Source organism: Vibrio scophthalmi, from assembly GCF_040869025.1.
Lineage (GTDB): Bacteria > Pseudomonadota > Gammaproteobacteria > Enterobacterales > Vibrionaceae > Vibrio > Vibrio scophthalmi.
In genome coordinates this window covers 573,011-1,034,383 of record NZ_CP134272.1, presented here as the reverse complement: position 1 = coordinate 1,034,383, position 461,373 = coordinate 573,011, and the positions used below count along the sequence as shown (strand labels likewise).

Annotated in this window: 402 protein-coding genes, 8 tRNA genes and 6 pseudogenes (2 of these 416 only partly in view); 178 read left to right on the top strand and 238 right to left on the bottom strand. The window is 44.0% G+C overall.

Annotated elements, in window-relative coordinates; all coding sequences use genetic code 11:
* From pntB to RJD38_RS19595, 7 genes are all read left to right on the top strand, one after another.
* Positions 1-1,059, top strand: the 3' portion of a protein-coding gene (gene pntB / locus RJD38_RS19625) for a Re/Si-specific NAD(P)(+) transhydrogenase subunit beta (protein WP_009384327.1). It extends 324 nt beyond the left edge of the window; the window shows 1,059 of its 1,383 coding nt (coding positions 325-1,383); its start codon lies off the left edge, out of view; its stop codon occupies positions 1,057-1,059.
* A 319-nt stretch (positions 1,060-1,378) separates the two neighbouring features.
* Positions 1,379-2,803, top strand: coding sequence for a sensor histidine kinase VxrA (gene vxrA / locus RJD38_RS19620; RefSeq protein ID WP_065546260.1), 1,425 nt, complete (start codon positions 1,379-1,381; stop codon positions 2,801-2,803).
* Complete coding sequence (gene vxrB / locus RJD38_RS19615; RefSeq protein ID WP_065546259.1) at positions 2,778-3,437, top strand: response regulator transcription factor VxrB; 660 nt, start codon at positions 2,778-2,780, stop codon at positions 3,435-3,437. Before vxrA ends, vxrB begins: the two co-directional genes overlap by 26 nt.
* The gene (locus tag RJD38_RS19610) at positions 3,434-4,312 is read left to right on the top strand and encodes a DUF2861 family protein (protein ID WP_065546258.1); all 879 of its coding nucleotides are present in this window, start codon (positions 3,434-3,436) and stop codon (positions 4,310-4,312) included. The genes vxrB and RJD38_RS19610 overlap by 4 nt, the downstream gene beginning before the upstream one ends.
* 59 nt (positions 4,313-4,371) lie before the next feature.
* Positions 4,372-5,505, top strand: coding sequence for a conjugal transfer protein TraF (locus tag RJD38_RS19605; RefSeq protein ID WP_065546257.1), 1,134 nt, complete (start codon positions 4,372-4,374; stop codon positions 5,503-5,505).
* A 53-nt stretch (positions 5,506-5,558) separates the two neighbouring features.
* Positions 5,559-5,717, top strand: coding sequence for a YoaH family protein (locus tag RJD38_RS19600; protein ID WP_005599740.1), 159 nt, complete (start codon positions 5,559-5,561; stop codon positions 5,715-5,717).
* Between the two features lie 563 nt (positions 5,718-6,280).
* Positions 6,281-6,634, top strand: a complete 354-nt coding sequence (locus RJD38_RS19595; protein ID WP_065546256.1) for a hypothetical protein — start codon at positions 6,281-6,283, stop codon at positions 6,632-6,634.
* Positions 6,635-6,686: 52 nt separating this feature from the next.
* On the opposite strand, the gene RJD38_RS19590 is transcribed toward RJD38_RS19595, so the two are convergent.
* The 3 genes from RJD38_RS19590 to RJD38_RS19575 all read right to left on the bottom strand — a co-directional run bounded on the left by RJD38_RS19590 (position 6,687) and on the right by RJD38_RS19575 (position 8,385).
* On the bottom strand, positions 6,687-7,247 hold the full coding sequence (locus RJD38_RS19590) for a DUF2726 domain-containing protein (RefSeq protein ID WP_065546255.1): 561 nt from the start codon (positions 7,245-7,247) through the stop codon (positions 6,687-6,689).
* Positions 7,248-7,696: 449 nt separating this feature from the next.
* On the bottom strand, positions 7,697-8,008 hold the full coding sequence (gene yciH, locus RJD38_RS19580) for a stress response translation initiation inhibitor YciH (protein ID WP_005595571.1): 312 nt from the start codon (positions 8,006-8,008) through the stop codon (positions 7,697-7,699).
* Between the two features lie 2 nt (positions 8,009-8,010).
* Positions 8,011-8,385 carry a DUF3319 domain-containing protein gene (locus RJD38_RS19575; RefSeq protein ID WP_065431740.1) on the bottom strand — a complete coding sequence of 125 codons (375 nt, stop codon included), beginning with the start codon at positions 8,383-8,385 and terminating at the stop codon, positions 8,011-8,013.
* A 98-nt stretch (positions 8,386-8,483) separates the two neighbouring features.
* Between RJD38_RS19575 and RJD38_RS19570 the strand changes: the two genes are divergently transcribed.
* The gene (locus tag RJD38_RS19570; RefSeq protein WP_367971471.1) at positions 8,484-9,368 is read left to right on the top strand and encodes a tyrosine-type recombinase/integrase; all 885 of its coding nucleotides are present in this window, start codon (positions 8,484-8,486) and stop codon (positions 9,366-9,368) included.
* A 9-nt stretch (positions 9,369-9,377) separates the two neighbouring features.
* Here the strand turns inward: RJD38_RS19570 and RJD38_RS19565 are convergent, their stop codons facing one another.
* The 3 genes from RJD38_RS19565 to RJD38_RS19555 form a co-directional block, all read right to left on the bottom strand.
* The gene (locus RJD38_RS19565; protein WP_032073033.1) at positions 9,378-10,586 is read right to left on the bottom strand and encodes an IS4 family transposase; all 1,209 of its coding nucleotides are present in this window, start codon (positions 10,584-10,586) and stop codon (positions 9,378-9,380) included.
* 218 nt (positions 10,587-10,804) lie between these two features.
* Positions 10,805-11,797 (bottom strand): D-alanine--D-alanine ligase, encoded by a 993-nt coding sequence (locus RJD38_RS19560; protein WP_065546253.1) that lies wholly within the window; start codon positions 11,795-11,797, stop codon positions 10,805-10,807.
* 153 nt (positions 11,798-11,950) lie between these two features.
* Entirely contained in the window at positions 11,951-12,478 is a 528-nt protein-coding gene (locus tag RJD38_RS19555; protein WP_038219021.1) for an SPOR domain-containing protein, read from the bottom strand.
* 216 nt (positions 12,479-12,694) lie between these two features.
* Between RJD38_RS19555 and RJD38_RS19550 the strand changes: the two genes are divergently transcribed.
* Positions 12,695-15,391: a bifunctional acetate--CoA ligase family protein/GNAT family N-acetyltransferase gene (locus tag RJD38_RS19550; RefSeq protein WP_065546252.1), complete on the top strand. Its 2,697-nt coding sequence runs from the start codon at positions 12,695-12,697 to the stop codon at positions 15,389-15,391.
* A gap of 148 nt (positions 15,392-15,539) precedes the next feature.
* Here the strand turns inward: RJD38_RS19550 and RJD38_RS19545 are convergent, their stop codons facing one another.
* The 5 genes from RJD38_RS19545 to RJD38_RS19525 form a co-directional block, all read right to left on the bottom strand.
* Positions 15,540-16,427 (bottom strand): LysR family transcriptional regulator, encoded by an 888-nt coding sequence (locus tag RJD38_RS19545; RefSeq protein ID WP_065546251.1) that lies wholly within the window; start codon positions 16,425-16,427, stop codon positions 15,540-15,542.
* A 514-nt stretch (positions 16,428-16,941) separates the two neighbouring features.
* Positions 16,942-17,193: a hypothetical protein gene (locus tag RJD38_RS19540; protein ID WP_005595581.1), complete on the bottom strand. Its 252-nt coding sequence runs from the start codon at positions 17,191-17,193 to the stop codon at positions 16,942-16,944.
* The gene (locus tag RJD38_RS19535; RefSeq protein WP_065546250.1) at positions 17,177-18,901 is read right to left on the bottom strand and encodes an SgrR family transcriptional regulator; all 1,725 of its coding nucleotides are present in this window, start codon (positions 18,899-18,901) and stop codon (positions 17,177-17,179) included. The genes RJD38_RS19540 and RJD38_RS19535 overlap by 17 nt, the downstream gene beginning before the upstream one ends.
* Before the next feature lie 69 nt (positions 18,902-18,970).
* Positions 18,971-19,204, bottom strand: coding sequence for a DUF3389 domain-containing protein (locus tag RJD38_RS19530; protein ID WP_005595583.1), 234 nt, complete (start codon positions 19,202-19,204; stop codon positions 18,971-18,973).
* 11 nt (positions 19,205-19,215) lie between these two features.
* Positions 19,216-19,674, bottom strand: a complete 459-nt coding sequence (locus tag RJD38_RS19525) for a hotdog fold thioesterase (RefSeq protein ID WP_005595585.1) — start codon at positions 19,672-19,674, stop codon at positions 19,216-19,218.
* Between the two features lie 81 nt (positions 19,675-19,755).
* On the opposite strand from RJD38_RS19525, the gene RJD38_RS19520 reads away from it, so the two are divergent.
* Positions 19,756-20,541, top strand: coding sequence for a M48 family metallopeptidase (locus RJD38_RS19520; protein WP_065546249.1), 786 nt, complete (start codon positions 19,756-19,758; stop codon positions 20,539-20,541).
* 118 nt (positions 20,542-20,659) lie between these two features.
* Here the strand turns inward: RJD38_RS19520 and RJD38_RS19515 are convergent, their stop codons facing one another.
* The gene (locus tag RJD38_RS19515; protein ID WP_040757923.1) at positions 20,660-21,742 is read right to left on the bottom strand and encodes a site-2 protease family protein; all 1,083 of its coding nucleotides are present in this window, start codon (positions 21,740-21,742) and stop codon (positions 20,660-20,662) included.
* 264 nt (positions 21,743-22,006) lie between these two features.
* On the opposite strand from RJD38_RS19515, the gene RJD38_RS19510 reads away from it, so the two are divergent.
* On the top strand, positions 22,007-22,564 hold the full coding sequence (locus RJD38_RS19510; RefSeq protein ID WP_006710789.1) for a PhnA domain-containing protein: 558 nt from the start codon (positions 22,007-22,009) through the stop codon (positions 22,562-22,564).
* 70 nt (positions 22,565-22,634) lie between these two features.
* Here RJD38_RS19510 and RJD38_RS19505 read toward each other — a convergent pair whose 3' ends face one another.
* The 4 genes from RJD38_RS19505 to RJD38_RS19490 all read right to left on the bottom strand — a co-directional run bounded on the left by RJD38_RS19505 (position 22,635) and on the right by RJD38_RS19490 (position 28,012).
* Positions 22,635-24,185, bottom strand: a complete 1,551-nt coding sequence (locus tag RJD38_RS19505) for a PAS domain-containing methyl-accepting chemotaxis protein (RefSeq protein WP_065546248.1) — start codon at positions 24,183-24,185, stop codon at positions 22,635-22,637.
* 208 nt (positions 24,186-24,393) lie between these two features.
* Positions 24,394-24,585, bottom strand: coding sequence for a hypothetical protein (locus RJD38_RS19500; protein WP_005595592.1), 192 nt, complete (start codon positions 24,583-24,585; stop codon positions 24,394-24,396).
* A 298-nt stretch (positions 24,586-24,883) separates the two neighbouring features.
* The gene (locus RJD38_RS19495; protein WP_065546247.1) at positions 24,884-25,831 is read right to left on the bottom strand and encodes a TerC/Alx family metal homeostasis membrane protein; all 948 of its coding nucleotides are present in this window, start codon (positions 25,829-25,831) and stop codon (positions 24,884-24,886) included.
* A gap of 450 nt (positions 25,832-26,281) precedes the next feature.
* Positions 26,282-28,012, bottom strand: a complete 1,731-nt coding sequence (locus RJD38_RS19490) for a bifunctional metallophosphatase/5'-nucleotidase (RefSeq protein WP_065546246.1) — start codon at positions 28,010-28,012, stop codon at positions 26,282-26,284.
* A gap of 155 nt (positions 28,013-28,167) precedes the next feature.
* Here RJD38_RS19490 and RJD38_RS19485 point away from each other — a divergent pair, with 155 nt between their 5' ends.
* Positions 28,168-29,799: an ATP-dependent endonuclease gene (locus RJD38_RS19485; protein WP_065546245.1), complete on the top strand. Its 1,632-nt coding sequence runs from the start codon at positions 28,168-28,170 to the stop codon at positions 29,797-29,799.
* A gap of 106 nt (positions 29,800-29,905) precedes the next feature.
* On the opposite strand, the gene RJD38_RS19480 is transcribed toward RJD38_RS19485, so the two are convergent.
* Together RJD38_RS19480 and RJD38_RS19475 are read right to left on the bottom strand one after the other, a co-directional pair.
* On the bottom strand, positions 29,906-30,394 hold the full coding sequence (locus tag RJD38_RS19480) for a DUF1097 domain-containing protein (protein ID WP_065546244.1): 489 nt from the start codon (positions 30,392-30,394) through the stop codon (positions 29,906-29,908).
* Positions 30,395-30,618: 224 nt separating this feature from the next.
* On the bottom strand, positions 30,619-31,524 hold the full coding sequence (locus RJD38_RS19475) for a LysR substrate-binding domain-containing protein (protein ID WP_065546243.1): 906 nt from the start codon (positions 31,522-31,524) through the stop codon (positions 30,619-30,621).
* A 240-nt stretch (positions 31,525-31,764) separates the two neighbouring features.
* On the opposite strand from RJD38_RS19475, the gene focA reads away from it, so the two are divergent.
* Positions 31,765-33,210, top strand: a complete 1,446-nt coding sequence (gene focA / locus RJD38_RS19470; RefSeq protein ID WP_065546242.1) for a formate transporter FocA — start codon at positions 31,765-31,767, stop codon at positions 33,208-33,210.
* A gap of 87 nt (positions 33,211-33,297) precedes the next feature.
* Here focA and RJD38_RS19465 read toward each other — a convergent pair whose 3' ends face one another.
* Together RJD38_RS19465 and RJD38_RS19460 are read right to left on the bottom strand one after the other, a co-directional pair.
* Positions 33,298-33,867: a YceI family protein gene (locus tag RJD38_RS19465; protein WP_065546241.1), complete on the bottom strand. Its 570-nt coding sequence runs from the start codon at positions 33,865-33,867 to the stop codon at positions 33,298-33,300.
* Positions 33,864-34,403, bottom strand: coding sequence for a cytochrome b (locus RJD38_RS19460; RefSeq protein ID WP_065546240.1), 540 nt, complete (start codon positions 34,401-34,403; stop codon positions 33,864-33,866). The genes RJD38_RS19465 and RJD38_RS19460 overlap by 4 nt, the downstream gene beginning before the upstream one ends.
* A 182-nt stretch (positions 34,404-34,585) precedes the next feature.
* Here RJD38_RS19460 and RJD38_RS19455 point away from each other — a divergent pair, with 182 nt between their 5' ends.
* Positions 34,586-35,794, top strand: coding sequence for an IS4 family transposase (locus tag RJD38_RS19455; protein WP_032073033.1), 1,209 nt, complete (start codon positions 34,586-34,588; stop codon positions 35,792-35,794).
* Positions 35,795-35,880: 86 nt separating this feature from the next.
* Here the strand turns inward: RJD38_RS19455 and RJD38_RS19450 are convergent, their stop codons facing one another.
* The gene (locus RJD38_RS19450) at positions 35,881-36,132 is read right to left on the bottom strand and encodes a DUF2164 domain-containing protein (protein ID WP_065546239.1); all 252 of its coding nucleotides are present in this window, start codon (positions 36,130-36,132) and stop codon (positions 35,881-35,883) included.
* 104 nt (positions 36,133-36,236) lie between these two features.
* On the opposite strand from RJD38_RS19450, the gene RJD38_RS19445 reads away from it, so the two are divergent.
* The 3 genes from RJD38_RS19445 (at position 36,237) to dcuC (ending at position 39,677) form a co-directional block, all read left to right on the top strand.
* On the top strand, positions 36,237-36,872 hold the full coding sequence (locus RJD38_RS19445; RefSeq protein WP_065546238.1) for a hypothetical protein: 636 nt from the start codon (positions 36,237-36,239) through the stop codon (positions 36,870-36,872).
* A gap of 403 nt (positions 36,873-37,275) precedes the next feature.
* The gene (locus RJD38_RS19440) at positions 37,276-38,070 is read left to right on the top strand and encodes an EAL domain-containing protein (protein ID WP_065546237.1); all 795 of its coding nucleotides are present in this window, start codon (positions 37,276-37,278) and stop codon (positions 38,068-38,070) included.
* 239 nt (positions 38,071-38,309) lie between these two features.
* Entirely contained in the window at positions 38,310-39,677 is a 1,368-nt protein-coding gene (dcuC, locus tag RJD38_RS19435) for an anaerobic C4-dicarboxylate transporter DcuC (protein ID WP_005592953.1), read from the top strand.
* A gap of 94 nt (positions 39,678-39,771) precedes the next feature.
* Here dcuC and RJD38_RS19430 read toward each other — a convergent pair whose 3' ends face one another.
* Together RJD38_RS19430 and narQ are read right to left on the bottom strand one after the other, a co-directional pair.
* Positions 39,772-40,404, bottom strand: coding sequence for a response regulator (locus RJD38_RS19430; protein WP_174269630.1), 633 nt, complete (start codon positions 40,402-40,404; stop codon positions 39,772-39,774).
* Complete coding sequence (gene narQ / locus RJD38_RS19425; protein WP_005592950.1) at positions 40,391-42,124, bottom strand: nitrate/nitrite two-component system sensor histidine kinase NarQ; 1,734 nt, start codon at positions 42,122-42,124, stop codon at positions 40,391-40,393. Before narQ ends, RJD38_RS19430 begins: the two co-directional genes overlap by 14 nt.
* A 238-nt stretch (positions 42,125-42,362) precedes the next feature.
* Here narQ and napF point away from each other — a divergent pair, with 238 nt between their 5' ends.
* The 6 genes from napF (at position 42,363) to RJD38_RS19395 (ending at position 46,956) form a co-directional block, all read left to right on the top strand.
* Positions 42,363-42,848: a ferredoxin-type protein NapF gene (napF, locus tag RJD38_RS19420; protein WP_065546236.1), complete on the top strand. Its 486-nt coding sequence runs from the start codon at positions 42,363-42,365 to the stop codon at positions 42,846-42,848.
* A gap of 26 nt (positions 42,849-42,874) precedes the next feature.
* A complete protein-coding gene (locus RJD38_RS19415; protein WP_005592948.1) occupies positions 42,875-43,195 on the top strand; it encodes a chaperone NapD in 321 nt (106 codons plus the stop codon).
* Positions 43,192-45,681, top strand: a complete 2,490-nt coding sequence (napA, locus tag RJD38_RS19410; protein ID WP_065546235.1) for a periplasmic nitrate reductase subunit alpha — start codon at positions 43,192-43,194, stop codon at positions 45,679-45,681. The genes RJD38_RS19415 and napA overlap by 4 nt, the downstream gene beginning before the upstream one ends.
* Before the next feature lie 62 nt (positions 45,682-45,743).
* Positions 45,744-46,199, top strand: coding sequence for a nitrate reductase cytochrome c-type subunit (locus RJD38_RS19405; protein ID WP_005592946.1), 456 nt, complete (start codon positions 45,744-45,746; stop codon positions 46,197-46,199).
* A gap of 31 nt (positions 46,200-46,230) precedes the next feature.
* Positions 46,231-46,809 carry a NapC/NirT family cytochrome c gene (locus tag RJD38_RS19400; RefSeq protein WP_005592945.1) on the top strand — a complete coding sequence of 193 codons (579 nt, stop codon included), beginning with the start codon at positions 46,231-46,233 and terminating at the stop codon, positions 46,807-46,809.
* 9 nt (positions 46,810-46,818) lie between these two features.
* Complete coding sequence (locus RJD38_RS19395; RefSeq protein ID WP_065546234.1) at positions 46,819-46,956, top strand: TIGR02808 family protein; 138 nt, start codon at positions 46,819-46,821, stop codon at positions 46,954-46,956.
* Between the two features lie 336 nt (positions 46,957-47,292).
* Here the strand turns inward: RJD38_RS19395 and RJD38_RS19390 are convergent, their stop codons facing one another.
* Positions 47,293-47,532 carry a YdcH family protein gene (locus RJD38_RS19390; RefSeq protein ID WP_065546233.1) on the bottom strand — a complete coding sequence of 80 codons (240 nt, stop codon included), beginning with the start codon at positions 47,530-47,532 and terminating at the stop codon, positions 47,293-47,295.
* A gap of 301 nt (positions 47,533-47,833) precedes the next feature.
* Here RJD38_RS19390 and RJD38_RS19385 point away from each other — a divergent pair, with 301 nt between their 5' ends.
* From RJD38_RS19385 to RJD38_RS19345, 9 genes are all read left to right on the top strand, one after another.
* Positions 47,834-51,046 (top strand): response regulator, encoded by a 3,213-nt coding sequence (locus tag RJD38_RS19385; protein WP_065546232.1) that lies wholly within the window; start codon positions 47,834-47,836, stop codon positions 51,044-51,046.
* 13 nt (positions 51,047-51,059) lie between these two features.
* Positions 51,060-51,545 carry a hypothetical protein gene (locus tag RJD38_RS19380; RefSeq protein WP_065546231.1) on the top strand — a complete coding sequence of 162 codons (486 nt, stop codon included), beginning with the start codon at positions 51,060-51,062 and terminating at the stop codon, positions 51,543-51,545.
* A 2-nt stretch (positions 51,546-51,547) separates the two neighbouring features.
* On the top strand, positions 51,548-52,636 hold the full coding sequence (locus tag RJD38_RS19375) for a porin (protein ID WP_367971470.1): 1,089 nt from the start codon (positions 51,548-51,550) through the stop codon (positions 52,634-52,636).
* Between the two features lie 652 nt (positions 52,637-53,288).
* Positions 53,289-53,735, top strand: coding sequence for a DUF4402 domain-containing protein (locus RJD38_RS19370; RefSeq protein WP_065546230.1), 447 nt, complete (start codon positions 53,289-53,291; stop codon positions 53,733-53,735).
* 46 nt (positions 53,736-53,781) lie between these two features.
* A complete protein-coding gene (locus RJD38_RS19365) occupies positions 53,782-54,213 on the top strand; it encodes a DUF4402 domain-containing protein (protein WP_367971469.1) in 432 nt (143 codons plus the stop codon).
* A complete protein-coding gene (locus tag RJD38_RS19360; RefSeq protein ID WP_367971468.1) occupies positions 54,210-54,545 on the top strand; it encodes a hypothetical protein in 336 nt (111 codons plus the stop codon). Before RJD38_RS19365 ends, RJD38_RS19360 begins: the two co-directional genes overlap by 4 nt.
* A gap of 103 nt (positions 54,546-54,648) precedes the next feature.
* The gene (locus tag RJD38_RS19355; RefSeq protein WP_032073033.1) at positions 54,649-55,857 is read left to right on the top strand and encodes an IS4 family transposase; all 1,209 of its coding nucleotides are present in this window, start codon (positions 54,649-54,651) and stop codon (positions 55,855-55,857) included.
* A complete protein-coding gene (locus RJD38_RS19350; protein WP_367971467.1) occupies positions 55,854-56,231 on the top strand; it encodes a hypothetical protein in 378 nt (125 codons plus the stop codon). Before RJD38_RS19355 ends, RJD38_RS19350 begins: the two co-directional genes overlap by 4 nt.
* 133 nt (positions 56,232-56,364) lie before the next feature.
* Positions 56,365-58,659: a carboxypeptidase-like regulatory domain-containing protein gene (locus tag RJD38_RS19345; RefSeq protein ID WP_231893206.1), complete on the top strand. Its 2,295-nt coding sequence runs from the start codon at positions 56,365-56,367 to the stop codon at positions 58,657-58,659.
* A 61-nt stretch (positions 58,660-58,720) separates the two neighbouring features.
* Here the strand turns inward: RJD38_RS19345 and RJD38_RS19340 are convergent, their stop codons facing one another.
* The 4 genes from RJD38_RS19340 to RJD38_RS19325 all read right to left on the bottom strand — a co-directional run bounded on the left by RJD38_RS19340 (position 58,721) and on the right by RJD38_RS19325 (position 64,012).
* Entirely contained in the window at positions 58,721-60,268 is a 1,548-nt protein-coding gene (locus tag RJD38_RS19340) for a sulfatase-like hydrolase/transferase (protein ID WP_231893205.1), read from the bottom strand.
* 98 nt (positions 60,269-60,366) lie between these two features.
* Positions 60,367-61,302 carry a LysR family transcriptional regulator gene (locus RJD38_RS19335; RefSeq protein WP_367971466.1) on the bottom strand — a complete coding sequence of 312 codons (936 nt, stop codon included), beginning with the start codon at positions 61,300-61,302 and terminating at the stop codon, positions 60,367-60,369.
* A gap of 57 nt (positions 61,303-61,359) precedes the next feature.
* Complete coding sequence (locus tag RJD38_RS19330; RefSeq protein ID WP_231893203.1) at positions 61,360-62,727, bottom strand: anaerobic sulfatase maturase; 1,368 nt, start codon at positions 62,725-62,727, stop codon at positions 61,360-61,362.
* Between the two features lie 277 nt (positions 62,728-63,004).
* Entirely contained in the window at positions 63,005-64,012 is a 1,008-nt protein-coding gene (locus tag RJD38_RS19325) for a tetratricopeptide repeat protein (protein WP_005592925.1), read from the bottom strand.
* Between the two features lie 901 nt (positions 64,013-64,913).
* On the opposite strand from RJD38_RS19325, the gene RJD38_RS19320 reads away from it, so the two are divergent.
* From RJD38_RS19320 to RJD38_RS19310, 3 genes are all read left to right on the top strand, one after another.
* The gene (locus RJD38_RS19320; protein ID WP_231893202.1) at positions 64,914-67,508 is read left to right on the top strand and encodes an EAL domain-containing protein; all 2,595 of its coding nucleotides are present in this window, start codon (positions 64,914-64,916) and stop codon (positions 67,506-67,508) included.
* A 139-nt stretch (positions 67,509-67,647) separates the two neighbouring features.
* On the top strand, positions 67,648-69,090 hold the full coding sequence (locus RJD38_RS19315) for an NfeD family protein (RefSeq protein WP_065546225.1): 1,443 nt from the start codon (positions 67,648-67,650) through the stop codon (positions 69,088-69,090).
* A 9-nt stretch (positions 69,091-69,099) separates the two neighbouring features.
* Positions 69,100-69,876: a slipin family protein gene (locus tag RJD38_RS19310; RefSeq protein ID WP_065546224.1), complete on the top strand. Its 777-nt coding sequence runs from the start codon at positions 69,100-69,102 to the stop codon at positions 69,874-69,876.
* A gap of 129 nt (positions 69,877-70,005) precedes the next feature.
* Here RJD38_RS19310 and RJD38_RS19305 read toward each other — a convergent pair whose 3' ends face one another.
* A complete protein-coding gene (locus RJD38_RS19305; protein WP_065546223.1) occupies positions 70,006-71,001 on the bottom strand; it encodes a succinylglutamate desuccinylase/aspartoacylase family protein in 996 nt (331 codons plus the stop codon).
* Positions 71,002-71,110: 109 nt separating this feature from the next.
* Positions 71,111-72,643, bottom strand: a complete 1,533-nt coding sequence (gene yfcC / locus RJD38_RS19300) for a putative basic amino acid antiporter YfcC (RefSeq protein WP_005592920.1) — start codon at positions 72,641-72,643, stop codon at positions 71,111-71,113.
* Positions 72,644-72,945: 302 nt separating this feature from the next.
* On the opposite strand from yfcC, the gene RJD38_RS19295 reads away from it, so the two are divergent.
* The 3 genes from RJD38_RS19295 (at position 72,946) to RJD38_RS19285 (ending at position 76,005) form a co-directional block, all read left to right on the top strand.
* Positions 72,946-74,364 carry an MATE family efflux transporter gene (locus RJD38_RS19295; protein WP_083163650.1) on the top strand — a complete coding sequence of 473 codons (1,419 nt, stop codon included), beginning with the start codon at positions 72,946-72,948 and terminating at the stop codon, positions 74,362-74,364.
* Positions 74,365-74,411: 47 nt separating this feature from the next.
* Positions 74,412-74,654: a hypothetical protein gene (locus RJD38_RS19290; protein ID WP_005592917.1), complete on the top strand. Its 243-nt coding sequence runs from the start codon at positions 74,412-74,414 to the stop codon at positions 74,652-74,654.
* 124 nt (positions 74,655-74,778) lie between these two features.
* Positions 74,779-76,005: a DEAD/DEAH box helicase gene (locus RJD38_RS19285; RefSeq protein WP_065546809.1), complete on the top strand. Its 1,227-nt coding sequence runs from the start codon at positions 74,779-74,781 to the stop codon at positions 76,003-76,005.
* Positions 76,006-76,145: 140 nt separating this feature from the next.
* On the opposite strand, the gene RJD38_RS19280 is transcribed toward RJD38_RS19285, so the two are convergent.
* Together RJD38_RS19280 and RJD38_RS19275 are read right to left on the bottom strand one after the other, a co-directional pair.
* Complete coding sequence (locus RJD38_RS19280; protein ID WP_065546222.1) at positions 76,146-77,990, bottom strand: toxin-antitoxin system YwqK family antitoxin; 1,845 nt, start codon at positions 77,988-77,990, stop codon at positions 76,146-76,148.
* A 4-nt stretch (positions 77,991-77,994) separates the two neighbouring features.
* Entirely contained in the window at positions 77,995-80,349 is a 2,355-nt protein-coding gene (locus RJD38_RS19275; RefSeq protein ID WP_065546221.1) for a hypothetical protein, read from the bottom strand.
* 397 nt (positions 80,350-80,746) lie between these two features.
* Between RJD38_RS19275 and RJD38_RS19270 the strand changes: the two genes are divergently transcribed.
* Positions 80,747-82,744 carry a peptidase U32 family protein gene (locus RJD38_RS19270; RefSeq protein ID WP_065546220.1) on the top strand — a complete coding sequence of 666 codons (1,998 nt, stop codon included), beginning with the start codon at positions 80,747-80,749 and terminating at the stop codon, positions 82,742-82,744.
* A 111-nt stretch (positions 82,745-82,855) separates the two neighbouring features.
* Here RJD38_RS19270 and brnQ read toward each other — a convergent pair whose 3' ends face one another.
* The 3 genes from brnQ to uvrB form a co-directional block, all read right to left on the bottom strand.
* A complete protein-coding gene (brnQ, locus tag RJD38_RS19265) occupies positions 82,856-84,139 on the bottom strand; it encodes a branched-chain amino acid transport system II carrier protein (RefSeq protein WP_065546219.1) in 1,284 nt (427 codons plus the stop codon).
* Between the two features lie 136 nt (positions 84,140-84,275).
* On the bottom strand, positions 84,276-84,410 hold the full coding sequence (locus RJD38_RS19260) for a hypothetical protein (protein WP_005592909.1): 135 nt from the start codon (positions 84,408-84,410) through the stop codon (positions 84,276-84,278).
* Positions 84,411-84,663: 253 nt separating this feature from the next.
* The gene (gene uvrB, locus RJD38_RS19255; protein ID WP_065546218.1) at positions 84,664-86,652 is read right to left on the bottom strand and encodes an excinuclease ABC subunit UvrB; all 1,989 of its coding nucleotides are present in this window, start codon (positions 86,650-86,652) and stop codon (positions 84,664-84,666) included.
* Between the two features lie 349 nt (positions 86,653-87,001).
* Between uvrB and RJD38_RS19250 the strand changes: the two genes are divergently transcribed.
* Complete coding sequence (locus RJD38_RS19250) at positions 87,002-89,332, top strand: hypothetical protein (RefSeq protein ID WP_065546217.1); 2,331 nt, start codon at positions 87,002-87,004, stop codon at positions 89,330-89,332.
* 117 nt (positions 89,333-89,449) lie between these two features.
* Here the strand turns inward: RJD38_RS19250 and RJD38_RS19245 are convergent, their stop codons facing one another.
* Positions 89,450-90,058 (bottom strand): SMI1/KNR4 family protein, encoded by a 609-nt coding sequence (locus RJD38_RS19245; RefSeq protein ID WP_065546216.1) that lies wholly within the window; start codon positions 90,056-90,058, stop codon positions 89,450-89,452.
* 367 nt (positions 90,059-90,425) lie between these two features.
* Between RJD38_RS19245 and RJD38_RS19240 the strand changes: the two genes are divergently transcribed.
* Positions 90,426-92,384 (top strand): RecQ family ATP-dependent DNA helicase, encoded by a 1,959-nt coding sequence (locus tag RJD38_RS19240; RefSeq protein WP_065546215.1) that lies wholly within the window; start codon positions 90,426-90,428, stop codon positions 92,382-92,384.
* A 93-nt stretch (positions 92,385-92,477) separates the two neighbouring features.
* On the opposite strand, the gene katG is transcribed toward RJD38_RS19240, so the two are convergent.
* From katG to RJD38_RS19225, 3 genes are all read right to left on the bottom strand, one after another.
* Complete coding sequence (gene katG / locus RJD38_RS19235) at positions 92,478-94,595, bottom strand: catalase/peroxidase HPI (RefSeq protein WP_406853494.1); 2,118 nt, start codon at positions 94,593-94,595, stop codon at positions 92,478-92,480.
* 312 nt (positions 94,596-94,907) lie between these two features.
* Entirely contained in the window at positions 94,908-96,101 is a 1,194-nt protein-coding gene (locus RJD38_RS19230; RefSeq protein WP_005592901.1) for an acetate/propionate family kinase, read from the bottom strand.
* Between the two features lie 578 nt (positions 96,102-96,679).
* Positions 96,680-98,689, bottom strand: a complete 2,010-nt coding sequence (locus RJD38_RS19225; protein WP_065546213.1) for a TonB-dependent siderophore receptor — start codon at positions 98,687-98,689, stop codon at positions 96,680-96,682.
* 115 nt (positions 98,690-98,804) lie between these two features.
* On the opposite strand from RJD38_RS19225, the gene RJD38_RS19220 reads away from it, so the two are divergent.
* The gene (locus RJD38_RS19220; RefSeq protein ID WP_065546212.1) at positions 98,805-99,785 is read left to right on the top strand and encodes a helix-turn-helix transcriptional regulator; all 981 of its coding nucleotides are present in this window, start codon (positions 98,805-98,807) and stop codon (positions 99,783-99,785) included.
* Between the two features lie 68 nt (positions 99,786-99,853).
* Complete coding sequence (cueR, locus tag RJD38_RS19215) at positions 99,854-100,243, top strand: Cu(I)-responsive transcriptional regulator (RefSeq protein WP_065546211.1); 390 nt, start codon at positions 99,854-99,856, stop codon at positions 100,241-100,243.
* Positions 100,244-100,336: 93 nt separating this feature from the next.
* Here cueR and vctC read toward each other — a convergent pair whose 3' ends face one another.
* The 5 genes from vctC to RJD38_RS19190 form a co-directional block, all read right to left on the bottom strand.
* Positions 100,337-101,092 (bottom strand): iron chelate ABC transporter ATP-binding protein VctC, encoded by a 756-nt coding sequence (vctC, locus tag RJD38_RS19210; RefSeq protein WP_009384234.1) that lies wholly within the window; start codon positions 101,090-101,092, stop codon positions 100,337-100,339.
* Positions 101,093-101,099: 7 nt separating this feature from the next.
* Positions 101,100-102,050, bottom strand: coding sequence for an iron chelate uptake ABC transporter permease subunit VctG (vctG, locus tag RJD38_RS19205; RefSeq protein WP_009384232.1), 951 nt, complete (start codon positions 102,048-102,050; stop codon positions 101,100-101,102).
* On the bottom strand, positions 102,040-102,975 hold the full coding sequence (gene vctD / locus RJD38_RS19200; RefSeq protein WP_005592894.1) for an iron chelate uptake ABC transporter permease subunit VctD: 936 nt from the start codon (positions 102,973-102,975) through the stop codon (positions 102,040-102,042). Before vctD ends, vctG begins: the two co-directional genes overlap by 11 nt.
* A gap of 74 nt (positions 102,976-103,049) precedes the next feature.
* A complete protein-coding gene (locus RJD38_RS19195) occupies positions 103,050-103,958 on the bottom strand; it encodes a siderophore ABC transporter substrate-binding protein (protein WP_065546210.1) in 909 nt (302 codons plus the stop codon).
* 263 nt (positions 103,959-104,221) lie between these two features.
* Positions 104,222-104,791 carry an RNA-binding S4 domain-containing protein gene (locus tag RJD38_RS19190; protein WP_065546209.1) on the bottom strand — a complete coding sequence of 190 codons (570 nt, stop codon included), beginning with the start codon at positions 104,789-104,791 and terminating at the stop codon, positions 104,222-104,224.
* A gap of 337 nt (positions 104,792-105,128) precedes the next feature.
* On the opposite strand from RJD38_RS19190, the gene RJD38_RS19185 reads away from it, so the two are divergent.
* On the top strand, positions 105,129-106,907 hold the full coding sequence (locus RJD38_RS19185) for an EAL domain-containing protein (protein ID WP_065546208.1): 1,779 nt from the start codon (positions 105,129-105,131) through the stop codon (positions 106,905-106,907).
* Positions 106,908-106,950: 43 nt separating this feature from the next.
* On the opposite strand, the gene RJD38_RS19180 is transcribed toward RJD38_RS19185, so the two are convergent.
* The 5 genes from RJD38_RS19180 to RJD38_RS19160 all read right to left on the bottom strand — a co-directional run bounded on the left by RJD38_RS19180 (position 106,951) and on the right by RJD38_RS19160 (position 113,375).
* Positions 106,951-108,585, bottom strand: coding sequence for an ABC transporter ATP-binding protein (locus RJD38_RS19180; protein WP_065546207.1), 1,635 nt, complete (start codon positions 108,583-108,585; stop codon positions 106,951-106,953).
* Positions 108,585-109,628, bottom strand: a complete 1,044-nt coding sequence (locus tag RJD38_RS19175; protein ID WP_174269629.1) for an ABC transporter permease — start codon at positions 109,626-109,628, stop codon at positions 108,585-108,587. Before RJD38_RS19175 ends, RJD38_RS19180 begins: the two co-directional genes overlap by 1 nt.
* A 59-nt stretch (positions 109,629-109,687) precedes the next feature.
* A complete protein-coding gene (locus tag RJD38_RS19170) occupies positions 109,688-110,776 on the bottom strand; it encodes a microcin C ABC transporter permease YejB (protein WP_009384218.1) in 1,089 nt (362 codons plus the stop codon).
* 10 nt (positions 110,777-110,786) lie between these two features.
* Positions 110,787-112,604 carry an extracellular solute-binding protein gene (locus tag RJD38_RS19165; RefSeq protein WP_065546206.1) on the bottom strand — a complete coding sequence of 606 codons (1,818 nt, stop codon included), beginning with the start codon at positions 112,602-112,604 and terminating at the stop codon, positions 110,787-110,789.
* 252 nt (positions 112,605-112,856) lie between these two features.
* On the bottom strand, positions 112,857-113,375 hold the full coding sequence (locus RJD38_RS19160) for an NUDIX hydrolase (protein WP_005592883.1): 519 nt from the start codon (positions 113,373-113,375) through the stop codon (positions 112,857-112,859).
* Between the two features lie 398 nt (positions 113,376-113,773).
* Between RJD38_RS19160 and RJD38_RS19155 the strand changes: the two genes are divergently transcribed.
* A complete protein-coding gene (locus tag RJD38_RS19155) occupies positions 113,774-114,769 on the top strand; it encodes a 2-hydroxyacid dehydrogenase (protein WP_065546205.1) in 996 nt (331 codons plus the stop codon).
* Between the two features lie 71 nt (positions 114,770-114,840).
* Here the strand turns inward: RJD38_RS19155 and RJD38_RS19150 are convergent, their stop codons facing one another.
* A complete protein-coding gene (locus tag RJD38_RS19150; RefSeq protein ID WP_005592881.1) occupies positions 114,841-117,201 on the bottom strand; it encodes a Lon protease family protein in 2,361 nt (786 codons plus the stop codon).
* Positions 117,202-117,430: 229 nt separating this feature from the next.
* On the opposite strand from RJD38_RS19150, the gene RJD38_RS19145 reads away from it, so the two are divergent.
* Positions 117,431-117,925: a hypothetical protein gene (locus RJD38_RS19145; protein ID WP_065546204.1), complete on the top strand. Its 495-nt coding sequence runs from the start codon at positions 117,431-117,433 to the stop codon at positions 117,923-117,925.
* 35 nt (positions 117,926-117,960) lie between these two features.
* On the opposite strand, the gene RJD38_RS19140 is transcribed toward RJD38_RS19145, so the two are convergent.
* From RJD38_RS19140 to RJD38_RS19130, 3 genes are all read right to left on the bottom strand, one after another.
* Complete coding sequence (locus tag RJD38_RS19140; protein ID WP_065546203.1) at positions 117,961-118,860, bottom strand: LysR family transcriptional regulator; 900 nt, start codon at positions 118,858-118,860, stop codon at positions 117,961-117,963.
* Positions 118,861-119,290: 430 nt separating this feature from the next.
* Positions 119,291-119,641, bottom strand: a complete 351-nt coding sequence (locus RJD38_RS19135) for a hypothetical protein (RefSeq protein ID WP_009384204.1) — start codon at positions 119,639-119,641, stop codon at positions 119,291-119,293.
* A 136-nt stretch (positions 119,642-119,777) separates the two neighbouring features.
* The gene (locus RJD38_RS19130) at positions 119,778-120,074 is read right to left on the bottom strand and encodes a YkgJ family cysteine cluster protein (protein WP_081467348.1); all 297 of its coding nucleotides are present in this window, start codon (positions 120,072-120,074) and stop codon (positions 119,778-119,780) included.
* On the opposite strand from RJD38_RS19130, the gene RJD38_RS19125 reads away from it, so the two are divergent.
* A complete protein-coding gene (locus RJD38_RS19125; protein ID WP_065546202.1) occupies positions 119,986-120,186 on the top strand; it encodes a hypothetical protein in 201 nt (66 codons plus the stop codon). The two genes, RJD38_RS19130 and RJD38_RS19125, sit on opposite strands and share 89 nt — an antisense overlap.
* A gap of 178 nt (positions 120,187-120,364) precedes the next feature.
* Here the strand turns inward: RJD38_RS19125 and RJD38_RS19120 are convergent, their stop codons facing one another.
* Complete coding sequence (locus RJD38_RS19120; protein WP_009384201.1) at positions 120,365-120,829, bottom strand: DUF1456 family protein; 465 nt, start codon at positions 120,827-120,829, stop codon at positions 120,365-120,367.
* A 394-nt stretch (positions 120,830-121,223) separates the two neighbouring features.
* Between RJD38_RS19120 and RJD38_RS19115 the strand changes: the two genes are divergently transcribed.
* The gene (locus RJD38_RS19115) at positions 121,224-121,556 is read left to right on the top strand and encodes a PBPRA1643 family SWIM/SEC-C metal-binding motif protein (protein WP_065546201.1); all 333 of its coding nucleotides are present in this window, start codon (positions 121,224-121,226) and stop codon (positions 121,554-121,556) included.
* 110 nt (positions 121,557-121,666) lie between these two features.
* Here the strand turns inward: RJD38_RS19115 and RJD38_RS19110 are convergent, their stop codons facing one another.
* Together RJD38_RS19110 and RJD38_RS19105 are read right to left on the bottom strand one after the other, a co-directional pair.
* Positions 121,667-122,293: an HD domain-containing protein gene (locus RJD38_RS19110; protein ID WP_065546200.1), complete on the bottom strand. Its 627-nt coding sequence runs from the start codon at positions 122,291-122,293 to the stop codon at positions 121,667-121,669.
* A gap of 263 nt (positions 122,294-122,556) precedes the next feature.
* Positions 122,557-122,805: a DUF3297 family protein gene (locus tag RJD38_RS19105; RefSeq protein WP_005592869.1), complete on the bottom strand. Its 249-nt coding sequence runs from the start codon at positions 122,803-122,805 to the stop codon at positions 122,557-122,559.
* A 333-nt stretch (positions 122,806-123,138) separates the two neighbouring features.
* On the opposite strand from RJD38_RS19105, the gene RJD38_RS19100 reads away from it, so the two are divergent.
* Positions 123,139-123,405 (top strand): hypothetical protein, encoded by a 267-nt coding sequence (locus tag RJD38_RS19100; protein ID WP_065546199.1) that lies wholly within the window; start codon positions 123,139-123,141, stop codon positions 123,403-123,405.
* A gap of 394 nt (positions 123,406-123,799) precedes the next feature.
* Complete coding sequence (locus RJD38_RS19095) at positions 123,800-124,192, top strand: hypothetical protein (protein ID WP_065546198.1); 393 nt, start codon at positions 123,800-123,802, stop codon at positions 124,190-124,192.
* A 118-nt stretch (positions 124,193-124,310) separates the two neighbouring features.
* Here the strand turns inward: RJD38_RS19095 and RJD38_RS19090 are convergent, their stop codons facing one another.
* On the bottom strand, positions 124,311-124,604 hold the full coding sequence (locus tag RJD38_RS19090; RefSeq protein ID WP_005592866.1) for a hypothetical protein: 294 nt from the start codon (positions 124,602-124,604) through the stop codon (positions 124,311-124,313).
* 179 nt (positions 124,605-124,783) lie between these two features.
* Entirely contained in the window at positions 124,784-125,593 is an 810-nt protein-coding gene (locus RJD38_RS19085; protein ID WP_065546197.1) for a sulfite exporter TauE/SafE family protein, read from the bottom strand.
* Between the two features lie 168 nt (positions 125,594-125,761).
* On the opposite strand from RJD38_RS19085, the gene RJD38_RS19080 reads away from it, so the two are divergent.
* The 4 genes from RJD38_RS19080 to RJD38_RS19065 all read left to right on the top strand — a co-directional run bounded on the left by RJD38_RS19080 (position 125,762) and on the right by RJD38_RS19065 (position 129,906).
* Complete coding sequence (locus RJD38_RS19080) at positions 125,762-126,970, top strand: IS4 family transposase (protein WP_032073033.1); 1,209 nt, start codon at positions 125,762-125,764, stop codon at positions 126,968-126,970.
* Positions 126,971-127,241: 271 nt separating this feature from the next.
* Positions 127,242-128,216, top strand: coding sequence for a DUF1852 domain-containing protein (locus RJD38_RS19075; protein ID WP_065546196.1), 975 nt, complete (start codon positions 127,242-127,244; stop codon positions 128,214-128,216).
* A 31-nt stretch (positions 128,217-128,247) separates the two neighbouring features.
* Entirely contained in the window at positions 128,248-129,279 is a 1,032-nt protein-coding gene (locus RJD38_RS19070) for a methionine synthase (protein WP_065546195.1), read from the top strand.
* 207 nt (positions 129,280-129,486) lie between these two features.
* Entirely contained in the window at positions 129,487-129,906 is a 420-nt protein-coding gene (locus RJD38_RS19065) for a BLUF domain-containing protein (RefSeq protein WP_065546194.1), read from the top strand.
* 88 nt (positions 129,907-129,994) lie between these two features.
* Here the strand turns inward: RJD38_RS19065 and RJD38_RS19060 are convergent, their stop codons facing one another.
* Entirely contained in the window at positions 129,995-130,375 is a 381-nt protein-coding gene (locus RJD38_RS19060) for an IS3 family transposase (protein ID WP_367971465.1), read from the bottom strand.
* 112 nt (positions 130,376-130,487) lie between these two features.
* On the opposite strand from RJD38_RS19060, the gene RJD38_RS19055 reads away from it, so the two are divergent.
* Positions 130,488-131,456 carry an IS30 family transposase gene (locus tag RJD38_RS19055; RefSeq protein WP_083163595.1) on the top strand — a complete coding sequence of 323 codons (969 nt, stop codon included), beginning with the start codon at positions 130,488-130,490 and terminating at the stop codon, positions 131,454-131,456.
* 523 nt (positions 131,457-131,979) lie between these two features.
* Here RJD38_RS19055 and yqfB read toward each other — a convergent pair.
* The 9 genes from yqfB to RJD38_RS19010 form a co-directional block, all read right to left on the bottom strand.
* Positions 131,980-132,291: a N(4)-acetylcytidine aminohydrolase gene (yqfB, locus tag RJD38_RS19050; RefSeq protein WP_083163635.1), complete on the bottom strand. Its 312-nt coding sequence runs from the start codon at positions 132,289-132,291 to the stop codon at positions 131,980-131,982.
* Positions 132,292-133,467: 1,176 nt separating this feature from the next.
* Entirely contained in the window at positions 133,468-133,875 is a 408-nt protein-coding gene (locus tag RJD38_RS19045) for a DUF1330 domain-containing protein (protein WP_065546191.1), read from the bottom strand.
* A gap of 642 nt (positions 133,876-134,517) precedes the next feature.
* A complete protein-coding gene (locus RJD38_RS19040; protein WP_032073033.1) occupies positions 134,518-135,726 on the bottom strand; it encodes an IS4 family transposase in 1,209 nt (402 codons plus the stop codon).
* A gap of 215 nt (positions 135,727-135,941) precedes the next feature.
* Entirely contained in the window at positions 135,942-136,295 is a 354-nt protein-coding gene (locus RJD38_RS19035) for a DUF6404 family protein (RefSeq protein WP_065546190.1), read from the bottom strand.
* Positions 136,296-137,041: 746 nt separating this feature from the next.
* Positions 137,042-137,371 (bottom strand): DHCW motif cupin fold protein, encoded by a 330-nt coding sequence (locus RJD38_RS19030; RefSeq protein WP_065546189.1) that lies wholly within the window; start codon positions 137,369-137,371, stop codon positions 137,042-137,044.
* Positions 137,372-137,581: 210 nt separating this feature from the next.
* On the bottom strand, positions 137,582-138,001 hold the full coding sequence (locus RJD38_RS19025; protein WP_231893200.1) for a GNAT family N-acetyltransferase: 420 nt from the start codon (positions 137,999-138,001) through the stop codon (positions 137,582-137,584).
* Between the two features lie 136 nt (positions 138,002-138,137).
* Entirely contained in the window at positions 138,138-138,515 is a 378-nt protein-coding gene (locus RJD38_RS19020; RefSeq protein ID WP_065546188.1) for a hypothetical protein, read from the bottom strand.
* A 145-nt stretch (positions 138,516-138,660) separates the two neighbouring features.
* Positions 138,661-139,074 carry a GNAT family N-acetyltransferase gene (locus RJD38_RS19015; protein ID WP_367971674.1) on the bottom strand — a complete coding sequence of 138 codons (414 nt, stop codon included), beginning with the start codon at positions 139,072-139,074 and terminating at the stop codon, positions 138,661-138,663.
* A 227-nt stretch (positions 139,075-139,301) separates the two neighbouring features.
* The gene (locus RJD38_RS19010; RefSeq protein ID WP_065546186.1) at positions 139,302-139,706 is read right to left on the bottom strand and encodes a GFA family protein; all 405 of its coding nucleotides are present in this window, start codon (positions 139,704-139,706) and stop codon (positions 139,302-139,304) included.
* Between the two features lie 197 nt (positions 139,707-139,903).
* On the opposite strand from RJD38_RS19010, the gene RJD38_RS19005 reads away from it, so the two are divergent.
* On the top strand, positions 139,904-140,152 hold the full coding sequence (locus tag RJD38_RS19005; RefSeq protein ID WP_065546185.1) for a type II toxin-antitoxin system Phd/YefM family antitoxin: 249 nt from the start codon (positions 139,904-139,906) through the stop codon (positions 140,150-140,152).
* Positions 140,142-140,432: a type II toxin-antitoxin system RelE family toxin gene (locus RJD38_RS19000; RefSeq protein ID WP_065546184.1), complete on the top strand. Its 291-nt coding sequence runs from the start codon at positions 140,142-140,144 to the stop codon at positions 140,430-140,432. Before RJD38_RS19005 ends, RJD38_RS19000 begins: the two co-directional genes overlap by 11 nt.
* A 705-nt stretch (positions 140,433-141,137) precedes the next feature.
* Here the strand turns inward: RJD38_RS19000 and RJD38_RS18995 are convergent.
* The 17 genes from RJD38_RS18995 to RJD38_RS18915 form a co-directional block, all read right to left on the bottom strand.
* Positions 141,138-141,521, bottom strand: a complete 384-nt coding sequence (locus RJD38_RS18995; RefSeq protein WP_065546183.1) for a hypothetical protein — start codon at positions 141,519-141,521, stop codon at positions 141,138-141,140.
* A 149-nt stretch (positions 141,522-141,670) separates the two neighbouring features.
* A complete protein-coding gene (locus tag RJD38_RS18990; protein WP_065546182.1) occupies positions 141,671-142,159 on the bottom strand; it encodes a GNAT family N-acetyltransferase in 489 nt (162 codons plus the stop codon).
* A gap of 152 nt (positions 142,160-142,311) precedes the next feature.
* Entirely contained in the window at positions 142,312-142,809 is a 498-nt protein-coding gene (locus RJD38_RS18985; protein ID WP_065546181.1) for an AAA family ATPase, read from the bottom strand.
* 1,265 nt (positions 142,810-144,074) lie between these two features.
* On the bottom strand, positions 144,075-144,800 hold the full coding sequence (locus RJD38_RS18980) for a hypothetical protein (RefSeq protein ID WP_065546180.1): 726 nt from the start codon (positions 144,798-144,800) through the stop codon (positions 144,075-144,077).
* A gap of 757 nt (positions 144,801-145,557) precedes the next feature.
* A complete protein-coding gene (locus RJD38_RS18975) occupies positions 145,558-146,004 on the bottom strand; it encodes a GyrI-like domain-containing protein (RefSeq protein ID WP_065546178.1) in 447 nt (148 codons plus the stop codon).
* A gap of 161 nt (positions 146,005-146,165) precedes the next feature.
* A complete protein-coding gene (locus RJD38_RS18970) occupies positions 146,166-146,549 on the bottom strand; it encodes a GFA family protein (RefSeq protein WP_065546177.1) in 384 nt (127 codons plus the stop codon).
* Positions 146,550-146,704: 155 nt separating this feature from the next.
* Positions 146,705-147,478 (bottom strand): aminoglycoside phosphotransferase family protein, encoded by a 774-nt coding sequence (locus RJD38_RS18965; RefSeq protein WP_065546176.1) that lies wholly within the window; start codon positions 147,476-147,478, stop codon positions 146,705-146,707.
* Positions 147,479-147,613: 135 nt separating this feature from the next.
* Complete coding sequence (locus RJD38_RS18960; RefSeq protein WP_065546175.1) at positions 147,614-148,339, bottom strand: winged helix-turn-helix domain-containing protein; 726 nt, start codon at positions 148,337-148,339, stop codon at positions 147,614-147,616.
* A 146-nt stretch (positions 148,340-148,485) separates the two neighbouring features.
* Complete coding sequence (locus tag RJD38_RS18955; protein WP_065546807.1) at positions 148,486-148,818, bottom strand: hypothetical protein; 333 nt, start codon at positions 148,816-148,818, stop codon at positions 148,486-148,488.
* A gap of 145 nt (positions 148,819-148,963) precedes the next feature.
* The gene (locus RJD38_RS18950) at positions 148,964-149,461 is read right to left on the bottom strand and encodes an AAA family ATPase (RefSeq protein WP_065546174.1); all 498 of its coding nucleotides are present in this window, start codon (positions 149,459-149,461) and stop codon (positions 148,964-148,966) included.
* 724 nt (positions 149,462-150,185) lie between these two features.
* A complete protein-coding gene (locus tag RJD38_RS18945) occupies positions 150,186-150,497 on the bottom strand; it encodes a hypothetical protein (protein ID WP_156785358.1) in 312 nt (103 codons plus the stop codon).
* A 156-nt stretch (positions 150,498-150,653) separates the two neighbouring features.
* On the bottom strand, positions 150,654-150,995 hold the full coding sequence (locus RJD38_RS18940) for a hypothetical protein (RefSeq protein ID WP_065546172.1): 342 nt from the start codon (positions 150,993-150,995) through the stop codon (positions 150,654-150,656).
* Positions 150,996-151,147: 152 nt separating this feature from the next.
* A complete protein-coding gene (locus tag RJD38_RS18935; RefSeq protein ID WP_065546171.1) occupies positions 151,148-151,561 on the bottom strand; it encodes a hypothetical protein in 414 nt (137 codons plus the stop codon).
* A 178-nt stretch (positions 151,562-151,739) separates the two neighbouring features.
* Positions 151,740-152,285 carry a hypothetical protein gene (locus RJD38_RS18930; RefSeq protein ID WP_065546170.1) on the bottom strand — a complete coding sequence of 182 codons (546 nt, stop codon included), beginning with the start codon at positions 152,283-152,285 and terminating at the stop codon, positions 151,740-151,742.
* A 162-nt stretch (positions 152,286-152,447) separates the two neighbouring features.
* On the bottom strand, positions 152,448-152,900 hold the full coding sequence (locus tag RJD38_RS18925) for a hypothetical protein (protein WP_065546169.1): 453 nt from the start codon (positions 152,898-152,900) through the stop codon (positions 152,448-152,450).
* A 177-nt stretch (positions 152,901-153,077) separates the two neighbouring features.
* Complete coding sequence (locus tag RJD38_RS18920) at positions 153,078-153,563, bottom strand: GNAT family N-acetyltransferase (RefSeq protein ID WP_197497806.1); 486 nt, start codon at positions 153,561-153,563, stop codon at positions 153,078-153,080.
* 1,220 nt (positions 153,564-154,783) lie between these two features.
* Complete coding sequence (locus RJD38_RS18915) at positions 154,784-155,086, bottom strand: DUF6506 family protein (RefSeq protein WP_065546167.1); 303 nt, start codon at positions 155,084-155,086, stop codon at positions 154,784-154,786.
* Between the two features lie 254 nt (positions 155,087-155,340).
* On the opposite strand from RJD38_RS18915, the gene RJD38_RS18910 reads away from it, so the two are divergent.
* Positions 155,341-156,309 (top strand): IS30 family transposase, encoded by a 969-nt coding sequence (locus RJD38_RS18910; protein ID WP_083163595.1) that lies wholly within the window; start codon positions 155,341-155,343, stop codon positions 156,307-156,309.
* Positions 156,310-156,343: 34 nt separating this feature from the next.
* Here the strand turns inward: RJD38_RS18910 and RJD38_RS18905 are convergent, their stop codons facing one another.
* The gene (locus RJD38_RS18905; protein WP_065546166.1) at positions 156,344-157,033 is read right to left on the bottom strand and encodes a S1 family peptidase; all 690 of its coding nucleotides are present in this window, start codon (positions 157,031-157,033) and stop codon (positions 156,344-156,346) included.
* 154 nt (positions 157,034-157,187) lie between these two features.
* Between RJD38_RS18905 and RJD38_RS18900 the strand changes: the two genes are divergently transcribed.
* Positions 157,188-158,135: an IS30 family transposase gene (locus RJD38_RS18900; RefSeq protein WP_014386666.1), complete on the top strand. Its 948-nt coding sequence runs from the start codon at positions 157,188-157,190 to the stop codon at positions 158,133-158,135.
* A gap of 333 nt (positions 158,136-158,468) precedes the next feature.
* Here the strand turns inward: RJD38_RS18900 and RJD38_RS18895 are convergent, their stop codons facing one another.
* From RJD38_RS18895 to RJD38_RS18885, 3 genes are all read right to left on the bottom strand, one after another.
* Positions 158,469-159,041 carry a hypothetical protein gene (locus tag RJD38_RS18895; protein ID WP_065546165.1) on the bottom strand — a complete coding sequence of 191 codons (573 nt, stop codon included), beginning with the start codon at positions 159,039-159,041 and terminating at the stop codon, positions 158,469-158,471.
* Between the two features lie 765 nt (positions 159,042-159,806).
* The gene (locus RJD38_RS18890; RefSeq protein WP_065546806.1) at positions 159,807-160,490 is read right to left on the bottom strand and encodes a hypothetical protein; all 684 of its coding nucleotides are present in this window, start codon (positions 160,488-160,490) and stop codon (positions 159,807-159,809) included.
* Between the two features lie 146 nt (positions 160,491-160,636).
* The gene (locus tag RJD38_RS18885; protein ID WP_065546164.1) at positions 160,637-161,095 is read right to left on the bottom strand and encodes a hypothetical protein; all 459 of its coding nucleotides are present in this window, start codon (positions 161,093-161,095) and stop codon (positions 160,637-160,639) included.
* Between the two features lie 1,659 nt (positions 161,096-162,754).
* Between RJD38_RS18885 and RJD38_RS18880 the strand changes: the two genes are divergently transcribed.
* Complete coding sequence (locus RJD38_RS18880; RefSeq protein ID WP_032073033.1) at positions 162,755-163,963, top strand: IS4 family transposase; 1,209 nt, start codon at positions 162,755-162,757, stop codon at positions 163,961-163,963.
* On the opposite strand, the gene RJD38_RS18875 is transcribed toward RJD38_RS18880, so the two are convergent.
* Positions 163,932-164,261, bottom strand: coding sequence for a hypothetical protein (locus tag RJD38_RS18875; protein ID WP_367971464.1), 330 nt, complete (start codon positions 164,259-164,261; stop codon positions 163,932-163,934). The two genes, RJD38_RS18880 and RJD38_RS18875, sit on opposite strands and share 32 nt — an antisense overlap.
* An 824-nt stretch (positions 164,262-165,085) precedes the next feature.
* On the opposite strand from RJD38_RS18875, the gene RJD38_RS18870 reads away from it, so the two are divergent.
* Entirely contained in the window at positions 165,086-165,328 is a 243-nt protein-coding gene (locus RJD38_RS18870; protein WP_045101727.1) for a type II toxin-antitoxin system Phd/YefM family antitoxin, read from the top strand.
* A gap of 7 nt (positions 165,329-165,335) precedes the next feature.
* The gene (locus RJD38_RS18865; RefSeq protein WP_065546161.1) at positions 165,336-165,635 is read left to right on the top strand and encodes a type II toxin-antitoxin system RelE/ParE family toxin; all 300 of its coding nucleotides are present in this window, start codon (positions 165,336-165,338) and stop codon (positions 165,633-165,635) included.
* Positions 165,636-165,809: 174 nt separating this feature from the next.
* On the opposite strand, the gene RJD38_RS18860 is transcribed toward RJD38_RS18865, so the two are convergent.
* On the bottom strand, positions 165,810-166,724 hold the full coding sequence (locus tag RJD38_RS18860) for an alpha/beta hydrolase (RefSeq protein WP_065546160.1): 915 nt from the start codon (positions 166,722-166,724) through the stop codon (positions 165,810-165,812).
* An 893-nt stretch (positions 166,725-167,617) separates the two neighbouring features.
* Between RJD38_RS18860 and RJD38_RS18855 the strand changes: the two genes are divergently transcribed.
* Positions 167,618-168,586 carry an IS30 family transposase gene (locus RJD38_RS18855; RefSeq protein WP_083163595.1) on the top strand — a complete coding sequence of 323 codons (969 nt, stop codon included), beginning with the start codon at positions 167,618-167,620 and terminating at the stop codon, positions 168,584-168,586.
* A gap of 25 nt (positions 168,587-168,611) precedes the next feature.
* On the opposite strand, the gene RJD38_RS18850 is transcribed toward RJD38_RS18855, so the two are convergent.
* From RJD38_RS18850 to RJD38_RS18830, 5 genes are all read right to left on the bottom strand, one after another.
* Entirely contained in the window at positions 168,612-168,881 is a 270-nt protein-coding gene (locus RJD38_RS18850) for an HNH endonuclease (RefSeq protein WP_367971463.1), read from the bottom strand.
* Positions 168,882-168,979: 98 nt separating this feature from the next.
* A complete protein-coding gene (locus RJD38_RS18845) occupies positions 168,980-170,188 on the bottom strand; it encodes an IS4 family transposase (RefSeq protein ID WP_032073033.1) in 1,209 nt (402 codons plus the stop codon).
* A 59-nt stretch (positions 170,189-170,247) separates the two neighbouring features.
* On the bottom strand, positions 170,248-170,487 hold the full coding sequence (locus RJD38_RS18840) for a hypothetical protein (protein ID WP_367971462.1): 240 nt from the start codon (positions 170,485-170,487) through the stop codon (positions 170,248-170,250).
* On the bottom strand, positions 170,484-171,692 hold the full coding sequence (locus RJD38_RS18835) for an IS4 family transposase (protein ID WP_032073033.1): 1,209 nt from the start codon (positions 171,690-171,692) through the stop codon (positions 170,484-170,486). Before RJD38_RS18835 ends, RJD38_RS18840 begins: the two co-directional genes overlap by 4 nt.
* Before the next feature lie 347 nt (positions 171,693-172,039).
* The gene (locus tag RJD38_RS18830; RefSeq protein ID WP_367971461.1) at positions 172,040-172,423 is read right to left on the bottom strand and encodes a hypothetical protein; all 384 of its coding nucleotides are present in this window, start codon (positions 172,421-172,423) and stop codon (positions 172,040-172,042) included.
* A gap of 117 nt (positions 172,424-172,540) precedes the next feature.
* Here RJD38_RS18830 and istA point away from each other — a divergent pair, with 117 nt between their 5' ends.
* Together istA and istB are read left to right on the top strand one after the other, a co-directional pair.
* Complete coding sequence (gene istA, locus RJD38_RS18825) at positions 172,541-173,560, top strand: IS21 family transposase (protein WP_065432195.1); 1,020 nt, start codon at positions 172,541-172,543, stop codon at positions 173,558-173,560.
* The gene (gene istB, locus RJD38_RS18820) at positions 173,557-174,348 is read left to right on the top strand and encodes an IS21-like element helper ATPase IstB (RefSeq protein ID WP_065432194.1); all 792 of its coding nucleotides are present in this window, start codon (positions 173,557-173,559) and stop codon (positions 174,346-174,348) included. Before istA ends, istB begins: the two co-directional genes overlap by 4 nt.
* A gap of 19 nt (positions 174,349-174,367) precedes the next feature.
* Here the strand turns inward: istB and RJD38_RS18815 are convergent, their stop codons facing one another.
* On the bottom strand, positions 174,368-175,642 hold the full coding sequence (locus RJD38_RS18815; RefSeq protein ID WP_367971460.1) for a competence protein CoiA family protein: 1,275 nt from the start codon (positions 175,640-175,642) through the stop codon (positions 174,368-174,370).
* 115 nt (positions 175,643-175,757) lie between these two features.
* Here RJD38_RS18815 and RJD38_RS18810 point away from each other — a divergent pair, with 115 nt between their 5' ends.
* Positions 175,758-176,618 (top strand): helix-turn-helix transcriptional regulator, encoded by an 861-nt coding sequence (locus RJD38_RS18810; RefSeq protein ID WP_065546106.1) that lies wholly within the window; start codon positions 175,758-175,760, stop codon positions 176,616-176,618.
* A gap of 133 nt (positions 176,619-176,751) precedes the next feature.
* On the opposite strand, the gene RJD38_RS18805 is transcribed toward RJD38_RS18810, so the two are convergent.
* Both RJD38_RS18805 and RJD38_RS18800 read right to left on the bottom strand, forming a co-directional pair.
* Complete coding sequence (locus RJD38_RS18805) at positions 176,752-178,392, bottom strand: methyl-accepting chemotaxis protein (RefSeq protein ID WP_065546105.1); 1,641 nt, start codon at positions 178,390-178,392, stop codon at positions 176,752-176,754.
* A 126-nt stretch (positions 178,393-178,518) separates the two neighbouring features.
* Positions 178,519-180,066 carry a methyl-accepting chemotaxis protein gene (locus RJD38_RS18800; RefSeq protein ID WP_367971459.1) on the bottom strand — a complete coding sequence of 516 codons (1,548 nt, stop codon included), beginning with the start codon at positions 180,064-180,066 and terminating at the stop codon, positions 178,519-178,521.
* 51 nt (positions 180,067-180,117) lie between these two features.
* On the opposite strand from RJD38_RS18800, the gene RJD38_RS18795 reads away from it, so the two are divergent.
* Positions 180,118-181,326, top strand: a complete 1,209-nt coding sequence (locus RJD38_RS18795; RefSeq protein WP_032073033.1) for an IS4 family transposase — start codon at positions 180,118-180,120, stop codon at positions 181,324-181,326.
* A 231-nt stretch (positions 181,327-181,557) separates the two neighbouring features.
* Here the strand turns inward: RJD38_RS18795 and RJD38_RS18790 are convergent, their stop codons facing one another.
* The 5 genes from RJD38_RS18790 to RJD38_RS18770 all read right to left on the bottom strand — a co-directional run bounded on the left by RJD38_RS18790 (position 181,558) and on the right by RJD38_RS18770 (position 186,859).
* Complete coding sequence (locus RJD38_RS18790; protein WP_065546103.1) at positions 181,558-181,827, bottom strand: hypothetical protein; 270 nt, start codon at positions 181,825-181,827, stop codon at positions 181,558-181,560.
* A gap of 70 nt (positions 181,828-181,897) precedes the next feature.
* Entirely contained in the window at positions 181,898-182,845 is a 948-nt protein-coding gene (locus RJD38_RS18785) for a chemotaxis protein CheV (RefSeq protein ID WP_065546102.1), read from the bottom strand.
* A 20-nt stretch (positions 182,846-182,865) separates the two neighbouring features.
* Positions 182,866-184,728: a methyl-accepting chemotaxis protein gene (locus RJD38_RS18780; RefSeq protein WP_175422517.1), complete on the bottom strand. Its 1,863-nt coding sequence runs from the start codon at positions 184,726-184,728 to the stop codon at positions 182,866-182,868.
* 537 nt (positions 184,729-185,265) lie between these two features.
* The gene (locus tag RJD38_RS18775; RefSeq protein ID WP_065546100.1) at positions 185,266-185,676 is read right to left on the bottom strand and encodes a hypothetical protein; all 411 of its coding nucleotides are present in this window, start codon (positions 185,674-185,676) and stop codon (positions 185,266-185,268) included.
* Entirely contained in the window at positions 185,651-186,859 is a 1,209-nt protein-coding gene (locus RJD38_RS18770; protein ID WP_139127308.1) for a methyl-accepting chemotaxis protein, read from the bottom strand. Before RJD38_RS18770 ends, RJD38_RS18775 begins: the two co-directional genes overlap by 26 nt.
* Before the next feature lie 1,511 nt (positions 186,860-188,370).
* Here RJD38_RS18770 and RJD38_RS18765 point away from each other — a divergent pair.
* Positions 188,371-189,548: pseudogene (locus tag RJD38_RS18765) on the top strand (IS3 family transposase).
* Between the two features lie 22 nt (positions 189,549-189,570).
* Here RJD38_RS18765 and RJD38_RS18760 read toward each other — a convergent pair.
* The 4 genes from RJD38_RS18760 to RJD38_RS18745 all read right to left on the bottom strand — a co-directional run bounded on the left by RJD38_RS18760 (position 189,571) and on the right by RJD38_RS18745 (position 193,092).
* Positions 189,571-190,410: an HNH endonuclease gene (locus RJD38_RS18760; protein WP_065546098.1), complete on the bottom strand. Its 840-nt coding sequence runs from the start codon at positions 190,408-190,410 to the stop codon at positions 189,571-189,573.
* Positions 190,407-191,120, bottom strand: a complete 714-nt coding sequence (locus RJD38_RS18755; RefSeq protein ID WP_065546097.1) for an OmpA family protein — start codon at positions 191,118-191,120, stop codon at positions 190,407-190,409. Before RJD38_RS18755 ends, RJD38_RS18760 begins: the two co-directional genes overlap by 4 nt.
* A gap of 2 nt (positions 191,121-191,122) precedes the next feature.
* A complete protein-coding gene (locus RJD38_RS18750; RefSeq protein ID WP_083163576.1) occupies positions 191,123-192,694 on the bottom strand; it encodes a hypothetical protein in 1,572 nt (523 codons plus the stop codon).
* Positions 192,695-192,759: 65 nt separating this feature from the next.
* A complete protein-coding gene (locus RJD38_RS18745; RefSeq protein ID WP_231893196.1) occupies positions 192,760-193,092 on the bottom strand; it encodes a hypothetical protein in 333 nt (110 codons plus the stop codon).
* 620 nt (positions 193,093-193,712) lie between these two features.
* Between RJD38_RS18745 and RJD38_RS18740 the strand changes: the two genes are divergently transcribed.
* Positions 193,713-194,609: a hypothetical protein gene (locus RJD38_RS18740; RefSeq protein ID WP_065546096.1), complete on the top strand. Its 897-nt coding sequence runs from the start codon at positions 193,713-193,715 to the stop codon at positions 194,607-194,609.
* Positions 194,610-194,697: 88 nt separating this feature from the next.
* Here the strand turns inward: RJD38_RS18740 and RJD38_RS18735 are convergent, their stop codons facing one another.
* Positions 194,698-195,534, bottom strand: a complete 837-nt coding sequence (locus RJD38_RS18735) for an alpha/beta fold hydrolase (RefSeq protein WP_065546095.1) — start codon at positions 195,532-195,534, stop codon at positions 194,698-194,700.
* Positions 195,535-195,604: 70 nt separating this feature from the next.
* Between RJD38_RS18735 and RJD38_RS18730 the strand changes: the two genes are divergently transcribed.
* Positions 195,605-195,862 carry a hypothetical protein gene (locus RJD38_RS18730; protein ID WP_065546094.1) on the top strand — a complete coding sequence of 86 codons (258 nt, stop codon included), beginning with the start codon at positions 195,605-195,607 and terminating at the stop codon, positions 195,860-195,862.
* Between the two features lie 521 nt (positions 195,863-196,383).
* Here the strand turns inward: RJD38_RS18730 and cqsA are convergent.
* The 4 genes from cqsA to RJD38_RS18710 form a co-directional block, all read right to left on the bottom strand.
* Positions 196,384-197,568 carry an alpha-hydroxyketone-type quorum-sensing autoinducer synthase gene (gene cqsA / locus RJD38_RS18725; RefSeq protein WP_065546093.1) on the bottom strand — a complete coding sequence of 395 codons (1,185 nt, stop codon included), beginning with the start codon at positions 197,566-197,568 and terminating at the stop codon, positions 196,384-196,386.
* Between the two features lie 274 nt (positions 197,569-197,842).
* Positions 197,843-199,090, bottom strand: coding sequence for a cytosine permease (locus RJD38_RS18720; protein WP_065546092.1), 1,248 nt, complete (start codon positions 199,088-199,090; stop codon positions 197,843-197,845).
* A 102-nt stretch (positions 199,091-199,192) separates the two neighbouring features.
* Positions 199,193-199,516, bottom strand: coding sequence for a glutamyl-tRNA amidotransferase (locus RJD38_RS18715; RefSeq protein ID WP_367971458.1), 324 nt, complete (start codon positions 199,514-199,516; stop codon positions 199,193-199,195).
* On the bottom strand, positions 199,513-200,721 hold the full coding sequence (locus tag RJD38_RS18710) for an IS4 family transposase (RefSeq protein WP_032073033.1): 1,209 nt from the start codon (positions 200,719-200,721) through the stop codon (positions 199,513-199,515). Before RJD38_RS18710 ends, RJD38_RS18715 begins: the two co-directional genes overlap by 4 nt.
* A gap of 103 nt (positions 200,722-200,824) precedes the next feature.
* Between RJD38_RS18710 and RJD38_RS18705 the strand changes: the two are divergent.
* Positions 200,825-201,502: pseudogene (locus RJD38_RS18705) on the top strand (IS110 family transposase); the annotation flags it as partial.
* A gap of 282 nt (positions 201,503-201,784) precedes the next feature.
* On the opposite strand, the pseudogene RJD38_RS18700 reads toward RJD38_RS18705, so the two are convergent.
* Positions 201,785-202,263 (bottom strand): annotated as a pseudogene (locus RJD38_RS18700) (IS5/IS1182 family transposase); the annotation flags it as partial.
* Positions 202,264-202,520: 257 nt separating this feature from the next.
* On the opposite strand from RJD38_RS18700, the gene ylqF reads away from it, so the two are divergent.
* Positions 202,521-203,465: a ribosome biogenesis GTPase YlqF gene (ylqF, locus tag RJD38_RS18695; RefSeq protein WP_065546065.1), complete on the top strand. Its 945-nt coding sequence runs from the start codon at positions 202,521-202,523 to the stop codon at positions 203,463-203,465.
* 96 nt (positions 203,466-203,561) lie between these two features.
* Here the strand turns inward: ylqF and RJD38_RS18690 are convergent, their stop codons facing one another.
* Positions 203,562-204,563: a CobW family GTP-binding protein gene (locus tag RJD38_RS18690; RefSeq protein ID WP_005598691.1), complete on the bottom strand. Its 1,002-nt coding sequence runs from the start codon at positions 204,561-204,563 to the stop codon at positions 203,562-203,564.
* A gap of 573 nt (positions 204,564-205,136) precedes the next feature.
* On the opposite strand from RJD38_RS18690, the gene clcA reads away from it, so the two are divergent.
* On the top strand, positions 205,137-206,537 hold the full coding sequence (gene clcA, locus RJD38_RS18685; RefSeq protein WP_065546064.1) for a H(+)/Cl(-) exchange transporter ClcA: 1,401 nt from the start codon (positions 205,137-205,139) through the stop codon (positions 206,535-206,537).
* Between the two features lie 127 nt (positions 206,538-206,664).
* Positions 206,665-207,630 (top strand): TDT family transporter, encoded by a 966-nt coding sequence (locus RJD38_RS18680; protein WP_065546063.1) that lies wholly within the window; start codon positions 206,665-206,667, stop codon positions 207,628-207,630.
* Positions 207,631-207,665: 35 nt separating this feature from the next.
* Here the strand turns inward: RJD38_RS18680 and RJD38_RS18675 are convergent, their stop codons facing one another.
* The 4 genes from RJD38_RS18675 to RJD38_RS18660 all read right to left on the bottom strand — a co-directional run bounded on the left by RJD38_RS18675 (position 207,666) and on the right by RJD38_RS18660 (position 215,312).
* Positions 207,666-209,717, bottom strand: coding sequence for a hybrid sensor histidine kinase/response regulator (locus RJD38_RS18675; protein ID WP_065546062.1), 2,052 nt, complete (start codon positions 209,715-209,717; stop codon positions 207,666-207,668).
* A 151-nt stretch (positions 209,718-209,868) separates the two neighbouring features.
* Complete coding sequence (locus RJD38_RS18670) at positions 209,869-212,916, bottom strand: AAA family ATPase (RefSeq protein ID WP_065546061.1); 3,048 nt, start codon at positions 212,914-212,916, stop codon at positions 209,869-209,871.
* A 3-nt stretch (positions 212,917-212,919) separates the two neighbouring features.
* Positions 212,920-214,092 (bottom strand): exonuclease SbcCD subunit D, encoded by a 1,173-nt coding sequence (locus RJD38_RS18665; RefSeq protein WP_065546060.1) that lies wholly within the window; start codon positions 214,090-214,092, stop codon positions 212,920-212,922.
* Between the two features lie 83 nt (positions 214,093-214,175).
* On the bottom strand, positions 214,176-215,312 hold the full coding sequence (locus RJD38_RS18660; protein WP_065546059.1) for a ketoacyl-ACP synthase III: 1,137 nt from the start codon (positions 215,310-215,312) through the stop codon (positions 214,176-214,178).
* A 109-nt stretch (positions 215,313-215,421) separates the two neighbouring features.
* On the opposite strand from RJD38_RS18660, the gene trxC reads away from it, so the two are divergent.
* Both trxC and RJD38_RS18650 read left to right on the top strand, forming a co-directional pair.
* Complete coding sequence (gene trxC, locus RJD38_RS18655; protein WP_065546058.1) at positions 215,422-215,856, top strand: thioredoxin TrxC; 435 nt, start codon at positions 215,422-215,424, stop codon at positions 215,854-215,856.
* 223 nt (positions 215,857-216,079) lie between these two features.
* Positions 216,080-217,240 carry an MFS transporter gene (locus RJD38_RS18650; RefSeq protein ID WP_065546057.1) on the top strand — a complete coding sequence of 387 codons (1,161 nt, stop codon included), beginning with the start codon at positions 216,080-216,082 and terminating at the stop codon, positions 217,238-217,240.
* A 66-nt stretch (positions 217,241-217,306) separates the two neighbouring features.
* Here the strand turns inward: RJD38_RS18650 and RJD38_RS18645 are convergent, their stop codons facing one another.
* Complete coding sequence (locus RJD38_RS18645) at positions 217,307-217,714, bottom strand: nitrous oxide-stimulated promoter family protein (protein WP_005598733.1); 408 nt, start codon at positions 217,712-217,714, stop codon at positions 217,307-217,309.
* A 270-nt stretch (positions 217,715-217,984) separates the two neighbouring features.
* On the opposite strand from RJD38_RS18645, the gene RJD38_RS18640 reads away from it, so the two are divergent.
* Complete coding sequence (locus tag RJD38_RS18640) at positions 217,985-218,419, top strand: DUF4174 domain-containing protein (protein ID WP_040758026.1); 435 nt, start codon at positions 217,985-217,987, stop codon at positions 218,417-218,419.
* Between the two features lie 84 nt (positions 218,420-218,503).
* Here RJD38_RS18640 and RJD38_RS18635 read toward each other — a convergent pair.
* The 3 genes from RJD38_RS18635 to RJD38_RS18625 form a co-directional block, all read right to left on the bottom strand.
* Positions 218,504-218,577 (bottom strand) — tRNA-Cys (locus RJD38_RS18635).
* A gap of 31 nt (positions 218,578-218,608) precedes the next feature.
* Positions 218,609-218,684: transfer RNA gene (locus RJD38_RS18630), tRNA-Gly, on the bottom strand.
* Between the two features lie 26 nt (positions 218,685-218,710).
* Positions 218,711-218,797 (bottom strand) — tRNA-Leu (locus tag RJD38_RS18625).
* A 507-nt stretch (positions 218,798-219,304) separates the two neighbouring features.
* Between RJD38_RS18625 and RJD38_RS18620 the strand changes: the two genes are divergently transcribed.
* Both RJD38_RS18620 and asnA read left to right on the top strand, forming a co-directional pair.
* Entirely contained in the window at positions 219,305-220,882 is a 1,578-nt protein-coding gene (locus RJD38_RS18620; protein ID WP_231893193.1) for a methyl-accepting chemotaxis protein, read from the top strand.
* A 157-nt stretch (positions 220,883-221,039) separates the two neighbouring features.
* Positions 221,040-222,047: an aspartate--ammonia ligase gene (asnA, locus tag RJD38_RS18615; RefSeq protein ID WP_065546056.1), complete on the top strand. Its 1,008-nt coding sequence runs from the start codon at positions 221,040-221,042 to the stop codon at positions 222,045-222,047.
* A 163-nt stretch (positions 222,048-222,210) separates the two neighbouring features.
* On the opposite strand, the gene RJD38_RS18610 is transcribed toward asnA, so the two are convergent.
* From RJD38_RS18610 to RJD38_RS18580, 7 genes are all read right to left on the bottom strand, one after another.
* Positions 222,211-222,284 (bottom strand) — tRNA-Cys (locus tag RJD38_RS18610).
* 32 nt (positions 222,285-222,316) lie between these two features.
* A tRNA-Gly gene (locus RJD38_RS18605) sits at positions 222,317-222,392 on the bottom strand.
* A gap of 29 nt (positions 222,393-222,421) precedes the next feature.
* A tRNA-Leu gene (locus RJD38_RS18600) sits at positions 222,422-222,508 on the bottom strand.
* Between the two features lie 84 nt (positions 222,509-222,592).
* Positions 222,593-222,668 (bottom strand) — tRNA-Gly (locus tag RJD38_RS18595).
* A 33-nt stretch (positions 222,669-222,701) separates the two neighbouring features.
* A tRNA-Cys gene (locus RJD38_RS18590) sits at positions 222,702-222,775 on the bottom strand.
* A 177-nt stretch (positions 222,776-222,952) separates the two neighbouring features.
* Positions 222,953-223,309 (bottom strand): MmcQ/YjbR family DNA-binding protein, encoded by a 357-nt coding sequence (locus RJD38_RS18585; protein ID WP_065546055.1) that lies wholly within the window; start codon positions 223,307-223,309, stop codon positions 222,953-222,955.
* A gap of 80 nt (positions 223,310-223,389) precedes the next feature.
* Complete coding sequence (locus tag RJD38_RS18580) at positions 223,390-223,881, bottom strand: MarR family winged helix-turn-helix transcriptional regulator (protein WP_065546054.1); 492 nt, start codon at positions 223,879-223,881, stop codon at positions 223,390-223,392.
* Positions 223,882-224,018: 137 nt separating this feature from the next.
* On the opposite strand from RJD38_RS18580, the gene RJD38_RS18575 reads away from it, so the two are divergent.
* The gene (locus tag RJD38_RS18575; protein ID WP_040757872.1) at positions 224,019-224,900 is read left to right on the top strand and encodes a DMT family transporter; all 882 of its coding nucleotides are present in this window, start codon (positions 224,019-224,021) and stop codon (positions 224,898-224,900) included.
* A gap of 103 nt (positions 224,901-225,003) precedes the next feature.
* Here the strand turns inward: RJD38_RS18575 and viaA are convergent, their stop codons facing one another.
* Positions 225,004-226,449, bottom strand: a complete 1,446-nt coding sequence (viaA, locus tag RJD38_RS18570) for an ATPase RavA stimulator ViaA (RefSeq protein WP_005594512.1) — start codon at positions 226,447-226,449, stop codon at positions 225,004-225,006.
* 8 nt (positions 226,450-226,457) lie between these two features.
* Positions 226,458-228,122: an ATPase RavA domain-containing protein gene (locus tag RJD38_RS18565; protein ID WP_086027398.1), complete on the bottom strand. Its 1,665-nt coding sequence runs from the start codon at positions 228,120-228,122 to the stop codon at positions 226,458-226,460.
* Positions 228,123-228,382: 260 nt separating this feature from the next.
* Here RJD38_RS18565 and RJD38_RS18560 point away from each other — a divergent pair, with 260 nt between their 5' ends.
* From RJD38_RS18560 to RJD38_RS18545, 4 genes are all read left to right on the top strand, one after another.
* Entirely contained in the window at positions 228,383-228,913 is a 531-nt protein-coding gene (locus RJD38_RS18560) for an NUDIX hydrolase (RefSeq protein WP_005594508.1), read from the top strand.
* Between the two features lie 34 nt (positions 228,914-228,947).
* Positions 228,948-229,952: a low-specificity L-threonine aldolase gene (gene ltaE / locus RJD38_RS18555; RefSeq protein ID WP_005594507.1), complete on the top strand. Its 1,005-nt coding sequence runs from the start codon at positions 228,948-228,950 to the stop codon at positions 229,950-229,952.
* A gap of 152 nt (positions 229,953-230,104) precedes the next feature.
* On the top strand, positions 230,105-230,425 hold the full coding sequence (locus RJD38_RS18550) for a c-type cytochrome (RefSeq protein ID WP_005594505.1): 321 nt from the start codon (positions 230,105-230,107) through the stop codon (positions 230,423-230,425).
* A 115-nt stretch (positions 230,426-230,540) separates the two neighbouring features.
* The gene (locus RJD38_RS18545; protein ID WP_005594504.1) at positions 230,541-231,473 is read left to right on the top strand and encodes an LpxL/LpxP family Kdo(2)-lipid IV(A) lauroyl/palmitoleoyl acyltransferase; all 933 of its coding nucleotides are present in this window, start codon (positions 230,541-230,543) and stop codon (positions 231,471-231,473) included.
* 85 nt (positions 231,474-231,558) lie between these two features.
* Here RJD38_RS18545 and ppiC read toward each other — a convergent pair whose 3' ends face one another.
* The gene (gene ppiC / locus RJD38_RS18540; RefSeq protein WP_005594502.1) at positions 231,559-231,837 is read right to left on the bottom strand and encodes a peptidylprolyl isomerase PpiC; all 279 of its coding nucleotides are present in this window, start codon (positions 231,835-231,837) and stop codon (positions 231,559-231,561) included.
* Positions 231,838-232,028: 191 nt separating this feature from the next.
* On the opposite strand from ppiC, the gene RJD38_RS18535 reads away from it, so the two are divergent.
* The 3 genes from RJD38_RS18535 to RJD38_RS18525 all read left to right on the top strand — a co-directional run bounded on the left by RJD38_RS18535 (position 232,029) and on the right by RJD38_RS18525 (position 234,573).
* Positions 232,029-232,955 carry a chemotaxis protein gene (locus RJD38_RS18535; RefSeq protein WP_005594501.1) on the top strand — a complete coding sequence of 309 codons (927 nt, stop codon included), beginning with the start codon at positions 232,029-232,031 and terminating at the stop codon, positions 232,953-232,955.
* Positions 232,956-233,184: 229 nt separating this feature from the next.
* The gene (locus RJD38_RS18530) at positions 233,185-234,201 is read left to right on the top strand and encodes a GGDEF domain-containing protein (RefSeq protein ID WP_005594500.1); all 1,017 of its coding nucleotides are present in this window, start codon (positions 233,185-233,187) and stop codon (positions 234,199-234,201) included.
* 93 nt (positions 234,202-234,294) lie between these two features.
* Complete coding sequence (locus tag RJD38_RS18525; RefSeq protein ID WP_005594498.1) at positions 234,295-234,573, top strand: DUF333 domain-containing protein; 279 nt, start codon at positions 234,295-234,297, stop codon at positions 234,571-234,573.
* A gap of 16 nt (positions 234,574-234,589) precedes the next feature.
* Here RJD38_RS18525 and RJD38_RS18520 read toward each other — a convergent pair whose 3' ends face one another.
* Complete coding sequence (locus RJD38_RS18520) at positions 234,590-235,540, bottom strand: YdcF family protein (protein WP_065546053.1); 951 nt, start codon at positions 235,538-235,540, stop codon at positions 234,590-234,592.
* A gap of 74 nt (positions 235,541-235,614) precedes the next feature.
* Here RJD38_RS18520 and RJD38_RS18515 point away from each other — a divergent pair, with 74 nt between their 5' ends.
* Together RJD38_RS18515 and RJD38_RS18510 are read left to right on the top strand one after the other, a co-directional pair.
* The gene (locus RJD38_RS18515) at positions 235,615-237,006 is read left to right on the top strand and encodes an L-serine ammonia-lyase (protein ID WP_065546052.1); all 1,392 of its coding nucleotides are present in this window, start codon (positions 235,615-235,617) and stop codon (positions 237,004-237,006) included.
* A 190-nt stretch (positions 237,007-237,196) separates the two neighbouring features.
* The gene (locus RJD38_RS18510) at positions 237,197-238,669 is read left to right on the top strand and encodes a peptide MFS transporter (RefSeq protein ID WP_005594495.1); all 1,473 of its coding nucleotides are present in this window, start codon (positions 237,197-237,199) and stop codon (positions 238,667-238,669) included.
* Between the two features lie 236 nt (positions 238,670-238,905).
* Here the strand turns inward: RJD38_RS18510 and RJD38_RS18505 are convergent, their stop codons facing one another.
* Positions 238,906-239,262, bottom strand: coding sequence for a DUF3316 domain-containing protein (locus RJD38_RS18505; RefSeq protein WP_065431538.1), 357 nt, complete (start codon positions 239,260-239,262; stop codon positions 238,906-238,908).
* Between the two features lie 433 nt (positions 239,263-239,695).
* On the opposite strand from RJD38_RS18505, the gene RJD38_RS18500 reads away from it, so the two are divergent.
* Positions 239,696-239,926, top strand: a complete 231-nt coding sequence (locus RJD38_RS18500) for a DUF2986 domain-containing protein (RefSeq protein WP_065546051.1) — start codon at positions 239,696-239,698, stop codon at positions 239,924-239,926.
* A gap of 43 nt (positions 239,927-239,969) precedes the next feature.
* On the opposite strand, the gene RJD38_RS18495 is transcribed toward RJD38_RS18500, so the two are convergent.
* Positions 239,970-240,452, bottom strand: coding sequence for an NYN domain-containing protein (locus RJD38_RS18495; protein ID WP_065546050.1), 483 nt, complete (start codon positions 240,450-240,452; stop codon positions 239,970-239,972).
* A gap of 198 nt (positions 240,453-240,650) precedes the next feature.
* Between RJD38_RS18495 and RJD38_RS18490 the strand changes: the two genes are divergently transcribed.
* Complete coding sequence (locus tag RJD38_RS18490; protein ID WP_065546049.1) at positions 240,651-241,199, top strand: GNAT family N-acetyltransferase; 549 nt, start codon at positions 240,651-240,653, stop codon at positions 241,197-241,199.
* 62 nt (positions 241,200-241,261) lie between these two features.
* Here RJD38_RS18490 and RJD38_RS18485 read toward each other — a convergent pair whose 3' ends face one another.
* The 9 genes from RJD38_RS18485 to phhA all read right to left on the bottom strand — a co-directional run bounded on the left by RJD38_RS18485 (position 241,262) and on the right by phhA (position 250,613).
* Positions 241,262-242,386, bottom strand: a complete 1,125-nt coding sequence (locus RJD38_RS18485; RefSeq protein ID WP_065546048.1) for an HD-GYP domain-containing protein — start codon at positions 242,384-242,386, stop codon at positions 241,262-241,264.
* 225 nt (positions 242,387-242,611) lie between these two features.
* Positions 242,612-243,394, bottom strand: coding sequence for a uroporphyrinogen-III C-methyltransferase (gene cobA, locus RJD38_RS18480; RefSeq protein WP_174269636.1), 783 nt, complete (start codon positions 243,392-243,394; stop codon positions 242,612-242,614).
* 144 nt (positions 243,395-243,538) lie between these two features.
* Positions 243,539-244,387 (bottom strand): formate/nitrite transporter family protein, encoded by an 849-nt coding sequence (locus tag RJD38_RS18475; protein WP_005594486.1) that lies wholly within the window; start codon positions 244,385-244,387, stop codon positions 243,539-243,541.
* A gap of 110 nt (positions 244,388-244,497) precedes the next feature.
* A complete protein-coding gene (nirD, locus tag RJD38_RS18470; RefSeq protein WP_005594484.1) occupies positions 244,498-244,821 on the bottom strand; it encodes a nitrite reductase small subunit NirD in 324 nt (107 codons plus the stop codon).
* Between the two features lie 13 nt (positions 244,822-244,834).
* Positions 244,835-247,408, bottom strand: a complete 2,574-nt coding sequence (gene nirB / locus RJD38_RS18465) for a nitrite reductase large subunit NirB (protein WP_009385069.1) — start codon at positions 247,406-247,408, stop codon at positions 244,835-244,837.
* A gap of 321 nt (positions 247,409-247,729) precedes the next feature.
* Positions 247,730-248,413, bottom strand: a complete 684-nt coding sequence (gene yjjG / locus RJD38_RS18460; RefSeq protein ID WP_005594482.1) for a pyrimidine 5'-nucleotidase — start codon at positions 248,411-248,413, stop codon at positions 247,730-247,732.
* Between the two features lie 153 nt (positions 248,414-248,566).
* The gene (locus tag RJD38_RS18455; RefSeq protein ID WP_406853172.1) at positions 248,567-249,235 is read right to left on the bottom strand and encodes an SH3 domain-containing protein; all 669 of its coding nucleotides are present in this window, start codon (positions 249,233-249,235) and stop codon (positions 248,567-248,569) included.
* A gap of 231 nt (positions 249,236-249,466) precedes the next feature.
* Positions 249,467-249,829, bottom strand: a complete 363-nt coding sequence (locus RJD38_RS18450) for a 4a-hydroxytetrahydrobiopterin dehydratase (protein WP_005594480.1) — start codon at positions 249,827-249,829, stop codon at positions 249,467-249,469.
* Complete coding sequence (gene phhA / locus RJD38_RS18445; RefSeq protein WP_065546047.1) at positions 249,819-250,613, bottom strand: phenylalanine 4-monooxygenase; 795 nt, start codon at positions 250,611-250,613, stop codon at positions 249,819-249,821. Before phhA ends, RJD38_RS18450 begins: the two co-directional genes overlap by 11 nt.
* A 325-nt stretch (positions 250,614-250,938) precedes the next feature.
* Here phhA and RJD38_RS18440 point away from each other — a divergent pair, with 325 nt between their 5' ends.
* Positions 250,939-253,005, top strand: a complete 2,067-nt coding sequence (locus tag RJD38_RS18440) for an acetoacetate--CoA ligase (protein WP_065546046.1) — start codon at positions 250,939-250,941, stop codon at positions 253,003-253,005.
* Between the two features lie 28 nt (positions 253,006-253,033).
* On the opposite strand, the gene RJD38_RS18435 is transcribed toward RJD38_RS18440, so the two are convergent.
* The gene (locus tag RJD38_RS18435; protein ID WP_065546045.1) at positions 253,034-253,615 is read right to left on the bottom strand and encodes a class I SAM-dependent DNA methyltransferase; all 582 of its coding nucleotides are present in this window, start codon (positions 253,613-253,615) and stop codon (positions 253,034-253,036) included.
* Positions 253,616-253,751: 136 nt separating this feature from the next.
* On the opposite strand from RJD38_RS18435, the gene RJD38_RS18430 reads away from it, so the two are divergent.
* From RJD38_RS18430 to RJD38_RS18415, 4 genes are all read left to right on the top strand, one after another.
* Positions 253,752-254,630: a LysR family transcriptional regulator gene (locus RJD38_RS18430; protein WP_005594473.1), complete on the top strand. Its 879-nt coding sequence runs from the start codon at positions 253,752-253,754 to the stop codon at positions 254,628-254,630.
* 237 nt (positions 254,631-254,867) lie between these two features.
* Entirely contained in the window at positions 254,868-255,761 is an 894-nt protein-coding gene (locus RJD38_RS18425; protein WP_065546044.1) for a cation diffusion facilitator family transporter, read from the top strand.
* 224 nt (positions 255,762-255,985) lie between these two features.
* Positions 255,986-257,599 carry a response regulator gene (locus tag RJD38_RS18420; RefSeq protein ID WP_040757870.1) on the top strand — a complete coding sequence of 538 codons (1,614 nt, stop codon included), beginning with the start codon at positions 255,986-255,988 and terminating at the stop codon, positions 257,597-257,599.
* 281 nt (positions 257,600-257,880) lie between these two features.
* Entirely contained in the window at positions 257,881-258,081 is a 201-nt protein-coding gene (locus RJD38_RS18415; RefSeq protein ID WP_005594470.1) for a hypothetical protein, read from the top strand.
* A 109-nt stretch (positions 258,082-258,190) separates the two neighbouring features.
* Here RJD38_RS18415 and RJD38_RS18410 read toward each other — a convergent pair whose 3' ends face one another.
* The 5 genes and pseudogenes from RJD38_RS18410 to RJD38_RS18390 form a co-directional block, all read right to left on the bottom strand.
* A complete protein-coding gene (locus RJD38_RS18410) occupies positions 258,191-259,471 on the bottom strand; it encodes a glycosyltransferase (protein ID WP_065546043.1) in 1,281 nt (426 codons plus the stop codon).
* Positions 259,472-259,608: 137 nt separating this feature from the next.
* Positions 259,609-260,325, bottom strand: a complete 717-nt coding sequence (locus RJD38_RS18405; RefSeq protein ID WP_231893192.1) for a family 16 glycosylhydrolase — start codon at positions 260,323-260,325, stop codon at positions 259,609-259,611.
* A gap of 165 nt (positions 260,326-260,490) precedes the next feature.
* Positions 260,491-261,477, bottom strand: a complete 987-nt coding sequence (locus tag RJD38_RS18400; RefSeq protein WP_065546041.1) for a hypothetical protein — start codon at positions 261,475-261,477, stop codon at positions 260,491-260,493.
* Positions 261,474-262,856, bottom strand: a complete 1,383-nt coding sequence (locus RJD38_RS18395; protein WP_065546040.1) for a DUF3131 domain-containing protein — start codon at positions 262,854-262,856, stop codon at positions 261,474-261,476. The genes RJD38_RS18400 and RJD38_RS18395 overlap by 4 nt, the downstream gene beginning before the upstream one ends.
* Positions 262,857-262,867: 11 nt before the next feature.
* Positions 262,868-263,677, bottom strand: a pseudogene (locus RJD38_RS18390) (DUF3131 domain-containing protein); the annotation flags it as partial.
* 108 nt (positions 263,678-263,785) lie between these two features.
* Between RJD38_RS18390 and RJD38_RS18385 the strand changes: the two are divergent.
* Positions 263,786-264,994 (top strand): IS4 family transposase, encoded by a 1,209-nt coding sequence (locus RJD38_RS18385; protein ID WP_032073033.1) that lies wholly within the window; start codon positions 263,786-263,788, stop codon positions 264,992-264,994.
* Between the two features lie 12 nt (positions 264,995-265,006).
* On the opposite strand, the pseudogene RJD38_RS18380 reads toward RJD38_RS18385, so the two are convergent.
* The 7 genes and pseudogenes from RJD38_RS18380 to RJD38_RS18350 all read right to left on the bottom strand — a co-directional run.
* Positions 265,007-265,606: pseudogene (locus RJD38_RS18380) on the bottom strand (DUF3131 domain-containing protein); the annotation flags it as partial.
* Positions 265,607-265,626: 20 nt separating this feature from the next.
* Positions 265,627-266,946, bottom strand: a complete 1,320-nt coding sequence (locus RJD38_RS18375; RefSeq protein ID WP_005594463.1) for a DUF3131 domain-containing protein — start codon at positions 266,944-266,946, stop codon at positions 265,627-265,629.
* Positions 266,936-268,795, bottom strand: coding sequence for a glycosyltransferase (locus tag RJD38_RS18370; protein ID WP_065546038.1), 1,860 nt, complete (start codon positions 268,793-268,795; stop codon positions 266,936-266,938). The genes RJD38_RS18375 and RJD38_RS18370 overlap by 11 nt, the downstream gene beginning before the upstream one ends.
* Before the next feature lie 49 nt (positions 268,796-268,844).
* Complete coding sequence (locus RJD38_RS18365) at positions 268,845-269,324, bottom strand: ATP-binding protein (protein WP_065546037.1); 480 nt, start codon at positions 269,322-269,324, stop codon at positions 268,845-268,847.
* A 20-nt stretch (positions 269,325-269,344) separates the two neighbouring features.
* The gene (locus RJD38_RS18360; RefSeq protein WP_065546036.1) at positions 269,345-270,466 is read right to left on the bottom strand and encodes a sugar phosphate nucleotidyltransferase; all 1,122 of its coding nucleotides are present in this window, start codon (positions 270,464-270,466) and stop codon (positions 269,345-269,347) included.
* 8 nt (positions 270,467-270,474) lie between these two features.
* Positions 270,475-270,807: an STAS domain-containing protein gene (locus RJD38_RS18355; RefSeq protein ID WP_040757869.1), complete on the bottom strand. Its 333-nt coding sequence runs from the start codon at positions 270,805-270,807 to the stop codon at positions 270,475-270,477.
* Positions 270,759-272,012: a SpoIIE family protein phosphatase gene (locus RJD38_RS18350; protein WP_065546035.1), complete on the bottom strand. Its 1,254-nt coding sequence runs from the start codon at positions 272,010-272,012 to the stop codon at positions 270,759-270,761. Before RJD38_RS18350 ends, RJD38_RS18355 begins: the two co-directional genes overlap by 49 nt.
* Positions 272,013-272,207: 195 nt before the next feature.
* Between RJD38_RS18350 and RJD38_RS18345 the strand changes: the two genes are divergently transcribed.
* Both RJD38_RS18345 and RJD38_RS18340 read left to right on the top strand, forming a co-directional pair.
* The gene (locus tag RJD38_RS18345) at positions 272,208-273,230 is read left to right on the top strand and encodes a hypothetical protein (protein ID WP_065546034.1); all 1,023 of its coding nucleotides are present in this window, start codon (positions 272,208-272,210) and stop codon (positions 273,228-273,230) included.
* A gap of 138 nt (positions 273,231-273,368) precedes the next feature.
* Entirely contained in the window at positions 273,369-277,904 is a 4,536-nt protein-coding gene (locus RJD38_RS18340) for a beta strand repeat-containing protein (RefSeq protein ID WP_065546033.1), read from the top strand.
* Positions 277,905-278,028: 124 nt separating this feature from the next.
* Here the strand turns inward: RJD38_RS18340 and RJD38_RS18335 are convergent, their stop codons facing one another.
* The 4 genes from RJD38_RS18335 to RJD38_RS18320 all read right to left on the bottom strand — a co-directional run bounded on the left by RJD38_RS18335 (position 278,029) and on the right by RJD38_RS18320 (position 282,035).
* Positions 278,029-278,283, bottom strand: coding sequence for a hypothetical protein (locus RJD38_RS18335; RefSeq protein WP_005594451.1), 255 nt, complete (start codon positions 278,281-278,283; stop codon positions 278,029-278,031).
* Complete coding sequence (locus RJD38_RS18330; RefSeq protein ID WP_065546032.1) at positions 278,283-279,608, bottom strand: HlyD family type I secretion periplasmic adaptor subunit; 1,326 nt, start codon at positions 279,606-279,608, stop codon at positions 278,283-278,285. The genes RJD38_RS18335 and RJD38_RS18330 overlap by 1 nt, the downstream gene beginning before the upstream one ends.
* 9 nt (positions 279,609-279,617) lie before the next feature.
* On the bottom strand, positions 279,618-281,327 hold the full coding sequence (locus RJD38_RS18325) for a type I secretion system permease/ATPase (RefSeq protein ID WP_065546031.1): 1,710 nt from the start codon (positions 281,325-281,327) through the stop codon (positions 279,618-279,620).
* 75 nt (positions 281,328-281,402) lie between these two features.
* The gene (locus RJD38_RS18320; protein ID WP_065546030.1) at positions 281,403-282,035 is read right to left on the bottom strand and encodes a hypothetical protein; all 633 of its coding nucleotides are present in this window, start codon (positions 282,033-282,035) and stop codon (positions 281,403-281,405) included.
* A 337-nt stretch (positions 282,036-282,372) separates the two neighbouring features.
* Between RJD38_RS18320 and RJD38_RS18315 the strand changes: the two genes are divergently transcribed.
* Positions 282,373-283,314: a DUF3131 domain-containing protein gene (locus RJD38_RS18315; RefSeq protein WP_367971457.1), complete on the top strand. Its 942-nt coding sequence runs from the start codon at positions 282,373-282,375 to the stop codon at positions 283,312-283,314.
* On the opposite strand, the gene RJD38_RS18310 is transcribed toward RJD38_RS18315, so the two are convergent.
* Both RJD38_RS18310 and RJD38_RS18305 read right to left on the bottom strand, forming a co-directional pair.
* The gene (locus tag RJD38_RS18310; protein ID WP_032073033.1) at positions 283,283-284,491 is read right to left on the bottom strand and encodes an IS4 family transposase; all 1,209 of its coding nucleotides are present in this window, start codon (positions 284,489-284,491) and stop codon (positions 283,283-283,285) included. The genes RJD38_RS18315 and RJD38_RS18310 overlap by 32 nt on opposite strands.
* Before the next feature lie 325 nt (positions 284,492-284,816).
* The gene (locus RJD38_RS18305) at positions 284,817-286,025 is read right to left on the bottom strand and encodes an IS4 family transposase (RefSeq protein ID WP_032073033.1); all 1,209 of its coding nucleotides are present in this window, start codon (positions 286,023-286,025) and stop codon (positions 284,817-284,819) included.
* A 142-nt stretch (positions 286,026-286,167) separates the two neighbouring features.
* Between RJD38_RS18305 and RJD38_RS18300 the strand changes: the two genes are divergently transcribed.
* Positions 286,168-286,536 carry a DUF3131 domain-containing protein gene (locus RJD38_RS18300; protein WP_367971456.1) on the top strand — a complete coding sequence of 123 codons (369 nt, stop codon included), beginning with the start codon at positions 286,168-286,170 and terminating at the stop codon, positions 286,534-286,536.
* Between the two features lie 50 nt (positions 286,537-286,586).
* Complete coding sequence (locus tag RJD38_RS18295; RefSeq protein WP_065546028.1) at positions 286,587-286,802, top strand: hypothetical protein; 216 nt, start codon at positions 286,587-286,589, stop codon at positions 286,800-286,802.
* Positions 286,803-287,425: 623 nt separating this feature from the next.
* Here the strand turns inward: RJD38_RS18295 and RJD38_RS18290 are convergent.
* From RJD38_RS18290 to RJD38_RS18275, 4 genes are all read right to left on the bottom strand, one after another.
* Positions 287,426-289,048 carry a BCCT family transporter gene (locus tag RJD38_RS18290; RefSeq protein ID WP_367971455.1) on the bottom strand — a complete coding sequence of 541 codons (1,623 nt, stop codon included), beginning with the start codon at positions 289,046-289,048 and terminating at the stop codon, positions 287,426-287,428.
* Positions 289,045-290,253, bottom strand: coding sequence for an IS4 family transposase (locus RJD38_RS18285; RefSeq protein ID WP_032073033.1), 1,209 nt, complete (start codon positions 290,251-290,253; stop codon positions 289,045-289,047). The genes RJD38_RS18290 and RJD38_RS18285 overlap by 4 nt, the downstream gene beginning before the upstream one ends.
* A gap of 371 nt (positions 290,254-290,624) precedes the next feature.
* Entirely contained in the window at positions 290,625-291,365 is a 741-nt protein-coding gene (locus tag RJD38_RS18280; RefSeq protein WP_065546026.1) for a 3'-5' exonuclease, read from the bottom strand.
* Positions 291,362-293,245 carry a DUF294 nucleotidyltransferase-like domain-containing protein gene (locus RJD38_RS18275; RefSeq protein WP_005594434.1) on the bottom strand — a complete coding sequence of 628 codons (1,884 nt, stop codon included), beginning with the start codon at positions 293,243-293,245 and terminating at the stop codon, positions 291,362-291,364. The genes RJD38_RS18280 and RJD38_RS18275 overlap by 4 nt, the downstream gene beginning before the upstream one ends.
* Before the next feature lie 526 nt (positions 293,246-293,771).
* On the opposite strand from RJD38_RS18275, the gene RJD38_RS18270 reads away from it, so the two are divergent.
* The gene (locus RJD38_RS18270) at positions 293,772-295,160 is read left to right on the top strand and encodes an SLC13 family permease (RefSeq protein WP_065546025.1); all 1,389 of its coding nucleotides are present in this window, start codon (positions 293,772-293,774) and stop codon (positions 295,158-295,160) included.
* 126 nt (positions 295,161-295,286) lie between these two features.
* Here RJD38_RS18270 and fabG read toward each other — a convergent pair whose 3' ends face one another.
* Complete coding sequence (gene fabG / locus RJD38_RS18265; protein ID WP_005594432.1) at positions 295,287-296,033, bottom strand: 3-oxoacyl-ACP reductase FabG; 747 nt, start codon at positions 296,031-296,033, stop codon at positions 295,287-295,289.
* 595 nt (positions 296,034-296,628) lie between these two features.
* Here fabG and RJD38_RS18255 point away from each other — a divergent pair.
* The 5 genes from RJD38_RS18255 to RJD38_RS18235 all read left to right on the top strand — a co-directional run bounded on the left by RJD38_RS18255 (position 296,629) and on the right by RJD38_RS18235 (position 302,496).
* Positions 296,629-297,843, top strand: coding sequence for a DUF1963 domain-containing protein (locus RJD38_RS18255; protein ID WP_065546023.1), 1,215 nt, complete (start codon positions 296,629-296,631; stop codon positions 297,841-297,843).
* 110 nt (positions 297,844-297,953) lie between these two features.
* Positions 297,954-299,105, top strand: a complete 1,152-nt coding sequence (locus RJD38_RS18250; RefSeq protein ID WP_065546022.1) for a hypothetical protein — start codon at positions 297,954-297,956, stop codon at positions 299,103-299,105.
* 197 nt (positions 299,106-299,302) lie between these two features.
* Positions 299,303-300,274, top strand: a complete 972-nt coding sequence (locus tag RJD38_RS18245) for a tripartite tricarboxylate transporter substrate binding protein (RefSeq protein ID WP_009385124.1) — start codon at positions 299,303-299,305, stop codon at positions 300,272-300,274.
* A 191-nt stretch (positions 300,275-300,465) separates the two neighbouring features.
* On the top strand, positions 300,466-300,960 hold the full coding sequence (locus RJD38_RS18240; protein ID WP_065546021.1) for a tripartite tricarboxylate transporter TctB family protein: 495 nt from the start codon (positions 300,466-300,468) through the stop codon (positions 300,958-300,960).
* 12 nt (positions 300,961-300,972) lie between these two features.
* Positions 300,973-302,496 carry a tripartite tricarboxylate transporter permease gene (locus tag RJD38_RS18235; protein WP_065546020.1) on the top strand — a complete coding sequence of 508 codons (1,524 nt, stop codon included), beginning with the start codon at positions 300,973-300,975 and terminating at the stop codon, positions 302,494-302,496.
* A 75-nt stretch (positions 302,497-302,571) separates the two neighbouring features.
* Here the strand turns inward: RJD38_RS18235 and RJD38_RS18230 are convergent, their stop codons facing one another.
* The 3 genes from RJD38_RS18230 to RJD38_RS18220 form a co-directional block, all read right to left on the bottom strand.
* Positions 302,572-303,270 (bottom strand): response regulator, encoded by a 699-nt coding sequence (locus RJD38_RS18230; protein WP_065546797.1) that lies wholly within the window; start codon positions 303,268-303,270, stop codon positions 302,572-302,574.
* The gene (locus RJD38_RS18225; RefSeq protein ID WP_065546019.1) at positions 303,267-304,874 is read right to left on the bottom strand and encodes an ATP-binding protein; all 1,608 of its coding nucleotides are present in this window, start codon (positions 304,872-304,874) and stop codon (positions 303,267-303,269) included. Before RJD38_RS18225 ends, RJD38_RS18230 begins: the two co-directional genes overlap by 4 nt.
* Positions 304,875-305,268: 394 nt before the next feature.
* Positions 305,269-308,175 carry an HD domain-containing phosphohydrolase gene (locus RJD38_RS18220; RefSeq protein WP_065546018.1) on the bottom strand — a complete coding sequence of 969 codons (2,907 nt, stop codon included), beginning with the start codon at positions 308,173-308,175 and terminating at the stop codon, positions 305,269-305,271.
* A 403-nt stretch (positions 308,176-308,578) separates the two neighbouring features.
* Between RJD38_RS18220 and RJD38_RS18215 the strand changes: the two genes are divergently transcribed.
* Positions 308,579-318,721, top strand: a complete 10,143-nt coding sequence (locus RJD38_RS18215) for a VCBS domain-containing protein (RefSeq protein WP_197497802.1) — start codon at positions 308,579-308,581, stop codon at positions 318,719-318,721.
* An 86-nt stretch (positions 318,722-318,807) separates the two neighbouring features.
* On the opposite strand, the gene RJD38_RS18210 is transcribed toward RJD38_RS18215, so the two are convergent.
* From RJD38_RS18210 to RJD38_RS18175, 8 genes are all read right to left on the bottom strand, one after another.
* Positions 318,808-320,103, bottom strand: coding sequence for an HlyD family type I secretion periplasmic adaptor subunit (locus RJD38_RS18210; protein WP_065546016.1), 1,296 nt, complete (start codon positions 320,101-320,103; stop codon positions 318,808-318,810).
* Positions 320,096-322,129, bottom strand: coding sequence for a peptidase domain-containing ABC transporter (locus tag RJD38_RS18205; protein ID WP_065546015.1), 2,034 nt, complete (start codon positions 322,127-322,129; stop codon positions 320,096-320,098). Before RJD38_RS18205 ends, RJD38_RS18210 begins: the two co-directional genes overlap by 8 nt.
* Positions 322,126-323,733, bottom strand: a complete 1,608-nt coding sequence (locus RJD38_RS18200) for an ABC transporter transmembrane domain-containing protein (protein WP_065546014.1) — start codon at positions 323,731-323,733, stop codon at positions 322,126-322,128. The genes RJD38_RS18205 and RJD38_RS18200 overlap by 4 nt, the downstream gene beginning before the upstream one ends.
* A gap of 323 nt (positions 323,734-324,056) precedes the next feature.
* On the bottom strand, positions 324,057-325,100 hold the full coding sequence (locus RJD38_RS18195; RefSeq protein ID WP_009385129.1) for a GMP reductase: 1,044 nt from the start codon (positions 325,098-325,100) through the stop codon (positions 324,057-324,059).
* Positions 325,101-325,594: 494 nt separating this feature from the next.
* On the bottom strand, positions 325,595-327,172 hold the full coding sequence (locus tag RJD38_RS18190) for a bifunctional ADP-dependent NAD(P)H-hydrate dehydratase/NAD(P)H-hydrate epimerase (RefSeq protein ID WP_065546013.1): 1,578 nt from the start codon (positions 327,170-327,172) through the stop codon (positions 325,595-325,597).
* A 181-nt stretch (positions 327,173-327,353) separates the two neighbouring features.
* Positions 327,354-327,788, bottom strand: a complete 435-nt coding sequence (locus RJD38_RS18185; protein ID WP_005595391.1) for a PAS domain-containing protein — start codon at positions 327,786-327,788, stop codon at positions 327,354-327,356.
* On the bottom strand, positions 327,788-328,798 hold the full coding sequence (locus RJD38_RS18180; protein WP_005595389.1) for a response regulator: 1,011 nt from the start codon (positions 328,796-328,798) through the stop codon (positions 327,788-327,790). Before RJD38_RS18180 ends, RJD38_RS18185 begins: the two co-directional genes overlap by 1 nt.
* A gap of 180 nt (positions 328,799-328,978) precedes the next feature.
* The gene (locus tag RJD38_RS18175) at positions 328,979-329,440 is read right to left on the bottom strand and encodes a TetR/AcrR family transcriptional regulator (RefSeq protein ID WP_005595388.1); all 462 of its coding nucleotides are present in this window, start codon (positions 329,438-329,440) and stop codon (positions 328,979-328,981) included.
* A gap of 503 nt (positions 329,441-329,943) precedes the next feature.
* On the opposite strand from RJD38_RS18175, the gene RJD38_RS18170 reads away from it, so the two are divergent.
* Together RJD38_RS18170 and RJD38_RS18165 are read left to right on the top strand one after the other, a co-directional pair.
* Positions 329,944-330,240: a YfcZ/YiiS family protein gene (locus RJD38_RS18170; RefSeq protein WP_005595386.1), complete on the top strand. Its 297-nt coding sequence runs from the start codon at positions 329,944-329,946 to the stop codon at positions 330,238-330,240.
* 113 nt (positions 330,241-330,353) lie between these two features.
* Entirely contained in the window at positions 330,354-330,962 is a 609-nt protein-coding gene (locus RJD38_RS18165; protein WP_009385134.1) for a hypothetical protein, read from the top strand.
* A gap of 138 nt (positions 330,963-331,100) precedes the next feature.
* On the opposite strand, the gene RJD38_RS18160 is transcribed toward RJD38_RS18165, so the two are convergent.
* On the bottom strand, positions 331,101-332,204 hold the full coding sequence (locus RJD38_RS18160; protein WP_009385135.1) for a 1-acyl-sn-glycerol-3-phosphate acyltransferase: 1,104 nt from the start codon (positions 332,202-332,204) through the stop codon (positions 331,101-331,103).
* Positions 332,205-332,393: 189 nt separating this feature from the next.
* Between RJD38_RS18160 and RJD38_RS18155 the strand changes: the two genes are divergently transcribed.
* Positions 332,394-332,996, top strand: coding sequence for an AraC family transcriptional regulator (locus RJD38_RS18155; protein ID WP_065546012.1), 603 nt, complete (start codon positions 332,394-332,396; stop codon positions 332,994-332,996).
* A 54-nt stretch (positions 332,997-333,050) separates the two neighbouring features.
* Here the strand turns inward: RJD38_RS18155 and RJD38_RS18150 are convergent, their stop codons facing one another.
* Positions 333,051-334,406 carry an alpha-amylase family protein gene (locus RJD38_RS18150; RefSeq protein ID WP_065546011.1) on the bottom strand — a complete coding sequence of 452 codons (1,356 nt, stop codon included), beginning with the start codon at positions 334,404-334,406 and terminating at the stop codon, positions 333,051-333,053.
* Between the two features lie 284 nt (positions 334,407-334,690).
* On the opposite strand from RJD38_RS18150, the gene RJD38_RS18145 reads away from it, so the two are divergent.
* The 3 genes from RJD38_RS18145 (at position 334,691) to RJD38_RS18135 (ending at position 338,514) form a co-directional block, all read left to right on the top strand.
* Entirely contained in the window at positions 334,691-335,617 is a 927-nt protein-coding gene (locus RJD38_RS18145; protein WP_065546010.1) for a M14 family metallopeptidase, read from the top strand.
* A 200-nt stretch (positions 335,618-335,817) separates the two neighbouring features.
* Complete coding sequence (locus RJD38_RS18140; RefSeq protein WP_065546009.1) at positions 335,818-336,474, top strand: START domain-containing protein; 657 nt, start codon at positions 335,818-335,820, stop codon at positions 336,472-336,474.
* Positions 336,475-336,768: 294 nt separating this feature from the next.
* Positions 336,769-338,514, top strand: a complete 1,746-nt coding sequence (locus RJD38_RS18135; RefSeq protein WP_005595374.1) for a methyl-accepting chemotaxis protein — start codon at positions 336,769-336,771, stop codon at positions 338,512-338,514.
* A gap of 143 nt (positions 338,515-338,657) precedes the next feature.
* Here RJD38_RS18135 and RJD38_RS18130 read toward each other — a convergent pair whose 3' ends face one another.
* A complete protein-coding gene (locus RJD38_RS18130) occupies positions 338,658-339,449 on the bottom strand; it encodes an AraC family transcriptional regulator (protein WP_005595373.1) in 792 nt (263 codons plus the stop codon).
* Between the two features lie 98 nt (positions 339,450-339,547).
* Between RJD38_RS18130 and RJD38_RS18125 the strand changes: the two genes are divergently transcribed.
* Positions 339,548-340,453, top strand: coding sequence for a DMT family transporter (locus RJD38_RS18125; protein ID WP_065546008.1), 906 nt, complete (start codon positions 339,548-339,550; stop codon positions 340,451-340,453).
* A gap of 70 nt (positions 340,454-340,523) precedes the next feature.
* On the opposite strand, the gene RJD38_RS18120 is transcribed toward RJD38_RS18125, so the two are convergent.
* Positions 340,524-342,335: a hybrid-cluster NAD(P)-dependent oxidoreductase gene (locus tag RJD38_RS18120; RefSeq protein ID WP_065546007.1), complete on the bottom strand. Its 1,812-nt coding sequence runs from the start codon at positions 342,333-342,335 to the stop codon at positions 340,524-340,526.
* 295 nt (positions 342,336-342,630) lie between these two features.
* Between RJD38_RS18120 and pyrC the strand changes: the two genes are divergently transcribed.
* On the top strand, positions 342,631-343,659 hold the full coding sequence (pyrC, locus tag RJD38_RS18115) for a dihydroorotase (protein ID WP_005595370.1): 1,029 nt from the start codon (positions 342,631-342,633) through the stop codon (positions 343,657-343,659).
* 133 nt (positions 343,660-343,792) lie between these two features.
* Here pyrC and azu read toward each other — a convergent pair whose 3' ends face one another.
* On the bottom strand, positions 343,793-344,245 hold the full coding sequence (gene azu / locus RJD38_RS18110; RefSeq protein WP_005595368.1) for an azurin: 453 nt from the start codon (positions 344,243-344,245) through the stop codon (positions 343,793-343,795).
* A gap of 664 nt (positions 344,246-344,909) precedes the next feature.
* Between azu and codB the strand changes: the two genes are divergently transcribed.
* From codB to RJD38_RS18095, 3 genes are all read left to right on the top strand, one after another.
* Entirely contained in the window at positions 344,910-346,148 is a 1,239-nt protein-coding gene (codB, locus tag RJD38_RS18105; protein ID WP_005595367.1) for a cytosine permease, read from the top strand.
* A 9-nt stretch (positions 346,149-346,157) separates the two neighbouring features.
* Positions 346,158-347,435, top strand: coding sequence for a cytosine deaminase (locus tag RJD38_RS18100; protein WP_065546006.1), 1,278 nt, complete (start codon positions 346,158-346,160; stop codon positions 347,433-347,435).
* 668 nt (positions 347,436-348,103) lie between these two features.
* Positions 348,104-348,559, top strand: coding sequence for a dCMP deaminase family protein (locus tag RJD38_RS18095; protein ID WP_065431490.1), 456 nt, complete (start codon positions 348,104-348,106; stop codon positions 348,557-348,559).
* Here the strand turns inward: RJD38_RS18095 and RJD38_RS18090 are convergent.
* Positions 348,540-351,107 (bottom strand): hybrid sensor histidine kinase/response regulator, encoded by a 2,568-nt coding sequence (locus RJD38_RS18090; RefSeq protein WP_367971673.1) that lies wholly within the window; start codon positions 351,105-351,107, stop codon positions 348,540-348,542. The two genes, RJD38_RS18095 and RJD38_RS18090, sit on opposite strands and share 20 nt — an antisense overlap.
* Positions 351,108-351,897: 790 nt before the next feature.
* Here RJD38_RS18090 and RJD38_RS18085 point away from each other — a divergent pair.
* The 4 genes from RJD38_RS18085 (at position 351,898) to RJD38_RS18070 (ending at position 354,947) form a co-directional block, all read left to right on the top strand.
* Positions 351,898-353,328, top strand: a complete 1,431-nt coding sequence (locus RJD38_RS18085; RefSeq protein ID WP_005595361.1) for a glyceraldehyde-3-phosphate dehydrogenase — start codon at positions 351,898-351,900, stop codon at positions 353,326-353,328.
* 313 nt (positions 353,329-353,641) lie between these two features.
* Complete coding sequence (locus tag RJD38_RS18080; RefSeq protein WP_223296322.1) at positions 353,642-353,866, top strand: hypothetical protein; 225 nt, start codon at positions 353,642-353,644, stop codon at positions 353,864-353,866.
* A 130-nt stretch (positions 353,867-353,996) separates the two neighbouring features.
* The gene (locus tag RJD38_RS18075) at positions 353,997-354,482 is read left to right on the top strand and encodes an acyl-CoA thioesterase (protein WP_005595358.1); all 486 of its coding nucleotides are present in this window, start codon (positions 353,997-353,999) and stop codon (positions 354,480-354,482) included.
* A gap of 192 nt (positions 354,483-354,674) precedes the next feature.
* Complete coding sequence (locus tag RJD38_RS18070) at positions 354,675-354,947, top strand: hypothetical protein (protein ID WP_050798500.1); 273 nt, start codon at positions 354,675-354,677, stop codon at positions 354,945-354,947.
* 918 nt (positions 354,948-355,865) lie between these two features.
* On the opposite strand, the gene rnb is transcribed toward RJD38_RS18070, so the two are convergent.
* On the bottom strand, positions 355,866-357,884 hold the full coding sequence (gene rnb / locus RJD38_RS18065; protein ID WP_367971672.1) for an exoribonuclease II: 2,019 nt from the start codon (positions 357,882-357,884) through the stop codon (positions 355,866-355,868).
* 367 nt (positions 357,885-358,251) lie between these two features.
* Between rnb and RJD38_RS18060 the strand changes: the two genes are divergently transcribed.
* The gene (locus RJD38_RS18060; RefSeq protein ID WP_367971671.1) at positions 358,252-360,318 is read left to right on the top strand and encodes a DEAD/DEAH box helicase; all 2,067 of its coding nucleotides are present in this window, start codon (positions 358,252-358,254) and stop codon (positions 360,316-360,318) included.
* 154 nt (positions 360,319-360,472) lie between these two features.
* On the opposite strand, the gene RJD38_RS18055 is transcribed toward RJD38_RS18060, so the two are convergent.
* From RJD38_RS18055 to rbsD, 9 genes are all read right to left on the bottom strand, one after another.
* Complete coding sequence (locus RJD38_RS18055; protein ID WP_065546795.1) at positions 360,473-362,587, bottom strand: TRAP transporter permease; 2,115 nt, start codon at positions 362,585-362,587, stop codon at positions 360,473-360,475.
* Between the two features lie 112 nt (positions 362,588-362,699).
* On the bottom strand, positions 362,700-363,704 hold the full coding sequence (locus RJD38_RS18050) for a TAXI family TRAP transporter solute-binding subunit (RefSeq protein WP_367971670.1): 1,005 nt from the start codon (positions 363,702-363,704) through the stop codon (positions 362,700-362,702).
* Between the two features lie 404 nt (positions 363,705-364,108).
* Complete coding sequence (locus RJD38_RS18045) at positions 364,109-365,272, bottom strand: conjugal transfer protein TraF (protein ID WP_065546794.1); 1,164 nt, start codon at positions 365,270-365,272, stop codon at positions 364,109-364,111.
* Positions 365,273-365,830: 558 nt separating this feature from the next.
* Entirely contained in the window at positions 365,831-366,835 is a 1,005-nt protein-coding gene (locus RJD38_RS18040) for a substrate-binding domain-containing protein (protein WP_065546793.1), read from the bottom strand.
* A gap of 17 nt (positions 366,836-366,852) precedes the next feature.
* On the bottom strand, positions 366,853-367,770 hold the full coding sequence (rbsK, locus tag RJD38_RS18035; protein ID WP_367971669.1) for a ribokinase: 918 nt from the start codon (positions 367,768-367,770) through the stop codon (positions 366,853-366,855).
* 191 nt (positions 367,771-367,961) lie between these two features.
* A complete protein-coding gene (locus RJD38_RS18030) occupies positions 367,962-368,966 on the bottom strand; it encodes an aldose 1-epimerase family protein (RefSeq protein WP_065546792.1) in 1,005 nt (334 codons plus the stop codon).
* A 50-nt stretch (positions 368,967-369,016) separates the two neighbouring features.
* On the bottom strand, positions 369,017-370,339 hold the full coding sequence (fucP, locus tag RJD38_RS18025; protein WP_065546791.1) for an L-fucose:H+ symporter permease: 1,323 nt from the start codon (positions 370,337-370,339) through the stop codon (positions 369,017-369,019).
* Positions 370,340-370,403: 64 nt separating this feature from the next.
* Complete coding sequence (rbsK, locus tag RJD38_RS18020; protein ID WP_065431476.1) at positions 370,404-371,330, bottom strand: ribokinase; 927 nt, start codon at positions 371,328-371,330, stop codon at positions 370,404-370,406.
* A gap of 32 nt (positions 371,331-371,362) precedes the next feature.
* Positions 371,363-371,782 carry a D-ribose pyranase gene (rbsD, locus tag RJD38_RS18015; protein WP_005595339.1) on the bottom strand — a complete coding sequence of 140 codons (420 nt, stop codon included), beginning with the start codon at positions 371,780-371,782 and terminating at the stop codon, positions 371,363-371,365.
* 434 nt (positions 371,783-372,216) lie between these two features.
* Between rbsD and RJD38_RS18010 the strand changes: the two genes are divergently transcribed.
* Entirely contained in the window at positions 372,217-372,372 is a 156-nt protein-coding gene (locus tag RJD38_RS18010) for a DUF3012 domain-containing protein (RefSeq protein ID WP_083163775.1), read from the top strand.
* Positions 372,373-372,637: 265 nt separating this feature from the next.
* Positions 372,638-373,186, top strand: a complete 549-nt coding sequence (locus RJD38_RS18005) for a hypothetical protein (protein ID WP_065546790.1) — start codon at positions 372,638-372,640, stop codon at positions 373,184-373,186.
* Positions 373,187-373,291: 105 nt separating this feature from the next.
* On the opposite strand, the gene RJD38_RS18000 is transcribed toward RJD38_RS18005, so the two are convergent.
* Positions 373,292-373,588, bottom strand: coding sequence for a hypothetical protein (locus RJD38_RS18000; protein ID WP_009385160.1), 297 nt, complete (start codon positions 373,586-373,588; stop codon positions 373,292-373,294).
* Positions 373,589-373,807: 219 nt separating this feature from the next.
* On the opposite strand from RJD38_RS18000, the gene RJD38_RS17995 reads away from it, so the two are divergent.
* The 4 genes from RJD38_RS17995 (at position 373,808) to RJD38_RS17980 (ending at position 375,676) form a co-directional block, all read left to right on the top strand.
* Positions 373,808-374,344 carry a DUF924 family protein gene (locus RJD38_RS17995; protein WP_065546789.1) on the top strand — a complete coding sequence of 179 codons (537 nt, stop codon included), beginning with the start codon at positions 373,808-373,810 and terminating at the stop codon, positions 374,342-374,344.
* Positions 374,345-374,941 (top strand): LysE/ArgO family amino acid transporter, encoded by a 597-nt coding sequence (locus tag RJD38_RS17990; protein ID WP_065546788.1) that lies wholly within the window; start codon positions 374,345-374,347, stop codon positions 374,939-374,941.
* Positions 374,942-375,020: 79 nt separating this feature from the next.
* On the top strand, positions 375,021-375,431 hold the full coding sequence (locus RJD38_RS17985) for a VOC family protein (protein ID WP_065546787.1): 411 nt from the start codon (positions 375,021-375,023) through the stop codon (positions 375,429-375,431).
* Positions 375,428-375,676, top strand: coding sequence for a Rho-binding antiterminator (locus tag RJD38_RS17980; RefSeq protein ID WP_065546786.1), 249 nt, complete (start codon positions 375,428-375,430; stop codon positions 375,674-375,676). Before RJD38_RS17985 ends, RJD38_RS17980 begins: the two co-directional genes overlap by 4 nt.
* Before the next feature lie 72 nt (positions 375,677-375,748).
* Here RJD38_RS17980 and RJD38_RS17975 read toward each other — a convergent pair whose 3' ends face one another.
* Complete coding sequence (locus tag RJD38_RS17975; RefSeq protein WP_065546785.1) at positions 375,749-376,315, bottom strand: malate synthase; 567 nt, start codon at positions 376,313-376,315, stop codon at positions 375,749-375,751.
* Between the two features lie 160 nt (positions 376,316-376,475).
* Between RJD38_RS17975 and RJD38_RS17970 the strand changes: the two genes are divergently transcribed.
* Positions 376,476-377,996, top strand: coding sequence for a DUF3612 domain-containing protein (locus RJD38_RS17970; RefSeq protein WP_065546784.1), 1,521 nt, complete (start codon positions 376,476-376,478; stop codon positions 377,994-377,996).
* Positions 377,997-378,303: 307 nt separating this feature from the next.
* On the opposite strand, the gene RJD38_RS17965 is transcribed toward RJD38_RS17970, so the two are convergent.
* On the bottom strand, positions 378,304-379,671 hold the full coding sequence (locus tag RJD38_RS17965; RefSeq protein WP_065546783.1) for a diguanylate cyclase: 1,368 nt from the start codon (positions 379,669-379,671) through the stop codon (positions 378,304-378,306).
* A gap of 101 nt (positions 379,672-379,772) precedes the next feature.
* On the bottom strand, positions 379,773-380,981 hold the full coding sequence (locus RJD38_RS17960; RefSeq protein ID WP_032073033.1) for an IS4 family transposase: 1,209 nt from the start codon (positions 380,979-380,981) through the stop codon (positions 379,773-379,775).
* Between the two features lie 249 nt (positions 380,982-381,230).
* Here RJD38_RS17960 and RJD38_RS17955 point away from each other — a divergent pair, with 249 nt between their 5' ends.
* The 3 genes from RJD38_RS17955 (at position 381,231) to RJD38_RS17945 (ending at position 384,410) form a co-directional block, all read left to right on the top strand.
* Positions 381,231-381,812, top strand: a complete 582-nt coding sequence (locus RJD38_RS17955) for an alpha-ketoglutarate-dependent dioxygenase AlkB family protein (protein ID WP_065546782.1) — start codon at positions 381,231-381,233, stop codon at positions 381,810-381,812.
* Positions 381,813-381,931: 119 nt separating this feature from the next.
* Complete coding sequence (locus RJD38_RS17950; protein WP_005595318.1) at positions 381,932-383,002, top strand: DUF3541 domain-containing protein; 1,071 nt, start codon at positions 381,932-381,934, stop codon at positions 383,000-383,002.
* 250 nt (positions 383,003-383,252) lie between these two features.
* Complete coding sequence (locus RJD38_RS17945; RefSeq protein ID WP_367971668.1) at positions 383,253-384,410, top strand: GGDEF domain-containing protein; 1,158 nt, start codon at positions 383,253-383,255, stop codon at positions 384,408-384,410.
* Here the strand turns inward: RJD38_RS17945 and RJD38_RS17940 are convergent.
* Both RJD38_RS17940 and RJD38_RS17935 read right to left on the bottom strand, forming a co-directional pair.
* Entirely contained in the window at positions 384,407-384,709 is a 303-nt protein-coding gene (locus RJD38_RS17940; protein ID WP_065546780.1) for a hypothetical protein, read from the bottom strand. The genes RJD38_RS17945 and RJD38_RS17940 overlap by 4 nt on opposite strands.
* A gap of 291 nt (positions 384,710-385,000) precedes the next feature.
* Entirely contained in the window at positions 385,001-385,279 is a 279-nt protein-coding gene (locus tag RJD38_RS17935) for a pyrimidine/purine nucleoside phosphorylase (protein ID WP_005595314.1), read from the bottom strand.
* A 452-nt stretch (positions 385,280-385,731) separates the two neighbouring features.
* Here RJD38_RS17935 and RJD38_RS17930 point away from each other — a divergent pair, with 452 nt between their 5' ends.
* From RJD38_RS17930 to RJD38_RS17920, 3 genes are all read left to right on the top strand, one after another.
* On the top strand, positions 385,732-386,157 hold the full coding sequence (locus tag RJD38_RS17930; RefSeq protein ID WP_065546846.1) for a DUF2850 domain-containing protein: 426 nt from the start codon (positions 385,732-385,734) through the stop codon (positions 386,155-386,157).
* 195 nt (positions 386,158-386,352) lie between these two features.
* The gene (locus RJD38_RS17925) at positions 386,353-387,450 is read left to right on the top strand and encodes a mechanosensitive ion channel family protein (protein WP_065546779.1); all 1,098 of its coding nucleotides are present in this window, start codon (positions 386,353-386,355) and stop codon (positions 387,448-387,450) included.
* A gap of 281 nt (positions 387,451-387,731) precedes the next feature.
* On the top strand, positions 387,732-388,610 hold the full coding sequence (locus tag RJD38_RS17920) for a transposase (protein ID WP_065546778.1): 879 nt from the start codon (positions 387,732-387,734) through the stop codon (positions 388,608-388,610).
* 354 nt (positions 388,611-388,964) lie between these two features.
* Here RJD38_RS17920 and RJD38_RS17915 read toward each other — a convergent pair whose 3' ends face one another.
* Complete coding sequence (locus tag RJD38_RS17915; RefSeq protein ID WP_005595309.1) at positions 388,965-389,855, bottom strand: LysR family transcriptional regulator; 891 nt, start codon at positions 389,853-389,855, stop codon at positions 388,965-388,967.
* Positions 389,856-389,971: 116 nt separating this feature from the next.
* On the opposite strand from RJD38_RS17915, the gene RJD38_RS17910 reads away from it, so the two are divergent.
* Positions 389,972-391,993: an alkyl/aryl-sulfatase gene (locus tag RJD38_RS17910; protein WP_065546777.1), complete on the top strand. Its 2,022-nt coding sequence runs from the start codon at positions 389,972-389,974 to the stop codon at positions 391,991-391,993.
* 169 nt (positions 391,994-392,162) lie between these two features.
* Here the strand turns inward: RJD38_RS17910 and RJD38_RS17905 are convergent, their stop codons facing one another.
* The 8 genes from RJD38_RS17905 to RJD38_RS17870 form a co-directional block, all read right to left on the bottom strand.
* On the bottom strand, positions 392,163-393,179 hold the full coding sequence (locus RJD38_RS17905; RefSeq protein WP_005595306.1) for a CNNM domain-containing protein: 1,017 nt from the start codon (positions 393,177-393,179) through the stop codon (positions 392,163-392,165).
* Positions 393,176-394,552 (bottom strand): hemolysin family protein, encoded by a 1,377-nt coding sequence (locus RJD38_RS17900; RefSeq protein ID WP_005595304.1) that lies wholly within the window; start codon positions 394,550-394,552, stop codon positions 393,176-393,178. Before RJD38_RS17900 ends, RJD38_RS17905 begins: the two co-directional genes overlap by 4 nt.
* Positions 394,553-394,889: 337 nt before the next feature.
* Positions 394,890-395,159, bottom strand: coding sequence for a DksA/TraR family C4-type zinc finger protein (locus tag RJD38_RS17895; protein ID WP_005595302.1), 270 nt, complete (start codon positions 395,157-395,159; stop codon positions 394,890-394,892).
* Between the two features lie 366 nt (positions 395,160-395,525).
* Complete coding sequence (locus tag RJD38_RS17890) at positions 395,526-396,668, bottom strand: mandelate racemase/muconate lactonizing enzyme family protein (protein WP_005595300.1); 1,143 nt, start codon at positions 396,666-396,668, stop codon at positions 395,526-395,528.
* A 114-nt stretch (positions 396,669-396,782) separates the two neighbouring features.
* Positions 396,783-397,754, bottom strand: coding sequence for a DMT family transporter (locus tag RJD38_RS17885; protein WP_065546776.1), 972 nt, complete (start codon positions 397,752-397,754; stop codon positions 396,783-396,785).
* Positions 397,755-397,807: 53 nt separating this feature from the next.
* On the bottom strand, positions 397,808-398,983 hold the full coding sequence (locus tag RJD38_RS17880; RefSeq protein WP_005595297.1) for a UxaA family hydrolase: 1,176 nt from the start codon (positions 398,981-398,983) through the stop codon (positions 397,808-397,810).
* On the bottom strand, positions 398,983-399,312 hold the full coding sequence (locus tag RJD38_RS17875) for a UxaA family hydrolase (RefSeq protein ID WP_005595295.1): 330 nt from the start codon (positions 399,310-399,312) through the stop codon (positions 398,983-398,985). The genes RJD38_RS17880 and RJD38_RS17875 overlap by 1 nt, the downstream gene beginning before the upstream one ends.
* Before the next feature lie 669 nt (positions 399,313-399,981).
* Positions 399,982-400,629, bottom strand: a complete 648-nt coding sequence (locus RJD38_RS17870; RefSeq protein ID WP_065546775.1) for a glutathione S-transferase family protein — start codon at positions 400,627-400,629, stop codon at positions 399,982-399,984.
* Between the two features lie 114 nt (positions 400,630-400,743).
* On the opposite strand from RJD38_RS17870, the gene RJD38_RS17865 reads away from it, so the two are divergent.
* Positions 400,744-401,565: a LysR family transcriptional regulator gene (locus tag RJD38_RS17865; protein ID WP_065546774.1), complete on the top strand. Its 822-nt coding sequence runs from the start codon at positions 400,744-400,746 to the stop codon at positions 401,563-401,565.
* A gap of 123 nt (positions 401,566-401,688) precedes the next feature.
* On the opposite strand, the gene guaD is transcribed toward RJD38_RS17865, so the two are convergent.
* Positions 401,689-403,068, bottom strand: a complete 1,380-nt coding sequence (gene guaD, locus RJD38_RS17860; protein WP_065546773.1) for a guanine deaminase — start codon at positions 403,066-403,068, stop codon at positions 401,689-401,691.
* Positions 403,069-403,070: 2 nt separating this feature from the next.
* A complete protein-coding gene (locus RJD38_RS17855; RefSeq protein WP_065546772.1) occupies positions 403,071-404,402 on the bottom strand; it encodes a solute carrier family 23 protein in 1,332 nt (443 codons plus the stop codon).
* Between the two features lie 533 nt (positions 404,403-404,935).
* Here RJD38_RS17855 and RJD38_RS17850 point away from each other — a divergent pair.
* Genes RJD38_RS17850 through RJD38_RS17840 form a run of 3 tightly spaced genes read left to right on the top strand, consistent with a single transcriptional unit; the run spans position 404,936 to position 408,536 of the window.
* Positions 404,936-406,192: a tetratricopeptide repeat protein gene (locus RJD38_RS17850; protein ID WP_065546771.1), complete on the top strand. Its 1,257-nt coding sequence runs from the start codon at positions 404,936-404,938 to the stop codon at positions 406,190-406,192.
* A complete protein-coding gene (locus RJD38_RS17845) occupies positions 406,189-407,538 on the top strand; it encodes a toxin-antitoxin system YwqK family antitoxin (RefSeq protein ID WP_065546770.1) in 1,350 nt (449 codons plus the stop codon). The genes RJD38_RS17850 and RJD38_RS17845 overlap by 4 nt, the downstream gene beginning before the upstream one ends.
* 2 nt (positions 407,539-407,540) lie before the next feature.
* Positions 407,541-408,536, top strand: a complete 996-nt coding sequence (locus RJD38_RS17840; RefSeq protein WP_065546769.1) for a toxin-antitoxin system YwqK family antitoxin — start codon at positions 407,541-407,543, stop codon at positions 408,534-408,536.
* Between the two features lie 91 nt (positions 408,537-408,627).
* Here the strand turns inward: RJD38_RS17840 and RJD38_RS17835 are convergent, their stop codons facing one another.
* Positions 408,628-409,128 (bottom strand): HPP family protein, encoded by a 501-nt coding sequence (locus RJD38_RS17835; RefSeq protein ID WP_065546768.1) that lies wholly within the window; start codon positions 409,126-409,128, stop codon positions 408,628-408,630.
* Between the two features lie 223 nt (positions 409,129-409,351).
* On the opposite strand from RJD38_RS17835, the gene RJD38_RS17830 reads away from it, so the two are divergent.
* Both RJD38_RS17830 and RJD38_RS17825 read left to right on the top strand, forming a co-directional pair.
* Positions 409,352-409,609: a YdcH family protein gene (locus RJD38_RS17830; protein WP_156785366.1), complete on the top strand. Its 258-nt coding sequence runs from the start codon at positions 409,352-409,354 to the stop codon at positions 409,607-409,609.
* A 160-nt stretch (positions 409,610-409,769) separates the two neighbouring features.
* Positions 409,770-410,021 (top strand): DUF2999 family protein, encoded by a 252-nt coding sequence (locus RJD38_RS17825; protein WP_065546766.1) that lies wholly within the window; start codon positions 409,770-409,772, stop codon positions 410,019-410,021.
* 104 nt (positions 410,022-410,125) lie between these two features.
* On the opposite strand, the gene RJD38_RS17820 is transcribed toward RJD38_RS17825, so the two are convergent.
* A complete protein-coding gene (locus RJD38_RS17820) occupies positions 410,126-410,560 on the bottom strand; it encodes a hypothetical protein (RefSeq protein ID WP_231893188.1) in 435 nt (144 codons plus the stop codon).
* Positions 410,561-410,786: 226 nt separating this feature from the next.
* Here RJD38_RS17820 and RJD38_RS17815 point away from each other — a divergent pair, with 226 nt between their 5' ends.
* The gene (locus RJD38_RS17815) at positions 410,787-411,758 is read left to right on the top strand and encodes a questin oxidase family protein (RefSeq protein ID WP_065546765.1); all 972 of its coding nucleotides are present in this window, start codon (positions 410,787-410,789) and stop codon (positions 411,756-411,758) included.
* Between the two features lie 51 nt (positions 411,759-411,809).
* Here the strand turns inward: RJD38_RS17815 and norR are convergent, their stop codons facing one another.
* Positions 411,810-413,378: a nitric oxide reductase transcriptional regulator NorR gene (gene norR, locus RJD38_RS17810; protein WP_065546764.1), complete on the bottom strand. Its 1,569-nt coding sequence runs from the start codon at positions 413,376-413,378 to the stop codon at positions 411,810-411,812.
* 233 nt (positions 413,379-413,611) lie between these two features.
* Here norR and norV point away from each other — a divergent pair, with 233 nt between their 5' ends.
* Positions 413,612-415,165 (top strand): anaerobic nitric oxide reductase flavorubredoxin, encoded by a 1,554-nt coding sequence (norV, locus tag RJD38_RS17805; protein ID WP_065546763.1) that lies wholly within the window; start codon positions 413,612-413,614, stop codon positions 415,163-415,165.
* 14 nt (positions 415,166-415,179) lie between these two features.
* Complete coding sequence (gene norW, locus RJD38_RS17800; protein ID WP_065546762.1) at positions 415,180-416,358, top strand: NADH:flavorubredoxin reductase NorW; 1,179 nt, start codon at positions 415,180-415,182, stop codon at positions 416,356-416,358.
* A 198-nt stretch (positions 416,359-416,556) separates the two neighbouring features.
* Here the strand turns inward: norW and RJD38_RS17795 are convergent, their stop codons facing one another.
* The 6 genes from RJD38_RS17795 to RJD38_RS17770 form a co-directional block, all read right to left on the bottom strand.
* Positions 416,557-417,006 (bottom strand): DUF2809 domain-containing protein, encoded by a 450-nt coding sequence (locus tag RJD38_RS17795; RefSeq protein WP_005595267.1) that lies wholly within the window; start codon positions 417,004-417,006, stop codon positions 416,557-416,559.
* The gene (creD, locus tag RJD38_RS17790; RefSeq protein ID WP_367971667.1) at positions 416,996-418,405 is read right to left on the bottom strand and encodes a cell envelope integrity protein CreD; all 1,410 of its coding nucleotides are present in this window, start codon (positions 418,403-418,405) and stop codon (positions 416,996-416,998) included. The genes RJD38_RS17795 and creD overlap by 11 nt, the downstream gene beginning before the upstream one ends.
* A gap of 119 nt (positions 418,406-418,524) precedes the next feature.
* Positions 418,525-419,967 (bottom strand): two-component system sensor histidine kinase CreC, encoded by a 1,443-nt coding sequence (gene creC, locus RJD38_RS17785; RefSeq protein WP_065546761.1) that lies wholly within the window; start codon positions 419,965-419,967, stop codon positions 418,525-418,527.
* On the bottom strand, positions 419,964-420,701 hold the full coding sequence (locus RJD38_RS17780; protein WP_065546760.1) for a response regulator: 738 nt from the start codon (positions 420,699-420,701) through the stop codon (positions 419,964-419,966). Before RJD38_RS17780 ends, creC begins: the two co-directional genes overlap by 4 nt.
* A 259-nt stretch (positions 420,702-420,960) precedes the next feature.
* Positions 420,961-422,286, bottom strand: a complete 1,326-nt coding sequence (locus RJD38_RS17775) for a sensor domain-containing diguanylate cyclase (protein WP_065546759.1) — start codon at positions 422,284-422,286, stop codon at positions 420,961-420,963.
* 337 nt (positions 422,287-422,623) lie between these two features.
* Positions 422,624-423,529, bottom strand: coding sequence for a LysR family transcriptional regulator (locus tag RJD38_RS17770; RefSeq protein WP_065546758.1), 906 nt, complete (start codon positions 423,527-423,529; stop codon positions 422,624-422,626).
* 137 nt (positions 423,530-423,666) lie between these two features.
* On the opposite strand from RJD38_RS17770, the gene RJD38_RS17765 reads away from it, so the two are divergent.
* Positions 423,667-425,364 carry an amidohydrolase gene (locus RJD38_RS17765; protein ID WP_156785369.1) on the top strand — a complete coding sequence of 566 codons (1,698 nt, stop codon included), beginning with the start codon at positions 423,667-423,669 and terminating at the stop codon, positions 425,362-425,364.
* A 92-nt stretch (positions 425,365-425,456) separates the two neighbouring features.
* Here the strand turns inward: RJD38_RS17765 and RJD38_RS17760 are convergent, their stop codons facing one another.
* Positions 425,457-425,954: a hypothetical protein gene (locus RJD38_RS17760; protein WP_005595257.1), complete on the bottom strand. Its 498-nt coding sequence runs from the start codon at positions 425,952-425,954 to the stop codon at positions 425,457-425,459.
* The gene (locus tag RJD38_RS17755; RefSeq protein WP_367971666.1) at positions 425,951-426,502 is read right to left on the bottom strand and encodes a DUF3592 domain-containing protein; all 552 of its coding nucleotides are present in this window, start codon (positions 426,500-426,502) and stop codon (positions 425,951-425,953) included. The genes RJD38_RS17760 and RJD38_RS17755 overlap by 4 nt, the downstream gene beginning before the upstream one ends.
* 51 nt (positions 426,503-426,553) lie before the next feature.
* On the opposite strand from RJD38_RS17755, the gene RJD38_RS17750 reads away from it, so the two are divergent.
* The gene (locus RJD38_RS17750) at positions 426,554-427,762 is read left to right on the top strand and encodes an IS4 family transposase (RefSeq protein WP_032073033.1); all 1,209 of its coding nucleotides are present in this window, start codon (positions 426,554-426,556) and stop codon (positions 427,760-427,762) included.
* 87 nt (positions 427,763-427,849) lie between these two features.
* Here RJD38_RS17750 and RJD38_RS17745 read toward each other — a convergent pair whose 3' ends face one another.
* Together RJD38_RS17745 and RJD38_RS17740 are read right to left on the bottom strand one after the other, a co-directional pair.
* A complete protein-coding gene (locus tag RJD38_RS17745) occupies positions 427,850-428,329 on the bottom strand; it encodes a hypothetical protein (protein WP_005595254.1) in 480 nt (159 codons plus the stop codon).
* 144 nt (positions 428,330-428,473) lie between these two features.
* A complete protein-coding gene (locus tag RJD38_RS17740; RefSeq protein ID WP_065546756.1) occupies positions 428,474-429,478 on the bottom strand; it encodes a CorA family divalent cation transporter in 1,005 nt (334 codons plus the stop codon).
* A gap of 172 nt (positions 429,479-429,650) precedes the next feature.
* Between RJD38_RS17740 and kch the strand changes: the two genes are divergently transcribed.
* Complete coding sequence (kch, locus tag RJD38_RS17735) at positions 429,651-430,859, top strand: voltage-gated potassium channel protein (RefSeq protein ID WP_005595250.1); 1,209 nt, start codon at positions 429,651-429,653, stop codon at positions 430,857-430,859.
* 165 nt (positions 430,860-431,024) lie between these two features.
* On the opposite strand, the gene RJD38_RS17730 is transcribed toward kch, so the two are convergent.
* Complete coding sequence (locus tag RJD38_RS17730) at positions 431,025-431,756, bottom strand: nucleoside phosphorylase (protein WP_065546755.1); 732 nt, start codon at positions 431,754-431,756, stop codon at positions 431,025-431,027.
* 306 nt (positions 431,757-432,062) lie between these two features.
* Between RJD38_RS17730 and RJD38_RS17725 the strand changes: the two genes are divergently transcribed.
* Entirely contained in the window at positions 432,063-432,743 is a 681-nt protein-coding gene (locus RJD38_RS17725) for a Crp/Fnr family transcriptional regulator (protein WP_065546754.1), read from the top strand.
* An 84-nt stretch (positions 432,744-432,827) separates the two neighbouring features.
* On the opposite strand, the gene RJD38_RS17720 is transcribed toward RJD38_RS17725, so the two are convergent.
* Together RJD38_RS17720 and RJD38_RS17715 are read right to left on the bottom strand one after the other, a co-directional pair.
* The gene (locus RJD38_RS17720) at positions 432,828-434,033 is read right to left on the bottom strand and encodes a NupC/NupG family nucleoside CNT transporter (RefSeq protein ID WP_005595245.1); all 1,206 of its coding nucleotides are present in this window, start codon (positions 434,031-434,033) and stop codon (positions 432,828-432,830) included.
* A 6-nt stretch (positions 434,034-434,039) separates the two neighbouring features.
* Entirely contained in the window at positions 434,040-434,606 is a 567-nt protein-coding gene (locus RJD38_RS17715; protein WP_005595244.1) for an NAD(P)H-dependent oxidoreductase, read from the bottom strand.
* Between the two features lie 422 nt (positions 434,607-435,028).
* On the opposite strand from RJD38_RS17715, the gene RJD38_RS17710 reads away from it, so the two are divergent.
* A complete protein-coding gene (locus tag RJD38_RS17710) occupies positions 435,029-435,571 on the top strand; it encodes a nuclear transport factor 2 family protein (RefSeq protein WP_231893186.1) in 543 nt (180 codons plus the stop codon).
* Positions 435,572-435,584: 13 nt separating this feature from the next.
* Positions 435,585-436,118, top strand: a complete 534-nt coding sequence (locus tag RJD38_RS17705) for a peroxiredoxin-like family protein (protein WP_005595242.1) — start codon at positions 435,585-435,587, stop codon at positions 436,116-436,118.
* A gap of 93 nt (positions 436,119-436,211) precedes the next feature.
* On the opposite strand, the gene RJD38_RS17700 is transcribed toward RJD38_RS17705, so the two are convergent.
* Together RJD38_RS17700 and RJD38_RS17695 are read right to left on the bottom strand one after the other, a co-directional pair.
* The gene (locus RJD38_RS17700; RefSeq protein WP_065546753.1) at positions 436,212-437,111 is read right to left on the bottom strand and encodes a LysR family transcriptional regulator; all 900 of its coding nucleotides are present in this window, start codon (positions 437,109-437,111) and stop codon (positions 436,212-436,214) included.
* A gap of 443 nt (positions 437,112-437,554) precedes the next feature.
* Entirely contained in the window at positions 437,555-437,767 is a 213-nt protein-coding gene (locus RJD38_RS17695) for a cold-shock protein (protein ID WP_005595240.1), read from the bottom strand.
* A gap of 750 nt (positions 437,768-438,517) precedes the next feature.
* Here RJD38_RS17695 and rodA point away from each other — a divergent pair.
* The 3 genes from rodA (at position 438,518) to RJD38_RS17680 (ending at position 441,176) form a co-directional block, all read left to right on the top strand.
* Positions 438,518-439,627: a rod shape-determining protein RodA gene (gene rodA / locus RJD38_RS17690; protein ID WP_005595239.1), complete on the top strand. Its 1,110-nt coding sequence runs from the start codon at positions 438,518-438,520 to the stop codon at positions 439,625-439,627.
* Between the two features lie 218 nt (positions 439,628-439,845).
* Positions 439,846-440,376 carry a YbhB/YbcL family Raf kinase inhibitor-like protein gene (locus RJD38_RS17685; RefSeq protein ID WP_065546752.1) on the top strand — a complete coding sequence of 177 codons (531 nt, stop codon included), beginning with the start codon at positions 439,846-439,848 and terminating at the stop codon, positions 440,374-440,376.
* A 32-nt stretch (positions 440,377-440,408) separates the two neighbouring features.
* Positions 440,409-441,176: a helix-turn-helix transcriptional regulator gene (locus RJD38_RS17680; protein ID WP_065546751.1), complete on the top strand. Its 768-nt coding sequence runs from the start codon at positions 440,409-440,411 to the stop codon at positions 441,174-441,176.
* 93 nt (positions 441,177-441,269) lie between these two features.
* Here the strand turns inward: RJD38_RS17680 and RJD38_RS17675 are convergent, their stop codons facing one another.
* From RJD38_RS17675 to RJD38_RS17665, 3 genes are all read right to left on the bottom strand, one after another.
* A complete protein-coding gene (locus RJD38_RS17675) occupies positions 441,270-442,523 on the bottom strand; it encodes a peptidoglycan DD-metalloendopeptidase family protein (protein ID WP_005595236.1) in 1,254 nt (417 codons plus the stop codon).
* Positions 442,524-442,787: 264 nt separating this feature from the next.
* Positions 442,788-443,087 (bottom strand): isoamylase early set domain-containing protein, encoded by a 300-nt coding sequence (locus tag RJD38_RS17670; RefSeq protein ID WP_005595234.1) that lies wholly within the window; start codon positions 443,085-443,087, stop codon positions 442,788-442,790.
* Between the two features lie 74 nt (positions 443,088-443,161).
* On the bottom strand, positions 443,162-443,791 hold the full coding sequence (locus tag RJD38_RS17665; RefSeq protein WP_065546750.1) for a hypothetical protein: 630 nt from the start codon (positions 443,789-443,791) through the stop codon (positions 443,162-443,164).
* 106 nt (positions 443,792-443,897) lie between these two features.
* Between RJD38_RS17665 and RJD38_RS17660 the strand changes: the two genes are divergently transcribed.
* The 3 genes from RJD38_RS17660 to RJD38_RS17650 all read left to right on the top strand — a co-directional run bounded on the left by RJD38_RS17660 (position 443,898) and on the right by RJD38_RS17650 (position 446,960).
* Positions 443,898-444,329: a GFA family protein gene (locus RJD38_RS17660; RefSeq protein ID WP_005595230.1), complete on the top strand. Its 432-nt coding sequence runs from the start codon at positions 443,898-443,900 to the stop codon at positions 444,327-444,329.
* An 80-nt stretch (positions 444,330-444,409) separates the two neighbouring features.
* The gene (locus RJD38_RS17655; RefSeq protein WP_005595228.1) at positions 444,410-445,072 is read left to right on the top strand and encodes a YoaK family protein; all 663 of its coding nucleotides are present in this window, start codon (positions 444,410-444,412) and stop codon (positions 445,070-445,072) included.
* A 517-nt stretch (positions 445,073-445,589) separates the two neighbouring features.
* Positions 445,590-446,960: a YjiH family protein gene (locus RJD38_RS17650; RefSeq protein ID WP_009386701.1), complete on the top strand. Its 1,371-nt coding sequence runs from the start codon at positions 445,590-445,592 to the stop codon at positions 446,958-446,960.
* Positions 446,961-447,116: 156 nt separating this feature from the next.
* Here the strand turns inward: RJD38_RS17650 and RJD38_RS17645 are convergent.
* Both RJD38_RS17645 and RJD38_RS17640 read right to left on the bottom strand, forming a co-directional pair.
* Positions 447,117-447,233: pseudogene (locus RJD38_RS17645) on the bottom strand (GntR family transcriptional regulator); the annotation flags it as partial.
* A gap of 97 nt (positions 447,234-447,330) precedes the next feature.
* Positions 447,331-448,677 carry a DEAD/DEAH box helicase gene (locus RJD38_RS17640; RefSeq protein WP_156773199.1) on the bottom strand — a complete coding sequence of 449 codons (1,347 nt, stop codon included), beginning with the start codon at positions 448,675-448,677 and terminating at the stop codon, positions 447,331-447,333.
* Positions 448,678-448,988: 311 nt separating this feature from the next.
* On the opposite strand from RJD38_RS17640, the gene RJD38_RS17635 reads away from it, so the two are divergent.
* Positions 448,989-449,237: an Lpp/OprI family alanine-zipper lipoprotein gene (locus tag RJD38_RS17635; RefSeq protein ID WP_005595213.1), complete on the top strand. Its 249-nt coding sequence runs from the start codon at positions 448,989-448,991 to the stop codon at positions 449,235-449,237.
* Positions 449,238-449,477: 240 nt separating this feature from the next.
* Here RJD38_RS17635 and RJD38_RS17630 read toward each other — a convergent pair whose 3' ends face one another.
* Positions 449,478-450,350, bottom strand: coding sequence for an NAD(P)-dependent oxidoreductase (locus RJD38_RS17630; RefSeq protein ID WP_065546749.1), 873 nt, complete (start codon positions 450,348-450,350; stop codon positions 449,478-449,480).
* A gap of 197 nt (positions 450,351-450,547) precedes the next feature.
* On the opposite strand from RJD38_RS17630, the gene RJD38_RS17625 reads away from it, so the two are divergent.
* The 4 genes from RJD38_RS17625 (at position 450,548) to RJD38_RS17610 (ending at position 454,437) form a co-directional block, all read left to right on the top strand.
* The gene (locus RJD38_RS17625) at positions 450,548-451,195 is read left to right on the top strand and encodes an HAD family hydrolase (RefSeq protein WP_005598125.1); all 648 of its coding nucleotides are present in this window, start codon (positions 450,548-450,550) and stop codon (positions 451,193-451,195) included.
* A 262-nt stretch (positions 451,196-451,457) separates the two neighbouring features.
* Entirely contained in the window at positions 451,458-452,408 is a 951-nt protein-coding gene (locus tag RJD38_RS17620; protein WP_005598123.1) for an HlyD family secretion protein, read from the top strand.
* A 2-nt stretch (positions 452,409-452,410) separates the two neighbouring features.
* On the top strand, positions 452,411-453,337 hold the full coding sequence (locus tag RJD38_RS17615; protein WP_005598122.1) for an ABC transporter ATP-binding protein: 927 nt from the start codon (positions 452,411-452,413) through the stop codon (positions 453,335-453,337).
* Between the two features lie 2 nt (positions 453,338-453,339).
* Positions 453,340-454,437 (top strand): ABC transporter permease, encoded by a 1,098-nt coding sequence (locus RJD38_RS17610; RefSeq protein WP_197497823.1) that lies wholly within the window; start codon positions 453,340-453,342, stop codon positions 454,435-454,437.
* 27 nt (positions 454,438-454,464) lie between these two features.
* Here RJD38_RS17610 and RJD38_RS17605 read toward each other — a convergent pair whose 3' ends face one another.
* On the bottom strand, positions 454,465-455,406 hold the full coding sequence (locus tag RJD38_RS17605) for an endonuclease/exonuclease/phosphatase family protein (RefSeq protein WP_065546747.1): 942 nt from the start codon (positions 455,404-455,406) through the stop codon (positions 454,465-454,467).
* Positions 455,407-455,652: 246 nt separating this feature from the next.
* On the opposite strand from RJD38_RS17605, the gene catB reads away from it, so the two are divergent.
* The 13 genes from catB to RJD38_RS17540 all read left to right on the top strand — a co-directional run.
* Entirely contained in the window at positions 455,653-456,276 is a 624-nt protein-coding gene (gene catB / locus RJD38_RS17600; RefSeq protein ID WP_065546746.1) for a type B chloramphenicol O-acetyltransferase, read from the top strand.
* A 159-nt stretch (positions 456,277-456,435) separates the two neighbouring features.
* Positions 456,436-457,320 carry a LysR family transcriptional regulator gene (locus RJD38_RS17595; RefSeq protein WP_005598114.1) on the top strand — a complete coding sequence of 295 codons (885 nt, stop codon included), beginning with the start codon at positions 456,436-456,438 and terminating at the stop codon, positions 457,318-457,320.
* Between the two features lie 267 nt (positions 457,321-457,587).
* On the top strand, positions 457,588-457,776 hold the full coding sequence (locus RJD38_RS17590) for a hypothetical protein (RefSeq protein ID WP_065546745.1): 189 nt from the start codon (positions 457,588-457,590) through the stop codon (positions 457,774-457,776).
* Positions 457,777-457,855: 79 nt separating this feature from the next.
* The gene (locus RJD38_RS17585; RefSeq protein ID WP_065546744.1) at positions 457,856-458,044 is read left to right on the top strand and encodes a hypothetical protein; all 189 of its coding nucleotides are present in this window, start codon (positions 457,856-457,858) and stop codon (positions 458,042-458,044) included.
* 79 nt (positions 458,045-458,123) lie between these two features.
* Complete coding sequence (locus tag RJD38_RS17580; protein ID WP_065546741.1) at positions 458,124-458,312, top strand: hypothetical protein; 189 nt, start codon at positions 458,124-458,126, stop codon at positions 458,310-458,312.
* A gap of 78 nt (positions 458,313-458,390) precedes the next feature.
* Positions 458,391-458,579, top strand: coding sequence for a hypothetical protein (locus RJD38_RS17575; protein ID WP_065546743.1), 189 nt, complete (start codon positions 458,391-458,393; stop codon positions 458,577-458,579).
* A gap of 79 nt (positions 458,580-458,658) precedes the next feature.
* A complete protein-coding gene (locus RJD38_RS17570; protein ID WP_065546742.1) occupies positions 458,659-458,877 on the top strand; it encodes a hypothetical protein in 219 nt (72 codons plus the stop codon).
* A 777-nt stretch (positions 458,878-459,654) separates the two neighbouring features.
* A complete protein-coding gene (locus RJD38_RS17565; protein WP_009385207.1) occupies positions 459,655-459,843 on the top strand; it encodes a hypothetical protein in 189 nt (62 codons plus the stop codon).
* Positions 459,844-459,921: 78 nt separating this feature from the next.
* Entirely contained in the window at positions 459,922-460,110 is a 189-nt protein-coding gene (locus RJD38_RS17560; protein ID WP_065546741.1) for a hypothetical protein, read from the top strand.
* A 79-nt stretch (positions 460,111-460,189) separates the two neighbouring features.
* Complete coding sequence (locus tag RJD38_RS17555; RefSeq protein WP_065546740.1) at positions 460,190-460,378, top strand: hypothetical protein; 189 nt, start codon at positions 460,190-460,192, stop codon at positions 460,376-460,378.
* Between the two features lie 79 nt (positions 460,379-460,457).
* Positions 460,458-460,664, top strand: coding sequence for a hypothetical protein (locus RJD38_RS17550; RefSeq protein ID WP_065546739.1), 207 nt, complete (start codon positions 460,458-460,460; stop codon positions 460,662-460,664).
* Positions 460,665-461,001: 337 nt separating this feature from the next.
* Positions 461,002-461,211: a hypothetical protein gene (locus tag RJD38_RS17545; protein WP_009385939.1), complete on the top strand. Its 210-nt coding sequence runs from the start codon at positions 461,002-461,004 to the stop codon at positions 461,209-461,211.
* A gap of 71 nt (positions 461,212-461,282) precedes the next feature.
* Positions 461,283-461,373, top strand: the start of a protein-coding gene (locus RJD38_RS17540) for a hypothetical protein (RefSeq protein WP_009385940.1). 128 nt of this gene lie beyond the right edge of the window; 91 of the gene's 219 nt are visible here — the first part of the coding sequence; its start codon is at positions 461,283-461,285; its stop codon lies off the right edge, out of view.

The following is a 461,373-nucleotide window of genomic DNA, read 5'->3' as shown; positions in this document are numbered from 1 at the left end:
CCACCAACAAGTTTGGTTGCAACGCATGCTGAGCACGTTATCCATCTTGTGGAAGTGTTCTTGGGCGTATTTATCGGTGCAGTGACGTTTACAGGTTCAATTGTTGCGTTTGGTAAACTGCGTGGTGTGATTTCATCCTCAGCACTAAACCTACCGCACAAGCACAAAATGAACTTGGCAGCGATCGTCGTTTCAACATTGTTGATGATCTACTTCGTTAAAGCGGATGGCAGCATGTTTGCGCTGATCGTCATGACGTTAATCGCATTCGTATTTGGTTACCACCTTGTGGCTTCCATCGGCGGAGCCGATATGCCAGTTGTGGTATCAATGCTGAACTCTTACTCAGGTTGGGCAGCGGCAGCGGCAGGTTTCATGCTAGCGAACGATCTTCTGATCGTAACAGGTGCATTGGTCGGTTCGTCAGGTGCGATCCTTTCTTACATCATGTGTAAAGCAATGAACCGTTCATTCATCAGTGTTATCGCTGGTGGCTTCGGTCAAGAAGTCGTTATCTCAAGTGATGAAGAATATGGTGAGCACCGTGAAACCAACGCGGAAGATGTGGCTGATATGCTGAAAAATGCAAAATCAGTGATCATCACTCCGGGGTACGGTATGGCAGTTGCGCAAGCTCAATACCCAGTTCATGAAATTACAGAGAAACTTCGCGCCCAAGGTGTTGAAGTGCGCTTTGGTATTCACCCTGTAGCGGGTCGTCTACCTGGCCACATGAACGTGTTACTTGCAGAAGCGAAAGTACCATACGACATTGTATTAGAGATGGATGAAATCAATGACGACTTCCCACAAACGGATGTTGTTTTGGTTATTGGTGCTAACGACACGGTTAACCCAGCTGCGTTAGAAGATCCAAACAGCCCAATCGCAGGCATGCCAGTATTAGAAGTTTGGAATGCGAAAGACGTTATCGTATTCAAGCGTTCAATGAATACTGGTTACGCTGGTGTACAAAACCCACTGTTCTTTAAAGAAAATACTCAAATGCTATTTGGGGATGCGAAAGAGAGTGTAGACGCGATTGCTAAAGCACTATAAGCTTTATGCCAATACTACGAAGGCCAGCAATTAGCTGGCCTTTTTCTTGGCTGAATTTTGTCGTATAACTGCTTTGTTGGTCAATACGTTAAGAGAGGAGGGTGGTTGATGTTGTTAATTATTACAAGATCGATCACTATGTCTGCTGATGTTGAAGAACCCTCCGTTATTCGTTGCCCGCAACCTGTTCATCTATTGCATAATTGACACGAATATTACATTTTCAATGTCAATTTTTGCCATAATCAGGCATTGTAGTGGTAAATAGTTGATTTAATAAGTTTTTGCTTTGAAACATACCATCATCAAATCGCTGTTAATGACATTGAGTGCGCTTTCTTGGAGTGCCAGTGCTGACTCTTTACCTGAACGTATTGATAAATTTGTTAATTTATTCAAAACATCAGAAGCATCGGTGTCCTACGACATTCGAGTTTTGCAGTCAGACTACCCAACTCGGCTGATTACTCCGCAGTCGATGCTACCGCAAACATCAAGTTATCCATTGCGCGATATTCAGCGACTTTATCAACTGTCGGTGACTTGTACTGGAAAATTGCCGCTAAGCCCTTTGGTCACGGAACCATTAGTCTTTACGCGTGCAATGTGTAAAAACAATGCATTAAGCCCAACATGGTTTGCGCGCAGCGGGCTTATTCATCCAGGCGGGGGAACGTACGCGAATCGTTACATTGTCACTCACCCTCAAGAGGTGGAAACGCTCGAGCAATATATGCACATCAAAGAGCGACCATTTGCGGCAGAAAAAACATTGCTCGGTCGTCTACAACGAATGAGTGAAGACACCATAATCGCGCTGATTTCCGGTGCCAGTATGTTTATCGAAGAAGATGATTTGTGGCTAAGGAAAAACGACAGCTACTATATTTATCCTGAATCGGTATGGAGCAAAAATGTCACACGAGCGGGGTTAAGTTTATCCAACGGAACTGCGTCCGCGACCTGTTTTGTCCAACGTGGTAACATCTGCTGGGATGTGGAAGATCATGCTGATATTTTAAGGATCAGCATGGTTGCGTTGGTAATAGCCAATATTTTACTGGTTATTGGTTGGTCGATATACCGCTGGAACACCAAGCGACGTGATATGCAAAGTCGTATGCTGGTATTGCAAATTCTTACCCATGAATTGCGTACACCAATCGCCAGTCTATCATTGACAGTGGAAGGCTTCCGACGTGAATTTGAACATCTTCCAGAATCCGTTTATGACGAGTTTCGTCGATTATGCGAAGATTCTCGAAGATTGCGCCAATTAGCAGAAGCAAGTAAAGATTATTTGCAGTCTGATAACAAACCACTGGCCTCAGAATGGGTACCATCTGTCGCCGAGTGGTTAGAATTTAAGATTGAAGAAGAGTTTAAAGCACCGATCGATTTTGCCATCGATCATGATGTGGCCGCCAAACTGAATGTTTACTGGTTAGGTACGTGCATCGACAATCTGATTCGAAACGCGGTTAAATATGGAGTTAAACCGATTAAGTTGGATGTAAAAACATCCAAAAATAAAATTACGTTCAGCGTGATAGACCAAGGGCTCTTAACACAGAAAGATTGGCGTCAGGTTCGTAAACCTTTCGTTAGTAAGAGTGGTCTAGGCTTGGGCTTAACTATCGTTGACTCTATGGTGGGGCGCATGGGAGGAAAGATGAATCTCATTGGTCCACCGACAACGTTTATATTGGAGATACCTTGTGAAACAGACACTGCTTCTCGTTGAAGACGACAAAAACCTTGCTGACGGCTTACTCGTCAGCTTAGAACAAGCCGGTTACGAGTGCTTCCATGCCGAAACAATTGCAGATGTCGAACAGTATTGGGCGAAATCCGATCTTGTGATTCTCGATCGTCAACTGCCGGATGGCGATTCTGTATCTCATTTGGGACAGTGGAAAGCGATCAAAGAAATCCCCGTGATTTTACTTACCGCGCTGGTGACAGTGAAAGACAAAGTTGCAGGCCTAGATTCCGGCGCAAATGACTATCTAACAAAACCGTTCGCAGAAGCTGAACTGTTCGCGCGTATTCGAGCTCAACTTCGCGCTCCAGATGGTCAAGAGCAGGATGATAACAAAGTTAAAACAGATAATTTATTGATTGATAAGAGTACCCGTGAGGTATTCTTCAACGATCTACAAGTCACTCTTACCCGGACTGAGTTTGATTTGCTGCTGTTTTTGGCGAGCAACCTTGGGCGTGTATTTACGCGTGATGAACTTCTTGATCACGTATGGGGCTACAACCATTTCCCGACAACACGAACTGTCGATACCCACGTATTGCAGTTACGTCAGAAGCTACCAGGTCTTGAGATCGAAACGCTTCGTGGTGTTGGTTACAAGATGAAAGCATGATACCAAAATCCATATTGATGATGGGAGCACTGATCAGTGCTCCTCTTTCTGCTGACGGTGTAACGTGGTTTGACAGCAATTCACCACTAACTCAAACACACAAACATCTCCTTAACGGTGATCTGAATGCCATGTTCTCATCGCTGGTTGAAGTGTGGCAGCTAGAAGACAACATTACGTTGAAACCTCATCTTAACGATTTACTGTTACAATCGTTAGAAGTGGATTGTGGTAAAAGCCTTGACGATAAAACCTTACCCGATTGGTTAAAAGGGATTGTTGTTAAGCGAACTGAAATTCAAAGCCCAGGGCGAGATGCATTTCGCGCTACCGTTGAGGTGCAAACTCAGCGAGAGATTACTGATATCAGTTTAATGCGCTGGGTCGACAAATCGATCTCTAGCGATAACACCCTTGATATTGTGCGAGAGAATAACGAATCAGGGATGGTGACGTACTCGAAACGTTACAACATCAACAACAAACTGCCGATGGGTTTATATCGAATTGATGTGGTGACCAAAGACAACGAATCTTGGAGTTCGTGGCTCGTTCTCGGTGATCCACAAGCTGATATGACGGTTCGTTGGTCATCAAAAGATCACTGGGAAGTGGAAAAACACGCGCTGCTTAATACCAATTGTCCATTACCGAAATTGAACACGGCCCTATACGATTATGTCGATGGAACGTATAACCAAGTTTGGAGTGGCAACTATGAATCTGACTATCCAACCTCGCTACCGATGGATCAAATTGAATCAGGGCGTTACGTATTAGCGGTTTCAATGATTCATCGACGTTGGCAAGGTAAGATAATGGTTGAACAAGCGCAAATTATCAGTAAAACGTATGATGTTTCTGTAGAGGAATAATTAAAGATAAGAGACAATGTGTCGATATAAGTCCAACGGTCACAACGAAAAATATCGATATGAAAACCGCATTTAAATTATTACCTCTTACCTTAGCTGTTGCAGCAAGCAGCAGTTACGCTGCGAACTATGCCGTTGAAGCACGCGGCGACGCAATGGGCGGTGTTGGCGTTGTTTCGGCTAACTTTCTAACGGCTCCTTTTTATAACCCGGCCTTAACTGCCATTTACCGTCGCAACGATGACGTGGGTATGATTACGCCAAGTATAGGTTTTAACTATACCGATACTGGCACTATCGTTGATGATTTAGAGTTTGCAGAAAACGTAATTAACACGGGCAATGCTGCAAATGCACAAAAAGCAATAGATCAATTACAAGGTGATAACCTCAAGGTAGATGTTGGAGGTGTAGCCGCGTTCGCTATCCCAAACCGTTTTATAGCAGCAAACGCTTTTGCCAAACTTTATACTGAATCATACGCAACTGCAGAAATTGCTACAGGTGGTGATGCTTACACAAGGCTACAAAACAGTACAGTCCGTGCCGTGAGTGTTGGCGTAGCCGAAGCGGGTATATCTTTAGCAAAATATCAAACCTTTATGGGCCAACATATCGCTTTTGGTGTGACACCAAAAATGCAACGCGTTTATACCTATGTATATGAGGCAAGCCTCCAAACTTATGATCTAGCAGATTTAAGGAAAAATGGACAAGGCGAAACCATGTTTAATATGGATGCTGGTTTTGTATGGTTTCATGGCCCTTTCAGAGCTGGTATCGCCGCAACTAACTTGATCTCACGTGATATTCAAACTCAAACGATCAGCTCAGTGCATGGTGGTACTCCAATTTCCTACGCCTATGAAATGTCACCGCAGTATACTGTTGGGGCGGGCATCGTTGCTGATTACTTTACACTAAGTGTTGATTACGATCTAAAGGAAGAAGAGCGCTATAAAACCTTTGATGACAATACTCAGATGATTCGCGTAGGTGGTGAGATTGATATTCTTCGCCAACTTAAACTGCGTGCCGGTTGGAAGAAAAACTTAGCTTATGATGATCTCGACGGAACGGTAACAGCAGGTATTGGCTTGTCACCATTGAATCTTTTCCAAATGGATATTGGTGCGAGTTACACGAATGAAAACTCAATGGGTGCGTACGTAAACTTCCTGACGAGTTACTAGTAATCGCCACGAAATCATAATATAGTCGGCTCCTAAAATTAGGAGCCTTTTTTATGTTTGATGATTTAAGCCTAAGCCACGAAGAACAGCAAAAAGCGGTGGAAGAAATTCAAAAGCTAATGACGCAGGGCATTAGCACCGCAGAAGCGATTAAGATGGTCGCAACGCAAATTCGCGAGAATGCGAAAAAAGATGCTGAAAACCAGCAGTAAAAGAATAGGGCAGGAGACTGCCTTTTTTTACGCCTGTCATTTAGACCCTAGTGCACTATAACGATAACCGCATCTCAATACTGCACACACCGCGCTAATTCAAGCTCCTCAACAAAAGTGACACAATTGGAAAGTAGTTAAATGTGGCGCTGTTATATTTGCAATATAATTAGCGCCAAATGCCATTAACACTTAATTTACAGTAACTTGCAGTAGTGCTTTATCCTGCGCGTATATTCCAAAGGTTGAAGCTGTAATAAAATTACAACTCATATCTATTGGTTAATTTTACTTTAGAAATGGCAGTGATATTCACTGATGCGTTATCTTGTCACATTATTATGCTGTCTAATGTTGAGGTAGGAGAATAGATACAGGAATTAGTGGTGACGCCGTAACTAATTTATGAGCAAAACTGTTCGTGGACTATCGATCTGAAAGGCGTAGTAGATTAGCGATGAGGCGAAATTTAACATGAGGTTTTAAACTAAGGTCACGTTACGTTGATTAGTATGGTATCGTTTTAACCTAGTGACGTACGTGGGCACTTTAGGAATGGTAATATGACAAAACCAGATATAGAACAATTACGCATTGCGATGAAGCTGCCAAGTTCGGCAAGTTTTTATGGCTGGCTTATCCATAATCCTAAATGTGGTGATTTCTTGCATTCATTCAAAGAAGGCCAACTAACAACGGAAACGTTTTGGGCCGCGACACCTGATAAAGGCTTTGAGTTTGAACAGTTCGAACACGCTCTAGAAACCTACCAATTACTGCAACTACAATCCAAAGCCATCATTGTTGCAGCCTTTAATCTTGGTGAGCAACTTATGATCGCCGATCCTGCTGACATCGGCGACGTAGCATATCGTTCATTAGATCAAACCCAAGTTAGTAAAAGAAGACTGCATTGAATATTCAACCTCGTTTATTGTAACTCCGCCGTAAGCCATTGCGGAGATCAGGTTATGATTGCTGCTCTAGTACTCGTCCAGATTTCGTAGTTTCTGCTGGAGTCATTCCATACAGTTCATTTTCTAATTCAAAATAGTCATAACATTTTTGAACCTTAAAGCGCTTAAATGTAATGCCAGCCGACGCAGTTGCAGCATCAACAAACACATCACGTTTCTTTCTGTCACTTCTTTCATGGCTAGAGTCGTCTAGCTCAATCACCATGTGAATATCTAATGTTTCAGGATCACACAGAACAAAGTCATAGTGCTTACAAGCGATTTGATTGAACGCTCTCCGCCAATTGCTTTTATCATATTCACCTTTCTTTGGGCTTAACACGTCAGCAATGCGTACTTTGGAAAAAATTAGGTGACGGTTTTTTACCGAGACGGCCAGCGCTCGATAAAAGGCCAGTTCAGATTTGGTGACTAGGGTATTTCTAGATTGGTATAGATAGTCGGTTGTTGTGGTGCTTTTGTTCGGTTTGCTATTCGTTATTCTTGAAAATCGTCCAATAACAACCAAAACGAAAACAACAACAACTGCGATTAGGATAACATTAAGATCCATTTAGCTTACCTTTGTGTGTTAGATACGAAAGCATATCAAGTATTTGCGTAAAAAGAAGAGCGAATGCTCAAACAAAATCAGCAATCAAGCCGGGAATTCAAGCTAGATATTTCTGTTTATCCATTTTACGTGTGGCACACACAAAAAATGATATTCTTGTGCAGGTCGTTTACGGGTTAGGATTATCAAGCATATCAATGGCTAGCGGCGCATTAGCATTAGTGTTTTACACCCCTAAAGAAGCCCTAGCTCAGTGCGCATTATGTATCTTATGTTAAATATAATCCTTCAACATAAAGCGCATCAATCTGTGCGCTCTATTCTTCTGTTGTTGTATCTAGGATTATTACGCTTGGTTTAACATAAGCGTGATTTACCATAAAATACTTAATAATCAGTTATTTAATCATAGATTATCTAACTGATTATTGCGTTACGTAAGCCGACGATTAGCCGCCGGCTAATTTAACGGTATGGCCTTTTTTCTCTAAGTGCGCTTTGATTTTCTCACGAGCGTCACCTTGAATCTCAATATCACCATCTTTAACCGCGCCACCGCAACCACAAACTTTCTTAAGTTCTGCGGCTAACAGTTTTAGCTGCACGTCATCCATATCTAAACCGGTGATAATGCTCACGCCTTTACCTTTGCGGCCTTTAGTTTGCTTTTGAATGCGTACGATGCCGTCGCCTTTGGGACGAACAACTTTTTCTTCTTCTGGTTTAATACGACCGGTTTCTGTTGAGTATACTAATGTCATGACTATTTCTTTTGTTGCTCAGCTTTCTTTTTAGCAATCAAGTAACCTTCAATGTGTTTTTGAATGGCTAACTTGCCGCCCTTAATTAGCTTTCCATTAAAAAAGCAGTACCAGGAATTCGGTTCACCGGTATCGCTCTTAATAATATAGCCAAAGAAGTTCTCTTGCACTGCCTTTCCTTGATTTTCACGCGTGGTGGCCAGTGAAGTAAACTCTTTTGGATCGATGATGGTTGCGGTATCACAGAACCAATCGATACTTTTTTTCAGTGCAACGGTACTGCCTTGTAAAATTGTATTTTTGATTCGAACTTGCCAAATATCAGTAGTTGAACCAACGGTCTTCATTTCGAAGCCTCGGTATGTCGCAACAGCCATGGTTTTAGTCTTATCTATTGGTCTTGTGATTAATAATAATTGTAAATCACTGTTAGGCAAGTATATTTATAGCATTCCTGTCGTTAAGGTGCGTTTCGTTGCAAAAAACTATTCCAAAAATCACTGAGCCCAAGAAATTGCAAGATTTTACAGCCCAATTTGCTCACTCAGTCACCTACGAACAAGTAAACGAGATTACAGCCGGTGTATATGCTCGTAGTTCGTTACTTGCGATGACAAAAGATTGGAATCTGTTTGTCGAGTTTTGCCAGCTGAAATTGGTCACACCTCTACCCGCTTCAACCACCGCAACTCGGCAATACATCGAGAAAGTAGCAAAAGAAAAGAAATACGCAACCGTCAAGCGTTACGCTGTCACTATATCGCTCGTGCACAAATTGCTTTCTTTGCCTGACCCAACGCAAAATCAACAAGTACAGCAAGCTTTGGCATCGATACGCATAAATAAAAAAGGTGACCATCAGCAAACACATTCGTTTGGGGCGCAACAACTTGCTGAACTCACCACTCAGTTGAGCCGCTCAAGTTCAATGCGTGATTGGCGTAATTTGGCCATTTATCATGTGATGTATTATTCGTTGATGAAGCGGAAAGATCTCAGAGATTTGTGTTTTGAACAGTTAGATTTGTCCGGCGAGGAAATTACGATCGAACTCGATGGTTCTCGCTATTGGCTTAATCCGGAATCCACTGCGATTGTCCGAAAATGGCTGTCGGTACGCGGTCAACACGGGAAATTTGTTTTCTCTGCGATCGATCGCCACGAAAATATTGGGTTTGAGCCACTAAACGATTCGTCAATCTTCAGAATTTTGCGTTCAGCCAGTGAAATGCTTAATTCGGACGTCCCATTTTCTGGTCAGTCGCTACGAGTGGGTGCAGTCGAGGAGCTTGCCAAACAAGGTATGAAGCCGAAGGATATTCAGCATGCGGGTCGTTGGTTAAGCCCTGCTATGCCCTGAGGGATCCCCTCATAATTTCCCCAAAGCACAACCATGTTTGAATAGATTTTGAGCAAGCAGGGTTGCAGCCGCGAGCAAGTCTTCCCTCGTTATTGTGTAGCCAGAATGCCGCAAAACTTCCATCCCTAAGCGCACTGTTGAGAGTACATTTCGATTTTTGACAGTGTTAGCTTGGAAGTGCTTATCCCAACCTTGTTTCTGACCATGAACTCCAGCAAGCCAAAATGTCAGTTGAAGCATTAGGGCGATTAGCAGCATGATATCAAAGCGCTCTGAGCTGCTAGTTCGGCTATGACGGAGGCCTAAACCGTAGGCTGGGCTTTTCAAGTCTCGGAAGGTTTCTTCAATTTGCATACGCTTCGAGTAGAGCCTAACAAGTTGCTTTGGTGTTCGGATTTCAACGGGCAAGTTAGTCGCTAAAACCCATGGTTCTTTTGTCGAAGCGGAGTAGATTTTAGGTGACGGATGATGACAATTAGTCCGTGTCGAACGCTGATTTTTTCGGCCTTTAGGACGTGATTTATACAGTGCAATTTGACATGAAATTGGGTTGCTCTTAGTCAACCTCTTATAGCCTAAAGTCTTTGAGCGACTTGAGGATATGCTATGTAAGTTGCTGATAGGTTGCCAGTTTTCCGCACCTAAATCTGCATATTGCACTTTCCCTCTGACTCGACTTAACCAGTACCAACCTAGCTTTTCAACGGATTTATACCATGGCACTTTAAAGCCAGCATCACTGACAATGAGCGGTGTAGTGTTACTCGGTAGAATGCTTGCAAGGTCGGCTAGAAATTGGTCATGAGCCTTCTTTGAACATTGCTCTGAAAGCGGAAAGGCTTTCTCATAAAGAGTAATAGAACGACCATGTAGTGCCACCGAAGCCCGCAATACCATAAGCCGTTTTTGCTCACGAATATCAGACCAGTCAACAAGAACAATGGGCATCGAATTACCTGAACAGATAAAGCTGGCATGCCAACGGTATACAGCGAGTCGCTCTTTGTGCAAGTGACGATTACCTAACAATCTGTCGATTCGTTTGATGTTATGTTTTGTTCTGGCTTTCGTTGGCAGGTTACGACCAAGTTCGGTAAGAGTGAGCGTTTTACATTCAAGTAATGCGTGGCAAGCCAGCGTTAAACTGTTGAGTCGTTTTAAGTGCAATTCAGGGCAGAATTGGTAAAGAGAGTCGTGTAAAATATCGAGTTCGCACATCTTGTTGTCTGGTTATTGATTTTTCTCAGAACCATTTGATCACATGACAAGATGTGCATCTACCTTAAATTTATGATTTTTATCAAAATCATTAGGGGATTCCTCAGTGCTATGCCTTATCAATACTTAGGTAATAAGACACAGGCAGAACTTGAAAAAATACAGTTTTTATCAATAAAACCAATAGAGTAACGGAACGCCATTACTCTATCTGGTGTTTAGATTGATGATTTAACGCAATCGGCTAGGAATTGATGGAACTGATGGCCATTGTTTTCTAGCATTTTAGGGAACATCGAAATTGGTGTCATACCTGGGAAGGTGTTCACTTCATTTAGATAGATGTTGCCTTCTGGTGTTAAGAAGAAGTCGATGCGTGATAAATGGCGTAACTTCATCTGTTTAAACACTTTTTCAGCATTGATGCGGATCGCTTCAATTTGCTCTTCAGTCAAATTTTGCGCCACAACATCAGTGGTTGAATGACTTGCTGCAGAATATTTTTCTTCGTAACTGTAGAAAGTGTTATCCGGTGCTTTTACTTCCCCTGGCAGGGTTAATACAAGCTCACCTTGATATTCATACGCCGCTACTTCTAATTCGCGTGGTTTAACGGCCTGCTCTACCAATACTTGATCAGAATAACTGAACGCATCATCAATTGCTTTTTGCAGTTCATTTAGTTCCGTTACCTTGTAACAACCAACCGATGAGCCTTGGCATGCCGCTTTAACAAATACACTGCCCCAATTTTCAAACGCTTGCTTGGTTTTCTCAAAGGCATCGGCATTGTTTTCTGATAGGAAAAGGTATGGCGTATTTGGAATGCCTAGCGCGTCATACCAAAGCTTCGACGTAATTTTGTTAAAGCTATTAGTGCTCGCCTCTGCTCGACAGCCTAGGTATGGGATCCCTGCTAGTTCTAATAGCGACTGGATGTCACCGGTTTCTCCCGGGAAACCATGAATACATGGCACCACGAAATCCACATGTAAACTTTGATCTGCAAAGTTAAGTTGGCCGGTGTTGCTATCTAACAGAGCCAATTCACCTTGATCAGTAAACCAGCCCTCTTTCTTCATTTCTATACGGGTCACTTCAAACTCAGGTGTTAGCTGGAGCTGAGATTGTAGGTAGTTTGCAGAAACTAAAGAAACGTCGTGCTCAGATGAGCCGCCGCCGCATAAAAGAAGAATGGATGTTTTGTTCATTAAAATCTTTCCGTGATACTACAGAAACTGGGATGGCTTCATCATAATAAAAACCACTCCAAGTTACACTTCTAATACCAATATAAATAAGCAGCTAATGAGAGTTAGCTGAAAGAATAGACAGTAAAAAGGGGCTTTCGCCCCTTCGTTAAATTAGTTTAGTTTGTTCAGGGTTGGATACGGAGAGTTTTTGATCGTATCGATGCTCTTAACAAATGGCTTCAATGCTCTAAATTCTGCAGGAAGCTGAGCAATAGCTTGTTTTGCATCTGCCTGTGTTGCGTAGTCACCATAAAGAACGGTGTACCATTTTGTACCGTTAACAACTTTATAGTTTTCCCAAATCGGCTGATCTGAGTTTGGTAGCATGCGAGCAAATTGATCAACTTTAGTTTGCGTACCAACAGCAACGACTTGAATGGTGTAACCAAAACGCGCGGCTTGGGAATTTTGCTGTTTGTCAGACGGTGGCACAATAGCGACTGCTGGAGTCGTTTGCGCTGGTGTTGAAACAACAACTGTATCAACAACCGTTTCAGTCACTTCTTCTGTGATCGGTTGTTCGACTTCTGCCACTTTGTAATCTTCGCGATAACTTTCTGAGCTTACGTCTGTCGTGTACTGACCAGAGACACATGCTGAAAGTAAAACGGACAAGCCAACGATAGCGATTTTTTTCATGAATTCTTCAAGCCCTAGATAGAAATTACTGTAAATCATGCCGTTAGAAAGCGGCATAATCAAGCCAACCTAGGCATTATATTACGAGACTCTGTGACTTGTAACACAAAGTGTTTATTGTCTTGGGTGATCTGCGCAAAACTCCATCAAATTTAGCCTGCAAGTCCAAATTAACTCCGTTACGATTAGGTGAACATATCGTTAGGAAGTTGATTCATGAACAGCTTTGGTCATTTGCTTAACCCCAAATCGATTGCGGTTATCGGCGCCTCTACTCAGGAAATGCGTGCGGGCAACATCGTGATGAAGAACTTGCTGCAAGGTGGCTTTGAAGGCGCCATCATGCCGGTGACGCCTAAATATAAGTCGGTGTGTGGTGTCCTCGCCTATAGCACTATCGACGCATTGCCTATCGTCCCTGATGTCGCCATTCTTTGTACTCATGCGAGTCGTAATATCGAGATATTCACCCAGCTTGTTGCGAAAAAAGTCAGCTCGGTGATCGTTCTTTCTTCCGACATGCATCAACTTAGTAGTACTGGGGAACCCATTCAGGATCTTTGTGCTGGTATCGCTCGTACCGTTGGTATGCGGATCTTAGGGCCAAATAGCCTTGGCTTGATGCTACCTTGGCTTAATTTTAATGCTTCATTTTCACCTGTCGCCCCTCAGCGTGGCAAGATTGCCTTTATTTCCCAGTCCGCAGCGATGTGCACCACTATCCTTGATTGGGCGAATGACAAAAATATTGGTTTCTCTGCTTTTATATCGCTCGGCAATGCCGTTGATATTGATTTTGCTGACCTACTCGACCATTTAAGTACCGATACCCATACCGAAGCGATTCTGCTTTACGTCGATTCGATAAAAGATGCCCGTCGATTTATGTCCGCAGCACGAAGTGCCTCGCGCAATCGCCGAATATTGGTGCTAAAAGGGGGACGCACAGTTGAAGGACGTAAAGCAGCTCAAGCCCATACTGGTGGCAGTGATACGCTTGATATTATTTATGACTCCGCAATTAGGCGTACCGGTATGCTGCGGGTACAAAATTCACATGAACTATTTGCCGCAGTAGAAACTCTTACCCATTCGGTTCCTTTGCGTGGTGAGCGCTTAGCGATCATTACCAATGGTGGTGGTCCTGCCATTATGGCGGTCGATACTTTATTAGAGCGTGGTGGTAAACTAGCACGACTGGATGAATACACAGTATCACAGCTAAATCGCGTTTTACCCACCAGCTGGAGCCAGAGAAACCCAATTGATATGGTTGGTGATGCCAGTCATCAACGTTATGTGGATACGCTTAATACCATCATGGATAGCGATTGTGCCGATGCCATTTTGATTATGCATAGTCCTTCAGCCATCGCCCACTCAGAGCAGACCGCTGCCGAGATTATCAAAGCGATAAAGGCCCACCCAAGAAGCCGTCGCTTCAATATCCTCACCAATTGGTCGGGTGAACTTACTGCCCGTCCAGCACGAGAGATTTTTACCCAATTCGGCATCCCAACCTATCGCACCGCTGAAAGTGCGGTGGTTGCTTTCATGCACTTAGTTGAGTACAGACGTAACCAAAAGCAGCTAATGGAAACCCCTACCACCGCGGAACCCGTTCATATTGCCGAACTAGAAAGTGCCAAAAAATGGATTACCGAACAATTACTGGATAAAAACACAGTATCATTGGATACTCATCAAATCCGCTCATTTTTAAAGTACTTTGACTTTAATGTTCTGCCTACTTGGATTGTAAGTGATGCCAGTGAGGCGGTTCATGTTGCCGGTGAAATTGGCTACCCTGTTGCAGTTAAACTCCGTTCACCTGATATTCCCCACAAATCGGATGTACAAGGCGTGATGTTGAACTTACGTAATAGCACAGAAGTGGCAAACGCAGCGCAAGCAATTCTTGACCGTACCCAGATATCTTATCCTTCTGCTCACATACATGGCTTATTAGTACAGGGGATGGCAAAACGAGCCGGTGGCGAAGAGCTAAGGATCAAAGTTAAATATGACGAGACGTTTGGCCCTGTGATTCTATTAGGGCAAGGCGGTTCAGAATGGAATGAAGGGATTGACGCAGCCTCAGCGCTACCGCCTCTTAATATGGCACTCGCCCGTTATCTGATTGTTCGCGCGATTAAAGGTGAGAAGATTCGCCTGCAAAAATTGCCCGAGCCTATCGACATTGAAGGTTTGTCTGAAATCTTGGTGCGTATTTCACAGATGATTGTTGATTGTCCACAAGTGCATGAACTGGACATTCATCCGCTATTGGCTAATGGTAACGAATTTACCATTCTAGACGCCGATTTAACGCTTAAAGCTTACCAAGGTGATGCACAACATCGTTTGGCGATCAGGCCCTATCCTGTAGAGTTTGAACAAAGGGTACAATTAAAAGACGCCAGTTCGATTCTACTACGCCCTATTTTGCCTGAAGATGAACCCAAACATGCGGAGTTTATTCATGCCGTTTCTAAAGATGATCTGTATAAGCGTTTCTTTACCGAAGTGGGTGAATTCAATCATGAGGCACTCGCGAAGCTAACCCAGATTGATTATGACCGCGAGATGGCCTTTGTTGCAGTTGATATGAGTGGCGCGGAGCAAAAGATCATTGGTGTCAGTAGAGCCTTGATCAATCACGATAATAGTGATGCCGAATTCGCCATTTTGATCCGTTCTGATCTTAAAGGTAAAGGCCTGGGTAAGATTCTGATGAACAAGATCATCGATTACTGCCAAAATAAAGGCACCAAACGAATGTCTGGTATGACGATGCCGACTAACCGCGGCATGTTGATGCTCGCGCAAAGCCTCGGCTTTAAAATTGATATCCAGTTTGAAGATGGCACCGCTGATATGGTGTTGGTTTTACAAAATAAGCAGGAATCTTAATGAATCGAGTATCTCGATAACTAGCCATGACGAGCTATGTTAGCGGTGACGTTGATAAATCACGGGCTCAATTATCAACGTCACCTCTCAAATTGATTGAATGTAGTGCTTTTAAAGACAGCGCTTTGCAACAAAGTTCGCTTTACGCTTATTTCATTTGCCAATGCTTTTTTAGGTACTGAATACACCAAGATTTTGCTTCACCAATTTGATGGCGTTTCCACGCCATAATTACCTCAATTTCGCGTACATCCGTTCCGCTGATCTGCTGCACTATTCCTTGCTTGATTAGTGAAGTTGCAATGCTGGTTGGCAAGGTGCCGATACCTAAACCGGATTTTAATGCATCCACTTTGGCTGCAAAATTACTCACGGTAAGTCTTGGTTGTTTCTGTAGTACATTCACCGACATAGCGGGTTGTTCGCGAGCGGTATCTGCAATGGCGATCACGCGATATTTTTCACGCGCTTGATCATCAAACTCACCGACGCGCTTATGGACATAGTGATCCGTTGCTGCTACCCACATCATTTCTAACTGGCCTATCGTCTCCGCTTTTACATCAACTGGAATCGTTTCTAATTTTGGACAAACAAGAATATCAGCTCGGCCATTTTCCAGTGCTTCCCAGCAGCCAGCTAAAATTTCTTCTTGTAGACGTATTCGCGTAGAACTCACGTTGCCCAGAGCATTAACCATTGGGAAGAAATTGTCGACTGGAATAATGCCATCAAACGCTAAAGTAATATCAAGCTCCCAGCCATTCGCGAGCACGCTGGCATCGTTGACCAACTTTTCTGTTGCCGTCAATATCGTACGCCCTTGCTCTAAGATAAGCTTCCCAGCTTGAGTAAACACGGCTTTATGGCCTGAACGGTCAAAGATCATGATGTCTAGATCTTGCTCTAACTTTTGGATCTGATAACTCAGAGAAGATGGTGCTCGATCCAGTTCATTGGCAGCGGAAGCAAAGCTCCCTCTCCTGTCGATGGCATCAAGAATATGAAGCGCTTCAAGCGTAATTGGACTTTGCAAAGAGTTCCCCTTTTTATTACAACATCTGAGCAAGGTTTAAAATAATGTTAAGGCGGGAATTAATCAATCATCGAACGATAAAACTATGGGCTACATAAACAAGTCAGGGGAGTAAAAGCGTTCAGGTGGGGAGAAAATAACAATATCATGAGGTTCAGATAAAACAAAAGCCAGCAAAGGGCTGGCTTCATGATCAACTTCATTCAAAAAGTGGTTTAAAATTGGGCTGAATGAGTGATTATTTAGCGGCTGACATCTCTTTCTTAACCATAACAGCTGCTGCTACGATGAAAGCGATGATTAGACCTAACTCCATGACTTACCCCTACTGATAAAATTGGAAATTAAATGTCAGTTATTTATAACCCGTGCATTGTATCAGTTATCCAATTCGATAAAAGTCGTTAACGAAAGTTTTACTTATTTTAGCGACTCAGATCAAAATTGAAGGCAAGTTGACTATTTACTTAAGTTAAATCGAATGATTGACCCCAATTAGTGTTAATAAACTCATTTATTTCATCAACACTTTTCCGCCAATCATCTTATAAGATGGGGTGCCCCTAACTAAGGTATCGCGAGCGAACTCTGTATGACATTTTGGACAAATACAGGGCGTTTGCGTGTAATCTTCAACAATGCGCTCTTTAAAGCATTTTACCAATGCTCCTTTACCACCTTTTCGATATTTAAACAGTAAACAGCGGCACTTGGCGCAAAAAATCTCAACCGTTTTTGACGGTTGCTTCTTATTGGGTTTCGCCATGGTGAGAGCCTCGCTCATTGAGCATGTTAGGTTTAATCCATACCTTGCTGAAATCAAACCACCCCAGCGCATTACACTTAGCATTTTGTAGTGAACCGCATTGATCTTTACTCACGCCCAACCAACAATGGAACATCGGAATCAACTGCATTTTATCGGCAAGGGATTTCCCAATATTTTGCGCAGGAAAAGTCGCAAACTCTTCACTGCGATACTGAGTGACTACCTCTGACCACTGAGCAAAGTCTTGCTCGCGACTCAAATGCTCTATATCACTGTAGTCAAGTAACCAACCGGCGATCGCATCATCACGATTGTTGGCTATCCCCATCGGTTTTACCCAAATGTCGACTTGCTCGTTGTCAGGCATCTCCATGTCATAGGTGATCAATTCAACCTCAAGGTTATCTTGCTTCAACAGCGTCTCTAAACACTTAACTAAAGTGGGAAACATTGGGTGCTTGGCATGATATGCAATTTTAACGGTGCGGTAACTTGGTGGTGGAGAATAATGCGCCTGTCTTGTATGGTGATACCAACCCGGTTTCAATCCGTGTGCTGGCAATGCGCCTAACTCTACAATTTTATCTTGTGGTAATAGTTGGAATACATTCAACGAGGATAGACGCTGACTAAAGTAACGCGCCCAATCATCGGATTTAGCCAAGCCATTGTTACGATTCAATAGCAAATAGGTACAACCAGGATCTAATTCCACCTCGTCGCTGATTGTGATTGCTTCCGGCGCACACGGTTTTGATAGACTAGGAAAGACCATCGAGGAATGCACCGCATCAATCACCCACACTTCGACGCTATCAACCAGCGGTCTAAAACCAAAATAGCCATCAAACGCCTGTATTGTTAGGCGCTTTTCGTCATTCTGAGTAATTTTGTAAGGGCCTGTACCAATTGGGAATTGATCATAATCAGCGCTGCGCTCAGAGCTTGGTAGCATCACTTTTGCGCACGACTCTGCCATTAATAATGCAAAGTGGTAATCATCTTGGCTCAAGTGGATATCGACCACATTCTTTTGCTGTGAACACACCATTTCAATATGAGCGAAAAGATTACGAGAACGTAGCGCCATTAAGCATTCTATGATGGCCTCGACACTTAACAAATCACCATTGTGATAACGCACAGCAGGACGAATATAGAAACGCCAATGACGTGGTGATAGCATTTCCCATGTATGTGCTAAATCTGGCACTAACTGCTCGTTTTCATCTAAGCGAGTTAAGCCACTGAAGATCTGTCGTACAATATGCAATTCTGAACGACGCATATTTTTATGAGGGTTAAGTGAGAGTAGCGGCCGGTAGTACGGCAAACGAACGACTTGTTGCCCTTCTTGCACCTGCACGCCCAAATAACTTTCGACGACCCGAGCAAGCTTAGCCGCATCTTGATCTAGCACTTTAAGCGCTTGGCCTATTTTACCTTCTTCAAGATAACGGCGTGCGAGATTCTCACTAACATCCGTACGACTACGCTTAAAGTTGAGTTGCGAGAGCTTTCCACGACCCGGAGAAGGATGCCATTCAATCCAACCTTCTTCTTCCATCTTATTGAGGACAATGCGTGCGTTACGTCTTGTACAACAAAGGATGTCGGTGATCTCTTCTAATTGAACGCCAAGATCAATACCATCATAGTGTTCAAAAAGGGTTTCGAACTGGACACGAAGTCGCGGGCTACTCATAAAGGGGGAAATCTCAATCAAATATTACTATTTGTTATTTTCCCCATTTAGTGAGAGTGGATCAAGAAGTTACTGGATGGCAATGCCTAATTGTGATGCAAGGTCGATTAGTTGTTGCTCATCATCGAGTTTAATTGACCATTTTGCTTCACTTGAATGTACTGCGATGACATTTGCCCCGCGTCCAATCAGTTGGACGGCATCACTTTGTGCTTGCAAGGTGATCATATGCGCACCATTCACTTTCACGACAAGCTCATGGGGCGTCGCGATAATCTTGCCATTAGAAAATTCAATTACCATTTATCTCGCCCCTATCCTGCGCTGTTTACACCAGTCTCAACATTGCCTTTGCGCTGTTGTTTGACGGCAATGGTAAGACGGCTTGTGCACACTAGGCGCCCGCGCTCATCGCTTATGTTGATTTGCCATACCTGAGTAGAAACGCCCAAGTGAATTGGCGTCGCTTTGCCGATGACTAAGCCACTTCTCATCGCACGGACATGATTTGCGTTAATATCAAGCCCAACACAGTAAGCATTGTCATCAACGCAGAAGTTGGCCGCGACAGAGCCTAAAGTCTCAGCCAGTACAACGGATGCTCCGCCATGTAACATTCCTAGCGGTTGATGAGTGAATGAACAAACAGGCATGGTGGCACAGATATAGTCGTCACCAACCTCGGTATAGAGGATATTTAAGTGTTCGATCAGAGTGTTTTTTGAGGTTTGATTGAGACGATCTAGATTGATCTCTCGTTTCCAAATGGTCATAGTAAATCCATCCATAACGGTTACGTCTATTCTAACCGGATGTTATGATGAATATATAACTGTATTTACATGGAATGTCATATGTCGTGGTTTAAGTTCTCCGCTTTAGCTTTAGCCGCTGGGTTAACGGCGTGCAGCTCGTCACCTACTGGACGAAATCAATTGATCTTGTTTTCTGATACCGACATGAGCCATCTGGGCGCTCAATCATTTGAGCAGATGAAACAGCAACAAAAAGTCAGCAAAGACGCTAAAATGAATCGCTATGTCGAATGTGTTGCAAATGCGGTCACCAAACACGTGCCAAAACAGCCTGGCTTCGATAAGTGGGAAGTGGTGGTTTTTGATAGTGACCAAGTTAATGCGTTTGCCCTACCCGGCGGTAAAATTGGGGTCTATACCGGCCTGCTAAATGTCGCTGAGAATCAAGATCAACTTGCTACTGTTATTGGTCATGAAATTGCCCATGTATTGGCTGACCACAGCAATGAACGTCTATCGCAATCTCAGCTAGCTAATACCGGGCTACAGATCACTGCTGTCGCGCTTGGCTCTTCGGAATACGCTCAATATCGTGATGCGACAATGGCGGCGTTAGGGCTTGGTTTGCAGTATGGCGTAATATTGCCTTATGGCCGCACCCAAGAGTCAGAAGCGGATATTGTCGGTTTGGATTTGATGGCTAAAGCGGGATTTGATCCTGCCCAAAGTATCGATTTGTGGCATAACATGGCAAAAGCATCCAACGGTCAACAACCTCCTGAACTGCTGTCGACCCACCCTTCGCACAGTACTCGAATTCACGATTTACAGCAGACCATGGCGAAGTTACCAAACTATCAGACAGCAAAACCAAACTGTTCTTAGCTTTGTTTTGGCGCTTTGTCATCGCATTAGAGACAATAAAGGGAGCTATTTAGCTCCCTTTTCTAATATGTTGCCATTAGCCGTTTTAGTAACTTAAACAATCATTATGTCGGCAGTGTTATGTGCCAAGCAGCTGCAGCGGTAGTTGCAACAAGGCATCACCACTTTGAGCAAAGTACCAAATAATCGCCACTAGACCTGCAACAAGCGCGACATACCATAAACCAGCAACGATTTGGCCATAACGGTCGAGCGGTAGTAGATGGCTATGGTGGCGGTAACGCCATTCCATAATGATTTCAAGTGTCCCCATGATCAGCAAGAAACCGAGTAAGCTCAAACCCAGTGTATAGCTAAGGAACACCCCGCCAATCGCCGCGGCTGTACACAAAATCATGCCCGTTAGACTGTTCATTGAAAAACTGATGCTTTTCAAAATATGACCGCCATCCAGTGGTAAAATGGGTAGCAAGTTAAACAGGTTTAAGAAGGCGTTAAAGGCGGCTAGCCCGGCAAAGAACATCTCGCCAGTCACCCAATAAACTACCAATAGAATCAGCGAAAGCACAAAACCAAACATCGGCCCCATGATGGAGATAACCACATCTTGCCAACGGGTGTTAATTTTCTCATCCGTTAGCGCAAGTCCCCCCAAGAATGGCACAAGATAGATGCCTTTGGTTTTCATACCGAAGTACTTCATCGCTTTAACATGGCCATATTCGTGCACGACTAAACAAGCAATTAGCGCCATGGCAAATTGAAAAGAAAACAACCATGAATACGCAGCTAAGCTTGCGGAAGCGAGCACCACTTTAATCAGCTTGGCACTCTTGAGCATTTTCATACCAAGCGACACTAGACCAATCAGGCTAAAACGTTTTTCTGGTTTTGGTGCGACAACTGGGCTCTGTTGTTCGATATCCTTAGTATTACGCTCGCCTTGGCTAATGAGCTGTTGATTTACTTTAACTTGATAGTGAAAGGAAAACGGCTGCCAAGTCAGATTCGCGTCCAATTCACAATTTAGGACTTCATCGCCCTTTTGTAATACGAACGCGTGTTTAGTTTGTTCTTGTCGATCTGCATCGGCCGTGAGTTGTGAGACGATTTGATTATCCCAATACAGTTCTTGCCATCCAGCCATGCTGCCCTCAAGTCTTAGAGGACGGCCCAGGAATTCAATAGAGAGTAATTCCAATTTTTAACCTATTAATTTGCTATATAAACCTAACCGATTATGCCGCTAGGCACTAACAAGGTAAAGTAAAGGTGCAGCAATGTTACGTGGTCACTCCAATTAAGTTATTGAAGGGCATTTGAATGTTACCAATTTAACAACAAACTTCAGTAAAATGTCATTTTACGTCGGTTAAACCTTTGCGTTACCGAATGCCCCTTCCAATTAGTCGGATAAAGTGGATAATAAGCCCCGTTATTAATCCCGACTATATGTGAGTCCATTATGTCTATTGAAGCTACAATGCTACAACGTTGCGAATCTAAGTGTGAACTATGTGGTGCAGACGCACCATTGACTGCGTACGCGGTACCACCGCACGGTCACGTAACAGTAGATTACGGCATCATGGTATGTGACAAATGTCTGGGTGAAATTGAAGATCCTAAAGACATTAACCACTGGCGTTGTCTAAGTGACAGCATGTGGAGCCAAGTGGTTCCTGTGCAAGTGACTGCATGGCGTCAACTAACTCGTCTTAACTCAGAAAGCTGGGCACAAGACGCGCTAGACATGATGTATATGGAAGAAGAAACTAAGAACTGGGCTATGCAAGGTATGTCTGCTGACGACAAACCTTTCGATGTAAACGGCGCAGAGCTTAAAAAAGGTGACGACGTAACTGTTATCAAAGACCTTCCAATCAAAGGCAGCACACAAGTAATCAAGCAAGGCACGGTTATCCGTGGTATCGCATTGACTGACGACCCTAAACTTATCTCTGGTAAAGTGAATGGCGGTCAGTCTATGTATGTTATTGCTGAATACTGCCGTAAAAAATAATCGCTAAGATTAAAAAAATAAAGCACCTTAATGGTGCTTTATTTTTAGCTGCTATTCCTGTTTCCTGCCGCTAGGCAATCTTTTTGATCACATCCGCTAATTCACTAGTGCTGTCTTGCACTTTGCTGTTCATCCCATTAGTGAGTGTCATCAGTTCATAAGAATCTGCATACTTCAAATTGATCGATTGAATGTTCTCATTGATCTCATCAGAAACATGCACTTGCTCTTCAATCGCAACGGCAATCTGTTGATTGCGGTCGACAACATCTTGCACCAACTCTTCTAATAACTGAATGCTCTGCTGTGCATCCGCTAACAGTTCAACAGTACTGGCAGATTTCTCATTACCTTTATGCAGCGCATTCACCGCTGTATTACTACCACTTTGAATACTTTCTATCGCAGACTTTATTTCAGTCGTCGATTCTTGCGTTCTTTGCGCTAAGGTGCGAACTTCATCCGCCACGACGGCAAAGCCACGTCCCTGCTCGCCTGCTCGCGCCGCTTCGATTGCCGCATTCAATGCTAATAGATTGGTTTGTTCTGCAATATCGTTGATCACTTCAACCACTGAGCCAATCTGCTCGGTTTGATGATTGAGATCGGTGACCGTTTGTGAGATCTGTTTAAGTTCGCTAACAAGCTCAAGTACCGAATGGTTGACGTTATCGATAACACCACGACTATTGGTCATGGTGTTTTGCGCCGTTAAAGTGGCATCCGCAGTCGCTTGAGCATTTTGCGAAATTTCAGCAGACGCCGCCTGCATCTCATTGACTGAGGTCGCGACAACATCGATTTCGACTTTCTGCTCACTTAAATTCTGTGTGACGCGTTCGCTATTGCTCGCGGCAGAGTCTGCGTTCGCTTTGGTTTCCTTACACGAATCCATTACTGAGATACCGACGCGGCCTAATAGTGCATCCGCGTATTGCTTCCGCATTTTCATCCCTAACGCAATTTCGGATAGATCGTTCACGCGGCCAAAATAAATATATTCCATCAGTGGATTATTGAAATCTTGTCGTGCTTGCTGTGCGAGCTTTTCTAACGGACGAGTCAATATATAACTTGATAATGCAGACAACGTTGCAATCGCGCCGATTGCGACCATCGGACTTTGACCATAATTCAGTAGTAGATGACCTACGCCTGTGGCGGCGGCAATGCAGATCGTTGAACGCATCCATAATCGAGTGCGTGGCAATTTCAGGATCAGTGAAGTACCGCCGTTACGAAGTTTGCTATAGATTTTTTCTGCGCGATCTACATAGAGACGTTCTGGCTTAAAGCGAACGGATTGGTATTCAACAATTTCGCCATTGAACTTAATGGGCGATGCGAAGGCATCAACCCAGTAATACCCGCCACCTTTACGTTGGTTCTTAACCATCCCCATCCAATGTTTACCCGATTGCAAATGGCCCCACAAATCTTTAAACGCAGCTTTAGGCATGTCTCGATGACGAACAATATTATGCGGTTTACCCACTAATTCGCCATCTTCGAATCCGGCAACTTCACTAAAATGGGCACTGGCGTATTTGATATAGCTTGAAGGGTCGGTAATAGAGATGAGATTGTAGTTGTTTGGGTAGTCGTATTCCATTTCGCTCATAGATTGATCCTTACCTAGTCACTGACGTAAATTATATTTATGCAATTACGCACTTATTAGTCAGTAGTAAGAATAGAGCAATATTCTGTATAGCAAATCGAATGCACGAAGCCAACTAAGGCAAATAGTTTTAACTCACTGTTAAAATTGATGTTTATTGAGCAAAAAAAAACGCCAGTAACATTACTGGCGTCTTCAAATTTGGTCTCTATCGATATAAACCGACATCTTTCTGCATATGGTTCGATAAGTCACTCGCATAGTATGCTCGAGGTTCATTACGATCGGTAAACAGAATATCTAGCAGGTGAACAAACAATCCTTTGATGGTAACCGAGTAGGTTTTTCTGTCCTTAGAAGGGGTGTTGATTATGGTTGTAGCGTCTAAAACTTGTGCCATATGTGCCTCTTCTTGAAATCGGATAACTCAGCTTGTGATTATTTTAACGTTGATTTTATCGCCAGTTAAAATGACAAAATTTCGATTTTCAAATTAGATAATCTAATAAAACAACTCTCTAACATTCGCCATTGATCGTTATTCACTTCGCTTTGCTATTGATAGTTACTTAGTCACTATCGCTGTTTAATTATTCAAACAATAAAATACGCCCCACTGGTAGATAACAATTATTTTACATAGCTATTATCTTTTAGTGAGGCGTAACTCGCATTTCAATTAGTTGAAATAACGCAAATTATAATGCTTGTTGTGCCAAGCTGCGTTGTTTAACAATCGAAGCTACCACAGCAATTGTCATGGTGATCAACAGAACCAATAGTGATACCGCGGTAGGGATTGCCCAAGCCGTACCCACTAGAAGCATCTTAATACCAATGAAGACCATGATGAAAGACAGTGCTGGTTTTAGATAAATAAACTTATCCATCATTCCTTGCAGTACAAAGTACAAAGAGCGTAAACCAAGCAAGGCAAATACGTTTGCTGCCAATACCAAGAATGGTTCACGAGTAACTGCGAAGATTGCAGGGATAGAGTCTAGAGCGAACATCACATCCATAAAGGCAATCACACCGATAACAATCATCATTGGTGTCACGCAACGTTTGCCATTCTCAACCACGGTTAATGCATTTTCACGGTAGCCATCGGTTACAGTCGCAAATTTACGAATGATCTTCTCAGGCAGTGGGTTTACTTCTTCCTCTTCACCTTTATCGCGTGCCAATTGGATACCAGTCCAAATTAGGAATGCAGCAAAGATGTAAAGAATCCAGTGGTATTGAGCGAGTAGCTGAGCACCAACCGCAATCATGATTGCACGCAGTACCAGCGCACCAATCACCCCCCAAAGCAGCGCGCGTGGGCGTAAATGCTCTGGTACTGAATATTGGGTAAAGATGATCGCGAAGACAAACAGGTTATCGACACTGAGTGATTTTTCCAGCAAATAGCCGGTTAGAAATGAAACGGTCGCTTTTTCTGCTGTATAGCTGCTTCCTGGCGCATAGAAATCCCAGAAAAAATAGATAGAGCCTGCGAAAAGAAACGCCAGTACAAACCAGAACACACTCCAAACAGCGGCTTTTTTAATTGTGATGTTACCACCACGTGTTTGCCAAATATCGAGTGCCACTAGAGCAAGTGTTAGTAGACCAAGGCCTAGGTAGGTTGACGGGGTCATTTTATCCTCCAAATAACGGAGGGATCGGTGCGTTTATGCTAACGATCCCTACCGCAAACAAACAACCTCATACCCCGTTAAAGGCATAAGGATTTGAATACGTTGGTCTCGTCGAAGCGCATAACGCTTATACTTACCGGAAAGGCATTGCCTAACGAGATGACGATAAGTAAACCAGAGGCGACTACTCCCCAAACGCCGCGGATTGTATGCCTCAAATCAATTTACGTCTACTAGAAAATCAAAAAGGAGCAAAAAAATGCTCCTTTCTTTTACATTCCCCCACCGGGAATTAAATACACCATTGCAGCCCATACAGAAATCCAGCTGATGACAACCGCAATATCGACCCAGTCTTTACTCCACATAACGACTCCTATTCATTAATTCGGATAAAATGAATCAAGGAATAAAAAGCAAAGTGTATGCCAAGTGTTTAAAATTTAGTCATTAATTAGCAGTAAGCATTTGATCGCCGTGTAGTACTTCTGGATTATCTTTTAAGTAGCGAATGAAACAATCTGCCATTGATAGGTGGGTGATATGCCCTTCGCCTTTCATATTGAGAATCGCTTCATAGCCTTCTTTTCCCTTCATGGTATAGGCAGAAGATGAACCAACGTAGGTTTTATTAGCTTCAACAGGCTGCCACCCATCGGTGTTAGTGTGAATGTCTAGATGGTGGATTCGCTCGCCTTTAGGTGCATTAGCTTCATAGTGATAGCGTAAATTGGCCGTATAAGGGTAAGAGCCTGAGCCTGTTCCTTCCACGCCATTATTTAATGCATTGTTTATTGCCCCTTCCAATGTTTGAGCAATATAGCGTCCTTCAATCTCATAACTGCCAATCGGCACCAGAAACGGCAACACCTTTCCGGCGATATCGGCAACAGAGATATTTCCTACGGCAATGGAATTACGCACTCCGCCCGCATTATGAATGGCAAAATCCACCGGACTCCCCTGTTGACGCATAGTATGAACAAATGACTCTGCGACTAATGGCGCGATTTCGCTGCCGCCACGTTCATCAGGAATTCTTATATGGCGTAGATTTTTTTCTGTACGCGCTAAGATGGTTTTTTGTTGCTCACGAACCCGAGCTTGATAGCGCTCTTCTAATAACCGCTGGATACCTTTGTCTTTCTTACAGACAGCCACGTTTTGATGCGCATGAACAAAATCTCGGATTGGTTGGTATTTTTCATCCTGCCAAGACTGACTCATCGAGGTGTCGACAAACAAACGTCTACCCAGCAGCAGTTCATTTTTGCCGTTAAAAGCAATCACATTACCTTCACTGTCAAAATCAATGTCACAATGGCCTAGAGACAAAGCATGAAAGCCTGCTTGCACCACATAGGTTTGATTGACCTTTACGCCATAATCATCACTTTTTGCCAAACCTAACTCGCTAAAGTCACCCTGTAACACATGACTGTGTCCACCGACAATTAACGAAATGCCATCAACATGATTGGCAAGTTCAAGATCAGCCTCATAACCCATATGACTCAGTAAAATGATTTTGTTGATACCCGCTTTATGGATCTCTGCCACGGTATTTCTGGCGGTTTCGATACTGCTGACAAATGGCGTGTCAATATCAGGATTAGAAATCTCCGCCATTTTATCTAATGCTAATGAAAATATCGCAACCGACTCGTCACCGACATGTTTGATTAGCCATTGTGCCGACCGAGTGAGTGGTTTGTAGGAGTATACCGTTGGGTTAAAACGTAAGGTTTTAGATTTATCTTGGCGCTCATTGGAAAGATCCCAATTGCCAGCAAGAAGAGGAAAATCAATGCGCTCGGCAAATTCGGCAACAGGCAGGTTACCCATATCGAGTTCATGATTCCCTACCGCCATGCCATCAAGACCCAGTTGATTGAGCATCACCGCGTTTGCTTCTCCTTTAAATAAAGAGAAGTACAAAGTGCCTTGAAAGCAGTCTCCGGCATGGAGGAAGAGAAAGCCTCGTTGGTTTTGCTCGGCTTGTTGCTTAAGTTGTTCAGCGCGGGTTTTTATGCGGGCGATGCCACCAGCACTCACAAATGGGGCGAATGATTGTTGTTCTACGGTCAGCGCAAGCTGTAAAGACGTCGGTTCAAAATAGGAATGTGTGTCGTTTATGTGCGCGACTCTTATTCTGGTCGTTCTATTATTTTTCTTCATCATAATTCTTCTCACTTTTCACCGTCATGCTAACTCATTCTTTATGACAGATTCATTACTTTTTACGAATAATTCGCTTATGTGAGCTAACCTCATGCTTATATTAGTTTTTTCTTTTATGCTTAAATTAAGATAATTGATAATGATGAGGTCACTTTATGCAATTAGAACGGATTGAAATTGCGGGTTTTCGTGGCATCAAACGCCTATCCCTCTCGTTTGAACAGCTGACGACTTTGATCGGTGAAAACACTTGGGGTAAATCGTCGTTGCTTGACGCGCTTTCAGTTGCCCTGCCGCCTGATGGTGTCCCTTACCAGTTTGAAATGTCCGATTTCCATGTGGATTACTCTGTTTCTCATCCTCAAACACAAGATTTACAGATTGTCTTGAGCCTAGTATCGAACGATAAGAGCGAAATGCGCTCAGGGCGTTACCGTAAAATTAAGCCGATCTGGACCACTGATGAAAACGATACTCATCGTATCTACTATCGGCTCAGTGCTAGTCGTGACAACTATGACATTGAAACTCAATACGATTTTCTCGATTTTGAGGGCAATCCGTTACCGTTACATCACGCGGTTAAATTAGCGCAAGAGCTGATGTCTCTTCATCCAGTGATCCGTTTGAAGGACTCCCGAAGGTTTAATCGCCCCATTCAAGCCAATGGCACACTCAATGAGCGAGTAGAAAAGCGGATTGATAATACCTGTCGCCGCTTAATGGCCATTCCAGGACACGTGAACAAAGGCGAGATGCGCAGCAGTCTCAATTCAATGAGCATGCTGGTTGATCACTATTTCTCGTTTAAGTCGAACGCTCGTAATAGTTTACGCAAACAGCGAGATGGGATTTTCTATACCGGGCAGCCAAATTCGCTGTCTATTTCAGAAATCGTTGAGCAAACTAATAATAAACAAACTCGTTTGCTGTTTATGGGATTACTCAATGCGTATCTACAAGCTAAAGGCCCCAATAAGCTGCGTCGTTGTGCTCGTCCGTTATTGATCATTGAAGATCCTGAAGGACGTTTGCATCCGACCCACCTCGCGCGTGCTTGGAGTTTACTGCAGTTACTGCCGATGCAAAAAATATTGACCACAAATAGCGGTGATCTTTTAGCGAGAGTACCGATCCACAGCATCCGCCGTTTGGTACGTCAATCCGATAAAACCGTATGTACCAGTCTTGGTTTACAGAGCTTGTCTCGTGATGAATTACGTAAGGTTGGGTTCCATATTCGGTTTCATCGTTCTGGCGCGTTGTTTGCTCGTTGTTGGTTGCTGGTGGAAGGCGAAACGGAAGTTTGGTTATTTAATGAGTTTGCCAATCAGTGTGGTTATAACCTCGCAGCAGAAGGTGTGCAGATCATCGAATTTGCCCAATCCGGTCTAAAGTCGCTCATTAAGGTCGCGAAAGCATTTGGAATAGATTGGCATGTCGTCACCGATGGGGATGCGGCGGGTAAAAAATATGCTCATACTGTGCGAACTCGATTGGATCATGATCAAGAGCGTCATCGTTTAACTGAATTACCCGATCTCGATATCGAGCATTTTCTCTATAACCACGGCTTTGAACCTTTTTTCCGCGAGATGGTAAAGATCCCAGCCGATCACCCTATCCCGGCTAAAAAAGTGGTTCATCGTGTCTTGAAGAAATTTGCAAAACCCGATTTAGCATTAGCCATTGTTTCTCATTGCGAAGAAAAAGGCATAGAGGGAATACCGCTTTTGATTCGTTGGACGCTAAAACGTGTTGTCACCATGGCCAACGGCAATACTTAATATAACGTTTAGTCGGTAGTAAAAAGCCATGCCCTTCAATCGTCGATAGGCATGGCTTGTTTAAACATCGAAAACGATTGTGATTCAATTATGCTGAAGGGGTTTATCAATTCGCCCGACTAGTGAGCGTTGCATTAGCCTTACCAGGTTGTGATTTAGCTTGTAACCACATCCCACTCCATTTCATGGTGTAACCAAACAGGCCGCCAAGCAACAATGACGGTATTACTAGTTGCCAATCCCCATTGGCAGCAAAGGTTGTACATGATCCGATAAACGTACCCGGAATATAGGCCAACCACGATTGTTTCGCTTGCAGGCACATAAATAACGTAATCAGTCCCGTCAGCATATAACCGGCAATTTCTAATGACACATATTGAGAACCTGCGATGATCACCATCGCCCAGAATACACCGGTTAAATTAGTGATAAGGCTTATCAATAATCCTTTTACACCTTCTTGAGGTGCAGCAAAAAAACTTGTGCAGCCCAAAAATCCTGCCCATGCGAGTAGGCCAAAACTCACTGCAACCCAGCCCCAAACCCCCGAAAGAATTGCGGTCGTTATTGAGATGGCAACCAATGTACTCATAATAAAACTCTTCATCTTTGTAACAAGTGAAGCATACTACTTAGTTCGCTCGCACAATTAATCGATCTCGATCACGCATCGAGGCAACAAATAGCAATGCGTTACACAAAAGAGTGACGCAATCGTTACTTCAACAGAATCCGTGCATTAAAAAAGCCCAAGAGGTGAGCCTGCTTGGGCTTTAAAGTCACATTGTTGTGCTTAGATTGGGTTTAATAGGCAAGTTAAAAGACGGAAGGCTTACCTTTCATCATTCGCGAACCCTCACGTTTTAAGCATTCAACGAGCGGGTTTTCAACCATATCTGCTCGCCAAACAAACGAGAGCGTTCTTTCCATACTTAATTCGGGCACATTAAGGGCGACTAATTTACCCGCAGCAATGTGCTGTTCAACATCTAAATAAGGCAAACAAGTTAAGTACAGTCCATTCGCCACCATGCTACGCAGCACGGGTACGTGTTCGTATTCACGCCATACATCAAGATCTTCAATCAAATGATGAATAGAGCTATCAAAAATCATGCGAGTACCAGAACCGTGTTCACGCAATACCCATTTTGCTTGCTCTAATTGGGCTAAACTAACACGATCTGACTTAGCAAAAGGATGATGCGCAGCCGCCACGACTGTTAAATGATCTCGACACCAAACTTCTTGGTGTAAACGGTTGTCATCACAGCGGCCTTCAATGATCCCAATGTCGTATTTGTAATCAAGTAAACCTTCCAAAATACTATCGGTACTGCGCACTTTCAAAGACATACGCATTTCTGGAAAGTCATTATCAATGTTACTGATAAGGTCTGGAACTAAGTGCTCTGCGGGGGTTTGACTTGCACCGATACGCAGCTCTCCGCTAAGTAAATGCTGCTCAATGAACCCCATTGATATCTGCTGTGCATCTTGTAACAAACGCTTTGCTTTCGGCCTTAACCATGTCCCCCAGTGGGTTAGAGCCATTTGCTTTCCTTGTCTTTCAAACAAGGGTCTTCCTAACATTTTCTCAAGCTGGGCAAGCGACATACTGGTGGCTGACTGTGTCAACGCCAATTTATCTGCTGCCATACTCACACTACCGGTATCGGCGACTGCATCAAATACCGCGAGTTGCTTTAGTGAATAACGCATAACTCTCCTTTTCGTTATTACGTTAAGTGTTTGATTTTTCCTTTTTGCCATGTGCACAGATAGGCACATTCGCTCATTTTAACGCCTTCTAAAAACATATCAAATTATTTGATGAAGTTACTCAACATTATCAATTTTACCTGTGTCTTCAAACCCCCTAATCTGAATTGGCAACGAGGCGAGAGCCCTTTGTTTTCCACATAAGGAGGTTATTTATGAAACATACGATTAGGAGCGGTTATGTCATCTAGTCAAGCCAACAATCAATACTTCTCTCCCATGGAGATGATGGCTGAGGCTGAGAAATTTGCGTTAAGTAAAGCAAAAAAAAGTAGCGGTATGACTTTAAGCCTAGCGGTAATGGCTGGGGCATTTATCGGTTTAGCGTTTCTCTTTTATATCACTGTTACAACCGGTAGTGCAGATGCTGGATGGGGACTTAGCCGATTTGCTGGCGGACTTGCATTCAGTATGGGCTTGATTCTGATTGTTATCTGCGGTGGCGAGTTGTTTACCAGTTCAGTACTGACCAGTATTGCGTGGGCAAATAAACAAATCACCTTTGGCAAGATGATTTCAACTTGGGGAAAAGTCTACTTCGGTAACTTTATTGGCGCAATGCTGCTGCTTGTTATCGTTTCTGCTGCGGGCTTATATCAAATGGATGGCGGCCAATGGGGTTTGAACGCGCTAAACATCGCGCAACACAAGCTGCACCACACTATGGTTCAAGCCTTTGCCCTAGGCATTCTTTGTAACCTTCTTGTGTGTCTTGCAATCTGGCTAACGTTTAGTAGTGCCAATGCAATGACCAAAGCGGCGATGACCATCATGCCTGTAGCTATGTTTGTCTCAAGTGGTTTTGAGCACTGTGTTGCAAACATGTTTATGGTGCCACTTGGTATTGTGATTCAAAACTTTGCGCCAGAAAGCTTCTGGCAAATGACTGGAACAACAGCAGCACAATATGCCGACTTAAATGTCATGCAGTTTGTTACTGCCAACTTAATCCCTGTAACCCTTGGCAACATTGTTGGTGGTGCCGTACTTGTTGGATTGGCGAACTGGTGTATCTACCGCCGTCCACAGTTAAAAGCAGCCAACATCGCAACCATTACCACCACCACAAATATTACGTCAGTTAAGGAAAGCACTATGAAAAATAACATCATCATCAAAGATATCATGAACACGCAACCAATCACTCTAAGCGCTGAGATGACCACGCCAATGGCTATTGATCACCTACTAGCACATCACGAAGTAAGTGCGCCAGTAACTGATATCGAAGGTCGTCTTGTTGGTTTCTTCTCTGCCCATGACGTGATGGTTGAATTATGGTGCCAAAACTACATCCCAACTCAAGGTCAAAAGGTGGTGGATCTAATGGCTCGTGATGTAGTGGCAATCGATGTAAATGACAAACTGGTAGATGTAGCGGAATTCCTTTGCATCGATAAAGAGCAACTTTACCCAACCACAAGCATGGGTATCGCAACTCGCTTTAGCACTCTATCGGTTGAAGAGCGCGCTAAGAGCATGAAAGTGAGCAAACCACATGTATTACCAGTATTAGAAAACGGTCATATGGTTGGTGTTGTGAGCCGCTTAGAAGTGCTAAACGCAATGCGTGATGTGTTTGGTAAACCAACTGAGGTGGTTGAAGATCACAAACAAACGGCTTAACGACATCGTTGGTTGTCCAATATACAAAAGCGCCTCATCATCGAGGCGCTTTTTTCATATCGATAAAACGGTATTTATAGAAGTGTCCTACTGCTTGATGCCTTCCACATGCAGCTCCATATCCACATAACTTGACGCTCCCATGACTGGAATTTTGTAATCAGCAAGCTCTAGACGAGTGGTGCCAAAGAATCCAACACGTTCCCCACCCCAAGGGTCCTGACCTTGACCAATCACCTGCGCTTGAATCACGATAGGCTTGGTGACGCCGTGCAGATTAAGGTCGCCCAGCAGCTCAAACGTACCATCGCCTTTATCGACAACCTGCGTACTATTAAATGTTGCCGTTGAGTATTTACTCGCATCAATAAAATCGGCACTACGAATATGTTTGTCACGCTCAGCATGGTTAGAATCTAGGCTTTTGGTATCCACATTGACCGTAATGGATGATGCTGAAATGTCATTGGGATCATAAGAAAAATTCCCGTCAAAAGTATTAAATCGGCCTTGGATATAGCTGTAACCTAAATGACTTACTTTAAAGTTAATCGACGCATGCGCGCCCTTGGTATCAATCACATAATCCGCTGCGCTGGCACTCAACGGCATAACCATTGCCATCGCTAGTCCTGTAGCAAGTAACGTCTTGTTCATTTTGAAGCTCCTATCATTTTGCGTAGCGTGTTGTCTTTGTCGATAAAGTGATGCTTGAGTGCTGCCATGGCATGGAGGCCGGCCAGTATGATCAACGTCCATGCGGCATAAAAGTGAATCTCTCCGGCAAGATCTGCCTGCCCTTCAAATAAAGCACCAGCGCCGGGAATGGCAAACCAATCGAAAATATCGATAGCACGACCATCCGCTGTAGAGATGAGATAACCAGATGTAAAAAGAATCAAAAGCACAATATACATCAGCCCATGCGCTATTTTCGCAGCCCATTTTTCTAACGTATTGCCTTCGATACCGGGTGACACGGTAACACTTTTCCAAACCAAACGAATTAGGGTTAAGCCTGAGAGTAGAATACCGATCGATTTGTGCCAATGTGGTGCGGTGCGATACCACTCACTGTAGTAAGAAAGATCAACCATCCACAAACCGGCTGCGAACAAACCAATAATAGCGATGGCTGAAAGCCAGTGTATTAATCTCGCGATTGGATTGTAATTTTCTACTTCGGTTTTCATTTGTGTCCCTACTTCGCTAAATTCAAACTCATCATATTGTGAGATCAGTATTACCCAACTTATCTATACAGAACACTGAGGAATCCCCTAATGATTTTGATAAAAATCATAAATTTAAGGTAGATGCACATCTTGTCATGTGATCAAATGGTTCTGAGAAAAATCAATAACCAGACAACAAGATGTGCGAACTCGATATTTTACACGACTCTCTTTACCAATTCTGCCCTGAATTGCACTTAAAACGACTCAACAGTTTAACGCTGGCTTGCCACGCATTACTTGAATGTAAAACGCTCACTCTTACCGAACTTGGTCGTAACCTGCCAACGAAAGCCAGAACAAAACATAACATCAAACGAATCGACAGATTGTTAGGTAATCGTCACTTGCACAAAGAGCGACTCGCTGTATACCGTTGGCATGCCAGCTTTATCTGTTCAGGTAATTCGATGCCCATTGTTCTTGTTGACTGGTCTGATATTCGTGAGCAAAAACGGCTTATGGTATTGCGGGCTTCGGTGGCACTACATGGTCGTTCTATTACTCTTTATGAGAAAGCCTTTCCGCTTTCAGAGCAATGTTCAAAGAAGGCTCATGACCAATTTCTAGCCGACCTTGCAAGCATTCTACCGAGTAACACTACACCGCTCATTGTCAGTGATGCTGGCTTTAAAGTGCCATGGTATAAATCCGTTGAAAAGCTAGGTTGGTACTGGTTAAGTCGAGTCAGAGGGAAAGTGCAATATGCAGATTTAGGTGCGGAAAACTGGCAACCTATCAGCAACTTACATAGCATATCCTCAAGTCGCTCAAAGACTTTAGGCTATAAGAGGTTGACTAAGAGCAACCCAATTTCATGTCAAATTGCACTGTATAAATCACGTCCTAAAGGCCGAAAAAATCAGCGTTCGACACGGACTAATTGTCATCATCCGTCACCTAAAATCTACTCCGCTTCGACAAAAGAACCATGGGTTTTAGCGACTAACTTGCCCGTTGAAATCCGAACACCAAAGCAACTTGTTAGGCTCTACTCGAAGCGTATGCAAATTGAAGAAACCTTCCGAGACTTGAAAAGCCCAGCCTACGGTTTAGGCCTCCGTCATAGCCGAACTAGCAGCTCAGAGCGCTTTGATATCATGCTGCTAATCGCCCTAATGCTTCAACTGACATTTTGGCTTGCTGGAGTTCATGGTCAGAAACAAGGTTGGGATAAGCACTTCCAAGCTAACACTGTCAAAAATCGAAATGTACTCTCAACAGTGCGCTTAGGGATGGAAGTTTTGCGGCATTCTGGCTACACAATAACGAGGGAAGACTTGCTCGCGGCTGCAACCCTGCTTGCTCAAAATCTATTCAAACATGGTTGTGCTTTGGGGAAATTATGAGGGGATCCCTCAGTACAGAACATCTACGCCTATTGATGAAGTCATTCAAATATTTTGAATATCTCTATAAGTTATCAAGATAGAAATTAATTGATCTCATCCACTTGCTCGATTTGATAAATTTCATCTGCGATATCAAGCATCTTGTTGTGCATAATACTCTGTGCATCCGACAATCCTTTGTTATAGAAGACCGGCCCCAGCTTTTGGGTAATATGATCCGCAAAAAACTCCGCATCAAACTGACCTATTTCAATATCCAACTCATCGGCAAGATAGTCTTGGATAAGCATCGCCATCTTCTGTTTTTGTTGTGATGTAAATTCAATCTTAGACATAAACCCTTCTTATTCTGGCGTTTAAAGCCATTTAGTGTAACGAAAAGCTTCGCCTGCATGTTAACCTTACTATCTAAATTTGAGGTCTATCAGGGAGAATAACTGTGTTACTGGATGTGCTCATTCAAAGCGTTAATGAGTTTCAAGCGGACTGTATGACGCTATGTGAACAGCATTATCCCACTATTCATAACCGTGGCATGAGTGAACATCATCTCGGACTGGCCTTTTCACGCCGCCTAGCACGAACCCTTACTGAATTTGGTCACCATTGCAACTACGCAACACTAGAATGCTACCCATCAACAGAACAGCCTAGCCACTTTCGCGTCTCTTCCGATGCCGGAACCGTATGGATTTTGACGTCACACTTAGTCAGCGCTGGCAGCTCATGCAGACGTAAGTTATTCAAAACTATTCACCACTGGCAGAGTGAATACGATTACGCGATACAACCTAATGATTTATTGCTACTGTTAACGGATCACTGGATCACACGAAGTAAGCAGAGCCGCGAGCTTATCCATTGGTGGACAGGCCATATTCCTGACGACATTGATGATTACAAATCCCAAGGTGTCAGTCTTTATACCAGTGATTCGCAACTCTCTTTGACCTTAGAGGAGTGTTTTAGCATCAGTCCGTATTACATTAAATTTACCCATCCTTTGAAACGCGCGACCGATAAACAGTTGGTGCGCAAGTACGTGCAACTTTATGCGGTAATACAGCTCAGTTAATTCACACATTTCCCAGTACACAACAATACCCTTTCCAAGCAGAGTTCCTAAGTCGTTCAGCGCCCTATTGGTTAATACGCTAACAGTGATAACTTTCACTCAAGTAAAGTTATCAAGGATGTAAAATCAATTCTTGAGTCTAAGGTTCATGAGACGAAAAACCGTCTAGTGAGAGGCTTCTGATTAAACGACCTATGTCATATAAACTATTTAATGACATAAGCGAAATGCCTAATTGATACATAAGTTTAGAACCAACATCAAATTTGTGGACATTAGTCACGGGCAAACGCTAGTTACAATACTTTATTCGTTGACAAAATTATGTCGGCGTCAATATCATGTCACACGAGCTTGCACTATTGCATACGGAATAACTTGATACTAAAGGCTTAAACGTAAAATGATTCTGTCTAGTCAACATCAGTTTCACGAATGCGTCTCTTTCAATGAAGAAAGACAATTTGTCGCCGCCTATAAAGGGCTAAATCTTCGTAGCGTTTATCAGCCTATCTTTGATCATAAAAATCATCCAATTGGCGTCGAAGCCCTTGTACGTATTGAGGATCAGCAGCAGAAAAACGTAAGACCTGACCTCTTTTTCCACTCTAATGAAATCAGTTTAGAAGACAAGATCAATGTCGAACGACTTAGCCGTGCAATCCACATTCGTAATTTTTCTAACTCAAAATATCGCCACCTTAATTTGTTCCTTAATGTTCTCCCTTCTGACGGTGAATTTTTTGCTTTAGAAAACATGCGTGTTGGTCAACTATCTGAAGGACTAAAATCTCTCAATTTACAGCCCAACCAAGTGGTTATGGAAGTGGTTGAACTCGATTCACCGGACGAACAATGCTTAAAAAATGCCATGGCTATCCTTGAAGCTAATGGTTACAAAATTGCTATAGATGACTTTGGTATGCACGCCTCTAACCGCGATCGCGTCGAGTTGATTAAGCCCAGTATCATCAAGATTGATCGGTCTTTATTGCTCGACTATATGCAAGGCATCACCGCACCAATGTTAAGTGGAATTGAGCTGGCAAAAAAAGTTAAAGCGAAAGTGGTGGTCGAAGGTATTGAAACTAAAGAGCAATACTTAGCTATGCGTGCTCTCGATGTTGATTTTTTCCAAGGCTATTTTCTCGCCACGCCCCAACCACTCACGGCAACTGAAGCTACCGAGGTAGGTTAACTCCTCATTATTACCATAAAAGGAACTTTCGAGTTCCTTTTTACATTTTTAATACTTAAATAACTTAATTTAACCACTGTAAAACAGAATATTAATCTGCATTTTTCATTAAAATCCTTTTATTGTTTTAGATCACGAGTTGTACGTTTACCGCTCGTGCTACAGTCAAGTTTTCGGTAGATTCACTGACACAGTTTGACACACGTTGTCATATTTTTTCTTATCTACCGAGGTATTTCATGCTGGAGCTTCTAATCGGATTAGTTGTTACCGTAGCCGTAGGCTATTTTATCGTTAAAGGATATAAACCTGCCGGCGTTCTTCTTACTGCTGGTCTTGCTTTGATGTTTATGACTGGCTTTCTGGGCCATAGCATTCTACCAAGTAAAATTGCTTCAACCGGTAATATGTTCACCGACGCACTTGAGTACGTGAAATTCATGCTACAAAACCGTGGCGGCGGCTTAGGTATGCAGATCATGCTATTGTGTGGTTTCGCTTCTTATATGACGCACATTGGCGCAAACAATGTCGTGGTTAAACAGTTTTCTAAACCATTGGCCGTGATTAAGTCTCCTTACGTATTACTTGTTGCGGCTTATATCGTAGCGTGCTTAATGTCCCTAGCGGTTAGCTCTGCAACGGGTCTTGGTGTTCTATTAATGGCAACACTATTCCCAATGATGACAGCTATGGGCATCTCACGCCCAGCAGCAGTTGCAGTGTGTGCATCACCTGCAGCAATCATTCTCTCGCCAACCTCTGGTGATGTTGTTATCGCCGCAGAAAAATCGGGCATGACGTTAGATGTATTCGCAGTACAAACCGTATTGCCAGTGTCATTCTGCGCTATCGTGGTCATGGCAGCGGCGGCATTCTTCTGGAATAAATACCTAGACAAAAAAGACAATACGCCAATGGAGCGCGTTGACGTGTCTGAGATAGAAGTAAAAGCCCCAGCTTACTACTCTATCCTACCTTTCCTGCCAATCATTGGTGTATTCTTATTTAATGGCCGTACAATTCCTGGTCTATCGTTGGACATCTACACCATCGTGGTACTGTCAATCTTTGTTGGTGCAGTGATCGATTACATCACTAAGCGCTTTGATGGCAAAGCAACGCTGGAAGATCTTGAATCTTGCTACGAAGGCATGGCTGATGCCTTTAAAGGTGTGGTAATGCTCTTAGTTGCTGCGGGCGTATTTGCACAGGGTCTGATGTCAATTGGTGCCATTGATAACCTACTTCATCTGGCCGAAACAGCGGGCGCAGGCGGTGTTGCACTGATGCTTATCCTAACGGGTCTAACGGTGGCGGCAGCAATTGCGACAGGTTCTGGTAATGCTCCGTTCTATGCGTTTGTTGAACTAGCACCTGCACTAGCTGCGAAGATGGGCCTAAACCCTGCATTCTTAATCATTCCGATGTTACAAGCGTCCAACCTAGGCCGTACGATTTCTCCAGTTTCTGGCGTTATTGTAGCGACATCAGGCATGGGTAAGATCAGTCCATTCGAAGTGGTTAAACGCACCTCAGTTCCGGTACTTTGCGGCCTAGTGACCGTCATCGTCGGTACACTTGTTTTGGTTCCTGTTTACGCATAGTCCAAACAATCTATCGTAATTTACTATTAAAGAAGGGCGCTCAATGAGCGCCCTTCTTCTTTTAAAACCAACCGGTATTCGAGGTAAATCAGTTTTATTTAATGTCGCCGAAACGTTCAAGGTACAATACTGTTGCTGCAGTGCGCGATGGCACACTGAGTTTCTTCAACAAACTCTTCATATGTACTTTTACGGTCGATTCAGAGATAAACAAAATATCCGCAATCTGTTTGTTGCGTAACCCTTTGGCCACTTGTTGCAGGATCTGCAACTCTCGGTCCGTCAAACCATCAAAGATATCACTATGGCTAGAACGCTCTGCTAGATACTGTGCTACTTCACGGCTATACGCTTTGTTACCCTGTAGCGTTTGTTTAAGCAGATCGATTAACTCATCAGGCTCAGTATCTTTTAACAGATAACCATCAGCACCTGATTTAACAATGGCATCAATATCTGAAGCACTATCTGAGACCGTCAAGATCACAATATTGGCATCGCAATTATCCGCTCGTAACGCTTTTAACGTATCGAGTCCTGACATACCTTTCATATTGAGGTCTAGCAAAATAAGATCAGGTTCAACTTCATGGTTTTTCGCGACAGCTTCTGCGCCAGAACTTGCTTCCGCAATAATTTCAAATTCATCTTCAAAGCTGAGCAACTGCCCTAACCCGCGACGCATCAGTGGATGATCGTCAACCAGCATTACCTTACATGTTGTCAAAGTTTTCATCCTTTGTTCTTGGGTATTTTAATTCAATTTCACAACCCAGCTCTAGTGCTGTATTGATCGTTAAGTGACCATTTAAGCGACTGGCTCGTTCATGCATGATCGATAATCCATAGTGATCCAGCTTACCATCGGTAATACCTTCACCCTTCATGCCAATTCCGTTATCTTTTACGCGCATCACAACACAGTCATCTTCTTCAATACAGAAGATCTCAATAAGGCTCGCATTCGCGTGTTTAATCGCATTGAGGGTCGCCTCCCTGATTAACTGTAGTAGATGAACTTGTTCATGAGCATCGAGTTCTGCTGACGACAATTCGTTTAGCAAACGAATCTCGGCATCGGTTTGTTCAGCTAGTTGTTCTACCATACCAGTCAAAGCGGAACCAAAGCTGCCTTCTTTGATTGAGAGTCTAAACGTGGTTAATAGCTCGCGTAATTGTGTATAGGCACCATTTAGCGCGCCATCCAAATCCGCAATCACGCCATTGGCGCTCGCCGCCGCTTTATCCTCCGCCAGTTTTTTCATTAGTCGCTTTAGTAAAGAAACCTGAATCTTCAGGTAAGACAAAGATTGGGCAAGTGAATCGTGAAGTTCACGCGCAATGGTAGCCCTTTCTTCTAGCAACAATAGGTTTTCTGACTGTCGTTGAGCTTGGTTATAATAAACGGCACGAGATAATATTCTAACAAAATTATCAATAAGAGCTTGATCTGGACAAGGTAAACGCCAATTCCAATGCAACGTACCTAAGTTTTGTCCATCTAAGATTAACTCGCGCGAAGCGCTATTCTCTGCGTTGTAATCGCCTTTAGTGAGTACCAGCGGTTTTTCGCCACGCGATGAGATAGAAAGTTGTACGGCATCGATCCCTTCAATACTTTTTATATATTCTAATATTGCTGCGAAGTTATCCAAGGTGATGCGCGACGCCGTCAGTTCGCTCGACGATTTATACAATACCGACAAAGATTGATTAGCATGTTGTAACTTATGGGTTTTTTCATTTACCGCATTTTCTAACCCATTGTAAAGCTTACCAAGCTCTTTTGCCGTGTTGTTAAAGGTACGGGTTAAGATGCCAATTTCATTGTCGCTCACGACATTCAAATCGACATCAAACGAATGAGATTGAACTTGTTCACTAGCAAGTACCAATGCTTGTAGAGGGTTAACGATTTCACGGCGTACAAATAGCACCACGAAGACACTGGTGATCAAAATCCCCCCCATGCCAATTGCGCCAACCCACGCTAGTTGGAGTAATTTTCGTTCAGAAAAACTCTGTAATTTGAAAACGAAGGCATCAATTTGTGATACAAAATTCGGCACTAACACCAAATATTCAGATCGTTTTTCACTCTTTAGCAGCGCTTTTAGTTCGTGCCAGCGTATGATCAATTGATAGTAATCTTGGGTGATATCTTCAGGAACCGTCCAATTTTGTAATGCCATCATAGATGGTGAATAAATGGAATGTTCAAATAAGTAAATATGGGATGAATAGTCACTAGATTGAGACTGAATATCACTTGCTAGTCGATAGCTTTGCATCCTCATTGACCCTGCGACATTGACCGCTTCAGCATCATTAAGACTTGATGCCAACAAAATAAATGCATAACCAATGGTACACACAGACAGCAACACAATGAATGTCATCGCCTTTGCTATCGTGCCTGTTACCGATTTTTTAACCGTTTTAAACAATGTCGACTCTCGATTTTGGGGCCAATAATTTGGACTACTCTTAATGGGTAGATAGCGTTTAGTTCAATATGTGATCAAATCTAACTGAATTAATTGATCTAAAACAATATCTCACCTCAATTACCTCCTAAGAGGTATTTATACAAATATGTCAAAAACTACAATTTATATATCGATAAATGACTAAATATTAATGGCACTTAGCCATTTACGTTCAACAGTAATGGATTGTAACTGAATGGTAGACCTTTCGAGACGAAGATTTTTCACTCGTAACGTGGTTGCTGATACTTCGGTAAGACTACCTTGGTTAACGGCCCCCGAGCGCTTCACTGACCTTTGTAGTCAATGCGGAGAATGCGTCAAAGCATGTGAAACTCAAATTATCATTAAAGGTGATGGTGGTTTTCCTCGTGTCGACTTCTCAATTGATGAGTGCACATTTTGCTATCAATGTGTGCAATCTTGTCCTGAAACTCTCTTTGAACCTGCTCAGAGCGAACCTTGGCAAGCAGTAGCAGAAATCAGTTCGCAGTGCCTAGCAAAACAAAATGTTGAATGCCGTGCTTGTTCCGATATCTGCGAACCCATGGCGATCCGCTTTAACTATGCTGTTGGGCAAGTCGCTCAGCCCAGCATAAATCATGAGCAATGCTCAGGATGTGGTGCCTGTGTCGCCGTATGTCCTACGTCATCTATCAATGTGAGCAACGTTGGCGCGTAAACCAACGACAACTATGAGAGCAAAACATGCCAAAAAATGAAGTGCATATATCCAGTTTAATTGTTCATTGCCAACCTGAACAACTTCAAACGGTTACAGCACAAATTAGTGACATCGATGGTGCCGAAGTTTATGGCGATAGTCCAGAAGGAAAACTGATCGTCGTACTAGAAACCGCGACACATGGCTTTATCACCGACACTATCGACGTAATCAATAATTTGCCACATGTTCTAAATACCGTAATGGTTTATCACCAAATAGAACCTGAAGAAATCTATACCGAACACACCGAATTAGAACCAAACACTGGAAATCAACAATCCCAAGTAGAGGGTGAAGTATGAAAATGACACGACGCGCGTTTGTAAAAGCAAACGCAGCCGCATCAGCCGCGGCAGTAGCGGGGATTACACTGCCTGCTTCTGCAACGAACCTGATTGCTAGCTCAGACCAAACTAAGATTACCTGGGATAAAGCGCCTTGTCGTTTTTGTGGTACTGGCTGTTCGGTACTGGTTGGTACCCAAGGAGGTAAAGTAGTTGCAACTCAAGGTGACCCAGAAGCTCCGGTAAATAAGGGGTTGAACTGTATCAAAGGCTACTTCCTTTCGAAAATCATGTATGGTCATGATCGATTAACCCAGCCTCTACTTCGCATGACTGATGGCAAATACGATAAGAACGGTGAATTTGCGCCGGTGTCTTGGGATGATGCTTTCGATATCATGGCGGAAAAATGGAAATCGGCTTTAAAAGACAAAGGACCAACCTCTGTGGGTATGTTTGGTTCTGGTCAATGGACCGTAATGGAAGGTTACGCTGCATCAAAACTTATGAAAGCAGGCTTTCGTTCAAATAACATTGACCCAAATGCACGCCACTGCATGGCTTCAGCGGTTGTTGGCTTCATGCGTTCATTCGGTATAGACGAACCGATGGGCTGCTATGATGACTTTGAACATGCAGACGCATTTGTGCTGTGGGGTTCAAATATGGCAGAGATGCACCCAGTATTATGGACTCGTATTACCGACCGCCGCCTAAGCCACCCACACGTAAAAGTTAACGTACTATCAACCTACTATCATCGTTCTTTCGAATTGGCTGATCATGGTTATATCTTTACACCGCAAACGGATCTCGCGGTTGCCAACTTCATCGCTAATTACATCATCGAAAATGACGCTGTAAATTGGGACTTTGTTAACAAGCATACTCACTTCAAACAAGCGACAACCGATATTGGCTATGGTCTTCGCGATGACAATCCGATTCAAATGGAAGCTGAGAACCCTAACTCAGGCGTAATGACCTCAATCGCATTTGATGAATACAAAAAATCCGTTGCGCCTTATACACTTGAATATACGGCTGAACTTTCAGGTATTGCACCAGAGAAGCTGATTGAACTTGCTAAGCAATATGCCGATCCTAACACCAAGGTCATGTCACTGTGGACGATGGGCATGAACCAACACACTCGTGGTGTGTGGATGAACAGTTTGGTGTACAACCTTCACCTACTAACCGGTAAAATTTCCACTCCGGGTAACAGCCCATTCTCACTGACTGGTCAACCGTCTGCCTGTGGTACCGCACGTGAAGTGGGTACGTTTGCTCACCGCCTTCCAGCAGATTTGGTGGTCGCGAATCCGAAACACCGTAAAATTGCAGAAGGCATTTGGAATATTCCTGATGGCGTCATCCCACCTAAACCTGGCTTCCACGCCGTATTGCAAGATCGCATGCTTAATGACGGTAAGCTCAACGCTTACTGGGTGATGTGTAACAACAACCTGCAAGCTGGGCCGAATATCAATGAAGAACGTCTACCGGGTTACCGCAACCCTGAGAACTTCATCGTGGTGTCTGACCCATACCCGACCGCAACAGCACAAGCCGCTGACCTTATTTTGCCTACGGCAATGTGGATCGAAAAAGAAGGCGCTTATGGTAACGCCGAACGACGCACTCAAGCATGGTATCAACAAGTTGAAACCGTTGGTGAAGCGAAATCTGACTTATGGCAGTTAATGGAATTCTCCAAGCGTTTCAAAATTGAAGAAGTCTGGACTGAAGAAGCGCTAGCAAAAGCACCGCAACATCGCGGTAAAACCATGTATGACGTCCTATACAAAAACGGAACCGTCGACAAGTTCCCGATTGAAGAAGCACGTGAACTCAATGATGACGCTCATCACTTTGGTTATTACGTACAAAAGGGCCTGTTCGAAGAATACGCCCAGTTTGGCCGCGGACATGGACATGACCTTGCCCCATACGATGTTTATCATCAAGTACGCGGACTACGTTGGCCTGTCGTTGATGGCAAAGAGACTCTTTGGCGCTTTAAAGAAGGATCGGATCCTTACGCTAAAGCTGGCTCTGATTGGGACTTTTATGGCAAGCCAGACGGCAAAGCTTGGATCATTTCTGCACCCTATGAAGCGCCACCGGAAGTGCCAAATGAAGAGTTCGATATGTGGTTATGTACCGGCCGTGTCCTTGAGCATTGGCATACCGGCACCATGACTCGCCGTGTCCCTGAGCTCTACAAGGCAGTTCCTGACGCCGTTTGTTACATGCACCCAGATGACGCGAAAGCGCGCAACGTTCGCCGTGGGGAAGAAGTTTTACTGTCAAATAAACGTGGCGAAGTTCGTGTTCGCGTGGAAACTCGTGGCCGTAATCGACCACCACAAGGGCTTGTATTCGTACCATTTTTTGATGCTCGAATACTGATCAACAAACTGATCTTAGATGCAACGGACCCACTGTCTAAACAGACCGATTTCAAAAAATGTCCGGTTAAGATCACCAAAGTTGTTTAATCCATTGTTGGCGGGCTGCGGCCGGCCAACATAAAAAATTGCCCTTAGGCGGAGAAGTTACAATGAAAAAAATAGTGATTGCCCTATTTGCTTTTGCAATGATTGCCAGCGGCAACGTATTTGCTGAGCTGGATAATCCAGGCGGAACTGGTGGTGTTGATTCACTTCGTGGTAGTACCCGATTAGAAGACACTCGCCCTGCTGATGACTTTAAGAAATACCCGAAAGAACAAGCACTAGAGAGCAGCTTTGTCTATCAGCCACCTCTGATCCCACATAGCATTCGTAATTACGAAGTCTCTCTGAATGCGAACAAATGTTTGGCCTGCCACAGTTGGAAAAATGCCAAAGAAATGGGCGCAACCAAAATCAGTGTTACACACTACGTGAACCGAGAAGATGCCGTACTAGCCGATATGTCTCCTCGCCGTTATTTCTGCCTACAGTGCCATGTACCGCAAGCAGAAGCGACACCGCTGATTGGAAATGATTTCGAACGCGTTCAGTCGTTGAAATAAGACTGTTGCGTAAAATTAACGAGGTTAATGTATGAAATTATTGAAAGCGTTTTGGAAGCGACTAAAAAGCCCAAGTAAAGCCGCGGTTGGCGTGGTTCTATTCATGGGTTTTGCTGGCGGCCTTCTATTCTGGGGCGCATTTAACACCGGAATGGAAGCGACCAACACGGAAGAGTTTTGTTCTGGGTGTCACGCGCCAATCGTGGCAGAAATCAAAGAGACGATTCACTATTCAAACCGTTCTGGTGTACGAGCTATCTGTTCAGATTGTCACGTTCCACATGAATGGTCAGATAAGATTGTTCGTAAAGTTCAGGCATCAAAAGAGCTTTTTGCTCACTATGTTTTGAAAACCATCGACACGCCTGAAAAATTTGAAGAGCGTCGTGCACATCTTGCTGAGCGTGAATGGTCAAGAATGAAAGGTAACGACTCATTAGAATGCCGTAACTGCCATGAATTTGAGTATATGGATTTCTCTGAACAAGGCTCTCGTAGTGCGAAACAGCACTCTACTGCGCTAGCAAATGGCGATAAAACATGTGTTGACTGCCATAAAGGCATCGCGCACAAATTACCGGACATGCAGGGCGTTGAAGGCTGGCAATAAGGAGCGATTATGAGTACGTTTGAATCGGTTGTATGGCATATTCTTGGATACAGTGCGATGCCAGTTATTATCCTTTCAGGCTTTGCAGTCGTGGCAGCGATTTGTGTTTGGCTACTGTCACTGAGTAAAGACAAAGAAACGGAATAGCACCACGTTTAACAAAATTACACTTGTCTAAATAAAACAAGGCGCTCATATCGAGCGCCTTTATTTTTAACTATACCAAGATGAAACATATTTTGATGAACTAAGTGAATTCAACATACAAAAGCGCGTGTTGATTTCATCAAACCAACAACTCATCAACCGCGACACAGAGGGAACCGACGTCTCAATTTTTGGGAGTGTCGGTCACCAATATAACGGCAGCTTCAACTGCTACGAATTTTAGACACGATGTAAATCCGATACTAATAAGTCAATATCGGATTTCTGGAGTACTTTATCGAGAACGCAGTCGTGCTTTATTGGTACCCGCTTCGCTTAACTGCCGCTCAACCTTTGGTAGAGCGCATCTTTAAGTTCTGCGCGATTATATTTCAACTGCATCATCGCATCATCACCAATGGGGGATCCGTTAAGTTCTAGAACTCGTATTTCCTTATCTAACGCATTGTAGTCTTTCATCGCTTGAGCAAAGGAAGGATCATTTCCGACTAAAGCAGCAATCGTATCTTTCATCTCTGGAAAGTCTGCGATAAGAGCATGATTTTCACCTAACATTGTGTCTCCTTATTATTGCAACCAACCACTGGTCCCGCGATAAACACCCCTAAGATCTAACGGGAACAGCAAACAACACTTATAGTGTAGTGTGAAAATGCCTTTCTACTGAATTTCTATGCTGAGCGTTTACCACCAGTACAAATAGATTGAACGAGCAATATTTGAGCTACTTATTTATCAAATTCACGTTACACGTCACTGATTAGTAAGTTATTTAGCCAAGAAATTTTGTTTCGCGCATTATCTTAAATTTCTGGTCTACACTTTGTTATAAGTTGGCTACAAATGGATAATAAGAATGGCAAAATGGGTATCATGGAGTGATATCTCGATAAAGTATAAGCTGTTCGGGTTGGTTCTCTTACCGATATTACTTTTACTATATCTCGCTTCTCGTCAAATTAGCGTACTCAACCTGCAAACTGACGACCTGCAAAAAGCAAAATCGATGACGGCTTTTCTCCAGGGCTTTTCGCAAACCGACCATAGTGCGCATAGTACCGAGCGTAGCAAAAGTGCATCTTCACCCGACGCTGCGCGTGTCAATGCGTTGCTACCATCGCTGTTTCCTTCACAAGAAGCGATACAAATTTCTAGCATTCTGCGTGAATATTTGTCTGTCAGTCTACAAATTACCGTCAATCAATACCCAGATGAGATGCTCGATAACCTTGAGTGGCAGGCCGATTTGTATCAACAACTTATCATGGCTATGGAGCGAATATCACTGAACCATATCCCCATTTCGATCGAGCAAGATCTTCATGCCCTAATTCAATTAGAGTGGATGATGTTTTGGGCGAACCAAGAAACGTCGCTGAGCCAACAGTTAGTTGCCAATGGTCAAGTTGATGATGAACAAAGCGCTGAACTTCGCGGCCAGATTACCGCACTTGCTCAGAATCAGCAGTTGTTTGTTGAACGCTTTGTCAATCTAAATGCCAATGAACACCAAGTGAACTTTATGCTGGAAGCCTTTACTAATGAGGCATTTCAGCAGAGCCAACTGTTCCGGCAAATCTTGCTAGACCAGAGTGAATTTAACCAACTCCCGATAGATAGTGTAGAGCAAGGCTTAAATGCCCTACTGGCAAGATTAGAACTACTAAACAATGTTGGACACAAAATCGAAGACCAGCTAATTCACAGAATAGACTCCGCAACACAATCAGCTAACAACCAAAGAATTGTCTTTATCGGTATCGTTTCCGCCCTCACCTTTATGGTGATGTTTATTGCAATCGGTCTGGCTCGTCGTGTCACAAACAATCTTAATTTGGTACTGAACTACCTTAAAAATGATCAAGAACAGATAGCGGGAGAACTCACAAAAAGCATATCTGGAAATGATGAGCTTAACCATTTCGCCCATGAAGTAGAAAGACTAACCCTCGAGCGGCGTCAAGCTAACGAGCGATTAACACAAGCAAAAAACATTGCCGAACAGGCTAAAGATGATGCCATCCGAGCTAGTAAAGCAAAAAGCAGCTTTTTGGCCAACATGTCGCATGAGATTCGCACGCCACTTAATGGGGTTATCGGCATTTCAGAAGTTCTCTCAGATACCTCACTTACGCCAACTCAACGTGATTATGTCGATACAATTGAGACCTCCTCACAACTACTTTTGAGCCTTATTAATGACATTCTCGATTTTTCTAAAATAGAATCGGGGATGTTAATGATCAACCATCATTCTACTAATGTTAGAGAAACCATTTACGACATCGCCTCCATCGTCGCTCCAAAAGCCAAAGAGAAAGGATTAGATCTTCGGGTTTCTATTGATGCCGACGTCCCTTATAAAATGATGGTTGATGATCATCGCTTGCGCCAAACATTGATGAACTTTATGTCTAACGCTGTCAAGTTCACCGAACAAGGTTATGTGGCATTGTCGATTGCTATGCCGACAAATAACGGGACAACACCGCCATCATCGACAGCAAACACTTGCCAGCTTGAGTTTTCAGTCAGCGATTCTGGTATCGGCATTGATGAGCAGCAGCAACGCAACATCTTTGAACCTTTTGCCCAAGAAGACGACTCAACGACGCGTAAATTTGGCGGTACCGGCTTAGGCTTAGCGATCAGCACTCAATTGGTCGAATTAATGGGCGGTAAAATCCAATTAGAGTCTCAAAAAGGGGTTGGCAGTCGTTTTTATTTCTCACTTGAATTCAACATAGAATGCCAACGTTTATCAAAACCCAATTCCACCACTTCCCCCTTCTATTTGATAAGTGGTAACGAAGTATTGAGTCAAACGTTAAAAAGCGAACTGGCATTTTATAACCAACCTGTTGAGCAACTATTTGACAACATAGAGCAGTGCCTTCATTTTCATTCATCTAATAATCCAGCCATTGTCTTATTCCTCGAAGAGACAGCTAATAGCGCCCAAACAATCGTAACCGAGCTTAACGAACTCACCCGTAAGGGTCACTACGTTTGTCTAATTCGCGCATTTACCAGCCGTAGTTTCGATTTCCACAACGCGGTTACTACTATTGTCACCCAGCCTTTTTATGGCCAGCGCCTTATGCGTAAGTTAGAACAGTGCCAAATGCAGTCAAACGCCAATGACAACATGCAGCGCCACCATCCCGCCACGACGACCGCTCCCCAGCGAGTATTAGTCGTCGAAGATAACAGTGTTAACCAAAAAATTGCAGGGCTGCATTTGGTCAAAGCGGGGTTGGAGTTCGATATTGCGAATGACGGCCAAGAAGCGGTCGATATGTACCGCGCGACGCCTGATAGATACGCACTGATCTTAATGGATTGTATGATGCCAATCATGGATGGTTTTGCGGCAACAACGGAACTGCGCAAGCTTGAACGACACCTTAACCGCCGTATTCCTATTATCGCTCTTACCGCGAGTGTCATTGATGATGATGTACAGCGTTGTTTCGATGTCGGTATGGATGACTACATCGCCAAACCATTTAGAGCCAATGTGTTACAAGAAAAAATATTTAATCTGATTGAGACTGTTGACGTTACGAATATCGCGACACAGCGACAAGATGTCTCCCCTTTAACCAGTTCCTCTGTACATCATCCTGTCTCTGATGAAATACAGAGCGCTTATGTTGAAAGCAACCATTCTGATACGCCTAGAGCAGTTAGGCGGCATGAACGAATTTTGCTAGTTGAAGATAATCGTGTTAACCAAAAAGTCGCCTCACTCATGCTCGACAAAGCCGGATTTCACTATGCCATCGCCGAAAATGGTCAAATCGCCATTGATATGTATAGTGAAGACAGCAGTTTTGATGTCATTTTGATGGATTGCATGATGCCCGTAAAAGACGGATTTGAAGCGACCAAAGAAATCCGACAACATGAAGCTAACCTCGGCTTAACTAAAACCCCAATCATCGCGCTTACTGCCAGCGTGATTGACGACGATATTCAACGTTGTTTCGATTCAGGAATGGATGCCTATGTGGCAAAACCAGTCCGCAAAGACAACCTCATTGAAAAAATTGAAAGTATTATCTAAAGAGTAACTTGTTATGTTGAACCAAAATAAGGCACTTCGACGTCGTTATAGCCCGCTCCACTGTGGTTGTTGTTTGGTGGCGATATTGTGCCTTTTTATCTCCGTGAACAGTATTGCAATGGGCGCAGAACAATACGCTATATTCACACTCGAGCAAGAGTTTACCCCCCTATCGGTTAGTAAAGCCCGCAAGCTTTACCGCGGAAAAACCAAACGCTTAGAAGGCAAAAAAGTTGAGCTATCTGATTGGCCAGAAGCAAGCATTGAACGCGCCGAGTTTTATCAATCTCTTCTTGGTAAAAACACTGCACAAATGAATGCACATTGGGCCTCACTCTCTTTCTCCGGGAAAGCTCGTCCTCCTAAAGAGATGACAACAGCCGACGTATCTGCATTGGTACAATGGATGGAGGAAAAATCAAATCGTATTGGCTACGCACCACTGAATCATCTCCCAGATGATGCAACGGTGCTATTTGTTGTCGAAGAGGTAAAATAATAATGAATAATAAACTGCTAACTCTCGCTTTATTAACGACGTCTTGGCCTGTCTTCGCCAATATAGAAATTAGCGAAAATATTCTGCTTAGTGGCTTTGGTTCTACTTCATGGGCGAAAAGCGACAACGATACACCGCTTATCACTCACGTGGAGGTGGCTGATCATAGCTGCTTTGACTGTGATACTACCTTTGGCCTACAACTTGACGGTTATTTCAATGCGTTACATGTTTCAGCTCAAGTAGTGAAACGTCCACAAGACCATTGGAGTGAACCAGAGCTTGAATGGGCTTATCTTGGCTACCAATACAAGGATCTGTTAGTCCGAGCTGGGCAACTGAGGATCCCTCTATTTCTCTACTCTGAATATTATTACGTCGGTCATGCTTATACCATGGCTCGTCCACCAACCGAGGTTTACAACAGTATTCTTGGTATTACCGCCTACCAAGGATTTAGCTTAACCTGGAATGTCGATATTGATGATGAAAAGACCCTTGCCATTACCCCTTTTTATGGCCTCAAGGATGAAAAAGAAGTTCATCTTAATCAAGATACTTTCCTTGAACTTGATACCAAGCGTATGTTCGGGATCAATGCTCAACTTTCAGGTGATAATTATCGTTTGAATGCTTCGTATCTCAATTCGCGATATGATCAGCGTGTCACACTATTAAATGTGCCTGCGGGCATTCCCAATCTAATGAGAGTATTGGAATCACACAACAACAGTATAGAGCTTTATTCTTTGGGTGCTGAATACGAATTTGGCCCGACGACATTAAGCGCTGAATTACAAAAAAATGACCGTACTTCCGCTTGGTACTCTGCATTGCAGCATCGTTTCGATGCATTCACACCCTATCTTGTTTATGGACAGCAATACAGTGAAGAAAGCGATAATGGCAAGCGAACCAGAGAAGGTGAAAGCGTTACAACCGGCGTTAGATATGATTTAAGGTACAATTTGTCGTTAAATGCTGAATGGCAATATTTCGATACTAAAAACGGTGGCGATGGTGCATTTATCGATGTTCCTACTAAGCCTAACGCCAACCTCTATACGATCATGGTAAATTTCGTATTTTAGTAAACTCAACCGACTCCCACCTGGTAAAGGCAGCATCTAACTGAAAAGATGCTGTCTAAATCCCAACAGCTTGTTTGATGTATTTTTGCCTTAAAATATAGTTACGCAGTAGCCTTATTTAAGCGCATGACTAACAACCAACATATAATGAGCAGCTCTCAACCTCATAAAAAATTAACCACAAAAGCAAAACCATTCAAAACGCATCCCATTCTTATTTATTTACTCCTTATTTAAATGAGAGAAATACAACACTGAATGCGAGACTGCCTAATGTCACATAAAACTGCAACACCACCTGACCATTGCGCTAATTAATTGACTCGCCCGACTAAAAACCACACTTTAAATAATGACTATTACCGTCTCAATTATTTAACACTCCAAATTAAATCTAAGTTTCATTATTGATACTTATGTATAACTATTTGCGCCAGCTCGCACTTATCAGGTACATATTGCTCTAATTAATTGATAGGAACAACTCCATCAAGTAGCTTACCAATCAAACAGCACTAATCGTTAATATTTATTGACGAAAAATTAATGCTTTTGTATTAGTTTTACAATCTGCTTTTATTTTATTTTTTCACTTTTAGGCAGATAACCAGATTGGAAAAACAAAAGCCCATATAACAAATAAGGAATTATTATGAAAAACTTAGTAAAAGTAGTAGTAGCTTCAGCATTAGCACTTTCAGCATTCCAAGCAACTGCGAGCAATAGCTCAACTTTTGTTGCCGAATTAGTTGTAGATAAGCCATTAACAGTGACGCCTGTAGCTGGTAAAAATACATTGGATTTTGGTAATGCACTAGTTGGTGATAGCGCAGACTTAACGATTCTGGCGACAGACGCAGGTGCTGTTGAATTCACTCTAACAGGCAATCAAAATTCAACAGTCAAAGTTACAGCGGCCAATACCGTTGTTACTAATGGTTCAGACACGATTGATCTAGAAGTGACAGAACCAACCACAGTTTCCCTCGATGCTGCCGGTGATGGTTCAATGAAAATTGGTGGAATATTGAAATTAAGTACTGCGACTTTAGTTGCAGGAACATATAGTGGCACAGTCAACGTATCTGTTATTTACTAGGTTAGGTTTCGCTGGGCGCTTAGTTTAAGAGCCCGGCGTTTCATCAATGATAAATAGAACGATCATAAAGTTTGTATTTTTGGTTTTTCCAACATTAACGATAGCTGAACCTTTAATTATCGTACCAATAACGGAAAAATTACTTTTTCCAGAATTTTATATTTCAGGCACAAATCAAAAAGCAATAGCTCACCCAAAATTTAATCAAACTGATTCATTCAGTTTTTTTGTAGAAGGCGTTAAAGGCCGTCAATTTAAAATATCATTAGCACCAAACCAATCACTAAATGATGGCAAGTCCGCTGTTTCCATATCAAAATTTATTTTTGGGTGCGGATTGTCTAGTTCTGGTAAAGGAGTGGTCAAGCAGTCTGGTCGTTCTGAACTACTATGTATTGGCGCTCAAGCCTCGATTTCATCTGATACACCACCCGGATATTACTCTAGCGCCATTAACTTTGAGATCAATTATTTATGAAGTTATTACTTACATTTTTTAGTCTTTTGTTAGCATGTAACAGCTACGCACAACTACTTATTGCTCCAACTCGAGTTGATGTAGACGCGACAAAAAATACAACAAAAAAAATTATCATTGAAAATACTAGCCAAGAGCCTGTCAGAGTAGAGATCGTGCCAACCTATATGTCTACAGTTAGTAGCGATGTCGTTCGCAACAATCCAGATATTGAATCCGTTGAAAGAATTACCGAAAAAATTAGAGTATCCCCCCCAGTCATACGTAAATTAGACCCAGGTCAAAGAAGAACAATAAGAATTCAAATTCTACCGTCTCATACTGAAGGCTGAGGAATCCCCTAATGATTTTGATAAAAATCATAAATTTAAGGTAGATGCACATCTTGTCATGTGATCAAATGGTTCTGAGAAAAATCAATAACCAGACAACAAGATGTGCGAACTCGATATTTTACACGACTCTCTTTACCAATTCTGCCCTGAATTGCACTTAAAACGACTCAACAGTTTAACGCTGGCTTGCCACGCATTACTTGAATGTAAAACGCTCACTCTTACCGAACTTGGTCGTAACCTGCCAACGAAAGCCAGAACAAAACATAACATCAAACGAATCGACAGATTGTTAGGTAATCGTCACTTGCACAAAGAGCGACTCGCTGTATACCGTTGGCATGCCAGCTTTATCTGTTCAGGTAATTCGATGCCCATTGTTCTTGTTGACTGGTCTGATATTCGTGAGCAAAAACGGCTTATGGTATTGCGGGCTTCGGTGGCACTACATGGTCGTTCTATTACTCTTTATGAGAAAGCCTTTCCGCTTTCAGAGCAATGTTCAAAGAAGGCTCATGACCAATTTCTAGCCGACCTTGCAAGCATTCTACCGAGTAACACTACACCGCTCATTGTCAGTGATGCTGGCTTTAAAGTGCCATGGTATAAATCCGTTGAAAAGCTAGGTTGGTACTGGTTAAGTCGAGTCAGAGGGAAAGTGCAATATGCAGATTTAGGTGCGGAAAACTGGCAACCTATCAGCAACTTACATAGCATATCCTCAAGTCGCTCAAAGACTTTAGGCTATAAGAGGTTGACTAAGAGCAACCCAATTTCATGTCAAATTGCACTGTATAAATCACGTCCTAAAGGCCGAAAAAATCAGCGTTCGACACGGACTAATTGTCATCATCCGTCACCTAAAATCTACTCCGCTTCGACAAAAGAACCATGGGTTTTAGCGACTAACTTGCCCGTTGAAATCCGAACACCAAAGCAACTTGTTAGGCTCTACTCGAAGCGTATGCAAATTGAAGAAACCTTCCGAGACTTGAAAAGCCCAGCCTACGGTTTAGGCCTCCGTCATAGCCGAACTAGCAGCTCAGAGCGCTTTGATATCATGCTGCTAATCGCCCTAATGCTTCAACTGACATTTTGGCTTGCTGGAGTTCATGGTCAGAAACAAGGTTGGGATAAGCACTTCCAAGCTAACACTGTCAAAAATCGAAATGTACTCTCAACAGTGCGCTTAGGGATGGAAGTTTTGCGGCATTCTGGCTACACAATAACGAGGGAAGACTTGCTCGCGGCTGCAACCCTGCTTGCTCAAAATCTATTCAAACATGGTTGTGCTTTGGGGAAATTATGAGGGGATCCCTCAGTACTGAAGGTGAACATCGTTCTTATCTAAAATTCACCCCAACGAAGCTCACTACTATAAATACCGTAAACAATCAAGATAGTGAAAGCTCTAACTTCAACCTAGGCTTTCGCATACATACTTACATACCTATATATCAAACCAATGGCAAACCAAAAGAAAATGTAATTTTCAAATGCAATCCAAACAATTTGGCCATCGAGAATAAAGATAAATTTCAGTTCAACGCGACATTAGAGACTTCAACCGGTGAAATAAAAAACATCCTATTATTTAGAGAATCCACAATGACCATTCCCAAAAAAAATGCAGAAACTGTATTTATTAAAAATAATGACCGCATAATTCATCAATGCAAGTAAGATGGCCTTCACACCATATTTTTTAGTACTTACGATCTTTTACAGCATTTGCAATACGACATTAGCTTCTGATTTTTTTCCAGCACATATTGAGGTAAAGACTGGTGAAAGTGGTAATAGTTTCTATCGAGTCATGACAGACATCGAGGAGCAACCATATTTAAATATTGAAAGTTTTGCAAAATATCTTCTTGAAATGCGAGGAGAATGCAAAAACGCTCACTGTGAGTTTTATTTGCCGAATGACCTTGCTCAAGAACTCCCCTCTTACACTATCGACTTGGCAAGGAAAACCTGCGCACAGAGCAAAGAAGAGTCTTTCTCAATTGATGGCGTCAATATTAATGGTGAGTATTGGATTCACTGGGAATCTATTTCGCAATGTTTACCAGTGAAGACTAGTTGGTTTATTGATGATTATCGTCTTTTGGTCGAAAAAAATTTCAAGAGTATCGCCGAGCTCGATAGAGATATATCTAAGTTAAAAAAATCAACTCGCGATAAAGCACTCGAGGCAGAATCACGGCATGCGCAGATTGTCATTCCAGCAAATAGTGACGTTGGCCTCGCTTCTCGCTTGGCAGTCTCAACAGACTATGACTCAAATGATCAGCATGTTGAGCTCTCAGCATTGGCTGACATTCTTTTCAGTACGGAAAATTCACTCTCACAACTATCGATAGATTCTAAATTAGAAGATCCAATTAGCTATTACAACATCGCGGTCAGCACAAACCAAGGCTCCGGACGACTAGAGTTAGGGCACATTCTTCTTGATGGCGACACCTTCATCAATAACCAAAGCCTCGAACACGGCCTCTACTATACCAACCGTGTCCAACAGCCGGGATTTGGCAACTTACAGTTGGAAAATAGCACTAAGCCAAACATCGAAGTCGATGTCCTCGTCAATGGTATCTATCGCAATAGTTATCTCTCCGATTCATTCGGTCGATTTACGATAGACGAGCAAAATATCTCTCCCGGCGATACTGTCACCTTTCGCTACTATCTTGGTGAAGGCTTATGGTCTGAAGAAGAGATCACTGTCGCGGGTATCGACAGCGCTTTTTTGCCTAAAGGTGAGTGGGCAACTAAGTTTGCTTACGGAAACGACGAGACCCAAGCAGGTGTCGTCTCTCTTGATTATGGCCTAACCAATTACGGCACACTGGGCATAAGCCTATTCCATATTGAAGATGAAACCTACAGTGGTGTGCAAGCCCAGTTTCTCCCTACCCACTGGCTTTCTACACGATTTGGTTGGATAGCGGAACTAGACCGATTCCCTACTCGCTTTGATGTGCTACTTTCAAAATCTCAATCATTGACGCTTGATTTAAATAAAGCAGATAACTTCGATGCTGATGAACTTGAATACCACCAACTTGACTATAGTTTATCGACCCGACATTTTAGCTTTACTTCAAGAGCGACCATAGATGACAACGCCTTTGAACTTAATCCCACACTCCGACGTCAACTGTCTCCGAGCCTCTACCTCTCGTATGCGGCTAACTATGATTACTCTCGCACCAATCATCGAAGTAGTACACTCCACAAGGTAGAGCTGACAAAAAGTAGTTTGTCTGACACCTCTTGGGCCATCAATACTGAGCTGGATGAATACGGTGATTACTACCGCAGTTCCGCGCGCCTGAGGAAAAATTGTTCCAATTGCTGGTTGAACCCCTTTGCTCTATTTCAACAAGTGTCCACAAGTCTACAACTCAACCACCAAGATGATGATCTAACCGCACATGCCTCTTATAGTGCAGATATAAACCATAACCTTCATTTGACGCTCGACGGTGACCAAGAAAGCTATCGCTTTCAACTTACCGCCGAATTTGGTGCAAAGACAAATTTCGACAGTGAAACGACTCACTTAGTCGGTTGGGATGAATATAGTTACGCGGCTGTCAAAGGTACAGTTGTCGACCAAAATGGCTCCCCTATTGCCGATGTAAAGTTACAACTGCTTAGTCAACATGCCACAACCAATCAAAATGGCGAATTCACATTTGAGCGAATTCCCGCGAGAAAAGAGCTGACATTGAAAATTGACGAAGGATCACTCGATCTAAGCCTTAGCCCAGAGCAAAATCCAATTTTTCTTAATACTCGGGAAATTGCCACAACAGAAGTCGTTGTTACGCTCATCAATTCGTTTGGCGCCGATGGTTTTATAAAGGCTGATATTAACGACAAAGCCTTTATCTATTTTAAGCACTTAAACAAACTTGAGGAATACTCCAGTGTTGTTGAGGCGGATGGATTCTACGTAGTTGAAGGGCTCATCGCTGGTCTTTACCTAGTCACCTTAGAAATCGGCGACAAAGAGTATGTATTGTCCAAGCAGTTAGATGCCGATTTCTGGCTAGGAGGGCTCGACTTCTCACTCGAAGATTTCGAAAGAACTCGCTAACGATTAATCCCTTATGCCTATGTGTGCGCTTCAGGATGAAGCGCACATAATTGATTACCGACTATTCAACAATCGACTTATCGGCCATCCCGACACCACCTGATTTTTGACGTGGTGGAAAGGCTTGTAAGGACTGCTGATATTTTAGGGCTTGTTGTTGAAGCTGGGGTAAAACCCACGTCTTCTCTTTCATCCACAAAAACCACCCGCGCGTATCTGGTGAACGTTCGTACGGGTCAGCCTTAATATTGATCAGCATGCCAAGTGGCCATTGTTCAATAGGGGCAATCCACTCGGTTTTGGTTTTTAGGTGAACTTTCCACTCATCCACTCGAAACGCATTGAGGGAGTTTTCGTTGTAGAAGAAAAACTCTCGACGTTGACTTGGCGCATTGCTCTTCAACATTGCGAGTTGATCATAGCCATCAAGGTGAACCTGATATGACTTACCGTTGATATTTCTACCTTCAAGCAATTGTTGCTTAATATTCGGCTCACCGACTGCAGACATAATGGTTGGTAGCCAATCTTCTGCGCTCATTAAACCATTGGTATAAGTGCCTTGAGGTAGTTGCTCTGGCCAACTGACGAGCATAGGAACTCTAAATCCACCATCCCACGTTGTGCCTTTTTGGCCGCGAAATGAAGCCGCACCACCATCAGGCCAGTGATCGAGGTTTACCCCATTGTCGGAAGTAAATAGAAGAATCGTATTATCCAGCTCGCCTAACGCTTCTAACTTATCGATTAGCTGACCAATTTGCCCATCAAGTTCCATCAGCGCATCATAGTAGAGTGTGGTTTTACTTTTTCCCTGATTTTCACTTCGTACATGCGTTTTTTGGTGCATCCGTGTCGGGTTATACCACATGAAGTAAGGTTGCTCATCATGCTTCGCTTCATGGTTATCAAGCCAATCAGTGGCAAAGTTCAAGAACTCTTGATCCACCGTTTGCATACGTTTGGCACCAAGATGCCCCTTGTCTACCACCACTTGCTTACCTACAACACCAAAACGTGGTTCGTTCGTCGTGTCAAAATGTTCGCTTGAAGTGGAATACAACACATTACGAGGACGACCAATAAAGTTAGGATCTTGCGGGAATTCAGGTTGCTCCGGCATTTCCATCACGTTTAAGTGATACAAAAAGCCGAAGAACTCATCGAATCCATGTACTGTGGGGAGATGACTATTATTATCACCCAAATGGCTTTTGCCAACATGGACGGTGGCATAGCCTTTCTCTTTTAGCATTTCGGCTAATGTAGGATCATCAGCCTGTAGTCCCAACTTAGAACCTGGCTGACCAACGGAAGTCAAACCGGTACGATATGGATATTGACCGGTGATAAATGCCGATCGCCCCGCCGTAGAACTCCCCTGTGCGTAATAATCACTGACCATCACACCACGCTGAGCGATTTTATCAATGTTTGGCGTTTGGATAGCGCCTAAACCTCGGTGGTAGGCGGAGATATCAATAGGCGCAACATCGTCAAGCATAATAGCAACAATGTTTGGCGGCGTGTCGGCCAGTGCATGACCACTTGCTAGAAGTGACATCGCGGCCGAGAGCCCTGTCATATTAAAAGGAAGAGCATACTTCATAGGATTCCTTACTCTGTATTCCATAGGTAAACGATGCTTTACCGCTATAGAGTAAGAAATACCGCCGTAAAATAGGCCTATTGCGCTAATTACATTCCTTAATAATCATATTGCTCGTGACTGATGATCAGTTCAATTTGGCTGTGTAGCCAATTCGTCAACGGGTCATGTTTGTTTTTTAGGTGAGTAAACAGTGAAAATGAACGACGAAAAGTATCTTTAAACAATTCTAACGGCAGTGGCTCACAACGAAATGCCTCACTCAAACTTGAGCGACATTTGGTCGATGCAATGCAGATAAAATCACTCTGTTCAACGACATCGAGCATTAAGGCCATATCGCTACTTCGCAAACTGATCTGCTTGTTTAAGCCATATTTTTTGATCAGCATTTCGGCTTTAGATAACTCAATGTAGCCTGGGATGAGGTTAATACATAGAGGGTATCGGCGTAGCTGCGCTAAATTACTTTCGCTCAATGGATGATCGCGACGCATGATGAGCTCAAATTTATCGTAACCCAATGGTTTTTCAATCAATGTTTTGTTGGTATCCATTGGCAGATAACCCACCCCCCAACAGGCAGAATTTGATTCCAATTTGTTCAGCGCGTCTTCACTCCAGCATCGACAGTCAATAGTCAGATTGGGGGCGGCTTGAGCAAGTTTCGTAATTAAAGGCGCAGCTAACCAACGCATCATAGTTGGGGGAAACATCAATTGCACTTCCCCTTTTAAGTCGCCAATAGCCCATGATTTATCCAATGCATAAAGGCCATCCAGTTGCTCTACTAGATTAGGGATTAGCTCAATCAATTTAAGACACTTAGCGGTCGGTCTTAACTGGGTTTTATCGCGTACAAACAGTTCATCATCAAACTGATCTCGCAATTTTTTTAGCATCACGCTCACTGTAGGTTGGCTAACTCTAAGCACCTTCGCGGCGGCAACAGTTTGACGAGTGTCATTCAATACTAAAATGAGCTTTAACAAGTTGTAATCGTACTGCATTTCCAAATCCATTCGTGCGCACATTCAGCGCGCCAAGTATTAATTATAGCCGTAACAAAGTTATATAACTAACTGATTCTTTTATCTAAATAACCCGTAGTACTCTGCTGAATAGCCATTTTTCATCGCACTAACCATCGGAATAAGCGTTGGTAATGCATGTTTAAAAAAATGCTGATAGCCATCACACAACACATTGTGCGAGTGTCTATACTGATTTTCCATTGTACGGTATTTCGGGCATCCCCCTTGGCAGAGTAAAATAAAATCGCATTGCTTACATTGCTCGCTTAAGGTTTGTGATTTCATCTGGCCAAATGCTCGCTGTTTTGTGCTGTTGACTATAGATTCAAGGGTCTGCGTGACTAAATCCGCATCATTTGTTGAGGCATCCATATCGCTATGGTGAATCCGACCCAAAGCATTTTCTGGGTAAACATAGTGATCGCAACTGTATACGGCCCCATCTTTTTCCATTGCGAGTTGCTGACCACAAGTCGCGCTGTGATGGCACATCTGACTGGGGTAGCCCATCAAAATCATTAAACAATTTTCAAAAAACTGCACGTAGATTTTGCCGATATCTTCCCGGCACCACTCATCAAATACCGAGCACAAAAATTTACCCCATTGCTTACCCGTCAATGACCAATTCTGTTCGTCACGCTGATCAAGTTGGTGATCTAAGCATGGTTGGAATTGCATATAACCACTGCCATAATCTTTTAGAAATTGATAGATTTCTTTACCATGCGAGTACGTTTGATTATTGATCACCGAAAGTGTATTGAATTCCACTTGATGTGTTTTCAACAGTTTCATGCCGTTCATAGTGCGTTCAAAAGAGCTGCGACCCTTTTTGTCGTTACGGCTTAAATCATGGATTTTTTGGGGACCGTCCACACTCACACCCAACATGAAACCATTGTCAGCAAAAAATTTCGCCCACTGTGGCGAAATGAGCACGCCATTGGTTTGCAACGTGTTCTTAATCGCCCGAGTCTTGCGCTGCTGAGTTTTACCTTGCGACAAATAGCGTGCTTGAACTTTAATAACGTTTTGGTAAAAGCCTAATCCTGCCAGCATTGGCTCTCCACCATGCCAGATAAACTCAATCGGCAAATTACTTTCGGGTTGTGCCACAATGTGTTGTTCAATTGCAGCCGCTAAAATAGACGAATCAATACGGCCATGGGACCGAAGCTCATCCTCACTAGACTGCCCCGCCAAACTCGGCTTGTTCCAATAATAGCAATAACGGCAGTTCAAATTGCATTGAGCGCCAATAGGCTTAAAAAATAGACTGAAAGGGAGCTTTGCTTGTGTGGCGGGCATTTGCTTTAGATTGGCAGGTAGTGAAGTCGTGTCTGCCGAACTTGCAGATAGCATGGTTGTCGATTTTAAGGGGATAAGTGTCTTGGCTGTAATTCTCATACTGGCTATTGTCATTGTGCTTCCATCTTCATCAAGCGAAGATATCAGGCTGTTTTTGCCGCCACAATCACTGGTAACAAAATCGAATTATCACGTTTAACAACAACTTCCAGCCTCCACAAAAATACATACAAAAACAATTGGTTAAATCAAAATAAAGGCTATTAACTTATAAAATTCGTGTTATTTAATATCCTAATAATGACCTTGGCCTTATTCGACTGGGTGTTGGGTATAAAAAAGCGCGGATTCACCGCGCTTTAATTATCTTGAGAAGAAAAAGTCGACTCTTTTACCAAATCTCATCGAGCAATGAATCACGTAGTTTTTCTGCTTCAGCAATTTTGCTTGCAGACATCTGAGATTTCACTTCTCTGACATCCTTAACCGCATCGCTATAACCATATTCAACCGCCACTTCAAACCAAGCGAGTGCTTTCGTAAAATCGCTCCACGTTCCCGTTCCATTACGGTAAGCATAACCGACTGAGTATTGACTGTATCCGTCACCCTGTAACGCAGCTTGTTGGTAGTACTCAAATGACTTTTTAAAATCTAGCGTCTTGAAACCACACGGTTTCTTGTATTCGTCATAAGAATTGATGTCGCCCATTTTTGCTAAAGAAAGTGTGTGGTCAGCTTGCTCAATAGCCTCATTGAACAATGCCATCGCTTTGCTACAACTCTTCTCTACTCCCTCGCCATTTAAGTAAGAAATACCGAGGTTATACATCGCACTCTCGTCACCTAAGTTAGCCGACTGTTCAAACCAATACGCCGCTTTGGTGTAATCCTGTTTGATGCCATCACCATCATTATAGGAAAAGGCCAATTGATACATCGCATCTGAATAACCCGCTTTTGCGGCAGCAAGATAATACTCATTCCCTTTTGCCATATCGGCAGGCGTACCTTCACCATCAAAGTACATCACACCTAAGCTGTATAGCACATAAGGATCGTTACTGGCCTCAGCTTTGTGATACCAAGCGAGTGACTGCTGATATTCTTCTTCATCGTAATAATAGTCTGCTAGCGATATCGCAGCTTGATGTGAACCCGCTTCAGCAGCGGTTTGTAGGTATTGATAACCGCGATCTACGTTTTCTTGCATCATCGAGTCACCAATCAGCAACTCAGCTGCCAATCTCAATACGTCGGGATCATTGGAAGTTTCGGCTTGTTTAATCGCAGCCAGTTCTTCACCTTCAAAAAATTCCATGCTGAGATCGTACGCCATCACATTTGCCGAAACGAGTAACGACAATGACGTAAAGAAAGTACCACAGTGCTTTTTCATAACATCCTTTCTATCTAAGAGTCTGATTTGCGAGGACTATAACAAAGTCATCCAAGCATATACGACGTCACAATCATCAATATTTGAACTAGGCAACATTTTGCACAGGCAAAGCATGCTCACGTAACAGAAGCAACCGTCATTAATTCCGATCTCAATAATGCTTTGTAAGCACGTTTATTGCTGTAGGACAACGTTATGCCAGAGAAAGCGACGGTAGGAGAAAGATAAGAGCACAAATGAAACCGCTCTTTGTTTCGTTGAAATAGAAGACAATTTGAATGGCTTAGGCAATTAAGGACACTCAGCGGTGTCCTCAATTGAACGGAGTATGACTAACTTTGACAAGCGCGTACCACCGAATGAATTGGCTATGAAAGACCAAACAGTCGATAGACCCAAGTCACCTCACCATACGAAATTAGATCAAAGATCGTTAAAAATATTGACGTTATAACCGCCAACTTAATTAGTCGCTGAACAATAAACATACTGCATCCCGAAAATTTGCTATCGCGAGTCATTACTGACCGCAAAAGAGCGTAATAGATATCATCAGCGCTTTACATGCACCTTAGATAGTATCTTATTGATATTACTCGCCATTTCTCATCAATTCTAATCATTTCTTAAAGCAATCTTGAAAACGAGATGCTCCGACCAGTTATTTTATCGAGAGTTCTTTGGACACACATCAAAGTTACGATATAGAATTCGAACCAAAATCACATTAATCATAACGATAAAAGAAATTTGTTACATGACCATGTTCCGTTTCATCCAGTCAAAGTTACGCTATAAAACGACCCTTTATTTTTGTCTTGGAATGATCGGCATGGTCATTAGTTTTATTTTCATTAGTCGCTCGTTTTTTCTATATAGCCTCAATGAGCTAGAAAATATGGAAATCACACGCGCCAGCGACCAAGCAAAGTCTGTCATCAATATCATGATTGCAGACCAGCAAGAGCACTCTTATGACTGGGCTAACTGGGACGAAACCTATCAATTGCTACAAGATGGCGATACACAAACCTTTCGTTCTCGCAATTTGTATCTTGATACTCTTAATACATTAGCATTGGATTTGATGGTTTTCGTCACCTTAGAAGGTGACGTGATTGAACACTTATCCCGAAAAAATGACCCTAATCACGCACTCTGCTTGGTTAGCACGCTAATGAGCCAACAATCGATAAAAAAACACATTGCGAGTTCACATAATACCCATAATGCTGATGCTAACAGCATCGCTGACCTATTTCGCGTGGATAACGAAGTGTGGGCGGTCAGCCTCACGCCGATACGCAACAGTGAAGCGACCAAACCATCAGTAGGTTGGCTGGTGTGGGGCAAAAATCTTACCAAGCGCTTTCCGGGAGAGTTCCAATCTATTTTAAGTGCTCAAAATAGGTTAGCACTCTCACTGCCTGACGATATGGAACGTTCAGCGCAAGTCAACAAGGCGACAACGATGATCTTGCGCCAAGGAGATAGCATCGTTCAATGGTCTCCATTGAGTAGTAACGACAGTTCACCCGTCGCCTTTCTAGTGACCAAAGCCCCTCGCGAACATTTTCACCGCAGTAGTTCGCTTTTTGCCTATTTATTTATGGCGGTCGGTTTAAGTACCACTGTCATTGCGGGGGGCTCATTTGTCTTTTTTAAAAAAGGCGTCGCGACACGATTTAATACCTTCGAAAAAGGCATTAACCTGCTGTTTGATAAATACCAACTTAGTGACCAAAGCAGCGGTAAAGCCGATGAGTTGGATCGCGCGACTCAATTAGTTGAAGCACTCACCACCAACGCTCTTGTCGCAGAAGGAAAAGTGCTTGATACACAACAAAAATACCGCGCTCTCTATGAAAGCAAATCTGTCGGCCTACTGGTGGTCTTAGAGAGTAAAATCATTGATTTGAATAATAAAACACTCGACTTGCTTGGCTACACTAGAGAAGCGTTAATCTGCCAATCTCTCGCAACCCTGTGTTCAACCAACGAATACGAGTACCACCTTGAATTGCTCTATCATCAACTCAGTAATGGCCAACTCAGTTTTGAAGCGCAATTAGTCGCCCGCAATGGTGACATTGTCGATTGCCAAATCGAAGCCGCTTCGATTCAACATAATGGCCAAAATGCACTGCTTTTCTTAATCCACGATATGGGCATTCAAAAACAGCAACAAGCATTAATTGAAGAGCTATCAGGCCGCGATCCTGTTTCTGGTTTAAAAAACCGCCCGACGATTTTAAATCAGGTGTCGCAGTTAATCGAAGACCAGCCAAACCAGTTCTCGTTGATGTATATTGCCATCGAAAATCTCAAACAGGTCTCTGCTATTTATGGTCATTTGGTATTTGATGATGCGATTCGTCACGCAACTGGCGTGTTCAATGATCTCTTAAGCCACTATCGAGTTGGGCGAATTAGTGAGTTTGAATTTATCGCCATCATTCCCACCGATGCTGATGCTGAGCAAGCCCTCGACCTTGCCAATAAACTCATCGACACGCTGACCAACAAAACAGAGATTTGTGGTCTTGCCATTGACCTCAACTGCAAAGTGGTGATGGTAGAACGCAAACTTACCCACCACTCACTCGCTTATTTGCTGCAGGCTGCTTACTATTCTGCGCAATCAGAACATGGTCACCAGAGTAAAGAAGTCATCATGATGAGTGAAGGGCTGTCAGAAGATGCACAAACGGCGCTAAAAATTACACGAGAGCTCGAGTCTGCCATTAGTGGCGGGCAAATTGGAGTGCTGTTTCAGCCAATCATCGACACCAAAAGTGAACAAATAAATGGCTTCGAAGCGTTAGCGCGTTGGTTCCACCCGACACTTGGTACCGTTTCCCCTGATGTATTTATCCCATTAGCAGAACAAAACAATTTAATTGTGCAGCTTGGAGAAAGCGTCTTGCGCCAGTCGTGCGCCTTCATCCACCACCTCAATCAATTACGTCGAGAACAAGGTCTGTCAGCACTATCCATTCACGTTAACCTTAGTGCTAAACACTTCTACCACACCGACCTGACCGATCATCTTACGCAGGTAATGGACGAGTTTGAGCTGTGCGATAGCCAGTTGGTAGTTGAACTCACCGAAAGCATGTTGATGGGTGTCGAAGCTGAGACGATTGCTCGTATGAATGAAATCAAACAGCTCGGAATACAGCTCGCTTTAGATGACTTTGGTACTGGTTATGCTTCATTCAGTACCTTGATCCCCTTCCCATTAGACATGGTTAAACTCGATAAATCATACATCGACCAAATCGAAACCAGCGAAAGAGCAGAAATACTCGTACGGAATTTGGCCAACATGACACAAGAGCTGGGCTTAATTACCGTCGCAGAGGGCGTTGAAAGCCTAAGCCAAGTCCATCAGTTGCGAGAATGGAATATTGATGAGATTCAAGGCTACTACTTTTACAAACCGATGAGTGCCCAACAAGCAACCAAGCTGTTTACCACCGCTCTCACATAACTGACGACGAATTATTGCTGTGAATAGAACAAAGTGCTGTGTGTACCCAGCACTTTACACTACGCAGATCGGTCGTTTCTGCTCATTAATTACATCTTATCTATACTTTAATCAATAGCCACTCAGCGAGGGAGGCTGTATGCATAAATTATGGATATTTTGTGTCGGCTTATTGTTCTCGAGCCTAATCAATGCTCAAACCGTTTGGATTGTACCGATCAACGGTGCGATAGGACCGGCCAGTAGCGATTATGTCAGCCGCGAAATAGAACTGGCTCAAACTTCCGGGGTTAGTCTGGTGATCTTGAAAATGGACACCCCGGGAGGCTTAGACAGCGCCATGCGCGATGTGATTCAAACCATCACGACCTCCAATGTCCCCATTGCAACTTGGGTTGGGCCATCAGGATCGCGCGCCGCCAGTGCCGGAACTTATATTCTATTAGCCAGCCACATTGCGGCCATGGCCGAAGCGACCAATTTAGGCGCAGCGACCCCAGTACAACTTGGCGGAGTAAAGCCACCTAGCGCGGAGGAACAAACGCCGAGCAAAAAACCGGCAGCATCCGCCCCCTCATCAGACGAACGCTCATTCAACGAAGCCACTTCCGATGAGCAACAACCAAGCAAAATAGACCAAACACAACCATTGAGCACCAATGATGAGCAAGTCCCCGCCAATACGGCGATGGAGAAAAAGGTTATCAATGATGCTAAGGCTTATATAAAAGGCTTAGCTCGTCTGCATGGCCGCAATGCTCAATGGGCAGAAAAAGCCGTCAGTGAAGCAGCAAGCCTCGATGCCACTGAAGCGCTTGAACTCAATGTCATCGACTTTATTGCTAATTCGCCCGAAGAGCTGGTTAACCTTGCTAATGGCCATGTGGTGAGTCTGAACAGTCGAGAAGTCACTCTCGCCATCAGCAATCCCGTCTTTCAACTACGCCAACCAGACTGGCGAGCTGAGATGTTAGCGGTGATCACCAATCCCAATGTTGCCTATATTTTAATGCTAATCGGTATTTATGGCTTGTTGCTCGAGTTCTACAACCCGGGTGTCGGTTTGCCCGGGGTACTTGGTGGCATCTGTTTGCTGTTGGCGATGTATGCCTTGCAAATGATGCCCGTCAACTACGCCGGTTTGGGGTTATTGTTACTTGGGATTGCACTGATGATAGCGGAAGGATTTAGCCCTAGTTTTGGTGTACTCGGATTGGGCGGAGTCGTCGCTTTTGTGCTTGGTTCAATATTTCTTATGGATAGCGATCTTCCCGGTTTTCAAGTTGCCCTTCCGCTTATTTTCGGTATTGCGGCATTTTCCGTCATATTGATTCTCCTCACCATCGGGCTGCTACTACGCATTCGCCGTAAAGGCGTCACCACTGGTACAAATGCCTTCCCTGGAAAAATTGCCGTAGTCACTGATGATTTCAGCCACGGTTCAGGTCGAGTGCTGCTCGATGGTGTGTTGTGGTCGGCACACAGTGATGAACCTAACATGCTCAAACCGGGTGACAAGGTTACCGTTAAACACATTACAGGCTTAACCCTTACGGTTGAGCGTCTGCGCACACAAGACTAGGAGGCGCTTATGATGATTTATACCGTCGCGGTGGTGTTGGTGCTGTTATTTGCACTGGCAACACAAGTGTTCAAAGTACTGCGTGAGTATGAGCGTGGCGTGGTGTTCTTTTTAGGCCGATTTCAAGAAGTGAAAGGCCCGGGCCTGATCATATTGATCCCTTTCATTCAACAGATGGTTCGGGTTGATTTACGTACTATCGTACTCGATGTGCCCACCCAAGATCTCATCACGCGTGATAACGTCTCTGTACGTGTCAATGCCGTGGTCTATTTCCGTGTGGTCGATCCGCAAATGGCGATCAACAATATCGAAAGCTACAGTGATGCCACCAGCCAACTATCCCAAACCACACTTCGTTCAGTACTTGGCCAACATGAGTTAGATGAACTGCTCTCTGAGCGTGATCGGCTAAACAAGGATTTACAGTTGATTCTTGATCAACAAACTGACGACTGGGGAATCAAAATTGCGACTGTCGAAGTCAAACACGTTGATCTTAACGAGAGCATGGTTAGAGCGCTGGCACGACAAGCGGAAGCGGAACGAAATCGTCGAGCAAAAGTGATTCACGCTACGGGTGAACTGGAAGCCTCAGGAAAACTCAAAGAAGCAGCTGAAATGCTCAATGAAGCCCCCAACGCACTGCAATTGCGTTATATGCAGACTCTGACGGAAATCGCCAATGAGAAAACATCGACCATCATTTTTCCGATGCCGATCAATTTGGTTGAAACCCTATCAGAGCTGGCCAAAGTGACACCAAAAGAAAGACCAATCGAGTAATAAAACAAAGGTCTAAGCATGGCTTAGACCTTTGGGAGCTGAGAATCGAGAGCTGAGAATCAAGAATCGAGAAGCTAGAGTCGAGAATAAGAATCGAGAGCTGAAAAGCTAGATTCGAAAGTTGGCAGCTTAATGAATTAAACGTACCACCAAAGACCCCGGGGCACGGATTGACTCAACGTTATAGCTCAATACGGTACCGCCATTTGGCGCATAGTAACGCTTTAGCTCATCGCCAAAATTATCGTATTGAATCGCAACTAACTGGTTTTGCTCTACTTTGTCCATCATGGATACTTGTGGGATCACAAAGCCACCAATTTCCGCGCGAATACTGGTGATCTCTTGCCCTTCTAAACACGGGATCACCGCATCTACTTCACCTTGCAGTAGCTCATGGTGTTTAAGGATATTGAAAATACCATTAACCGTACGATCAATCAGTGTCAGTTCCGTGTAACGTCCCATGCCCACTTCGATGGTAATGCTTGGGATACCACTACTGTTCCACATGGTTTCAAGTACACCCGCATCGCCCGGATCATTTAAAATCGCATCAGGGTTAATGAGGCGCGCCATCTCAATGGCCTGCTCTAAACGGAAATCCGCAAACACGTACAATGGGTAAACCGTTCCGCTTGTTTGGGTATGCAGATCAATCGCTAGGTCAGCATTAGGTTGTAGCAAGTGGTGCCACAATGCATGGATAAATCGATTCGCCTCGTTACCGTTAGCATCACCTGGGAAGAAACGGTTTAAGTTACATGGCGAAGCGTCTGGGTCTGCCGAATAAAAATCACGACTATGATTCAGCATACCGGTAAGGTTGATCATCGGCACTATCGTAACGGTGCCGGCCAATTCTTTACCAACCAATTCACGCGCCGTTTTTTGCGCAGCTAATACACCGTTATATTCATCACCATGAACACCCGCCGTGATGATGATTTTTTTGCCCGGCTTTTTACCTTTGAATACCATCACAGGTAAATGTTGCCACTGCGAAAGCGCATCGGTTGCGATACGGAACATAAACTTATGTTCACCTGCAGCTAAATCAGCCACATCTAAAGTGTGAATAACACGATGACCTTGGATCACGTCATCTAAGTACTGTGTCGCCATTAAAATGGTCTCTCCAAAATATTTGCTTACTTATCTAGAAATAAACAATAAAAAATGGCGAGATAAATATCTCGCCATCGAATCTAATTGTTAAACTCGTTTGAGTTTATTATGAGAAGCCCATTAGCTGAGCAACTACCACGACTACGCTTGAGATGGCGAACAATAGTAGCATAAAGCGCCAGCAGAATTTCGCCCAGTCACCCCAATCGATACGACATACACCAAGTGTTGCCATAAGAGGCGCTGAGGTTGGTACGATCACGTTCGTAAAACCGTCACCTAGCTGGAATGCCAATACCGCTACCTGACGCGTCACGCCAGCAATATCAGACAATGGCGATAGTAGTGGCATGGTTAGTGCTGCTTGGCCAGAACCCGAGGTTACAAAGAAGTTGAACACAGACTGGAACACGTACATTAACCAAGCAGAAGCCACTGCAGGCAATCCACTTAGCATGCCACCGGCACCATTTAGGATTGAGTTTAGTACGCTTGGTTCCTCTGAAGAACCACCACCTAGCAGCAGTAATACACCTTTAGCACAACCAACCAGTAGTGCTGGCGCGAGCATGATACTTGCGCCTTCTTTAAAGGCTGCCGCAGCGTCGTTCAATGTCATGCCGTTTAGACGGAACAAAGTACCAATAATCGCCACAACAAAGCCCATCGTGAAGAACTGAGAAGCGATTTCAGGGATGTACCATGCGTGCATTACTACGCCCCATACCACCCAAGCAGTAGAAGCAATAACAGTAAGCAGAACTAAGGTATCACCGATATTCCAACGAGAGGCGGTTTCAGAAAGCTCTTGAGAACGGAAATGTGCATCAGTACGACGGCTGTAAGAAAGCTCAGGGTTTGCTTTGATGCGTGCAGCGTATGCCATAGTGAAAGCGATACCGATAAGCGTAAAGCCAGCCCATAAGCCCATACGAACTGTCATACCAGAAAGAACTGGAATGCCCGCGATACCTTGAGCAATCGCCACTGAGAATGGGTTCATCCAAGAAGTCGCAAAACCAATTTGGGTTGCAATGTAGGTGACCATTACGGTAGTGATACCGTCGTAGCCTAGGCGAACCATCAGTGGTGCAATGATAATCGCAAACGCAACCGCTTCTTCACCCATACCAAATACTGCACCACCGAGTGAGAACAGCAAGAATAGTACTGGGATAAATAGTGATTCATTACCTTTGGTTTTATCAATCAGGCGCAAAATACCGTTATCGATCGTGCCTGTGCGCATTACGACGCCAAACGCACCACCGATCACCAGCATAAACATAATTACGCCAATGGCACTGCCCCATTTAGAACCTGAAGTCAGACCTTCAAATGGGAAGTTCATTAAACCAATGCCACCACCTGAAGCAAATAGGCTTACCGTGTTGTAAACCAGTTCACCCGCGGCATCAGTGGCATAAACAAATGAATTAGGGTCAATAACTGTACGTGTCTTTTCAGCACCATCGACCATGTATGTCACCTGCTGGCTTTCAAAAGAACCTGCAGGGATTAAGTAAGTAAGAATCGCAGCAAAGATACCAACAAAAAATATAAGAATAAGGGTATCTGGCATTTGCCAAGATTTCTTCGTTACAGCCGAGTCCGCTGGCTGTGCATGAGAGTGAGACATAGCTTATTTCACGTTAATATTTGTAAAGCATGAAATATCGTAAAAACAGAATAAAAAGTCAATATATATAAATATGTCAGATTATTAATTCACCATTGACACCATTCATTACCACATATCACCAAACAATAAAAAACGAACAGTTATACAAACTAAACATCTCATTAAACTATCCAACAAATCGCACCACTTCGCTTTTACGTTTTCAGAGGAACATTTTGAACGCAATCCCCGTTCATAATCGACTTGGTTATTGCGGATATTCTTACATAATGGACTATCACTTCTCTGACTAAACTTGCATGCATAATTTAATCAAATCCAACTTGGCTACACGTGTATTCAGTCGCCTGCGTCAACATCCTGCGTGGTGCTATTTAGATCGCCAATTATTTAACGTGCTGCTCACCGTCGCACTGCCGATCACCCTACAAACCATCATGCTGACAAGCAAAGGGGTGATCGATGTGCTGATGCTTGGGCAATTATCAGAATATGACGTAGCGGGCGCAGGAATCGCGACTCGAATCTTGTTCGTCTTTACCATTCTGCTCTCCGGGGTGGCGATTGGTGGTGCAACGCTCGCAGCACAACATTTTGGCGCTAAACACCAACAAGGCATCAAACAGAGCATTCAGTTATCTTGGGTAATTACTACGCTGGTTGCACTGTGTTCTATCGTGTTCGTTAGTGTATTGGGGCATCATGTCATTCACCTCACCACCCGTGAAAGTGATGTGTTTAACGTCAGTCACAATTACTTGCTATATGCTGCTCCGAGCCTATTATTCATTGCTTATCAAGTCAGTGTCGCCGCAGGCTTGCGATCGATGCATCAAGCCTCAACGATTACCTTATTTAGCGGGATTGGGATTGTACTCAATATCAGTTTTAACTGGGTGCTCATCTTTGGTTTATTCGGTTTACCTGCTTTAGGCGCGACAGGCGCAGCGATCGGCACGACACTCGCCACGCTGCTTGAAAGCATATTGCTCGCGCTCTATCTGGGACATAAAAAACATCTACTTTCGTGCTTATATCAATCTGCTCGACAAACATTAAATTGGCAGCAGTATCGACATTTCCTCAGTATTGCCCTACCCACGACGATCAACTTTCTTCTTTGGGCATTGGGGGTCTTCGCCTATACCGCGATTATGGCGCAAACCGGCACATCAGCCCTTGCCGTACTGTCGATCATCTCACCGATAGAGGCATTTTCTCTTAGTCTTCTGGTCGGAATCGCTAATGCCTCTGCGGTTGTAGTCGGTAATAATCTTGGCGCTCAAGATCCCCAGCGTGCTTACTACCAAGCCATGTACTTCGCGCTCTTTGCCGTTGTTGCGACTTTGTTGGTGTCATTACTGCTCTATTTTAATCTCGATACTATTTTAAACCTGTTTGGTGGCCTTTCGCCCGACACCATTGAACTCGCCCGTGCCTTTTTCGTCATCTTATGCATCGGCATACTTGTTCGTTCGATCCCAACAGTAATGGTGGTCGGGGTACTTAGAGCCGGTGGTGATGTTAAGTTCTGTCTCTACCAAGATCTCATTTCACAGTGGGTGCTTGGCATTCCGGTCGCTGCTATCTGTGCGCTGTGGTTAAAACTACCCGCAGAATATGTCTTTGCCAGTTTCTTTTTAGAAGCCATCGTAAAATGGGCGGCCTGCTTATACCGATTTAAATCGAGAAAATGGATGAATAACCTCGCCCATTAATTTCTCAACAAACCACAAAAGACACACAACAGACAACGAGGAGTGATATGAATATTTTATCAAATAGCGAAACTTACGGACTGATTTTGGCCCTTATTGCCTTCGCAGCGGCGTATGGGTTTATTCATGTGCGCTATATTCGTCATCATGCGCTGCACAAGCGTTTTCTTGAAGCTCTGTGGAAACTAATGAAAAACACCATTCACGGCCAACATATTCGTACTTTGGGATACAAAGAGGAAAGTGAATCCAACAAAGAACAAGTGACTAATACAACGAAAAACCGCTAGATGACTTGGCATAGTTTTTACGCCAAGCAGGACATAACGATGTACATCACCGTTTTGCTTGGTATCCTATGCGCCCAACACGATTTAACGACATCACTCTATGCTACAGCCTGAGCAACAAACCATGCCATTTACCAAGCTTAATCTCGGTGCCGATCTTACCGCTGTAATATCGAAACTGTTTAACAGCGCCACTGCGATCCAATCTTCTGTCATTCCTGCGGCATTAGCCAATAAAGACATTCTTGCCATTGCACAAACCGGCAGTGGTAAAACACTCGCTTTTGGTTTACCAATCTTAGAGCGCGTACAAACTCAGCGCTCAGTAACACAAGCGATTGTTCTGGTACCCACTCGTGAACTGGCTATGCAGGTTAACGACGCTATCGTGGCTGTCGCGAAGAAACTTGAGATTCGCAGCCAAGTGTTGTGTGGCGGTGTTGATAAGGAAGTGCAAATTCAAGCTTTGCAACTGTGCCCTGAAATTGTGGTCGCGACGCCAGGTCGCCTACTCGATTTACTGACTGAAAAACAATTTTATCCTCGTGATGTCAACACTCTCGTGCTAGATGAAGCAGACCGCTTAGTTGATATGGGCTTCTGGAGTGATGTGCAAAAGATCGTTGCATTCATGCCTGCAACACGCCAAACCATGCTGTTTTCTGCCACGCTGCTACCAGAACTTAAAGCCAGTATGGATAGCTTGTTAAATGCACCAGCGTTGATTGAAGCCAATCAAGCCAATAGCGTGGTCAGTGAGATTGAAGAGATTGCTTATCTAGTCAACAAAGGCAGTAAAGCCAATGTGCTAATCGATCAGATTAAACGTCATGGTTGGAAACAAGCTCTGGTCTTTATCGGCGCGAAAGACAATGCCGATGCTTTGTGTAAAAAACTCACCAAAGCTGGCTTAACTGTCAGTGCGTTACACGGTAACAAGAGCCAACAGGAACGAGAGTCAATTTTAGCGGAATTCAAACAGCAAAAAACACAGATTCTGGTGGCCACCGATTTACTTGCGCGCGGAATTCATATAGAACAATTGCCAGTGGTGATCAACATTGAACTACCTACGAACCCAACCACCTATGTACACCGCATCGGCCGCACCGGACGCGCGGGTGAACAAGGTCTGGCGATCTCGCTTGTTTGTCATGGTGAAAGTGACTATCTGGCCGCGATTCGTCAGCTGACCAAACGCCCATTACCATTGCAAGAACTGGCCGACTTTCCCGTCACCGATAAACCGTCAACGGGTGTGAGTAAGCGCGCGCCGAGAGATAAACAAGCGAACCGACGTACGGCGAAGAAAACCAGCATTAAGCAGTTTGGTAACAAAACAAAGCGCTAAACCACACTGGGATTACAACCCGGAGATTTGCGCTCTGTTTATTTTAACAAGGAGAACGAAATTTAACGATTCTGTTCTCCTTATTGGGTGAAATGGCGTTCACGTTTTACCTTGCCATTCTCACCTTTACCTCTCGTTGACTACAAAAAGATTGATTTTGCGCTGTGGCCCAATTTGCCATCAGTATTGTAGTATTCAAACTCTCCAACTGGCTCATCGTCTTTGTAGCGCTCAATACGTTTAAGCGCGCCATACTCTTCGAAGGTGTAGAACGTGCCTTGCTTGCGTCCTTGTTGATCGTATTGCTGCCGACCTAGCTCATAACCCGCCGCTGAATGAGCGAACCACTTACCCACTTTCTTACCCTTTTGGTATTTTCCTGACCAAATCACAACATCAAACTCATACTCTTCTTGATGCTGCCATTGACCATCACGCTGATCATTTAGGTAATTGCCTTTTGCGAGTAAAGCCCCTGTTTTGGCGTAGTTTTCGGTGTGGCCATGTTGCTTACCATTTCGGTACTGCTCCCATACCAGGCGATCGCCATTAACAGTAACCTCACTCACTTCACCATGCAGTTGACCTTTGCGATTGTACGTTTCCGTGCGCGTTATACCATTGTAATTATGTCGCCAAACGCCACTCTTTTTGCCTTTGTAATAGCTCCCCGTATCGATCACTTTGCCTTGTTGGCTAATCACTGAATACTCTCCACTGCGCACGCCATGTTGATAACGCGTCGTTTCGATATTGTCACTATAGATATCTAACGACACATAGGCGTTATGATATTTACCATTGATTTTTTCGATACGTTGTGTCAATTCACCGTCCGCGTTAAATTGCTCCTTTAGTTGCCATTTTTTCTTCGCGTTGGTTTGCTCGCGTGAAATGAGTACAGAATCGCGGTATTTTTTTAAATCACTAACAAGTTGCTCATTCGGATAGCGAGCAACGTAGTGATACGTCTTTGTGCTGTGCTTATCAAAACGCGTCTCTTCGATCTTATTCCCTTGCGTATCAAATTCTGTTTCGCTTTCCACTGCATTAGGCTGATCATAAAAGGCCAACTGCGTTCCGCGACGGCGGCCCTTCTCGTAATTTTCAATACTTTTGGTATTGCCGGATTCATAATAATGAGTCGCAACACCGTGTGTTTTACCATCAACATTATGCTGCTCAGAGCGCAGCTTATCTTGCCCATACCAAGAGCGTTCCAGGCCATTTTTTTTGCCTTGCTCGTACGTTACTTCCAAATAAAGCAATCCATCTTCGTGATAAGATCGCCCTACACCTGTCGGCTGATCATTTTGATAGCTTACCTGATAAGAAATTTGACCATTTTCATAGTAGCTTTTGTACTCACCTTGTTGGCGACCCATAACGAACGTCGACTCTTGCCTTAATGTGCCATCACGATGGTAGGTTCGTTGCAGACCATGGGCTTTTCCATCGACAAAGCGATGTTTTTGCCACACGCTACCATCTTTATAATAGTGAACATCTTCACCAACACGATTCCCGCCCAATATGGTGTATTCTTCTTCAACACCGCCATTAGGATAAAACAGTCGACCGATCCCCTCTTCCTTGCCAGCAACATATGTTGCTTCTTCGGTGAGCACCCCTTCTTGGTTATAGAATTTAGTGAGTCCTTCGTATTGCCCTTTGGCATTGCGGCTACCCGACGAGAGAAGATGACCGTTCTCGTAATAGATTTCATAAGCACCAATTGATTTTCCGGTCGAGATATCGCCGCTATTAAGCGTGCCTTTAAAATTGACGATGTCTCCGCCTTGGAAATAAACCGTTACAGGCCAACCGCTTTCTTCCTTAGTGAGTGGCTCGGCGAGATAGTAACGGGCTTGAGCCTCTGATTTAACGATGTTCCAATCTTCATCCAACCAAATCGGCGCTGCCGATACAGTAGAAATCATCATCAGAGGCATAAGATAAATAGAACTGAGTGAAATACGGCGCATCGTCTTATCCTTTTGGCAGCGGTGGGAATTGAACAACAAATTGCTTTTCTAATGGCTCACCTTGCACAATCACTTCTTCAATCCGTGATATAGAACCTGACATTTTTAGGTAGCCCGGAGCGAAAAGTATTTCAGACAACAAACGATCACTGGCTGTTAGCACCTCACCTTGCTTATCAATCGGCACTAATTTTTGGCCATGTTGATCTAAGATTCGATAACGCCCAAGAAAATCTGCCACGGTTTGCTTTGCATCAAATCCTTCAATTGCACTGATATCAATCAACCATGGTTTTGGGCTAGAAGGCGGCGACATTTGGTTCCACTTGGTTTTCCCTGCGCATGTAAAGCGCGTAGTGATCGCCATGTCATAGAAATAACGTCGTACACCATCTGGCGTCATTAATTGGAAGGCTATTGTGTTTGGTTCAATGGTGACAGGTCCACCCGGTAAGTCGTTATCGACTTCTGATTGCGGTTTCCATTCTAGCGGCTTGCCATTCACCTGGGGTGCGTTGACAATATCGAACTGGCATAAAGCCGCCCATTCCATTGGTAAGGCGACAACCGCATTTTGTAGCGATTCGGTCGCCACTCGATGATCGGCATGAAAATCGAACGCTGACGCACTTTGTTCTACAACGTTGTCACTCTCAAACGGATAATATTCACGATTCAGATTGTTCGTCATCGGAGGCATCTCAGCACTGGCCAAATACCACTCCCTATCCAAAAACTCGACTTCTTGCGAAAAGCTTGGCGTTTCATTTTGACTGTGAACAATAAACATTAATTCTTTAGGTTCTTCAGAAAATTTGAAGCTCATTGTTCGAGTAATCAGTTCAGGCGGTGTTGATTGGACGAATAACTGACGACTCCCCGGAGAAAGCCACTCTGGCCCCGTTTTTGGGGGCGAAAATGCCATCTGGCCTTGAACACCACCAATGGTGAAACCGAGCCACTGGTACTCGCTATTATGATATTCCACTCGGTATTCATTCTCAGCCCCGGGCACCTTTTTGATTGCAACTTGTAGATCGCCCACTTGATAACTTTGGCTGCTGCCGCCTTGCCACGGCAAAGAGTGCAATTCAATTGCCCCTTTATAGTAATCAATATGGGCTGCAAATGTGCTGATCTCTTTCAGTTCAGCGCCTTTATTCCAACCAATCGGCTGCACCATGGCATTAACATTCATGTTCTCATCAAAGAACTGCAAAGCGTTGGGGGTGACAAGCTTAAGATCAATCTTATCGCCATTATTCGTGTAAGCGCGCACATCGCGCATTGCGATATAGCCGACCACCTGATTAGGGGGAATTTGAGTAGGGAAAGCGAGGCGAAATCCTTGACCATCAGAACGAGAGTTTTCTTTATTAAACATACCTTCCTCGTAAGGCATCACGTCGTCTTGGGTCAATTGGTCTTGCAGACCTTCGTTTTTGCCGGTTTCGGCTTCAACTGTTGTCCCTTTCACAAGGATGGCCTCAGGAATGGGTTCAATATCGTACCAATACAACTCATCGTCGTAATAAGCGTGAGCGAAAATATCGCTAAAGGCACCTATAGGTTGATCTTCCGAACGCATCGCGACGGTCGTTTGAGTGACTTTGGTTTCACCATACACATCGACCGGAACATTCATCACCAGATTAAGGCTATTCAACCATCCCGTTGCACGATCAATTTCCAATTTGCCATAAAGCTGGTAGTGCGCATTTGACGGAGTCTGTGGGTCATTCGCTTGCTTATCATCCGAACGCTTGTCCGCAAGAGAAACCGTGGCAAACAGTGTGCTCTCTGTCAGCTGGTTCACGGTCAGAGTGACTGACCGACCATTGAAGTTGTCTAGCGTAACCTGACGACCGACTTTAGTTGGCAGCGATTGCAGTAAACCGGGTGCGTTCATGGTTGATTTCAAACTGTTAAGCACGACATCGCCACGCTTTTTAACCAACTCGTCCCACATCGCTTGATTACGGCCTTTGAACTCGATCTGCTCTCCCGTTTCCATGTTATAGGAAACATCAAAACCATCTTGAAAGAACGGAACCATCTTTTGTTGACTACTTGATAATTCGACACTCGAGAAAGATGAATAGCCTGCTGAGAACTGTAAGTGTTCAGGCGTGATATGAAGTTTTAGTGTGTCACCGACCTCATCAACTCGATAGTGCACTAAGCTTTCGCTGATCATCGCGGTGTCGTAGTCTTGGGCTATGTCTTGCGTAGTGTGGGTATAAACCCAATAGCGTTTTTCATCGCCTTCCTTTGGCGCAAACGTCACTTGCTTTTCACAGCCAACAAGCGTGAGTAAGGTCAGTAGAAATGACGCCTTAATTCCGTTATTCAAATACATCCAATCATCCTAAAATACACATGTCATGGCTCGTTCATCCGTCCCAAGTAATGCGTGTTTACTTGATGTCACCACTGGCACACCAACGCACAAACTTAACAACAGAATTCATCAATGCAGCATCACATCAGTGATCCATAATCCTTTAATTCGGCGGTATTCTCTTCGTTGTGCGGTAAATGAGTAAGCTCAGTCACGAATAAATTCGGGCCAGTGCACAAAAACACATATGCAATCAAAACAACAGCTTGAATAGACAAAACCCGTTTAGTGATACAACTAAAAGCGACTAACCTAGGTGCCAAGTCACGCCAATTCTCAACTTTTGCTAGATTCCCTGCTTCAAACCCGTAAGATGCAAAGCCAATTTAGGGTAATTCTGACTAGAGATAAGTTTGTGACACGAGATCAATTTGAACTTCTGGCGCCGGGTGGTGATTTAGATTCGATTAAAGCAGCGATTGCTGCAGGGGCTGACGCGGTTTATTGTGGACTCGATCGTTTCAACGCTCGCAACAGAGCAACTAACCTGACTTTAGAGAATTTGCGTGGCGTGCTTGAATTGGCACATCAACATAATTGCAAAATTTTCCTTACGCTGAATGTCATGCTACTTGAAAGTGAGATCCCAGCGGTCGTGCGCTTACTAAATGAACTGAACACCACAAAAATCGATGGTGTGATCATTCAAGATCTCGGCTTGGGTGCGATAATAAAGCGTCACTTTCCCGATCTGGATGTGCACGCGTCAACTCAGTTAAACACCCATAACGAAGGACAAATTTTGTTCCTCAATCAATTGGGGGTTAGCCGAGTAAACTTATCTCGTGAGTTGAACATTAATGAGATCAAACACCTTGCCCAATTTGGTCATCAACACAATGTTTTGATGGAAGTGTTCGTCCACGGTTCATACTGCATCGGCTTTTCTGGTCTGTGTTACATGAGTTCAGCCAAAAATGGTGCCTCGGGTAACCGTGGCCGTTGCAGCCAACCTTGTCGTGATCAGTACCAAACCACGCCAACTGGCAGTGATTACCCACTGAACATGAAAGACAACTCTGCTTTTAATGATCTCGAAGCGCTGGCGGATGCAGGTGTCTACTCATTAAAAGTGGAAGGTCGAATTAAGAAGTTTCACTATGTTTATACTGTGGTGGATAACTGGCGCCAGCAGATCGATAAGTACTGTGATGGCAAAGTACTTTCAACCGATACACGTGAACTTTATACCGTATTTAACCGCGACTTTACCAATGGCTTTTTGCAAGGTGAGATTGGTAAAGATATGTTTATCAATAACCCAAGAGATCACGCGGTAACACACTTCTCTAAAGTGTATCAATGCAGTTCAGTGGATGATGTTAAAGCCGTAAAACAAAAACTGTACGACGATAAATCTGTCATCATAAATCGCGTTGAAGAAGCCATTAGTGACTTTGACGTTTCTTCGCCTTCGAATGCGCCTTTGGTGAAAAGTGCCATCAAGGTGCCTGCCATCGTGGCATCCACAGCGAGTGACGCTGAGCCCTCAGTCACTAAGCTCTCCGTATTAGTCTCAAATCAACAAGATGCAGCCTCGATTGTTCGCCCTGACGTCGATGTCTATTTTGAACTGCCAATGGGACTGGCCAGTGAATGTGATGCTCTAATTACACTATTTAAAGCCAATACCCACTTAATTCCATGGTTCCAAGCGGTTCTGATCGGCGATGACTATCAAGCCGCGCAGCGCTTCTTATCGGAAGTGCGCCCGACTCTGCTTGTCACCAACAACTCCGGGGTTGGTTACTTGGCACAATCAATGGGGATTGATTGGATTGCTGGGCCGCAAATGAACAGTGCCAACTCGTACACTTTGCAGTGCTTACAAGATCAGTATCAAGCCCGCGGCGCGTTTATTTCCGACGAGTTAAGCTTCCTACAAATCCGTAAGTTGGTGAGACCAGAAGGCTTTAGAACCTTCTATAACGTTTACCACCCAAATACGCTGCTCACCAGCCGTCAATGCCTGTTCCAGCAAACGGAAGGCTGTAAGAAGATTAAGGTGAACAAAGGCTGTTTGAAGCGCTGTAGCAAACGCACTTCGGTGATCAATCTCAATGGTACTTCATACGTAATCCAAAAGCTCAAAGGCAGCCACAACAGTGTGTACGGCGAGCATAACGTACTGAACTTAGAGATCATCAAGCGCTTGTCGACGCTTCTTACTGACGTGCTCGTAGATTTGCGTGATATTCAAACTGAAACACGTCACAACGTCACTAATGTCGAGCTCGTCGAGTTATTTGTCAATGCGCTAAATAGCGCTGAAGACGAGCAGCCACATGCCTTTGAGCGCATTCGACAAGCAACGGGGATCACCACCAACAAGCAATACGCCAAAGGACTGTAATCTCCATTACCGCTCTTAAATCAGAAAAAAGCTCGTGTTTTCCACGAGCTTTTTTATTCACTTTCACAATGACAAATAGCATCTATCCAGTTGGCATTGATTACGAGATGTTTACAACTCACTCTCTCGATTAAGCGCCTTACTAATCATAATTGCGGCAAATACCGGAATGAACCAACTGCCGTGCGCATCAAATAGAGGGAGATATTGACTCAATATTGCCGTCAACGATTCCGGTAACAACTCAAGGATATGCAGAGCGTCTAAACTACCCAATACCAAGCTAATCAATACGATGATGACATAAGGTGCGCTGTAACGCTTTGTCGTCGGCAATATCATTGCGGTCAACACCAAAGTAATCGCCACTGGGCACAAAATTAAGATCGCTGGCAAGCTTACTTTGAGGATTTGATCCAAACCAAAATTAGCAATGATACCCGTCAACACGACAACGATCGTCGCGGTAAGATTAAACGGTGAGCGGAAAGTTTGCTGATAATATTCTGCACATGCATCGGTCAGACCAACCGTGGTGGTTAAACACGCCATGATGATGATCCCTGCCAGCAAATATTGCCCAAATGGCCCAAATACCGCAGCAACATAACGCGTTAGCAGTTCACCACCATTGGTCGCACCATCGGCAATCGACGCTGATGTCGCACCTACATAGGCCATGGCAAGGTAACAAGCCGACATTAACAACGCATAAACCAAGGTCACTTTCAGCGTCGCGTTAAAGATATCTTTGTTCGACTCACATCCTCTATCTCGGATCGCTTTGATAATGATCCAACCAAAACCAACGGCCGCAATCGCATCCATCGTCATGTAACCTTGAATCAATCCACTGGTTACCGCTCTTTGCTGGTAATCCAACGTTGGCACACTGAGTGGGCCTAATGGTTGAATGAACGCAGCGATTGCCAATAGGGCTAACATGATCACTAAAATTGGCGTCATGATTTTACCGATGTAATCGACCAACTTGCCGCGTTGAAAAGCAAGCAGTAAAGTTGCTGTCACAAAGATTATTGAAAAAACCAGCAAGTGGTCGCCTTCAACAAAAGGTTTAATCCCCATTTCATACGCAACGGTTACTGCGCGCGGCATGGCAAATGCTGGCCCAACCGCAGTAAACAACAACACCCAAAACGCAATTGCCAGTGGTTGAGGTAACGCTTTGGTTAATTGCGCACTGTCACTCAAACGGCCGAACACCACCAAAGTTAACGCTGGTAGGCCCACTGCTGTAACCAAAAAACCCAGCATGGCAGGAAGGTACATGGTCCCCGCTTCCAAACCTAAGAAAGGAGGAAAGATGATGTTCCCTGCGCCAAGAAACATGGCAAAGGTCATTAAACCTATCGCTATTGTGTGTTGATTTTTCACTGTACCGTCCTTATGCGATTAGATTTAGCCTAACTCGCTTTTTTATTATGGACCGTCAGATTTGCTGGGGAGAAAAAAAGAAGAATTGATGTATGCGATTCCTCCGTCAGCTTGGCTGACGGAAGATGCCGCCAGCCTAGTTAATAATGACTAGGACGACGACTGAAATTGTTGATGTTGCAAGCGTTGTGGTTGATTTTGCTAAACACGACAAAGCACCAAACAGCATTTGGCTATAAGCAGCAAATTGTTGGGCTAAAGTTGAAAACATCTTTGGCTCCTAATGAGCGGTTATTAATCAGTGGATTGTCGTAGCAACGAAATCAATATATAAGCAATAATTTACAAAGTAAATACATTACAGTTAAAAATATCAATACGAAGTTTACGAGCAGCCAAATACACTAAACAACTCCTTACATAGTCGCTCTTCACATAACAGCTTTTCACACAACAGCATGGCGAAGCTCTCTTGCCTCACCAAACTATGTGCACGCCAATTGGCTACGCTAGGTAGAGGCTCACTACACCCTGATCATGTGCTGATAACACTGTTGAAGTTGTTGCTTATACTGCTCAACCTCTTCTGTTTGGTGCGCCTCATACGCTTGCATCATTTTCAGTTCTAATACTCTTATCTCTTCACACACCTGTGTTAGTTCATGGCATTGCGCTAGAGTCGTTAAATGTTGCGTTAACGGGTTTGGCCCAACAGGCTCATCTGCATCAACAATCGTACGACTTGGGTTGCGTGGTTCTATACCATGCTCAAGATTGTATTCTTGCTGAATAAGGCGCCTTTGCTCTGTTTCATCAATCGCGACTCGCATTGCTGGCGTCACCTTATCAGCATATAAGATGGCCAACCCTTTGGTGTTACGTGCGGCTCGACCAATGGTTTGCAGCAACGCACTTTCACTACGTAGAAATCCAGCTTTATCAGCATCCAAAATCGCTACCAGCGTCACTTCTGGAATATCGAGCCCCTCACGTATTAGGTTTACACCAATCAGGACATCAAATTCACCTTTACGAAATGCCTTGATCAAAGCAACCCGATCCGCAGTTGTGATGTCAGAGTGAAGAAATCGAGCTGAAACCCCTTTATCATTGAGCTGATTTGATAACGATTCCGCGCGTGCTTTCGTCAGTGTGGTCACCAACACCCGCTCATCATTTTCGATCCGAATCGCCACTTCATGACACAGGTTTTTTTCTTGATCGGATTTCGCGCGAACCTCAATCAATGGATCCAACAAACCGGTTGGACGAATCACTTGCGGCACGACTTGATTATGAGTACAGGACAACTCATAAGTCCCCGGGGTCGCTGAGACAAACACCGTTTGTGGTTTGACCTTAACAAACTCTTCAAATGTTAGTGGTCGATTATCATGACATGAAGGTAAACGAAACCCATAATCCACTAAGGTTTGCTTTCGAGCGCCATCACTACGAGCCATAGTGGATATTTGCGGGATCATCACATGAGATTCATCGATGAGTAATAAGCCATCTTTAGGCAAATAATCCAATAAGGTTGTCGGCAGAGACCCCTCTTCACGTGGGTTAAAGTAACGCGCGTAGTTTTCCATGCCCGAGCAGTAACCTTGAGTCACTAATTGCTCTATATCGCGTGTAATACGCTCCTCTAACCGACCTGCCTCTTGCCATTGCTGATTTTGGTTTAACGTTTCTAAACGCAGTTCCAACTCTTGTTTTATTTGAGGTATCGCCCTTTCAACTTGCTGCTTTGAAACGGCATAGAGCGTTTTGGGACTAACAGTATAAGAATCTAATGCCCCTAGCCTTGCTCGTGTTTTCGGGTTAATTCGCTCAATCGATTCAAGCCAACCATCAGCAATTGTCAGACGAATCGCATCATGAGATGAATCTGCCGGAAAAATATCTAAACCGTCGCTGTTGAGTGCATAGCTGCCATTTTTCACCACATCTTTACACGCTTGGTACTGGTTCTGTTCAAGTCGCGCTATTAGATCTGGCAATGCCACGGCTTGACCAACATCTAAATGAATTTGCAGAGCCCTATATTGTTCAGGAGAGCCTAAGCCATATATAGAAGATACAGAGGCAATAATAATGGAATCTCGTCGCTCGATAAGCGCTTTGGTACTGGCAAGTCTTAGCCGCTCAAGCCTCTCATTTACCGCCGTGTCTTTACGGATAAAGCGGTCACTTTGCGGGATATACACTTCAGGTTGGTAGTAATCATAATAAGAGACGAAAAAATGCACCGCATTATCGGGAAAGAAAGAGAGCATTTCCTCGTATAGCTGTGCGGCGAGCACTTTATTATGCGAGAGGATCAATGTCGGTCTTTTGGTTCTCGCAATTAAATTTGCCATGGTAAAAGTTTTACCAGACCCTGTGATACCTTTCAGAATCTGATGTTTTTTCCCTTGCTCTAAACCCGACATTAAACTTGCAATCGCGGTCGGCTGATCACCCGTTGGGTAATATTGACTATGGAGTGAAAACGCATGTTTGTTCATGGCACTATCTTCTTATTGATTAGAGAGTGGTTGATGTTACTTACGTAAGCGGAAGCAACCTATCGGCAGAAAACCATCGAATTTTCAGATTAAAAGTCATCAGTCAATCGTCGACGATTCAAATTGATTGCAAGAAGTATAGACCACCGATTGATACGTCAAGGCTATATGAGAAGGAATAATCAAATCGAAACATAGAGATAGGATGAATGAAACAGCGTAACGAGTCACAATTATTGGAGTAATTTTTAATACCACCAAGTAAACAATGAGACTATATGCATCACGTTTTTTGGTTAAAAATTAGATCGGGGAATCATCTCGGCGTTAACAAGGATTTTAAGGTTTCATGCAAGAATTATTAATTATCGTCCAAATTGGTATTTTTATTTATGCCATCGTTGCTTACTTTTCAAACCAAAATAATAAAGCTCTTTTAGAAGAGCAGAAAGCTAAGTTACTGAGTACTCAGCGCGATAGCGAACTCTCCGATGAAGAGCGGAACGCCATATTTGAACTCTTGGAGTTAGAAGCGACCTCCTCAGAGGTGTACTACATCACTGAACAATTTGAGGTTCATTCTATTGCCGCGGAAGATAACAACGGTGAAGAAGCCTATTTCTTAGCTCTAGCTGACTATCTCGTCATCATGCCAGAGAAAGCGTTCAACTATCTCGACCTTGAAACCACCTTCGCTGAAGTCGTTTTGGCCGACAATGTCATGATCGTCATAAGCCTCAATGATTATTCTATTGTCGATGATGTTAATAACACGCTCGCAGAAGCACCAATTCAAGAATCAAGTGAAGAGCTATCTCCAAGCGACCAAACAGCAGTACATGATGCTAACGATCAAACCTCGTCGCCAATAAGCAACACTGAATCAGTGACGGCCAAACAAACCGTTACGTCAGCGCTAAACGAGCAAGTGAGTAATACGATAAAGCCGGAAACTCAGTCGCAAGGCGATAGAGCGCCGAGAGCGTCCCACCGCGATGTAGACCCTATATCTCACACGGTATTAAAATCCGAGCGCCCGGCAACGCTGATAGAATCACGCTACCTCTCTGCCCCTTTTTACAACTTCCTCGTACCGATTCTGTTGGTGATTGCGACGGCTATTTTCTCGCATATCAACAAACTCGATTTTACCATTGAGCCCGTTTGGCTAAGCGCTGCAATTCTTGTGGTTATTAGCCTAGTGACATTACTGCTGCTTAAACGACAAGGCCCTACGGCAGATCCGGCAAGCATGGTGGTCAATCGATACTTTGGTAAAGTTGAAGCGATTGACACAACCGGCAACAAAACTTGGATCGTATTTATCGCGCCTAACGGTGAAGCGACGAAAGCGTGGATACCAAGCCAATGGCAAAATAACATCACTCTAAATCGAGATGTGCAATTTGAAATTGAACAGAGTCAATCGGCGGTGGTGCGCATTGGCTTAAATGAACTTTCAGATCAAGATGCAATCAAGAAAAAACCACAATATCTTGCCGCAGCAATGGGGCTATTGCTTGGCTGCTTTTTCATCGCCGCCAACACCAAATTTGAATGGCGAGATGCCAGTTTGGCGATGTTAGATAACAGCACGTCTTACAAGATCAACGGGCCTTATGATTGGCCAACTAGCGAGCTTAAAGTCGGCGACCGCTTGTCCATTACTCAACCACGCTTGTGTTTAGATAGCCACGACAAGAATAACGCTGCCGCTTATTGTAAACAGTTCGAATACGCGCTAACGAGTGAAGATCTGCAAGTGACTCCGGATGCGGCACCAATCAAAGCGTACCAGCTGTTTATTACCACCCAACCTGACTTTACACCTGATGTATCGGAAGAACTCTACAGCTACATGGTTAAAGTTGCTAAGATGCAAAAACAGTTCTCTCCTGATGGCTTTAAGCTACGTATCCGCCATCGCAGTGAAATGATGATGTTTACCGTAGAAAGCCTACAAGCAATCGCGACTCATTTTGCGCCCTATTGCCCTATTGAAACATCAAAGCCTGATGAATCCATTGATAAGAGCAACGCTAACGACAACTCAATTCATAATGAGCGCCTCAACACCGCCTGTTCAGATTTTAAGCAAGAATTTGCTCTACTATGGAACGAAGCCACCAGCAGCAGTTGTGACACCATACAATGCTGGAATGAAGCACTCCAAGGGATTGTTGTTGACCACGATGCTGCGCTACGCAATACCGATGATATCGGCGGTTATCGTGCAGACCTACGTCACTTAAAAGATGAAGTATGGCAGGCAACGAAAGCTACATTATCCCCAACAAAGCCGCAACAAGCCTCTATTACACTTGATTGGTCTGGTGAAAGAAGCGCGGACCTGTACGAGATTGCGACCCTCAGAGCATCTCTAGACCAAGGCAATAGCGACAAACGAATCGAACGCTTGAATAAATTGCTACCGTTGCAAACCACAGCGGCACAACAAGTGGTTGACGTCACCATCTTAAATCTCAGCAATGAGGATAATAAGGTCGCGCTCACTGTGACGCAAAAGCTTACGACCAAACAAGCGTTAAGTACCATTATTAACCTTGGCATCATGGCGTTTTTTGGCTTACTGATTGTGTTGCTGATCATCGCCTACATGCTCAGTGGTAAACCACGTAAAGAAAAACAGGTTAAATCGGAAGATGCATGGATTAGTTAGTCCTATTCTTCCTTCCACCTACCCCACGCTTTAATTGAGTGTAAATAAAAAGCCCTTTCCTAACCGAAAGGGCTTCGTCATTTTCATCGATTGAATTAGAACGAGTCTAAGCCAGTGTTAGCTTTTATAATCCAGAGCTAATAGCAATGCCGTAAAGTTAGGTAAAATTGGGTAAATGCCCACACCATCATAAGTCACGTAAACAATACTGGGTTCACCACCCTGATTAAAATCAAGACACAGCACGTCACCATCATTGTTCGCAAAAGGCACCAGCTTGCGCCAATCTCGTCCTTGCAACGCATCTTGGTGCTCTCCGTAACCAAAACACATTTCTAATACTGAAACTGAGGTTTCGTAACCATCCCCACCCGGCAGCAGAAAGCCCTCAAATAGATGAAATGGATAAGAACATGTTTGGCGACCGTCAGTAAACGTCATCGGCAGGTTAATTTCCAAAATCCGCTTAACCGGATCATCATGTCGATAAGCACAGGGAAAACTAAAATCACGCCCTACGTCAAAGCCACCACACTGTTGGATGAACTCAACAAACAATGCCGGCAATTCTTGCCCTAGCGTTAACGTCAACTCACCGATAAACGTGAGATCGAGCTCTTCTTGGCAAGGAATAAAACACATCTCAGCCAACTTAGGGTTTTGTGTAACAAGGTATGCCGCCTCACCATGAAAAATGACTTTCTTTTCTCTATTTTCAACCAACATCTATCGATTCTCACTTAACATTTCTTTTTTTGAGTCTGGTTATTTGCCCAGTTTTATTCTGCATGATTTTTGATATATCGCTTTTCGCCTAACAGCCAAGACAACCCGCATGCTGTACCGAGCAATGTACACCGATTGATTTATGTATCAAAGCAAAGCATGTCGCTGAGTGAATAAAGGTTGATGGCTATCGTGTTATGTATCTTTTCAGTAAAAAAGACAAGATCTCAAACTCTATGACTTTCGTTACTGAGCTTATGCTGTTATTGCCTCTATTCTTTCCCAGTTTTAACGCATTACGCTCGAAGTCGTCTCAGTAGGCAGGTAAACTTCACATTATTAAGATTTATCGATTGGCAGGGCTGGCATGAACAAAGAGACGACCTATTTAAAAACACTCAAAGATGTGTTTGCTTTTGAACGCTTACGTGGCGGCCAACAACAGGTGGTGGAAAAGGTTTTACTTGGCCGTTCAACAGCCGCTATTTTTCCCACTGGTTCTGGCAAATCACTGTGCTACCAACTCCCCGCATTACATCTGCCGCATTTAACCTTAGTGATATCACCGCTATTAGCGTTGATGAAAGACCAGCTTGATTTTCTAAAGAGCAAAGGCATTGCCGCGGCATCGATTGACTCTTCATTAACCTATGACGAATCGCGCGAAGTGATGCGAGCGGTGAAAGCGGGAGAGACGAAGATCCTGATGATTTCAGTTGAGCGCTTGAAAAACGAACGCTTTCGTCAGTTTATTTCTTCTGTGCCTATTTCACTCCTCGTGGTAGATGAAGCCCACTGTATTTCTGAATGGGGGCATAATTTTAGACCCGACTATTTAAAACTTCCTGTCTATTGCGCACAACTCAATATCCCGCAAGTTTTACTTCTCACGGCTACGGCAACTCCTCAGGTCATCGAAGATATGGGCGCTAAATTTGCTATCAAGCCCGACGATATCGTGGTAACCGGCTTTTACCGCGAGAATCTCGTTCTCAATGTACTGCCATGCCCGGAAGCTGAAAAGCCAAACAAGTTACTCGAACTGATCAATAGTGAATCGCCGCGCCCAACGATCGTGTATGTCACCTTGCAAAACACAGCAGAAAGCGTCGCTCGTTACCTCTGTGAACAAGGTGCAGCGGCCACAGCCTACCACGCAGGTATGCACAGTGACGTGCGGCAAAAAATCCAAAACGATTTTATGCAGGGTAAGATCAACGTTATCGTGGCTACCATCGCCTTTGGGATGGGTATCGACAAATCTGATATTCGCGCTGTGATTCATTACGATTTACCCAAGTCGGTTGAGAACTACAGCCAAGAAATTGGCCGAGCGGGTCGCGATGGAAACACGTCGATCTGCTCCGTACTCGCCAACCGTGAGTCGTTAAGCGTTCTAGAAAACTTTGTCTACGGTGATACGCCCGATTTAGCCGCTATACATGCCGTCATTGACGAGATAGGTCAAACAGAATCAGGACAGTCATGGGAAGTGATGCTTAATAATCTGTCTCGTGACTGCAATATCCGCCAGTTGCCACTCAAAACCTTGTTGGTCTATCTAGAGCTCGAAAAGGTGATTGAACCGCAATACAGCTACTTTGCTGATTATCGATTTAAGACATTAGTGCCTGTGGAACAGATCATCGCCCAATTTGACGGTGAACGCAGAGCCTTTATTGAGGCGCTATTTAGTGCATCGGCAAAATCACGCATCTGGCATACTGTCGACTTCGATGCGCTATGGCACACCTATCATGCCGAGCGTCAACGCGCAGTCGCTGCATTGGATTATCTTGCTGATAAAGGCTGGATAACACTCGAAAGCAAACAGATGACTGATGTATTTCGTCTGTGTAATCCTGCCGCCTGCAAAGGAAGTAATGCCACTGAGTTAAGTCGCGCGATTCACCGCTTGTTTATCACCAAACAAGAAACGGAAATTAACCGTGTCCACGCGATGTTAACTCTGTTTGAAAGCCAAACTTGTTTAAGCCATCGACTGGCCAATTATTTTGCCGATGAACATGCGCCCGCGCAGTGTGGTCATTGCTCAGTGTGTCGTGGGCATGCCGCTGTACTACCCAATGCCAATTCGTTGCCAGAAATAGAACTATCTCAATTGCAACATTGGTGTCAGCCATTGCTCAATGCGGGTAAATCAAACCATACCGAGATCACCGTTGAGGCTCTTGCTCGCTACCTCTGCGGTATTTCTACGCCACTGACGACAAGGCTCAAAGCCACCAAGATGACAGGGTTCGGTAAGTTGGCTCCCTACCCGTTTGCTGATGTAAAGGCTGGTTGTGAGAAAGTATCTAACTAACGTGTAATCAAAAAGCCCTCAATCAACCATGACATGAGGGCTTTGTTTGGTCTATTAGACGTCTGCTTATGTTAGTTTTCTGCTTACGTTAGGTTATAGATCAAAACGATCCGCGTTCATCACTTTGACCCAAGCGGCGACAAAATCTTCCACAAACTTGTTTTGATTATCATCTTGAGCGTACAGCTCGGCATAGGCGCGCAGTACGGAATTAGAACCGAACACCAAATCGACTCGGGAGGCGATCCACTTTGTTTCGCCAGAGTTGCGTTGACGGATTTCATACAAGCCATTCTCGGCTGGATGCCAAGTGAAGTTCATGTCAGTAAGGTTGACAAAAAAGTCGTTGGTTAACGCGCCAACCCGATCGGTTAGTACACCGGTTTGACTGCCACCATGATTCGTCCCTAATACTCGCATCCCACCGACGAGCAGTGTCATTTCCGCCGCCGTCAATTGCATCAATTGGCTGCGCTCTAACAGTAGTTCTTCTGCGCTAACGATATAATCATCTTTAAGCCAATTACGAAAACCATCATGGATCGGCTCTAAAACATCAAAAGATTCACTATCCGTCATCACTTGCAATGCGTCGCCGCGACCTTGTGCAAATGGGACTTCAATCTTGATCCCAGCATTAGCGGCGGCTTTTTCAATACCGACACCACCGCCAAGCACAATCAGATCAGCCATACTAATTGGCGAGTCTAACTCGGCACGTATTGTTTCAAGCTGTTTAAGCACGCGCGCTAATCGTTCAGGCTCATTACCTTGCCAGTCCTTTTGTGGTGATAAACGAATGCGTCCGCCATTTGCTCCCCCTCTTCGATCTGAACCGCGATAGGTGCGCGCACTGTCCCACGCGGTTGTGACCAGATCGCTGATTGTAATGTCACTATTGAGAATGGCCTGTTTAAGGCTTTCAATATTATCCTCGCTGAGATGATAGCTAACGCTCGGCACCGGATCTTGCCAAATCAAATCATCGCTCGGCACATCAGGGCCAAGATAGCGCGACTTCGGCCCAAGATCTCGGTGAGTAAGCTTAAACCATGCTCTAGCGAAGGTTGCGGCAAATTCATCCGGGTTATCGCGAAAGCGTTCCGCTATTTTGCGATATTCAGGGTCAAATTTGAGTGCCATATCCGCATCGGTCATCATTGGATTACACTTGATGGTTGGATCTTCCACATCGACGGGCATATCTTGTTCACTGATATTGATCGGCTCCCATTGCGCGGCGCCTGCAGGGCTTTTAGTCACCCACCAATCGTAAGTGAATAACAGATGGAAATAGCCATTGTCCCATTTGGTTGGATGGGTCGTCCATGCGCCTTCAACGCCACTGGTCACCGTATCTCGACCAATACCTCGGCCTGTTTTGTTGAGCCAGCCAAGACCTTGATCTTCTATTTCAGCCCCTTCAGGCTCCGGGCCAAGCTGTGATGCATCCCCGTTACCATGAGCTTTACCTACCGTATGACCACCAGCGGTTAAGGCAACCGTTTCTTCATCATTCATCGCCATACGAGCAAAAGTAACGCGCATATCGTGGGCGGTTTTAATCGGATCGGGCTTACCATCAACGCCCTCAGGATTAACGTAAATGAGCCCCATCATTACCGCCGCTAGTGGATTAGCGAGTTCTCGTTCTCCTGAATAGCGACTATTTTCACCACCACTGGGTTCCAGCCATTCTTTTTCAGCCCCCCAATAAATATCTTTCTCTGGATGCCATATATCTTCACGTCCACCGGCAAAGCCATAGGTCTTTAATCCCATCGATTCATAGGCCATCGTCCCTGCCAGTACAATAAGATCCGCCCATGATATTTTGTTGCCGTATTTCTTTTTCAGTGGCCACAATAAGCGACGCGCCTTATCAAGATTTCCATTATCAGGCCAGCTATTTAGTGGCGCAAATCTTTGGTTAGCGCGACTGGCACCACCTCGCCCATCCGCAATTCGGTATGTCCCAGCAGAGTGCCATGCCATGCGGATCATCAAACCGCCGTAGTGCCCCCAGTCCGCTGGCCACCAGGCTTGGCTATCGGTCATAAAGTCGAGCAGATCTTTCTTCAACTCGTCAAGATCAAGCGAATTGAACGCGTCAGCGTAACTAAAACCATCATTCATTGGATCGGTCTTGTTGTCATGCTGGTGGAGGATATCGAGGTTCAATGCTTTTGGCCACCAATCGAGTTCGGCCATTTGCTGATTAGTCGCCGCCCCATGCATGACAGGACACTGACCTTGTTTTGGTTTATCGCTCATGTTTGCTTCCTTTACTGAGGTTGTTTTACCCAAGTTTAGTCGCAGTAAACGATTTAGCTTTTTAACCAGCGCTATTCAGAAAAAAGGGAGCGAGATGAAAACGCCGCACCTGAAGGTAAACGCTTCATTTTGTTTAATAAACTGAACTGAAATCTTGTTTTAGCTGAAAAAAATTTGTTCTATATAAAAGAAAAGCCCTTTCCTAACGGAAAGGGCTTAGACATATTTCCCAAAAATATGAGTAGATTTTTATAGCAATTCTACTGACTGCTGAGCGATAACGAACTCTTCGTTAGTTGGAATAACCACTGCCACTGCACCCAAAAGTTCAGATTTAGCGATTACGCCAGCATTGCCGAAGCGTGCGTCTTCGTTGCCCTTTTCATCTTCCACAAAACCTAGAAGTTTTAGGTTATTCAGAATTTCACGACGAATTGGTAGAGAGTTCTCACCGATACCACCAGTGAAGATCACTGCGTCTAGGTGGCTAAGTGGGATTAGGTAAGAACCGATGTATTTTGCTACGCGGTAGGTGAACACTTCAAACGCCAGTCTTGCGCCTTGGTGGCCATTTTCCATCGCTTCAAGGATGCCACGAGCATCTGAAGTTAGGCCGGATACACCTAAGAAACCAGATTTTTTATTCAGTGCGTCAAATACTTTCTCTTGGCTCCAACCTTTCTTCAGTAGGAACTCAATGATACCTGGGTCAAGGTCACCACAACGTGTACCCATCATTAGGCCTGAAAGTGGCGTGAAGCCCATTGAAGTATCAACAGATTGACCGTTCTCAATCGCACATACTGATGCGCCGTTACCTAGGTGCACAGAAATGAAACTGCACTCTTCTACTGACTTGTTCAGCATTTTCGCCGCTTCGTTAGCAACGAAGTAGTGGCTAGTACCGTGGAAACCGTAACGACGGATACCGTAGTCGGTGTAAAGATCACTAGAGATTGCACCTGTGTATGCGCGTTTTGGCATTGATTGGTGGAATGCAGTATCGAACACCGCGAACTGAGGCAAGCTTGGGAATGCCGTCATCGCAGCTTGAATACCTTTCGCGCCTGCAGGGTTATGCAATGGTGCAAGATCCGCGATGCTTTCGATTTCAGCCAATACATTCTCGTCGATACGTACCGTCGACGTGAATTTTTCGCCGCCGTGAACGATACGGTGACCAATAGCAACGATTTCAGATGTGAAACCTAGCGTGTCGATAAGCTTAACGATGCGGTTAATCGCATGTTGGTGGTGGTCGTCAGGTGCAGAAATCGCTTCTTCTGTTTTCTCACCATTGTATTTCCAACCAATTACAGCTTCTGGCATACCGAAGCATTCACCTAATCCGCTAACAATCGCTTCGCCTGTTTGCGAATCGATTACAGCAAATTTTAGTGAAGAACTACCAGAGTTAATCACCAACACAAACGAGTTAGACATGGGGTACGTATCCTGTTTAAGACTGAATGTCGAAGCTTGCAGAGCTTCATTGTGTATTGATTTTAATTATTCAAATTTTTTAAGCGTTTATCAACTTTGTTTTAGTTTTTTTGGCAAAAGAAACGGTTTTTTGTTGATCTAAAGCAATATTGGATTTTATTTGCGCTAAGAAATTAATCAATTTGAGGCATTTGACCGTTTAAATTCGTCCGTATTGCAAACGAATGCGTAACGCTTTCAACCCTAGCTTAACCCACGTCATATCTACACTCCATGCTACTTTAGAGTAGAAATTATTTGCGCAACAAAATGCGTGTTCAAAACTCGTCCACTCAAACAAAGTTGAATGATGTGATTTTCTGCCGAATTTTATAAATAATTTTGAATATTGAGGTGTATTTTTTCTCAACTGACCTCCATTGCTGTCACATTAACGAACAATGTTGAACAATATTTCGCCGCAAATTTTGCTTCATCACCACCAAAGCGCAGATTTTCGCCGTACAAAAACAACAAAAGCTGCCTTGTTAGGGCAGCTTTGAGTCATCTATTTTCACTAAATTAATCGTTAACCAAAGTTAAAATTGATACGCCGCAGACAGCTTGTAATTGCGGCCAGGCTCATAATCATTCACTTCAATTCCGCGTGAAATGCCCGATGTCGATGCATGGGAAACATAGGTTTCATCAAATAGGTTATCGACGCCAAAGGTAACCGAGAGGCGATCCGCGGAACTTGGTACCCATTGCACATACATATTGTGAACATCATACCCAGGTTTATGCTCATTGCCTCCAAGTACATTGTTTTCGTCTTCCACTACAATCGACGTCCAGCCTATGATTAAACCCGGATCATCCCATTGATAATCGAGCGTCAACGCTATCGTGTCGCCAATGTCTTTACTCCTCGCCCCAGAGCCACTTGATGCGTAAGGCCCACCATTGGTCAGATTTTCCGAATCCGTTTGTGAGTAACTGGCTTTCGCCGTAAACGCGTCATAACCATAGACTGCTGACAATTCAAACCCCGTCAGTTCAATATCATAAGCATTTTTGATCAAGTAACCGCTGGTCGCTCGAACATACTCTTCGGTGATGTAATCATCGATTTCAGTTTTAAACACGGTTAGATTGGCACCAAAGTAATGTTGATTCACCCAGTGATTAAACTTGAATCCACCTTGGGTATTGCGCCCCGTTTCCGGTTTAATGTCTCCATCTAGTTCAGTAACTTGTTGGAAGGCAATAAAACTTTCCAGCAATTCTGGCGCTTTAAATAAGGTTCGAGTGCTGGCAAACAAGCTAAATGAATCCGTCAACGACCAATCAGCGGCGATCGCCCAAGTAAAATCATCAAAATCCTTATCACCCGTTTCTGCGTTACGCTGATAATGGTCATAACGGACGCCTAACGTTAGCGCAAAACGATCGAAAAAAGCGATTTGGTCTTCAAGAAACAGCGCCGTTGAAATGGCGTCTTCGTCCATATATTCAACACCACCGTAGGCACTCGAAGAGCGCTTATCCATGTAATCCAACCCATAGGTTAGGGTATTACTGAGGGTGAGCAGATCAAGCTCAGACTGCACCTTAGCGTTCAAGCCAACGTTCTGATTTTTTGCGGTGTTTTCCGATGCGCGACCAAGAAATGTCCACCCCGTTGCCGTTTCATCACGAATAATTTCGGTGGTTGAACTGTAAAGTGTGGCTTGAGCATGGTGTTGATCGGTTTCAAATTCATAGCCTAATCGAATGGTGTCACGATCATACTCAGTGGGTAATAACAGGCCACCATCTCGTCCAGCAAGGTTCGCTGCACCACCTCGATCGGGTCTTGCACTGTAATCACCTTCATCGCGATATACATCGTAGGAAAACTCAATTCTATGCCCATCTGTAGGCTCAAATCCTAGCTTAGCTAATACGTTGTACACCTCACCTTCCGAACCAAAGGTGTCGTTACCATCGCCGTCTTTAAAGTTATTGCGATCAACTCCGTGGATATACAACATCGAATCCACGCCCTCTGATACTTGACCGTACAAGGTGAGCGATCCTTGCTCACTATCATTACTGGCATAACCGCCATAGAGGCGAGCGCCAAACGTTTCATCGTCGCGCAGCAAATCTTTGGCATCTTTGGTTTCAAAGTAAACGGAGCCCCCAAGGCCACTCTGTACCACTGAGTTGTTGCCAACTTGGATGTCAACCGACTTTAGAATGTCAGGGTTTAGCGTCAAGTTACCAATATGGTGGAACATATTCGCGTGTTGCGACGCGCCATCTAAACGAATATCTAAATCCGTTTCACCTAAGCCGCGAATGGTAATACGCTGGTTAACCGAATGCGTTCCTCCCACATCCACACCAGGAATGTCTCGCAGTAAGTCAGACATATGATCCGCTTGTTTAAGGGACATATCCCCTGCCCCCAGGGACTCGGTATTGCTTGATACCTTGGTCCCCCAAACCACCACCTCATCAAAATAGCTGTTCTCTTCATTTGCACTGGCGCTGTTTATCGCGCAACTCACGGCCATCCCGACCAATGTTCTAATTAATACCGCTCTTTTTACCCTTTCCATGTGGCCTCTATAAATACAAATGATAACAATTCGCAACTATGTTAATCTTTATCCACACGACCTAACAGGGAAATGAGTTATGCAAAATTGCCTAACCGTTATGAGGGAATAGCAAATGGGTGCTGAAATACGAGTCGGTTCAAAATTAACCAAAATCGCGCTAACCAAGAAGATAGAGGAGTCTGAAAAACAATTAATTATCGGCGTGGGGAAAAATACAAAACCGATTGTTGAGGGACTCTTTGTATCTCATCGATGTGATGATGCTTTTTTTATTCATGGTAGTCGCAGTCTCGAATTGCTCGATACCCATATCGTCTCTACCGCCCCAACATCGCTCATTGTGACCCTTTTACTGTCCGGTAAACTCAGTTTTGGCTACGACGATGTTCGCTTCAATCTCGATGCCAGCACACAACCACAAGGAGCCTTAGTCAACCTAACCAAACCGGCCAGCTTTCACCGCACAATAAATAGAGGATGCCGAGTAGCTAAGCTAAACCTTTCGATAAAACCCGAATGGATCATTTCGCGTAGCAGCGAAACCTGCCATATCCGCCAGTTTCTCGCCGGGCATAAAAATGCGCTGCAGTTTTGCTTGAGTGAGGAGCTTGCCAACCTAGTTGAGCAAGTCCTCAACCTGCACAATGCCACCCGTTTTGAACAACAAATCCAGATTGAGTCTCTCAGTTATCAAATCATTGCCCTGATCATTGAGCAGCTTGATAGATCGCTTATGCGTACTAATTCATCGCCACGAGTTAACCTTAACTCTCCGACGGTAGAAGACGTAATTCACTACATCAATACTCATCTTGAGCAACCACTGGTGATTGATGACATCGCCAGCCATTTTTCAATGAGTGCTTCAACACTGCAACGTAAGTTCCGCCAGCAGCTTGGGGTGACCATCATCGGTTATATCCGAATGCGCCGACTTGAAATAGCCAAGCAGTACTTATCACGTGGTCTCGTTACCATTACTGAAGCGGCCTATGAAGCTGGCTATAATCACCCCTCTAATTTTACGATCGCGTTTAAAAGAGCCTTTGGTTACCCACCCGCCGAGATACCGCCTGATGAACTATCTTGCTAGGTGATTTTGTCATCCACAGGTAAACTAGATGTTGAGTGACATGATACGGTGATTAGATAGGTTTAAGCATGAATATTGGTGAAGTTGCCCAAATGACGGGCTTGTCGAGTAAATCCATTCGTCTCTATGAAGAGAAAGGTATCATTTCTGCTCCCCATCGTAGCGCCTCTGGTTATCGTGAATATTCATCTCAACATCTGCAAGAGCTTAATTTAGTCTCACGAGCCAAAAATGCCGGTTTTTCCTTAATTGAATGCAAAGAGTTCGTTCAGTTAGCGCATAATCCTGAACGTAAAAGCAGTGAAGTGAAAGCAAGGGCGCAAATCAAACTCGACGAAGTACAGCTAAAGATCAAACAACTGCAAGAAATCGAGCGCCAATTAAAGCAGTGGGTTTCGTCTTGTCCGGGCAACTCACACAGTCAATGCCCTATTATTGATGACCTTACCAAGTCATAGGCTGACGACACTTCTACAGAAAATAAAAATGACAAAGCCTTTCATAATGAAAGGCTTTGTTTTATTAGCCATTCGTACCAGCTGAACAACCAATCAGTAATAAGTACACATACGCTTACCATCCATCTCAATGATGTTAAATGGCGTTTCGTAGATACTTTCAAGCACATCGGCTTGAATCACCTCTTCCACCGTACCTTGCGCGACCACCTCACCTTTTTTCAGTGCGATGATTTTATCGGAATAACACGAGGCAAAGTTGATGTCGTGGATCACCACCACCACCGCTTTGTTCATCTCTTTTGCTAAGCGACCGATGTTACGCATGATCTGTAACGAGTGTTTGATATCGAGGTTGTTAAGCGGCTCATCAAGAAACACGTAATCAGTATCTTGCGCGATCACCATCGCGATGAAGGCTAGCTGACGCTGACCACCACTAAGCTCATCCAGATATTTGTGTTGGATCTTGGTTAAGTCCAGATAGTCGATTGCTTGATCGATGATCACTTGGTCTTCTTTGGTCAGTTTACCTTGGCTGTAGGGAAAACGGCCAAATGCGATCATTTCACGTACCGTGAAACGCATCGTAATTGAGTTAGCTTGGCGCAATACCGCCAGGCGCTTTGCCAGCTCTTTCGTATCCCATTCACCAATCTCTTTACAGTCAATGTAGACTTCACCTTCGTCTTTGCTCACCAAGCGGCTTGCCATCGACAGTAAGGTACTTTTACCTGCACCATTTGGGCCGATGATTGAGGTGACTTTCCCTTTTTCAAATTCCGCACTGGCTTGTTTTACTACCGCCGATTGGCCGAAAAGTTTGGTAAGACTTTGTAATTTAATCATGGTGACCCTAAACGATTTTATTTCGTAGCAGCATAGACAAGAAATAGATGCCGCCAATAAAGTTGATGACAACACTCAACGTGGTTGAGAAGCCAAAGAGGTTTTCAACGATCCATTGCCCTGCCAACAAAGAAGCCACAGACAATAGCGAGACGCCTAATAGCAATACGCGATGCTGGTATGAGCGCAACATTTCACGAGCAAGGTTAGTCACTAATAGACCAAAGAACATGATTGGCCCGATAAGCGCCGTTGATATCGCGATTAAACACGCTGAAAGCATCAGAACTTGCATCGTTACGCGCTTAACATCGATACCCAAACTGGTGGCATTATCTTTATCTAACCAGAACACATCCAAAACACGATTTAAACGGAATAGTAATGCACTGATTACCATCAGTAACGGTGTACATAAGTAAACCAATTCGACTTTAATATTGTTGAAGCTCGCAAACATGCTGTCTTGAAGCGCTGCAAAGTCATTTGGATCGAGCAGCATCGTCAAAAAGGATGAAATACTGCCAAACAACTGACCAAGGATCACACCGAGTAGCAATAACATCATCAAATTTTGCTTGCTGCCTCGAAAGTAAAAACTAAAGAGCAGTACTGAAAAACCGAGCATCACACTAACCGATAGCGCGAAGTTAAGGTAATCATTCAAAACATAGCTACTTAACCCACCGAATAATACAACCACTACCGTTTGGGTAAACATATACAGCGCATCGAACCCCATAATACTCGGAGTCAATATGCGGTTATTGGTGATGGTTTGAAACGCCAATGCCGATTGGCCAATCGCAACGCCGGCTAAAATCATTGCCAGCACTTTAGGCACTCGGCGTGATAAGAAATATTGATAGTTATCGGCATTAAGGCCAAGGCCAATAAACAGACCAGCAAACACAAGGGCAATAATCGCCAGACCAAGCAGTTTTACTCTATCCTGCATTTTTTTGACCTCGCAGAATAAAGAACACAAACACACTGCCACCTAAAATACTGATGATCATTGAAATTGGAATTTCGTAAGGGAAAATAATCACACGCCCTGCTAGGTCGCAACACAGCACGATCAGCGCCCCGAGTACCGCGGTAAGCGGGATATTACGGCGTAAGTTATCACCATAGAATTGACTGACTAGGTTTGGCACAATCAAACCTAAAAATGGCAACTGACCGACGATCATCACTACGCTGGCAGACATAATCGACACCAAAATAACGCCAATTACCAATACTTGTTGATAATTCAAACCGAGGTTAGTGGCAAAATCTTTACCCATCCCCACCGCAGAGATACGCGTTGCGTAGAGATAGCTGAAGATGGCAATAGGAATCGCGATATACAGTAGCTCGTAATCACCTTGCAGTAGGTTGGCAAAGTTGGCCACTGTCCAACCCGATAGGTTTTGTAGCGCGTCGTACTTATAGGCAACAAAAGTCGCCAACGAGTCGACCACATTACCAAAGATGATTCCGATAAGAGGGACGAAAATCGCGTTTTTGAATTGCACGCGGTTGATGAATTGGACAAACAGTAGCGTGCCTAAGATAGCAACTAAAAAGATAAGCCAAATTTGCTGCCCACCAAAGAACACCAGACTCAGAACGTAGCCTAACATGGCACATTCAATCGTACCCGACGTGGAAGGTGCGGCGAAGCGGTTTTGGCTGATTTGCTGCATGATCAAGCCCGCAATACTAAGCCCTGCCCCCGCAAGTAAAATTGCTACCAAACGGGGAATCCGGCTAGTAAACATCAAGTGCCAGCTATTGGCATCCCCTGCAAGCAAAGATGCTGGAGTTAAACTGCTCACACCAACAAAGAGTGAACCGACACTGAGCAAAATCAGTATTGGAAGTAGCTTCTTCAAAACACGCCTCTAACGTCAAAAAACCCAAGCAGCCAACGCTACTTGGGCGATATTATTAATTATAATTTTTAGTGTTACTGACCGATCGACGTCTTCACGTCATCAATCATTTTTTGGGTTGCTTGCATGCCAGAAATCGCTAAGTACCAAGCATTAATGTCTAGGTATGCCATGCGGTTGTTCTTATGCGCATTGGTGGCTTTCACCAAGTCGTTTTCGAAATCTCGCTCAACCGTGCTGGTGCCTTTATTGATCAATTTGTCTTTATCGATGATCAGCAAAGTGGATGGGTTCGCTTCACGAATAAATTCGTACGAAACCAAATCTCCGTGACGTGATGATGCATTGATGTTCTCAACGGTTTGTGTAAAACCAAAATCACGATAAATTGCTGAGAAGCGGGATGCCTCGCCAAACGCTGTAATGTTGCCACCCGCACTCATTACCGTTAAAGCATCCACCTTATTTTTTTGGTTGTAATCGCGGATCGCTTTAAATTCACTATCGATCTCTGCAATTTTCTTTTCAACAAAGTCTTGTTTTTCGAATACTTTACCAAGGTTACGCCACTGCTCTTGCGTGCTGGCCCAGTAACCTTTGCTGTCGTCAGCGGCAAAAACGATGGTCGGAGCGATTTTGGCCAATTCATCGTATTGCTTAGCCGCACGTGAACCGACAATGATTAAATCTGGTTTTTGAGTATAAATCGTTTCGAAATTTGGCTCTGACAAGCTACCAGCGGAAACAAATTTATAATCGCGGTATTGAGCAAGATAGTCAGGGAACATGCTAACGGTTGAGATCGCGACTGGCTCTACGCCCAGTGTCACAGCGGCATCCAATGCACCGACACCAATGACAACCACACGCTCAGGGTTACTTTCTAATTTTGTTGTCCCTTTCGCATGGGTGATTTCGACCATTTCTGCATTTGCACCAAATGCGACTAAGCCTGATAGCAAGGCCAATGTTGAAACTTTCATACTCAACTCCATAATTAATAATGCAATGCATTATCATTTAGATTTGTAACAAAGTCATCTTTCCTTTACGTTTTTTACATTGGTAAATTTCTTTGGCGTCTCGTTAATAAATGGGTTTACAACCCTCAGCTCTGTTAACGTTTTACTGCGTTGCGGTCGCTCACTTCATATGGCACAAAAAAGCCCTGACAAGTTTTCACTCATCAGGGCGATGTTTGCAAGCCGTTCAAGCATCTCAATGATAATGAACGTCTAGTCTCTTTTTAGAGGAAGCTGATATTGCCACGACCATTTGAATTTCTTGTCGGTGCTTGTTCTGTCTCAGCTTGCTTAGACTTAGGCTGTTTATCCGCTTTGTTTTTGGCTTGCGATTTCGCTTTCTTGTTCGGATTCGCTGACTGGCTTAAACCTGCGGTATCAACCACACCGTCATGACTTTTCGACTTAGCCGCTTTATTAGCTTGGTTTTTCTTCTTATTTGCCGCAGACGCTTTTTGGGCTTTTTTCTCTGCTGCGGCCTTTTCTTGTTTGGTTGGTTTGTCTTCTGCTTCAGTGATCGGTGCATCACACACCACCACGTAATACTCTTGGTTAAACTCGAAAAAATCGCCATCGTACATTTTGCGACGTTTACGCGTTTCAAGTTCACCGTTAACCGCAACATAGCCTTCCGAAATCAGATGTTTCGCTTCGCCGCCACCACCTACAAGATTTGCGATTTTAAACACTTTGTACAGCTCAATTGGATGAGAGGAGACCTCAATACCAATTGCTTCAATTTCAATTTCATCGCCCTGTTCTTGCCAATCGGCATCTTGGTTCAGTTCTGACATCTTGCAACCCAAATATGAAAACGTCGAGTCTGCCCTTTCTTCCTCATTCACTCAAGTGTTTTGTTACAATTTAGGCTCGAGTTTAAAGCGACACAAATCGTGCAATATACGAGCAGATCAAACGAAAAATCACGACCAAGACACCTAAACACAAGGGTTAGCACACAGCATTAGAGTAATTAATCTAATATTTTCCAATTTTGTCGTCTAGACACAAATAGTTAGTAGCATACTGCCTGTGAATGATGTAAAAACGCTATCCAAATTATACAGCGTGTGTCTGCTTGTTGAACCGTTCAGCATAAAGTGAACGTAAAAAATTTAGGTTATAAAACTAATGGGAACACATTTGCATAGTTTGCTTGAGCGCCAAGATGAAGAGCTTACAAACAGCCATGCCTTTTCGATTGATCCAAAACCGCATTTGGATACGTCAACACCGTTATCTGGCGGCGAGCTAGACTCGTTGATGAACAATCATTTTAAGTACGTCATTGATGTGCTGAACGATGGTCTGTTTTACATGACGGATCCCCACCATGTGTTCTTCTATAACCCTGCATTTTATCAACAGTTTGGGCTTGAAACCGGAGTACAGCCGATCAAACAATGGCTAGACCGAATTCACCCACTCGACAGACAAAACTTTGAAGCGCAAATAGCAGAACATATTCAAGGTGAAGAATGTAAAAAAATCACTCAATATCGTGTAAGAAAATCCAATGGACAGTATATTTGGATCGCCGGAGAAGGCATCAGTAAAACCCTAGATGGAAAACGTTTTTTAATTGGTTGTCATCGTGACATTTCTGACAGCAAGTTAATGGAAACCTACTTACAACAAGCTGCGTTTCGCGATAGTGCATCAGGACTTTCTAATGCACAAAAACTGGCGGTTGATCTAGAAGCTCTTAAGCTAGCCAGTAATGACCACCATTCGTTAATCTATATTCATTTGGAAGATATCCGCTCCCATTTGTCTATTCACGGGCCGCAGATCTTACGTAACCTAATGGGTCACTTGCTCTCGTCACTCGATGCGCTTTCCGATACCTTCGTCGACATCTACCGTGTGCGATCCGATGATTTCGCTATTCTGGTGCAGGGGCATTACGACAGCGAGCAAATCGAGCAACTTGGCCAGCGTATTCTTACTACCTATTTAGACTCTATCCAAGCCAATGGTTATTTATGGGGCAATGATATTGGGATCGGTATTTTGCCCAACTTCGATGTCCAACTTAGCAGCGAAGAATTAATTAAAATTGCTTCTCAAACGAGCCAGTTTTCTCGAGAGAAGCAACAAAATCAATTAGCGATTTACCACCACACAACCAAGCTCAAAGTTGAACGTCATTTTCATATCGAACGGGAACTCTCCCGTGCGATCAGTGACAATACTCTTAGCGTTCGATTTCAGCCTATCATTGATGCGCAAAAATGCGTCATTGCCAGTTTTGAGGCATTGGTTCGTTGGCACGACAGTGAGATCGGCCCAATATTTCCTGACGAGTTCATCTCAGTAGCAGAGAAGAAAGGCTTGATTGTTGAGCTTGGCTATCTGGTTTTCAATAAAGCCTGTCAGTTTATCAAGCGCTATCAAGAGACCCATCAAAGCCAAGTGCGCGTGAACGTTAACGTATCGGTACTGCAACTTCTCAATAGCCAATTCCCAGAGCAAGTTAAACGTATTGCCGATGAGTATGGTATCGAGACGAGCCAGATCGTCTTAGAATTGACCGAAACCGTGATACTTGATGGGGACAAAAACGCGGTATCCCAACTTCATCGTTTGGATCAATTTGGATTTAGACTCTCTCTAGACGATTTTGGGGCTGGTTACACCTCGCTAAACAGCTTTTTTGAATTACCACTCAAACAAATCAAAGTGGATAAGTTGATGGCGTGGAAATCCCTCGATAACCCATCCACATTTCAATACCTGCGTTTTATCACCCAATTGTGCCATGCAAATAATGTCGATGTGGTGATTGAAGGGATTGAAAATGCGGCAATGCAGCGCACATTTACCGAAATGGGAGCCAACTACTTACAAGGCTTTTGGTTTGCGAAGCCACTCTGTTTAGCCAGCGCAAGTCACGTCACACTCATTTAGTAAGAACAAAGCGCAAACTAGGCATACTGCCTAGTCCTTGAGATTAAGACAAGTCCACCAGCTCTCGAGTATATTCATGGTTTGGCTGGCCAAATAACTGCTGAGTTTCGCCCTGCTCGACTATTTCACCATTACGCATCACTATCGTGTAATGGCATAGCGAACGAACCACATTCAAATCATGACTGATAAACAAGTAAGTCAACTTATGCTTTTGCTGCAGGGATTTGAGCAATTCGAGTATTTGCGCCTGTACGGTGCGATCGAGTGACGAGGTCGGCTCATCCAGCAGTATAAATTCCGGCTTTAGCACTAACACACGTGCAATGGCGATGCGCTGGCGCTGACCTCCAGAGAACTCATTTGGATAGCGAAAACGGGTGTCGGGATCCAAATCCACCTCTTGCATCGCTTTGACGATCTCAGCATCGATTTGCTCTTCACTTAAATCCGTGTGAACCAATAAACCTTCTCCGATCACTTGTGCGACTGACATTCTCGGATTCAACGCAGAAAATGGGTCTTGAAAGACTACCTGCATTTTACTGCGATACGGCAGCATCGCTTTGCGATCAAGTCCTTGTAGTTCTTGCTCCTGATAACTGATTGAGCCTTCCGAATTCACTAAGCGCAATATCGCCATACCGGTGGTTGATTTGCCTGATCCACTTTCACCGACAAGGCCAATCGAATGACCGCGCTTAAGTTGAAACTCCATATTGGTCACCGCTTTAACGTGTGAGACCACACGCTTAAACACGCCACCAGTAATTGGGAACCACACTCGCAGCTGTTCGACACTTAACAAAGTTGGTGCAGCGCTGTCCACTGACACCGGCTCGCCTTTCGGATCGGAATTAATCAGTAGCTGAGTATACGGGTGTTGAGGCTGGCAAAAGACTTGCTGACAATCGCCCACTTCAACCAACTTACCATTTTGCATCACCGCAACACGATCAGCTATACGACGAACAATGCTCAAGTCATGGGTAATAAAAAGCATCGCCATGCCAAGCTCTTGCTGCAAGCGTTTCAGCAAATCAAGAATTTGCGCTTGTACAGAGACATCCAGCGCTGTCGTGGGCTCATCAGCAATCAGCAATTCAGGCTCATTGATCAGCGCCATGGCAATCATGACACGTTGACGCTCACCGCCCGACAATTCATGCGGGTAAGCGTTTATTTTTGCTTCTGGCGAACGAATTCCAACTTTATTGAGCCACTCTATCGCTAATGCTTCTGCTTTTGCTTGTCTCAAGCCACGATGAATCGCGACCGTTTCCACCAATTGCTTACCAATTTTATGCAGCGGATTTAACGACACCATCGGTTCTTGGAAGATCATCCCTATCCGCGCTCCGCGAATGCCACGTAACTGACGTTCCGAGCAAGAAAGGATGTCAATGCCATCAAATTGAATTCGGCCATTAAGGTAGTGTGACGAGCCTTTCGGTAGCAACTTTAAAACCGCATTGGCGGTCACCGATTTACCCGAGCCACTTTCACCAACCAGCGCAAGCGTCTCGCCTTTTTTGATGCTCAATGAAACATCATAGGTCACTTGATCAATCGCTTTATCACGGCCAAAACCGAGTGACAGCGAATCAATCGTCAACACCGTTTTTGCATCACTAATACCGCAATTACTGCGACTCGCATGAAGAGTATTCGTTCCCATTACGCTCTCCCTTGTTGGTGCGGATCAAAAGCATCGCGAACGGCTTCACCGATAAAGACGAGTAACGTCAACATAATTGACAATATCGCAAAAGCAGAAAGCCCAAGCCAAGGCGCTTGTAGATTAGCTTTGCCTTGCGCGAGAAGCTCCCCCAGCGATGGCGAACCAGCCGGCAAACCAAAACCTAAGAAATCAAGTGAGGTCAAAGTGGTCACCGAGCCTGACAGAATAAACGGCATCATGGTCAGTGAGGCCACCATGGCATTGGGCAACATATGACGCAACATAATCCGTTTATCATCGACACCCATTGCTTGGGCTGCTCGAACGTAATCAAAATTACGACAACGTAAAAACTCTGCACGTACAATTCCAACCAAACTCATCCAACTAAACAGCACCATAATACCCAATAGCCACCAAAAATTTGGCTCAACAAAACTGGAAAGGATGATCAATAAAAACAGCGTTGGCATGCCTGACCAGACTTCGATAAAACGCTGGCCAAACAGATCAAACCAGCCGCCGTAATAACCTTGGCTTGCACCAACCACTACGCCAATCACACTCGAAACAATGGTCAACACAAAGCCAAACAACACCGAGATACGAAAACCATAAATAATACGCGCCAAGACATCGCGCCCTTTGTCATCAGTACCTAACCAGTTAACGGCGTCAGGAGCTGATGGCACAGCGCCAACAATGTTGTAGTTAATGGTGTCGTAACTAAAGCGAATAATCGGCCAAATGATTGATCCATGCTCTTCAATCAATTCAATCACGTAAGGATCGGTATAGTCCGCTTCCGTTTCAAACTCGCCGCCGAACTGAGTCTCAGTATATTGGTGGAAAATCGGCATATACCACTGCTGCTCATAGTGGATCAGCAAAGGTTTATCATTGGCAATGAACTCGGCAAACAGACTCAATACAAATAGGATCGAGAACAACCACAGCGAGAAATACCCTCGCTTATGAGACTTAAATCGCGCCCAACGGGCTTGATTAAGAGGATTGATCCCTTTTCTTTTGTTAGGCATCTTTGGCTTTGACACCACGTCCTCTTCCATCGTTTTCTCTATCGTCGCTTTCTCTAACATCAGCGCGCCTCAAAATCGATACGAGGATCGACCCATGTGTAAGTCAAATCCGAGATAATGCTCAGTATCAAACCAAGCAGCGTCATTATGTACAAGGAGCTAAAAACCACCGGATAATCGCGCTGAATCGTCGATTCAAAGCCCAACAAACCGATACCTTCGAGTGAGAACATCACTTCAATCAACATTGACCCGGTAAAGAAAATACTGATAAAGGCACTTGGGAAACCAGCAATAATGATCAGCATCGCATTACGAAATACGTGGCGATACAAAATACTGCGCTCATCCAAGCCCTTAGCTCGTGCCGTCACCACATATTGTTTATTAATCTCATCAAGGAATGAGTTTTTTGTCAGCATACTTAAGGTGGCAAAGCCACCAATCACCATGGCAAAAATGGGCAAAGCCAAATGCCAAAAGTAATCTCCGATTTGTTGATACCAAGTGAGCTGGTCAAAGTTACTCGATACCAAACCACGCAATGGGAACCAACTGAAATAATTGCCGCTGGCAAACAAGATAATCAAGATAATGGCGAATAAGAAGCCAGGGATGGCATAACCTACAATCACCAGCGCACTCGACCAGATATCAAAACGCGAACCATGATGAATCGCCTTCATAATCCCGAGAGGAATCGAAATCAAATAAATGATTAACGTGCTCCATAAACCAAGGGAAATAGAAACGGGAAGCCTTTCGACAATAAGATCAATCACATTGCCACCTTTAAACAGGCTTTCACCAAAATTAAACGTGGCGTAATTCTTCAGCATTTCAAAATAGCGCACATGAATGGGTTTATCGAAACCAAACTGCTTTTTGATCTCTTCCACCACTTCAGGGTCTAAGCCACGTGAACCTTTATAGCCAGTTGGCCCCACCTCTTTCGAGACATCCAGTTCCACCTCGCTACCACCACCGGCAAAGCGTTCCATGATGCCGGAACTTTGCCCTTCAATTTGGGCGATCGCTTGTTCAACCGGACCGCCCGGGGCAATTTGAATAATGAAAAAGTTGATAGTGATGATCGCCCACAGTGTGGGGATCACCAATAACAAACGTCGAAATATATAAGCAGCCATTTATCCCTCTTTAACGGCGTTTTTCTGGTAGCAGTGAGCTTTTTTCTTGTGAAATCCACCATGTGTCAATGCCGAGATCGTATTTTGGCATCACTTCTGGACGTTCAAACTTGTCCCACATCGCCACACGATATTTGCCAATGTACCATTGGGGAATGATGTAGTAATTCCACTGTAAAACACGGTCTAACGAGCGGCCAAGCGCCAAGAGCTTTTCTGGGTTTTGCTGATTTTTCACGATGTCTTGGGTCAGTTGGTCAATCACCGGATCCATCACCCCTGCGGTATTGTAGGTGGAGTCGATGTAGCTTGAGTTCCACATAATCAACAGATTCGGACTTGGGTATGGATTGGCACCATAAGTGGATGACAGCATATCAAAGTCACGATCACGCAGACGCTTGATGTATTGCGTGCTATCAACCGAACGGATCTTCATATTGATGCCCATACGCTTGAGGTTTTTCTGCACTGGAATCGCAATACGCTCGGTGGTTGGGCTGCGGACTAAGAATTCGAATTCGAGTGGCTGACCGGTTTCGACATTGGTCATCACTTTATTTTGCAACTCCCAGCCAGCCTCTTTTAGCAAGGCAAACGCGCTACGCATCTGATTACGGATTCGGCCCGTTCCATCGGTCACCGGTGGCTGATACTCAGCGGTAAATACCCGTTCTGGTATCTTACCTTTTAACGGGGTCAACACCGCAAGTTCGGCTTCCGTCGGTAAACCTGTTGCTTCATAGTCGGTATTTTGGAAGTAACTGCGAGTACGCGAATATTGGTTGTAGAACATGTTTTTGTTCATCCACTCAAAGTCCATCGCGTAGTTAAGTGCTTCCCTTACTTTTGGATCGCTAAAGACTGGACGTTGGGTGTTGAAAACAAACGCCTTAGTCGATTCTGGCTTGTGGTGCGGGATCTCTTGCTTAACAATAAAGCCTTTATCAAAGTTCTGTCCGGTATAAGAACTGGCCCAAAATTTGGCTGAGTTTTCTAAACGAAAATCAAACTCACCCGCTTTGAAGGCTTCCAACATCACGGTGTCGTCACGATAATAGTCGTATTGGATCTGAGCAAAATTATCACGACCAATATTAACCGGCAGATCTTTTGCCCAATAGTCGTCAAGACGGGTGTAAGTGACACTTTGGCCAGCTTTATAATCGCTAACTTTATAAGCAGAACTGCCTACTGGTGGCTCAGAGAGAGGCTGGGAGAAGTTTTTATCTTGCCAAAAGTGTTTCGGTAGCACTCTTGTCGATTGGGCAAAACTGAACATTTTTTCACGGTTCGGTTTCGCCATATCAATCCGCACCACCAAATCACTTTTCGCGGTGACTGACTTAATGTCTTGATAGTAGACTCGGTACTGAGGCACACCTTCAGTCATAAACTTATCAAAACTAAATGCAACATCATGAGCGGTAATGGGTTTGCCATCATGAAAACGCGCATTAGGGTTAATATTGATCTCTAACCAGGTGTAGTCATCAGAATAACGAACGCTCGAAGCAATCAACGGGTAATAAGCATCAATCTCATCACTAGGGCTATACATCAGCGTGTCATACAACTCACCACTGCCTTGTGCTGCGACCCCGCGAGAAGCAAAGCGGTTGAAGTTATCGTAAGTACCGACAACACCGTAAGTCACTTTACCGAATTTAGGTGCATCAGGATTGACGTAATCAAAGTGGACAAAGTTTTCAGGGTACTTGGCTTCGCCAAACCCGACGAGTGTGGTGCTTTCAATCACCGCTGAGATGGCACCTGAACTGACTGCAGACAGAAAACTGGCCAATACTAGACCTTGAATCTTCCTCATGACTACTCCCTTAGCATGCTAATCTATTTTTATAATTCAATTACTTGAGTAAGTATATACGAAAAAACGTATTCGGACAGAAAACCAATCCGACTGGACGCTACTTGCTGAGACGTCACTCGCTATAATCTCTATAAACAATAAAACCCGCAATTCGCGGGTTTTATTTCAAGCAACGGTCATCAAACGGCTATCTTCAATCGCCAATCTTAATACACCGTATTTATTACATTTGCTTGCAGCATGCTTAGGCTAAAGCATTTCTTTAGCAACCAACTGCAGCAAAAAGGTTTCACGCTCAATGCTCATGCCCTTTTGTGGGCTTTCCGCCATTGTTTTTTCATTATGAGCAATCGCTGCATGAATGTTCATCCAAACCGGTTTCATGCCATTTTTTACTTCATAATCTTCATAGGCAGTTTCACCTAATTGGCGATCGATTTTGCAGGTATAACAGTAAGAAATCATGTGCATCACGTCTGCATTATCCTTGTACCAAGGACGAAATTCTTCATAGATACCATACGGTTTGATGTTATGGATATTTTGCGCGCCCGTCTCTTCTTCAAGCTCACGAACCATGCCTGCAATCATATCTTCGCCTTCATCAAGGCCGCCACCAGGAATGGTGTAATCGTGATAACGCTCAGTGTAGAGCAGTAAGATATCTTCGCCATCAATAACAATCGCGCGCGCGGCTTTACGTTGAAAGACCGTCTTATCGTCAAGATGTTCGATGTCAGAATGAATGGTGGTTTTTAAATGTCTCATTGGTACAACTGGTCAGCAAAACAAGGCGGCTATCCTAACACAGCCACTCAAATGACCAAACTCGAATCGGGGTAACCCCATCCTCTATTTTTTGATTACGGTGCAACCGTTTGGCTTATTGTTACACAATATTTGTGGTTTATTTCACTAATGATTCGCGTTATTAATAGTCTATAGCTCCTAAGGTTTACGTATCACTAGTTATCGTTGCTTTGTGTGCCTCTGTATACAGCCAATCAAGGTACTGCACGTGATTTACGCGACTGGGCCAAGGTTGCCTTGATGATAAAAGCAGCCGTCTCAACAAAAGCAACCGTTTCAACAAAAGCAGCGACGCTTCACCCCGTAGCCTGAGCTAATATCACTAATATTTGAATCTGTTTTAATCGAGGTGCTCTATGATAAACGTGGCGATATTTAGTAGTAAATCCTATGACGAGACCTCTTTCTCTAAAGAGAACCAGCATTTCGGCTTCACACTTCACTATCACGACTTCGCGCTATCCAAAAAGACAGCACGCTTAGCCCAAGGTTGTCGCGCAGTATGCGCATTTGTTAATGATGACCTTTCTGAACCGGTATTACGCGAACTGGCGCAGCAAGGTGTCGAACTTATCGCCATGCGCTGTGCCGGGTTTGATCGTGTCGATCTCGGCGCTGCCAAAGCGCTTAATTTACAAGTGGTACGCGTCCCTGCCTACTCTCCAGAAGCCGTCGCGGAACACACCGTCGGCATGATGATGTGTTTGAACCGACGTTTTCACAAAGCCTATCAGCGCACTAGAGATGCCAACTTCTCTCTAGAAGGGCTGGTGGGTTTTAACTTTCATGGTAAAACGGTTGGCGTGATTGGCAGTGGCAAAATCGGTCTAGCGACAATGCGTATTCTCAAAGGGCTTGGCATGCATATCTTGTGTTATGACCCTTACGAGAATCCACTCGCGATTGAGCTTGGTGTAACCTATTGCGACAAAGAGACGTTATTTAAAAATAGTGACATTGTCACGCTGCACTGCCCTATGTCACCAGATAACTACCATCTTCTCAATGAAAGCGCATTTGATCAGATGAAAGATGGCGTGATGATTATCAATACCAGCCGAGGTGAATTGCTCGATTCTGTCGCGGCGATTGAAGCGCTTAAAAAAGGCAGAATTGGCTCGCTGGGCCTTGATGTCTACGACAACGAAAAAGATCTTTTCTTCCAAGATAAGTCTAACGACATTGTTGTCGATGATGTGTTCCGCCGCTTATCCGCCTGTCACAACGTACTGTTTACCGGTCATCAAGCATTTCTGACCAGTGAGGCACTTGCCAATATTGCCCACACCACACTGAGCAATATCGAAAAATTCCAAGCTGGCGAGCGCAGTGGTAACGAACTCATTGATTAACGGCGTCTCAGGATAACAACGCATTCAAAGTATAAAAGTTCGGCCTCTAAGCGAGGCCGATTCTTTATTTTCTATTTTCGCAGAGCATTGAGCTTGGCTTGCGCAATACCAAACACCGTATCAATCGGATAACTGCCCTCATCGCTTGGCACACCCGCTTGTTTGCCTGTAAATATTTCGATGGCTTCCGTAACATGGTCTATCGCCCAAATGTTAAACTCGTTTCTCTCAACGGCTTTCACCACATCTTGGCGCAACATCAGGTTATGCATGTTAGAGCGAGGAATGATCACCCCTTGAGTGGATGAGCGACCTTTGATCGCACACACATCGAAGAAGCCTTCAATCTTCTCGTTCACCCCACCAATCGGCTGCGATTCACCAAACTGATTCATTGAACCGGTAATGGCAATATCTTGTCGATTCGGCTGTTTGGAGAATGCCGATACCACCGCGCAAAACTCTGCCATGCTGGCGCTGTCACCGTCCACGCCACCATAAGATTGTTCAAAGGTAATCGTGGTCGTTAATGGGACTTTTGCGGTCTTGCCAAATACCGAGGCAAGATAGGCGGTTAAGATCATCACCCCTTTGGAGTGAATACTGCCGCCAAGATCGACACTGCGTTCAATATCGATCACTTCGCCTTCCCCGTAACACGTTGTTGCCGTGATGCGGTTTGGAGCGCCAAACATATATTCACTGGTACTTAGTACCGACAACGCATTCACTTGACCGACGGCTTCACCTTCTGTGTGGATCAAGGTTGTACCATTGATAAAGCCTTCCATCACCGCGTCTTTAAGACGACTGACGCGTGATTCTTGATTCTCCAGCGCCTCTTCAACATGGCTTGCGCGAATCAAATTAGCATTGGCTTGACGCGCGACATAGTTAGACTCCCTGAGCAGGTTTGCAATGTTTGCAGAGTGGAGCGAAATCTTGTTTTGATCACCGGCCAAGCGCGAGCTATGCTCGATAATTCGAGCGATCGCTTTACGGTCGCAATGCAGCATGTTGTTGTCGTGTACTACGCTGGAAATAAAACGCGCGTAATGCAACTCTGAATCAACCGTACGCTTCATTTCATCTTCAAAATCCGCGGTAACGCGAAATAGTTCACTGAACTCTGGATCGTAATGCTGGAGCAATTGATAGGTGCGGTAATCACCAAACAGGATAATTTTAATGTCTAATGGGATCGGTTCAGGATCGAGCGATACCGCACCGGTTAAGGTGAGCTCTTTTTCCAATGAGGTAAAACTTAACTGACGTGAACGCAGCGCACGCTTGAGGCCATCCCAAACATAGGGCTGCTCAAGGACTTTTTGTGCATCCATCAACAACACGCCGCCATTGGCACGATGGAAACTACCGGCTCGAATCAGCGAAAAATCGGTGAAAACAGTGCCTTTAAAGGTAGCCGTCTCAATGTAGCCAAACAAGCTGTGATAGTTAGGATTCTCTTCCACCACAACCGGAAATTCGCACGCGGTACGGTTGACTAACAAGTTGACTTTATAACGGCGCGGTAATTTTTTATCTAACGATGCGGCGGCGATTTCAGATTGTTCATTGCCTTGCTCGAGGAAAATATCCGCGTTCTCGACGATATCTTTCTGCAAATCTGTGAGGTAAGTTTTCAGCTCAGGGTACGTCGCGTAGTCTTCTTTCAGTTGTTTGATAAAATGTCCTATCACTTCCAATGTGACATCATCATTAATCTTTTTGATTTTTTCGCTGTATACCTCTTCTAACTCCGTCAGCAAGCGTGCCATATTACGCAGTTTCACTTCGAGCTGATCGATGCTGGCGCCGAAGCGCTCTTGCTCTTTGACCGACAAATCATCAAAGCTCTCTTCGGTATGCAGATCGTCGCCATTCATGGCAACAAACTGATAGTCACCTTGGGTGGTAACGGTTAAGCTGATGTTCTGATCTTTTGCTTCTTTACTGATCGATTCAAGCTCTGTTGCCTGTTTAGCCTCAAGTTGCATTTTGAGTTTATCAGTACGGCTTATATAGAGCTCGTTATCGAACGCTAATGGCATTGCGACCACCAGCTTGGCTATCATCTTTTCAACGTCGTGTTTTAAACGACTGCCCACCCCACAAGGCAACTTGAGCACTTTAGGGGTACGATTATTGTCAAAGTTGGTGACGTAGCACCAATCAAACAAGTTCTCTACATCATTTTTATGACGGTTTAAATAGCGCAGCACCATCGTGCGCTTACCTAAGCCATTATGACCAATAGCGTAGATGTTATAACCCTTCTCTTTGATCGACATCGCGAACTCAACCGCTTTTTGGGCGCGTTCTTGGCCGACAATTTCATCAATTGGTGCCAATTCTTTTGTCGATTTACTTGGCAATTGCTCCAGCTCTGTTGCGCTGTAAAGCTGACTTACTTCTAGCCGCTGAATCGTCATAGTCATGTCCTTATTGATCAGTGCCTTTGTTTACAGTGTAGATTAATTCCATTTACATTTTAGTGACTTAGGCCATACACCGAGTTAAGTGGTTACTTTTCAAACAACCACCAGTTAGATGATAATAACTTTCATTTGCATTAATGAGCTAATTGGCTTTTAATAAAGTGTCTTTTAATTGCCGATGTCCACTTGTTGGCGTGGCATCAATTGGTAGGAGTCTACTTAGATGGAATTGCAGCAATGTTGGTCACATTATCTAAAAGCCGATCAACTGTTAGAGCAAGGGCATTGGCCTGAAGCGCACTACTTATTTGAACAAGTATTGACGCATTTGCCAGAGCATATCCATAGCGCGCTTAATAACCAAGAAACCAAACCCTGCCAATTTACCTGTCTGGTTACCGGCATTCGCGATGCTGCGGTTGCACAATCGCACATCCTTAATCGTATGGGGCAATATGAACAAGCGTTTAATACGTTAAACCAAACTTATGCATTACTGCAATTTGTCTCGTTAGAAGGCTCTGATTTGATTCGTACTATCGGCTCCATCTTAATCAAACATTGCGACGATTTATTGCAGCATATGGCCGCATTTTGCTCATCACAACGTAATGCTCGATGGATGGTAGAGTTGGAAACCGTGCAAAAGGCACACCATCATTTTGATGCGCTAAAGCTGTCTTATCATGGTAAACAAAATACAGCGTTGATTAACTAAGATTAATTAACTAATCAGGCTAAATAGATGACTATCTAGAAATACTCCGCCATCTCTAAATAGCGCATTTTGATGTGCTCGATAAGTAACTTTACTTTCTTCGGCGGCTGACGAGTAAAAGGATATACCGCATAGATACCCAAACATTTACCAACTTGCTGAGGGAATAGATCGATCAGTTCACCGCGTTTCAGGTCATGGTAAACCAAGCAGCGCGGCATATAAGCAATACCACAACCCGCCAACGTTGCTTTGCGCAGCGCCGTGGCATTATCTGTTGAGAAATTACCTGATACTTTGACAATGGTGTTCTTTTTTTCACCCTTAAATTCCCATTCTCTTGCACCCGTCGTTTGATAGGCATATTGCAAGCAGTTGTGATTGAGTAATTCACTTGGTAACGCCGGCTGACCGTAACTTTGGATATAGCGAGGTGAACAACACACGACCCATTGAGAATCAAGTATATGCCGAGCAATCAGGCTAGAGTCTTCTAGATAGCCGGTTCTGATCACCAGATCATAGCCATCTTCTACCAAATCGACAAAGCGATTATTGAGTGACATATCGATGGTTAAACCCGGATGTAAGTTGCAAAATTCAGCCACCGCTTGTGCCAGTACTAAATCACCCGAAATCGTTGGCACTGACATTTTTATATGGCCAGAAAGGCTCTCACCATAGCCTGAAACTGAATCTATCGCCTCTTGAGTGGCTTGTTTAACGTTCTTGGCCCCTTGCAGCAACGCACGCCCAGCTTCGGTGAGTGTCAGTTTGCGCGTAGTGCGATACAACAACTGCACGCCGGCCTGCTCTTCTAGCCGCGCAATTCGTTTACTGACTACCGAGTTGGTTAGATTATTTTGTTCGGCAACCTTGCTAAAACTGCCAAGCTCTTGAACTTGAGAAAAGAGGATAAGATCGTCTGCTCGCATGTCATTGTGCCGTTTTTGGAAAGAATCGCTGTTATTATCTCCCTTAGATAATAAGAGATAAAGCAATTACCCACAAACGCGCAGCATTGTGATCACATAAATTCTACTTAATGTATGCAACTGAACGATTCAGATATCGTTAGTCAATGTCTGTTCTAAATTTCTATTCTTAATTTGTATTCGAAATCAGAATCGTAAATGGCAATTGTCGATGAGTATAAAATGAAGCAATAATGAATTGAAACTAGCACCAGGGTGACACTGTTACTCAAAAACATTAACTACTAAGCCATTAAGCTCCCAATCAAGCAATAATACTCTTAGGGACAAAAATGATGGCGATATAAAAAACCGCAGCAAACATCCTGACCTATTACGGTCAAAGTCTATTGCGGTCAAAGTCAACTAAGGGGTCAGCACCGACGAGCGTTTATAGACCAAAACCAATTCTTGGCTGCTTACGCACCGAGCGTACACCCCAAGGGCTAAGATCCGGCTTCGGCTTGCCAGCATAATCACCAAGGCAAATGTACCCTTTCGCAAGATAGCGGTATAAAAAGTCACCACCATTTAGCGCAGCCGATTTGTCATCACCTAACGGTAAGCGGATGCGTTCAATACGCAGATCTGACGCAGCACGAAAGGCAGGGTAAACCGTTGAATTGATTGGGTGTGAGGCTAAGTCTTGAATAATTGCTTTATCCGACATTCTTGCCGATGTTTGGCTAAATAGCATCACCAGGCGCATTTGTTGCTCCGATGAAACAATGAGCATTTCCATAAATTTCTTTCCTATAAAACAAATCGACACAGCTTTGACGCTGTCTATGTTATGTCAGGCATGGCAAGAGGCTCTAAAATGCAAGCGCTGAACATAAATATAGACAGAAGATAATTCGCTGGCGATCGTGTTAAAATCAGTCAATATTGTGAGCAATACGTTCGTCGCGACACTCGTATGAGCCCATTTCAAAGTATCGACAAATCCAAGGGCGATTTTCGTAAATCGTACACATGTACGTTTCTCTATCGAGCGCCGAGCACCAACCATCCTCTAAACGCAGCAGAGTCTCACCACCCCATTCATCGTAGGCGATGTGCTCTTCAGGCACCCCGGTATCACTAATGATCATGACCTCAAGCTTACAGCAGCAAGCTTTGCAGTCAGAGCATGAGATGTCGGTGGTGGGTACATTTCTAATCGGAATTGTCATGGTATCTACAATAAGCTCAATTGCGGCTTCAATGGCCGAATACTACTCTACTTTGCACGCCGATATCGGAGTTTCTCGCGCTCAATGCAAAAATAGTCGCAGCGAGACGTAATGCATAAGCAGATATTCGATCGTCGTTAGGATAGGAACAGTATTGTTGGGCTAGCAAGTAAACGCAATATCCAAACCAGAGATTGCGCTTACTCAATACGAGCGTGTTCACACGGCTATAGGGCCTTGAGTGTCACCCTAAATTGCAAACCAACTCGAATCATCATGCATGTAGATGACTATACGGTTGGGCGGAACTGAGCTTGGATGCCAACTAAGAAGTTACGGAGAGTTTGATCTTTACACTCGCGGTAATGCTTGTTTTCTGGTTTACGGAAGAAAGCGCTCAACTCATGTTTGCTTAATTCGACATTCGCCAGTTTCATAATTTCAAGAATCTCTTCCGCTTTTAGGTTCAAAGCAATACGAAGTTTTTGGAAAACCATGTTGTTGTTAAGCACTTGCTCAGGCTGAGGTTGTTCACCTTCACGCTTACCACGTTTCAGATTGATAAAGCCGTTCAAGAACACCGCCAGTTCACCATCAACCATTTTGATAAAATCAGCATCGTCTTCTTTTTTCAACCAAGCGACCACTTGCTCTTCGGTGGTGTTGAAATCAGCTAATGCGAAAACTTCAACCATAGCGCTATCATTTAAATCAAAGGTATAGCGTACGCGGCGTAAAATATCATTATTGGTCAAAATAGTTCCTAGTCTTAGGTAGTACCAGCTTAATCAACGCGATTACTGGTGAGCGGCGGATTCTAGCAGAGTTGTTCGTCATACCCTATCATTTGATGCGTAATTTCAAGGTCTCGTTTCGCGCTCTAGCTTCTAGGTGTACTTCGAGGTGTAGCGTCGAGGTCTCGTTTCGCGATCTACCCCGGCTAATGCGGAAAAAAAGTTACCCACCCCACTCTTGAGGAACAGGCAACATACGAGGCAAGAGAAAAGTGGTTAACATACCGCCAATGTCAGTGTTGATATAGCAAGGGGCAAAACTTCAATTCACATGACTATATAGTGCTTTATCAATTGAGCGATATAAGTATAATCGCCGCTTTATTGCGTCATACCCATTGTTAAAGAGTCCATCATGTCTAAATTATTTTTCAAAGGTCGAATTGAGACGAGACAAAATCACGTCCTTTCTGGCTTCAACGTAAATCGTGACGTAAAAGCTGGTACTGCTGAAGCCCCTCTTTCAGTGACCGTAGCAAACGAACAACGTAAAGTTGAGATTGAAGCACTGTTGGCTGAGCACGCTTTAATTGCCAATATCGTTGTTGATGCTGACCAAGCTGAGAACATTTCCGAGCTTGAGATCATCATTAATAAGCCTAAAACGATTCGTTTTGAAAAGACTCCAAACCGCAACGAACCTTGTCTTTGTGGTAGCGGCAAAAAATACAAAAAATGCTGTGCATAATCGTACCTTAGCGTCGATTTCACAAACAGTAATCAACCGCCAATTGGCGGTTTTTTGTTATCTATCGATCGCTATTCGCATTCAGCAAACCCATGATCTTGTTTACAGTGTCACACTTCTTTCGATAGCTGAACCAAATAGTCACGCATAAACTGCGTTCTTGTTTGCGCCTCTGCTCGTGCTGATTCCGTATTCATGGTATCAGCGAGCTTAAACAACTTGAGGTAGAAATGGTCAATCGCAAAACGACGATCGTCAGCCGTTCTTTGCAAGCAAAATGGATCGTCAGGATGATACAGATCCACGCCTAGTTCACAGCTTACTTGTAGGCAACGAGCAATCCCTATTGCCCCCAGAGCATCAAGCCTGTCGGCATCTTGTACAATTTGGGCTTCCAAGGTTGTCGGGATGATATTGGCGCTATAACTATGCGCGACAATAGCATGATGGATCGAAGGCAAATACGTTTGCGGATAGTCAATGGTACGTAAAAAACTCAGCGCTTTTTCAGCCGCGAGTTGTGAGCTTTGACTACGATCTGGGTGATTTTTTGCCAATGACACACAATCATGCAAGTACGCCGCGGGTAATACAACTTCAATTTGCGCACCTTCCGCTTGGCACAACTGCTTGGCCGTTTTGACGACACGTAGAATATGATGAATATCGTGCGCTTGATCTTGCAGCATTTGCTGTTTTACAAACGCTAAGATCGGCCCTTCAAATCTTGCTGCCATGTTACCTTTGCTCCTGCTGATGACCTACACGCTGCCCAGTATTTCACTTAGCACTACTTAGCACTACTTAGCACTACTTAGCACTACTTAGCACTACTTAGCACGGATAGTTTGCCATTATTGGCTGGCATGAAAAACGACAAACAATAGCAATTGAATGACGAAGATCACCAATTCAACCCAACGCAGATACAAAAAAGGCCTAGATTGCTCTAGACCTTTTTGAATAGAAACCGCAGTTTCTCTGCTATGAACGACGCAACTTACACGTAGTAAGCTTCAACCGTGCCTTTTAGCGTAATTAGAATTGGCTGTCCACGGCGATCGAGTGCTTTAGGTGAAGGGATTTTTACCCAACCTTCGCTGATGCAGTACTCTTCAACGTCGGTACGCTCTTTACCATTTAGACGAATACCGATTTGGTGCTCGAAACATTCTTCTACGAAAAACGGGCTACGTGGGTTACCTGCTAGGTGATCTGGCAATGCTGGTTTGTTATCGCTCATGTTCATATTCTTATAGAAAATAAAAAGTGCGTCATTGTAGACAAAATAAGGCTTAGGCTCAATGAATCTCTGTTTGTAATAGCTAATTTCTTCGTTTTTTAGCATTGGAAATAGTGCCTTATCAATGACCATTATTTGGTGAGCGAGACAACAGCATAATCAATGCGATTAATAAACTAGCAAATGTGTATATGACGCCCAATATACGAGCATCAAGGTATATCTAACGACAGTGAGTTCATTTGACGACAGATAAATCTCCAAATGTTCAAAAAATAAGACACTATTGCGTGATAGGCTGCCCGCCTCTTAACGCACAGAATTACGACCACCATTTGTATGATTATATTTGATACTACTTCAGCCATTCAGTTTGCAAAACTACTCGAAAACAACATCACTAACGTGCATGAAATCATCTATTTTAATGACGGAATACAACTACAAAAAGTTAAACACATCCAGGCCACGTACGAAGATTTTGAGTGTAACGGGATGTTTACCCGTATTTTCTCTGGCCTTGTAATGACGCTATCCAACACCGTCACTTTGCACATTAACGTGCTCAAAAAACACATTCGCCAATTTGATCAGCACAACCAGTAGTTGGTGCAAATTAGCGCAGTACGCATCACCCCATGAACGTGAGTCTCGTTTGTGGGGCTATACCGTTAGCTTTATTCGATGGTTGCTCATTCAAACACGACCTCTCCGCAATATGGGAAGCGTATAAGTCGCATTGCTATCACGTGCGTTGCAGTGACACGCGCGACATTCACTCAACTGATTAGTGCTCAATTTTAATTAATGATGAAGAGTAATAAGAAACAGATTCCATCCCAACGGACGCTTTTACTGTTACGATCTCTATCGGGATAACAGCAGCCTTAGCAGCTTGTCGTCATTAATATATAGAGCTGTAAGAAAACTCTTCTTGATCGCTTTGTGATGTACCACTGCTAGGCTACAATCGCCCGCTTTACAGGACGAGCCTTCAACAATGCCGTTTAACAATGACCTAGATTTTATGATTACCTACCTAGAGCGTTTCTGTAAAGAACCGCATATGGTGGCACTCGATGAAGTTTGCGATGACCAGATCAACCTGATGCTTGATTTTTTAACCCTAGCCCACAAATTAAAGTGTGATATCTATGCAACTGGCAGCCTAAAGAGTTCTCACTTTTTGGGGCTTGGCGTTTTTACACTTGAGCAAAGTGTTGCACCGCAAGGTAACTTATTTCTCAAAATAGAAGCCCATCAGCTGTACATTTCATTTGAGCTCGACAACTGTAATGAAGGCAACCTGCTGACACCAATACGCGTCATCGATGCATTAACCTATCTAGCCGACATGAAAGGCCATGGCCTGCTGCCTGAGCACTACTCGTAATTCAAGGGGTTTGCTGGGAGTATCATCATCTGATGATCGTTTAACTGAGTGTAGGCCAAATCGAGCATGAGGCGATTTTACTCATGCTCTTGCGCGTTTATCTGCTCACGATACTCCGCTAATCTACCGGACTTTGGTCTGTTGGTTCTTGTTGTAAGTTGTCTGCAAGGCCTACCTCACCCGCGACAAAAAGAACACTCCCTAGTGTCGTCAGGATTTCATTGCCCTTTCTTGGCGGAAATTCACCTGCGGCACTGACACTTTGTGGTTCGATAACGTTTTTGCACACAATACTCACACATCCTTCCTGATCATTAGCCTGCGCAATCGAATCTGATGCTACGTGCTCGTCGGCGACACTACCACCAGAGACAAAACTTGTGATCACCATTAACACCGCCCAATATTTCATTTCATTCCTTTGATGGTTCAACCTGCAATAGTTATGGGACAATAACAAAGCCGAGATGTTCAATACATCTAAGCTTCAAGCAACCACAACTTCTGTTTGATGACGTTAATTGACCGCAACACTATCAGCTTACAAACATATCAGAGCGCAACCTTATCAGCTTCCAATCAAAGCCGCCCTCAACTCATCATCATATTCGCAGCCATGAGCATAAGTAGCACTGCAAAGACTTTTTTGATCGTCGCTACCGGTAAGGTATTCGTGGCTTTCGCCCCAAATGGCGCGGTGAACCACGAGGTACAAACAATACCAAACAACGCCGGCAAATAGACGAATCCGGCAAAGCCATCTGCCCATAACAAATGACGGCTACCCGAACTGATGTAACCAATAGAGCCAAATATAGCGATAACAATCCCGCAGGCAGATGCGCAGCCTATGGCTTTTTTCATATCGAGAGAGAAAAAGGTTAATAGTGGAACCAAGAGTGCGCCACCACCAATGCCTATCATCGCAGAGAGTCCGCCCGTCATCGTCGTAAGCACGGTTAACATGCCTTTATTTGGCATTTTACGCTCATTCGATGTCTCATTTTTGCTGCTATAAAACATTTTAATCGCAATCAGCACCACACTCACCGCAAATACAATCCGCACCATCTGTTCAGGTAACAGCGCGGCCATAAAACCGCTAATAAGCGCCCCAAAAGCAACGCCACTCATCACCCACGGAGCAAGATCCCAGGGTACATTGCCATTTTTGTGATGCGCTATAGCGGAAGACGTCGACGTAAACAATATTGACGCTAAAGATGTAGCGATAGCAACGACAACCACTTGCTCGGATGACACCACAGAAAAGTGCAGTAAAATGCTACTCAGCACGGGAACAATGACTAACCCACCACCGATGCCAAGCAGACCCGCCAAGAAACCCACGCCACTACCTAGCAACGCACAGTATATGACTAACAACAGCAATTCACTCATTTCATTCATCCATAAATATAATTAACCAGCAGAATCAGGTGGTCGCTAAAAATATTTAGCACTGAGGAATCCCCTAATGATTTTGATAAAAATCATAAATTTAAGGTAGATGCACATCTTGTCATGTGATCAAATGGTTCTGAGAAAAATCAATAACCAGACAACAAGATGTGCGAACTCGATATTTTACACGACTCTCTTTACCAATTCTGCCCTGAATTGCACTTAAAACGACTCAACAGTTTAACGCTGGCTTGCCACGCATTACTTGAATGTAAAACGCTCACTCTTACCGAACTTGGTCGTAACCTGCCAACGAAAGCCAGAACAAAACATAACATCAAACGAATCGACAGATTGTTAGGTAATCGTCACTTGCACAAAGAGCGACTCGCTGTATACCGTTGGCATGCCAGCTTTATCTGTTCAGGTAATTCGATGCCCATTGTTCTTGTTGACTGGTCTGATATTCGTGAGCAAAAACGGCTTATGGTATTGCGGGCTTCGGTGGCACTACATGGTCGTTCTATTACTCTTTATGAGAAAGCCTTTCCGCTTTCAGAGCAATGTTCAAAGAAGGCTCATGACCAATTTCTAGCCGACCTTGCAAGCATTCTACCGAGTAACACTACACCGCTCATTGTCAGTGATGCTGGCTTTAAAGTGCCATGGTATAAATCCGTTGAAAAGCTAGGTTGGTACTGGTTAAGTCGAGTCAGAGGGAAAGTGCAATATGCAGATTTAGGTGCGGAAAACTGGCAACCTATCAGCAACTTACATAGCATATCCTCAAGTCGCTCAAAGACTTTAGGCTATAAGAGGTTGACTAAGAGCAACCCAATTTCATGTCAAATTGCACTGTATAAATCACGTCCTAAAGGCCGAAAAAATCAGCGTTCGACACGGACTAATTGTCATCATCCGTCACCTAAAATCTACTCCGCTTCGACAAAAGAACCATGGGTTTTAGCGACTAACTTGCCCGTTGAAATCCGAACACCAAAGCAACTTGTTAGGCTCTACTCGAAGCGTATGCAAATTGAAGAAACCTTCCGAGACTTGAAAAGCCCAGCCTACGGTTTAGGCCTCCGTCATAGCCGAACTAGCAGCTCAGAGCGCTTTGATATCATGCTGCTAATCGCCCTAATGCTTCAACTGACATTTTGGCTTGCTGGAGTTCATGGTCAGAAACAAGGTTGGGATAAGCACTTCCAAGCTAACACTGTCAAAAATCGAAATGTACTCTCAACAGTGCGCTTAGGGATGGAAGTTTTGCGGCATTCTGGCTACACAATAACGAGGGAAGACTTGCTCGCGGCTGCAACCCTGCTTGCTCAAAATCTATTCAAACATGGTTGTGCTTTGGGGAAATTATGAGGGGATCCCTCAGTATTTAGCACCCCCTCACAAGGCCAAATAATATAAACGACCTTCAGGTTAACTTTCAAACCCAATGGAACATGAATATTTCTCATAATTAGCGTGAAAGAATAACATTATTAATTACCACCCAACGTGGGTAAAACTCTCTTTTAATAATCAACCATGGTTACACTGCGCGTTCTAATCTAGGTTGTTAGAGAAAATAAAAACATTACAAATCATAATAACTTAAACGAACGCCGAGCTAATTGGATATCAAATCGACATGAATAATCATTTCAAATTTATCGTCAAGAGCCTTTCTCTCGATGAGAATTATCACCCTGCTGATAGCACTCGCATCACAACTAACTTTGCCAATCTCGCGAGAGGTGAGCATCGCCAAACGAATTTACGCAATGCACTAAAAATGATTGATAATCGCTTTAATGCCCTCGCACATTGGGATAATTTGAAAGGAGATCGTTACTCGGTCGAACTTGAAATTATTTCGGTTGATATGGATATTCAAGATGGCGAACAGACATTTCCATCAATTGAAGTATTAAAGACGTACATTGTCGATCATAAAACCAACCAACGAATTGAAGGTATTATTGGCAACAATTTTTCCTCTTATGTTCGAGATTACGACTTTAGCGTATTACTACTGGAACATAATAAAAACAAAACGACATTTAGCATTCCAGAAAATTTTGGCGAACTGCACGGCAAGTTATTTAAACACTTCGTCGACTCTCAGGTTTATCAACAAAACTTCAATAAAAAACCCGTTATTTGCTTGAGTGTTTCAGACAACAAAACTTACTACAAAACGGAAAATGAACATCCAATTTTAGGCTCCGAATATCAACCTAACGAGTCGTCATTGACCGAGCAGTACTTCCAACATATGGGCTTACAGGTGCGCTACTTTATGCCACCAAACAGTGCGGCGCCATTGGCTTTCTATTTCTTTGGTGATTTGCTTAATGATTACACTAATCTAGAGCTTATCAGCACCATCAGTACCATGGAAACGTTCCAAAAAATCTATCGCCCTGAGATTTACAATGCCAATGCTACTGCTGGTAAGTGTTATCAGCCCAACTTAAAGAGCTCAGATCACTCTTTGACTCAAATTGTGTATGACCGCGAAGAACGCAGTCGTTTGGCGATTGAGCAAGGAAAGTTCGCTGAAGAGCACTTCATAAAGCCCTATAAGACCGTCCTTGAGCATTGGTCTGAAAATTACGCTTAATCCTGAACCCAAATTGATGGCAGTATTTACTATGGCAAAACTATTACCCACTTCAACGTCAGGCAGTTTACCTAAGCCCTCTTGGCTTGCACAGCCAGAGACACTTTGGTCACCTTGGAAATTGCAAGATGAAGAACTCATACAAGGCAAACAAGATGCTCTGCGTTTGTCGTTACAAGACCAGCAACAATCCGGCATTGACATCGTCAGTGATGGCGAGCAAACCCGCCAACACTTTGTCACTACATTTATAGAACATCTCGATGGCGTTGACTTTGAAAAGCGTAAAACGGTTCGAATTCGTAATCGTTACGATGCAAGCGTACCGACAGTTGTCGGCCCTGTAACCCGGCAGAAACCGGTTTTTGTTGAAGACGCCAAGTTTCTTCGCCAGCAAACCAAGCAAAAAATTAAGTGGGCTCTGCCTGGCCCGATGACGATGATCGACACACTTTATGATGACCATTATAAAAGCCGTGAGAAGCTCGCATGGGAATTTGCCAAGATCCTTAATCAAGAAGCTAAAGAGCTAGAAGCCGCCGGAGTCGACATCATCCAGTTTGATGAACCTGCATTTAATGTCTTTTTCGATGAGGTGAATGACTGGGGCATCGCATGCCTAGAGCGAGCCATTGATGGCTTAAAATGTGAAACCGCGGTGCATATCTGTTACGGCTATGGGATTAAAGCTAACACCGATTGGAAAAAAACTCTCGGTTCAGAGTGGCGACAATATGAGGCCGTCTTTCCTAAGCTGCAGCAATCCAATATTGATATCATCTCTCTTGAATGCCACAACTCTCGCGTACCGATTGAATTGCTCGAACTGATTCGAGGGAAAAAAGTCATGGTTGGCGCGATCGATGTCGCCTCTGAAACGATAGAAACCCCTGAAGAGGTCGCGAGCACGCTACGAGAAGCGCTGAAATTTGTCGATGCTGACAAGCTCTACCCTTGCACAAATTGTGGTATGGCTCCTCTACCTCGCAAGCTCGCTACCGCCAAACTTCATGCTTTGAGCGCTGGCGCAAACATCATTCGAAAAGAGTTGCAGTTAGGTTAACCCCATAATCAGAGCTTCAAGTCGCGGGGAACTAATCGACTTGAAGTTCTGAAGTGATCAAAACCGATTCAAACTAAAACGCCGAGTGTGATGAGTCTGACTTAATCGCCTAGTATGCTTAATTTTTCAGTGCAGCAGCAAATTAGCAATTTCAGTGATATAGATTATATTTGATCATAACGACCATAAAATCACAGAGTGTACATTATGCCTTTAGCTAGATTAATTTACGTAAGTACCCTTTCAAAGGACTGCGATTCGATCGCGTTACAAGACATTTTGAACAAATCTCGTGATCACAACGCAATGTGTAACATTACTGGGCTTCTAAGCCACAACGACAAATACTTCATGCAATGCTTGGAAGGCTCCCGTGAAGAGATCAATAAAACTTATAACTACATTATCAATGACCAACGGCATACCAATGTGACCATTGTGTACTTTGAAGAAATACACTCACGACAATTTGGGGATTGGTCTATGGGTGACGTGCCTCAGTCTCAACTTACTTCTCTTCTTAACCTTCAGTTTTCAGGCTCGGATGAATTCAAACCGTATGAACTAAGCGGTCAAAGTGCCTATTTAATGCTGCTTGAACTCAAGCAACACTTACCCTCTGAGTAAGAGACCTGGTGTGCTCGAAGATACCAACCCGAGCTTCAACGATATTTTGATAGTCTTCTGCATAAATCAACTCGACTTTAAGTCGACTCTAGAATGACTCCATCACTGCATTGCCCCAACAGTTACCTTTTCGGCTCATGCTCGGGACACCACCATGCTCACGCATGAAGTTCTGATACTCGTACGCTCTGTATTGTACACCACGATCTGAGTGGATTATGACGCCCTTCGGCGGCTTACGCGACTTGAACGCCATTTTTAAGGCATTCGTTATGAGCTGAACCGCCATCGTCGTATCCAACGACCAACCGATGATACGCCTTGAATGGAGAGCCATCACTGTGGCTAAGTAGAGCCAACGGCTCTTCACCCAAATATACGTGATATCGGTCACCCATTTTTGATTTGGGTTGTCGGCTTCAAAGTCTCTTCGTAATAAATTATCGGCTACATTCGTCATCGATGCCACGTCCTTGCTGTATTTAAACGCTTGGATTCAAGTACGAAGTGCGACACCACTGAACAATATAACAGTGAGATGCGATAATCATGAATTTGCTCCCGCCAAGAAGTGAAAAACCATGAGATATACGCACCTCACTGAGATAGAAAGGTATATGATTTCTGCTCTGAGAAAGCAAGGAATTAGTGTCGATAAAATCGCCACACAACTAGGTCGTCACAGATGTACTATTTATCGTGAATTCCAACGGAACTCGCGATACAACGCATACCGACCAAACCCGTCTTACCAACCTGCTCGCGCACAACAAAAAGCTCGAAGTAGACTTAGTCGTTCAAGGCGAAATAAGCGTTACTGTAAAACTGACTTTAGGTTGGCTGAAGCCTTATTGAAACTGGATTGGAGCCCAGATCAGATCGTTGGCTACTTAAGATTAAGAGGCTATCCAACAATGAGTCACGAACTCATTTATCAGTACGTCTGGAACGATAAAGCAGAAGGCGGAATGCTATGGAAACACCTGCGTCAATCGACTAAGAAAAGGCGTAAGCGCTACAACTCAAAAGACAGTCGAGGACGGCTTGCAAATAAACGTCATATCATCGAGAGATCGGTTGAGGCTGAGCTAAGAAAAGAACCTGGGCACTGGGAAATTGATACCGTTGTTGGGCGCGGAACTAAGCACTGTATTGTCACTTTGGTGGACAGAATGACAGGCTACACTTTTATTGGCCAATTAGACGACCGAACGACGGGATCACTTAATGTGAGAATGAGCAAAATCATGACCCGTTCCGATTTACCTTTTAAGACAATTACAGCTGATAACGGCACTGAATTTCACCAATACGCACAACTAGAAAGGTTTCATAACTGCTTGTTTTACTTTGCAAACCCATATCATTCATGGGAAAGAGGCACCAATGAAAATACCAATGGATTAATACGTCAGTATTTACCAAAACGAACTTCCATGTCACATGTAACACAGAAGCTCTGCAATGAAATTGCCCACAAATTAAATACGCGCCCACGCAAAAGACTTGGGTATAGAACTCCTACGGAGTATATTCATGCGCATCTATAGAATTTGTCGCACTTCAAACTTGATACTAAGTGATTTATTTCGGACTTACCTTTCCACCTTGCTGCAATCGGTAAAAATTGTTTCTACTTGCATGCTTAACATCTTGTAGCTTTCTCGTCGCAGAACTCAAACTTGGGTTTACTGCCTCAAAGATCTTCACAGCTGACTTACCAGACCGAATCGCATCTATCACTAACTGCTCAAATTGCGCATGTCTCAGGTTTTTATGGTACATTTTTCTATGCTGTTCAAACCCTTGGCTTGTTAGCTTTTTATTACATATTGGACATGTTGTCCTAAAACTCACGTCCAGATTTTCGACTACATTTTTTGTTTTTCTCATGGATTCTCATCAAATCATATAACGCCGCGTTAAGTGGCGAGCAACGCCAACCACCCTACCTAAACCATTGTGATATAAACACTAAAAACGAAGTAAGCCGAAAACGCCAAGCGTTGGGAGTCCGTCTTAAACGCTTTGTTATGTGCGAAATATTATGACCGACTCGGCTACCTCAAAAATTTAGCGCACCACCTTAAATCGAATAAAATACAAGCTATTTTCGACGGGGTAAATCTTGCGCAATATCCACCTGAGCATAAACACAAACGGTAAGTTCTCTGCTTTAGCATGCTCTCGGTTTAACTCTGCGAACTTTACAGGTTCTACGCTTAGAATCTCGATATCGCAGATTCTTCTACCTTCTTCATGAGTGCTCGCTTCAAGAAGTTGTCCGACATAATAGTGACTCTCCGTTTTATCACGAATCGTAGCTACCTTTTTACCCGAGGTAATCTGTCGTTCCATGCGTTCGAAAAAAGTTATTTTATCCAATAAGTTACCCTACTATCTTAAAATGCGCTTCTAGCACATAACGCCGTGTTAAGGGGCGAAATACGCTATACCCCAAAACTAAACCATTGTGACTGAAACACCTAACTCGACATTTGATACCAACTCGCCAAGCGTTTGAGTCCCTCTTAAACACTTTGTTAACTGGTGAACTCAACACAACCACAAAAAGCTAGGATAACCATTAGTTCAGCTTACCCAAATAGTTAATCCAAGTACTCTTTCGACTATTTTCTGAGTCTGTCGAATATCTCACAATCTAATACTTGTACTATGAAACTTAGTTACCTAACTCCGAACCCCTATATTAGACGCCTAGTAAGCGTCTAACACGCAGTCACGCAATTTAGCCGCAAACACAATCGGTTTCATTAGACCAACTAATGCAAATCAGAAAAATCCGCTACAAACAGAAACGTACACAAGGATGATTTTTATGGGAACCAGTTAACGCCGCATTAAGTGGTGAACAACGCGACCACCCAAGCCTAAACCTTGCCACATTCAGCACTAAAGCCGACCTAGACTGAAATTGCCAAGCGTTGAGAATCCGTCTTAAATGCTTTGTTATGTTTTAGCACAATTCGTTGATTTACTTGGCAAAGAACTGAGATGCAGACCTAGTTTTCTGAACCAAATCACAAGCTCGAACTCACTTTACCGACAGATGCGCCAAACCAACAACAAGTAAGTCCACTTCCCTGCTAATGAGGCAACTCGATCAAACCTCAACAAGCGCCCTTTCTTAGCAAAAGCAGCGCAGAACAATGGCGATTTGCCGACTCAACTGCCAACGTTATTGGCTGATTGGGAAATATGACCAAAGCGACTTTGAGCCAGAGAAATAAGACGATCAAACCACACGAAAACCCGAATGAAGCAACCCGCGAACTTTGGCATGTTTTACGGGTTAAGGGATTTAAGAATGGATCGATAATAGTGATTTGCTGAGTCTACTCCCAACGAATAGCCAAAGGGGCAAAGAACGACTCAAAGGCATTTAAACCATTGAAATTCCATTAAAACATAACGCCGCGTTAAGTGGCGAGCAACGCTAACCACCCTACCAAAACCATTGTGACATAAACACTTAACCCAAAGTAAGCCGAAAACGCCATGCGTTGGGAGTCCGTCTTAAACGCTTTGTTATGTTGTAATTTAAGGCGCCTTCGTTTCTATGTTTAACTGTCCTGCCAAACCTGCCTCACGATGAACGCTTAGAGCCTTGAACTCTTCCGATGACGTCATTTCAATTAGAGCTTGTCGTGATGGATACCTTACAATTACAAATGAATCCCAGAGCTCTTCAACCTGACCTAGAATCAGTCCCGTAATTTCCGAATAGAAAACCACTTTTGCACCGTATTTCTCAAGAATCTTCGCCATCGGATGACCATACAAATCGTATGCCTCCCTACCCGTTAAAGTAGATTTTCGACCATCTGCATATTCCGCTTTTTCTCGAAATTTGAACAAGTTCAACAAATGAATTTCACCAGAATCAGGTGAAGATTTCAGTCTATCCATCTGACTATCTGATGGGTAAAGTTGATTAAGAACTTCCATTTTTCCTCCTTCAACATAACGCCGCATTAAGTGGTGAACAACGCGACCACCCAAGCCTAAACCTTGCCACATTTAGCACTAAAGCTGACCTAAGCTGAATTTGCCAAGCGTTGAGAATCCGTCTTAAATGCTTTGTTATGTTTTAGCACAATTCGTTGATTTACTTGGCAAAGAACTGAGATGTAGACTTAGATTTCTGAACCAAGTCACAAGCTAGAACCCACTTGACCGGTAGATGCGCCAAACCCAAGACGAGTAAGCCCACTTCCCTGATAATGAGGCAACTCGACCAAGGTTCAACAAGCGCCCTTTCTTAGCACAAGCAGCGCAGAACAATGGTGATTTGCCGAGGCTACTGCCAAGGTTATTGGCTGATTGGGAAATACGCTCAAAGCGACTTTGAGCCAAAGAAACAAGGCGACCAAACCACCCGAAAACTCGAATGAAGCAACCCGCGAACCTTGGCATGTTTTACGGGTTAAGTGATTTAAGAATGCAACGATAATAGTGATTTGCTGAGTCAACTCCCAACGAATAGCCAAAGGGACAATGAACGACTCAAAGGCATTTAAGCCATTGAAATCACATTAAAACATAACGCCGTATTAAGAGGTGAGCGACGCCCTACACTGAGGGATCCCCTCATAATTTCCCCAAAGCACAACCATGTTTGAATAGATTTTGAGCAAGCAGGGTTGCAGCCGCGAGCAAGTCTTCCCTCGTTATTGTGTAGCCAGAATGCCGCAAAACTTCCATCCCTAAGCGCACTGTTGAGAGTACATTTCGATTTTTGACAGTGTTAGCTTGGAAGTGCTTATCCCAACCTTGTTTCTGACCATGAACTCCAGCAAGCCAAAATGTCAGTTGAAGCATTAGGGCGATTAGCAGCATGATATCAAAGCGCTCTGAGCTGCTAGTTCGGCTATGACGGAGGCCTAAACCGTAGGCTGGGCTTTTCAAGTCTCGGAAGGTTTCTTCAATTTGCATACGCTTCGAGTAGAGCCTAACAAGTTGCTTTGGTGTTCGGATTTCAACGGGCAAGTTAGTCGCTAAAACCCATGGTTCTTTTGTCGAAGCGGAGTAGATTTTAGGTGACGGATGATGACAATTAGTCCGTGTCGAACGCTGATTTTTTCGGCCTTTAGGACGTGATTTATACAGTGCAATTTGACATGAAATTGGGTTGCTCTTAGTCAACCTCTTATAGCCTAAAGTCTTTGAGCGACTTGAGGATATGCTATGTAAGTTGCTGATAGGTTGCCAGTTTTCCGCACCTAAATCTGCATATTGCACTTTCCCTCTGACTCGACTTAACCAGTACCAACCTAGCTTTTCAACGGATTTATACCATGGCACTTTAAAGCCAGCATCACTGACAATGAGCGGTGTAGTGTTACTCGGTAGAATGCTTGCAAGGTCGGCTAGAAATTGGTCATGAGCCTTCTTTGAACATTGCTCTGAAAGCGGAAAGGCTTTCTCATAAAGAGTAATAGAACGACCATGTAGTGCCACCGAAGCCCGCAATACCATAAGCCGTTTTTGCTCACGAATATCAGACCAGTCAACAAGAACAATGGGCATCGAATTACCTGAACAGATAAAGCTGGCATGCCAACGGTATACAGCGAGTCGCTCTTTGTGCAAGTGACGATTACCTAACAATCTGTCGATTCGTTTGATGTTATGTTTTGTTCTGGCTTTCGTTGGCAGGTTACGACCAAGTTCGGTAAGAGTGAGCGTTTTACATTCAAGTAATGCGTGGCAAGCCAGCGTTAAACTGTTGAGTCGTTTTAAGTGCAATTCAGGGCAGAATTGGTAAAGAGAGTCGTGTAAAATATCGAGTTCGCACATCTTGTTGTCTGGTTATTGATTTTTCTCAGAACCATTTGATCACATGACAAGATGTGCATCTACCTTAAATTTATGATTTTTATCAAAATCATTAGGGGATTCCTCAGCGCCCTACACCACAGCCTCGACAAACCACCTTAAACACTAAAGCTGAATTTAAACGAAATTCGCCAAGCGTTGCGAATCCTTCTTAAATACTTTGTTAGGTTTTGGGGCTATTCTCCCAAAGAACTCCACTCCGACAGGTTTAATTGCTTTCGTCTAACAAAATAAAATGTCGCCATGATTAGCCCAAACAAAACACCACCAATCAGAGACATATAGACAGCTTCGAGAACTGGCTTATCTGCTTTACTCCAAACAACAAACCAATTTAAAACACCCCAAACAGGAGCGAACATGATGGCTGAAATAACCCAGTTGTTCATGAAGGTCTGATAATAAGGCGGCGGGAAGTTAAGTCCCATTTTGCATAGTAACTTGGCTATTGGTGGATTGTAATTCGACTTCCAAACACCTTTATCATTGAGCTCTTTATGTGCAAATTGGAGCTTCGTTTGATAATCCATGATACCCCCTCAATTCCATTTGACCGCGGAAAAACCTAACGCCGCATTAAGTGGTGAACAACGCGACCACCCAGCCTAAACCTTGCCACATTCAGCACTAAAGCTGACCTAAACTGAAATTGCCAAGCGTTGAGAATCCGTCTTAAATGCTTTGTTATGTTTTAGCACAATTCGTTGATTTACTTGGCAAAGAACTGAAGTGTAGACCTAGATTTCTGAACTAAATCACAACCTAGCACTAGCTTGACCGGCAGATGTGCCAAACCAACAACGAGTAAGCCCACTTCCCTGACAATGAGGCAACTCGACCAAGCCTCAACAAGCGCCCTTTCTTAGCAAAAGCAGCGCAGAACAATGGCAATTTGCCGACTCAACTGCCAAGGTTATTGGCTGATTGGGAAATATGCCCAAAGCGACTTTGAGCCAGAAGAACCTGACTACCGAACCACCCGAAAACTCGAATGAAGCAACCCGCGAACATTGGCATGTTTTACGGGTTAAGTGATTTAAGAAAGGAACGATAATAGTGATTTGCTGAGTCTACTCCCAGCGAATGGCTAGAGGGGCAAAGAACAACTCAAAGGCATTTAAGCCATTGAAATTCCGTTAAAACATAACGCCGCGTTAAGTGGCGAGCAACGCCAACCACCTTACCTAAACCATTGTGACATAAACACTTAACCTGAAGAAAGTCGAAAGCGCCAAGCGTTGGGAGTCCGTCTTAAACGCTTTGTTATGTGCGAAGCTTAATCAACGACAAACAGCTTAGCGCCAATCACCGTAGACGAGCGATGAGGCTCTGCATTGTCAGCTACTTGATAACTCATGCCGGGTTTTAGAATGAATTCTCGACCATCATCTAGCTCGGTGGTTAATTCCCCCGAGAGACAAAACAAGATATGCCCCTTTGAACACCAATGGTCTGCGAGATAATTTTCAGAATACTCAACCATACGGACTCGCAGCTCACCAAATTTCTTAGTGCGCCAATAAGCCATACCCGTTTCACCAGTATGTTCAGTAACCTCGACCTCACTCCAATCTGTGATTCCGAAAGGTACATTCTCAATATCCATATTGATTTCCTCCATAATTTCAATTTGTTACTAGCACATAACGCCGCATTAAGTGGTGAACAACGCGACCACCCAAGCCTAAACCTTGCCACATTCAGCACTAAAGCCGACCTAAACTGAAATTGCCAAGCGTTGAGAATCCGTCTTAAATGCTTTGTTATATTCGGAATTTTTTCGCATGTGGAGCAAAACCACTGTCTCACCATCATACTAAATTCTAGATTCAGCGCTGTAAGGTTCGAAGCCAAGTTTGGTATAAAGCAACAAAGCGCGAGTGTTGTAATTAAATACTGACAAATATGGTACTGCTTGATAAAGCTCCAAACACTGTGAACTCAAATGTTCAATAAGAGCTCGACCAATTCCTTGCCCTTTATACGCATCAGACACGACAATATTACCGATAAATGCACTCTGCGACGGTTTTACATTATACAAATTTCCAAAGGCAACAACTTGGTTATCAACAATGCATACTGTTAGGTCTGACCTCGCTTTGGAAATATCACAGATTTGACTGTAATCCCACGGATAAGAACCTGAAGGGCAAACTGAATACAACTCCTCTGGTGAAGAAACCAGTTGAGCAATTGCTTCAAAATGAACCTCACTAGCACTCGTAAATTCCATTTTACCTCCCGAGAATATAACGCCGCGTTAAGTGGTGAGCAACGCTAACCACCCTACCTAAACCATTGTGACATAAACACTTAAACTGAAGTAAGCCGAAAATGCCATGCGTTGGGAATCCGTCTTAAACGCTTTGTTATGCGACTGGTGGGGGTTGCTTTGAATTTGCCATTCGTACGATCTGACGGACGGGTTGTAAATGAATTTCTGAAACAACTACAGATATAAAACCCATTATTACAACGGGAATGCCAATCGAAAAACTAAACCACATTGCGCCACTTAATTCGGGCTGTCCCCACTGGCTGAAAATCGACGATAGGATTGACGAAAATGCCAGCGTTAGGGCTATAAGCTGAGTCCAACTATGAGTCACCACTACAAAAGTATTTGAATAGACACTTTTACGAATTACAGCCTTACCCGTTAACCCACCCATTTTCACTCGAATACTTGAATTACCGCCAGATACCTCATACCCCTGGGTTACTAACTCATCAATTATTTCTTCCACTCGAAACTCCTTTTTCCTGAGTCGCATAACGCCGCGTTAAGTGGCGAGCAACGCTAACCACCTTACCTAAATCATTGTGACATAAACACTTAACCTGAAGAAACCCGAAAGCGCCAAGCGTTGGGAGTCCGTCTTAAACGCTTTGTTATGCCGATATTAACATTTCCATGAATACCGCATCTTCGCCGTATACAGGACTGATATCGCTACTTTCCAACGCACTAAAACCTAATGTCGACCAGTAGCCTGCTGCGCCTTGAACTGCAGCTAGACTAATTTTGTTAACGCCCATTTTCTTCGTTAATTGAAACACTCGATTAGTCAACAATCGACCAACACCTTTGTTTTGTGCTGTGGCACTAACAGCCATATCATGGATGAAAAACTGACGCTTACCACTGACCATTACTAACGGTTCAAACAACTTTGGAGGTATTGGACTATCCCACGGATGTGACAACAAATAACCTGCGATATCTCCGTCGTTCGACTCGCACACAAAACAACTTGTAGGTGACACGATACTTTTGCTTTTTAGTACGTCCAGTTCTTCGAGCACACCATCATGATACACCTCAGCCTGAATTCGAAGTATCGAATCCCAGTCTGACTCAATAACTGCTCTAACCTTCAAATTGCACCTCAATTGTCAGTTTCCATTTTAGGCATAACGCCGCGTTAAGTGGTGAGCAACGCTACCACCCTACCTAAACCATTGTGACATAAACACTTAAACTGAAGTAAGTTGAAAATGCCAAGCGTTGAGAATCCGTCTTAAACGCTTTGTTATGCATTTTCTGGAGGCGCACCATCGAACTGAGGCACCCCATCAGCGATTAATTCCCACGAAGCCTTAGAGTCAACGTATATATGGCGACTGAGTTGTATTTGAGGGTCACCGTTTATGCAGCCTAACGTAACACCGTGAACATGCCCCTTGTACACGCCAACTAATGTGGAACCGCACTTGGAGCAAAACTGAAGCCCAAAACCATGCTCACCGATATATGAAGTTAGCCGTTCTTCCCCACATACCCATTCAAACTCACCCTCTTTAACAAGAGCATATGCTGAAGCCTGTGAGCTAAATGCTTTACGACATCGAGAGCAATGACAAGAACGGGCATCATGGAGACCACCGTCAATCTTGTACTTAATTTCGCCACAGAAACACTCACCAGTAATCGTCATAACACCTCCTTATGCATAACGCCGTGTTAAGTGGTGAGCAGCGCTACCACCAAAACTCAAGACATTGTGCCATAAACACATATGCAAAACTTTGAACTGAAACCGCCGAGCGTTGCGAATCCGTCTTAAACACCTTGTTATACCGCTTGTTTGCAACTAAAATGACCATCTTAAAGACCGCATTAAGGAGCTTTTAAATGACCGCTAGAATATTAGCTGATGTTGCTGCAAGTATTACTGAGTTTAAAGCGAACCCAATGAAGGTTGCTTCAAGCGCTTATGGTGCTCCAGTCGCTGTACTAAACCGAAATGAACCTGCATTTTACTGTGTACCTGCTGCTGCATACGAAATGATGATGGACAAGCTTGAAGATATTGAGCTGCTAGCTTTAGCTAAAGAGCGAGAATCTGAAGCAAGCATTTCGGTGAGTATCGATGACTTATAATCTTGAATTTAAAAGTAGCGCACTTAAAGAGTGGAAAAAACTCGGCGCTACTTTGCAACAGCAATTTAAGAAGAAACTGATTGAGCGCTTAGCTAACCCACACGTTCCTGCTTCCAAATTATCCGGCGCAGACAACATGTATAAGATCAAATTACGCCAATCTGGCTATCGCTTAGTATACAAAGTGCAAGACGATGTAGTTATTGTTACCGTTTTAGCCGTAGGTAAGCGCGAACGTAGCGATGTGTACAGAAAAGCGATGACAAGGCTCAACGACTGATTGCGGTATAACGCCGCATTAAGTGGTGAACAACGCGACCACCCAACCTTAAACCTTGCCACATTTAGCACTAAAGCTGACCTAGGCTGAAATCGCCAAGCGTTGAGAATCCGTCTTAAATGCTTTGTTATGTTTTAGCACAATTCGTTGATCTACTTGGTAAAGAACTGAGATGCAGACCTAGTTTTCTGAACCAAATCACAAGCTCGAACTTACTTGACCGGCAGGCGCGCCAAAACCAAAAACGAGTAAGTCCACTTCCCTGCTAATGAGGCAACTCAATACGCTTTCAACAAGCGCCCTTTCTTAGCAAAAGCAGCGCAGAACAATTGCGATTTACCGACTCAACTGCCAAGGTTATTAGGTAATTGGGAAATATGCCCAAAGCGACTTTGAGCCAGAGAAACAAGACGACCAAACCACCCGAAAACTCGAATGAAGCAACCCACGAACTTTAGCATGTTAACGGGCTGAGAGATTTAAGAACTGAGCGATAATAGTGATTTGCTGAGTCTACTCCCAACGAATAGCTAAAGGGGCAAAGAACGACTCAAAGGCATTTAAGCCATTGAAATCCCATTAAAACATAACGCCGCATTAAGTGGTGAACAACGCGACCACCCTACCTAAACCATTGTGACATAAACACTTAAACTGAAGTAAGCCGAAAACGCCATGCGTTGGGAATCCGTCTTAAATGCTTTGTTAAATGCACTTTCCCAACAGAAACTCCCAGTCTGAAAAAGCAATCTGATTCTTGGTAACTTTAAGCCGATGATAGCCCGTATCTGTATTTGAGGTAATTTGAATATACTGATGTCCAAATATATCATTCTTAGCCATTAACTCAGCTTTGAGACCACGAAGACAAACGTCATTTCCCACAACTGACAAATGGCTCTTCTTACATAAGGCTAGAAATGAATACACAACCACCATACTCGTCACAGCGACAAGAAATGGCCATAATTGAAATTCAGTTTCGGAGAGCCAATTGAAAAGAAGCGTGAAAACTGCGTAGCTCGTGACCATGGACAACACCATTTTCCAATGCCACACATTAATTCTAAATTCTATATTTCGATTCATCCGTAAATCCTATTAGAACGCACGTGCATTTAACGCCGCGTTAAGTGGCGAGCAACGCTAACCACCTTACCTAACTCATTGTGACATAAACACTTAACCTGAAGAAAGCCGAAAGCGCCAAGCGTTGGGAGTCCGCCTTAAACGCTTTGTTATGCCGATATTAACATTTCCATGAATACAGCATCTTCGCCGTATACAGGACTGATATCGCTACTTTCCAACGCATTAAAACCTAATGTCGACCAGTAGCCAGCCGCGTCTTGAACTGCAACTAGACTAATTTTGTTAACGCCCATTTTCTTCGTTAATTCAAACACTCGATTAGTCAACAATCGACCAACACCTTTGTTTTGTGCTGTGGCACTAACAGCCATGTCATGGATGAAAAACTGATGGTTACCACTGACCATTGCTAACGGTTCAAACAACTTTGGAGGTATTGGACTATCCCACGGATGTGACAACAAATAACCCACGATATCTCCGTCGTTCGACTCGCACACAAAACAACTTGTAGGTGACACGATACTTTTACTTTTTAGTACGTCCAAATCTTCGAGCACACCATCATGATACACCTCAGCCTGAATTCGAAGTATCGAATCCCAATCTGACTCAATAACTGCTCTAACCTTCAAATTGCACCTCAATTGTCAGTTTCCATTTTAGGCATAACGCCGCGTTAAGTGGTGAGCAACGCTACCACCCTACCTAAACCATTGTGACATAAACACTTAAACCGATGTAAGCCGAAAATGCCAAGCGTTGGGAATCCGTCTTAAACGCTTTGTTATGCGTATTCTCCCACACGTACCAGACTGAGATTTTCACTCGCTGCTGGAGCTTCAAAATACTGGGTCACATGATGAAATACAGCCTCTGTGTCAAACATAGCTCTTTCTGGTTGTTCAACTCGGCGTTTAGCAATTTGGGATAAACATTGTTCGTCTGTTAAGTCTAAATACAACAGCTCATGATCACTATCTACTTCGACGCACAGTGATACAAACCAAACTCTTTGCCTTACAGTATTAGCTGGAAAATCCATGACAACGTTAACCCCGACATTCAGCAAGTTTTGAACATGGCTTTTAACGAAAGGCTTAATTAAGTTTGAGTACTTGATGTAGTCGTCAAACGTTTGAATTTGAGAAGGATAATGAGCTGACAACCAATCGTCTTCTGAAATTAAGACTGCATTGTTTTCAGCAGCTACAACCTTAGATTTGGTCGATTTTCCTGCTCCCATCTTGCCACAGAAGAAGTACAGCTTTCCCTGATTTTCCATGTTTCCTCCATTTACGCATAACGCCGCATTAAGTGGTGAACAACGCGACCACCCAACCTTAAACCTTGCCACATTTAGCACTGAAGCTGACCTAGGCTGAAACCGCCAAGCGTTGAGAATCCGTCTTAAATGCTTTGTTATGTTTTAGCACAATTCGTTGATTTACTTGGCAAAGAACTGGGATTCAGACCTAGATTTCTGAACCAAGTCACAAGCTCGAACTCACTTGACAGCCAGATGCGCCAAACTTAAAACGAGTAAGCCCACTTCCCTGATAATGAGGCAACTCGATACACTTTCAACAAGCGCCCTTTCTTAGCAAAAGCAGCGCAGAACAATGGCGATTTGCCGAGGCAACTGCCAGGTTATTAGCTGATTGGGAAATATGACCAAAGCGACTTTGAGCCAGAGAAACAAGACGACCAAACCACCCGAAAACTTGAATGAAGCAACCCGCGAACCTTGGCATGTTTTACGGGTTAAGGGATTTAAGAATGAATCGATAATAGTGATTTGCTGAGTCTACTCCCAACGAATCGCCAAAGGGGCAAAGAACGACTCAAAGGCATTTAAACCATTGAAATTCCATTAAAACATAACGCCGCATTAAGTGGTGAACAACGCGACCACCCAACCTTAAACCTTGCCACATTTAGCACTAAAGCCGACCTAGACTGAAATTGCCAAGCGTTGAGAATCCGTCTTAAATGCTTTGTTATGTAAATTCAGCCACATAAGCCAAAGTTACCACGAAAAACCGAGCCTGTACGACCTAAGAAATAGCCAAAACCAAAGAACCCAACAGTGTTCACGAATTTGCAGAGTCAGCAATGTTACAGACCAAGCTTCAACAAACGAAAAATGGTGATGAGTAGCGACCAAAAAGGCTTTTGAATCTGGGAAATATAGCGAAAGAAGCCATCAGCAAATGGGGACTTTCGTTAACCTTGCCCTTTCAACACTTTGAGCCCGCAAAACTAACCACGAACCAACACTGAAACTGAATGAGGAAACTCACGAATCTTGGCATGTTTTACGGCTAATTTGGCAAAGAATAGGGACAGAAAGAGCCGATTTTGACGAGGATGAAAACCGATGGGTGGAGAGAGCGAATAAACAGAATAATACCGATTTTACCCGCTTTACATAACGCCCAATGAAGGTGTGAGTAACGCTACCACGAAACATAACCAGACCACCGTAAACACTGTACTCAAACTAGAACCAAAAGTCCCAAGCGTTAGGAATCACTCTTAAATTGTTTGTTATGTGCGTTCAAATGGCTTCAACTGAAACCATTGGGAAGGGTGAGATGTTGAGAACTTTTGGACATCAAAGTCACTTAACACGCCATTTAACTCTGTTTTCAATTTCGAAGTGCAAGCATTGATAATGACCTTGGGCTCGTAGGACTCAAGCCTACATTTAAATTCACTAGCGCACTGTTGATACAGCACTTTCCATACTTTATCTCTAAGTGGTTTTTGTAATTTTTTTGAGCCATGAATTGCTACTAACGATGTCTGAAATGGCACTGGATTAACCAAGATAATTGCATATTCCATATCTTGATCTAATGTTAGTCCCAACCCTTGCAGTAGTGGTAGTACATGAGAAGAAAAATATTGTTGAAAATAAAGTCCCGTAGTTCCACAAGCTGGAGCTATCGGGTTATAGTCATCTGTGAACTCTTCTCTATGTGGTGACTCGAGCAATACAACTATATTGTTTGTCTTTTGTTGCACTTCAAAATTTTCAAAATCACGAGATATTGGAGTTCTAGAGGGCTTGATTAGCTGCCAATTACTCTTTTGGTAAGAAAGTATATACCTATAAGTATCCTTTACTGATTTAGACTCATTAAAAAACTCAGGCTTGATTAAGAGCCCATCACAACGTTTCTTCAAGTACCCAGAATTATTGTGAAATAAAGCTTTTTCATCGTCATCAAGTTCAACTTTGAGCCACTGCCCCTTAAACTTAAATATCATAATTATCCTAATTATCCTAATTAATCACATCAAAATTAGTCTCAAGGACTAGTAAAACTGTCAACTAAACATGGGGGCACTCTAAGCACATAACGCCATGTTAAGGGGTGAGCCAACGCATTGCGCTGAAGCTACGACAAACCGCCTTAAACACCATTGCTGAATTTAAACAGAATTCGCCAAGCGTTGCGAATCCACCTTGAACATTTTGTTATGCAAATACAGCGACATAGCCAGCAACTTACCACAGAAACCAAAGCCATTGAGTCAAAATCATTTCCCAAAACAACAGAACTCTACGAAGTTCACGAACTTAAGAAATCTGAAGCCTCAACAAGTAAAGAACACTCAACTTCAGCGCGTAAAAAGGCTTTTGCGACAAATAACTAAACGAACCAGAGCTTCAGCAAGTTTGAGCTGTCGTTCACTCTGCTCTTTCCACACTTTAAGCCCGCGAAACTCACTGCCAACCAGATCGAAAACTGAATGAGGCGACCCACGAAATTTGGCATGTTTTACGGCTGGAGATATTCAAGAATTGAGGGCGACAATGCCAATTTGCCGACACCAGAAAACGGGAAGCCGGAGGGAACAAAAAAACGATTTCTACCAATTTTGCTCTCATTGCATAACGCCGCATTAAGTGGTGAACAACGCGACCACCCAACCTTAAACCTTGTCACATTTAGCATTGAAGCCGACCTGAACTGAAATTGCCAAGCGTTGAGAATCCGTCTTAAATGCTTTGTTATGTAAATTATTTCAGCGCGATGTAGACACTGACTTTGGTAGCACTATCGTACTGCTCAAAATCTGTTGTATATGCCCTTTCATGCGCACAATTCGGAGAGCCAAAGTATGACCAAACTGACTGCCAAGCAGCGATAACAGCAGTAGGAAACTCGCCTTCAGATTCAAACTTCAGGTAAGAACCCGAAACTACGGATACTGATGACAATTCAATATTCGATGAGGATACTTCATTCGAGCCCATTAATACGTCAAAGTAGCCATTGACGTCTGACTCGTAATTACAGTAAACACTATACGCTCTGGCTCCGGACTGATAATCAATAACTAGATTTGAGTCGACATACTCAACGTGCTTTGGAATGTTAGCCGTCTCGGGGTTCATTTCAATTTCATTGCGGGTTCTTAGGATTAGACCTTGGATTTCAAACCCTTTTACTTCAACGACTTCCATTTTTTACTCCATTTACATAACGCCGCGTTAAGTGGCGAGCAACGCCAACCACCTTACCTAAACCATTGTGACATCAACACTTAACCTGAAGAAAGCCGAAAGCGCCAAGCGTTGGGAGTCCGTCTTAAACGCCTTGTTATAACACGCCTCAATGTTTGCGCTTACAAGTTAATACTGTCTTTTGGATGATGAATTCCATCGTAAATTTTGACAGGTTCCAAATCATAAGGATTAACACCTTCGAGACACGCAACATTAATTGCGAATTGATGTGGATTGGAGCGCCTTTGGTGATGAGTGTATATGCCGCAAGTTTTACAAAAGTAGTGCCTCGCCGTCATGGTATTAAATTGATAAAGGGTCAAGTTATCTTCACCTTTTACAATTTTGAGGTTTTCAAGCAAGACAGATGCAGCAATGGCTCCGCGCTTCCTACACATAGAACAAGAGCAACGACGAGGGTCTTCTAGCCCATTTGGCATCGTTAGTTCCAATTCAACTGCACCACAATGACATTTTGCATTGTGTACTCTGTTTATGTCCATATTATTGCCTCCATGCTGACATTCCGGGAAGTGTTATAACGCCGCGTTAAGTGGTGAGCAACGCCAACCACCTTGCCTAAACCATTGTGACATAAACACTTAACCCAAAATAAGCTGAAAACGCCTTGCGTTGGGAATCCGTCTTGAACGCTTTGTTAGTTGCACAACGCGCGCTGAATTTTTTGCTTATTGTCGATAATGTATTTTATATCATCGAGATAAGATTGAAGATGACCATGCTCGATGTTCTCAGAAAATTGTTCGCTACCATTGACTGCTTCTTGCCGCATGAAGCTGACTAGTGCGTTTAGACGTATAACCATATAATCTGCGAGTTGTTCCCGCTGAGCCAACGAAGCGCCATAACTGTCGCAAAATACCTTAGCTCTTGTAGTTTGTTCCTCAATTGAACCTAGCCTATCGACACTGTCCGTTTTAAACGGAGCCCAGCAATAAAGTGAATATGCTAAATCCCAAACCCTTGGTGCAGGATGCGAGGTATCGAAGTCAAATACGCCACTCACAACGTTACCGGTGAGAGCTACATTATATGGGGTAAAGTCACCATGACATATGACCTCAAATGGCTCTCGAGGTTCTAACATCCAAGGCAAGCTACTCGGTTCAATATTACTAACGAATGTTGCTGTTGAGTCGTGAAGCTTTCTTAGCAATTTAGCGGCGGACACCAAAGCCTCTTGTGTAGCGATAGCACCCGTGAGTGGGTAATTGAATGTGTCATCAGTTACAAAACTTAACTTCTCTTGCTCACCCTCAACACCGAGAAACTGAGGTGCTTCGTTGAATCCAGACTCTTTTAAGTGTTCTAGTAACCGATGAATCGTAATGCTCCAAGGCTGAATTGGTCGATAAACAACATCGCCATCTCGGAATATTGAAGACTCTCTTCCACCTGATAATTCTTCCATGATTCTCCATTTGCCACTAACGCCGCGTTAAGTAGTGAGCAACGCTATCACGAAGCTTAACCAGACCACCGTAAACACAAAACCAACGATGAAATGAAAAATGCCAAGCGTTGGGAATCTGTCTTAAACGCTTTGTTATACCATTTGATACACGATCAACTCTTTGATTCCATTGATTTCTATAATCCTCTCATCACGTTCTAATTCACCTATTACAACATCTGCATAATGGAGCATTCGGTGATGATTAGCACATAGTATTACAACATTTTCCTCATGCTGCCCACCGCCTTCCGACAATGGTTTTAGATGATGGGCTTCCGAATAATGCTCTCCGTTGCTTTTTGCAAATGAAAACTGACAAGACTCAATTTGACACTTGTTTTGGTATTTAGCTTTTAGCTTCTTGACGATACCTTGATAGCGTTTTATCTGCTTGCGCTTAACTTCAACAGTTTCATTTTCCAAACCTAGATCTGAGATTAACTCAAGCGAGTTGACGCTGTTTAAATCGATTTCATCACCAAACACTGAGGCACGATCAATACGGCTAAGGTTTTCACTAGACTTTGCAATCGAGAGTAAACTGTCTAAGTACTGCCTTCCATTCGGTGTAAGCACCCAAAGCCTAGTTGACTCACTGGATAAGTATCCTTCTTGAACTAGGTGTTGTCGCACGAATGCAAATTCATTACGCCATCGCAATTCATTTCGACTTGAAAGTGTTTCCAAATCAGAATCGATATAATTGAGCCACGAGTTTTCATCAATACAGTCTAAGACTTCCTTTTTGGTCGCAGAACCACTTAGAAGCCTCAATGCATACAAAATCAGAAAACGACTTTGTTCTTCTCTTTTCATCTAATACCCAATTTTCCAAAAATGGTATAACGCCGCGTTAAGTGGCGAGCAACGCCAACCACCTTACCTAAACCATTGTGACATAAACACTTAAACTGAAGAAAGCCGAAAACGCCATGCGTTGGGAGTCCGTCTTAAACGCTTTGTTATGTGTGTTTTTCTTGCAGTGCCTCGAAAGCTAACTCTTCAAACTCGCCTGTTAACTCAGTGCCTAATTCATCTTGTAATTTGTAGCAAATCTGATGCTTACCGATAGCTGCACTACCCTCTAAACCAAGTAGAATTGTATACAGAGCATCCGTCAAAGACTCATCCACAACGCCTTTTATTACATCTAACTGCTTCGCATCGATACCAGCGTTTTCTAACGTATTTAGGCGAGATATTTCTGAATCCTTCGAAAAATAGCCTTCAACTAGCTGACGTTTGAGCTCAGAGAACTCATTTACAAATTCCTCAGAAGATATTGAGATTTTCACTTTTGTTACCATTCCTTCAAAACACATAACGCCGCGTTAAGTGGCGAGCAACGCCAACCACCCTACCTAAACCATTGCGACATAAACACTTAACCTGAAGAAAGCCGAAAGCGCCAAGCGTTGGGAGTCCGTCTTAAACGCTTTGTTATGCGTATTCTCCCACACGTACCAGACTGAGATTTTCACTCGCTGCTGGAGCTTCAAAATACTGGGTCACATGATGAAATACAGACTCTGTATCAAACATAGCTCTTTCTGGTTGTTCAACTCGGCGTTTAGCAATTTGGGATAAACATTGCTCGTCTGTTAAGTCTAAATACAACAGCTCATGCTCACTATCTACTTCGACGCACAATGATACAAACCAAACTCTTTGCCTTACAGTATTAGCTGGAAAGTCCATGACAACGTTAACCCCAACATTCAGCAAGTTTTGAACATGGCTTTTAACGAAAGGCTTAATTAAGTTTGAGTACTTGATGTAGTCGTCAAACGTTTGAATTTGAGAAGGATAATGAGCTGACAACCAATCGTCTTCTGAAATTAAGACTGCATTGTTTTCAGCAGCTACAACCTTAGATTTGGTCGATTGTCCTGCTCCCATCTTGCCACAAAAGAAGTACAGCTTTCCCTGATCTTCCATGTTTCCTCCATTTACGCATAACGCCGCATTAAGTGGTGAACAACGCGACCACCCAACCTTAAACCTTGCCACATTTAGCACTAAAGCCGACCTAGACTGAAACCGCCAAGCGTTGAGAATCCGTCTTAAATGCTTTGTTATGTTTTAGCACAATTCGTTGATTTACTTGGCAAAGAACTGGGATGCTCACCTAGATTTCTGAACCAAGTCACAAGCTCGAACTCACTTGACCGGCAGATGCGCCAAAGCCAAAAAACGAGTAAGTCCACTTCCCTGCGAATGAGGCAACTCGATCAAGCCTCAACAAGCGCCCTTTCTTAGCAACAACAGCGCAGAACAATGGCAATTTGCCGACTCAACTGCCAAGGTTATTGGCTGATTGAGAAATACGCCCGAAGCGACTTTGAGCCAGAGAAACAAGAAGACCAAACCACCCGAAAACTCGAATGAAGCAACCCGCGAACCTTGGCATGTTTTGCGGGCTGAGAGATTTAAGAACTGGGCGACTATGGTAATTTGCTGAGTGTACTCCCAACGAATGGCTATAGGGGCAATGAACGATTCAAAGGCACTTAAGCCATTGAAATTACATTAAAACATAACGCCGCATTAAGTGGTGAACAACGCGACCACCCAACCTTAAACCTTGCCACATTTAGCACTGAAGCTGACCTAGCCTGAAATCGCCAAGCGTTGAGAATCCGTCTTAAATGCTTTGTTAAATTTAAATAAGCTCAAATACTGTTGCACCCAAACCAACCAAAAAGGCAGCCCAAGCTATCATAAAGACATTTTTATCAGTAATAATTTTAAACTTTGGTTTTTTATTTTCTGCTATATCAATCAATCCCATAACACTTAACATCGAAAATAATATTGCGCAAAGAAAACCACCAATTGGTAGATAGAAACTAGAAGCCTGATGAGAGTTAACAAACAGCGTAGATGCAGTAGTAAGCAAAAAACCGATAGCCCCAGTACTCAAAGTAATCATTAACTTTGATAACTCCAACATTAAAGTATTTCTGTGTTCCATAATGCTCCTTGAATTTAACGCCGCGTTAAGTGGCGAGCAACGCTAACCACTATACTTAACCCTTTGTGACATAAACACTTAAACTAAATTGACCCGAAAACGCCTTGCGTTGGGAGTCCGTCTTAAACGCTTTGTTATATGCTCAGTTCTGCATACTTAGTCTTGAAATAAATCAAGTTCTCGATTGATGTAGTCCATTATTCGATCGTACTCCATTTCATCTACTTTTCCGGCTATGACATAACAAAGTAGATAAGATGACACAAAGTGAAACCGATATTGCAGCTTAGATTTGATATCGAAAGACCAATCAATTTTAACTTGCTCTTCAATTTCTTCGTTCATAGACTCAAATAGCGCATCATTGTTCATATTGTTGCGCTTCGAGTAGAAAATAGTCGCGAGTTTATACATATTTTCTTTTGGGATATCGCCACTAGCAATAGCTTGTAGCGCCTCAAGTAACGCCTTATTGACTTCGATTAACCATTTTTCCATCAAAACTGCCCCTTGTATTACACTATTGGCATATAACGCCGCATTAAGTGGTGAGCAGCGCTAACCACCCGACCTAAACCATTGTGACATAGACACTTAAACCGAAGTAAGACGAAAACACCAAGCGTTGGGAATCCGTCTTAAATGCTTTGTTAAACGTTTTTTTCAGCAATCACAATTAAGCTATCGGTATACGAATATCCGTAACCATAACCGAAGCTAGCACCGCCTGAAACCGCTTCTGTATTGCCCATAATACGAGCTGAACTTGAAATACCTTGAGCTTGGTACTTAAAATCATAGGCTCCCGACATAACCGGGGTAACAGATTGAACTTTATAACCTTCACGATTTAGCGAATTAATAACTTGCTCTAGATCTGTAGCTAATCGATCTGTATCAATTTCACAATCAGACCATCCTGTTTGCTTCCATTGTTTTTCTTTCCGAGTAACTTCTTTCTGCCCACCAAATAAGCCAGTCTTAGTTTCCCCTGTTGGAATTTTAACAGTGACTTCTTTACCTAGCGCAACAAAATAACTTTTTACTAAAACAACCTTATTCAATTTAAGTACTCCTTTACGTTTTAAGGATCTGTGAATCGAGAAACGTTTAACGCCGCGTTAAGTGGTGAGCAACGCCAACCACCCTTCCTAAACCATTGTGACATAATCACTTAAGCTGAAGAAAGCCGAAAACGCCATGCGTTGGGAATCCGTCTTGAACGCTTTGTTATGTGCGCGGCTACATAGTTACATGATGTACAATTAGAGTTCGTCCATCCATGCGCAATTTTGGAGAAATTTGATACCTGCCTTTAATTTCAAAATTATAATCCCAGCGCCCAACTTTCTCATTATACGACTTAATATCTACAGTCCCTGTAGGTAAACGCTCAACGACATTCTTCTTGACCAATTGAATACAGAACCCTTCACTTGCCTCTCCAGCTTCAACTATACGCTCAACTTTCGCAATATCAGCAAGCATGTCCATTCGGTCTTCTTTACTTGCCCCCTTAAAATACTTCAACTCAATAACGATCACTTTTGAGTCTAAAGCTATTTGTAAATCAACGCGGCTTTTACGGTTTTCCGTATTGCTGCCACGCATATGGTATGACTGGTAATCGCTTGTTAAAGTATGCTCAAAACGAACAACAGCCTCCGGAATAGCTTTATACAACTCACCAAAGAGAACGGATTGAAAATCAACTTCTCTTTCAATAGGGTAATTATCCTCAATTCGCTCCATAGAGCGTTCTAAGGCTTCCAATACTAATGTTTTCATAATGTTCCTTATCCTGAAAACTTATTATCAATTAACAGCACATAACGCCGCATTAAGGTGTGAGCAACGCTACCACGAAACCTTACCATACCACCGTAAACACAAAACCCAACGATTAGCACTGAAAATGCCAAGCGTTGGGAATCACTCTTAAATGCTTTGTTAGCTATTTAATCGTTCACGAAAGGCTGCTTCGCAATCTTGTAGGTCAGAAATAATGCGATTTAATTTACTAGAGACTTGAGAGCGGTCTCCCACTAGAAGAGTACTCTCTTTTAAATAGTCGACATGTTTTTTTATAGCAACGGTATAAAAGAACCTCTTCTGTGCGACAGCTTGAACATCAAACCGATATCCACTTTCTTCTTTAAACAGGTATCCAGCTGTGACAGCAGAAGAAACAAACCTATGAACAAAGTTTTCCGCTGGAGATTTACGCCCAGAAGTGATTTTAGATGTATATTTTTTACTGTTACTTTGGAACTGTTTTTCCAAGAAAGGTCCGCACGCATCATAAAGTTCAGACGGTGAAAACACATTACTTCCAAAATTAGCCATTGCTTCCAAGATAAACTCATCATAATGATTATCTATATTTATCAACTCTTTCTTCATTCGCCCTCCAGCACTGTTCATAAACACAGTACAGAAGGAGCACTCTAAAGTAAATAGCTAACGCCGCGTTAAGTGGTGAGCAACGCAGACCACTGCACTTAAAGTATTGTGCCGTAAACACTTAACCTGAAGCAAACCAAAAATGCCGAGCGTTGGGAATCCGTCTTAAACGCTTTGTTAGCCGTACATTGCCCAACGAAAATACGGACGCTGATTATCCATACGCTCGACTTCTGCACCTAACTTTTTGTAAAACTCGTGTGCTCTGGTGTTATAAGGGCTAGCAGTCCATGAAATGTGAGAAGTTAACGACTCTTCAGCAACCATTTTCAAAGCATGCATAAGTTCAGCACCGTACCCCTTTGAGCGATTCTTACCAACAACTAGAAGGTCATCAAGCCAAATAGACGGCTCACCACGAAAGGAGGAATAACGATAATGAAATAAGGCGAACCCCTGAGCTTCGCCATCGACCTCCAATAACAAAGCGTGAGCAAACGGATAATCACCAAATAAGGTTCGTTCAATCTTCTGTTTAGTCGTAGAGATTTCGCCGTCGAACCCTTTCATACTTCGGTCAAACTCTGCTTTGTATCCAATAAGTTCTAACAACTTACCGGAGTCTTGCTTGATCGCTTTCCTTACGTTCACTTTGTTCTCCATAACTAAAATTTGTGCTTGTCGGCTAACGCCGCATTAAGTGGTGAACAACGCGACCACCCAACCTTAAACCTTGCCACATTTAAGCACTAAAGCCGACCTAAGCTGAAATTGCCAAGCGTTGAGAATCCGTCTTAAATGCTTTGTTATGTTTTAGCACAATTCCTTGATTTACTTGGCAAAGAACTGAGGTGCTGACCTGGTTTTCTGAACCAAGTCACAAGCTCGAACTCACTTGACCGTCAGATGCGCCAAATCCAAAACGAGTAAGCCCACTTCCCTGATAATGAGGCAACTCGACCAAGGCTCAACAAGCGCCCTTTCTTAGCAGAAGCAGCGCAGAACAATGGCGATTTGCCGAGGCAACTGCCAAGGTTATTGGCTGATTGGGAAATATGCCCAAAGCGACTTTGAGCCAGAGAAACAAGACGACAAAACCACCTGAAAACTTGAATGAAGCAACCCGCGAACCTTGGCATGTTTTACGGGTAAAGTGATTCAAGAATTGGGGCAGACAATCGTGATTTGCTGAGTCTACTCCCAGTAAAGGCTAGAGGGACAAAGAACGACGCAAAGGGATTTAAGCCATTGAAATTCCATTAAAACATAACGCCGCGTTAAGTGGTGAGCAACGCTACCACCCTACCTAAACCATTGTGACATAATCACTTAACTCAAAGTAAGCCGAAAATGCCAAGCGTTGGGAATCCGTCTTAAACGCTTTGTTATAACGACGCTTTCCTAATTGGTTGACATATAAATAACAAAAAACAACACGCAAACGTTAGTCCTGCTGCACTTAACTCGTTAAGTCCGCATTGATTGACTAAAAGGGAACTGACCGAAGCTGCAACAAAAAAGGTAGCATAATAATAGAACTTGAACAGTTTTAACTCTTGAGAACACTTTTTGCATTTTATTAATTTGCCAGGGATGAAGTTGAGCTTATCCCTCACAGTCAAGGACTCTGCGCAGTTTGGGCACTTGAACATATCCACTCCTAATTGGCATTGTACAAATAACAAACTAAAGGCAACGACTTTCCTATGCAAAACGGCAAGGATATCCTTCGAGGGAGTTCAAATGCTGCGTAGTTATAACGCCGCGTTAAGTGGTGAGCAACGCTACCACCCTACCTAAACCATTGTGATATAAACACTTAAACTGAAGGAAGCCGAAAACGCCATGCGTTGGGAATCCGTCTTAAACGCATTGTTAAGCATCTAACTTTCAGACAGGTGATGAGCCAATTTTTGATTTTCTTTATCGCTAAATGTTACGTAACCAATTGGTATATTTGTGTCTAATTGTTCAATGATATATTCGGCACTTTTTGAACCAAAACCACCACAAAGCTCGATGACCTGAACACCACGGTTTATCATTTCCTTAGCCACCAAAACAGCCTCATCATCACTACCAACTCCGACGATTTCTGTGAAAAACTCTTTTGTGTTCATACTGGATTTGTCATTGTGATAATCATAACTTTTATCCTTCACAAGGAAACCGTATTGCTGAATCATTACTCCTCCTGAGTATATTAACCCTTCTTTGATGCTTAACGCCGCATTAAGTGGTGAGCAACGCGGCCACCCGACCTAAACCATTGTGCCGTAAACACTAAAGCTGAATCAAACTGAAAATGCCAAGCGTTGGGAATCCGTCTTAAATGCTTTGTTAGGAGTCTTGGATTCAAGTACGAAGTGCGACACCACTGAACAATATAACAGTGAGATGCGATAATCATGAATTTGCTCCCGCCAAGAAGTGAAAAACCATGAGATATACGCACCTCACTGAGATAGAAAGGTATATGATTTCTGCTCTGAGAAAGCAAGGAATTAGTGTCGATAAAATCGCCACACAACTAGGTCGTCACAGATGTACTATTTATCGTGAATTCCAACGGAACTCGCGATACAACGCATACCGACCAAACCCGTCTTACCAACCTGCTCGCGCACAACAAAAAGCTCGAAGTAGACTTAGTCGTTCAAGGCGAAATAAGCGTTACTGTAAAACTGACTTTAGGTTGGCTGAAGCCTTATTGAAACTGGATTGGAGCCCAGATCAGATCGTTGGCTACTTAAGATTAAGAGGCTATCCAACAATGAGTCACGAACTCATTTATCAGTACGTCTGGAACGATAAAGCAGAAGGCGGAATGCTATGGAAACACCTGCGTCAATCGACTAAGAAAAGGCGTAAGCGCTACAACTCAAAAGACAGTCGAGGACGGCTTGCAAATAAACGTCATATCATCGAGAGATCGGTTGAGGCTGAGCTAAGAAAAGAACCTGGGCACTGGGAAATTGATACCGTTGTTGGGCGCGGAACTAAGCACTGTATTGTCACTTTGGTGGACAGAATGACAGGCTACACTTTTATTGGCCAATTAGACGACCGAACGACGGGATCACTTAATGTGAGAATGAGCAAAATCATGACCCGTTCCGATTTACCTTTTAAGACAATTACAGCTGATAACGGCACTGAATTTCACCAATACGCACAACTAGAAAGGTTTCATAACTGCTTGTTTTACTTTGCAAACCCATATCATTCATGGGAAAGAGGCACCAATGAAAATACCAATGGATTAATACGTCAGTATTTACCAAAACGAACTTCCATGTCACATGTAACACAGAAGCTCTGCAATGAAATTGCCCACAAATTAAATACGCGCCCACGCAAAAGACTTGGGTATAGAACTCCTACGGAGTATATTCATGCGCATCTATAGAATTTGTCGCACTTCAAACTTGATACTAAGACTCTTACCCTTTGAGATCCGATATGAATTGATTTATGTCGCTAATTGAATGTGCAAGACCAAGCTCTATAACTCGATAAATACTTTCCTTAAATGTATCTCCATTATCTTCAACATCCATAAATGAATGAACTTCAATAGAAGACTCATGATTGCTAAACATCATTCCCGCTAATTTTCCCGTTTCAGTGCTAACCAAAGGGCTTCCACTAAAACCTTTTAAAGACGGAAAAGATACTTCTGTAGTTGTTTTTGCTTCAGGGTGATCCGAGGTCTCGTGCTTTGACACAATGTAACCTTTAAGCATTCTTGCATTAACTCGTACGTCAGCACCAATTTTACCAATGTTGTTGAAGCCAAAAGCTCTTACATCATGACCCGGCAAACAATCTTCACCATCCATCGGAAAAATACGGTAATCTGGCTGCCCCATGAAAGCACCTAACGCAAAATCGTAGTCAGCATGCACTCTAATATTATAAATAGGTTCAATAACACCAGTATTTAAGCTTTTACCGACCAATACTTCACCCTCTTGAACCATTTGTACGATATGCCTACAGGTTGCAATTAGCCCCTCATTTCCTACGAAAAAAGCCACACCTGCATATCTATCGATCTGCAAATGAATATTTCCACCTTGAATCGTTTGTTTTGCTATAAGCAAGGGGATTTGATAATCACCGTAATTCATAATTACTCCTGAGTACTAACGCCGCATTAAGGTGTGAGCGACGCTTGGCCCCGATTTCAGATAATAAGTGCGACATTCATGGAAAGGTGTAGAAGAAGAAGCCAACTGCTGAAAGTGGTACGCTCTTCTCGCCAAAGAAACAAGCAGTACTACCATGAATTATCAGCAGTTGACCGAGGGCAGAAGATACCAGATTTCTGCTCTTTTGGAACGGGGAATTTCGGTTTCTGAAATAGCTAAAACCGTTCAGTGCCATCGCTCTACGGTATATCGGGAGCTTAAACGCGGCAGCAAAGGCAGTCATTATTGCCCAAGCGAAGCTCAGGTATTCTCAATCAAAAAACGCACATCAGCGCGGAAATACAGAATACCAAAGGAGCGTGTTGATTTTATCCGCCTCCTTTTAGAAGCAGATTGGAGTCCAGAGCAGATTTCCAGTGTATTAACTAGAGTCGGTGCCTCTGTCAGCCATGAGTGGATCTACCGATTTGTTGCGCAGGATAAACGCTTGGGAGGCAAGTTATATCGCCACTTGAGGCAAGGTCACAAGCGGTATCGTCGCGGTGGAAAAGAGAAAGCGCCAGCGATCAAGAATGCTGTTTCTATCGATGATAGGCCAAGCATCGTTGACAGTAAGGAGCGATTGGGTGATTGGGAAATCGACACCGTATTAGGCAAACATGGCACTGGTGCTATGGTGACAATTTTAGAGCGTAAAACACGATTTTACGTGGTCAAGAAAGTGCCATCGAAGTCAGCAGATGATGTCACCCAAGCCACCATAGAGCTACTCATGCCTTATAAGGAACATGTCCATACCATCACGGCAGATAACGGGAGAGAGTTTGCAGGCCACGAAACCATCGCAAAGGCGTTGGAGGCTGATGTGTACTTTGCTCATCCTTATAGCTCTTGGGAGCGTGGAGCCAATGAGAATGCTAACGGGCTTTTAAGGCAATATGTGAAGAAAGGAACCGACTTAACAACGGTAACAGACAGCGATATTGAATTCGCTGTATCACGGATAAATTATCGACCGAAAAAGTGTTTAGACTTCAAGCAACCAGCGATTGTCTTTAAAGAAATGACATTGGCTGCTTGATATTGGAGAGTGTCGCACTTCGCAGTTGAATTCGGGGCTATACTTGAGCGAAGCGAAAATGCCAAGCGTTGCGAATCACTCTTAAATGCTTTGTTATACCCGTTCTGACGTTTATCGGGCAATTATCAGGAAATAAATCAAAATCAAAACTACTAGATAAAGGTTTATGATCATCAGGTACACAAGCTTCTTGCTTTTTGTACTTTGATCTATGATTAATTTTCGCAGGCTATCAATGTCTCGCTCAATCCTGTCTAAGCGAGAATTGATAGATTCCCCTGTACTATTTGAATCACTTAAAGAAGAACTATTGTCCCTATTATTTTCAATCACCTAAGCCTCTCCGACTAAAGAATGAAGTTTACTGATAAGGATAGTACCACAACTAGACAATAGTGAACCTAGACTAACTAGCGCAAAAAAGATGCTATTGATAGCAATCTCTGGAGTTTCGCCAACCGTAACCATTTTAGGTGGAGGCAACACCGACAAAAAGCTTAACAGAGCCATTATATCTAATACTAACGCTCCTATAATGTAGGACTTCCAGTGACTTACCCGAGAGTCATACAAGTAACCAATTTCTATGGTTATCATAAGGACAAAAATCGTCACAGCCGCACCATATAGAAAGGCAGGTAGCACATTTAAGATAGTATTTTTTTCTGGTATCGTTATTGGGTTGAGGTGAAAGCTTGCACATAATGAACAAACTAAAGGCAGCCCAACTGTTACTAGCATAAAATTCCAACTAGTCCCAGATGGTAAACTGTCTATTTTTTCAGCTAATTCTTCGTTCTTTCTCAAATCTAAGTTGTGACTGATAACTTTATAGAGGTGAATTGCGTAAAAGATGGTTAATACTAGTGAGATAGTTGCATCAAACGTCAGCGAATATGAATCCAAGACTTATTCCAAACAAAATAACAAAAGGTGTAGGATTATACATTCCATATGCAGATTCATCCATAGGGTATAACGCCGCATTAAGTGGTGAACAACGCGACCACCTAAGCCTAAACCTTGCCACATTTAGCACTGAAGCTGACTAGGCTGAAATCGCCAAGCGTTGAGAATCCGTCTTAAATGCTTTGTTATGTTTTAGCACAATTCGTTGATTTACTTGGCAAAGAACTGGGATGCTAACTTAGATTTCTGAACCAAATCACAAGCTCGTACTCACTTGACCGACAGATGCGCCAAACCAAAAACGAGTAAGTCCACTTCCCTGATAATGAGGCAACTCGATCGAGCCTCAACAAGTGCCCTTTCTTAGCACAAGCAGCGCAGAACAATGGATATTTGCCGAGGCAACTGCCAAGGTTATTAGCTAATTGGGAAATACGCCCAAAGCGACTTTAAGCCAGAGACACAAGATGATCAAACCGCCCGAAAACTAGAATGAAGCAACCCGCGAACCTTGGCATGTTTTACGGGCTGAGTGGTTTAAGAACTGGGCGATAATAGTGATTTGCTGAGTCGACTCCCAACGAATAGCCAAAGGGAGAAAGAACGACTCAAAGGCATTTAAGCCATTGAAATTCCATTAAAACATAACGCCCAATTAAGGTGTGAAGCACGCTACCACAACACTCAAATTGGACGCCGTAATCACTAGACTAGACCCAAACCAAAAATGCCAAGCGTGCTGAATCACTCTTAAATTGTTTGTTAAGTTTTGTTTTCATCGTTCTCATTATTTTTGTTTTTGAGCCGCTTAAGCCTTACAACAGCCAACATACTCGCCATTGCAACTAATGTAGAGATTAAAACAGTCATAGTCGGAAGTAGTAGATCTAACGCCTCTTTAATAGGAGTTCGAACCGTGGCTTGGTCTAAAAAACGGTCAAAAGCAAATAGCATTGTTCCCATTGCTGCTGTTAAACCTAATACTGCACTCATTTGCTCTGTAAGTTTCTGCCTATACTCACTTTCAGCAACTTTGCGCTCGATGTTAGACTCCGCATTTCCACCAACCTCTCTCTCTTGAACAAAGTGTGACAAAGTCTCACAGTATGATTTTTTCGTTTCAGAAGAGATGAAACTAGAATCCATAATTTCTTTAATCAACTCTTCCGCAACTTGCTTAGGCTTATAAGCATCATCACGATTAACTCTGTATTTGCGGCTTGTCGAATTGATTAATGCCGTTAATACATGTTCATCTGGAATGTGACCTTCAGATATACCAGGGCGCAACGCATAAACGATTTCTCTATTTACTGACGATATTTTCTGTAGGTACTCTCTATTATCTTTTCTTGAGAATAGATAACGCGTTATCACTGTAACGATAAGACCACTTAGTACACCGCCACCAATACCCACAAACCAAGCATTATTAAAAATTTCCACATAAACTCCAAAAAACTTAACGCCGCGTTAAGTGGTGAGCAACGCCAACCACCCAGCCTAAACCATTGCGACATAAACACTTAACCCAAAGTAAGCCGAAAACGCCTTGCGTTGGGAATCCGTCTTGAACGCTTTGTTATAAGAATTTACAGATCACCCCCCATTAGTTTGACGGTTTCTTTAGCCAAATCATAAGGGGAACGCTCATCGTCATGGGTTGATAAAGAACCGAAAAACGACAAAGTCAGCATGTTAGAGACAATTTGCTTGTGCTTCTTTTTTGATGGAACAAGCCCAAATACAATCGCGATCCATAACGGAAAAATCGTCACATACTGTGCTTTCATATCAGCCATCAATTTTCGCACTTCATCTTGACCGTCAAAATAACGCTTACGATAATCTTCGCCATCATCAACCCTCACTTTTGCATTCAACATATTCGAATAAAAGCTTAATGACGATATGGATTTTGAGGTCAGTTGCCTATATTGATGACAAGGTTCAATAAACAACTTTTGTATCAATTGAGACATACTATGTATCAACAAACCACCAATTATAGTTGCTGCCGCTGTGTAAATGATTTTTTCAATTTCAGTCATAGTATCCAATTCTTATAACGCCACATTAAGTGGTGAACAACGCGACCACCCAAGCCTAAACCTTGCCACATATAGCACTGAAGCCGACCTAAACCGAAATTGCCAAGCGTTGAGAATCCGTCTTAAATGCTTTGTTATGTTTTAGCACAATTCATTGATTTACTTGGCAAAGAACTGAGATGCTGACCTAATTTTCTGAACCAAATCACAAGCTCGAACTCGCTTGAGCGGCAGATGCGCCAAACCAAAAACAAGTAAGCCCACTTCCCTGCTAATGAGGCAACTCGATCAAGCCTCAACAAGCGCCCTTTCTTAGCAACAACAGCGCAGAACAATGGTGATTTGCCGAGACAACTGCCAAGGTTATTAGCTGATTGGGAAATATGACCAAAGCGACTTTGAGCCAGAGAAATAAGACGATCAAACCACCCGAAAACTCTATTGAAGCAACCCGCGAACTTTGGCATGTTTTACGGGTGAAGTGATTCAAGAATTTGGGCAGACAATAGCGATTTTCTGAGTCTACTCCCAACGAATAGCCAAAGGGGAAAAGAACGACTCAAAGGCATTTAAGTCATTGAAATCACATTAAAACATAACGCCGCATTAAGTGGTGAACAACGCAACCACCCTGCCTTAAACCTTGCCACATTTAGCACCAAAGCCGACCCAGGCTGAAATTGCCAAGCGTTGAGAATCCGTCTTAAATGCTTTGTTATGTTTTAGCACAATTCGTTGATTTACTTGGCAAAGAACTGGGATGCAGACCTAGATTTCTGAACCAAGTCACAAGCTCTAACTCACTTGACCGCCAGATGCGCCAAACCAACAACGAGTGACTCCACTTCCCTGATAATAAGGCAACTCGATACACTTTCAACAAGTGCCCTTTCTTAGCAAAAGCAGCGCAGAACAATGCCGATTTGCCGAGACAACTGCCAAGGTTATTGGCTAATTGGAAAATATGCCCAAAGCAACTTTGAGCCAGAAAAACAACACGATCAAACCACCCGAAAACTAGAATGAAGCAATCCGCGAACCTTGGCATGTTTTACGGGTTAAGTGATTTATGAATGGAACGATAATAGTGATTTGCTGAGTCTACTCCCAACGAATAGCTAAAGGGGTAAAGAACGACTCAAAGGCATTTAAGCCATTGAAATTCCATTAAAACATAACGCCGCGTTAAGTGGTGAGCAACGCAGACCACCCAACCTAAACCATTGTGACATAAACACTTAACCCAAAGTAAACCAAAAATGCCAAGCGTTGGGAATCCGTCTTAAACGCTTTGTTAGCCATCATTTCGCTTGATCTTTGCAACACTGTCACGTGCATTCGTTAACGTTAATATTTCCAAAGAAAAAACCATGTTAAGGAGAAAGCGCCCTGACCTTAGGGTATTGTTTGTGTCCTCTTGAGATATGTTATGGTGCTTATTAGTGGCTTGAACAGCATCGATATATAAATTTCTAAGTTCAGGGTTATGTGTAAACACAGCTTCTAGCTGATCCCTAATCGGTCCATCATCGAGACTTAAGGGAGTTGAGCTCTGAGGAATCCCCTAATGATTTTGATAAAAATCATAAATTTAAGGTAGATGCACATCTTGTCATGTGATCAAATGGTTCTGAGAAAAATCAATAACCAGACAACAAGATGTGCGAACTCGATATTTTACACGACTCTCTTTACCAATTCTGCCCTGAATTGCACTTAAAACGACTCAACAGTTTAACGCTGGCTTGCCACGCATTACTTGAATGTAAAACGCTCACTCTTACCGAACTTGGTCGTAACCTGCCAACGAAAGCCAGAACAAAACATAACATCAAACGAATCGACAGATTGTTAGGTAATCGTCACTTGCACAAAGAGCGACTCGCTGTATACCGTTGGCATGCCAGCTTTATCTGTTCAGGTAATTCGATGCCCATTGTTCTTGTTGACTGGTCTGATATTCGTGAGCAAAAACGGCTTATGGTATTGCGGGCTTCGGTGGCACTACATGGTCGTTCTATTACTCTTTATGAGAAAGCCTTTCCGCTTTCAGAGCAATGTTCAAAGAAGGCTCATGACCAATTTCTAGCCGACCTTGCAAGCATTCTACCGAGTAACACTACACCGCTCATTGTCAGTGATGCTGGCTTTAAAGTGCCATGGTATAAATCCGTTGAAAAGCTAGGTTGGTACTGGTTAAGTCGAGTCAGAGGGAAAGTGCAATATGCAGATTTAGGTGCGGAAAACTGGCAACCTATCAGCAACTTACATAGCATATCCTCAAGTCGCTCAAAGACTTTAGGCTATAAGAGGTTGACTAAGAGCAACCCAATTTCATGTCAAATTGCACTGTATAAATCACGTCCTAAAGGCCGAAAAAATCAGCGTTCGACACGGACTAATTGTCATCATCCGTCACCTAAAATCTACTCCGCTTCGACAAAAGAACCATGGGTTTTAGCGACTAACTTGCCCGTTGAAATCCGAACACCAAAGCAACTTGTTAGGCTCTACTCGAAGCGTATGCAAATTGAAGAAACCTTCCGAGACTTGAAAAGCCCAGCCTACGGTTTAGGCCTCCGTCATAGCCGAACTAGCAGCTCAGAGCGCTTTGATATCATGCTGCTAATCGCCCTAATGCTTCAACTGACATTTTGGCTTGCTGGAGTTCATGGTCAGAAACAAGGTTGGGATAAGCACTTCCAAGCTAACACTGTCAAAAATCGAAATGTACTCTCAACAGTGCGCTTAGGGATGGAAGTTTTGCGGCATTCTGGCTACACAATAACGAGGGAAGACTTGCTCGCGGCTGCAACCCTGCTTGCTCAAAATCTATTCAAACATGGTTGTGCTTTGGGGAAATTATGAGGGGATCCCTCAGAGTTGAGCTATGAGCAAATACATTTCTCAGCTTTCGAAATGTATTGAACATTAACTGCTGTTTGCTCGTAATTAGTCCCAACCTATACGACATTTCTATTTTTGAAGAGAATGTTCCTAACGAACCATTATGCTCAAAAATAGGGTCTCTTTTCTTATCGCTATCAACTAGCTTTTCTTTTATTAGGTTTTCGAGTGCTACATCAATCATGGAAGCCGCAATAAGCACTGCACCACGATCGCTTTCACCTTTTAATATATCTACAACTTGACCATAATCTTTCATTAAAACTCCATAATTGACACACTGATGGCTAACGCCGCATTAAGTGGTGAACAACGCGACCACCCTGCCTTAAACCTTGCCACATTTAGCATTGAAGCCGACCTAGACTGAAACCGCCAAGCGTTGAGAATCCGTCTTAAATGCTTTGTTATGTTTTAGCACAATTCGTTGATTTACTTGGCAAAGAACTGAGATGCAGACTTAGATTTCTGAACCAAGTCACAAGCTAGAACCCACTTGACCGGCAGATGCTCCAAACCCAAAACGAGTAAGCCCACTTCCCTGATAATGAGGCAACTCGACCAAGGCTCAACAAGCGCCCTTTCTTAGCACAAGCAGCGCAAAACAATGGAGATTTGCCGAGGCAACTGCCAAGGTTATTGGCTGATTGGGAAATATGACCAAAGCGACTTTGAGCCAGAGAAACAAAACGACCAAACCACCCGAAAACTTAAATGAAGCAACCCGCGAACCTTGGCATGTTTTACGAGTTAAGTGATTTAAGAAAGGAACGATAATACTGATTTGCTGAGTCTACTCCCAACGAATGGTTAGAGGGACAAAGAACGACTCGAAGGCACTTAAGCCATTGAAATTCCATTAAAACATAACGCCGCGTTAAGTGGTGAGCAACGCTACCACCCTACCTAAACCATTGTGACATAATCACTTAACTCAAAGTAAGCCGAAAATGCCAAGCGTTGGGAATCCGTCTTAAACGCTTTGTTAGTTTACCTTTCACACAAATCGCACGATTTAATTGAATTGCACATTTAGAGCGATGCCCTATAATGATACTGTACTTGCAGACTTGGAGCTTAATCATGTACACATTAACAGCAAATGACGCTAAACGTAATTTCGGTGAACTGCTTCTAAACGCTCAACGCGAGCCAGTTAAAATTAGTAAAAACAACAAAGATGCCGTTGTTGTAATGTCGATTAGAGACTATGAAGAACTTGAAGCGATGAAAGCCGATTACATAAAACATTGCTTTGAGACTGCAAAAGCAGACTTAGCCCAAGGCAATGTCGTTGATGGTGAAAATTTCTTAAGCGCGTTGTAAGTAGAGTATGCACAAGAGCAAATATAAACTAAGTAAATTAGCACAGGCTCATTTACACAAAATCAAAAATTATACTGTTATAAACTTTTCCCAGATGCAGTGGAACTCATATAAAGACACTCTTCTTACTGGGTTTCAGATGCTTGCTGAAAACCCGGCAGTAGGTAGAAGCTGCAACGATATATATCAAAACGGTTTTTACTTCCCGATCGGTAAGCACACGGCTTACTTTACCAAAGAAGACGGCTTTATTTTGGTCGTTGCAGTTCTTGGACAATCGCAATTACCGCAAAACCATTTGCGATAATTACCACACCCTAGCATGTTCAGTTAGGGTGCTATTCTGATTGGTAAACTAACGCCGCGTTAAGTGGTGAGCAACGCTAACCACCCAACCTAAACCATTGTGACATAAACACTAAAACCAAAATAAGCCGAAAACGCCATGCGTTGGGAATCCGGCTTAAACGCTTTGTTATATCTAATTTTTTATTTGGTTTGAAATTGCAGCGATACAACGCTTTGCCGAATTACACACACCAGACAACTGAAAGAAACCATGAATTACACCCAAATAACGTTCACAGTAAGCGTCAACGCCTTGTGAAAGCATCAACTTGTATAAGTACTCACCCTCATCGCGTAGTGGGTCAAACTCTGCGGTAATAATAGTTGTGATAGGCAAACCGCTAAAGTCACTGTTTAAAAGGTTAAGCTCTGGTTCTGTAATGTCTTTAGAGCTACAGTTCGCGTATAACTCGAAGCCTGAAAGAAGCATATTTGCCGTTATAACATAGTCTGAACCATTTTCTCTGTAACTTTGCGAATTACCTGTTGGATCCAGCATTGGGTAAATAAGAATTTGCTGACGAGGCAACCACTGTTCTAGTTTTTTTAGCCTAAGCGTCGTCGCCAAAGCCAACTGCCCTCCAGCGCTATCACCAATAAAGACTAAATGCTCTGAATCACCACCATACTTATGCGCTTGCGCCTTAATGCCAAGTACAGCTTGGTAGACATCATCGTGTGCTGCTGGATAAGCATGTTCAGGCGCTAACCTGTATTGAATGCAAATAACTATCGAGTTGGATAGAAGAGCAATTTGTCTTAGCTGAGCATCATGTGTCTCAAAGCCACCACTGATGAAACAACCTCCATGAAAGTAGACCGTTATAGGTAAGTTCACTTCATCTGTAGGCTTGTAAATCTTAACCGGAATACTATTAATTACATCTAAGTATTCGCTTGCAATTTTAGGGCTATCACCAGCTAATATGGTACTACCGACATAGCCAGCCCGACGATCAGCGATTGTTTGTGCTGAAGGGCAAAGTTTGCCATTTGATTGAAATTCCTCGACTAGCTCTCTGATGCCAGCTTCTAGGTACTTGGTCATTTTATAACTCTATCACTAAAAAACCGGAGAATAATATACCAGCACCGAAGTATGTATATACATACAGTCAGGATGTGTGATGTAAATTAGATATAACGCCGCATTAAGTGGTGAACAACGCGACCACCCAACCCTAAACCTTGCCACATTCAGCACTAAAGCCGACCTAAACTGAAATTGCCAAGCGTTGAGAATCCGTCTTAAATGCTTTGTTATGTTTTAGCACAATTCGTTGATTTACTTGGCAAAGAGCTGAGATACAAACCTAGATTTCTGAACCAAATCACAATCTCGGGTTCACTTGACCGACAGATGCGCCAAACCAACAACGAGTAAGCCCACTTCCCTGATAATGAGACAACTCGATCAAGTCTCAACAAGCGCCCTTTCTTAGCAACAACAGCGCAAAACAATGGCGATTTGCCGAGGCAACTGCCAAGGTTATTGGCTGATTGGGAAATATGCCCAAAGCGACTTTGAGCCAGAGAAACCTGACTACCGAACCACCCGAAAACTCGAATGAAGCAACCCACTAACCTTGGCATGTTTTACGGGTGAAGTAATTCAAGAATTGGGGCAGACAATCGTGATTTGCTGAGTCTATTCCGAACAAGTAGCCAAAGGGGCAAAGAACGACTCAAAGGCATTTAAGCCATTGAAATTACATTAAAACATAACGCCCAATTAAGGGGTGAACAACGCTACCACCCGACCTAAAGCATTGTGCCATAAACACTAAATTTGAAGTAGAAGCAAAAATGCCAAGCGTTGTGAATCCCTCTTAAATTGCTTGTTATGTTCCTTGGATTCAAGTACGAAGTGCGACACCACTGAACAATATAACAGTGAGATGCGATAATCATGAATTTGCTCCCGCCAAGAAGTGAAAAACCATGAGATATACGCACCTCACTGAGATAGAAAGGTATATGATTTCTGCTCTGAGAAAGCAAGGAATTAGTGTCGATAAAATCGCCACACAACTAGGTCGTCACAGATGTACTATTTATCGTGAATTCCAACGGAACTCGCGATACAACGCATACCGACCAAACCCGTCTTACCAACCTGCTCGCGCACAACAAAAAGCTCGAAGTAGACTTAGTCGTTCAAGGCGAAATAAGCGTTACTGTAAAACTGACTTTAGGTTGGCTGAAGCCTTATTGAAACTGGATTGGAGCCCAGATCAGATCGTTGGCTACTTAAGATTAAGAGGCTATCCAACAATGAGTCACGAACTCATTTATCAGTACGTCTGGAACGATAAAGCAGAAGGCGGAATGCTATGGAAACACCTGCGTCAATCGACTAAGAAAAGGCGTAAGCGCTACAACTCAAAAGACAGTCGAGGACGGCTTGCAAATAAACGTCATATCATCGAGAGATCGGTTGAGGCTGAGCTAAGAAAAGAACCTGGGCACTGGGAAATTGATACCGTTGTTGGGCGCGGAACTAAGCACTGTATTGTCACTTTGGTGGACAGAATGACAGGCTACACTTTTATTGGCCAATTAGACGACCGAACGACGGGATCACTTAATGTGAGAATGAGCAAAATCATGACCCGTTCCGATTTACCTTTTAAGACAATTACAGCTGATAACGGCACTGAATTTCACCAATACGCACAACTAGAAAGGTTTCATAACTGCTTGTTTTACTTTGCAAACCCATATCATTCATGGGAAAGAGGCACCAATGAAAATACCAATGGATTAATACGTCAGTATTTACCAAAACGAACTTCCATGTCACATGTAACACAGAAGCTCTGCAATGAAATTGCCCACAAATTAAATACGCGCCCACGCAAAAGACTTGGGTATAGAACTCCTACGGAGTATATTCATGCGCATCTATAGAATTTGTCGCACTTCAAACTTGATACTAAGTTCGTCTAAACACGTTCTCACGATGATAAGAGAGATACTCTTTATTTTCTGAATGTAGGGAGACCTTTAACTCAGTATTGATGCCAAGTTTTTCAGGGTCACTTAAAGCATTGGAGATAAGAATTTTTCCTTTGTCATCGAAACTTATTAAGCCACTATCAAAAGCCTTGTCTAAGTTAGGTATCAATAACAATCCATTGTAAGGGTCTAGTCTCTCAAGATCTGTTGCCACACGCCACGGTTTAATGTGGGATGCTACAAGCATATTGCTTAAGCCATAATTACTAACACTACACGAGCCCCACAATGATATTAGCGCATCTCTAAATTTCCCCTGTCCAAGCCGAGCACTGAGGGATCCCCTCATAATTTCCCCAAAGCACAACCATGTTTGAATAGATTTTGAGCAAGCAGGGTTGCAGCCGCGAGCAAGTCTTCCCTCGTTATTGTGTAGCCAGAATGCCGCAAAACTTCCATCCCTAAGCGCACTGTTGAGAGTACATTTCGATTTTTGACAGTGTTAGCTTGGAAGTGCTTATCCCAACCTTGTTTCTGACCATGAACTCCAGCAAGCCAAAATGTCAGTTGAAGCATTAGGGCGATTAGCAGCATGATATCAAAGCGCTCTGAGCTGCTAGTTCGGCTATGACGGAGGCCTAAACCGTAGGCTGGGCTTTTCAAGTCTCGGAAGGTTTCTTCAATTTGCATACGCTTCGAGTAGAGCCTAACAAGTTGCTTTGGTGTTCGGATTTCAACGGGCAAGTTAGTCGCTAAAACCCATGGTTCTTTTGTCGAAGCGGAGTAGATTTTAGGTGACGGATGATGACAATTAGTCCGTGTCGAACGCTGATTTTTTCGGCCTTTAGGACGTGATTTATACAGTGCAATTTGACATGAAATTGGGTTGCTCTTAGTCAACCTCTTATAGCCTAAAGTCTTTGAGCGACTTGAGGATATGCTATGTAAGTTGCTGATAGGTTGCCAGTTTTCCGCACCTAAATCTGCATATTGCACTTTCCCTCTGACTCGACTTAACCAGTACCAACCTAGCTTTTCAACGGATTTATACCATGGCACTTTAAAGCCAGCATCACTGACAATGAGCGGTGTAGTGTTACTCGGTAGAATGCTTGCAAGGTCGGCTAGAAATTGGTCATGAGCCTTCTTTGAACATTGCTCTGAAAGCGGAAAGGCTTTCTCATAAAGAGTAATAGAACGACCATGTAGTGCCACCGAAGCCCGCAATACCATAAGCCGTTTTTGCTCACGAATATCAGACCAGTCAACAAGAACAATGGGCATCGAATTACCTGAACAGATAAAGCTGGCATGCCAACGGTATACAGCGAGTCGCTCTTTGTGCAAGTGACGATTACCTAACAATCTGTCGATTCGTTTGATGTTATGTTTTGTTCTGGCTTTCGTTGGCAGGTTACGACCAAGTTCGGTAAGAGTGAGCGTTTTACATTCAAGTAATGCGTGGCAAGCCAGCGTTAAACTGTTGAGTCGTTTTAAGTGCAATTCAGGGCAGAATTGGTAAAGAGAGTCGTGTAAAATATCGAGTTCGCACATCTTGTTGTCTGGTTATTGATTTTTCTCAGAACCATTTGATCACATGACAAGATGTGCATCTACCTTAAATTTATGATTTTTATCAAAATCATTAGGGGATTCCTCAGTACCATGTCCCCTTCGCGCAGTTTCGATTCATTTTTGCCAAGAGTGACTTCTAGTTGACCATTACCAAGGGACTTAACAGAATTAATCTGCTGAGTTTCACCTTTGTATAACTTTTCTTTGAGCGGTTTTTCCCAAATTTCTAAAAGCTTCTCCATACCCGCTCGATGCTCGGCACTGAGGGATCCCCTCATAATTTCCCCAAAGCACAACCATGTTTGAATAGATTTTGAGCAAGCAGGGTTGCAGCCGCGAGCAAGTCTTCCCTCGTTATTGTGTAGCCAGAATGCCGCAAAACTTCCATCCCTAAGCGCACTGTTGAGAGTACATTTCGATTTTTGACAGTGTTAGCTTGGAAGTGCTTATCCCAACCTTGTTTCTGACCATGAACTCCAGCAAGCCAAAATGTCAGTTGAAGCATTAGGGCGATTAGCAGCATGATATCAAAGCGCTCTGAGCTGCTAGTTCGGCTATGACGGAGGCCTAAACCGTAGGCTGGGCTTTTCAAGTCTCGGAAGGTTTCTTCAATTTGCATACGCTTCGAGTAGAGCCTAACAAGTTGCTTTGGTGTTCGGATTTCAACGGGCAAGTTAGTCGCTAAAACCCATGGTTCTTTTGTCGAAGCGGAGTAGATTTTAGGTGACGGATGATGACAATTAGTCCGTGTCGAACGCTGATTTTTTCGGCCTTTAGGACGTGATTTATACAGTGCAATTTGACATGAAATTGGGTTGCTCTTAGTCAACCTCTTATAGCCTAAAGTCTTTGAGCGACTTGAGGATATGCTATGTAAGTTGCTGATAGGTTGCCAGTTTTCCGCACCTAAATCTGCATATTGCACTTTCCCTCTGACTCGACTTAACCAGTACCAACCTAGCTTTTCAACGGATTTATACCATGGCACTTTAAAGCCAGCATCACTGACAATGAGCGGTGTAGTGTTACTCGGTAGAATGCTTGCAAGGTCGGCTAGAAATTGGTCATGAGCCTTCTTTGAACATTGCTCTGAAAGCGGAAAGGCTTTCTCATAAAGAGTAATAGAACGACCATGTAGTGCCACCGAAGCCCGCAATACCATAAGCCGTTTTTGCTCACGAATATCAGACCAGTCAACAAGAACAATGGGCATCGAATTACCTGAACAGATAAAGCTGGCATGCCAACGGTATACAGCGAGTCGCTCTTTGTGCAAGTGACGATTACCTAACAATCTGTCGATTCGTTTGATGTTATGTTTTGTTCTGGCTTTCGTTGGCAGGTTACGACCAAGTTCGGTAAGAGTGAGCGTTTTACATTCAAGTAATGCGTGGCAAGCCAGCGTTAAACTGTTGAGTCGTTTTAAGTGCAATTCAGGGCAGAATTGGTAAAGAGAGTCGTGTAAAATATCGAGTTCGCACATCTTGTTGTCTGGTTATTGATTTTTCTCAGAACCATTTGATCACATGACAAGATGTGCATCTACCTTAAATTTATGATTTTTATCAAAATCATTAGGGGATTCCTCAGTGCTCGGCATATACAAAGGCTTCTAGCTTTTTCAACACTGGAGAGAGTTCCATCAAGATCATCCTAAAAACATGCTAAGTGTATAATACTCATCAACATGAATAAGAGAACAACAATGACCCAACAGGGATCACATTATATAGAACTGGATGAACATACTAATTGCAGAGTATTTGAAAAAAACCTCACTAAAACGCGGTTACAGTGAACTGAATCGAATTAAGTATGCGAGTGTTTCATCTACACATTTGATTTTAACCGCTCATAGTCATCTAACTCTTCTTGAGCGTTTCTTGACAACATAATTAAACGAGTCTGAATTCTTGATACTAGCTTTGGAGGAAGGAGCGCTAACAGCTCTTTTTTCTGCAGCACATCAAAGCCATTCTTAAACGCAGCCACATACTCGTTAGCTAACTTAATTATCACATCTAATTGAACATATTTTTCTTCATATTCAGCTCGTAACGTATTGCACTGACGTTCAATAGCTTTAAATTCTTGCACCCGCTGATGGAGTGTTTGTCGATAATCTGTGCGTGCTAAACAAAACTCTTTAACCTCCTCAATATTGTTTCCGTACGTATCAATAAGATCATGCTCAACCAGCTTTTCCTCAACCATAGATGTTAATCGCGCAACTTTGTTACCGCCGATGTAAAAATGACCCACTAGCGCCGACTTAAAATTGACCCACCTGAGGCACAATGTTCGTTCGTTTAACGGATAAAACGGCGAGCTATGATAAATCAGGAGCAACTAGTGGAAATTCAAGTTTTATATCGTCAGGGATATAGTATTCGCCGTATTGCCAGAGAGCTAAATATCTCACGAAACACGGTAAGGCATTACCTACGGACTAAAGCGTCTGTTCCTAACTACTCAAAGCGAGAGCCAGTCTCGACCAAACTTTCGCCCTATGAAGCGTACCTATTCGGACGAATCGAAGCGGCAAAGCCACACTGGATACCTGCAACCGTGTTGTTGCGGGAGATAAAATCATTGGGTTATGAGGGCGGTGTTACGATGCTAAAAGAGCATATAAAACAATACAAACCAGCACCTAATTATGATCCTGTGGTTCGTTTCGAAACGGAACCTGGACAGCAGATGCAGGTCGACTTCACCACCATCTCACGCCACGGGAAACGCATAAAAGCGTTCGTAGCGACATTAGGTTATAGCCGCGCCACCTTTGTTAAGTTCTCTGAGCGAGAGCGTCAAGAAGACTGGATTCAGGGGCTTGAACAAGCATTTGAATTCTTCGCAGGCGTACCCAAAGAGGTACTATTCGATAACGCAAAAGCCATCATGATCGAACGCGATGCTTATGGTGATGGAGAACATCGCTGGAACCCGCAGTTACTTGCTACCGCAAAAAAATACGGCTTTAAGCCAAAAGCTTGTCGCCCCTATCGAGCGAAAACAAAAGGGAAAGTAGAACGCTTTAACTCCTACCTCAAAAGCAGTTTTATCACACCACTGGCGGCGACACTCAAACAGCACGGCCTCGATTTAACCGTTGATGTGGCTAACGGTCGTATTGGCGCATGGCTAGAAACCGTAGCGCACCAAAGAATACATGGAACAACGAATGCCAAGCCTCAGACCTTGCTTGAGGAAGAACGGTTCACACTACTGTCACTGCCGATAACTGAGTGTTCATTTAGCCCATTACCCGTTCGCCAGTCAGTTGTGCCGATAGAAAGCTTTCAACATCCTTTATCTACTTATGATGCGCTGTTGGAGGTGAGAGCATGAACATACAGATGACTCGCATCGAAGCGGCTTGTGAATCCTTAAAGCTCAACACGATAAGTAATGAATGGGCTGGAATAGCCAAAACAACGCTAAACAACGAGCAGAGCCTTGGAGACTTTTTAGAATCGCTACTGAATGTAGAGCTGGAAGCTAGGGCAGAAAAAACACGAACAGCACTGATGAAGTTCGCTGGCTTCCCAATGCAGAAAACCTTCGAAGAATACGATTTTACATTCGCAACTGGCGCACCGAAGAACCAACTTCGAGAGCTTACGGGGCTTGCCTTTATAGAACGAAAAGAAAACATTGTCTTGCTTGGGCCAAGTGGTGTTGGTAAGAGCCACTTAGCCGTGAGCCTTGGTCAAATGGCTGTGCAAAAAAGCATTAAAACTCGCTTCGTCACGGCGGCAGACTTAATGTTACAGCTAGCCACAGCAAAGAAACAGGGCAGACTGGAGAGCTACCTTAAAAGAAGTGTACTGGCACCGAGACTGTTAATCGTCGATGAAATCGGCTATCTCCCATTCGGTAGGGAGGAAGCAAACTTGTTCTTTAACGTCATAGCTAAGCGCTACGAACAAGGCAGTATTATCGTGACGAGTAATTTACCATTCTCACAATGGTCTAATGCATTCGCTGATGATACGACTCTAACGGCAGCCTTGCTTGACCGCTTATTACATCACTCTCATATCGTTCAGATCAGTGGCGAGAGTTATCGACTAAAAGGCAAAAAAGCAGCGGGTGTCCTACCAGCAATATTAGACACTGGAAATAAGAGATCTTAACTATGTGGGTGGGTCAGTTTTAGATCGGCGATAACGCCGTAAAGTGGGTCAGTTTTAAGTCGGCGTTGACAACTTCATCAAACAACGCATTTCTTTGTGCGATAAGTGGAGCAAGTTGAGCTTCTATTTGCTTAGCTTGCTGCTCTTGAATCAACTCTTTATTGACGACTAAAGAGTCCACTTCATCACGTAAAAATGACTTTTCATGCTCTAATGCTCGTAGTTCGTTAGCTAGCTTCTCATGTGCCTGTTTTCTTACTTCCATTGCATCTAATTCGATCTGGAATCTTCGTTGGAAATCATCAGCTAGCTCTTGTTCAAATCGTTCACGTCGGAGCTCCTTCTCTTGCTGCCACTCTTCATCCAATTTGCGTTTAAGAACTGCTAGTTCCACTTCATTCAACTCATCAAGTTCAGCAAGCCTTAAGTCGACCTTCTCATCCATCTCATTTTCAAGATTTTCTTTTCGCATTTTGACTTCATGAAGAAGAGTCTCATGCGCACCAATGGCTCTTTCAAGCTCCGCTAAAATCTCATCCTGAGCGCTTTCGCGAAACCTCATTTTCTCTAGACGATCGTCATACTTTTTTTGTTGATCTTCAATGCGTTCTTCAAGTACTTTTGTCGCTTTTTCTTGCTGACTCTCTTCTTTTTTTAATTGCTTTTGAGAACGCATTAATGCTTCAAACTGCTTTCTTACAGTTTCATGCTTGGTAGCCGTGTTGCTAGCAATTACATCAAGATAGTCATTACAAGGGTTAAGCGATTGCAGCCTAATCAAGCAATTATCTAACGAATCAAATTGATCTAATTGACCACAATCAGAAACATCAATCTCAATCACGTTCTTATCGTTAGATCGACAATCCCAAATTTTATCTGCATCACATTTATGTTTGTTGGCAATTTCAACCCAATACTGCTCACTCCCAACCTCAACAACTAAATCAGGTCTACGTCCATCCATGTAGACTTCAACCTGGACTCCTGAAATATTAAGCTCTGAACAAGCATCAGGCGCCACCCAACCAGTATCAAGAGGAAGCGGTATTTTTCCGACCTTGGCGAAATATTCTTTCGCTGTTAGATGTAGTTGCGTCTCATATGCCAATATGCAAGCTTCGTCAAAATAGTGAGAGAAATACCAAGCCCTTTTCTTTCCTTTGTTCGCAATTAGCTTTGCACCACAGCACGCACAAACGATGTTGTCTTGAAGACCACTTTCAACGGACTCTATTGATACTGACGCTTTTGTATCCTTATGTACTGCGCGCGTAATATGGATCTCGCTCATAGCTTTCTCCCCTTTAGTTCTTGACGAATCTTTGACCAAAAAATAATATGCCGTCATTAGCGACAGGTAAATACTGAATACATATACATGTCGAATAACTAGACAGGAGTCTAAAATGAGTAAGTGGCCAATTCGATGGGATCTGCTTTTTCGATACAGAATGATTGAGATTATTTCGTTATGGGAAGGAAGGCTGACCACCAACCACTTAATCCAAAGTTTTGGTATTGGCCGACAGCAGGCATCGAAGGATATCAACAGCTACTTGACAGAGATCGCGCCTGATAACCTCATCTACGATAAGTACCTAAAGGGCTATAAGCCTAGCGATCGCTTTATACCTCAGCTTACCCGCGGTCATGCAGATGAGTACTTACATGTTTTATCTCGTACTGAAGATATGACGGTTACATTTGATCAGCTTGATATGGGGTTTGAAAATACAGAAATGATTCGCCCTGTGACTCGCAATATTGCTCCAGAAATTTTGCGCCCTCTGGTGCAAGCAATCAGAGAGAAGAAACGTGTCGATATAAGCTACACATCACTCAAAGACGGTATTGAAGTTGAACGGATTATCTCTCCACATACCCTCGTTTGCACTCCACTACGTTGGCATGTTCGAGCTTACTGTGAACACTCTAGCGACTACCGAGACTTCGTGTTAAGCCGAATTCATGACATTCCGGAGGTAAACAACTGCACAATTTACGGTAGGGCTAGCGATACGCTTTGGAATACTGAAGTAAATATTGAACTTGTGCCCGACGCTCGCTTTAACGAAAAACAAAAATCGGTAATCGAAAAAGATTATGGCATGAGTGACGGCGTTCTTAGCATTACTACAAACGCGTCACTTATTCGATATGTTCTTGATACTTACAACATTGATATTCATCTCCAAAAATCTAACCCTCAATGTCAGCAGATTATGCTGGGGAATATGGATGAGTTGAGACCTTACCTGTTGTTTTAAATGTAATATAACGCCAGAACTACCATCAATCTAGGGCCTGACACATTGCTTTAGGGGGGGCGACTTTTCTCAAAAAAGCCACTATGAAATAGGTAACGATCTCTACTCTCTATTTGCCCCGACTCAAAGAATATCAAACATGGAAATAGGCAACTTCCTGCTTAAGATGATTGGAAAGATCATCCAATTTTTTCCCTGCCACTTCATTGTTAGCCATAAGATTAATCGACTCACGTGACATACTTGATATTTGATCCATCGCAACAACAACTTCATTTACGACAACAACTTGATTATTCGTTGCGGTAACAATGTCACGAACGCGACTTAACGTATCCTGGGCTTGTTGCTCAATATTAACTAAAAGGTTACTTGCATCTAACGTATTGACTTTACACTCTTCGACTTGAGGTTGAGTATTTTCCATCGCCGAAACACTAACTAATGTCTGAGCTTGTACTTCTTTTAACAGCGTTTCAATTTGAGTCGTCGCTGCGCCAGTTCGTTGTGCTAGGCTACGAACCTCATCAGCAACCACAGCGAAACCACGACCAGACTCACCAGCTCGCGCCGCTTCTATAGCAGCATTTAAGGCTAATAAATTAGTCTGTTCAGAGATCCCGCTAATCATATTAACAATGCCGCCAATATCTCTGGTTTTAGCTTCAAGCTGCTTTACTTGAACAACCGTACCATTTACTGCTTCTGACACCTTTTCCATTTGCCCTGCAACAGAAATAATCAACTCACGCCCTTGCACGGCATGCTCGGACGTGGCAACTGAATTTTGTTCCGATAGATCAACAATATGAGCGATATCTTCAATACTGGTGCGCATTATTTCGAGTTTAACTATCATTTCTTCAGTTAACATCGATTGCTGCTGCGCAGTTTCCAACACTTGACTAGACCCGTGCGACACTTCTTGTACTTGTTCTGCTAGCTGGTTTGATGCCCCTCGAATATTGCCAACAATATCGATAAGCTTAATAGACATAGCTGACAGCGAATCCAAGATACTGCCTGAATATTGACTATTATAACGTTGAGTTAAATCACCGTTCGCCATGATTTGAATAGCTTGCTGGGCATCATGAGGTTCTCCTCCCAACGAACTGCGAAAACTTCTCTCAATAGCAACGCCGACAATAACTGAAATCACAAGGGCGATGGTACTAAGCACTAACATAAGGTTTTGAAAACCACTAGCCATCGCTCGGGCTTCTGGAGTCTGTTGTTGATTCAGCTTTTCTTGATAATCGATAAATTGGTTAATGCTATTAAGCCAAGCAACAAAAGCCGGACGAGCTTGGTCCAATACGATGTCTGTCACCTCTTTCCCTTGTTTCTTCTGCGCAAGAATTATCTCAATCAAAGGTAACGTAGAAAGCTTAATGGCATCGATCTTGTCGATAATTTCACGCTCTTCACTTGAGAACATGACATTATCGTTCAACATATCCTGCATGAGCTTCTCAGATTGGGTGTAAAACTGTCCGAGCTTGCGGATCTCATTCTCTAGTATGTTCACCTCACTGGAGTTCCTTGCGATAGCAACATCACGAATCGCGATTGCTCTATCATGAACGCTGCCTCGATAGTTAATCGCATAGCGCTGCTTGAGTGAGTTTACATCCGTCACTTCCGCCAGAGTGGAATCAATAAAATTCACCTTTTGGATACCCAGAATCGTCAGCAGCATCATCAGTGAAACCAAAGTTCCAAAACCAATGGCTAACCGTGTTTTTACTTTTAATTTTGATAAATAGTTCATGCTCTCTTCCTACTAGCAAGCTATTGGGGCTGTGGCCGAAATTAATGATTAATGTTGCTAGACAAGCACGCGAAACACATCCAAGTCACTTATTTATTACTGATCAGCTTATGCCTGTTCAAACCATCATGATTGACGACTAAAAGACAAACCTAAACTTCCTAGCTCTTCTGCTTGTTTTTCTAAATCGCTTGCCAGTTTCGCCACCATCTCAGATTGTACTAGATTTGCATTTGACGCTTCATTCACTCGAAAGATATTCGATCTTATTTCTTGAGAAACTAAACTCTGCTCTTCCGCTGAGGTTGAAGTTTGAATCGCTACGCCAGAAATATCAGTCATAATATTTGTAAGCATCGCTATCTTGTTTTCTGTTTCAAGGGTATTTTCTACGCATTCATGACTCGATTTTTCACTTAACCTTAACGTTTCAGCTAAACGCTTGAGCGTGTCTTGAATACCATGCACCGAAGATTGTATTCTTTCCGTCGCCTGATGTGTTCGTAAACTTAAAGCTCGAACCTCGTCTGCGACCACAGCAAAGCCTCGACCTTGCTCTCCTGCTCGAGCAGCTTCAATTGCGGCGTTAAGGGCCAATAAGTTCGTCTGTTCTGCAACGCCTTGGATCTCTTGCATCACCGCACCAATCTTCTCGGCATCGGCAGCCAGTGTTGTCGCAACGTGAGACGATTCGGCGACATCCTCTGCAAGTTGCTCTACTTTACTTCGAGTCATTTCGATTGATGTAATTGCCGTTTGGCAATGACCTGCCGCTGAGTCAACACGCTCTGACGTAATGACACTATTTTGTGCAATGTCCGCAATGGTTGTCGCCATCTCTTCCATTGCAACTGAAATTGAAGACAATTCCTGCGTTTCTAAACCGATATTGTCCTGCGCATCAAGTGAGCAACGCTTTAGATCCATAACACTGCTTAGCAGAAGATTGCTATTATCGACCGTTCTTCCTAGTATTGTGCGTACCCGTCCTTGCTCAATCTTGTAATGAAACTCTTGAGCACTGGTGTTGTCATCACAAAAAACCACCCTTGATACACTATCGTAATCTTTTGCCATTCGCTTTTCGTGTTTAGGCTTAATAAGTAACTCGCGACGAAAGAGTACTGCAAGTAGTAGCGGATAAAACAACGTACTAATAGGGCTAATATATAGGGCAGCAAGATAAGTTAAAATAGCCGATAAAACAGCAACGAATAGTTTGAATTTATGGTATTGACCCACAGCAATTTTGACGTTTTTACTGCGGTTTATTTTCTGATAAAGTGCGATTGCTCGTTCTTTTTCTGCGTCACCTAAACGTACTCGAACTGACTGGTATCCTTCTAAACAACCATTTCTATAAATTGGACTGACAAACGCATCAACCCAGTAGAATCCACCAGACTTAGTTCTATTTTTTACCGCACCTCGCCATACCTCGCCTTGCTTTAAATGTGACCATAGATCATTAAACGCGGCTTTAGGCATGTCATCATGACGAACGATGTTATGAGGTTTCCCGACTAACTCGTCCAAAGTAAACCCTGCCACGTCGCAAAATGCTTGGTTTGCGTAAGTAATAATACCTTGTGTATTGGTTGTTGATACAAGTTCTACACTGAGGAATCCCCTAATGATTTTGATAAAAATCATAAATTTAAGGTAGATGCACATCTTGTCATGTGATCAAATGGTTCTGAGAAAAATCAATAACCAGACAACAAGATGTGCGAACTCGATATTTTACACGACTCTCTTTACCAATTCTGCCCTGAATTGCACTTAAAACGACTCAACAGTTTAACGCTGGCTTGCCACGCATTACTTGAATGTAAAACGCTCACTCTTACCGAACTTGGTCGTAACCTGCCAACGAAAGCCAGAACAAAACATAACATCAAACGAATCGACAGATTGTTAGGTAATCGTCACTTGCACAAAGAGCGACTCGCTGTATACCGTTGGCATGCCAGCTTTATCTGTTCAGGTAATTCGATGCCCATTGTTCTTGTTGACTGGTCTGATATTCGTGAGCAAAAACGGCTTATGGTATTGCGGGCTTCGGTGGCACTACATGGTCGTTCTATTACTCTTTATGAGAAAGCCTTTCCGCTTTCAGAGCAATGTTCAAAGAAGGCTCATGACCAATTTCTAGCCGACCTTGCAAGCATTCTACCGAGTAACACTACACCGCTCATTGTCAGTGATGCTGGCTTTAAAGTGCCATGGTATAAATCCGTTGAAAAGCTAGGTTGGTACTGGTTAAGTCGAGTCAGAGGGAAAGTGCAATATGCAGATTTAGGTGCGGAAAACTGGCAACCTATCAGCAACTTACATAGCATATCCTCAAGTCGCTCAAAGACTTTAGGCTATAAGAGGTTGACTAAGAGCAACCCAATTTCATGTCAAATTGCACTGTATAAATCACGTCCTAAAGGCCGAAAAAATCAGCGTTCGACACGGACTAATTGTCATCATCCGTCACCTAAAATCTACTCCGCTTCGACAAAAGAACCATGGGTTTTAGCGACTAACTTGCCCGTTGAAATCCGAACACCAAAGCAACTTGTTAGGCTCTACTCGAAGCGTATGCAAATTGAAGAAACCTTCCGAGACTTGAAAAGCCCAGCCTACGGTTTAGGCCTCCGTCATAGCCGAACTAGCAGCTCAGAGCGCTTTGATATCATGCTGCTAATCGCCCTAATGCTTCAACTGACATTTTGGCTTGCTGGAGTTCATGGTCAGAAACAAGGTTGGGATAAGCACTTCCAAGCTAACACTGTCAAAAATCGAAATGTACTCTCAACAGTGCGCTTAGGGATGGAAGTTTTGCGGCATTCTGGCTACACAATAACGAGGGAAGACTTGCTCGCGGCTGCAACCCTGCTTGCTCAAAATCTATTCAAACATGGTTGTGCTTTGGGGAAATTATGAGGGGATCCCTCAGAGTTCTACACCACTAGGAACGAATAACTCACCAGAATTCATATTAATATTATTCAATTTAGATCCACACTAATAATGACTAGCACATTCATGCTAGTGCTAAAAAACAGTTTCATATCTAAGCATGCAAGTACGATAAATATTACACAAGTACTAGATACAAATTACATATCACATTAATAAGATGAAAAAACTGACAATTACAAACATCAAAAACATTTAACTTCGACTTAAATACAAATCTAATAAAGTGAGATACTGCCTTTTTAAATTCTCAAACTTTTCTCTTTCATCATCGACCGTGGTTTCACCTATACTAAATGACAGTACGATTACTTTCTGCTCTTCTAAAAAAGATTGCATTACTTCGATATCATTAATTTTCTGCAAATTAACTCTCATTTCATCAAGTTTTTCCTGCATAAAATAATTCAAATAGGCTACGGCAATGTCATTTATCTTATATTTATTAATCGTATTCGTAGTCAATCTAAGCTCCTTTTTCAAATACCACACGGAACGAGCTGTTCTTGTGTATTTTTAACGATATCATTCATGTTCATACCCGATTATTTACAGTATTAAGTACGCATTGATCAAGTAAAGGGACGAGCCTATCAATCTCTGGTTTAGTAATTGCGTCTAATGCACCGACGTCAAGAGCCTTAACTCGATTTTCATTCGTCATTGTCGAGGAAAAAATAATGACTGGGGTTTGATTCTCACTTTCATAAATTAACTTGCAAAGATGTAACCCATCCATTCTAGGCATTTCGACATCGGATACTACCGCAGTAATAGTAGCCGAATTTTGCTGGTAGATTTCCCATGCGACATATCCGTCAGAAGCTGTTATAACGTCATATCCCGCCTGGCTCGCTACGGTCACTAATTGATCTCGAATGAATTTCGAATCATCAACAATGAGTACACTATGTTGACTGCGCTGCTTGATCTTATTCACTGACATATCAATATTTGAGTCTAGCCCTAGGTCATAGCTACTCATATCAACACGATTATTGATGTCAGCTATTATTTGCTCAAAATCGAGAACGAAAACGAGCTTATCGTCAAGATTAACCGTCGCAATAATGCAATCATTATCATCGGAAATTGAGATATTTTCAGGTGAGTGCAAATCAGACCAAGATACTCGATGGATACGATTTATTGCGTCTATCAAAAAGCCATTTGTCACACCGTTAAAATCGGTCACGATAACGAATTTTTTATCTGGATGGATAACACTTTCCATACCCAGCCATTTAGAGAGATGAATGAGAGGGGCCACCTTACCTCTAGAGTTAAAAACACCCAGAACATATTCTCCACCCTTTGGGTAGTCTGTAATTTTCGGGAATTGAATGACTTCACGAACTTTAGCAACATTGATACCGTAATGGTTTGCTTTTGTCGTGCCATCAGAAAACTGCGTAATGAGCTGAAATTCTGCAATTTCCAACTCGTTTGTCCCGCTTTCAAGCAAAATATTGTGGTTTGACATATTATGATGACCCGTGATCTTTACTTAAAAAATGAAATATTTTTTTCTAGAACATGTGTAAGCGAAGTCATCACCTTGTTCTTGTCCGCGATAATTTTTGAACTGGCTAAGTTATCGCGTGCATGATCATTAACTTCATTGATTTGTTTAGAAATATCTTGAGTTACAAGCGATTGCTGCTCTGACGCAGTTGCAACCATTAGGTTCACTTCTGCAATTGAGTCTATTTGATTGTAAACTTGCTCAAAAATCGCATTGAGTTGGCTTACGATCTCTTGTGATTCACCGACGAAGGTAGCGTTATTTTGCATGTAACTACATGCTTGCTTAGATTGGTCTTGTAATTTGTTAATGATGTCTTGGATCGTCACGGTGGATTGACGTGTTTTTTCCGCTAGTGAGCGCACTTCATCAGCGACCACGGCGAAGCCTCTGCCTTGCTCTCCTACTCGCGCAGCTTCGATTGCAGCGTTTAATGCAAGTAAGTTAGTTTGCTCTGAGATTGAATTAATAACGTCGACCACATTGCTGACTACTTCTGAGTATTCCCGGAGTTTCTCGACGATCTCTACCGATTCTTGCATCGATTTAGTTACGTTCAGAGAAATTTGTTTTGAACGCTCAATAATCTCCGTGCTCTGTTGAACTAATACCATGGTAGATGTGGTTGTCGAACCAGCCGTACTAGCGTGAGTGGCAACATCGGACGCTGTCATTGATAACTCAGTTATTGCGGTCGCAATCTGCTCGATATTATTAAAGTCATATTCGATTTTTTTTGTATTCGTTTCGATCAACTCTTCAATGTTTGATTGATTTGAATTCAATTGATTAATCGAATCAACTGAAGTCGTGCAGAAACCATCGATACTTTCCTTTAAACAACTTAATGAATCGGCGATCACATCAAGTTCATTTTTTGAGCGTGGGATATCGATATTCTTAAAGTCCCCTAGAGCCATCCCTTGAATAACAGACACTATTTTTGGCAGCACTTTCAATTCAGCACGTACAATCAGTGCTGCAATAACAATAAAAAGGAGGCCCGTAACGAGGAGTATTCCGATGAAAAACGACAATGTCTTCTGGCTGAATTCTTGCATTAGCTTTTGATTTGTCAACGCTAAAATTGAAATTCCGAAACCATAATCAAACCGAGAAACCGTGTAGATATTATTTGAAAGTTCAATTGAAACCGGCAATTCGGTGATGCTTGAAAATGCTGAATTAATACTTGATATTTCCTTACCCATCCAGTTCAAGCCGTCATAATTTGACGCGATAACGATATTTTTATCATTTAATAAAGCATATTGAATACCAGACTGAGGAACCAGTTGTGTAAAGTCAATCGAACCACCAAACACACCAACCATTTCACCATTCTGATCAAGGATCGGTGCGGAGACCGAAACTACATTTTTACCAATAATGGCGGAATAGAATGGGGCGGTAATATGAGCGAGTTGCTTATCTAACGCGATAGCGGTGAAGTATTCACGTTTATCTTCTAGCGCATTGAGATCAGGGATAAATCCATTTGCACTTGTAGAAAAGACAGTACCTTGCATATCCACAACAAAAGCAGTCAGAAATTTATCATTAAGTTCCGTTAAGCTTTGCAAACTTACAATGAGCTCGTCGGTGTTTGATTGAGAAAAATCACCGCTAAAGTCTATCAACCTCGCTAGTTGTTTCGTATTTCGTGTGATAGCACTATAAGCATAAGCGAGATTGTCGCTAAATTCTTCAGTCGCTTTGTTGTTTTGCTCAGTAGATATTTCTTGCTGCCACTGCTTCATCACCAACATCGATGTAGCCATACTTACAGAGAGAACAACCAACAGCGACATCGTTAAGAGCATTATTATTTTTCTTATCATAAATATTCCGAAATAAAGAAGAAACGTCAGATAATAGTAGTGCATGCATTATATTCACACACACGCTCACACATACACCCGAATAAAAACCCATTAAACCTAGACTTGGCAATTAATAACAATTAAGTGTAAAGCCATCATTAACGCCAACGAATTTTTATGTTCAATTATAATTTTAAATTCAAAGTTAATGGCAAACTTTTATTCACAAACAAATAGTAGAAATTACAATTGATGGGTAGTTCTTACAGCAAGTTCGTCACAAACATCTGCGACATTACAAATTACTTTAAACCAGGACTTATAAGTCCATACCCACTAAGATAGCAATTAGCGTTCATTATTGTTTTATTCCAAATTAACATCCACTTGAGCATGTAAATTGTGGTAGCATTATTTATCAGAATTTTATCATTTATAATAACCCTATAAAAACCATCCTAGCGCCCATAAGATTGAGCTTCCGCTTAATACCAAATCTGAACTAATCTTTGAACATTTTGATCAAGACAAGCTTAGTGAATAGTCACTTTAATATCAGCATATAAATAACTGCAACATCGTTTTATATTGGTTAATCTTATCTATATACTGGTTAATTAAAGTTTCACTTACATCAGTAAATGTCCTAGGGAGTGCATCGATAATTTCAATATTACTTTTTAGCATTTCTTGTATTTCTGAAAGTTCACTTGTTTTATTTAAAGTATATCGAGTAAATTCCATTTCTCTCTCTAGAACAAACAACAATGAAAATAACTCCGATTCTATATCTGAAGTAGGTTTCACGATGCGATTGGTAATCAAACCATGTGCGATATCAATACAGGATTCACAAAGGCATTTACTATTAAAAACATATATGTAACTATTATTCTTCTCACATAAAAAACACAATCTCTGGTTATATTTAACCTCTAACTCAGACTGTAAATACGCTGGTTTCACGTTTAAGCTCCTCAGATAAAATTGTAATATTTTCATTGACCTGAGCAGTTTGACGCGCATTATTTATGTTTTCTAAAGCAATAGTATTAATTTTCTCTAAGCGTTGAGAAATATCATTAGCTACAGATGATTGCTCTTCAGCGGCAGCGGCACCCATGAGTGTTATATCTGCGACATTTTGTACTTTATCCACTATAACGTGAAAAGCTTCTTCTAACTCAACTCCAATTGTTTGACATTCTTTCATAAGGGTCATGTTTGTATTGGTAAATTGATGTGCAGAGTGAGAAAGAGTCTGAAGTGTACCTATAGTGTTTTGTATATCAATAGTTGATGATTGAGTTTTCGCCGCAAGAGATCTAACTTCATCAGCAACGACTGCAAATCCTCTCCCTTGTTCACCAGCACGAGCCGCTTCAATCGCTGCGTTTAATGCTAACAAGTTCGTTTGATCTGAAATGCTACTAATTACTTCAATGACCGAGCTTATACGTTCTGATTGTGTGTTAAGTTCATTCATTATTTCAGATGTCTGAGTCATCGATAAGCTCATTTCTTGGATAATAGCGCCTGAACGCTGTAAGGTTTCAGAACTAAGTTCTATCACCTCGATAGTTGTATTAGTTATCTCCCCTGCATCAGCGGCACTACGTGCAATTTCTCCAGCCGTAGCCGCCAGCTCTGTAGCCGCTGTGGCAACTTGCTCAATTTCAGCAAACTCTCGTTTGATGTTGGCCTGACTTGCCGTAATAATTTCAGAAATTTGCAGTTGGTTAACTGATAATTGGCTTATCCGCTCATTGGTTAATGTTGTAATTAAAGTGTGTATTGGTATTCGAAAGGCGCGCAGCTTCTTAGCTAATATACCAAATTCATCATTTGTATCAGGGTAACGAGAAAGGTATTCACAAACTGGTCCTTCTCGCAAGTCAAACAAACAAAGTTGGTCCATATGCGCGCTGAATATTTTTAGCATCAGCACAATTCTAAAATAAGCCAGAATGGCGAATACAACAATACAAAAAGAAAGAAACAACAGTATGAATGATAATATTTTTTTAGACTCCACGCTGCTGATAAACGACGATTGAGATAACATCACGCCTATTACCATTGAAAACATGGAAAATATAATTACAATCTGTAAGTTTACTTTTATTGGTAAAAGTCTGAATAGCTTCACGATATACCTTATTTATTGCATAAATTATTTAACGCAGAGAATAACCCAAACAAAAATAACCGCACTTTTCAGTTTCATGTAGCCTGGGGTTATCTAAATCTTAGCTACTTTTGTAATTGCAATTATTTTCACATAATTGAACGCTTCATTCTCTTTATAAACCACTATCAATAGAACCCCATTAACTAGTTCAACTTGGCATCCTTATCATTTATTTTATGTTCATGAATCGTGTTCACATTAAATCTAAGCTCCGTTTTTAAATTGCGTGCAGTTTTTACTCGTAAATGTAATGGACAGAGGTTCCTGCACTAATTCAGAACTTTCCATGGGATATAATTCCGCCAAATAATCCTGACATTCCATAGCTTTGACACACAGCAAGCAATGAATATTAACCCCTCCAAAGCACTCACTCTGTTTCTGATGTATGTTCATCGCAACCAATACCTATGACTTTCATTTTATTTCGTTTGATTTTTTTCACGCGTCTCTATTTTATAAAGACAACATCGAAAGTTTTAACCATATATCATCCACATAAGCAGAAATACATATGATAATGATATTTTTGGCACTTCATCTGATGCAATAATGCAAACAGCATGCGATGTCACTGCTCCATAACTCCTTAATAGTCTTGTAAGGTCGATCCCGTTATGAGCACTATCACGATGGTAATCACTAAATCACTAAATCACTAAATCACTAAATCACTAAATCACTAAATCACTAAATCACTAAATCACTAAATCACTAAATCACTAAATCACTAAATCACTAAATCATACTATTGATACATTAATTTAGAGATATTCTCATATTAAACGCCTGAGAGTTTAGAAAACGCCCCTATACAGTAAACTCCTTTTTTGCATTTCCCTTTATGTGTTGCAGCAAGAGCTCCTACACCTTTATTGCTTATAAACATACGCATTCATAACTATTAGTATTTTTAGTGAGATTCATCGCAAACATCTAGAGCCACAAATAAAAATTCAACAAATTTACATTATTTATGATTTAAATCAGTGTATTGCTTTAAAAATACAGAATCCAACCAGATTAATTGACATCACGAACAACAAAATCGATCGATCATTTTTTTTTATCATCACGATCACATCAATAAATTGAAATGATCGACAAGATCGATAATTTCTATCTATGAATTTGTTTTAATTCACTGCGTTACAATCACAAGCATTTAATAATATTAACTTTGCACAAAGAAAGAGTGAAATTCGGCATGATAAAACAGCCATGGTCATACAAGAGCGATATGTGATACATGTCGAATTTTTTAACTTAGTGATTTTCGGTCATCGTCAGGTGATTCAAGTTTGCATAGTGGCCATAGTTGAATCTTAACAGGATGTATTGAGATGTAGGGAGGCTTTGTTACGTAATTTAGTGTAACGAAGCTACGATCTGATCAGTGTAGTGGCATAGTGAATTTGGTCACTTAGTTAGAGGTGATATCATCGCCTCATAAATTAACAGGTGACACTATGACAAAACGTACAAGACGATTATTTATCGCTGAATTTAAGTTAGAAGCTGCGCAGTTAGTCCTAGATCAAAACTAGTCAGTGACTGAAGCAGCTCAAGCCATGAATGTGGGTAAATCCACTATGGATAAATGGGTTCGCCAGTTAAGAGAAGAGCGCCAAGGGAAAGCACCGAAAGCTTCACCTATCACCCCTGAACAAATAGAAATTCGGGAACTAAAAAAGAAACTGGCTCTCCTTGAAGAGCATAATGAAATACTAAAAAAAGCTACGGCTCTGTTGATGTCGGACTCACTGAACAATTCTTGATAATCAAGAAACTCAAGCAGAGCTACAGCATAAAAACATTATGCGAAGTCTTCAATGTTCATCGAAGCAGTTATAACTATTGGCATAAACGCCCAACGGTAATCAATGCTGATGCAGTAAAACTTCGCAGCTTAGTGAGCGAGGCTCACGCCGCAAGCAATGGCTCAGCAGGAGCGAGAACCATTGCCGATATAGTCACAAATCAGGGCGTAAAGCTGAGCCGATACCGAGCAACAAAGTTTATGAAAACTATTGGTTTAGTGAGTTGCCAAGAACCAAAGCATCGTTACAGAAAGGCTTCACAAGAACACATTGAGATTCCAAATCACTTAGGTCGTCAGTTTGCGGTTACTGCGCCAAATGAAGTCTGGGCTGGCGATGTTACATATATTTGTACAGGTAATCGGTGGATGTATTTAGCGGTTGTGATCGATCTTTTTGCTCGTAAAGTGATTGGTTGGTCGATGTCTTTATCACCTGATAGTCGGCTAACAGGCAAAGCTTTGTCGATGGCTTATGAATCTCGCGGCAAGCCAAAAGGTGTCATGTTCCATAGCGATCAAGGTAGTCACTATACCAGTCGTAAATACCGCCAATTACTGTGGCGTTTTCAAATAAAACAGAGTTTATCTCGCAGAGGAAACTGTTGGGATAATGCACCGATGAAGCGCTTCTTTAGAAGTCTGAAAACGGAATGGGTGCCAATGGTGGGTTATCGTAGCTTTGCTGAGGCTCAACAAGAGATCACTCGCTACATCATTGGATATTACTGCCAACTCAGGCCACATCAGTATAACGGTGGTCTAACTCCTAATGAGTCAGAACGATTATATTGGGAAAACTCTAAAACCGTGGCCAATTTTAGTTGACCACTACAGGTTGATTGGAAGCTCAGAGCATACGCTTTTCCTTGAGGTATCGTAATACTCCAGCGTTAGGCTTTAAGTGCTTATGCTTGGGCTGTTTGCTATGGCACTCAACACATAATGCCATCAAATTTGCAGGATGATTGTTAGATTTCACCCCATCAATATGATGTGTATGGAGCAATTCTTTTCTTTGTTTTAACTCTACGCCACATTCCTCACAACTGTAGTTGTGACTTAACTTGTATACCTCGCTTACGCTCTTCCAGTCACTTGTGTAGGAAAAGTTGCTAAATTCGGCATGTCGAAAAGGTAAACTTTCCTCTGGGAAGCTGTATTGTTTTTTTAGGAATTCACGCAAACTGAATTCCATTTGAACACGCTTTTTCTCTTCATCACTACCAGCTTTTATATATGGAAGGTATTTCACTTTACGCAAACAGCGCCCACAGACAACAAGCTTGGCATCATCTGTATTGTCTTTGTCGTCACAGATGGGAATATCTCCTTCCGTATAACGGAGAGCCACTAAACGACCAAAACGTTTGTCTTTCTTTTCATCTTGAATAGTTTTACAGTCGGTCAAATGATATCGCTTTGCTTCGTTATATGGGTCAGCTACAGCTTTAGATAAGTCAGAGTGCTCTTTGATATATACAATGACACCGTGACCATCATAACTAAGCAATTGCCCATTTAAAGAAATATCTAAGTCGAAACCTGTAACCAAATGTGGAATTTTCCTCTGCTCATCAAGTCTATCAAAGCTAAAAGAGTCTAAACTGATTGAAAACTGGCTCAGCCGCTCTGAGACATTTTCATCAACTAGTTTATTAAATTCGCTTAGGTCAACGTTTAGCTTCATTGGGCCTCTAAAATATCTTTCATGATAATATCGGTGTCAGCTATAACACGAAATGAAATGCGGCGTGACCGCTCCTTATCTTCATGCCCATTTTCAGTGAGTATGAGCTTAGAAGGGCCATAGCCCATTGCTGACAGCTTGGTTCTCAACCAATATAGATGCTTTTGAAGTAGTTCACCTTGAGACATAATGTGATCAAAAAGCTGCTTTGAACGATTTTGTGAAAGATTCATATTTTTATAATACGCATCAAACTCTGAATCATCATTATTCCATCCAGAAGAAGTATGCCCTTCTATTTGTATGGCCTTGATGTCGTTCCTATAGCGTTCCAGTACACTCAAATAGCGAGGAAAAAACTCACCTAAAACAAAAGTTAGTTCCTCAGGGAGAGCCGATTTACCTTTAGTGAATTTATAACGTTCTGCATTAAAATCAATGATCAACGGTCTCTGCTCATTAAAATCTATTTCCCAACGTTTAAAATCTTCCTCAAACTCTTCAGCCAATGCCCTATGAATTTCTAGCTGCTTTTCGCTTATTTTTACGGCAATGCGCTCAATAGCCCTTTTTTCAATATCTGTTCTGTTCATCAACGCCACACTGATCAACAAAAAAATCACCATCAGTCCAGCCATCAAATCGGTCACAGAAAGCCAATGCTCCTCACCAGAAGATGCAGTCCGCGATTGGAAAAGCCCATTGTGCATGATCAGCTCGCCTCTTCTAATACTTCAACAGGCTCAAATCGATGTAGCTCTTTGTTCAATCGTTGTGCTGCTTTTGAATACTCTGCCGTGATATCGAGTAAGCCTTTACCCAAGTCAGTCAATATCCTTTCCAATTCAAGCTGAATGTTTTGATGGAATACGGCAGAACTTTCAACCAAGTGGCTTTTTATCGTGTTCTGCACTTGAAGCGAGCCCATCATTTGCTGATTCATCGTCTCTTCAATCCGCTTATCAATTGAGTCATGTGCTTTGATCAACAGTTGTTCGCTTTTATCTAACTGTTCACGGTGCTTTTCTATTAAACTCTCATTCACATTTGACAGCGTTTTCGAAATATCAAGAACATCTTCTTTAGTGCCATTAACCAAACTATTCAACTTATCTTCTAGCTGACTAATTGAATCATGCAAAGTTTCTTTAATCTTGTCAGAAGACTCAGCTAAGTGGTTGGTCATAGATTCTATTTGCCCTGAAGCATTACTCAAATCACCACCTATACCATCCGTCGCTTCTACCAGCTTTTCGCTCAATGCCAAAGCTTTGTCTTGAAGTTCTGTTGAAGCTTTAAGTACACCTTTTTCTAAGCTTTCACAGGTGTTCAAAATAGACTTATCAACTCGCTGACATAATTCATCCAGTTGCTTCTGAAGCTCTGGCATGGCTTGCACAGCTTTATCACGCATAGTGCTAAAAGCTTCTAAACGCTGATCCAGTTCCGTAATTTGTTGGTTCCACGTATCAGTGATCTCAGATAGCCGAACCATAGCATCGGGAATCGCTTGAGTATGGTTACTTATCACACTTAAGCTTTGTTCAGTAGCCACGACACTTTCCACAGCATGTTCAAACGCACTGGTCAATTGCTCTACCTGAAGTTTATATTGCTGTTGCCATTGCAACATTTTGAGAACGGACTCATCTAAACGTTGAAAATTTGCCCCAAATTGCCCCATTAAACCTTGATTAAAGCCTTCAATTGAGCTTTGCAGTGACTCCGCAATTTGTTGTGAAGCTTGTGAAGATACCGAGGAAGAAAACAGATTAATTTCATTAGTTAATTTATTGAAACTCTCTTGGCTTTGAGCGTGCTCTTGCGATGAATATGCTCTTAACCGTTGCATTTCACTAACAAGTTCAGAGAGTAACTTTTGGCTACTTTGGTGATGTGCTTTGGATTCAGATAGCTGAGAACAGAGGACATTCTGCATATCGTCAGCCGTTAATTGCGATTGCTTGCTGTAGTACTTAGGTAGGTAACACATTTTGAAAAGCATGGAAAAACCCATGCCTACAATACTTGACCAGAAAGCAAGTGTTAAACCACTCAACAGCGTAGATATACTGTTGTTAAGATCATCTGGGTCAAAGTCATAAAGACCAAGAGCTACTCCAAAGAACGTAAAAAATACGCCTCCTGATGTAAGTAAACCCGGTACTGTAACCACAACATTGGAAGAATTATCTTTATTAACTAAAAAAATCCCCCAAATAAACCCAATAGTTAGAACAGCTAATGAAACGTATAGCATTACATAATTAAGATTATCTTGCACAAAACACCCTTGTTCACTAAATAGCTTAAAGTATTAAAATCGTATTATCGTTGTTTAAAAACACGTTACTCAAAGGGCATACCCAACATGCGCCCTAGCACTTCTTTCATTGACTCTTGAAAATCGATCATCGACTTCATATCGGTAATTTGAGCCAAATCTATTTGACCTTCGTCTACGAGCTCATTGAGTTTTTCTCGAGTAACTGACTCACCCAAATGTTCTTCCAGCTCGGCTTTTAAAGAGCAAGGTGAATCATCGTTACCCGAGCGTTCTTCTAAAGCCGCACAATGTTGATAACCTTTCTTAAGCGCGCAGAACAACCAAGCTTCAGATTTAGGCTGAGCGACAAACGGCACGCCGTTATCAAACTCTTGAGCGAGAAAGCCATGTTCCATTGAAAGACGTTTGGTATTGTAATCAGGCCATTAATTTGATAGTCGTTTATCCAATAACCACTAAACTACCATCTCGCCTGCCCTTTTTTTGAGAATAACCTAAATGCCTAATGCTGACTCCTCTTTAAATAAGGGCATGGGAATCGTTGCGCTCACTTGACTCATTTTATCGAGGAATGGCACACGAGTCTTCATGTTGTCTGGATGACCAAACAAAACTGCTCCTACCGTTAGTTATATTTCATGATTCCCGTATCGACTATGGTCAGCAGTGGTATTGGCATTTTGATTGTTCAATACCACTGAGCATCACGCGATTTAAGATGCTAAAAAGCAAGGTTGAACCGAAGTTTAGCGGTTTCCTATTCCAATTAACGTTGCAACCAGCTGAGTAGTTCACGAATGAATGCCATTCTTAACACGATAACAATGTAGGAACTTACTATCGTCTTTGTTTTGTAACATCATATAGCAACAAAGATAAATCGAACTATTTTCGTTCAAAAAACATTACCATATTGCCCAACTACCAGAAAGAAGTAGAATCTAATCTTCCCTATTAGTCACAGCATTCCGAATTGATATTGTTCGGCCCATACTTTTTAACGAGATTTAATTGTATGTTTAATCGTGTCGACCAAATAAGACTCAGCGCGACTGAGGAAAAGATCCAAAAGCTCGATACTTTGCTCAGAACGATTGATACTGATATCGCCGTATCGATGTCGTTTGTTCGTCGGGCGCAAAAAATGTCTTTTCACGATCTTGAACAGCGCGTGTCAGGATTGAATGGCTCAACGTTAAAGCGCTATATGCAGCAAAGCTATCGCTCAATTCGCCCCATACACATGGTCGCCGCAATGTCTTGGATCATGATGGTACCAATGACCAGTTTTTACTTTGCCCTTAAAATGAAAGAGCACTATCGTGGAATGGATGACAAGGCGATCGAAGCGTTATTTTGTATCGGTCGCTTACCTAGCGAACAATTTAATCTTTTTCTCGATTTAATCACCAACATGATGAGTAAAGACAACAGCGCTCAATTCATCATGTTTCGTACCGAAGCCGAATCTCACGTTGATCCCAACATAATCTACAATGATTTACTCCCTCCTCCCGTGCTTGATATCAATGCGTTTGCTATTGATTACTATCGATCTTCTGCAATAACGGTAAAGCGCTTTCGAGAAGAGAACCAAATTCCTATTGAAGTGATAGCTCGAGTACTTGGTCTATCTGAATACCAATATCTTCAGCTCGAAAACGTCAATAAAGTTCGTGATTTTTCCGTCGCGATTGGTTTTAGAGTTAAGCTTGGGTTTGAACTCAACTCTCACGTTCACTTTACCAGTGAAATGCGCCAATTCCCGCAATTTCACCAATTGCGACAAGTTCAACACATGAGAGATTCACTGATCGTTGAGGCATTGCGTCTTCTAAACGGAGAACGTAAGAAGCGCGCTGTTGAAATCCTGACTACTCTATCAAAGATATACATTAAAAATGCTACCTAGTGCATTCGAGTGAACATAATCAACTCAAAATACGCAAAGACTTGAGTTGATTATGTCAAAACAAAAATAAACAATAATTCCGAATTATTTAGGTTAGAGCGACGAGCGTTTTTTGTAATTCAATCGATGCAGTTGCCTGCGCTAACATGATTGACGCGACTTTATCTGGGTATTGCAAATGGACGAGATGATCAGCGTTTTTAATCACCACAAATCGACCATTCTTTAACTGGCTTGCAAACTGAGCAGCGGTTTCTTTTGTCACATAAGGATCAAGTTCACCTACGCATACTGTACATGGTGCAGCGATGTTGGTGATATTAGAAGGGGTATGAACAAGTAACCTGACGGAATTTTCAAAAAACACGTCAATACGTTCTTGGCCCATCTTTGTGATGTTCCTAACCGTGGCTTTTATGATGGCTTTATTTCTTGGAATATCGCTATGGCTAACGGTTAATGACTCAGTAAAAGAATGTGCAAATTTTTGCGGACTCTCCATTGCTGCTGCAATCATTTTTTTTGTTGCAAGTCGCCCAGATGAAGGAATGCCTGGTACACCACCACAAATTGACATGGTGAGTACATTGGGCCATACATCGCAAAGCTCTACCGCCACCGCGGTAGCGTAGGAAAAACCAATAATATGAGCACTATGCACACCTAAATAATCTATAAAATCGCGCAACATAATTGCTTGATCACGAATGCTAATCGTAGATTCAAGGTTTTCTGTATGACCCGTACCCGGCACCTCAATGGTGATACAGTTTAACTTTGTAGCAAAATGTGTAGAGAAATTCTGCACACTTTCTATGTCTTGTAGAGCGCCCAATAAGAAGAGCGCATACTGGTCGGAATCTACACAGCGGTGCAAAGAATAGCGATAGTGATTGCCATTTAATATGGTTTTAATAGTTTCCATTTTTGTGTCCTTTGTTGAATAAGGACTCCACTATAATCTATTGATAGTTAACGTTATGGCTAGGTAGTAAATGAAAGATCACACTCTTGAGCAGTACTTATCTACTGCAGATCAACCCGTCAAAGATTTCATGGCTGAACTATTGGAAGCTTTAGGGAAAAAAATATTAGATGAACAAGATCCTAGATTAGCATTAGATTATTTTGGGGCTCAATTTGAAATAAAGCTCGTTTCGTTTAATGGGATTTCACAAGCCAATAACCATAATGAGCCTGCGCTTTCTCATCCAACAGGCTCTCTGGAGAACCGTTTATTAACCAATATCTAACAGCTATTAGATGAGCAACATAAGAGAGCTTTTTTGTTCGTCAGAAGCAACACAACAAGATGCGGTAGATGTGATGTGCAAAACCGGGCCATCATTGACCGAGGAAACTTGCAAGGTCCCTTAACCGATGGCGATTTACGACGGGCGTACGCCAAAGGGGGAACAGCAAATATGCTGATTAGAAATTGGATAAAAAAAAACACGTTCAGTATGCAGCAGTCTAGCCTTTGCATTGATCCGCTCACTTTAATGAGCGATAGCGCAATTTCGGCACTTCCCGTATTGAGTGATGACGGAGTGTAGTTAACTTACACACAATACAAAAAGCCGGGATATACTCAATCATCGAATAGGCATTTAATAATAAGGTCGCTTCTTGTGTCATTTGTCGCCCTTATTGTCGCTTAAACGATAAACCAAGTGTCTAGAAAAGAAAAGACCCTAGCATTGCTGCTAGGGCTTAGACTGTGGCGAGAGTGAGACGCCACACTTTTACTATAAATTATTTAACGTTAAGTATGCTATGACGCGAACTCTAACTCGGGATGATTAAACGCTTCTTGGCACGTAGATAACACACGGTCGATATCAGAAGCTGTCAAATCTACATTTATTGAAAAGCGAATGATGTTGTTGTTTTTCCCAGTGGCTGGCCGACAAAACACTGCGCCAAACACATCTCGTTGCTCCAAGAAATCACGCACACGTTCAGTATTCCTCTCACTCCCACATTCTAAAGCGATAATCTGTGACTCGCTCTGGATGCGAAAACCAATATTCCTCAACCCTGATGCTATGGCCTCTGCGTTGTTAAACAGTTTTGCTCGCCTAGCATCTGCTCCTTTAATCACCTCTAACGTTTTCTCTAGACGCACAAGTTCTTGAGGTAATACGGTCGAGCTAAATATCGCGGGATAAGCAACAAATGGTAGCGTCTTAGCCAGTTTAGTCGGGCCTAATATAGCACCAGCGCGATAAGCAAAGGTTTTGGCTAAGCTTAAAGTAATAAAATCCACTTGGTCATTGAGTTCTAGTGCTTTTACTAACCCTGCGCCTTTCGGGCCGTGAGTCCCTATTGAATGGGATTCATCTACGATTAACGTACAGTTAAATTCACGTGCTATTTCGTAGATATCACGCAGTGGCGCTATCGTTCCGATAGTACTGTAGACAGAGTCCACAACAATCACACCTGCCCCATGGCGTTTAATTTGTCGGCGCAGGTGTTTTATGTTGTTGTGCATAAATGGATGAGCCTTCGCACCAGCATATCGAATGCCTTCCCAAAGCGACATATGGGCAAAAAAATCAATATACACGGGTGAATTCTCGGTACAAATCGTCTGGAGTAAGCCAATATTTGCTGCCCATCCAGATTGAGAAATGAGGCAACTTTCCATACCAACATAATCCGCCAGTTGAACCTCAAAAGCGGGCTTCGACTCACTATCTTGCAAAAAAATCGCCGACATAACGACGTTGTCATTGAGCCCCAAAATGGCCTTGCCATGCGCTTGTAGAATCTCCTTATGATTGGACAGTGATAAGTAATCATTACTTTGCATCACCACCGCATCATTGGATGGTCGCTTGCCTAATACTAAGTGTTTTTTGTTGTCATTACTTGCAATCAGATCAGCAATATAAAAATCCAAGCGTTCTTCAATAAATGAAGGAAGTATTTTGTTTTTACGTCCATTACACATGTTTATTTCTCTTCTTAATACAAAAAACGCCAGCGCTGACACCAACATAATGGCTGAGATAAATTAACTATCATTTAGATTAATTGTATTTTTTGGAGCGTATTGCAAACATAGTTTTGGGGGGAGGAAACGCAGTGATTACATCACTACGGTTCACGAACCTCGATTAATGTTCAAAGGGTTAGAAAGATGAAGAACGGAATGACACGCATAAAAAAACCACCGCTTTTGGCGGTGGTTAAAAATGAACAATATGAAAATTTGGCAAAATAATTTATTTGCTCAAAACCTCCACTGGCGGTTTTGTTCGACACAATAGCGCGTAACCTAAAGAGGCAACCAGAATTGAATCTACTGAAGGAATACCCGTTAGGGTAAACATACCATTTACAGTCGCAAACCCCACCAATGAGCCAATACCCCAAGCCACGAATGTCATCGGTTTTACCGCAGCTTCTTTCTCTAGTAATGATTCATCGTAGCCTTGACGGCGATTAATAAAGAAGTCAGCAATGTAAATGCCAGCAATTGGCGGTGTAGCAATACCCAAGAATAATAGGAATGGAATAAACCAACCCATAATGTCCATGCTACCTAGAATCGTCGCTAGAATACCCAGCGCGACGGTGATCTTCCATTTCGCAATGTTAGTAAATAGTGTCGAGACGGCTAACGTACCTTGGAACATGTTACCTGCATTACCAGTGATACACGCAAAGATCAGCAAAATAGCGGCTGGTAGCGTGGTACCAATTAAAGCCATCGCACCAAGCAATGAACCTTCTGACGTCAACGAACTAGGAACTGCGCCAACAAAAAACAACACAGGATAAGCCAAACCAAACGTTAATGCGCCAGCAATCATTGCGTGTTTGCGATTGTGCACGAAACTGCCAAAATCAGGAGAGGTTGCCACTAACACTATGATCGTACCTACAACCGATGAAACCGCAGTACCAAATGGCAATTGTTGCAACTTCTCAGTTGAAGCAACATCAGCACCTGTTGCAACAAATAGCACCACAAACATAAGTACCACAATTACAGGTACTGCCATTTTAGACACTTTACCCAGCATCTCGAAACCAGCTGCGGTAGAAGCGACAAAAATCACACAACCGATAGCAACTAACACTGGCACCGGAAGCGATAAGCCAAAGCCAGACAACAAGTCATGTACACTGTGCCCAAACATATTTGCCGTAACAGCAATCCAGCCGAAAAGACTGATCGCCATAATCACGTTGATTGCAATAGCGCCTTGCTTACCAAAAGAAAATTTAACAATACCATAGGTAGGTAAACGAGCTTGCTCGCCAATTGAAATGTTGATTACCGCTAGAACGGTAAGAATCAAACTACCAACAGCGATTATCATCGCCGCATTGCCCAGCTCCAACTGGCTACCTAAACTTGATGAAGCCAAAAGAACCGGAGTAACCAGAATACCAAGGAGGATCATGGCAATCTGAAAACCTGATGCGGTGTTCGGTGCATCATTGCTTTTTCTATTATTAGACATAATTCAAACCCTTTATCTCGATTGTTATTATTGTTTCCAGCCATCTCGGTGTAGGGTATAGCGATGAAGCTAATGAGATGACTGGAATAAAAATCTAGAACATTAGCTCAACGCTTCAGTGTATTTACGCCATCCGCCAGTATGAGTGATCTCCTTTTGGCCTTCGACTAAACAAGGCTCACCTAGTACACCAAGTATCTCGCTACCATCAGCCAACTTAACTTTGCCAATAGAAAGGCCTGCTGGCTCATTGCTTAATACCGTGGCAAACGCAGCCATTGGCAATGCCCATATTTCTAGATCAACAAAGTTGCTCTCTTCAATAGTACGAATCATCGCAGGATGATCATCATTGATCGACCATAAGCGGTAGTGCTTGTCTGTCATATCCTCTCGTACAAACTCAGCACTGAGGGATCCCCTCATAATTTCCCCAAAGCACAACCATGTTTGAATAGATTTTGAGCAAGCAGGGTTGCAGCCGCGAGCAAGTCTTCCCTCGTTATTGTGTAGCCAGAATGCCGCAAAACTTCCATCCCTAAGCGCACTGTTGAGAGTACATTTCGATTTTTGACAGTGTTAGCTTGGAAGTGCTTATCCCAACCTTGTTTCTGACCATGAACTCCAGCAAGCCAAAATGTCAGTTGAAGCATTAGGGCGATTAGCAGCATGATATCAAAGCGCTCTGAGCTGCTAGTTCGGCTATGACGGAGGCCTAAACCGTAGGCTGGGCTTTTCAAGTCTCGGAAGGTTTCTTCAATTTGCATACGCTTCGAGTAGAGCCTAACAAGTTGCTTTGGTGTTCGGATTTCAACGGGCAAGTTAGTCGCTAAAACCCATGGTTCTTTTGTCGAAGCGGAGTAGATTTTAGGTGACGGATGATGACAATTAGTCCGTGTCGAACGCTGATTTTTTCGGCCTTTAGGACGTGATTTATACAGTGCAATTTGACATGAAATTGGGTTGCTCTTAGTCAACCTCTTATAGCCTAAAGTCTTTGAGCGACTTGAGGATATGCTATGTAAGTTGCTGATAGGTTGCCAGTTTTCCGCACCTAAATCTGCATATTGCACTTTCCCTCTGACTCGACTTAACCAGTACCAACCTAGCTTTTCAACGGATTTATACCATGGCACTTTAAAGCCAGCATCACTGACAATGAGCGGTGTAGTGTTACTCGGTAGAATGCTTGCAAGGTCGGCTAGAAATTGGTCATGAGCCTTCTTTGAACATTGCTCTGAAAGCGGAAAGGCTTTCTCATAAAGAGTAATAGAACGACCATGTAGTGCCACCGAAGCCCGCAATACCATAAGCCGTTTTTGCTCACGAATATCAGACCAGTCAACAAGAACAATGGGCATCGAATTACCTGAACAGATAAAGCTGGCATGCCAACGGTATACAGCGAGTCGCTCTTTGTGCAAGTGACGATTACCTAACAATCTGTCGATTCGTTTGATGTTATGTTTTGTTCTGGCTTTCGTTGGCAGGTTACGACCAAGTTCGGTAAGAGTGAGCGTTTTACATTCAAGTAATGCGTGGCAAGCCAGCGTTAAACTGTTGAGTCGTTTTAAGTGCAATTCAGGGCAGAATTGGTAAAGAGAGTCGTGTAAAATATCGAGTTCGCACATCTTGTTGTCTGGTTATTGATTTTTCTCAGAACCATTTGATCACATGACAAGATGTGCATCTACCTTAAATTTATGATTTTTATCAAAATCATTAGGGGATTCCTCAGTACGTAGCGTCTGTAAACGCTTGGTAGAACAAAGAACAGCACTTGTAATCAAGTAAGAGGCTTAGCCGCTGAATATGGGATTATCTTCCCTTTGTCTATTAATGTGCTACGGAACCAGTTACCGCTAGCCATCGAAGATGCAGAAAACGAACTGTCTAGTGTCATGAGGGATTTACCGCAAACTCTATACCATGATTTCATGGATATTAGTGGGAAAATAGATGTAACCACACTGAAGATAACAGTGTTAGGTCAACTGCACCCTCGGTATAACACCATTATAAGTATTCCTAGCTTTGGCCCGTTACTGACAGCTGCATTCATCAGTGAGGTTGGCTCTGGTAAACAGTTTAAAAAAGGTCGGCAATTTTCCGCATGGTGCGGACTGGTCCACAAACAAAACAGTACGGCTGAAAAAAGTGGCCTCAGAGCAATATCGAAGATATGGTAATCGAGACCTAAGAACGGTGTTCATTCATGGTGCTCGTGCGGTTATCCGATGCGGGGCAGGAAAAGAGTATGTTATGGGCTATTGGTTGAGAGGTCTTATTGCTCGAAATGGTAAAGCCAATACTATCGTTGCTCTAGCAAACAAGCTCAGGAGCATAGCGTGGCATGTTTTAGCAAAAAATAGTGAATATGATATTAATAGAGCTTTACCCTGTGTAAATTGAATAAAAAGAAATACATCCCAATACGCAACCAGGCTCTCAACAGCTAATAAAGAAACAGTAAACAATCCTTACTACACTCTGGTTAGAACACAGGTTTTATAGACCGTAGCTTTGAATAGATAGTAATGAGCGAATTACATCATGGCACTCGTCTTTATCCAAGAAAGACGTCGAATATATATTAGCGACCGTACCCTTCAATTAGCCATTGTATTTTGAGGTACGTATATACCTGTTTCCCAATTTGAGTTCAGTTAAAAATGCGCCTAATATGATTCGTTGTTAGGCGATTACTACCGTTTCAGACATACCTAGCCCTGTGAGCTTGTTTAACTCTTTTATCGTTGCATAAGTCTCACCAACCTGACCATTGTAATTTATTAAGCTTAATGTACCGCAGAGCAGTTTCTTCACACGGAACATCGCCGTCTCTGAGAGCAAGAACGTTTATGGTCACCGTACTTCTTTTTCCAATGCTTATTTGAACCATAGAGCTTTTGGCAACCGACCGCTAGCTAGATTGTAGAGTTGACCTTACTTCCCTGCACCATCGCCAGAGATCTCGATGATTCTTTGGTGGGTCTGCTTGGACAGATTTGGAAGCCGTTCATATCTTCGGTGCGAAACTTGATTTGGGTACTGTACTTCCACTCGCCCTCTCCGCAGATCTTCAGTCCTGTAACATCAAATGCCAAATGCTGGATTGTTCCTTTAGTTTTCGGATTGAATGCGACGTTAACTGTTTTAGCTCGCTTACTAATGCCCGAATAATGAGGGCATGACAATGTTAATTGACTGAGCTTAAAAATATAGTTGATAAACTCTTAAATACCTATCTAAGAACAAGATTCCCCCTAACGGAAAGAAAGTGCTAAAATCTGACTATAGAATCCTTGGTGTCTTTTGAAAAATAAAAAGATTAGGAACAAAAGCGATACTTAAATTCTAATTTTACGATTTGGTACCCCACCTGATACCCCACCAGAGAACGACAATACAATTAAGGCGGTAAATTCAAATGGTTAACAGTAATATTCAATGGTTCCCTGGCCATATGCACAAAGCACAGAAGGAGATTGCAGAAGCGATCCCTCAAATCGATGTCATCATCGAAGTGCTAGATGCTCGTATTCCATTTAGTAGTGAAAACCCAATGATCTCCGAACTACGTGGTGATAAACCGGTAGTAAAAGTGCTGAACAAACGTGATCTTGCCGATCCAGAAATGACTCAACTTTGGATTGAGCATCTGGAAAAAGAGCAAAATGTTAAAGCGATGGCGATCACCACATCACAGCCGCAAGAAGTACAAAAGATTCTAGAATTGTGCCGAAAACTGGCACCACACCGTGAAGAGATTGGTAAAAACATTCGCACCATGATCATGGGTATTCCTAACGTCGGTAAATCGACCATTATCAACTCACTGGCTGGTCGTACTATTGCGATCACTGGTAACCAACCTGCGGTGACTCGTCGTCAGCAACGTATTAACCTGCAAAATGGGGTTGTATTGTCGGATACTCCGGGGATTTTATGGCCAAAAGTGGAAAACCCACACAGCGGTTTCCGCCTTGCCGCAACCGGCGCGGTAAAAGATACGGCAATGGAATATGACGAAGTGGCTTTCTACACGGTTGAATACCTTGCACAAGCTTATCCAGAAAAGCTGAAAGAGCGTTACCAGATCGAAGAATTGCCGGAAAGCGATGTTGAGCTAATGGAAGAAATTGGCCGTCGTCGCGGAGCACTGCGCTCTGGTGGTCGTGTTGATTTACACAAAGCCTCTGAAATTTTGCTGCATGAACTGCGTAGCGGTACACTAGGCCAAGTCACTCTTGAGCGTCCAGAGATGATCACTGAAGAGCTTGTGCAAGTGGAAATTGAAACAGCGCGTAAGCTCGAAGAAAAGATCAAAAAGAAAGAAGAGCGCCGTAAACGTTACTTGAAGAACAAACGTTAATTGATGATTCTTGCAAGATAGAGTCGCGATCTCTGAATAAGAAAAAGGGTGACCTCACGTCACCCTTTCTTTTTATCTAGGCAAAATAGCCCGACGCTATTTGTCGCAATCAGATGGTGTAATGCCGCACAATTTCAGCAAAATCGCCTCTAATTGATCCCAAGGCATCAGTTGAGAGTCAATCACTTCTAGGCGTGATTCAAAGCCTGATAGACTCATCTGATTGACTGACACCACACCGTTGGCCACGTTAAATGCATAAGTACCCTGATCGGTATTCACCACTGCTTTGATACGCTCAGCGGTCAGATCTGACAACATTGAAAACAACAAATCAAAATCAAATTCATATTCTGCGCCAAACAACCAACCACAGCTAAAATAGCCCTGCCCTTTGTTCTCACGACGAATAAAAGCTTCACCCGGTGGCAATTCAAATTGTGGCTCTTGACTGGCGTGATCGTGATGGTGATGTTCAATATGGCTTGATGCGCTGCCGTGTACACGTTCGATATCCAACACTTCCAGTGGGAGATCGCCCTGCTTAACCAGTTTACTGAAGATCTTTGCCGGCGATTGATTGGTGATCCAATCGTTGAACGCATCAATATCGGCCACCGCACACAAATCGACTTTGTTACCAACCACCACATCAGCGCTATCAAGTTGGTCGTTGAAATTTTGGTTTGTGATGTACTTTTCAATCAGTAAATTACGCGGATCAACTAAAGCAATCGTCGCTTTCAGGTCAACGTAATTTTGATACTGCTCGGAAGTCAGCGTTGCGACAACTTGCTTAGGATGACCAAGTCCAGTGGGCTCAATGATGAGACGGTCCGGCTTTTGGCGCAGTAACGCATTAATACCAACAGACATCGGCACACCTGCGGTACAACACATACAGCCGCCTGGGACTTCTTTGATCAACGCGCCTTGATCAGTCAATATCGCCCCATCAATACCAATTTCACCAAACTCATTCACCAATACTGCCCACTTCTCGTTAGCAGGTTTATTTTTTAGCAGGTTTAAGATGGTGGTGGTTTTGCCAACACCAAGAAATCCGGTGATGATATTGGTTGGTACTCTTAACGTCATTGCGATTCTCCGAACTGATATTAGGTAAATTATACCCTTATCTTCCACTTGGTTGCAGTACCAGTATGACGGAAAACGGCCCCTTATAAGGCTAATTGTTTGATTGGTAGATAAAATGGCTGGCGGATAGTTAGCGGCGCTACGGTTAGGCTATGCTCTAGATGACAAAAGGCGCACCATCAGTGCGCCTTATCCCTCGTTACTCAATCGTGAGTTTGCGAATCAGAGTGTCTATAGATGCATTCTGATATAAAACGAGGCTATAGAAATGAATTGTTGATTCCATCCAAATTGTAGGTAAGGCATTTATTCCTCCATGCGAATTGGTTCACATTGCCTTACACCTTAAATATGGCTCAATTTAGCTAAAGCGCAAGTTTCAAAGTGTGATTTATAGCTAAAAAATCCAACAAATAAGCAACCAAACACATTAATGTCTATTGGTCACAAATAATCAAATATGGAAATCAATATTGCATTCTTGTCGCTATAGTTAGAGGTGTAAGGGCGTATAATTTTAGCATCCAATTCAAGAGTATTTACGTTCCACCCAGTGAAGAGGTACAACATTCCATGACTAAAAGAGAGCAAATTAAGCAATCGTTTCTCGCAAAAATGCCTAAAGATGCGATTAATCAGTTTCTCTCGAAAGACACCACGCCAATCCCCGTATTGCTGATGTCCTTAGTGGTGGGTGTGCTTGCAGGCTTTGTTGGCACCTACTTTGAACATGCCGTTCAGTTTGTTTCTGAAACCCGAACCCAGTGGTTAAAAACCGAGATTGGTAGCGCATTACCATTATGGTTAGCGGCGTTTATCATCAGTGGTGCTCTCGCGTTTGTGGGTTATTATCTAGTACACCGTTTCGCGCCTGAAGCTGCCGGATCTGGCATTCCTGAAATTGAAGGCGCAATGGATGGCATCCGTCCCGTACGTTGGTGGCGGGTACTTCCGGTCAAATTTTTTGGTGGTATGGGCGCGTTAGGCTCAGGGATGGTGCTTGGCCGTGAAGGTCCAACCGTTCAAATGGGCGGTGCGATTGGTCGCATGGTGACGGACATTTTCCGTATCAAGAATGATGATACCCGTCATTCATTACTCGCATCCGGTGCTGCCGCTGGCCTCGCTGCCGCCTTTAACGCACCTTTAGCCGGCATTATGTTTGTGGTTGAAGAAATGCGACCACAGTTTCGTTACTCGATTATATCGATTCGCGCGGTGATCATCGCTTCGGTTTCGGCCAATATTGTTTTTCGCTATATCAATGGCCAATCAGCGGTGATCACTATGCCGCAATACCAGTCACCAGAACTCAATACCTTATGGCTGTTTTTAGTGCTCGGCGGTCTGTTTGGTATATTTGGCGTCATCTTCAACCGATTAGTGACCTTCTCTCAAGACCTGTTTGTTCGTTTTCACAATAATGACCGTAAACGCTACTTGCTGACAGGTTCACTGATTGGCGGCAGTTTTGGCATCATGTTGCTTTATATGCCAGAGTTGACTGGCGGCGGCATCGCACTCATTCCTAACATCACGAATGGCGATTACGCGGCAGGCTTTTTGTTATTGTTATTTGCAGGTCGAATCGTCACTACCATGATCTGTTTTGGTTCCGGCGCTCCCGGTGGGATTTTTGCGCCAATGTTGGCCCTAGGTACCCTATTTGGCTATGCCTTTGGTCTTATCGCACAACAAATGTTTCCTGAACTGCCAATCACTCCGGGTATGTTCGCGATTGCCGGAATGGGAGCACTATTTGCAGGGACCGTGCGTGCGCCAATCACCGGTATTTTATTGGTGATCGAAATGACCAATAACTACTATTTGATCCTCCCCTTGATCATCACCAGTTTAGGCGCGGTGATTTTTGCCCAAATGCTTGGTGGCCAACCGATTTATAGCCAGTTACTCCACCGTACACTGAAAAATGAGAAGCTAAGACAAGAAGACTTACCGCGCGACGGGAATTGAGAATTGCATCACTAGCACCGAGCTTGATATTATCTGCGCCTCTCGATTGGGCTATCTATGTTACCCATCATTTTGGCGATCAAGTACAGTAAATAGCTGTGCAAAATATATATCTTAGGAGCTCGGCTTGAACTGGAGAAGGCTGACACAATTTCAAAACGTTCCCCCTTCTCAGGCGGCTTTAGCTCTTGGCATGATCGGGCTTGGTCATGCGTGGGCATTGTATATCCCGGAAATTGGTGAAGTGATCCGCCCTTATCTTGCCGCCTTAGGTGCTCTACTACTGGCGCCAGTGCTGATCAAGTATTTCACTAATCCAAAAATCTTTATCGCTGATTTACGCCATCCATTGAGCGGTAGCCTGATGGCGCCGATGAGTATGGCACTCTTAATTCTGTGTGATTATCTCGCGGTGATCTCCCCGATTATTGCCTACCCTATCTGGTTTGCTGCATTGCTGTTACATCTCACCATGATGGTGCTGTTTTTTGGCTTTCAGCTGACCAATTTCAAAATGTCGAACATTGTGCCGAGTTGGTTTTTGTATCCGGTGGGACTCATCAGCAGTTCGCTGGCGGGAACGCAATTTGGCCATACGCTTTTTTCAGAAACCTTGGTCAACATCTGTATTACGATTTACTTCTTCATGCTGCCGCTGGTGCTTTATCGCTTGGTGTTTGAAGGGATGTTACCGCGTAGAGCAAGGCCTACTCTCGCCATCATGGCGGCACCAATCAATTTAACCTTGGCAACCTACTTGGTTAACTTCAAGCAGCCCGATCCTATTCTTACCGGAGCCTTAGCAGGTATTGCGATCACCATGACGTTGATGATCTACCTGTGCTACTTACGTTTGATGCGATTGAAGTTCCAACCGTCGATTGCGGCTGTCACATTTCCGTCGGTGATCAGCGCCGTCGCCATGCACCGGCTAACCTCTTTCTTCGAGCAATATCATCCACGTTGGCACTGGCTACACGACTTCGGTTTATTTGAACTCTCGATCGCCACTGTGTTGGTTATTTGGGTTTCGATTGGATATGTAAAAATGTACTTTCCCGAAGGATTTCGCCGCCATGAGAGTAAAAGCTAGCATCTGAATAGTCATTGGTAGTGATCAGTCAGTCATTAGAGCCACTGAGCAATTTTTTGCAGTAAGCGTTCACTGTTGGCTGGTTTCACCAAGTAATCATTAATCCCGGCACTGCGGATGCGCTCAGTCATACTATGTGTTGAGTCTCCGGTATAACCGATGATTGGCGTTAACGCATACTCGCTCTCATTAGAGCGTATCGCCCGTGCCGCGGTAATGCCGTCCATCGTCGGCATTTCGATATCCATGATAATCAAATCCACTGGCACTTGAGCAATTAAGTTCATCACTTCTCGACCATTTTGCGCTTGCAGTACATTGAACCCATACTGCTGCATCAAGATTGCGGTATAAGCCCGAAAAGATTGGTTATCATCGGCAATCAATAAGGTTTTTCCGTTGTAGCTCTGCTCGCGATGATCGAGCTTGCGGCTGGTTTTTGGTGACTCAAAACACAATTGATCCATCACTTGGCGGCATTGAGTTAAGAGTTGACGCTTTTCAACTGGATAAAATTCAACACTGCGTTCGATGTTATAGCTGTACACCGACTCTTTATCGTATAGATAAACAATTCGTGCTTGAGTAAAACTGAATTTCATCTCCAGTGCCTCAAGGCTGGCTTGCTTGGCCATATTTTTGTCAATATCTACCATCACCACATCATACTCAAACTCGTACTCTTCGCAGTTGAGGGCTTTTTCTAGTGTCATTGAAGTGAGTTTAAAGCCTTGATAAAACGCACTGTCCTCCAAAATACGTTTCAGCATGCTCGATGTGCCAATATAAAGTACCGACTTGGCCTTCATCATATCAAGCTTAATATTATTCACCGCCGCTGAGCTATAAGGCGGTAATGAAATCGTAAATTCAGTAAAGTGATTCAGCTCCGAACGACAACGAATCTCCCCACCCATCGCTTTAACCACTCTAAAGCAAAATGGCAGCCCTAAGCCATGACCAGTCGCTTTTCCATAGGTATAAAAATCTTCAAAGATATACTTACGCACTTCGGCGCTCATGCCGACGCCATTATCATGTACCACTAAGTGGTTAACGCCGTTACATCGCTTGAGCTCGATTGAAATAATGAAATTGTCGCGTATTCCGTAGTAAAACGCGTTTTTTAGCAAGTTGTACAAGGTGTATTTAAGCAACGTATCGCTGCCAAAAAAGAAAAAATCTTGTTCGAGTGAAATCGATACGCAATTTTTGTCCACTTTACTTGGATAGGAGAAACTGGCTATCGCTTTCTCCACCACTTCACGCATTGAATGCTTACGATAGGTCGCATTGGTGATCCGGTTCTGATCTATCGAAGTAAGCAACAGATCGATGGTTTCCGTACCGCTACGAATTGCTTCGTTGGCATCATTGATCACCTCATTCGCCAACAATAACGATTGTTTATCAAGGTGCAGAGGCGTTGCCGAATCCGTCTTACTGGCCATTTTAGGCAACAGAGACTCCAGTACATCTAACGATGCTTTTAACGCACTGAGTGGATTTCTCATTTCATGGGCAATACCAGCACCAAAGGATTTTGCCAGTGAGACCTGACTTTGATATTCCGTTTGACTGCGTAGGTAGAAGACGTTGCCAAAAGTATAGGTGAAAGCAAAGATTGGCACGTAGGGCCATACGATGTGATTGGCAATAACATCAATATTGGGGCCATAAACCAATAGAAGCGAAGCACAAATCGCGCTAATCGTTTGCAGCAGCATTAGTGACGTTCGATAGACCAACAAGACATGAATTAAGATCGCCGCCATAAAGGACATGACCCACACCGTTGACCAGTCATTCTTAAACATCATGTATGAGAAGAAAAACGGCAAGCAAATAGGAATACAAATCGAAAAATAAAGCGGCAGATAACGCTGTAGATAAGCAGGCACGTAATGACGCAAAGCAATCACGCCAAACAGTAACGAACAAAACAAACGCAGAGGTAGAGATTCGTAACTTTGCGGGAACATTTGCGCCCACACATAGTAATAAGCAGGGAAACCCAAAAAGCCCATCCAACCAATGACGGTTAAATTGGGCTCTGCATACTGATATACCTTACGAACCGAATTCATCATATTTCTCATATCGATTTTTCAGCTCTTTGTTACCACTGAGCCAACTGCGTATCGATAGTTTAATTAATTAGCAACGATTTGAGAAATTTATCATTAAAAAACTTTCCTTCAGCGGTGATATTTTAAACCTATCACCGCTGATGGGCGATCAAAGATTAGCACCATGCAATTTAATATGGCTGGTGTTTCGTTCAGCAACCACATCAACCCGCAGTGACATCTGCTCTTTTAGTTCACTAACATGTGAAATCAAACCAATGGTTCGCCCACCCTGCTGCAAATCGACTAAGGTTTGAATCGCCAGATCGAGTGATTCAGGATCTAAACTGCCAAAGCCCTCATCGATAAACAGCGTATCAAGACGAATACCACCACTGTATGATTGCACGACATCTGATAAGCCGAGTGCAAGCGCAAGCGCCGCCATAAACGACTCACCACCGGATAACGTCGTCACATCGCGTAACTTACCGGAGTAGCCATCCTCCACCATCAAGTCGAGACCGGAACCAGCATTGCCTTTCGCGCGTTCTTCACGACGACGCAACTCATAGCGACCTTTACTCATCACTCGCAGGCGCTGTGAAGCTTGAATCAGAACATCATCAAGCAAGACCCCTAAGACAAAGCGGTGCAAACTCACTTTTGATCCCGTGCGACCATTGGCAATATCACTCAAAGTACCAATCACCTGATACTCTTTTTCTAGTGCAGTATTCTGTTGATAGAGTTCACTCAAACGATCGGCAACCTTGTTGAGGTTATCCAGCACCGATTGCAGTTTACTCTTTGCATCCAAACTGGCTTGATAACTACCATCCGCTTGTGCTCTTTGCTGTTCAAGCAATTCAACATTCGGTAACTCTAATCCCGCTAAGTCTTGTTCTAAGGTACTGAGCGCACCATTTAGGGTTGAGCTACGTTCAGCGTATTGATTAAGGGTCTGCTCAATCGCTTCAATTTGTTGCGGCTCAAGTTTCGCCATCAAGTAGCGATTATCATCACTGAAGACGCTTTGCGTTAATGCTGAACTCCACGCTTGTTGTGCTTGCTCTAAATCCCTTTTTGCATTGTTCGCTTGCTTCTCTGCTTCTTGCCACTGGGTGTAAGCGGCCACTTGCTGTGTTTGTACGCTATCAAGCTGTGCTTTCGTTTGGCTTTCGTCACGCTGTAGTTTCTGCAGTTGTTGCTCAAGCATCTGCTTTTCACTGTTAACGGCGATAATATCTTGTTCGTTCGGCGCAATATCTTGCATCAATGAATGTAACGTACCACGCAGTGTCGCCGCCTGCTGCTTAGCATCATCAAGCTGCTTCTCCACCAACTGGCACTGCTGTTTCAACTGCGCAGCCTGCTGCTCTGAAGAGAGCACCGCTTTGCTAAGTTGTTCCACATTGATCGTTTGTAAGGTTTCAATTTGCTGGCTCAACGTCGCCGCCGACGCTTTTAGCGCTTCGACTGAGCTCGGAGTGTCGCCTAATTGTGCTTGCCAGCCAAGAACCGCTTGGTCAACCTTCGCCACCTCCATCTGCGCCTGCTGCAGCGCTTGGCTACATTGCTCTTGCTGCTGTCGATGTTGTTGCTGGACTTGGCGAGCTTGATCCACTTGCGCTTTACTCACCTCACGTTCGGTAAACGTCGCAGGATGCGGATGGTCTTTGCTGCCACACACCGGGCAAGGCTCGCCTAAATGCAGTGTTTTCGCCAGTTGCGCCGCTTGGGAAGTATGCCAGTAGTACTCTAGTTGATCGGCCTCGCGCTGCGCTTGTTCAGTACGCTGCTTAGCTTGGTCGAACTCGCTCTGCTTGCTAAGTAAAATCGCGTGAAACTGTTGTGCGGCTTGCTGGGTGTTCAACAGATCTTGATGGGTATTGATCTGTTTCGTGATCTGCTTAAGCTGTTCAATTTTTGCCGGTAAGCCAATTTGTTGCTCTTTGGCTTGCTGCAGCGTCTGTTGCTGAGTTTGAATTTGCTGTGCGATCTTCTCTGCTTGCTGAGTATGACCTTCAAACTGTTGCTGAAGTTGGCGACAGTTTTGTTCGGCTTGATTGAGATTCGCTTGCTGTTTATCACGCTCAACCAATCGCTTGGCCACTTCATTGAGTGTAAATAAGCGTTGATTCAACTGAGGAATCACCTGAGCCGCTTGGCTCGCATGCTCAGCTTGAACCTGCGCTTGGGTTAAGTTTTGCTGCGCCACACTAAGTTGCTGCTCGGTTCGCGTGACCTCTCCTTGCGCAGCGTGATTTTTGGCACTGGCTTGGTGTTGCTGACTGTAAGGTAGGCTCAATGATTGCGCTTGCTGGGCTTGTTTACGACGCTGCGCCAATTGCTCCATTTCTGGTTGCTTGGCTAGATGTTGCTGCTGCTCATTTTGCAGTGCTTGGCGCTGAGCAAATTTACTACTGAGATCAGCCGCGCTTTTATACTGACTTTGAGCATTCTCTAGCGCCTGCTTCGCACTAATAAGTTGCTCATCAGCTTGAACAATTTGCGGGGTTAGCGCGTCTCGTTGGGTGTTGAGATCATCTTCACTGGTAACTGATGCAACATCCAATGCACCTTTGATTTGGTTATCAAATTCATCTTTAGCACGGCGGATATGCGCGGCTTTATCAAATAACGCTTTTTCAATTGCTGAATAGATGTGCGTTTGAAATAGCTGACCAAAGATCACTTCGCGCTCTTTAGAGTTGGCAATCAAGAGTTCGCGGAATTTGCCCTGTGGCAATACCATCACTTGGCGGAACTGTTTAACATCCAAACCAATAATTTCAACGATCGCCTTCCCCACTGGGGTCGGCTTATTAGCGATGAGGATCTCTTGGCCCGCATCGATTTGAAACAAGGTACAGGTATGGCTTTTTTTCGTTAGACCATCACCGCGTTTTTTTGGCATCATCTGATCCGGTGCGCGTTCGATTCGATATTGCTTGTTACCCAGTGAGAATTCAAAACTCACTTCACTAACTAGATCGGCCGCGGCATGATCGCAACGCATTTGATCGCCGGTACGCTCACTGCCGGTCGTTTCACCATAAAGTGCAAAGCAAATGGCATCTAAAATCGAACTTTTACCCGAACCCGTTGGGCCATTAATCAAAAACAGCGGCGCGTGCCCCAGCTTGGTGAAATCAATCTCTTCTTTGCCTGCAAATGGGCCAAAGGCTTGGATGGTGAGTTTTAATGGTGTCATCGGTTAAGCCTCCGTGTGACGAGTCAGTTGCTCGATAACTTGGCTAACCGCCTGCTCTTGGGCTTCGGTCATTGAATCTTGCTTGGCTTCGAGGAAAAAATCTTTAAACATATCCAGTTCACCGCGCGCTAAACGCGCTTTACCCAGTTGTTGATCAACACCAATCAACATTCCCGGCTTCTCAAGGTGTAAAACATTGGGGTAAACCTTACGCAACTTTTCCATTGGATCGAGAATGGCATGCTTATCTTGCAATCTAACCAATAGGTAATCGTGGCGATTAGGATCGCTCTTACCTTGCGCTAAAATCGCCTCCATTTCACCATCAATAATACGCATTTGGTGCGGCGCGGTGAGCGAAATATGTGTCGCACTCTTAAAGCCATCTTGATCTAACTCAACCAAGGTCATGCCTTTAGCCTGGTGCTGCTCCGAAAAGCTGTACTTCATCAACGAACCGCTATAACGAATATACTCTTCGCCTTTCTTCTGCGGCTGATGTAAATGGCCTAGCGCAACATAATCAAATGGCACAAAATGTTGATGACTAACGCGATCAGATCCACCAATCGACAAAGGTCTTTCAGATTCAGACTCAATCGCACCATCAACAAAGCAATGGCTAATCAATACGTTTTTCTGCTTCGGGTTAAATTGTGCAGTAATGCGCTCAGACAACAACTTATGAGCATCATCGTGATCTTTAATAGAAACGGCGGAGGCATCCGGTTCAGAGGCCAATTGAGACTGGTAATAATGGCGCACTAATTCTGGATCATTGTAGGGCATGCCATAAAAGGCCACCTCACCAACATCACTGGCAATCACGACGGGAGTGAGCATATCGTCAAAATTGGCTAAGATGTGCAGGCCCGAATTTTTCATTTGGCTAGCGGCAAAACCAAGGCGCTGCGCACCATCATGGTTGCCAGGAATGAGAATAATCGGGAGTGAGAGTTCTCCACACACTTTATCGATAAAATGATTCATCAATTCAATCGCCGTGGTTGGTGGAACACTGCGATCATAGATATCACCAGCAATCACTAAGGCATCCACTGGATTTTGCTCAACATAAGCAATAATTTGCTCGAGAACCGCTTGTTGATCGTCAAGCAGTGAGACGTTGTGGAATTGTCGGCCTAAGTGCCAATCGGAGGTGTGGAGGAACTTCATTTGCGCCCTAACGGTATCGTTATTTTGGGCGCAATTTTAACACTCTCTGGCGAGAGTAACTATCTGTATGGTTTTGTTTTTCGCTATACCGGCTTGTTTTTACAATGCTCGATCGCGCTTTCCAATAACTCGAGAGCACTTTGCTGACATTCAGGCAATGCGAGAGCACTTTGTTCTAACGGAGTCACACGTTGACCCCATTTAATATGGCCCGCGCCCCAAGTTAAACCCGCACCAAAAGCGGCTAAGAGTAAGTTGTCACCCGCTTTGATTTTTCCTTGCTCAACCGCTTCACACAAAGCAATCGGTACGGTCGCGGCCGAGGTGTTGCCATAGTTTTGAATATTAATAAACGCTTTGTCTTGCTCTATGCCTACAATATCACACAAGGTTTGAATGATGCGAATATTCGCTTGGTGTGGGATCACAACATCGATTTGCTCGGTGGTTAATCCACTGCGAGTTAAAACACTTTGCGCCGCCGCGCTCATGCCTTTCACTGCACGCTTGAAAATTTCTTTACCAACGAAGTTAAAACTCCAATAACCGTTATCTGCGGCAAAACGATCCATTGAAGTACCAAATTTCGGGACAGCAAGAATATCTCGCCCTTGTGAATCGCAACCGAGTTGAGCTTGTTGTAAGCCTAGTGCTTGGGTTGTTTTACTCAGTACCGCCGCACCTGCGCCATCACCAAATAACACTGCGGTATCGCGCTGTGTCCAATCAATGTAAAACGAGAGGCGCTCCGCCCCGACAACCAGAGCATGCTGGTAGTTACCAGCCTGAATCAGTCGCGTCGCAGTTTCCAAACCGTAAACAAAGCCAGTGCAAGCCGCATTCAAGTCAAACGCAGTGGCGCCTTGTATGCCCAAGTTTTGCGATACTTTAGAGGCAATATTTGGGATCAATGAATCGGGTGAACAGGTGGCGATGATGATCAAATCAATATCTTGCGCGACCAATCCTGCACACGCGATGGCTTGTTGCGCGGCGACCGTTGCCATCTCAGAGGTATCAACATGGCTGATGCGACGCTGCTCTATGCCCGTTCGGCTTCTGATCCATTCGTCAGACGTTTCGAGAAAGGTGCTTAAATCGTCATTGCTCAGCGTCGCTGGCGGAAGACATTTACCCCAACCCGTTATTTCCGCAAAACGAGTTTGTGTATAATCAGGTTCTGCTGTGTGGGGCTGTACTTGAGTGTTATTGGTGCTCATTACGATCCTTGGTATTTTCTTCTCTTTCACCTGATAGTATAACTATAGGCACGTGCCCTCAAGAGAGCACGATTACACAAAAAAGATTCAAATAAAAAGAGAAGTTGCCATGTCTACATTTAATACTCGTTGTCCATCTTGCTCAGGTGTCAATCGCGTGCCGGTTGAGCGTGTTTCAGAAAGCCCAGTTTGTGGTAAATGTCAGCAACCGCTACTTGATGGTGCTCCGATCGAAGGAACGGAATTAAACCTCAACACACTGCTCAATAGCGAACAACCTGTCGTGATCGATTTTTGGGCGCCTTGGTGCAACCCGTGTGTCGGTTTTGCGCCGGTGTTTTCCGACGTTGCTCAAGCACAATCTGGGAAAGTTCGTTTTGTAAAAATCGATACCGAAGCACAGCAAAACTTGGCTATGCAATATCAGATTAGAAGCATTCCAACCATTATGGTGTTTAAAAACGGCCAAAGAGTCGATTTTATCAATGGCGCGCTACCTAAAAGCCAGTTTGAACAATGGCTTGCACAAGCTATTACAAAATAAATTAATCTAACTTAACTGCCGTCAAATCGTCTTTTTTGACGGCTTTTTTGTATATTTATCTGCATAAATATACAGGCCCTATATCGATAATTAATTTTTATCGTAAAGGGAAAAACTTTTCATTTTACGCCTGTTCAAAAAATCCCCATAGTCCGCCCATCAACTCCCCCTTTTTTGTCTCTTATCCCTCCATGATAAGAGCGAGTAACATGAGGCTACGACATTGGAAAATACACTTGCTCCTGCATCTCCAGCTCGCATTTCAGTACCTGTAATTGCGCTTGCTTTATATGCGGTGGCGTCTGGCTATTTAATGAGTATCATCCCGCTAATGCTTCCACACTATGGTTTGGATGTTTCGTTGGCGAGTTGGTTAGCCAGTGTATTTTATGCCGGTCTGTTAGTCGGTGCGATGGTGTTTGAGCCAATCGTAAATAAAACCGGTCACCGTAAAGCCTTCATTGGTTGCTTGTTGGCGTTTATCGCCACGATTATTGTGCTACCGGCTTTTACCAATGCTCCAGCATGGCTGTCAGCTCGCTTTGTCGCGGGTATTGCGGTGGCAGGCGTATTTGTGATCGTAGAATCATGGTTGCTTCATGGCGATGAAAGCGCGCGTGCCAAACGTCTTGGTTTGTACATGGGCTCACTTTACGGCGGTAGTTCACTTGGCCAACTTGGTATCGGTGCACTTGGCGTAACAGGCAGTATTCCATTTATTGCGATCATTTCTTTGTTGCTATTAGCGATTATCGTATTGGCTTTTGGCCGTACTGATCAGCCAGAAGAAGGTCAAAGCCATGCACTGTCACTTAAACAGATCAGCAAACTAAACCATGCTGCGATCATTGGCTGTATTGTTTCTGGTATGACGTTGGGCGCTATTTACGGCCTAATGCCTGTTGAGCTACGTAACCGTGGCATTGACAATGGTGATCTTGGCAGCCTAATGGCGTTGGTGATTCTAGGCGGCATGGCCGTTCAACCTATCGTTCCATGGCTATCAAAATACCTTGGCCGTACTCTGCTAATGGCACTGTTCTGCCTGCTGGGTGTTGCCGCGATTGGCTTTACTGCGATTGGCAATGGCATTTACGTATTAGGTATTAGCTTGTTTGTGTTGGGTATGGCGATTTTTGCCCTTTACCCAGTAGCGATTAACCTTGGCTGTGACAAGCTTGATCCGGCTTACATTGTATCAGTCACGCAAGTGATGCTATTTAGCTACAGCATCGGCTCTGTTGCGGGCCCTGTGCTTGCTGATCACTTTATGTTGGGTGAGCAAGGCTTATTGGGTTACCTCTTTGCGACACTGATGGCAACGTGCATCTACATGCTATTCGCAAGTATCAAGACCAAGCGTCAAGCAATGGCTGGCGAATAAGCGATTTAGTGCGACATTATCCAATACAAAAAGGGGCTCTTTAGCCCCTTTTTGCTATCTCGACTTTTACTTGGTTCTATCCGCCATTCGGCGATGACGATTGGATTGATTCGGAGCCGGTTTGTTTGGCGCCTCTTTGCGTTCGTGCAACAAGTGACGCAATGCCAATATAGGATGTGGAAATAGCATTCTTGGCCCTGCATAGCGCATAACTTGCCTCATCTGCTCTTTCGGCTCAGGCTTATAACAGTGGATGGGACAGCGATTACAGGTCGGCTTATTCTGCCCATAGGCACAGCGATCTAAACGTCCTTCCGCATAACTCATTAAGCTTTGGCATTCAACGCACAAGCCTTGCGGATTCTTCTCATGGGTTTGATGATGATCTCGACAATAGATCGCAATCATAAATGACACGGTGCGAAACTCGGTCAGCAACTCCCCTGTCAGCAAATCTGAACTCGGTTTTTTCATACGTGCTCGTTCCCGTCTCGTGACCCTAGTGGTATTAGCCAGTCTTGTTATGCTCATCTAACAATGCGCTTATCTAACAATCAATGGGCTTGGCTACTGTAAAGACCAAGCGAGAACGGAGGTTGTTCTAGCTTGAAGTCATCAACACAGTGTACCAACCTTCTATAATAATCGTATAGAAAGGTTTGAGGTTAAAGCGCTCATCGTACTGCCGTCAATAGCGCTGTCGCTAAGCCAAACCAATTTATCCAGCAAGTTGTAGGTACCAGCATGTCACGAATATTGCTTTTACTATGGTGTTTACTTCCACTCAAAGGGCATTCCTTCCCAAATAGCGAACATAGCTGGTCTCACCGCAGTATTATCTACTTCTCTCCGCAGCGAGATGAACATGTGGAACGTTTTTTACTGGAAGCCTTAATGAATGAGTGCGACCTAAACAATCGTGACATTGTCACGTTAGTAATAACAGAAGATGGCGACAGTGAACCGCCATGGGTAAAAGAGCACTTTGATCTTGGCGTGTTATTTAATCTCTTTCAGATCCATTCACAACAGCATACCGCCGTGTTGATAGATAAGGATGGACAAGAGAAATTACGCTGGGGGAAGAAAACAGATTGGCAGACGTTAAAGCAAGTAATTGATAATACTGACCTAGGAAAACAAGAGAAAAAGAGACGAAAAGATCCATGTTCGATCTAAATAATGACAGAGACTAAAACTTGGGATAGATAAAAATAGAATAGATGAAAATTTTTGGGATTGTGTTTTGAGATGAAAATAGAATGGAGGCGCCTCCCGGAGTCGAACCGAGGTCCACGGATTTGCAATCCGCTGCATAGCCACTCTGCCAAGGCGCCTTTATTGTTCCAACTTCTCAGGAAGAGAAATTGGAGCGACACATCGGGTTCGAACCGATGACCTCAACCTTGGCAAGGTTGCGCTCTACCAACTGAGCTAGTGTCGCATTAGTTACTAAGTAACTGATTTAGATGGTGCCCCGGGCCGGACTTGAACCGGCACAGCGCGAACGCCGAGGGATTTTAAATCCCTTGTGTCTACCAATTCCACCACCAGGGCACACAAATCTAAATTTGTGATGCCTTTACGAATAAGTAAAGCACCATCTCTCACCGCTTTCGCCGTGAGAACGAGGCGTACTTTACCCGATTATAATTTTACGTCAACAATAAATTTGGCTAAAACAATCAACTGCTTAGTTTACGATCGCTATGGGTGTATTTTGCACTATTTTCCTGAATTTGCTTGTTTAAATTCGGAATCAACTACAGAAAAGTGATTATGTTTTATATATAACGCCTATGCTAAACCTGTTCGAGCAAATATCAAACAACGCTAATTAAACTTTACTGCTCAATTATTAATCTTTTTGATTGATAGTAATCGGAATTATTTTTCATGCAACGATTTAACGTGTATCGCAATATTATGAAAAGTCTTCCGCTGCTCATTTTTCAACCACAACCTTTGATTTATATCATATCAACTAAAGAAGGACGCTTTTTAAGATGTCACTATAAAAATAATTACTAGAAACTTCATAAATAATTTATTTTTGGAATAAATATGACAACAACTAAAGCAATACTGACTTCACAATATGATGAACATCTCAATAAACAATATAGCCACAGTGTGAATCTTATTTCTACCACAGATACCGCAAGCAATATCACTTATGCCAATCACGATTTTTGTGATATTGCTGGTTATCAAAAGCAGCAACTCCTTGGCTATCCCCATAATATAGTAAGACACAATGACATGCCTAAAGCCGCATTCGAACAAATGTGGGGATACTTACAATCCGGTAAGAGCTGGATGGGCTTAGTTAAAAACCAATGTCGCGACGAACAACACTATTGGGTATCAGCTTTTGTTACCCCAATAAAAGACACAGATGGCCACATTGTTGAATATCAATCTGTGCGCTCAAAACCAGCAGCAGAACAAGTTAACCGAGCAGGTGCACTTTACAAAAAGTTACGCGAAGGAAAGACACCTAACCTAGTTCGCTTAGACTTTCACTCTTTGTCAGTTAGCCTCTGCACCCTACTGGTTTTCATTGCCTTTGCACATGCCATTTTACAACCACATTGGCAGGCTTTCCTTTTGCTCACCTTATCCACAATAATGCTTGGTGGGCTTAGCTATCAATATAAACGCTTTCGACGAGTGCAAACGCTCACTCAAGATGCTTATAATAACCCGATGATGGAAAAAATTTACACCGATAAATTTGATGACTACTCACAAGTTGAACTTGCACTAATGATGCGTAAGGCCGAACTGCGGGCTATCACCGGACGTGCTACAGAAACCTCTGGCCACATTTTGATCTCAGCAGAAGATGAGTTTGGTACAATTCAATCAATCGGCCATAGTTTAGATCAGCAGTGTGCTGAGACAGAGCAAGTCGCTACGGCAGTCGAAGAGTTAACCCAATCTATTGCTGAGGTTTCTAACGCAGCATCAGCCGCTTCTATGATTGCGGAAGATGCTAATGAACACTCAAGCAATGGTCTAATTTCTATCGAATCTACAATCAATGAAGTCAATATGTTAGTCAGTGAACTCAATCAATCACAGACCATCATCAATCAGTTGGCTCAAGATACACAAAAGATTGATGGCATCCTAGAAGTCATCACCGCCATTTCAGAACAAACCAATTTATTAGCGCTCAATGCTGCGATTGAAGCCGCTCGCGCAGGTGAAGCTGGTCGTGGTTTTGCTGTCGTAGCAGATGAAGTGCGTAACCTCGCCTCAAAAACCGGATCTTCTGCTAATGAAATCCATTCGATGATTCGCCACCTACAAGCAACTGCAGGCAATGCCGTCAGTGCAATGGACAAGGGGCTTGAACTCTCTGAACGTTGTAAAATCCGAGCTGACGAGACTGGTGATATGCTAAGAAATATTTCGACCCAACTCGATAATGTCAGTGATAGTAGTCATCAGATTGCTGCAGCGGTTGAACAACAAGCTTCAGTAACCCAAGAAATAAATCGTAACATTGTCAATATTAAGCAGTTAGCCAATGATACATCCGAAACCTCTCACAGTTCTGTTGAGCGCACACGCAATTTAGTCGAAAACCTTGAAGCCTTACAAAGACTCATGAAACAATTTCAAGCAACGTGATCGAAATAGATAAAGGTTACGGTGACTCTATCGATATACCTTTACACCCCAATCAGGTGAGCCAGTGAGAGGTTTGTAAGCAACAAATGATGGACGCTGACAAAACTCTCGCGTAAATTGTTAAAAATATTGGATAAAATCACAAGAAGGATCTTTGATGAAGTTACAAATCCCTGCCAATTACCAACCTTTGCTCGAACTGCGTGATACTGAAGTCGCGATTAAAAAGCTCAAAGATTATTTTGAGTATGCTCTGGCTTATGAGCTTTATTTAACTCGTGTTTCTGCGCCTTTGTTTGTCAAACCAGAAACCGGCTTAAACGACAACCTAAATGGTACTGAGCGCCCGGTAAGCTTTGACTTACTGGACGACAACGGTGCTCAGGTTGAAGTCGTTCATTCTTTGGCGAAATGGAAACGCATGGCGCTAGGCCGCTATGGTTTTCAAAAAGATGAAGGTCTTTATACTGACATGAATGCGATTCGTCGCGATGAAGAGTTAGACAATATTCACTCGATCTATGTTGACCAATGGGATTGGGAAAAGGTGCTCGAGAAATCGATGCGCAATGAAGAGTACCTGCGCACAACCGTGGAAAAGATTTATAACGCTTTCCTAAAAACGGAAAACTATATCTATCAAGAATACCCGGTATTAGAAAGACGCCTACCCGCCAAGGTGACCTTTATTACGTCGCAAGAGTTGCTTGACCGCTACCCAGATTTATCATCAAAAGAGCGTGAAAACGCGATCTGTAAGGAGCATGGCGCGGTGTTCATTCGCAATATCGGTCATACTCTGTCTGACGGTGAAAAACACGATGGTCGTGCGCCTGATTACGATGATTGGAACTTAAATGGCGACTTACTGTTCTGGAACCCAGTACTTGATAGCGCTCTGGAGCTTTCCTCAATGGGTATTCGCGTTTGTGAACAAAGCCTAACCGAGCAGCTAGCCCTTTCCGGTTGCGAAGATCGCGCTTCACTGCCATTCCATAGCATGGTTTTAGACAAATCGTTGCCTTACACCATTGGCGGCGGTATCGGCCAGTCACGTATTTGTATGTTCTTCTTACAAAAAGCGCATATTGGTGAAGTTCAGTCGTCTATCTGGCCTGATGCGATGATTGCAGAGTGCGAAGAGAATAAGATCCAACTGCTATAACGATTCGCCATACAACAAATTAAATCATGAGCCCTGACCATCACGTTGGGGCTTTTTTATGAGCCCTAATTATATTAAAAAATAGCAAGGCGCAGTTAACTGACATAAATTCAGCAATTAATTTAAGGGGAAGTAAATTACATGGGGAATAAATGAAAAATAATGGAGGCGCCTCCCGGAGTCGAACCGAGGTCCACGGATTTGCAATCCGCTGCATAGCCACTCTGCCAAGGCGCCATTATTTTTGACCAATTCTCAGAGAGAGAAATTGGAGCGACACATCGGGTTCGAACCGATGACCTCAACCTTGGCAAGGTTGCGCTCTACCAACTGAGCTAGTGTCGCAATTTTTGTTACTATCGTAACGGGTTAGATGGTGCCCCGGGCCGGACTTGAACCGGCACAACGCGAACGTCGAGGGATTTTAAATCCCTTGTGTCTACCAATTCCACCACCAGGGCACACAAATCTAAACTTGTGAGGCCTTTACTGAAAAGTAAAACACCATCTGGATATCGATATGGGTTTATCGCTATCTTATTATTTGGAGCGACACATCGGGTTCGAACCGATGACCTCAACCTTGGCAAGGTTGCGCTCTACCAACTGAGCTAGTGTCGCATTTTGTATCACAGCATTTTCTTTAAGAGAAAATGGAGGCGCCTCCCGGAGTCGAACCGAGGTCCACGGATTTGCAATCCGCTGCATAGCCACTCTGCCAAGGCGCCTTAATGAAACGCTTGAGTTACCCACCGCTGCGTTCGCTGCATACTTTACGGATTACGGGATCAGAGTCAAACAAAAATATTAATTCTTTGTTCGTTTGCCGAATATAAAAGCGATTGGGTGACTATTCGATCAAATTGAACAAATTTTATAACGCCAATATGACCTAATCCCGATGACTAATCAAAACCCAACGCAACACGTTCAAGCTTTTTAAGCCCTTTAACCACCAGCGCATACGAACGTTCGCACAAATCTTCAACCATGCCATCCTCTACATCACCGGGATAATAAACCGTAATCCAATGACGTTTGTTGGTGTGATAGCCTGGGGTAATATCATTAAACTGGGAAGTGAGCACTTCTCCATCTTCTGGCTTTACTTTTAGAGTGACATACTCTCGCCCTTCTCGTTTTGCTAAAATAGCAAACATTTTGCCTTTCACTTTATACACCAATGCATCCGGGCCAAATGGGTAATCGGCTTCTGCACATTGGAATGAATCAAGAAATTTCGCCAACTCTGTATTTGTCATTGTACTTCCCTTTCAAATCAGTTTTCGGTGAGTCATCTTTCGTCGTTGATGTCGCCAAATCCATAGAGACATCATGATTGTTACGTATCGAACGTCATCAACCACTGTTTGAGCTGTTGATTTAGCGGCTCTCGTTCTTTGACTGCAATACCCGCCATCAACTCCTGCTGCAAAGTAACGTGTTGCTCTATTAGATGCTCGATTAACTCTAACCCTTTATCGGTGAGTCGCACACTCACACTACGTCGATCCAACGGATTGCTCGCACGTGAAACCAATTCTTTATCGGCGAGTCTATCAAGTCGATTCGTCATCGCCCCAGAGGTGAGCATTAAGGCACTTAACAACTCGTTTGGAGTCAACGCATAAGGCTCTCCGCTGCGCAGTAGTGAGGCTAACACATCAAACTCGCCCATTTTAAGATCATGTTGTTTGTGCAATTTCGCAATACGCGTTTCTAAATGCTTACTTAGGCGTAACATTCGGCCAATGATCGCCATTGGCTCGGTATCTAAGTGCGGTTTTTGTACCGCCCATTGTGTAATGGCTCTTTCTACCGGATCCTGTTTCATGACTCACTGCTATTAAGTTGGTTTTTATCTTTACGTAAAGACACTTTACATCGTTCGAGTATCACCGTACATTCTACGATTAATATCTTTATGTAAAGATAAGTAACCAGCAATAGGTTACTGTCAAAAACGGCACTATGAATATACTCCTTGCGATGATCCCCGCATTTTTCTGGGGTTCGACCTACGCGGTAACCCAGTATGCACTGCCTAACTGGCCACCTATTCTACTCGGAGCATTAAGAGCTCTACCTGCTGGTTTGCTATTGTTAGCCATTAAACCCATGTGGCCACATGGTAAACAGTGGCGTCAACTTGCCCTGCTTGGCACTATCAACATCGCTATCTTTTTCTGCTTGATCTTTGTGATGGCACTGACGCTACCATCGGCGATTTCTGGTGTTGGCATGATGTCAGTCCCTGTATTTGCCATGCTCTATCATTGGTTGTTTCGCGGGCGTGTTCCTGCGGCTATTCAAGCGATATGTGGCGCCCTATTGATCTTATTGGCATGGTTGCTCTTTGACCCAAGCGAAATTACGCTCAACCCGATTGGGCTGCTGGCAATGCTCGCAGCCATCATTTGTATCGTGATTGGTAGTGATATAACCAAATCACTTGGTACCAGTATGCATTGGTGGCAGGTGCTCACTTGGCAGCTTATTCTGGGCGGCAGTTTGCTCAGTTTAGTCGCCACGATACATGGTGTGTTTGAACCTTTGCCTTACCTCGCTGCGATCGGCCAGTTTAATGCACACAATTTGGCAGGGCTACTTTGGGTGGTCATTCTCAACACGGCATTTGGCTATGGTTTATATGTATGGCTTTTACAGCGTATGACGGTGGTGGAATTTACCTTTGGCGGCATCGCCAATCCGATTGCAGGCATCGTGTTTGGCTTACTGCTGATGGGGGAGAAATTTAGCCCGTTTCAATATAGCTTAATGATTGGCATGATCATGATGTCGTTACTGCCGCAGATCGTGATGCAACGTAAACATCGTAAAGCAGCAATCTAGTCGCTGCCTATCTCCATCTGCGCTATTTTCGTTCAAGCTTGCCTATGAATGAAGGCCGCAAAGGGAATAAGCTTAAACCCTTTATTGCAAGTGTTTAGCAGGGTTACCACTTACGCATCAAACGTCCAACTAAATTGGGGTGATATGCCCAGCTATGGTCAAACATCTGTAATAACTCGGGGTTGCCGTATTTAGACAAGTTAATCGCATGGAAGCGATTAGAGCAGGCTTTTAAATCCAACACTTGTTGCTGCATTTCCGCCACAGGAACAGGCGCAATAAAATCAGAAATCACCACCATATCGGCATTGCGATACTTATCCCCCTGCATTAACGAGACTGTTTTCTCAATTACCGGCTCTAGATCCGTACCACCATGAAAGCTATAACTTAAAAAGTCGCTCGCTTCACGCAAGCCATCTTGCTTGGTTAACTCGTAAGTGATCACTTGCGTTGAGAACAGCATGACATAGCATTCCCGATCTTCGGCCAATGCGATTTGCATCAGCGCGTAAGCCATTGCTTTAGCGCATTGCTCAGGAAAACCACTCATTGAACCTGAAGAATCGATACAGACCACAAACGGGCCTTTATCGATATCCGCTTTACTATGATCAGGCGTGTGGGCACGTATTTTACGCAAGGTGCGTGATTTACCCTGAGTTTTATAATTCATCAGTCGCTTATCCACTAAGTGCTTGTAGAAGATCACTTCCAATTCTGGATAAGCGAGAAATAGGGTTTCGTTAGGCAGTAATTTATTAAGATCGTCACTTTCATGCACACCAACAATATCATCGGTCGCTTCATCGCTGAGCTCTTCCACCACTTGAAGTTCTTCTTTTGGTGTGCGTTGTAAACTAGGATCATTGACCTCACTGGCCATACGTCCAAGCTGCTCGGCAATTTCTTGTAAGCCTTGGTGTTTTTGTAAAAACTCGGCGTGACGCTTCATGACGGTGAGATCATTTTTACTCAGCTTAGCTGATGCCATATCCCATAGGCGTCCAACACTACTTTCATCACCTTCCTGCGTCACTTTATCCATGTTTTTCATGGTTTCCATGCGCTGGTAAAGATCTTTCAACACCTTCTCTTTGTTGACTTCTAACTCTGTTAACTGCGCTTGGCGAATCGCATCATACAAACTTTGATACCATTGATCGCAAAAATAATGAGGGAACATTGGGTTAGATAACCCTTTGTTTTTCTCCAACAGTCGACGAGCTTGTAAATAAAACGCGCTATGCCATTCAAGCTGCTTCACCACTTCTGGTATCTGTTGGAAGAACCGGGCTTCATCCCAATGGATCACTTCTTGATACAGCGCCAGCTCTTGCTGAAACCGTTCCGTTTCGCATACTTTGGTAATGCGCTTTTTAACGCTGCCACGCCACTTAACCAAATGATTCTTTACGGATGATTTAATACCGCGATTCTCCGCCATCGCCATCACTTGTGAGCGAGCCATCAAATCGTTCACTGCCGAATCGATAATGCCTGAATCGGCAATCATCAATGCAAGGTTAAGTCCGTCTGCGCCTAACATGCCGTCACCTATGCAAAGAACTGATCAAGATTTTTAAATCGAAATACCGTGCGTTCACACTCGGCTTTGGTCGATTCAAGCTGTTGCTGCAAGCTTTGTAAGCCCGCTTCCATCGCAATCGGCAATTCTGGATGAATGAAGCCATGAGGAAGCGCACCATGAAAATTCGACTTAACTTTACGCAAATGATGTTCTGCATGTTCTAGTTGCGCAACTGCTTGCTCAGACTTGGCTAGCCACTCTTGATAGGTCGCCGCATCAAGCCCCTTTTTCGTCACCAAACCGACCAGTACCGCGCGGTTAGCGATATCTTTGACGATCAAGTTGTTAGCCGCGTCTAAATCAAAACGTAGCAAGCAAAGGTTAGTATTCTGGTTTACGTAACCGTAAACATTTCCACTCCCCTCTTTGACTACACGCTCTAGCTCATGCTTAGGTACATAGATCCAGCGGCTATCACCTTTTTCGGATTCCGACACTGACATATTGCTTTGTAGTAGCACCAATTTAACCAGATCTTTGGCATGACCAACTTGATAGGCTTTAGCATCACTCACATCGTAGTGATGAATTTGCTTCTTAATCAAACCCGTGGTCGATTCCAGCGATACCAACATTGAGAACTCCGCTTCCAACTCTTCTTGAACATCAGCAAGTTCTTCACGACACACGTTCAGTTGCTGCTCTACCTCTTGCTGGTCAAAAGCATGATTAAGTGCAAAGTCGTTCATGACCTGTTGCACAATTTCAAGTGATTCTGGGCTGTTCCACAAACAGTCTTGTAATAGCAGTAGATCAAGCGGATTAATGGTTTCACGGCCATTAAAGTAAGCGCTGGCTTTTAGTAACTTGACCGCTTTTTTCCATCGGCGATCAGAGACGTACATGTCTGATTGGGCGAACTCAACCCCCACATCCGCCGCCTTTTGCTCAAGCAATGATTTTAACTGATAGAGCTTTTCAAACACATCATCGCCCAGCGTCAGTTGATCAAGCTCTTGCTGCCACTGATGATATTCCAAATCGGTAATCGCCAAACCCGGTGGAATTTGTGCCTCTTGCGCAGTCCCTACTGTTAGCATTGATTTGAAGTTTTGTTTGTTTTGGATTCGATTGACAAAGATGCGCACCAACATGCGATCATAAAGCGCTTCTAATCCACTGTCTTGGTCAGGTAATTCGTTAGAAGCAGAGACCAACAAACGCATCGGAACACGCTCTACATCACTGCCGTTTTTGAAGGTTTTTTCATTCACCACCGTTAATAAGGTATTCAAGATTGCCGGCCCTGCTTTCCAAATTTCATCAAGAAACACGACTTGTGCAGTTGGCAGATACCCCTGTGTTAAACGATGGTAACGACCGTGATCTTTTAGCTCTTGAATACTGAGTGGGCCAAATACCTCTTCGGGTGTTGAAAAACGCGTCATCAAGTATTCAAAATAGGACGAGTTATCAAAAGCTTGAATTAAGCGCTTGGCAATCAAACTCTTAGCGATACCCGGAGGGCCTAATAAAAACACGCTTTCACCGGCAAGTGCCGCCAATAAACACATCTTAATTGTATCTTCACGCTCATAAACGCCATCCGATAGCGCTTTGGCTAGCTTATTGATACGTTCAGAAAGTAGTGCTTTATTGGAGTGATTCACTCGTGAAGTGTTTATCAACATTTTGCTCCTTGACCCTGCGGTATTAGCTTCCTTAAATGTAAACACTTGTTATCAAAATGTTACACATACATTTAAAGAATAGAGCAAATATTTATAACAGAACCACTTTTGCGGGAACGGAATGCAATCATTGTTTGCATAATTGAGATGAGCATCACTTTTTCATTCGATTGATTCTCAACCTATTAGAATTTAGACGCTTTTATTCCACAGAATAAATCGCTAAGGTAGCATCAGTCTCTTAAGAATCGACCAATACCATGACGCAAGCAAGTTACCAAAATGTGATCCATACATGGAAACGTATTTCACTGGTTGAAGAACAGGTTGAATTACCCAATGGTCAACAAATCGTTCATACCACTATCGCTCATCCTGGCGCAGCGGTAATCCTGCCGATTGCCGACAACGGCGACATCGTGATGATTAACCAATATCGACCGTCGCTTAAAAAGTGGTTACTTGAACTACCGGCAGGCACACTCGAAAACGACGAGCCCATTGAACAATGTGCTTGTCGCGAATTAGAAGAAGAAACCGGCTATAGCGCTGCTACCATTCAGCCGTTGGGCCAAGTGACACCACTTGCCGGCTTTTGTGATGAAATCCAGTATCTTTTTGTCGCCAAACAACTCAGCAAAACTGCTCGTTATCAGTGCGATGACGATGAGGTGATTGAAGTTATCCATTTACCGCTTGTTCAAGTAGAGCAAATGATCATTAATGGTGAAATCACCGATGCTAAAAGCATAGCCTGCCTATCCAAAGCTAAGCTGTGTGGTTATATCTAAACACTTTTTAGCCGCAATCAATAAAGGAACATTCATGGATTTTCGTTCAGATACCGTAACTAAACCGACGCAAGCAATGCGTCAAGCGATGGCCAATGCTCTCGTCGGTGACGACGTTTATGGTGATGACCCAACCGTCAATGAATTAGAGCACTGGGCAGCTGAGCGCCACGGCTTTGAAGCAGCCCTGTTTACCACCTCTGGTACACAAGCGAATTTACTCGGTTTAATGGCGCACTGTGGCCGTGGTGATGAATACTTATGTGGTCAGCAAGCGCATAACTACCGCTATGAAGCTGGTGGGGCTGCCGTGCTCGGTTCTATTCAGCCACAGCCAATCGAAAACAATCCTGATGGTACGCTCGACTTTGCCAAGCTCGAGGCGGCAATCAAGCCCGATGACAGCCATTTTGCACGTACTCGTCTATTAAGCCTTGAAAACACCATTAATGGCAAAGTGCTTCCTTTAGCTTACCTTGCGCAAGCAAGAGAATTTGTCGATAAACATCAGCTAGCCCTGCATCTTGACGGTGCACGTGTTTATAACGCTGCGGTTGCGTTAGATGTAGATGTCAAAGAGATCGCGCAATACTTTGATTCCATGACAATCTGTCTTTCAAAAGGATTAGCCGCGCCAATTGGCTCACTACTGCTAGGTAGCCATGAGTTTATTGCCAAAGCACGTCGTTTGAGAAAAATGGTGGGTGGTGGTATGCGCCAAGCAGGCATTTTAGCCGCCGCAGGGAAACTGGCATTAACCGAGCAAGTACCACAATTAAAGCAAGATCACGCCAATGCGAAGCGCTTAGCTGAAGGGTTAAGCGAGATCGACGGCTTCTCCGTCAACCCTGAGTTCATTCACACTAATATCGTTTTTGCCAAACTCGATGATAGCGTTGACGTAAAAGCACTGGCAGAAAAGCTCGCTCAAGAAGGTATTACTATCTCACCAAGCAATCCGTTGCGCTTTGTCACCCATAAAGACATTTCTGCACAAGATATTGAAACACTATTATTGAAAGTCTCGGCTTCGATCTAATTTCATAACTAGAGCCCATCGCGACTCTAATGTAATATCGGCGCTGTCAATCTGACGCATTATTTTACTAATGCGTCAGTGTGCCTCCCTCAAGTATGTCCTGAGACTAGGAAGCGCTTCTATATTTCAAGTAACTACAGCGATATCATCACATGATTAACAAATTCGTTTGGCTTTCTCTTTTGCCTTTAGTGTTTTCTCCTTTCACGTTTGCCGAGTCTTTCGGTGATGCCAAACTCGGAAAAGTAAAATCGCCAAGCTGTGTGTTCTGCCATGGGCAAACAGGTAAGGCTATCAACCCAAGTTACCCTAATCTCAATGGGCAAAATGCCGCGTATCTTTTTCAATCGATGTTGGATTATCAGCAAGGTAAACGCACCGGTGGCATGGCGCAAATGATGGGAGCGCAACTGCGTAACTTGAACGAGCAAGATCTAAAAGACATCGCCGCATTTTACGCCGAACAACCTTAATTTTATCACAGAGATATCAAGGCTAACGGATCGCTTCCACAAGCGGCATTTTTCGTTTGTGTAATCACCGCCTTCGATATAGACTGCGCCACCTTTAAAATATGACGAACAGTTAATGCAAAACACGACACGATCGTTCCAGCTAAAATTTCTCCACCCTCGCTACTGGGGTACGCTTCTATTGGTCGCGTTTATGTTCCTGCTTAGTACGTTGCCGTTTAAGCTACAACTGAGTCTAGGTAAAGGGATAGGACGTTTTGCGCTAAAGCGCATGAAAAAACGCACCCATACCATTCGCCGCAATCTTGATTTATGTTTCCCAAACATGAGTGAAGAAGAAAAAGCGCGCTTGATCGAACAGAACGTCGAAAACACCGGTATTGCGCTATTTGAAACCGCAATGGCATGGTTTTGGCCCGATAAACGTGTCAATAAACACGTGACTATTGTCGGCCTAGATAAGCTGGTTGAACTTGAAAAGCAAGGTAAAGGGGCTTTGATGCTGGCCGTTCATTCAATGAACTTAGAACTTGGCGCACGTGCTTTTGGCATTCATATGTCTGGCATGGGGGTTTATCGCCCGAACAACAACCCATGCTTTGATCATTTTCAATATCATGGCCGTTCTCGTTCAAACCGAACTTTGATTGACCGTAAAGACGTTAAAGGAATGATTCACGCGCTGAAAACTGCAGAACGAGTTTGGTATGCACCGGATCATGATTATGGTCGCCGTCGTTCAACCTTCGCACCGCTGTTTGCCGTTGAGAATGCCTGCACCACGACAGGTACCAGCCTACTCGTGAATGCTTCTGATTGTGCCATCGTACCGTTCACCATGGTTCGCGATGAGAATGACCACTATATTCTAACCATTCATACACCGTTAGAAGGCTTCCCGAGTGAAGATGAAACCGAAGCTGCGGCATTTATCAATAAAGCAGTTGAAAACTCAATTCTTGCCGCTCCAAGCCAATACATGTGGCTACATCGCCGCTTTAAAACTCGCCCAGAAGGCGAAGCATGTCTTTATACCGCCAATGCATAAGCAATAAGTAGAACAAGACAGATTTTGGATACTAAAAAGCCCCTCGAAAGGGGCTTTTTAATATGTCTCGTACTCGCAGTAAACACTAGGTACGGTAAAGCACCTTCACTACGTGCCAACCGAATTTGGTCTTGACTAAATGTGGTACCAAAGTTTCGCCACTGAAACAAACTTTATCAAACTGCGGGACCATTTGGCCTTTACGAAACTCACCAAGGTCGCCACCATTTTTACCTGATGGGCAGCTTGAGTATTTTTTTGCAAGCGCTTGAAATTTTGCGCCTTTCTTTAGCTGCTTGATGATATCTTCAGCTTGTTCTTTGTGCTTAACCAAAATGTGTAGAGCCGCTGCTGTATTAGCCATGCTTGTGTCTCTTTCGTTTATCAATCTCAATATTTTATGATTGTACCAAAAATTATGAGATCTTCATCATACCTTTGTACCATTGTCACATTCGCAGCATCTTATTCTGTCAATCTCTGATCTTGTTCATTGCACCCAGTGCCTTTTGGGTTACCATGACCCATATTGATTATAATGTTTGAGAATCACCAATGGCCAAAAAAAGCAAAGCAAATCAGTCACAAGGCATGCTTATGTTTACCCTAACAGCAAGTAAGCAGATATTTGCTATTGGTACATTGAAGGTACGTGAAATTGTACCTTATGCTCAGATGACACAAATCCCCTACTCACATCATCATGTTATTGGAACGGTGACTATCCGTGATCTCAATGTACCGGTGATTGATATGCCTGCTGCGATTGGTTTTCGACCAATTCAGCCTGAAGAATACGCTTCTTGTTATCTGATCGTTACCGATTGCTTGCGCACGGTCGTGGCTTTCATGGTACGCAGCATTGAGAAAATCATCGACTGTGACTGGCGTAACATCGAACCCTCACCACGCAGTGCGGGTAATAATGTGTTTGTTACCGGCATCACGCGCTTCGAGGATAAAATCGTCCAAATGTTGGATGTTGAACTGCTGCTGTCGAAAATATACCCGCCATCTGAATCTGCTCGCATTCCTATTTTGACCGATGTTGAGCGTGAGAGACTAAAAGCACTCAATATTCTGTTGGTCGATGATTCAAGTATCGCTCGTAAGCAGCTTTCTGATGCACTCGACAGTATTAACATCCCCTATCAGATCTGTATCAACGGCGTGGAAGCGCTCAATGCGATGCGAGAATCGGTGAGTAAAGGTCAAGCCATTGACCTATTGGTGAGTGATATTGAAATGCCGGGCTTAGATGGTTATGAATTGGCGTTTGAAACGCAAAGTGATCCCGAACTTCGCCACGCCTATATCATCTTGCACACCTCACTCTCGAGCGAGATCTGTGTGAATCGAGCACAGCAGGTTGGTGCGCATGAAGCACTAGAGAAGTTTAACGCTGGCGACCTGATTAAAGCGATGCTGCGCGGTGCTGCTCAGCTCAATCAACCCAGCCATCAACACTCTGTTACTGACTAATCAGTAGACATCGCAAAACAAATTGAGCGCAACCTATCACAGTTTTTCGCTAACAGACGATAAGCAACTATACCTATGCGTTACAATTGTTTACCTTCTGTTTATATATAAATATAAACTTTCGAACCATATTTGCTAATTGGTAACTAAACCGTGAGTAAAATGATCCACATTCACTCACATTTTAGTAGTATAAGTGCAAGAGTTTTAAGAAGAATTACCCAAAGAGATGACTGAAGACGAATTCAAAAAGTCGACTGCCAATTTAAAAAAGGCCGTCCCACTCATGATGAAGAATCACGTTGCCGCAACGCCGTCCAATTACGCACTATGGTATACGTACGTCGACAATGCCATTCCAAAGCTCAACCATGAGCTAGAAACGGTCATTGAGAGCTTTGGTATATGCCCTCCCGCAGCCGGTGAACAGCTCTACCACCGTCACGTTGCGACACGTAATGAAACTAAATTGAGTGACTTACGAGCCAATATCGAAATATTGGTCAACGAAGTCGCTAATTCGATGAACGATACCCTCAGTGACACCTCTCAATTTTCGGAAATGATCGATAAGAGCTTTCGCAATTTGGAACGTGTTGAAGATGAGAGTATGTCAATCGATGAGGTGATGGCCGTCATTCGCCAGTTAGTTTCTGAATCTCGAGATATTCGTCACTCCACCAGCTTTCTCTCAAACCAACTGTCGACAGCAGGCCATGAAATTAGTCGCCTAAAGTCGCAATTAGCGGAAGTTCAACGAGACGCTCTATTCGACAGTCTGTCCGGCCTCTACAACCGTCGTTCGTTCGACAACGACATTCACACCTTATGCCGCAGTGAACAGAACTTTTGTTTGATTTTGGTCGATATCGATCACTTTAAGAATTATAACGATAACTACGGTCACTTGTTTGGTGATTCGGTCATTCGCGGGCTTGCGCGACGCTTACAAAGCAGTTGCCGTGATGGCATTACCGCTTATCGCTTTGGTGGCGAAGAGTTTGCGTTAGTCGTCCCTAACCGTAACCTGCGCGTCGCACGTCAGTTTGGCGAAAGCTTGCGCCGTGCCGTGGAAAAGCTCTCTATCAAAGATCGTCGCAGTGGCAAGCAAGTCGGTAATATTACCGCTTCGTTTGGTGTCACTGAGCGTCAAGAAGGTGAGTTTGCTGAAGACCTTATCGAACGTACTGACAAATTGCTTTATGAAGCCAAGCAGCTTGGCCGCAACCGAGTCATGCCGTTGTAAGCATCGCTCTGATTTCTCGACTATCCTATATCTCTACTACCCTTTAACAAAATGCACCGCGCATTTATTTAAAAGAAAAAGTGGAGATACGTCATGATCAGAACACCTACACTGTTTACCATCATAGGGTTGTCTACGGCCCTTGGTCTCGCTGGTTGCGCATCAGAAGATAATCCCTACAAACCCACTGAGTATCAAGCTGCCAGTAATCCAGCTTCGGTCTATTGCGTAGAAAGTGGCGGGGAACTAGAAATGTTGACTCTCGAAGGCCAGCGCACCACTTTTTGTGTATTAAACAATGGTGAGAGAGTCGAACAGTGGGAATATTATAAACAAAATCATCGTCAGCCCGACTCAAACGCTAACCAATAACCGAACAATATCAAACTCAACCGCGCGATGTGGATTGATTCGGAGTCGATGCGTCGCTCTCTGGATCAAATCGACGGTTGAGTTGAGTGAGTAAAGAGTGAAACTCTGCGTACAATGGCTGGAGTAGATTGGCCTTATTACTAGCGTTTAACTGTCCGACAGAGTAACTCTGTGTTTGCTCGATCAGTGCAGCCATTCTCGTCAAAACGCCTTGATGAGCTTGAGTGCATTCCAGAGTAAGCAGTTGCGCGATGGCGCGCTTAGCCACTTGATATGGCTGAATACTAACCAGCTCGATCGGAGCGGTAAAAGCTTGCTTGAGCACTCCTTCCATATAAACGCGGTAAGTGGTCAATTCATCAACCAGCAAAAAAGCCTGTGCCTGCTCACTCTGATGAGGATAAGGAACAGCGCAATGTTGAGTTATATCCAATGAGATGGTTACATGCAAACCAGCTTGCTCACAGCGCTGTGTGAGCGTGGTCAATAACCCCTGCTCTGGCATCATTTTTTGAATCTCAATAATGCGTTGAAGGTGATATTCATTCGACACTAAACAAATTTCAACACAGTCACTGGGTTGGCCGGCGTTGTCGCATTTCCTTTCACACAATCCGCTCGCTATAAGCTTACTCGCTGCGTTTTCCATGTTCTCAATGGTGTTTTCAGATTGCCCCTCAAGTATTAAGTGGCCAAGCGAAGTATACGAGTCAGCCAACGGGGCGAATAGATGCTGAAAGTGATCCGCCATCGCGCGTGCTTCAGATCTCTTTTGCCCACGCAATTGGCCACCACAAAAAATCAACGCTGTTTGCTCGACTGGCATTGGCGTCAAATAAGCGGCTAATGCTGCGACACGCGAATGTCCTTCGGCGGTTAACTGGTTATCGCACAATCTTTTCCCTAGCACTAACACCACCCGTTTTACATTACCTAATGGTGCGGGGCTGATTCCTTTCTCACTCACAGCTCAAGATCCTTGTTTTGTTACTATAGTTGGTAGTGTGCCTGTCGTTTTGCCTATTACAAAGGATGGTGGTTATGTTGTCTATCTTTGATATTTTTAAAATCGGCGTCGGCCCTTCCAGCTCTCATACCAATGGCCCCATGTTAGCCGGTTATGACTTTATTCAACGGCTGAAAACCGGCTTACATTCTCAAGCTAATGGGCAAATTGAACGTATTCAGATTGATCTGTTTGGCTCATTATCACTGACGGGTAAAGGCCATCATACCGACCGAGCCGTGTTGCTTGGCCTGATGGGCAATAGACCCGATACACTCAAAGTGACCAGTGCCAAGAGAGCGCTAAAACAGTGCATCGAACAAAATCAGCTTACCCTACCGTTGGCTAATCAGGCGGTGATCGCTTTTTATTATCGTAGCGATATGATTTTTCATACTAGCAATCTGCCATTGCACGAAAATGGTATGAGCATCACTGCCTTCGATGCGGCAGGTGCATCGCTGCTCAATCAAACCTATTACTCGATTGGTGGTGGCTTTATTGCCACAGAACAAGAATTGCTTCATGGTGTTCAAGAATCTGACATCACGGTGCCTTTCCCATTCCATAACGCTGATGAAATGCTACTCAAAGCCGATAAACTTGGGCTAAGCCTATCGGGGATGGTGTTGCAGAATGAAGTATGTTTTCAAGCAATGGACGACATCGACCAAAAAGCGGATCAGATTTGGAAGGTGATGTCATTGTGCATGCAGCGTGGCTTTGATACCGAAGGCACCCTAGAAGGCGGCTTAAACGTAACGCGTCGTGCACCCAACCTACATAAAAAGTTACTCGCTAACCAAGAATTTGAAACCGATCCAATGGCGGTGATGGATTGGATAAACCTCTTTGCCTTTGCCATTAGTGAAGAGAATGCAGCCGGCGGACAGGTTGTCACCTCTCCTACCAATGGCGCAGCGGGCGTGATCCCCGCGGTCTTGATGTACTACCATCAATTTATCCGCCCTCTTGATACCAAACAGCTAAAAGATTTTCTCGCCGTTGCAGGTGCTATAGGTATTTTATATAAAACCAATGCTTCTATCTCTGGAGCAGAAGTCGGTTGCCAAGGTGAAATTGGCGTCTCTTCCTCAATGGCAGCAGCGGGCATCACTTCTCTCCGTGGCGGGAGTAACGAACAAATTTGTATTGCTGCAGAGATTGCGATGGAGCATTCGCTTGGGATGACCTGCGATCCGATAGGCGGCTTAGTGCAAGTCCCTTGTATAGAGCGCAACGCAATGGGGGCGATGAAAGCGATTAATGCCTCGCGCATGGCACTAAAACGCACCAGCAAATGCGTTATCTCTCTTGATAAAGTGATTGAGACCATGTATCAAACGGGCAAAGATATGAACAAAAAGTATCGCGAAACTTCACTAGGTGGATTGGCACTGATTCACCTCGCCCCTCCATGTGAGTAGCATGATCCACCGCTAAATGAATCAGATGCTTATGCAACAACCTGCTACTTTTTTAATCAAAATCAACTTAACGCAAACGTTTTCTTGCAAATTCAGAACAAAACACTACCTTTGAGTGGGGTTTTTCCGTGCATCAATGACGATTTCTGGCATAATCTCCGGCCTTAATTTCTACACACAAGAGAAAACTATGTGGAATAGGCTCAATAAGTCGATGATGTTCTGCCAAATGATGTTTGGCTTGTCTTTCTACGGTGTCATGGTGATTTTGACGCGCTTTTTCCTAGAAGATCTAGGTTATAGCGAAGCAGATACCATGATGGTTGTAGGCGCTTTCTCTTCAATCGGTCCACTGTTCGCAATCGCGGGCGGTTTCATTGCTGACAAATTCCTCGGCTCATATCGCTCTCTTACGATCTCTTACGCAACGTTTTCTGTCGGTTACTTACTGCTTATTTTCGGCGCATCGACCACAAACGTGCCAATGAGCTTAGTTGGTATCGCGCTGGCGAGTTACGCTCGTGGCTTAATGTCACCTTCGTACCCGAGCTTGTATAAACGTACTTTTGCCTCGCAAGAAGACTTTGAGAATGGTTACCCGGTTAACTATTCTGTTAACAACGTCGGCGCTCTGCTTGGCCAGTACCTATTCCCAATGTTTGTCTTAGTGATAGGTTTCCACGGCAGCTTCACGCTATCAGCCGTGATGGCAACGTTTGCACTTGTCACGCTTGTTGTGTTCCAAAAACCATTAGTCAGTGTTGGTGCAGAGATTGATCAAAAACCTGTTAGCCTACCAAACTGGATCGCGTTCTTTGTATTGTCTGCGGCGATGGTTGGCCTTGTTTTCTTCATGTTCTCAAACATGGATATCGGTCAGAACATTGTTTATGCCATCGGCGGAGCGGCAATCTTATACTTCATCTCTTTAATGTTTAAATCAGGTAAGTCTGACGCATTAAAGATGGGCACGATCTTGATCATGACGGTACTTACCACGTGTTTCTTTGTTTACTACGGTCAGATGATGACATCAATGACCATGGTAACCATCAACACTATGCGTGGTGACCTATTTGGCTTTATTCCTATTGCACCTGAAGCGTCAATGGCGATGAACCCACTATGGTGTATTTTGGCAGGCCCTGTGATCTCTTACAGCTTTTCAAAGCTTGAAAAGCGTGGCATCACCTTCTCAACCGCGACGAAAATTGGTTTTTCGTTCATTTTGACTGCGATTGCATTTGGCATCCTAACGCTCGCTGTCATGCATGTTGGTGAAGATGCGATTATTCGCCCTGAAACTTTCTTGCTGATCCACTTCTTCCAAGCATTTGCTGAAGTAATTGTGGGTAGCTTGGTTGTAGCATTCATCTTGTCTGTTGCACCGAAGCACATCGAGAACTTCTCTGTATCGCTCTTCTCTGTTGCGATGGCATTAAGCGGTATTATCGGCGCGGTGTTCTCAACCTCAATTGCGCTAGAGAAAGGCCAAAAAATTACTCAAGAAATCGTACAAAATGTTTACGGTGACTACTTCCAAATGCTTACCGTTCTAGCGGTTGTGATGGTCGCTATCGCGTTCTTCTCTTCTTTCGTTATTCGTAAGATGCTAGAAAGCGCTCGTCGCGAAGAGTCTGAGTTAGTTGAAGCTGACGCATAAGTACGCGCAATAAATTAATCGAGCAACTTAGCTCGATCCCGCTCATAAAAAGCCCCAAACGAAAGTTTGGGGCTTTTTTTTATCAACGGAATAAATGGTTATCGACATCGGCGTAAACATCGACATAAACATAGTTTATTCGCAGAATTAGTCGCGTGGAATTAGCGAACTCGTCACTCTCTGACTGGCTATTCTCCGTTTCGTGCTAGCGAAAACGTCGAGATGAGCGAGACTAATTAGTCACGGTCGCGAGCACGATATTCGTAACTTACGCTAATCACTGGCTGATAAGCAATCGCCCCTTGGCTAGTTACGATTTCCTGTAAAGCCACTTGAGAGTTCAGTAGTTCAAATGAATTAATATCCACTTGATCATTGGTGTCCCAACGAACATTACGACTTAATTCAATTGGTGACATGCTGTTAACGTCAACAATCATATTGCGGCCGACTTGTAGAGCTGCATCTTTCGATGCGTAAGCATCTCCGACCATGGTGCTATTTGAAAGTACGGTGGCATATGGTCCGCTTAACCCTGCCATCGCCGCTGAACTGAATAGTAGTACGCTCGCTAAACTTATTGTTTTAATCATAATAGACTCCTTTACTTACCAAAATTCGAGCCCCTGCTCTGCTGCTCGACACACTAAATGTACGTAATAGATGACCTATAAGAATTAAAATAAATTGCACGAGTTGGTCAGTTTTTTTGAAATGATCGCTGAATGCTTAAATCGTAATATTGCGGCGCAATATCGGCTCAATTCCTGCTTTTTAGACAAACTAAATGATTTCACTCACGTTAATTTGATTCGCGAAGCAAAGTTTCCATATTTTGTGCTGCCTGCATTATAATTGATAGTTATATCGATAAGATAAAATGATATGAGCGTTTTTTGCCGATCATGGCCGTGGAACACAAATCCCGATGCAAAAGTGTGAACTTCTTGCTATGATGCGCGCCCCGTGACAAACCGAATTTAATGAGAAAACCGAGCTGATTGCTGGGTAGCAAAGGTCATCTTAATGAACCGCAAGAAAAAAATTAACCAAATTTATAAAAACAGAATGAAAAAGCAAAACGCGAAGCTGCATACTAGCAACAAGCCACGCTACATTTCTAAAGCTGATCGTGCCAAGATGGAAGCCGAAGAAGCGGCAAGTGAAGTGTTAGCAGTGGTTGTCGAAGCTGCTGACGATGTTGAAGTTATCGAGACAAGCGCAGACGTTGAGGCTAGCCCAACAGCTGCTGCTTAATTGCGCAATGCAGATTATCGAGTTGAGTGACACTCAGTGTCACTCAGCGTCGTTCTAACAATAATTCGCTGCTAATTGGTGTATAGACATCACTCGCATCAATCAGGCATTGTGCTGTTAAGGCACGCACTGAGCAGACTTCTACTTTGACAGCAAAACGCTGTTGAACGCGCTTGATGAGCACTTCAAAGTCACCATCCCCGGATAGTAATATCACACGATCAACATTGGCAGCCGCCTCGTAAACATCCAGCGCAATACCGACATCCCAGTCTCCTTTCGCACTACCATCACTGCGTTGAATAAAAGGTTTCAACTGCACGTAAAAACCGATACCACGTAAAATATGATGAAATTGACGCTGCTTCGCGTCTTGTGATGCAATCGCATAAGCATTCGCGAGTACGACCTGACGATTTTGAGTGGCCTGCGCCCAAAACTTGTTGTAATCAAAATTACTTTGATAGTACTGCTTGGTGGTGTAATAAATATTTTGTACATCTACAAAAATCGCCACTTTTTCCATCGTATTTGCCTCTTCGCCTTCTATCGCGCCATAGTAACAGTTAAGTGACGGGTGAGTAAGCATACCTTGCGAACTGAATCGGCGTGATAAACATACTGGAATGACATTGCCTAAATTTCGTGCAACAGGGTTAACTTTTTATACGGAACGATATATTATATAAACAAATTCGTAACCTACGAGCTTTGGAAACCACCGATGATTTTTCGCAGTGCAACCGCCAATGATGTGGCATCACTTATTCAATTACAACATGACTGCTATATGGACAACCTGAATCAGCAACAATTACATGATGGTTTTCTTGATGCGGTATTAACGAAATCACAGCTTATCAGTGCCATTAAACATCAAAGAGCCATCTATGTTGCTGAACTCGACCGACAGGTGGTTGCAATGGCAGTTTGTGCTCCTTGGCCATATTGGCACTTCTCCCCAACGATGAGAACCGTGGCACGCAATATTGGCCAAATCGAAATGCAGGGCTGTGCGCTAACGCGAAGCAACAGTTTATTGTGGGGGCCGGTATGTGTACAACACGGATACCGAGGCCAAGGCATTTTTGCGAGTCTATTTGAATACGCTCGAACACAATCCTCAGCTCAATATCGATATATCTATACCGTGATCCATCAAGCGAATCGTCGTTCACGCAGTGCTCATATCAATAAAGTGCTCTTTGTTAACAAGGGAGCACTATCGATTGATCAGCAACCATTTACTCAATTAGTACGCACGGCACGATAAACCCTCAATAGATAACGGCCGCGGAATTTGAAATGTGGTTCGCAAGTCATTAAAGAACGTTGTTAGAGCATATCCCCCCAGCGAAGTGGCTCTGGGAATTTACGGATCACTTGTTTGAGGTATTCTTGTCGATGACGCAATGCATTGACGCATTCACCATCTAGTTTACCTCTCTGCACCTGCTTTTCTAGCTCTAACAATGCCGAAGGTACCGACAACGCTTGCCGATCATGCTTATCTGTTGTCATGCTATCAAAACAGCTCGCCACTGCCACCATGCGAGCAGAAAGTGGAATTTCATCGCCATGAAAGCCATAAGGATAGCCACTGCCATCCAATCGCTCCGATTGAAACCGCATAATTTGATTAAGCAACTGAATACTTGGATGATTTGGCTCACCGACAGAGGCGACAATCTCTTCCATTATTTTGACGCCCTGATCGATATAATTTTGCGCCATAAGCGTGACTGACGAACTCAACGGCTCGCTGTTGCATGGCGTCGATTCTGCCACTTGAGTCTTACCAATGTCGTGGAACTGAGCGAACAGTGAAATCGCATCCACTTGTTCATCATCCAACTGGTGACGCTCTGCTAGCTCCTCGGCGACAATATGTGTGTATAAACGCATCCGTCGCCCATGATAATACTCATCTCGCCCGTACAGCTGCGCACCAGTTTTTACTCGTTCCGCCAATTTGACTATCGCCTCAACCACTTGGCATTGTGATTCAACTGTAAACTGAACCATTTCTAAATAAGGCTCTAGATAGGCCAATGACTTTTTATCAAACGCGCCAGTTTCATAAGCATTGAGAAAGATAAAACCGCTCAATTTACGTTGATGATAACAGGGAATGGCAGCAGAAGAGCGGTAACCTTTTTTAGTCAATAGGTTGACTCGTTCGCAGTGGGTGATCTGGCGAAGATCATCGATAATACGAGGAATAGCGGTGTGGGCAGTCTCTTTTAAATGATTGAGCTTGCGCAGACGTTGTTCATGATGCAGTTCGCTCCAGAGATCAAACTCACTGTCTGCATAGGTGACTAGGGTATCGCTCTCTTGGCAATATTTTGCATAAGAAATCCGAGCAATGGCAGGAACACGAGTATGCATTCGCAGCATAAGTTGCTCGAGCTGTTCATTAAGAGGCTTTGTGGTTTGAAAATAGCGATTGTTCATCATATCCCTTAATACATGTTCTCACCCATGCATAGGGATAAGCGCAGCGCTATCGCTGCGTCTATTCGTGCGTTAAGCAATAAAGAAACATCCGCTTAATGACTGTTATGCATCAGAGAGCTTTACCAACTGTCTATAAAACATACAAAACAATCTCTAGTTTCAGCCAGTCTATTTGCTCTATCTCGTGATCCCAGTCAAAGCTGTTGTTGAACTTTGCTTAGTTTATCACTCAAACCAATTCAATTTTTCATGTAACGAGGTGACACTGCCTACGACAATCAAGGCTGGGCTTTGTGCTTGCTGTGCTATTTGCGCCAACTGGTTCAGTGGACAGCGAAAGACGCGCTGCTCACGACGGGTACCATTTTCAATGATGGCACAAGGCATTTGCTCATCTAACCCATGGGTGATGAGCTTGTCGGCAATATAACCGCTCTGTTTTAGGCCCATGTAGAATACCAAGGTCGAATTTGATTGCGCAACACTGCTCCAATCAATCTCCTGGCCATCTTTTTGTACATGGCCAGTAATGAACTGTACTGCTTGAGCGTGATCGCGATGAGTCAGTGGAATACCAGCGTATGCCGTTGCACCAGCCGCCGCTGTAATGCCCGGAACCACCTCAAAGCGAATGTTTTGCTCAACTAAGGTTTCGAGTTCTTCCCCGCCACGGCCAAAGATGAACGAGTCCCCACCTTTAAGGCGTACTACGCGTTTACCTTCTAATGCTTTATCGACCAATATTTGGTTGATTTGCGCTTGAGGTACGCAGTGATAATCCAACTTTTTCCCCACATAAATCATCTCGGCCTTATCACTAGCAAGCGCCAAAATGTCCGCAGAGACAAGACGGTCATACACCACAACATCTGCTTGCTGGATTACTCGAAAGCCTTTTACTGTCAATAAATCCGGATCACCCGGACCTGCGCCAACGAGAGAAACAAAACCTCGACTTGGAGTATGTGGATTAAACGAGGTGCGACGAGCCGCTGCTGGAGGAGTCATTTGCATAGCAATGCCTATCAATTCAAATTTAGGTATAACAAGGGACACTCAGTGTAAAGCCGCTACGGCTAAATGCGCCCTTTTTATAGCCAAACAATACTTTCAAAAAGTGATAGGGTTTTCACCCTACCACTTCTATCAATACTATTTTGTATTCAATGCTGGTTGAGCTTCGATTTCAACATCGGCATCCAATGCAGGTGCGGTTTTCTTATGCGTTAGGTAAAGCGGGATACACGTCATAACCAAACCACCGACAATGTTACCTAGAATGGTTGGGATCAAGTTGTAGTTCAACCATGTTGCAATACCAAAATCAGCGCCTAGCATCATGCCTAGTGGGAAGAGGAACATGTTAACCACCGCGTGCTCAAATACCAATGCGAAGAAGATGAAGATTGGTAGCCACATTGCCGCAATTTTGCCGGCAACACTACGCGCAGTCATATTACCAATCACGCCTAAACATACCATTAGGTTACATAGAATGCCGCGAACAAAACAGGTAATCCAACCATCAGCCCCTAAGTTTTCAAAACCAACCGTACGTGCTGTGGCGATCGCAATGAATTTTTGGCCAACGGCATTTGGTTCAACGCTGAAGTTCATCGTCAGTGATAGAGCAATCAAACCTGCCACCAGCAGTGAGCCGATCAAGTTACCTAGCCCCACTAGACCCCAACAGCGGAAAACGCGATTCCAAGTCACACCCGGACGATTTTCAAACTTTGCCAATGGCGCAAGACCAAATACACCTGTAACCAGGTCATAACCCATTAGGCTTAGAATACAAAAGCCTACCGGGAAGACGAGCGCACCAACAATACCAATGCCGGTTTGTGTAATGGTGGTAATCGCCACAACCACCGCTAAAGACAAAATAATACCCGCCATCATGCCACGTAGAATAAGATCGCGCGTAGAGGTGCGAACTTTTGCTTCACCAGTATCAATCATTGTCTGGATAAATTCTGCAGGTTTTAAATAAGACATCATGTCTCTCCAAAAAGTTAAATTAAAAGTTGAAATCAAATAGTGAAAGGCTCCCTATCCCACGATAGGCACATTGGTTAGGAAACCTTTAAGCTATTGAATCTCTTTGATTAAGCTGCGATTTCTACCACACCGTTTTTAACGCGTGCGGAGTAAGATTTAACGCTAAAGCCCGCATCTTCCATACACACACCGCTGGCAAGATTGAAGCGTTGCTTTTTCAATGGACTTGCTACCCAAAGTTCGCCTTTGTGCTCACAAATCAAGCCACGCGACAATACGTTTGATTGGTAAAATGGGTCGGTATTGCTGATGGCGAAGACCTGTGGCTCCTGCGATGGACGAAACACCGCGACTTGTTCACCATTCACCAATGCACACACCCCAGTTCCCGGTACGATATCGTTGATTTGGCATACTTTTTCAAATGACATAATCGACTAATCCTTATGCTTCAGTAATGGTTTCAGTTAGCGTGACGTGCAGAATGTCGCCTTTCGCTTCTGGGTGTTTTTCGGTAAATGTCGCAGGGCGATGCTGTTCACGCTCTTGAACAAAAACAACATTGTCATCGCGCTTATCAGAGTTAATAAAGTGCGCAAAACGAGTCAATTGCGCTTCATCTTTAATCGTCGCCGTCCACTCACACTCAAACTCACCCACCAATTTAGCAACGTCGGCTTCTAGCTGGGTGTTGATGCCCAATTTGTCGTTGACGATCACATCACGTAGGTAATCCACACCACCTTCCATGTTTTCCATCCATACCGAAGTGCGCTGTAGTGGCGCAGCGGTGCGAATGTAGAACATCATGAAACGGTCGATGTATTGGATCAGTGTTTCTTGGTCAAGATCGCTAGCCAACAAGTCTGCATGACGTGGCTTCATACCACCGTTACCGCATACATACATGTTCCAACCTGCGTCAGTCGCGATGATGCCGAGATCTTTGCCTTGTGCTTCCGCACACTCACGAGTACAACCCGAAACACCAAACTTCATCTTGTGGGGAGTTCGAATACCCTTGTAGCGATTTTCGATGTATGAGCCAAGGCCAACAGAGTCTTGCACCCCGTAGCGACACCATGTTGAACCAACACACGTTTTCGCCATGCGTAGTGCTTTAGCGTACGCTTGACCCGTTTCAAAGCCGGCCTCAATCAATTTGCGCCAAATCTCTGGAAGGTCATCTTTTTGCGCACCAAATAGGCCAATACGTTGTGCACCTGTTACTTTGGTGTAGAGCTTGTACTCTTCAGCCACTTTAGCCAAAGCCCCCAGTGCTTGAGGAGTCACTTCACCGCCGGCCATACGTGGGATTACGGAGTACGTGCCATCTTTTTGGATGTTGCCAAGGAAGTTGTCATTGGTGTCGTGCAGTTTCACCAATTGCGGTTTAAGAATGTGCTCACCCCAGCATGACGCTAGAATTGAACCAGCCAGTGGTTTACAAACTTCACAACCGTAACCTTTGCCATATTTTTCTAGCAGTTCATCGAAGGTTTTGATCTCTTCAATTCGGATAAGGTGGAATAGCTCTTGGCGAGAATAGGCAAAGTGCTCACACACATCGTTTTTCACTTCGATGCCTGATTTTGCCAATTCTGCATTGAGCACAGAAGTAACCAGTGGAATACAACCGCCACAGCCAGTACCTGCACCAGTTACGGCCTTGATGTCGCCGATAGTGTGGTGACCGGCGGCAACCGCTTGGGCAATCTTGCCTTTAGTCACATCAAAACACGAACAGATCACCGCAGATTCAGGCAATGAATCAGCACCAAGTGTTGGTTTTTCCGCGCCAGCATGCGCTGGTAGGATCAAAGCATCAGGGTGCTCAGGCAAATCAATTTCGTTGAGCATCAACTGCAGTAAGTCGCCATAATCAGCAGTATCACCAACCATGACGGCACCAAGCAGCTTTTTGTTGTCCGCAGAGACAATCAGACGCTTGTAGACTTCTTGTTCTTCATTCTGGTAAACGTAGCTCTTACAGCCCGGCGTGCGGCCATTGGCATCACCGATTGAACCTACTTTCACACCCAACAGCTTCAGCTTGGCAGACATGTCTGCACCTTCAAATTTGCTGCTGTTGCCAAGTAGATGGTCAACGGCCACCGTCGCCATTTTGTAGCCAGGAGCGACTAGACCGTAGAAGGTGCCATTCCAAGAAGCACATTCACCAATAGCGTAGATATTTTCATCAGACGTTTGACAGAAATCGTTAATCGCAACACCGCCGCGTGGCGCAATCTCTAATGCCATTTGACGAGCAAGCTTGTCTTGTGGACGAATACCTGCAGAGAACACGATAAAGTCGGTTTCCAACTCTGTTCCATCAGCAAAACGCATCACGTTACGTGAGCCGATACCTTCCGGTGCGATCTCTAGCGTATTTTTACTGGTATGAACGTTAACGCCCATGCGTTCGATCTTTTGACGTAACTGATCACCACCAGCTTGATCAAGCTGCTCAGCCATTAGTTTTGGCGCAAACTCAACCACATGCGTTTCCATCCCCAACGCTTTCACAGCACCTGCCGCTTCAAGACCAAGCAAGCCACCGCCAATCACGACACCGCTTTTGCTGTTTTTCGCAGTCGCTTCAATTTGCTTAAGATCTTCGATAGTGCGGTAAACAAAGCAATCTTTACTTTCGTTGCCTTTGATCGGTGGAACAAATGGATATGAGCCAGTTGCTAAGATCAATTTATCGTATTGAATCTCACGCCCTGTTGAAGAGTAAACGATGCGGTTTTGGCGGTTGATGTTAATCGCGCGCTCACCCAGTAAAATTTGGATGCCGTGCTTTTCATAAAACCCTTCTTTAACCAGCGAGAGTTCTTGTGCGGTATGGTGAGAAAAGTAAGAAGAAAGGTGAACGCGGTCGTAAGCGACACGAGGTTCTTCACAGAAAACGGTGATCTCCATTTGTGAGACATCCGTTTTCTCAACCAAATCTTCGATATAGCGATGACCAACCATGCCATTACCGACGATCACTAGCTTGAGCTTGCTCATAATCAATTCCAGTCATTATTTTGTCTAACTGAATTGTTAATTATGAAGAAAAATTAATACATGATGTAAATCAATTACAGCTTTAAACTACCCCAAAGGGGTAGGCAGGCAAATTAAGGGGTGGTAATAGAGCTTGAAGACAAAAATTGCGTCATTAAATTTCACATTTTGTTACTAAAGGTCAATTTTAGCGACAATATAACCCTGCTCCGATACGATAAGATTTGTATGGACAAAAAAATAGACGCTCTTGGCGTCCATTTTTATCGTCTGTTAACTCTGCTGTTCAATCAGGCTTGAAAGCGCCTAATACATCGCGTGTTACTGCGCCCCTGGTAGCAAAATCGCTTGCAACTGGCTCAAACAAGACACGGTGTAGCTCGGTACAATCATAGGGTCATGTGCTTCTTCACTACGGTTAAGCCAACAGGTATCAATACCATAGTTAACACCACCCAAAACATCAGAATGCAAATTATCGCCCACCATCAGCACCTTGCTCTTACAAGGCTGGCCGATTTTTTCCATCGTATAATCAAAAATTCCCGCATCCGGTTTAGCAACGCCCACTTGCTCGGAAATCACCACTTGTTCAAACGTGTCACTTAAGCCCATCTTAGCCAAACGGACTTGTTGTAACTCAGTAAAACCATTGGTAATAATGCCTAGCTTCGCTTTTCCTGCTAACGCTTCAAGTAACTCACGCGCTTGTGGCAGCATGCTACAAATATCCGCCATCGCATCAAGGAAGGCACTATTAAGTGCTGATGTGGTGGTATTAAACTGCTCTGCATAACCTTTAAAGCGAATGTGCTTAATGTCGTCTGCGGTGATCGTACCGTTTTGGTAATCCACCCAGAGCGGTTTATTGATTTGTTGGTATTGAGCGAAATCATCTTGCGTATATTCAACACCCATGCGTTCAAACATCAACTGCATGCCTTTAAACGCATCAAAATGAAAGAGAGTTTCGTCGGCGTCAAACAGAATCCAATCGTACTTCATGATTCTAACTACCTTAATCGTGGCAAAATGTGAGAAAGCCATACTGGCTGGAAATGCACAGGCATTATACCCATTTAGCGGATAAAAACAAAAAAGGGATTTACATTGTAAACCCCTATACATTCAATAATTTAAACAAAGTAACCATCACTATCAGCGATAGAATATCTTCCCTGTTTGAACATTTAAGTAAATTTTGTTGGCCTGCTTTAACCCGCCACAATAGACAAAATAGACATCATTTTGATATTTGACGGAACGCACCCAACCTTTTAGCTCTTCAAAATCAGGCGGTAGGCAGATCCCTTCCTTAATCAAATCATCGGTGGTTTGGATAAAAACGTCAAAGTGCTGTTTAAAATCATCAGAACCTTCAACATAGCTACTGATGGTTTTCACCCGCTCTTCTTGAGTAATGGTCGGTGGCACTTCAAGTAACGCATCCATAGGGATCCATTCCGCGACCTCTGGTTCCCCTTCATTGTAAACATAGTAAGGTGAAATACGCGCCCAACCTTGCTTCTTTTCCAAAACGTGAACTTTATCGCCACGATATAATTCAGATTCAATAAATCCATCTGCCGTCGGAGTTTCACGCACACCAAGCTTTTCAGGACTGACATAGTAATCCGTCTGTTCAATGATGGGTTCAGGGACAGGAAGCGACGGCTGTTGATTGGTTACTTCAGGAAGAGGTTGTGATGCCAGTTTAGCAAGGCGGTCAGCCTCCTCTTCAGCAGGTTTATAGTAGAACACATAGTATCCTCCACCCGCGAGAGCAATGCCGACGAGCAAAAGGACAACCATTAATATTTTTTTCATGCACGGATGCCCGCTAACAATCAGAGTTAACTTCTATATCGGCATCAAACAGAAATCTTTAGGGGTGCTACTCTCGTTTATCGTAAAGTGACCAATATGTTTGCTTAGCATAAACCACTGACACGCATACCACGGCGAATAGCACCACTAATACCATTGCGACTAACACCATTGCAACTAACACCATATCAACTCTGCTCGTTGAACGTTAGAAACGAACCCTGTGCCTAACTAGGGTGTAATTTCATCGCACTTGGCAGCACAAATAAAATCGTTTTTATGCAGACCCTTAATGGAATGACTCCACCACGTTACCGTGACCTTTCCCCATTCAAGTAATATCGCCGGGTGGTGAAACTCTTCTTCAGCCAATTCCGCGACTCTATTCGCGAATGACCATGCCGAGAGAAAATTATTAAATTTAAAACTCTTCTCCAATTGAGGGATCCCCTCGCGCTCAACAATGTGCCATTCATTCAATAGCGCCAACAAGGCTTGCTGCTGGTCATAATTAAGCGCAATCGCATCATCACTGCATGCCTCACAACGTAATTCGTTGAGGGTTTCGTCATTCAAATTGAACTCATTGAACATGATCAAATTCCTTTGCTGAAAAGAGGGGTGGATAAAGGCCATCAAGCGCTGCGCGTTCAACCTCTGCCATTAAATCTAGCTTACTCAGTTGATAGAGCTGGTCAATATCGCGTAATACAAAGTAAATCGGTTGCATAATATCGATACGATAAGGTGTTCTCAATACGCGATTAATATTAAACGCTTCACGTTGTACCCCCATAGCGGACAACGCGGCCTGCGTCTCACCTGGTGATGACAAAATGCCGCCGCCGTATACCTTTAATTGATCCCCTTCGTTAACTAAGCCAAATTCAACCGTAAACCAATAAAGACGAGCGAGATAAGCGCGCAACTCCGGTTTGGCAGCATGGCCTAACTGGCCATAAACATGAGTAAAATGCGCAAAATTTGGATTGGTCAACATAGCACAATGGCCAAAGACTTCGTGGAAAAAATCCGGCTCTTGTAGGTAGTCAAACTCAGCACGTGAACGTAAGAAGGTGGCGACAGGAAAACGGCGATGAGCTAACAATTGAAAGAAACGGTCAAAACTGATTAACGCAGCAACAGGCTCAACTTGCCATCCTGTTGTAGGCAATAACACTTGGTTAATTTCAGCTAATTGGGGCACACGATCTCGCGGTAAATTGAGTCGAGTTAATCCAGAGAGGTACTCTTGGCAGGCGTGCGTTTGCACCAACGACAGCTGCCTTTCCATTAGATCATGCCAAATCGCATCTTCTTCACGACTCCAAGCGACTAAACCATCTTCATCAACGGCCTTAGAATGATACTGAGACATAGCTTTTCCTCCCTGCATAAACGTTTAATAAACGCTTATTTACGCCAAAGCTCACCGGTAAACCTTGCTGATAAAAATTACTGATAAAACAAGCCGGCGATTCCCCATGCTACCCCTTATTTCCACCATTGAAGCCTTAACTAAAGTTTATTAATCAGCGGCAATTCCGACAATGTGAACATCAATATCTGCCTCCTTTGTATGTAACATAATTTTTACACCCTCATTTTTTTATCATTAATTCAGTAAGATGCTGATTTGCTTTTTCTGCCAGCCGTTTCAATACTCAGGCAAAGCAACCGGATTCTGCGAGTGACGATCACTGATGAAAGCGACGAGTGAATACAATAACGACATCTGTTGGCAGCCTAGCAAGCAACGTATTGAAAACGCGCAGCTGACCAGTTTTATAAACCACATAACCACCCACTGTGATTCTGCCTCCAATGTAACCAATTACGCCACTTTACATGCTTGGTCAATTCAGCATAGTGACGAGTTTTGGCGCTTAATATGGCAGTTTTGCGGCGTAGAAGGTGATATTGGCGAGCGCACTCAACATCTTGCTGATGCGAAATGGCACCGCGTGATTGAAAACCGCGATACGCAGTGGTTTGGTGATGCCCAACTCAACTACGCGCAAAATCTATTAGCCGGCGAACGATACGCTAGAGATCAGCAAACCCAATTGGCATCAGACCATCACTTACCAGTGGCAATGATCTTTGAACGAGAAGATGGCTTTGAAGAGCAGTTAACTTGGAACGATCTCAAACAACAAGTCTCTATTGTTCAGCAGTGGCTGCAAACACAAGGCGTCACTAAGGGCGATGTGGTTGCAGGCTATCTGCCCTACAACTGCCAATCGGTGATAGCAATGCTGGCAACAACCAGCATCGGTGCGATTTGGACTTCTACCTCGCCGGACTTTGGCATAGAAAGCGTCATTGAGCGCTTTGGTCAGGTTGATCCCAAGGTGTTCTTTTGTGCACAACAAAGCCACTTTTCAGGTAACACGATATCGCTCATCGACAAAAACCAAGCCATCATTCGCGCCCTACCGACAGTCAACTCTGCTTGCATTATAGGTGACGATATAGAATCAAATTTATCGGACTCGCACTTAGTTCATCATCCTCAAGAAAAAAGCTCGCTCCCCATCTGTTATTGGCATGAGTTAGCCACACAATTTTCCGCAAAAATGGTGGCGTTTACGTGGGTGGCCTTTAATGACCCACTGTTTATCCTCTACTCTTCAGGGACGACAGGTAAGCCGAAATGCATCGTGCACAACGTCGGTGGCACACTGCTAAACCATCTAAAAGAACACCAGTTGCACTGCGATATTCAGCCAGCTGAGCGAGTATTTTACTACACCACTTGTGGTTGGATGATGTGGAACTGGCATGTTTCCGCTCTTGCCAGCGGCGCAACATTGGTGATTTATGATGGTAGTCCAACTTACCCCGACGCTAAGCGTCTTTGGCAGTTAGCACAACGCGCGCAAGTTTCCTTGTTTGGGACTTCTGCAAAATATCTTGAACATATTGCCAAGGCCGAGGTTTCACCAGGCGAAGAATTCAATCTAACCGAGTTAAAAACGCTCTGCTCTACTGGTTCAGTGCTCTATCCTGAGCAGTTTGATTACGTCTATCGCGAGATTAAAGCCGATATTCATTTAGCCTCAATCTCAGGTGGAACCGACATTTGCGGCTGCTTTGTGCTTGGCAATCCTATTTCACCCGTCTATCGGGGTGAATGCCAAGGCGCTGCGCTTGGTATGGATGTCGCTGCTTTCGACACCGAGGGAAAACGCATCATTGGCCAGCGCGGAGAGCTTGTCTGTTGTAATAGCTTCCCTAATCAACCGATTGGGTTTTGGCGTGATAATGGTGGGCACTACCATCGAGCCTATTGGCAACGTTACAACAATACTTGGCATCATGGTGATGATGTTCTTGCGACCCGACATGGTGGCATGATGTTTTTTGGCCGCAGTGATGCCACGTTAAATCCTGGTGGGGTGCGCATTGGTACTGGCGAGATCTATCGCCAAGTTAATCAGCTCAAAGAGGTTTTGGATTCACTGGCCGTGGGCTACTGTGCAAATGGCAGCGAAGTGATCGTCCTGTTTGTACAGCTCGCCGCAGAAGCACAGCTTAACTTGGCATTAAAAGAGAAAATAGCACTGGCCTTGCGCACTCGATGCTCTCCACGACATGTTCCCAAGTACATCATCGCGTTAAGTGAGATGCCCAAAACAAAATCGGGTAAGTTAGTTGAGCTTGCGGTGAAACAGGTTTTGAAAGGTCAAGAAATAGAAAATCTGGGCGCAATCGCAAACCCAGATATTCTTAAAGAGATTGAGCAAGTATGGGCATCAACACGGTAAGCAGCGCTGACTGTCCGTAATGAAATCGCTATTTCGTGGCGATGACCATCAACACTTTGAGGTTGCCCTGTTCGGTTGCAATCTCAAATGATGTTGAGGTTTGCACATCACTAAAGCCTACCCCGGTCAAAACACGCTCAGCACGCGCCGCGCTCATCGCTTGAGGTTCGCTTTCATCGTTGGCTAACCAATCCCATTGAACGAATTGGCCGCCTTTTTCAAGCAAGCTATAAATAATGTCAGACACATCGGCATAATTTGGAATGAGTCCACAAACCGATGAAGCCACCACTAAATCAAATTGGTTACGGAACGCAGGGTGCATTGCCACTAACCCACGAGTCAACATATCAACCACTGGCTCAACGTTATCCAATGCTTTTTTATCCAACTGCTCGATCATCCCTTCCGAGCCGTCAAGTGCAACAATATCTTTAACCAATGGTGATATTTTTTGCGTAAGCAACCCAGTGCCACAGCCAAAATCTAATACATGTTTGTTGGTTAAATCTACCGTCTTAGTTAGAGAAGAAAATGCATTCTCAGCATAAGTGATTGCTGCTGTATCGCTGTCCCACGTGTTCGCACATTCATCCCAATTGATCGCCATTGTGGTCTCCTTAAAACTGCTTTCACCGCAAAGGTAAGTGTATTCCTCATTATACGCCACCCCTTTTTAAGTGGAAACAGACATTTGGCGCAAATTAAATTACCATAGTGATCAAAATTAAAGAAAAGCGACGCATATGAACTTATCGCAAATCGAAGCGTTTTGTATCGTTGCCGATACGGGGTCTGTCTCGGAAGCGGCGCGACAATTAGATTGCAACCGAACCAAACTCAGTATGTCGATTAAGGCATTAGAGAAAGAGCTCGCCACTGCGCTGTTTATTCGCTCGGGTAATCACCTCTCGATGTCTGAAGCGGGTAAAGCGATTTATAAAGATTGCCAAAACTTATTGGTGACTGAGTCTCGTATTCGACAAACCTGTGTTCAAGCCAGTGGTGAATTTAACGCCGAAGTTTGGATAGCGCGTGATGACTCGCTACCTGACGAGTTATGGCAAGATCTTGCTCACCGATTGAATAAACGCTTTCCCGCCACTTCATTTAACATGGTTCTGGCTTCATCGGGTGATTTGGCCAACTTAGTCGTCACTGGGCAAGTCGATTTTGCCTTTGGTGTCGATTACGAGCGAATCAACGACCCGCATATTACCTCCCAGCCATTGGGTAAAATTCGTATGATGTCGGTATGTAATGCCGCTCATCCTCTTGCCAAGCTGCGCCGCGTTTCTGACAGTGAATTGCGTAATAACATGCAGGCAGTGATGGTTTATCTCAATGAGAAAGACAACCCAGAATTGCAACCTTTGGCGCTGCAACACATCGGCTTCTCAAGCTTTGACTACATCCTCAACTCAATTTTGACCGAAGGTGCTTGGGGTGTGCTGCCTGAGCCATTGATTCGCCATCACCTCCGCCAGCAAGATCTTGCGGTGATTAAGCATACTTATGGTTTGACGCAGGAAGACTACTGTATGTTTTCACTCGTCAGCATGAAAGAACATCCGGGTATGACTTGGATTGCCGACAAACTCAACGAATACCTATTTGATTTCTAGTGCTTTTTACTCAAATTTCAGTTCGAATTAGTGGCGATTGATATTTTTTATCGTGACAAAAGACGAAAAATCACTCAGCGCCAATAATATTGACAGCAAGATAAGTCGATAAGCATTTGTTTTTAATTAACTTTATTATTTTCACCATTAACTCCTCTAATCTCTTCTCGACAATGAGTTTGTCAAAATGGTTAAAAATCTCAAAAATAGAAGGACGTTCTAAGGAGAATTTCAACCATGTGTGCCCAAACAAGCTTAAATGAAAAGCGAATCTTAACTTTCTCAGCCCTTTTAGCATCAGGGTTTGCAGCAAGCGGACTCGTGCTTGGCCTCATAATGGGTTCGCTTGTTATCGTCTTCGACGGTGTCTATTCACTGGTTAGTTTACTGCTAACATTATTGTCACTCGCCGCATCACGTTATATTAGTCGCCCATCGCAAGGTGAGTTCCAATTTGGTAAAGCGGTCATTGAACCAATTGTGATTGCCATCAAAGGCCTAGTGATTCTTACCATTGTAGGTTACTCACTCTATTCAGCTGTGATGTCAGTTATGACCGGTGGCCGTGAAGTGAACGCTTCCATTGCTGCATTATTTGGCATTGTTAACATTATCGGCTGTGGTTATGGTTGGTGGTATATCGCCAATAAATCGAAGCGTTTTTCTTCGGGATTGATTCACGCCGAAACCAAACAATGGCAGATGGATACTTTGCTAAGCGTTGCGGTAACACTCGGTTTTGTGGTCGCATTTTTATTGACGCTAACACCTTATGCGCATCTTAACGTCTACGCTGACCCGATGATGATGATCTTAATGTCATTTTACTTTATTAAAGTGCCTTATGAGATGCTAAAGCAAGCAATGAAAGAGCTGCTATTAATGACACCAAGTGATGATATTCACAATGCCGTTGATATTGAAGTCAATAAGATCGACCAGCAGTTCTCGCAACATATTGAGCTAGCGGGCGTTGCCAAAGTAGGACAAGAACTTTGGGTAAATATCGATGTTCATACCGATAACAAACATCTTGAATTGGCGGAAATAGAAAAAGCGAAACGTCTATTGAAAGATAAGCTTTCCCCGCTAAAACTCGATTTACAGCTCACCATGAATGTGGCGCACTAAGTCATACCTATTTTGCTGATGCCGAAACTCGGTATGTACACGATAGAACCGTAATTAATTCAAGCCCCCGAAAGAGCACCCCGAGTGCTCTTTTTTGTACGTGAATGAAAAGAAAAGGTAAATTAATCATTTAGATAGTTATCAAATGGCAAATATGAAACCCGTGGACTAATATCTAATTAAGGAAAGGATACCTAATTACATACCAAGCTTGGGAGGCGCTCTTGAGAAAGGTCAATACTAGCTTTTTAAAAGATATGCGCGTGCTGATCGTCGACGATTCCAGTACCGCCTTACTCTTGATCAAGCAACAACTCATCGCGCTTGGCGTCAATCATGAGCAAATCATCACTGTTGAACGCTATCAAAATGCCATTAAAGCAATAGAGACTCATCAATTTGATGTGCTCATTCTTGATTATCATCTCGAACAACATCTTACTGGTTACGAGTTAGCAATGTTGCTCTATCGGAACCGATTAATTAGTGACACTACCGGTGTGTTGATGATCTCCGGTGATGCACGGCAAGAGACGGTACTGACGGCCCTTTCAGGCAAAGTGCGGCACTTCGTCACCAAACCACTCAGTAATACCTCTTTGGCTGAAAAGCTCAGTGTAATAAACCACGAGACCCAAAAACTGGTACAAATCAGCCAAGCAATTGTTGCCGGTGAATCCTTATCTGCCAATGACCTGTTTGAAATGATTAATCGCTCAGGCTTTAACATTAGCTTAGAAGCATATTTGCTCGAACATTGGATGAGCAAAAATAAATGGGCGCTGATTGATGCCTACATCACGATATCCTCTACCCAATGCCATGCTTCTAAGATGTGTGCAATGGCATACCTACTACATCGTGACAACAATACGCATCAAGCGATTGAAGAACTGCACTTATTTTTGACCGAAAACCCGCTTTCTATTCGGGTAATGGATACCCTTTCACAACTCTACGCAGAGTCGAATCAGCTTAGCAACGCGGCATTGTGGGCAAATAAAGCCTTCGAACTGACGCCAAGTATTGGTGAACGCGCTTCTAAGGCCAGTCAACTGACCGCTTTGGCTAACAAGCGAAATCAATTGATCAAAGTCGGTCAAACCTACGCGAGGCACATGTCGCTAGCCGATATCAATTGGTTAAAAAGTGTTATTCAACATTTTCAATCACTAGAAAATGTTTATCAGTTAACGGAAAGTACGACCGCGAAAACCGAAGTTCTGCACCACGCGAATAAGTTCGTCCAACTGGCGAGTCGCAAACTCACACCAAAACGGGTCCAACAACTGGTGGCTTTGCATTTGCTGTTCCAATGTCACGTTTTGATCGATGAGAATAACGATGCCCTTGGACATAAAAAGCTCATGCAATCTATCGCCACTTTCTATGATGAGTTGTTCGAGTGTCCCCCGATTCTATTGATGGAGTTTTTACCTGCACTGGCGCTGCTTGGAGAGCATGATATTCATACCGCACTGATCAATGTTCTTAAAGCACGTGGCGCCAATACCCAACAACTGGGCCTATCGCAAAATTCATTCTCAGTGAATGCCACCCCAGCGGAGCAGTGTCAATCACAAGATCAGCGACTCATCAGCCAAGCGTTTTTGCAGCAATTTCCCCATTCGAGTCAGGCAAAAATACATTACTTACATGCTTATAGCCAAAGTGCCAATCTGGCTGATGCCACTCAAATTAGCCGCCTTATTTCAGAACTAACGACACTTGATCTGCCACCAAACTGGCACAACTGGGTGATTACTGGCAAGCAGCATGGATTTTCGCTCACTCCCCCAGCCGCTTTTTCGCTTTCAAGCTTGAATAATAGGATGTAAGAGAAGCGAGAAGCGAGAAGCGAGAAGCGAGAAGCGAGAAGCGAGAAGCGAGAAGCGAGAAGCGAGAAGCGAGAAGCGAGAAGCGAGAAGCGAGAAGCGAGAAGCGAGAAGCGAGAAGCGAGAAGCGAGAAGATTATAGGTATTAATAAGGATGTATAGTCTAGATTTAAGATGTATTAAGTTGGACGCGACGACCCGCTAGATAGAGACAAAATCCGTCGCGAGAGAAATTAAACAAGGCTTAGCCTTGCTCCTAAATAGCCATTGCTAAGGAGATTGATATGGATGAAGACACAAAACGGATAATGTACCAAACCATCGATTCACTCTCTCTTGGGGAGCGACAACAGCTTATCGCCTATTTGGAAGCCAGCAGGCAGCGACATCGTGTTTGTGATATCGTCACCCAAGAAGAACTCGATATGCTTTATGCGACCTCACTCGATATAGAAGCACAAAGTAAGCGCAACAAGAATCGATAACAAATACAAAGCCTCTCATGCGCCCCTCATTGTCGAACATCAAATCGGTCGGTTTTTTAGCCAACTGATTTGATGATTGATGTTCACAAAAAACCTTTCTGACTGACCATTAGGCGCCTTGAGCATGCAGGGATTTAGCCGCAACAATCCAGTTTCTCACTGATTGAGGTGACATCACCTTCGGGTTACCGAGATCCGCATCAGCAACGCCTGCGAGTTCAGGCGGTAAAACATCGATCAGAAGTTCGAGATCTTTATGAGAGTCGATTTCTTTGATAAAGACCTCCGCCATATCTTCACTGTATGACACTTTACGCGCTTTAGCGGCCTTAACTAAACCATTCAGCAGCACGTACCATGTTGTCATTGGGCCTTGAACTATAGAAGCAGATTCAGCGGCAGAGTCGATAAAAGCAAACGGAACGGTGGTGATCGGTTGATTCATTTCCATTGCAGCAAAAATCCAATCCGTATCGAATGAAAAGTCGTAGACGGTTGGCTTTTGCAGGATTTTTTCTAACACCGGGCGACTATAGAACTTAAATGCAGCCTGAGTGTCTTTGATCCCTTGATCAAAAATTTGTGCTCCAATCATACGCTGCATGTGACGCAACGTCTTGATACCGACCCCCCAACGCTCTTCCTGTTTCACTAGAATAGAATCAGAATGCTTTCGATTACCTAACACGACTTGCTTCGCTTGATTTGCATAAGGCTCTAAAATAAGACCAAGTTGCCCCAAATGCACTGAGTTGTCCGCATCCGTGTAAACCACACCATCAACCCCGGCAGAGAGCGCATATTCACAACCGAGTATTATTGCACCGCCCTTACGTGAGTCGTCAACGCAATCCAAACCATTAAGCGGGCCGGATTTACTTGGGATCGCCATTGAAAGCTGCAGCACTTTAACCTGTTCATTTACCTCTCTTGCCTGTTGATGGGCAATACGCTTGGCAATATGAGCACTATCATGGGGACAGCCATCGTCGACGGCATAGAGCTGCCATTGTACTTGTGAGCCTTGTGTTACCCACTGCAATTGATGGATCTTCATCCGCAATGAATCTTCACCATTTGGGTTGGCTCTGCTTCTCGGCTGCAGACGGTTATGCTCACCCCACATGGCGAAGACGACACCCACTTTAACAGGTTTGTTCAGCGCCAATATTTTCTGGCGTGATTCCACCAGTTTTAGCGCCAATTGAAACTCTAGAGGAGCATGATGTTGGATAGCGAGGTGTTTGAGTTGCGGCAACTGTAAATCTTCTAAGCCGAGAAGATTATCAGCAAGATTGAGTAAGCGAAGTTGATGTGAGTTATCGGTAAGATCAAAATCTACGCTTGCTTGATGCATAAGATCAAGCGCATGCGACAATGATGTATCCATACTGTTACCCCAGACTGACGTTGTGTATTTAATTGTTGTCTTTAAAAGGTAGTATGCATGGTGTTGAATACAAGCTAATGGCGCGATTTTCCTTAACTTTGCAAATCAGCGTGATTGATATGAGCTTCTCTCATACTCTATTTACATTGGCTATCAGGCGTAAACGAAAAATTACGATATTTTGCTTTATAAGTTGTACGTTTTTCTTGATTAAATAGCCCTGCCCAGTTGGCAATTTCCGGATCGGTAGCCCAAACATTGGCCATAATTCGCAATCTTGAATGCTCAACATTTGGTAGCGGATCAAAAGGATTGTTTTTCACTTTGAGTACCGATTCACCATCAATAAACCATTCAAGGGAATTCTCTCCCCAATAGATTCCATAGCGATGAAACTCTTTCGAGGCATCAAAGTTGAGAAATACCAAGGTTTCATGCGTATTCGCATATTCATCATCATCAGTCCAAAAATTAAATTGAACCATGTTGGTGTTACTGCCCAAAAACTCAATATCTATTTCATTATGTAATCCATTACCATCTTCAGGTTTATCATAGGGTCCTGAAAATAAGAAAAAAGAGGTCACGACACCAGCGGCTTTAATCGGACGCATTTCAATTTCATAACAACCATAGCTGTAATAATCGTGGCTTCTTAATTCACCAGAATAGAAAGTTCGCTGTCCAAGTTCGTTAAGTTTTTTGTCCGGAGTTAATGCAATCGTCATCCCACGCTTACCAAACGATATCGCTTTACCTTCCCAGCGGTTTAAAAAAGGGAAACCATTTTCCCAACCATCTGCCACCCACCATTTAGTAGAATCAAAGTTTTCAAGATCATCTTGAAATGTCATCGCATTAACTTTTAGAGGAAGAAATGCCAAGGGCATCATCGCGGTACACACAATTAGCGAATGAGTAAGGTTGGACATAGGCTAGCACTGCATCTTGATTTATATTCACTTAAGCGTAATTCAAAATGTGATCTTTGCACGGTTCTCTTTATAAGAAATTGCTGTTCACTCCGTTGAAGGTGCAAAACTACGCCGTTGAGATGCCTCAACGCCTTTACTACTTTCAGAACCCAAATTGCCACGCGAAATAAGCTTCTCTTCACTCTTTGACTCTGTCTGTGAAGAGGCTTGCTGATCCGCCTTAATCGTTTTAGTCACATGATCGCGTTCAATAATGTCGCCTTCAACGACGATTGGAGTAACAATGGTGACCGGCTGTTGCTCCGTTTTCGGCTGTATATTTTGCTCGCCAGTGTCATTCGTATTATTTGCGACTATCGGTGTAACGCGTGGGGCGGAGGTTTTGGCGGATTGGGTTTGTTTAAGACTCGTATTGACGTTCGTCTGGATAACTTTTTTACCTCTAAAAGTACCGTTCAACTGCAACGGTTTTTTGGGCGAATACTGGCGCAATTGAGATCCATTTGAACGGTTGTCACCAGATACCGAAGCTGATGGTTTAGTGGCCTGTTGAGCCAAGCCAGAAGACGGCGAACGATAAGAGAAATAGTCGAGCTTCTCTTGCCAAACCTCAACGAGAGAAAAAAGCTCTAGCCAAGTATTGTCGATTGAAGCGCCCGTATCTCCGGGAGCCATGTTAACCTGTAAACGTGTTGTAGCTTGCTCAAACTCCTGATGCAACTGACTTTGTAGCTGGCTCCAACTGCCTCCAGACATTAGAAAATAACGCACGCTATTCGACCAATATTGATACGCAATGGGATTATTACTTTTTTCCGCTGCAATCGCAGCGAGTCCTTCTGCCAATCCTGCTACTTGCCACATCCCCTGCGCACCTAATTGTTTTTCTAAGGTTAACACCGCCGTACTCTGGGCATGGAAACTTTCAGACGCCTGAGAATAACGACCTTTACCTAATAACAACGTTGGTGTCACTAAGGCGTCAATGGCCGATTTATGCAAGGTATCTTGAGCAAGAACGGAACCCAGAGGTAAATAGAACAATAGAAGAAATAACGTTATTTTTTTCATCGGAAAGTCTCAACTAAACAGTTGCCAGGGTGATCAAATCGCGAATTAAACTTCACATCCCGATACTCTTTATCTGTACTACGCTGATACAACTTACCTCGCTGCTTATACAGTAAGGCCTCTAACACCCCTGCGTTGGTTTTTAAACTTAGGCTTTTTTCATACGCACTGGTCAGCTCGAAACGGCCCTCATACCAACCTCGTTGCGGATCATAAAGTTCCTTAACTAGAGTCATTAATCGGTCTGTATAATCTGTTTTCCACAGCGCCCACATTTGAAATGCAACTCGTGTCGAGACCAATGCCAAGTGATCATGAGAAGAACCATCGTCTGCTAGCGTAATCCAAGGCGTGCCAAGGCCATAAATCGCATCGTAGACAAAATAAGGTTCTCCAGAGACAACATGCTCACCGCGTGCAGTGTAAATACGTTCGTTATCCCAACGCTTTTCTTGTACTTGATATACGGCATCAGCCATTGCCGATAGTGTTTGATTGGTATGAGTCGCATCACTCGAAGAGTCATCGCCAATATCATCCCAGTTGAACTCCAACCCCATCCACAAGTAAGGGGTGGTATAAACCGGACGTAATACATTGAAAAAACGTGGATCGCGGCCGTCAAAAATCAGATCTACACCATAAATGCTGGCCACATCATAAGGTTCAATGTTGATCGCTTTCTCCGGTACGATATGCCAGTCGATATAGCCATAAGAGGTATATTCTTCTACCCCCAAACGCCCTTCTTTATAACGGCTGATCTGACCATTATTGACCACCGCGCCATACAATTCACCATCGGCACTGATCAACTCACAAAAATTCCACCGTAGTACTGCTTTATCAATATATTCCGAAAACTCGGGGGAGTGGCGCTTCACAATCGCCAACACAATCAATATTCGGCCAATATCAAGCGACGACCAGCCAATATCTTGTGGTTGATTACCATAGTTAACCATTTGGCCAGTTTGAGTGCTGTAGACTTTATTTGGCACTTTACCCTGACTGAGCGGCATCCGATTTAAAAATGCCAGTACCAGCGATAGACGCTCGTCATATTCTTTATTGCTGATAAAAGCGAACTCTCTCGCCGCTAAAAGTGCAATCAGATAGTCGGCAACCCCCGACATATTAGTAGTCGGATAGTTATCTAAACTATTCACTAGCCCTGTGGACAATTGAGTGTTGTTATTGACGTATTTCCACGCTATCGCCGCCCAGGCAAGCTCCTCTTCCGTCAACGCACCATGGCGACCTTGGCGTACCATTTGCGAATGATTAAGCGCAGTAAACCCATCATTCACGCCTTGATAAACCACTCCGCAGGCTGACAGGATTACCATCAGTGCTAATACGACTACATTCTTTAGCATTGAGCGCCTCGCTACTGTACAGGCTCTATTTTTTTACGGGGTAAACATTGCCCTTCGTAACCAAATGGCGACTCTAGCGCTCGCTCCCACAAACTGGGGGCGACATCATCTTGATACTTAAGAAGCTTCCCCTGCTTCTTATAGAGTAAGATTTCTAAAGTGATGCCGTTATTGTTTGAGGTAAAGGTATTGATTAACCCAGTACCGTTTTCATAAATGCCTTCATAAAAGCCTTTTTCACGATCATAAGCCGTCGAGACATGTTTAAACAGTAAGTCGGTATATTCGGTGTCCCATAACACCCACATCCCCATCGCCCCTTTGATCGCGACAGCAGAAAACTGTGGCAGAAAATCGCCCACTTCCGAGATAGTGTTCCAGGCAAAACCATCGGTATAAATCGTGTCATAAACGAAATATGGCGCCCCCGCTAACTGATGCTCGGTACGCGCAGTGATAATCCCGGTCTGCTTGTAGCGCTCTTCTTGTACACGATAGATTTGCAAAGCAAATTCGGCCATCCACTGATGAGAGTATGAATTATCGTGTTCTGAGCGATCATCGACGGTATCCCAGCCCAACTCGATGCCATCCAACACATAGCTTTCAGTGACAACGTAACTATGCGCTTTGAGCTTTCTAGGATCTCGGGTGTCATACGGCACATCATATCCAAACAGATTAATGGTGGAATACGGCTCTGGGAGTAGAGCTTGTTCAACGTTAAAGCCCCACAACTGGAAACCTTTCGCCGCATATTCTTCGTAACCTAATCGGCCCTCTTGCAAATACTGCACCTCTTTACCGGGTTCGAGCAATGCACTGAGGAATCCCCTAATGATTTTGATAAAAATCATAAATTTAAGGTAGATGCACATCTTGTCATGTGATCAAATGGTTCTGAGAAAAATCAATAACCAGACAACAAGATGTGCGAACTCGATATTTTACACGACTCTCTTTACCAATTCTGCCCTGAATTGCACTTAAAACGACTCAACAGTTTAACGCTGGCTTGCCACGCATTACTTGAATGTAAAACGCTCACTCTTACCGAACTTGGTCGTAACCTGCCAACGAAAGCCAGAACAAAACATAACATCAAACGAATCGACAGATTGTTAGGTAATCGTCACTTGCACAAAGAGCGACTCGCTGTATACCGTTGGCATGCCAGCTTTATCTGTTCAGGTAATTCGATGCCCATTGTTCTTGTTGACTGGTCTGATATTCGTGAGCAAAAACGGCTTATGGTATTGCGGGCTTCGGTGGCACTACATGGTCGTTCTATTACTCTTTATGAGAAAGCCTTTCCGCTTTCAGAGCAATGTTCAAAGAAGGCTCATGACCAATTTCTAGCCGACCTTGCAAGCATTCTACCGAGTAACACTACACCGCTCATTGTCAGTGATGCTGGCTTTAAAGTGCCATGGTATAAATCCGTTGAAAAGCTAGGTTGGTACTGGTTAAGTCGAGTCAGAGGGAAAGTGCAATATGCAGATTTAGGTGCGGAAAACTGGCAACCTATCAGCAACTTACATAGCATATCCTCAAGTCGCTCAAAGACTTTAGGCTATAAGAGGTTGACTAAGAGCAACCCAATTTCATGTCAAATTGCACTGTATAAATCACGTCCTAAAGGCCGAAAAAATCAGCGTTCGACACGGACTAATTGTCATCATCCGTCACCTAAAATCTACTCCGCTTCGACAAAAGAACCATGGGTTTTAGCGACTAACTTGCCCGTTGAAATCCGAACACCAAAGCAACTTGTTAGGCTCTACTCGAAGCGTATGCAAATTGAAGAAACCTTCCGAGACTTGAAAAGCCCAGCCTACGGTTTAGGCCTCCGTCATAGCCGAACTAGCAGCTCAGAGCGCTTTGATATCATGCTGCTAATCGCCCTAATGCTTCAACTGACATTTTGGCTTGCTGGAGTTCATGGTCAGAAACAAGGTTGGGATAAGCACTTCCAAGCTAACACTGTCAAAAATCGAAATGTACTCTCAACAGTGCGCTTAGGGATGGAAGTTTTGCGGCATTCTGGCTACACAATAACGAGGGAAGACTTGCTCGCGGCTGCAACCCTGCTTGCTCAAAATCTATTCAAACATGGTTGTGCTTTGGGGAAATTATGAGGGGATCCCTCAGAGCAATGCACCGAACATGGTGCCATTTTCGTCGATAATGTTACAAAAGTTCCATCTCAACACCACAGAATCAATACTGGTAGCAAATTCTGGGTAACGGTGCTTAATGATGTGCAACCAAATCATTAGACGACCAAGATCGAGAGCCGAATAACCAATCTCTCCCGGTTGGTTGCCATAATCCACTTTGGCGGCAGTCTGAGTATTGTAGGCTTTATTAGGTAGCTCACCTCGAAAGAGATCGAGCTTATTCAAGGTGCCAAGAAAACGAGTTAGTCTTGAATCGAGCTCCTCTTTTTTGATGATGCCCAGCTCATAAGCACTGACCATACCAGCCAAATAAGAAGACGCATCCCACCACGTCACTGAGGGATAGTTATTTACCGCATTGACTAATCCCGTTGATTCTTGGTAATTATTCTCGAAATACTTCCAAGCAATTCTCGCCATGTCCATTTCTTGCTCAGTGAGTTCGCCAGAGCGAGGCTGAGGAACATCCCAATGGGATTTACGCTCAACTATGTCATCCGAAAACTGGTTGTACTTATTACCACAACCTATCAAGGCAAGCGTCACTAGACCAATACAGATACTGCGCATAATCTCTTCCTTAATAATGATTACTTTTCGCCTATGGTGAGCAGCGGGCCATTTTCGATATACGCTAGCGACTCCAATACAATGCCGTTGGTGTTAGCTGTAATTGCCTTATTCGTTCGTCCATCAGCCTCATAACGCCCTGAATACCAGCCTTTTTTATTGGAATAAAGCTCACCCGCTTCGGTGATCAATAGATCGGTGTAGTCCGATTCATACAAGGCGTACCAACCAAACGCAGCTTTGGTTGATAATGTTTTAAGGTGTGATTGGTCTTTGCCGTCATCGGAAATGGCATTCCATGTTTTACCATTCGAAAAGACCGTGTTGTAAACGAAATACGGTGCTTGGTCGACGTTATCTTCACTGACTGCGGTGACAATGCCAGTATCGTTGTAGCGGCGCTCTTGGGCTTGGTAAATTCGGTGTGCAAATATTCTCGAGACACTATCTGCGCCAAATTCAATACCATCGAGAATGTAAGACTCACTCACAACGTAGTTATGCGCGTGAAACTCTGCCGGATCACGTTTATCAGTTGGAATATCAATACCGTACACATCAACCATCTGCAAAAAATCTATATACTTCATTGAATTGAATACATCTCGCCCCATCAAAGCCAACGATTTCGAGGCGTACTCTTCGTAACCAATTCGCCCTTCTTGCACCAGCTCCATACGGCCATCTTTTGCTGCAGGACGTGCACCAAACAGGTAACCATCAATCAGCATATCGCTGACACTCCAATGGTTTAATACATCGTTAACCTGTTTGTTAAACTGCGGGTACTGCCAAATCACAATGTTCATCGGCACCAAAATACGACCGATATCAATCGCCGACCAACCTATACCGTTTTCTTTCGGGTTGTTTTCGTAATCCACCATCTCAAGGGTTTGGGTGTTATAAGCTTTATTCGGCAGCTTTCCGTTTACCAGCGGTAATCGCGATAAGGTAATCAAAGCTTTTTCCATGCGCATACTGAACATATCAGTTGAAATCACATTCAACTTTTCCGCCGCAATTAATCCCATTAAATAAGAAGCGGTATCCCACATCGTGGTTGACGGATAACCATCCACTGAATTCACCAGCCCGGTATTCTCTTGATAGTTATTTTCAAAATATTGCCAAGCAATACTGGCCCATTGATACTCTTGAGTCGTCAGCACTCGATTCTGCTTGAGCGGGATCTCTTCTGCAGCTTCAAAGGTGATATTGCCAAGCACTTGTCCGTCTTCTCGCGTCTCAATACTGAACGCAATCACAAGTGCTGTGGTTAGGCCTAAAATGAACACGATATGATGACGAGCATTCACTAACGCTTGTTTAAACTTCATATTTCAACTCCTCTGAATTGGTCGCCGTCTGCTGATCTTCATCTGTATTCGGTGGTGTCCAAAATGCGGCTGCCATTACGCCCCACATCGCCATCATGTTATTAATTATCCAAAACGTATTTAGCACTAAACCACCAAAGGAATAACTTCCCCACATGCCTGTTGAGTAACCTGTCCATGCGAATGCCAGTGCAAACAGACTAAGGAAAAATACCATGCTTTGGGGTAAAACCAGTTTGAAGAAATTGCCGGTTTGGCGCTCTTTCGGCGTGGTTGGGAAGGTGATTTTCCGTCCGCGCAACACGGTCCATAACGCTCGTAAATTAACCGGAAAAAAGGAGAGGAAATTTGTCTTACCTTTGTAGCCTGCGACACCCCAAGTACCAACCATCATGGCAAGTTCAGCAGTCAAAACAAACGGAAGGAAATGCATATAGAAAGTCACGTCATAAGCACTAACAGGGGCAATCGAGGTTAGGAAGTAGACGATTGGACAGGCTAAGAAAATGATATTCCAGATCGCAGATAAGTTTGACCAAAAACTGGCGCCATACATCAGCTTTTGCTTGAAGTTAAGACCCTTACGAAAAATTGGATTGTCGTTCATAAAGATATCAATCGAACCGCCAGAGTATTTGAAGCGTTGTACCGTCCATGTTTGGAGATCTTGTGGCGACAACATTTTACTCTCAACCCGAGGATGCATTACCGAACGCCATTGACGCTCTTGATCAGAGTGCAACACGATTGAGGTATAAAGGTCTTCCGAAACGTGGAATTTATAAGGCGTAAATTCGGTATCAAACAATATTTCGTTACGCAGGTTATCGGAAATATCTTTATCGACCTCACGCTCTTTGGTCAACCGGCGAATTTGGCGCTCTACTTCATCCTGCTCATTAGTAATTTGTTCTGCATACGCTCGTAATGCCGCTTCCATAACCGCCTCACGACGGTGGATCGAGCCCGCACCACAGCAAAAGGCCGCATTTGCCCAGTTTCTACGACGCTGAATGACGTCATAAAACATTTGAGGGTCATTAACAAAAGGATCTTCACCGAGCGTGACTGGGCCATACAGTTTTTCAAACCCTGCACCAAAATAGGCAGCCCACTTACCCATTTTGCGTTGCAAGAACTTCGGCAGGCGCTCACCTTCTGGTAGGTCAAAAAACCACTGTGGTGTCTGCACCCACGCGACATTCGGGTCACGAAAGTAGCCCAACGTGTTCTCTAAAATAGTGGGAAATGGTCGCGTGTCGGCGTCGCAAATGACCACAAAATCACCGTACGTTTGCTCCATGGCATTGCGCAGATTGCCCGCTTTAAAGCCAATATTCCCCTCTCGCGTGATGTAGCCAATGCCCATACTCTCGGCCATCGCTTTCATCTCAGGACGATTACCATCATCAAGAATATAAATGTTGATTTCGATTGGATGGGGATAGCGAACCTTTTGTGCATCCAAGATGCTTAATTTGACCAGTTCAGGTTCTTCATCGTAACTAGGAAAGAACACATCGACACTGATCGGCCTGTTTTCCTCTGTGTCTCTAACACATTCAGCTATTTTGAAAGGAGGAGCTTTAGATGGCTCATCTTTTACTTTCCACAAATTATAAGTAAATAGGACTGAGCCGATGAATGCACAAGATTCCGCGAATGCAAGTGGGAGCGAAAACCATAATGCATCGTAGTTTAATGCAAAGCTCCAGCGCCACCATAAATACCAAAGGCCAAGCGTCAAGTTACAAGTCGCTAAATATTGGTACAACAACTCACGCGGTATGCTATGAGGCACGGGTTCTGGCGGAACACGGTGTTCAAAATGTTTAAAATAGTGATCCATCCTGGCACTCCCTATCCAATTCAGTGTTAGCAAACGATGTCATGCTGGACTATACGGCGAGCGCTTGTTCCTCTAACGCTTTCACCATTAAAAAGGTATTTTTGGTTTGTTCAGAAGTGAGCTCTACCTTATCCATAAGACTTGAGACGATGATAAAACCTCGTCCCGATGTCGCCCATGTGGTTTCATCTTCCGGATCGGGTTCGAGAAACTCATTAGCCAATTTTCGTTCCAGTTCCTGTTGTGGCATCAAACTGCCGAAATCGGAAATCTTCATCAACAATACAGATTGAGAATCATCGGTTCGAATTTCACACTGCAATTCAATCGGCTGTCCTTCCTGCTCTTTATAAGCATGAATAAACGCGTTATTCACCATTTCCACCACACACAACTCCAGTTGAGCGGCGAGTTCATTAGAGATTCCAACTCGGGTGCAAAAGTGTTGCAGGTCTTCAGATGCTTCGCGAGAAGCATCTAATGAGCTTGAGTAAGTACTGCCAAAATGCCTGCACTGGCGATTGGTCATCCTTTTCTCCTTTGTGAGAGTTAAATCGATTTGAATGCGTCCGATACGCGATCTTTTGGTCCAGAACGCAGATGGTTCCACTGCAAGTCTTCACATGGCTTACCATCATGGCCAATACAGTAATTGCCAAAGATGGTTTGCTGTTTCACTTGCGTGCCTTGATGAACGTGAATATTGTCGAAAATCAGCGACTCTTGAACCTGACAATCAGCTTCAAGGATGCAGTTCGCCCCGACGAGCGCCGGTCCGATAATATTGGCCTCATTTGAAATTTTGCAACCACTGCCAATCACAGCCGGTGGGACTATATTGCATTTATCCAAATCAACGACGGTATTAATCCCTAACCAAACACCCGCTTTAACTTGTGTACCCGGAATGCGATAACCTGGAACTTTGCCATCGAGAATGTCGCGGGTTACGCCCCAAATGTCGCTAATATTGCCAACATCCAACCATTGGAAAGGCATATCGACCGAATAAAATGGTACATGCTGCTCAACCAAAAGAGGAAAGAGATCACTACCAATATCGAACTCTTCTCCATGGGGGATATAGTCGAATATCGCTGGTTCAAAGATATAAATCCCAGTATTGATCTGATTAGAAAGCGCTTCTTCTTTGGCTGGTTTCTCTTGGAAACTGGTGACTTGACCGCGACTATCCGTCACGACTACACCGTATTTTTCCACTTCGTCATCGAGAACGTTTTTACTAATAATGGTCGCGATACCACCCTTCTTTTTGTGTTTTTGTACCGCTTCATTTAAGTCAAGATCGATCCATGCATCTCCGCATACCACGACAAATGTTTCATCGAAAAAGCCGGAAAACTCTTGGATCTTTTTCATTCCCCCAGCAGAACCGAGCGCTTTACTGCGATATTCTCCCTCTTTTAACTCGCCTTCGTATGAATACGAAAGTTGGACGCCAAAGTGGTGACCATCACCAAAGTAGCCTTCAATTACCTCCGCAAGATGGCTGGTATTGATCATGATTTTACTGATGTTGTGCTGGGCAAATAGCTCAATCATCGATTCCATTACCGGTTTTCCTAAAATCGGGATCATCGGTTTTGGTATCGATTGAGTAATAGGACGCACACGTGTGCCCTTCCCTGCAGCAAGAATCATCCCTTTCATAATGCCTCCTACACCGAGGTAGTCAGTGCTGCATCAACGCTGTCGTAGGTTTTTATTAATCGGTCCATACGAGTAAGCTTGAAAAGATCTCGCACTGGTTTTTGTGGGTTCGCGACACTGATTTTTTTATCACGGAGTAACTTATACACGCCCATTACCGCGCCAAGACCACTGCTATCCATAAATCGAACTGCACCAATATCAAGAACCAGATGCGGACTCATTGTGTTCATCACGCTTTCAATTTCAGCTCGGAACTGAGGCGCCAATTTGGCGTCAAAGCGCTCTTCATTTATTTGAAGAATTGTGCAGTTTCCTTTTTCACTAATCTCATATCGCATTGATTTTCTCCTTCAATAAACCCCTTCCATTCCGCCACCAACACACTGACATCATCATCAAAGCACTCTTTGTTACGCCATTGCTGCACAGATTTCACTGCCATTTCGGTTTGTTGTTGGGTGGAATAATTATTCAATTTTTCGATTGTGTTGCGCAGACCATCTTCTGAAAACTGCTCTAGCCCGTTATCGGCTTCAGTAATGCCATCCGAGTAAAACCAAACTTTGTCACCCGGTTCAAGTTGGATGATCGAAGATTGGTAGTCCACATCCTCAAACGCACCAACGACAAAATTGTCATGACCAATCAACTCAGCCTGCCCATGCCTACCGTGATACCAGACCAAAGGGGGATGGCCGGCACAACAGTAGGACATGAGACCCGTTTGAGTATTTAATACGGCGTAAATCATGGTGAAATAGAGCACGTTTGTTTCACCACTCATGTAAATTTGATTCAGTTTTTCCACCACTTCTTCCGGTGAAGCGATCTCATTGCCATCAGCACCTGACCGCATCACCACCGAGGAACTCCCCGTCAATACCGACAAACTTTGCTGTACTGAGAACGACATCAATGCGGAAGAAACACCATGCCCAGCAACATCAAACAGATAAAAGGCAATGTGGTGAGGGTCGAGCTGCATGTAACCCAGCATATCTCCACCAATTTGGGCACTTGGGATCGAAACATAGCTTAATTCAGCGCACGGGAAGGTTTTGGTTTTCGGTAAGATTTGCTTGATTAAATCACCCGCCGAATCGAGGTCGCGCTTGATCGTCTCGTAGGCTTTATCAAGTTCATGGTTTTTCGCAAGTAAGTCGTTATGGAGATCAAGAGTACGAAAACCGGCTCGGATCCGCGCTTCAAGCTCTTCAACCGAGGTTTTTTTATCGACAAAGTCATCGGCACCAGCATCTATACCGCTGACTATCGATTGCTGATCGTTTTTGGAGGACAGCAGTACAAAGAAGATGTAACGGCCAAAGTTGTGACACTTTAAGGTTTGGCAAAGTTCGATGCCATTCATACCGGGCATCATCCAATCAGACAGGACAAATTGGATGCCATCTTGTTGATTAAGCACCTCTAAAGCGTCCTCACCACTCATCGCGGTGAAGACTTTATATCCCCGTTTCTGAAGGACCGAACTCATATAAATAAGAATGGTTCGGCTGTCATCCACCAGCAGAATTTCTTTCATTCCTAGCCTTAATATTTTCTATGTTCTGACGTTGATGCAGCTTCCTGCTGCCGTGTTCTTTGCGCGTGATGATACCTATTGTTTGGCTCTTAAATTCGCAAGCGCTATAACTTTAGGTTAGACTCAATTAGTAGCAATGCAAATAATTTCTTATGATTATCCTAAACTTATCTGCTCACTGCTTGTACTAACAATATGGAAGACGGTATTTTGCAAACAGGAAAAGTTGCCGCACAATTATTTTTTTTACTCAGTGGGCTAGTAATAAAACCTGCTTTGGCTGACGAGTACCTATCAAATACCAGCCAAATGGCGGTGAACCCATCACAACATGTCCTGACCGTCACACCGCCAGAGGATCTCTCATCACCAACAAAAAGCGACGTGGAGATTGAACGAGAAGAAATCTGGAATGGGGTAAGCAGTTCATTTGACTTCCCTTACGAAGAATGGCAATCACGCACTTTGCTGCAAGGGCTAAGTGGCAATATTGGCTACCACCACCCACTGGCTGAAACCGAATCCGCCAATCTCCCTGCGGGCGCAACCAATGGCCCAAGCAATAACAACACCACTGCCACACTCTCGTTGAAGTACACTATTGCTGGTGCCTGGTTTATTTCCGGTACCGCTTACTATTATTGGGACAGTGAACAACAACAAGCATGGAATCCTGACTTTACTTATGTCTTTGGCTATAGCGATTGGCGACCTTATACCTTTAGTTTGGTGTACTCCAACTATGGCGGTAACCGATTCTCTCCCGAGGAAGGCGGACGAGTGACTGAGTTCAACCAAGGAACATGGGCATTAGGCTGGAAGTTTCCAATAACGGGAATAGTGAAAGATTGGATAAGTTTTACCGAGCAAGGTGCGATTGGTTGTCAGGTAGATTTTAACCATACCCCCGAGTATTTCGATTTGGCCTCTATTTCTTATAAAAAGAATCACCAAACTCTTAGCCTTGGCTGCAAATATTCTATTTTCGGTAACTGGTACGTCAATGCGACTGCATTTTACTATTTTGACAGAGCACAACAGCAGCCTTGGAACCCCGATTATACCTATGGCTTTGGCTATTTTGACTGGCGGCCAGGCACTGTCACTTTGCAATATAACAATTATTCTGGCAATCGTTGGCACCCTTCTGAGCGAGGAGAGGATACCGGACGCTTCAAAGATGGCTCTATTACCCTTGCATATAGCTTCTCATTCTAATCACTGATTTTATTGGAAAATTAAACTTTCGTGGCAAATATTCTCTCGCCTACTAACCTAAATCTATAACCAAAAATATGAATCTGGTATCACACTTGCAATACCAAGGATTCAGGCTTAATGGCTAGGAGAAGGCTTATGGAAGGCACCAAACACGATGACCTTATTGTCGGTACATCCGGCGATGATTCTGTAAATAGTCGTTCGGGCAATGACGAAATCTCAACCTTAGCGGGAGACGATTTCATTGCTGCGGGCGAAGGGAGTGATACGGTCTTCGCCGGTGATGGGGCCGATACTGTTCTTGGCGATGTTGAGTACACACCAGCGGAAGAAAGCACGCCATCCAACAACGACGACTCGTGGGGAATGGCGGCCAGCGTCTATCAGTATAGTGCCGGCCCCATTGAACAAGTAAGCCATGAGTTAAAACTGAATAATTTTGCTGTCAATCAAGCAGTACAAACCTCCACTAATGCCGGAGGGTTTACCGAAAACTCACCCGTTACCGTGCAAATTACCGATGAACAAGGCAACCTCATCGCAACCCAATTGGCGACCACATCGGCAGACGGAACATTGAGTGTTGATATTAACATTGCAGAAACCGACCTACCTACTGATGGTGCTGTCGTATTAACTTTCATAGATGAACAAGGCGCGCCAATCGCTACCGTTAGCGACATAGACGTGCAAGTTCGCAATATCTATAACGATACGATTGATGGTGGCGCAGGTGACGACATCCTAAAAGGCCAACAAGGCAATGACACGCTTTATGGCGGCGAAGGCAACGATTTTATCGATGGCGATATTAATGATGACCTACTGCATGGCGGCCTTGGCGATGATGTTTTAATGGGTGGTTCTGGTGATGACTCGCTCTATGGTGACGAAGGTAACGACACCCTACTCGGCTCTGATGGCGATGATGCGTTATTTGGCGGTGACGGTGATGACCTATTAATGGGTGAAATCGGTGATGATCACCTTGAAGGCGGTGCCGGTAACGACGCACTTATCGGTGATGATGGCGCTGACACCCTACTTGGCGGCGAAGGCAACGATAGCTTACTCGGTGGGAAAGGCCGTGATCATCTTGAGGGCAATAGCGGAGATGATGAAATTCATGGCGACCAAGGTGAAGATACAATTATCGGTGGTGAAGGCAACGATTTTATTCTTGGTGGCGAAGGCGCTGACACCATCACCGGTGACGCTGGAGATGACCTCCTATTAGGCGGCGATGGGGACGACACTATCTCTGGCGGTACAGGTCAAGACGTACTCGTCGGAGAGCTGGGTAACGATCATCTTGAAGGCGGAGATAACCACGACATCCTCTACGGTGATGTGGGTGACGATACTCTCATTGGTGGGTTTGGTGACGACCAACTATATGGCGGTCAAGGCAACGATACGATTGATGGCGGCGATGGTAACGATGTCATCCATGCCAATGCGGGCATGGATACTATCACCACCGGTGCAGGCGCAGACCAAGTCTATGCGGGCTCAGGCGATGATCTGATTTCAACCGGTGATGGTAATGACACCGTTTTTGGTGAGACAGGCAACAACACCATTAATACAGGCAGCGGTGATGACATCATCTATACCGATACGGGAAACGACACCATTCTATCTGGTGATGGCGATGACACGCTTTATGCCGGCGATGGACAAAACACACTCAATACTGGCGCTGGTGGTGATCTCCTCTACGCAGGTAGTGGTGCAGATTCCATCCTGACCGGCTCAGGCCAAGATACGGTTTTTGCCGGTGACGGTAATAACACCATTGACTCTGGTGATGATGATGACTTTGTCTATTCTGGCAGTGGTGTCGATACCGTGAGCCTCGGTAGCGGTGATGATAAAGCCTTCACTGGTGCAGGTGATGACGCCATTTATGCGGGTGTGGGTAATGACCAAGTTTTCGCCGGTTCCGGCAACGATGTATTGCAAGGTGAACTAGGCAATAACGTACTATTTGGTGAAGGCGGTGATGACCACCTTAATGCCGGCCTCAATGCCAGTGAACTCTATGGCGGCTCTGGCCAAGATACGCTTGTCGGTTCAAATGAAAACGACACACTCTCTGGCGGTGCTGGCAATGACACCATCACCTCGGGCTTAGGCGACGACACTATTTTTGCAGGCTCTGGTGAAGACCAAATCGATTCTGGTACAGGTAATGATACCGTCTATGGTGAATCGGGTATCAACACCATCTCTACCGGTTTAGGGGATGACACTGTATATGGTGGTAGCGATGCCGACACGATCACCACAGAAGAAGGCAATGACAAAATCTACGCAGGTTCAGGCAACGATGATATTGATGCTGGTGCTGGCGATGACCACATTGATGCCGGTGATGGTGCCGATATCGTTAAAGGCGGTTCAGGCAATGATGCCCTCTTTGGCGGCGCAGGTAACGACGAACTGATTGGCGGCGAAGGATACGACTTTATTGCGGCGGGAGCAGGCGATGACATCGTTCACGACGACGGATTCGATACCGTTCTCGGTGAAGAAGGTAACGATACCCTCTACGCCGCCGAAATGGGTAGCCACCAGATTTATGGTGGGGATGGCGATGATACGCTAGTGGGAAGCGATGTTGCCGATACCCTCTATGGTGGCGCAGATGCCGACACCATTACTGGCGCGGGTGGCGACGATATTCTCTACGCGGGCGATGGTGCTGATAATGTTGATGCTGGTCTTGGCAATGATACGGTTTATGGCGAAGCTGGCCAAAACACAATTAACCTTGGTGAAGGTCAAGATACCCTCTATGGTGGTTTGGGCAGTGACACAGCCAGTGGGGGTCTTGGTGATGACACGCTTTACGGAGGCGCTGACAATGACCATTTAAGTGGCAACCAAGGACAAGATCTCATCGATTCTGGTGAAGGACATGACACCCTTTCAGGTGGTGACGACAACGACCTATTATTTGGTGGAGCCGGTAACGATACTTTGCACGGTGATGCCGGGGTTGACGAACTCTATTCGGGCTCTGGGAATGATCACTTATTCGGTGGCACAGGTAACGATAAACTGGTTGGTGAAAGTGGCACCAACACACTTTCTGGTGAGGATGGTGACGACACCCTCCTGGGCGGCAGCGGAGCCGATACCCTGCTTGGCGGCGTGGGTAATGACATTATCGAAGATGAATCTGATCATAACACCGTTCACGGTGGTGATGGACAAGATAGCATTACATTAAGCGGTGCAAATAACCTAATTTCCGGCGGCATCGGTGACGATTACATCGAAGTCACTGGTACGGGCTCAAACCAAATAGATGGTGGCGATGGCACTGACACCATCACAGCGTCCGGTGACAACAACACCATTGCTGGTGGACTTGGTAATGACCACATTCAACTGTCCGGTTCCGGTCTTAATCACATAGACGGTGGTGACGGAAACGACACCATTAGCGCCCAAGGCGGCGCCAATCAAATTGATGGTGACCAAGGTAACGATACTGTCACCGTCACGGGTGGCACCAACACCTTAACCGGGGGTGAAGGTGATGACAAACTGACAACCGGTTCTGGTGCAGATGAACTGCACGGCGACGCTGGCCAAGACACGCTGAATGCGGGCAGTGGTGCCGACCAACTGTTTGGTGGCGCTGATAACGACAAACTCTACGGTGGCTCTGGTGACGACATCCTACAAGGGGATGACGGCGATGACTCAATGTGGGGACAAAATGATCACGATACGCTCACTGGCGGGCTAGGTAATGACTACCTGTCTGGCGGCTCTGGCAATGACACCCTATATGGTAACGAAGGAAACGATACCCTACGCGGCGATTCAGGCAACGATATATTATGGGGCGGCACTGGTAGCGACAACCTCTCTGGTGGTGGTTCAGCCGACCTTCTCTTCGGTGAAGAAGGCAATGACACATTATCAGGGAATGGAGGAAACGACATGCTTTATGGTGAACAAGGCGATGATAAGCTTTCTGGCGGCAGCGGCGAGGACTATGTTTCGGGTGGCGAAGGTAACGATACCATTAACGGCAATGATAACGCTGATACACTTGACGGTGGCGAGGGTAATGACACCTTAGCGGGAGATGCAGGTGACGATACGCTCTATGGCCAAATGGGTAATGACCGCCTCGATGGTGGTGACGGTATCGACCAACTGTTCGGCGGTGCGGGCAACGACCAATTGGTGTTTGACTCGAATGAAATTGAAAGTGGCGAAGCCAATATGGTTCACTTTAGCGGAGGCGCTGATTTTGATGTCCTTCTCGTCGGGGATGATAACCAAAACCAGATGATCGATATGAGCCATAACACCTTCCAAGAGCTAGAGGGGATCAGTATCAACTCCAGCGATACCGAACTGTCCCTTGCACTAGATAAAATCGCTGCCAACCACACAGCAGGAGAAACATCAGGGCAATTTGTTTGTACCGGAGCCAGTAGCATTGACCTGTCTGGCTGGGGTTGGACGCTCACTGAGAGCCACGTCGAGATGAGTGATTCTATCGCCAGTATTTATCAAGCCAGCGATATTGATACCGGCTCACTTTACGGCTATCGATTTGAAAATGACTCCGGGCAAGAAGTGGTTATCTGGAGTGATCTCGATAGCAACGACATTAACTTCCCTGATTCGACCGAAGTGTAGCCCCAAAATTCAAGTTCACACCACTGCTTGGCCCACCTCGGTGGGCCTTTTTTCTCACTGCATGCTATCGAAATAATTAAGACGACCTCAGGGACGCCTTGCTGGTATGTTTATCGAGATAAACTCAAACCAATTGTTTGTAGCACTTTTGCTCACAACGCGGGCAATGATAAGCATGGCGATCCACTTTTGCAGAACAATGCGGACAGTGGCCATGACGTCGATCTTGGCTCAACAAGATCAATACTAAACCAATCGGGCCCAAAACGTAGCCAAGTAAGATCCCCGCCACGATATTATTCTTGTGGTAACCCACCAATGCCGTTGCCAGCATAAAGAAGCCATAAAAACACAGCCAAAACACCATTTCTTGCGTCATTATACTTCCCTCATCGCTTTATTAAGGCCACTTAGAATCGGGCTAACCAAGTAATCCCAAAGCGTCCGTTCTTCACCAAGAATCAGAACTTCCGCTAACATGCCCGGATAAAGTGCTACGCCATGATTCTCAATCAAATCAGCAATTGAAGAGTGATCGAAACGAATAGTCACTAGATACCCTTGCGCGGTATCTTTATTCTCACCACCCTGTAATACTCGATCAGCAGAAACGTGCAACACTTCGCCTACCACTGGCGGTGTGTTTCTCGCACTGTAAGCCGTTAAACGCACCCGTGCATCTAACCCTGGCCTCACCACATCAATATCCTTAGGTGATACGATCGCTTCAACAATCAATTCATCACTTTCTGGCACGATCTCCATCAATACTTGCCCCGGCTTAATAACACCGCCGATGTTGGCGATATTCATCCCCACGACTTTGCCATCAAATTCACTGCGAATTAAAATACGCTCGCGGATATCCAATGCGGTTTTAATCAGTTGTTGTACATCCCTTAACTCATCATTGACCCCTTTAAGTTGAAAAGAGTGCTCACGCTTTAGCTCCAAAAGTTGATTTTGGTGAGTTTGATGCAGCGATTCAAGCTCTCGCTCAGCCATATCAATCGTCAGACTGATCTCGGCCAATTCAGCATCAATCCGCGCTTGATGACGTAGCAATTCCAACATACGCGTTTTAGACACGTAACCTTTGTCAACTAAGCCCTTCGTCATTGTGACTTCTTGTTTAACTAAATCGCCTTGAGTGGCAATGGCGCGTTTTTGAAACTGATTACCTTCGATTTTTTCGTTATATAAAGCAATTCTCTGCTGATATTGACCTGCCAGTAATTGCACCCGCAACAATGCTTGTTCAAACTGAACATTTTCACTGCGTAACAGAGCCGCAATCACCACCTCATCTTTCTCAACAGTGAGCGCTTCAGGCCATACAATCTCAGCATCACCATTGGTTAACGTATTGAGCCTTGCTTGTTGTGCAAGCAAAGAGTAACTGCGATACAGATAGCGGCGATAGTCGGCTTCCGCTTTCGTATCTGAAAGCTCAATCAGAGCTTGACCAACCGCGACCGTTTGCCCTTCTCGAACGAAGACTTGTTTTACCCAGCCACCTTGCAAATGTTGGATTTGCTTACGTTTACTCTCCACCACAAGACTGCCAGGTGCAACAGAGGCCGAACTGAGCGGCATACTCATCGCCCAAACTATAAAACCCCCAACGGTAACGACTAAAACGGTCAAACCAATCACAATCAATTTGCGGGTACTGAACATCTCTTTCTGTACGACATCATCCATAACGCCACCTTAAGCTGTCTTGCTTGTTTTACTTTCTGTCAACTCCGGCTCAACATGTAGCCCCAAGAATTGCTCGCAGGTACCCGCTTTTTCTACCTTGCCATCTTTGAGTTTTATCACCCAGTCCATTTGACGTAAAAAGCCCGGGCGGTGACTAATCATCACGACTGTGATCTGGTGCTCTTTACAATGTTGCAGCACAATCGCTAAGGCCGTTTCACCTTCTGGATCCAAATTTGAATTAGGCTCATCGAGCACCAATACTCTTGGGTTGGAATAAATGGCTCTTGCTAGACCAATCCTTTGCTTTTGCCCGCCGGAAAGTAAAACACCGCCCTCTCCAATATAGGTTTCGTAACCGTCAGGCAATGACATGATGATTTCATGAATACACGCCAACTTGGCCGCTCGTATTACGGCCTCATCGTCTCCTTCAGTAAAATGGCAAATATTTTGTTTTACCGTCCCTGCCAGTAGACCGACATGTTGAGGTAGATAACCAATGTATTGGCCAAACTGATTAAGATCCCACTTTTCAATGCTGGCACCATCAATCATGATCTCGCCCATACTCGGTTGTTGAATGCCCATTAACAAACTGGCTAAGGTTGATTTTCCAGATCCGGAATTACCCATCACCGCAAGTGCATTTCCCGCCCCTAGCTTAAAACTGATATTTTGAATCGTCGCCTTACGCGCATGAGCAAATTTAAGACTGACATTACTAAACTGAATATCGCCTTTGGGTTCTGGTAACAGCGTCTTCTTGGAGTGTGTGTTTTCCAACACACTATGATTTAGGCTTTGCCACGCTTTGAACGCGCTATACCATGTTTTCCATCCGCTCACCGCGCTTTCAAATGGGCTTAAAACACGTCCAATCAATATCGAACTGGCTATCACCGCGCCAATGCCTATTTGCTGTTGCAGTGCTAAGTAGACTCCACAGGTCAGCACTGCGACTTGCAATAAGGTTCTAAAATAACGGCTGATAGCTAGCAATAGCCCCACACGAGAATTCACCAACCACTGTAAATGCAACACGCTAGCATTGGTTTCTCGCCATGAGTTACCGACATTCTCACTCATCCCCATCGCTTTTAATGTGGGCGCATTTCTTAAATAATCATTGAGTTCCATGCTTACCTGAGCGGTGGTCTTCTGCGCTTGAGCGGTTAACTTTCTACCGCCCAACATCATCACAGCCGCTAAACCTGCAAATATCACCACACCAATCAGAGCAACAAAACCGATATAAGGATGGAACGCAAACAACAGTAATAAAAACAGTGGCGTGAAAGGCAAATCAAGAATGGATGACGTTGAAGGTGACACCAAAAAATTACGTAATGTTGTGAGGTTTTGTAAGGCGTTTTTTTCAATACGATTGGTTTTTGAGGATTCAGCGATGCTTTTTGCTAATAGTTCTCCACTCAGTTTTGCATCCAACTTTAGTGCTGAGCGTTGCATTAACAAGGTGCGAATATACTCAAGTAGCGCCTGAGCGGTGACTAAAAAGAGTGTAATAACCAGCAAAGCAAACATAGTTTCAACACTGGCACTGCCCATCACCCGGTCAAAGAGCTGTAGGCTATAAACTGGCACGGCCAGCACGAGCAAATTAACCCCTAAACTGAATGAGATCGCTGCCCAAATTTCCTTGCGGACAGCATCGAACGGATTGTTCGACAGCGAAGCCTTTGCCGAATCTATACTCATAGCTTAATGAACCCTAACTGACGTTGTTGCATATAGTTATCTGTTGAGTATAGACGCTGTTTTGTCAGTCGATGGCTAAGCTAGTTGATATTTCTGACTAATTTCATAACCCGTCGCCATATGCCGATGGCTCTCTTTGATCACCCAATTGATTGGATTACGAACCCATGGCTGTGGATCGTTAGCAGGGAAACCATTGACCACTTTCAATGCAACCACTTCAAGTCCCAGTGACTGACAAGTTTCGATACAACGCTTGGCATGCCATGCTTGAGCCAATACCAATACTTTTTTGCCCACTTGTCGTTGTTGCGCTTGCTTCGCCACATCAAACGTTGTTTGATACTGATTATTAGCAATGATTATCCGCGGTGTTGACGCATGAAGAGCGATCTCTTGTTGCAAATAGAGCGTTAATGACGGCGCAATTTGATGCACCTTATTAGCGATATTGGCTAGCTCAAGGTTGATGCAGTCGCTATCACCAAATGAAAAGCCAATCGCAAAATCTGCCTGTTCTATTTGACCATAATCTTGTAAAAATAGGGGTTGGTTCGCTAGATAATCGTGAACACGTCTTTTGGCATCAGACCCTAGAGTGTAATCAGGATGAGTATAAAAAAATTGTGGTTTAGAAAAGGGGTCACAAGCGCCGACTTGGCACTCACTAAAGCCTAGCGTTTGAACAAATTGACAAAAATGTTTCATAACAGTATTTCCTAACTAAACTCAAATCCATTTAGCCAGCACTGTCCGTTGTCATAAAAATTAGTGTGATAAAAGTAATAGAATGTCGGATAACTTCAGCGTATCGCGATCATCTATAGTGTAACAACCCTCATCAGTGAAACTCAAGCATTGTGGTTGATTTTTAACCTCTCTCTTTTCTCCATTGATGACGACACAACTATACATTGCTCTTAACACGCAGCATCAAGCTGCAACATCGAGCTATAGCAGCTTTTTTATCAACCTAACTAGCGTATAGCAAATCTTGTATTATCATTATCTTAGATAAACATTTGCGAATGGAATTGCATAACACGTGAAATCTCGCTGCTGGTTAGTTATTGTCGGTGTTATTACTGCCCTACCGATATACGGTAATAGTGATGATCTTGTCGATGGTAGCTCAATAAAAAATGATGCATTAGCCGAAGAACAAGTGAGTTTCTATGGTCAGCGCAGTATATCTCAACAAACCCAATCAGCAGCTCCAGCAACAACATTTCACCGCCGAGTCATCGCACCGCCGATTCTCGAATCTTCAATTCTTACTGAGCCTGAACCCTCTGATTTTTCAAATGGGTTAAATGCAATTACGCTGACAACCGCGGACATTCACCCTACGTACCAGCATGGAAAACCTCTCTATCAACTCAATCGCAATGAGCGTCTATTAGCAAAAAAAGCCCAATACTATTTTGACCGAAATCGACGTGAAACCACCGGGCTATGGGATTCTGTTCAGGGTTATGCCCATTCAACGATGTGGGATGTTGCCAGTGGCATTGCTGGCACGCTCGCTCTAGAAGCACTTAATTTAAAATCGAAGGAACAAACGCACCGAGAATTGGCACAGACACTCTCTACACTGCGTGAAATGCCGCTGTACAAAGACTGGTTGCCAAATCGTGAATACAGTACAAAAACAGGTATGCCGTCTGGGAGGCTGAGTTCAGAGCCGACTAATGGCAACGGCTGGTCAGCACTGGATATCGGACGACTATTGATTTGGCTGAAAATACTCTGCCAACAGCACCCTGAACTGGAAGATGAAATTCTTGATCTTCTCAGCTACTGGGAGCTAAATAAAGCAATCAGTAACGGCACTCTTTACGGTGAAAAGCGTTATAAAGGTACCGAATATTATCGCCAAGAAGGTCGGCATGGTTATCTACAATATGCCGCAACAGGCTTTGAGTTGTTTGGGTATAAAGTGCTGAGGGATCCCCTCATAATTTCCCCAAAGCACAACCATGTTTGAATAGATTTTGAGCAAGCAGGGTTGCAGCCGCGAGCAAGTCTTCCCTCGTTATTGTGTAGCCAGAATGCCGCAAAACTTCCATCCCTAAGCGCACTGTTGAGAGTACATTTCGATTTTTGACAGTGTTAGCTTGGAAGTGCTTATCCCAACCTTGTTTCTGACCATGAACTCCAGCAAGCCAAAATGTCAGTTGAAGCATTAGGGCGATTAGCAGCATGATATCAAAGCGCTCTGAGCTGCTAGTTCGGCTATGACGGAGGCCTAAACCGTAGGCTGGGCTTTTCAAGTCTCGGAAGGTTTCTTCAATTTGCATACGCTTCGAGTAGAGCCTAACAAGTTGCTTTGGTGTTCGGATTTCAACGGGCAAGTTAGTCGCTAAAACCCATGGTTCTTTTGTCGAAGCGGAGTAGATTTTAGGTGACGGATGATGACAATTAGTCCGTGTCGAACGCTGATTTTTTCGGCCTTTAGGACGTGATTTATACAGTGCAATTTGACATGAAATTGGGTTGCTCTTAGTCAACCTCTTATAGCCTAAAGTCTTTGAGCGACTTGAGGATATGCTATGTAAGTTGCTGATAGGTTGCCAGTTTTCCGCACCTAAATCTGCATATTGCACTTTCCCTCTGACTCGACTTAACCAGTACCAACCTAGCTTTTCAACGGATTTATACCATGGCACTTTAAAGCCAGCATCACTGACAATGAGCGGTGTAGTGTTACTCGGTAGAATGCTTGCAAGGTCGGCTAGAAATTGGTCATGAGCCTTCTTTGAACATTGCTCTGAAAGCGGAAAGGCTTTCTCATAAAGAGTAATAGAACGACCATGTAGTGCCACCGAAGCCCGCAATACCATAAGCCGTTTTTGCTCACGAATATCAGACCAGTCAACAAGAACAATGGGCATCGAATTACCTGAACAGATAAAGCTGGCATGCCAACGGTATACAGCGAGTCGCTCTTTGTGCAAGTGACGATTACCTAACAATCTGTCGATTCGTTTGATGTTATGTTTTGTTCTGGCTTTCGTTGGCAGGTTACGACCAAGTTCGGTAAGAGTGAGCGTTTTACATTCAAGTAATGCGTGGCAAGCCAGCGTTAAACTGTTGAGTCGTTTTAAGTGCAATTCAGGGCAGAATTGGTAAAGAGAGTCGTGTAAAATATCGAGTTCGCACATCTTGTTGTCTGGTTATTGATTTTTCTCAGAACCATTTGATCACATGACAAGATGTGCATCTACCTTAAATTTATGATTTTTATCAAAATCATTAGGGGATTCCTCAGTATAAAGTGCCACTTCCCAATATTGACGACTATATTTCAACCGTCGACATATCAGGTAATACGTTACAAATTGATAGTCGTAACGTGCCCTTTATGACCAGTGATCCTTATGTATTGGCCAGTTTAGAGTTTGGCCAATATAGTGATTGGAACCAACTTGAGACTATATACTCTCTGCATAAAGTGCATTCAAAACAGCAAAATACTGAGGGATCCCCTCATAATTTCCCCAAAGCACAACCATGTTTGAATAGATTTTGAGCAAGCAGGGTTGCAGCCGCGAGCAAGTCTTCCCTCGTTATTGTGTAGCCAGAATGCCGCAAAACTTCCATCCCTAAGCGCACTGTTGAGAGTACATTTCGATTTTTGACAGTGTTAGCTTGGAAGTGCTTATCCCAACCTTGTTTCTGACCATGAACTCCAGCAAGCCAAAATGTCAGTTGAAGCATTAGGGCGATTAGCAGCATGATATCAAAGCGCTCTGAGCTGCTAGTTCGGCTATGACGGAGGCCTAAACCGTAGGCTGGGCTTTTCAAGTCTCGGAAGGTTTCTTCAATTTGCATACGCTTCGAGTAGAGCCTAACAAGTTGCTTTGGTGTTCGGATTTCAACGGGCAAGTTAGTCGCTAAAACCCATGGTTCTTTTGTCGAAGCGGAGTAGATTTTAGGTGACGGATGATGACAATTAGTCCGTGTCGAACGCTGATTTTTTCGGCCTTTAGGACGTGATTTATACAGTGCAATTTGACATGAAATTGGGTTGCTCTTAGTCAACCTCTTATAGCCTAAAGTCTTTGAGCGACTTGAGGATATGCTATGTAAGTTGCTGATAGGTTGCCAGTTTTCCGCACCTAAATCTGCATATTGCACTTTCCCTCTGACTCGACTTAACCAGTACCAACCTAGCTTTTCAACGGATTTATACCATGGCACTTTAAAGCCAGCATCACTGACAATGAGCGGTGTAGTGTTACTCGGTAGAATGCTTGCAAGGTCGGCTAGAAATTGGTCATGAGCCTTCTTTGAACATTGCTCTGAAAGCGGAAAGGCTTTCTCATAAAGAGTAATAGAACGACCATGTAGTGCCACCGAAGCCCGCAATACCATAAGCCGTTTTTGCTCACGAATATCAGACCAGTCAACAAGAACAATGGGCATCGAATTACCTGAACAGATAAAGCTGGCATGCCAACGGTATACAGCGAGTCGCTCTTTGTGCAAGTGACGATTACCTAACAATCTGTCGATTCGTTTGATGTTATGTTTTGTTCTGGCTTTCGTTGGCAGGTTACGACCAAGTTCGGTAAGAGTGAGCGTTTTACATTCAAGTAATGCGTGGCAAGCCAGCGTTAAACTGTTGAGTCGTTTTAAGTGCAATTCAGGGCAGAATTGGTAAAGAGAGTCGTGTAAAATATCGAGTTCGCACATCTTGTTGTCTGGTTATTGATTTTTCTCAGAACCATTTGATCACATGACAAGATGTGCATCTACCTTAAATTTATGATTTTTATCAAAATCATTAGGGGATTCCTCAGAGCAAAATAAGCTCTTTAGCTACGCAGAAGATGCAATGAATAAAAACCCATGGTTTGCTTATAACAACCTTTATTATTATGGCAAATCGTGGACGAGCGTCAGCCCCGGCGGAAAAGTGATTGAGAACCCACAAATATTAAGTCATAAAGTCGCCTTTGGGTTTAGCGTGCTATTCGATGACGAATTTGCTCAACAGCTGTTCGATGCGGTACTCAACAATAGCCTCCAAGCGCGTAGTATTCCTACCGGCGAATATGAGAATGGTGGCGTAAATACCGCCTTTAATATCAATACCAATTCATTAATCCTCGTCGCGCTGTGGTATAAACAAAGCGGACAAAGCCCCCTGCTTCTCCCCTCAAATATCACTGGCCATAATCTTAGCTTAGAAAAATTGAACTAGGCTTTCATTATTCTCAAGAGAATTAATGAACGTTCAGACAGATAAACGTCATGGCTGCTATAAAACACTCTATCCGCTTACAAAGCTTGCTAGCGAGCGTTGTGATACCCACTCTAGTCAGTGCGTTTGCGTTGCTTAACCGCTATTACAAAGGGCTTGAGGGTAATTTAAAAACGATTCAGTTATCCATTTCTCACTCGGCAAGCTTGATGCTTAATATTCGTCGACAAGAAAAACCCTACGGAATGATCAAAAAATACACCTAAACATTTTCGTCAAATCGCCATAATACTAATGAGAATATTGTGATTAGAGTCAAAAGTCTAAAATAGTGTTTGCAGTGAACTATTTTTTGGCGGGCTAATACTTTCCGTCAAAATACCATCACTATTGAGGCTGTAAATAATACTAACAAAATTATCTGTTACATCTATATGTGAATTAGTCCACCCTTATATTTTTTTCATCAGTAAATTAAAACCAAATACGTTTTGGCAATTTACTTCCGTTCAATTCGATAGTATTTTTTATGTACAAAAAAAAGAAACCTTCGTTTGCCCCTGGAATTCCAAGCTTTTTTGCTGACAGTTTGGAGAGAAAAGAGTCGCTATTGCGACTCTTTTTTTATGCTGAATCTCTACCGCTCCCGCTAATTTTGTTCTTATTACACTATTCTTATAAACGTATCACTATCTTATCCGCTGTTTAATCAGCAAGAATGATCAAAGACTTATAATGATTATTATTACTCGGTAGCAATGAACAACGATTGGGTTTGATTGAGGATTTAGTTGGATTGAGTTTGCTTTCGATTAAAACAAAAACGGCATACTTTCGTATGCCGTTTTGACTTAATCAATCATCGAGTTAAGCAGATTAGCGGTTGTTATTACGCGACTGCTTTTTTCTCTTTCTTCGATTTAGGACGAGGTTCATCCATCAAACCTTTAACCAAAGAAACCGAAGCAACAAGTAAAACAAGTGTAAATGGTAAACCGGTTGTTACCGCCATCGCTTGCGCTGCCGCTAGGCCACCGCCAAGTAATAGCGCGATCGCGACTAAGCCTTCAAACGTACACCAGAACACACGTTGAGGAGTTGGTGCATCGACTTTACCGCCCGCTGCGATGGTATCGATAACCAGTGAGCCAGAGTCAGCAGAAGTGATAAAGAACACAACAATCAGAACGATACCAACGATAGAGGTGATCTCTGCAAATGGCATCACATCAAGCATCGCAAACAGTTTAAGAGGCAGATCAGCATTAAATACCGCTTGGTAACCGTCATTAACGTACTGGCTAATTGCAGTGCCACCAAACGCTGTCATCCACAATACACACACGGTTGATGGGATCAGGATAACGCAGACGATAAACTCACGAACTGAACGACCACGAGAAACACGTGCGATAAACATACCAACGAATGGGGACCATGAAATCCACCACGCCCAGTAAAACGCAGTCCAACCTTGTGAATAATTCACATCTTCACGGCCAAACGGCATTGAAAGCGCAGTAATATTCGATAAGTAAGCGCCGATGTTGTCAAAGAAACCGGTAAAGATAGCCAATGTAGGACCAACAACAATCACGAACAGTAATAGAATCGCCGCCACACCCATGTTGATCTCAGAAAGACGCTTAACACCGCTATCAAGACCCGCAACAACTGATACGAGAGCCAAAGCTGTGATGATAACGATCAAGATAATTTGCGTCGTGTCGTTCATCGGGATACCGAACAAGTAGTTCAAACCAGTAGCCGCTTGCGATGCGCCATAACCCAATGACGTAGCAAGACCAAATACTGTCGCAACAACCGCCAGAATATCAATCACGTGACCTGTCCAACCCCAAATACGCTCACCAAATAGTGGGTAAAAGATTGAACGCATGGTCAATGGTAGACCTTTATTGAACGAGAAGATCGCTAGACCAAGCGCAAGCAACGCGTAGATTGACCATGGGTGCAATGCCCAGTGGTAAATCGTTGCAGCCATACCTAGAGCAGAAGCCGCTTCAGTATCACCAATTGCCGCCCCCAGAGGTGCCCAGTCAGTACGTACGCCATTTTCAACGGTAACACCATTCAGAGCAGCACTGAAGTGAGACATTGGCTCAGATACACCAAAGAACACCAAACCGATACCCATACCGGCAGCAAATAGCATGGCTAACCAACCAGTATAGCTATAATCCGGTGTTGCTTCTGTACCACCAATTCTTACTCGGCCAAGCGGAGTAAAGATTAAGATCAGACAGACGACAACAAAAAAGTTACCTGATGCAAGGAAGAACCAATCTAAGTTAGAGACCAGCCATCCGCGCAATCCAGCGAAAAAGGGTTCAACTTGCTGTCTGAAGGTAAGTGTTAAGATGACAAACAGGATGATAGACATACCTGAAATGGCAAAAACACGGTTGTGAATATCAAGGCCAAATGGGCCTACTTTTAAAGCAACGTTATCTTGACCAATTTGGTAATCAGTGCTGAGGGATCCCCTCATAATTTCCCCAAAGCACAACCATGTTTGAATAGATTTTGAGCAAGCAGGGTTGCAGCCGCGAGCAAGTCTTCCCTCGTTATTGTGTAGCCAGAATGCCGCAAAACTTCCATCCCTAAGCGCACTGTTGAGAGTACATTTCGATTTTTGACAGTGTTAGCTTGGAAGTGCTTATCCCAACCTTGTTTCTGACCATGAACTCCAGCAAGCCAAAATGTCAGTTGAAGCATTAGGGCGATTAGCAGCATGATATCAAAGCGCTCTGAGCTGCTAGTTCGGCTATGACGGAGGCCTAAACCGTAGGCTGGGCTTTTCAAGTCTCGGAAGGTTTCTTCAATTTGCATACGCTTCGAGTAGAGCCTAACAAGTTGCTTTGGTGTTCGGATTTCAACGGGCAAGTTAGTCGCTAAAACCCATGGTTCTTTTGTCGAAGCGGAGTAGATTTTAGGTGACGGATGATGACAATTAGTCCGTGTCGAACGCTGATTTTTTCGGCCTTTAGGACGTGATTTATACAGTGCAATTTGACATGAAATTGGGTTGCTCTTAGTCAACCTCTTATAGCCTAAAGTCTTTGAGCGACTTGAGGATATGCTATGTAAGTTGCTGATAGGTTGCCAGTTTTCCGCACCTAAATCTGCATATTGCACTTTCCCTCTGACTCGACTTAACCAGTACCAACCTAGCTTTTCAACGGATTTATACCATGGCACTTTAAAGCCAGCATCACTGACAATGAGCGGTGTAGTGTTACTCGGTAGAATGCTTGCAAGGTCGGCTAGAAATTGGTCATGAGCCTTCTTTGAACATTGCTCTGAAAGCGGAAAGGCTTTCTCATAAAGAGTAATAGAACGACCATGTAGTGCCACCGAAGCCCGCAATACCATAAGCCGTTTTTGCTCACGAATATCAGACCAGTCAACAAGAACAATGGGCATCGAATTACCTGAACAGATAAAGCTGGCATGCCAACGGTATACAGCGAGTCGCTCTTTGTGCAAGTGACGATTACCTAACAATCTGTCGATTCGTTTGATGTTATGTTTTGTTCTGGCTTTCGTTGGCAGGTTACGACCAAGTTCGGTAAGAGTGAGCGTTTTACATTCAAGTAATGCGTGGCAAGCCAGCGTTAAACTGTTGAGTCGTTTTAAGTGCAATTCAGGGCAGAATTGGTAAAGAGAGTCGTGTAAAATATCGAGTTCGCACATCTTGTTGTCTGGTTATTGATTTTTCTCAGAACCATTTGATCACATGACAAGATGTGCATCTACCTTAAATTTATGATTTTTATCAAAATCATTAGGGGATTCCTCAGTAATCAGTGTCGATCGCGTTTACCTTGCCGTCGGGACGTTGAATCCCGCCATTGTTTTCTGTGCTCACGAATTATCTCCTTAAAAACGTGACCATTTATTAAAATTCTTCTTTCGTAATCATTAAGAGTGAAAGGTAATTTCAAATCCAATCGCTCAATTTTTTCACTATTGAGCATTTCCTTAACTAATCGAAAGGATGAAGGATCATAATCTTAAAACCACCTCGATTACACTTATTTTTTACCAATAAAGAACATTTTTTCCTATAACCACACTTCTGACAGCGGCGTTTCTGGTGCAAAATAGTACTGAAACTGAGCTTGTAAGAGTTCGGCGGTTGCTAAGGCATCTGTGAGTGCATGATGCGGTTGATACGCGGGTAATCCATAACGCTGTCGTGACTGACCAAGCCTTACAGAGCCTGGCTTCTTGCGTTTTAGCCAATTGAAAAAACCACGGCACTGCTCACGCTGGATGGCATACTCAATATCCAAGGTATCCACCACTGGAAACTCAATCCCTTCACCGATACATTCCATCAATGCTTGATAGAAAAACTGACGCTCAATATTTTTGTAGTGAACCACGACAATCTTACCGGCCAAAGCCTGCAAAACCTCTTCTAGAATCGCTTCAAGCTGCGGAGCCGCCTTTACTTCCGTGTCGGTAATACCGTGAATAACGACTGATTCTTCGTTGAGATCTCGGTTAGGGTTAACCACCCAGTGCGCCGATTCTTTACACGCAACACGTGACAATGTAAAAGGCACTAGCCCGATAGTAAGAATCGCATCTTGTTGAGAATTCAACCCTGTGGTTTCAAAATCGAGCGCGACAAACTGCACCTCATTTAACGGTGTCGACGCCTCAGCAATTGGCGCTGAATAATAGGCTTGTAGGCGCGGATCTTGTGCTTGCTGTTTAAGCTGCTCAAAATAAACAGGCCAATCAGGTGTTTGTGACGTATCCAACAAGCTCGTTCTTTCTTTCGGCAAGGCAATCATTTGCTGCTTCTCTGATAACGGAACTTGATGTAATTCTGGGCGTTACTCAAAATCTGGAAGGCGGCTTTTAAATTACGACGCTCAAATTCAGACATGTGCTCAGGTTCGATGTTGTTATCTGGCTCTTCTTGATTCTCGATATCCAGCGCTTGGTGACGAATACGCACCATGTAGATCAGTTCCATGGCGTCTTTTAAATCCATCCCTCTGCCTTTCGGCAAAATTCCCGCATTGTTGATGTCATCGAGTCGATCAAATGAGTTTTGCGAGCGCGAACCAATCGCCAAAGCATGCACACGAATCAAATCCGCTAGTGGTGCGGTACCACGACGTTTTAAGTTTATTGAGTTGCGATGGCGACCATCTTTTTCCATCACAAAATCTTTGAAGAAGCCAAGCGGTGGCGTGCGACTAATCGCATTGTAAGCCATGCAGGCAAGGAAGCGATTGTTACGCTTAGCACGACGCACGATAAAGCTCTGCAACTGTTCTGCCCACTTAACCCGACCGCATACACCGAGTAAGTCGAAGAATATGGAACTGTTCAATAAACGCTCAGGCGTAGGATGATCGATCCAATTCGCGAAGCACTCTTCCCATTCGGTACGCGTTTTACGCCATTCAGGATTGGTCGCCATGATATCGCCGCTGCAATAGCTATAACCACAAGCCGCTAAACCATCACAAATGAACTTAGAAAACTGCGCAAAGTACTCACCATGCAACGCTTCATCGTAACTGTTGTCGAGAATAATTGCGTTGTCTTGGTCTGTAACAATCAATTGTTCATCACGAGCCATCGAGCCCATTGCCACAAGGCAATAAGGGATTGGCGCAGGGCCTAACTCCATTTCTGCCATTTCAGCTAAACGTTGCTTAAAGCTACTGCCGATCACGGACATCGCACGGCCAACCATGTGGGCGTTAGCGTCTTCATTAACCATTCGTACGAAGCAATCTTTTACCTGAGCTGCGACCAGTTGTAAGTCTTCTACTGTGGTTTGTTGGAAAATCGAGCTAACCAATAACAAGCTATTTTGTGATTCATGACGAACAATATCCGTCATGCCAATCACACCAATCGGCTTCTTATCTTTTAAAATCGGCAGATGATGCACGTTATAACGCAACATGGTGAGCATAGCTTCAAACACATAGGCGTTGTAACCCAGTGAAACGACATCCGTCGTCATCACTTCGCTGACCGTTAAATTGGTATCGATACCTTGCGAAATAACCCGAATGCACAAATCACGGTCAGTCAGAATACCCAATAGCTCATCTTCATCATCGTCTTCCGTACACTCTTCTGCTGGACGAACGATCAGCAATGCGGTGGCATTTTCTTCCGCCATTAGATTCGCCGCTTGTTGGATAGTCGCACTTGATTCTAAAGTGATCGGTTCACGACTTAGAATTTTGCGCGCTTTGGCAGTGGTAAAATCATTGCCTTCAGCATGACTGGAGACAGCAGTACGCAGACGAGCGCTGTCTTCCAACTCCATAAAATCGGCAAAGTTTTCAAATTCATCACACAATTGAGTAAAGATAACTTCAGGGATGCAATACACCAGTGTATCTGCTGTCGCTCTTGCAGGCATACGTACACGGTTATTCATCAATAGGCCCATTTGGCCAAATAACCCACCGGTAGTAAAGCGGTTGTATAACTCCCCTTTACGTCGGTAGATTTCGACAACACCACTGCGGATCAAGTACAGATCACGGATGTCATCACCGACTTTAAAAATGTCCGTTCCCTCTCGGAAATACGCGACTTCCACATTCAAGGCGATATTACGTAGATGCTCTTCTGGCAGGTCATCAAAAGGTGGGTGTTGGCTAATGAAATTGAGTACTTCTAATTGCTCGGCTTCCATTCCTGGCCTCATATTCATATTATACTGCAGCGATAAATAGCACCAAGTCTGTAAATTGGCAATCTAATTATACCTAATGGTTACATAATAAACACAATTTGTATTCAAATTAGACGAGTAGCATCGAATTTTAAAATTCCTTCACCAGTGAAATATATATCCCTTTCTTATATTTGATTAAAAACAGTGCCATCACCACTCGCAGCAACAAATAAACACAAAACAATTTAATATCATACACATAGCCCCCCCCTTCGATGGTAATCTTATGCACGAATAACCTCTCTATAAATCAGCGCTCTCAATTCACTTATTTATTAGGCCGCCAATGTGTAGATGTAAAAACAAAATAATCACTCAAATCTATCATCACGACAAATAAATCAAATTGCACAATAAATAAAATTAACATTTGCAACCATTCATTTTGATCTATTTAACAAACTATTAAACTACCATTTTTTACGTGGTTAATTTGCTGTCATTATCTTGCCTGCCTTATGGCATCAAAAGGAAGATAAATATAATGAATAAAAATGATAGTGTCCCTCTACCTACCAACACTCGTGAATGGTTAATCAACCGCAATAGCATGATCATATTGGCTGATATTGTGTTATTTGCGACTCTGTATTTTACATTACCAATGGAGCCCCAAGTTGTTCTCGGAATATGCATGCTGGTCTTTATCGCCATCTTATGGCTAACCGAGGCTTTGCATGTCACCGTTACCGCCATTTTAGTTCCAGTTATGGCGGTATTGTTTGGTGTCTTTAATACTCAAACAGCGCTTAACAATTTTGCTAACTCAATCATTTTCCTATTTTTAGGCGGCTTTGCACTCGCGGCAGCAATGAATCGACAAGGCCTAGACAAAGTCATTGCCGACAAAGTACTGGTCATTGCTAAAGGAAAAATGAGCGTCGCGGTATTCATGCTGTTTGGCGTCACCGCTCTACTATCAATGTGGATCAGCAACACGGCCACCACCGCGATGATGCTGCCGCTCGCGTTAGGAATTCTAAGTAAAGTGAATCAAGAAAGTGGCCACAAGACCCATGTCTTTGTGCTACTTGGTATCGCTTATAGTGCCAGTATTGGTGGCATGGCGACCATCGTCGGTAGTCCGCCGAACGCCATTGCCGCAGCGGAAGTAGGATTAACCTTTACTGAGTGGATGAGCTATGGATTACCGGTTGCTTCCGTGCTATTGCCGTTAGCCATTATCGTACTGTTCGGTTTATTAAAACCTGAATTGAAAGGGGATTTTGAACTCAACCACACACCAGTCGAATGGGATAAAGGTAAAGTTGTAACGCTAGCAATCTTTGCGACAACCGTGACATTCTGGATCTTCAGTAAACCTATCAATGCCATGATCGGCGGCTATGCTAAATTCGATACGATCATTGCCTTAGGCGCGATCATTGCCGTGAGCTTCTGTCGTGTCGTTCATTGGAAAGATATTGAAAAAACCGCCGATTGGGGCGTCTTGCTTTTGTTTGGGGGTGGTATCTGTTTGAGCAACGTACTCAAAGTAACAGGCACTAGCGAATTTCTTGCCAACGGTTTGAGTGTTTTGGTTGCTGATTTAGGGCTGATATTAGTGCTGCTTCTGGTGGCGAGCTTCGTGGTCTTCTTAACCGAGTTTGTCAGTAATACCGCGCTGTCTGCTCTGTTTATTCCTTTGTTTGCAACTGTAGCAGAAGCCTTTGGCCTTTCTCCGATTATCTTATCGATACTGATTGCCCTTGCGGCCTCATGTGCTTTCATGATGCCAGTGGCAACACCACCGAATGCGATTGTGTTTGGCACCGGAATGGTGAAACAAAGTGAGATGATGCGGGTTGGCTTTATTCTCAATCTTGTCTGTATTGGAGCGTTGACTCTTATTGCCCTCGTTTTTTGGTCGTAAGGTATAAGATTGAGCTCTTGTTTAGCTTGCCACTAACTGTTCAAGAGACTCGCTGCTCAAGAGGTAGAAGAGCCGTGATAAACGGTTCTTTTATCATCGCCCTCCAATCCCCCTCAATAATGCAGATTACAGTACCAAGCCACCATCAATCTTCAATACTTGGCCGGTAATGAAACTCGACTTATCACTGGCTAAAAACTCAATACCATCAGCGATGTCATCGACTGAAGCCATCCTACCAAGCGGCGTTTTTTCACGCATCATACTCAGCACTTTTTCGGGTAGATTCGCCGTCATTGGTGTTTCAACAAACCCGGGAGCAACACAGTTGGCTCTCACTTGCTCACCATGACGAGAAAACTCTTTCGCCCAGCCCTTGGTCATCGCAATGACACCGCCTTTGGTGGCGGCATAGTTACTTTGGCCGATATTACCATCTGTTCCCACCACGGATGACATGGTGACAATCGAACCATAGTTGTTTGCCATCATAATCGGAGCGACCACTTGAGTGAGGTTAAACACCCCCTTCAGATTAACCGCCAAGACAAGATCCCACTGATCTTCGGTCATCTTTTCCAATAGCGCATCTTGAGTAATACCGGCATTATTAATCAATACATCAATATGACCATATTGCTGCTGTATATCATCGACCAACTGTTTAAGCGCACTTCTATCGCAGATGTTGATACCAATCGGCGTGACATTCTCTCTATCATGCCATGCGTGGGCTAAGGCCTCATGGTTAAGATCCAATGCATAGACCATCATTGCGCCGTTATCACTAAAACGTTGCGTAATCGCTTGGCCAATACCCTGTGCGGCCCCGGTTACAATACAGACTTTATTATTGAAACTATTTCCTAGCATATTTTGATTCCTTTTCATCTTGGGCAAAAAAAAGAGAACGGGCAACGCCGCGTTCTAACACAATGAAGATAGCTCAAATTGCTCATCGGACAGGCGCAAATCCATAACTTTCAAGTCATTGCTTATCAATGGTTTAAAAGACATTTGTTGCATAATATCGCGCTGAAAATCTAAATTTGGAGCAATTTCAATCAGTTCTAGGCCTTGTGCCGTCAAACGAAATACTGCTCGTTCTGTGATATAGAGCACTTTTTTTTGGTTATTAATCGCTTGAACCGCGCCGCCCTAACCCAAGGAATGCTTGATCGCCCCCTCCACCATCGTAAAAATCAAACATTTTACCTCTCAGTTGATCATACCGGGTTTACCAGCCGCCGTATTACGCAGAAGATGGGAAATATCCCTTATCTGTACTCGATCCACAGCTGATAATCAATCTCACCCGCCCCCAGAAACACTATAACTACTTGATTTTTATTGTAAGAATGCTCATCCTATTCGCTGTTTTTTTCACTAATTACTAATTCAGGTGCCACAAGCTGCGAGCTCGCGGTGATTGAGGCTTCTGACGATTTTATCGTTACGTAGGTACCCCATGTTAAAGGAATGGTTTTGGATCTTTAAAAAGGTCAAAACAGATGTGCACTTTGCCGATCATCACCCCGCTCTACAGGCCCTCGTCGATTCTGATCAAGACATCCATGAGCGTGATGGCAATGGCCGCAGCGCCATGCAGTATCTATTTGCAAAGCCATTTCCAAGTACTGACGCTGTTGATTGGCTAATCAATCAACCTGGTTTTGAAGCAAGCAAAGAGACGGCTCTCTATCCCTTTAGCCTTGACTTACCTAAAGGTTGTTTTGAAATTGGTCCAGATAACAACATGATGGAAAGGCTTGATGCGCTGATGCCTGACAAGAAGTGCAGCATCGAGGCGATTGAGCAAAACATGCGGTTGGCTAAGCCCTATTTACTTCTTTTAGAGAAATTCGAAGCATACGGGTTAACTAACCAATATCAAACCAGCAGTGCTGACTATAAACGTCGGTTGTCTGATAGATTAAAACAGCTAAACCAGCTGACCGAGCTTGAAGATCAATTTACCGATCTCTCGATTGGTTTTCGCATGATGCCCGATACTTACCGAGGTCCTTTTCAAAGCCGTATTGGTGGCGCTCCTTGGTTACCATCGATGCCATCAATTCTTGCACTAGATGATAACCTTAAACTGGCGTTTCAGATCAACTTTGACGAGTTGGGCGGGCTTAATCCTCTTTTGCCTAAACACGGGCTTCTGCAAGTCTTTGTTCATGACATTGATGTTGAAGAAGGTGAAGAACCTCGCAACGGGTGCAAAGCCTTCTACTGGCCAGTGATAAACGAAGCATCTTGGCAGCAAGATGAAGAGAGAATGATTTACGACCGATGGCTAATGCCGACAGAGTTCGAGTTTAATCGCCAAACTCCATTTCTCTATCCAATTCGCTGGCAAGCATACAAACAACTTCCAGACGATCCTAAATTGATCGCAGAGGCAGTAGTAAAATTGGCTGAACCGATGGATTCTTCACTCTATCAAGAGCCTAATTACGAAACTGGGTTGATGCCACGCATGGCGGAGCAAATGCGAATTGAAATGACAGAGCACAACGAAGTCAGCGAACAACCCTATATTCCTAGCAATCATAGTGTCATTTTCAACATGCTCTATGTCGATTCAGGTAATAGTGTTTACAGTATTCCCACTGATGCGCTCAACGGTGACCAGACAGATTGGAGCCAATTAACACACACCTATTGCTTTGACTAATTCGTTTATTTGTTTAGCTCAACTTTAGACTGCGGTTAGATGGATAACCGCTGTCTAGAGGCGTTGAAAACAAAAGATTAACTAGGCCACCACTCAATTTCGGACGTTCTGTGAACCCAAAACACATTATCATTGATTCTGATCTCACTCCGGTCTGGCGTGGTTTCTTTCAAAAATTATCTCTCTACTTAGGTGGCGCTTGCTTAGTATGGTTTGCGTTTACTACTAGCATCAGCTTCTCGGTATCATTCTCTTTACTGCTCACCGCTTATATCGTGGTAAGTTTTGTTTTAAAAACCAAGAAACGACAGCAAGTATGGCTTGAAGGTGACCGAATGATCGCCTCAAGATCGACCTCTCTTTCACCTCTCGATAAGATCGTATTGCCCATTTTGACTATCATTTGCCTAAGCAGTAATGCGTGGCTTTTATTTGATCTTCATTTTATTGCTGCGGCTTTTGTTGGCTATCAACTTTGTGCATTCTATTTTGTTTATCACAAATTACAGCAAACGAAAGTGTTCAGTCTGAGTAACAATATCCAAACTGGATTTTTTGCACGAGGCTATGGCCAATGCCTATTAGTCGCTAGATTTGATGTCTATACACTCGATGAGAGCCGTTGCTTTGTCGGAACACTGGAGCTCAATGATAAAGATGTCGAACCCTGTTTAAATAGCCTTGCCAAACATATGAGCATCGTCAAAGGCACGGTTAAAGTGAAACAAGAATGGAAAGAAAGTTGGAAATTAGCATTGGGTGGTTTTGCGGGTTTTTGCTTTTACCTATTCTTGATCCCTACAATATTAAAATACTTGGCTCCCGTTGGTTATCATTGGAACTCTAAAATACAAAAAACGGTTTATAGAGACGAATTTATCTCTAACGTTAGTATCATTGGCATCATGGTGTTAATCTCCCCATTGTGTATTCTCTTTGGCGTATGGGTTTATGACTACTACCTTGACCTTAAAGAACAAAAGCGTAGCGCCATTGCATTCACAAATTCAGATATATTCTTTTTCCCATCCACCAAGTGCGAAATCGAGCCGGCAACGGTGAGCATCCCCATCTCTGATTTTCAATATATTCTTTGGCCTAAAGAAGATCACAGAGAAAAACAAGCAAAGTTAATCGTAGATGAAACCGTTCAATTGATCGATAAAAATGGCGCTCTAATCTCAATCAGCGCTTGGATCTGGGCGGTAAACCCGCTCATCAATCATCTCGTAAGACTTGGTACGCCGATAAGACTCAAATAGAGTAAACAGCGCAAATCAAGTGCTGTGAACAATATGCACAAAATGCTCAATACAAACCCTATTGACAGTATCGCCTCTATAGATACTTTCTTTTAACACACCACTAACATCATCGATAACTTACCTCATACGTGATTTATCGATAAAAAATCACGTACACCCTAACCCGACATTCGTGTGCATAAGGAACGTGAACTATGTTAACCAAATTTAGACCGTCTATCGTCCCAGTCTTGCTAACCGGCCTTTTTTCATTTTCCACCGTGGCAGCTGAGTTAGAGAAAATTCACTTTTTGATCCCCGGTGGTGCAGGAGGTGGCTGGGACATGACCGCTCGAGGAACGGGTGATGTTCTAGTCAAAGAAAATCTTGTTGAGAACGTTTCATTTCAAAACCTCTCTGGCGGTGGTGGCGGAAAAGCCATTGCCCATCTCATTGAAACAGCACAGCGCCAACAAGATACCTTGATGGTCAACTCAACGCCGATTGTGGTTCGCTCACTAACTGGTATTTTCCCGCAATCATTCCGTGACCTCACTCCTGTTGCTGTCACCATTGCAGATTACGGCGCTATTGTTACTTCAACTGACTCAAAATATACAACTTGGCAAGAAGTCGTTGCTGACTTTAAAAAGGACCCTCGCAGTGTAAAAATTGCCGGAGGATCTGCTCGAGGTAGCATGGACCATTTAGTGGCAGCAGCTGCCTTTAAAGGGGAAGATCTAGATGCAAAAGCGGTACGCTACATTGCTTACGATGCAGGAGGCAAGGCAATAGCAGCCCTGCTCTCTGGTGAAACACCACTACTCTCAACGGGTCTTGGCGAAGTTCTAGAAATGTCCAAATCGGGACAAGTTCGTATTCTCGCAATCACGGCGCCAAAACGCTTAGATGTCGCTCCAGACATCCCAACACTGACGGAATTTGGCAATGAGACTGTCTTTGCAAACTGGCGCGGGTTCTTTGCAGCGCCAGGCACCGAGCAGGCAAAAATAGATGAGTGGAATGATGTCTTAGCTAAGATGTACACCACTGAACAGTGGCAAGTTGTCCGTGATCGCAATGGTTGGATCGACAACTATAAAGCGGACAAAGATTTCTATTCATTCCTCGAACAACAAGAACAGCAAATGGGCTCACTCATGAAAGAGCTTGGCTTTCTTAAGTAATCATTTAGGCCAACACGTTTGGCCTACCTTTCACTTATTTTGTGCATATGGGACGACTTACTTTACGCAACTTAAAGGTAAAGCAGTCATTGCAATCTCCTTTGTATTTGAAGCTTTGAATCACTCTTAGCCTCGAACTTGTTCTCAATTTTGTTGAACTTCCCCTATGCACTTTTTCTTTGGAGAGAGAGATGAAGCATCTATCTTCTGTGCTTAAAGGCCCACTATTGTGCCGAGATCGAGTCGGCGCGCTTTTGTTTCTATTGTTTTGCTTAGGCTATGGCTATCAGTCAACACTGATTCCTTTATTTCCGGGAGATGAGTATGAAGCGTTTACCGCAAGAACATTGCCAACGATTTTAACTTGGGTGGGAATTGGTTTATCTCTCGTTCTGCTTGTCACCGGAAAAAGCGATGCACAATCTGGCGCGATTACAGGCTTTAACTGGAAGTTGCTCATCGCTTTCCTCGCTTTGATGGCGCTGTATGGCATTGGTCTAACCGTTCTAGGTTTCTTATTGGCCACCAGCCTGTTTTTACTTTGTGGCTTCTATCTACTCGGCGAGCGCAGAAAATCAATTTTGTTTGGCGCCTCTTTCCCGTTCGTGACTGCCTTTTATCTTTTGCTCACCCAAGCCTTGGATGTCTACCTCGAGCCGGGCGCACTGTTTTTACTGTTCAATTAGGGAGAATTGAGAATGTTAGATGGTATTTTTCAAGGACTATCAACGGCGGTGATGCCATGGAATATTCTCATGGTTGTCGTGGGCTGCTTTGTGGGCACTTTTATTGGCATGTTGCCAGGCCTTGGCCCTATTTCGGCAATCGCGCTCATGATCCCTATTACCTACGGCTTAGAACCTTCTTCCGGTTTGATCCTGATGGCTGGCGTCTATTATGGTGCCGTGTTTGGCGGATCGACCTCGTCTATTTTAATTAACGCGCCGGGCTGTTCTTCAACGGTCGTCACAGCTTTCGATGGTTACCCTATGGCGCAAAAAGGCCAAGCAGGGAAAGCGTTAGCACTGGCGGCATATTCATCGTTTACCGGTGGGACACTATCTGCGCTCATGTTACTGATCGCCGCCCCTGCTCTTGCAACGGTGTCACTGAGTTTTCAATCTTCAGATTATTTTGCCTTGATGCTACTTGGCCTATCTGCCGTCGCCGCTTTTGCAGGCCCCGGGCAAGTCATTAAAGCATGGATGATGACAGTTTTAGGCTTGATGCTATCGACCGTTGGTATTGATAAGGGCGTAGGAGTCGAAAGATTTACTTTTGGCCTAACGGATTTAATGGATGGTTTTAGTTTCTTGCTCTTAGCAATGGCAACCTTCGCGTTAGGTGAAACCTTAATGGGCATTATGAAGCCGGCAAAAGATACCAGCGCTGAAGAAAATCAGCGAATGCAAAATATAGGCAGCATGAAGGTCACTAAAGAGGAGCTAAAGGATGTCGCTCCAACCTCAATCCGTTCATCCATCGTTGGCTTTTTCACCGGTGTTTTACCTGGTGCAGGCGCGACGATTGCAGCTTTTCTCAGCTATGGTATGGAGCGCAGCCTTGCACCAAAAGAGAGGCAAAAAGAGTTCGGTAAAGGCAGTTTACGTGGACTTGTGGCACCTGAATCAGCCAACAATGCGGCATCGAGCGGGTCATTTGTTCCGTTGCTGACGTTAGGTATTCCTGGTTCGGGCACAACCGCGATCATGCTTGGAGCGCTCATCGCCTATGGTATTCAACCAGGACCTCGTTTGTTTGTCGATCACCCCGATGTATTTTGGTCAGTCATTATTTCAATGTACTTTGGTAATATTGTTCTCGTTATTTTGAACTTACCTTTAATTCCATACATTTCCAAACTACTCGCTGTGCCGAGAACAGTATTATTGCCAATGATTCTGTTTTTCTCAATTACTGGTGTGTACTTGGTTTCGTTTAACACCATGGATGTGTTTGTAATGCTACTGATTGCTATGGTCGCCATTGCCCTTCGCCTAGCAAACTTTCCTTTAGCACCACTACTGCTCGGTTTTATTCTTGGAGGGATGATGGAAGAGAACCTTAGACGGGCATTAATGATTAGCGATGGTGAGTTGTCTTTCCTTTGGGAGCGCCCGATTACGATGTGCTTTACCATCTTATCGATACTTGTGTTATCTGCACCTATTTTGCGAACGCTTTTACGTAAGATTAACCCCAAACAAAAAGCGCTAAACTAAACAGAAAACGTCTATCCCCCAATGCGCAGGCATCCCAAGGCCTGCGCTTTTTTATTTGGCTCTTCTACAATTTTGTTACCCCAAATTTTGCCACACATAGCTCCTTTCCGGACGACCGACCGTCCCATAAACAACGTCCGTTTTCACTTCAGTAGTACTCACTAAGAATTCTAGGTAACGACGAGCTGTGCTGCGACTGGCTCCAATTTGAGCTCCCGCCTCTTCTGCCTTCCAAGCGTGTTTTTGTTTGAATAAAGCACGGATTTTATCTAACGTTACCGCATCAATTCCTTTCGGTAAGCGATTGTGTTCATGGTTAGATGGCGCATTAACCTGATCACCATTAAGAACAGAATCAACAAAGCTTTGATCAAAGTGCTCTGTGGACTCTATCTTATTACGAGTCTTGAGGTAGTGAGCAATGGCCGTATCAAGACGGGGCAATAACACAGGTTTGAGAAGATACTCAACCACGCCCAAACGCATTGCCTGTTGTAGCGTTTCCGCCTCACGCGCTGCCGTAATCAAGATAATATCGGTCTGTTTGCCTTGCTGCCTTAGTGCTTGGATAATCTCTAACCCTGTACCATCCGGTAGATAAACATCCAAAATTAATAAGTCAGGGTCAAGTATCTCAAGCTGCATTTCCGCTTGCTGCTTATTTAGCGCAATGCCTTGTATATCTAGGCTTGGGTTTGCTTGTAAATATTGATAGTGCAGCTGAGCAATCGCTTCATCATCTTCAATGATCAGCGTACGTACTTTATTTGTCATGCGCATCCCCCACTCTTTGGAATAAATACTGCGAATACAGCGCCTTTATCGGCAGCGTTGTCAGCTTCAATCGTCCCGTGATATCGATTCACGACCTCTTTAACCAAATGTAATCCTATCCCATGGCCCTTTACTGTCTTGGATGTCACACCTAAATTAAACAGCTTCTCTATGCTGACATCAGCAGGTAATCCGGCTGCAAAATCTCGCACCTCGATGATGATCTCGTCACCATAATCTGACACTGAGAGTTCGATAGGTTGTGTTTTTTCTGTCGCCGTTAGCATCTGGCTGGCATCAAAAGCATTATCAATTAAGTTGCCTAATATCGTTACGATATCTTCAGCTTGAATATGGGCGGGTAAAATAGAGAGATGGCTCCCCTCTTCAATCTGCAAAAAGAGTCCCAACTCACGGCCTCGCTCAATTTTGCCAAGAATTAATCCCGCAATAAGCGGCTCTTGAAAATCTTGATGTAACTGCGAGATGAGTCGTTGGTAATGTTGTGACTCTTGGCCTATCAGTTCCTGTACTTTATCTATTCTTTCAAGGTGTAGCAGGCCACTAATCGTATTGAGTTTATTGCGATACTCATGAGTTTGCGAACGCAGTAACTCGGCATATTGTTTGGTTTGAGAAAGCTGGCGAGTCAACTCAGTAATTTCAGTTTTCGGCCTAAAACTCGATACGGCTCCAATCACTTGACCATTCACCGAAATAGGCTGTCGATTCGCAACAACGTGAACATTGTTTAACAATAAATCAATATCGCTTTCCGCCGTGTGTGTTTTCAATAGCTTCGTCAATTCACTCTCCGGTAACACAGCAGCCAAAGGTCGATTTATGGCTTGATTAGCGTCGACACCGAGAATTTGCGCCGCTCTAGCATTGAAAATTCGCACATTGCATTGATGATCCACACTGATCACCCCTTCTTTAATCGTACTCAGCGTTGTATCCAATTCGCTATACAAACGAGAGATCTCTTCGGGCTCAAACCCTAGCAATGTTTTCCGGAAACGTTTGTACGCATAATTGGACAACAGCCCATTGAGCAGCACAACAATGACTGCGATACACAGCAAAAAGACAAGATAAGGCTCAACTCGGTCTTTTAGACTATCTAATAAATACCCAACCGATACCACACCGATAATATTGCCTTGTGAGTCAAATATTGCTGTCTTCCCACGAACAGAATGACCAAGAGATCCTTCAGCAAAAGAGATGTAGGCTTCGCCTAATTTTAGCGCTCTAACGTTATCGCCCCCTTTCATTGGCAGGCCCAAACGATCCTTTGAAGGATGAACCAAGCGAATACCATTGGCATCGCCAATCACGATGAAAGTGGCACCCACAGCTTGGGTAAGCGATTCTAACTTTGTATTCAACTCGCCAACCTGACCGCTTTCGAGCATTTTGACAATCGATGGGCTATTACCTAAAAATCGAGCAAGGCCTAAAGCCTTTTCACCCATCTCTTGCTCTTGAGTGTTTTTGATATAATAAAAGCCAGCAACAGAAAGAATAAGCAGTTCAACAAAACCAGACAGCACCATAACAAGTAAAAGGCGCTTTCTTATACTTAGCTTGCTCCATTTCACTATCACTCTCCTTGTCATCAATACCGCTCGTTGATAAATGTAACATTTAAACAACAAGCTCGCTTGTTGCGTGACGAATAGTGAGAGAATGGCCAAGATCTCATCGGAGTTTAAAGGGTTATCGTTGTAGCTGAATTTTGTATTACACTGATATAGATTGTTTATTCTGCCGCTACTTCTCAAAATTCAGGCAAAAAAAGAGCCGCTAAAAGCGGCTCTTAATCAATCTATAATCTGCTGAAATAACCATAAGTTGATATTTTGGTGAATCATCCATTTCAACTACACTTCATCAGTAAGAAAGTTACTTTCAGCAATCAACTACAAAAAACAAACTGGCTTCAATCAAATTAGTTAGCCCCACAAAACCAACAAACCAACAAACCAACAGCCATCATTTGATCATATCTAATCGGTCAGGTGTTCGGTCGATGTAGTCCTCAATATCAACTTTATCAATCTGCTCTTCCTTCATGTATTGATGGGCAAAACGCTTATAAATTCCAGAAGTAAGGAAGAGTTCAAACAACTCTTTGTCTAGATGCTGATCTTTTACCATGAAGTGCATGATTTTGAGCGATTCAGATAACGACTTGGCTTTTTTATAAGGACGATCTGCACTTGTCAGAGCTTCAAACACATCAGCTATCGCCATTACCCTTGCAGTTGGAGGCATCTCATTCCCTTTCAATCCCATCGGATAACCTGTTCCATCAATTTTTTCATGATGTCCTCCAGCTATTTTCGCTACATTCTGCATATGTTTGGGAAACGGCAAAGACTCTAAAATAATGATAGTTTGTATGATGTGGTCATTAATAATAAAACGTTCTTCGTCTGTTAGAGTTCCTCGACGAATGGACAGATTATAGTACTCACCCATATTGGCTTTATGTTGAGTTGGTTTGAGTGAAAAGCGCGCTTCGTTAGTGGGAGGGAAATCCCATTCAACGATATGTTCGGGCAAATCACTCAGTAACGTCTCTTGTTGCGGTAATTGCTCAGCACCAGTAAAACGCTGCTGCTCGACCCACGAAATACCTATCCGCTTACTAAGCGTGCGAGTCCAAGGTGTATCACCAATTTGTTTTAAGCGTTCAAGATCAGAATCACTCACAAACTCGCCACCAATATTAAGTTTGGCAACAAAAGCAAAGTCATTGTCCAAAGTCTCTTGTTGTTGTCGTAAAGAAACTTGTGATGTCTCGGGCAATTCACCGTAGAGCTGCTTAAATAGCGCGATTTCTCGATCCCTTTTGAGCACTTCAAAGCGCATACGTACTTCGTGTATGCGGTCGTAAATCGCCTCTAACTTGGTCGACTTATCGACGACATGCTCTGGTGTCGTGATTTTTCCGCAATCATGTAACCAACTCGCCATTTTTAACTCTTGCCACTGTTGCTCTGTTAGACTGAAGTTATCGAAAGGCGCGTTTGTTGAGTCCTGTGCAGCTTGTGTCAGCCATTGCGTTAATATCGGAACTCGCTGACAATGATTCCCTGTATACGGCGACTTTTTGTCCAAAGAGCCCGCAAACACTTGAATAAACGAATCAAGTAATGCTCTTTGCGCTTCCATCATTTCATGGGTCTCTATGGCGACAGACACATAACCAAGTAGGATTTCAAGGTAATCTTTATGCTCTGCATGTATCTCTTCGCCAACAGCATCTTCATATAACAAGGAGAATGACCCGATAACTTGACCCGCCCGGTTTTTCAATGGGATACATATGACTTCACTATCAAGGTTAAGCGACTCTGGCACAATTAACTTTGGCATATCGGCTAACTTGAATATTTGTGCCTGTTTATTGATAAAAACCTGTTGAATGAAATGGGTCGCTTTATTCACTAAGATTGAACTCGCGTTTATTTCACTGCCTGAACGCTGCCACACAAAGCGCGGGACGAGCGCTTTCTCCTCAGCGTCCAATAAGTAAAGAAATACGCCATCTGCACTCACTGACTCACCCGTATTTCGACACACCAATTCAAGCATTTTATCTAAATCTTGCTTTCTGGCGATACTATCGGTCAGGGAAATGAACCGGCTAATTGTTGCCTGTATCGACATTTGCGCATGGTTGAGCTCTTGGATTTCTTTAATGTAACTATGAGGTAGAGAAGTATCATCAAAACGAAAGTTCTCTATCTCTTTTGCTTTGTTGGTGGCTCGGATAATCGGCTTCGAGATCAAATTTGAAACGAGATAGATACAAGGAAGTAGAGTAATCAGAAACAACAAAGAGGCATAAATTGTTTGCTTCTTGATGAGTAACCCATCATCAAATAGGTCATTTGCTCTAGTCGCAATGAGCAGATGAATATGTTCGCTGTTTAGAGGTTTCAGCGTCACAATATGACCAAACCATTGTTCACTGCCAAATTCAAAAAGACCCAGTTTCCCTTGCTGGTCATGATGTTCGATAGCATGAGACACTACCGCCTGATTTAATTCTTCTAAGCGATACACTGCTGATTGGCTAGAAGCTTTGGGATCTATTCCTTGGCTATCTATTGCTTGGTTAGTTGTACCGTCGCTAAACGCAAATATTGAACCATCATCATTGTACAGAACCCGAATTGATGACGTATTTTCTAGTGTCTCATTCAAAGATAGCCTTAGGTCATCTAAACGCACGTCAGCAAATACCAGTAAACCTTGTTCACTTTCACGATAAATATGGATTCCCAACGCATTTGAATTAGGCAAGGTCGTCGGTTTGGAGATAATATTTTGACCTTTTTCTCCCCCAGCAAACTTCTGATACGCTTCAAACGACAACGCACTTTGATTTTCTAGATTGTCCTCTATCAACTCTAACTTCTCACTTAGAGTAAAGACACGATTTAAACCGTTGTGATGATGCGTTACCAAAAACTGAGCTCGAGGATCTTTGATCGCCACATTGCTTGATAACTCGTCATCCATACGCTTGACAATAATGGCATCACCGTCGGGGAAAACGAACGAATACGCGAGAATATGAGGAAACTCACTGAGTAGATGTACAACCTCCGGAAGAACTCGGATTCGCTCACTTGCTGCGGTGGCATTCAAATTATGACTTTGCGTAAAGCTCCCCAAAGCAGTGAACGCCGTACTGTAGTGGCTATTTAGCTGATGTTTGGTCTCCGTGGCAATGCGTTCAAACAACCTGCTGTTAGCTTTGGTAATGACTTCCGATAACGCGTTGTTGGTTAACCAAATCTGAATACCAGAAGCTAGCACAACCACAACAATGATAATCGTGGTTATATGGATATGTATCGGGAATGACCTAGCCGTGAGTTGCATTTTAGTCCCTTATTATTTTTTGACTCTAATACAAATATAGGCATCTCTACCCTTTAAGGATAAATTTATATATTGATTTCAATGCGCTCCTCCCTGTTATAAACAATTAACTTTAACTCTCTCCTTATTGTCAGCCTCCCACTCATTGCAACAAAATCGAATGTGTTAAAAGCTAATAAATTTAATCAGTTAATTAGCAAGTTAGCGACTTTTATACTTAACTAAATGTAGGTTTATTTGATCGCAATAGGGAACGTCAATGGCTACGAGTGACAAAAAAGAAAAACATACTGTTACGCAGACTAAAAGCAATTTAGCCCAAACTAAAAACAAAGCATCTAGAACAAAGATTCGACTGTTTTCCCAAGTCAATATTAACGTTCCCTTGCCTAGAGAAATCGCGATGATCCTGCCTTCATTCGCAGAACAACTCGAATCCGATCCCACTCTCTTAAAGCAAGAAAGTGATACATCTAGTGCACCAGACGGCGAGCAAAATAGTCAATTGTTACCAGACGAGCATGAGAGTATTTCGGATATCAGTCAAATTAAAAGCCAAGACACCCAGCCCGAAAGCAACAAGGCTGAGATAGACGACAAAGGCGAAACATCGGTCAGTATTTCAACACATTCTTCTCATCATCTATCAAACAAATTGCATCCGGTTATTCACACTATTTCGACTCATTCATCACTCTCTGCGCTCACTTCGACGCCGTCAGCACAACCAAACGTTTCGAATGCCACACCTACCACAACAACAGGTCAATCATCACAAACGCCTCCCACCTTTGTTGATGAAACGATACAAGGCAAATATGGCACATTGCATGTAGGAGCAAACGGTCAATATACCTTTACCTTAGATCCCAAGTCTCCTGCTTACATTCTATTGCAAAAACAAGAGCCGGGAACGGATACATTTACTCTGCACCTTTCCGATGGAACAAAAGTCGTCGTACTAATTCCCGTTCACGGCACACAAGACAATCCAACAATATCCGGAGACTTAACCGGCAGTGTGACTGAGGATCACAACGTCGACTCACAAGGATTTATAACCACCGGAGGAAAAATCGATGTTGTCGACCCCGATCATGATGAAAGCTCAGTACATGCAGAAACGATCAACGGCAAATTCGGCTCTTTGACTATTGATGCAAATGGACACTGGCAGTACCGCGTTAATAACTCGCTCACCAACATCCAAGCTCTGACAAGCCAAAAGGCTCTCCATGAATCGTTTACTATCCACACCAAAGATGGGACAGCCCAAGTCCTCAACATGACGATTGGCGGCTCCGATGACCAAGCATCTATCTCTGGTGGTTCAGGGACAGCCATTGAAGATCAGAAAGCCATGCTCAGTGGCACGCTCTCTATCCATGATCCAGATGCCGGTCAAGACAGTTTCATTGCATATCAATATCAAGGGCAATTTGGGCATTTAGACTTTCATAAAGATGGCACATGGCACTACGTTCTCGATAACAGTAAATTAGAGGTTCAGCAGCTCGGTGGTTCGGAAAACCATCATGACGTGTTTACTATCCAATCCGTCGACGGAACAACGCACTCGATTAACATCGAAGTAAGCGGCACTAACGATACGCCCACGATACACAGCCAATCTCATTCACTAAGTGAAGATGGTGCCATGCTTTCCGGACAGATGCTTGGCAGCGATATTGACAACCACGCCACTCTCAAATACTCCATACCAAAATCGGTGGCAGGACTTACATTTAACTCCGATGGCAGTTATACATTTGATCCCTCGCACTCTGCTTACCAACACTTAGCTCAAGGTCAATCTGAGACAGTAATGATTCCTGTCACTGTGACTGATGAGCATGGTGCCAGTGCTACCCAAAACTTAGAGATAGTGATCATAGGTACCAATGATGCGGCGAAAGTCTCTGGCGTGCACACCGGTGACGTTCACGAAAATCAGGCGGGGCAAGACATGTCGCCTGACCATGCTCAACCGGGTATGGCTGTACTGGGACAAAATACACTGACCACCAGCGGTAAATTGAGCATTAACGATCCCGATAGCGGTGAGTCCGTGTTTGATACGAATGGAGGAACATACTCCTACAGTGGTCAATATGGACATTTGCAACTTCATCGTGATGGCTCGTGGAACTACACTGTCGCGGCGGGCACACATGATTGGCATCAAGGAAGTACGCCAACCACTGTTGGTTCGACGATCGACAAGCTCGGGCTTGGTGAAACTCTCACCGACACAATCACTGTTAGAACCAAAGATGGCACAACACACGATATCGTTGTCACTATTCATGGTGACAATGATGCACCTTACGTATCAAGTGAAGTACAACTCAATTCTGGCAAAGAAGACACCATCCAAACCCTTACCGCCGCGGATTTACTTGCCAATGCGATTGATGTCGATCATAACGACCAAGGTCAACTTTCCATCGCAAACCTCATTGCCGATCATGGCTCTATTCGAGACAACCAAGACGGAACATACACCTATACCCCAGAAAGCAATTATCACGGCAAAGTACACTTTAGTTACGACATCAATGACGCCCACGGCGGTTCAACGCCAACAGGTGCCTCACTCGATCTCGCATCGGTAAATGATGCGAGTGTTCTAGCGGCAGGACAAGATTCAGGCTCGGTGACAGAGGACCATTTACGAGCTGGCACCACAGACCAACTCTGGTCTGGCTGGAGCAACTTGGATGTCACCGATGTAGACGGCGCTTCCGAAGCAGACATAACGTTTATTGAAGTCAATGGTGTTAAGCACGCAGTACCGACAGATTTTGCGATGAATCTAACCGCTAATCATGGCTATTTCTCCACCACACACAGTACCGATGGTCACAACAAATGGAGTTATACCGCCGACAATGCCAATCCTGATATTCAGGGGCTTAAGAGTGGGCAGCAGCTTCAAGACTCGATGGTGCTTATTACAAAAGACGGCACTCGAATACCCGTAACAGCCACCATTCAAGGTCAAGATGATCATGTCATCATTGACACGCCAAATGCCCTAACAGCAGCAATCGGAACGGTGGTCGAGGATATCAAGACCACGGTTGCTGGCATGCTTCAAGCGCACGATCTCGATAAAGGTGATCATGTCACTTTTGAATTGGCAGGCTCAAGCTCCTCTCAAGCGGGTAGCTACGGCACCTTCTATGTTGATCGCGACGGACATTGGCATTATGACTTGGATGCAGCAAAAGTTGACTCACTACGAAGTGGAGATGGCAAAGCTGAAGCGTTTAACATTGTCGCGATCTCTAGCGATGGTTCACGCGCGACGCAGAAAGTAGAAGTGCTTGTTAAAGGGACCAATGATGCGGCAACGATTACCGGTCAAAGCACTGGCTCGGTAACCGAAGATCTTCACGTACAAGGTGATGCAAGACACACGGTATTTACCGGTGGCGTTCTAGATGCAAAGGATCCAGATGCAGGTCAAAGTGGTTTTCACCAAACCTTGAATGCTCATGCGATTAACGATCCTTATGGCGGTAGCCTTTCAATCGGTAAAGCAGGTGGGTGGACTTACAGCGTTCCAAACGCCAACTTACAACATTTAGCGCAAGGGGAAACTGAACACGTTCAATATCAAGTACAGACACTTGGAGGTGAAACTCATGTCATTACTATCGATATCGTGGGCACTAACGATAAACCAACACTTACAGCCCAAACACAAACGGTAAATGAAGATGGTTCATTATTGATCGGCAAAATGCAGGGCAGCGATATCGACCATGGAGCAAGACTAACCTACTCCATTGCTAATTCGATTGATGGGCTAACTTTTAACGCTAACGGCAGTTACAACTTTGACCCCTCGCACTCTGCTTACCAACACTTAGCTCAAGGTCAATCTGAGACGATCTCGGTTCCTGTCACTGTGACTGATGAGCATGGTGCCTTTACTACCCAAAACTTGGAGATAGTGATCACGGGTACCAATGATGCGGCAACGATTACCGGTGTGGACACAGGAGATGTCGATGAATCGACCTACGCTGATCGTTCTCCTGACTATCAACGAGGTAACATTTCTCATCTTTGGAATGACCATATCCATACGTCCGGAAAACTCGATGTTGTCGACAGTGATGCTGGAGAAGCGCACTTCGATAACAATGCGCCAGCGTATCAATACTTTGGGCAATATGGGCGTTTGATCCTTCAGCCAGATGGGAATTGGAGCTATTACGCAGAGGTGGGTGATAGCGCAGTTGGACGTAAGATAGATGCACTCAATAATGGAGAAAATCTAACTGACACCATTACTATCCGCAGTGCCGATGGTACAACCCATGATGTCGTCATCACTATCCATGGCGACAACGACGCCCCTTTCGCGTCCGGTGAAGTGCAACTGCAACCCGGCAAAGAAGACCAAACACAAATCTTAACCCAAGCCCAACTATTTTCGAATAGCATGGATGTTGATAGTAATGATGCAGGCAAATTACACATAGGCAATCTTCATGCTGACCACGGTTCGATTAGAGATAACCAAGATGGCACCTATACTTTCACGCCAGAAAAAGACTACAACGGTCAGGTCCATTTTATTTATGATGTCAAAGATGCTCATGGGGGCACGATAACCACCGGTGCGAACTTAGCTCTCGCGGCGACTCCTGACAATGCTCAAATTAGCTACGCCAACAGCGATCAGCATCAACTCGGAGTGACTGAAGATCGCAATTACATAGATACCCATGATAACCTACATTTTGATGGTAAATTGAACATCGTTGATCCTGACCAAGGGGAAGCGAAATTTGATATCAACCTCGGCTCTCAAACCTACCAGGGTATTGGTTATGACACCAAACTCGGTGGTCATATCCTACTTATGCGAGATGGACGTTACACCTACACAATTCGGGACCATCAACCATTAGTACAAAATCTGAAGCAAGGTGAAACCATCACTGATGAGTGTGTGGTTAAATCAGAAGATGGCACTCTATTCACCATAAAAGTCAACATACACGGCACGAACGACGCCCCCACTCTAACCGCACAGCACCAATCAGTTACCGAAGACGGCGCAATACTTTCGGGGCAGATGATTGGGCAAGATGTCGACCATGATGCCACTCTTACCTATACGATTAACCACCCTATCGATGGGCTAACGTTTAATAGTGATGGCAGTTACACATTTGATCCGAGCCATTCTAGCTACCAGCAACTTAAAGATGGGCAGACTCAAACAATCACAGTCCCTGTAACGGTAACCGATGAACACGGCGCTAGCGCAACACAACATCTAGAGATCAAGATAACTGGCACCGAGGATGCCGCACAAATCAGTGGAACCGATACCGGCACACTTACCGAAGATAGGCATGTTCAAGGGGATGCTCAACACACCATTTTTACCACAGGTGTTCTAAATATAGTGGACGCCGATGCAGGAGAAGACCATTTTAAAGCCACACACAATGCCCATGATCTCCATGATCCTTACGGTGGGACACTTACAATAGGCAAAGCTGGCGATTGGGCTTACAGTGTACCAAATGGAAACGTTCAGCATTTAGGGCAAGGGGAAACTCAGCAAGTTCAATATGAAGTGCAAAGTTTAGGTGGCGATAAACACATCATTACGCTAACCATCCATGGTACCAATGATGCTCCGGTGGTTTCCGCTGACGTACAGCTCAGTGTAGGAAAAGAAGATACCACCCAAATCATCACCTCTTCGGATCTACTGAGCAATGCCACGGATATTGATAACAACGACATCGGTCATCTCTCCGTGACCAATCTCGCCGTCGATCATGGCTCAATACTGGATAACGGTGACGGTACATTCACTCTAATTCCTGAAAAAGACTACAACGGACCGCTACATTTTCAATATCAAGTCAATGATGGACATAGTGGAACTGCACCTGCCTCAGCCTCGATGTTAGTTGCAGCCGTCAATGATCGTCCAATAGTGCAGCCAATTACGCAACAATTAAAAGAAGATTCAACCAATCATCATGTTATCGACCTACTGGCAGGATCTACCGATAAAGAGGGTGACACACTGTCGATTGCTCAAATCAGTTACTCCGTGGATGGTGCAGCAAAAACAGGAAGTTTACCGCATGGCTTTACCCTTGGAGCGGATGGACATTCATTAGTCATCGATGCTACCCACTCTACTTTCCAACACTTGGCGGTCGGTCAAACACAGCAAGTCGTAGTAAACTATCTTGTTAATGACGGGCACGGGGGACAAACACCTCAATCCGCGACCTTCACCATTGAAGGCACTGATGACAAAGCAGTTCTGACATCCAACGTCATTCAAATGTCGGAATCAGAAGCATTAAGTAGTAAAACATCCATTTATCATGGCAACTTACAACTGACCGATCCCGATACTGGCGATCACACGCAATTTGCATTCAGTGGTCGATACATGGGGCAAGGCTACGCCCCGGGATCTTTGACCATCTGGCCTGATGGCTCCTATCAATTCCGATTAGAATCGGCTTTCAACCGCCATGCTGCCGACTTGGTTGACAGTTTACTCAAAGGCGAATCGCTAGAGTTTCCCTATCAGGTGCGAACAAGTGATGGGCAAAGGCTCAACATCATCGTTAAAGTTGTTGGCGAAGACGACCAAGCTCGAATTGAAGTGGGACAATATTCTACTTTAGACAATCATGCCTATGAGGATAACTTATCACCAGGAGGCACTCCGAACCAAGTATGGAGTGGTGGTAACTTACATGTCGTAGATCCAGACCATGGGCAAGCGGGTTTCGTCGCTCAAAACTTTGATACGCCAGAGGGTGGGCATTTCTCTATTAATGTTCGTGGTGGATGGCAATACACAATAGACAATGCCAAACTCCAACATCTTGGTGCAGGGCAAAGTTATCAAAAAACCTTCAGCGTCGAATCCATCGATGGCAGCGCACACCAAACGATAACCGTCACAGTGCATGGCACCAATGATGCGCCAGTAGTTACCTCATCAGTCGTTCTCACCCAAGGTAGAGAAGACACCCCTGTGATATTAAATGCATCTGAGCTATTAGCACATGCTAGTGATGTTGATGATAATGCTCAACTGACCATCAGCCACTTAAGTGTCGATCACGGTCAGGTTACCGATAACCATGACGGCACATACACCTATACCCCTGAGAAAAACTACAATGGTGCGGTACAGTTTAACTATGAGGTCACTGACGAACATGGTGCATCTGTACCGACATCAGCAACCTTAACGCTCGCCGCAGTTAACGATGCCGCAACCTTCACTGGCGACTCAGGTAACATCACTGAAGATAGCAACGTTCGCCATAATTTGCATATTACGGGCTCCCCGATCATACAAGATGCTCTTATGTGTAATGGGCATTTAGTCATCACCGATGTTGATGGACAAGGTGAAGCGTCACTCGATTTACATGGGCAGCGCAGCTTAGCCCAAGATGGCACTTACGGACACTTTATCGTCACGGCGAGTGGTTCATGGGTTTATGCTGTTGATAACAACAATAGTCACGTTCAAGACTTAGACCGAGGGCAAACTCTCACTGACAGTATCGAAGTCACCTCAAAAGATGGTACCAAACATTCAATCACAGTTACGATTAATGGCACAACCGATGCCCCTACCTTGCATAGCCTAAGTGATTCTGGCGTTCAACATAGTGGAGCAATTGAAGGAAACCTCATTTCTGGTTTAGGCGCGCACGAAGGAGTAAGTGGAGCTGCAATAGACACAGATTCCAATGCGCACCTGGTACTACAAGACATTCAAATAAAAGATCCTATTTCAGGTTATGTTACTGTTACCCCTGGTCACCCACATACGATGAACGGCATTGGTACCCTTGCCATAGAGGCGAATGGTCATTACTCCTTTACACCCGATCCTGGCTTTACGGGTAGCGTACCAAGTATGATCTACCGTGTTGGTGATGTTGGCGGTCACTCAGTGAGTGATTCGGCTCAAAATCGGCTAACGATTGAAATCACTCCGCCAGCACAACATACGCCAACCGTCACCCCACAAACTATTAGTAGCGATGAAGACCAAACTCATACATTTACCGCTGCTGAGTTTGGCTACCAAGATGCTGACCATGATGCACTAGATCATATAACGATCACCCAATTGCCAGCACATGGCGTTTTAACCCTTTACGGCGCTGCTGTCACGACCAATCAACAAGTGTCCAAAGCTGACCTAGATGCAGGACACTTAACCTTTACACCACTCCAGAATCAAAATGGCGTGCATTATGCCGATTTTGAATTTACTGCAAATGACGGGCATCAAGACTCCGCCAGCGCATCCATGATCATTGACGTTAACGCCGTCAATGACGCGCCAACAGTTGGCTCTAGCTTTACCAGTTTACTTGAAGACAATCAGCATAGTTTTAGCCAAGCCGATTTTAAATACACAGATGTTGATGGCGATTCACTGCACCATATCACCATTACCAACATCACGCATGGCACATTGTCGCTCAATGGACGAGCAATCAATGTTGGTGATGACGTCGCCGCTGCCGATCTCTCCTCTTTGGTTTATACCCCGGCACTCAACTATCACAGTGTCGGGGCCAGTGGGTTAGGCGGCATTCAATATACCGCTAACGATGGACACACGGACTCTAAAGAAGGAATGTATATCATCAACATTGTCGCAGCACCTGATCCAGCGACCTTTACTGGTGATTCAACAGGTCAAGCACAAGAAGACCTTCACACTCAAGTCACTGGCACTTTAAACGTAGCCGACCCTGATGGCACACAAGGCTTTATCGCCGTTCAGGGTGGCGTAGGCATTGTCGGTAGTAAAGGCTATGGACACGCACATATTGATGGTTCTGGTCACTGGATCTATAACCTTTACAACAACCATCCAATCGTCCAACAACTCAAGCAAGGAGAAACTGTCACTGAAACCATTACTGTGCAGGCAAAAGATGGCACAAGCCATGACATTGCCATCACCGTAACTGGCACCAATGACATTCCAACGGCTGCCGAAAAAAGACCCGCTAGCCACACAATGACAGAAGACAGTCATCAAGTCTCTACTGGGCAGCTAATCACCCATGATACGGACGGTGACACGCTCAGTTTAAGTGTCGACCCCAATCACGGTGCGAGTTTTGGCTCGATACAGTTAGATAGCCACACCAACACTTGGACTTATCAACTCGATAACGCAAATCCTCAGGTAGACGCGCTTAATGACGGCGATGTTCTGCATGATACCTTTACGCTGCTCATTGATGACGGGCATGGCGGACAAACAAGCCAACAAATCACGATGACAATAAATGGGCATACAGATCCTGTTCCTTATACGCCACCAACCATCAGTGTATCTGTTGATACGCACCATGCCCATCATGTTACGCCAACCATAACGGCACAAACTGTGAGGGATTTTGCCCAAAGTATCGGACAGACCGCGCACACGATGAGGGGTAACCATGAGATTAGTGGACATGATCATGCTGACATTATTATTGTTCAAGGTAGGTTAACCGAAGAAGCTGAACTCAAAGATGGTAATGATATTCTCTTCATCGGTGGTCGACTTTCAGATGAAGAAATTGAAGGAGGACATGGTTCTGACACATTAATTTTAGGCGCCTATACCAAGCAAAATGCGCCACGTTTGCATGATCATGGTGAGAAACTTGGCAACATGGAGCTCGAAAGCATCGAAAACATCATTTTAGGTGATGGAACTGTGCTTAAAGGGCATCTACCTGCCAATTTCCCCGTAGCTAACCAAGATCATTACGAGTACTCTGTCGACATTCACTCTCAACTTTCGTCATCAGACGAGACCGTTGCAGAAATTCGACTCACACATCTAGAAAACGGACTGAGCTTAAGCGACAACGGACAAGAAATCCACGCGAATCCAGATGGCAGCTATACGGTCCCCTCTGATGGACACTTTACTTTGGTATCAAACCAGCCTTTAACTGGAGCACATCCACATTTTGCAACTGAAGTGACGACTCACAATTCAGTCACTGGCGTAACAGCGGTAACCAGTGAAGATCTCCAAGGTCAGCTACATAGCCATATAACGCCACCGCCTCCTCCGCCGCCACCAGCATTCAGTCAGTCTGATGAAATACAAGCTCCTGATGGTATTCAAGATGATATTGCGCTACTTGCAGATGGCGTCAACCCAGAGCAACATTTACCAGCGGAGCACCTCTCTACCGCTCATAATCCAGCAACGCAAGATGACTCACAACACGGCGTGGCAGCTTACCTATCCGCACTAGGTCTTGAATCCTCTCAAGCAAACAATGACCAATTCGCTCATAGCGAACTACCGGATGATATTGATATCGTTCTATCTGATGAGGCAACGACGTTTGATCCGTTACAGCCAGATGCTGATGGTAACGCAGACGTCGCCATGGACAGTGATAGTCTTGATGAAAAACATGACGACTTGATTGCCCCTGACGAGCATCATGATCATGGAGACCCGAATAACTTAAGCGACCCGTATTAGTAGAGTATGCTAATCGCATATAGAAAAAGCGGGCAGCCTATTCGCTGCCCGCTCTCTTTTATGCCAATTAGGGAATTGAGCTACCGTTACCGTTCCCCAAAAGCAACACTGATATTTGAGTAAATTGGCTTCCATAAATATTGAAACACGGACTTTTCACCGGTTGTGATGTCAGCCTCGCCAGTCATACCGGGTAAGATTGCAAACCTCTCAGGGTCGTCATGGAAATAGGGTTTATCCACTGAAATCACCACCTCATAGAAGATTTCACCGCGATCATTTTTACTCGTCGATGGCGAGATCTTGATAACTTCTCCCTGCAAAGCACCAAAGCGGCTATAGTCAAACGCATCCACTTTGACCCTTGCAGGCTGCCCTTCACTAACAAAACCAATATCTCGAGGTGAAAGCCTTGCCTTGAAATCCGCATTGCCAGCCAAAGGAACAATTTCGACCACAGTACCACCAGGCTGAATCACCCCACCAACTGGTGTACTTGGCACGCTTTGTACTAACCCTTTGAGTGGTGAAGTCACAATAGTATTCGATACTTTTGCTTCACTCGATCTCACTCGAGCATTCAGAGCTGACAAGTCTGAAACGGCTTTCGAGCGTTCATCACTGACTTTTACGCGAGCTTCTGCCAGTAGCTGCTCAATTTTTTGCTCATTTGCCGCCCCTTGCTTCTCAAGCACTGACCGTTTACCGGCAGCTTCGGCAATTTGCTGCTCTATACTAGCCAGCTTTTGCCTCATCTCTAACACTCGCAAGCGAGATATGTTGCCAGCCTTAAAACCTTTCTCGAGAATATTCAGCTCTTGTTTGGTGGCAAGTAACTGCTTCTCATAAGATGGCAGCGCTTTTTTAACCGCACTTAATTGCTCAGCAATCTGCTCACTCTCTTTTTCCAAAACAACTCGTTGTTGATAGAACAAGGCTTTCTGCGCACTAAGCTGCGCCTTCTGCTCACTGACTAACTCTGGATACTCCACAACATAGAGAGAAAAATCGGGCTCTCTTTGATCAAGCAGTGCATTCATTCTCTCCACACTGAGTGTCAATGTCACCTGCTGTGATTTAAGTTCGTCTAGTGTGGTTTTCTGAAACGTTGCGTCAAACTCAACCAGTGCTTGCCCCGCTTCAACAACATCGCCTTCATTCACTAAAACACGTTTGAGCTTCCCGCCGATTTCACTTTGTAAGACCTGTCTTTCACCCTCAGGAATTACAGAACCCTTCGCTTTGGCAATCTCATCTACTTGGGTAACCAAAGACCAAACGACAAAAGCGAGTACACAAACAGACACAGCCCAAGTCGCAATGGAGAGTGACTTAGCTACGGCTTTCGACTCGACTAGTTCGCCATATTCATAATTAGCCATTGGACACCTCTTTTATTGTATTTTCATCATCCTTTTCCCCGCTATCTAGCGGTCCTGAATAAGCAATCGCGCCTTCATTTAATATCACGACCTTATCCGCCAACTTAATTAAATCTGGATCGTGAGAAGTAAATACGATGGTCGACTGTCCGCGCTTTTGCTCCACAAATTGGCTAAACACCCGTTTGGCTAGTGGGTTGTAATCAGGTACCGGGTTATCCATCAACATCAATTTGTAGTCGTATACAACCGCTTTAGCATCAATCAGCACTTGAGCGACGGTTCCCGACAAAATGTCAAAGAGACTGTCAGGGATCAGTGAACTAATCACCGTATCTAATCCATTGGGTAGTGAATCAAACCAAGCTTTCCCTCCCACTAAATTCAGCGCATCAATCATCTGCTGCTCCGTGACTGGATTGCCATCGGCTAACCACTCCCGAACAGAAAGCGATAGCAAATCAGGGTAGGCAGCACGAATAAAGCACCAATGACGGAACAATTGCGAGTCGTACTGTGACAAGTTGACCCCATCAAGCTCAATTGCCCCGTTTTGTGCTAGTTGTAAGCCAGCCAGCATTTCAAGCAACGTGGATTTACCGCTACCTGAAGGACCGGCAATAGCGATAATCTCACCAGGCTCGACAGTAAAACTAACAGCGGATAGCGCAGGTTTAACCTGCTTTGGGTACCTAAACGTAAGTTGATCAACCTTGATCGAAGGTGCTTGCTTTGGCAAGGGATGGTGCTGATAACTAAAATCGCGTTCTGATGGTTGGCTAAGAAGGCGATTGATCTGAGTTTTAGATTGATTAAAACTAGCAAACCTTGTCGCACTATTAGCTAGCATTTGAGCGGGTCCTGTAATGCGAGAGATCAGCATCATCGAAGCGATCAATCCACCTGGAGTCAGTACCTCTTCGAATATCAGACCAATGCCTAACCCCATAACAGCAATCGTTGAGCATAATGAGATAGCATAATAAATCGACGTATATTTATGCTGTTTTGTTGCCTGATCAAAGCCAATTTTAGACGCGAGGAAGTTCGCTTTCTCAAAGCGTTTCAACCAATAAACCGCAAAGCCAGAACTTCGCAGAAAAATCAATTTAGCTGACAATTCGTTAACCAGGTTTTGTCGGTTAGTCCCTGCAATCGTTGACTGCATCGAATTTTTTCGAGAAGTGTCTACTGCCCGTTTGGCAACAATTGCAAAGATAATGAGAGCAACTACAGGAACAAGTACTAGCCAGCCCGCTAATATGCCAATCGCGAGAATGAAAATAAGCACAAACGGGAGATCAAACAGCGCGCTTCCCAATGGACCTGACAATACACCTGATATCCTTTCTGAGAGTAATACTTGATTTTGTTGGTTTGAAACGGTTGATTGCTGATTTTGCGCATAAGAGTTACTCAACAACTTTTTGATTAATGCCTGAGAAATCTCGCGACTCACCCTATTCGCTAAACTGACTAACACTCGACTTCGAAGTGTTTTGAGCAAGCCCATCATAAAGAAAAGCAAACCCGCGCCAATGGCAATCCCCATTAACTCATGAGCAGCATCTCCCCCAATCACGTGATCATAAATCGCCATGGTGATAAAAGGGATACTCAGCGCAAACAGATTAATAAACAGGCTAACAAGCATGAGCTTAGGTAACATCGCCTTAAATATACTCAGGCGTTCCCCAACCCAATCTGTCGCATACTTTTCTAAGGGGAAACCCAAAACCACAACGTAAAAAGCGGGATAAGTATTGGAGTCACCTAGTGATGAGTGACCCAGCACTTCTATCGTCTCGTCACTAAAAAATGCCAAAGTATGCTGTGATTCATGCTCAGTAAGCCGCTTAGGTACAACCTCATAAGGCAGATGGATGCGGTCAAATAAAGAGAGCAACTCATCTGTATTATGGATGCCATTTTCCTCAATCCACTGCTTGGCAAACAACTGAATATTGGTGCTCACTTCCATGTTTTTTAGTAGCGTGACACTCGCCAACTCGTAACTATTCATCATAGTGAAGCTCCTTGCCCAGTTTTGCTCACCACTACCGTGTTGCTGGCGAGAGCCACCAGCGTTGGGTTATGTGATACAAGCAAAATAATACGACCTTGCTCTTTCTCCTCTTGCAAGACTTGAGCAAGTGCGGCTAAACCATCTAGATCTAACGAGGCATCAGGTCTATCCAAAACTAGTACGCTTGCAGGAGACGCTAGCTGAGCGGCAATATTCAAAAGCTTAGTATTACCCATGCTCAATGTATTAACAGCGGTGTGACCCACTTTCGTTTCCAAACCATCATGCAATTGGGATAGCTTCCGCCACAGACCTAGTTTCTTAGCGTAATCCGTCGCTCTCTCTATGCGTCCTGCATCAAAACCACATAAGTTATCGAGCAGTGAGCCACTAACCAATTGCGCTTTAACGCCTACATAAGATGTATAGAAATGGAATGATTCCAGCGGGGTCTCTTGTTGATTAATGAAGATCGTGCCACTTTGACTCTCGTCCACACCCGCTATAACCGCTGCAAAAAAGCTATCAATATGGCGCTCATCACTCGATATAAGTACGATGCTGCTTTGTTTAACATCAAAAGAGGCATGGTAATCAACTCCAAAGCGCCGAGCTGTCAGCTTATCGATAGAAAGACTACTGATGCTTTCAGAACTGACCGACTCTGAGTGCTGTTTTGGCAAAGTCTGTATGTTTTGAATCGCACGATTGGCTGAGTGAATGGTATTCAATTTTACACGCATACCAATAAGAGCACTGAGAGGGGCAACAGCGCGACCAGACAAAATTGAACACGCAGCCAAGCCACCAGTTGTGAGCACTCCATCTAAAACCCATAGACTCCCAGTGACCACAATCACGACTGATGTCATCAGCGACGCTAGCTGAATAAACTCTAACGCAAACGCATTCTGTTGCTCTTCACTCGATTTAGACAAATACCGAGCATCATTTGCACGTTTAAACTGGCTATAAAGCCGCGACTCTACCGCTTGGCGTTTTATGCCTTGTATAGTTTGTCCAAGTAGCAGCATAAAGCCTTTTCGCTCTTGGTCTTTCTCAAGAGCAATATCACTGAGTCGTTTAGATTTAGTCGACACAATAAAAACCACTGCACAAGCCGTCACCCAAACAGCAATAGGTACGAGAACAAGGCTACCACCGATGTAATAAACCAGACCGAGAAACAGCAAAGCAAAAGGCAGGTCGATAAATCCAGAGATTATTCCACCGGAATACCACTCTCTCACTTTAACGATATTTGAAAGCCCATTATCAACCCCTGCTGCACCAAGATTACGCAGAGCATTGGGTTTCGATTGGGTGATGGCAGTGACAAGCTCAGCAAAGGTTGTATTTTCAGTATTACTCGCAGCAGCCGAAAGCAGCCAACTTCTCACATACCGAATAAGCGCCTCTAGTATGACCGCAGTGCTTGCACCAACAATCAGCATTGTTGCCGTGCCGTAACTTTGATTAGGAAGAATTCGATCGTAAATCTGTAAAACCGTTAATGGCACGGCGAGAGACAAGAGATTGATCAGAATAGAAGGAAGCATCATCTTTCCGATAACATCCTTATTAACCGCTCGCGTTATTTGCATACCTAGCCCCTATTTTTCCTTATAGATTAAGGTTGGTACACAGTTTGTAGTTATTCAAGTTAAGGTGCTGAATATTCGGTTAAATTTTCTAGTACTGCGATAGCCTGTCAGCAGCGTCTAACTGAGGAAAAATACGTTCAAGCTTTGATTGTTTTATTCGATGATAACAAACGCAGACGGTATCTACTCTTGAACTACTATACTTTTTAGTCGGGCAAATTTGATGATTAATACAATAGTCCTAAACACTTGCCAAGTTTCAGGCAAAAAAAGAGCCGCTAAAAGCGGCTCTTAATTATTCGAACTTTACGAAAGTGACTAAATCACTCTTTACCGAATACGTTGTTTTCTTGCTCTTGTACGCGGATAAACGTGGTACGCTTAGTTAGCTCTTTAAGCTTTGCTGCGCCTACGTATGTACACGTTGAGCGTACGCCGCCAAGGATGTCTGAGATAGTGTCGTGCACTGTGCCACGGAATGGCAATAGTACGGTTTTACCTTCTGCTGCGCGGTATTTTGCAACGCCGCCAGAGTGCTTCGCCATCGCTGACTGTGAAGACATGCCGTAGAATTTCATGAACTTCTTGCCGTCTTGTTCAATCACTTCGCCGCCTGACTCTTCGTGACCTGCAAGCATACCGCCAAGCATTACAAAATCAGCGCCGCCGCCAAATGCTTTTGATACGTCACCCGCACAAGAACAGCCGCCATCACCGATGATCATGCCACCTAGACCGTGCGCTGCATCACCACACTCAATGATTGCAGAAAGTTGTGGGTAACCAACACCAGTTTTAACGCGTGTCGTACATACGGAACCAGGGCCAATGCCCACTTTCACGATGTCTGCACCCGCAAGGATAAGCTCTTCACACATATCGCCAGTTACAACGTTACCCGCTGAGATCACTTTGTCTGGGAATTCAGCACGCACTTTCTCTACATACTCAACAAGGTGCTCAGAGTAACCGTTAGCAATATCAACACAGATAAAGATCAGCTCATCTGAAAGTGCCATGATGTCTTTGGTCTTCTGGAAGTCAGCTTCAGAAGTACCGGTTGAAACCATCACGTTATTCAACTGTGATTTTTCAGCGCCTTGAACAAACTCAGCCCAATCAGCTACTGTGTAGTGTTTGTGTACTGCGGTCATTACACCATGCTCAGCTAGGGCTTTAGCCATTGCAAAGCTACCCACAGAGTCCATATTCGCTGCAATCACAGGTACACCAGACCATTGACGACCGCTATGCTTGAATGTAAAATCGCGGGTTAAATTAACTTGAGAACGACTTTTTAAGGTAGAACGTTTCGGGCGAAACAGTACATCTTTAAAACCTAACTTAAGTTCTTGTTCGATACGCATTGTGTAATTCCTTGATTCATATAGCTATGTGTCACTGCAGAGTGCGTTAGTAATGTCGTTTGCAGACGAAATTACTAAATGTCGGACACAAAAAAACCGGAGCGTTTGCAGACGCTCCGGTTTTCAGCATTATAGGTCGTGATTTCTTTCTCGCAAGTCTGATAATTCGATTTTTTTTATGCTACAGTTGGGCTTCCTTGCATATCCATTAAACTCAACCGAGTTAACCTTTCTACAAATACTCTCACTTTTCAGCAGCTTAACTTCAATTATTGCCATTCGATTACGCAAAGGTTTGCGCGATAGTTTTAATAATCAATTCTCGCCCCTCTCTCACACGACGATCCAAGTCACGTTTTTAGTAAGAAGTGCCGCTAATTCGCCTATTTTATCATTCTCTTTTTGGTGTTTTTTTTCATACCAACAGCACAAATTTCAGCTTAAATCTAACGGAGTGAGAAAAACAAACGCTCGCGTATAACTCGCATTCACACTCAAGCGCATTGAATTGCATAGCGCAAGTCATCAATAACATCGGAAGCAAGGAGACCACATGGTCCATTTTTCTCTACATTTAGATCGGCAGCATAGCTGTGCAGCATAACGCCGATACGCGCAGCCGCCATAATGTTCAATCCTTGTGCTAATAGTGCGGCAATAATACCGGTTAATGCATCACCCATTCCGCCACAAGCCATTCCGGGGTTTCCCGTAGAGCAAACATACGTCTTATTACCATCACAGATCAGAGTGCCCGCTCCTTTTAATACCACTACGCCGCCATAAATTGCTTGAAGATTGTAAACAGCACGATAACGATCAGATTCAATCTCTACCACACTGGTGTTTAATAACCTCGCAGCCTCGCCCGGATGAGGGGTAATAATGCGATTCTCGTCAACATTAGGGTTAAGCGCCAATAGCGTTAGAGAATCCGCATCAAGTACCTTTGCTTTGTCACTCTGAGCGACCATTGCAGCCAGTTGTACCGCCCATGTAGAGGCATCAGGTTGTAACTCCTGTTGTTGTGCAGCACCACCTTGGAAACATCCCAGCCCAGGGCCAAATGCAATCACATCACACCAGCTCAATCGATACTTCACCTGTTGCATCGTCCATTCAGCAAACATCGCTTCAGGGCTTGAGATCAAACCAACATTAAGGTGCTGAGACTCGGTTAAACATGCAGTTAATCCGGCTCCTGCTCGGAGACATGCTTTGGTCGCAAGCAAAATCGCCCCTCCCAAGCCTGTACCTCCGCCAATCAATAGCGCCTTACCATGAGTGCCTTTATGTGCTGACGGCTCTCGCGTCTTCAACCGCTGCAAAATAACTGGAAAATCCAGCATGGCACTCGGCGTTTCGATATTTTGGAAAAGCTCGCCTATATTCACCGTCGCCGATTGACTACTAAGCTCACTATAGGTTGCGATATTCTTAGCCGATATAACCAATGGCGAATAATGCAGTCGCCCAACATAGCTACGTGCTTTCCCTGTCACTAACCCTTGTTTAATTCCAATAAAGGTTATCGTGTGTGCCGCTTTTATACTGTTACCTAATACGCAGCCACGATTGCTACACAGCCCCGATGGAACATCCACCGCGACAACGGGTTTATTGCTTTGATTAATCGCCGTAATCACGGTGGCAATTTCAGACCTAACATCGCCACTTAGTCCCGTACCTAACAACGCATCGACCACGACATCACAATCAGAAACTTGCGCCATATCGAAAGGAATCGTCTTGCCACCAGCAGCCATAAAATCCTCATAAGCACGCTTGGCGTCACCACGGAGTTTGCCTGGATCAGACATTGCTGTTACACGAACATCGCCACCTTGCTGCAAGACAAGTTTTGCCACCACATAACCATCACCGCCATTATTGCCGCCACCACACAACACCCACAGTTTTACTTGGTTACCATAATGCTGCAAAACACAGTCATAAACGGCTTTACCTGCCGCCAACATGAGCTGATACATATCAATGCCGACTGCACGAGCCACTTTGACTTCGCCGCATTTCACTTGTTGTGAACGGTAGAGTTGGCTTGGTAGCGTCATGTAGATCCTTCCTTTGAGCAATAACCGAGACAGTACGCAGCTAAAGATAGCTAATTGGTACCGCTGCGAGTAGTAAAAATGTATCGCTTCAGATAACAAAAAGGCTAGCTCATCACAAGCTAGCCTTCATTAGTAATTCATCAATAACTGAGTGTGATTACACGCACCATGTAGCTGACGTCTAACGCTTAGATGATAATGCTTCAGCCGTCGCATCTTGAATGGACAGAAACAACGAGCGGATCTCTCCGGTTGGTGTACGCATCGGATTCAAGGTGATGTTCTGGTACATAAAGTCTGCCTGCTGGGTAATCGGTCGTACATTACGGCACTTAAATAAGTACGGACGTTGCTGCCAAGTAATAAAACTACGGCAACCCAGATCGTATACAGGCTTGGTTTTGAGTTTAAACCACTCTTGTGGGATCTCTGGAAACAGAGTAAAGATCGATTTACCAATCGCATCGTGAGCTTGAATGCCACTGTGGTGAGTCATAAAACCATTCCACACTTGAACGTTATGATCACGATCGAGTACCACTAACCCCAGATCGACGTTTTGTACCATGTCGACCATCCAGTGAAACTGCTCAAACTCAGCAGGAAGATGTAACATTAGAAGTCCTCCATTAAGTAAGACAACTTACTATCAAGTAGCGGCAAAGATTCATCGACAAACATAAATAGGAGATCACAGCGAATAGAAGTGCCATCAATCGCGTAGCTCACTTCAAACGTCATGGTTTTGCTAAAAGAGCCCGTCGTCGATTGGATAACGGAATCAATGGAAATATGCTGACCTAATAGCACTGGCGAGCTTTGGAAGAAGCGAACTTCTGCTTGTGCACCTAAGCCATTTAAGAAAGAGCCAACCAAAATATTGGAGACATCCATCAACAGCTCTAACTCTTCAAGTTCTTCACTATCGGCAGGCACTTTCATCAGTTTTTTCAGATCTGCAACACTCGAATCACTGAGTAAAACCAATGCTTCACCTGCAATACCTTCACCACTGAATCCTTGGCAGACTCCCGAAACCTGATCGTTATTGGCTAGATCACGCAGTGCCATGTGCAATTCGCTTACTTCCAAGATAGCAACGTTAGGCAAAGGCAAATGAACAAACACATCAAAGTGACGTGCAAGCGCATCCGCGGCGCGGCCAATTGAAACGTTAGCCACTTCCATATAGATGTCGCGACGACGCAAACTTGGGATGTGCACAGGTGTCATCATAACCGGAGCGGCAGGACGACTTTCAGCTGGCTCAACCAACTCTCTCAGGACACTTTTCAGTACATCTTGATCAATCGGTTTTTGAATAAACGCTTTCGCGCCTAGAGACATTACGCGCTCTTTTGCCTTGGGCTGAATATCCCCAGAGACCACGACGACATTAATGTTTAAACCACGTTTTTGAATTTCTTCTAACGTACCAAAACCATCAAGCTCTGGCATGGTTAAGTCCAAAAACATAATTTTAAATGATTGGTTCGCCAGCTTTTCTAACGCATCTAAGCCATGAACGGCAAAAGTTATCTCAGCATTCAGTGAAGCAGGTAATGAGCGAGCCATCTGTTTGCGTGCTAACGCCGAATCATCACAGATTAAAACGGGATAAGACATCGTTGTACCTACTGCTATTGGTTTAATTTATATTCAAATTGTAACAGATAGTTATAGGGTCAGATACGGTTTAATCGGAGAAAAAACACACCTGATGATAACTCTGAACTGTTGTCTAATTTACGGTACAAAAAAGCCAGCGACGAACGCTGGCTTTTAACAATTTTCAGTGACTACTTTTTAAGAGGCCATACGAATCAGAGACTTACCGATTAGCCATTCCAACTCTTTCGCACTATCATCGCCAAACTTCATTTCAACGGTTTTGTACAAACGCTCAATACCTTTCGCTGCAAATTCATGAGCACTCTCTGCCGTAACGATATGGTGGAAAAGTAAACGTAAAATGGCAAGAAACTCACTATCATCCAATGCCTTTACCCAGCTATCAGAAAAATCATTTAAGCTTGCATCAAAATTCAAGTGCTCAACAAACATCTTGAAAATACGACCATCTAACGCGGCTGAAAAGTCTGTTTTCTTTGGAAAATGGTGGCTGATACCGGTGCGAGACACGCCAGTTTGTTGGCTTAACGTGGTGTATGACATCTTGTCATAACCAAGACGAAGAAGTTGGTCAACGACTGCGTCCATGATTTTCTGGATGGTGATCTCGGTATCTTCTTTACTACGCTTTGGCATGTCTAGGCTCTTCTCTTCGTAAATCCGTCTGACCCAAAATGAGTCAATAAAAAATAGAGACTCGCAATATCTGTGGAATCTATTTCTTTGTCAGCAGGAACAACGTGTTACTGCTAATTTTTTCGACACTAGCTTACCATGTCGATAGATTTCATCAGTGCTATATTGCTCGTGGAACACCGTTTTCTCATAAATGATGCAAAAGCAACATAAATAGGAATGCGAGTCATTAATATTATATATATTGAATTATGAATAATGTTACAAATTTAGACTACTTACAACTAAACGCACATCATTCTGACCGAATAATTGCAATTCAATTTGTATCTATATGAACAGTATCACACAAGAAAATGTACATAATGTTGCGTAATTGCATGAACTTTATTAATTCATCGAGTATGTGTCGTTGAAAACATCCCTCAACATCACGTCATTTCTGTAGATTATGTTCAAATATACCGATAAAATATCCATGATTTTTTTAAGAGGATTGTTCGATGAGTAATGAATTAGAAGCTCAAGTATGTGAAGCGTGTGGCTGTGCTGGTGAAATGGGCTTTATCATTAAAGAAGGCGATGACGTAGCAGAAGTAACGATCTTTTCTCAAGATCAGGCGCTACTAGAAGCTGAACTGGCTAAGTACGTTGATCTCGCAAAACAAGTAAATGCAGCGGTTGAATATCAAACTACAGATATCAATGCTGACTCTACTGAATTGACCGCTCGCTTTAAATTCGAAGTTAGTGCTGAAAAACTGATCTTCGAACTAAAAACTCGCTCTCTAGTGCGTTAATTCCAAGGCGGGCACTCGCCCGCTTTATCTTGCTCCCATCATTGACGAGCAAAAGTTGACCTTGTCTTGTGGGTTAGGAATACTAGACACTTCTAATCTAAACAATGCCTACTATGACTCGACCTGTCACAACTCTCTGTTTACTCTTTTGTGTATTACTTGCTAACTCGGTTTCAGCACAAAAACTCGATTCATTTCGCACGCTAAATCACCTCGACAACTACGGTAACTTGGATTTACGCAATAAGCCCTACACCGAATTTGCCGATGGGTTTACCGTGAAAGGCAACCTGAACATTGCTAAAACACAAATCAAACGCCTACCCAAAAGCACGACGATTGGGGGTAACCTCGAAGCCTCAAACAGCGAACTCATCGCCATCGGTAAAGGCTCTAGTATTCGCGGTTACGCCAATTTGCTTGGTGCTAAAATCAAGCGTTGGCCTGCAGGGATAAAAGTAGGTGGCTATCTGAATTTCACCGATACGCCCCTCGAAAAGCTACCCAACCGCTTGCGAGTAAAAGGGGATCTTAGCGTTATGCGTACGCCTTTAACAACGTTGCCTGAAGGGCTAGTGGTAGAAGGAAATCTGTTTTTAGGTGGTTCTAAAATTGGTGAGTTTCCCAATACCATGACAGTGAATGGCAATATCTTCCTTGGCGGTAATCATATTAGCAAGTGGCCAGAGAATCTCACTCTCGGCGGAGCCGTTGCGCCGTAATGAGTTGCGACGTAGCTAGTTGCGCATAGTGCTATGTCACACGCTCAGCCAATCTCCCCCGTCATAAAAAGTAGCTAAGAAAAAGGGTAGCCGAAGCTACCCTTAAAAACTCGTGTGTTGCCCATTGGCTACCGAGCTCTATTCAGCTTGGTTTTTTACCGGATTTGCATAGCTATCAATTAAAAAGGCATGTGCACCTTGAGGTAATTGACTGAGCTTTTGTTGCAGCAGCGCTTTTACGCTCTCATCCACACTCTCATCACCGGCCGCTAACAGGTTAATTGGGAACAATTTGTAGTTAGCATGAATTTGGCGATCAATCTCGGCGGCAAGTTCATCTGGCGCAGAAAAGGCTTGCTCAATCACATCACCAAACGCAACATTGATTCGGCCTTTATCGCCCACAATGCCTTGGATGATACTTTCGATATCTTCAAATTCACCTTTCTCGTAACGACCATTGACCGACTTTTCGTACAACTCTCTGGCTTTCGCTACATCGCAAGGGTCATTCTCATAAGAGATTGAAACTGGCACAATTTTTAGTGACTGAATGTACTCGGCAAAATCGATTTTTTGCTTACGTCCTTCAACATGAAACATTTTTAAGATTGCAGGCTCAGTAAAATCATTCCCGTCTTTAGCTCGCCCTTCTCTTTGCGCGATCCAAATAGAATTGCCCGTTTCTAGGGAGTGCTTGATGTAAGATGACAAGGTACTCAGTGCCTTCATCATTTCACGTGGCCCTTTCGCTGAACGCTTAACAATAAAGCTCTTATTCAAACGCATCAGCTCTGTCGCACACGGTTTTTTCAGTAAATTATCGCCAATCGCGATACGTACCGTATTATGACCATTCTTGAATAAACCGTAGTTAACCAGTGCTGGATCCATCGCGATATCGCGATGGTTTGAGACAAATAGGTAAGCACTTTGAGGATCGAGTTTCTCTAGCCCTGTATAGGTGACACCTTGAGTGGTGTTATTGAGGGTTTGATGGAGGTACTTTTTCACTTCAAGCTGAATCGCTTCAATCGAGTTCAGCTTTGACCATTTAAATTTCAGATACACTTTGACCAACGGAGCCATAAGCGTTTTGAACCATGGCGCGTGGTTAGAGAAACGATGCTGTAAGATGGCAGAGATAAACTCTTCATCTTGAATTAGGCGGTCAATTGCCGCTGGAATCTCGTCATCGTGATAAGGACGAATTTCAATATAGGGATCAGTGTTCGCAGTCATTAGGGTCTACATTAGTGACAAATCGCGGCTCATTCTACGCATAGAATCGCCTCTTGGCAGCATTAGAACACGCATATTTACTAAGGTCAGACCAGAACACCATACTCCTGATAGCTCAATCAATGCTGTTAATGGCTTTTTGAGTCGAGAAACGGTAATCTTAGCGCCCCATATTTATCGAGCGATACCATGCACTACGCTATTTCTCATCAGACATCTGATATTCAATTTCTATCCGTCACACCCCGTAAAAAGCTGATGAAGCACACATTACTATCGGTAGACGATGGCTTAGTACTGGTTCGATTGGGAAAAAATGAATATGCCATCAAGCCAGGCCAAGCGATGTGGCTACCGTTTGATTGTTTGACCTCAATTTGCTGTTTGCCACAAACCCGTATGCACACCGTAGAGCTTTCTTGCCGTGTAAGCAGTCCACTGCCTAAGCAAGCGGGTTACATCGAACTTAATGAGTTATCTGCCGCCCTGCTCAATCGCATGGCAACGCTAGCAGATGATCATCAAGCGAAAATTAATTTGCTCACGGTATTGCGTGAAGATCTTCACCACTACGCACCAACGTTAGAACTAGACTCATTCAGTGATCAGATCTCACGTTGGCAGCCAAACGTAAGCAGTCCGCTAGATCAAAATATTCAAGTGGCACTTCGAGTCCGTGAAGCGCGTAAGCGCTTGCTATCAGGCCAAGGCAAAGCCAAAGTTATTAATGAACTTTTCTCAGGTAGCGAAGAAGCTTACCACGCCATCTGTCAAACCGTACTAGGTGAGTAGTCTTGCAACGCGAATTACTTGCCTGATTTGTCATTGATTAACATTTGTCATTGATTACCTCACGACAGGGACGAGCATCGCTCCGCTGCGAGGAGAGACTTCAACCACAAGAGTCTCTTCTCGTTCACAACGACTTTTAAGTAACACGTCTCGCCACTCTCCTTCTACTGACAGTTCAAATCGTTGCACTTTGCTCGATTTATTAAGCAGCACGATACCTTTTCCCGCACGAGAAAAAGCCAACTTCTCATCACCCGACTGCAAAACCGTCATTGGGCTTCCGTGCATTTGGTTATGAAATTGAATCATGGCTCTCATTGATGGGCTTTGCCACTCCTCTTGCCAGCGGGGAATACCTTGTTGGTTTTCAAAACCACTGGTATTGAGATCGCTATACACCAATGGCACGCCTCCATCACGGCCAAACAGATAGATGTAAGCAAGCGCTTCCCACTCTTCCTCCATGACCAAACTCGTAAATACGGCATTATTGGGAATATCATGGGTAATAGCAAAGGTCACCGCACGACTTTCAGCTAGTGCTTGGCCCAAACTGTATGGGTTAACCAGACTGGTTAATGTACCCGTTGGTTGAAAGGCGTCCAACAATGTTTGAAACAAAGGAAAATCATACGCGCCCATAGGTGTGCTCGCTAAATAGGGTTCAAGAAAATCTTGATACTCCTGTTTAGTCGCCCCGCCATCCGTAATGATTTCGGCAAAAATATGCACACCTTCACAGATATCTGCGCTCCACACCTGCGTTAAATGCTCCAACGTCATATGCTTCGCCGCATCAATTCGAAATCCTTTCACCCCCAACTGCTTTAATGCAATCAAATAGGCACGTTGCTGAGCAACCACATGGCTATTGTCCATTAACGTTGGTAAGCCAGGATCATGCTCATCTCCAACAAGACGACCATGCTGAACTTGCCACTTATCACCCCAGTCAGAAATACTAAATGCTTCCACGAAATCGTCTTCACTAAACAAAGGGATCGCAAGATCACCAAACAGCTTTTGCGCTTGATAGTATTCACTTTCTTGTTGATATTGAGCGAGAACCTCATCATTGGGGTATTGTAGATCGTGACGAATATCCGATTCATTCGCCATATGGTTAAACACCACATCGACATAGACGTGGATACCATTTGCGTCCAACGTCGTTATCATCGACCGTAATGATGATAAGTTACCGAGTTGATTGTCGATCACACGATAATCTTGTGGCTGATAGCGCTGCCACCAAGGTGTGCCTTGGGGCAAGCATAACGACTTCATCGCAGGTGAAATCAGCACAGAGCGATAGCCCATGTGGGCGATTTTCTCTGCTTGCTGTTCAATCAAACTATACGGCCAATCAAAAGCGTGCAGAATCACATCCGTATTATTAATCTTTTCCATAGCCCACTCTCAATGGCATGTTCACTCTCCTTTGTAGTGACATCGTACAGTACGATAGCCTAACGTTTGTTAACGTGATTTGTCTGTTATATCAAACACAAACATCACTAACGAGAAAAAGTTGTTCGGCTTATTCTGTTGCTCAGTATGCTACCACTCAATGCTTTTACTGATAAAAAGCGCCCAAGTTAATAACCGATTTTTCACTTTATGACGAATTCTGTTTGCACGCTTAACTGGGCCTCGCTATGCTGATTTTGTTCCCATCAAATAAGAAGTTAATGATGACACTAAACAACACCTACCCAATTGGTACTCCAGGTCAAAAATGGGGCGACGCAGAACGCCAAGCATGGCGCGCTCAAACCACCATCAAACGCCTCTACAGCGAAGAAGTCCTTCCAAAAATTGAAGCACTAAAAGAACGCTTTGATGTTGAACAATATGGCGCTCTTTCTTACGACGTTGAACGCTTTCCACTTTACTGCATAAAAAGCAAAAACTGGTCAAACGACAAACCAAGCGTGCTGATTACTGGCGGTGTTCACGGCTACGAAACCAGCGGTGTTCAAGGTGCATTGGAATTTGCAGCGCAAAAAGCCGAGCAATACGCTGAAACCTTCAACATTGCTATCGCGCCATGTGTAAGCCCATGGGGTTATGAAACGATCAACCGTTGGAATGCTCTTGCGACCGATCCAAACCGTTCGTTCTACCAAGATACACCTGCCGAAGAATCAGCAGCATTGCGTCAGTTGGTTGCTAGCCTTGGTGATTTTTTAGTGCACTTTGATCTGCACGAGACCACCGATACGGACGAATCAGAATTTAGACCAGCGCTAGCTGCTCGCGATGGCGTAGAATACGATGCCGACACGATTCCTGATGGTTTCTACACTGTGGGTGACACACTAAACCCGCAACCAGAGTTTCAAGCAGCAATCATTGCCTCTGTTGCGAAAGTAACTCATATCGCGCCTGCCGATGAGAAAGGCGAGATCATTGGTTCTGAAGTGGTACAAGAAGGGGTGATTCTCTATCCGATGAAACAACTTGGCCTATGTGGTGGTGTCACAGATTGCCTGTTCCATACGACGACTGAAGTGTATCCAGACAGCCCGAAAGTAACCGACGCTGAATGTAATCAAGCGCAGGTTGCTGCGATAACCGGCGGTTTAGATTTCGTAATTACGAATCATTTAAACGGCTAGTCCGCACCATAAGCGTAAATCTGACCAACAATAAACGGCCATTAGGCCGTTTATTGTTTCTACCAGTGCCTATCTCTGCAGTACAAAACGACCAATACACTCAACGACTCTTCTCTCTACATTGATTCTAAATCTGATTTAATTAATTAAGTTATATAAGCTATCAACAACGAAGAAGCATTTTTCTCAATAGGAAAACCATGACAGCGTTACAAAACATTTTGTCTATCACAGCACTTTTCCTAGTAATGGCATTGATGTCAGGCAACGTCAACGCGCAAGTAAATAGTGACTGGCAATTTGATAGTCGCCGGGATGGCATCACCATTTATGCGCGAGAGCATAAAGACGGCTTAGTGGAAATTCGCGCGCAAATGTTCACTACCACCAGTTACAGTGCATTTTTAACGTTGTTGGAGGATAGTGAAAAAGTCCCTGATTGGATCGATAACGCCAGCCACAGCCGCGTACTAAAACAGATCTCCCCGACTGAAAACATCGTTTACACCCAGTTCAGCGCGCCATGGCCAGCCAAAGATCGTGACATGGTCACCTACTCAAAATACTGGGTCGATGATCTCGGTTTCACCATCCACATTACTGATGCACCAGAAGCAATACTTGCCGAGCAAAGTGGTTACATTCGTATTCGCGCAGTTGATGCCAGTTGGACTTTACACAAGCTCACGAATGGCACGACCCTAATAGAGTACCAAGCCTTCGCGGATCCTGGCGGCCTACTACCCGATGTATTAATGAACAAGCTGTCGAAACAAAGTGCTCGAACCACCTTTGAAAATCTACGTGCCCTACTACCTGCATATCAACAATACCAGCACCCGCAGATTAAAGAATGAATTTACGCTTAGCTAAAAACACCCTTAGCGAATGCCATTATTTAACAACACCCATTATTTAATGAAACAAGTTATAGGTATGAACCTTTCATTTTAAATACAAAACGATCTTCTACAGGCTATTGATATTAAACATTATTATCGTCACCATTAACCAATCACATTAATGGCTATTTATTTGTGATCGCAACGTCATTGCTGAAATAAATCTTTATTTTCGCGTCGCAGTTATGAAAAATTTCTTTATGTGGGGATATTATAGCCTTAGCACATTAAAAGGAATTCATACCGCCCATGAAGAAAGCCCTCTCTTTCAAGATGAAAATAATCGCTATTTTCATCGTTATCACTTCAATCACGATCTTGACGTCATATTTCAGTGCTCGTCATCATATTAGTAATTATATTTACCAAAGTGATACTCAGAACATCAACAGCCAGATAAACCTTGTGAAAGACAAACTGGTCGAAGACATTAACAATCAAATTGTTCTTGCAGAAAACCTAAATTTTGGACTGATTGCGGTAAAATCGACGCAAGAAAAAACCGGTTTTTATAACATCATCAAGGTTGTTAGTGATTTAGTTTTTACTCCTCAAGGGAGTATTGATGACCCTGCCGAAGCACAACCGTTTATCGACCTATTATCTTCAGCTAATGGCAAAGTGACCGTCAGTAACATCGTTTATGAACAAGGGAAACCTCTGCTTACCATTATTGTTCCTGAGGGTGACGGCCAAGGAAACATCTTTTATGTAGACCTTAGTGATACGCAAGCACTTTTAGCATCATCTGCCGTTGATGGTAGCTATATGGAGCTCGTTGACCCAAATAACAATATACTGTTTTCAAACAAAATAGATGGCGACCTTATTCCATTGCCTAGTACTTTTGATGTTCGTGGGAGCCAATGGAGCCTAACTGGTTATATTGATAACGCCTATATCTTACAAAACACGGCGAAGCTCAATAATGCCATTACGCTCACCTTAGTCATCTCAGGAATTCTAATTATTTCGCTGAGCGTTATCGCCGTTAATCTTGCCTTTAAGCCTATCGTGTCACTTCGCAATATTGTCACTGATCTTTCTCAAGGTAATGGCGACTTAACCCGTCGTCTAGAGATAACCTCTCAAGATGACCTTGGAAAGATCGCAACTGGCATCAACCAATTTATTGAAAAACTACAAACCATGATGCTCGATGTGGCGAAATCCAGTCAGCAAATCAAACAAGAAATAAATGTGGTCGGTGAAAATGCACACTCGAATCAAACGCTGTTAACCGCCCACGCAAAAGAGACCGAGCAAGTGGTCACCGCGATTACTGAAATGAGTTCCACCGCAGAGTCCGTCGCACAAAGTGCAGCGGATGCGGCAAAATTAACCCATAAAACCAACAACGAAGCGAACCACTCTAAAGCCGTTGTACAAGAGGCGGTGCAAAGTGTTTCTGCCCTTGTGGAAGAGGTAGCGAGCATGTCTCAGTCCATCACAGCGATGAGCAAAGATACCGACCAGATTGGCTCTGTGCTTGGTGTTATTGGTGATATTGCGGAACAAACTAACCTATTGGCTCTCAATGCCGCAATCGAAGCGGCTCGCGCTGGCGAACAAGGGCGTGGTTTCGCAGTGGTTGCCGATGAAGTGCGCGCGTTAGCGGCCCGTACACAACAAAGTACCTCACAAGTCAATGAGATGCTGACCAAGCTACGCAACGGCAACAATACGGTTGTGAGTGCAATGAAAACTACCCAGTCGAGTTGCCAGCAAACATCAGAAACCACCGCACGCGTGATGACATCACTAGACTCGATGACCGATTCAATTATTGAGATCAACGATTTAACCACGCAAATCGCCGCATCTGCAGAGCAACAGAGCGTCGTAGCTGAAGAGATCACTCGCAATATGACCAGCATTCAAGAGATGATCAACAATATTAACCACAATGGGCAACAAACCGTGACAAGTACTCACCAACTCACGGCAACCAACAGCCAACTGAGCGATGTGGTTGGTCGCTTCAAACTCAGTTAACGTATAAATGAAAAAAGCGAGTCTGCTTCCAGACTCGCTTTTTTCACTGTATTGCTGTCCCCCTCAAACTGTATCAATAAGATAAGTCTGTAAGGCCAAAGCACCTGGTGGTTGGCTTCACGATGGCGCAGATAATTGCCACCTTAATAAATCAATTTACTCTTATATTGTTCTGGGGTCTGGCCCGAATATTTGCGGAACATCGCAATGTATGGGCTGGCTTGGTTATAGCCAAGAGTGAAAGCCACTTCTTTAACTGACTGGCCTTTTTGTAACAATTCCATTGAATAGAGATAACGCACGCGCAAGCGCCACTCGGTAAAGCTCATGCCTAGTTCGGATTGACAATGCCGAGCCAGAGTTCGCTCGGTGGTATGAACGCGTTCGGCCCATTCTGACAAACTGGTGTTATCAGTAGGATCTTCCTCAACCGCGGATAGGATCGGCGCTAGGTATTTATTGTCTGTCGATGGCAGAAAGTGATGCTGTGTATCTCGCGTGGCCAGTTGATCTAACAACACTTGTACCAAACGTTTATCTGCGTCAGTTTCTGCAACATTGATTCTTCGCGCACGAAAGTCATCCACAATGGAAGAGGCTATCGAAGTAACGCGAATCAAGCTGGTTTTATCGGGAAAATTTTCCGTCAAATGCAGCGCTACATTTAGAGAGCAGTAAGATAGTGGCTTACGATTAAAACTGGTATGCATGATACCCGGTGGCACCCATATCGCGAGATGAGGGGGAGCTAAAAAACGAGTTTCCTCGACTTCCATTTCAAGAATACCACCGCTGATCAGTTGTACCTGACCCCAAGGGTGGCTATGAACACGCGTCTCAGTGTTCGATAAAAACGCCTCAAAATTCATAAAGACATCTGATGGTGCTTTATCGATCGATAACGACGGGTGCAAATGTTTGGCTGGTTTTCTCAAACTTGTCTTCCTAGAGCGCACAATGTCGTTTTAAAGATACTTGCAATTATACAGACCTGACAAACTACCCGCCACCCTAACAATGCGATGAACCTCACATGATCTACTTACTGCCAATACTCACTGTTTTCATCTGGGGAACCAATGCTGTTGCCAGTAAAATGGCGGCTTCTATCATTGAACCAAGTGCAATGAGCTTTTATCGCTGGGTATTCGCTATCGCGATTTTAACCCCATTTTGCCTGCCAAAGGTGATCCGCCTGTGGAGCGACATTCGCCCAAACCTTGCCAAACTGAGCGTGCTTGGGATGCTGGGAATGGTGATCAACCAATCATGTGGCTATTTCGCCGCGGTCACGACAACGGCTTCTAATATGTCGCTGATCAGTGCCTTAGTGCCGTTGATTGCGATCTTTATTAGTGTGCCTATTTTAGGCAAGCCTATTTCACGCAACAGCATTTTGGGCGGTATCATCGCCTTAATCGGCTTAGCCTACATGCTGGGTAAAGGGGATATGCTGTTCTTCTTGTCGCAAAGTGTCACGACTGGCGATGCTTTGATGGTCGTAGCCTCAGTCGCCTACGCGTTGTACTGCGTACTACTTAAGCGCTGGAAGATGAATTTACCTAATACCGTCTCGATCTACATGCAAGGGTTTGCTTCAATGATTATGCTGGCTCCTATTTGGCTGACCAGTGACCAACTGCTACCGCCATCAGAAGCGATGCCGGTTATCTTATTTGCTTCGGTTGCAGCTTCGATTGCTGCGCCATGGATGTGGATCAAATCGATTGATGTGATTGGCGCAGACAACAGTGCGATGTTTATGAATTTATTACCGGTGGTAGCTGTGACTTTAGCCGCCACAACGCTAGGCGAGACTGTCCACATCTACCACTTAATTGGCGGTATCATGGTGATAAGCGGGGTTATTTTAGCGCAAATTAAACGCCGTAAAAAAGACGACATCGATCCCGTCATTCTCAAGAAGGATTTAGTGTAATCACGATCTAATACCAATAAAACCTTGTGCTAATAGCCCACCAGCACAAGGTTTAACGCTATTCTAACCGTTAGTATTTCACTTCAATATCGGATGAAGGCACTGCGCAACACGCTAACGCTTCTCCACCAGCGACATCAATATGGTCAAGAGCGGGAACTTGACCATGTGTTACCTTCCCCGATACGACTTTCACTCGACAAGCACCGCACAAACCGGCACGGCAGCTATTGGGAATATTAACCCCTGCCTCTTCCGCTTGTTCCAGCATCGTGCGCTGATTGTCCCCAACGAATTGGTGGCTATTCACTTTAACGGTCACGGTTTGCTCAACGGTATGCTCTACTCGCATGGCGGTAAATGCTTCTTGATGATACTGGCCTTCATTCATACCGGCTTGCAATAACATTGATTTTGCTTGTTGCATAAACCCTTCGGGGCCACAAACATACACTTCTCGCTTTGCAATATCTGGTACCTGCTTTAAGTGCATCGGGCTTAACCGCCCTTTTAAACCAAACCAATCTAATGGCGCCTTAGAAAGGGAAATCAACACCTTCAACCCGCCGTGCTCACGTACCAGTTGTTCAAGCTCACTGCGATAAGGGATATCCGCTTCTGTGCTGCACTGATGATAAAAGACCACATCATCCAATTGCTTATTATCGGCAAGATAACGCAACATCGACAGCATTGGGGTCACGCCACTACCTGCAGATAGCAATAAGGTGGGGTTGAAATGGTTTTCTTCTAAGTGAAAGCAACCATCTGGTGATTGGCAATTCAGCACATCTCCCACTTGTAAGTGCTCACTTAGCCAATGAGAAATGCGCCCACCAGCGATTTTTTTCACTGAAATCGCCAGTTTATTAGGCCGTGAAGGTGACGAAGAGAGCGTATAACGTCGCGCAACCTGTTCACCATCAAGCGTAATTTGAATCGGCAGATGCTGACCTGCTTTGTACTCGATAAGCTGCTCAGATTCAAACCAGAACGTGGTAAAGTTACGCGCGATGTCTTCGCGTTCAACACAAGTTAATTGGTGCAATTGCGGGGAGTTATCGACATAGAACTCTTTCTCTTTGTACTCAAGCACCTCAATAGGGTCACCAGCACGGATCATGCCTTCATTTTTTGCCACCAAATTTTGTCCAAAAAAGACGCCACCAAACTCATTAGCACGGAAATCGCTCAAGGTTTTTAATGGCTCTTTATTGTCTCTAAGTTGACCAGTTTGCGTATCAACCGTGGTCAGAATACAGCGTTCGCAAGGTTTGACCGCTTCAAATTCAACCTCGCCAATACGAATCCGTTTCCAGCTATCTTCAACAAAAGGCTCAAGATCAGAGGCAACCAAATTGGTACGAAATTGATCCATAGTGTGCGTATCACTACTGCGTTTATTCAGCTCTGCTAACGACCCTTCACTGATGATCAGCAATGGATAACCATCCGCAAAGCTGACATTGTGGCCCAACTTTTCTCGCACCCGCTGAGATTGCTCGCCAGTAAAAACCAACTCGACACGACAACCGACCACGTCACTAAACCAATCATCCGCTTCATCTGACGTCGTAAATGCGCTAAAGGTATCGCTCCACACTGTCACAGGCGTTGGCTGCATTTTAAATTCACTGTAACGAATGCGAAGTGCCGCACGATTGGGAGCGGTGAACAATAAACCATCTGAACACAATACCGATTTCACTTGCACCATGTGAGGATATTTTCTAGCCGTGACCATCGCACCATCAGCTTTGGCAAGCATGAAACGTCGATCAAACATCAGCCCTTGCTTTTCAACCCATGCCGTTGACATCGAAACACCGGCGACTAACTTAACCGGGTAAACATTAATTTTTGCGAGTGTTGACGCTGACATTGCCCTTCCTTAGTTATCTATTTTCTAGGGATATTTGTTTGCGAGTATAACCAATTTTTAACCTGCCGACTGCTCACCCCGCGAGTGAAACAATAGAACCCGCGGCCGCTATGACTCATTCAATCAATTGCGCAAACGTTTAGCTTATTATTATGCCACGAGCGCAATCGATAAAAAAAGAAGGTGAAATCGTTATCGCTTTCCTCTATCATCCTGTCGCCTAAGCATTCGCGTTTATTCATATAAACAATTGCTTAGGCTCCAATCAGACAACTATTTCATGGTGGGAGCTAACATGACAACTATTACGATTACTCGTCCGGACGACTGGCACGTACACCTTCGCGATGGCGAAGTTCTTAAAGACACGGTACGCGATATCAGCCGTTACAACGGCCGCGCGCTCATCATGCCAAACACCATTCCACCAATTACTGATACCGAAATGGCCGCAGCCTATCGTGAACGTATCATGGCGGAAAAACCAAGTGCTCAATTTTCTCCTCTCATGGCACTTTATCTAACCGACAATACGACTCCTGATGAAATTCGTAAAGCCAAAGCCTCAGGTCTTGTTGTCGCCGCTAAACTGTACCCTGCTGGCGCAACCACTAACTCAGATTCAGGTGTAACCTCAGCAAAAAACATCTACCCAGTGCTAGAAGCAATGGAAGAGGTTGGCATGTTGTTGTTGGTACATGGTGAAGTGACTGCACACGAAATCGATATTTTTGACCGTGAAAAGCAATTCCTAGAGACAGTTCTCGCACCGATTGTGAACGATTTCCCTAACCTAAAAATCGTTTTAGAGCATATCACCACAGCGGACGCGGCAAATTTTGTTAACACTGCTAACGATAATGTGGCTGCGACAATCACTGCACATCACCTGATGTATAATCGTAATCACATGCTCGTGGGTGGCATTAAACCGCACTTCTACTGCTTACCAATTCTAAAGCGTAATACGCACCAACAAGCACTGATTGCAGCAGCAACCAGCGGCAGCAAAAAGTTCTTCTTGGGGACAGATTCAGCACCACATGCCAAAGACAAGAAAGAAGCCGCTTGTGGTTGTGCGGGTTCATACACGGCGCACGCAGCGTTAGAGTTATATGCAGAAGTATTCGAACAAGAGGGTAAACTTGAGAACCTTGAAGGGTTTGCAAGTCACAACGGCCCAGACTTTTACGGCCAGCCACGCAATGCTGATACGGTTACGCTAACCAAGCAAGCTTGGACCGTGCCTACAACCATGCCATTTGGTAGTGATATTGTGGTGCCAATCAAAGCGGGTGAAGAGATCACTTGGTCTGTTAAATAATACCCGCAACGTTCGTCTTGCTGGTCACGTCGTTATTCTGATTGGTATAACAGTCTAATGGCGAATTCCAACCAATAAAAACGCCCCGAGATTCGGGGCGTTTTCGTCTGAAATAGAACTCTAATACTGAGCGTTATTTGAACTCAAATTTGCCTTTCATGATGGCCCAGTGACCTGGGAACGAGCAGAAGAAAGTGTAATCACCACCCGCCTTAAGCTTCGCAGTATCAAACGTTAGCGTTGTCGAATCTCCACCACCAATCACTTCTGAAAATGCATAAACACGTTCATCACCCGGCTTGACATAGCTGTTGTCGATACCCGCGCTCATGCCTTCTGTGCCTACCGCTTGAACATTAGCAGTATCAGCGATCACAATGTTGTGGCCCATCGACGTCGCAGGTAGGCTACCTGTGTGCTTTAGTGTGATTGAGACCTCTTCACAAGTCGCTGGTACGCTAATCACATCCGTTGAGAATTTCATCATATCGTTTGCTTCGATAGTTACCTCACAGCTTGCGCTTGCTTGAGCTGAGAAAGCCGCTGCGAATAATGTTGTTATAGAAAGCAAGTAACGAAGTTTCATTGTTTATCTCCTTATTGAAAGCTATGCGCATTATACTGAAATAGCTTCATTTTTCCTGTGCAAACCTCTCAATTAACACACTGTTATCAATTATTTCACCCAAACAAGCACAACAGTTTACCTTTTCTGCTGCTTAGTCCGATTGTACGCAAAACCCCACTTTTTCGATCAAAACAATTTTCATATCAAACCGAACACTAAAAAATTAAATCCATAAAACACCGTAAAAAACCAACGTTAACCATGAATTTAGTAAACTACAACAACAAAATTGACTGAAAACACCAAAACAATAGGTAAAACAAATAAAAATAGAGCAAATTTCAAACCAACACTACGACACATAAATAGCAAACGTTTGCAACCTGGGAAAACAAATACAATTGGAGTCTTTTTTACACCTGAACACACCAGCCCACACAAACACTCCAAAACAGATTAGCAGCGCAAAACTCAAGGCTATAAAAACGTTTTCATAAGCAATAAGTTCAATCAAAAAACAAATTCTAATATATTGAATTAAAAGAAAATAAAACACAAAACCAACAACAATGAAGCACAAGTGACAATTTAGTCATTGACAGTTTATTTTCAATCATCATAATACGCGCCGTTTAACCAAAACATGGCATTTAGTTTTCTTGTCTTACTTGTAGAGGTAAAAATGGCTGCAGATAATAATTATAGTCTTGGACCTGTTCCAATTTCGGCCCGTAAAGGCGTAGCGTCGTTAACCATGGTGATGCTAGGGCTCACTTTTTTCTCCGCAAGTATGTGGACTGGCGGTTCACTTGGTATTGGTCTTTCCTTTGATGATTTCTTACTCGCAGTTCTAATTGGCAACCTCATTCTCGGCATCTACACTTCTTTTCTTGGTTACATCGGCGCTTCTACCGGCCTCTCTACTCATCTTCTTGCTCGTTTTTCTTTTGGCTCTAAAGGCTCATGGCTTCCTTCTGCACTGCTTGGTGGTACTCAAGTCGGTTGGTTTGGAGTCGGCGTGGCTATGTTCGCAATACCAGTACACAAAGCGACTGGCATTGATACCAACGTGCTGATTATCACATCTGGCTTGCTGATGACGGCCACGGTGTACTTTGGCATTGCCGCTTTAATGATTTTGTCTGCCATTGCAGTTCCTGCGATTGCGCTACTCGGTGGCTACTCTGTAATTGAGGCCGTTAACAGTATTGGCGGCGTAGAGCAGCTACAAAAAGTACAGCCAGCTGAACCTCTCGATTTTTCAGTGGCCTTGGCGATGGTGGTTGGCTCATTTGTTAGCGCAGGAACACTGACGGCTGACTTCGTTCGTTTTGGTAAAAAGCCAATGGGCGCGGTGATGGTGACGATGATTGCTTTCTTTGTCGGCAACTCACTGATGTTTGTCTTCGGTGCGGCTGGCGCGGCTGTTACTGGCCAATCAGATATTTCAGAAGTCATGATTGCGCAAGGGTTACTTATTCCCGCGATTATTGTTCTTGGCCTTAATATTTGGACCACCAACGACAACGCGTTGTACGCTTCGGGCCTGGGCTTCTCAAATATCACAGGGCTACCTAGCAAATATATCTCTATGCTCAATGGTGTCATCGGTACACTTTGCGCATTATGGCTGTACAATAACTTCGTTGGTTGGCTGACCTTCTTATCTCTGGCTATACCACCAATTGGTGGCGTGATCATTGCGGATTTCTTAGCTAACCGTAAGCGTTACCTAAATTTTGACCAAGCTCAGTTCCAAACCATTAACTGGGCAGGTATCGCAGCCGTTGCGATTGGCGTGATTGCCGGCCACTTCTTACCAGGTGTCGTACCCGTAAATGCGGTACTTGGCGGCGCAATCAGCTACTTAGTATTAAATCCTATCGTAAATAAAAAGACTCTGGTTCAACAACCAGCGTAAGGAACCATCATGACAACACTACTGATCCAGAACGCAACACTGCAAGGACAAGAAGGTCTCAAGCAGATTCTGATTAAGGATGGTCAATTCGAGCGTATTGAAGACAATTCCGTTGAACTTAATTTCACCGGTAATGTACTCGATGCGGAAGGTGGCCTCGCGGTCGCACCTTTCTGCGAACCTCACATTCACCTAGACACGACTCAAACGGCCGGAGAGCCAAGCTGGAACATTTCTGGCACCTTATTTGAAGGTATCGAGCGCTGGGCTGAGCGTAAAGAGCTGCTGTCGATTGAAGATGTAAAGTCACGCGCTAAACAGACACTAAAATGGCAAATTGCGAATGGTGTGCAGCATGTACGAACTCACGTAGACGTCTCAGATCCAACGCTAATCGCGCTTAAAGCGATGATTGAAGTGCGTGAAGAGATGAAAGAATGGGTAGATATCCAAATCGTTGCGTTCCCACAAGAAGGTATCCTGTCTTACCCTAACGGTAAAGAGCTACTAGAAAAAGCGGTTCAACTAGGCGCTGACGTCATTGGTGCGATTCCACACTTTGAATTCACGCGTGAGTACGGGGTTGAATCGCTGCACTACGTATTTGAATTAGCACAAAAATACGATCGTCTTATTGATGTTCACTGTGACGAAATTGACGACGAGCAATCTCGCTTTATCGAAACCTTGGCTGCGCTGGCGCATAAATTCAACATGGGTCACAAGGTCACCGCAAGCCACACAACAGCAATGGGCTCTTACAACGGCGCATACGCATCACGTTTATTCCGCTTGCTACGCATGTCTGGCATTAACTTTGTTGCGAACCCACTGGTGAACATTCACCTGCAAGGCCGTTTTGATGACTACCCAAAACGTCGTGGTGTGACGCGAGTGAAAGAGATGCTTGCTGCCAATATTAACGTTTGTTTTGGCCATGATGATGTCTTCGACCCATGGTACCCATTAGGCACCGCGAATATGATGCAAGTGCTGCATATGGGTCTGCATGTGTGTCAGGTTATGGGTTACGACCAGATCAATAACGGCTTAGAACTTATCAGTACTAACTCAGCACGTACTTTGAATATCCATGATCAACATGGCATTGAACAAGGTAAGCCGGGCAGCTTACTGATCCTTCCTGCTGAAAACGGTTTTGATGCGGTACGTCGCCAAGTCCCTGTGCGTTACTCGGTTCGCCACGGTAAAGTGATTGCAGAAACACAACCAGCAACGACCCAAATTCACCTAGCAGAAACAGAAGCGGTAACTTTTAAGCGCTAAGCTCTTAATTTAGTTTATATAAAAGAAAACCCCGCTAGGCAAAGCCTAACGGGGTCTATTCTTACTCGCAGCAATCCGGCTACTAATAAGTGCTCCCTGCATCATATCCTTGATAGTACGCTGCATCCTTCAGCACTTCCATAACATCGCTGTCCTAGCGGTGTCCTTCGCAATCCTAGCTAACCATCGTTCCTCGATGACTAAATCTTCGTCCTGAAGATGACCAAATCCTTGGGTCTTTCCTGTTCCGTGTCCGCATCCTGCCGACACCTTTAATTTAACCATCTAAGCCGAATCTCTCAATAGCATTACCGTATACAAATGTTGATCATTTTCCATAAAAATCAATTAAACCACTATTTATCAACAAGTTAATACAAACCCTTCGCTATTTACTCAACGACGAAACGATAGTTTCTTACGTCGTTGTAAGAGATCTCTTACGTACTAATGGGCAGTTTTTACCTCATCATTCTTAAACACACGACTCAGCAGGCAATAAGCGAAGAAAAATTGAGCAGCGTCAGTGTGGATTGTGGCTACTAACTCATTAAAAAGTGAGATATTATGATCCAACCTAGATCACATTATTGTGTTTTCATGGTCAACGACTTAGCGAATCACATCGCTTATTCGTGGTCACATTCACTCTTTGTAAGGAAGATTTAATGATTTCAAAATGGGCGCAACGCTTTTACCAAATGGCTGAGCTTGTTGGCTCTTGGAGTAAAGATCCATCCACTCAAGTTGGTGCGGTCATTACTAAACAAAATCGCATTGTCTCGGTCGGCTTTAATGGTTACCCACATGGTATTTCCGACAGCGCAGAAACCGATGAACGCGAAATGAAATACTTAAAAACGCTTCATGCCGAAGAGAACGCGATTTTGTTCGCGAAACGAGATTTAGACGGGTGTGAAATCTGGGTGACACACTTTCCGTGCCCAAATTGCGCGGCAAAGATCATTCAAACCGGTATTTCAGCTGTGCACTGCCCAGAGCAAACCGAAGATTTTCTCTCACGCTGGGGCGATAAAATCAAAGTCAGCCAAGAGATGTTTTTACAAGCAGGCGTGAAAGTCAATTGGCTACCGCTGGCTGATATCAGCAAACCGGCAGAGTAACCAACTTTAATTGCTCAAAGATTTCAAATAGCTGTTTTGATTTGTAAGGTTTCGCTAAGTAAGCATCCATCCCTGCCTCAAAGCAGCTATCAATATCTTCCGGTAACACACTGGCGGTCAGTGCGATTATTGCAATGGGCTGATGACCATTACGCTGCTCCCATTGACGTATTTCCCGTGTTGCGGTTAAGCCATCCATCACTGGCATCATACAATCCATCAATATGGCATCAAATACCCTCCCCGATTGAATCACATCAACCGCATCGGCCCCGTTACTCACCACTTGATAATCCATACCTGCTTTATTGAGAAACAAACTCGCAATTTTCTGATTCATCAAATTATCTTCCACAATCAGAATATTACGGCTTCGTGTCTGCCTCGGTTCATGATGAACGACCGTTTGAGAAGCGTTTGTCATAGCCACTCGTGCGTAGGATCTTTTTTGCAATGCGGCCACCAGTCGATTTCCTAACATCGGCAAGGTTAAGCTGGATGAGACGATACCTTCTACTGCCACAGTTCGCCCTTGTGGGCCTGACAATACAACAATCTCAGCATTAGTTTGTAGCTGTCTAAGCTGAGTTAGTTCCGCTAGATATGATGGTTGGGTTCCATTATAACCCGTCGTAGAAGCATGGTGTTTATTAGTAATGCAATACAATATCACATCATACGATTGCACCAGATTACTGGCATGGGCGATATCTTCTACGCTGTAAAAGGTCACCCCTAACTGGTGGAGTTCTTGCTTAATATAATGCTCATACTGGCAATGATTGGTCAGCAGCAAGACCTGCTCATTAATTTGAACGGGAGCGGGTTGCACGGCTGGAACATCAATCGGTATCGAAACAATAAAGCGACTGCCCTTGCCCACAACCGAATCGACATAAATGTCACCCTTCATTAATTCGACTAACTGACGACAAATGGTCAATCCAAGCCCTGTTCCACCGTAAGATCGGGTAATCCCACCATCTTCTTGAGTAAACGGCTTAAAAATCTCACTCAACTTATCTTGAGCGATACCGACACCAGTATCGACAACAGTACAGAGAAGCGTGGTTTGATCGACTTTCTCCACCAGTGATATCTGTACTTTTACACTGCCTTGGTGAGTGAATTTCACCGCATTGCTCAAAAGATTCAGTATCACTTGCTTCAAACGGAACTCATCAATGCGAATCATCTTAGGAATGGGCGTTAACCATTCAACAAACAAATCAACGTGCTGTTTTCTCGCCTTACTGATTAAGATGGCTAAGGTCTCGTAAATCACCTCTTTGATATCAGACTCTACGATTGATAGTGATAACCGCCCTGACTCTATTTTTGACAGATCTAAGATATCGTTGATCAGTACCAGCAATGATTGCGATGAGCCTTCAATATCCGTTAAAATTTCTTCTTGGCTTGGTCTTAGTTGACTATCCGACAGTACTTCGGTCATACCTATAATACCGTTAAGTGGAGTGCGTATTTCATGAGAGATATTGGCTAAGAAAATACTCTTTGCTTTATTAGCGGCTTCCGCACTTTCCTTTGCTTCAACTAATTGCTGTTCATAATCTCTTTGCTCTTGAATAATATGATTGAGGCTATCGGCAAAGTCGGTGAATTCATCCTTACCATCAACCGGGATCAACGCAACAGTACCGTTTCTTTTCATCATCCCCATTGTATCTAGAATTCGAGTTAGCTTTGAGTTGATCCGAAGTAACGTACTCGCCCCCCATGTAAACATCACGATCAACACTAAGCCACTGATAATCGCAAGCAAGATTAATTTTTGTTGACTCGCCTTCCCTTTGAGAACCACCGCTTGTTCAAGCTCAGTGGCTAAAATAGTTAACTGATCGACCACGGCATGATTTCGACTTTCAATCACTTTAACCAGTTCATTCATCTCCAAGGGCGTAGCGCGATTGTGCAACATCTGGCTTCTAAAATAGGCGCTTTGACGAAACTCTCGGCTAGTGAAAAGCACTAACAGCTTATCTGCTTTAGGGTTACGTACATCATTATTGAGGAAGTGTTCAAGATAATATTGCTGGCGTTCGCCTACACGAAAATACTCTTCCGCATAATCGGCGGAATCCCACTCTAGCGTACTAATTTCCCTTGCTAGCCATGCTTCTCTCTCCATCCAAAAATGCAGCCAACTAAGATCACTAAGCACGACTTCTGCTTTTTGAATTGACCTATCTGCATGGTAATTTTCAATCTGTTGCACGGTCAAAAACAATGTTTCTAAGCTACTGAACATCAAGCGGCCTAATTCTATCGTGCTGGTGTAACTAGCAAATTCTAGCTCAGGTAAGACGCCTTTTAGCTCCATAATCTGCTCTGTCATTACGCGACGCCGTTCAGGTCGTAACTGGTGCTGAGCAGAAACCAACGCCAACGTTTGATCTAATTGTAATAAGCTTTGATGGATCTCTTGTTTAACCGAGTCATTTTTCAACCGCTTAGATAGAGCAAAGTAGAGCTGATTAGATAAGGCAGAAAGATGGCGTAGATGCTCTGCTTTTACATTGGTCACAGTATAGCTCTCGAGCCTTTCCTGAATGCGGATGACAGAATTTGCACAAAACAGCAAGATAACCAGAGTCGGTAAAAGACACAGCACTAGCAGTCGCGATTTAATCGACACGCGAGCAAAGATCATTGGGGGATTCATTCCTTGAATCAAAAGTGGCTCAAATATAAGCAATCAGTAGCATTCAAACCAACTTATTTACCGTTGCGCATTCCTTTTCTCATTATTGCTACATTGATAGAAATATTGACAATGAGTGTGCGAAGGACATCAGATCATATTGACCATCAGGTTGCACAAATAAACGTTGGCTTGCGCACAATTTTTCAATTTCCCCCATTCCATCTTGTCGCGATATGCATGAAGTCCGCAATTGAAGTCGCTAAAAAGCTCAACTCACCACCATTGTTTACTAAATAGGTGGTTTATCCATACAAGCTCACATCATGACGCAATCACCTCTTCCCGTTACACCACCAAATGCGCAATGAGTATTTTTTGTAGCAAAATAAGCGCCTCACTATCGAATTTGTCAATGATGCATTGTGCTAATTCCTTCAGCGGAAAACGCCTAAGTTAGGCGACATTTTAGCATCAGACAGGGTGATTATTTTTCCTAGCAGAATAACCCATCGTCAGTTACGCTTTTTCCACAAAATAATTACAAAACATTCACTCTACACTTTCTCTTAATCCCCTGCGTGTCTGTTGGGCAAAAGTAGAGTTCTGACGAGTGAATGCCCTCGCTTCCACAAGGAAAAGCACTTCCAAAACGAAAAGGTCCTGTACGCTCATGAGCCCAGAGAAACATCTTCTCGAATGGCAAACTAGCCAGTCGATTGCTGAAACCATTTATCCATTACTTGGGCAGCTTTATCGCCAAAAAGGTGTTGAAGTCTTACTGTTTGGCAAAACACTGGTGAACGCCGCAACAATCGACATCATAAAAGCCCATCGCCTCGCTCGTCACTATAGTGGACAGGCGTTATCTCCGAGCCAAACACTGCCTCTGATTCAAGCACTATGTGACATGCCGCTATCACCATGTCGCATCGACGTAGGTCAGCTGGCTGATAAGTTTTGGCAAGATCGTGAAGATGCCCATGGCGTAAAAGATTTTCTGCACTCAGCCTTGGTCACAGCAATGAATGGCGAGGGCGTATCAAAACCTAAAGATGTCGTGTTGTACGGTTTTGGCCGTATTGGTCGCTTGTTAACTAGACTTCTGGTCGAAAAAAGCGGCTCAGGCTACCCACTGCGTTTACGTGCTATTGTGGTCCGTGGCGGTAAACATGGTGACCTACAAAAACGCGCTAGCCTGTTACGACGAGATTCTGTGCATGGTCAATTCAATGGCAGTATTGTTGTGGATGAAGAACGAAAAGCCATCATCGCCAACGGTAACTACATTCAAGTCATTTACGCTAACAGCCCTGAAGATATCGACTACGCCCAATATGATATTCATAACGCGCTAGTGGTTGATAACACGGGAGCTTGGCGCGATAGCGAAGGACTGAGTAAACACCTCGCTTCAAAGGGTGCACAAAAAGTATTACTGACTGCGCCGGGTAAAGGCGACATCAAAAACGTCGTCTTTGGTGTCAATGAACAGGTGATTCAGCCAGAAGATACCATTATTTCTGCCGCAAGCTGCACCACCAACGCGATAACTCCAGTACTTAAAGCACTCAACGACCGCTATGGCATTGAATCTGGTCACATTGAAACCGTACACTCTTTTACCAATGATCAGAACTTGATTGATAACTTCCATAGCGGTGAGCGTCGTGGTCGTAGTGCTTCACTGAACATGGTACTCACCTCAACGGGCGCAGCTAAAGCGGTTGCTAAAGCCTTACCTGAGCTTGCGGGTAAGTTGTCTGGCAACTCTATTCGCGTACCAACACCCAATGTATCAATGGCTGTGGCTAACTTAAACTTAGCGAGCCAAGTTGAGCGTGACGAGCTCAATCAGTATTTACGCGATATGGCACTAAAATCGAACCTCTCAGCACAAATTGATTACACCGATTCCACCGAGGTAGTCTCATCCGATTTGGTCGGTTCCCGCTTTGCTGGTGTGGTCGATGGGGCTGCGACAATCGCGCAAGACAATCGTTGCGTTCTCTATATTTGGTACGACAATGAATTTGGCTACAGCTGCCAAGTCGTCCATTGTATGGAGCAAATGATGGGCGTGCGCTATCAAACGTTTACCTAGAGGTAATCTAACCTCAGCCGCAGGCTTATCACATCACCTATCACCTATCACCTAAGATAAAAGGCGGCTAAAAAAATTCCCTGTTGGTCGGTAGCGAACTACCTAGCTAACCTGTTGACTGCCGCTTCTGGATGAGGCGGTTTTTTTTACATTCATGTTTGGTTCATCTAAGCCGCATTAATCTGTACACTGTTAACCTAGTGCAAGACACATTTTTAGATTTACTTTCTACACTCAGGTCACTTTAAGCTGCAAGTCACCCACTTGCCCTTGGTTTTTTGAGTCAATGCTGCACTACACAATAGAGGTATTAATGATGTATAGAATGCTCACCACAGCGCTAACACTAGTCATCGGTTTTTTTACTGTTATGTTCGGTTTACTATTGGCGATCCCATTAGCCATTCTGGGCGCAATCACCGGCAAGCGCCTGCGCGATAATTTCAAGGCACAAATGCAAGCACAGCAAGATTCTGCGATGAATCAAAGCATGGACAAAGGCGCGATTGAAGGCGAATTTGAAGAAGTGCGTAAGTAAACCATTGCCACCATCAAGCCACCTATAAAAAACGTGATGATCCAATGCGCTTTGGCCGCACTTAGTAATAGATCATTCAGTCGTGAACACGTTATAGTGGTCGTAGTTGCAACCGTCATGGAGTAAGACGATGAGTAAAAGACAACGCAATATAACCCTGCGTTTCTTGGCTGAGCCCAGCGATGTCAATTTTGGCGGTAAAGTGCATGGTGGCGCGGCGATGAAGTGGATCGATTTAGCTGCATATGCGTGTGCTGCAGGCTGGAGTGGTAAATATTGTATTACTGCCTACGCCGGTGGGATACGTTTTGTATCACCAATTCACGTCGGAAATCTGGTCGAAGTGAGTGCTAAGGTAATCTATACCGGCAGCTCATCAATGCATATTGCTATCGATGTTCAAGCCAGCGACCCTAAAGAACTAACCAATCGCTTAACCACCCATTGTATCGTCATCATGGTTGCGGTTGATGAAAATGGCAAACCCTCGCCGGTACCGGAATGGGTTCCGAGCAACGATGAAGACATTGAATTACGAGAATCTGCTATCCGACTGATGAATATGCGCAAACAGATTGGTCAGGAAATGGAAGCGCACGTTAAATATCTCAAATAGTTCATCCGCTCTGGTCGCCTCCTATCTAACGAGTCACGCTCGAGTAATACCAGCGGCCAGGTACACCACTTGATGATAATGACAGTATGTCAGGCTTGAGTAAAAAGCTGATACTGTCATTTTTCCTTCACTAAAGTCTGCTTAACTCTGTGCTGCATCCAATGAAAGGCAAGGATCTTAGCCATTAAGCACATCTCATTCAACGGTGATAGATTAACATCTGCATTCAACGCACCTACATTAAGTGAAACAACCTTGAGCGATCTTAAATCGGTTGAATACCAATGGGTCCGAACCATGTATGCCGAAGGTTACAACGATCAGCAGATTCACCACTACATCCAAACCTGCTTTGGTGGCGATGAAACATTTGCCACACTATTTCGTCGCGTCGCACTATCGCAAGAAAGCATTTACGTCTTGCTAAGATACCTAGGATGCGCACCTTCCAATCGCGAGCTATAACACATCACCCTAAGTGATATTTAGAACAAAAAGATAACGTAACCAAATGATCAATAAGGGATATTAGCTTTTATCGCCAAAGGAAGAATAGAAATAAAGCCCATCATTCGAGCATAATAAATGTATAAAACTTGCTCATTAAGGACTTAAAACCACATCAATCTGCAACAAATCATGCCGCTACAATGTAATTATTAGCACTGCGTCGCATTGAGTATCGAATTCGCTACCGCACATTAGCCGATTACTTAATATGGACGCTGCAAAAAGAAATGCCTGAGCAATGCTCAGGCAGGTTACAAAAACCGTTAGTTTTCATTTAGTAAGGAATCTAAGCTAACAGCCAGCTATGCGTAACACCAATTTTGCACTCGACTTAACTGATCGGCGGCCAAACCAAGAATGTTAAGTGGAGCAACAATGAGGCGACGTGCAGGTCGCCTTTGTCGTTTTTATTTACCTTCCACAGCACCGATTGATGGTGAATCCTCTGACCAACCCATGCTATGTAAGTAGAAAAACATCTACATTCTAAATGTAGTGAATACGACGTAATTCATCAGCCTAAGCTATAGAAAAGTCTAATAATTTAGACTGTGTCGCATTCTTATAAACAGTGTGTACGAATCCTAGTTAGAAATCAACCATGATGTGACTAGAATCTCATATCCGAGAGTAATTCCTGTTCAGTTTGGGGGGATCAATGCGAGACAAAACTTTACTTCGCCCAATAATGCCTACCACTGCGATGATTGCCACTCTCAATATTGATGAACACGATGAACGATGATGATAATCAAACGTACCCCTTCATGTTCATAGCAGATTGTGTCGTGCATCGTTTCATGCCAAATAAAAAAATCCCCTACTTTTTAGCAAAAGTAGGGGATTCAATTCAGACTCAAACTAGACTAACAATTACTCAGCAGGAGCATCTGTTGCCGTCGTGTCATCTTGCTTCTCAACAACCAACTCCGCAAACACTTGTGTTGGCTTCGCAACGATGTTGCGGTTTTCTTGACTCACGTCTGTCAATACCACTTCAAGTGTGTCGCCAAGACGGAATTCAAGTTGCTTATCGATTGAAATCGTACCTTGCTCGCCGTTGCACTCGATACGTTCTTTATTAGACATAATCAATGAACTTGGAATAAAGGCAGCGGCGCCATTTTCAAGTAAACGAATACGCATACCCGCACGGTTAATATCAAAGATTTCACCAACGAACTTGGTCTCTTTGCTTGGCTCTTTAGCCAACGTGCGTGCATACAGCCAATCACCCACTTTACGTTCAGCCATATTGTGATGCTTACGATGTAGAGCTAGCTCTTCACCCACTGTTTCATCTGCGGTTTGCACTGGTTCTTTGCCTAGCACATGCGCTTTTAGCATACGGTGGTTAATCATATCGCCGTATTTACGGATTGGTGACGTCCACGTCGCGTAGATATCTAAACCCATCGCATAGTGCGGTAGTGGCTGATTGCCCATCTCACTGTATGCTTGCGCTTTGCGGATACGGTTATCGAGATAACTCGTATCTTGCTGACCTAGCCAACGGCGTAGCGCGGCAAAACCTTCTAGAGTTGCAATGGATTCAGCAGTAAACGGTAATTCACCTTCAGGGTTCACTAGCGCAACTACATCGGCAATTTTTTCAGGCTTGAAACCAGCATGTGTATTGAAAACACCGCATTCAAAGTTAGCACGCAATGTTTTACCCGCACAGATGTTGGCGGTGATCATTGACTCTTCAACTAAGCGATTTGCAGTACGACGCATATCCGCATGAATCGCGACGACATCATTATCTTCGCTCAATTCAAAACGGTAATCAGGACGGTCAGGGAAAACCACTGCATTATTTTGACGCCAGTTAGCGCGCGCTTGAGAGAATTCATACAAATCACGTACGATTTGTGCGATCTCATCATTTGGTTGCCATTCCGGCGACTCGCCGTTTTCCAACCAATCTGAAACATGATCGTAAACTAAACGTGCGTGCGATTTAATGTGTGCAGCAAAGAAGTGGATATCTTCACCAATCACACCATCTTTATCGACTGTCACAGTACAGCAAAGTGCTGGACGAACTTCTCCCTCAATCAAAGAGCAAAGATCATCAGCAAGATCACGAGGTAGCATTGGGATGTTACGACCTGGCAAATAGATAGTGAAACCACGTTCACGAGCCACCTTGTCCATATCACTATCCGGCGTGATGTAGGCAGTAGGATCGGCAATCGCAATCGTTAATTCAAAATCACCATTCGCATTTTTCTTTGCGTATAACGCATCATCCATATCTTTGGTTGATTGGCCATCGATAGTCACGAATGGAACATGGGTCATATCGACGCGCTCTAAATCTGCATCGTCTTTCAATTCCCAATGATCAATACCCGCGGGCTCGCTGTTCGGCAGATCGTTTTCCGCCAGCGTTACCCACCAAGGCGCAATCTTATCGTCAGCATCAGTGATTTTTTTCGAAATCTCAACCAAGAAACCAGCATCGCCTTTAAGCGGGTGTTGCACAAGATGAGCAACTACCCAATCACCTTCAGCAAAATCGGTCGGGTTTAAACCCTTCTTCACTTTTGCTTTTAGTGACTGTTTTTTCAGTTGAGGGTGATCCGGTGTTACGTTCAATTTGCCCTTGAACATCTTAACGCGACCAATAAAGCGAGCGAGGTTGTGTTCCAACAGCTCTTCTGGCTCTGCCGATTCGCGATCGTTATCAGTACGAATGATCGCTTTCACTCGATCGCCATGCAGACACTTCTTCATATAAGGAGGCGGGATAAAGAAGCTGGTTTTGCTATCTACTTCTAAGAAGCCAAAGCCTTTTTCAGTCGCTTTAATAGTGCCTTCTTTTTTCGGTAGCTTTTCTTGGATTTGCTGTTTAAGCTGAGCCAGTAGCGGATTATCTTGGAACATTTTTACTCTTAATCACTTGTAAAATTGCGCACACTATAACATTGCGATTTTACCCAAGCTACTTAAAGCGAGACTTTGTTCACGCCCTCTCCTTGCTAAACTGAGCGAAATAACAGCAAAATAGCCTGCGCGTGGCGACAAATTCTGCAAAATTGTCTTTTTGAAGAAATTTTTGTGATGAATTTCAATTTTTTCTGGCTTTTTTTGTGCTTTTAGGGAATAATCCGCCTCCCTTATGTCCCTAGCGGCTTGATGCGATTTACGACTTATCCGCATCTGAACGGAACTCAGCTCTTTATCTGGATTGGTAATTGAAATTGGTAGAGCTCGTGGGACCTTTTGTTTTTATTTGTTATATGGGATCCCAATGACAGACTCAGTAATTCAATTTAGTGAATTAGCACTAAACGACGCCATCCTTTCAGCTCTTGACAGCATGGGTTTCGTTTCTCCAACACCTATCCAAGCAGAAGCGATTCCTCACCTTCTTGCTGGCAAAGACGCACTAGGTAAAGCTCAAACTGGTACTGGTAAGACAGCGGCATTCTCGCTACCACTACTAAACAAAATCGATCTTGCTCAACGTAAACCACAAGCAGTTGTTCTAGCTCCTACTCGCGAACTAGCGATCCAAGTAGCGGCTGAAATGAAGAACCTTGGTCGTAACATCTCTGGTCTTAAAGTTCTTGAGATCTACGGTGGTACTTCTATCGTTGACCAAATGCGTGCTCTTAAAAACGGCGCACACGTGATCGTTGGTACTCCTGGTCGTGTTCAAGACCTTATCAACCGTGACCGTCTACACCTTGACGAAGTAAACACTTTCATCCTTGATGAAGCTGATGAAATGTTGAACATGGGTTTTGTGGATGACGTAACTGCAATCATGGAGCACGCTCCTGAAACTGCACAACGCGTTCTTTTCTCTGCAACTATGCCTCCAATGCTGAAAAACATTGTTGAGCGCTTCCTACGTGAACCAGTAATGGTTGACGTTGCAGGTAAAAACCACACTGTAGACAAAGTAGAACAGCAGTTCTGGGTTGTTAAAGGCGTTGAAAAAGACGAAGCAATGTCTCGTCTTCTAGAAACAGAAGAAACTGACGCATCAATCGTATTCGTACGTACTCGTCAAGATACCGAGCGTCTAGCTGATTGGCTATCTGCACGTGGCTTCAAAGCTGCTGCACTGCACGGTGACATTCCTCAGTCTCTACGTGAGCGTACTGTTGATCACATCAAAACTGGCGTAATCGACATCCTAGTAGCAACTGACGTTGTTGCACGTGGTCTTGACGTTCCACGTATTACTCACGTATTTAACTACGACATCCCGTTCGATGTTGAATCATACATCCACCGTATCGGTCGTACTGGCCGTGCTGGTCGTAAAGGTAAAGCGATCCTATTGGTTCGTGGCAACCAAATCCGTATGCTTCGCACTATCGAGCGCGTAACTCGTTCACAAATGGAAGAAATCCAACTTCCAATGCGTGATCAAGTAGCTGAAGCTCGCCTAATCAAGCTAGGTGCTGAGCTAGAAGCTGAGAAAGAACACAAAGCGCTAGAGAAGTTCGTTGAGCTAGTTGAGAAACTACAAGAATCTCTAGAGATCGATGCAAATACTCTTGCTGCGATGCTACTTAAGCGTCAACAAGGTAAGCGTCCTCTATTCTACGTTGGCGAAGACCCAATGGTAGAAGCTATTGCTCGTGACAAGCAACGTCGCACTGAACGCCGTGAAGGCGGTCGTGATGGTGGCCGTGATGGTGGCCGTGAAGGTGGTCGTCGTGAAGGTGGTCGTAACTTCAACACTCAAGATTGGGATACTTACCAACTTCAAGTGGGTCGTGAGCAAGGCGTACAAGTTAAAGATATCGTTGGCGCTCTAGCAAACGAACTAGGTCTAGTTAAAGGCTCTATCGGTGCTATCAAACTAGATCAAGGCCAAACTTACGTTCAGCTTCCTAAAGCAATGGATTCTGAAACAGCTGGCAAACTAAACAAACTGCGTATCCGTCAGAAAGAAGTTGGCGCAGTAGTTTGTGACTTCAACGATTTCCGTGAGCCTCGTGGTCGTCGTGACGGCAACCGTGATGGCGGCGGTCACCGTGGTAACCGTGAAGGCGGCTTCCGTGGCAACCGTGAAGGTGGTAACGGCGGCGGTCATCGTGGCAACCGTGATGGCGGCGGCTACCGTGGTAACCGTGAAGGCGGTAATCGCGAAGCTGGTAACCGTGAAGGCGGCAATGGCGGCGGCTACCGTGGCAACCGTGAAGGTGGCAACGGCGGCGGTTACCGTGGCAACCGTGAAGGTGGCAATGGTAATGGCGGTAATGGTGAGCGTCGTTTCGATCGTAACCGTGGTGGCGACAACCGTGGCAACCACCGTGGCGAACGTGGCCATGGTCGCCCAGCTCGCAACGAAGACTAATTAGTCATTAGAAAACCGGCGTTTATCGCCGGTTTTTTTTATTTCTATCCCTACAATTCCAATATTGAATGTCTACTTTATTGGGGTCATTCCACATTCCACTCTCTATTCTCTATTCTCTATTCTCTATTCTCTATTCTCTATTCTCTATTCTCTAAGCTTCTTTCATCACTGCCGTTTGAATCCGCGCGCTGTAAACAAAAGCCAGAATAAATAACACTAAAGCACTTAACCTAACCGCCATCGCGATATCAGGCCAAATCAAGACTCCCCCTATCACCGCCATACCGATCCGAAGCCACCATATTAAAGGCCCTTCTAGATACCCTTCTATTGCCGCGATCAGTGCATAGGTTCCAAAAATCGCAAACACACCAACTTGCAAAACCTCCACTAGAGACCAACTCACTAAGCCGTTATAGGCAATCAAAAGTGGAACTAAATAAAGACCTTTTGCAATTTTCCATGCCGTTAACCCGGTGCGCATCGGCGGAGTTTTCGCTATCGTTGCCGCAGCGAAAGCGGTTAAACACACTGGTGGCGTGACATTGCTGTCTTGTGATAACCAAAAAATGATCAAGTGAGCAGACAATAACGCAAGCGCCACCGTTTCAATACCTAAGCTCTGTTCAAGTAACGTTGCCATAAAATCCGCAGGCACTAAGGTTAATAATTGCTTCGCTTGCTCCGCCGACATTGGCGCATCAAGTAAAGAGAGTTTATCAGGCGCTGCTAACATAAAGATCGCTTTGGCTTGTTCTGGTAGCTCACCCAATATTAGCAGTTCAATCAACTGACGCTCCGCCAGCAATTTATACAATGCCGGAGCAGATAAAGTGCCCAGCACAATATAAGCCGCCGTAACGGGCAGTCCCATGCCCAACACTAACGAGGCCAACGCAATCAAGCCGATCATGAGCAACAAATCCCCTTGAGCCCAACTATCGATCATCAATGAAAATGTGTTGCCGATCCCCGTCGTACTAATCACATTCACCACTAAACCAATACCCACCAGCAATACTGCCGTTGTCGCCATGTTGCGAGCGCCTAATGCAAGCGCCTCAACAATCTCACTCACTCCCATCTTGTAATCTTTCGAAAACCAACTCGCCACAACCACTGATATGATCGACAAACCCGCCGCATAGGTTGGTGTAAACCCATGAATAAGCAGGGAAACCAATACAGCGAGCGGGATAAGGTTATGCCAACCGGAGAGCAAAACTTGTGTCAATGAGTGTTCTGAGGCAGTGATCTTCTGCACCCCGGTTCGTTTGGCTTCAATACGTACAAAAAAAGCAACGGACAAGAAATAGATCAGCGCAGGCATAAATGAAACGGCAATGATATCGACATATGGAATTTGAGTATAAGAGGCCATGATAAACGCGCCCGCGCCCATCACAGGTGGCATTAGCTGCCCTCCCGTGGAAGCAGCAGCCTCGACCCCGGCAGCAAAACGCGCCGGGAAACCCGCTTTACGCATCAAAGGAATACTGATCACACCGGTAGAAACAGTATTCGCGACACTAGAGCCAGAAACTGACCCCATCAAACCACTGCCAATCACAGCGATAAACCCTGGGCCGCCAATTACTTTTCCTGCTGCGGCACGGGCAACATTGATAATGTAATCTCCCATTCCAGAGCGAACGAGAAACGCACCAAAGAGGATAAACATAAACACAAAGCTCCAACTGATGCGTGCAATGGGGCCAAACATCCCTTCAGATGAATAGAAGCTTCGATAGAGTAACGTTTCCAAGCTCAAACCAGGGAAATGGAAGATACCCGTTGCCCATTTCCCCCACCACACCACGTAGCTTAAGCAAACGATAATCAGAATAGGTATAAACCAACCCATGGTGCGGCGAATTAACTCGGTGACGATCACTATCGCGAGTATGGCAAATACCCAATCGGCGGTCACAAACTTGACGCCACGTTGATACAATGCATCTTCCGCCAAAGGTAAATAGATAAGGCACGCAATAGCACCCAGCGCTAAACAAATATCGAGGCCTAGAGCCCAACGACTATTCGTAAGAGAGCGATGAGGTGGATAGAGCAAAGCACAGATAACCGCAAAGCCCGCAAAGTGCGTCACGGAAATCCACAGCTCTGAAAGCGTTGCAAACGTATTGAACCAGATGTGCAAAAGAGAAAGTAATACACACCAGACGGTGATGGTGACACTTAACCATTTGAGGTTGCTACGTGTTGCCAGTTCAAACTGACTCAATGATGCTTGTTGGGTGTCACTCATAACTACTCCATGTCCAATGAGAGACAAACCGCCGCAACTCGTTTAACTGAGTTGAGGCGGGATTGCTAACTTATATTCAAGCTTTCTGATAATGATGACTTGTCGGTAAAGACTATTTAAGGATCAATGAATCGGGCACTTCAATGCCCATCTCTTGATAGTATCTCGCCGCGCCAGGATGAAGCGGGACAGGTAGCCCAGCAATCGCCTTTTCTAACGCCATGGCTTTAGTCGCTTTATGAATACCTTGTAAAAACGTCAAGTTTTCATAAATCGCTTTAGTTAACTCGTAAACATCCTGCTCAGAAACATCATCTCTCACCGCAAGAAAGTTCGGTTGAGCAATTGTGGTAATGGTTTCTTCAACACTTGGATACGTGCCCGCAGGAATTTCATACTTGGTCCACAAATTATAATCGCCGTTGGCTTGCTTAATTTGTTCATCCGTAAAAGATAAGATTTGAATATCATCGCCCAAGGCAGCAAAAGCTTGTGTGACGGCGCCAACTGGCACACCTGCTGGGGTATTCATGCCTTTAATCGTGCCGTTTTGTAACGCACTAGCACTGCCACCATAACCCATATGGGCGAGGTTGAACCCATCGGCATCAATCCCGAGCCCCTTCATGATCTGACGACCTGAATTTTCTGTACCTGAGTTTTTTTTACCGATGGAAAACTTCTCATCTTGCAGATTATTCAGATCGGCAACGGTCCCCGTCTTAGCTAAATCACTGCGTACGATAAAATGCTCCACATTCTGCCACAACATCGAGACTGAACGTAACTCTTCTTGTCGGCTTTTATAAGGTCCTTCACCATTCCAAGCCCAAGCACCATACAGACCTTGTAAAATGGCGAATTGCGCTTCATTTTCATTGAGAAGCTTGACGTTTTCACCCGAGCCAGCGGAGCTGATCGCCGATAGAGAGAAATGATATTTCGGCGCTAACTTCACCTTACTCAGTGTGGCCAGCGCAACACCAACGGGATAGTAAGTTCCCCCTGTCGATGCCGTTGCAAGAATATAACTACGATCTTGCGCAGATACTTGAGTGGTAAAACCCATACACGCGGCGGCAATTGTAAGGGCTTGAACTAATCGATTCGACTTCATAGAACTCTCCGTGTAAACCATAAAGTGCTATACGCAAAACACATAGCAACCATGGATATCCATCACTATGAAGAGCGGTCAAAATGAATCTAGCCACTCTACATGTTGCAATATTTGGGTATCCGAGGGGACAAACGGCTCAGTGTCAGCGTCAATAACGGGCAAGTAATTCCACAACACTAAGGGCATCTATTTAAGGTAAGACAATTTATCTGCTGGAGGAAGGATCAAGATCGCACTTATCGATAACAATAATTTAACACCCATGTTTACACTCGCGCTTATATAAAAAAGAGCGACCCGCAGGCCGCTCTTTCGTTGTTTCTTGGCTATTTATAACGCGATCATCATAAATATCGCCGTTAGCACGCTATAGATGACCACTTCTCAACCGTTACCACCGATTAAAAAGTGAAGGCCAGATTCGCAGATGCACCAAACTGATTTTCGCCCGCGTAAGAACCTGCAATATCGAAGCTCACAGCATCGAATGGGCTAATACCAATACCAGCAGTAATCGAATCATCAAGCGTGTCTTCGAGATCCATTTCGTAACCTGCGCGAAGCTGTGCCCAACCCCATGCATTTCCCTCGACACCAAAGCGAAGGAATTGAGTGTCATCATTCAACTCTTTAAAACGCTTTTGTTTGGTGAGGTCAAAATCAACACTCGCAGCAAGGTATTCACCCGCATAACCCAAACCAATTGTCGCTTGTGGATTTAACTCGTAGGTATAGCGACCTATCGTAGCATCTAGAACTTCAGTCTCTATCTCTTGAGCAAACAAGTTCTTCATCGCCAGGCCAGCACGCAATGGACCAGAGTGCCAAGCCATACCAAGATCGACGTTAAACGCTGTTTTGCTGCGCTCACTTTTATCATAATCATCTAGATCAAAGTTATCGATAAAATCGACTTGTGAGTAAGTCAGTAGATTTTGGTATTTTGGTGAAATACCAAACGCAATATTTTGGTCTCCAAGCTCAAAGCTTTTCGCAAAAGATAATCCAACTTCGGTAACACCAAAAGCAACCATGGCAAATTTTGACTCATCATAACGTTGTTTCACTTGGTCAGCGCTATCACCTTTATCTGGTGTAATCATGGTTGCCGCAATCACTTCAGTGTAACCACCGCCGAATAAGTTCACCGATACCGCGCGAGTTGGGATAGCCACGGCGAAATTAAGACCAGCCGTGACAGCCACAGGAGCATTGCCTTCAAGCTCATCCATAAATTTATTTAGCTCTGCAGCGTCAGACGGTGTTGCACCAGTAAAATCGCCGTAACGGTCATACAAATCTTGCGCGTCATCGATGGTCTGAATCGTTTCATCTTGGTCGTGAGCGGTTAAGCCAAAAGCTGGGAACAAAATGCCAACATCGTCGTTATCACGATGCAGTGCTCCCAATGCAGGGTTATGGAAAGGGGCAAGCAAATAGTCGGCAGAGACCACACCGGTGTTACCCATACCGTTACTGCGCGCATCCGCCATTTGAGTTGCTGCGATTGAAGAAGTTGAGATGGTTCCCAACGCACATACCACTGCGAGAGTTGTCTTTTTCATAATCGATCCATGTTAATTCTGATTGTTATTCATACCTATACCGCCCAGTTATGACACAAACAAGGCCGTAAGCCGGTTCAGTTAGGTTTATTTCATTCTGACGGTAAACTTTTTAACTAGTATTAAATCACCCGTCCAGCATCAATAGTGATCGAGATTCCATAATGTGTGGTTGCTCAACTCTTTGCATGATAAGGCGAGAAAAAAATCAACAAATCCACCTGAGACAAATAAATCATCCGATTAGATAAAAGAAGAGCGAGAAGCGAGAAGCGAGAAGCGAGAAGCGAGAAGCGAGAAGCGAGAAGCGAGAAGCGAGAAGCGAGAAGCGAGAAGCGAGAAGCGAGAAGCGAGAAGCGAGAAGCGAGAAGCGAGAAGCGAGAAGCGAGAAGCGAGAAGCGAGAAGCGAGAAGCGAGAAGCGAGAAGAATATCTGACTGGTGCTAGTTGTAAACCAATTGAAGGATATAAACGAGTTTTATTGTTCGCCAGCGAGATGAGCGCATGTAATCACAATATAACTCGTTATATTAGAGTGTTAAGAGTGTTCCATCATCGATTAAGACTGAATAGCAACGCTACTGCGCTCCACCAGCGTCGGTTCTAATTGGATCACTTGCGTTTCATCGCAACTGTTATCCAATTTACGTAATAAGGTTTCTACTGCAGCTTGGCCCAAACGATATTTAGGCTGGTGAATCGTGGTTAATGATGGAGACATGAATTTGGCAATTTGAATATCATCGTAACCAATGAGCGAAAGCTCTCCAGGAATCGCGATACCTTTTTCATTGGCAGCATTGATCACCCCCATCGCCATCATGTCGTTACAAACAAAAATCGCGCTCGGCAGTGGCCCTTTTTGGTACATGCGATTAAAGGCCTCATACCCACCATCACACTCGAAGTTAGACTCGATAATCCAGCTCGGATGAAACTCCAAGCCTTCCTCATTTAACGCACGCTTATAGCCTTCATAACGCATTTGCGCTTGATAGCGGTTTAATGGCCCGGTAATACAGCCGATTTCATGATGACCGCATTCAATTAGATATTTGGCGGCGATGTAGCCACCTCGTAGAGAGTTGTCTTGAATTTTATCACTGGCAAACAGCATCGGGCCCCAATCCATTACCACCACTGGCACATCAGGATATTTGTCGAAAATCTCAATGTGCTCCCCTTCTAGAGACGAACACATGAGAATTAAGCCATCGACGCGTTTTTGCAGCAAGGTGCTGATCGACGTCGTCATACGCTCTTGATCCCCTTCGGTATTACACAGGATCAAGTTGTAGCCTTTTTGGTAGCAGCTGCGTTCCACGCCTTTCACCACTTCACCAAAAAAGGGGTTACTTGAGGTGGTGACCAGCATGCCCAAAGTTTTAGTGCGATTAGTCTTTAAACTGCGCGCCAACACTGAAGGAGAATAATTAAGCTCTTGAGCGGCACGATTCACCCGCTCAGCAATTTCTTCGCTTACATAGCGCGATTGGTTGATAACATGACTTACTGTTGAGGTGGATACACAAGCCAATTTGGCAATATCTTTCATGGTTGCCATGCTATCTTACTCCTAAATTACTGCTGGGCGAGGAACACCTCGACTTCTTCACGATGCGGAATAGACGTTTGCGCACCAAAACGAGTGACGCTGATTGCGGCTGCCGCATGAGCAAACTTAATCGCTGATTCTATAGACATTTCTTCAAGCAAACCAGTGACAAATGCACCATTAAATGTGTCCCCTGCAGCAGTTGTGTCCGTTGCTTGCACTTTAAAGCCCTCAATCAACTGACCAACGCCATGTTGACTCAACCAAACGCCTTTAGCGCCTAAGGTAATTATCACCGTAGCGATGCCTTTTTGATGCAAAGCATCCGCCGCTTGTTGCGCTGAAGTATCGCATTGCACCGTAATGCCAGTTAACACTTCTGCTTCAGTTTCATTCGGAGTGATTAGGTCAACGTTTTGTAGCAACGCATCTGGCAGCTCGCGCGCTGGAGCTGGGTTTAGGATCACTTGAGTATGGTTCTGTTTCGCAACCTGAGCCGCTCGCTCAATACCTGCTAGCGGTGTTTCCAACTGCATCAATAGATACTGTGCGTTTGCAATCGTCACCAAGTCATCCTCAATCGCGTCAGCCGTGAGATAATCATTGGCCTCAGCAGACAAACAAATACTGTTTTCACCGCTGTCAGACACTTGGATCATCGCAATACCCGTCGGGCAGTTTGGCTGCATCTTAATGCCTTTGATGTTGATCCCATCCAAACGGAAACTTTCACGAATATTGATACCAAACGAATCATCACCGACACAAGCAATAAAACCAATATCAGCATTTAAGCGCGCTGCAGCGACCGCTTGGTTCGCGCCCTTACCGCCGGGAATAACTTGATAGTTGCGACCATGCAACGTCTCGCCAGGGCGAGGAAAAGAAGGCACTTGAAGAACATGGTCTGCATTAACACTACCGAGCACAACTAACTTATTCATTGGGTAATCCTTGGTTCGTAAAGAACGCTTTTTAAACATAATTTTTTAAACAAATGACTTTGGCTTTTCAGCGCTAGTGGGATGTCCACTCAATACGGATCACTAAAAAACCAAAGGCATCAGCCTTCACTCTCTTTCACATGAGTACCCCATACTGGTATGAAAGAGAGTAAAGAATGGTAGCGTTTACTCTAACGAATACCAGTGCGCACCGTGAAACAGCGCTCTTCATGCGGCTGAAGATAGATTAACGTGCCTTTTTCTTTAGCGGTTAAAAACCCTTCCGGACGACAGGTCGCTGGCAAAGCGTAGGCAGCGACTTGCTGATCACCGCTGCGCAAAATCCAACGCGTAGCACTGTTAAATTCATCAGTGCTAAATTCTGTCACCATCTGTTTATCGCCAACCGTCATATTAAACACCGCGCGCTTAGCGTATTGCGAGATGTTATCCATACAGTAAACGATCTCAGGATCGTACATCTCTGGTGTATTTAAGGTTTGGATCGGGGCGGAGGTTTTCAAGCTCTCATTGTACGCTAACCACTGTTCATTAGGCTGAACATGAGCAGGAATCGTTTCGCGCAGTTGTAATGCGTGATCCGGAATATTTTGCGTCATTACCGCATTATCAAAGTACGCAGCATTGATATGACACATATATTGCAATGGCATCGGCACTGTGGCGAGGTTTTTCACGCTCATTTGAATATCAAACAAGCTAGCATCTTTAGCTAAGCTGACAGAAGGCTGCGCTAAATAGTGATCACCAAAACCCATCACATATTCATAGCTGCCTTTTATCGTTACAGCATTCTCGCTGATTTCTAACCAAGCGCTATCCATCGCAGCACACGGCATTTCACCATGTAATACATGATCATCTTGAGGCGTGGGACACCCCATACGGATCATGCCAGCATGGAAGGCAAAGCAACCGTACGTTTCCACAATTGATTTAGCAGGTTTGGGTTCCGAGAACATGTTCTTCATGCATAAATCGGTACCAAGAAACTCTGCATCCCAAATCATCTGTCCCATAAATGGTAAGATAACCAAATGACCTTTTGAGTTTTTAATCTCAACCGCTTGAATACCTGAGTTGTAGGTAAAGGTATTGATCTCGAAAGATGCCGACTGCGCGATAAGCGTTTTTTCTTTACCAAACTGATCTTTGTATAACGGAATAGTAAACATAGTAACCTCTCAAAATGGTCACCCTTTGCAGAGTGACCACTGTTATTCAATTATGCTTTCGCCGTTGTATAAGTGAAAACTTGTTTGTACTTCTTCTCACTGAGGAAATAACAGAACACAACCGCAAAACACGCTGCATTGACAATGAATGAGGTTTGCATACCCATGTTATCAGCCAGTAGACCTTGCACCACAGGAATAGCCGCACCACCAATAATCGACATCACCACAAAACCACCCGCGGTTTCTGTGTAACGAGTATCAACCGATTGCAATGTTGAAGCGAAAATAGTGGCCCAACATGGTGCGAATAACGCAGAGGTGCCCACGGCAACCCATACCGCGCTGAAGTTTGGCACGAAGGTGACATACAGTAAGCACATAAAGCCCACCGCAGAGTAACCCATCAAAACGTTTTCTTGTGATGTTTTGGTAAATAGGTAGTTCGCAAGTAGTTTACCTAAGAAGTACATGATAAAGGCGTACAGTAGGTAGTTTGCCGCATCGTGCTCGACCATGGTTGAGTCCATTTCAAGCGCAAGACGAATCGTGAATGACCATACCGCTACTTGCATACCAACATACGCAAACTGAGTCGCAATCCCTTTAAAGAAGCGAGAATTACCCGCAAGGTATTTCAAGGTTTCACCGAATGATGGTTGGTCTTCTTTGTTATCAGCTACCGCTTTACAGTTCGGGTACTCCGTAATGGCAATGAGGATAGCAACCGTGGCAATCACACCCACTAACCATTTGTATGGTTCTAATGTTTGTTGCAAAACCTGCTCTTTAAACACTTCAAGCTCTGGGCCTGTTAGTGTGGCCATCATATGTCCCACATCCACACCTTCTTGGAAAATGAGGTGCTTACCAAGTAGTAGACCGACAATGTAACCCATCGCATTGATGGTATGTGAAATGTTCAAACGCAGTGTTGCGCGTTCAGGCTCACCAATCATTGCCGAATAGGTATTGCATGAGGTTTCAAGGAAAGATAAACCAATCGCAATACAGAAAATCGCCGCTAAGAACATGGTGTATGTCCCCGCATGAGACGCAGGGAAAAACATCATACAACCAAAGATATACAGAGCTAAGCCAAGCAAAATCGCGAGTTTATAAGATGTCTTCTTCACCACCATCGATGCCGGAATCGCCACAAGGAAGTACGCACCGTAAAACGCAGATTGCACCAACGCCGAGGCAAAGTTAGACAGATCAAAAATCGATTTAAACTGAGTAATTAGCACGTCGTTAAGTGCCGCAGCAGCAGACCACAGTGCAAACACGGACGAAAGCAGCAAAAACTGGAATATTGGAGTTTTGTTTAGGTAACCGTCGACATGTTGCACGGTATTGTTTCTAATAAACATAATGTACCTTCCATTCTCCCCATCACCCAAGGGTAAACAATTACCCTGAGTGACAGGTTATTATTTAAATATTATTTTTTTGGAATTCGTTGAATGCTTCAACGGTAGGGTATGAAGACTGCGTACCTTTACCGGTAACCGAAAGCGCTGCAAATGCTGAGGCTTTCTCTATCGCCAGTTGTACGTCGCCTGTTTCGGTAAAGAAATGAGAGAAGCAACCAATAAAGGCATCTCCCGCTCCTGAGGTATCAATCGCATTCACTTTGACAGGCTCAGTAAGCAATTCACATTGCTTTGAAATCCACAATGAACCTTGTGAGCCCATAGTCACGATCAGATTTTTTAAACCATGGTCAAACAGTACACTCGCTGCTTGCTTGATCTCTGCGATGGTCGACACCGGTTTACCGGTCAATATCTCCAACTCTGTCTCGTTCGGCACAAAGAAGTCACATTTACAGGCATATTCAAGAGACAACTCGGCAACCGCTGGTGCAGGGTTTAATAGCACTTTGATGCCATGTTTCTGACCAAAATCGATCGCGTGATAGACAGTCTCAAGTGGCACTTCAAGTTGCAGCACGATTAGGTCTACGGTTTTCAATGTCTCTTGAGCATTATCAATATCGGCAGGAAGCAAGCTGTTGTTGGCGCCTTTTACAATCAAAATCGAATTCTGCGAGGTTTCCGTGTTAACAAAAATCGGCGCTACGCCAGTACTAACGCCGGCCACTTTCCCTACGAATTGCGTATTCACGCCCTGCGCTTGATAGTTACTTAATGACATTTCACCAAACTGATCATCACCCACTTTCGACAACATCAGAACGTGCGAGCCTAATCGAGCTGCCGCGACAGCTTGGTTTGCACCCTTACCGCCATTACCAATACAAAAAGATTCCGCTTCTAATGTTTCGCCGCCTTTTGCTAAACGGTTCCCGTAAGTAATCAAATCAACGTTGGTAGAGCCAATCACCGCAATTTTCTTCATCTTCATTTTCCTATTACGTTTTTGGTCGACGATTAAAAAACCACACCAGCTTGAAAGATAACGTTGGCATAAGGCGTGCACTCGCCAGTGCGAATCACCGCTTTGCTCTCATGAGTCCGTAGCTTAAATTGCTCATGAGACACATATTGAATACGGAAAGTTTTATTGCATCGGGCTTGCTCTGCCTCGAGCTCAGCCATTAAGGCTTGATGAAGTTCAGGACTCACATCAGCGAATTCTTGTGCCATCACGACACCTTCGATTTGGGACTCGGTTAAGATGACACGCACGGTATCAATAAAGCTTGGCACGCCATGAGTAAGCGCTAGATCAATACGAGAAACAGCATCAGGGATAGGTAACCCCGCATCACAAATAGTGATTTCATCAGTGTGGCCTAGCGTCGCTAGTAGATAAGAAATGTCTGAATTTAGTAGGGTTGTTTTTTTCATTTCATCGACCTTTCGATTACACGTCTTGCAACATTACGTTCTTACAAAATTAGGTCACGATGAGGCTTAATATTTTCTCTTTTCTTGTTCATCAAACGCCCATCGAAACGTTTCGATGAGATGATAATCAAGCGAGTTTACTTTGCATTAGGATTACAACCGTTGTGTGAGTTTGATCTTTTCATCGCCGAGTTCGACTTAAATAATAGTGAAGTTGTTCACAAAACGGCTTGTTCCGTTATTATTACTAGAGGTAAAGCTTCTCTATGCCGAAAATGAGAACGGTAAATTGCAGTGCGATCTGCGCTGTAACTTTAGTAGAAACAAGATTAGCTTGAGCAACAACAGCGATTACACTGATATTTCAGCGTAGCAATTGGTGTTAACCACCTAAAATATCAAGAAAAATAGTATTAAACGATTAAGGAAAATCCATGAAAAAAATATTAACCGCCATCGGCCTTAGCTTGTTTTTGATGGGTTGTACAGAAGTAGGAAGCGAAGCTTGGTGTAGTGATATGGAACAGAAAGCAAAAGGTGATTGGACTGCGAACGAAGCAAAAGACTACGCCAAACACTGTATTTTCTAGATTAAGTGTATTGGTTGTTTTATCGGCAAGCTTGTATTCACCATAGGCAAGGTTTATTCTACAGCAATCATGACTCAACGCCCTATTAAGCCGTCGAACAAATCCAGGCTGAGAACACGCCACATCGGTGTTTTGTCATATCTGAATACAACTTGATACTCGCAGGGCAGGATATTTTTCACTAAAATATTCTCCCCTAGTTACTAAAAGCTAATCAGCCACAAAATCACACTGACATCGGCTGTTTTGAGTAGTATTTTCGCTTATGGACCAAGATAAATTTACCAATATTTATCGCTTGCCAACCGCCTTGCAAATTCGTATTGGCCGCTGGCAGCAAACCTTTAATGGTACGTCAGATATTGTATTGCATGACGCGATTGAAGCGCGTAACAAGTACTTTAAACAAGCGGATTTTTTCCCTGCTGGCTGGCACATTAAGCCCTTTAAGTTAGACGACATATCCATCACTCAACACGGTAAGTACATCCAAACCGCGTTACGTACCATGTTGGATAGAAAAGTCTCATACAAACGTGTTTATCTATCACGCGTTCCGTTGGAGCAGGCAGAACCCGCACTACATGATTACAAGTTAGAGTGGATCAAAAAGCACAATCGCGTGGCGAATAAATACAACCAAATTAAGAAAAAGCAGTTTATGCGCTTTGCGCATGAAGAGGTTGAAACGCTCTACCCTTCGATTCCGAAAAGCGAGTTTGATCGTCAGCTTTGGAACAAATTGGTACGATCTGAATTGGGATCAGAGAAGAAGTTTGATAACCCTTACTTTGTCAAAAAGGCGTGCTTCTAACCAGTGTTATCCATGAGACAAGCGAAGTCGAATTGCGATAAATCACCAAAAAACGCAAAGGGGAGCTTTTCGCTCCCCTTTCTTATTTGATTGTCTCGCGCCAAACTAGCGACTCGGTTTTAGTAGTAAGTTGTTACGTGCTAGCCCTTTACGCACACTACTGCACATCTTACCAAAACGTCGAATCTCATCAAATTGGGGGATGATGCCGCGTGACAAAGCACTCTGCCAATAGGTGAGTTCACCATCAACCATCTCCAGCAACTTTTTAGGACAGCCGACACAATTTCCTTTGCTACCACAAACATAGGTTTCAGGCTCATATAAAGGCAGCTCTTCCAACACTTGCGTGATGATGTCTTGCATCGCAGTGATGCGATCTGGCTTTTTCAATATCGACATAATTAATTCAGCACGTAGATTACGGGCGACAAATTATATGCCTGACCAGACAAATATCAACTCCCTGGCGTTTATTTATTCCGCACCTCGTTGGCGAGTAAGCTTGCCATTCTGTCACTATTGAATCTGCGCTATATTGTTAAATCAATCGCTTGGAAGGCAACCTATCGCCAACAGGCGTACTCTAGGCAAAACGCTCGTGTAAAGAAAGGAGTTCACATGCAACAACAAGTTCTCGATTTTTGGTTTAACCAACTCGAAGCAAAAGATTGGTTCGTTGCCAATCAAGAGGTTGATAACGCCATCCGTGATCAATTTGGTGATTTACTCAAGCAAGCATCACAAGCGGAACTGTTCACATGGCGCGTCACACCGGAAGGTCGTTTAGCCGAGATCATTGTGCTTGACCAGTTTTCACGCAATATTTACCGCAATACCCCACAGGCTTTCAGCCAAGATCCATTAGCGCTCGGGCTTGCGCAGGAAGCGATTCGGTTAGAGGCTGACAAGTCACTCACCACCATTGAACGATCCTTCTTATACATGCCTTTTATGCACAGTGAGTCTTCTGCTATTCATAAACAAGCCGTCGTTCTATTTTCTCAACCGGGCATGGAAAATAACTACGATTTTGAACTCAAGCACAAGCTAATCATTGACCGCTTTGGCCGTTACCCACATCGAAACGCAATCTTAAGCCGTGAAAGCACAACCGAAGAAATCGAGTTTCTCAGCCAACCGGGCTCTAGCTTCTAAATGAGTACCTATCTTGCTGGATTGGCGCTAGGACTATCACTGATCATTGCGATTGGTGCGCAAAATGCATTTGTTCTAAAGCAGGGTATTCAACGCCACCATGTCTTTTTAGTCTGCTTACTGTGCGCGGCCTCGGATGCCATTATGATTGCGGCCGGAGTTGCCGGGTTTGGCGTGTTGATAAAGCAATTTCCGAATTTGGAACTGTTTGCACGTTACGGCGGAGCACTGTTTCTATTTTGGTATGGCTTGCGCAGTCTCTATGCCGCATGGAACACCAACCATGCATTAACCCCACAAGGCGATTCGCAAGCCAGTGCTGGACGTACTGCATTACTCTGCTTGGCTTTTACTTGGCTCAATCCCCATGTCTATCTTGATACCGTCGTATTATTAGGTTCGATTTCCACCCAGTACGAACCCAATAAACTACACTTTGCCTTAGGTGCTATCTCAGGATCATTCTTATTTTTCTTTGCCCTAGGATACGGTGCAAGATTACTTGCTCCAATATTTCGCCATCCACGCTCATGGAAGGTGTTAGAAGCAATCATTGGCATCGTAATGCTGCTACTGGCTGCAAAATTGCTCGTGTAGGATTGTAGGTTGAATATAGTATGTTTAATAGAGGATCACTCACTGAGCTAGATAAACGTTATTGCGTAGGTAATTTGATATGATTGAGATCATTGGTTTAGACCACCTCGTGTTGCGTGCTAGTCGAATCACAGCAATGCTTGAGTTTTATCACCACATCCTCGGTTGCCGTATCGAGCGTACCCTACCCGACCTAGGCTTAACGCAACTCAGAGCCGGTCACGCTTTGATAGACATCGTGGCTGTTGACAGTGAACTGGGACAATTAGGCGGTAAAGCACCACAGCAAAATGGTCGCAACCTTGACCATTTTTGTTTACAAATCGCCGCTCGCGACGAAGACACTCTATTACGTTATCTCCATCAGCATGATATTCAAACCGAATCGTTTGTTGAACGTTATGGTGCACAAGGCTTTGGCCGCTCGCTCTATATCAGAGATCCTGAAGGTAATATCGTCGAACTCAAACCGTTTAAGGAACCATCATGATTTCATGCCAGCAATACGATTACCTTGAAATAGCCTGTCTTTATCATTTTTTGGTACGTATCACCCTAAGAGATCAATCCGTGTACGAAGGTGTCGCGCAAGACACACGCTATAACGAGCATCATCAAGAGTGTTTATTAATAAAAATCAAACAAGAAGAAATATTGCTACCAACAGAGTTAATGGTTTCACTCCAAGCACTCTCCGACAACCCTCACTTCTCTTTGATTGAGTTCAACGCATAATAATTCCAGCCATTTGGCTGGAATTTACTTACCTGTTTTCACCGAATTTGCACTCAGCGACCACAACACACCTTACAGTTTGAAGCAGCAATCAAGTCGGTAGTCATCACCGTTCTTAGCGGTGTATTCCTTATCTTCACTGCAGGCACATGGACGGCCCTTTTGATCCCCTTTCACCAAGCTAATCCAATGGCGCATCGCCGCACTTGAATCCGCTTGTGGGAATGTGGTGCACGTTTCCATCTGGATATCATCAATATCGATATGTTCAACTGCCCCAGTGCCTTTGTGGTGACCAAACAGCACTTCCATGTGGCTACCATTGCCATCACGTAGCACAATGGAATGTGGGTCTTCTTTTTCACCAGTAAAAGCCACAAAGTGCTTAGGGTGCTTCAAACCACTATGACGGCCATCTTTGAAGTAAGCCATTACGTGGCGGTAATCAATCACATAAGCGGTTACATCACTGTGTGAACCATTCTCAAGCGGGAACAGTCTATCAAGTAACTGCTTGGCTTTGAGTTGTTTCTCTGCTGATTGTTCAGCATTGATTGCTTCCACGGCAAAGACTGCATTTGCAATAAATGGCGCTGTATTCGTTTGAATCTCATTATTATCGAAAGTTTGCATATTCATAGTCTTTCCCTCGCGGATAACACATCATCTAAGTCCCTACGCAGTTCATGAAACTTGTTTAGCAATTTAATGACAAATTTGTGAACTTGCATACTTTGTAGACTAGCGAATTTTTGACTACAATTTCACAACAAAAATTTTACAATGTGAATTTTACAAAATGTCCTTGTCAAAAAGCTTGATACGTCAGTCTCATTTCCTAGGAACAAAAATTAGGAATCTTAGGAAACGTAACCATTTAACGATGGAAGATCTCTCTGCGCGTTGCATTCGAATCAATCCTGAATATGCACCCTCCGTTTCTTATCTTTCGATGATAGAGCGAGGTAAGCGCGTACCAAGCATCGATATGCTTGAAGTGATCGCCGAAGTGTTCCAAAAAGATCCGGCTTGGTTTTTAGATGATGAGCCCGCTCACGAAGCTATTACCCCGGATAAAGGCAACCGCGGTGGGATCAGCGGCATGGCGCTCGAGCCAAGCTTTCTGTTCTCAAAAGACATTTTACAAATCGCCATCCCAGAAATGCTCTCGCAAACCGGCATTACTGGTCGTCAATTTGCGCACCTTTTGATCCGTGCTCATCAAGAGAGCCATCAAAACCACTTTCCCGATCTCGAAAGAGCGGCGGAAGAGGTTGGCCTCAAGCGCTTGAACTTGTCGGCGCAAGATCTTATGGATATCGCTCGTAGTATGGGGCTGACGATTCGTTGGATTTCCCGCTCGCCACAAGATGTGATCGATGAACTGGGGGTCAGCGCAAAACAAGTGGTCACTTCGTTTTTTGAACCGCCGGGCTTTATCTATATTAATGAAATTCTGCGTGATTACCCCACTCGTCTCAAGTATGACCTAGCGGTTTATATCGGCCATTGCGTCTTGCACTCAAAAGAAGGCTTAAAAAGTGTTCTTTCGGTCGGTCATGCAAATAGCTGGGAAGAGCATCCGGATCAAAACAGCAGCTCAGAGTTAAACTCGAAAGATATTTTGCAAGCATGGCGCGATTTTGAATCCAGTTTCTTCGCTGGCGCCTTGCTCTGCCCTAAAGTGCCCTTTCGTCAGTTGCTCGATCGCAATGGTTACGAAATAGACGTACATAAAAAGGCGGGAGTTTCGCCATCCGTTGCAATGCGACGAATGACCGTTGTATCGCCTTATCCTCACTGGCACTATTTCGACGCTTATGGCCAAAACAAGCTCAAAGCGGTGTATCGCGGTAATGGCATCCCGCTACCGTGGGGGAATATGCGTAAAGTAAACGACCCCTGCCAACACTGGGCAGTATTTAGACGTTTATCTGAACCACAGAGTGCCACTTCTGCACAAATCTCTATTTTGCACGTTGGGGATGAACCGCGAATCTATTGCTGCGAATCGATCAACATGACCGACCCTGCGGGTAACAATCGCGTATTGTGTGCCGGGATAGATCTCAACCCCGCCGTCGATGCGCAAGGCGGCCAATCGCGTGCCATTGCTGAAGAGTTAAAAGCCTTGTGTGTAGAAAGTGGTGGCAGCGCACCAATACCAAGGCATATCCAGCAAGAATTTACTACGATTGCGAAAATACTGAATATCAATTGGGTCGAAAGAGGGCTCTATTCTGACGCACGAGTTATCTGCTCACGCGGAGCCGTTTGCCCACGACAACCAAGTTGTTATCAGCGTTGTGGTGATAATTAACGGAGTAAAGTGATAAACCGACTGCGTTACTGAAATTTAGGCAGAAAAAAAGCCAATCACAATAAAGGTGATTGGCTATGTATGATTGTGAACAAATATTCGGTTCACTAACAACGTCAGTTGGCTAGGTGACCCTCGGCTTAATAAGGGTCATTTCTAATAAAGCACAATGCGTGCCAAGTTTTCAATTTATCTAAACGATTGTTTTTGGACAATTATTCAGCTGTTTCATGAAAACATCATGCATAGCGCTTTTGCAAAATGCAAATCTGATATATTTTGCAAATGTGTTTATTGCAAATTGCAATTACCCTTGTTGGCGATGTTGATTTTTAACTTGATACATTCGGCTGTCAGCTAACTTAAACATCTCCTCCACGCTCATAAATCTTCGGTCGTAGAGTGCATAGCCAATGCTCACTTCAATGTTGATAGCGTGATGCTCATACATAATTGGGGTCGTACTCACTGCTCGATTAATTGTATCCATGATGGCTTCTACATCTCGCTCAGCCATCACTCGAGGCAACAGTACCAAAAACTCATCGCCGCCAACCCTTGCGACTATGTCTGAAGCCCTTAGCGCGCCCTGAATTCGTTGTGCTGTCGCTTTCAATACTTTGTCCCCCGCATCATGACCTAACCGGTCGTTAACCGCTTTAAATTTATCGAGATCGATATTGACCAAGGCGAAACCCTCATTCACGGCAGAGCTTACCGCCAGTGAGAATTGGTGCTGAATAGTAAACATAAAGTAACGTCGATTAGGTAAGCTCGTCAGCTCGTCGTGTAGCGAGCGTTCGTTTGCAGTGTGGTACATACGTGATATCGCAAGAAACGACAGCGAGATGGCAAGTAAGGCGCTATAGCCAATAATGCGCGCGCTGTGTACTTGATACCAATCCAGTTGATTTAAGAAATCATTTCTTGCTGAGGCCGCAATCACCCAATGTCCATAGGGAAAATATACATTTTCAATTGCAAAAGCATTGGTGAAGGTTTCTTTTTCACCGAAGAACATCTCCCCCGCATGGCCAGAGCTATCGACCCCACGTAGAGCGATATTATATTGCTGATCTAACCGATATACGCCTGCGTCTTCAAAAAGAGCGGTCAAATCAATCACAACGCTGCACACTCCCCAATAGTTTTGGTTAAAAGGAGCATCGGTAAAAATAGGCAAGCGAGCAATCAAGTGCCGGCCTCCTTGATACAATTCCACAGGCCCTGCAATAAACGTTTCTTTTATCGATTTGGCTTTCTGAATCGAAGACCATTGTTCGGGAACCATCCGATAATCTAGCCCTAATACGGACTCATTACCCTCAAGCGGATAGATATACTTAACCACATCATCGGGCGCTAGCCCAATCACACGAATATGGCGACTACGTTGATAAACATTTTCAGCCAATTTGTTCCAATCCAGTTTCTTCATATCAGGATTTAGTGCGACCAAAACTGGCAAGCTATTCAAAACATAGATATCAGAGACAATCAACGACTCCAAACGAGAACGCACTAAGGAAAGATCTTCTTTGGCATCTTCTTGTTCTAACGAATTGAGATATTGCTGTTGATAGCGATTTAAATACTCCACCCCCATCACAGCAATGAGCATAAACATTACCCAACATAAAAATAACGGCCAATACCAGCCTTGGCGGTGCTTCATTCTACCGCTCCCCCTTAAACAAGCTAAATGCGACTCGCTAAAGCGCTATTAGCCAAAAAAAACAACTTGGCGCTACTATTGCTTTGCACTGAGGGATCCCCTCATAATTTCCCCAAAGCACAACCATGTTTGAATAGATTTTGAGCAAGCAGGGTTGCAGCCGCGAGCAAGTCTTCCCTCGTTATTGTGTAGCCAGAATGCCGCAAAACTTCCATCCCTAAGCGCACTGTTGAGAGTACATTTCGATTTTTGACAGTGTTAGCTTGGAAGTGCTTATCCCAACCTTGTTTCTGACCATGAACTCCAGCAAGCCAAAATGTCAGTTGAAGCATTAGGGCGATTAGCAGCATGATATCAAAGCGCTCTGAGCTGCTAGTTCGGCTATGACGGAGGCCTAAACCGTAGGCTGGGCTTTTCAAGTCTCGGAAGGTTTCTTCAATTTGCATACGCTTCGAGTAGAGCCTAACAAGTTGCTTTGGTGTTCGGATTTCAACGGGCAAGTTAGTCGCTAAAACCCATGGTTCTTTTGTCGAAGCGGAGTAGATTTTAGGTGACGGATGATGACAATTAGTCCGTGTCGAACGCTGATTTTTTCGGCCTTTAGGACGTGATTTATACAGTGCAATTTGACATGAAATTGGGTTGCTCTTAGTCAACCTCTTATAGCCTAAAGTCTTTGAGCGACTTGAGGATATGCTATGTAAGTTGCTGATAGGTTGCCAGTTTTCCGCACCTAAATCTGCATATTGCACTTTCCCTCTGACTCGACTTAACCAGTACCAACCTAGCTTTTCAACGGATTTATACCATGGCACTTTAAAGCCAGCATCACTGACAATGAGCGGTGTAGTGTTACTCGGTAGAATGCTTGCAAGGTCGGCTAGAAATTGGTCATGAGCCTTCTTTGAACATTGCTCTGAAAGCGGAAAGGCTTTCTCATAAAGAGTAATAGAACGACCATGTAGTGCCACCGAAGCCCGCAATACCATAAGCCGTTTTTGCTCACGAATATCAGACCAGTCAACAAGAACAATGGGCATCGAATTACCTGAACAGATAAAGCTGGCATGCCAACGGTATACAGCGAGTCGCTCTTTGTGCAAGTGACGATTACCTAACAATCTGTCGATTCGTTTGATGTTATGTTTTGTTCTGGCTTTCGTTGGCAGGTTACGACCAAGTTCGGTAAGAGTGAGCGTTTTACATTCAAGTAATGCGTGGCAAGCCAGCGTTAAACTGTTGAGTCGTTTTAAGTGCAATTCAGGGCAGAATTGGTAAAGAGAGTCGTGTAAAATATCGAGTTCGCACATCTTGTTGTCTGGTTATTGATTTTTCTCAGAACCATTTGATCACATGACAAGATGTGCATCTACCTTAAATTTATGATTTTTATCAAAATCATTAGGGGATTCCTCAGTGCTTTGCATGCTACTGTCATGATCAACAGAGCGAGGCTGCAATTTATATTTTTATCATTAGTAAACTATAATACGCGGCGTAGAATTCACCGTCAAAAAAGGCAATTTATTGATAAATTGAGCCGATAGTGGAGAAAATAGATGGAAAAAAGCAGGAAATGGCAAACTGTGCAGGATGGCAAGCTCTTATACCTGCCCGACTTTATCGCTAAAGAGGAAGCCGATGCTCTCCATTCACTTTTGTTGCATCGAACCGCTTGGCAGCAAAAATCCATCTCCCTATTTGGAAAAACAATTCCGCAGCCTCGGCTCATCGCTTGGTATGGTGAGCGCAACTATCAATATTCAGGACTGACGCTCGAAGCTCAACCAATGCCACAAGAAATCATCGCTATAAAACAGCGATGCGAACAGATATGCCAAAGTCAGTTCAACTCCGTCTTATTAAATCTCTACCGCGATGGTCAAGACTCAATGGGATGGCATCAAGACAATGAGCCCGAGCTTGGTGTTAACCCCGTGATAGCTTCTCTCAGCTTGGGGGCAAGTAGAATGTTTGCTCTTAAACATACCCAAAGTGGTGAAGCTATTCGCCTAGAGCTTTCCCACGGCGCTTTGCTCGTAATGGGCGGGACCTTACAGCACTACTGGAAACACGCTTTACCTAAAACAAAACGGCCTAAAGAGCCGCGAATTAATCTCACCTTCCGCACCATCAAATAGGGCCATTTATTGAATTATTTCGACTTTAAATAACTTTACGTGAATCTGACTGATTACTCACATTGACAACAGTAATGTTTGTTATTGTTGTATACTCATCATTTTACTAGGGATATTCGATGCGCCGCTATTTTCTCACCCTCATACTTGGCCTAACCCTATCACATTCTGCTTTCGCTGATACACAGAGTGAACAATACCAACAATCAGCTGATTTGATCCGTCAAACTTATGAGCAAAAGCTCTTCACACTGCCTGCTTTCAAAGAAGGCCACTATGGTTTGCGAATGTATCGCCAAACATTAGATAAAAAATACTCCGCGGCAATCTGGAGTGATCTTGCCCGCGTCGCGAGCCGATTAAATTACTTCGCAGCAGACGTAAACACTCCGGAACAAATCTATCTTTATTCAGAAAAACGCCTAGAAGGTTACGTTGGTGACGAAGATGAACGCAGCATGCGTCGCTATACCGTCACAAAACACACACCAGAATATCTCTACCTGGGCGTCGACTTACTTGGCTCGATGGCAAGAGCAAATGAATATGGCCTCAAGCATCAACAAGATGCAAAATTGCGTCAAGTGATCCGCCGTTACGATTTTAACCACTACGCCAGTGATCCTGAGATGATTCGCGCATGGGCAGCGCAACTAGCCAATCAAGTTTACTGGTTACGCCAACTTGGAGAACAAGATGTCGTACCGGCTTTTATCGAAGCATTTCGCAAAACCTACCCTGACGATAAAGACAGCAAACTCTCTCCGCAGCAATACGGCAACAAACTGTATGGCATGACGCACATCATTTTTGCTGAATCAGAGTATTACCAAAAACAGGTCAACGAAAAAGATCATCAATGGATCTATGACTACTATCGAGACAATATCGATGAGATTCTGATCCGCGCAAAAGAAGATGTCATCGCAGAAGTAGGGATTAACTTCTTACTCGCCGGCCTTGAAAATGACCCAGTGGTGGCCAAAACACGCGCAGCCATTGCCGCTGCCGTTAATAAGCAGCATGGTATGGTACCTTCAAATACTGGCGACTTTGACTTCTCCAAAGGTGAGCACCGCAATGTACTCGCGATCATGTTGCTCGATTGGCAACAAGTAAACCAAGCGCCAACCTACACCAATCAACCTGAGATCTTCACGCGACTTCCTTATGGGCTTGAAGCCAAATAACCCATCATACGCCCTCCTCCGAGGGCATCTTTTTATCAAAAAAAGCACCGCTACTCGCTCATCAACGTCAATCTGCATGATCTTAGCGGATCAAATAACCCGAGCAACTTTCCGCTTTGTAACGAAATCACACTATAGATTCATATAATTTCAAGACCTTGGTCACAGTAAAACACCGCTATCCAGACTTCAGAGTGAATTTAATCTCCTAGACTTAGGGCAGAATATGAGTCAGGAGGCATAGCTACAAATGAGTAATTTTGTCGGCAGACACTTAGAAGAAATGGCAGATATCCGTGCAACTCGAAAGTGTAAATTGGTGCGCCTATGCTCGCTACTCTCTATCTGCATGTTGACTGGTTATGGTTTTGCTTACTTCGCGAACCATGAAAATGTATTCGCGACCATCAACTTTGTCTGTTGCGTGGTGTTAGCCCTTAATCTTTGGCACCTTCACTACCATCGCAGCCTCAATTACTCAGACCTAATCCTCACTGGCGTACTCATGCTGCAAGGCGTGATATTGCTTCTCTACAGTGAACGCTTTCCTGATCGCTTAATGTGGATTTTCCCTATTATCGCCGCAACGATTTTGATCAATGAATTTAGAACCGGTCTTTTGTTCAGTGTGTCCTTTTGCGCCTTAGCGATCGCCGCAAGCCTGTTTACCGATGCGGTTTTTACTCAGTTGAATACCTCACATGAGCGTTTCATTCTAAGCCTTGTTGTCATCTGCTTGATCTGCAATACCGCCTCTTTCTACTACTCTAAAATGCTCAACTATATCCAATCGCTCTACCGTGAAGGCATAGAAGATCTCGCCTACCTCGATCAATTAACCGGGCTGGCTAATCGGTGGAGTTTTGAACATTGGGCAACCAAAAAATTGGCAGAAATAATCCACTTACCTTCAACAACCGCTCTGGTCTTTTTAGATATTGATGACTTTAAAGAAATCAATGACACCTACGGACACGAAGTGGGCGATCGAGTGTTGCAGCAGTTCTCCAAACGGTTAAAGAACAACATTAGAACCCGAGATCGTGACAGTAATAAACACGACTACTCAATCGCAAGATTTGCCGGAGATGAGTTTGTCATTTTACTTTACGATGTCCGCAGCAAGCAGGATCTAGAAGGTATTTTGCATCGAATTTGTCATTTATTTCAGGACAGTTATTCAGGTTCGAAACAGGTCAGCAGCTTAACCGTTAGCGTCGGGGTAGCGTTATATCCTCAAGATGCAGATAACTTACACGAGTTAACACGTTGCGCGGATAAAGCGATGTATGCGGCGAAACATAAGGGGAAGAATCAATTTCAGTATTACCACGGTGAAACACTTTGTTCACTGCAAGAGATTCCCACATTAACAGAGGGCAATGTCAGACAGATCAACAACGCTTAACCGGTCATGTACATCACCCAAAGTAACCCAACTAACGCAACAATGAGCCAAATAGCGTAACGAACAGAACGCTTATTTTCCGATAACGAGGGAACAATCGGCTTGAGTACTCGCTGTTTCGCACGTTTCACGATTGCGTCGTCTTCACTAAGATCTAAATCCTCCGCTCGTTGGCGTTGCTCACGCGCAATCTGAGCACGATTAGCGACTCGACCAAAGCGATGAAGTTGATCAGGAGTAAAACCTTCATCAGGATCATAACGTGAATTTGAGTCAGTACGTCGGGAACCAACTGCCATACTTACCTCCTCATAAACGATTATGAATAGTATAAGTATAGTCAACTGATTGAATTGTAGACACGGATATTACGAACTCACCCATCGAATTTATCGAACATAATGGTCAGTTTTACCAAGGGGAGTTGATAGAAAAAGTAACGCAGAATAACGCTAAGATTTTTACTTATACTCAATAGCTGCAATATAAGTGGGGATTGGGGAAAGAATTATAACCGACGAAGACATCATCCACTGTCGTCTGTGATTAAAAGCAGTTTGGTTAATGCCGCGCCTAAGCGCGGCACTTTTTTATAGATATTCGCAGAAATATGCGGTCGCCATTTCAACACGAAGTTCAAATGAAGAATCACCTGAAACGTTAAATGACTCACCGTCTTTGAACGTAGTCCAATCAAGCTCACCTTCACGTTTGATCGTTAGTGCACCTTTAATCACGGTCATTTTCTCTGGAGATGCGGTGCCAAAGGTGTATTCACCAGGAGCCATCACACCCACACTTGATTCATCGCTTAGTTGAGTAAACGCTAGTGACTGTACATTACCTTCAAAATAAACATTGTGTTTCATTTTTCTTCCTTGAGCTTGCTGAATAATAGTCATCGACTCAACACTATCGCTCAGCCGATTTTAAAGTGATCTTTTATCCTAAATTTATCCGTCCAACAAGCACTAAGTGAATAAACTTATAAATCAAAGCCTTAAAATAGCCGCTGATACAGTACCACGCGTTCTTTCGTCAAGATCTCTTTATTTGTTGTAAATGACTCTTATATACTGAGTTACCTATTCTAAAGGTATAAGACCAACCTCTTACGTTTTATGCTGTGTTATCGTGAATAGCAAAATGAGTTTGCGCTCAATATCAAAGTTTCTCTGATTGGGATTGCGTTCATAGACGAACTCTTACAAGCTTTGGCATCAACATGCAATCTATGCCTTAGTTTGTTTTAGGAGTCGTTGTCGTGGTCGTGTATTCCTCAAAAGACCGATTTAGGTCTCGCTCAACGCCTAACTTATCTATCGTTCAGGCTCTGTTTGTCGCCTTTTGCTTAGCGACTTTTAGTGCTTTTATTGTCGCGATTTACTTCAGTTATCTCGATTATATAGACCCCAAAAATGTCCATGGCAGATGGATTGAAATTGGAACGGCGAACTATAACCAAGATACCCTTGAACTCAATTCTATTGGCGTGTTCCGCAATCAACGCCTAATTGCAACTCGATTTGAATTTGATGGTAAGCAGGTGGTTATCTTAACTGGTGCAGGTAAATCCATTTATCAGCTTGCAGGCACATTCAACTCTCCACAACTTCGCCGTATACAACCCAATAGTCCGACTCAACGTTTTATAAAACAGGGATTTGAACACACTGTCGATATGGAAGGAGGAGGGATAGCAAAGCGTCGTCGCGCAGCTCTTGCAGAACATTTTAGCGAAAAATGATCGGCTCGTTTACAACCGGGGATTTTTCTTAACGGCACCATTTTCGTGGTTATCGCTTGCGTATATACTTGGCCACAACTTACACCCGATTTTTTGTAGGCATTAAGTTATTACTAGAATCGGCTTGTCTTACCCATTCAACAACGGATCACGTTGGGGTGATACAACACTTATTAACAATAAAGAAATCACTAAATGAATCAACTGAACCAGCTCTTGCCGACTGATTGGGCTTCCTTTTCTAACCAACTCGATACCAATGTATTGTTTATTACTATCGCAAGCTTTGTGGCCTGGATTATTTGGCGCATCCTCTATGGCCGACTTGAAGCCTTGGTTAGCCGCACCGCCTTTCATTGGGATGATTTAACACTGAGCGCGCTTAAAACACCTATTAGTACACTGATTTGGTGTTGGCCTGCCACGATTTCACTGGGGTTTTTATTGCAAACCCATATGGGATCAAAGCTAAATTGGCTCAGTACCCTAAAACTCATTTTAGTCATTGGTATCTTTGTCTGGATAACGATGCGCCTTATCAATAATGTTGAAGAGTTTGTATTAAACAAAAAGAATCGCGATGAAACTACCGTGCAAGCCGTCGCAAAAGTTGCCCGCTTGTTCTTTATTGTAATTGGCGGGCTCACGGTAATGCAGGCGTTTGGTCTGAGTTTATCCGGCCTATTAACGTTTGGTGGTGTCGGTGGTTTGATTGTCGGCTTGGCGGCCAAAGATCTCCTTTCGAACTTCTTTGGTGGCATGATGATCTATTTTGATCGTCCATTTAAAGTTGGCGATTGGATCCGCTCACCAGATCGCCAAATCGAAGGGACTGTTGAACGTATTGGCTGGCGCATGACCATTATCCGCACTTTTGACAAACGTCCAATCTATGTACCTAACTCCGTGTTTAGCAACATCGTGGTCGAAAATCCTTCGCGCATGCTTAATCGCCGAATCAACGAAACCATTGGTATCCGTTATGATGACAGTGCAAAAGTAGCACTCATTGTAAACGACATAAAAAGCATGTTAGAGACGCATCCCGATATTGATGCCAACCAAACACTCATAGTCAATTTCAATGCTTTTGGCCCCTCTTCGCTTGATTTGTTGGTTTATACCTTTACCAAGACAGTGAACTGGATTCGGTACCATGAAGTGAAACAAGATGTCCTGCTCAAGATCATGACGATAATCCATCAACATGATGCCGATATCGCCTACCCAACCCAGACATTAAAAATCGACCCAGTGCATGCGGGTGAAATTCCGCAAATTATTACTCCGTAGTACCCTAAATACGGGGCTTGTCGAGCTTTCTGGTATAACCTCGCTATAGAATACCAAAAGGTACCAGAAGGGACACACACTATAAAGTAACCAAAGTATGGTTTGCTGATAACCTCGTGGTAAGTTCGGACATTGAGTCTTGCCGCTCTGTTTCTGCCTTTTATTCTTGAGAGATTAAACACCACTCGAGAACAATAATGACGACAGCCAGAAGACAACAGATATCCGTCGATGCAACGCCTTATTATCACTGCGTTTCTCGCTGCGTTAGGCGTAGTTTATTGTGTGGTATTGACCCGTTAACAAAGCAAAATTTTGAGCATCGCCGCGAGTGGATCAAAAACAAAATATATGCACTCTCACAAGTCTACTGCATCGATATTTGTGCCTATGCGATTATGAGTAACCACTATCATCTGGTCGTGCATATCAATCGAGACAAGGCAGCAGCCCTGCCTAATCATGAAGTGGTCGAGCGCTGGCAGCAAGACCACAAACTCCCAAGTCTTGTTTCACGCTGGTTATTGGGGCAATTAACCACTGAGGCGGAAACAGAAGCTTGTCTGTTAATCATTGACTCTTGGCGCTCTCGCTTATGGAGTCTTAGCTGGTTTATGAAAGAGCTCAATTTTGATATTGCTTGCCAAGCCAATAGAGAAGAAGATTGCAAGGGGCATTTTTGGGAAAGCCGCTTTAAAAGTCAGGCTCTGCTCGATGAGCAAGCTCTCGCTGCAGCGATGGCTTATGTCGATTTAAACCCATTAAGAGCAGGCATTGCCAATACACCAGAAACCTCAGAATTCACTTCGATACAAGTCAGATTGAAAGCGTTAAATAATCAACAAGAAACCGCTCCTTACCTGCACCCGTTTATCGGTAATCCAACCAATGAAAAACTCGATGGCATTCCCTTTCGGCTAATGGATTATATTGAACTGGTGGATTGGAGTGCGCGCCAATTTCGAGAGGACAAAGCTTGTTTAGAGGCCAATGTGCCGCCGATACTGCAACGGCTCAACCTAAACCAGCGCACTTGGCTCAAAGCCTGCACTGAACTAGAGCGTCATCGTAGTACCGCCGTCGGTTGTCTCTGCACTATCGAGCCAGCAAGAAGTCACTTAAACAAAAAGCGACTACATCTGTTTCGCTTAGATGGTTGAATATCGCAATTTTCTTCCCTTTACAAAACGACCAATACCAACGAATGACCATATTCGTTTATTTCCGTTCCTCCAACCTCACTCTATTTAACTGATATCGAATTTATCCCGCAAACAAACGCCAAAAAAGAAACAAATTTACACAGCATCGACAAGTTTAAGGTTGCTCGACATCTCAATATCGCTGTTGCCTTTATTATGTCTGTCCTTGTTAATAAGTGCCTGTCCTTGATAAAGGTTGCTAACCCACTACACCTGAAACGTTTTGAGGCATTTTTGATTCTGACTGTTATGTCTGTCCCTAATAAAAAGTACCTACTCCGGCAACTTTATCGCGTGTGTCCTTAGTAAAGGTTAAAAATAGGACTTAATTTTTTCTCGCAACCACATGTTGGCGGGGCTTCTTCTCTCGCGATTATGGGCTAATAAGCGGTATTTGACGGGCTTGAGAGTAAACGGGCAATCCAACACTTGGATGCCTAACTTATCGGCAAATGCAGTTGCGATACTTTCCGTCACAATCGCAATGCAATCACTCGTCGAAACCATCGTCATCAGCGACACCAGAGAGGTACATTCCGCAGCGACTTGTCGCTCGCTTAAGCTCTCCTCAGTGAAATAATCCGCCATATAAGTATCTTCGCGGCGTAATTTCAACGTGATGTGCTTCTCAGCATAGAACTGTTCGCGAGTTATTGCACTTTCGACTCTAGGGTGCCCTTTTCTCGCAATAACAAGTACTCGATCTTCAAACAGCTCTTCAATAAAAAAAGAACCTGTCGAGTAGTTAGATAATTCAATCGCAAGGTCAGCTTGATATTGATTAAGAGCCTGAATCAGCGCTTCTTCATTAGAATGTGTTGGCAGCAATTCAATGGTGACATTACCTAAGCTGTCATCAGCTTCTAGCTTAGGCAGCAGCATTAGCATCACCGGTTCCGATGTATAAAGCACAAACTTACGTGGATTCTGGGTTGAAAAGCCCTCTAACCCTTCCAGCGCATTACTAATTTGAACCAATGCAGGCTCAACATGGCGCATTAACTCTTGTGCATGCTGTGTCGGTGCGATCCCTCTGCCGGAGCGAACAAATAACTGACTGCCCACCTGCTGCTGCAAACGTTTGAGTAAACCGCTCACTCCCGGCTGAGTTAATCCCATCTCTTCCGCCGCCAAGGTAATCGATTGATGGCGATAGACCACCACAAAGACTTTGAGCAAATTTAGATCTATGTTCGTCAGCATCCTTTCTCCAAACATAACATTTCATGATGTGTTAAATACAGTTTCATGGATGTATTGCGATGTGTCAATCCGCTAAATTACATCCATACCCGATACGCACCCCAAAGAGGTTCCCTATGAAAACTCGTTTTACTCCATCCGTTCTTTCTCTGGCAGTCATTGTCTCATTTGGTGCAACCGCCAACGACTATGCCTCTATTGATACTTACGAGGGAAAACCAGCTTCTAAGTTCACGGAAAATGCCAATACCGCCACCGCGAAAATACTTCCTTGGGATGACACCTCTGCGTTTGAACGCACGACCCGTGGACTGATTGCTGAATTTGGTACACATGAAGCCGGCGAGCTAAAAAACCGTTTTGAATACATGGCTGATATGTCTGTTAACGATTTACCAGCAACCGTTAACCCATCAATTTGGCGTCAAGGCATGTTGAATTACGCCGCTGGAGGCTTATACCAAGTGACTGATGGCGTCTATCAAATTCGTGGGGCAGACTTATCCAACATGACCATCTACCGCACCGATAACGGTTATGTGATTCACGATCCTCTGCTGTCTCGTGAAGCGGCGGCGGCCTCTTGGGAATTTGCCAAACAGCACCTACCTGCAATTAATGGCGAGCATAAAATTACGGGTATGATCTACTCGCACATGCATGCTGACCATTTTGGTGGCTCTCGTGGCGTATATGAATCTGGTGATTTCGCAAAAGATGCCGAAATCTATGCGCCAAAAGACTTCATTAAGGAACTCGCAGACGAGAATGTAATCGCAGGATCAGCAATGGGACGCCGTGCAAACTACCAGTACGGGACAACATTGGATAACAACACGAAAGGCATAGTGGATAACGCGCTTGGCCTTGGCACATCACGAGGTGAAGTAACACTAGTGGCACCAACAAAAGAGATTCAAGAACGTGAAAAAGTGATCACCATTGATGGACTCGATTTCCACGCGATCAACATTCCCGGAGCAGAAGCACCTGCCGAAATCGTACTCTACGTACCACAATACCGCTCACTCAATACCGCTGAACTGACTTACGACGGCATGCACAATATTTATACTTTCCGTGGTGCTAAAGTTCGTGATGCGCTGGTTTGGACAAAATACCTAACTGAGCTAAAAATGCGCTTTGTCGATTCTGGTTTAGTCGACAATATTCACGCTGCACACTCAGCGCCGGTATGGGATAAGGCCGATACTGACATCAATGAAATTGCTGAGTACATGGCACTACAGCGTGACAACTATGGCTTTATTCACAACCAATCCATGCGCCTTGCAAATCACGGTGTCACTATCCACGATGTAGGCCGCCAAATCGAAGAGATAGTGCCACAATCTCAAATCGACACATGGCACACGAATGGTTATCACGGCTCATACAGCCACAACGCTCGTGCGGTCGTAAACCTCTACCTCGGTTACCATGATATGAATCCGGTAAACACAAACCCACTGCAAACCAAAGATCAGTCATGTGTGTATGTCAATGCGGCAGGCGCAGACGTAATGTACAAAGCCGGTATGACGCATTTTAATGCAGGGGAATATCAGCAAGCATCGCAGTTGTTTAATGACCTAGTGCAATGTCTGCCGAATAACATTGATTACCGTTTTGCGCTCGCAGACAGTTTTGAGCAGCAAGGTTACCAATCTGAAACTATGGCATGGCGCAATAGTTACTTACAAGGTGCAGTTGAATTGCGTACTGGTGAAATCCAAGAGTCTATCAAGATCGCCTCACCAGATGTCATTGCCAACACGCCAACGGGAATGTTCTTAGACTTTATTGCCGTTAGTCTGAACGCACCAAAAGCAGAAGCGGCGGATCTCAATTTCAACTTTGGTGTTTACCACCCCGATCTAGAAGAGCGTTACTACGGTGAAGTGTCTAATGCCAACATGGCAAATATTGAGGTCGATAAGCTGCCAAACGTTGACTTTGAACTGATCATCAACAAAGGTGACTTCACCAAAGTAGTACTCGGTGAAACAACACTAGAAGCGCTCTTTAAATCAGGTCAAGCAGGTGTGAAAGGCGATGCTGCACTACTAGAACAACTTGCTGGCACCTTAGATAAGTTTGATGGCATGTTTGAAATACTGCCAATGCCAAACAAGTAAACAACACTCGATGACAAACTACCCATAATAAATAGAGATAAAAAAGGACCGAACATTTTCATGCTCGGTCCTTTTTTGTGCCAGCCAAATAGCATTATGCTGATTGATGGCATCGTTATGTGTTACGTGTTTGTATTAAGCGCCGAAACTAACGCTCGTCAGCAATGCATTAGTTAGCAGCGGTCGTTGGTAGAACACGTTTTAAAATGTCAGCCAGTGTCACTACGCCAACCATTTTTCCGTCTTTACTGACGACAGCTAACTGCACACTCGCTTTACGCATACGCGCTAGAGCTTCATAAATTGGCGTTTTTGAATCAAGCACATACGCATTACGCGCCACTTCTCGTGCTGGCTTTTCCGCCGGCTCTAAAAGCGTATCACGCACGTGAACCACTAACGGTTTTAAACCTGACTTGCCACAAACAAGAATACGTAAGTGACCCGATGCCATCGCTGCCGCGCGCACTTCAGCAACCGTTGCATTCTTATCAACATGCGCCATCACCTGCCCTTCTGTTACTAGGGTTTCGACAGGGATTGAGCTTAGATCAATCAAGCCAGACAGTTGCTTTTGAATATTTGGTTTCAGCGTACCCACTTTGCCTGAGTGCTCTACCAATTGGCGAATTGTATCGACATCTTGCCCACCAACTGCCGCGCTTTCTACTGGCTCAACACCAGACGCTTTCACCAAACGGTTAGCAATGCTATTGATCCAATTTAACAATGGACGTAGCGGCCAAACGTAGGCTCTTGCCACAATACCGATGGCTAATGCTGACTTTTCTGGGTGTGCGATAGACCATGATTTTGGCGCCATCTCACCGACAACTAGGTGTAAGAATGTCACCACAAATAGTGCGAAACCAAACGCGGCGGCATCTGCTGCCCAATATGGCAAGCCCATTGCTAGAAATACCGGACCAACCCATTGATCAACGGCGGGTTTGGTCACTGCACCCAATGCAAATGTACAGAAGGTGATACCCAATTGAGCACCCGCCAACATCAGCGTTAAATCATTCATACCGCGTAATGCTGCACGCGCTGAAGCGCTTTCAACGGCGATTTCTTCTAAACGGTGACGACGAGCACCCATCAAAGCAAATTCGATGATAACGAAAAAGCCACTCAATATAATCAGAGCGGTCGTCACTAGGGTGACAATCAAAGGATCGGTCATGCTTCATCCTCCACGATTGGTTGCTCTACCAGTTTTACACGAACCTCAGTTGGTACATGTCGCTCAATACGTAGCACATCCACCTCTAGATGGCGTGCAATCGGCTCACCAGAAGCCAGCTCTGAAGGATCAATTGGCAGCTCAATAGTGACTGTGTCACCTTCCGCAGGCAATGCACCGCGTGCCGCAATCAACATACCCGCAATAGTCTCTACATCGCCGCGTGGTAAGTCATAACCAATCGCACGTTCAACTTCATCAATATGGACATCGCCTTCCATCAACCATACGTTGCCACTTTCAGACACAACTGCATCACCATTATCTTCATCATGCTCATCGGTGATTTCACCCACGATCTCCATCGCCAGATCTTCGATCGTCAACACGCCTGCAAAGCCGCCGTATTCATCGATGACACACGCCAACTGATTTGTTGAAGTCACAAGATGCTCTAGTGCATCAGGCAATCGCATCAAGGTTGGGAGTACCGTTGCAGGTCGCATCACCTCAGCAACCGTGTCGTCCGCATTACCCGCGTCGATTCTCGCCAGTACATCCGATAGATGAACCACACCTACCGGCGCATCATCGTCATTGATCACTGGGTAACGAGTGTGTGCTTGTGCCATTAGTGACAGCAGTTCGGTCAATGTGGTTTCAGGTTCAACCCAATCCACTTGCGAACGAGGCACCATTGCATGTTCCACATCGCGCTCAGGAAAGTCGAGGATACGATCCATCATCAGTGACAATTCCACTGGCAAATCTCCGCTTTCGCGTGAGTTGGCGATGATATGGTGTAAATCTTCTTCCGATGCACTGACATCAAGGTCATGCACAGGTTCGATGCGAACCGCTCGCAGCAGTAAGTTAGCCGATTTGTCGAAGAAGCTAATGATCCAGCCAAACGCAGACATGTAAATCAAAGTCGACCGAGACATCATGCGTGACATTGGCTCTGCGTTAGCAATCGCAAGATTCTTAGGGTAAAGCTCACCCATGATCATCTGCACAACCATCGCAACACCAAGGGTAACGACAGTACCAATCGCAATCCCTGACTCAAGAGATAATCCAAAACCTTGCAATAACATGCCCATCGATTGACCGACGAGTGGCTCGGCAACAAAACCTAATACTAGGCCTGTGACTGTGATACCAAGCTGCGCGCCAGACAACATAAAGCTGGTTCGTTTGGTTACCGCGAGAGCGCGTTTTGCGGCTTCATCACCGGTAGCGGCTAAGGTGGCAAGTTTGGCTCTATCCACCGCCATATAAGCGAATTCTTGCGCAACAAAATAACCGTTTAGCGCAATAATGACCAAGATGAAGAAAATACCGAATAGAAGGGAAAGAAGGGGCTCAATCATTGCTGCGTCCTCCCTTGATAGTTAATACCAGTAAGGGGTGACACAATCGACTAGAGTTGGGGTCCACAAATTAATCCTAAGTAATAATAAGAAGCACAGTATATTCCCGCTGGCGTTAATTCGTCTAGTTAATAGTTACATAATACCCTGATAACAAAATTCGACAGAGTGAACCACTGAAAAAACCATCAACTCAGGAAATACAACGCACTAAGAGCAACTTGAGCGCTCCGACGAGCGCTCACCATTTACTGCGTTACCGCCTGTTACAATATAGAATGAGTGTAGACCGCATTTTTAATCTCGCCATCTCAATGAACGAGCACGTTGCTTTTGATCAACGTAGCTGGCTATCTTTACTCGCGCGGCGGTTAAATAAGCTGCTTGCTTTGAATAGCGCATCTTGCTTTTGCTGACACTCAACACACAACTCAACACCCGGCATGATTTTGCGGCGAGCAGCCGGAATCAACTCACCACACTCCAAACAATAGTCGGTCTCGTTGTACTCTTTATGCAGATTTGCTCGTGCACGGTTAATTGCATCGCTCACCGTCGCATCGATTTGATCTTGAACGCCACCATCTCTGGTGAATCCATTAGCCATAATGATCTCCAAATTTAATGAATGACTAGGAGAGTATTATCAAACAACTGACTCACGTTGATAATCCATCGCGAAAGGGAATCACTATTACACAACTGTAATAATCGTATATAGCTCAATCCGTGATGGTCATTGCGGCATTTTGCTTATTCATATTCACAGAGACAGCTTAACCTTGCGTTAAACTCCATTTTTCCTGGCTTCAAATAAAAAAAGAGACAAACCTAAGTTTGTCTCTTTGCCTGTTCCACTCTATGTCGTCAGCCTAACCCATGACTTAACGACTTACCTTGCTCCCAAACGCTTGGTACGAGTGAACTTTAATTAGAGGCGCAGATTGCCCCCCTACTTAAACGGACGACTTGATTAGTTAACGCGGTACTTTGCGATGATTTCTTCATCAAGCTCAACACCCAATCCAGGGGTATTTGGTACAGCGACGTAACCATCTTCAAAGGCAATTTGGTTTTTCACTAGTGACGTAAACAGTGGACTGGTGCTTTGAGAGTACTCAATCAGATCGCCGTGTTCACGAGACGCAAGGAAATGCACCGTTGCTGCAATCAGAATACCGGTTGAGAAGCCGTGTGGTACTAGCTTCATGCCAGCCATGTGCGCCATATCGTAGATCTTAACCATCTCAGTAATACCACCACAACGTGTTACGTCTGGTTGTACAAAGTCAGCGCCTGATTTTTCGATAAAGTTCGCGAACTCGTAGCGAGTCGTTAGTGTTTCACCACCAGCCAGCTTTTGCGAAGTCGATTGAGAAACCTTACGGTAACCCGCTAGCACATCATCGGTGATTGGTTCTTCGATCCATAATAGATTGAACTCTTCTAGCTTCTTCGCCATTTCGATCGTGTGACCCGCAGTGCGCCATGCGCTTGCTAGGTCGATAGCGATTTCAACGTCTTTATTGATGCCACGTGCTGTCTCACACACGGTTTTAATGATTTCGTAGTCAGTTTCCGCATTTTTACCTAGCGGACCACCACCAAATTTTAGCGAAGTAAAACCTTGAGCAAGTAGTTCAGTCGTACGAGCAACGTTTTCTTCTTTGATAGCAGAAGGGATAAACGTACCGTAAGCACGGATCTTCTCGCGGAACTTACCACCAAGTAGTTGCCATACTGGTACTTTGTAGAACTGACCAGCAATATCCCACAACGCCATATCGATCGCAGAGATTGCGTGGATCATGGTTGAACGACGGCCAGCATAGTGAGTGCCGTTGTACATTTTTGTGTAAAGACGCTCGATCTCTAGTGGGTTTTCACCAACAAGAAGACGCTCTAGACCTTGTGAAGAACCGTGGCTTTGAGATGCTTTAATGCACGCTTCGATCATCATCGGTGAGCTGTCAGACTCGCCCACGCCTGTGATACCTGCGTTGGTATGAACGCGAATTAATACGCCATCTTCACCCCATTCACAGGCTTCATCAAAAGCAGGAACGCGCAGGTGGATAACTTCTACTTCAGTGATTTTCAATTCGTTAAATAACATTTTATTTCTCTGATATTAATAAGGCTCTTTCCTGCAGGGTAAATCGTGGAGCTATCTAGCGAGCAGGAAAGAGACTGTCAGTGCCAAGACTGACAGTCAATTCGCAAGAATTAATTACGCAGCGGCTTTTTCATCAACAACAGGCTCAATAACCGCTTTCTTAGTGAAGCGATCACCTACTGTGTAGATACATAGCGCGATAACTACGGTTACAACACCAGCCAATTTTTGTAGAGTCATCAACTCACCAAGTAGGAAGTAAGCGACGATCATTGCAAATAGCGGTAGAACGTTCAGTGCCATCGTGGTGATAACGGCATCTTGAGTTTTCAGTGTTGCTACTTCCCATAGTGCATAAGCGATACCAGAACACAGTAAACCTAGCGATAGGATCGTCGCGATGTGTTTGCCGTTCTCAACCAGTACAGAGGCTGAAGCGAAATCTGCGCCAGTCACTAGACCAACAAACAATAGTGCGACTGTTGCTGCACCGAATTGGTAGAAACAGCTTGAGAAAGTGTCGTAACGAGAGTTTAGGTCTGAGCCAAATTTACCCAAGATGTAGTTGTAAGTCACAAAGCCAAGCACGCCGAATAGTGCGAATAGGTGACCTAGGTTTAGACCTTGGATTTTATTTGATGGGTCGTAAGCGATAACGCCCGCACCAATTAGAGATAACACTACGGCGAATACTTTTGGTGCAGATGGTTTGATCTTATCAATCACAAATACCGCAAGCATGGTTAGGAACGGAGCCATACCGTTGATAACACCGATTTCACCCGATGAAGTGTATTCGTACGCTAGGATAGTAAAGTAAAAGAACACCGCTTGAGCAGATACACCTGCTGCAGCCAACAGAAAACCGTCTTTTTTGTTTTGAATTTTCTTTAGCGTATGCTTTTTAGAAAATATAAATAGAACAACGAAACCTAGTGTTGCGATCGCGTAACGGGCAATAGCTAGCACAACCGGATCTAGCTTACCAGCGAGAACACCACCGAGAGGGAACGATGCGCCCCATAGAGCAGCACAAACAAGGGCGATAGTTAGACCAACTGATTTATTTGGAGCAGGTTTACTCATTTTCTTATTCTCAAGTGAAGGGGCCGAAACGCCCCTTTTAAAGGCAACAGTGATTATTGAGGGCAAATACCGATTACATGTTCTAAACGCTGGTCTTTTTGGTATAGAGACGCATAAGCAAAACCAACACCTTCAAGGTTGGTCGGCGCGCCACTTGCTACCGCAAACACTTTATCAATGATCTGATTTGATACATTGTCGATAGTGTCTGTCGCATCCATGATCCCGCAGGCATTAATGTCCATATCAGCAGTGATAAGAGACGTATTGCCAGAAACGCGAATAACAGGAACAATTGAGTTGTTGAAACCCGCAGCGCCCGCAGTCCATAGGATCAACTGACAGCCAAGTGATGCGAAGTGCATTGCCGCACCACCACACAACATGGTTGTTTCAGTTAGGTAGAAACCAGGAACCGTTGGTTTTTCACGGTGAATATGGTTAATGCGCAGGCAGTCTTGAATTGGACGAGTACCTGTTTTATGCATTGCACCTTGTGATTTTTCATCAATCGTCGTTAGGCCACCAACACTGTTGCCGATAGACATGGTTTCAGTGCCTTCGATAACATGCCAGCGCTTCAGATCTTCAGCGATCAAGCGTTCAATTTTCTCACCCACTTCAGGAGTAACAGAGCGCTCTTTTAGAATATCTTCACAACCGAGTAGCTCAAGCAGTTCGCCAGCCATGGTGATCGCGCCCATATCAACCAGTTTGTCTGATGCCGCGCCCACTGATGGGTTAGAAGCCAAACCACTTGACGTATCTGAACCGCCACACTTAATACCGATACGCAGTGCTGAAATTGGAGCATCAACGCGCTCTACGCTGTCTGCGTATGCTTTTAGCTCTTTTGCTAGCTCAACACCATCTTTAATTGTTTCAATCGTACCTTTGTTCTTGATAACGGTAAGCGCATGAACAGGAAGGCCTTCTTTACGTACAGGCTCTGCAACCATTTCAGGGTCGATTGAACCACAACCCATTGCGATAACAAGCACACCCGCAATGTTTGGGTTAGTCGCGGTATGGATGATAGTGTCGATCATCTCTTCGTTACCACCGTACATACAGGTGTAGTGGTTAGTCACTACCACTGAATCATCAATTTCTTTACTGATGTTGCGCGCAATGCCTTCACAACACTCATCAATCGCAACAATCATGACGCTGTTACGAATACCAAATGTACCGTTTGGACGTGGGTAGCCTTTAAATGTGGTAGTCATTATTGCTCAATCCCCATTTGTTTGATGATTTCTTCGATGATCGCTTCAGGAATGTCTAAACGCTCGCTACGAACGTTTTGTACATGGACAAGTTGACCCAATGGAATTTCAACAATCGACTTACCGATCGAGTGACCGCATTTTAAAATATGTTCACCGTTCGCCACGTCGCAAAGCGCGATCTTATTGCCGAAGGTAATTTTCTGCAGAGCATTCACTTCTGCGATCACTTCATTGTCTGCGGAAATAATTTCTACTAATTCGTTTTTTTCCACGTCACCCAGTAGCGTCGCTACGTTGTCTGTAGGAGAAAGTTTTATTGCTTTCATAGTTATATTCTCTGTTTTGCGATTAACAGTTAAATGTCTATTGTTCGACAATCGGCAGTATACAGATCAACAAAAGACAAAATATGATAAATGTCACAATTTGATGTAATAACTTTCAACATGTAAAAACATGGCAATTTCAGGCAATAGAGAGAAATTAAAACCGAGGGAGAAAAAGGTAGGCAAGCTATTGAATTAAAATAAGATAAAACTAATATTCACAACGAATAGAGAACCGGATTCTCGATGCATTAATTGCAAAACAATCTGTTTTCAGTCGATTTTCGCACAGTATCCATCAACAAAAATTCAGCAAAACAATCGATTTCATTCAGCTGATTAACTTTAAAAGCCAAATAAGCCAACAATTCACAAGATTTCGCTACGCATAAAAAACAGATTGTTAGTTGCCTATCAATGATGTGAGGCTATCGCCAGCATTCATTTACGGTGTAATTTTTTAATTTCGATAACGTTGAAAATTTGCGCATGGAAAGCACGAAACAGCATGACTTAGAGGGGAATTCAAACCAATTTAACTTAGACGTTATTAAAATATATGAACAGAACTTGTTGTCTGAAGAATTATTATCTGAAGAAAAGTGACCTTACTCCGAACGCAACGGTAGTACGACCACTCAAAACATCACACGACAAGACAGCCTAAATTTAAACAGGCTCACCTGCTTCATCTTCTTCAACAATATCGTTTTCTAAACTCGCCTGCGCTAACCACGATTGCATCGCTTGGCTGTTAAGTTGCTTTTGTTGATACCTCATCGCCTGCTCTGATAACTGAATACCATACGTTTCGATACGCAGTGCTAGTGGCGCATACATCGCATCCGCGATGGACCACTCACCGAATAACCATCCATCTGGATTTAGTGCCATTTGCTCCGACCAAATAGCATCTACGCGCGCAAGATCATTTAACGCTCCTTCGGTTAACTGCAATGTTCGCCGTGCTCGACAGTTCATCGGTAACTCATTTCTCAGACTAAAAAAACCAGAATGCATTTCAGCAGAGAGCGCTCTTGCTTTTGCACGCTGTTCAAATGCTCCCGGCCACGCTTTCCCAGCCAAATAACGCTCATTAATGTATTCAAGAATGGCCAGTGAATCCCAAACCGTTACCTCATCATCAACCAGTAATGGAACTTTTGCTGTCGGTGTAACACGCGCTAATGTAGTGTAAAACTCCGCTGTAAACAGTTTTAGTTTAATCACATCGACAGCCAGTTTGTGCTGCTCAAAAATCAACCAAGCGCGTAGTGACCAGCTCGAATAGTTTTGGTTTCCAATATAAAGTTGCATCAATGCCTCCTGCATTTGTCTCCGCAGTTTTTAGCTTATGGGATTGTCTTATTTCACACTAACGGATAGTTTTGATAGGAGACATAAATAAAAACGATGGATAACATACTCAATATGGATATTGATGCACTGAAAAGCTTTCTCGCATTCGTTGAAACGGGCAGCTTTACCCGCGCCGCCAAACAAATCAATCGCACCCAATCAGCTTTTAGTGCTCAAATGAAAAAACTCGAAGAGGAATTAAGTGTCGATTTATTTGAAAAAGAAGGCCGCAATCTTGTATTGAGTGAAGCAGGTTTGTCTTTACGAACTCATGCAGAACAATTAGTCACACTGCACAATAAAGCGATAAAGCAAGTAAAACGCTATGAAGATAAGCGCCCTTTTAGGCTCGGTTGCCCTGAAGATTATAATGACAAGATCCTACCCAAAGTAATCAAAGCACTGCAAAAGGCCGAACCCACTTGCTCTATCCATGTATTTAGCCAGCCAAGCGTTACGCTTCGAGCTTGGTTAGATGAAGGGAAACTGGATGCGGCGATCGTCACGCGTTCAGCCAACAGCGAAGAAGGCTATTGGCTTGCTCATGACCAAGGCGTATGGGTCGCCAATCATCATTTCGAGCTCGATAAATCCCAAACTATTCCATTAGCGCTATTTCAAACAGATTGTAAATATCATTCCGCCGCGATAGATGGCTTAAGTAAAAATGCCCTCTCTTACCAATTGATCGCATGCTGTAATACCGCTTCAGCCCTACGCGCCATCATTCACGACGGCATCGCCATCGGAGCAATGGGCAAAATAAGCGTCACCGATAATTTGCAAATTATCGATAATATGCCGCCCCTTCCCTCCGTCGATATTGTCCTCATTACCGGCGCTTTAGCACATCCATTGATGGTGCAAGAATATCTTGATATCCATGAGTCGTAAGCAACCACTCGTGAGTGACTCACAAACGTATTAAACAAATTGTTACTGCCACAAAGTACGTTCAGCGAAAAAAAGACAAGCCATCGCTTGTCTCTTTTTTCTTCCAATCATTAGCACTCGTGACTAAATGACTTGCTTGCCTTGTACCCAAACTTGTTGGATGTTTTCTTTTTGCGCTAAGCAAACCATCTTTTCTAAAATGTCCCGTGGCGTATCAAACTCAGGCCAAATGCGTAAGTTGCCAATCAATGGGCTTGCTTCAAGCACAAGGGCATCAAAGTGATGTTTGGCGCTAAGTACACCAGTCTTTGCGTCCAGCACTTGAGCGCCACCTGCAGTTGCCATCCAAAATGCTTCAATAAAACTGATGCGGGCGTTAGCCGTACCGCGCTCACCAGAGGCCACCGTCACGTCAACACCTTCTTCACGCACTCGCGAGTGAGCAACAGCATCAAAGGCCGCACGGAATATAGAAGGCGATGGCGCACCTGCAATATCACTACCCAAACCAATTTGTACTCCGCTATCAAGCAACTCTCGGGTTTGCATTGCCCCATTGGCAAAGAACATATTGGAGAGTGGGCAGTGGGCAATTCCCGCGTTGAACTGCTTAATCAGCTCAACATCGTGCTCAGTTAAAAAGATAGAGTGTGCCAACACTGATTTGTTATTTAACAAGCCTGCATCCGCGTAGATTTGCACATCACTCTTACCATAATGCTGCAAAGCATAATCGCGTGCCCAATCGCTTTCAGAGCAATGAGTTTGCATGTGCAGATCGTATTTTTGCACCAAGGAGCCGAGCTTATTAAGCATTTCAGGTGTGCAGCTTGGCACAAAACGCGGCGTGATCACTGGGCTTACAAGCCCGCTATCGTTGCCTTGTAACGCAAAAACATTGCTAACAAAGGCTTCGGTCTCGGCAAACGCTTGAGCAATATCATTTTCCCGATAGAAATCTGGGCATTGTTCAACGTTATCCATGTTGATCTTACCCACAAAAGCACGTTGACCAAGATCCAAACAGGTTTGCGCCAACAGCTCGGTAGACTCACGATGAATCGACGCAAAATAAACTGCACTAGTTGTCCCGTTTGCCAACAGCGTTTTCGTCACGTCTTGATAGATCGCTTGCGCGAACTCGACATCTTGATAGCGATTTTCCAATGGGAAGGTGTAATTTTGCAGCCAATCATAGAGAGGCAGATCCAAACCTTTACCGGCTTGCGGCCATTGCGGGGCGTGACAATGCAGATCCACCAAGCCCGGCATCAAGTACTGACCTTGGCGTAAGGTTTGCAGTTTTCCTTGCTCTGCTAATGCCGTCAGCAATGCTTGATACGAAGGATGCTCCGGCGTAAAGGTGGCATCAATATCACCATCAAGATTAACCAAAATTAGGTAATCACGGATGAACTCAAATTCACCTTTAATCGGCGTATGAAAAGTATCACCGACGATCGCAAACTGGATATGATTAGTAATATAGATTGGGCTATTCATTGTTATGCCTCACTCTCAACAGGTGTTTCATCTGAAACGCGATCTTGAGGAAGAATAAAGTTAAGAATGACCGCCGCTAAGGCACCAATTGCGATACCCGAGTTAACTAGGTAACCGACTAATTCTGGCAAGGCATAAACCAGTTCACGTGGCATTAAAACCGCCCCCAGTGACAGCATAATCGGCAAGCCAACCACCAGCATATTACGCTCAGATAATTGAATATGTTGGATAACACGGAAGCCATTCATCGCAATCACGACACAGATCACCGAGAAAATGCCTGAGATAACTGCATGAGGAATCGATGCGATTAAGCTGGTCAGTTTTGGCATTAAGCCAAGTAGAAGCAGGATAAAACCACCGGCGATAATCGCACGGCGTGAAGCAACACCGGTTACGGCAATAATACCCGCATTAGTTGAGTAACCCGTCACTGGGCTACCGCCAAGCAGTGAACAAAAGAAATGCCCAACAGCTTCACCGGTTGCACCACGGTTAAGGCGCTCATCTTCAAGTTCAACACCCGTTACGGCACTGACCGCGCACCACGTACCGGTTGTCTCAACCAGAACTATCATCGAGATGAATAGCATGGTCATGATCGCAACAGGATCAAAGGTCAATTCACCAAATGGCAATAGGCTTGGTAGTTGTACCCACGCAGCGGTTGTTACTGATGAGAAGTCACTCATACCATAGAAGGTCGCGGCAATCGTGCCCAGAATGATCGCGCCAAGTACCGATGTTAAACGCAGCCAATGCAGACGCTTATGCATACACCCCAGCAAAATAAAGCTGCACAGTGAAACAATACTCACTAAGGCAATCACAATGTTTTGGCTGGCAGCTTCACCGGTGTAAATGCCATTAAAAGCGACCGGTAGAAGTGAAATCCCCACCACGATGATCACCGTGCCGCCAACAATTGGCGGGACAAACTTGCGCACCAGCTTACTGAAAAGATTAAAAGGTTTACCCAACAGAGCAACGAAAATCGCCACCGGAATCAATGCACCATACACCGCGCCCATTCCTAGAGTTTTACCAATCGCTGCGACCGCTCCAATAGGAATGTAAGATGGCCCTTGCATCACTGGTAACTTTAATAAACAGCGTGATTGAATAATGGTTGCAAGGCCCGCCACGACAAACGTCATCTGAATCAAAGAGGACGTATCTGCAACGGTTAACGATAGCAAACTCGCGAGAATAATCGGCACAATATACAAATCCATCGCCAATACGTGCTGGGCACCTAAAGAAAGCGAACGTGGGATCGAGATTTTTTCATCAATGTTAGTGGTTGAGTGATTAGCTTGGTGAGTATTCATAGCAACTTGAGTACTTAGCGATTGGCAACTTTTCAATTAACGAAGTTATCAACGGCAAATTTAGGTTGTACAAAGCCTGCATACGCTAATGAGCGACGCAAACCGTGAGTTCGTATTTCTGGTTTTTATATTTCTGAGTTTAGCGTTTCAAAAAACTGAATCGATGGGATGCAAATGAAGAGAAAAGTATTATCGGCATCACCATTTTTGATGTGCGGCTGATTCTAACTCAATAATTGAATTGCGCAAACGTTTGCGCAATTCAATGTTTTTATCGTGATGACTGGGATTTGTGATAAAGATCGATCGCCGCGATCACTCTTTAGCTGTTTTGAGAATTTATCATCGATTCAATAAGATAGCCTTGCTACTATAGCGCGGTCATAAATTGCACTAACCAATACGCCTGACGTAACAGCGCGTACTCTCAATGCTCAGCGGAGAGACAACTCTCTTAGTCTGAGTTTGAACTTAGGCAAATAATCTTTATCAATTGCCATTAAGCATTGCCTCCCTTTTTATTGGAGCTTCACTTGAAAACCACACCTCTCTTTTTATTGTCTTTGATGGCTATTTTTAGCTCTTACACCACTACAGCCAAACCACTGGAGAGATCTTTCAATACGGTTGATGAAAAACGTACCGCTGTCGAATTGAATGGCGTGGTGACTCATGGTTATACACCTGATAGCCCTGTCTATTTTGCCTCAAACGTGACAGAAGATGATGATGGTAAACAACAGATCCAAGGTGCGACTTATCGTGGTGAACCCGAATTTGATTGGTGGGTTGCTGACGGTTTTTACGCCTTTTGTGATAACAATAAAATCAAGATGGGCGTCACTGATTCTGCGATGGATTTTTATGACTTCTTTGATATCGACGCAAAGTTTTTATTCACGCTCGATAACGGGTCTCGTTATTTCTACCAGCCAGAGATTGCCGAAAACAAACACCTTTACTCGCCTGACATCGGCTACCGCCAGCTATTTTTCCAGCCAACCGCCTCGTTTATCACCGCGCTAAAACAGGCAAAAACCGTTCGAGTAAACATCGAGGCTGAGTATCAACTAAGGCCTGATACCCTTGATTTTGAAAGCCGCCTCCCAATGTATGGCTTTGCTGAAATGATTACGCGAGTCATGAATCATTGCCCCGAGACAGCACCAGAACAAGATCTTACCTCACTGAGTCAATCTCAGCGCTTAGTGGCTAAGGCCCAAAATCTACTGAATACCAAAAATTATGATGACGCCGCTAAGTTGCTCAAACAGGCATCCAAAATGGGCGATGGTGAGGCGAGCTACTTATTAGGTGAGTATTACGTTCAACACACCGAGGGCGACGAGCGCTGGGCGAAAGCAGACAAAGCCATGGCGCTCGGGGTTAAGCAAGGTAGCGCAGAAGCTATGTGTTATGTCGGCATTAACTTGATACGAGCGCGTAAAGAGAATGCAGAAAATGGTGCGAAAGGTTTGGCGCTATTAGAAAAAGCGCACGCAAAACAAGCAACGTGCGCCGCGCAAAATTTGGGCTACATGTACAGTGCAGGCCTACTGGTCGAAAAAGATCAACAAAAAGCACGTGAGTACTTTAAACCGATAGCGAAACTTGAACCAAAAGCGCTGCATTTACTCGTGGCAACTTACGTTCGTGCCCCACAAGAACTCGATGCAGAAGCCTACCCTTGGGTTCAATTGATGATAGAAAATCACGACTCCGATCTAGGGCTGAAGGCGACTATTTGTCAACGTAGCCCTAATGTATGTAATCAAGGAAGCATGTTATGAGACCCTTATCTCAGCTTATTCTTTTAACGAGTTTAATCTCTTCTGTAACGGCCTATGCCGTTCCTTTTTCTGACCTGAAATTTAAACGACAAGGAAGAGAATCCATTGCTCTCGTTAAGGCGACCAATCAACCTTATAGCGGGATAGCGACCGCCCATTTTGACAATGGCAACAAAGATGCTGAAGCTCACTATGTGAATGGGCATTTACACGGCGCGCGTTATTTCTGGTTTGAAAACGGGCAACTAGAACGCGAAGAATACTTCCTAAACGGTAAAAAACATGGCCCGAGTTACCTCTGGTTTGAAGATGGGCGCCTAAAAGAACAACACCACTGGCTTAATGGTGAAGAGCACGGCACAACGCAAACTTGGACACTGAATTCCAGAAATAAAGATGCCGATGGCAACCCGAGCTACCAACCAAGTTATCGTACTGACTATCAATTTGGGCGACAGAGTGGCGAGAGCCTTCGATGGGAAAATGGCGCAACCGCGATGAAAACACGTTACGTTAATGGTAACCGAAGTGGTGAGTTCATTAGCTATCGAGTAGAAAACAAAAAACCTTACTTGGAAACCGAGGAAAAATACCTCAATCGTGAAGAGCAAGGATTAACACGTAAGTACTTTCCCAATGGCACGCTCAAACAAGAATATTTTGAGACGACGGGCGACCTTGAAGGTCTAAGTCTTGTTTATCTGTTAAATGACAACAATGAATCAATACTCGATCTACGCGGTTTCTATCACAATGACGAACGTCGAGGGATGGCCCAAGAGTTTAAGGACGGCACGCTGATCGCTGAACGCAGTTATCGAGATGGAATCACCTATGGTTTATTCCACCTCTTTAGTCCGCAGGGGAACTTGAATCGTTTCTACGCCACCGAAACCGGCAAACAAATTGATATACAGCCTAATACCAATCAACGTACTGCTGAAAGCTATCAAGTTGAACGCCGCTTTGATGGCTGGCAATTACAATGGTTTAGCAACGGCAAGATCGCGAGCCGAACCGACTTCGAGCAGGGTAGCCAAACGCCATTTCAAAATGAATGGTATGACAATGGGCAACAAAAATATCAAGTGATTCAGGGCGATAAAGATGACCTTTTCATTGAAAATCAGTGGTACAAGAATGGCCAAATCAAAAGTAACGTCACGTTTCGTATGAGCAGTGATGATTACGGTTTTGTTCAACATGGAGAGGAAAAACAGTGGTATAGCAATGGCCAGTTAAAGCTTGCTACTTCTTATAAAAATGGCGAGCAAGTGGGGAATCGCCGCACCTGGCTTGACGATGGCACGCTATATTCAGAATCAGAACAAGAGATGGGTAATTAATAATGACAACACAACCGATCTTTCAATCCGCCAAATTACCTCAATGGGCAACTCGAATTCTATTAGCCGGATGCCTTCTTCCTTTAAGTGCCTACAGTGCTCAACTGGAATTTAAAGGCACTCCCCTATTAGCACACGAAGTTGGGGCATCTACGCCTTATTCTGGCACCGACATTCAATATTATTACGATAAAGACAGTAGCGAGTTGAGTAAGCAAAAACTCAGTGAAGTCTCCTACCTTAATGGCCAAAAAAATGGGCAAGCGAAATATTGGGCCTACGATGGAAGCCTGCAAATATTGCGCACGTTTAGCAACGATATACTCGATGGTCGCGCCGTTTCTTTTTATCCGAACGTAAAAAATAGCAAAGCTTGGGAACGTTTTTACGTTAATGGCAAAGAGGAAGGTTTATCAACTTTTTGGGATACCTTCGGTAATAAACAAGCAGAGATGAACATGAAGCAAGGTATGCGTCATGGCTTAATGCAGAGCTGGAGCGATAGCCAAGAGCTCACTTACCGCGGCGATTTTAACCACGATAAACAACAAGGTGAACATTGGTGGTATTACGATAACGGCCACAAACAGCAGCGTGCTGGATTTAACAATGGTCAATACGATGGCGCCTACCAAGTTTGGTACGAAAATGGCACGATGGCTGTCGATGCTTTCTATGTAAAAGGAAAGCTACAAGGCGAAGAACGGTATTGGTACGACAATGGTCAGCCACAAAGTGTCATCACCTATCAAGATGGCGTAAAACAAGGTAAAGAGCAGTATTGGTATAAGAACGGCAACCTAATGCACAGTACTGAATATCAAGCAGGTTTAAAACAAGGCAAACAAGAAACATGGTATGAAGATGGTCAGCCGCAATCAGTCAGCCATTTTAATCACGGCATATTAGATGGCGAAGAACTGCTCTGGACTAAAAACGGCGTGAAAACAACGTTTGAATATCAGCAGGGACGAGTGGTTCAGTTCGACATTCCATAATTTTTCACCCCCTCCACTTAGTGAAACTCAATACCAGCCACTAACAGCAATGTGTTTTAGTGGCTGAAAAAGCCAGTAACGTCAATCAAGCTCAATCCTTTTCTGAAAACGGATAGATATGCCCTGGGATAAACCGATGGTAAAGCATTGCTAGTGCGACAATCGCTACCGTCCCAATAAGAATTGGGTGCAATAGAAATGTCCAGCTTGTATGGCCTGTGAGCATAATGAGAAGTGGGTTTCCGCCTGCAGGGGGATGAGTAACATTGCAAAGCAACATTAAGAACAAACCAACGCCAACCGCGAGCCCCAGCGTCAGGGAATTAACTGGCAAAAAGTTGATAAACATCAGGCCCACAAATGCCGTTATAAGGTGACCGAAGGTGACATTTTTCGGTTGAGCGAGGGGGCTTCGATGTACCCCAAATATCAGCACCATCGTTGCACCAAAAGGAGCAATTAAAACGTAGGGCGTATCAATGCGGCTATCAACTGCAGCGAGTGTCCAAATACAGAGTGTGGCACCAATAGCGGAGACCAAAGCCGTTAAGAATCGATTTTCACGCAATAGCGTTACGTAATGTTCTTTCATGAGGAGAACGCCCTCTAATGATAAATAGATAACTAAGCGTGGCTACTACCAAGTCATAGATCAAGTGGGAGCGATAAAAGAGACGCGTGTAAGGAGAGAAATCATCACCTAATCAGCTCCAAGTAACTTCATTAAACAGTTCAACACTTTGGGTTTTATGCCACAGTTCTCTGCTGTGATTACTTCTATACTCAAGGGTAATCAGACAGAAAAGAGAATGCCGATGCTAAATGAAAACCATGCTTTTATCTTAGATTTTCCTGAGCTTAAATTGGACATTGTTCAACTCAATCATGATGACCCAAAATTCAAAGCCGATCTGCAGCAATATCACGTATTAGACTACGATATTCGTCAATTAGAAATCTCAGGCAGCCCGATCGATGACCAAAATATGCAAACATTGAAACTACAGCGCGTCGAGCTCAAAGATATGCTATTCAAACAGCTCACTCAGCATCACCAACAAGCAGGCCGTTAATCTACCTTATTGCCGATGAGTCGGGCGCTTTTGACTGACTCATCAACTCATCACCTTTCCACGCGACTTTCGCCCCTCTAGAAACGCATTCACAGTACACTCGCTTCTCGGCAAGTGTTAAACTGCAGTTTGAATTTATTTGGTGTAAATAGGAAAGGTAATGAACCCAATTATTGCATTGTTGAAAGAGAACAATATTAGCGATCAACAAATCGGTGAGATTTTTCAAACACTGACTCAAAACCCGCTCGCGGCAATGGCAACCATCAGCCAACTGGGTTTGCCACAAGACAAACTGCAATTATTAATGGGCCAAGTGATGCAGAACCCAGCCTTGATTAAAGAAGCGGTACTTGAGCTAGGCTTAGACTTTACCAAAGTAGAAGCGGCAAAAGAGCAGCTGAACAAATAAGCCTTATATGCGCTAACAACGTAAGACCGCCAACGGTATGATATGAGACCCCATTGGCGGCCTTTTGGGGTATTAACCTTTGTATCAATTTGCTACCTAAGCGGCTATTCGATCTCAGTAAAAATGAATTCATCCTGTTGCAGGATAAGCTCTTCAAAGGCTTGAGAACGGTATACCTGAAAACAACCATAACTTTTTGAACGCTGACCATTTTTCATTACACCAACCAAGCGTTCAGATTGCTGAATCATAAAGTTCGCGGCTTCTGCATAGGGGTCACTGAGCGTTTCAAATGTATGCTGATCTTGAACAATCCGGTATTTACCTTTACCCATAAAAGAGTGCGCACGTTTCATACCTGCGAGATCTCGCGCTAACGGATTCTGCGGATCAATCGCAATAAGGCAAGACGCCAAAGCGTAGTCTTTCAATGTACTCCTCGCCTCTCGTATTGATTGATCAACGCTTCCTGTCGCAGCCGCACAGCCCGTCAATAACCCTAACATCGTCAACGAAACAACGATCGCTCTCTTCTTCATACTCTATTCAAATCCTGTTTCGTTCTTAGCCCAAGCCATGAGGTGTTGCTGTTAGGCGACAAGCTAAATTAAGTAAACAGTGCTAGCAACCAAATAACCTAGTAAGTCGGGCGCATTTCAAATACGAGCCAATTCAAAGTTAACAATTTAATGGTTGACCCGAACTTAACTTGAGGTTTTAACATGTATTTAATCAGGACAGATAACAAAAAATTAAGGACAATAAATGCTAGCAAAACGCCTCGAACAAGCGCAGAAATTCGGCATCGAAACTGGCGCATCAGGTAACACTAATCACTTGCCAATGGCCTTGATTGCTTTAAGCAAACTTGGCGCCAGCAACGCTCAATTAGACTCTTTTTATACCGATTATCATGACGGCTTATTACCACTCAAAGAGCACGAAATAATTGGAGCATTTGAATGGCGTGAGCATCTTGGCAATCAAGAGAGATTTGATGACTACTTGGCCTACTTTAAAATGCAAATTTCTACACAAGGCATTTCAGCAGTCACCAGCGAGCATATCGATACCTTAATCCAAGGATGTGGATCGTCAGCCTTTCATGCCATAATTCGGTTAAGCTATGGGTTACAAGAAGAGAACGACACTGAAGTTGCCTTTGGTTTAGCGCACATGGCTGCACACTATCTATCGATTAACCTTCCGGCGAACAGCGACCTCACCGCTTCTGATATCATCGATAATGCCTTGGATGAGTTTGCCGACTTTTCGGTTGCTGCCACTTCTATTACTCAGCGTATGCGGGCTGTGATTCAAGATGAGCGTTTTATCGCCATCAATCAATTTCCACAACAAGCAACGCTGTCACAATTAAGCCAACAGTTTGCAGAACTCTACCTTAGCACCCGAGACTTTACCGTGTTGCACGCAGTGACAAGTTGCCATGCAATGCAGCTTATCTTGCCCTACTGCAAAAAGCCGCAGCAAGCATTGCAGTTTTATTGGTCGGCCGCCTTATGCGCTGTGCTTTCGGTTGAAAGACTGACCTTCCGCACTGATACGGCTGAAACGGCTAATAGTGACACGCCACTGGAGCAATTAGACTTGGAAACAATCCGCCAAAGCTCAGATACTCATGTCATCAAGCTCGCTTGGAGCAGCATCGCGCAATATCAGCAATATGGCCATTGCGCGCATTTACGCATATTGAATCAGTTGACGCAGGCGGGCTAATTAAGCCTGAAGTGTCTCTTTAACAGCAAAGCCGCTTTCCGTTGCGACGACTTACTTAATCCCCAAGCGTTTGGCTAAGCGGTGCAAGTTGCCGTTATCAAGCTCAAGCTGCCTAGCGGTAGCAGCCCAATTACCTTTGTGTTGTTCCAATGCTTGTAAGATTACTCGTTTTTGGAACACATCGGTGGCTTGTTTTAAGCCTCCTTGTCCAGCAAGTGTTTGCATCATTCTTTGGCTGTCGTCTGCTTGTTGACTCTCGCGTTGTGGTGCAAAACTACTCAGGTTATCTGCGGATGATGCTAATGTTTGAATATCGAAGTCTTGCAAAACCAGTTCAATATCCGCTGATTGTGTTCTTGCTTTCGCCAGTACACCAGCACGTTTGATCACATGCTCCAACTCACGCACATTCCCCGGCCATGCATACTCTTTCAGTGCTTGTACTAACGTTGACGCAAGGCGAATACTGTTCAACCCCAGCTTTCCGCGCATCTGCTCAGCAAAGAAACCCGCTAGCAGCAAGACATCGTCTTCACGTTCACGCAGTGGTGGCACGTGCAGTGGAAAGACACTCAAACGATGATACAAATCCGCGCGGAAACGCCCTGCTTTCACCTCGTCATGCAAAATGCGGTTGGTCGCGGCGACGATACGAGTGTTTACGCGAATATGGCGGTCATCACCGACCCGTTGAATGTCGCCATACTGAAGAGCACGCAATAACTTAGCTTGCAGCTCAAGCGACAGCTCACCGACCTCATCCAAAAACAGCGTACCGCCATCGGCAAGCTCGAACTTACCTTTTCGGTTACTAATCGCACCAGTAAACGCGCCTTTGATGTGACCAAACAGTTCGCTCTCAGCCACTGATTCAGGCAGCGCGGCACAGTTCAAATACACTAAGGTTTGGCTCGAACGATCTGAACGGTGATGAATCGCATTGGCGACCAGCTCCTTACCTACCCCTGTCTCGCCCAGGATTAATACTGATAATTCAGTATCCGCCACCGCATCGATCTGTTCTTGCAACGCTTTCATACCAGCCGAGTGACCGATGATTTCATTACCTAGCGTGCGAGCTTCTCGAATCGATTCTCGCGGTAGGCTAGCTTGTGTTTCAAGCTGCTCAAGGAGCAGTGCAGTATGTAGGCCACCTGCAGCCAACGCACTAATAAATCGCAACTCTTGATTCTTCAAACGATCAAATTGATTGGGATCAAAAGCATCAATGGTGATCGCGCCAATCAAGCGATCATCAATCAATAACGGTAAGCCAATACAGGAATGAACATGTAGTTTGTCTTCAAAGTTGGGGATCAACCCATCATACGGATCGGGCAATCCACTATCGGCAGGAAAACGCACCACATCCCCAGCGCGCGCGATCGCCTCTAAACGCGGGTGCTGTTCAATTGAGAATCGACGTCCTAACACTTCCTTTGCCAAACCATTAATTGCCAGTGGTTTAAAGTGCTGATCTTCAAACAATAACAATGCTGATGAATCGCAATTTAATACCTCACGAATGGTGGTCAGCAGCGTGTCAAAGCGCGCTTGCTGAGTCAGTGCTGAATTAAGATCTTGGGTAATGTGCAGCCATTGGGCGCTGGTTGAAGTCATAACAAATCTGCCTTTTGCGAACGAACAAGAAGAACACGCCGACTCGTTCATAGCTGTGTCACTTAGACAAGCATAGTGTCTAAATGACAAATTGCAACAATGTCAAAATGACACACAAAAACAACCGCGTAGAGATAAGTAATTGATAAATAATGAATATAAAAACTGGCACACTCAATGCAATAACTTAGTCAGTGAGTTTATTTATTTCGTTATTTTGTAAGGTAGTCATCATGACAATTCATGTTAAAAACAACATTCATTGGGTAGGTCAACGCGATTGGGAAGTTCAAGACTTCCATGGTACAGAATATAAAATGACTAAAGGTACCAGTTATAACAGCTACCTGATCCGCGAAGAAAAAACCGTTTTGATTGATACTGTCGACCATCGTTTTAGCCTGCAGTTCATCCAAAATTTAGAAATGGAAATTGACCTTAAACAGCTCGATTTTATCGTCATCAACCACGCCGAAGAAGATCACTCAGGCGCGCTTTCTGCGTTAATGGAGAAAATTCCTAACACGCCGATCTACTGTACCGAAGCGGCGATTGATTCAATTGTCGGTCACCACCACCACCCAGAGTGGCATTTTAAGACCATTAAAACCGGCGACAGCATCGATATTGGTAATGGTAAGCAACTGATCTTCATCGAAGCGCCAATGCTGCATTGGCCAGACAGCATGATGACTTACATCACTGGCGATGCGGTGCTATTTAGTAATGACGCCTTTGGGCAGCACTACTGTGACGAGCGCTTGTTTAACGACGAAGTGGATCAAAATGAGTTAATGGAACAGTGTCTACGTTACTACTCAAACATCCTTACGCCGTTTAGCAGTTTGGTAACGGCAAAAATCAAAGAAGTATTAAGCTTCAATGTACCCGTCGGCATGATTGCAACCTCGCACGGCATTGTATGGCGTGATAACCCAATTCAAATCATCGAGCAATACTTAGAATGGGCTGACGAATACCAAGAAGATCGCATCACCATTTTCTACGATTCGATGTCAAATAATACTCGCATGATGGCTGATGCCATTGCGCAAGGTATCCACGATGTCGATCCAGCGGTGGCGGTGAAAGTATTTAATGTCTCCAAACACGATAAGAACGACATTCTGGCTAACGTGTTCCGCTCTAAAGGTATCTTGGTTGGCTCTTCCACCATGAACAACGTCATGATGCCAAAAGTAGCCGGTATGTTGGAAGAGATCACCGGCCTGCGCTTTAAAGGCAAAAAAGCCGCGGCCTTTGGTAGCTATGGCTGGAACGGTGGCGCAGTCGATCGCATTCACGCACGTTTAACCGATGCCGGTTTTGAAACAGCGATTAGCTTGAAAACCAAATGGCGACCAGATGGTAAGGCAATGCGTGAATGTCGCGAACATGGGCAGAACATCGCCAAACTATGGGCGAAAAATGGCAATTTTAATGTCGCCAGCACATTCAACTCTATCGCGCCAACGCCTGCTGCTTCATCTGTGGATCTTGAGCAAGCAGTGAATAGCGAACAACCCGCTCTAGCAGAGGAGCACGCTTCGCACCCAGCCGATTGCCAATGCATGATCTGCACCGTGTGTAATTGGGTTTATGATCCTGCCCAAGGTGAACCAAATCAAGGCGTAGAGCCAAACACCGCATGGCAAGACGTGCCAGACTACTTCTTATGCCCAGAGTGTCATCTCGGCAAGGATGTCTTTGTTGAACACAGCCATGTCGAATATGAGAGTGACGAATATAAGAGCGTCGAATATAAAAGTGCTGAATGCACAGCGTAAGAGTGGTAAGAAAGATGACAGCACCGATTACGATTATTGGTAGCGGCTTTGCCGCTTACCAATTGGTAAAAACAATTCGTCGCCTTGAGCTACAAACCGGCGAGCCACCGGTTGCGATTAGCCTGTTTACCGCTGACGATGGCGCTGAGTACAACAAGCCCGATCTCAGCCATGTATTTAGTAAGCAGCAAACCGCCAGCGACTTAGTCATAAAAAGTGGTGAGCAATTTGCGCAGGAGCATAATGTTGTTCTGCACGCCAATAGCGCAATTGAACGCATCGATAGCCAAACTCAACAACTGTTTGTCGATGGTATCGGCTACTCGTACAGCAAGCTTGTCTTTGCCACTGGCGCATCAGCGTTTATACCACCGATGCAAGGTAATGCGCTCGATCAACTGATCACCCTAAACTCATTACAAGAGTACCAAGCGGCTGAAACCCGACTTGGTTTAGCCAAGCGCATCTTAGTGATTGGTGGCGGTTTGATTGGCGTTGAGATCGCCATGGATCTCGCCAGCAGCGGTAAAGCAGTTAACGTGGTGGAGCCAAATGATCGCCTACTCGCCAGTCTGGTTCCCGAATTTGTGGCTTTGCCATTAGAGCAGCAACTGCGTAAGCAAGGGATTGAGCTCACCCTTGGCGCTGCAGTTGAAGCCATACATTCCAATATCAACGGTGATGATGGCCTGTACGTCACCTTAGGTAATAGACAACAACTTAATGTTGATGCCGTGATCTGTGCGGCGGGGTTACGAGCTAATACGCAACTGGCGAAAGAAGCAGGCATTGAGGTTAATAAAGGCATTTGTGTTGATGCGCAGTTGCAAAGCTCGCAGCAAGGTGTCTATGCACTGGGCGATTGTGCTGAGATCCAAAGCCGCATGATGCCCTATCTGCAACCGATCGTATTAAGCGCTAACGTGTTAGCCAAGCACTTGTTAGGTCAAGAAGCGCAACTCACCTTACCAGCAATGATGGTGAAGGTGAAAACGCCAAGCTACCCGATCCAATTAGCGGGTAACTTCGAACAGGTTGCGAGTTGGGATGTGCAATTTACCTCTAGTGGCATCACTGCCAGAGCAAAGGATGAAAACGCTAATCTAGTTGGCTTTGTGGTTACCTCAGAGCAGGTATCGAAAGCCTTTCCATTGCTTCGAGAATTATCGCTAGCGCCAAGAAGCCAGGGGTAACCCAATAGAAGATTTCAAGGTACAAGGTACAAGGTAAACGGTGTTGATGATACAACACCGTTTTTTCTTTCAGATCAAAGCAATATTGGCTATGCGCTGTTTTTCTTTTCCGCCCAACGAATGACTTTCTCAAGCAAACTCTCTCGTACTCTTTTCCTATAGAAAATTTGGCTTTGAGCACTGGTACGAAGCGTAGGATTATCCATGTCTGACCTCCATTTTCACCATCCACCAGCACACCATTCCCCCAACTAAATAGGCGGCGAGGTCCCACCAATCAAACGTCGCGCCCAAGATAATGCTCAGCGGTGAGCCAGGCTCTAAACCCAATAACGCGGGGATTTTCAAGTACTGAGCTAATTCCACCATATAGGCAATAACAACCGTCATCACGACTATCAAACGCGCAGGAAAACCAACCACACAACGAATCGTGTAGTAAAGCCACACCACCACCAATACGTCCCCCAGCGTTGGCCGGATAAACTTATCATCAACAAACAAAGCAATGTTAACCAGTACCACCAGCCAACAAAGGCTAATCACCGCATAGCGCGCAGAAAAACGCAGGTAGGTAAACAGCCCTGCCCTATCATTACCAATCGGTTTCGTTGCCAATTGAGCTCGACTCTCGGGGTTAACTAGCATCGGATTCATTCTCATCTTGGTTTTGATATAGACCCTTTGGCTCACTCCTAACTGGCGTGTCATCATTCTTAATATCATCATGGCCTGAAGGGCGCATTCTCTGGCTACGCTCATACCAATCGACATTGCGCGTCAGCACCATCACTAAGCTAAGGATCGCAAAGCACAACAGCGTACCCATCAATAGAGCGTAACTTTCCGCTAGTAACAGGCCAAACAACAAGCCATAGAGCAGTAGTAAACTGGCACCAAACACCACACCATGCTGACTGTTTTTCAACATCCCGCCAACATAAATACTCAACAATCCGGTGGAAGCGAGTGCTGAAATCACATACGCCCAATTAAATCCGGTGTGCTCACTTAACGATATCAGCAACAAGTAAAACAGTGCTAACGCAAGGCCGACAAAACCATACTGGATCGGGTGCATCATACGCGCTTGGAACAGTTCCAGTAGGAAGAAGCTGGCGAAGACAAGTGTAATCACCAGCAGCGAGTAGTTTACTGCGCGATGAGACTTTAAATAGTGATCAACCGGATCAATCAAATCCACACCCATTTGGCGGCGTTCAAGCTCGTAGCACGCCGAAGAATCCGCCATGCAGCGCTGGAACAATTGAGTAATATTGGAAGAAAAGTTGTTACTCGCCCATTGCGCCGTAAAGCCAGCATCAGAAATATCCGATGAAATTGGCAAGTAATCACCGGTAAAACTCGGATGTGGCCACTCCGATGAAAGCTCAACTGTGGTGGTCTTGCCAATTGGCGTGACTTGCAGTTGTCCCATACCTTGCAGTAAAAAGTTGAGATCAAACGCTAACGGCTGGGCAATATCTAATTGTTCAAAATTGAGCGGAGTATGGAATCCTTGGGTGAATTGAGCGACATCCGTACCCGGAATAACCGAAATAGGCTGGTCACCAATGGTCATTTCATTGAGTTTCAGCAGTCCACGGCTATCACGAATACCCACCACTAAGCTGATCGATTTAACATTTCCGAGATGAAGGTGGCGCAATGGTCTCAGATCAAACTGGCCTTGTAGTTGAGTGTTAGCCTTGTACAAACGCGCTTGATAGATCCCACGATACTTGGCGAAACTGTCAAGATTGGCATTCATATCAAACGTTTCTGGCAACAGAAAGGCTTCACGTTCACTCAAATAAGCTTTGCCTTCGTGGGTATCCATCTCGGTATAATTGACGTGAATAAACGGGCCGATGATACGCTGTTCGCCACTGCTACTACGCGCAATTTCCTGCCTAACATTTTGTTGGCGATCGGCGCGTTCCGAGATCAGATTACTGACCATAGAGACAGGTATTTGTAACAAGACGAACAAAAAAAGCACAAATGCAAATTTCGTAACAATATGATTTTTAGTTATTTTTCCCACAAGGCACTCTCCTAAATTGATGTTTAGATGGTAAAACACCAATTTGGAGACTGAATGGAGCTAATGTGGAGATTTGATGGAGTTAGCGGTCAATAAACCACCAGCCAATATGTAATTGATTACGCCGTCGGGAGTTTCAGCGTCACTTTGACCCCTTGCGAGACATTTTCAATGATCAAGCTCGCGTTATGTAACTTCATCACTTGTTCGACGAAATTAAGCCCTAATCCGGTACTTTTTACCCCATTTGAACGCGGTAACGAATAGAAGCGTTCTGTGAGACGCGCCTGTGCATAATCTGGAATATGTGGCCCACAGTTGTAGATCGACAACACGACAAATCCATTTTTCTCCATCGCCTGCCATTGAATGTCTCCGCCTTGCTCGACAAAATCCAGCGCGTTATCCATCAGGTTAAACAACGCTTGTTTAAACAAGAAGGCATCACCCGAGATCTGAATCGGTTGGGCGATATCAATAGTACTCTGCACTGACTTAGCGACTAAACGAGCATCAGACGCTTGTACGATGTCATTGATCACCGAGCCAAGAACAATTGGCTCATGCACTTCCAACTGTGGTCGCTTTTCCAATCGAGCAAGCTCTAGCAACTTATCAATCAGCGATTGCATGCGGTCGCTTTCACGCTCTATGTTGTGAGCAAAACGGGTGATTTTTTCTGGCGGTAGTGGCATCTGTAAGATCTCACTCGCGCCTTTGATTGCCGAGAGCGGACTCTTTAGTTCGTGCGTCAGCGTTTGCACGTACTCCTCCACATATTGTTTACCATCCAACTGGCCGCGCATATTTTCCAACGCATCACTTAAGGTGCCGTATTCATAGAAAACGCGGAAGGTGGGTTTCACGACCTTTTCGCCTTGGCCCATTTTTTTTGCATAGTTTTCTAACTGATTCAGTGCCGAATGGATACGCCATGAGAACAAGGCTCCTGCCGCGAGAACCAAACCGCTCATCAACACCATCCAATACAATACATTGCGTTTGGAAAGATCGATAAATGGCTGAACGGAACGATTCGCTTTGGCCACCGTAACACTGCCGATGATTTCGCCATCATGATAAATAGGCGCAGCCACATGCATGACCGTTGAAGAAGGATCACTGGGGTTTTCAGTGGTACTGCGCGCGCCATATTGGCCACGCAAGGTTAAGTAAACATCATTCCATTGCGAATAGTCTTTACCGACATCTTGTTGCCAAGAATCGGCAATCACGATGCCTTGCTTATCGGTGATGTAAATACGGTGATTGATGGCTTTTTTACCTAATTCCCAATAACGCGCTTGCGGCTCACGTTGACCATACGCAGCGAGTAAGTTGGCAAAGCGGCTTTCTGAAAACTGCCCATTGGCGACGTCCTCTTCTGCCAACACAGCAAGCAAATTTGCCATATCAACCAAGGTTTCTTCGGTTGTTTGGCGCACAGTCGGCTTCAGTTCTCGGATCACCGTGGTGCTGACCATATAAGCCGTCATACCCACCAAGATGAAGTAGAGGGAGAAAAGTCTCAGTCCTAGCGGGATTTTCGGCCAGCGGTTCATAGCTCGCCCTGCACCAGATAGAAGTAACCAAACCCACGTTTCGTGCCGATCCGTTCAGCAAAACCAAAGGGTTTAAGTTTGTTGCGAATTGCCTTGATGTGGGTATCGATATTACGCTCATATACCGCTTCGACTGCCATATCAGCAGCGACCATCAACTGTTCACGACTGAGCACATTGCCACTGACCGTGATTAACTTATCAAGGATTTTAAATTCAACCGCTGTCAGGCCAAGGGGTTGACCACTGATACAGTAATCAAAGTTTTGCGCCTGCAAAGCATCGATCATAGAAATCTGTGATTCTTGCTTGGCGATTTGATCACTCGTTATTGGCGCGGGTGCCGATTGAATTTGGCTTGTTGCTTGACGCGCTTTAATGCGTAATTTCACCCGTGCTACCATTTCACGTGGGCTGAACGGCTTAGTAACATAATCATCCGCGCCAATTTCCAGCCCTACCACCCGATCAATTTCATCGTTTCGAGCGGTTAAGAAGATGATCGGAATAGCGGAGAAATCACGAATCGTTTTGCACAGTTCAAAACCATTACCATCAGGTAAGCCGACATCCAACACCAACAAATCAGCAGTGTTCGCTTGCAGAAAAGCCAAACCTTCACCCGCAGTCGCAAACCACTGGGTTTGGTAACCATCCATTTCTAAAACATGAATAAGGTTGTCAGCAATCGCTGGCTCATCTTCGATAATGACAACGGTGAGTTTATCGCTCAATGTCTTGGCTCCGCTCTATTCGTATTGGGGAAATTTGGCATTCTCATGGCAATATATCGAACTTTTCCTATTGAATAGCCGAGACAAAAACCAACGTTAAACAGTATAACGTCTAAGGAGAGCGATGCCGACCAGCAATCGATCTACTATCTGCAATAAATGACGCTCAGTCGATTGTATTCTCGGTATAAACGACACATCAGATAGTGTGATGCTACTCATTGCCTCGTGATAAATGCTATAGCCTTAGCTGATAGGTTTAACCTTTCAGGCAAACGCGATTTCGGCCAGTTCGTTTTGCGTCATAAAGGGCATCATCAGCATCACTCAATGCCGTTTCCATGCTATCAACCGCACTAAAGCAGGCAATGCCGATACTCACAGTGACATTGATATGTAAATGTTTGATAAAAAATGGCGCTTTAGCTACCGCTTCTCGAAGATGTTCACAATATTGCTGAGCTTGATGTTGATCGAAATGGGGCATCAACATGACGAACTCCTCCCCCCCAGTTCGAGAAAGCGTGAACTGAGCATTCATATTTGCCGCGCAAAGCTTGGAGAACTGGACTAACACAATATCACCGACTTCGTGGCCATAAGAGTCATTAATGTTCTTAAAAAAATCGATGTCAAAAATCGCAACAGCCCCTGAAACATTCTCTTTTTTTAAGGACTCAAAGCGGGTTTCTAAGCCTCGTCGATTGAGTAAGTTAGTAAGAAAGTCCGTATGAGCCTCTTTTTGGAAGTTGTAACGAGCCTCTTCCGAGCGGCGATATTGATTAAAGTATTTAATCGGTGATGTAATTAATAAAACCACCAACAATAATGTCAAAAAAACAACAAACCTAGGCAACAAACCTGCATCATCTGGTGATATCGATATTTGCCAATTAGTATTAAATAGAGTGATAACCCCCTTGTGAACTTGAGAATTTACAACACCCTTTTCAATAACCGTTTTATCATAGTAATTTGCATTATCAGGATCATAACCAACAACTTTGTAGTTACATACATGATTGCTCTTCAGTATATTATCGAGAGAATTTAAAATTGATTCCAAATAGATAACCGATGAAGAAAAACCAATAAATTTACCTTCATCAGAAATTCCTTTACGTAAAATGAATGCTCGTTTGTCATTTTGAACTAACGTTACTGGCCCAATAATTGTGTTAGTGCTTCCTGAAATTGATTCCATCGCACCTAACTTTCTACTCTTATCTTTCAACACATTATGGCCAATCGCTCGTTTGTTTTCCTCATAAGGATACACCAACTCCACGACACCATTTGGCAGGTACAGTAAAGAATCGACATGACTGTAAGTCGATAGCAAAGTTTGACTCAATTTATTGAACTCGGCAAAAGAAAGGTAATTATCATCTGAAAGTACAACCATTTCTTTTAATACTTCAGAGGTAATTAATGCGTCACTAAAAAACGACTTCATCGCTTTATTTAGTTCATTAATGATCCGGTTTGATTCTTTTTCATTGTTGATTTTGCTGAATTCCACAACCAAAAATTCAGTTAATATAAAAATCAATATTATGAATATGGCTTTCATCGTTCTATTCATTACTACCATTCCAAGTAAAACTGCTTTCTACATCATTAATCCATACTTAGAATCCATCTAATGATTGTCGCACTATCTTCCAATTGATAGAACTATGCTTAATGCCAGCAAAGAATAGGAGATTATACGTACAATTGAATATCAAGCGATAATTATAACCAATCACAATGACAAAAGTTTTTTATCGTTCTGATGAGATTATTTATCGATCGAATTGATTGATCGAGACGATCGAGTTTGTTAATTAAAATTTTTACTCGATACGATGAGTTTTTTGACTGATAACTGCGTTACAAACGGCATAAACGTCGCCCTATTTCCTCAACCCGTTCGATCGCTACTTAAGCGAACTACGAGCTATTTCCACTATCCAAGCGATGGTGTCGGAATATACCGCTTGCTCATCTTTACCTATCGGGAAAAACACATTCAATGAAATTAATCGGCTATCACGCATCTCTTTCAACTTCACTTCCACCAGCTGGCCAGACTCGACATAACCATGCATGTATTCCTCAGGCATTGCTGCCCAACCGTCGTGCTTAATCAACTCGCACAACAGATCGTTATTACTAACCACCTGCAACTTAGGCGATACCTTAGCAAAGGCGACATCCATACTGAGGAAGTTCTCGGTAATATATTGGGTTTGGTTTTGTAAGTGATGAATAGTGGCAAAACCACCATCGAGTGCTTTAGCATCATGCAGTCGTGAGTCTTTTCCAGCATAGCACTTCATATGCAGTGAGCCTAACGTCACCCATGTCACTTCTGCTTCTGGGAATAGCATGCCTCTGTCTGGCATTAAAGCGAGATCGGCTCGGCCATCTTGCAGCATTGCAAGCGCTTCAGGGCGCGTTCGATGCAGCCAATTCACCGCTAATTGCGAATAGCTCGCTTTGATTTTGTGTTCGATCTCGATCATTAAGGTAAGCGGCACAATCACATCATGAACGATGTTAATCGTGTGCACCTCACACTCAAACAGGGCCTGACTATAACTGTGTAGCTCTCTATTTTGCTTCTCGACGACCTTGGCATGAAAATAGAGTTGGCGAGCTTTATCATTGGGTAACGCTTTACGCCCATCAATAGTAAACAGCGCGTAACCAAGCGTATCTTCATAGGCAATAACATGCTCTCTCACCGTGGTGCGAGATTTTCTTATTAGTTTTGCAGCGGCACTGTACGACCCTTGCTCGTAAACGGCAATAAAGGCATTTAACTGTTCCAAGGTATGCATCTTCACTCCACGATGTGACTGATCACCCAATTTGAACGGGTTACCCTATCAAACTCGGCTTTCTTGTAAAGAAAACCTCAGTAAAAATAGAGCTAACTTCAAACAATATCAGTACTGGCTTCATGGGAGATAAGATGATGACGAACAATAATTACAAACTCCGTTTCACGCCAATCGTACTTGTAATCGCTTCGAGTTTTGCCGTTGCAGGTCCCGATCTTATTTTCACCAATGGCGATATTATCACCGTCAGCGATGAGCAACATCGAGTAGAAGCGATTGCGATAAAAGATGGTAAAATACACGCGATTGGTAGTAATGCCGATGTTCTCAAATACCAGACAGATACTACTCAAATACGCGATCTCCACGGTAAAACAGTCACGCCCGGGTTTATTGATGCTCATGGCCACTTTGCACAATACATCCCTCTGATTGAGAGCGAGTTTTTGTACCCTACACCGATGGGGAGCATAAATTCCATTGATGATATTAAGCAGACCATACAGCGCTACTTCGCTCAACCTGAACTGGATGACAGCATCATGCATGTCGCGTTTGGCTATGACGATGCCGAACTGACTGAAAAGCGCCATCCGACCAAGCAAGAGCTGGATGCCTTCACCCAAGGCTACAATTTCTGCGCGGTACATATCTCTGGTCATTTAGCCAGTTGCAACAGCAATGGTTTAGCATTTATCGGCTTTAGCGATGACACGCCGAATCCAAATGGAGGGGTTATTCGTCGTGATGCGAATGGTGAGATGACAGGAGTACTAGAAGAATCCGCTATTTACCCTATTCTTGGCCATCTACCTGCTATCACCGAAGAGGACGCAATTCGTAAATTTAGCAAAGTTCAAGATATGTTTGCCAGTTATGGCGTCACCACAGCGCAAGAAGGCCTAGCAACCTTACCTACCATTAAGATCATGAAAAACATGGCTGAAAATGAGTTACTTAAAATAGATATGCTGGCATACGCAAAGTGGGTTGATCTTGCTGCGGCGATCGAAATACTGCCTATGAAAGCGACCATCAACGGTTTTACTCTGGCAGGCGTTAAATTAGTCGGTGATGGTTCACCACAAGGTAAAACCGCCTACCTTTCTTCACCGTATTATGAGCCACCACACAGCCATGCATACGACTATCATGGCTATCCGGTATTAACTCAAAAAGAGATGAACCAATGGGTTGATATCGCTTATCAAGCGAATGCACAAATCCTTAGCCACAGTAATGGTGACGCGTCAGCCGATATTTTACTCAATGCGGTCGAAAAAGCCGACAGTAAATATGGCAAAGAGGATCGCCGTACTGTGGTCATTCACGCGCAAACCACACGCTTAGATCAAGTAAAGCGTATGAAGCAGAATGATATGATCCCGTCTTTCTTCCCAGCTCATACTTATTTTTGGGGCGATTACCATCGTGATTCGGTATTAGGCCCATGGCGTGCCTCAAATATCTCACCAATGGGTTGGGCCAATTCGGTAGAACTGCCCTTCACTATCCACATGGATGCGCCAGTGTTGTTTCCAGATATGATGACCAACATGTGGTCTGCGGTAAACCGTGTAACTCGTAGCGGCGACACGCTTGGCGAACATCATCGAATTTCCGCTTATCAGGCACTGGAGTCAATCACCAAGATAGCCGCTTATCAAAATTTTGAAGAGCAAGAGAAAGGTACTATTGAAGTAGGTAAACGCGCGGATTTAGTGATCCTTGATCGCAATCCACTTGAGGTTGTACCACAAGACATCAAAGACGTTCGAGTGTTGGAAACCATTAAAGATGGCAAAACGATTTATCAGAACGAGAGCATTTAACGCTTAACTTGATAGTAACTTCTGATCAAAGCACAAACGACTACGGCTGCCATCGCAGCCGTATCGGTGTATAACTCAAATTAGAATAGCTCTTAACCCTTTTTCAGCCACTCATCTTGACGCTTTAAAAGCTGATACAACTCTGAAGAATCTTTAAACCACTTAAACTGATAAAATTGATTATCCGAGAAACGTACCTTGATACGCGGAACACCGAACCATTGACTAAGAGTCGCACTCTCTATGTCATCCAAGCTTTTCTCGAATGTATAACCCGATGAAGCTTGATGAAATTTAAGCCTATTCTTATTAATTGAAATGACTTCACCACGATGACAATCTAAATCGCCACGTGACTGTTTTTCAATCGTGCTTAATGCCAAAAATAGCGAGCCAAATATCAGCGGGCCAAACCACGGATGAATAGCCGCTAACCATGCCGGTTCAAAATAGTAAATAAGTCCGCAGGAAAGCAGCATCAAATATGCCGCTTTGGTACTGTGCTTAATTCTGCTTTCTAACCGCGCTTGATCGCATTCAAATCTAACCGTCATTACAAGCTTGTCCAAATCGAACTTCGCATTATTCACTCGTCCCAAAACTCTTGGGGTTTGACACGCATCAGTCGGTACATCACATACAAGACGACGAGCAAGACAGAACCGAATACCGCAGGGAAAATCAACATAATCAAATTTTTTGTCGGTTTTAAGACTGCAGAGCTATGGCGTTCTGGGTTGTAATAGACATCAACCATCTCCCCTTGAGGGAACTCAGCGGCGAGGGCTTCTGCTTCTTCGAGCGAATAGTCGGGAATAATCCCTGTGACATCGTTCTTGTCTTTCTTGTGATAGATCTCATCGTCAACGGTATACACATATTCAACACCGACGTTGTAATACACGTGATCGCTACTGGTACTGTAGTAGCGTTCTAACCAAGTATCCACCACCATCCCTTTGGTTGTCGGCCACTCAAAAGAAGCATTAAACTGATTAAGTAAATAAAGAGGCCCAGCGACGCCGATAATACACATCACCAATACCATCCAGAGTACACCTGGGACTTGTGAAAGCCTTGCACTGAGGAATCCCCTAATGATTTTGATAAAAATCATAAATTTAAGGTAGATGCACATCTTGTCATGTGATCAAATGGTTCTGAGAAAAATCAATAACCAGACAACAAGATGTGCGAACTCGATATTTTACACGACTCTCTTTACCAATTCTGCCCTGAATTGCACTTAAAACGACTCAACAGTTTAACGCTGGCTTGCCACGCATTACTTGAATGTAAAACGCTCACTCTTACCGAACTTGGTCGTAACCTGCCAACGAAAGCCAGAACAAAACATAACATCAAACGAATCGACAGATTGTTAGGTAATCGTCACTTGCACAAAGAGCGACTCGCTGTATACCGTTGGCATGCCAGCTTTATCTGTTCAGGTAATTCGATGCCCATTGTTCTTGTTGACTGGTCTGATATTCGTGAGCAAAAACGGCTTATGGTATTGCGGGCTTCGGTGGCACTACATGGTCGTTCTATTACTCTTTATGAGAAAGCCTTTCCGCTTTCAGAGCAATGTTCAAAGAAGGCTCATGACCAATTTCTAGCCGACCTTGCAAGCATTCTACCGAGTAACACTACACCGCTCATTGTCAGTGATGCTGGCTTTAAAGTGCCATGGTATAAATCCGTTGAAAAGCTAGGTTGGTACTGGTTAAGTCGAGTCAGAGGGAAAGTGCAATATGCAGATTTAGGTGCGGAAAACTGGCAACCTATCAGCAACTTACATAGCATATCCTCAAGTCGCTCAAAGACTTTAGGCTATAAGAGGTTGACTAAGAGCAACCCAATTTCATGTCAAATTGCACTGTATAAATCACGTCCTAAAGGCCGAAAAAATCAGCGTTCGACACGGACTAATTGTCATCATCCGTCACCTAAAATCTACTCCGCTTCGACAAAAGAACCATGGGTTTTAGCGACTAACTTGCCCGTTGAAATCCGAACACCAAAGCAACTTGTTAGGCTCTACTCGAAGCGTATGCAAATTGAAGAAACCTTCCGAGACTTGAAAAGCCCAGCCTACGGTTTAGGCCTCCGTCATAGCCGAACTAGCAGCTCAGAGCGCTTTGATATCATGCTGCTAATCGCCCTAATGCTTCAACTGACATTTTGGCTTGCTGGAGTTCATGGTCAGAAACAAGGTTGGGATAAGCACTTCCAAGCTAACACTGTCAAAAATCGAAATGTACTCTCAACAGTGCGCTTAGGGATGGAAGTTTTGCGGCATTCTGGCTACACAATAACGAGGGAAGACTTGCTCGCGGCTGCAACCCTGCTTGCTCAAAATCTATTCAAACATGGTTGTGCTTTGGGGAAATTATGAGGGGATCCCTCAGAGCCTTGCACCTATCACTGCGGTTTTCCTATTTTCTCATTGGTATTTTTACGATAAGTGCCATTAAAGGAGACACTACTCACCTTTAAGGTGCAGATAAATTCGATGCGTATTATCGGCGTTATCGACGGTCGCCTTGATCACTTGACTTGCCGCAACAGAGAATAGACCCGAAAGGAAGATACCAAAGCCCGGCAACATGGCACTAAACATGATTCCATAGCTCCAGATATACTGATCCATCGATTGAACCGAACCTGCCAGCATATTTTCCAAGCCGACAATCACCATCAGCCAACCAATGACGCCGATAATTTTTCCGACCACTAGGCCTGTTTTGTATTTTGACTGGTAATCCATCTTCGCCGTGGCTGTCGTTTGCTGTAGCTGCTTAGCCTTTAGCAAAGCATCACTGGAATCCTCAGCATCCACTTGTTCCACAATTACCTTGTATCCCTCCAGCCGAAGAGCCTCTAGCTCACTTTCAGCATCTACTTTATTGAGTTTTACGGCAATTTGAATATCTGATTTTTCTAATATGGCAAAACAACTCATAATCAGCCTGAATATCCTTTAACGAACGAAACCATCACGTCTATAAATCAACGCAATGATGTAATGTGAAACAGAATAATGCTGACGTTTGAATCAATATGCAACAAAAATCAATGACTTAATCTAAAATGGTAAGGGAAACTGTTAGCGCCTAAACCGGATCGTTTTCAAACGGCGATACAGCGTGATCCATAAGGTAATTGCCAATAACAGCATACCCGCAGTGATTGCCCAAAATCCCCATGGGTTATGGGTATCCGGGATCCCACCCACATTCATTCCCAATAAACCAGACACAAAAGTGAGTGGCAGAAATACCGTCGCAACAATCGTCAAGCTAAAGCTCGACTGAGACATCGCTTCAGAGAGTTTGGTGTTATCGAGGTTTTGCAGCATATCGATACGCGATAGTAAGTCGTCCAGATTATTCAAATGCAACGTGACATGGCTGGAAGCTCTCACCAATGCACTTTTATCTTCACTGTCGATGAGTAAACTAGGATCTTCAATTCGAATGAATAAGGTGTTGCGTAATACCGTGAGTATCCGCCTCGTTTTGCAGATATCTCCCCGTAGTTTGAGTAATAAACTCGAATCAAACGCTTCACCGGTATCAAAGTACTGATCTTCAAGTACGGCAATTTGGTCCGAGATGGTAAAGGTGACTTTTTCAATATGATCTATCAAGTTATTGATGATATGACAAAATACATCCATCACTTTGGCATCATATTGCTTCTCTCTTTCTACCGATGAAGAAGCGTCATGCTGGGGGGCAGCCTTCTCACCTGAGCATGCACTTTCCAAGTATGCGTAGGTTTTATCTATCGCTATAACAGGATGATAGCGAATCGTAATAATCCGATGAGCATCAATGAATATTTTTAAATCCACCAAACCGATAGGATTGATGGTTGGCTTTTCACCACTGACTTTCAGTGCGATTAACACACTGCCATCATGGAGATTGCGATGATTGACGAAGTTCTCTCGCTGCAAAAATGCCACCAACTCTTCCGAGAGCTGACTCTGTGAAATAAGCCACTCTTGATCTTCTGGTTTTGATAGATCGACATCTATCCAACACGTTTCTACTTGATCATCGATACTGTTTGATACTCGGTTTTTCAGTCGTGTGATTATCGGCATTTTGATCCTTAGCTAATATCTAGACAGAGCTTAATCGAGATTGCCTGTTCGTAACTTGTTATTGTGTATTACAATTAAGACAATGTCGCTCTCTCTTATATACTAGCAGCTATGCTATCGCCGTTATGGCGCTATAGTCTGGTTTCGTAATCATTTATTGGTGGTCATTGCCTTGAACATTCCTTCTCTACTCTGGAAAAAATGGGGCGAATTTTGGCGAAAATTACGTCATGTTTTGGTCGCATTTGCGGTCTTCATTAACGGGTTATTAATTCTTGCCAGCGTATGGGGCTCATCACTTAACCTTATCGGGCTATTTCAAGTTAAGAGCTTTGCCTCGATAAATTGGGCTAACATTGCCAATGGTCCTTGGTTCTTGCTTGGCATTTTCTTAATGATCAATGCGTTTGGCTTATTATTTCGAGCCCGCATTGCTTGGGCCGTCAGTATCGTACTGTTATCGATCTCACTCGTGTTTACGTGGCACTTCTTCCCGGAACTAACCCATAGTCTCACCCTTGGCATCGTCACCTTAATCAGCTTATTGCTACTGGGAAAAGACTTCCATCATTCCAGTGCCACCGCTGGTGGGATCTTCGCGTTTATCAGTTTTACCGTCCTGCTGTTTTATTCCACCTACGGCGCACTCTACTTTGGTCAGGATTTTCACCCAGCCATCACGGATTTAACCACCTCGTTTTACTTCTCGATTGTGACGATGACAACCGTCGGTTATGGCGACATTGTCCCGATCAGTGAACCTGCTCGTTTATTCACGGTATCGGTGATTATTGCGGGCATTACTGTCTTTGCCACTTCCGTCACCACCGTCTTCGGCCCTTTAATCAGAGGGGGCTTGAATCGATTAGTTAAAGGTAATCAAGAGAAAATGAATAGAAAAGATCACTATATTGTTTGCGGAACATCTGTACTGGCTATCGCCACGGCAAACCAGCTTCTCGACCGTGGGCTTAACGTAATGATTCTGACCAGTGAAGCAGAGGAAAATTTCCCTAAAATTCAACAACGCGCCAGCCGTAAGTTGGATATCATGTCCGGTGATTGTACTGATAACACCGTCTTACAGTCAGCAGGAATAGAACATTGTCGCGCCTTACTCGCCCTGACTGATGACGATGCCGATAACGCGTTTATTGTGTTATCAGCACGCGATCTCTACCCAGAAGCGAAAACGGTGTTAGCGGTCAATGATGCGAAAAATATGAACAAGGTGAAGCAAGTCAAAGCAGATGTGGTCTTGTCGCCGTTACTATTTGGCAGTGAAATATTAGCCAGCGTCATGTCTGGAGAACCGCTAGATAATGACCGATTGGTTTCGATGCTGCTCAATTCAGGCCACGGGTTGTTTGATAATAAATAATCGTCTTTCTCTTCACGTAAACGTTGTACAGAACGCGGGGCCATCACATGCACGACAAAGGCTGCCACTTTGTCGTGCATGTGATAGTGAGGTGTCACGTAAGGAGACTAATTGCCAGCTCTATTATCCGTTGTCATATACTCTGGTGGTATGTGACATCAGCCTTTACGACTGTGCAATCAATGCTTCTAACGCGGCGAGTGAGGCAAGTTTCTCACCTTGCATCATACTTTCAGCCTCATTCACGTATTGATCGACCCCTTCTTTAACATCTTGCTGATACAACACCACATTGTTGAGCACTGAGGCCACCTTGATTCCACGTAAGCGCCCAACCGCAAATAGAGCTGAGGTTTCCATATCTGCGCCGAGAATGCCTTTCTTGTTCCAATACTGGCAAATGGATTCTTCTTCATCGGTATAAAAACTGTCATGAGAACGCACTACACCAAAATGACACTGGGTTGATTGAGCAGCTAGATAGTCATCTAACGCTTTTAATAGTGAGAAACTTGCGTAAGCCGGGTATGCGGCCTCAACATAGGCTTTTGATCCCCCTTCATCACGGACAGCCCCTTCGGCAATAATCAATTCGCCGAGTTGAATTCCTTCTTGCATTGCCCCTGCCGAACCCACACGTACGATATGGGTCACTCCGCACTGTTTCAGTTCTTCTACCGCAATAATCATTGAAGGCGCACCAATACCGGTACTGCATACCGACACTGGAACACCCTGGTATTGCCCACTAAATAAACGGTACTCACGATTCTCCGATACCATTTGTGCCTCGTCAAAGAGTGAGGCAATACGATTGGCGCGGTCAGGTTCACCACAGACAATAACCAAAGGAGCAACTTGCGTTGCATCGACGCCAATATGGGGCTGTTTAAGCATGGGGTTCCTCTTATTCTGTTTTCAGTGACTCGTCATGTGACCGCAAACGATTGGCGGACACTCTCTTACCAAATTTCCCGTCGCGGCATATCGAAGTCTAGTGATAATGCGTTTAAACTAGCGCAATATTAGGCGAATTACTCCGTGATAAAGGAGGACTTTTGTCCTACCAAAACACTTTAAAGCTATTGTAATTGTTAGATTTCACGAGAATGTGAGATTGATATCAGTGACAAAAAGTAAAGGTCGTTCGTCAGATGAAAGTTGGCTTAGCGATCCTCGTAAAAGACCAGGCATGAGACCGCAATGAGAATCAAACCAGCCCCAACCGGGCGCTTTAAATCCCTACTTGAGCAAAAAAGCTCTGCGTTTCGCGCTTTTATCTATCAATGTCAGGTTGGAACTCGCTATTTCAACACCGGCGAAGCAATTTTGACCCAAGGCGAACCATTGGATCATATCTATGTGGTGCCTGCGGGAAGGGTTTCGATGAGTATTCTCGCCGCCAATGGACGTCGCTTTCAACTCGGAAAAGCACATTGTGATGATCATATTTTTGGCGAGATGGAGTTTTTCACCCAAACAGCTTGTCAGTGGAATGTCGTGGCCGATGAACATATGCAGATTGACATCATCTGTATAAAAAATCTCACCGAACTGCTGCATCAACAACCCGAGATGTTATTTTTCTTTGCTTCTGCATTGGCTGATGACTATCAGGATTCTCTAGATATATACACTAACCGCTTGCTGCATCCCATTTGCTATAACATTGCTTATGATTTGTTAATGCAACAACGTACTACTCCGGCACTGAATGGTTTTGATAAGGTGAATCAAGAAGCAGAACGGTTCGGTACGTCAGGACGAGTTTATCGCCGCGCAGTAAAAACTCTGATGGATAAGAATCTGGTTCGTAAAGGGGAACAAGGGTTAGAAATTGTCGACGAACAAGCACTTAAAGCATTTATCGATACTCACGAATAAGTACCAATCACACTCAATAAAAAGCGCCACCTGCGTAATGCAAGGTGGCGCTTTAGTTTGACGATTAACGATTTAATTCAACGTCTAGACAAATAAACCAACAATCGCAGCGTTCATTAGGTTCGCTAGTGTTGCAGCGAGCAGTACCTTCATTCCTAGTTGGCCGATAACTCCTGCACGTTCTGGGATCATACTGCTTAGCGCACCGCATACCATGGCAACGGAACCAATATTGGCAAAGCCACACAGAGCAATCGTCATAATCGCGGTGGTGCGCTCACTCAGCTCAACCGCGCCCATGCTAGCAAACGCCACGAATTCGTTTAGTGCTATTTTTTGACCAAGGAATGCACCTGCATCCATCGCTTCATTCCAAGGTACGCCAATCAACCATGCAACCGGAGAGAATAACAAACCAAGGATCACATCAACGGTTAGGCCTTCAAAACCAAAGAAGTCACCGATGGCACCCAGTCCGCCGTTCAGCATCGCCATCAAACCAATACATGAGATGATGACCGCGCCCACAATCGCTGCGATTGAGATACCCGCCATTGCGCCTTTAGCAATCGCATCAATGAAACTGGTTGGCCTTTCGTTATCTGGTAATTCTGGCACTTCATCAATGGTTTGTTCCGTTTCCGGAATGATCAATTTGGCAAACATCAAACCAGCAGGGGCCGACATAAAACAGGCCATAATAAGGAAGTTAAGATCAACGCCCATACCCGCTAAGCCAGCCAAAATCGAACCCGCAATAGAGGAAAGGCCGCCAACCATAATGGCAAAAATTTGCGCGCGAGTAAGAACGCGATGGTATGGTTTTACCAATAATGGCGCTTCTGTTTGACCTAATACAATGTTACCGGCAGCATTCATCGATTCTGCACGCGAAGTACCCAACACACGTTGCAATCCGCCACCAATAATGCGCACAAACCACTGCATGATGCCCAAATAGTAAAGCAAAGAAGTCAGTGAAGCAGTAAAGATGATCTGTGGTAGTACTTGCAGTGCCCAAACAAAGCCAATGCCATCGACACTGAAGTTCACCAAGCTACCGAAGGCGAACTTGATCCCTTCCGCGCCATAGCTAAATACATTACCTACCGTATTTGAAACCGCCAGTAGTACATCGGCACCAACCTCAGTCGCAAGCACAAAACCGGCGACGACTAAAATGATGGCGAATGCACCCACGACTGCGCGCCAACTAATCTGGCTTCTGTTTTCAGAGCACAAGAAACCGACACCGAGAAGTACGGCGATACCAATGAGTGATTGAAACATGATGATTTATCCTATGTGAGTGCTTACTGCATTTTGTGCTGAATGGCTGACTACATTGATGATTTGAACTGCGTGTTGCTGTGCAAGCTCAATGGTTTTTTCAACATCACCGCCCTCTTCAGGAATTGCATTCATCTCAAATGTCACGATGGTATCGATAACATCCATTTCCGCGGCTTTAAAGGCATGTTCAAACGCGCGTTGGTAGTTCTCAAGCGGCATAAAGTTAAAGCCACTTTCTGAATACGATTCAGCCGTAGCCCCTGCCGTAATTGAGAAAAGTAATTTCTTGCTTTTAAGCTGGCTACCATCAGGGCCAAACGCAAAACCATAAGTGAACACTTGATCGATCCACTCTTTCATCACAGAAGGAAAAGTACTCCAGTAAAGTGGGAACTGGACCACCACGAGATCCGCCTCTAACAAGCGCTGTTGTTCAGCTTTCACATCCCCGGCAAAGTCTGATGCATGAGTCATCTGCCAATCGGTTTTCTGCGCAAGCAGTTTAAGGATCTCTTTATTCGCAAAGGAGTTATTTAAATTAGGATGACCGTTAATAACCAGTACGTTCATTGGGTTTGCCTATGTTGTTCGAGCTTTTGTTAACTTGGCTTATTGTCGTTGTTTCACAGAAATAAGCGAGACGGAGCTAACCAAGAGCTGCCGGATGTTTTGTTGTATTAATGAATCTGCGGGTAAGCATAACGCTGACGTGATAAGAACAAGAGGACAAAAGTCCCTCTTGTTTGGCGTCAGGTCAAAAATTACTACATTGGCTAGTCAAGAAATGAATTGAGGTTATAGCATCGGGCGCCTGCTAAAAAACGAACTGAGCAACAGATGTAGATGATGGCACATTTACTAGTCCACGCTTTCTTTTATTCATTCCAAAATGGAATAGATACTATACCACCAGCACCACTTATCAATCACGATTGGAATCTTTATTATCTCTCCATCGCTTCAAAGCATACATACAACCGATAGAGAGCACTATGATGAACATGCAACAGAAACTACAACAACTACTCGACAAACAAGAGATAACTGAAATCATGTACAAGTTCGCCCGAGCATTAGACCGTGTCGATGGCGAACTGATGAAATCGACTTACTGGTCAGATGCTATCGAAGAGCACCAAGATCCCATCTTCCCTGATTTGTTCTTCTATAATGATAATGCTCACGCGTTTGTCCAACCTGCGATGGAAGGTTTTCGCGCACTGAAAGCGACTCAACACCGTATCAGCAATCCACTAATTGAAATCGAGGGTGATAGCGCAACCGCAGAGTGTTATGTATGGGCATACCACGTACATGAAGAGGATGGCGTTGATAAAGAGGGTATTCTTGGTGGGCGTCACCACTTTCATTTTGAACGTCGTGAAGGCGAGTGGAAGATCAAGCATCGTTCAACCGTATTTGATTGGAACCAAAACCAAATAGCGTCTGCAATTTGGGCGAAGGAGTTCGACGATAAGTACCGTGGTAAACGCGATATCGCCGACGACAGTTACAATTACTTAAAACAACAATAGACCGAGGTTTTTTATGCCAGCATTAAAATTTCAGGCCGGAGCAAGCTTCCCTCAATTATTAGTTAGCACATTGGAAGGTGAAAAAGTGGCCCTTGGCAACCCGAACGCCCCCTACGATTGGAAACTCGTGCTTGTGTACCGCGGTCAACACTGCCCACTATGCACGCGTTATCTAAATGACTTAGAACCCTTAGTCACCGAGTATCGTGAGTTGGGTATTGATGTCATTGCCGTATCGGCCGATAGTGAAGAACAGCTACGCGAGCATAAGGAAAAACTCTGTATCAGCTTCCCGCTTGCCTATGGCTTAACGGTGGAGCAGATGCAAACACTAGGGGTCTATATTTCGACGCCAAGATCAGAACAAGAAACCGATCATTTGTTTGCCGAGCCAGCACTGTTTGTCATCAATGAAAAAGGTCTGGTGCAAATTGTCGATGTATCAAACGCGCCATTCTCACGACCCGATCTTAATGTGTTGCTACAAGGATTGAAATTCATTCGTGACCCACATAATAACTACCCGATCCGCGGGACGTTTATCTGAGCAAAATTTGTCATCATGCATAGAATATCTTGGTCGCTTCTATGCATTTTGTTTTCCTCACACAGTGCTATTAATGTCGCTATAGCCATTGCATTAATGGTACTGAGGATCCTCAGACAGTTTCTGTTTTATATAATCAATAAAACAACGCACCTTAAGTGGCACATAACGACTTTGTAAATAGATCGCATTGAAAGGCAAAGGCTTAGATTCGTAATCTTGTAAGATAAGCTCAAGCCGCCCAGACCTAACATGCTCATCCAGCATCCAGATCGGAAGATGAACAACCCCCTCCCCATCAAGAGCTAACTGCAATATCACGTCGCCATTATCACAGCGACTTCGACCAGTTACCGGGACCGAGATACGATGCCCCTCCCGCTCAAAATGCCAAATATTAATCGATTTCAACATCGAATAAACTATACAGTTGTGATCTTTTAAATCCTCCGCTGTCTTGATAACAGCAGATTGCTTTAAATATTGAGGTGCTGCTGCAACAGCAAAAGGGTTATCAAATAGATGCCGCGCGACAAAGTTAGAATCTTCAAGTTGTTTGGCCCGAATAGCCACATCGACACCATCCGCAATCAGATCTACATGCTTATCACTCACCAATAAATCGACTTGGATGTCAGGATAAATAGTAAGAAATTCACTCAGAATGGGAGCAATAAATTGACGGGCGAATACGACAGGGGCAGCAACACGCAACAACCCCGATGGCGTTGCCATTTGTGAACGAGCATTAGCATCAGCTTCTTCAAGCTCACTTAAAATCGCCATGCAACGCTCATAATAGTCAGCTCCTACTTCAGTCAAAGACAGTTCTCGACTCGTACGTGACAAAAGCTTTGCGCTCAGCTTCGCCTCCAGTGCCGCGACTTTTTTACTAATCGTCGCTTGTGTGGTGTTTTGCTCTCTAGCCGCAGCAGAGAAACTGCCCATCTGTACCACACGAACAAAAACCCGCATCGCGCCTAACTGATCCATACCATCTCCTCACTAATGTCGGATGAGTATTCAACGAAATAACTGAGAATGAAAGGGGAAATTATGTCGATCATATAGGTAAGGCGAGACAGGCATGCGCATTCAATCGAGCCAATAAGCATCCGTCTTGGGTCATTCTTGCCGATTAAAACACAGATAATGGCATCTCATAACATCGGAAATATACACTATAAAAACAATAATTTAACTAGTAACCAGACCTAACTGAAAGCAATATTTATTGCGTAAATACCTAAGCATAGTCTTATCTTAAATGGTATTTGGCACGGATGGAAAAAGCTTACAAGAGAAGAAGGATAATGCGACGATAACTAATGCAGAAAAAAATCGATATCACGAGGGACGAGCAAGCGTTAGGCAAATTTTAGATACAAAAAAGGCCGCCTAGGCGACCTTCTATTTATTCTTACGTGAAGCGCTAATTATAGTGCAACAACGTTAGTAGCTTGAAGGCCTTTTTGACCTTGTTCTACTTCGAAAGACACTTTTTGGCCTTCGTTAAGAGTTTTGAAACCTTCAGAAGCGATAGCACGGAAGTGTACGAATACGTCTGCGCCGCCGTTATCTTGAGTTAGGAAACCGAAACCTTTAGTTTCGTTAAACCATTTTACAGTACCAGTAATTGAGTTAGACATTTTATGCCCCTTATTTATTTAATTTAAGAAGAGTTCAATGTTAACGATATGTTAACTTCTTGAATTATATCATGTTACGCTAAAATAAAAGGGAAACGCCTAGCGACAAAAACTGTGTTTTGATACTTGAGGTTTTACTTGTACTTGATGCTGCATTTAATAACTCTTTGAACAACTGAGCGGTATAATAACCACTGCTTGTTTTTTGTATAGTCTTTTTTTTACTTTTCTTATGGTTTTCTGTTCAATAATGTTATGAATGTCTAACTTTCAAGCGCCTAGATGGATCTTTGCCCAAATAGATCGAAAAAGCACCGCGTTATTTTTTGAACTCTCAATGCTCAGTCGCATTAATCGGGGAAATTGTTCGATTCTGCTTGTCAGCCATGCCGTCATTCCCTGCTTCATTTTCTCTGTTGGTTTTACTCACCAGACTTCCAACACACATCACTTGTTCAATAACGCTCTCATCCCCTCTACATTACCGACGACGAGATGAGCCTTTGCAAACAACGGTGTCATCGATAGCGGCCAAAAATCGACACCCGCGATCGACTTATGATTGATTAGCAGTGTAAATCTTTAAAATACAAACATTTAAACCCCCAACGCGAGGGCTTAATTTGGCGATGTTGCTCATAACCTCTCAATTTATGTGGAAAACTTACCTTTCCCTCTGCAATTGTTTATTGTCTTTCCTATCAATCAGGATTAAATTTCGCATCACTATTCATTTTAGATGTTTCGCCCGTGCTGCGTATTCGCCCCCAATTAGATTATCCACTGCTTGCTGCGATCTGTTTTTTGATCGCCGCGGGGAGTATTAGCGTCTGGAGCGCTAGTGGTTTTAGTGAGCCCATTTTAGAACGTCATTTAGCGCGAGCTGTGATTGCCATTGGTGCATTAATCGTACTTTCTGCTGTGCCCGCAAAAAAACTGTGCGACATTGCACCGCCTTTGTTTACCCTAACGGTACTATTGCTGCTGGCAGTTGTGATTGCCGGTGATGCAACTAATGGTTCAAAACGTTGGCTCGCCCTTGGCCCAATTCGCTTCCAGCCTTCCGAACTGGTTAAGGTTGCAGTACCAATGATGGCGGCGTGGCTAATTGCTAAAGACCCTGGGGCTCCAACGTTTAAAAAAATCGGCCTTTGTTTAGCGCTCACGGCAATGCCAGCCGGACTTATTGTGATTCAGCCCGATCTTGATGGTGCAATCTTTACCGTTATTTACTCACTGTTCGTGCTCTTTCTTGGCGGCATGAGTTGGAAAATTATTGCGTCAGTGATTGCGATTGTTGCCACGGCAATTCCGGTACTGTGGATCTTCTTCATGGAGAGCTATCAGAAGATGCGCGTTACTCAATTTCTTAACCCTGAGTCCGACCCACTTGGCGCTGGGTATCAAATCATTCAATCTTTAGTGGCTATCGGTTCTGGTGGCATTCGCGGCAAAGGCTATATGAACGCTACGCAAGGGCAGCTAGGGTTCATTCCAGAAAGTCATACTGACTTTATCTTTTCGACCTTTGCGGAAGAGTGGGGCTACTTTGGTAGTGTTGCTTTAATCTCAACCTATCTATTTATCGCTGGCCGCACATTATGGCTTGCCAGCCAAAGCGACTCGGCTTATGGCCGCTTGGTTATTGGCGCGCTGGCAATGAGCTTCATGCTATACGCCTTTATCAATATGGGAATGGTGAGTGGCCTGTTACCAGTAATGGGTAGCCCGTTACCCTTTATCAGCTACGGTGGTACGGCAATGATCACTCAAGGTGCGTGCTTTGGCATTATCATGGCGCTCGCACCAAGGAAACGCAAAGCTGGCACCCCATTCTCTGCGATGGGCCATGCCAATTAATTAGCACAATTCATTTGCAAAAAGCCAAAAGCCAGAGTTCATCTCTGGCTTTTGGCTTTCTCTTCTTCAAGATTAGCCTCATACTTTGAACAGTATTAAACACACTAAAAAAACTCAAATAAGGTAAAACATAACTATTAATGAGTTTTATTGTGATATATTTTGCCAAGTTAATTTCTATTATTAGTCCTGTAGCCGAAACCTAAAAAGGAACTAAGATGAAATTTTTCAAACTCGCACCTGTACTACTTCTTGCTTCATTTGCTAGTTCAGCCATGACCTTAACTAGCCAAGACATTCAAGAAGGCTCGCGAATTGCTGATACGTTTGCTTTTAATAGCTTTGGTTGTAGTGGAGATAATTTATCGCCACAACTTAGCTGGAGCGATGTGCCTGCTGGAACAAAAAGCTTTGCAATTACCGCTTATGATCCTGATGCACCAACGGGCAGCGGCTGGTGGCACTGGGTTGCGGTCGATATCCCAGCAAACATCACTACGCTGGAACGAGGCGTTTCAGGTAAATCTATCAAAGCAGACGAAATGAAAAATGACTATGGCTTGAAAGGCTTTGGTGGCGTTTGTCCTCCAAAGGGAGACGGAATGCACCGCTACGAATTTACCGTATTCGCCTTACCAACTGAGAAACTAGAGCTACCACAAGGTGCATCGAATGCTCTGATCGGCTTTATGCTGAACTCGAGTGCACTCGATAAAGCGAAAATTACCGCGACTTACGTCAACGAGTAATTCAAACCACGTAGAGAAAAAAGGATAAGGGCATGAACAAATCATTACTACACGTGACACATTTTCGAGGCAAAAGAGAGCAGCCTTTACACAATGTGTTCATTCATGCCCCAACACTTTATTGGGTTGAGCAAGGCCACAAGCAGCTTTGGTGGCAAGAGCAATCCTATGAGTTCAATCGTGCAAACTGGCTTGTGGTACCCGCAGGCCAGTATCTCACTTTCGTTAATACTCCGATGCAGAATGCTTTCAATGCGCGTGCGGTGACTTTTTTCCAACCACCTCCAGCAGAGTGGTTAAATCAAGAGGCATCCTCTAGCGGCAGCGCGCCAATGGTAAAAGTGAATGACGCTCTGCGCTATTGCTTTGAGATCATTTGTGACATGTCCAACAAAGATCTTTCTGCACACACTCAACAACAGTTGCTACTGGCATTCTATGCTGAACTTCGTCACGTCGGAGCTCTACATCTGCTTTTTCCTAATGATAATCAGCAAGTCCGCGATAAACTCGCCACTTATTTGAGTGCGGCTCCCGGTGATGATCATAAGATCGAAGTCGTTGCGCAGCACTTGGCGATGAGTCGGGCAACGCTAACCCGAAAGCTCGCTGCAGAAGAGACGAGCTTTCGACATATATTGACCGAAATTCGCATGTCTCATGCACTCGGTTTATTGCAAAGAAAGTTTAGCCAGATGGATACAGCGCTTGCCTGTGGCTATCAATCTGAAGTGCGTTTTACTCAGCGATTCAAAGAGCAATTTGGCTTAACTCCGCGCCAGTATCAAATGACGCTCTAGCCAGATTGTCCCCCATAGCGCAGATACGATGTTATTTTTTGCACAAAAAAGCGAACCATTCGGTTCGCTTTCTCTATCTCAACTCATTCAATATCAACTCGCATTAGTTGATGAACCTTGCTGAGCAAGTTTCATCTCTTGCTGTTTTAGCATCTCATCATACTTATCACGACGAGCGACAAACGCTGGCATCTCTTTTTTCGATACTGAACTTGCCATCGGGATATTAGCCTTCATCGCATTGACTGCGCGACCACGAACAATCAATTCATAGTGAATGTGCGGCCCAGTCACACGTCCGGTATTACCTGATAAACCGATACGTTGTCCACGAGTCACTTTCTGGCCTTTACGGACCAAAATCTTACTCAAGTGCAAATAACGTGTTTTATAGGTACTGCCATGTTGTATCACCACATAATTACCTGCATATGGGTGTTTACGCGTCATGATCACGACACCGTCACCTGTGGAAACAATCGGTGTACCAATTGGCGTTGCCCAGTCTGTACCATTGTGTGGAGAAACGCGTCCTGTCACTGGGTGTTTACGGTGAGCGTTGAAATTAGAACTTAAGCGGTAGTTTCCATTAACAGGCTTACGCTGGAAAGCACGTTGTAAGCTGTCACCATTTTTATCGTAATATTGGCCATCTTCATGCAGGTAAGCGGTATATTCACCACCACGGTTCAAGATCTTAATCGCCTGAATTTCTCGATTGCCGGTGAGTTGGTCATCAACATACTGACGCGATTGCACCACTTCAAATTTATCACCAGAGCGCAAATCACGAGAGAAGTTAATTTTATCTTTAAGCAAACTAACAATCTGCTCAATCTCGGCATTTCCAAGGCCTAGCTTGTTGACTGACTGAGAAAAGCTACCGTTGATCTCTCCAACCAACGCGAACTCTTTCCACACGCCGGGAATCTTAACGTCAGTAAACTCGTAGCTGCCATCGTCGGTTCGAGTATAAACCGCACGCTCAACCAAGCTAAACTCAAGTTCCATCTTCGCAAGACTATTAGTCTGTTCGTCGCGCCAAAAACGCAACGTGTTACCCGGCTTTAGGGTATCAAGTGCTAAAAAGTTAAGATCCGTCTCCATGATTTTCATCATGTCGCTGTAAGCAAAACCAAGGCGGTCAAAAATAGAGCTTAAATTATCACCGGCTTGAATATGGTATTCATAATCCGGCATATCAACATTCTCAATTGCTTCGTTAAGAATGGTATCGACTAATTGGGTGTCGTTTAGAGAAAGATCAATCGTGCGGATTTTATTGGTTGTGCCATCCAGAGTCGTTAATGCAACAATCGCGACTACTGGTAAGCTCAAAAGCATCATTCTCTTGCGTTTCGTAAGTTCAGAAACGCGCGCTTTTATCGTTCTTGCTTGCACAGTTTGACCTTATAACAATTTAATTATTCATTAATTCATGTAATACGTAGCAAAAGTCCACACCCTACGATGTGGAAAAATCGTTATAAGATTACGGATTTCTACTTCTTTTGTCACCCTATCGTACTAGTTATGCGATCAAAAAAGGCGCAATCATGCGCCTTGTTTTATTCACTCTATAGGTAAGTAAACACCAACTTATTGAATTTATTATTGATAAGTGGTTAGCAATCCATTGTCTTCACCAAAACCATTTGGTGTGTATTTATCCGCGTTTGGATCATTAATCCAGCGGCTTTCATCGACTAAGTAGCGAAATTCAAACTGCTGATCTTTTGGCAAGCGTGTTTTGAATCGGTACGATTTAGTTTTGGCGACTTTTTTCATCACGATCGGTTGCCAATCAGAAAAATCCGCCACTAAACAAGCTGACTGCCCCACTTGATCTTCCGGTAACTCAAACGTTACTTCCACTTCGTCCTTGGTTTTAAAGAAACGTTTATTAATCATGTATTACTCCATTAACAACAAGAAAATTTGCTTAATCAATATAGGCAATTAATGGCACACTCACAAGCCAAGGCTCACGGTAACGCTTTGAACTGCAATTTGTCATTCAGTTTATAATTGGCAATGAGGACATCCGACGGCTGTTCTGCATACGATTGCGTTGCGCCATGCTGGCGATAGCTCACTTGCACAGCGGACGAGTCCACATTGAGCTTATCAACCTGAATGCGATCGCCTAATAATGTCTCGTCAACTAACACTAAGCGCTGACGCTGCTGGTCATATTTAAAACTGGCCAAGTAATAGAAAATGCCACTGCCTTGATTGGATACCGTCATAATCGATAAATACTGTTGTTTATCGAGCACAGTCAACCAATCAAGACTCACGCTAAGTTGGCCTCGTTCTGCCCCAGAATCATAACGACCGAGTGCCCATTGTTGTTTTTCATCGATTTGGTCAATCAGCGCAAATGCATGGCTTTCAGGGACGCTAATAGTCCAAGGGTTCGGCGTAGAAAGGTGAAAGACTTGCTGCATCACACCATCATGACTCTTGGCTTGGTCTTGCACCTGCGAAGGAAACTTAGCTAAAATTTCCTCATCATCGAGACTAAAACGGTAGACGCCAGCGACAATCACCACAACGAGTAATACAATAGGTATAAGAAGAATCAAAGGGATCGGTAGTAGACGCTTTTTCATTTGCACGCTCAAGTTGTCCGTAGTTGAGAGGGTAAATAACCGACATTGTAATCAATAATTGGTGATCAACCTTATCAGTAGCCGTTTGTTATCTCAAGGAGCGACCATGACTCAACACGCCTCACATCACACCGTTACTCCACCACTTACGCGTATTGCTCAATGCAGCTGTGGCCAAGTCAATCTCATTTGTCATGGTGAACCGATTCGTACCGCCATTTGCCATTGTTTTGCATGCCAGAAAAGAACAGGAAGTGTCTTTGGTGTTCAAGCTCGCTTTCATCGCGCACAGGTGAGCTACAGTGGTGAGTTGACGGAATACACTCGTATGAGCGACTCAGGCCAACAAGTCAGCTACTCTTTTTGTCCACGCTGTGGCACCACGATGTTATTAACGCTATCTATCGCCCCCGAACATTTAGTGATTCCGGTCGGTATCTTTGACCAACACGATCTCCCTCAACCCAGTTTTTCTGTGTATGAACAACACAAACAAGGTTGGGTTAAATTTGACTGCCAAATTGAGCAGGCTCAATAACGCTGTTATTACGCTAACTTTCACTATCGAACAGCTCTTACCAGCGCTATAATCCACGCCTAGATTTTGGGAGTAAATTTGTGATTTCTCGACTACCACGCTGGGTGGAATACGGAGCATTCCTACTTGCCCTTCTTGCAGGAATAGTCAACGCGATTGGCTTGCTTGGTTTTCAACACCAAGCGGTTTCTCACATCTCCGGTACTGTGACACTACTTGGCACCAGTATTGAAGCTCTTGATGGCATGACCAGCCACCTCTTTATGATTCTGTTAAGCTTTTTGATGGGCGCGACGTTAAGCGGTGCTTTTATGGAAAGTACCGCGTTAAAGCTTGGCCGCCGCTATGGCTTTGCTCTGTGTATTGAAGCGGGCTTGCTGTTTGTTGCTTACCTTTTGTTAAAACAAAATGTCACTTCAGGGCAATACTTTGCTTCTGCAGCCTGTGGCCTACAAAACGCGATGATCACCACTTTTAGTGGCGCAGTGGTGCGTACAACGCATATGACGGGTATTATCACTGACCTCGGCATCATGATTGGGGCTCGTTTACGCGGTGAACGCTTCGACTATCGTAAAGCCAAACTGTTTTTATTTATTTTTGCCGGTTTTCTTTCTGGCGGCATCGCAGGCGCGAAACTCTTTAGTCTTTATGCGATTGGCTCACTGATGGCACCGATTGCGCTTGCGCTTACCTTAGCGATTGGTTATTGGTTTTACTTGTACCAAACACGAGCGCGTTAAGCGCGCTCTACTCCTTCTCCTTTTACTACCAATGTCGCCTCTAACGGGTCGCTATGTCAGCCGCTTTCTGGCGATCCTTGCCTCCCTCGCACCCGTATTGCCAACATTGAAACATCCCTACCTTCCAACTAACCTTGAGTAAGCCAATGACATGAGAGTCGGAAAGTGAAGATCAAACGGTTGAATTAGAGAATGATTGTTTCGGTTTTCCATTCACTCTATAGCTCGAGAAATGAAGCTTTAGCCTCTTATATTATTGATAGCCTATATTCATTACACATCAAACGGTGATTCTTTCATCACATGTGCCTGACAAATGAAAATCAACAACAGATAAGACCCTGATTAACTGCTTAAAAAACATTAAATCATGAATATTTAGCGGATATTATTGAATAGTCTTGCGATAACAACAGAAAACCAGTAGTCTTGCCTGCAATGACTGAATACGGATGTTTAGTGAATATATATGCCAAGGACTCGGTGTATATTGACTAGTTGTAACATGAGATTCCTAATGAAAAACAGTACTCAAACAACCGAAACACACAAAGCCAAAGGCAATTTTTGGGTTTTCTTTATCCCATCGTTAATCGGTGTGTTCCTTTTCATGGCTCCAGTGAGCTACAACGGTGATATCACTATCCCTGTTGCTATTTTAGCGAAATCCATCCAAGCACTCTTTGGCGATTTCCTGATTGAGATGATCACTGCTATCGTTGCATTTATGGCAACGGCCTCTCTACTATGTCGAATTAAAAACCCTTCATTCATTGCTAACAGCCATTTTTTAAATGGGTTGTTTAACCCAAGCCCTCTTTGGTTAGCAGTGCGTGTACTTGGTGGTATCGCCATCGTGCTGACTTATTTCCAAATCGGCCCAAAAGCGATTTGGGAGCCAAACACTGGTGGCCTTGTATTAGAAGGCTTGCTACCAACCCTGTTCTCCGTGTTCATTTTCGCGGGTTTGTTACTGCCACTGCTACTTAACTTCGGTCTACTTGAACTTTTTGGCACCTTACTAGCAAAAGTAATGCGCCCTGTATTTAACCTGCCGGGTCGCAGTGCGATTGACTGTATGGCATCTTGGTTAGGTGATGGTAGTGTCGGCATTCTATTAACCAGCAAACAGTACGAAAACAAATTCTATACTGAACGTGAGGCGGCCGTTGTTGGTACAACATTCTCAGCAGTATCGATTACTTTTAGTCTTGTGGTGATTGCGCAAGTCAATCTAGAACATATGTTCTTACCTTTTTACGGCGCCGTTTGTTTAGCGGGTTTTGTTGCAGCGATCATCATTCCTCGCCTACCACCGCTATGCTACAAAAAAGATACCTTTATCGATGGTACGAAACCAGCAGACGATGCTGACGCCATCCCAGAAGGTCACTCTAGCTTTACATGGGGCATGGAACTGGCACTGTTGAAAGCAGGCCGTGTTAAGTCATGGAAAACCATCTTAACCGAAGGCGTACATAACGCGGTTGATATGGTGTTTGGTGTACTACCGGTCGTGATGGGCCTCGGTACAGTGGCATTGATTATTGCTGAATACACCTCAGTGTTTACCTTCTTAGGCCAGCCATTTGTACCTTACCTAGAGCTATTGGGCGTACCGGAAGCGGCTGAAGCATCTAAAACCATCGTAATTGGTTTTGCGGATATGTTTATTCCATCGATTCTTGCCGCGTCTATTGATAGCGAAATGACTCGCTTTGTGATTGCAGCGATGTCAGTCACTCAGCTAATTTACATGTCGGAAGTGGGCGCACTACTACTTGGTAGCCGTATCCCAGTAAACATTTTTGAACTGTTTGCGATTTTTATTCTGCGTACACTGATCACCTTGCCTGTTATCGCGGGTGTTGCGCATCTGATTTTCTAAATAAGTCTTTGATGCCATAAATCACATGATGGCAGAACGATATAAACACAAAGGGCAGTCCATTGGACTGCCCTTTCTATTTTGCATTTAATTTCGCCTAAGGTGCGAGCTGAATAGACACGCCTCTGCGCACTAAGTTATCACGACGAAAGTCGGTTACTTACGTGGTTTGATACTGCGATAGGCAACATCGGTGAGATAGTCATTAAGGCGATGGGACGCCGCAACGGCCTCTTCAGCATCAGTGTGGCTCACCGCTCTTAACACGGCAGCAGCGCGCCACTTTGGCGCTGCGATGAAAACCAATTCCATGATCAACATACAAAAAAGGCCACCCTGAGGTGACCTTCGATAATTAACGCTAGAGTGTTTACTCGTCGTCCACTTTTGGCGCGACTTTCTTCTTCGGAATGAAGACTGAATCACCCACAGCTACGTGTTGGTAGAAGCTCTTATCACGCTTAACTGGCTTCTTAGCCACTTTCTTCGCCTGAGTTTTACCTTTATTTCGGTAATCCGTCTTGCCTTTTTGTACCGCTGGTTTAGGTGGCTTAATGCCTTTAAACTTACCTTTAAGGCCTTCAAAAGTTGAGAACGCAAGATCTTGGTGCAAGTACGCTTCAACACGCTTAAAGCTATCCCAGTCTTTCGGACCAACCAAAGATACTGCGTCACCTTTGTTACCAGCACGACCAGTACGACCGACACGGTGAACGTATTCTTCAGTATGCTTTGGCATATCGAAGTTAACTACGTGAGTTACGTTGGCAATATCAAGGCCACGAGAAGCAATATCTGTCGTCACAAGGATCTTAAATACTGCACGCTCAAACTGGCTCATAATCGTATTACGTTGAGTTTGAGTTAGGCCACCACTCAGTGCCACGGCTTTGAGTTTTTGCTCGTTCAACTTAAGCGTTAGACGCTCAGTATCAGCTCGCGTTGCCGTAAAGATGATCAGTTGACGATAGTTCGCTTCTTCTAGTACACGATCAAGAATCGCTTCTTTATGATCAAGGTGATCACAAAGGTAGAATTTCTGCGTGATATCTTGGTGTTCTTGGTTCGACACGCCAATAGCAATACGTTTTGGCGAGTCTTGCATCTCCGCTGCGATCTCATTCATTTCTGCGTGATCAAGCGTTGCTGAGAACATCAATGTTTGACGACGACGGTGCTTAGCTGCTTTATGAATACGACGCAGCTCTGGCGCAAAGCCCAAGTCAAGCATACGGTCAGCTTCATCCAAGATCAGCGTTTCTAAGCCATCAAGGAAAAGCGATTTGTGCTCAAGATGATCCGCAAGACGTCCTGGCGTTGCCACGATGAATTTAGGGTAACGGCGCAACGCTTTTTGTTGATCGTTGAAGTTTTCACCACCCACGACCAATGTCGCGTCGTAGCTCAAGCCACCTAGCATTGCGCGTAGTTCGCCATAAACCTGTTTGGCCAATTCACGCGTTGGTGCCAAAATCAGACCACGTGGGTCTTTCGCCGAGAAAGCTTTGCTTTTAAGTGATTTATGCAACATTGGCAGCACAAACGCTAAGGTCTTACCCGAACCTGTTTTTGATGACGCCAACAAATCTTTACCCGCGATCGCTACAGGGATCGCTTGTTTTTGAATGTCGGTCGGCTTCTTAAAGGCATAATGGTTCAAGGTCTTTAATAAGCGATTATCTAAGCCTAAATCTTTAAACTGCAAAGTCTTCTCCAGGGCAGGTATTATTTGGCAAACGTGCTGTCGTTGCCATCAATCAAAAATTAACACGTAATGATACATCGAAGCTGACAATAGGGATAGAGATCACAGAAAATATTCCCTCAGTACGACAGAGTGTTTTTCACACAACAACAAGCAAGCATAGCTCGAAATTCCAGCAAACGAACTAAATAGAGCTAAATTCTTGGATTATTTTGACTTTTCCCTACTGTGTAAACTATATAAATCAGGCTACACTTAGGTGGTTGCTATACAACACATGGTATAGCGCATCAATGATACTAACAATTGCAAGGAGTTCATCCATGAACAAAATGATTATCGCAGCTGCGGCATCTTCAGTTCTTCTACTAGCTGGCTGTGCATCAGGTCCAGATGAAGCAACAACTGCTAAACTTGACGAGCTAAGCAACCAAGTTAGCCAACTAAGCCAAGACGTAAATGCTCTAGCTGGCGGCGTTCAAGCTTCTGGTGATGCAGCAATGGCAGCTCAAGAAGAAGCAGCTCGCGCTAACGAACGTATTGACAACATCGCTCAGTCTTACACTAAGTAATTCTCGCGTGTTTGATACTGTGAATTAACTCTTTACGAGTTTACTCATGGTTGAATTCAATCCGATATCAGTCTTCTGATATCGGATTTTTTATGCCTGTTGTTTATTAACGAGCCTATTTAGGACTTCAAGCGAAATGTTCAACAGCATAGTGATAAAAAACCGCTCAGTTGCCTAAGCGGTTATCGTGAGCTTTTACAATTCCCTCATGAAGCGATTTCAATGAGGAAATAGCCGATGCTATTTTTCCAGTGCTTTGATCAGAACAGAGGTATCCATTCGGCCTAAGCCTTGCTCTTGCAACTCTGCATAGCGCTGATCAACTTGCTGAGTCAGCGGCAGTTCTAGACCAACACGTTGCGCTTCTTCTAAGCAGAAACCAAGATCTTTACGCATCCAGTCAATCGCAAAGCCAAAATCAAACTTATCTTGTGCCATGGTTGTCGCGCGATTTTCCATCTGCCAAGAACCTGCAGCGCCGTGCTTGAGGGTATTCACCACTTGTTCAATATCCAAGCCTGATTTTTGTGCCAATTGAATCGCTTCACTTAAGCCTTGTAACACCCCTGCGATGCAAATCTGATTAACCATTTTACAACGCTGACCTTGTCCGTGTTCACCGAGCAATGTCGCTTGCTTAGCGTACACATCCATCACTGCCGCAACTTGTTCAAAAATCGCCGCTTCACCACCACACATGATGGTTAGCACGCCATTTTCAGCCCCCGCTTGACCACCAGAAACAGGAGCATCAATAAAGGCATTTCCCGCTTGTTTAGCGGCTTCAGCCAGTTCTACAGCCAGATTGGCCGATGTCGTGGTATGGTCGACTAAAACCGCGCCTGGCTTCATGCCCGCCAAAATGCCCTCATCACCATATACCACGCTGCGCACATCATCATCGTTACCGACGCAGACAAATACGATATCGCAGCCCTCTGCGGCTTGCTTTGGCGTTTCACATGCTATGCCTTGATGCTCATCTTGCCATTTTTGTGCTTTAGCGAAAGTACGGTTATATACCTTGGTGCTGTAACCGGCCTTACTTAAGTACCCCGCCATTGGGTAGCCCATAACCCCTAAACCAACAAAGGCAACTGTTTTGCTTTCCATATTTACTCCGATAATGAAGCCAGTTAAACCTTGTTTTTGTTATGGTTTATAGTACTGACGTTGTGAAAAACTTATTGCCTTAGTTTAACCAATATCGAACAATGAAATGAACCGTTTTTATAATTTTGCACTAAGTTTTTTGTCATGTTTTATGCCACAATGACGGTCCCTACACTCTATTAAGCTGTACTCAATAAATGAATTATAAAGCTGCAATCTTTGACATGGATGGCCTTCTCCTCGATACAGAACGCGTCTGTATGCGCGTCTTCAAACAAGCATGTCAAACCGTTGAACTGCCTTTTTATCAAGATGTTTACCTCTCGATCATTGGTCGTAATGCGGCAGGAATTGAGAAAATTTTCCGCGATGCTTACGGCGACGACTTGCCTAAATTACATGCAGAATGGCGCGCCAACTATGATGCCATTGTGCGACATCAGGCGATTCCGGTAAAAGAAGGTGTGGTTGAACTATTGGAATGGTTAAAAGCCAACAACATTCCGACCGCCGTTGCGACTTCCACTCATAAAGATCTTGCCAGCATTAAGCTCAAGCTTGCAGGCATCGATCATTACTTTGATCATTTAACCTGTGGCTGTGAGGTGACTAACGGTAAGCCTGATCCTGAAATCTATCAACTCGCCGCTCGCCGTCTAGGTGTTGAACCAGAGCAGTGCATCGCTTTTGAAGATTCTAATAATGGCGTTTTATCTGCGGTTTCAGCCAAAATGCACACCTTCCAAATTCCAGATTTGGTTGAGCCAAGCGAAGAGATCAAAGCGCTTGGCCATGAGATTGAGCCATCGATGATAGACGTTCTTGCCAAGTTAAAAGCGCAGTAACGAAACCACGCCACCATTATCATTTGCATTCGTAAGGCTTAACGCACCGTTAAGCCTTTATTTTATTCGCTGTATTGCTGTTATCCCCATAATTCATCAATTGATGAATATAGTGGAATTATCTTTCTTTTCTAATGCTTAGTAAAAGCACTACCCTATTCTAAATAGAGAATCCTAAAACATAAGTTCGTAATGGATCACATCGTCGCTGTGGCAAACTCGTTACTCTATAAAGAGTTGCCCCCATTCTAAGGAATCGAGCATGCAAAAAATCCTCGTTAGTGTACTGTTTATTTCACTTCTCTCAGCTTGCTCCCCCAGCGACAAAGACAAAGCACTCGGTACTCTTGAGCGCGATCGCGTCACTCTTTCCGCGACTGCCAATGAGATTATCCGCCAATTGCCGATTCGCGAAGGCACCGCAGTGACAGCGGGCGATGTGCTGGTTCAACTCGATACCAAAAGTCAGCAAGCCGTTTTGGCCCACGCCATTGCAGAGCAAGCGAAAGCTGCCGCCTATTTACTTAAACTGACCAACGGTGAACGACCTGAAGACATTGCTGCCGCTCAAGCTCGCGTTGTCAGGGCACAAGCGCAGCTCACAGAGGCGCAAAAAAACTACCAGCGCAAAGCCGAGTTAGTTAGTAAAAAACTCATTAGCCAATCAGAGAAAGATACCGCTTTAGCTGCGCGGGATTCTGCCCGAGCAGAGTTAGATTCCGCAAATGAAGAATTCAGTAAACTCACCGCAGGATCGCGTCCTGAAGATATTGAACAAGCGCGCGCCGCACTGGCTGCGACACAAGCTGATGTCGCCCTTGAACAGCAAAATCTGGATGATTTAACCATCATTGCCACACGCGATGGTGTATTAGACAATTTACCCTATAACCTTGGAGAAAGAGTTCCGGTTAACGGTATTGTGGCGGTGGTACAAGCAAGCCAAGTTCCTTATGCGCGGGTTTATATTCCTGCAGACTACCGCGTCACTTTCATTCCGGGCAAACACGTTTCAGTGTTTGTCGATGGGGTTGAAGCCCCCTATCAGGGAACCGTCCGCTGGGTTGCCACCGAGCCCTCTTTTACTCCGTACTACGCTTTAACCGAAGAAGAACGCTCTCGTTGGATGTATTTGGCTGAAGTCGATTTGGAGCAAAGTGCAACCACACTGCCCTCTGGGCTTGCAGCGCAAGTTGCGCTGTTCAAGGAGTAAGCATGACGGAATTTGCTATCCAAGCCAAAAATGTGATTAAAAAGTTTGGTGACTTTACCGCGATTGAAGGGATCAACCTTAATGTCCCTAAAGGCAGCATATACGGTTTTCTTGGCCCTAATGGTTGCGGGAAATCGACCACGATTCGCGTACTCACTGGCCTACTAAGCCCAACCTCAGGCGAAGTGGATGTTCTGGGGCTTGAGATACCGCGCCAGTCAGAATTGCTGCGTTTAAAAATTGGCTATATGACCCAGAAATTCTCGCTGTATGACGATCTGACTGTGAAGGAAAACCTGCAGTTTATCGGCCAAATATTTGGTATGCCGAGCCGTGCCCTCAAGCAACGGATTGACGAGCAGCTCGATATCTATGGCCTCGATCAGCGCCGCAACCAACGCGTTGGAGGCATGAGTGGTGGACAAAAACAGCGTTTATCGCTGGCGGCTGCGACTATGCACAACCCAGAACTATTATTTCTTGATGAACCAACTTCCGCTGTTGACCCAGAAAACCGACGGGAATTTTGGGAACAGTTGTTTGATCTTAGCGATCAAGGCACCACCATCTTGATCACCACCCACTATATGGATGAAGCGGAGCGCTGCCATCGGCTTGCGATTATGGAATCTGGGGTTATTCGTGCTGATGGTGAACCGGAACAGCTGATGGCTGAAATGGGGGTAAATATTGTCGAGGTTAAAGCGCCCCACTTACGTCAATTGAAAAGCAAGCTTTTAGGGAAATCAGAGGTACGTACTGCGGCGCAGATAGGGATTCGTTTACGCGTACTCATTCGTAACCAAGTGGCCAATCCAATTCAATGGCTGGTCAATAACTTTCCGGAACTAAAAGATGCTGAGATGAATCTTGCTCGGCCAAGTTTGGAAGATGTGTTCGTTACCGTAACCGGAGAAGGACGCCAATAATGATGCAATCTATCGCCCGTATGAAAGCCATCATGGTAAAAGAGATTCGCCAGCTTTCTCGTGACCGCATCACCTTTGGTATGGTGGTAATGATCCCGCTTATCCAACTACTATTGTTCGGCTTTGCGATTAATACCGATGTTCGCAATATTCCAATTGCTGTCGTTGACCAAAGCCAAAGCGCCGCGGGACGGGTCATCACTGAATCGGTGCGAGTGACGCAAGTTGTCGATATTACCCAACGCTTCGCAACTCCTCAGCAAGCTGAGCAAGCGATTCAAGATGGCCAAGTTAGAGCGGCACTCATCTTGCCATCTGATCTCACTCAACGTATGGCACAAGGCCGTGAACTCGGTCAATGGATTGTTGATGGTTCTGATACCATGATTAGCCACGCGATTATGGCGCTTCAAAGTATGCCGTTAACCGACTTTGATTTTGAAATCCGGCCACCAGCACAGAAAACTTTCGAAGTTGCACTCTTTTACAACCCTACGCAACACTCGGCGGTGAATATTGTACCGGGTTTATTAGGTGTGATTTTAACCATGACGATGATCCTGTTCACCAGTGCTGCGATTGTTCGAGAGCGTGAGCGCGGTAATTTGGAGTTACTCATTACCACCCCGATCCATTCGATGGAGTTAATGGTTGCGAAAATCGTTCCCTATATTTTCGTTGGCCTAATTCAAGTCGTGATCATTCTCGGCTTAGGGCATTTTATTTTTGGCGTGCCAATTAACGGTGCTCTGAGCCAAATCTTATTCGGTACTTTGCTGTTTATCTCCGCCAGCTTAACGCTCGGATTGGTCATTTCAACCATCGCGACCACTCAGCTACAAGCAATGCAAATGACGGTGTTTATATTGCTGCCTTCAATTCTACTTTCGGGCTTTATGTTCCCCTACGAAGGCATGCCTGTTATCGCACAATGGATTTCAGAAGTCCTGCCAGCGACACACTTTATGCGCCTTATTCGCGGTATTGTCTTACGTGGCGCCGACTTAACTGATCTATGGCGTGATAGCTTGTGGTTAGCAGGGTTCACTTTACTTGGGCTTCTCATTGCTTCGAAGCGATTCAAAAAATCGCTCGATTAATGACTCTCGTGATTTAGACCTCAAGCACTAATAACCTATCATGGTTCGGATCATTTTATGATCTGAACCATGAGGCGATGACAAGCTTTCACGCTGGCAAATTCGTCGTAAGCCACTAGCTGATTTAAGCCATAGATGGTCAATACCAATCATTGAGGCAGCAGGCGTTGACGAAATCTGCAACCAATTCGGCCAACTGGCCACTGGTGCTGTTTGAAAGCCTAGAAATAGTTTAGTGAAGCGCATGCTTCTTGATGACAAATTGAAATCACCAATAACGAGTACTTCGTCGCTTGGATAAAGATGATTGAGTGACTCAATGGTTTTCATTAGCGCATTGCGGCGATACCAAAGTGCTTTGGTTCGTGGTGAGGGAGGATGAGCGGTAAATACCGTGATGGCTTGCTGCTGGCCAGCTTGCCAAGTAGTACGAATAATATGTTGCTGATCAGGTGTCATAAAAACAGAACTGTCCACCAAAGGATAACGGCTTAGTATCATCTGTCCTGAGGGATAACCAACCCCTTCTTGGCCGCCATAAACATAAGGATATACGTCACTTAAAGTCTGCAGCACAACACCAACTTTCGGTGACACTTCTTGTAGTAGCACTAAATCCGCCGGATGATTAATTAAGTAGTTAATCAGTTGGTTGGTATCGGGATTTTCATAATAGATATTATACTGGATAATCGAGACACTGTTCTCACACTTAACCATGATAGACCGCTCGTTGACCGGCGTTAGCATAAAAAAGGCCAACGATAAGAGTGCGCAAATAATCACTTTTGACCATTGTTTAAAAATCAAAAAGAGAACACACAGGCTCGCATATAAACCGAAAATTAGCGCGGGATATCCTGTAACGTTTTCTAGCCACCAAATATCATCATTAAGGAACAGCGCTAGCCAAAGCCCCGCAGGCAAAACGACTCCAAACCAAAGCGCAATTTTTTTTAGCAAACCCATCTCCCCAGTCATCCTTGATATGATGTAAGTATGGAAGAGTTCATCAATAAAAGAGAAGTTACCGCTCAGCCAAAGCGCCAATAATCACTATCTAACTTACCTATCAAGAAAACAAAACGGTTGCATCTAAGCAGAATACAACTGTCGATCAGAGAGAAAGAATCGCACTTTTTCTGAGCCGGAGTATAATTCCCCCAAGTAGGCAACGACCACCGTCGCGCCATTTTCAACATAAAAAGAATCAATATGAAAAACTACTTCGCCAGCCCTTTTGTCGGGAAATCACTGCAAGAACAAGTCACCAATCCCAACATCATCGTGGGAAAATACAGCTATTACTCTGGTTATTATCATCAGCATAGCTTTGATGATTGTGCTCGTTACCTTATGCCTGATCGCGATGATGTCGATAAACTCATCATTGGTAGCTACTGCTCTATTGGATCAGGGGCCGTATTTATGATGGCGGGGAACCAAGGCCATCGACACGATTGGGCTGCAACCTTTCCATTCTTTTACCAAGATAATCCCTTATTTAGCCAAGCTCAGGATGCCTTCCAGCGCGCCGGAGATACCACTATTGGCAATGATGTTTGGGTCGGTTCAGAAGCGATGATTATGTCCGGAGTTCAAATTGGTGATGGGGCAGTTATCGCTAGCCGTGCGGTCGTCACTAAAGATGTGGCGCCTTACACTATTGTTGGTGGTAATCCAGCTAAAGTGATTCGACAGCGCTTCTCAGAGCAACAAATTGCCCAGCTATTAGAAATGAAATGGTGGGAGTGGCCAGAGCCGCAGCTCGAACAAGCGATACCTTTGCTTTGCAGTGGAGAGATTGGCCAGCTTTATACATACTGGCAAAAAGGCTAAAGCCATTCACTCGTCGCTACGTTGCGGTGTGTAAATGAATACAAACCTCCTTATTACCCATCTTATGCGGCGCACCTCACATTAACTTGCAGAATTTCCATTGAGTTAGCCGCCTCTCATTCTCTATATTTCTATTATGGAGATCATCGTGAGCGGCTTATGGGACACAACCTCGATATCCAAAGCATTTATGTTTTGGTCAAAATGTACGAACTACGCAACGTTAAACTCGTCGCAGACGCGTTAGGCAAAACGTCCAGTGCGATCAGTAAGATTTTATCAAAGCTAAAGTTACACTTTGAAGACCCACTGTTTATCCAAGGCCGACATGGTTTTGAGCCTACCACCTTTATGGATACCAACCTTGCTCACCTCGAGCATATATTGGCGACCTTTGACTCCATTCAACATACCGAATTTTCGCCGCAAACCTTAAAGCAAGAAATCATCCTTTATGGGCACGCCCTATTTTGGGATAACTTTGGCGATAAACTCTATCTTGCCCTACGTAAAGATGCACCTTTAGCGAAAATATCAATGCGCCAATGGAGCTTAGAGGCTCGCTCACGCCTAGTTGAAGGTGAAAATTCCGTTTTATTCAACACTTATGATGAAACTCTACCGCAAGTCATATTACAAAAATCCATCTGTGAAGTTTCCCCAACGTTTTATGTGCGTAACGGTCATCCCGCACAAACGCTTGAAGAGTTAACTGACTATCCGTTTGTGATCACCCGTAACCCAGGTTGGAATGACGTTCGTTATCCACTATTAGAACGTCTCGCCGCAATTGGTTACCAAGTCACGCCGACCGTGGAAGTCGAGAATACACTCGCGATCGAAAATATTGTGCGAAATTCCGATCATTACTCTTTCACGATGTCACGCCTAATCCCTGAGAACTGTCGTGGTATTGCTCTACCTAAATTATCAGATATGCGTGTTAAGTGCGTTATGAGCTACCACAGAGCCAAACAAAACGATCCTCAAAAGGAATGGCTATATAACACCTGCCACCGCGTTCTCAACCAACTGACTGAATAAGTCAACGCCGATTTATTCACTTAGTTGGTTATTTTTCCTTTATTAATAGGCCCTGATCATTCAGGGCCTATTGCTTGCTATCGTCCGTGTTACAAAGCTTTCCCCCAAAAGCAACCATTCAGCCAGCGCATCAATTCGACACAAGTCACATAAATTTCCAAAATGGAAACTCTGCCTTTCCTCTACATGTGATCTACATCTCGGTAATATCATTCCTGTCGAGAGGGGAAACCCGCTAAAACAATCAAACAACAAGGTAAACCAATTATGAAAAACGTACTCATCATCGCTCTATCAGTATTCTCTGTTTCAGCTTTCGCAGCTAGCGGCGCAGCTTCTAACAACGGCTTAAATGGCGACTTGATTCAACAAGCAACCGCGGCGGGTCTTTCAACTGAGCAAGCCACGCAAGGTGTCGCAACCGGTCATATCACTACTGGTATGAGCGCTGAATAACTTTGTAAGCAACTCGCTCAACGCAAACAGCACAAACCATCGTCACACTCGGTGACCCAATAGATAAAAGGTAAATATTATGAAAAACGCACTCATCATCGCTCTATCAGTATTCTCTGTTTCGGCTTTCGCTGCTGGCGGCGCAGCTTCTAACAACGGCCTAAATGGCGACTTGATTCAGCAAGCAACGGCGGCGGGTCTTTCTACTGAACAAGCCATGCAAGGTGTCGCAACCGGTCATATCACTACTGGTATGAGCGCTGAGTAATGTTGTAGAGAAATAGCTCAACGCAAACGGCACAAACCATCGTCACACTCGGTGACCCAATAGACAAAAGGTAAATATTATGAAAAACGCACTCATCATCGCTCTATCAGTATTCTCTGTTTCGGCTTTCGCTGCTGGCGGCGCAGCTTCTAACAACGGCCTAAATGGCGACTTAATTCAACAAGCAACCGCGGCGGGTCTTTCAACTGAGCAAGCCACACAAGGTGTCGCAACCGGTCATATCACTACTGGTATGAGCGCTGAGTAATTTTGTAGAGAAATAGCTCAACGCAAACGGCACAAACCATCGTCACACTCGGTGACCAATCGATAAAAGGTAAATATTATGAAAAACGCACTCATCATCGCTCTATCAGTATTCTCTGTTTCAGCTTTCGCAGCTGGCGGCGCAGCGTCTAACAACGGCTTAAATGGCGACTTAATTCAACAAGCAACGGCGGCAGGCCTTTCTACTGAGCAAGCCGTACAAGGTGTCGCGACTGGTCATATCACTACTGGTATGAGCGCTGAGTAACTTTGTAGAGAAATAGCTCAACGCAAACCGCACAAACCATCGTCACACTCGGTGACCCAATAGATAAAAGGTAAACATTATGAAAAACGCACTCATTATCGCTCTATCAGTATTCTCTGTTTCGGCTTTCGCAGCTGGCGGTGCCGCTTCTAACAACGGCCTAAATGGCGACTTGATTCAACAAGCAACCGCGGCGGGTCTTTCAACTGAGCAAGCCACACAAGGTGTCGCAAATGGTCATATCGGTGCAGGTATGAGCGCTGAGCAAATGCTTAAAGCGACTCAAACCGTTAAGTAATTCGCAGCGCTCATGGACGAGCTCGCTTTCACGCTAGAAGTGTCCCAATTAAATTCCGCGCTGTTAATTTCCTGATTAGCCCCTGCGTTTTTACTCCAATACCTCCATCTATTATCTCATCCAACACTAAACCGTCATGCGCTTTCACGACTCTTCAACCTAACTGACTCACTTCCACAAACCATTGTATTGTTGTTTATAATGCAACGCCCATGATGGTATGAGAGGTTTGATATGCGTTACATCACCACCATCCCATCTAGAACAAGTGAATCTGTACACCGAACCTTTGGTTGCGTTGCAGATACTGTATAAATATCCCAAATCGTCGAGCACAAGATCCTTCTTTCTAATTGCGGTTTGTTATCATTCGATCGGCTTCGATAGATAGCCAGTTAAGCAGCGCGATAAGCAACTGAACACATCGTCCAATCCAAAGAGTCGTCATTTACGTAGATAACCGGTGTCAATGAACTCGATTTGTTGCTCTCTCACCTGTTCGAAAAATACAGCAACTCTGACTTATTCAAATTAGCCAGTTTTATTTTCTTCGCTATAACAGCTAAGAAACAAAGATCAATTACTTTCCCTTCCCCGCCAAAAAGGGCCTACAACCCGACCCAACCATTCACACCATGCATAAGCGCGATCCAAGTCACATAAGTTTCCAGAATGGAAAGCCTGCCTTTCCTCTACATGTGACCTACATCTCGGTAATATCATTCCTGTCGAGAGGGGAAACCCGCTAAAACAATCAAACAACAAGGTAAACCAATTATGAAAAACGCACTCATCATCGCTCTATCAGTATTCTCTGTTTCAGCTTTCGCAGCTAGCGGCGCAGCTTCTAACAACGGCTTAAATGGCGACTTAATTCAACAAGCAACGGCGGCGGGTCTTTCAACTGAGCAAGCCACACAAGGTGTCGCAACCGGCCATATCACTACTGGTATGAGCGCTGAGTAACTTTGTTGAGAAATAGCTCAACGCAAACGGCACAAACCATCGTCACACTCGGTGACCAATCGATAAAAGGTAAATATTATGAAAAACGCACTCATCATCGCTCTATCAGTATTCTCTGTTTCGGCTTTCGCTGCTGGCGGCGCAGCGTCTAACAACGGCTTAAATGGCGACTTAATTCAACAAGCAACGGCGGCAGGTCTTTCTACTGAACAAGCCACACAAGGTGTCGCAACCGGTCATATCACTACTGGTATGAGCGCTGAGTAACTTTGTTGAGAAATAGCTCAACGCAAACAGCACAACCCATCGTCACACTCGGTGACCCAATAGATAAAAGGTAAATATTATGAAAAACGCACTCATCATCGCTCTATCAGTATTCTCTGTTTCGGCTTTCGCTGCTGGCGGCGCAGCGTCTAACAACGGCTTAAATGGCGACTTAATTCAACAAGCAACGGCGGCGGGTCTTTCAACTGAGCAAGCCACACAAGGTGTCGCAACCGGCCATATCACTACAGGCATGAATGCTGAGTAATTTTGTAGGTAAATAGCTCAACGCAAACAGCACAACCCATCGTCACACTCGGTGACCCAATAGACAAAAGGTAAATATTATGAAAAACGCACTCATCATCGCTCTATCAGTATTCTCTGTTTCGGCTTTCGCAGCTTCTAACAACGGTCTAAATGGCGACTTGATTCAACAAGCAACCGCGGCGGGTCTTTCTACTGAACAAGCTACGCAAGGTGTCGCAAATGGTCATATCGGTGCAGGTATGAGCGCTGAGCAAATGCTTGAAGCGACCCAAGCCGTTAAGTAATTCGCAGCGCTCATGGACGAGCTCGCTTTCGCTCTAAACAATCTTCTGATCTGCCGCTTCAATTTATTCTTCTGCTTGATACCTCCATTTATCTTTCGTGCTTCGATCATCACTCAACGACGCACAGTCACTTCAAACTGTCACCAACCGTAAACCTCTTCTCCACTGTCATCATGACGCATGGGATAACCGAACAACAAAAAAACGAGATGCGCATCACAAAGATTTCCAAAATGGAAATCCTGGATTTCCTGTAAGTGCGACCAACATCACATTAATATGAATTTTGTACACGGGGTTGCCCGTAAATTACAGTTCAACAATAAGGTCACACATCATGAAAAACGTACTTGTTATTGCTCTATCAGTATTTTCTGTTTCTGCTTTCGCTGCTAGCGGCGCTGGTTCTAACAATGGTTTAAACGGTGATTTGATCCAACAAGCAACCGCTGCTGGCCTGTCAACTCAACAAGCGGTGCAAGGTGTTGCAACTGGCCACATCACAACCGGTATGAGCGCAGAGCAGATGGTTAACTCCGTTCGTTAATTCATCGTCAACCAAAAAAATCAAATAGACCAACAAAAATAAAACACAATAAACAGTCAAAGGTAAATATGATGAAAAACGCACTTATTATCGCTCTATCAGTATTCTCTGTTTCTGCTTTCGCTGCTGGCGGCGCTGGTTCTAACAATGGTTTAAACGGTG

Coding starts and splice junctions, on each gene's coding strand:
- vxrA (WP_065546260.1), top strand. CDS start 1,379: ATGACATTGAGTGCGCTTTCTTGGAGTGCCAGTGCTGACTCTTTACCT.
- RJD38_RS19610 (WP_065546258.1), top strand. CDS start 3,434: ATGATACCAAAATCCATATTGATGATGGGAGCACTGATCAGTGCTCCT.
- RJD38_RS19605 (WP_065546257.1), top strand. CDS start 4,372: ATGAAAACCGCATTTAAATTATTACCTCTTACCTTAGCTGTTGCAGCA.
- RJD38_RS19600 (WP_005599740.1), top strand. CDS start 5,559: ATGTTTGATGATTTAAGCCTAAGCCACGAAGAACAGCAAAAAGCGGTG.
- RJD38_RS19595 (WP_065546256.1), top strand. CDS start 6,281: ATGACAAAACCAGATATAGAACAATTACGCATTGCGATGAAGCTGCCA.
- RJD38_RS19590 (WP_065546255.1), bottom strand. CDS start 7,247: ATGGATCTTAATGTTATCCTAATCGCAGTTGTTGTTGTTTTCGTTTTG.
- yciH (WP_005595571.1), bottom strand. CDS start 8,008: ATGACATTAGTATACTCAACAGAAACCGGTCGTATTAAACCAGAAGAA.
- RJD38_RS19575 (WP_065431740.1), bottom strand. CDS start 8,385: ATGGCTGTTGCGACATACCGAGGCTTCGAAATGAAGACCGTTGGTTCA.
- RJD38_RS19565 (WP_032073033.1), bottom strand. CDS start 10,586: ATGTGCGAACTCGATATTTTACACGACTCTCTTTACCAATTCTGCCCT.
- RJD38_RS19560 (WP_065546253.1), bottom strand. CDS start 11,797: ATGAACAAAACATCCATTCTTCTTTTATGCGGCGGCGGCTCATCTGAG.
- RJD38_RS19555 (WP_038219021.1), bottom strand. CDS start 12,478: ATGAAAAAAATCGCTATCGTTGGCTTGTCCGTTTTACTTTCAGCATGT.
- RJD38_RS19550 (WP_065546252.1), top strand. CDS start 12,695: ATGAACAGCTTTGGTCATTTGCTTAACCCCAAATCGATTGCGGTTATC.
- RJD38_RS19540 (WP_005595581.1), bottom strand. CDS start 17,193: ATGGCGAAACCCAATAAGAAGCAACCGTCAAAAACGGTTGAGATTTTT.
- RJD38_RS19535 (WP_065546250.1), bottom strand. CDS start 18,901: ATGAGTAGCCCGCGACTTCGTGTCCAGTTCGAAACCCTTTTTGAACAC.
- RJD38_RS19530 (WP_005595583.1), bottom strand. CDS start 19,204: ATGGTAATTGAATTTTCTAATGGCAAGATTATCGCGACGCCCCATGAG.
- RJD38_RS19525 (WP_005595585.1), bottom strand. CDS start 19,674: ATGACCATTTGGAAACGAGAGATCAATCTAGATCGTCTCAATCAAACC.
- RJD38_RS19520 (WP_065546249.1), top strand. CDS start 19,756: ATGTCGTGGTTTAAGTTCTCCGCTTTAGCTTTAGCCGCTGGGTTAACG.
- RJD38_RS19510 (WP_006710789.1), top strand. CDS start 22,007: ATGTCTATTGAAGCTACAATGCTACAACGTTGCGAATCTAAGTGTGAA.
- RJD38_RS19505 (WP_065546248.1), bottom strand. CDS start 24,185: ATGAGCGAAATGGAATACGACTACCCAAACAACTACAATCTCATCTCT.
- RJD38_RS19500 (WP_005595592.1), bottom strand. CDS start 24,585: ATGGCACAAGTTTTAGACGCTACAACCATAATCAACACCCCTTCTAAG.
- RJD38_RS19495 (WP_065546247.1), bottom strand. CDS start 25,831: ATGACCCCGTCAACCTACCTAGGCCTTGGTCTACTAACACTTGCTCTA.
- RJD38_RS19490 (WP_065546246.1), bottom strand. CDS start 28,012: ATGATGAAGAAAAATAATAGAACGACCAGAATAAGAGTCGCGCACATA.
- RJD38_RS19485 (WP_065546245.1), top strand. CDS start 28,168: ATGCAATTAGAACGGATTGAAATTGCGGGTTTTCGTGGCATCAAACGC.
- RJD38_RS19480 (WP_065546244.1), bottom strand. CDS start 30,394: ATGAGTACATTGGTTGCCATCTCAATAACGACCGCAATTCTTTCGGGG.
- RJD38_RS19475 (WP_065546243.1), bottom strand. CDS start 31,524: ATGCGTTATTCACTAAAGCAACTCGCGGTATTTGATGCAGTCGCCGAT.
- focA (WP_065546242.1), top strand. CDS start 31,765: ATGTCATCTAGTCAAGCCAACAATCAATACTTCTCTCCCATGGAGATG.
- RJD38_RS19465 (WP_065546241.1), bottom strand. CDS start 33,867: ATGAACAAGACGTTACTTGCTACAGGACTAGCGATGGCAATGGTTATG.
- RJD38_RS19460 (WP_065546240.1), bottom strand. CDS start 34,403: ATGAAAACCGAAGTAGAAAATTACAATCCAATCGCGAGATTAATACAC.
- RJD38_RS19455 (WP_032073033.1), top strand. CDS start 34,586: ATGTGCGAACTCGATATTTTACACGACTCTCTTTACCAATTCTGCCCT.
- RJD38_RS19450 (WP_065546239.1), bottom strand. CDS start 36,132: ATGTCTAAGATTGAATTTACATCACAACAAAAACAGAAGATGGCGATG.
- RJD38_RS19440 (WP_065546237.1), top strand. CDS start 37,276: ATGATTCTGTCTAGTCAACATCAGTTTCACGAATGCGTCTCTTTCAAT.
- dcuC (WP_005592953.1), top strand. CDS start 38,310: ATGCTGGAGCTTCTAATCGGATTAGTTGTTACCGTAGCCGTAGGCTAT.
- napF (WP_065546236.1), top strand. CDS start 42,363: ATGGTAGACCTTTCGAGACGAAGATTTTTCACTCGTAACGTGGTTGCT.
- RJD38_RS19415 (WP_005592948.1), top strand. CDS start 42,875: ATGCCAAAAAATGAAGTGCATATATCCAGTTTAATTGTTCATTGCCAA.
- napA (WP_065546235.1), top strand. CDS start 43,192: ATGAAAATGACACGACGCGCGTTTGTAAAAGCAAACGCAGCCGCATCA.
- RJD38_RS19405 (WP_005592946.1), top strand. CDS start 45,744: ATGAAAAAAATAGTGATTGCCCTATTTGCTTTTGCAATGATTGCCAGC.
- RJD38_RS19400 (WP_005592945.1), top strand. CDS start 46,231: ATGAAATTATTGAAAGCGTTTTGGAAGCGACTAAAAAGCCCAAGTAAA.
- RJD38_RS19395 (WP_065546234.1), top strand. CDS start 46,819: ATGAGTACGTTTGAATCGGTTGTATGGCATATTCTTGGATACAGTGCG.
- RJD38_RS19390 (WP_065546233.1), bottom strand. CDS start 47,532: ATGTTAGGTGAAAATCATGCTCTTATCGCAGACTTTCCAGAGATGAAA.
- RJD38_RS19385 (WP_065546232.1), top strand. CDS start 47,834: ATGGCAAAATGGGTATCATGGAGTGATATCTCGATAAAGTATAAGCTG.
- RJD38_RS19380 (WP_065546231.1), top strand. CDS start 51,060: ATGTTGAACCAAAATAAGGCACTTCGACGTCGTTATAGCCCGCTCCAC.
- RJD38_RS19375 (WP_367971470.1), top strand. CDS start 51,548: ATGAATAATAAACTGCTAACTCTCGCTTTATTAACGACGTCTTGGCCT.
- RJD38_RS19370 (WP_065546230.1), top strand. CDS start 53,289: ATGAAAAACTTAGTAAAAGTAGTAGTAGCTTCAGCATTAGCACTTTCA.
- RJD38_RS19365 (WP_367971469.1), top strand. CDS start 53,782: ATGATAAATAGAACGATCATAAAGTTTGTATTTTTGGTTTTTCCAACA.
- RJD38_RS19360 (WP_367971468.1), top strand. CDS start 54,210: ATGAAGTTATTACTTACATTTTTTAGTCTTTTGTTAGCATGTAACAGC.
- RJD38_RS19355 (WP_032073033.1), top strand. CDS start 54,649: ATGTGCGAACTCGATATTTTACACGACTCTCTTTACCAATTCTGCCCT.
- RJD38_RS19350 (WP_367971467.1), top strand. CDS start 55,854: ATGAGGGGATCCCTCAGTACTGAAGGTGAACATCGTTCTTATCTAAAA.
- RJD38_RS19345 (WP_231893206.1), top strand. CDS start 56,365: ATGACAGACATCGAGGAGCAACCATATTTAAATATTGAAAGTTTTGCA.
- RJD38_RS19340 (WP_231893205.1), bottom strand. CDS start 60,268: ATGAAGTATGCTCTTCCTTTTAATATGACAGGGCTCTCGGCCGCGATG.
- RJD38_RS19335 (WP_367971466.1), bottom strand. CDS start 61,302: ATGTGCGCACGAATGGATTTGGAAATGCAGTACGATTACAACTTGTTA.
- RJD38_RS19330 (WP_231893203.1), bottom strand. CDS start 62,727: ATGACAATAGCCAGTATGAGAATTACAGCCAAGACACTTATCCCCTTA.
- RJD38_RS19325 (WP_005592925.1), bottom strand. CDS start 64,012: ATGAAAAAGCACTGTGGTACTTTCTTTACGTCATTGTCGTTACTCGTT.
- RJD38_RS19320 (WP_231893202.1), top strand. CDS start 64,914: ATGGAAATCACACGCGCCAGCGACCAAGCAAAGTCTGTCATCAATATC.
- RJD38_RS19315 (WP_065546225.1), top strand. CDS start 67,648: ATGCATAAATTATGGATATTTTGTGTCGGCTTATTGTTCTCGAGCCTA.
- RJD38_RS19310 (WP_065546224.1), top strand. CDS start 69,100: ATGATGATTTATACCGTCGCGGTGGTGTTGGTGCTGTTATTTGCACTG.
- RJD38_RS19305 (WP_065546223.1), bottom strand. CDS start 71,001: ATGGCGACACAGTACTTAGATGACGTGATCCAAGGTCATCGTGTTATT.
- yfcC (WP_005592920.1), bottom strand. CDS start 72,643: ATGTCTCACTCTCATGCACAGCCAGCGGACTCGGCTGTAACGAAGAAA.
- RJD38_RS19295 (WP_083163650.1), top strand. CDS start 72,946: ATGCATAATTTAATCAAATCCAACTTGGCTACACGTGTATTCAGTCGC.
- RJD38_RS19290 (WP_005592917.1), top strand. CDS start 74,412: ATGAATATTTTATCAAATAGCGAAACTTACGGACTGATTTTGGCCCTT.
- RJD38_RS19285 (WP_065546809.1), top strand. CDS start 74,779: ATGCCATTTACCAAGCTTAATCTCGGTGCCGATCTTACCGCTGTAATA.
- RJD38_RS19280 (WP_065546222.1), bottom strand. CDS start 77,990: ATGCGCCGTATTTCACTCAGTTCTATTTATCTTATGCCTCTGATGATG.
- RJD38_RS19275 (WP_065546221.1), bottom strand. CDS start 80,349: ATGTATTTGAATAACGGAATTAAGGCGTCATTTCTACTGACCTTACTC.
- RJD38_RS19260 (WP_005592909.1), bottom strand. CDS start 84,410: ATGTTTTCAACTTTAGCCCAACAATTTGCTGCTTATAGCCAAATGCTG.
- uvrB (WP_065546218.1), bottom strand. CDS start 86,652: ATGAACAAACATGCGTTTTCACTCCATAGTCAATATTACCCAACGGGT.
- RJD38_RS19250 (WP_065546217.1), top strand. CDS start 87,002: ATGCAAGAATTATTAATTATCGTCCAAATTGGTATTTTTATTTATGCC.
- RJD38_RS19245 (WP_065546216.1), bottom strand. CDS start 90,058: ATGTTGGTTGAAAATAGAGAAAAGAAAGTCATTTTTCATGGTGAGGCG.
- RJD38_RS19240 (WP_065546215.1), top strand. CDS start 90,426: ATGAACAAAGAGACGACCTATTTAAAAACACTCAAAGATGTGTTTGCT.
- katG (WP_406853494.1), bottom strand. CDS start 94,595: ATGGCCGAACTCGATTGGTGGCCAAAAGCATTGAACCTCGATATCCTC.
- RJD38_RS19230 (WP_005592901.1), bottom strand. CDS start 96,101: ATGTCTAACTCGTTTGTGTTGGTGATTAACTCTGGTAGTTCTTCACTA.
- RJD38_RS19225 (WP_065546213.1), bottom strand. CDS start 98,689: ATGGAAAGGGTAAAAAGAGCGGTATTAATTAGAACATTGGTCGGGATG.
- RJD38_RS19220 (WP_065546212.1), top strand. CDS start 98,805: ATGGGTGCTGAAATACGAGTCGGTTCAAAATTAACCAAAATCGCGCTA.
- cueR (WP_065546211.1), top strand. CDS start 99,854: ATGAATATTGGTGAAGTTGCCCAAATGACGGGCTTGTCGAGTAAATCC.
- vctC (WP_009384234.1), bottom strand. CDS start 101,092: ATGATTAAATTACAAAGTCTTACCAAACTTTTCGGCCAATCGGCGGTA.
- vctG (WP_009384232.1), bottom strand. CDS start 102,050: ATGCAGGATAGAGTAAAACTGCTTGGTCTGGCGATTATTGCCCTTGTG.
- RJD38_RS19195 (WP_065546210.1), bottom strand. CDS start 103,958: ATGAAAGTTTCAACATTGGCCTTGCTATCAGGCTTAGTCGCATTTGGT.
- RJD38_RS19190 (WP_065546209.1), bottom strand. CDS start 104,791: ATGTCAGAACTGAACCAAGATGCCGATTGGCAAGAACAGGGCGATGAA.
- RJD38_RS19185 (WP_065546208.1), top strand. CDS start 105,129: ATGGGAACACATTTGCATAGTTTGCTTGAGCGCCAAGATGAAGAGCTT.
- RJD38_RS19180 (WP_065546207.1), bottom strand. CDS start 108,585: ATGGGAACGAATACTCTTCATGCGAGTCGCAGTAATTGCGGTATTAGT.
- RJD38_RS19175 (WP_174269629.1), bottom strand. CDS start 109,628: ATGCCTAACAAAAGAAAAGGGATCAATCCTCTTAATCAAGCCCGTTGG.
- RJD38_RS19170 (WP_009384218.1), bottom strand. CDS start 110,776: ATGGCTGCTTATATATTTCGACGTTTGTTATTGGTGATCCCCACACTG.
- RJD38_RS19165 (WP_065546206.1), bottom strand. CDS start 112,604: ATGAGGAAGATTCAAGGTCTAGTATTGGCCAGTTTTCTGTCTGCAGTC.
- RJD38_RS19160 (WP_005592883.1), bottom strand. CDS start 113,375: ATGAGACATTTAAAAACCACCATTCATTCTGACATCGAACATCTTGAC.
- RJD38_RS19155 (WP_065546205.1), top strand. CDS start 113,774: ATGATAAACGTGGCGATATTTAGTAGTAAATCCTATGACGAGACCTCT.
- RJD38_RS19150 (WP_005592881.1), bottom strand. CDS start 117,201: ATGACGATTCAGCGGCTAGAAGTAAGTCAGCTTTACAGCGCAACAGAG.
- RJD38_RS19145 (WP_065546204.1), top strand. CDS start 117,431: ATGGAATTGCAGCAATGTTGGTCACATTATCTAAAAGCCGATCAACTG.
- RJD38_RS19140 (WP_065546203.1), bottom strand. CDS start 118,860: ATGCGAGCAGACGATCTTATCCTCTTTTCTCAAGTTCAAGAGCTTGGC.
- RJD38_RS19135 (WP_009384204.1), bottom strand. CDS start 119,641: ATGGAAATGCTCATTGTTTCATCGGAGCAACAAATGCGCCTGGTGATG.
- RJD38_RS19125 (WP_065546202.1), top strand. CDS start 119,986: ATGATCATGACCTCAAGCTTACAGCAGCAAGCTTTGCAGTCAGAGCAT.
- RJD38_RS19130 (WP_081467348.1), bottom strand. CDS start 120,074: ATGACAATTCCGATTAGAAATGTACCCACCACCGACATCTCATGCTCT.
- RJD38_RS19115 (WP_065546201.1), top strand. CDS start 121,224: ATGTCTAAATTATTTTTCAAAGGTCGAATTGAGACGAGACAAAATCAC.
- RJD38_RS19110 (WP_065546200.1), bottom strand. CDS start 122,293: ATGGCAGCAAGATTTGAAGGGCCGATCTTAGCGTTTGTAAAACAGCAA.
- RJD38_RS19105 (WP_005592869.1), bottom strand. CDS start 122,805: ATGAACATGAGCGATAACAAACCAGCATTGCCAGATCACCTAGCAGGT.
- RJD38_RS19100 (WP_065546199.1), top strand. CDS start 123,139: ATGATTATATTTGATACTACTTCAGCCATTCAGTTTGCAAAACTACTC.
- RJD38_RS19095 (WP_065546198.1), top strand. CDS start 123,800: ATGCCGTTTAACAATGACCTAGATTTTATGATTACCTACCTAGAGCGT.
- RJD38_RS19090 (WP_005592866.1), bottom strand. CDS start 124,604: ATGAAATATTGGGCGGTGTTAATGGTGATCACAAGTTTTGTCTCTGGT.
- RJD38_RS19085 (WP_065546197.1), bottom strand. CDS start 125,593: ATGAGTGAATTGCTGTTGTTAGTCATATACTGTGCGTTGCTAGGTAGT.
- RJD38_RS19080 (WP_032073033.1), top strand. CDS start 125,762: ATGTGCGAACTCGATATTTTACACGACTCTCTTTACCAATTCTGCCCT.
- RJD38_RS19075 (WP_065546196.1), top strand. CDS start 127,242: ATGAATAATCATTTCAAATTTATCGTCAAGAGCCTTTCTCTCGATGAG.
- RJD38_RS19070 (WP_065546195.1), top strand. CDS start 128,248: ATGGCAAAACTATTACCCACTTCAACGTCAGGCAGTTTACCTAAGCCC.
- RJD38_RS19065 (WP_065546194.1), top strand. CDS start 129,487: ATGCCTTTAGCTAGATTAATTTACGTAAGTACCCTTTCAAAGGACTGC.
- RJD38_RS19055 (WP_083163595.1), top strand. CDS start 130,488: ATGAGATATACGCACCTCACTGAGATAGAAAGGTATATGATTTCTGCT.
- RJD38_RS19045 (WP_065546191.1), bottom strand. CDS start 133,875: ATGGAAGTTCTTAATCAACTTTACCCATCAGATAGTCAGATGGATAGA.
- RJD38_RS19040 (WP_032073033.1), bottom strand. CDS start 135,726: ATGTGCGAACTCGATATTTTACACGACTCTCTTTACCAATTCTGCCCT.
- RJD38_RS19035 (WP_065546190.1), bottom strand. CDS start 136,295: ATGGATTATCAAACGAAGCTCCAATTTGCACATAAAGAGCTCAATGAT.
- RJD38_RS19030 (WP_065546189.1), bottom strand. CDS start 137,371: ATGGATATTGAGAATGTACCTTTCGGAATCACAGATTGGAGTGAGGTC.
- RJD38_RS19025 (WP_231893200.1), bottom strand. CDS start 138,001: ATGGAATTTACGAGTGCTAGTGAGGTTCATTTTGAAGCAATTGCTCAA.
- RJD38_RS19010 (WP_065546186.1), bottom strand. CDS start 139,706: ATGACGATTACTGGTGAGTGTTTCTGTGGCGAAATTAAGTACAAGATT.
- RJD38_RS19005 (WP_065546185.1), top strand. CDS start 139,904: ATGACCGCTAGAATATTAGCTGATGTTGCTGCAAGTATTACTGAGTTT.
- RJD38_RS19000 (WP_065546184.1), top strand. CDS start 140,142: ATGACTTATAATCTTGAATTTAAAAGTAGCGCACTTAAAGAGTGGAAA.
- RJD38_RS18995 (WP_065546183.1), bottom strand. CDS start 141,521: ATGAATCGAAATATAGAATTTAGAATTAATGTGTGGCATTGGAAAATG.
- RJD38_RS18985 (WP_065546181.1), bottom strand. CDS start 142,809: ATGGAAAATCAGGGAAAGCTGTACTTCTTCTGTGGCAAGATGGGAGCA.
- RJD38_RS18980 (WP_065546180.1), bottom strand. CDS start 144,800: ATGATATTTAAGTTTAAGGGGCAGTGGCTCAAAGTTGAACTTGATGAC.
- RJD38_RS18975 (WP_065546178.1), bottom strand. CDS start 146,004: ATGGAAGTCGTTGAAGTAAAAGGGTTTGAAATCCAAGGTCTAATCCTA.
- RJD38_RS18970 (WP_065546177.1), bottom strand. CDS start 146,549: ATGGACATAAACAGAGTACACAATGCAAAATGTCATTGTGGTGCAGTT.
- RJD38_RS18965 (WP_065546176.1), bottom strand. CDS start 147,478: ATGGAAGAATTATCAGGTGGAAGAGAGTCTTCAATATTCCGAGATGGC.
- RJD38_RS18960 (WP_065546175.1), bottom strand. CDS start 148,339: ATGAAAAGAGAAGAACAAAGTCGTTTTCTGATTTTGTATGCATTGAGG.
- RJD38_RS18950 (WP_065546174.1), bottom strand. CDS start 149,461: ATGGAAGATCAGGGAAAGCTGTACTTCTTTTGTGGCAAGATGGGAGCA.
- RJD38_RS18945 (WP_156785358.1), bottom strand. CDS start 150,497: ATGGAACACAGAAATACTTTAATGTTGGAGTTATCAAAGTTAATGATT.
- RJD38_RS18940 (WP_065546172.1), bottom strand. CDS start 150,995: ATGGAAAAATGGTTAATCGAAGTCAATAAGGCGTTACTTGAGGCGCTA.
- RJD38_RS18930 (WP_065546170.1), bottom strand. CDS start 152,285: ATGAAAACATTAGTATTGGAAGCCTTAGAACGCTCTATGGAGCGAATT.
- RJD38_RS18925 (WP_065546169.1), bottom strand. CDS start 152,900: ATGAAGAAAGAGTTGATAAATATAGATAATCATTATGATGAGTTTATC.
- RJD38_RS18920 (WP_197497806.1), bottom strand. CDS start 153,563: ATGGAGAACAAAGTGAACGTAAGGAAAGCGATCAAGCAAGACTCCGGT.
- RJD38_RS18915 (WP_065546167.1), bottom strand. CDS start 155,086: ATGATTCAGCAATACGGTTTCCTTGTGAAGGATAAAAGTTATGATTAT.
- RJD38_RS18910 (WP_083163595.1), top strand. CDS start 155,341: ATGAGATATACGCACCTCACTGAGATAGAAAGGTATATGATTTCTGCT.
- RJD38_RS18905 (WP_065546166.1), bottom strand. CDS start 157,033: ATGAATTACGGTGATTATCAAATCCCCTTGCTTATAGCAAAACAAACG.
- RJD38_RS18900 (WP_014386666.1), top strand. CDS start 157,188: ATGAATTATCAGCAGTTGACCGAGGGCAGAAGATACCAGATTTCTGCT.
- RJD38_RS18885 (WP_065546164.1), bottom strand. CDS start 161,095: ATGACTGAAATTGAAAAAATCATTTACACAGCGGCAGCAACTATAATT.
- RJD38_RS18880 (WP_032073033.1), top strand. CDS start 162,755: ATGTGCGAACTCGATATTTTACACGACTCTCTTTACCAATTCTGCCCT.
- RJD38_RS18875 (WP_367971464.1), bottom strand. CDS start 164,261: ATGAAAGATTATGGTCAAGTTGTAGATATATTAAAAGGTGAAAGCGAT.
- RJD38_RS18870 (WP_045101727.1), top strand. CDS start 165,086: ATGTACACATTAACAGCAAATGACGCTAAACGTAATTTCGGTGAACTG.
- RJD38_RS18865 (WP_065546161.1), top strand. CDS start 165,336: ATGCACAAGAGCAAATATAAACTAAGTAAATTAGCACAGGCTCATTTA.
- RJD38_RS18860 (WP_065546160.1), bottom strand. CDS start 166,724: ATGACCAAGTACCTAGAAGCTGGCATCAGAGAGCTAGTCGAGGAATTT.
- RJD38_RS18855 (WP_083163595.1), top strand. CDS start 167,618: ATGAGATATACGCACCTCACTGAGATAGAAAGGTATATGATTTCTGCT.
- RJD38_RS18850 (WP_367971463.1), bottom strand. CDS start 168,881: ATGCTTGTAGCATCCCACATTAAACCGTGGCGTGTGGCAACAGATCTT.
- RJD38_RS18845 (WP_032073033.1), bottom strand. CDS start 170,188: ATGTGCGAACTCGATATTTTACACGACTCTCTTTACCAATTCTGCCCT.
- RJD38_RS18840 (WP_367971462.1), bottom strand. CDS start 170,487: ATGAGGGGATCCCTCAGTGCCGAGCATCGAGCGGGTATGGAGAAGCTT.
- RJD38_RS18835 (WP_032073033.1), bottom strand. CDS start 171,692: ATGTGCGAACTCGATATTTTACACGACTCTCTTTACCAATTCTGCCCT.
- RJD38_RS18830 (WP_367971461.1), bottom strand. CDS start 172,423: ATGGTTGAGGAAAAGCTGGTTGAGCATGATCTTATTGATACGTACGGA.
- istA (WP_065432195.1), top strand. CDS start 172,541: ATGATAAATCAGGAGCAACTAGTGGAAATTCAAGTTTTATATCGTCAG.
- istB (WP_065432194.1), top strand. CDS start 173,557: ATGAACATACAGATGACTCGCATCGAAGCGGCTTGTGAATCCTTAAAG.
- RJD38_RS18815 (WP_367971460.1), bottom strand. CDS start 175,642: ATGAGCGAGATCCATATTACGCGCGCAGTACATAAGGATACAAAAGCG.
- RJD38_RS18810 (WP_065546106.1), top strand. CDS start 175,758: ATGAGTAAGTGGCCAATTCGATGGGATCTGCTTTTTCGATACAGAATG.
- RJD38_RS18805 (WP_065546105.1), bottom strand. CDS start 178,392: ATGAACTATTTATCAAAATTAAAAGTAAAAACACGGTTAGCCATTGGT.
- RJD38_RS18800 (WP_367971459.1), bottom strand. CDS start 180,066: ATGTGCATCTACCTTAAATTTATGATTTTTATCAAAATCATTAGGGGA.
- RJD38_RS18795 (WP_032073033.1), top strand. CDS start 180,118: ATGTGCGAACTCGATATTTTACACGACTCTCTTTACCAATTCTGCCCT.
- RJD38_RS18785 (WP_065546102.1), bottom strand. CDS start 182,845: ATGTCAAACCACAATATTTTGCTTGAAAGCGGGACAAACGAGTTGGAA.
- RJD38_RS18780 (WP_175422517.1), bottom strand. CDS start 184,728: ATGATAAGAAAAATAATAATGCTCTTAACGATGTCGCTGTTGGTTGTT.
- RJD38_RS18760 (WP_065546098.1), bottom strand. CDS start 190,410: ATGAAGCTAAACGTTGACCTAAGCGAATTTAATAAACTAGTTGATGAA.
- RJD38_RS18755 (WP_065546097.1), bottom strand. CDS start 191,120: ATGCACAATGGGCTTTTCCAATCGCGGACTGCATCTTCTGGTGAGGAG.
- RJD38_RS18745 (WP_231893196.1), bottom strand. CDS start 193,092: ATGGAACATGGCTTTCTCGCTCAAGAGTTTGATAACGGCGTGCCGTTT.
- RJD38_RS18740 (WP_065546096.1), top strand. CDS start 193,713: ATGTTTAATCGTGTCGACCAAATAAGACTCAGCGCGACTGAGGAAAAG.
- RJD38_RS18735 (WP_065546095.1), bottom strand. CDS start 195,534: ATGGAAACTATTAAAACCATATTAAATGGCAATCACTATCGCTATTCT.
- RJD38_RS18730 (WP_065546094.1), top strand. CDS start 195,605: ATGAAAGATCACACTCTTGAGCAGTACTTATCTACTGCAGATCAACCC.
- cqsA (WP_065546093.1), bottom strand. CDS start 197,568: ATGTGTAATGGACGTAAAAACAAAATACTTCCTTCATTTATTGAAGAA.
- RJD38_RS18720 (WP_065546092.1), bottom strand. CDS start 199,090: ATGTCTAATAATAGAAAAAGCAATGATGCACCGAACACCGCATCAGGT.
- RJD38_RS18715 (WP_367971458.1), bottom strand. CDS start 199,516: ATGAGGGGATCCCTCAGTGCTGAGTTTGTACGAGAGGATATGACAGAC.
- RJD38_RS18710 (WP_032073033.1), bottom strand. CDS start 200,721: ATGTGCGAACTCGATATTTTACACGACTCTCTTTACCAATTCTGCCCT.
- ylqF (WP_065546065.1), top strand. CDS start 202,521: ATGGTTAACAGTAATATTCAATGGTTCCCTGGCCATATGCACAAAGCA.
- RJD38_RS18690 (WP_005598691.1), bottom strand. CDS start 204,563: ATGACGTTAAGAGTACCAACCAATATCATCACCGGATTTCTTGGTGTT.
- clcA (WP_065546064.1), top strand. CDS start 205,137: ATGACTAAAAGAGAGCAAATTAAGCAATCGTTTCTCGCAAAAATGCCT.
- RJD38_RS18675 (WP_065546062.1), bottom strand. CDS start 209,717: ATGAATTCGGTTCGTAAGGTATATCAGTATGCAGAGCCCAATTTAACC.
- RJD38_RS18670 (WP_065546061.1), bottom strand. CDS start 212,916: ATGACACCATTAAAACTCACCATCCAAGCCTTTGGCCCATTTGCAGGC.
- RJD38_RS18665 (WP_065546060.1), bottom strand. CDS start 214,092: ATGAAGTTCCTCCACACCTCCGATTGGCACTTAGGCCGACAATTCCAC.
- RJD38_RS18660 (WP_065546059.1), bottom strand. CDS start 215,312: ATGAGCACCAATAACACTCAAGTACAGCCCCACACAGCAGAACCTGAT.
- trxC (WP_065546058.1), top strand. CDS start 215,422: ATGTCTACATTTAATACTCGTTGTCCATCTTGCTCAGGTGTCAATCGC.
- RJD38_RS18645 (WP_005598733.1), bottom strand. CDS start 217,714: ATGAAAAAACCGAGTTCAGATTTGCTGACAGGGGAGTTGCTGACCGAG.
- RJD38_RS18640 (WP_040758026.1), top strand. CDS start 217,985: ATGTCACGAATATTGCTTTTACTATGGTGTTTACTTCCACTCAAAGGG.
- RJD38_RS18620 (WP_231893193.1), top strand. CDS start 219,305: ATGACAACAACTAAAGCAATACTGACTTCACAATATGATGAACATCTC.
- asnA (WP_065546056.1), top strand. CDS start 221,040: ATGAAGTTACAAATCCCTGCCAATTACCAACCTTTGCTCGAACTGCGT.
- RJD38_RS18585 (WP_065546055.1), bottom strand. CDS start 223,309: ATGACAAATACAGAGTTGGCGAAATTTCTTGATTCATTCCAATGTGCA.
- RJD38_RS18580 (WP_065546054.1), bottom strand. CDS start 223,881: ATGAAACAGGATCCGGTAGAAAGAGCCATTACACAATGGGCGGTACAA.
- RJD38_RS18575 (WP_040757872.1), top strand. CDS start 224,019: ATGAATATACTCCTTGCGATGATCCCCGCATTTTTCTGGGGTTCGACC.
- viaA (WP_005594512.1), bottom strand. CDS start 226,449: ATGTTAGGCGCAGACGGACTTAACCTTGCATTGATGATTGCCGATTCA.
- RJD38_RS18565 (WP_086027398.1), bottom strand. CDS start 228,122: ATGTTGATAAACACTTCACGAGTGAATCACTCCAATAAAGCACTACTT.
- RJD38_RS18560 (WP_005594508.1), top strand. CDS start 228,383: ATGACGCAAGCAAGTTACCAAAATGTGATCCATACATGGAAACGTATT.
- ltaE (WP_005594507.1), top strand. CDS start 228,948: ATGGATTTTCGTTCAGATACCGTAACTAAACCGACGCAAGCAATGCGT.
- RJD38_RS18550 (WP_005594505.1), top strand. CDS start 230,105: ATGATTAACAAATTCGTTTGGCTTTCTCTTTTGCCTTTAGTGTTTTCT.
- RJD38_RS18545 (WP_005594504.1), top strand. CDS start 230,541: ATGCAAAACACGACACGATCGTTCCAGCTAAAATTTCTCCACCCTCGC.
- ppiC (WP_005594502.1), bottom strand. CDS start 231,837: ATGGCTAATACAGCAGCGGCTCTACACATTTTGGTTAAGCACAAAGAA.
- RJD38_RS18535 (WP_005594501.1), top strand. CDS start 232,029: ATGGCCAAAAAAAGCAAAGCAAATCAGTCACAAGGCATGCTTATGTTT.
- RJD38_RS18530 (WP_005594500.1), top strand. CDS start 233,185: ATGACTGAAGACGAATTCAAAAAGTCGACTGCCAATTTAAAAAAGGCC.
- RJD38_RS18525 (WP_005594498.1), top strand. CDS start 234,295: ATGATCAGAACACCTACACTGTTTACCATCATAGGGTTGTCTACGGCC.
- RJD38_RS18515 (WP_065546052.1), top strand. CDS start 235,615: ATGTTGTCTATCTTTGATATTTTTAAAATCGGCGTCGGCCCTTCCAGC.
- RJD38_RS18510 (WP_005594495.1), top strand. CDS start 237,197: ATGTGGAATAGGCTCAATAAGTCGATGATGTTCTGCCAAATGATGTTT.
- RJD38_RS18505 (WP_065431538.1), bottom strand. CDS start 239,262: ATGATTAAAACAATAAGTTTAGCGAGCGTACTACTATTCAGTTCAGCG.
- RJD38_RS18500 (WP_065546051.1), top strand. CDS start 239,696: ATGAACCGCAAGAAAAAAATTAACCAAATTTATAAAAACAGAATGAAA.
- RJD38_RS18495 (WP_065546050.1), bottom strand. CDS start 240,452: ATGGAAAAAGTGGCGATTTTTGTAGATGTACAAAATATTTATTACACC.
- RJD38_RS18490 (WP_065546049.1), top strand. CDS start 240,651: ATGATTTTTCGCAGTGCAACCGCCAATGATGTGGCATCACTTATTCAA.
- RJD38_RS18485 (WP_065546048.1), bottom strand. CDS start 242,386: ATGATGAACAATCGCTATTTTCAAACCACAAAGCCTCTTAATGAACAG.
- cobA (WP_174269636.1), bottom strand. CDS start 243,394: ATGACTCCTCCAGCAGCGGCTCGTCGCACCTCGTTTAATCCACATACT.
- RJD38_RS18475 (WP_005594486.1), bottom strand. CDS start 244,387: ATGTCTTATTTAAAACCTGCAGAATTTATCCAGACAATGATTGATACT.
- nirD (WP_005594484.1), bottom strand. CDS start 244,821: ATGTCATTTGAAAAAGTATGCCAAATCAACGATATCGTACCGGGAACT.
- nirB (WP_009385069.1), bottom strand. CDS start 247,408: ATGAGCAAGCTCAAGCTAGTGATCGTCGGTAATGGCATGGTTGGTCAT.
- yjjG (WP_005594482.1), bottom strand. CDS start 248,413: ATGAAGTACGATTGGATTCTGTTTGACGCCGACGAAACTCTCTTTCAT.
- RJD38_RS18455 (WP_406853172.1), bottom strand. CDS start 249,235: ATGAAAAAAATATTAATGGTTGTCCTTTTGCTCGTCGGCATTGCTCTC.
- RJD38_RS18450 (WP_005594480.1), bottom strand. CDS start 249,829: ATGTTCAATGAGTTCAATTTGAATGACGAAACCCTCAACGAATTACGT.
- phhA (WP_065546047.1), bottom strand. CDS start 250,613: ATGTCTCAGTATCATTCTAAGGCCGTTGATGAAGATGGTTTAGTCGCT.
- RJD38_RS18440 (WP_065546046.1), top strand. CDS start 250,939: ATGAAAGCGACGAGTGAATACAATAACGACATCTGTTGGCAGCCTAGC.
- RJD38_RS18435 (WP_065546045.1), bottom strand. CDS start 253,615: ATGGCGATCAATTGGGATGAATGTGCGAACACGTGGGACAGCGATACA.
- RJD38_RS18430 (WP_005594473.1), top strand. CDS start 253,752: ATGAACTTATCGCAAATCGAAGCGTTTTGTATCGTTGCCGATACGGGG.
- RJD38_RS18425 (WP_065546044.1), top strand. CDS start 254,868: ATGTGTGCCCAAACAAGCTTAAATGAAAAGCGAATCTTAACTTTCTCA.
- RJD38_RS18415 (WP_005594470.1), top strand. CDS start 257,881: ATGGATGAAGACACAAAACGGATAATGTACCAAACCATCGATTCACTC.
- RJD38_RS18410 (WP_065546043.1), bottom strand. CDS start 259,471: ATGGATACATCATTGTCGCATGCGCTTGATCTTATGCATCAAGCAAGC.
- RJD38_RS18405 (WP_231893192.1), bottom strand. CDS start 260,325: ATGACATTTCAAGATGATCTTGAAAACTTTGATTCTACTAAATGGTGG.
- RJD38_RS18400 (WP_065546041.1), bottom strand. CDS start 261,477: ATGAAAAAAATAACGTTATTTCTTCTATTGTTCTATTTACCTCTGGGT.
- RJD38_RS18395 (WP_065546040.1), bottom strand. CDS start 262,856: ATGCTAAAGAATGTAGTCGTATTAGCACTGATGGTAATCCTGTCAGCC.
- RJD38_RS18385 (WP_032073033.1), top strand. CDS start 263,786: ATGTGCGAACTCGATATTTTACACGACTCTCTTTACCAATTCTGCCCT.
- RJD38_RS18375 (WP_005594463.1), bottom strand. CDS start 266,946: ATGAAGTTTAAACAAGCGTTAGTGAATGCTCGTCATCATATCGTGTTC.
- RJD38_RS18370 (WP_065546038.1), bottom strand. CDS start 268,795: ATGGATCACTATTTTAAACATTTTGAACACCGTGTTCCGCCAGAACCC.
- RJD38_RS18365 (WP_065546037.1), bottom strand. CDS start 269,324: ATGACCAATCGCCAGTGCAGGCATTTTGGCAGTACTTACTCAAGCTCA.
- RJD38_RS18360 (WP_065546036.1), bottom strand. CDS start 270,466: ATGAAAGGGATGATTCTTGCTGCAGGGAAGGGCACACGTGTGCGTCCT.
- RJD38_RS18355 (WP_040757869.1), bottom strand. CDS start 270,807: ATGCGATATGAGATTAGTGAAAAAGGAAACTGCACAATTCTTCAAATA.
- RJD38_RS18350 (WP_065546035.1), bottom strand. CDS start 272,012: ATGAAAGAAATTCTGCTGGTGGATGACAGCCGAACCATTCTTATTTAT.
- RJD38_RS18345 (WP_065546034.1), top strand. CDS start 272,208: ATGGAAGACGGTATTTTGCAAACAGGAAAAGTTGCCGCACAATTATTT.
- RJD38_RS18340 (WP_065546033.1), top strand. CDS start 273,369: ATGGAAGGCACCAAACACGATGACCTTATTGTCGGTACATCCGGCGAT.
- RJD38_RS18335 (WP_005594451.1), bottom strand. CDS start 278,283: ATGACGCAAGAAATGGTGTTTTGGCTGTGTTTTTATGGCTTCTTTATG.
- RJD38_RS18330 (WP_065546032.1), bottom strand. CDS start 279,608: ATGGATGATGTCGTACAGAAAGAGATGTTCAGTACCCGCAAATTGATT.
- RJD38_RS18325 (WP_065546031.1), bottom strand. CDS start 281,327: ATGAGTATAGATTCGGCAAAGGCTTCGCTGTCGAACAATCCGTTCGAT.
- RJD38_RS18320 (WP_065546030.1), bottom strand. CDS start 282,035: ATGAAACATTTTTGTCAATTTGTTCAAACGCTAGGCTTTAGTGAGTGC.
- RJD38_RS18310 (WP_032073033.1), bottom strand. CDS start 284,491: ATGTGCGAACTCGATATTTTACACGACTCTCTTTACCAATTCTGCCCT.
- RJD38_RS18305 (WP_032073033.1), bottom strand. CDS start 286,025: ATGTGCGAACTCGATATTTTACACGACTCTCTTTACCAATTCTGCCCT.
- RJD38_RS18300 (WP_367971456.1), top strand. CDS start 286,168: ATGAATAAAAACCCATGGTTTGCTTATAACAACCTTTATTATTATGGC.
- RJD38_RS18295 (WP_065546028.1), top strand. CDS start 286,587: ATGGCTGCTATAAAACACTCTATCCGCTTACAAAGCTTGCTAGCGAGC.
- RJD38_RS18290 (WP_367971455.1), bottom strand. CDS start 289,048: ATGAGGGGATCCCTCAGCACTGATTACCAAATTGGTCAAGATAACGTT.
- RJD38_RS18285 (WP_032073033.1), bottom strand. CDS start 290,253: ATGTGCGAACTCGATATTTTACACGACTCTCTTTACCAATTCTGCCCT.
- RJD38_RS18280 (WP_065546026.1), bottom strand. CDS start 291,365: ATGATTGCCTTGCCGAAAGAAAGAACGAGCTTGTTGGATACGTCACAA.
- RJD38_RS18275 (WP_005594434.1), bottom strand. CDS start 293,245: ATGGAAGCCGAGCAATTAGAAGTACTCAATTTCATTAGCCAACACCCA.
- RJD38_RS18270 (WP_065546025.1), top strand. CDS start 293,772: ATGAATAAAAATGATAGTGTCCCTCTACCTACCAACACTCGTGAATGG.
- fabG (WP_005594432.1), bottom strand. CDS start 296,033: ATGCTAGGAAATAGTTTCAATAATAAAGTCTGTATTGTAACCGGGGCC.
- RJD38_RS18255 (WP_065546023.1), top strand. CDS start 296,629: ATGTTAAAGGAATGGTTTTGGATCTTTAAAAAGGTCAAAACAGATGTG.
- RJD38_RS18245 (WP_009385124.1), top strand. CDS start 299,303: ATGTTAACCAAATTTAGACCGTCTATCGTCCCAGTCTTGCTAACCGGC.
- RJD38_RS18240 (WP_065546021.1), top strand. CDS start 300,466: ATGAAGCATCTATCTTCTGTGCTTAAAGGCCCACTATTGTGCCGAGAT.
- RJD38_RS18235 (WP_065546020.1), top strand. CDS start 300,973: ATGTTAGATGGTATTTTTCAAGGACTATCAACGGCGGTGATGCCATGG.
- RJD38_RS18230 (WP_065546797.1), bottom strand. CDS start 303,270: ATGACAAATAAAGTACGTACGCTGATCATTGAAGATGATGAAGCGATT.
- RJD38_RS18220 (WP_065546018.1), bottom strand. CDS start 308,175: ATGCAACTCACGGCTAGGTCATTCCCGATACATATCCATATAACCACG.
- RJD38_RS18215 (WP_197497802.1), top strand. CDS start 308,579: ATGATCCTGCCTTCATTCGCAGAACAACTCGAATCCGATCCCACTCTC.
- RJD38_RS18210 (WP_065546016.1), bottom strand. CDS start 320,103: ATGGCTAATTATGAATATGGCGAACTAGTCGAGTCGAAAGCCGTAGCT.
- RJD38_RS18205 (WP_065546015.1), bottom strand. CDS start 322,129: ATGATGAATAGTTACGAGTTGGCGAGTGTCACGCTACTAAAAAACATG.
- RJD38_RS18200 (WP_065546014.1), bottom strand. CDS start 323,733: ATGCAAATAACGCGAGCGGTTAATAAGGATGTTATCGGAAAGATGATG.
- RJD38_RS18195 (WP_009385129.1), bottom strand. CDS start 325,100: ATGCGTATCGAACAAGAACTTAAGTTAGGTTTTAAAGATGTACTGTTT.
- RJD38_RS18190 (WP_065546013.1), bottom strand. CDS start 327,172: ATGACGCTACCAAGCCAACTCTACCGTTCACAACAAGTGAAATGCGGC.
- RJD38_RS18185 (WP_005595391.1), bottom strand. CDS start 327,788: ATGTTACATCTTCCTGCTGAGTTTGAGCAGTTTCACTGGATGGTCGAC.
- RJD38_RS18180 (WP_005595389.1), bottom strand. CDS start 328,798: ATGTCTTATCCCGTTTTAATCTGTGATGATTCGGCGTTAGCACGCAAA.
- RJD38_RS18175 (WP_005595388.1), bottom strand. CDS start 329,440: ATGCCAAAGCGTAGTAAAGAAGATACCGAGATCACCATCCAGAAAATC.
- RJD38_RS18170 (WP_005595386.1), top strand. CDS start 329,944: ATGAGTAATGAATTAGAAGCTCAAGTATGTGAAGCGTGTGGCTGTGCT.
- RJD38_RS18165 (WP_009385134.1), top strand. CDS start 330,354: ATGACTCGACCTGTCACAACTCTCTGTTTACTCTTTTGTGTATTACTT.
- RJD38_RS18160 (WP_009385135.1), bottom strand. CDS start 332,204: ATGACTGCGAACACTGATCCCTATATTGAAATTCGTCCTTATCACGAT.
- RJD38_RS18155 (WP_065546012.1), top strand. CDS start 332,394: ATGCACTACGCTATTTCTCATCAGACATCTGATATTCAATTTCTATCC.
- RJD38_RS18150 (WP_065546011.1), bottom strand. CDS start 334,406: ATGGAAAAGATTAATAATACGGATGTGATTCTGCACGCTTTTGATTGG.
- RJD38_RS18145 (WP_065546010.1), top strand. CDS start 334,691: ATGACACTAAACAACACCTACCCAATTGGTACTCCAGGTCAAAAATGG.
- RJD38_RS18140 (WP_065546009.1), top strand. CDS start 335,818: ATGACAGCGTTACAAAACATTTTGTCTATCACAGCACTTTTCCTAGTA.
- RJD38_RS18135 (WP_005595374.1), top strand. CDS start 336,769: ATGAAGAAAGCCCTCTCTTTCAAGATGAAAATAATCGCTATTTTCATC.
- RJD38_RS18125 (WP_065546008.1), top strand. CDS start 339,548: ATGATCTACTTACTGCCAATACTCACTGTTTTCATCTGGGGAACCAAT.
- RJD38_RS18120 (WP_065546007.1), bottom strand. CDS start 342,335: ATGTCAGCGTCAACACTCGCAAAAATTAATGTTTACCCGGTTAAGTTA.
- pyrC (WP_005595370.1), top strand. CDS start 342,631: ATGACAACTATTACGATTACTCGTCCGGACGACTGGCACGTACACCTT.
- azu (WP_005595368.1), bottom strand. CDS start 344,245: ATGAAACTTCGTTACTTGCTTTCTATAACAACATTATTCGCAGCGGCT.
- codB (WP_005595367.1), top strand. CDS start 344,910: ATGGCTGCAGATAATAATTATAGTCTTGGACCTGTTCCAATTTCGGCC.
- RJD38_RS18100 (WP_065546006.1), top strand. CDS start 346,158: ATGACAACACTACTGATCCAGAACGCAACACTGCAAGGACAAGAAGGT.
- RJD38_RS18095 (WP_065431490.1), top strand. CDS start 348,104: ATGATTTCAAAATGGGCGCAACGCTTTTACCAAATGGCTGAGCTTGTT.
- RJD38_RS18085 (WP_005595361.1), top strand. CDS start 351,898: ATGAGCCCAGAGAAACATCTTCTCGAATGGCAAACTAGCCAGTCGATT.
- RJD38_RS18080 (WP_223296322.1), top strand. CDS start 353,642: ATGATGTATAGAATGCTCACCACAGCGCTAACACTAGTCATCGGTTTT.
- RJD38_RS18075 (WP_005595358.1), top strand. CDS start 353,997: ATGAGTAAAAGACAACGCAATATAACCCTGCGTTTCTTGGCTGAGCCC.
- rnb (WP_367971672.1), bottom strand. CDS start 357,884: ATGTTCCAAGATAATCCGCTACTGGCTCAGCTTAAACAGCAAATCCAA.
- RJD38_RS18060 (WP_367971671.1), top strand. CDS start 358,252: ATGACAGACTCAGTAATTCAATTTAGTGAATTAGCACTAAACGACGCC.
- RJD38_RS18055 (WP_065546795.1), bottom strand. CDS start 362,587: ATGAGTGACACCCAACAAGCATCATTGAGTCAGTTTGAACTGGCAACA.
- RJD38_RS18050 (WP_367971670.1), bottom strand. CDS start 363,704: ATGAAGTCGAATCGATTAGTTCAAGCCCTTACAATTGCCGCCGCGTGT.
- RJD38_RS18045 (WP_065546794.1), bottom strand. CDS start 365,272: ATGAAAAAGACAACTCTCGCAGTGGTATGTGCGTTGGGAACCATCTCA.
- RJD38_RS18040 (WP_065546793.1), bottom strand. CDS start 366,835: ATGGCAACCATGAAAGATATTGCCAAATTGGCTTGTGTATCCACCTCA.
- rbsK (WP_367971669.1), bottom strand. CDS start 367,770: ATGAATAAGTTAGTTGTGCTCGGTAGTGTTAATGCAGACCATGTTCTT.
- RJD38_RS18030 (WP_065546792.1), bottom strand. CDS start 368,966: ATGTTTACTATTCCGTTATACAAAGATCAGTTTGGTAAAGAAAAAACG.
- fucP (WP_065546791.1), bottom strand. CDS start 370,339: ATGTTTATTAGAAACAATACCGTGCAACATGTCGACGGTTACCTAAAC.
- rbsK (WP_065431476.1), bottom strand. CDS start 371,330: ATGAAGAAAATTGCGGTGATTGGCTCTACCAACGTTGATTTGATTACT.
- rbsD (WP_005595339.1), bottom strand. CDS start 371,782: ATGAAAAAAACAACCCTACTAAATTCAGACATTTCTTATCTACTAGCG.
- RJD38_RS18010 (WP_083163775.1), top strand. CDS start 372,217: ATGAAAAAAATATTAACCGCCATCGGCCTTAGCTTGTTTTTGATGGGT.
- RJD38_RS18005 (WP_065546790.1), top strand. CDS start 372,638: ATGGACCAAGATAAATTTACCAATATTTATCGCTTGCCAACCGCCTTG.
- RJD38_RS18000 (WP_009385160.1), bottom strand. CDS start 373,588: ATGTCGATATTGAAAAAGCCAGATCGCATCACTGCGATGCAAGACATC.
- RJD38_RS17995 (WP_065546789.1), top strand. CDS start 373,808: ATGCAACAACAAGTTCTCGATTTTTGGTTTAACCAACTCGAAGCAAAA.
- RJD38_RS17990 (WP_065546788.1), top strand. CDS start 374,345: ATGAGTACCTATCTTGCTGGATTGGCGCTAGGACTATCACTGATCATT.
- RJD38_RS17985 (WP_065546787.1), top strand. CDS start 375,021: ATGATTGAGATCATTGGTTTAGACCACCTCGTGTTGCGTGCTAGTCGA.
- RJD38_RS17980 (WP_065546786.1), top strand. CDS start 375,428: ATGATTTCATGCCAGCAATACGATTACCTTGAAATAGCCTGTCTTTAT.
- RJD38_RS17975 (WP_065546785.1), bottom strand. CDS start 376,315: ATGAATATGCAAACTTTCGATAATAATGAGATTCAAACGAATACAGCG.
- RJD38_RS17970 (WP_065546784.1), top strand. CDS start 376,476: ATGTCCTTGTCAAAAAGCTTGATACGTCAGTCTCATTTCCTAGGAACA.
- RJD38_RS17965 (WP_065546783.1), bottom strand. CDS start 379,671: ATGAAGCACCGCCAAGGCTGGTATTGGCCGTTATTTTTATGTTGGGTA.
- RJD38_RS17960 (WP_032073033.1), bottom strand. CDS start 380,981: ATGTGCGAACTCGATATTTTACACGACTCTCTTTACCAATTCTGCCCT.
- RJD38_RS17955 (WP_065546782.1), top strand. CDS start 381,231: ATGGAAAAAAGCAGGAAATGGCAAACTGTGCAGGATGGCAAGCTCTTA.
- RJD38_RS17950 (WP_005595318.1), top strand. CDS start 381,932: ATGCGCCGCTATTTTCTCACCCTCATACTTGGCCTAACCCTATCACAT.
- RJD38_RS17945 (WP_367971668.1), top strand. CDS start 383,253: ATGAGTAATTTTGTCGGCAGACACTTAGAAGAAATGGCAGATATCCGT.
- RJD38_RS17940 (WP_065546780.1), bottom strand. CDS start 384,709: ATGGCAGTTGGTTCCCGACGTACTGACTCAAATTCACGTTATGATCCT.
- RJD38_RS17935 (WP_005595314.1), bottom strand. CDS start 385,279: ATGAAACACAATGTTTATTTTGAAGGTAATGTACAGTCACTAGCGTTT.
- RJD38_RS17925 (WP_065546779.1), top strand. CDS start 386,353: ATGAATCAACTGAACCAGCTCTTGCCGACTGATTGGGCTTCCTTTTCT.
- RJD38_RS17915 (WP_005595309.1), bottom strand. CDS start 389,855: ATGCTGACGAACATAGATCTAAATTTGCTCAAAGTCTTTGTGGTGGTC.
- RJD38_RS17910 (WP_065546777.1), top strand. CDS start 389,972: ATGAAAACTCGTTTTACTCCATCCGTTCTTTCTCTGGCAGTCATTGTC.
- RJD38_RS17905 (WP_005595306.1), bottom strand. CDS start 393,179: ATGACCGATCCTTTGATTGTCACCCTAGTGACGACCGCTCTGATTATA.
- RJD38_RS17900 (WP_005595304.1), bottom strand. CDS start 394,552: ATGATTGAGCCCCTTCTTTCCCTTCTATTCGGTATTTTCTTCATCTTG.
- RJD38_RS17895 (WP_005595302.1), bottom strand. CDS start 395,159: ATGGCTAATGGATTCACCAGAGATGGTGGCGTTCAAGATCAAATCGAT.
- RJD38_RS17890 (WP_005595300.1), bottom strand. CDS start 396,668: ATGTTATTTAACGAATTGAAAATCACTGAAGTAGAAGTTATCCACCTG.
- RJD38_RS17885 (WP_065546776.1), bottom strand. CDS start 397,754: ATGAGTAAACCTGCTCCAAATAAATCAGTTGGTCTAACTATCGCCCTT.
- RJD38_RS17880 (WP_005595297.1), bottom strand. CDS start 398,983: ATGACTACCACATTTAAAGGCTACCCACGTCCAAACGGTACATTTGGT.
- RJD38_RS17875 (WP_005595295.1), bottom strand. CDS start 399,312: ATGAAAGCAATAAAACTTTCTCCTACAGACAACGTAGCGACGCTACTG.
- RJD38_RS17870 (WP_065546775.1), bottom strand. CDS start 400,629: ATGCAACTTTATATTGGAAACCAAAACTATTCGAGCTGGTCACTACGC.
- RJD38_RS17865 (WP_065546774.1), top strand. CDS start 400,744: ATGGATATTGATGCACTGAAAAGCTTTCTCGCATTCGTTGAAACGGGC.
- guaD (WP_065546773.1), bottom strand. CDS start 403,068: ATGAATAGCCCAATCTATATTACTAATCATATCCAGTTTGCGATCGTC.
- RJD38_RS17855 (WP_065546772.1), bottom strand. CDS start 404,402: ATGAATACTCACCAAGCTAATCACTCAACCACTAACATTGATGAAAAA.
- RJD38_RS17845 (WP_065546770.1), top strand. CDS start 406,189: ATGAGACCCTTATCTCAGCTTATTCTTTTAACGAGTTTAATCTCTTCT.
- RJD38_RS17840 (WP_065546769.1), top strand. CDS start 407,541: ATGACAACACAACCGATCTTTCAATCCGCCAAATTACCTCAATGGGCA.
- RJD38_RS17835 (WP_065546768.1), bottom strand. CDS start 409,128: ATGAAAGAACATTACGTAACGCTATTGCGTGAAAATCGATTCTTAACG.
- RJD38_RS17830 (WP_156785366.1), top strand. CDS start 409,352: ATGCTAAATGAAAACCATGCTTTTATCTTAGATTTTCCTGAGCTTAAA.
- RJD38_RS17825 (WP_065546766.1), top strand. CDS start 409,770: ATGAACCCAATTATTGCATTGTTGAAAGAGAACAATATTAGCGATCAA.
- RJD38_RS17820 (WP_231893188.1), bottom strand. CDS start 410,560: ATGAAGAAGAGAGCGATCGTTGTTTCGTTGACGATGTTAGGGTTATTG.
- RJD38_RS17815 (WP_065546765.1), top strand. CDS start 410,787: ATGCTAGCAAAACGCCTCGAACAAGCGCAGAAATTCGGCATCGAAACT.
- norR (WP_065546764.1), bottom strand. CDS start 413,378: ATGACTTCAACCAGCGCCCAATGGCTGCACATTACCCAAGATCTTAAT.
- norV (WP_065546763.1), top strand. CDS start 413,612: ATGACAATTCATGTTAAAAACAACATTCATTGGGTAGGTCAACGCGAT.
- norW (WP_065546762.1), top strand. CDS start 415,180: ATGACAGCACCGATTACGATTATTGGTAGCGGCTTTGCCGCTTACCAA.
- RJD38_RS17795 (WP_005595267.1), bottom strand. CDS start 417,006: ATGCTAGTTAACCCCGAGAGTCGAGCTCAATTGGCAACGAAACCGATT.
- creC (WP_065546761.1), bottom strand. CDS start 419,967: ATGAACCGCTGGCCGAAAATCCCGCTAGGACTGAGACTTTTCTCCCTC.
- RJD38_RS17775 (WP_065546759.1), bottom strand. CDS start 422,286: ATGAATAGAACGATGAAAGCCATATTCATAATATTGATTTTTATATTA.
- RJD38_RS17770 (WP_065546758.1), bottom strand. CDS start 423,529: ATGCATACCTTGGAACAGTTAAATGCCTTTATTGCCGTTTACGAGCAA.
- RJD38_RS17765 (WP_156785369.1), top strand. CDS start 423,667: ATGACGAACAATAATTACAAACTCCGTTTCACGCCAATCGTACTTGTA.
- RJD38_RS17755 (WP_367971666.1), bottom strand. CDS start 426,502: ATGTGCATCTACCTTAAATTTATGATTTTTATCAAAATCATTAGGGGA.
- RJD38_RS17750 (WP_032073033.1), top strand. CDS start 426,554: ATGTGCGAACTCGATATTTTACACGACTCTCTTTACCAATTCTGCCCT.
- RJD38_RS17745 (WP_005595254.1), bottom strand. CDS start 428,329: ATGAGTTGTTTTGCCATATTAGAAAAATCAGATATTCAAATTGCCGTA.
- RJD38_RS17740 (WP_065546756.1), bottom strand. CDS start 429,478: ATGCCGATAATCACACGACTGAAAAACCGAGTATCAAACAGTATCGAT.
- RJD38_RS17730 (WP_065546755.1), bottom strand. CDS start 431,756: ATGCTTAAACAGCCCCATATTGGCGTCGATGCAACGCAAGTTGCTCCT.
- RJD38_RS17725 (WP_065546754.1), top strand. CDS start 432,063: ATGAGAATCAAACCAGCCCCAACCGGGCGCTTTAAATCCCTACTTGAG.
- RJD38_RS17720 (WP_005595245.1), bottom strand. CDS start 434,033: ATGTTTCAATCACTCATTGGTATCGCCGTACTTCTCGGTGTCGGTTTC.
- RJD38_RS17715 (WP_005595244.1), bottom strand. CDS start 434,606: ATGAACGTACTGGTTATTAACGGTCATCCTAATTTAAATAACTCCTTT.
- RJD38_RS17710 (WP_231893186.1), top strand. CDS start 435,029: ATGATGAACATGCAACAGAAACTACAACAACTACTCGACAAACAAGAG.
- RJD38_RS17705 (WP_005595242.1), top strand. CDS start 435,585: ATGCCAGCATTAAAATTTCAGGCCGGAGCAAGCTTCCCTCAATTATTA.
- RJD38_RS17700 (WP_065546753.1), bottom strand. CDS start 437,111: ATGGATCAGTTAGGCGCGATGCGGGTTTTTGTTCGTGTGGTACAGATG.
- RJD38_RS17695 (WP_005595240.1), bottom strand. CDS start 437,767: ATGTCTAACTCAATTACTGGTACTGTAAAATGGTTTAACGAAACTAAA.
- RJD38_RS17685 (WP_065546752.1), top strand. CDS start 439,846: ATGAAATTTTTCAAACTCGCACCTGTACTACTTCTTGCTTCATTTGCT.
- RJD38_RS17680 (WP_065546751.1), top strand. CDS start 440,409: ATGAACAAATCATTACTACACGTGACACATTTTCGAGGCAAAAGAGAG.
- RJD38_RS17675 (WP_005595236.1), bottom strand. CDS start 442,523: ATGATGCTTTTGAGCTTACCAGTAGTCGCGATTGTTGCATTAACGACT.
- RJD38_RS17670 (WP_005595234.1), bottom strand. CDS start 443,087: ATGATTAATAAACGTTTCTTTAAAACCAAGGACGAAGTGGAAGTAACG.
- RJD38_RS17665 (WP_065546750.1), bottom strand. CDS start 443,791: ATGAAAAAGCGTCTACTACCGATCCCTTTGATTCTTCTTATACCTATT.
- RJD38_RS17660 (WP_005595230.1), top strand. CDS start 443,898: ATGACTCAACACGCCTCACATCACACCGTTACTCCACCACTTACGCGT.
- RJD38_RS17650 (WP_009386701.1), top strand. CDS start 445,590: ATGAAAAACAGTACTCAAACAACCGAAACACACAAAGCCAAAGGCAAT.
- RJD38_RS17635 (WP_005595213.1), top strand. CDS start 448,989: ATGAACAAAATGATTATCGCAGCTGCGGCATCTTCAGTTCTTCTACTA.
- RJD38_RS17630 (WP_065546749.1), bottom strand. CDS start 450,350: ATGGAAAGCAAAACAGTTGCCTTTGTTGGTTTAGGGGTTATGGGCTAC.
- RJD38_RS17625 (WP_005598125.1), top strand. CDS start 450,548: ATGAATTATAAAGCTGCAATCTTTGACATGGATGGCCTTCTCCTCGAT.
- RJD38_RS17620 (WP_005598123.1), top strand. CDS start 451,458: ATGCAAAAAATCCTCGTTAGTGTACTGTTTATTTCACTTCTCTCAGCT.
- RJD38_RS17615 (WP_005598122.1), top strand. CDS start 452,411: ATGACGGAATTTGCTATCCAAGCCAAAAATGTGATTAAAAAGTTTGGT.
- RJD38_RS17610 (WP_197497823.1), top strand. CDS start 453,340: ATGCAATCTATCGCCCGTATGAAAGCCATCATGGTAAAAGAGATTCGC.
- RJD38_RS17605 (WP_065546747.1), bottom strand. CDS start 455,406: ATGGGTTTGCTAAAAAAAATTGCGCTTTGGTTTGGAGTCGTTTTGCCT.
- catB (WP_065546746.1), top strand. CDS start 455,653: ATGAAAAACTACTTCGCCAGCCCTTTTGTCGGGAAATCACTGCAAGAA.
- RJD38_RS17595 (WP_005598114.1), top strand. CDS start 456,436: ATGGGACACAACCTCGATATCCAAAGCATTTATGTTTTGGTCAAAATG.
- RJD38_RS17590 (WP_065546745.1), top strand. CDS start 457,588: ATGAAAAACGTACTCATCATCGCTCTATCAGTATTCTCTGTTTCAGCT.
- RJD38_RS17585 (WP_065546744.1), top strand. CDS start 457,856: ATGAAAAACGCACTCATCATCGCTCTATCAGTATTCTCTGTTTCGGCT.
- RJD38_RS17580 (WP_065546741.1), top strand. CDS start 458,124: ATGAAAAACGCACTCATCATCGCTCTATCAGTATTCTCTGTTTCGGCT.
- RJD38_RS17575 (WP_065546743.1), top strand. CDS start 458,391: ATGAAAAACGCACTCATCATCGCTCTATCAGTATTCTCTGTTTCAGCT.
- RJD38_RS17570 (WP_065546742.1), top strand. CDS start 458,659: ATGAAAAACGCACTCATTATCGCTCTATCAGTATTCTCTGTTTCGGCT.
- RJD38_RS17565 (WP_009385207.1), top strand. CDS start 459,655: ATGAAAAACGCACTCATCATCGCTCTATCAGTATTCTCTGTTTCAGCT.
- RJD38_RS17560 (WP_065546741.1), top strand. CDS start 459,922: ATGAAAAACGCACTCATCATCGCTCTATCAGTATTCTCTGTTTCGGCT.
- RJD38_RS17555 (WP_065546740.1), top strand. CDS start 460,190: ATGAAAAACGCACTCATCATCGCTCTATCAGTATTCTCTGTTTCGGCT.
- RJD38_RS17550 (WP_065546739.1), top strand. CDS start 460,458: ATGAAAAACGCACTCATCATCGCTCTATCAGTATTCTCTGTTTCGGCT.
- RJD38_RS17545 (WP_009385939.1), top strand. CDS start 461,002: ATGAAAAACGTACTTGTTATTGCTCTATCAGTATTTTCTGTTTCTGCT.